Source organism: Citrobacter sp. XT1-2-2, from assembly GCF_023516235.1.
Lineage (GTDB): Bacteria > Pseudomonadota > Gammaproteobacteria > Enterobacterales > Enterobacteriaceae > Citrobacter > Citrobacter werkmanii.
This window is the reverse complement of the sequence record NZ_CP097324.1, coordinates 2,354,525-2,815,897: the sequence shown is the minus strand read 5'-3', so window position 1 is coordinate 2,815,897 and position 461,373 is coordinate 2,354,525. Positions and strand designations below refer to the sequence as shown.

Annotated in this window: 428 protein-coding genes, 2 tRNA genes, 1 other RNA gene, 12 pseudogenes and 1 other annotated feature (1 of these 444 running past the window's edge); of the genes and pseudogenes, 217 read left to right on the top strand and 226 right to left on the bottom strand. The window is 50.9% G+C overall.

Annotated elements, in window-relative coordinates; translation table 11 throughout:
• The 7 genes and pseudogenes from M4I31_RS13400 to xthA form a co-directional block, all read right to left on the bottom strand.
• Positions 1-626, bottom strand: partial view of a sulfurtransferase gene (locus M4I31_RS13400; RefSeq protein ID WP_085049561.1) — the 5' portion only. It extends 682 nt beyond the left edge of the window; only the first 626 of its 1,308 coding nucleotides appear in the window; it begins with the start codon at positions 624-626; its stop codon lies off the left edge, out of view.
• A gap of 87 nt (positions 627-713) precedes the next feature.
• Positions 714-1,346 carry an ATP-binding cassette domain-containing protein gene (locus M4I31_RS13395; protein ID WP_085049508.1) on the bottom strand — a complete coding sequence of 211 codons (633 nt, stop codon included), beginning with the start codon at positions 1,344-1,346 and terminating at the stop codon, positions 714-716.
• The gene (locus M4I31_RS13390) at positions 1,346-2,881 is read right to left on the bottom strand and encodes a thiamine ABC transporter permease (protein ID WP_085049507.1); all 1,536 of its coding nucleotides are present in this window, start codon (positions 2,879-2,881) and stop codon (positions 1,346-1,348) included. The genes M4I31_RS13395 and M4I31_RS13390 overlap by 1 nt, the downstream gene beginning before the upstream one ends.
• A complete protein-coding gene (locus tag M4I31_RS13385) occupies positions 2,854-4,023 on the bottom strand; it encodes an ABC transporter substrate-binding protein (RefSeq protein ID WP_085049506.1) in 1,170 nt (389 codons plus the stop codon). Before M4I31_RS13385 ends, M4I31_RS13390 begins: the two co-directional genes overlap by 28 nt.
• 31 nt (positions 4,024-4,054) lie before the next feature.
• A complete protein-coding gene (locus M4I31_RS13380; protein ID WP_139815596.1) occupies positions 4,055-4,765 on the bottom strand; it encodes a TVP38/TMEM64 family protein in 711 nt (236 codons plus the stop codon).
• A pseudogene (locus M4I31_RS13375) lies at positions 4,762-5,417 on the bottom strand (TVP38/TMEM64 family protein). The gene M4I31_RS13380 and the pseudogene M4I31_RS13375 overlap by 4 nt, the downstream one beginning before the upstream one ends.
• A gap of 223 nt (positions 5,418-5,640) precedes the next feature.
• Positions 5,641-6,447, bottom strand: a complete 807-nt coding sequence (xthA, locus tag M4I31_RS13370) for an exodeoxyribonuclease III (protein ID WP_043016615.1) — start codon at positions 6,445-6,447, stop codon at positions 5,641-5,643.
• Between the two features lie 444 nt (positions 6,448-6,891).
• On the opposite strand from xthA, the gene M4I31_RS13365 reads away from it, so the two are divergent.
• From M4I31_RS13365 to ves, 7 genes are all read left to right on the top strand, one after another.
• Positions 6,892-8,112 (top strand): aspartate aminotransferase family protein, encoded by a 1,221-nt coding sequence (locus tag M4I31_RS13365; protein WP_085049504.1) that lies wholly within the window; start codon positions 6,892-6,894, stop codon positions 8,110-8,112.
• A complete protein-coding gene (gene astA / locus M4I31_RS13360; protein ID WP_038640139.1) occupies positions 8,109-9,143 on the top strand; it encodes an arginine N-succinyltransferase in 1,035 nt (344 codons plus the stop codon). The genes M4I31_RS13365 and astA overlap by 4 nt, the downstream gene beginning before the upstream one ends.
• Positions 9,140-10,618, top strand: a complete 1,479-nt coding sequence (astD, locus tag M4I31_RS13355; protein ID WP_085049503.1) for a succinylglutamate-semialdehyde dehydrogenase — start codon at positions 9,140-9,142, stop codon at positions 10,616-10,618. Before astA ends, astD begins: the two co-directional genes overlap by 4 nt.
• Positions 10,615-11,958 carry an N-succinylarginine dihydrolase gene (astB, locus tag M4I31_RS13350; RefSeq protein WP_085049502.1) on the top strand — a complete coding sequence of 448 codons (1,344 nt, stop codon included), beginning with the start codon at positions 10,615-10,617 and terminating at the stop codon, positions 11,956-11,958. Before astD ends, astB begins: the two co-directional genes overlap by 4 nt.
• Complete coding sequence (gene astE / locus M4I31_RS13345) at positions 11,951-12,916, top strand: succinylglutamate desuccinylase (RefSeq protein ID WP_085049501.1); 966 nt, start codon at positions 11,951-11,953, stop codon at positions 12,914-12,916. Before astB ends, astE begins: the two co-directional genes overlap by 8 nt.
• 348 nt (positions 12,917-13,264) lie before the next feature.
• The gene (gene spy / locus M4I31_RS13340) at positions 13,265-13,750 is read left to right on the top strand and encodes an ATP-independent periplasmic protein-refolding chaperone Spy (RefSeq protein WP_085049500.1); all 486 of its coding nucleotides are present in this window, start codon (positions 13,265-13,267) and stop codon (positions 13,748-13,750) included.
• A gap of 296 nt (positions 13,751-14,046) precedes the next feature.
• Entirely contained in the window at positions 14,047-14,622 is a 576-nt protein-coding gene (gene ves / locus M4I31_RS13335) for an environmental stress-induced protein Ves (protein ID WP_069324272.1), read from the top strand.
• Here ves and cho read toward each other — a convergent pair.
• Together cho and nadE are read right to left on the bottom strand one after the other, a co-directional pair.
• Positions 14,582-15,469, bottom strand: a complete 888-nt coding sequence (gene cho / locus M4I31_RS13330; RefSeq protein WP_069324271.1) for an excinuclease Cho — start codon at positions 15,467-15,469, stop codon at positions 14,582-14,584. The two genes, ves and cho, sit on opposite strands and share 41 nt — an antisense overlap.
• 126 nt (positions 15,470-15,595) lie before the next feature.
• Positions 15,596-16,426, bottom strand: a complete 831-nt coding sequence (gene nadE, locus M4I31_RS13325; RefSeq protein WP_038640152.1) for an ammonia-dependent NAD(+) synthetase — start codon at positions 16,424-16,426, stop codon at positions 15,596-15,598.
• 199 nt (positions 16,427-16,625) lie between these two features.
• On the opposite strand from nadE, the gene osmE reads away from it, so the two are divergent.
• The 7 genes from osmE to chbG all read left to right on the top strand — a co-directional run bounded on the left by osmE (position 16,626) and on the right by chbG (position 22,538).
• Complete coding sequence (gene osmE / locus M4I31_RS13320) at positions 16,626-16,964, top strand: osmotically-inducible lipoprotein OsmE (protein WP_006684842.1); 339 nt, start codon at positions 16,626-16,628, stop codon at positions 16,962-16,964.
• Positions 16,965-17,265: 301 nt separating this feature from the next.
• The gene (chbB, locus tag M4I31_RS13315; protein ID WP_003030620.1) at positions 17,266-17,586 is read left to right on the top strand and encodes a PTS N,N'-diacetylchitobiose transporter subunit IIB; all 321 of its coding nucleotides are present in this window, start codon (positions 17,266-17,268) and stop codon (positions 17,584-17,586) included.
• An 87-nt stretch (positions 17,587-17,673) separates the two neighbouring features.
• Positions 17,674-19,032: a PTS N,N'-diacetylchitobiose transporter subunit IIC gene (chbC, locus tag M4I31_RS13310; RefSeq protein WP_006684840.1), complete on the top strand. Its 1,359-nt coding sequence runs from the start codon at positions 17,674-17,676 to the stop codon at positions 19,030-19,032.
• 54 nt (positions 19,033-19,086) lie between these two features.
• Positions 19,087-19,434, top strand: a complete 348-nt coding sequence (gene chbA, locus M4I31_RS13305) for a PTS N,N'-diacetylchitobiose transporter subunit IIA (RefSeq protein ID WP_038640158.1) — start codon at positions 19,087-19,089, stop codon at positions 19,432-19,434.
• A gap of 13 nt (positions 19,435-19,447) precedes the next feature.
• Positions 19,448-20,287 (top strand): transcriptional regulator ChbR, encoded by an 840-nt coding sequence (chbR, locus tag M4I31_RS13300; protein WP_003030617.1) that lies wholly within the window; start codon positions 19,448-19,450, stop codon positions 20,285-20,287.
• 124 nt (positions 20,288-20,411) lie between these two features.
• On the top strand, positions 20,412-21,767 hold the full coding sequence (locus tag M4I31_RS13295) for a 6-phospho-beta-glucosidase (RefSeq protein WP_085049499.1): 1,356 nt from the start codon (positions 20,412-20,414) through the stop codon (positions 21,765-21,767).
• 12 nt (positions 21,768-21,779) lie between these two features.
• The gene (gene chbG / locus M4I31_RS13290; RefSeq protein WP_038640162.1) at positions 21,780-22,538 is read left to right on the top strand and encodes a chitin disaccharide deacetylase; all 759 of its coding nucleotides are present in this window, start codon (positions 21,780-21,782) and stop codon (positions 22,536-22,538) included.
• Between the two features lie 37 nt (positions 22,539-22,575).
• Here chbG and katE read toward each other — a convergent pair whose 3' ends face one another.
• Complete coding sequence (katE, locus tag M4I31_RS13285; RefSeq protein ID WP_085049498.1) at positions 22,576-24,834, bottom strand: catalase HPII; 2,259 nt, start codon at positions 24,832-24,834, stop codon at positions 22,576-22,578.
• A 192-nt stretch (positions 24,835-25,026) separates the two neighbouring features.
• Between katE and cedA the strand changes: the two genes are divergently transcribed.
• Positions 25,027-25,290 carry a cell division activator CedA gene (cedA, locus tag M4I31_RS13280; protein WP_071600734.1) on the top strand — a complete coding sequence of 88 codons (264 nt, stop codon included), beginning with the start codon at positions 25,027-25,029 and terminating at the stop codon, positions 25,288-25,290.
• Positions 25,291-25,350: 60 nt separating this feature from the next.
• Here the strand turns inward: cedA and tcyP are convergent, their stop codons facing one another.
• From tcyP to hxpB, 4 genes are all read right to left on the bottom strand, one after another.
• On the bottom strand, positions 25,351-26,742 hold the full coding sequence (tcyP, locus tag M4I31_RS13275) for a cystine/sulfocysteine:cation symporter (RefSeq protein ID WP_006684833.1): 1,392 nt from the start codon (positions 26,740-26,742) through the stop codon (positions 25,351-25,353).
• Between the two features lie 135 nt (positions 26,743-26,877).
• The gene (locus tag M4I31_RS13270; RefSeq protein ID WP_087050648.1) at positions 26,878-27,477 is read right to left on the bottom strand and encodes a metal-dependent hydrolase; all 600 of its coding nucleotides are present in this window, start codon (positions 27,475-27,477) and stop codon (positions 26,878-26,880) included.
• 83 nt (positions 27,478-27,560) lie between these two features.
• Positions 27,561-28,322 carry a 2-dehydro-3-deoxy-D-gluconate 5-dehydrogenase KduD gene (gene kduD, locus M4I31_RS13265; protein WP_069324270.1) on the bottom strand — a complete coding sequence of 254 codons (762 nt, stop codon included), beginning with the start codon at positions 28,320-28,322 and terminating at the stop codon, positions 27,561-27,563.
• Positions 28,323-28,461: 139 nt separating this feature from the next.
• Positions 28,462-29,130: a hexitol phosphatase HxpB gene (hxpB, locus tag M4I31_RS13260; RefSeq protein WP_069324269.1), complete on the bottom strand. Its 669-nt coding sequence runs from the start codon at positions 29,128-29,130 to the stop codon at positions 28,462-28,464.
• Positions 29,131-29,297: 167 nt separating this feature from the next.
• Here hxpB and M4I31_RS13255 point away from each other — a divergent pair, with 167 nt between their 5' ends.
• Positions 29,298-29,834 carry a YniB family protein gene (locus M4I31_RS13255; RefSeq protein WP_069324268.1) on the top strand — a complete coding sequence of 179 codons (537 nt, stop codon included), beginning with the start codon at positions 29,298-29,300 and terminating at the stop codon, positions 29,832-29,834.
• A 56-nt stretch (positions 29,835-29,890) separates the two neighbouring features.
• Here the strand turns inward: M4I31_RS13255 and M4I31_RS13250 are convergent, their stop codons facing one another.
• Entirely contained in the window at positions 29,891-30,751 is an 861-nt protein-coding gene (locus tag M4I31_RS13250; protein WP_069324267.1) for a fructosamine kinase family protein, read from the bottom strand.
• Between the two features lie 269 nt (positions 30,752-31,020).
• Positions 31,021-31,950: a 6-phosphofructokinase II gene (gene pfkB / locus M4I31_RS13245; RefSeq protein WP_061381454.1), complete on the bottom strand. Its 930-nt coding sequence runs from the start codon at positions 31,948-31,950 to the stop codon at positions 31,021-31,023.
• A gap of 287 nt (positions 31,951-32,237) precedes the next feature.
• Between pfkB and M4I31_RS13240 the strand changes: the two genes are divergently transcribed.
• The gene (locus tag M4I31_RS13240) at positions 32,238-32,996 is read left to right on the top strand and encodes a YdiY family protein (protein ID WP_038640176.1); all 759 of its coding nucleotides are present in this window, start codon (positions 32,238-32,240) and stop codon (positions 32,994-32,996) included.
• Between the two features lie 165 nt (positions 32,997-33,161).
• Here the strand turns inward: M4I31_RS13240 and yniD are convergent, their stop codons facing one another.
• Entirely contained in the window at positions 33,162-33,269 is a 108-nt protein-coding gene (gene yniD, locus M4I31_RS13235; RefSeq protein ID WP_087856702.1) for a small membrane protein YniD, read from the bottom strand.
• A gap of 302 nt (positions 33,270-33,571) precedes the next feature.
• Between yniD and thrS the strand changes: the two genes are divergently transcribed.
• From thrS to selO, 14 genes are all read left to right on the top strand, one after another.
• Positions 33,572-35,500 carry a threonine--tRNA ligase gene (gene thrS, locus M4I31_RS13230; RefSeq protein ID WP_032939806.1) on the top strand — a complete coding sequence of 643 codons (1,929 nt, stop codon included), beginning with the start codon at positions 33,572-33,574 and terminating at the stop codon, positions 35,498-35,500.
• A gap of 3 nt (positions 35,501-35,503) precedes the next feature.
• Positions 35,504-36,046: a translation initiation factor IF-3 gene (gene infC, locus M4I31_RS13225; protein WP_048997935.1), complete on the top strand. Its 543-nt coding sequence runs from the start codon at positions 35,504-35,506 to the stop codon at positions 36,044-36,046.
• 96 nt (positions 36,047-36,142) lie between these two features.
• Entirely contained in the window at positions 36,143-36,340 is a 198-nt protein-coding gene (gene rpmI / locus M4I31_RS13220) for a 50S ribosomal protein L35 (RefSeq protein WP_003030583.1), read from the top strand.
• Positions 36,341-36,394: 54 nt separating this feature from the next.
• Positions 36,395-36,751 carry a 50S ribosomal protein L20 gene (gene rplT / locus M4I31_RS13215; protein ID WP_085049461.1) on the top strand — a complete coding sequence of 119 codons (357 nt, stop codon included), beginning with the start codon at positions 36,395-36,397 and terminating at the stop codon, positions 36,749-36,751.
• 119 nt (positions 36,752-36,870) lie between these two features.
• Positions 36,871-36,995 (top strand) — a sequence feature (Phe leader region).
• On the top strand, positions 36,876-36,920 hold the full coding sequence (gene pheM, locus M4I31_RS13210) for a pheST operon leader peptide PheM (protein WP_001386830.1): 45 nt from the start codon (positions 36,876-36,878) through the stop codon (positions 36,918-36,920). It overlaps the preceding feature by 45 nt.
• Before the next feature lie 165 nt (positions 36,996-37,160).
• The gene (gene pheS, locus M4I31_RS13205) at positions 37,161-38,144 is read left to right on the top strand and encodes a phenylalanine--tRNA ligase subunit alpha (protein ID WP_003832580.1); all 984 of its coding nucleotides are present in this window, start codon (positions 37,161-37,163) and stop codon (positions 38,142-38,144) included.
• Between the two features lie 15 nt (positions 38,145-38,159).
• Positions 38,160-40,547, top strand: coding sequence for a phenylalanine--tRNA ligase subunit beta (pheT, locus tag M4I31_RS13200; RefSeq protein WP_085049460.1), 2,388 nt, complete (start codon positions 38,160-38,162; stop codon positions 40,545-40,547).
• Between the two features lie 4 nt (positions 40,548-40,551).
• Entirely contained in the window at positions 40,552-40,851 is a 300-nt protein-coding gene (gene ihfA, locus M4I31_RS13195) for an integration host factor subunit alpha (protein ID WP_003030571.1), read from the top strand.
• Positions 40,852-41,006: 155 nt separating this feature from the next.
• The gene (gene btuC, locus M4I31_RS13190) at positions 41,007-41,987 is read left to right on the top strand and encodes a vitamin B12 ABC transporter permease BtuC (protein ID WP_042308812.1); all 981 of its coding nucleotides are present in this window, start codon (positions 41,007-41,009) and stop codon (positions 41,985-41,987) included.
• A 60-nt stretch (positions 41,988-42,047) separates the two neighbouring features.
• Positions 42,048-42,599, top strand: coding sequence for a glutathione peroxidase (locus tag M4I31_RS13185; protein WP_038640185.1), 552 nt, complete (start codon positions 42,048-42,050; stop codon positions 42,597-42,599).
• Entirely contained in the window at positions 42,599-43,348 is a 750-nt protein-coding gene (btuD, locus tag M4I31_RS13180) for a vitamin B12 ABC transporter ATP-binding protein BtuD (protein WP_085049459.1), read from the top strand. Before M4I31_RS13185 ends, btuD begins: the two co-directional genes overlap by 1 nt.
• 77 nt (positions 43,349-43,425) lie before the next feature.
• Entirely contained in the window at positions 43,426-43,890 is a 465-nt protein-coding gene (locus M4I31_RS13175) for an NlpC/P60 family protein (protein ID WP_038640189.1), read from the top strand.
• A gap of 318 nt (positions 43,891-44,208) precedes the next feature.
• The gene (locus M4I31_RS13170; RefSeq protein WP_085049458.1) at positions 44,209-44,922 is read left to right on the top strand and encodes an EAL domain-containing protein; all 714 of its coding nucleotides are present in this window, start codon (positions 44,209-44,211) and stop codon (positions 44,920-44,922) included.
• 61 nt (positions 44,923-44,983) lie between these two features.
• On the top strand, positions 44,984-46,426 hold the full coding sequence (gene selO, locus M4I31_RS13165) for a protein adenylyltransferase SelO (protein WP_085049457.1): 1,443 nt from the start codon (positions 44,984-44,986) through the stop codon (positions 46,424-46,426).
• On the opposite strand, the gene M4I31_RS13160 is transcribed toward selO, so the two are convergent.
• From M4I31_RS13160 to ppsR, 8 genes are all read right to left on the bottom strand, one after another.
• Positions 46,423-47,202, bottom strand: coding sequence for a heme ABC transporter ATP-binding protein (locus M4I31_RS13160; RefSeq protein ID WP_069324262.1), 780 nt, complete (start codon positions 47,200-47,202; stop codon positions 46,423-46,425). The two genes, selO and M4I31_RS13160, sit on opposite strands and share 4 nt — an antisense overlap.
• Positions 47,195-48,187: an iron ABC transporter permease gene (locus tag M4I31_RS13155; protein WP_085049456.1), complete on the bottom strand. Its 993-nt coding sequence runs from the start codon at positions 48,185-48,187 to the stop codon at positions 47,195-47,197. The genes M4I31_RS13160 and M4I31_RS13155 overlap by 8 nt, the downstream gene beginning before the upstream one ends.
• Entirely contained in the window at positions 48,187-49,008 is an 822-nt protein-coding gene (locus M4I31_RS13150) for a hemin ABC transporter substrate-binding protein (RefSeq protein ID WP_038640201.1), read from the bottom strand. The genes M4I31_RS13155 and M4I31_RS13150 overlap by 1 nt, the downstream gene beginning before the upstream one ends.
• Positions 49,005-50,036, bottom strand: a complete 1,032-nt coding sequence (locus M4I31_RS13145; RefSeq protein WP_085049455.1) for a hemin-degrading factor — start codon at positions 50,034-50,036, stop codon at positions 49,005-49,007. Before M4I31_RS13145 ends, M4I31_RS13150 begins: the two co-directional genes overlap by 4 nt.
• A gap of 47 nt (positions 50,037-50,083) precedes the next feature.
• Positions 50,084-52,069, bottom strand: a complete 1,986-nt coding sequence (locus M4I31_RS13140; protein ID WP_085049454.1) for a TonB-dependent hemoglobin/transferrin/lactoferrin family receptor — start codon at positions 52,067-52,069, stop codon at positions 50,084-50,086.
• A gap of 74 nt (positions 52,070-52,143) precedes the next feature.
• A complete protein-coding gene (gene hemP, locus M4I31_RS13135; RefSeq protein ID WP_038640207.1) occupies positions 52,144-52,332 on the bottom strand; it encodes a hemin uptake protein HemP in 189 nt (62 codons plus the stop codon).
• Between the two features lie 170 nt (positions 52,333-52,502).
• Entirely contained in the window at positions 52,503-53,549 is a 1,047-nt protein-coding gene (aroH, locus tag M4I31_RS13130) for a 3-deoxy-7-phosphoheptulonate synthase AroH (protein ID WP_038640209.1), read from the bottom strand.
• A 126-nt stretch (positions 53,550-53,675) separates the two neighbouring features.
• Positions 53,676-54,509: a posphoenolpyruvate synthetase regulatory kinase/phosphorylase PpsR gene (gene ppsR / locus M4I31_RS13125; RefSeq protein ID WP_085049453.1), complete on the bottom strand. Its 834-nt coding sequence runs from the start codon at positions 54,507-54,509 to the stop codon at positions 53,676-53,678.
• A gap of 328 nt (positions 54,510-54,837) precedes the next feature.
• Here ppsR and ppsA point away from each other — a divergent pair, with 328 nt between their 5' ends.
• Entirely contained in the window at positions 54,838-57,216 is a 2,379-nt protein-coding gene (gene ppsA / locus M4I31_RS13120) for a phosphoenolpyruvate synthase (protein ID WP_042308787.1), read from the top strand.
• 67 nt (positions 57,217-57,283) lie between these two features.
• Here ppsA and fadK read toward each other — a convergent pair whose 3' ends face one another.
• From fadK to M4I31_RS13095, 5 genes are all read right to left on the bottom strand, one after another.
• The gene (fadK, locus tag M4I31_RS13115; protein ID WP_085049452.1) at positions 57,284-58,921 is read right to left on the bottom strand and encodes a medium-chain fatty-acid--CoA ligase; all 1,638 of its coding nucleotides are present in this window, start codon (positions 58,919-58,921) and stop codon (positions 57,284-57,286) included.
• A gap of 81 nt (positions 58,922-59,002) precedes the next feature.
• Positions 59,003-59,296 (bottom strand): ferredoxin family protein, encoded by a 294-nt coding sequence (locus tag M4I31_RS13110; RefSeq protein WP_085049451.1) that lies wholly within the window; start codon positions 59,294-59,296, stop codon positions 59,003-59,005.
• Positions 59,293-60,582: an FAD-dependent oxidoreductase gene (locus M4I31_RS13105; RefSeq protein ID WP_085049450.1), complete on the bottom strand. Its 1,290-nt coding sequence runs from the start codon at positions 60,580-60,582 to the stop codon at positions 59,293-59,295. The genes M4I31_RS13110 and M4I31_RS13105 overlap by 4 nt, the downstream gene beginning before the upstream one ends.
• Positions 60,583-60,637: 55 nt before the next feature.
• The gene (locus M4I31_RS13100) at positions 60,638-61,573 is read right to left on the bottom strand and encodes an electron transfer flavoprotein subunit alpha (protein ID WP_085049449.1); all 936 of its coding nucleotides are present in this window, start codon (positions 61,571-61,573) and stop codon (positions 60,638-60,640) included.
• A gap of 21 nt (positions 61,574-61,594) precedes the next feature.
• Entirely contained in the window at positions 61,595-62,359 is a 765-nt protein-coding gene (locus M4I31_RS13095) for an electron transfer flavoprotein (protein ID WP_085049448.1), read from the bottom strand.
• 474 nt (positions 62,360-62,833) lie between these two features.
• On the opposite strand from M4I31_RS13095, the gene M4I31_RS13090 reads away from it, so the two are divergent.
• On the top strand, positions 62,834-63,724 hold the full coding sequence (locus M4I31_RS13090; RefSeq protein WP_085049447.1) for an AraC family transcriptional regulator: 891 nt from the start codon (positions 62,834-62,836) through the stop codon (positions 63,722-63,724).
• 54 nt (positions 63,725-63,778) lie between these two features.
• On the opposite strand, the gene M4I31_RS13085 is transcribed toward M4I31_RS13090, so the two are convergent.
• From M4I31_RS13085 to ydiK, 9 genes are all read right to left on the bottom strand, one after another.
• Complete coding sequence (locus M4I31_RS13085) at positions 63,779-64,930, bottom strand: acyl-CoA dehydrogenase (protein WP_038640230.1); 1,152 nt, start codon at positions 64,928-64,930, stop codon at positions 63,779-63,781.
• A gap of 13 nt (positions 64,931-64,943) precedes the next feature.
• The gene (locus M4I31_RS13080) at positions 64,944-66,539 is read right to left on the bottom strand and encodes an acyl CoA:acetate/3-ketoacid CoA transferase (protein WP_085049446.1); all 1,596 of its coding nucleotides are present in this window, start codon (positions 66,537-66,539) and stop codon (positions 64,944-64,946) included.
• Positions 66,540-66,696: 157 nt separating this feature from the next.
• Positions 66,697-67,455, bottom strand: coding sequence for a type I 3-dehydroquinate dehydratase (aroD, locus tag M4I31_RS13075; RefSeq protein WP_085049445.1), 759 nt, complete (start codon positions 67,453-67,455; stop codon positions 66,697-66,699).
• Between the two features lie 36 nt (positions 67,456-67,491).
• On the bottom strand, positions 67,492-68,358 hold the full coding sequence (gene ydiB, locus M4I31_RS13070) for a quinate/shikimate dehydrogenase (protein ID WP_069324249.1): 867 nt from the start codon (positions 68,356-68,358) through the stop codon (positions 67,492-67,494).
• Positions 68,359-68,379: 21 nt separating this feature from the next.
• The gene (locus M4I31_RS13065) at positions 68,380-69,615 is read right to left on the bottom strand and encodes an MFS transporter (protein ID WP_038640238.1); all 1,236 of its coding nucleotides are present in this window, start codon (positions 69,613-69,615) and stop codon (positions 68,380-68,382) included.
• Between the two features lie 238 nt (positions 69,616-69,853).
• Positions 69,854-71,074, bottom strand: a complete 1,221-nt coding sequence (locus tag M4I31_RS13060; RefSeq protein WP_085049444.1) for an MFS transporter — start codon at positions 71,072-71,074, stop codon at positions 69,854-69,856.
• A gap of 48 nt (positions 71,075-71,122) precedes the next feature.
• Entirely contained in the window at positions 71,123-71,479 is a 357-nt protein-coding gene (locus M4I31_RS13055; RefSeq protein WP_038640241.1) for a YdiL family protein, read from the bottom strand.
• 158 nt (positions 71,480-71,637) lie between these two features.
• An RNA gene (gene rprA, locus M4I31_RS13050) (antisense sRNA RprA) lies at positions 71,638-71,745 on the bottom strand.
• Positions 71,746-71,929: 184 nt separating this feature from the next.
• A complete protein-coding gene (gene ydiK / locus M4I31_RS13045) occupies positions 71,930-73,030 on the bottom strand; it encodes an AI-2E family transporter YdiK (protein ID WP_069324246.1) in 1,101 nt (366 codons plus the stop codon).
• Between the two features lie 213 nt (positions 73,031-73,243).
• On the opposite strand from ydiK, the gene M4I31_RS13040 reads away from it, so the two are divergent.
• From M4I31_RS13040 to M4I31_RS13030, 3 genes are all read left to right on the top strand, one after another.
• Positions 73,244-76,300 (top strand): FAD-binding and (Fe-S)-binding domain-containing protein, encoded by a 3,057-nt coding sequence (locus M4I31_RS13040; RefSeq protein ID WP_085049443.1) that lies wholly within the window; start codon positions 73,244-73,246, stop codon positions 76,298-76,300.
• Complete coding sequence (gene menI, locus M4I31_RS13035; protein WP_042308766.1) at positions 76,297-76,707, top strand: 1,4-dihydroxy-2-naphthoyl-CoA hydrolase; 411 nt, start codon at positions 76,297-76,299, stop codon at positions 76,705-76,707. The genes M4I31_RS13040 and menI overlap by 4 nt, the downstream gene beginning before the upstream one ends.
• Before the next feature lie 77 nt (positions 76,708-76,784).
• Positions 76,785-76,973, top strand: coding sequence for a YdiH family protein (locus M4I31_RS13030; protein WP_029139522.1), 189 nt, complete (start codon positions 76,785-76,787; stop codon positions 76,971-76,973).
• Between the two features lie 67 nt (positions 76,974-77,040).
• Here M4I31_RS13030 and M4I31_RS13025 read toward each other — a convergent pair whose 3' ends face one another.
• Entirely contained in the window at positions 77,041-77,892 is an 852-nt protein-coding gene (locus M4I31_RS13025) for a Vmh family MBL fold metallo-hydrolase (protein ID WP_085049442.1), read from the bottom strand.
• Positions 77,893-78,014: 122 nt separating this feature from the next.
• Between M4I31_RS13025 and M4I31_RS13020 the strand changes: the two genes are divergently transcribed.
• Entirely contained in the window at positions 78,015-78,902 is an 888-nt protein-coding gene (locus tag M4I31_RS13020; RefSeq protein WP_038640250.1) for a LysR family transcriptional regulator, read from the top strand.
• A gap of 237 nt (positions 78,903-79,139) precedes the next feature.
• On the opposite strand, the gene M4I31_RS13015 is transcribed toward M4I31_RS13020, so the two are convergent.
• Both M4I31_RS13015 and M4I31_RS13010 read right to left on the bottom strand, forming a co-directional pair.
• Positions 79,140-79,736 carry a hypothetical protein gene (locus tag M4I31_RS13015; RefSeq protein ID WP_085049441.1) on the bottom strand — a complete coding sequence of 199 codons (597 nt, stop codon included), beginning with the start codon at positions 79,734-79,736 and terminating at the stop codon, positions 79,140-79,142.
• Between the two features lie 5 nt (positions 79,737-79,741).
• The gene (locus M4I31_RS13010; protein WP_161668284.1) at positions 79,742-80,362 is read right to left on the bottom strand and encodes a helix-turn-helix domain-containing protein; all 621 of its coding nucleotides are present in this window, start codon (positions 80,360-80,362) and stop codon (positions 79,742-79,744) included.
• 956 nt (positions 80,363-81,318) lie between these two features.
• On the opposite strand from M4I31_RS13010, the gene M4I31_RS13005 reads away from it, so the two are divergent.
• From M4I31_RS13005 to M4I31_RS12970, 8 genes are all read left to right on the top strand, one after another.
• Positions 81,319-84,831, top strand: coding sequence for an autotransporter outer membrane beta-barrel domain-containing protein (locus M4I31_RS13005; RefSeq protein WP_085049439.1), 3,513 nt, complete (start codon positions 81,319-81,321; stop codon positions 84,829-84,831).
• 401 nt (positions 84,832-85,232) lie between these two features.
• Complete coding sequence (gene sufA / locus M4I31_RS13000) at positions 85,233-85,601, top strand: Fe-S cluster assembly scaffold SufA (protein ID WP_038640259.1); 369 nt, start codon at positions 85,233-85,235, stop codon at positions 85,599-85,601.
• Between the two features lie 8 nt (positions 85,602-85,609).
• The gene (gene sufB / locus M4I31_RS12995) at positions 85,610-87,097 is read left to right on the top strand and encodes a Fe-S cluster assembly protein SufB (protein WP_038640262.1); all 1,488 of its coding nucleotides are present in this window, start codon (positions 85,610-85,612) and stop codon (positions 87,095-87,097) included.
• Positions 87,098-87,113: 16 nt separating this feature from the next.
• A complete protein-coding gene (gene sufC / locus M4I31_RS12990) occupies positions 87,114-87,860 on the top strand; it encodes a Fe-S cluster assembly ATPase SufC (RefSeq protein WP_038640264.1) in 747 nt (248 codons plus the stop codon).
• Complete coding sequence (gene sufD, locus M4I31_RS12985; protein WP_085049438.1) at positions 87,835-89,106, top strand: Fe-S cluster assembly protein SufD; 1,272 nt, start codon at positions 87,835-87,837, stop codon at positions 89,104-89,106. Before sufC ends, sufD begins: the two co-directional genes overlap by 26 nt.
• Entirely contained in the window at positions 89,103-90,323 is a 1,221-nt protein-coding gene (gene sufS / locus M4I31_RS12980) for a cysteine desulfurase SufS (RefSeq protein ID WP_085049437.1), read from the top strand. Before sufD ends, sufS begins: the two co-directional genes overlap by 4 nt.
• A 12-nt stretch (positions 90,324-90,335) precedes the next feature.
• Positions 90,336-90,752: a cysteine desulfuration protein SufE gene (gene sufE, locus M4I31_RS12975; RefSeq protein ID WP_085049436.1), complete on the top strand. Its 417-nt coding sequence runs from the start codon at positions 90,336-90,338 to the stop codon at positions 90,750-90,752.
• Between the two features lie 123 nt (positions 90,753-90,875).
• On the top strand, positions 90,876-91,880 hold the full coding sequence (locus tag M4I31_RS12970; RefSeq protein WP_085049435.1) for a L,D-transpeptidase family protein: 1,005 nt from the start codon (positions 90,876-90,878) through the stop codon (positions 91,878-91,880).
• A gap of 69 nt (positions 91,881-91,949) precedes the next feature.
• Here the strand turns inward: M4I31_RS12970 and lpp are convergent, their stop codons facing one another.
• The 3 genes from lpp to M4I31_RS12955 form a co-directional block, all read right to left on the bottom strand.
• Entirely contained in the window at positions 91,950-92,186 is a 237-nt protein-coding gene (gene lpp / locus M4I31_RS12965) for a murein lipoprotein Lpp (protein WP_003029373.1), read from the bottom strand.
• A 309-nt stretch (positions 92,187-92,495) separates the two neighbouring features.
• Entirely contained in the window at positions 92,496-93,908 is a 1,413-nt protein-coding gene (pykF, locus tag M4I31_RS12960; RefSeq protein ID WP_006684766.1) for a pyruvate kinase PykF, read from the bottom strand.
• A gap of 7 nt (positions 93,909-93,915) precedes the next feature.
• Complete coding sequence (locus tag M4I31_RS12955) at positions 93,916-94,110, bottom strand: hypothetical protein (RefSeq protein ID WP_247672768.1); 195 nt, start codon at positions 94,108-94,110, stop codon at positions 93,916-93,918.
• A gap of 375 nt (positions 94,111-94,485) precedes the next feature.
• On the opposite strand from M4I31_RS12955, the gene M4I31_RS12950 reads away from it, so the two are divergent.
• From M4I31_RS12950 to M4I31_RS12940, 3 genes are read left to right on the top strand one after another with little or no spacing between them, the layout of a single operon-like run.
• Entirely contained in the window at positions 94,486-95,508 is a 1,023-nt protein-coding gene (locus M4I31_RS12950) for a methionine ABC transporter ATP-binding protein (protein WP_038640275.1), read from the top strand.
• On the top strand, positions 95,501-96,169 hold the full coding sequence (locus M4I31_RS12945; protein ID WP_069324235.1) for a methionine ABC transporter permease: 669 nt from the start codon (positions 95,501-95,503) through the stop codon (positions 96,167-96,169). The genes M4I31_RS12950 and M4I31_RS12945 overlap by 8 nt, the downstream gene beginning before the upstream one ends.
• A gap of 21 nt (positions 96,170-96,190) precedes the next feature.
• Positions 96,191-97,003, top strand: a complete 813-nt coding sequence (locus M4I31_RS12940) for a MetQ/NlpA family ABC transporter substrate-binding protein (protein WP_003029358.1) — start codon at positions 96,191-96,193, stop codon at positions 97,001-97,003.
• A 78-nt stretch (positions 97,004-97,081) separates the two neighbouring features.
• On the opposite strand, the gene ttrA is transcribed toward M4I31_RS12940, so the two are convergent.
• Genes ttrA through ttrB form a run of 3 tightly spaced genes read right to left on the bottom strand, consistent with a single transcriptional unit; the run spans position 97,082 to position 101,897 of the window.
• Positions 97,082-100,147 carry a tetrathionate reductase subunit TtrA gene (gene ttrA, locus M4I31_RS12935; protein ID WP_085049434.1) on the bottom strand — a complete coding sequence of 1,022 codons (3,066 nt, stop codon included), beginning with the start codon at positions 100,145-100,147 and terminating at the stop codon, positions 97,082-97,084.
• Positions 100,140-101,162 carry a tetrathionate reductase subunit TtrC gene (gene ttrC, locus M4I31_RS12930; RefSeq protein WP_085049433.1) on the bottom strand — a complete coding sequence of 341 codons (1,023 nt, stop codon included), beginning with the start codon at positions 101,160-101,162 and terminating at the stop codon, positions 100,140-100,142. Before ttrC ends, ttrA begins: the two co-directional genes overlap by 8 nt.
• Positions 101,163-101,897, bottom strand: coding sequence for a tetrathionate reductase subunit TtrB (ttrB, locus tag M4I31_RS12925; RefSeq protein ID WP_085049432.1), 735 nt, complete (start codon positions 101,895-101,897; stop codon positions 101,163-101,165).
• Positions 101,898-102,124: 227 nt separating this feature from the next.
• On the opposite strand from ttrB, the gene ttrS reads away from it, so the two are divergent.
• The 9 genes from ttrS to ydhT all read left to right on the top strand — a co-directional run bounded on the left by ttrS (position 102,125) and on the right by ydhT (position 111,046).
• Positions 102,125-103,858 carry a tetrathionate respiration histidine kinase TtrS gene (gene ttrS, locus M4I31_RS12920; RefSeq protein WP_139815598.1) on the top strand — a complete coding sequence of 578 codons (1,734 nt, stop codon included), beginning with the start codon at positions 102,125-102,127 and terminating at the stop codon, positions 103,856-103,858.
• Positions 103,833-104,417: a tetrathionate respiration response regulator TtrR gene (gene ttrR / locus M4I31_RS12915; RefSeq protein WP_038640289.1), complete on the top strand. Its 585-nt coding sequence runs from the start codon at positions 103,833-103,835 to the stop codon at positions 104,415-104,417. Before ttrS ends, ttrR begins: the two co-directional genes overlap by 26 nt.
• A gap of 91 nt (positions 104,418-104,508) precedes the next feature.
• A complete protein-coding gene (gene fumD, locus M4I31_RS12910) occupies positions 104,509-104,718 on the top strand; it encodes a fumarate hydratase FumD (RefSeq protein WP_038640291.1) in 210 nt (69 codons plus the stop codon).
• 478 nt (positions 104,719-105,196) lie between these two features.
• On the top strand, positions 105,197-105,823 hold the full coding sequence (locus M4I31_RS12905; protein WP_038640293.1) for a ferredoxin-like protein: 627 nt from the start codon (positions 105,197-105,199) through the stop codon (positions 105,821-105,823).
• A gap of 113 nt (positions 105,824-105,936) precedes the next feature.
• Positions 105,937-108,039: an aldehyde ferredoxin oxidoreductase gene (locus tag M4I31_RS12895; protein WP_038640295.1), complete on the top strand. Its 2,103-nt coding sequence runs from the start codon at positions 105,937-105,939 to the stop codon at positions 108,037-108,039.
• A 10-nt stretch (positions 108,040-108,049) separates the two neighbouring features.
• Positions 108,050-108,715 carry a YdhW family putative oxidoreductase system protein gene (locus tag M4I31_RS12890; RefSeq protein WP_085049429.1) on the top strand — a complete coding sequence of 222 codons (666 nt, stop codon included), beginning with the start codon at positions 108,050-108,052 and terminating at the stop codon, positions 108,713-108,715.
• A 64-nt stretch (positions 108,716-108,779) separates the two neighbouring features.
• Entirely contained in the window at positions 108,780-109,448 is a 669-nt protein-coding gene (locus M4I31_RS12885) for a 4Fe-4S dicluster domain-containing protein (RefSeq protein WP_042308731.1), read from the top strand.
• Positions 109,445-110,230 carry a thiosulfate reductase cytochrome B subunit gene (gene phsC, locus M4I31_RS12880; protein WP_038640300.1) on the top strand — a complete coding sequence of 262 codons (786 nt, stop codon included), beginning with the start codon at positions 109,445-109,447 and terminating at the stop codon, positions 110,228-110,230. Before M4I31_RS12885 ends, phsC begins: the two co-directional genes overlap by 4 nt.
• 3 nt (positions 110,231-110,233) lie before the next feature.
• The gene (gene ydhT / locus M4I31_RS12875) at positions 110,234-111,046 is read left to right on the top strand and encodes a protein YdhT (RefSeq protein WP_085049428.1); all 813 of its coding nucleotides are present in this window, start codon (positions 110,234-110,236) and stop codon (positions 111,044-111,046) included.
• A 9-nt stretch (positions 111,047-111,055) separates the two neighbouring features.
• On the opposite strand, the gene M4I31_RS12870 is transcribed toward ydhT, so the two are convergent.
• Genes M4I31_RS12870 through M4I31_RS12855 form a run of 4 tightly spaced genes read right to left on the bottom strand, consistent with a single transcriptional unit; the run spans position 111,056 to position 114,161 of the window.
• Positions 111,056-111,733: an amino acid ABC transporter permease gene (locus tag M4I31_RS12870; protein ID WP_038640304.1), complete on the bottom strand. Its 678-nt coding sequence runs from the start codon at positions 111,731-111,733 to the stop codon at positions 111,056-111,058.
• Complete coding sequence (locus tag M4I31_RS12865; protein ID WP_038640306.1) at positions 111,723-112,508, bottom strand: amino acid ABC transporter permease; 786 nt, start codon at positions 112,506-112,508, stop codon at positions 111,723-111,725. Before M4I31_RS12865 ends, M4I31_RS12870 begins: the two co-directional genes overlap by 11 nt.
• Positions 112,508-113,326, bottom strand: a complete 819-nt coding sequence (locus M4I31_RS12860; RefSeq protein ID WP_069324225.1) for an amino acid ABC transporter ATP-binding protein — start codon at positions 113,324-113,326, stop codon at positions 112,508-112,510. Before M4I31_RS12860 ends, M4I31_RS12865 begins: the two co-directional genes overlap by 1 nt.
• A gap of 1 nt (position 113,327) precedes the next feature.
• Positions 113,328-114,161, bottom strand: coding sequence for an ABC transporter substrate-binding protein (locus M4I31_RS12855; protein WP_085049427.1), 834 nt, complete (start codon positions 114,159-114,161; stop codon positions 113,328-113,330).
• Positions 114,162-114,373: 212 nt separating this feature from the next.
• Between M4I31_RS12855 and M4I31_RS12850 the strand changes: the two genes are divergently transcribed.
• Positions 114,374-115,267 (top strand): LysR family transcriptional regulator, encoded by an 894-nt coding sequence (locus M4I31_RS12850; RefSeq protein WP_079224379.1) that lies wholly within the window; start codon positions 114,374-114,376, stop codon positions 115,265-115,267.
• 53 nt (positions 115,268-115,320) lie between these two features.
• On the opposite strand, the gene M4I31_RS12845 is transcribed toward M4I31_RS12850, so the two are convergent.
• Positions 115,321-115,461: a hypothetical protein gene (locus M4I31_RS12845; RefSeq protein WP_003832695.1), complete on the bottom strand. Its 141-nt coding sequence runs from the start codon at positions 115,459-115,461 to the stop codon at positions 115,321-115,323.
• Between the two features lie 332 nt (positions 115,462-115,793).
• Between M4I31_RS12845 and M4I31_RS12840 the strand changes: the two genes are divergently transcribed.
• On the top strand, positions 115,794-117,275 hold the full coding sequence (locus M4I31_RS12840) for an APC family permease (RefSeq protein WP_042308718.1): 1,482 nt from the start codon (positions 115,794-115,796) through the stop codon (positions 117,273-117,275).
• 19 nt (positions 117,276-117,294) lie between these two features.
• Here the strand turns inward: M4I31_RS12840 and M4I31_RS12835 are convergent, their stop codons facing one another.
• Both M4I31_RS12835 and M4I31_RS12830 read right to left on the bottom strand, forming a co-directional pair.
• Complete coding sequence (locus M4I31_RS12835; protein ID WP_038640317.1) at positions 117,295-117,993, bottom strand: cache domain-containing protein; 699 nt, start codon at positions 117,991-117,993, stop codon at positions 117,295-117,297.
• Positions 117,994-118,017: 24 nt separating this feature from the next.
• The gene (locus M4I31_RS12830; protein WP_038640319.1) at positions 118,018-118,743 is read right to left on the bottom strand and encodes a FadR/GntR family transcriptional regulator; all 726 of its coding nucleotides are present in this window, start codon (positions 118,741-118,743) and stop codon (positions 118,018-118,020) included.
• A 313-nt stretch (positions 118,744-119,056) separates the two neighbouring features.
• On the opposite strand from M4I31_RS12830, the gene M4I31_RS12825 reads away from it, so the two are divergent.
• From M4I31_RS12825 to M4I31_RS12810, 4 genes are all read left to right on the top strand, one after another.
• Positions 119,057-120,484, top strand: a complete 1,428-nt coding sequence (locus M4I31_RS12825; protein ID WP_085049426.1) for a gamma-aminobutyraldehyde dehydrogenase — start codon at positions 119,057-119,059, stop codon at positions 120,482-120,484.
• An 11-nt stretch (positions 120,485-120,495) separates the two neighbouring features.
• Positions 120,496-120,969: an ester cyclase gene (locus M4I31_RS12820; protein ID WP_038640326.1), complete on the top strand. Its 474-nt coding sequence runs from the start codon at positions 120,496-120,498 to the stop codon at positions 120,967-120,969.
• 82 nt (positions 120,970-121,051) lie between these two features.
• Complete coding sequence (locus M4I31_RS12815; RefSeq protein ID WP_085049425.1) at positions 121,052-122,944, top strand: FAD/NAD(P)-binding protein; 1,893 nt, start codon at positions 121,052-121,054, stop codon at positions 122,942-122,944.
• A 3-nt stretch (positions 122,945-122,947) separates the two neighbouring features.
• Complete coding sequence (locus M4I31_RS12810) at positions 122,948-124,156, top strand: cytochrome c (protein ID WP_085049424.1); 1,209 nt, start codon at positions 122,948-122,950, stop codon at positions 124,154-124,156.
• Between the two features lie 43 nt (positions 124,157-124,199).
• Here M4I31_RS12810 and M4I31_RS12805 read toward each other — a convergent pair whose 3' ends face one another.
• Positions 124,200-125,675, bottom strand: a complete 1,476-nt coding sequence (locus tag M4I31_RS12805; RefSeq protein ID WP_085049423.1) for a PLP-dependent aminotransferase family protein — start codon at positions 125,673-125,675, stop codon at positions 124,200-124,202.
• Positions 125,676-125,781: 106 nt separating this feature from the next.
• Here M4I31_RS12805 and puuE point away from each other — a divergent pair, with 106 nt between their 5' ends.
• The 4 genes from puuE to M4I31_RS12785 all read left to right on the top strand — a co-directional run bounded on the left by puuE (position 125,782) and on the right by M4I31_RS12785 (position 130,016).
• Complete coding sequence (gene puuE / locus M4I31_RS12800) at positions 125,782-127,044, top strand: 4-aminobutyrate transaminase (protein ID WP_038640330.1); 1,263 nt, start codon at positions 125,782-125,784, stop codon at positions 127,042-127,044.
• A 176-nt stretch (positions 127,045-127,220) separates the two neighbouring features.
• Positions 127,221-128,276, top strand: a complete 1,056-nt coding sequence (locus tag M4I31_RS12795; RefSeq protein WP_085049422.1) for an ABC transporter substrate-binding protein — start codon at positions 127,221-127,223, stop codon at positions 128,274-128,276.
• Positions 128,263-129,267 (top strand): iron ABC transporter permease, encoded by a 1,005-nt coding sequence (locus tag M4I31_RS12790; protein ID WP_085049421.1) that lies wholly within the window; start codon positions 128,263-128,265, stop codon positions 129,265-129,267. The genes M4I31_RS12795 and M4I31_RS12790 overlap by 14 nt, the downstream gene beginning before the upstream one ends.
• Positions 129,264-130,016: an ABC transporter ATP-binding protein gene (locus M4I31_RS12785; RefSeq protein ID WP_085049420.1), complete on the top strand. Its 753-nt coding sequence runs from the start codon at positions 129,264-129,266 to the stop codon at positions 130,014-130,016. The genes M4I31_RS12790 and M4I31_RS12785 overlap by 4 nt, the downstream gene beginning before the upstream one ends.
• Here the strand turns inward: M4I31_RS12785 and M4I31_RS12780 are convergent.
• The 8 genes from M4I31_RS12780 to M4I31_RS12745 form a co-directional block, all read right to left on the bottom strand.
• On the bottom strand, positions 130,003-130,725 hold the full coding sequence (locus M4I31_RS12780) for a substrate-binding domain-containing protein (RefSeq protein ID WP_085049419.1): 723 nt from the start codon (positions 130,723-130,725) through the stop codon (positions 130,003-130,005). The genes M4I31_RS12785 and M4I31_RS12780 overlap by 14 nt on opposite strands.
• A gap of 4 nt (positions 130,726-130,729) precedes the next feature.
• Positions 130,730-132,337 carry an FAD-NAD(P)-binding protein gene (locus M4I31_RS12775; RefSeq protein ID WP_085049418.1) on the bottom strand — a complete coding sequence of 536 codons (1,608 nt, stop codon included), beginning with the start codon at positions 132,335-132,337 and terminating at the stop codon, positions 130,730-130,732.
• Between the two features lie 215 nt (positions 132,338-132,552).
• A tRNA-Val gene (locus tag M4I31_RS12770) sits at positions 132,553-132,629 on the bottom strand.
• 4 nt (positions 132,630-132,633) lie between these two features.
• A tRNA-Val gene (locus M4I31_RS12765) sits at positions 132,634-132,710 on the bottom strand.
• A gap of 402 nt (positions 132,711-133,112) precedes the next feature.
• Entirely contained in the window at positions 133,113-134,117 is a 1,005-nt protein-coding gene (trpS, locus tag M4I31_RS12760) for a tryptophan--tRNA ligase (protein WP_085049417.1), read from the bottom strand.
• A 218-nt stretch (positions 134,118-134,335) separates the two neighbouring features.
• Positions 134,336-136,120, bottom strand: coding sequence for a diguanylate cyclase (locus tag M4I31_RS12755; protein ID WP_085049416.1), 1,785 nt, complete (start codon positions 136,118-136,120; stop codon positions 134,336-134,338).
• Between the two features lie 118 nt (positions 136,121-136,238).
• Positions 136,239-137,348: an AI-2E family transporter gene (locus tag M4I31_RS12750; RefSeq protein WP_069324210.1), complete on the bottom strand. Its 1,110-nt coding sequence runs from the start codon at positions 137,346-137,348 to the stop codon at positions 136,239-136,241.
• A gap of 161 nt (positions 137,349-137,509) precedes the next feature.
• The gene (locus M4I31_RS12745; protein ID WP_085049415.1) at positions 137,510-138,373 is read right to left on the bottom strand and encodes an AraC family transcriptional regulator; all 864 of its coding nucleotides are present in this window, start codon (positions 138,371-138,373) and stop codon (positions 137,510-137,512) included.
• 285 nt (positions 138,374-138,658) lie between these two features.
• On the opposite strand from M4I31_RS12745, the gene M4I31_RS12740 reads away from it, so the two are divergent.
• Entirely contained in the window at positions 138,659-139,936 is a 1,278-nt protein-coding gene (locus tag M4I31_RS12740) for an oligosaccharide MFS transporter (RefSeq protein ID WP_085049414.1), read from the top strand.
• A gap of 17 nt (positions 139,937-139,953) precedes the next feature.
• Positions 139,954-141,156: a glycoside hydrolase family 88 protein gene (locus M4I31_RS12735; RefSeq protein WP_085049413.1), complete on the top strand. Its 1,203-nt coding sequence runs from the start codon at positions 139,954-139,956 to the stop codon at positions 141,154-141,156.
• An 88-nt stretch (positions 141,157-141,244) separates the two neighbouring features.
• On the opposite strand, the gene M4I31_RS12730 is transcribed toward M4I31_RS12735, so the two are convergent.
• From M4I31_RS12730 to M4I31_RS12700, 7 genes are all read right to left on the bottom strand, one after another.
• Positions 141,245-143,173: a bifunctional diguanylate cyclase/phosphodiesterase gene (locus M4I31_RS12730; protein ID WP_085049412.1), complete on the bottom strand. Its 1,929-nt coding sequence runs from the start codon at positions 143,171-143,173 to the stop codon at positions 141,245-141,247.
• 17 nt (positions 143,174-143,190) lie between these two features.
• A complete protein-coding gene (locus tag M4I31_RS12725; RefSeq protein WP_038640347.1) occupies positions 143,191-143,685 on the bottom strand; it encodes a molybdopterin-dependent oxidoreductase in 495 nt (164 codons plus the stop codon).
• A 400-nt stretch (positions 143,686-144,085) separates the two neighbouring features.
• Positions 144,086-144,727, bottom strand: coding sequence for a transcriptional regulator (locus M4I31_RS12720; protein ID WP_085049411.1), 642 nt, complete (start codon positions 144,725-144,727; stop codon positions 144,086-144,088).
• 124 nt (positions 144,728-144,851) lie between these two features.
• Complete coding sequence (locus tag M4I31_RS12715) at positions 144,852-145,820, bottom strand: threo-3-hydroxy-L-aspartate ammonia-lyase (RefSeq protein ID WP_038640351.1); 969 nt, start codon at positions 145,818-145,820, stop codon at positions 144,852-144,854.
• 27 nt (positions 145,821-145,847) lie between these two features.
• Positions 145,848-146,243, bottom strand: a complete 396-nt coding sequence (locus M4I31_RS12710; protein ID WP_085049410.1) for a RidA family protein — start codon at positions 146,241-146,243, stop codon at positions 145,848-145,850.
• 225 nt (positions 146,244-146,468) lie between these two features.
• Entirely contained in the window at positions 146,469-146,777 is a 309-nt protein-coding gene (locus M4I31_RS12705) for a monooxygenase (protein WP_038640354.1), read from the bottom strand.
• Positions 146,778-146,816: 39 nt separating this feature from the next.
• Positions 146,817-147,608: a PhzF family phenazine biosynthesis protein gene (locus M4I31_RS12700; RefSeq protein ID WP_085049409.1), complete on the bottom strand. Its 792-nt coding sequence runs from the start codon at positions 147,606-147,608 to the stop codon at positions 146,817-146,819.
• Positions 147,609-147,742: 134 nt separating this feature from the next.
• Here M4I31_RS12700 and M4I31_RS12695 point away from each other — a divergent pair, with 134 nt between their 5' ends.
• Positions 147,743-148,441 (top strand): RluA family pseudouridine synthase, encoded by a 699-nt coding sequence (locus M4I31_RS12695; protein WP_085049408.1) that lies wholly within the window; start codon positions 147,743-147,745, stop codon positions 148,439-148,441.
• Positions 148,442-149,211: 770 nt separating this feature from the next.
• On the opposite strand, the gene mdtK is transcribed toward M4I31_RS12695, so the two are convergent.
• The gene (gene mdtK / locus M4I31_RS12690; RefSeq protein WP_038640359.1) at positions 149,212-150,585 is read right to left on the bottom strand and encodes a multidrug efflux MATE transporter MdtK; all 1,374 of its coding nucleotides are present in this window, start codon (positions 150,583-150,585) and stop codon (positions 149,212-149,214) included.
• A gap of 217 nt (positions 150,586-150,802) precedes the next feature.
• Here mdtK and M4I31_RS12685 point away from each other — a divergent pair, with 217 nt between their 5' ends.
• Entirely contained in the window at positions 150,803-151,444 is a 642-nt protein-coding gene (locus M4I31_RS12685) for a riboflavin synthase (RefSeq protein WP_038640361.1), read from the top strand.
• Positions 151,445-151,491: 47 nt separating this feature from the next.
• Here the strand turns inward: M4I31_RS12685 and cfa are convergent, their stop codons facing one another.
• On the bottom strand, positions 151,492-152,640 hold the full coding sequence (gene cfa / locus M4I31_RS12680; RefSeq protein WP_085049407.1) for a cyclopropane fatty acyl phospholipid synthase: 1,149 nt from the start codon (positions 152,638-152,640) through the stop codon (positions 151,492-151,494).
• 290 nt (positions 152,641-152,930) lie between these two features.
• Positions 152,931-154,136, bottom strand: coding sequence for a purine nucleoside transporter PunC (gene punC, locus M4I31_RS12675; protein ID WP_085049406.1), 1,206 nt, complete (start codon positions 154,134-154,136; stop codon positions 152,931-152,933).
• A gap of 113 nt (positions 154,137-154,249) precedes the next feature.
• Here punC and punR point away from each other — a divergent pair, with 113 nt between their 5' ends.
• On the top strand, positions 154,250-155,182 hold the full coding sequence (gene punR, locus M4I31_RS12670) for a DNA-binding transcriptional activator PunR (protein ID WP_038640367.1): 933 nt from the start codon (positions 154,250-154,252) through the stop codon (positions 155,180-155,182).
• Here punR and purR read toward each other — a convergent pair.
• Positions 155,179-156,204, bottom strand: coding sequence for an HTH-type transcriptional repressor PurR (gene purR, locus M4I31_RS12665; RefSeq protein ID WP_038640368.1), 1,026 nt, complete (start codon positions 156,202-156,204; stop codon positions 155,179-155,181). The two genes, punR and purR, sit on opposite strands and share 4 nt — an antisense overlap.
• A gap of 297 nt (positions 156,205-156,501) precedes the next feature.
• Here purR and cydH point away from each other — a divergent pair, with 297 nt between their 5' ends.
• Both cydH and M4I31_RS12655 read left to right on the top strand, forming a co-directional pair.
• Positions 156,502-156,591: a cytochrome bd-I accessory subunit CydH gene (gene cydH / locus M4I31_RS12660; protein ID WP_003029209.1), complete on the top strand. Its 90-nt coding sequence runs from the start codon at positions 156,502-156,504 to the stop codon at positions 156,589-156,591.
• Positions 156,592-156,766: 175 nt separating this feature from the next.
• On the top strand, positions 156,767-157,936 hold the full coding sequence (locus M4I31_RS12655; RefSeq protein ID WP_085049405.1) for an MFS transporter: 1,170 nt from the start codon (positions 156,767-156,769) through the stop codon (positions 157,934-157,936).
• Between the two features lie 39 nt (positions 157,937-157,975).
• Here M4I31_RS12655 and sodB read toward each other — a convergent pair whose 3' ends face one another.
• Both sodB and M4I31_RS12645 read right to left on the bottom strand, forming a co-directional pair.
• Positions 157,976-158,557 (bottom strand): superoxide dismutase [Fe], encoded by a 582-nt coding sequence (gene sodB / locus M4I31_RS12650; protein ID WP_003029205.1) that lies wholly within the window; start codon positions 158,555-158,557, stop codon positions 157,976-157,978.
• A gap of 127 nt (positions 158,558-158,684) precedes the next feature.
• Positions 158,685-159,515, bottom strand: coding sequence for a C40 family peptidase (locus tag M4I31_RS12645; protein ID WP_038640372.1), 831 nt, complete (start codon positions 159,513-159,515; stop codon positions 158,685-158,687).
• 334 nt (positions 159,516-159,849) lie between these two features.
• On the opposite strand from M4I31_RS12645, the gene grxD reads away from it, so the two are divergent.
• Positions 159,850-160,197 (top strand): monothiol glutaredoxin 4, encoded by a 348-nt coding sequence (grxD, locus tag M4I31_RS12640; RefSeq protein WP_003832760.1) that lies wholly within the window; start codon positions 159,850-159,852, stop codon positions 160,195-160,197.
• Between the two features lie 53 nt (positions 160,198-160,250).
• Here grxD and rnt read toward each other — a convergent pair whose 3' ends face one another.
• The 4 genes from rnt to M4I31_RS12620 all read right to left on the bottom strand — a co-directional run bounded on the left by rnt (position 160,251) and on the right by M4I31_RS12620 (position 163,250).
• Positions 160,251-160,898, bottom strand: coding sequence for a ribonuclease T (rnt, locus tag M4I31_RS12635; RefSeq protein WP_038640374.1), 648 nt, complete (start codon positions 160,896-160,898; stop codon positions 160,251-160,253).
• 95 nt (positions 160,899-160,993) lie between these two features.
• Complete coding sequence (gene gloA, locus M4I31_RS12630; RefSeq protein WP_038640376.1) at positions 160,994-161,401, bottom strand: lactoylglutathione lyase; 408 nt, start codon at positions 161,399-161,401, stop codon at positions 160,994-160,996.
• 97 nt (positions 161,402-161,498) lie between these two features.
• A complete protein-coding gene (locus M4I31_RS12625) occupies positions 161,499-162,596 on the bottom strand; it encodes an alkene reductase (RefSeq protein ID WP_038640378.1) in 1,098 nt (365 codons plus the stop codon).
• A 54-nt stretch (positions 162,597-162,650) separates the two neighbouring features.
• Complete coding sequence (locus M4I31_RS12620; protein ID WP_038640379.1) at positions 162,651-163,250, bottom strand: TetR/AcrR family transcriptional regulator; 600 nt, start codon at positions 163,248-163,250, stop codon at positions 162,651-162,653.
• Between the two features lie 100 nt (positions 163,251-163,350).
• On the opposite strand from M4I31_RS12620, the gene M4I31_RS12615 reads away from it, so the two are divergent.
• The 3 genes from M4I31_RS12615 (at position 163,351) to sodC (ending at position 165,142) form a co-directional block, all read left to right on the top strand.
• The gene (locus M4I31_RS12615) at positions 163,351-163,590 is read left to right on the top strand and encodes a DUF1289 domain-containing protein (protein ID WP_038640381.1); all 240 of its coding nucleotides are present in this window, start codon (positions 163,351-163,353) and stop codon (positions 163,588-163,590) included.
• A 49-nt stretch (positions 163,591-163,639) separates the two neighbouring features.
• Entirely contained in the window at positions 163,640-164,536 is an 897-nt protein-coding gene (locus M4I31_RS12610; protein ID WP_069324199.1) for an aldo/keto reductase family oxidoreductase, read from the top strand.
• 81 nt (positions 164,537-164,617) lie between these two features.
• On the top strand, positions 164,618-165,142 hold the full coding sequence (sodC, locus tag M4I31_RS12605) for a superoxide dismutase [Cu-Zn] SodC (RefSeq protein WP_085049404.1): 525 nt from the start codon (positions 164,618-164,620) through the stop codon (positions 165,140-165,142).
• Here sodC and M4I31_RS12600 read toward each other — a convergent pair.
• The 3 genes and pseudogenes from M4I31_RS12600 to M4I31_RS12590 all read right to left on the bottom strand — a co-directional run bounded on the left by M4I31_RS12600 (position 165,118) and on the right by M4I31_RS12590 (position 168,257).
• Positions 165,118-167,158: pseudogene (locus M4I31_RS12600) on the bottom strand (FUSC family protein). The gene sodC and the pseudogene M4I31_RS12600 overlap by 25 nt on opposite strands.
• A complete protein-coding gene (locus M4I31_RS12595) occupies positions 167,155-168,018 on the bottom strand; it encodes an HlyD family secretion protein (RefSeq protein WP_038640386.1) in 864 nt (287 codons plus the stop codon). The pseudogene M4I31_RS12600 and the gene M4I31_RS12595 overlap by 4 nt, the downstream one beginning before the upstream one ends.
• A 2-nt stretch (positions 168,019-168,020) precedes the next feature.
• On the bottom strand, positions 168,021-168,257 hold the full coding sequence (locus M4I31_RS12590) for a DUF1656 domain-containing protein (RefSeq protein ID WP_085049402.1): 237 nt from the start codon (positions 168,255-168,257) through the stop codon (positions 168,021-168,023).
• Between the two features lie 192 nt (positions 168,258-168,449).
• On the opposite strand from M4I31_RS12590, the gene slyA reads away from it, so the two are divergent.
• Positions 168,450-168,890 carry a transcriptional regulator SlyA gene (gene slyA, locus M4I31_RS12585; RefSeq protein ID WP_019076732.1) on the top strand — a complete coding sequence of 147 codons (441 nt, stop codon included), beginning with the start codon at positions 168,450-168,452 and terminating at the stop codon, positions 168,888-168,890.
• Positions 168,891-168,936: 46 nt separating this feature from the next.
• Here slyA and slyB read toward each other — a convergent pair whose 3' ends face one another.
• Complete coding sequence (slyB, locus tag M4I31_RS12580) at positions 168,937-169,404, bottom strand: outer membrane lipoprotein SlyB (protein WP_003029175.1); 468 nt, start codon at positions 169,402-169,404, stop codon at positions 168,937-168,939.
• A 273-nt stretch (positions 169,405-169,677) separates the two neighbouring features.
• Here slyB and anmK point away from each other — a divergent pair, with 273 nt between their 5' ends.
• The 5 genes from anmK to pdxY all read left to right on the top strand — a co-directional run bounded on the left by anmK (position 169,678) and on the right by pdxY (position 174,258).
• Complete coding sequence (gene anmK / locus M4I31_RS12575; RefSeq protein WP_085049401.1) at positions 169,678-170,799, top strand: anhydro-N-acetylmuramic acid kinase; 1,122 nt, start codon at positions 169,678-169,680, stop codon at positions 170,797-170,799.
• 93 nt (positions 170,800-170,892) lie between these two features.
• Positions 170,893-171,216 (top strand): C-type lysozyme inhibitor, encoded by a 324-nt coding sequence (mliC, locus tag M4I31_RS12570; protein WP_038640393.1) that lies wholly within the window; start codon positions 170,893-170,895, stop codon positions 171,214-171,216.
• Between the two features lie 59 nt (positions 171,217-171,275).
• On the top strand, positions 171,276-171,932 hold the full coding sequence (pdxH, locus tag M4I31_RS12565; RefSeq protein WP_038640396.1) for a pyridoxamine 5'-phosphate oxidase: 657 nt from the start codon (positions 171,276-171,278) through the stop codon (positions 171,930-171,932).
• Between the two features lie 126 nt (positions 171,933-172,058).
• On the top strand, positions 172,059-173,333 hold the full coding sequence (tyrS, locus tag M4I31_RS12560; protein ID WP_038640399.1) for a tyrosine--tRNA ligase: 1,275 nt from the start codon (positions 172,059-172,061) through the stop codon (positions 173,331-173,333).
• 64 nt (positions 173,334-173,397) lie between these two features.
• Positions 173,398-174,258, top strand: coding sequence for a pyridoxal kinase PdxY (gene pdxY / locus M4I31_RS12555; protein WP_038640402.1), 861 nt, complete (start codon positions 173,398-173,400; stop codon positions 174,256-174,258).
• 107 nt (positions 174,259-174,365) lie between these two features.
• Here the strand turns inward: pdxY and gstA are convergent, their stop codons facing one another.
• The 12 genes from gstA to blr form a co-directional block, all read right to left on the bottom strand.
• Positions 174,366-174,971: a glutathione transferase GstA gene (gene gstA / locus M4I31_RS12550; protein WP_085049400.1), complete on the bottom strand. Its 606-nt coding sequence runs from the start codon at positions 174,969-174,971 to the stop codon at positions 174,366-174,368.
• A gap of 104 nt (positions 174,972-175,075) precedes the next feature.
• Positions 175,076-176,581: a dipeptide/tripeptide permease DtpA gene (gene dtpA, locus M4I31_RS12545; protein WP_038640405.1), complete on the bottom strand. Its 1,506-nt coding sequence runs from the start codon at positions 176,579-176,581 to the stop codon at positions 175,076-175,078.
• Positions 176,582-177,194: 613 nt separating this feature from the next.
• Positions 177,195-177,830, bottom strand: coding sequence for an endonuclease III (gene nth / locus M4I31_RS12540; RefSeq protein ID WP_038640407.1), 636 nt, complete (start codon positions 177,828-177,830; stop codon positions 177,195-177,197).
• Positions 177,830-178,522, bottom strand: coding sequence for an electron transport complex subunit E (locus M4I31_RS12535; RefSeq protein ID WP_038640410.1), 693 nt, complete (start codon positions 178,520-178,522; stop codon positions 177,830-177,832). Before M4I31_RS12535 ends, nth begins: the two co-directional genes overlap by 1 nt.
• Before the next feature lie 3 nt (positions 178,523-178,525).
• Positions 178,526-179,146 carry an electron transport complex subunit RsxG gene (rsxG, locus tag M4I31_RS12530; protein ID WP_085049399.1) on the bottom strand — a complete coding sequence of 207 codons (621 nt, stop codon included), beginning with the start codon at positions 179,144-179,146 and terminating at the stop codon, positions 178,526-178,528.
• A 9-nt stretch (positions 179,147-179,155) separates the two neighbouring features.
• A complete protein-coding gene (rsxD, locus tag M4I31_RS12525; RefSeq protein WP_085049398.1) occupies positions 179,156-180,208 on the bottom strand; it encodes an electron transport complex subunit RsxD in 1,053 nt (350 codons plus the stop codon).
• Positions 180,209-182,326, bottom strand: a complete 2,118-nt coding sequence (rsxC, locus tag M4I31_RS12520; RefSeq protein ID WP_161668268.1) for an electron transport complex subunit RsxC — start codon at positions 182,324-182,326, stop codon at positions 180,209-180,211. It lies immediately after the preceding gene.
• Positions 182,319-182,897 (bottom strand): electron transport complex subunit RsxB, encoded by a 579-nt coding sequence (rsxB, locus tag M4I31_RS12515; protein WP_032943340.1) that lies wholly within the window; start codon positions 182,895-182,897, stop codon positions 182,319-182,321. Before rsxB ends, rsxC begins: the two co-directional genes overlap by 8 nt.
• On the bottom strand, positions 182,897-183,478 hold the full coding sequence (rsxA, locus tag M4I31_RS12510) for an electron transport complex subunit RsxA (RefSeq protein WP_003029144.1): 582 nt from the start codon (positions 183,476-183,478) through the stop codon (positions 182,897-182,899). Before rsxA ends, rsxB begins: the two co-directional genes overlap by 1 nt.
• A gap of 76 nt (positions 183,479-183,554) precedes the next feature.
• Positions 183,555-183,995, bottom strand: coding sequence for a DUF2569 domain-containing protein (locus M4I31_RS12505; RefSeq protein ID WP_038640418.1), 441 nt, complete (start codon positions 183,993-183,995; stop codon positions 183,555-183,557).
• A gap of 91 nt (positions 183,996-184,086) precedes the next feature.
• On the bottom strand, positions 184,087-184,302 hold the full coding sequence (gene ydgT, locus M4I31_RS12500; RefSeq protein ID WP_003832804.1) for a transcription modulator YdgT: 216 nt from the start codon (positions 184,300-184,302) through the stop codon (positions 184,087-184,089).
• A 290-nt stretch (positions 184,303-184,592) separates the two neighbouring features.
• The gene (blr, locus tag M4I31_RS12495) at positions 184,593-184,718 is read right to left on the bottom strand and encodes a division septum protein Blr (RefSeq protein WP_038643149.1); all 126 of its coding nucleotides are present in this window, start codon (positions 184,716-184,718) and stop codon (positions 184,593-184,595) included.
• A 240-nt stretch (positions 184,719-184,958) separates the two neighbouring features.
• Here blr and M4I31_RS12490 point away from each other — a divergent pair, with 240 nt between their 5' ends.
• Positions 184,959-185,999, top strand: coding sequence for an oxidoreductase (locus M4I31_RS12490; RefSeq protein ID WP_038640423.1), 1,041 nt, complete (start codon positions 184,959-184,961; stop codon positions 185,997-185,999).
• A 77-nt stretch (positions 186,000-186,076) separates the two neighbouring features.
• On the opposite strand, the gene add is transcribed toward M4I31_RS12490, so the two are convergent.
• The 6 genes from add to M4I31_RS12460 all read right to left on the bottom strand — a co-directional run bounded on the left by add (position 186,077) and on the right by M4I31_RS12460 (position 191,662).
• Positions 186,077-187,078, bottom strand: coding sequence for an adenosine deaminase (gene add / locus M4I31_RS12485; RefSeq protein ID WP_038640426.1), 1,002 nt, complete (start codon positions 187,076-187,078; stop codon positions 186,077-186,079).
• 115 nt (positions 187,079-187,193) lie between these two features.
• Positions 187,194-188,426, bottom strand: coding sequence for a site-specific integrase (locus M4I31_RS12480; RefSeq protein WP_085049395.1), 1,233 nt, complete (start codon positions 188,424-188,426; stop codon positions 187,194-187,196).
• A gap of 1 nt (position 188,427) precedes the next feature.
• Positions 188,428-188,655 (bottom strand): excisionase family protein, encoded by a 228-nt coding sequence (gene xisR, locus M4I31_RS12475; protein ID WP_085049394.1) that lies wholly within the window; start codon positions 188,653-188,655, stop codon positions 188,428-188,430.
• 369 nt (positions 188,656-189,024) lie between these two features.
• Entirely contained in the window at positions 189,025-189,390 is a 366-nt protein-coding gene (locus M4I31_RS12470; RefSeq protein ID WP_085049393.1) for a hypothetical protein, read from the bottom strand.
• Between the two features lie 555 nt (positions 189,391-189,945).
• On the bottom strand, positions 189,946-190,509 hold the full coding sequence (locus M4I31_RS12465) for a hypothetical protein (protein ID WP_139815592.1): 564 nt from the start codon (positions 190,507-190,509) through the stop codon (positions 189,946-189,948).
• A gap of 358 nt (positions 190,510-190,867) precedes the next feature.
• Positions 190,868-191,662, bottom strand: coding sequence for a hypothetical protein (locus M4I31_RS12460; protein WP_085049390.1), 795 nt, complete (start codon positions 191,660-191,662; stop codon positions 190,868-190,870).
• Positions 191,663-191,816: 154 nt separating this feature from the next.
• Here M4I31_RS12460 and M4I31_RS12455 point away from each other — a divergent pair, with 154 nt between their 5' ends.
• On the top strand, positions 191,817-192,626 hold the full coding sequence (locus M4I31_RS12455; protein WP_085049389.1) for a bifunctional 2-polyprenyl-6-hydroxyphenol methylase/3-demethylubiquinol 3-O-methyltransferase UbiG: 810 nt from the start codon (positions 191,817-191,819) through the stop codon (positions 192,624-192,626).
• Between the two features lie 85 nt (positions 192,627-192,711).
• Here the strand turns inward: M4I31_RS12455 and M4I31_RS12450 are convergent, their stop codons facing one another.
• From M4I31_RS12450 to M4I31_RS12420, 7 genes are all read right to left on the bottom strand, one after another.
• Positions 192,712-193,860 carry a hypothetical protein gene (locus tag M4I31_RS12450; RefSeq protein ID WP_085049388.1) on the bottom strand — a complete coding sequence of 383 codons (1,149 nt, stop codon included), beginning with the start codon at positions 193,858-193,860 and terminating at the stop codon, positions 192,712-192,714.
• 36 nt (positions 193,861-193,896) lie between these two features.
• The gene (locus tag M4I31_RS12445; RefSeq protein WP_085049387.1) at positions 193,897-194,667 is read right to left on the bottom strand and encodes a hypothetical protein; all 771 of its coding nucleotides are present in this window, start codon (positions 194,665-194,667) and stop codon (positions 193,897-193,899) included.
• Complete coding sequence (locus M4I31_RS12440; protein ID WP_085049386.1) at positions 194,664-194,867, bottom strand: ANR family transcriptional regulator; 204 nt, start codon at positions 194,865-194,867, stop codon at positions 194,664-194,666. Before M4I31_RS12440 ends, M4I31_RS12445 begins: the two co-directional genes overlap by 4 nt.
• A gap of 265 nt (positions 194,868-195,132) precedes the next feature.
• Positions 195,133-195,747 (bottom strand): 3'-5' exonuclease, encoded by a 615-nt coding sequence (locus M4I31_RS12435; protein ID WP_085049384.1) that lies wholly within the window; start codon positions 195,745-195,747, stop codon positions 195,133-195,135.
• A gap of 6 nt (positions 195,748-195,753) precedes the next feature.
• Complete coding sequence (locus M4I31_RS12430; RefSeq protein WP_085049383.1) at positions 195,754-195,981, bottom strand: hypothetical protein; 228 nt, start codon at positions 195,979-195,981, stop codon at positions 195,754-195,756.
• 377 nt (positions 195,982-196,358) lie between these two features.
• Complete coding sequence (locus M4I31_RS12425; protein ID WP_085049382.1) at positions 196,359-196,667, bottom strand: hypothetical protein; 309 nt, start codon at positions 196,665-196,667, stop codon at positions 196,359-196,361.
• A complete protein-coding gene (locus M4I31_RS12420) occupies positions 196,667-196,981 on the bottom strand; it encodes a DUF4406 domain-containing protein (RefSeq protein ID WP_085049381.1) in 315 nt (104 codons plus the stop codon). The genes M4I31_RS12425 and M4I31_RS12420 overlap by 1 nt, the downstream gene beginning before the upstream one ends.
• 138 nt (positions 196,982-197,119) lie before the next feature.
• On the opposite strand from M4I31_RS12420, the gene M4I31_RS12415 reads away from it, so the two are divergent.
• Positions 197,120-197,944 (top strand): hypothetical protein, encoded by an 825-nt coding sequence (locus M4I31_RS12415; protein WP_085049380.1) that lies wholly within the window; start codon positions 197,120-197,122, stop codon positions 197,942-197,944.
• 684 nt (positions 197,945-198,628) lie between these two features.
• Here the strand turns inward: M4I31_RS12415 and M4I31_RS12410 are convergent.
• Complete coding sequence (locus tag M4I31_RS12410; protein WP_085049379.1) at positions 198,629-199,321, bottom strand: helix-turn-helix transcriptional regulator; 693 nt, start codon at positions 199,319-199,321, stop codon at positions 198,629-198,631.
• 92 nt (positions 199,322-199,413) lie between these two features.
• Here M4I31_RS12410 and M4I31_RS12405 point away from each other — a divergent pair, with 92 nt between their 5' ends.
• The 10 genes and pseudogenes from M4I31_RS12405 (at position 199,414) to M4I31_RS12360 (ending at position 206,662) form a co-directional block, all read left to right on the top strand.
• Positions 199,414-199,611 carry a Cro/CI family transcriptional regulator gene (locus M4I31_RS12405; RefSeq protein WP_085049378.1) on the top strand — a complete coding sequence of 66 codons (198 nt, stop codon included), beginning with the start codon at positions 199,414-199,416 and terminating at the stop codon, positions 199,609-199,611.
• 39 nt (positions 199,612-199,650) lie between these two features.
• Positions 199,651-199,959: a hypothetical protein gene (locus M4I31_RS12400; RefSeq protein WP_085049377.1), complete on the top strand. Its 309-nt coding sequence runs from the start codon at positions 199,651-199,653 to the stop codon at positions 199,957-199,959.
• The gene (locus M4I31_RS12395; protein WP_161668224.1) at positions 199,952-200,107 is read left to right on the top strand and encodes a hypothetical protein; all 156 of its coding nucleotides are present in this window, start codon (positions 199,952-199,954) and stop codon (positions 200,105-200,107) included. The genes M4I31_RS12400 and M4I31_RS12395 overlap by 8 nt, the downstream gene beginning before the upstream one ends.
• Positions 200,108-200,211: 104 nt before the next feature.
• A complete protein-coding gene (locus M4I31_RS12390; protein WP_085049376.1) occupies positions 200,212-201,183 on the top strand; it encodes a hypothetical protein in 972 nt (323 codons plus the stop codon).
• Entirely contained in the window at positions 201,180-201,875 is a 696-nt protein-coding gene (locus M4I31_RS12385) for a replication protein P (RefSeq protein ID WP_085049375.1), read from the top strand. Before M4I31_RS12390 ends, M4I31_RS12385 begins: the two co-directional genes overlap by 4 nt.
• A gap of 180 nt (positions 201,876-202,055) precedes the next feature.
• Positions 202,056-202,634, top strand: a complete 579-nt coding sequence (locus M4I31_RS12380; RefSeq protein ID WP_085049374.1) for an MT-A70 family methyltransferase — start codon at positions 202,056-202,058, stop codon at positions 202,632-202,634.
• A complete protein-coding gene (locus M4I31_RS12375) occupies positions 202,618-203,646 on the top strand; it encodes a DUF968 domain-containing protein (RefSeq protein ID WP_085049373.1) in 1,029 nt (342 codons plus the stop codon). The genes M4I31_RS12380 and M4I31_RS12375 overlap by 17 nt, the downstream gene beginning before the upstream one ends.
• Positions 203,647-203,910: 264 nt before the next feature.
• Positions 203,911-205,038, top strand: a complete 1,128-nt coding sequence (locus tag M4I31_RS12370) for a hypothetical protein (RefSeq protein WP_085049372.1) — start codon at positions 203,911-203,913, stop codon at positions 205,036-205,038.
• 101 nt (positions 205,039-205,139) lie between these two features.
• Positions 205,140-205,257: pseudogene (locus M4I31_RS12365) on the top strand (QacE family quaternary ammonium compound efflux SMR transporter); the annotation flags it as partial.
• Positions 205,258-205,723: 466 nt separating this feature from the next.
• Positions 205,724-206,662 (top strand): HNH endonuclease, encoded by a 939-nt coding sequence (locus tag M4I31_RS12360; RefSeq protein WP_085049370.1) that lies wholly within the window; start codon positions 205,724-205,726, stop codon positions 206,660-206,662.
• Between the two features lie 203 nt (positions 206,663-206,865).
• Here the strand turns inward: M4I31_RS12360 and M4I31_RS12355 are convergent, their stop codons facing one another.
• Together M4I31_RS12355 and M4I31_RS12350 are read right to left on the bottom strand one after the other, a co-directional pair.
• Positions 206,866-207,678, bottom strand: a complete 813-nt coding sequence (locus tag M4I31_RS12355; RefSeq protein WP_085049369.1) for a hypothetical protein — start codon at positions 207,676-207,678, stop codon at positions 206,866-206,868.
• 438 nt (positions 207,679-208,116) lie between these two features.
• Positions 208,117-208,332, bottom strand: a complete 216-nt coding sequence (locus M4I31_RS12350; protein WP_085049368.1) for a transposase — start codon at positions 208,330-208,332, stop codon at positions 208,117-208,119.
• Positions 208,333-208,611: 279 nt separating this feature from the next.
• Between M4I31_RS12350 and M4I31_RS12345 the strand changes: the two genes are divergently transcribed.
• The 9 genes and pseudogenes from M4I31_RS12345 to M4I31_RS12305 all read left to right on the top strand — a co-directional run bounded on the left by M4I31_RS12345 (position 208,612) and on the right by M4I31_RS12305 (position 222,521).
• Positions 208,612-208,914 (top strand): hypothetical protein, encoded by a 303-nt coding sequence (locus M4I31_RS12345; RefSeq protein ID WP_085049367.1) that lies wholly within the window; start codon positions 208,612-208,614, stop codon positions 208,912-208,914.
• 97 nt (positions 208,915-209,011) lie between these two features.
• Complete coding sequence (locus M4I31_RS12340) at positions 209,012-209,785, top strand: hypothetical protein (RefSeq protein WP_085049366.1); 774 nt, start codon at positions 209,012-209,014, stop codon at positions 209,783-209,785.
• 630 nt (positions 209,786-210,415) lie between these two features.
• Positions 210,416-210,604: a hypothetical protein gene (locus M4I31_RS12335; RefSeq protein WP_085049365.1), complete on the top strand. Its 189-nt coding sequence runs from the start codon at positions 210,416-210,418 to the stop codon at positions 210,602-210,604.
• Positions 210,605-210,698: 94 nt separating this feature from the next.
• Entirely contained in the window at positions 210,699-210,878 is a 180-nt protein-coding gene (locus M4I31_RS12330) for a hypothetical protein (protein ID WP_085049364.1), read from the top strand.
• Positions 210,879-211,033: 155 nt separating this feature from the next.
• On the top strand, positions 211,034-211,915 hold the full coding sequence (locus M4I31_RS12325; protein ID WP_085049363.1) for a hypothetical protein: 882 nt from the start codon (positions 211,034-211,036) through the stop codon (positions 211,913-211,915).
• A gap of 52 nt (positions 211,916-211,967) precedes the next feature.
• On the top strand, positions 211,968-212,324 hold the full coding sequence (locus M4I31_RS12320) for a hypothetical protein (protein ID WP_085049362.1): 357 nt from the start codon (positions 211,968-211,970) through the stop codon (positions 212,322-212,324).
• Between the two features lie 130 nt (positions 212,325-212,454).
• Positions 212,455-212,658, top strand: coding sequence for a hypothetical protein (locus M4I31_RS12315; protein ID WP_085049361.1), 204 nt, complete (start codon positions 212,455-212,457; stop codon positions 212,656-212,658).
• Between the two features lie 259 nt (positions 212,659-212,917).
• Positions 212,918-213,355, top strand: a pseudogene (locus tag M4I31_RS12310) (terminase); the annotation flags it as partial.
• Positions 213,356-213,452: 97 nt separating this feature from the next.
• On the top strand, positions 213,453-222,521 hold the full coding sequence (locus M4I31_RS12305) for a PLxRFG domain-containing protein (protein ID WP_161668260.1): 9,069 nt from the start codon (positions 213,453-213,455) through the stop codon (positions 222,519-222,521).
• A 287-nt stretch (positions 222,522-222,808) separates the two neighbouring features.
• On the opposite strand, the gene M4I31_RS12300 is transcribed toward M4I31_RS12305, so the two are convergent.
• From M4I31_RS12300 to M4I31_RS12275, 6 genes are all read right to left on the bottom strand, one after another.
• Positions 222,809-226,759 (bottom strand): NACHT domain-containing NTPase, encoded by a 3,951-nt coding sequence (locus M4I31_RS12300; protein WP_085049358.1) that lies wholly within the window; start codon positions 226,757-226,759, stop codon positions 222,809-222,811.
• A 902-nt stretch (positions 226,760-227,661) separates the two neighbouring features.
• Complete coding sequence (cydB, locus tag M4I31_RS12295) at positions 227,662-228,672, bottom strand: cytochrome d ubiquinol oxidase subunit II (RefSeq protein ID WP_085049357.1); 1,011 nt, start codon at positions 228,670-228,672, stop codon at positions 227,662-227,664.
• Complete coding sequence (locus M4I31_RS12290) at positions 228,672-230,078, bottom strand: cytochrome ubiquinol oxidase subunit I (protein ID WP_085049356.1); 1,407 nt, start codon at positions 230,076-230,078, stop codon at positions 228,672-228,674. Before M4I31_RS12290 ends, cydB (M4I31_RS12295) begins: the two co-directional genes overlap by 1 nt.
• Before the next feature lie 50 nt (positions 230,079-230,128).
• Positions 230,129-230,635, bottom strand: coding sequence for a ferritin-like domain-containing protein (locus M4I31_RS12285; RefSeq protein WP_038640433.1), 507 nt, complete (start codon positions 230,633-230,635; stop codon positions 230,129-230,131).
• 24 nt (positions 230,636-230,659) lie between these two features.
• A complete protein-coding gene (locus M4I31_RS12280) occupies positions 230,660-231,157 on the bottom strand; it encodes a ferritin-like domain-containing protein (RefSeq protein WP_038640435.1) in 498 nt (165 codons plus the stop codon).
• A 92-nt stretch (positions 231,158-231,249) separates the two neighbouring features.
• Positions 231,250-231,435, bottom strand: coding sequence for a general stress protein (locus M4I31_RS12275; RefSeq protein ID WP_006684659.1), 186 nt, complete (start codon positions 231,433-231,435; stop codon positions 231,250-231,252).
• A gap of 485 nt (positions 231,436-231,920) precedes the next feature.
• Between M4I31_RS12275 and M4I31_RS12270 the strand changes: the two genes are divergently transcribed.
• The gene (locus M4I31_RS12270; RefSeq protein ID WP_085049355.1) at positions 231,921-233,120 is read left to right on the top strand and encodes a zinc-dependent alcohol dehydrogenase; all 1,200 of its coding nucleotides are present in this window, start codon (positions 231,921-231,923) and stop codon (positions 233,118-233,120) included.
• 68 nt (positions 233,121-233,188) lie between these two features.
• Here M4I31_RS12270 and M4I31_RS12265 read toward each other — a convergent pair whose 3' ends face one another.
• Together M4I31_RS12265 and malX are read right to left on the bottom strand one after the other, a co-directional pair.
• A complete protein-coding gene (locus M4I31_RS12265; RefSeq protein WP_085049354.1) occupies positions 233,189-234,361 on the bottom strand; it encodes a MalY/PatB family protein in 1,173 nt (390 codons plus the stop codon).
• 10 nt (positions 234,362-234,371) lie between these two features.
• Positions 234,372-235,964, bottom strand: coding sequence for a maltose/glucose-specific PTS transporter subunit IIBC (gene malX / locus M4I31_RS12260; protein WP_085049353.1), 1,593 nt, complete (start codon positions 235,962-235,964; stop codon positions 234,372-234,374).
• A 169-nt stretch (positions 235,965-236,133) separates the two neighbouring features.
• On the opposite strand from malX, the gene M4I31_RS12255 reads away from it, so the two are divergent.
• On the top strand, positions 236,134-237,162 hold the full coding sequence (locus M4I31_RS12255; RefSeq protein ID WP_038640443.1) for a Mal regulon transcriptional regulator MalI: 1,029 nt from the start codon (positions 236,134-236,136) through the stop codon (positions 237,160-237,162).
• 45 nt (positions 237,163-237,207) lie between these two features.
• Here the strand turns inward: M4I31_RS12255 and M4I31_RS12250 are convergent, their stop codons facing one another.
• Together M4I31_RS12250 and manA are read right to left on the bottom strand one after the other, a co-directional pair.
• Positions 237,208-238,716: a YdgA family protein gene (locus M4I31_RS12250; protein ID WP_085049553.1), complete on the bottom strand. Its 1,509-nt coding sequence runs from the start codon at positions 238,714-238,716 to the stop codon at positions 237,208-237,210.
• 106 nt (positions 238,717-238,822) lie between these two features.
• Positions 238,823-239,998, bottom strand: coding sequence for a mannose-6-phosphate isomerase (gene manA, locus M4I31_RS12245; RefSeq protein WP_085049352.1), 1,176 nt, complete (start codon positions 239,996-239,998; stop codon positions 238,823-238,825).
• Positions 239,999-240,260: 262 nt separating this feature from the next.
• Between manA and fumB the strand changes: the two genes are divergently transcribed.
• Positions 240,261-241,907, top strand: a complete 1,647-nt coding sequence (gene fumB, locus M4I31_RS12240; protein WP_085049351.1) for a class I fumarate hydratase — start codon at positions 240,261-240,263, stop codon at positions 241,905-241,907.
• A gap of 140 nt (positions 241,908-242,047) precedes the next feature.
• Entirely contained in the window at positions 242,048-243,451 is a 1,404-nt protein-coding gene (fumC, locus tag M4I31_RS12235) for a class II fumarate hydratase (protein ID WP_085049350.1), read from the top strand.
• Here fumC and tus read toward each other — a convergent pair.
• Entirely contained in the window at positions 243,448-244,377 is a 930-nt protein-coding gene (tus, locus tag M4I31_RS12230) for a DNA replication terminus site-binding protein (protein WP_038640452.1), read from the bottom strand. The two genes, fumC and tus, sit on opposite strands and share 4 nt — an antisense overlap.
• 74 nt (positions 244,378-244,451) lie before the next feature.
• Positions 244,452-245,753, bottom strand: coding sequence for a two-component system sensor histidine kinase RstB (gene rstB / locus M4I31_RS12225; protein ID WP_038640455.1), 1,302 nt, complete (start codon positions 245,751-245,753; stop codon positions 244,452-244,454).
• Between the two features lie 65 nt (positions 245,754-245,818).
• On the opposite strand from rstB, the gene M4I31_RS12220 reads away from it, so the two are divergent.
• Positions 245,819-246,163: a DUF1294 domain-containing protein gene (locus M4I31_RS12220; protein WP_085049349.1), complete on the top strand. Its 345-nt coding sequence runs from the start codon at positions 245,819-245,821 to the stop codon at positions 246,161-246,163.
• A 25-nt stretch (positions 246,164-246,188) separates the two neighbouring features.
• Here the strand turns inward: M4I31_RS12220 and M4I31_RS12215 are convergent, their stop codons facing one another.
• Entirely contained in the window at positions 246,189-246,980 is a 792-nt protein-coding gene (locus tag M4I31_RS12215; protein WP_085049348.1) for an MBL fold metallo-hydrolase, read from the bottom strand.
• A gap of 343 nt (positions 246,981-247,323) precedes the next feature.
• Here M4I31_RS12215 and M4I31_RS12210 point away from each other — a divergent pair, with 343 nt between their 5' ends.
• Positions 247,324-248,352 carry a HoxN/HupN/NixA family nickel/cobalt transporter gene (locus M4I31_RS12210; RefSeq protein ID WP_085049347.1) on the top strand — a complete coding sequence of 343 codons (1,029 nt, stop codon included), beginning with the start codon at positions 247,324-247,326 and terminating at the stop codon, positions 248,350-248,352.
• A gap of 54 nt (positions 248,353-248,406) precedes the next feature.
• On the opposite strand, the gene M4I31_RS12205 is transcribed toward M4I31_RS12210, so the two are convergent.
• Both M4I31_RS12205 and rstA read right to left on the bottom strand, forming a co-directional pair.
• The gene (locus M4I31_RS12205; RefSeq protein ID WP_069324184.1) at positions 248,407-249,747 is read right to left on the bottom strand and encodes an L-cystine transporter; all 1,341 of its coding nucleotides are present in this window, start codon (positions 249,745-249,747) and stop codon (positions 248,407-248,409) included.
• A gap of 243 nt (positions 249,748-249,990) precedes the next feature.
• Positions 249,991-250,725 (bottom strand): two-component system response regulator RstA, encoded by a 735-nt coding sequence (gene rstA / locus M4I31_RS12200; RefSeq protein WP_170973237.1) that lies wholly within the window; start codon positions 250,723-250,725, stop codon positions 249,991-249,993.
• A gap of 126 nt (positions 250,726-250,851) precedes the next feature.
• On the opposite strand from rstA, the gene M4I31_RS12195 reads away from it, so the two are divergent.
• Positions 250,852-251,187: a GlpM family protein gene (locus M4I31_RS12195; protein WP_032939759.1), complete on the top strand. Its 336-nt coding sequence runs from the start codon at positions 250,852-250,854 to the stop codon at positions 251,185-251,187.
• Here the strand turns inward: M4I31_RS12195 and folM are convergent.
• The 3 genes from folM to ydgH all read right to left on the bottom strand — a co-directional run bounded on the left by folM (position 251,184) and on the right by ydgH (position 254,516).
• Entirely contained in the window at positions 251,184-251,906 is a 723-nt protein-coding gene (gene folM, locus M4I31_RS12190) for a dihydromonapterin reductase (RefSeq protein ID WP_085049345.1), read from the bottom strand. The two genes, M4I31_RS12195 and folM, sit on opposite strands and share 4 nt — an antisense overlap.
• A 36-nt stretch (positions 251,907-251,942) precedes the next feature.
• Positions 251,943-253,325: an amino acid permease gene (locus M4I31_RS12185; RefSeq protein ID WP_069324180.1), complete on the bottom strand. Its 1,383-nt coding sequence runs from the start codon at positions 253,323-253,325 to the stop codon at positions 251,943-251,945.
• Between the two features lie 246 nt (positions 253,326-253,571).
• The gene (ydgH, locus tag M4I31_RS12180) at positions 253,572-254,516 is read right to left on the bottom strand and encodes a DUF1471 family protein YdgH (protein ID WP_069324179.1); all 945 of its coding nucleotides are present in this window, start codon (positions 254,514-254,516) and stop codon (positions 253,572-253,574) included.
• A gap of 525 nt (positions 254,517-255,041) precedes the next feature.
• Between ydgH and pntA the strand changes: the two genes are divergently transcribed.
• Complete coding sequence (gene pntA, locus M4I31_RS12175) at positions 255,042-256,571, top strand: Re/Si-specific NAD(P)(+) transhydrogenase subunit alpha (RefSeq protein WP_085049552.1); 1,530 nt, start codon at positions 255,042-255,044, stop codon at positions 256,569-256,571.
• Positions 256,572-256,581: 10 nt separating this feature from the next.
• On the top strand, positions 256,582-257,970 hold the full coding sequence (gene pntB, locus M4I31_RS12170) for a Re/Si-specific NAD(P)(+) transhydrogenase subunit beta (protein WP_038640472.1): 1,389 nt from the start codon (positions 256,582-256,584) through the stop codon (positions 257,968-257,970).
• Between the two features lie 42 nt (positions 257,971-258,012).
• Here pntB and M4I31_RS12165 read toward each other — a convergent pair whose 3' ends face one another.
• Positions 258,013-258,864 (bottom strand): aldo/keto reductase, encoded by an 852-nt coding sequence (locus M4I31_RS12165; protein WP_085049344.1) that lies wholly within the window; start codon positions 258,862-258,864, stop codon positions 258,013-258,015.
• Positions 258,865-259,125: 261 nt separating this feature from the next.
• Here M4I31_RS12165 and M4I31_RS12160 point away from each other — a divergent pair, with 261 nt between their 5' ends.
• Positions 259,126-260,322, top strand: a complete 1,197-nt coding sequence (locus M4I31_RS12160) for a multidrug effflux MFS transporter (protein ID WP_085049343.1) — start codon at positions 259,126-259,128, stop codon at positions 260,320-260,322.
• Between the two features lie 31 nt (positions 260,323-260,353).
• On the opposite strand, the gene M4I31_RS12155 is transcribed toward M4I31_RS12160, so the two are convergent.
• Positions 260,354-261,388: an AI-2E family transporter gene (locus M4I31_RS12155; protein ID WP_085049342.1), complete on the bottom strand. Its 1,035-nt coding sequence runs from the start codon at positions 261,386-261,388 to the stop codon at positions 260,354-260,356.
• A 416-nt stretch (positions 261,389-261,804) separates the two neighbouring features.
• Here M4I31_RS12155 and mdtJ point away from each other — a divergent pair, with 416 nt between their 5' ends.
• Together mdtJ and mdtI are read left to right on the top strand one after the other, a co-directional pair.
• Positions 261,805-262,170: a multidrug/spermidine efflux SMR transporter subunit MdtJ gene (gene mdtJ, locus M4I31_RS12150; RefSeq protein WP_160956389.1), complete on the top strand. Its 366-nt coding sequence runs from the start codon at positions 261,805-261,807 to the stop codon at positions 262,168-262,170.
• Positions 262,157-262,486: a multidrug/spermidine efflux SMR transporter subunit MdtI gene (gene mdtI, locus M4I31_RS12145; protein ID WP_038640477.1), complete on the top strand. Its 330-nt coding sequence runs from the start codon at positions 262,157-262,159 to the stop codon at positions 262,484-262,486. The genes mdtJ and mdtI overlap by 14 nt, the downstream gene beginning before the upstream one ends.
• Before the next feature lie 34 nt (positions 262,487-262,520).
• Here the strand turns inward: mdtI and M4I31_RS12140 are convergent, their stop codons facing one another.
• The 5 genes from M4I31_RS12140 to msrP form a co-directional block, all read right to left on the bottom strand.
• Complete coding sequence (locus M4I31_RS12140) at positions 262,521-263,342, bottom strand: serine protease (RefSeq protein ID WP_038640479.1); 822 nt, start codon at positions 263,340-263,342, stop codon at positions 262,521-262,523.
• Positions 263,343-263,612: 270 nt separating this feature from the next.
• Complete coding sequence (gene asr, locus M4I31_RS12135) at positions 263,613-264,005, bottom strand: acid resistance repetitive basic protein Asr (RefSeq protein WP_085049341.1); 393 nt, start codon at positions 264,003-264,005, stop codon at positions 263,613-263,615.
• A gap of 137 nt (positions 264,006-264,142) precedes the next feature.
• Positions 264,143-265,630 carry a carboxypeptidase M32 gene (locus M4I31_RS12130; protein WP_085049340.1) on the bottom strand — a complete coding sequence of 496 codons (1,488 nt, stop codon included), beginning with the start codon at positions 265,628-265,630 and terminating at the stop codon, positions 264,143-264,145.
• 47 nt (positions 265,631-265,677) lie between these two features.
• A complete protein-coding gene (gene msrQ, locus M4I31_RS12125; protein ID WP_085049339.1) occupies positions 265,678-266,304 on the bottom strand; it encodes a protein-methionine-sulfoxide reductase heme-binding subunit MsrQ in 627 nt (208 codons plus the stop codon).
• Entirely contained in the window at positions 266,305-267,309 is a 1,005-nt protein-coding gene (gene msrP / locus M4I31_RS12120) for a protein-methionine-sulfoxide reductase catalytic subunit MsrP (RefSeq protein WP_161668243.1), read from the bottom strand.
• Between the two features lie 187 nt (positions 267,310-267,496).
• Between msrP and M4I31_RS12115 the strand changes: the two genes are divergently transcribed.
• The 3 genes from M4I31_RS12115 to M4I31_RS12105 all read left to right on the top strand — a co-directional run bounded on the left by M4I31_RS12115 (position 267,497) and on the right by M4I31_RS12105 (position 270,459).
• Positions 267,497-268,219, top strand: coding sequence for a response regulator transcription factor (locus tag M4I31_RS12115; RefSeq protein ID WP_069324171.1), 723 nt, complete (start codon positions 267,497-267,499; stop codon positions 268,217-268,219).
• Positions 268,216-269,697, top strand: a complete 1,482-nt coding sequence (locus tag M4I31_RS12110) for a HAMP domain-containing sensor histidine kinase (RefSeq protein WP_085049337.1) — start codon at positions 268,216-268,218, stop codon at positions 269,695-269,697. The genes M4I31_RS12115 and M4I31_RS12110 overlap by 4 nt, the downstream gene beginning before the upstream one ends.
• An 87-nt stretch (positions 269,698-269,784) precedes the next feature.
• On the top strand, positions 269,785-270,459 hold the full coding sequence (locus M4I31_RS12105) for a CPBP family intramembrane glutamic endopeptidase (RefSeq protein ID WP_042308544.1): 675 nt from the start codon (positions 269,785-269,787) through the stop codon (positions 270,457-270,459).
• 30 nt (positions 270,460-270,489) lie between these two features.
• Here M4I31_RS12105 and M4I31_RS12100 read toward each other — a convergent pair whose 3' ends face one another.
• The gene (locus M4I31_RS12100) at positions 270,490-271,740 is read right to left on the bottom strand and encodes an MFS transporter (protein ID WP_038640493.1); all 1,251 of its coding nucleotides are present in this window, start codon (positions 271,738-271,740) and stop codon (positions 270,490-270,492) included.
• A 107-nt stretch (positions 271,741-271,847) separates the two neighbouring features.
• Between M4I31_RS12100 and M4I31_RS12095 the strand changes: the two genes are divergently transcribed.
• The 3 genes from M4I31_RS12095 (at position 271,848) to bioD (ending at position 274,916) form a co-directional block, all read left to right on the top strand.
• Positions 271,848-272,756 (top strand): LysR family transcriptional regulator, encoded by a 909-nt coding sequence (locus M4I31_RS12095; protein ID WP_038640495.1) that lies wholly within the window; start codon positions 271,848-271,850, stop codon positions 272,754-272,756.
• 118 nt (positions 272,757-272,874) lie between these two features.
• A complete protein-coding gene (gene mlc / locus M4I31_RS12090) occupies positions 272,875-274,095 on the top strand; it encodes a sugar metabolism global transcriptional regulator Mlc (protein ID WP_085049336.1) in 1,221 nt (406 codons plus the stop codon).
• A 125-nt stretch (positions 274,096-274,220) separates the two neighbouring features.
• Entirely contained in the window at positions 274,221-274,916 is a 696-nt protein-coding gene (bioD, locus tag M4I31_RS12085; protein WP_038640499.1) for a dethiobiotin synthase, read from the top strand.
• Here the strand turns inward: bioD and clcB are convergent.
• The 6 genes from clcB to M4I31_RS12055 form a co-directional block, all read right to left on the bottom strand.
• Positions 274,872-276,161, bottom strand: a complete 1,290-nt coding sequence (clcB, locus tag M4I31_RS12080) for a voltage-gated ClC-type chloride channel ClcB (protein WP_038640501.1) — start codon at positions 276,159-276,161, stop codon at positions 274,872-274,874. The two genes, bioD and clcB, sit on opposite strands and share 45 nt — an antisense overlap.
• Positions 276,162-276,278: 117 nt before the next feature.
• The gene (dmsD, locus tag M4I31_RS12075; RefSeq protein ID WP_085049335.1) at positions 276,279-276,893 is read right to left on the bottom strand and encodes a Tat proofreading chaperone DmsD; all 615 of its coding nucleotides are present in this window, start codon (positions 276,891-276,893) and stop codon (positions 276,279-276,281) included.
• 42 nt (positions 276,894-276,935) lie between these two features.
• On the bottom strand, positions 276,936-277,790 hold the full coding sequence (locus M4I31_RS12070) for a dimethyl sulfoxide reductase anchor subunit family protein (RefSeq protein ID WP_085049334.1): 855 nt from the start codon (positions 277,788-277,790) through the stop codon (positions 276,936-276,938).
• 1 nt (position 277,791) lies between these two features.
• A complete protein-coding gene (locus M4I31_RS12065; RefSeq protein ID WP_085049333.1) occupies positions 277,792-278,409 on the bottom strand; it encodes a DMSO/selenate family reductase complex B subunit in 618 nt (205 codons plus the stop codon).
• A gap of 10 nt (positions 278,410-278,419) precedes the next feature.
• Positions 278,420-280,858: a selenate/tellurate reductase subunit YnfE gene (gene ynfE, locus M4I31_RS12060; RefSeq protein WP_250856804.1), complete on the bottom strand. Its 2,439-nt coding sequence runs from the start codon at positions 280,856-280,858 to the stop codon at positions 278,420-278,422.
• Positions 280,859-281,011: 153 nt separating this feature from the next.
• Entirely contained in the window at positions 281,012-281,320 is a 309-nt protein-coding gene (locus M4I31_RS12055) for a DUF1161 domain-containing protein (protein ID WP_139815560.1), read from the bottom strand.
• 103 nt (positions 281,321-281,423) lie between these two features.
• Here M4I31_RS12055 and M4I31_RS12050 point away from each other — a divergent pair, with 103 nt between their 5' ends.
• Entirely contained in the window at positions 281,424-282,134 is a 711-nt protein-coding gene (locus tag M4I31_RS12050) for a YnfC family lipoprotein (protein WP_085048269.1), read from the top strand.
• A gap of 6 nt (positions 282,135-282,140) precedes the next feature.
• Here M4I31_RS12050 and speG read toward each other — a convergent pair whose 3' ends face one another.
• Positions 282,141-282,701 (bottom strand): spermidine N1-acetyltransferase, encoded by a 561-nt coding sequence (gene speG / locus M4I31_RS12045; RefSeq protein WP_038640513.1) that lies wholly within the window; start codon positions 282,699-282,701, stop codon positions 282,141-282,143.
• Between the two features lie 37 nt (positions 282,702-282,738).
• Positions 282,739-283,080: a DUF1283 family protein gene (locus M4I31_RS12040; protein WP_038640515.1), complete on the bottom strand. Its 342-nt coding sequence runs from the start codon at positions 283,078-283,080 to the stop codon at positions 282,739-282,741.
• Positions 283,081-283,232: 152 nt separating this feature from the next.
• Between M4I31_RS12040 and M4I31_RS12035 the strand changes: the two genes are divergently transcribed.
• From M4I31_RS12035 to M4I31_RS12015, 5 genes are all read left to right on the top strand, one after another.
• Positions 283,233-283,559 (top strand): YnfA family protein, encoded by a 327-nt coding sequence (locus tag M4I31_RS12035; protein ID WP_038640517.1) that lies wholly within the window; start codon positions 283,233-283,235, stop codon positions 283,557-283,559.
• Positions 283,560-283,666: 107 nt separating this feature from the next.
• Complete coding sequence (rspA, locus tag M4I31_RS12030) at positions 283,667-284,881, top strand: starvation-sensing protein RspA (RefSeq protein WP_085048248.1); 1,215 nt, start codon at positions 283,667-283,669, stop codon at positions 284,879-284,881.
• A gap of 13 nt (positions 284,882-284,894) precedes the next feature.
• On the top strand, positions 284,895-285,914 hold the full coding sequence (locus tag M4I31_RS12025; RefSeq protein ID WP_085048247.1) for a Zn-dependent oxidoreductase: 1,020 nt from the start codon (positions 284,895-284,897) through the stop codon (positions 285,912-285,914).
• A 53-nt stretch (positions 285,915-285,967) separates the two neighbouring features.
• Positions 285,968-287,347 (top strand): MFS transporter, encoded by a 1,380-nt coding sequence (locus M4I31_RS12020; RefSeq protein ID WP_085048246.1) that lies wholly within the window; start codon positions 285,968-285,970, stop codon positions 287,345-287,347.
• A 164-nt stretch (positions 287,348-287,511) separates the two neighbouring features.
• Complete coding sequence (locus tag M4I31_RS12015; RefSeq protein ID WP_085048245.1) at positions 287,512-288,978, top strand: mannitol dehydrogenase family protein; 1,467 nt, start codon at positions 287,512-287,514, stop codon at positions 288,976-288,978.
• A gap of 75 nt (positions 288,979-289,053) precedes the next feature.
• Here M4I31_RS12015 and ydfZ read toward each other — a convergent pair whose 3' ends face one another.
• From ydfZ to ydfG, 3 genes are all read right to left on the bottom strand, one after another.
• A complete protein-coding gene (gene ydfZ / locus M4I31_RS12010) occupies positions 289,054-289,257 on the bottom strand; it encodes a putative selenium delivery protein YdfZ (RefSeq protein ID WP_038640526.1) in 204 nt (67 codons plus the stop codon).
• A gap of 190 nt (positions 289,258-289,447) precedes the next feature.
• Positions 289,448-290,134 (bottom strand): GntR family transcriptional regulator, encoded by a 687-nt coding sequence (locus M4I31_RS12005; protein WP_085048244.1) that lies wholly within the window; start codon positions 290,132-290,134, stop codon positions 289,448-289,450.
• Positions 290,135-290,220: 86 nt separating this feature from the next.
• A complete protein-coding gene (gene ydfG / locus M4I31_RS12000) occupies positions 290,221-290,967 on the bottom strand; it encodes a bifunctional NADP-dependent 3-hydroxy acid dehydrogenase/3-hydroxypropionate dehydrogenase YdfG (protein WP_085048243.1) in 747 nt (248 codons plus the stop codon).
• A gap of 137 nt (positions 290,968-291,104) precedes the next feature.
• Between ydfG and dcp the strand changes: the two genes are divergently transcribed.
• Both dcp and M4I31_RS11990 read left to right on the top strand, forming a co-directional pair.
• On the top strand, positions 291,105-293,150 hold the full coding sequence (gene dcp / locus M4I31_RS11995) for a peptidyl-dipeptidase Dcp (protein ID WP_085048242.1): 2,046 nt from the start codon (positions 291,105-291,107) through the stop codon (positions 293,148-293,150).
• A gap of 165 nt (positions 293,151-293,315) precedes the next feature.
• The gene (locus M4I31_RS11990; RefSeq protein ID WP_085048241.1) at positions 293,316-294,242 is read left to right on the top strand and encodes a diguanylate cyclase; all 927 of its coding nucleotides are present in this window, start codon (positions 293,316-293,318) and stop codon (positions 294,240-294,242) included.
• Positions 294,243-294,525: 283 nt separating this feature from the next.
• Here the strand turns inward: M4I31_RS11990 and mgtS are convergent, their stop codons facing one another.
• On the bottom strand, positions 294,526-294,621 hold the full coding sequence (gene mgtS / locus M4I31_RS11980; protein ID WP_003032406.1) for a protein MgtS: 96 nt from the start codon (positions 294,619-294,621) through the stop codon (positions 294,526-294,528).
• A 485-nt stretch (positions 294,622-295,106) separates the two neighbouring features.
• Between mgtS and urtA the strand changes: the two genes are divergently transcribed.
• Genes urtA through urtE form a run of 5 tightly spaced genes read left to right on the top strand, consistent with a single transcriptional unit; the run spans position 295,107 to position 300,574 of the window.
• A complete protein-coding gene (gene urtA / locus M4I31_RS11975; protein WP_085048240.1) occupies positions 295,107-296,378 on the top strand; it encodes an urea ABC transporter substrate-binding protein in 1,272 nt (423 codons plus the stop codon).
• Between the two features lie 43 nt (positions 296,379-296,421).
• Positions 296,422-297,996, top strand: coding sequence for an urea ABC transporter permease subunit UrtB (gene urtB, locus M4I31_RS11970; protein ID WP_085048239.1), 1,575 nt, complete (start codon positions 296,422-296,424; stop codon positions 297,994-297,996).
• Positions 297,996-299,069, top strand: coding sequence for an urea ABC transporter permease subunit UrtC (urtC, locus tag M4I31_RS11965; protein WP_085048238.1), 1,074 nt, complete (start codon positions 297,996-297,998; stop codon positions 299,067-299,069). Before urtB ends, urtC begins: the two co-directional genes overlap by 1 nt.
• Positions 299,069-299,866 carry an urea ABC transporter ATP-binding protein UrtD gene (gene urtD / locus M4I31_RS11960; protein ID WP_038640542.1) on the top strand — a complete coding sequence of 266 codons (798 nt, stop codon included), beginning with the start codon at positions 299,069-299,071 and terminating at the stop codon, positions 299,864-299,866. Before urtC ends, urtD begins: the two co-directional genes overlap by 1 nt.
• Before the next feature lie 9 nt (positions 299,867-299,875).
• On the top strand, positions 299,876-300,574 hold the full coding sequence (gene urtE, locus M4I31_RS11955) for an urea ABC transporter ATP-binding subunit UrtE (protein WP_085048237.1): 699 nt from the start codon (positions 299,876-299,878) through the stop codon (positions 300,572-300,574).
• Between the two features lie 40 nt (positions 300,575-300,614).
• On the opposite strand, the gene ydeE is transcribed toward urtE, so the two are convergent.
• Positions 300,615-301,802 carry an efflux MFS transporter YdeE gene (ydeE, locus tag M4I31_RS11950; RefSeq protein ID WP_250856872.1) on the bottom strand — a complete coding sequence of 396 codons (1,188 nt, stop codon included), beginning with the start codon at positions 301,800-301,802 and terminating at the stop codon, positions 300,615-300,617.
• 198 nt (positions 301,803-302,000) lie between these two features.
• On the opposite strand from ydeE, the gene eamA reads away from it, so the two are divergent.
• Positions 302,001-302,900 carry an O-acetylserine/cysteine exporter gene (eamA, locus tag M4I31_RS11945; RefSeq protein WP_085048235.1) on the top strand — a complete coding sequence of 300 codons (900 nt, stop codon included), beginning with the start codon at positions 302,001-302,003 and terminating at the stop codon, positions 302,898-302,900.
• A gap of 33 nt (positions 302,901-302,933) precedes the next feature.
• On the opposite strand, the gene marB is transcribed toward eamA, so the two are convergent.
• Genes marB through marR form a run of 3 tightly spaced genes read right to left on the bottom strand, consistent with a single transcriptional unit; the run spans position 302,934 to position 304,017 of the window.
• Positions 302,934-303,152: a multiple antibiotic resistance protein MarB gene (gene marB / locus M4I31_RS11940; RefSeq protein WP_085048234.1), complete on the bottom strand. Its 219-nt coding sequence runs from the start codon at positions 303,150-303,152 to the stop codon at positions 302,934-302,936.
• A 27-nt stretch (positions 303,153-303,179) separates the two neighbouring features.
• Positions 303,180-303,563 (bottom strand): MDR efflux pump AcrAB transcriptional activator MarA, encoded by a 384-nt coding sequence (marA, locus tag M4I31_RS11935; RefSeq protein WP_003032424.1) that lies wholly within the window; start codon positions 303,561-303,563, stop codon positions 303,180-303,182.
• Between the two features lie 19 nt (positions 303,564-303,582).
• Positions 303,583-304,017: a multiple antibiotic resistance transcriptional regulator MarR gene (gene marR, locus M4I31_RS11930; RefSeq protein ID WP_042308445.1), complete on the bottom strand. Its 435-nt coding sequence runs from the start codon at positions 304,015-304,017 to the stop codon at positions 303,583-303,585.
• Positions 304,018-304,274: 257 nt separating this feature from the next.
• On the opposite strand from marR, the gene M4I31_RS11925 reads away from it, so the two are divergent.
• Entirely contained in the window at positions 304,275-304,940 is a 666-nt protein-coding gene (locus M4I31_RS11925) for a MarC family NAAT transporter (RefSeq protein WP_061381352.1), read from the top strand.
• A 37-nt stretch (positions 304,941-304,977) separates the two neighbouring features.
• Here the strand turns inward: M4I31_RS11925 and M4I31_RS11920 are convergent, their stop codons facing one another.
• Entirely contained in the window at positions 304,978-306,174 is a 1,197-nt protein-coding gene (locus M4I31_RS11920; protein WP_161668283.1) for a sugar transporter, read from the bottom strand.
• A gap of 94 nt (positions 306,175-306,268) precedes the next feature.
• Positions 306,269-307,129, bottom strand: a complete 861-nt coding sequence (locus M4I31_RS11915) for a LysR family transcriptional regulator (protein ID WP_038640556.1) — start codon at positions 307,127-307,129, stop codon at positions 306,269-306,271.
• A 102-nt stretch (positions 307,130-307,231) separates the two neighbouring features.
• On the opposite strand from M4I31_RS11915, the gene sad reads away from it, so the two are divergent.
• The 6 genes from sad (at position 307,232) to M4I31_RS11885 (ending at position 313,346) form a co-directional block, all read left to right on the top strand.
• The gene (gene sad, locus M4I31_RS11910; RefSeq protein WP_085048232.1) at positions 307,232-308,620 is read left to right on the top strand and encodes a succinate-semialdehyde dehydrogenase; all 1,389 of its coding nucleotides are present in this window, start codon (positions 307,232-307,234) and stop codon (positions 308,618-308,620) included.
• A gap of 150 nt (positions 308,621-308,770) precedes the next feature.
• Positions 308,771-309,697, top strand: coding sequence for a glutaminase B (gene glsB / locus M4I31_RS11905; protein WP_038640560.1), 927 nt, complete (start codon positions 308,771-308,773; stop codon positions 309,695-309,697).
• Positions 309,697-310,056, top strand: coding sequence for a DUF4186 domain-containing protein (locus M4I31_RS11900; protein ID WP_038640562.1), 360 nt, complete (start codon positions 309,697-309,699; stop codon positions 310,054-310,056). Before glsB ends, M4I31_RS11900 begins: the two co-directional genes overlap by 1 nt.
• Before the next feature lie 80 nt (positions 310,057-310,136).
• A complete protein-coding gene (locus M4I31_RS11895) occupies positions 310,137-310,664 on the top strand; it encodes a GNAT family N-acetyltransferase (protein ID WP_085048231.1) in 528 nt (175 codons plus the stop codon).
• Between the two features lie 106 nt (positions 310,665-310,770).
• A complete protein-coding gene (locus M4I31_RS11890; protein ID WP_085048230.1) occupies positions 310,771-312,222 on the top strand; it encodes a tagaturonate reductase in 1,452 nt (483 codons plus the stop codon).
• A 209-nt stretch (positions 312,223-312,431) separates the two neighbouring features.
• Positions 312,432-313,346: a bestrophin family protein gene (locus M4I31_RS11885; protein ID WP_085048229.1), complete on the top strand. Its 915-nt coding sequence runs from the start codon at positions 312,432-312,434 to the stop codon at positions 313,344-313,346.
• Here M4I31_RS11885 and M4I31_RS11880 read toward each other — a convergent pair.
• Together M4I31_RS11880 and tam are read right to left on the bottom strand one after the other, a co-directional pair.
• Positions 313,339-313,719 (bottom strand): GFA family protein, encoded by a 381-nt coding sequence (locus M4I31_RS11880; RefSeq protein ID WP_085048228.1) that lies wholly within the window; start codon positions 313,717-313,719, stop codon positions 313,339-313,341. The genes M4I31_RS11885 and M4I31_RS11880 overlap by 8 nt on opposite strands.
• A gap of 130 nt (positions 313,720-313,849) precedes the next feature.
• Positions 313,850-314,608, bottom strand: coding sequence for a trans-aconitate 2-methyltransferase (gene tam, locus M4I31_RS11875; protein ID WP_085048227.1), 759 nt, complete (start codon positions 314,606-314,608; stop codon positions 313,850-313,852).
• Between the two features lie 109 nt (positions 314,609-314,717).
• On the opposite strand from tam, the gene M4I31_RS11870 reads away from it, so the two are divergent.
• The gene (locus M4I31_RS11870) at positions 314,718-315,242 is read left to right on the top strand and encodes a GNAT family N-acetyltransferase (protein ID WP_085048226.1); all 525 of its coding nucleotides are present in this window, start codon (positions 314,718-314,720) and stop codon (positions 315,240-315,242) included.
• 239 nt (positions 315,243-315,481) lie between these two features.
• On the opposite strand, the pseudogene M4I31_RS11865 reads toward M4I31_RS11870, so the two are convergent.
• Both M4I31_RS11865 and M4I31_RS11860 read right to left on the bottom strand, forming a co-directional pair.
• A pseudogene (locus M4I31_RS11865) lies at positions 315,482-316,088 on the bottom strand (cysteine hydrolase family protein).
• A gap of 40 nt (positions 316,089-316,128) precedes the next feature.
• Complete coding sequence (locus M4I31_RS11860) at positions 316,129-317,331, bottom strand: MFS transporter (protein WP_085048268.1); 1,203 nt, start codon at positions 317,329-317,331, stop codon at positions 316,129-316,131.
• Between the two features lie 85 nt (positions 317,332-317,416).
• Between M4I31_RS11860 and M4I31_RS11855 the strand changes: the two genes are divergently transcribed.
• On the top strand, positions 317,417-318,067 hold the full coding sequence (locus M4I31_RS11855; protein ID WP_085048224.1) for a GntR family transcriptional regulator: 651 nt from the start codon (positions 317,417-317,419) through the stop codon (positions 318,065-318,067).
• A gap of 891 nt (positions 318,068-318,958) precedes the next feature.
• On the opposite strand, the gene M4I31_RS11850 is transcribed toward M4I31_RS11855, so the two are convergent.
• Positions 318,959-319,141, bottom strand: coding sequence for a hypothetical protein (locus tag M4I31_RS11850; protein ID WP_085048223.1), 183 nt, complete (start codon positions 319,139-319,141; stop codon positions 318,959-318,961).
• A 266-nt stretch (positions 319,142-319,407) separates the two neighbouring features.
• Here M4I31_RS11850 and M4I31_RS11845 point away from each other — a divergent pair.
• From M4I31_RS11845 to M4I31_RS11795, 11 genes and pseudogenes are all read left to right on the top strand, one after another.
• A pseudogene (locus M4I31_RS11845) lies at positions 319,408-320,526 on the top strand (phage/plasmid replication protein, II/X family); the annotation flags it as partial.
• 7 nt (positions 320,527-320,533) lie between these two features.
• Positions 320,534-320,746 (top strand): hypothetical protein, encoded by a 213-nt coding sequence (locus tag M4I31_RS11840; RefSeq protein WP_139815559.1) that lies wholly within the window; start codon positions 320,534-320,536, stop codon positions 320,744-320,746.
• The gene (locus tag M4I31_RS11835) at positions 320,740-321,009 is read left to right on the top strand and encodes a single-stranded DNA-binding protein (protein WP_085048222.1); all 270 of its coding nucleotides are present in this window, start codon (positions 320,740-320,742) and stop codon (positions 321,007-321,009) included. Before M4I31_RS11840 ends, M4I31_RS11835 begins: the two co-directional genes overlap by 7 nt.
• The gene (locus tag M4I31_RS24110) at positions 321,009-321,104 is read left to right on the top strand and encodes a tail virion protein G7P-2 (protein WP_227409325.1); all 96 of its coding nucleotides are present in this window, start codon (positions 321,009-321,011) and stop codon (positions 321,102-321,104) included. The genes M4I31_RS11835 and M4I31_RS24110 overlap by 1 nt, the downstream gene beginning before the upstream one ends.
• Before the next feature lie 85 nt (positions 321,105-321,189).
• A complete protein-coding gene (locus M4I31_RS11830) occupies positions 321,190-321,429 on the top strand; it encodes a major coat protein (RefSeq protein ID WP_085048221.1) in 240 nt (79 codons plus the stop codon).
• 43 nt (positions 321,430-321,472) lie between these two features.
• Positions 321,473-322,741 carry a hypothetical protein gene (locus M4I31_RS11825; protein ID WP_085653150.1) on the top strand — a complete coding sequence of 423 codons (1,269 nt, stop codon included), beginning with the start codon at positions 321,473-321,475 and terminating at the stop codon, positions 322,739-322,741.
• A complete protein-coding gene (locus tag M4I31_RS11820; RefSeq protein ID WP_085048219.1) occupies positions 322,726-323,718 on the top strand; it encodes a hypothetical protein in 993 nt (330 codons plus the stop codon). The genes M4I31_RS11825 and M4I31_RS11820 overlap by 16 nt, the downstream gene beginning before the upstream one ends.
• A gap of 1 nt (position 323,719) precedes the next feature.
• On the top strand, positions 323,720-324,058 hold the full coding sequence (locus tag M4I31_RS11815) for a DUF5455 family protein (RefSeq protein WP_085048218.1): 339 nt from the start codon (positions 323,720-323,722) through the stop codon (positions 324,056-324,058).
• Between the two features lies 1 nt (position 324,059).
• Entirely contained in the window at positions 324,060-324,842 is a 783-nt protein-coding gene (locus tag M4I31_RS11810; RefSeq protein ID WP_176281255.1) for a zonular occludens toxin domain-containing protein, read from the top strand.
• A 256-nt stretch (positions 324,843-325,098) separates the two neighbouring features.
• Positions 325,099-326,370: a secretin N-terminal domain-containing protein gene (locus M4I31_RS11805; RefSeq protein ID WP_085048217.1), complete on the top strand. Its 1,272-nt coding sequence runs from the start codon at positions 325,099-325,101 to the stop codon at positions 326,368-326,370.
• Between the two features lie 319 nt (positions 326,371-326,689).
• Positions 326,690-327,001: pseudogene (locus tag M4I31_RS11795) on the top strand (helix-turn-helix transcriptional regulator); the annotation flags it as partial.
• 22 nt (positions 327,002-327,023) lie between these two features.
• On the opposite strand, the gene M4I31_RS11790 reads toward M4I31_RS11795, so the two are convergent.
• Both M4I31_RS11790 and M4I31_RS11785 read right to left on the bottom strand, forming a co-directional pair.
• A complete protein-coding gene (locus M4I31_RS11790; RefSeq protein WP_085048216.1) occupies positions 327,024-327,506 on the bottom strand; it encodes a GNAT family N-acetyltransferase in 483 nt (160 codons plus the stop codon).
• Positions 327,497-327,781: a DUF1778 domain-containing protein gene (locus M4I31_RS11785; protein ID WP_038640582.1), complete on the bottom strand. Its 285-nt coding sequence runs from the start codon at positions 327,779-327,781 to the stop codon at positions 327,497-327,499. Before M4I31_RS11785 ends, M4I31_RS11790 begins: the two co-directional genes overlap by 10 nt.
• A gap of 254 nt (positions 327,782-328,035) precedes the next feature.
• Between M4I31_RS11785 and M4I31_RS11780 the strand changes: the two genes are divergently transcribed.
• Both M4I31_RS11780 and M4I31_RS11775 read left to right on the top strand, forming a co-directional pair.
• A complete protein-coding gene (locus M4I31_RS11780; protein ID WP_079224212.1) occupies positions 328,036-328,323 on the top strand; it encodes a VF530 family DNA-binding protein in 288 nt (95 codons plus the stop codon).
• Between the two features lie 12 nt (positions 328,324-328,335).
• A complete protein-coding gene (locus M4I31_RS11775) occupies positions 328,336-329,703 on the top strand; it encodes a glycoside hydrolase family 10 protein (protein WP_085048215.1) in 1,368 nt (455 codons plus the stop codon).
• Positions 329,704-329,740: 37 nt separating this feature from the next.
• Here M4I31_RS11775 and M4I31_RS11770 read toward each other — a convergent pair whose 3' ends face one another.
• The 3 genes from M4I31_RS11770 to M4I31_RS11760 all read right to left on the bottom strand — a co-directional run bounded on the left by M4I31_RS11770 (position 329,741) and on the right by M4I31_RS11760 (position 332,119).
• Entirely contained in the window at positions 329,741-331,012 is a 1,272-nt protein-coding gene (locus M4I31_RS11770) for a type II toxin-antitoxin system HipA family toxin (protein ID WP_085048214.1), read from the bottom strand.
• Complete coding sequence (locus M4I31_RS11765) at positions 331,005-331,319, bottom strand: helix-turn-helix domain-containing protein (RefSeq protein WP_085048213.1); 315 nt, start codon at positions 331,317-331,319, stop codon at positions 331,005-331,007. Before M4I31_RS11765 ends, M4I31_RS11770 begins: the two co-directional genes overlap by 8 nt.
• A gap of 161 nt (positions 331,320-331,480) precedes the next feature.
• On the bottom strand, positions 331,481-332,119 hold the full coding sequence (locus M4I31_RS11760; protein ID WP_085048212.1) for a helix-turn-helix domain-containing protein: 639 nt from the start codon (positions 332,117-332,119) through the stop codon (positions 331,481-331,483).
• A 211-nt stretch (positions 332,120-332,330) separates the two neighbouring features.
• Here M4I31_RS11760 and M4I31_RS11755 point away from each other — a divergent pair, with 211 nt between their 5' ends.
• The 3 genes from M4I31_RS11755 to M4I31_RS11745 are packed head-to-tail and all read left to right on the top strand — an operon-like array spanning position 332,331 to position 334,254.
• The gene (locus tag M4I31_RS11755; RefSeq protein WP_085048211.1) at positions 332,331-332,729 is read left to right on the top strand and encodes an ion channel; all 399 of its coding nucleotides are present in this window, start codon (positions 332,331-332,333) and stop codon (positions 332,727-332,729) included.
• 41 nt (positions 332,730-332,770) lie between these two features.
• On the top strand, positions 332,771-333,112 hold the full coding sequence (locus M4I31_RS11750; protein WP_042308402.1) for a DUF3302 domain-containing protein: 342 nt from the start codon (positions 332,771-332,773) through the stop codon (positions 333,110-333,112).
• Between the two features lie 2 nt (positions 333,113-333,114).
• The gene (locus M4I31_RS11745; RefSeq protein WP_085048210.1) at positions 333,115-334,254 is read left to right on the top strand and encodes an HlyD family secretion protein; all 1,140 of its coding nucleotides are present in this window, start codon (positions 333,115-333,117) and stop codon (positions 334,252-334,254) included.
• A 45-nt stretch (positions 334,255-334,299) separates the two neighbouring features.
• Here M4I31_RS11745 and M4I31_RS11740 read toward each other — a convergent pair whose 3' ends face one another.
• Both M4I31_RS11740 and hdeB read right to left on the bottom strand, forming a co-directional pair.
• Complete coding sequence (locus M4I31_RS11740) at positions 334,300-336,243, bottom strand: methyl-accepting chemotaxis protein (protein ID WP_085048209.1); 1,944 nt, start codon at positions 336,241-336,243, stop codon at positions 334,300-334,302.
• Positions 336,244-336,398: 155 nt separating this feature from the next.
• Complete coding sequence (gene hdeB, locus M4I31_RS11735; RefSeq protein ID WP_032939734.1) at positions 336,399-336,728, bottom strand: acid-activated periplasmic chaperone HdeB; 330 nt, start codon at positions 336,726-336,728, stop codon at positions 336,399-336,401.
• A 398-nt stretch (positions 336,729-337,126) separates the two neighbouring features.
• Here hdeB and M4I31_RS11730 point away from each other — a divergent pair, with 398 nt between their 5' ends.
• Genes M4I31_RS11730 through M4I31_RS11700 form a run of 7 tightly spaced genes read left to right on the top strand, consistent with a single transcriptional unit; the run spans position 337,127 to position 344,051 of the window.
• Positions 337,127-337,993 (top strand): MurR/RpiR family transcriptional regulator, encoded by an 867-nt coding sequence (locus tag M4I31_RS11730; RefSeq protein ID WP_085048208.1) that lies wholly within the window; start codon positions 337,127-337,129, stop codon positions 337,991-337,993.
• A gap of 14 nt (positions 337,994-338,007) precedes the next feature.
• Positions 338,008-338,595: a D-alanyl-D-alanine dipeptidase gene (gene ddpX, locus M4I31_RS11725; protein ID WP_085048207.1), complete on the top strand. Its 588-nt coding sequence runs from the start codon at positions 338,008-338,010 to the stop codon at positions 338,593-338,595.
• 15 nt (positions 338,596-338,610) lie between these two features.
• Complete coding sequence (locus M4I31_RS11720; protein WP_085048206.1) at positions 338,611-340,173, top strand: ABC transporter substrate-binding protein; 1,563 nt, start codon at positions 338,611-338,613, stop codon at positions 340,171-340,173.
• Positions 340,174-340,218: 45 nt separating this feature from the next.
• Entirely contained in the window at positions 340,219-341,241 is a 1,023-nt protein-coding gene (locus M4I31_RS11715) for an ABC transporter permease (protein ID WP_038640603.1), read from the top strand.
• Positions 341,238-342,134: a D,D-dipeptide ABC transporter permease gene (ddpC, locus tag M4I31_RS11710; protein WP_038640605.1), complete on the top strand. Its 897-nt coding sequence runs from the start codon at positions 341,238-341,240 to the stop codon at positions 342,132-342,134. The genes M4I31_RS11715 and ddpC overlap by 4 nt, the downstream gene beginning before the upstream one ends.
• Positions 342,131-343,117: an ABC transporter ATP-binding protein gene (locus M4I31_RS11705; protein ID WP_085048205.1), complete on the top strand. Its 987-nt coding sequence runs from the start codon at positions 342,131-342,133 to the stop codon at positions 343,115-343,117. Before ddpC ends, M4I31_RS11705 begins: the two co-directional genes overlap by 4 nt.
• Complete coding sequence (locus tag M4I31_RS11700; protein ID WP_085048204.1) at positions 343,110-344,051, top strand: ABC transporter ATP-binding protein; 942 nt, start codon at positions 343,110-343,112, stop codon at positions 344,049-344,051. The genes M4I31_RS11705 and M4I31_RS11700 overlap by 8 nt, the downstream gene beginning before the upstream one ends.
• Positions 344,052-344,064: 13 nt before the next feature.
• Here the strand turns inward: M4I31_RS11700 and M4I31_RS11695 are convergent, their stop codons facing one another.
• Positions 344,065-344,955, bottom strand: a complete 891-nt coding sequence (locus tag M4I31_RS11695; RefSeq protein WP_038640611.1) for a LysR family transcriptional regulator — start codon at positions 344,953-344,955, stop codon at positions 344,065-344,067.
• Between the two features lie 142 nt (positions 344,956-345,097).
• Between M4I31_RS11695 and M4I31_RS11690 the strand changes: the two genes are divergently transcribed.
• Genes M4I31_RS11690 through M4I31_RS11665 form a run of 6 tightly spaced genes read left to right on the top strand, consistent with a single transcriptional unit; the run spans position 345,098 to position 350,810 of the window.
• Positions 345,098-345,805, top strand: coding sequence for a CoA transferase subunit A (locus tag M4I31_RS11690; RefSeq protein WP_032939731.1), 708 nt, complete (start codon positions 345,098-345,100; stop codon positions 345,803-345,805).
• Positions 345,806-345,807: 2 nt separating this feature from the next.
• Complete coding sequence (locus M4I31_RS11685) at positions 345,808-346,464, top strand: CoA transferase subunit B (protein ID WP_038640615.1); 657 nt, start codon at positions 345,808-345,810, stop codon at positions 346,462-346,464.
• Positions 346,465-346,474: 10 nt separating this feature from the next.
• Positions 346,475-347,677 (top strand): acetyl-CoA C-acetyltransferase, encoded by a 1,203-nt coding sequence (locus M4I31_RS11680; RefSeq protein WP_085048203.1) that lies wholly within the window; start codon positions 346,475-346,477, stop codon positions 347,675-347,677.
• Complete coding sequence (locus M4I31_RS11675; RefSeq protein WP_161668241.1) at positions 347,667-348,590, top strand: 3-hydroxyacyl-CoA dehydrogenase family protein; 924 nt, start codon at positions 347,667-347,669, stop codon at positions 348,588-348,590. The genes M4I31_RS11680 and M4I31_RS11675 overlap by 11 nt, the downstream gene beginning before the upstream one ends.
• Positions 348,591-348,633: 43 nt before the next feature.
• A complete protein-coding gene (locus M4I31_RS11670; protein ID WP_201746031.1) occupies positions 348,634-350,028 on the top strand; it encodes a GntP family permease in 1,395 nt (464 codons plus the stop codon).
• An 11-nt stretch (positions 350,029-350,039) separates the two neighbouring features.
• On the top strand, positions 350,040-350,810 hold the full coding sequence (locus tag M4I31_RS11665) for a 3-hydroxybutyrate dehydrogenase (protein WP_085048200.1): 771 nt from the start codon (positions 350,040-350,042) through the stop codon (positions 350,808-350,810).
• A 47-nt stretch (positions 350,811-350,857) separates the two neighbouring features.
• Here the strand turns inward: M4I31_RS11665 and M4I31_RS11660 are convergent, their stop codons facing one another.
• Positions 350,858-351,289, bottom strand: coding sequence for an OsmC family protein (locus M4I31_RS11660; RefSeq protein WP_085048199.1), 432 nt, complete (start codon positions 351,287-351,289; stop codon positions 350,858-350,860).
• A 228-nt stretch (positions 351,290-351,517) separates the two neighbouring features.
• Between M4I31_RS11660 and sra the strand changes: the two genes are divergently transcribed.
• Together sra and maeA are read left to right on the top strand one after the other, a co-directional pair.
• Positions 351,518-351,658 (top strand): stationary-phase-induced ribosome-associated protein, encoded by a 141-nt coding sequence (sra, locus tag M4I31_RS11655; RefSeq protein ID WP_038640628.1) that lies wholly within the window; start codon positions 351,518-351,520, stop codon positions 351,656-351,658.
• 179 nt (positions 351,659-351,837) lie between these two features.
• A complete protein-coding gene (gene maeA / locus M4I31_RS11650) occupies positions 351,838-353,535 on the top strand; it encodes a malate dehydrogenase (protein ID WP_038640630.1) in 1,698 nt (565 codons plus the stop codon).
• A 68-nt stretch (positions 353,536-353,603) separates the two neighbouring features.
• Here maeA and M4I31_RS11645 read toward each other — a convergent pair whose 3' ends face one another.
• Entirely contained in the window at positions 353,604-354,506 is a 903-nt protein-coding gene (locus M4I31_RS11645; RefSeq protein ID WP_085048198.1) for an endonuclease/exonuclease/phosphatase family protein, read from the bottom strand.
• 418 nt (positions 354,507-354,924) lie between these two features.
• Between M4I31_RS11645 and M4I31_RS11640 the strand changes: the two genes are divergently transcribed.
• A complete protein-coding gene (locus M4I31_RS11640) occupies positions 354,925-356,640 on the top strand; it encodes an ABC-F family ATP-binding cassette domain-containing protein (RefSeq protein WP_085048197.1) in 1,716 nt (571 codons plus the stop codon).
• Between the two features lie 81 nt (positions 356,641-356,721).
• Here the strand turns inward: M4I31_RS11640 and M4I31_RS11635 are convergent.
• From M4I31_RS11635 to fdnG, 4 genes and pseudogenes are all read right to left on the bottom strand, one after another.
• Positions 356,722-357,322 (bottom strand): annotated as a pseudogene (locus M4I31_RS11635) (inorganic diphosphatase); the annotation flags it as partial.
• A 129-nt stretch (positions 357,323-357,451) separates the two neighbouring features.
• Positions 357,452-358,108: a formate dehydrogenase-N subunit gamma gene (gene fdnI, locus M4I31_RS11630; protein ID WP_038640638.1), complete on the bottom strand. Its 657-nt coding sequence runs from the start codon at positions 358,106-358,108 to the stop codon at positions 357,452-357,454.
• Positions 358,101-358,985, bottom strand: a complete 885-nt coding sequence (gene fdnH, locus M4I31_RS11625) for a formate dehydrogenase N subunit beta (protein ID WP_038640640.1) — start codon at positions 358,983-358,985, stop codon at positions 358,101-358,103. The genes fdnI and fdnH overlap by 8 nt, the downstream gene beginning before the upstream one ends.
• 12 nt (positions 358,986-358,997) lie before the next feature.
• On the bottom strand, positions 358,998-362,045 hold the full coding sequence (fdnG, locus tag M4I31_RS11620) for a formate dehydrogenase-N subunit alpha (RefSeq protein WP_137351461.1): 3,048 nt from the start codon (positions 362,043-362,045) through the stop codon (positions 358,998-359,000).
• Between the two features lie 286 nt (positions 362,046-362,331).
• Here fdnG and yddG point away from each other — a divergent pair, with 286 nt between their 5' ends.
• From yddG to M4I31_RS11605, 3 genes are all read left to right on the top strand, one after another.
• Complete coding sequence (gene yddG, locus M4I31_RS11615) at positions 362,332-363,213, top strand: aromatic amino acid efflux DMT transporter YddG (protein WP_085048194.1); 882 nt, start codon at positions 362,332-362,334, stop codon at positions 363,211-363,213.
• Positions 363,214-363,672: 459 nt separating this feature from the next.
• Positions 363,673-364,752 (top strand): porin OmpD, encoded by a 1,080-nt coding sequence (gene ompD, locus M4I31_RS11610; protein WP_038640648.1) that lies wholly within the window; start codon positions 363,673-363,675, stop codon positions 364,750-364,752.
• A gap of 143 nt (positions 364,753-364,895) precedes the next feature.
• Positions 364,896-365,276 carry a GFA family protein gene (locus M4I31_RS11605; RefSeq protein ID WP_087856632.1) on the top strand — a complete coding sequence of 127 codons (381 nt, stop codon included), beginning with the start codon at positions 364,896-364,898 and terminating at the stop codon, positions 365,274-365,276.
• Here M4I31_RS11605 and M4I31_RS11600 read toward each other — a convergent pair whose 3' ends face one another.
• Positions 365,277-366,764, bottom strand: a complete 1,488-nt coding sequence (locus tag M4I31_RS11600; protein WP_137351462.1) for an MFS transporter — start codon at positions 366,762-366,764, stop codon at positions 365,277-365,279.
• Between the two features lie 117 nt (positions 366,765-366,881).
• Between M4I31_RS11600 and M4I31_RS11595 the strand changes: the two genes are divergently transcribed.
• From M4I31_RS11595 to M4I31_RS11565, 7 genes are all read left to right on the top strand, one after another.
• Positions 366,882-367,460, top strand: a complete 579-nt coding sequence (locus M4I31_RS11595; RefSeq protein WP_085048192.1) for a TetR family transcriptional regulator — start codon at positions 366,882-366,884, stop codon at positions 367,458-367,460.
• A 211-nt stretch (positions 367,461-367,671) separates the two neighbouring features.
• On the top strand, positions 367,672-369,057 hold the full coding sequence (locus M4I31_RS11590; protein WP_085048191.1) for a NarK family nitrate/nitrite MFS transporter: 1,386 nt from the start codon (positions 367,672-367,674) through the stop codon (positions 369,055-369,057).
• A gap of 86 nt (positions 369,058-369,143) precedes the next feature.
• Entirely contained in the window at positions 369,144-372,884 is a 3,741-nt protein-coding gene (locus M4I31_RS11585) for a nitrate reductase subunit alpha (RefSeq protein WP_085048190.1), read from the top strand.
• Positions 372,881-374,425 (top strand): nitrate reductase subunit beta, encoded by a 1,545-nt coding sequence (narH, locus tag M4I31_RS11580; protein WP_085048189.1) that lies wholly within the window; start codon positions 372,881-372,883, stop codon positions 374,423-374,425. The genes M4I31_RS11585 and narH overlap by 4 nt, the downstream gene beginning before the upstream one ends.
• Positions 374,425-375,120, top strand: a complete 696-nt coding sequence (gene narW / locus M4I31_RS11575) for a nitrate reductase molybdenum cofactor assembly chaperone (protein WP_038640661.1) — start codon at positions 374,425-374,427, stop codon at positions 375,118-375,120. The genes narH and narW overlap by 1 nt, the downstream gene beginning before the upstream one ends.
• Positions 375,117-375,797, top strand: coding sequence for a respiratory nitrate reductase subunit gamma (gene narI, locus M4I31_RS11570; protein ID WP_038640663.1), 681 nt, complete (start codon positions 375,117-375,119; stop codon positions 375,795-375,797). The genes narW and narI overlap by 4 nt, the downstream gene beginning before the upstream one ends.
• Positions 375,798-375,894: 97 nt before the next feature.
• Positions 375,895-376,788: a PhzF family isomerase gene (locus M4I31_RS11565; protein WP_085048188.1), complete on the top strand. Its 894-nt coding sequence runs from the start codon at positions 375,895-375,897 to the stop codon at positions 376,786-376,788.
• A gap of 59 nt (positions 376,789-376,847) precedes the next feature.
• Here the strand turns inward: M4I31_RS11565 and nhoA are convergent, their stop codons facing one another.
• Positions 376,848-377,693 (bottom strand): N-hydroxyarylamine O-acetyltransferase, encoded by an 846-nt coding sequence (gene nhoA / locus M4I31_RS11560; protein WP_038640665.1) that lies wholly within the window; start codon positions 377,691-377,693, stop codon positions 376,848-376,850.
• 157 nt (positions 377,694-377,850) lie between these two features.
• Between nhoA and M4I31_RS11555 the strand changes: the two genes are divergently transcribed.
• Positions 377,851-378,423 carry a flavin reductase family protein gene (locus M4I31_RS11555; RefSeq protein WP_038640667.1) on the top strand — a complete coding sequence of 191 codons (573 nt, stop codon included), beginning with the start codon at positions 377,851-377,853 and terminating at the stop codon, positions 378,421-378,423.
• 213 nt (positions 378,424-378,636) lie between these two features.
• Positions 378,637-380,613 carry an alkyl/aryl-sulfatase gene (locus M4I31_RS11550; protein ID WP_085048187.1) on the top strand — a complete coding sequence of 659 codons (1,977 nt, stop codon included), beginning with the start codon at positions 378,637-378,639 and terminating at the stop codon, positions 380,611-380,613.
• Positions 380,614-380,651: 38 nt separating this feature from the next.
• On the opposite strand, the gene pptA is transcribed toward M4I31_RS11550, so the two are convergent.
• Entirely contained in the window at positions 380,652-380,879 is a 228-nt protein-coding gene (gene pptA / locus M4I31_RS11545) for a tautomerase PptA (protein ID WP_069324916.1), read from the bottom strand.
• Positions 380,880-380,918: 39 nt separating this feature from the next.
• Positions 380,919-381,536, bottom strand: a complete 618-nt coding sequence (locus tag M4I31_RS11540; RefSeq protein ID WP_038640673.1) for a glutathione S-transferase family protein — start codon at positions 381,534-381,536, stop codon at positions 380,919-380,921.
• A 111-nt stretch (positions 381,537-381,647) separates the two neighbouring features.
• On the opposite strand from M4I31_RS11540, the gene M4I31_RS11535 reads away from it, so the two are divergent.
• Together M4I31_RS11535 and M4I31_RS11530 are read left to right on the top strand one after the other, a co-directional pair.
• Positions 381,648-382,577, top strand: coding sequence for a LysR family transcriptional regulator (locus tag M4I31_RS11535; RefSeq protein ID WP_085048186.1), 930 nt, complete (start codon positions 381,648-381,650; stop codon positions 382,575-382,577).
• 89 nt (positions 382,578-382,666) lie between these two features.
• Complete coding sequence (locus M4I31_RS11530) at positions 382,667-383,656, top strand: zinc-dependent alcohol dehydrogenase family protein (protein WP_085048185.1); 990 nt, start codon at positions 382,667-382,669, stop codon at positions 383,654-383,656.
• Positions 383,657-383,691: 35 nt separating this feature from the next.
• On the opposite strand, the gene M4I31_RS11525 is transcribed toward M4I31_RS11530, so the two are convergent.
• The 6 genes and pseudogenes from M4I31_RS11525 to M4I31_RS11500 form a co-directional block, all read right to left on the bottom strand.
• Positions 383,692-384,465, bottom strand: coding sequence for an amino acid ABC transporter ATP-binding protein (locus tag M4I31_RS11525; RefSeq protein WP_038640679.1), 774 nt, complete (start codon positions 384,463-384,465; stop codon positions 383,692-383,694).
• A complete protein-coding gene (locus M4I31_RS11520) occupies positions 384,449-385,375 on the bottom strand; it encodes an amino acid ABC transporter permease (protein ID WP_085048184.1) in 927 nt (308 codons plus the stop codon). The genes M4I31_RS11525 and M4I31_RS11520 overlap by 17 nt, the downstream gene beginning before the upstream one ends.
• Positions 385,376-385,384: 9 nt before the next feature.
• Positions 385,385-385,894 (bottom strand): annotated as a pseudogene (locus M4I31_RS11515) (GNAT family N-acetyltransferase).
• A gap of 10 nt (positions 385,895-385,904) precedes the next feature.
• Positions 385,905-388,163: pseudogene (locus M4I31_RS11510) on the bottom strand (NtaA/DmoA family FMN-dependent monooxygenase).
• 25 nt (positions 388,164-388,188) lie between these two features.
• On the bottom strand, positions 388,189-389,310 hold the full coding sequence (locus tag M4I31_RS11505) for an amidohydrolase (protein ID WP_038640686.1): 1,122 nt from the start codon (positions 389,308-389,310) through the stop codon (positions 388,189-388,191).
• Positions 389,310-390,308 carry an MsnO8 family LLM class oxidoreductase gene (locus M4I31_RS11500; protein WP_085048182.1) on the bottom strand — a complete coding sequence of 333 codons (999 nt, stop codon included), beginning with the start codon at positions 390,306-390,308 and terminating at the stop codon, positions 389,310-389,312. The genes M4I31_RS11505 and M4I31_RS11500 overlap by 1 nt, the downstream gene beginning before the upstream one ends.
• A gap of 507 nt (positions 390,309-390,815) precedes the next feature.
• On the opposite strand from M4I31_RS11500, the gene M4I31_RS11495 reads away from it, so the two are divergent.
• Both M4I31_RS11495 and ansP read left to right on the top strand, forming a co-directional pair.
• A complete protein-coding gene (locus M4I31_RS11495) occupies positions 390,816-392,357 on the top strand; it encodes a methyl-accepting chemotaxis protein (protein WP_085048181.1) in 1,542 nt (513 codons plus the stop codon).
• A gap of 281 nt (positions 392,358-392,638) precedes the next feature.
• Positions 392,639-394,081: an L-asparagine permease gene (gene ansP / locus M4I31_RS11490; protein WP_038640693.1), complete on the top strand. Its 1,443-nt coding sequence runs from the start codon at positions 392,639-392,641 to the stop codon at positions 394,079-394,081.
• Positions 394,082-394,123: 42 nt separating this feature from the next.
• Here ansP and M4I31_RS11485 read toward each other — a convergent pair whose 3' ends face one another.
• Together M4I31_RS11485 and M4I31_RS11480 are read right to left on the bottom strand one after the other, a co-directional pair.
• A complete protein-coding gene (locus M4I31_RS11485) occupies positions 394,124-394,345 on the bottom strand; it encodes a YgdI/YgdR family lipoprotein (RefSeq protein ID WP_038640695.1) in 222 nt (73 codons plus the stop codon).
• A gap of 136 nt (positions 394,346-394,481) precedes the next feature.
• Entirely contained in the window at positions 394,482-395,543 is a 1,062-nt protein-coding gene (locus M4I31_RS11480; protein WP_038640696.1) for a YncE family protein, read from the bottom strand.
• A 261-nt stretch (positions 395,544-395,804) separates the two neighbouring features.
• On the opposite strand from M4I31_RS11480, the gene pqqU reads away from it, so the two are divergent.
• Positions 395,805-397,925 (top strand): TonB-dependent receptor PqqU, encoded by a 2,121-nt coding sequence (gene pqqU, locus M4I31_RS11475; RefSeq protein ID WP_085048180.1) that lies wholly within the window; start codon positions 395,805-395,807, stop codon positions 397,923-397,925.
• A gap of 31 nt (positions 397,926-397,956) precedes the next feature.
• Here pqqU and M4I31_RS11470 read toward each other — a convergent pair whose 3' ends face one another.
• Together M4I31_RS11470 and M4I31_RS11465 are read right to left on the bottom strand one after the other, a co-directional pair.
• Positions 397,957-398,994: an NADP-dependent oxidoreductase gene (locus M4I31_RS11470; RefSeq protein WP_085048267.1), complete on the bottom strand. Its 1,038-nt coding sequence runs from the start codon at positions 398,992-398,994 to the stop codon at positions 397,957-397,959.
• A gap of 57 nt (positions 398,995-399,051) precedes the next feature.
• Complete coding sequence (locus M4I31_RS11465) at positions 399,052-399,627, bottom strand: XRE family transcriptional regulator (RefSeq protein ID WP_085048179.1); 576 nt, start codon at positions 399,625-399,627, stop codon at positions 399,052-399,054.
• A gap of 37 nt (positions 399,628-399,664) precedes the next feature.
• Here M4I31_RS11465 and mddA point away from each other — a divergent pair, with 37 nt between their 5' ends.
• Both mddA and M4I31_RS11455 read left to right on the top strand, forming a co-directional pair.
• Positions 399,665-400,183, top strand: coding sequence for an L-methionine sulfoximine/L-methionine sulfone acetyltransferase (mddA, locus tag M4I31_RS11460; protein WP_085048178.1), 519 nt, complete (start codon positions 399,665-399,667; stop codon positions 400,181-400,183).
• Positions 400,180-400,629 (top strand): DMT family transporter, encoded by a 450-nt coding sequence (locus M4I31_RS11455; RefSeq protein ID WP_085048177.1) that lies wholly within the window; start codon positions 400,180-400,182, stop codon positions 400,627-400,629. The genes mddA and M4I31_RS11455 overlap by 4 nt, the downstream gene beginning before the upstream one ends.
• An 80-nt stretch (positions 400,630-400,709) precedes the next feature.
• Here the strand turns inward: M4I31_RS11455 and M4I31_RS11450 are convergent, their stop codons facing one another.
• Together M4I31_RS11450 and M4I31_RS11445 are read right to left on the bottom strand one after the other, a co-directional pair.
• Positions 400,710-400,943, bottom strand: a complete 234-nt coding sequence (locus M4I31_RS11450) for a YdcY family protein (RefSeq protein WP_038640708.1) — start codon at positions 400,941-400,943, stop codon at positions 400,710-400,712.
• Between the two features lie 17 nt (positions 400,944-400,960).
• The gene (locus M4I31_RS11445) at positions 400,961-402,559 is read right to left on the bottom strand and encodes an ABC transporter substrate-binding protein (RefSeq protein ID WP_085048176.1); all 1,599 of its coding nucleotides are present in this window, start codon (positions 402,557-402,559) and stop codon (positions 400,961-400,963) included.
• Between the two features lie 282 nt (positions 402,560-402,841).
• On the opposite strand from M4I31_RS11445, the gene M4I31_RS11440 reads away from it, so the two are divergent.
• From M4I31_RS11440 to M4I31_RS11430, 3 genes are read left to right on the top strand one after another with little or no spacing between them, the layout of a single operon-like run.
• Positions 402,842-404,149, top strand: coding sequence for an SrfA family protein (locus M4I31_RS11440; RefSeq protein ID WP_085048175.1), 1,308 nt, complete (start codon positions 402,842-402,844; stop codon positions 404,147-404,149).
• A gap of 4 nt (positions 404,150-404,153) precedes the next feature.
• A complete protein-coding gene (locus M4I31_RS11435; RefSeq protein WP_038643177.1) occupies positions 404,154-407,135 on the top strand; it encodes a virulence factor SrfB in 2,982 nt (993 codons plus the stop codon).
• On the top strand, positions 407,132-409,291 hold the full coding sequence (locus tag M4I31_RS11430; protein ID WP_085048174.1) for a virulence factor SrfC family protein: 2,160 nt from the start codon (positions 407,132-407,134) through the stop codon (positions 409,289-409,291). The genes M4I31_RS11435 and M4I31_RS11430 overlap by 4 nt, the downstream gene beginning before the upstream one ends.
• 10 nt (positions 409,292-409,301) lie before the next feature.
• Here the strand turns inward: M4I31_RS11430 and M4I31_RS11425 are convergent, their stop codons facing one another.
• Positions 409,302-409,475, bottom strand: a complete 174-nt coding sequence (locus M4I31_RS11425) for a GhoT/OrtT family toxin (protein WP_069324931.1) — start codon at positions 409,473-409,475, stop codon at positions 409,302-409,304.
• A gap of 192 nt (positions 409,476-409,667) precedes the next feature.
• Between M4I31_RS11425 and yncL the strand changes: the two genes are divergently transcribed.
• Positions 409,668-409,763: a stress response membrane protein YncL gene (gene yncL / locus M4I31_RS11420; protein ID WP_071524268.1), complete on the top strand. Its 96-nt coding sequence runs from the start codon at positions 409,668-409,670 to the stop codon at positions 409,761-409,763.
• Positions 409,764-409,882: 119 nt separating this feature from the next.
• Here yncL and M4I31_RS11415 read toward each other — a convergent pair.
• Positions 409,883-410,661, bottom strand: a pseudogene (locus tag M4I31_RS11415) (helix-turn-helix domain-containing protein).
• Positions 410,662-410,762: 101 nt separating this feature from the next.
• On the opposite strand from M4I31_RS11415, the gene M4I31_RS11410 reads away from it, so the two are divergent.
• Positions 410,763-411,887: a multidrug effflux MFS transporter gene (locus M4I31_RS11410; protein WP_085048172.1), complete on the top strand. Its 1,125-nt coding sequence runs from the start codon at positions 410,763-410,765 to the stop codon at positions 411,885-411,887.
• A gap of 389 nt (positions 411,888-412,276) precedes the next feature.
• On the opposite strand, the pseudogene M4I31_RS11405 reads toward M4I31_RS11410, so the two are convergent.
• Positions 412,277-413,236, bottom strand: a pseudogene (locus M4I31_RS11405) (IS630 family transposase).
• 123 nt (positions 413,237-413,359) lie between these two features.
• Between M4I31_RS11405 and M4I31_RS11400 the strand changes: the two are divergent.
• Genes M4I31_RS11400 through M4I31_RS11390 form a run of 3 tightly spaced genes read left to right on the top strand, consistent with a single transcriptional unit; the run spans position 413,360 to position 416,138 of the window.
• Complete coding sequence (locus tag M4I31_RS11400; protein WP_085048171.1) at positions 413,360-413,722, top strand: GtrA family protein; 363 nt, start codon at positions 413,360-413,362, stop codon at positions 413,720-413,722.
• On the top strand, positions 413,719-414,654 hold the full coding sequence (locus M4I31_RS11395; RefSeq protein WP_085048170.1) for a glycosyltransferase family 2 protein: 936 nt from the start codon (positions 413,719-413,721) through the stop codon (positions 414,652-414,654). The genes M4I31_RS11400 and M4I31_RS11395 overlap by 4 nt, the downstream gene beginning before the upstream one ends.
• Positions 414,651-416,138, top strand: a complete 1,488-nt coding sequence (locus M4I31_RS11390) for a hypothetical protein (protein WP_085048169.1) — start codon at positions 414,651-414,653, stop codon at positions 416,136-416,138. The genes M4I31_RS11395 and M4I31_RS11390 overlap by 4 nt, the downstream gene beginning before the upstream one ends.
• Positions 416,139-416,296: 158 nt before the next feature.
• Here M4I31_RS11390 and patD read toward each other — a convergent pair whose 3' ends face one another.
• From patD to M4I31_RS11350, 8 genes are all read right to left on the bottom strand, one after another.
• A complete protein-coding gene (patD, locus tag M4I31_RS11385) occupies positions 416,297-417,721 on the bottom strand; it encodes an aminobutyraldehyde dehydrogenase (protein WP_085048168.1) in 1,425 nt (474 codons plus the stop codon).
• Between the two features lie 21 nt (positions 417,722-417,742).
• Positions 417,743-418,549 (bottom strand): ABC transporter permease, encoded by an 807-nt coding sequence (locus tag M4I31_RS11380; protein ID WP_003020204.1) that lies wholly within the window; start codon positions 418,547-418,549, stop codon positions 417,743-417,745.
• Positions 418,539-419,483, bottom strand: coding sequence for an ABC transporter permease (locus tag M4I31_RS11375; RefSeq protein WP_069324933.1), 945 nt, complete (start codon positions 419,481-419,483; stop codon positions 418,539-418,541). The genes M4I31_RS11380 and M4I31_RS11375 overlap by 11 nt, the downstream gene beginning before the upstream one ends.
• Positions 419,484-420,500: an ABC transporter ATP-binding protein gene (locus tag M4I31_RS11370; RefSeq protein WP_085048167.1), complete on the bottom strand. Its 1,017-nt coding sequence runs from the start codon at positions 420,498-420,500 to the stop codon at positions 419,484-419,486.
• A 16-nt stretch (positions 420,501-420,516) separates the two neighbouring features.
• On the bottom strand, positions 420,517-421,662 hold the full coding sequence (gene ydcS, locus M4I31_RS11365) for a putative ABC transporter substrate-binding protein YdcS (protein ID WP_069324934.1): 1,146 nt from the start codon (positions 421,660-421,662) through the stop codon (positions 420,517-420,519).
• Positions 421,663-421,991: 329 nt separating this feature from the next.
• The gene (locus tag M4I31_RS11360) at positions 421,992-423,401 is read right to left on the bottom strand and encodes a PLP-dependent aminotransferase family protein (RefSeq protein WP_038640734.1); all 1,410 of its coding nucleotides are present in this window, start codon (positions 423,399-423,401) and stop codon (positions 421,992-421,994) included.
• Positions 423,402-423,493: 92 nt separating this feature from the next.
• Entirely contained in the window at positions 423,494-423,910 is a 417-nt protein-coding gene (locus M4I31_RS11355; RefSeq protein WP_139815562.1) for a type II toxin-antitoxin system HicB family antitoxin, read from the bottom strand.
• 46 nt (positions 423,911-423,956) lie between these two features.
• Positions 423,957-424,133 carry a type II toxin-antitoxin system HicA family toxin gene (locus M4I31_RS11350; protein WP_085048165.1) on the bottom strand — a complete coding sequence of 59 codons (177 nt, stop codon included), beginning with the start codon at positions 424,131-424,133 and terminating at the stop codon, positions 423,957-423,959.
• A 263-nt stretch (positions 424,134-424,396) separates the two neighbouring features.
• Here M4I31_RS11350 and M4I31_RS11345 point away from each other — a divergent pair, with 263 nt between their 5' ends.
• The 4 genes from M4I31_RS11345 (at position 424,397) to M4I31_RS11330 (ending at position 427,355) form a co-directional block, all read left to right on the top strand.
• A complete protein-coding gene (locus M4I31_RS11345) occupies positions 424,397-425,800 on the top strand; it encodes a cytochrome ubiquinol oxidase subunit I (RefSeq protein WP_085048164.1) in 1,404 nt (467 codons plus the stop codon).
• Positions 425,800-426,810 carry a cytochrome d ubiquinol oxidase subunit II gene (gene cydB, locus M4I31_RS11340; protein WP_085048163.1) on the top strand — a complete coding sequence of 337 codons (1,011 nt, stop codon included), beginning with the start codon at positions 425,800-425,802 and terminating at the stop codon, positions 426,808-426,810. The genes M4I31_RS11345 and cydB (M4I31_RS11340) overlap by 1 nt, the downstream gene beginning before the upstream one ends.
• The gene (locus M4I31_RS11335) at positions 426,810-426,935 is read left to right on the top strand and encodes a DUF2474 domain-containing protein (protein ID WP_064507023.1); all 126 of its coding nucleotides are present in this window, start codon (positions 426,810-426,812) and stop codon (positions 426,933-426,935) included. Before cydB (M4I31_RS11340) ends, M4I31_RS11335 begins: the two co-directional genes overlap by 1 nt.
• Before the next feature lie 189 nt (positions 426,936-427,124).
• Positions 427,125-427,355, top strand: a complete 231-nt coding sequence (locus tag M4I31_RS11330) for a DUF2554 family protein (protein WP_038640744.1) — start codon at positions 427,125-427,127, stop codon at positions 427,353-427,355.
• Here the strand turns inward: M4I31_RS11330 and M4I31_RS11325 are convergent.
• Positions 427,352-429,313 carry a U32 family peptidase gene (locus tag M4I31_RS11325; RefSeq protein ID WP_085048162.1) on the bottom strand — a complete coding sequence of 654 codons (1,962 nt, stop codon included), beginning with the start codon at positions 429,311-429,313 and terminating at the stop codon, positions 427,352-427,354. The two genes, M4I31_RS11330 and M4I31_RS11325, sit on opposite strands and share 4 nt — an antisense overlap.
• 79 nt (positions 429,314-429,392) lie before the next feature.
• Positions 429,393-429,929 carry a helix-turn-helix domain-containing protein gene (locus M4I31_RS11320; RefSeq protein ID WP_042308263.1) on the bottom strand — a complete coding sequence of 179 codons (537 nt, stop codon included), beginning with the start codon at positions 429,927-429,929 and terminating at the stop codon, positions 429,393-429,395.
• A 105-nt stretch (positions 429,930-430,034) separates the two neighbouring features.
• Here M4I31_RS11320 and M4I31_RS11315 point away from each other — a divergent pair, with 105 nt between their 5' ends.
• Positions 430,035-431,201, top strand: coding sequence for a benzoate/H(+) symporter BenE family transporter (locus M4I31_RS11315; RefSeq protein WP_085048161.1), 1,167 nt, complete (start codon positions 430,035-430,037; stop codon positions 431,199-431,201).
• Here the strand turns inward: M4I31_RS11315 and M4I31_RS11310 are convergent.
• Positions 431,184-432,053: a helix-turn-helix domain-containing protein gene (locus tag M4I31_RS11310; protein WP_085048160.1), complete on the bottom strand. Its 870-nt coding sequence runs from the start codon at positions 432,051-432,053 to the stop codon at positions 431,184-431,186. The two genes, M4I31_RS11315 and M4I31_RS11310, sit on opposite strands and share 18 nt — an antisense overlap.
• A 185-nt stretch (positions 432,054-432,238) precedes the next feature.
• Here M4I31_RS11310 and M4I31_RS11305 point away from each other — a divergent pair, with 185 nt between their 5' ends.
• Positions 432,239-433,147: a DMT family transporter gene (locus tag M4I31_RS11305; protein WP_085048159.1), complete on the top strand. Its 909-nt coding sequence runs from the start codon at positions 432,239-432,241 to the stop codon at positions 433,145-433,147.
• Between the two features lie 38 nt (positions 433,148-433,185).
• On the opposite strand, the gene M4I31_RS11300 is transcribed toward M4I31_RS11305, so the two are convergent.
• From M4I31_RS11300 to tehA, 3 genes are all read right to left on the bottom strand, one after another.
• Positions 433,186-433,860 carry a DUF3313 domain-containing protein gene (locus M4I31_RS11300; protein ID WP_085048158.1) on the bottom strand — a complete coding sequence of 225 codons (675 nt, stop codon included), beginning with the start codon at positions 433,858-433,860 and terminating at the stop codon, positions 433,186-433,188.
• Positions 433,861-434,015: 155 nt separating this feature from the next.
• On the bottom strand, positions 434,016-434,612 hold the full coding sequence (gene tehB, locus M4I31_RS11295; RefSeq protein WP_085048157.1) for a tellurite resistance methyltransferase TehB: 597 nt from the start codon (positions 434,610-434,612) through the stop codon (positions 434,016-434,018).
• Positions 434,612-435,613 (bottom strand): dicarboxylate transporter/tellurite-resistance protein TehA, encoded by a 1,002-nt coding sequence (gene tehA, locus M4I31_RS11290; RefSeq protein WP_085048156.1) that lies wholly within the window; start codon positions 435,611-435,613, stop codon positions 434,612-434,614. Before tehA ends, tehB begins: the two co-directional genes overlap by 1 nt.
• A gap of 113 nt (positions 435,614-435,726) precedes the next feature.
• On the opposite strand from tehA, the gene ydcK reads away from it, so the two are divergent.
• Complete coding sequence (ydcK, locus tag M4I31_RS11285) at positions 435,727-436,707, top strand: YdcK family protein (RefSeq protein WP_150345059.1); 981 nt, start codon at positions 435,727-435,729, stop codon at positions 436,705-436,707.
• On the opposite strand, the gene rimL is transcribed toward ydcK, so the two are convergent.
• From rimL to M4I31_RS11260, 5 genes are all read right to left on the bottom strand, one after another.
• Entirely contained in the window at positions 436,699-437,244 is a 546-nt protein-coding gene (gene rimL, locus M4I31_RS11280) for a 50S ribosomal protein L7/L12-serine acetyltransferase (RefSeq protein ID WP_085048155.1), read from the bottom strand. The genes ydcK and rimL overlap by 9 nt on opposite strands.
• A 100-nt stretch (positions 437,245-437,344) precedes the next feature.
• Positions 437,345-437,569, bottom strand: a complete 225-nt coding sequence (locus tag M4I31_RS11275) for a YdcH family protein (protein ID WP_038640766.1) — start codon at positions 437,567-437,569, stop codon at positions 437,345-437,347.
• Between the two features lie 166 nt (positions 437,570-437,735).
• Entirely contained in the window at positions 437,736-439,391 is a 1,656-nt protein-coding gene (locus tag M4I31_RS11270) for a glucan biosynthesis protein D (RefSeq protein WP_038640767.1), read from the bottom strand.
• A 193-nt stretch (positions 439,392-439,584) separates the two neighbouring features.
• Positions 439,585-440,928 carry a VOC family protein gene (locus M4I31_RS11265; protein ID WP_161668020.1) on the bottom strand — a complete coding sequence of 448 codons (1,344 nt, stop codon included), beginning with the start codon at positions 440,926-440,928 and terminating at the stop codon, positions 439,585-439,587.
• A 121-nt stretch (positions 440,929-441,049) separates the two neighbouring features.
• Positions 441,050-441,952, bottom strand: a complete 903-nt coding sequence (locus M4I31_RS11260; protein WP_085048152.1) for a manganese-dependent inorganic pyrophosphatase — start codon at positions 441,950-441,952, stop codon at positions 441,050-441,052.
• 230 nt (positions 441,953-442,182) lie between these two features.
• Here M4I31_RS11260 and M4I31_RS11255 point away from each other — a divergent pair, with 230 nt between their 5' ends.
• A complete protein-coding gene (locus M4I31_RS11255; RefSeq protein WP_038640774.1) occupies positions 442,183-443,106 on the top strand; it encodes a LysR substrate-binding domain-containing protein in 924 nt (307 codons plus the stop codon).
• Between the two features lie 39 nt (positions 443,107-443,145).
• Here the strand turns inward: M4I31_RS11255 and M4I31_RS11250 are convergent, their stop codons facing one another.
• From M4I31_RS11250 to M4I31_RS11230, 5 genes are all read right to left on the bottom strand, one after another.
• Positions 443,146-444,834, bottom strand: coding sequence for a methyl-accepting chemotaxis protein (locus tag M4I31_RS11250; RefSeq protein ID WP_085048150.1), 1,689 nt, complete (start codon positions 444,832-444,834; stop codon positions 443,146-443,148).
• A gap of 169 nt (positions 444,835-445,003) precedes the next feature.
• Entirely contained in the window at positions 445,004-446,122 is a 1,119-nt protein-coding gene (locus tag M4I31_RS11245; RefSeq protein ID WP_038640779.1) for an S-(hydroxymethyl)glutathione dehydrogenase/class III alcohol dehydrogenase, read from the bottom strand.
• Positions 446,123-446,154: 32 nt separating this feature from the next.
• Positions 446,155-446,430, bottom strand: coding sequence for a metal/formaldehyde-sensitive transcriptional repressor (locus M4I31_RS11240; protein ID WP_003833178.1), 276 nt, complete (start codon positions 446,428-446,430; stop codon positions 446,155-446,157).
• A gap of 112 nt (positions 446,431-446,542) precedes the next feature.
• Entirely contained in the window at positions 446,543-447,736 is a 1,194-nt protein-coding gene (locus M4I31_RS11235) for an MFS transporter (RefSeq protein ID WP_085048149.1), read from the bottom strand.
• An 88-nt stretch (positions 447,737-447,824) separates the two neighbouring features.
• The gene (locus tag M4I31_RS11230; RefSeq protein ID WP_085048148.1) at positions 447,825-448,961 is read right to left on the bottom strand and encodes an alpha/beta hydrolase; all 1,137 of its coding nucleotides are present in this window, start codon (positions 448,959-448,961) and stop codon (positions 447,825-447,827) included.
• Positions 448,962-449,136: 175 nt separating this feature from the next.
• Between M4I31_RS11230 and M4I31_RS11225 the strand changes: the two genes are divergently transcribed.
• Positions 449,137-450,021 carry a LysR family transcriptional regulator gene (locus M4I31_RS11225; protein ID WP_085048147.1) on the top strand — a complete coding sequence of 295 codons (885 nt, stop codon included), beginning with the start codon at positions 449,137-449,139 and terminating at the stop codon, positions 450,019-450,021.
• 18 nt (positions 450,022-450,039) lie between these two features.
• Here the strand turns inward: M4I31_RS11225 and M4I31_RS11220 are convergent, their stop codons facing one another.
• The 3 genes from M4I31_RS11220 to cybB form a co-directional block, all read right to left on the bottom strand.
• Positions 450,040-451,305: a Y-family DNA polymerase gene (locus M4I31_RS11220; RefSeq protein ID WP_085048146.1), complete on the bottom strand. Its 1,266-nt coding sequence runs from the start codon at positions 451,303-451,305 to the stop codon at positions 450,040-450,042.
• A gap of 2 nt (positions 451,306-451,307) precedes the next feature.
• The gene (locus tag M4I31_RS11215) at positions 451,308-451,727 is read right to left on the bottom strand and encodes a translesion error-prone DNA polymerase V autoproteolytic subunit (protein ID WP_085048145.1); all 420 of its coding nucleotides are present in this window, start codon (positions 451,725-451,727) and stop codon (positions 451,308-451,310) included.
• A gap of 244 nt (positions 451,728-451,971) precedes the next feature.
• Positions 451,972-452,502 (bottom strand): cytochrome b561, encoded by a 531-nt coding sequence (gene cybB, locus M4I31_RS11210; RefSeq protein WP_069324952.1) that lies wholly within the window; start codon positions 452,500-452,502, stop codon positions 451,972-451,974.
• Between the two features lie 189 nt (positions 452,503-452,691).
• Here cybB and gap point away from each other — a divergent pair, with 189 nt between their 5' ends.
• Positions 452,692-453,693: a type I glyceraldehyde-3-phosphate dehydrogenase gene (gene gap / locus M4I31_RS11205; protein WP_085048144.1), complete on the top strand. Its 1,002-nt coding sequence runs from the start codon at positions 452,692-452,694 to the stop codon at positions 453,691-453,693.
• Positions 453,694-453,779: 86 nt separating this feature from the next.
• Here the strand turns inward: gap and aldA are convergent, their stop codons facing one another.
• From aldA to hrpA, 3 genes are all read right to left on the bottom strand, one after another.
• Positions 453,780-455,219, bottom strand: coding sequence for an aldehyde dehydrogenase (gene aldA, locus M4I31_RS11200; RefSeq protein ID WP_085048143.1), 1,440 nt, complete (start codon positions 455,217-455,219; stop codon positions 453,780-453,782).
• Between the two features lie 199 nt (positions 455,220-455,418).
• Positions 455,419-456,216, bottom strand: a complete 798-nt coding sequence (locus tag M4I31_RS11195) for a YdcF family protein (protein WP_176281252.1) — start codon at positions 456,214-456,216, stop codon at positions 455,419-455,421.
• Between the two features lie 80 nt (positions 456,217-456,296).
• Complete coding sequence (gene hrpA / locus M4I31_RS11190; protein WP_085048141.1) at positions 456,297-460,199, bottom strand: ATP-dependent RNA helicase HrpA; 3,903 nt, start codon at positions 460,197-460,199, stop codon at positions 456,297-456,299.
• A 201-nt stretch (positions 460,200-460,400) separates the two neighbouring features.
• Between hrpA and azoR the strand changes: the two genes are divergently transcribed.
• Positions 460,401-461,006, top strand: coding sequence for an FMN-dependent NADH-azoreductase (gene azoR / locus M4I31_RS11185; RefSeq protein ID WP_006684422.1), 606 nt, complete (start codon positions 460,401-460,403; stop codon positions 461,004-461,006).
• Between the two features lie 42 nt (positions 461,007-461,048).
• On the opposite strand, the gene M4I31_RS11180 is transcribed toward azoR, so the two are convergent.
• On the bottom strand, positions 461,049-461,240 hold the full coding sequence (locus M4I31_RS11180; RefSeq protein ID WP_042308220.1) for a hypothetical protein: 192 nt from the start codon (positions 461,238-461,240) through the stop codon (positions 461,049-461,051).
• Positions 461,241-461,373 lie beyond the last annotated feature (133 nt).

The window sequence follows — 461,373 nt, the reverse complement described above, 5'->3', positions numbered from 1 at the left end:
GCGTCGGAAACTTTATTCCACAGTGGTTCGCTCTCGACTTCGTTGGTATCAATGTATCCTGCACCGGGAATATGACTGAGCAGATACAGCTTCGGCGCGCCCCAGGCGGCTTCAATCACTTTCCAGTCACCCGAAGGTTTAGCGGTCACTTCTTTTCCCTGCTGCAGGTCGTGCAGCCACTGCGGGTAAACCAGTTGTTCGAAGTGCGGCAGACTTTGCAGGCGGCCAGGATCCGCAAGGGCGTCGCTGAGGGTTGAAATATGGCTAAAACCGACTTTCTGCAGGCGGGATTTAACGGCCTGCATCTCGCTATCGCTACCATACAACGCCACCGGCGCATCGGTTTTTAGCTGATGCGCCTTCACCCAGGCATTGAGTTGTTCATCATTCATTTTGTCGAGCCAGGCGGCAGACAGATTCAGTGCGGAGGGTTCGTGTCCGGAAGGACCATTGAGCGATTGTGGCCAGCCGTTGTAAAAAGCGCTCTGACGGGTATCGATCGCCGCGCCTTGCTTTTGCTGTAACTGGTTGAGGGTGAGCGTCTGTGCTGTTTCAGCAGCCCAGGAAGAAGCGCAAGCGAGCCCTAAAGCCAGTGCCAGCGCGGTCATTTGAGAAACACGTTTCATCGAATAGCCCGACGTTGAAAAAAGAAGACGACATTCTGTGCCGCCGGTTAAGTAAAAACCTTGCGTTAACGCAGCATATCGCCACATTCACGCCCAGTTTTCCATCTGTAATACACGGCCTGCTGACGGGACATCCTGCGCGTCATGCGTAACCTGTACCACCGGAATATTCAGCTTGCGCACCTCGGTAAAGACCCACTGGCGAAAGGTATCGCGTAGCGACGCATCCAGTCTGCTAAAGGGTTCATCGAGCAGCAGCGCCTGAGGCTGAGCCAGCAGGGCGCGCAGCAGGGCGACACGCGATCGTTGGCCGCCGGAGAGCGAGGCCGGATCGCGATGATAAAATCCAGCAAGGTCCGCGCGCGTAAGGGCGTTTTCAACAGTATGGCGTCTGGCGGATCCTTGCAGGCTGGCGGGTAAGGCCAGCAGTAAATTCTGCCCAACGCTGAAATGGTCAAACAACAACGCATCCTGGAACAGAATGCCAATCTGGCGCTGCGCGGTGGGCAGCGTGTCTATACGCCGTTCGTTGAGCCACAGTTCGCCTGAAGCTTGAAACTGAGGAGACAATGCGCCGACCATCCACGAAAAAAGCGAAGACTTACCGCTACCGGAAGGCCCCATAATAGTGACAATGTCACTTTTGCTAACCTGGAAGTTCACATCTTTCAGTAGCGTTGTCGCGCCCCGGTACACTGAAAGGCTTTGAACGATGAGCATTAACGGAGTCCTTGTCGAAAGCGGCCGAGCCACGCGGCGAAAAGCGCCGCCAGTACGAAAACGAATAGCGGTAACAGAAGCTGCCATAGCGCCTGTGTCGCTAAAACAGCCGTGCTGCCGCCGCTGCTTAATGCCACCGCCTCGGTGGTCAGGGTGGGATAGCGTCCGGCCCCTAACCATAGCGTTGGCATATATTGGGCAATACTGACCGAGAAGCCAACCGCGAAGGCGATCAGTGCCGGGCGTAACAGCAGCGGGCATTTAACCCGCCAAAATATGCGACCTCGTGTCCAGCCCAGCGTTTGTGCAATCAAAATCAATCGTGGGTCAATGCGTTGCCACGCCGGTTTGAGCACAAACAGCATCCACGGCATCACCCACAACAGGTGGCCCCAGATGATGGTCGTCATCAGCCCATCTTGTCCGGTATATAACGCCAACAGATACTGTCCGGTGACCAGCGGCAGCGCGGGCAGGATAATGGGCAGCCAGACCCAACGGTGTCCGGTTTGCGGTCCCCATTCCAGCCACGCAAAGAGCATCAGTAACCCCAGCACGCTGGAGATGAGCCCCAGTTGCAGACTATTGCTGAGCGCCTCACTGTTGAGCGATGAAGAGTTGGCGGAAAGCGCCAGCACCAGGGCGCATACTACTCCGCTGATGGGCAAAAGTTGTACCAGCGGCTGTGCGATTGTTGTGGACGAAAAACGCAGGCGTATTCCGTTTACTGCCGGAATTGTGCGCCGCCAGCCACGCCAGAACAGATAGCCCAACAGCGCGAAGATAAATAGCAGCAACACCAGCAGCAGGCTGGCGAGTGCGCCTTTGACCTGTTGTTCGGCATCGCCCTGGCTGAGCCATTGCCAGCTCAGTACAGCAAGCGTGGGCGGATTGCCGGGGCCAAGGACGATGGCCACATCCACAACGGAGAGTGACCAGGCCACGACGGCCAGCATGGCTTTGCCTAACGCAGGGGCGATGGAGGGCAGTACCAGCCAGTTCAGGCATTGCAAACGGCTGTAACCCAGCGAATCCAGGACGATAACCTGCTGTGAAAGTTGTTTTTCACTCAGCAGGGCTGAGAGGATCCACAACAAAAAGGCGCTCTCTTTCACCGCCAGCGTTATGCCAAGCCCAACCCCATAGCGGTCCGGTTGCGAGTTGAGAAAGGGCAGCCACTGCCAGAGCATGCCGCCTTCGGCAAAAATCAACAGCATGCTGGTCGCGAATGCGACGTGCGGGATCGCCAGCAGCAAGGGCAGGCGCGTGCACAATCGCGCCCAACCAGCGCCAGGCCACAAAAAGAGGATCGCCAACAGCGTAATGGTCAGGGCACCCAGAGCCGCGAGGCTTACGGAAACCACTGTTGCCAGCAACGCCTGCGAGAGTTGAGGATCGTCAAAGAGCGCCAGCCAGTGCGTGGTGCGAAGCGCTGGGGCTAGCAGAGAGAACGTTGCTGGCACCAGCGGCAGATAAACTGCCGTCATGATGCCCCACAGCAACAGAATTAATGCGTACCGTAGCGGCGTAGCCATTCTTGTTCCAGTGCATTTATCCAGGCAGCATGTGGTTCCGGCAGTACGGCAGGGAGTCCTTGTGGGGTATACGCCAGCAGTGCGTTACGCTGTTGGTTGGGCAGTTTTTGCGGATCAAGCACCGAAGGGTCTCCCCAGATAGCAGGGTCAGCTTTACGCAACTGCGCTTCGGGAGAAAGCAGGAAGTTTGCCACGACTTTTGCTCCGGCGCTGGCGCGAGCATTTGCCGGAACAGTGACAAAATGCACGTTGCCGATCATGCCCTGTGAGAAACCAAAACTATAGCTGGTTTTAGGCAATTCGCCGCTGGCCATTTTTTGCTGCGCGTGGGCTGGGTTAAAGGTCAATGATAAGCGCAGCGTACCGGTATTCAGCAACGCATCCATCCGCGCAGGCGTGGGAGGAAAATCTTTGCCTTCACGCCATAGTGAAGGGTGTAGAGCGTCAAGATAATGCCATAACGGAGCGGTAACGTTGGCGAATGTGGCGGCATCGGGCGCAACTTTCAATGCTTGCGGTTCCGTGGTGAGCATAATCAATAACTGCTCGAGAAAAGCCGTGCCGGTAAAGTCTGGCGGGCGCGGGTAGGTAACTGTGCCAGGGTGCGCCTGCGCAAATTCAAGCAACGCCTGCGGGGATTGCGGCGGCTGGGCGGTGAGATCGCGCCGGGCAATGAAGGTTAGCTGTGCGCCGCCCCATGGCGATTCTGCCCCTTCCGTGGGGATGGCAAAGTCTTCACTGACCGGTTTCCGGGTATCAACATAGCGCCAGTTAGGTAACGCCTGCGCCCACTGGGTTTGCAGCAGACCCGCTTCTTTTAATGTGCGGAAGTTTTCACCGTTTACCCACAATAAGTCGACAGATCCGCCGGTTGTTCGCCCGGACGCCGCCTCGGTCTGGATGCGTTTAACGGCGTCGGCGGCATCCGCCAGCCGCACAATTTTCAGGTTAATGGCATAGTGCGTTTTCATCTCGCCGCTAACCCAGTCGAGATACTGATTAACGGCGTTATCGCCACCCCAGGCGTTGAACCATACCGTCTGACCGCGGGCGTCATTTTTGATTTGCTGCCAGCTGGCGTCCTGGGAAAAAGCCGTCAGCGGGCAGAGCAGCAAACTCAGGCACAATAAGCAGTAACGCATAATATCTCCATTGCTAAAAATGGCGTATGTCTCAGGTTTTTTTCCGTTGACGCTCCAGGTAAAGGCTTCTTGCTCCTGAAATCACCACGCTCAGGGCAAACAGGATGAACAGGCCGGTAACAAACCAAAATGTACCGCCGGTTAACAGGCTACCGGCCCACGAATAGACAATCGTGGCGGGTAACTGACCGAGGCCGGTGGCGAGGAGAAAGTGGCGAAAACGAATCGAGGTCAGGCCCGCGGCATAGCTTACCGGGTCGAAGGGCACAAAAGGCAACAGGCGACAGATGAGAATAGTGTGCTTGCCATAACGTTCGAAAAAAGCGTCCATGTTGTTCAGCACCGTTTTCCCGGTCAGCTTTTCCACCGCACTGCGACCCAAAACGCGGGCAATAAAAAAACACAGCGCTGCGCCGACCATCGCGCTGCTCCAGGACAGTACACCGCCCCAAAACGCGCCAAACAGCGAGGCATTGGCAAACGTAATCACAAAGGCGGGAAGCGGCGCGACGATGGCCTGTAAGATCATCAGGAAGAACGATACAACCGCCGCCAGAGTTCCGTACGAACGAATGAAGTTCTCGAGAGCGTGTTGATCCAGCGTAGTAAACGCCGCCAGGCTGCCCCGGAGAAAATCACTGACGCCAGGTATCCACGCCCATGCCATCAGCGCGAGCAGCAGCACAACTATCAATCCTGCCCGGTAATAGTGGGTTAATCGCGCTTTGTTCAGCTTTGTCATTTACCTGCACACTCGTGGCTGGACGACGGATCGATATGTTTATATCTGGCCCAGGCTTTTGCCGCCTGAATAAGAATGAATAACGCCAGGCCCGCAACGCTGAGTTTGCCGATAAATGCCAGAGTCATGCCTTCGCTGGCCAGTTCGTGCGACATCAGCGTATAGATAAAGATGCCGGGCAAGGTGGTTACCGCAGATATCACCGTAAATGACCAGAACGGAATCGCCGTCAGCCCATAGGCGTAATTTTGAATATTATAGGGGAACAATGGTACGAGTCGGGTCAGGATCAGAAAGTCCAATCCGCTATGGGCAATGCCTTTTTCGATAGCCTGAAAAGTCGCTGTTGCCCAACGTATTTCAGCAGTAGATCCCGACCAAGCCAGCGAGCCAGCAAAAACGACAGCGCCGAGGCGACGGTTGCCGCCACTAACGAGACAAGCGTCCCTGCCACAGGGCCAAACAGCACACCGCCGACGATCACCAGAATGCTGCCGGGGATCAGACACAGCGCAGCGATGATAAACAGCAATATATAAAGCGTATAGCCGAACATGCCGCTTTGGCGGATGACGGCTTGTAAATGATGGAAATTGGTTATCAGGTCGGTCAGACCGAAATAATGGAAAACTCCCGCCAGAATGCAGAACAGGACCGCGACGATCAGCAGCCGGTATTCTGCGTTATGCGAACTTCTTTTTCATGGGGGTTCTCCTGTAAAACCGAGTGTAACGCAGCGTTTTCGTCAGCGAAAAGTGCGCGCGAAGATATAATAAATTCCCGGACACAACAATGTATTACCGTCGATTTATTGATTTTACACAGAATAAACAGACTCTCCAGGCGAGGCCCGGAGAGTGACAAATCGCAGGAGGTCAGACGCGGAATTTAGCCCATACAGGCGCATGATCGGACGGTTTTTCCATGCTGCGGATCTCATAGTCGATGCCGGTTTCTTCGCAGCGCTCCGCCAGTGGGTTGCTCGCTAACAGCAGATCGATACGCAGGCCACGGTTATCATCAAAGCCTTTGGAGCGGTAATCAAACCACGAGAACTGGTCATTTTTTTCAGGATAAGCATGACGATAGGTGTCCACCAGGCCCCAGCCCAGCAGGCGCTCCATCCACTCACGCTCTTCCGGCAGGAAGGAACATTTACCGGTACGCAGCCAGCGTTTACGGTTTTCCTCGCCAATGCCGATATCGAGATCGGTTGGGCTGATGTTCATATCGCCCATGATCAAGACCGGATTGTCGCGTTTCAGTTCAGTCTCCAGATAGTTTTGTAGATTCTGGTAAAACGCGGCCTTGGCCGGAAATTTGGTTTCGTGGTCACGGCTTTCGCCCTGCGGGAAATAGCCGTTGATCACGGTAATGCTGCCCAGAGGGGATGGGATTTCCGCCATGATGATACGACGCTGCGCTTCTTCGCCATCGCCCGGGAAGCCACGACGCACCGCGATTGGCGTTTCTTTCGTTAACAGCGCCACGCCGTAATGACCTTTCTGACCGTGATAAAAGACGTTGTAACCCAGCTTTGCAACCTCTTCGAGAGGGAACATGTCATCGTGGACTTTTGTCTCCTGTAAGCCAATCACATCCGGTTGGTGTTTTTCGACAATGGCTGCCAGTTGATGAGGACGGGCACGCAGGCCGTTGATATTAAAAGAGACAAATTTCATAGTCGCTGCCGTTTTGCAAGATGAATAGTGCAAGGATGGTAGCAGAATTTCCGCTGGCTGACTGCTTCTTGTCACCTGATTCCAACAATGATTGCCAATGGTGTTAACGATGGAGCAAAAACTGCACCGTTTTGGCGCGAAGCGCGTCAGAACAGAGCAATAATTTCCGATAAATTTCGTATACGATCACAATTCCAGAATTATATTTGGCAACTGAATAAAACTGCGGTTTTTCCTCTATTTAGTCGCCTGGTGCGCAAACATATTCACTTTATATGCACATTAAGTGAATATCGCCACGTTGTAACCTGTTGATATTCCGTCACCGACCTTTGTTTATGCACTTTTTTTGCTGGCTGGCACGAACCCTGCAATCTACATTTACACCGCAAATACTATATTTATTAACATATAAATAACCTTTTATTTACCGTTGAGGTCGCTATGTCTCTGTCAATTACGCGTGAAAATTTTGATGAATGGATGATGCCCGTATATGCCCCGGCTCCTTTTATTCCGGTGCGTGGTGAAGGTTCACGTCTGTGGGATCAGCAGGGTAAAGAGTATATCGATTTCGCGGGAGGCATTGCGGTTAACGCGCTGGGGCACGCCCATCCGGCATTGCGCGAGGCATTAAACGACCAGGCGAGCAAATTCTGGCACACGGGAAATGGCTACACCAACGAGCCGGTGCTGCGTCTGGCGAAAAAGCTGATTGATGCCACCTTCGCCGAGCGTGTTTTCTTCTGTAACTCCGGCGCGGAGGCTAACGAAGCGGCATTAAAGCTGGCGCGTAAATATGCTCACGATCGTTTTGGCAGCCAGAAGAGCGGCATCGTGGCGTTTAAAAATGCTTTCCATGGCCGCACGCTGTTCACCGTCAGCGCCGGAGGGCAGCCCGCTTATTCACAAGATTTCGCGCCGCTGCCGCCGGATATCCGCCATGCCGTCTATAACGATCTCGACTCCGCCCGCCAACTGATTGATGACACCACCTGTGCGGTCATCGTTGAACCGGTGCAGGGGGAAGGTGGCGTCGTACCAGCAACAAATGACTTCTTACAGGGGCTGCGTGAATTATGCGATCGCCACAATGCGCTGCTGATTTTTGACGAAGTCCAGACCGGTGTGGGTCGTACCGGCGAACTGTATGCCTATATGCACTATGGCGTTACGCCAGACCTGCTGACGACAGCCAAAGCGTTGGGCGGCGGTTTCCCCATCGGCGCGTTATTGGCGACAGCAGACTGTGCCAGCGTGATGACGGTTGGTACGCACGGTACAACATACGGCGGAAACCCGCTGGCCACGGCGGTGGCGGGCAAACTGCTGGAGATTGTTAACACCCCGGATATGCTCAACGGTGTTAAGCAGCGTCACGACTGGTTTGTGGAGCGTATTAACGCTATTAACGAACGTTTTGGACTGTTTAGTGAAATTCGTGGGCTCGGCCTGCTGATCGGCTGCGTACTGAACGCGGAATTTGCCGGGAAAGCGAAACTCATCTCGCAAGAGGCGGCCAATGCCGGAGTGATGGTGCTGATCGCTGGCGCTAACGTGGTGCGCTTTGCGCCAGCGTTAAACGTCAGCGAAGAAGAGGTTGCTAGCGGACTGGATCGCTTTGCGCTGGCCTGCGAACGCATCAAAGCAGGAGGTTCATCATGATGGTGATTCGTCCTATTGAACGCGCTGATATCACCGCGCTGATGCAACTGGCCGGTAAGACCGGCGGTGGGTTGACTTCGCTACCGGCCAATGAAGCCACGCTGATGGCGCGTATCGAACGCTCGCTACAAACCTGGCGCGGTGAGTTGCCGAAAAGTGAGCAAGGCTATGTTTTTGTACTGGAAGACAGCGCCAGCGGAACCGTGGCAGGGATTTGCGCCATCGAGGTGGCGGTAGGGCTTAACGATCCCTGGTACAACTATCGGGTTGGCACGCTGGTGCACGCCTCGAAAGAGCTGAACGTATATAACGCGCTGCCGACGCTGTTTCTGAGTAACGATCACACGGGCAGCAGCGAGCTTTGCTCTCTGTTTCTCGATCCCGACTGGCGTAAAGAGGGCAACGGCTATTTGTTGTCTAAATCGCGCTTTATGTTTATGGCGGCATTTCGTGACCGGTTTAATGAAAAGGTCGTGGCCGAGATGCGCGGCGTAATCGATGAGCACGGTTACTCTCCCTTCTGGGAAAGCCTCGGCAAACGCTTTTTCTCCATGGAATTCAGCCGGGCGGATTTTCTCTGCGGCACCGGACAAAAAGCCTTTATTGCTGAACTGATGCCCAAGCATCCTATTTATACCCATTTCCTGTCTGAGGAAGCGCAAAGCGTAATTGGTCAGGTACATCCGCAAACCGCTCCGGCGCGGGCGGTGCTGGAGAAAGAAGGATTTCGCTACCGTAACTATGTCGACATTTTCGATGGCGGGCCGACGCTGGAATGCGATATCGACCGCGTTCGCGCTATTCGTAAAAGCAGGCTGGTGGAAGTGGCGGAAGGTCAGCCAGCGATCGGCGATTACCCGGCCTGTCTGGTCGCTAATGAAAACTATCAAAACTTCCGCGTCATGTTGGTTCGCGCTGACCCGGATACCCAACGTCTGGTACTGACGGCGGCGCAACTGGACGCCCTGAAATGCCACGCGGGCGACCATGTACGTTTTGTGCGTCTTTGTGCAGAGGAGAAAACAGCATGACATTATGGATAAACGGCGACTGGGTGACGGGGCTTGGCGAGCGTCGGGTGAAAACGAATCCGGTAAGCGGTGATGTGCTGTGGCAAGGTAATGATGCCGACGCGACTCAGGTGATGCAGGCTTGCCGTGCTGCGCGCACCGCCTTTGCCGGTTGGGCTAAACACCCCTTTAGCGCGCGTCAGGCTATTGTCGAAAAATTTGCTTCATTGCTGGAAAGCAATAAAGCCGAGCTAACCCAGATTATCGCCCGGGAAACCGGCAAGCCGCGCTGGGAAGCCGCCACTGAACTGACGGCGATGATCAATAAAATTGCTATTTCCGTGAAAGCTTACCATGCCCGTACCGGAGAGCAGCACAGCGAACTACCGGATGGCGCGGCGACGTTGCGCCATCGGCCGCACGGCGTGCTGGCGGTATTTGGCCCGTATAACTTCCCTGGCCATTTGCCCAATGGCCATATTGTTCCGGCTCTGCTGGCGGGCAACACGTTGATTTTCAAGCCCAGCGAGCTGACGCCGTGGACCGGTGAAGCCGTGACAAAGCTGTGGGAACAGGCGGGATTGCCGCCGGGCGTGCTGAATCTGGTGCAGGGCGGACGCGAAACGGGGCAGGCGCTGAGCGCGCTGGAAGATCTCGACGGTCTGCTGTTTACCGGCAGTGCCAATACCGGTTATCAGTTGCATCGACAGTTATCCGGCCAGCCGGAAAAAATCCTTGCGCTGGAGATGGGCGGCAACAACCCGCTGATCATTGAGAACCCGGAAGATATTGATGCGGCAGTACATCTGACCATTCAATCCGCATTTGTTACCGCCGGGCAGCGTTGTACCTGCGCCCGTCGCCTGTTGATTAAAAACGGCGCGCAGGGAGACGCGTTCCTCGCGCGTCTGGTGGAAGTCAGCCAACGACTAATGCCAGCTCACTGGGATGCGGAACCGCAGCCGTTTTTAGGCGGGCTGATTTCTGAACAGGCCGCACAGCACGTTTGTGATGCCTGGCAACGTCTGGCGTCGTTGGGTGGGCGCACGCTGCTGGCGCCACGCATGGTGAAAGCCGGAACGTCGCTGCTGACCCCCGGTATTATTGAACTGACCGACGTGGCAAACGTACCCGATGAAGAGGTTTTTGGTCCACTGCTCGGCATCTGGCGCTATGACAGCTTTGATGACGCGATTCGTATGGCGAACAACACCCGCTTTGGGTTGTCATGCGGGCTGGTTTCACCCGATCGCAGCCAGTTTGAACAACTCCTGCTGGAGGCGCGGGCCGGGATTGTTAACTGGAATAAACCGTTAACCGGCGCGGCAAGCACCGCACCGTTTGGTGGTGTGGGCGCGTCCGGTAACCATCGCGCCAGCGCGTGGTATGCCGCAGATTATTGCGCCTGGCCGATGGCGAGCCTGGAATCTCCGGCCTTAACCCTGCCGTCGGCGCTCAGCCCCGGTCTGGATTTCTCTTGCGGGGATAAACGATGAAAGCGCGTGAGGTCAATTTCGATGGTCTGGTGGGACTCACCCACCACTATGCGGGACTGTCATTTGGTAATGAGGCTTCGACCAGCCACCGTTTTCAGGTGTCGAACCCTCGTCTGGCGGCAAAGCAGGGTTTGTTAAAAATGAAAGCGCTGGCTGATGCGGGATTCCCTCAGGCGGTGATCCCGCCTCATGAACGTCCCTATATCCCGGCGCTGCGTCAGTTGGGCTTTTGCGGCAGTGATGAGCAGATTCTGGACAAGGTGGCGCGTCAGGCGCCGTACTGGCTCTCCAGCGCCAGCTCCGCATCACCTATGTGGGTGGCGAATGCGGCAACGGTCTGTCCTTCGGCAGATTCACTGGACGGGAAAGTGCATTTAACGGTGGCGAATCTGAATAATAAGTTCCACCGTTCGCTGGAAGCGCCGACGACCGAAGCGCTGTTACGCTCGATTTTTCGTGATGAAAATACCTTTGCGATTCATGGCGCATTGCCTCAGGTTGCGTTGTTCGGTGATGAAGGGGCGGCAAACCATAACCGCCTTGGTGGGGATTATGGCGATCCCGGCTTACAACTGTTTATTTACGGTCGTGAAGAGGGGAATGCGTCACAGCCGAGGCGCTATCCGGCGAGACAATCTCGTGAAGCCAGCGAGGCCGTAGCCCGGCTGAATCAGGTCAATCCACATCAGCTTGTTTTTGCTCAGCAAAACCCGGATGTCATCGATCTTGGCGTGTTTCATAACGATGTGATTGCGGTGTCGAATCGTCAGGTGCTGTTTTGTCATCAGCAGGCGTTTGTCAGACAGCAAACGTTGTTAGAGCAACTACGCCGCCAGGTGGACGGTTTTACCGCGCTGGAAGTCCCGGCCGCGGAGGTGTCGGTGCAGGATGCGGTAACAACCTATTTGTTTAACAGCCAATTACTGAGTCGTGACGACGGTTCGATGATGCTGGTTTTACCGCAGGAGTGTCGGGAGCATGCGGGCGTGTGGCGATATCTGAGCCGTTTGCTTGCAGATGACAATCCGATCGATGACCTGCGGGTCTTTGATTTGCGCGAAAGCATGTCCAACGGCGGCGGCCCTGCCTGTTTACGCCTGCGAGTGGTGCTTACCCCACAGGAGCTGCAGGCCGTGAATCCGGCGGTTATCATGAACGACACGCTGTTCAATACGCTGAATAACTGGGTTGACCGCTACTATCGCGATCGCCTTGTCGCTACGGACCTCGCGGATCCACAGCTGTTGCGCGAAGGGCGTGAAGCGTTGGATACGCTGACGCAATTGCTCAATCTCGGCTCTGTTTATCCCTTCCAGCAGGAGAGAACGAGCCATGGATAATTTTCTGGCCCTGACGCTCGCAGGTAGCGCACCTGAGAAAACGCAGGGCACAATTCACGGTTTTGTCTGGCAATGGCTTGGTTACGGGGTACTGGAACTGACACCAACTGCGCCGGTTGAACAGTCGCTGGTGCTTTCTGCGGGAATTCATGGCAATGAAACCGCGCCGGTAGAAATACTTGATTCATTGCTGACCAGGCTGTTTAACGGTGAGCTGGCGCTAACATGGCGGCTGCTGGTCATTCTCGGTAACCCGCAGGCGCTGGCCGCGGGAAAACGTTATTGTCATAGCGATCTGAACCGTATGTTTGGTGGCCGATGGCAGAGTTTTGCCGAGAGTGAAGAAACGCACAGAGCCCATGAGCTTGAACTGTGTCTGGCAGATTTTTACTCGCGCGCGAAAGAGCCTGTGCGCTGGCATCTGGATCTTCACACCGCCATTCGCGGCTCACAGCATTTGCGCTTTGGCGTGTTGCCACAACGCAATGTTGCCTGGGACGAAAATTTTCTGGGTTGGCTGGGGGATGCGGGGCTGGAGGCATTGGTTTTCCATCAGACCCCAGGCGGTACGTTCACCCATTTTAGCGCTGAACGTTTTGGTGCGCTGGCCTGTACGCTGGAACTGGGTAAAGCGCTGCCGTTCGGGCAAAACGATCTGACCCAGTTTGCACACACAGCAGATGCGATGGCGCAGCTGCTGCGGGGCGAGCGAGTGTCAACGGTAGAAACATCTCCGTTGCGCTACCGTGTGGTCTCGCAGATTACGCGGCGTAGCGACGATTTTATTCTCCACATGGATAACCAGACGCTCAATTTTACCCCCTTTACCGAGGGAACGTTACTGGCGCAGGACGGAAATGAACGTTTTATCGTCACCCATGACGTTGAATACGTTCTTTTTCCGAACCCAAATGTGGCCTGTGGTTTACGTGCCGGATTGATGCTCGAAAGATTTTGATAAATATAATCGCCCTCAGATTTATTTCTGAGGGCTTATTTTTACGTGCGCTTTAGATTTATTACAGATTATTCCTGGTAAGTTGCTTTCTTAATAATCACAGTTCAGGTATAGTTCTTCATAATCCTTTCAAAATCATCTTGTTGTAATTTTTCATTTCAACTCTGCGCAATTTATTCTTTTTTTCTCCATAATTGATGAATGTTTGTTTTTTACACTTTCATTGTTTTACCGTTGCTCTGATTAATTGACGCTTAAGCCGGTAAAGTTAATCTCGTCAACACGACATCACATTGCAGAAGAATCGCATGAATGTCGTAAAAATAACTGAAAGAAAGGATAGAAATTATGCGTAAACTGACTGCTCTGTTTGTTGCCTCTACCCTGGCGCTGGGCGCTGCAAACCTGGCCCATGCTGCTGACACCACAACAACTGCGCCAGCGGATGCCAAACCAATGATGCATCACAACGGGAAGTTCGCCCCGCATCACGACATGATGTTCAAAGACCTGAACCTGACCGACGCGCAGAAACAGCAGATTCGCGAAATTATGAAAGGCCAGCGCGATCAGATGAAACGTCCGCCGCTGGAAGAACGCCGCGCCATGCACGATATCATCGCCAGCGATAGCTTCGATAAAGCGAAAGCCGAAGCGCAAATTGCGAAGATGGAAGAACAGCGTAAAGCCAACATGCTGGCGCACATGGAAACGCAGAACAAGATTTACAACATTCTGACGCCTGAACAGAAAAAGCAGTTTAATGCCAATTTTGAGAAGCGTCTGACAGAACGTCCGGCGCAGAAAGGTAAAATGCCAGAAGCTGCCGAGTAATCGCCAGTCGTCTACACTAAATCAGTCATGCTGTGTCGGCGTTCAGCGCCGCACAGTGTGCAACAAACTCAAGACCGCCGCTCTTGTCCACAACACGTTTAACGATGTGGGCAGGATCGGCGGTTTTTTCTTTCCCGCCAGGAGAAGCGTTAATTTTTTTGCAAAATACCCTATTCAGCACTAAGGCAAATCAACCCTGTTGCCGATAACGATACTCTGCAGGGTAAATATCACAATGATGATTTATGGCTGGCTGTTCACGGCAGGTTGACGTGCTACGCCTTTCTGGAGGGGTGATGGAATATTTCGATATCCGCAAAATGCCGGTCAGTCTGTGGCGCAATGGGGCGGGAGAAACGCGAGAGATTTGCTGTTTTCCGCCAGCAACACGCGATTTTCACTGGCGGGCGAGTATCGCCTCCCTTGCAGCAAACGGAGAGTTTTCTCTTTTTCCGGGCGTAGAACGCGTGATTACCTTGCTGGAAGGAGGTGAAGTGACCCTGGAAGAGGCGAACATCTTCACTCACACCCTGAAGCAGCATCAACCTTTTACTTTTGCTGGTGACAAGGTAGTAAAAGCAAAGCTGACGGAAGGACGGATGTCGATGGATTTTAATATCATGACCCGACGAGATGTTTGCCAGGCGAAAGTCAGAGTTGCCGATCGCACTTTTACAACCTTTGGTTCTCGTGGCGGCGTCGTGTTTGTTATCAGTGGCGCCTGGCAATTGGGTGAGAAGCTGCTGACGGCCGATCAGGGCGCGAGCTGGCACGACGGTAAACACACCCTGCGCCTGTTGGAGCGCGAGGGAAAACTGCTGTTCAGCGAGATTAACTGGATGCCGGGATACTCTCCGGATTCAGTTCAATAATGTCGTATTTGCCAGACAAAACAGGCCGGCAGAGAATTTTGTAGCCATCATGGTCAAAGCCAGCCGGCATTCTCGCCAGGGTTGTCGCCTCATCCAGCGTTGCAACGGCGCCCAGCCAAAACCAGTTATTGATGATATGGTACTGAGTCATTTCAGCGCGGGTTTCTTGCAGCGCAATGGCATTGTTCCACGGCCAGCAGATGACGCGTACTCTTTCCAGCGCCTCAAGCAGGCGCGAATGATGCGCCTGCGGGCTCTCTTTCCCACAGCACGCTCCGGCGCAGCGCTTTAGCGCTGAGCGAAAGCAGGCTCGCCCACGACTCAGGGGTTCCAGCCCCAACAGGCCGTAGCACAGTTGCTGTTCATCGGCGATGCTTTGCAATGTTTGTAGCGCGGCACGGCGATTGGCAAACAAACCAAACAGATTGGGGGCATGGGAGAAATCAATATCTCGTGCGTAAACAACCTGAACAGTCTGGTCGGTAAGCTGCAGGGCGCAAAGCTGACGATTGCGTCGCAACCGTTTATTAAACAGAGGCTGCTGCTCTTTGATAAGCCGCGCTTCTAACAGTAGGGCGCCAATTTCTCCAGCCGTACAAATCCAGCTAATGCGTTTGGACTGGCGCAGCATTGCCGCTTCGTCCGTGGTACGCAGGTGTGACAACACGCGGCTGCGAATATTGACGCTTTTGCCTATATAAAGCGGCAGGGTGTCGCTTTCGCTATGAAACAGATAGACGCCGGGCACCGCGGGAAGCGCACTCAAAAATGGGCGCAGATGCTCGGGGTATTCATAAATTGCTGCTGCCTCTAATGTCAGGCGAGGGGCTGATTGACGCCGTACCACTTTTCACTCCGCTGCTGGTTATCCATCCAGTATAACAGCTGAGGGGCGATTAAAAAAGCGGCATGATCAGGCTGCTAAGGCCGGAGAGCAGCAATAGGGGGGCTACCCGGCCTTAGGCAGAAAAAATTATGCTTTTTTCCAGAAATCATCAAACACGGTGATGGGTGGGCGACGTTTGTGCTCAGTCTTCAGATACCAACCTTCGATTTTTTTAGCTATTTCAGCATCCAGCGTTTTTCCTTCCAGATAATCGTCGATGTTGTCATAGCTCACGCCCAATGCGGCTTCATCTGGCAGAGAAGGGCGATCGTCTTCAAGGTCGGCGGTGGGAGCTTTCTTATATAAATGCTCCGGGCAACCCAGCGCAGCAAGCAGCTGTTTACCCTGGCGCTTGTTCAGACGGAATATTGGGTTGATGTCAGTACCGCCATCGCCATATTTAGTGAAGAAACCGGTGATCGCTTCTGCTGCATGATCGGTACCCACGACAACGCCGCTGGTCATGCCCGCGATACTGTATTGCGCCTTCATACGTTCACGGGCTTTTTCGTTGCCGCGCACAAAATCACTCAGCTCAATTCCCGCCTCACGCAAAGCCTGCTCGCTGGCCAGCACTGCGCCTTTAATATTGACGGTGAGTACGCGGTCCGGTTGTATAAAGGCGATGGCATCCTGGCAGTCCTGCTCGTCAGCCTGAACGCCATACGGTAAACGCACCGCAATAAATTGTAGCGCGTCATTCCCCGTTTCCTGGCGGAGCTCGGAAACGGCCATTTGGCAGAGTTTTCCGGCGAGGGTGGAGTCTTGTCCGCCGCTAATGCCCAACACCAGTGATTTCAGAAAGGGGTAGGTTTGCAGGTATGATTTCAGGAAATCTACGCTGCGACGAATTTCCTCTTCTGCATTAATGTGCGGTTTTGCGCCAAGCGCTTTGATTATCTCTTGCTGCAGAGTCATGCAACCCCCTGTGAAAAATAAAATGATATGTTAAAGCTAACGCGTTGAGGCCCAAACGACAAGGGATGCAGGCCTGATATAACATCATTTTGTTTTAATAGAATTTTCCGAAACGGCCTAAGTATCATCTGATTGCTTGAAAAATGCGTTGTTGTGCTCCAGGCTTACATAACACGCTGAAAAACAAGAGGACGAAAAAATGAACAAGAATCTAACAGGAATTCTGGGTGCAGCGGCTGTTTTGACTATGCTGGCGGGGTGTACGGCCTATGATCGTACCAAAGACCAATTTGTTCAGCCCGTAGTGAAAGATGTGAAGAAAGGGATGAGCAGGGCGCAGGTCGCGCAGATTGCCGGTAAGCCTTCTTCAGAAGTGAGTATGATCCATGCGCGCGGGACCTGTCAGACCTACATCCTGGGTCAACGAGATGGTAAAGCTGAAACCTATTTCGTTGCTTTAGACGATACCGGTCATGTGATTAACTCTGGCTACCAGACTTGCGCAGAGTACGACACCGACCCGCAGGCAGCGAAGTAGTAACAACTGTTTATTGCCTGAGCACTCTGAACAACCGGCCATCGCGCCGGTTTTTTTGTGCCGCACGATCTTATTTATTGCCGCGAATTATTTGCATAAAATGTGAGGGGGGTCATAACGACAGGTCAAGGAGAGACAATTTAGTTGGTCAAGGAAATACCATCCACCGGTACAATCCCGTATACTCGTTTCAGCCACCTAAAAAAGTAATTTAGCTGACGCAGGTTACCCAGAGCATGGATGCAGGTTATGGCTTGCGGAGTGTCTGGTTGACAGATAATCGCACATGAGGATCGTTTTAATGGAAAAGAAACACATTTATCTGTTTTGTTCTGCGGGCATGTCGACTTCATTGTTGGTATCGAAGATGCGTGCTCAGGCCGAAAAATACGAAGTGCCGGTTATTATTGAAGCGTTTCCTGAAACGCTGGCCGGAGAAAAAGGTCCAGCGGCCGATGTTGTGTTATTAGGTCCGCAAATTGCTTATATGTTGCCCGAAATTCAGCGTTTGTTACCCAACAAGCCTGTGGAAGTGATTGACTCGCTGCTGTATGGCAAAGTCGATGGTTTAGGCGTGCTTAAGGCTGCTGTTGCAGCAATTAAAAAAGCCGCAGCAAATTAATTATTTTATTTTAATTTTTCCCGTCAAAGAGTTATTTCATTAACATTCACCGCAATTATTAATTGCGGTATTTAAGGGTATTTTTCTATGAGTAACGCTATTGCTTCACTTGAAAAGGTACTCCTTCCTTTTGCTGTAAAAATTGGAAAGCAGCCGCACGTTAATGCAATCAAAAACGGTTTTATTCGTTTAATGCCGTTAACCCTCGCAGGGGCAATGTTTGTATTAATTAATAACGTTTTCCTGAGCTTTGGGGAGGGGTCGTTTTTTTATTCGATGGGCATTCGACTTGATGCTTCAACTATTGAAACGCTGAATAGCTTGAAAGGCATTGGTGGAAACGTCTATAACGGTACGCTGGGTATCATGTCATTGATGGCGCCGTTCTTTATCGGCATGGCGCTGGCAGAAGAACGCAAGGTCGACTCACTGGCTGCCGGGTTGTTATCTGTCGCCGCATTTATGACCGTCACGCCATACAGCGTGGGTGAAGCTTATGCGGTTGGCGCTAACTGGCTGGGCGGCGCGAATATTATTTCCGGTATTATTATCGGCCTGGTGGTCGCGGAAATGTTCACTTTTGTGGTCCATCGTAATTGGGTGATCAAATTACCTGATAGCGTACCGACATCCGTATCGCGTTCCTTCTCTGCGCTGATTCCTGGCTTTCTTATTCTCTCCATTATGGGGATCATCGCTTGGGCGCTGAACACCTGGGGTACCAACTTCCATCAGATCATTATGGATTCCATTTCAACGCCGCTGGCATCGCTGGGTAGCGTAGTGGGTTGGGCCTATGTGATTTTTGTTCCGCTGCTGTGGTTCTTTGGTATTCACGGTTCTTTGGCGCTGACCGCGCTGGACAGCGGAATCATGACGCCATGGGCGCTGGAAAACATCTCTATCTACCAACAGTTTGGTTCCGTAGACGCTGCGCTGGAAGCCGGTAAGACGTTCCACGTCTGGGCGAAACCGATGCTCGACTCCTATATTTTCCTTGGGGGTAGCGGGGCAACGCTGGGTCTGATTATCGCTATTTTCCTGGCATCGCGTCGTCCTGACTATCGTCAGGTTGCTAAGCTGGCACTGCCGTCAGGTCTCTTCCAGATTAACGAACCTATCCTGTTCGGTCTGCCGATCATCATGAACCCGGTTATGTTTATTCCGTTCATTCTGGTTCAGCCGATTCTGGCGGCGATTACGCTGGCAGCTTACTACTCCGGCATTATTCCACCGATTACCAACATCGCGCCGTGGACTATGCCAACCGGTTTGGGCGCGTTCTTTAACACCAACGGTAGCGTCGCCGCTCTGCTGGTCGCGCTGTTCAACCTCGGTATTGCAACGCTGGTTTACCTGCCGTTCGTGGTAGTAGCCAACAAAGCTCAGAACGTTATTGATCAAGAAGAAAGCGAAGAAGATATCGCTAACGCATTGAAATTCTAAATTTAATCCGGCGTGGCTTCGCGGTCATGCCGGACTTAACCAGAGGAAAAAAGTATGTTGGATATCGAGAATATCGTCGACACGCAGTCAGAAGCAGAAGAACTTGAAGAAGTGGTGATGGGGCTCATCATTAATTCTGGTCAGGCGCGTAGCCTGGCATACGGCGCACTCAAAATGGCCAAGCAGGGGGATTTTGAAGCAGCGAAGACCATGATGGACCAGTCTCGTCTGGCGCTGAACGAAGCGCACCTCGTGCAAACAAAACTGATTGAAGGCGATCAGGGCGAAGGTAAAATGAAAGTCAGCCTGGTGCTGGTCCACGCACAGGATCATCTGATGACCTCGATGCTGGCGCGCGAGCTGGTCACTGAACTGATTGAACTTCACGAGAAGCTGAAATAGCGAGGAGTGCAAAATGCAGCTACAGATTAACGCACCGGAAATCAAAACCGTCTATGAACAGCAGCTGTTTAATGGCAAAAATTTCCATGTGTTCATCTATAACAAAACTGAGAGCATCAGTGGGCTGCATCAACATGACTACTATGAATTTACGCTGGTTTTAACCGGACGCTATTATCAGGAAATCAACGGTAAACGCGTATTGCTTGAGCGCGGGGACTTTGTTTTTATCCCGTTGGGATCGCATCACCAGAGTTTCTATGATTTCGGTGCGACAAGGATCCTCAACGTCGGTATCAGTAAACGTTTTTTTGAACAGCACTACCACCCGCTGCTGCCGTTTTGTTTCGTTGCATCGCAGGTCTATCGGGCGAATAACTCGTTTCTTACCTACATTGAAACGGTTATTGCATCACTGAACTTTCGTGAGAGCGGACTCGATGAATTTGTAGAAGTGGTCACCTTCTATATTATTAATCGGCTGCGCCATCATCGCGAAGAGCAGGTGCTGGATGATATTCCTCAGTGGCTCAAAACCACCGTCGAGACCATGCATGATAAACGGCAGTTTAGCGAGAATGCGCTGGAAAATATGGTACACCTGTCCGCGAAATCCCAGGAGTATCTGACCCGCGCAACCCAGCGTTATTACAGCAAAACGCCGATGCAGATCATTAATGAAATTCGCATTAATTTTGCTAAAAAACAGCTGGAAATGACTAACTATTCTGTAACGGATATTGCTTATGAGTCTGGTTACAGTAGTCCAAGCCTGTTTATTAAAACATTTAAAAAGCTGACGTCGTTTACGCCAAATAGCTATCGTAAGAAATTAACTGAATTTAATCAGTAGATATTATTTTCCAATAACTCATTTTTTATAGCTTGCCCTAAATAGCGTCGGGACAGCCACGCTATACCTGACAAACGGGTTGAGCATAATACATGTCAGTGTTTTGACACTGAAGGGAGAACGTATGAGCCAGAAATTAAAAGTCGTCACTATCGGTGGCGGGAGCAGCTACACCCCTGAGTTACTTGAAGGCTTTATTAAGCGCTATCACGAATTACCGGTTTCTGAATTGTGGCTGGTTGATGTAGAGGGTGGTAAAGAGAAGCTGGACATTATTTTTGACCTTTGCCAGCGGATGATCGACAAAGCTGGCGTTCCGATGAAGTTGTATAAAACGCTGGATCGCCGCGAAGCGTTGAAAGATGCTGATTTCGTTACCACCCAACTGCGTGTAGGACAACTTAAAGCCCGTGAGAAGGATGAGCGTATCCCGCTGAGCCACGGTTATCTGGGACAGGAAACGAACGGTGCGGGCGGTCTGTTCAAAGGTTTGCGTACCATTCCGGTTATTTTTGACATTGTAAAAGATGTGGAAGAACTGTGCCCGAATGCGTGGGTGATTAACTTTACTAACCCGGCCGGGATGGTGACTGAAGCGGTCTATCGCCATACGAATTTTAAGAAATTCATCGGCGTGTGTAATATTCCCGTCGGCATGAAAATGTTCATTAGCGATGTGCTGGCGCTGAAAGAGAGCGATGATTTATCTATCGATCTGTTCGGTCTGAACCATATGGTCTTTATCAAAGATGTGCTGGTGAACGGCGTGTCACGTTTTGATGAACTGCTGGACGGCGTCGCATCGGGCGAGTTGAAAGCGTCTACCGTGAAGAACATCTTTGACCTGCCGTTTAGTGAAGGACTGATTCGTTCGCTGAAACTACTGCCGTGCTCTTACTTGCTCTACTACTTCAAGCCAAAAGAGATGCTGGCGATTGAGATGGGCGAATACTATAAGGGCGGGGCACGCGCTCAGGTGGTACAGAAAGTTGAGAAACAACTTTTTGATCTCTATAAAAATCCTGAGCTGAACGTTAAGCCGAAGGAGCTGGAACAGCGCGGTGGCGCTTATTACTCCGACGCGGCCTGTGAAGTGATCAACGCTATCTACAACGATAAGCAGACCGAACATTATGTCAACATTCCGCACCATGGACATGTCGATAACATTCCTGCGGACTGGGCGGTAGAAATGACCTGCACGTTGGGATGCAACGGCGCCACGCCACACCCACGTATTACTCATTTTGATGAGAAAGTCCTCGGTCTTATCTATACCATTAAAGGCTTTGAAGTGGCGGCGAGTAATGCGGCATTGAGCGGAGAGCTAAATGATGTGCTGCTGGCGCTGAACCTTAGCCCGCTGGTGCATTCTGACCGCGACGCTGAAGTCCTGGCGCGTGAATTGATTCTGGCGCATGAACAATGGCTGCCAAATTTCGCCGGGTGCATCGAGAAACTGAAAAGCGAACAACACTAACTGAGGTCGGCTATGGAACGCGTACTGATTGTGAATGCGGATGATTTTGGCCTGAGTAAAGGCCAAAACTACGGCATTGTTGAAGCCTGCCGCAATGGCGTGGTCACCTCGACGACGGCGTTGGTAAATGGCGCGGCGATTGACCATGCGGTACAACTGAGTCGTGACATACCTGCACTTGCCGTCGGGATGCACTTTGTTCTGACGCTGGGCAGACCGTTGACACCAATGCCAGGCCTTACGCGTGACGGATTGCTGGGGAAATGGATCTGGCAAATGGCAGAAGAAGATGCTTTGCCGCTGGATGAAATTTCGCAAGAGCTGGCCGCGCAGTATCAGCGTTTTATAGACCTGTTTGGGCGGGAACCGACGCATCTGGATAGCCATCACCATGTGCATATGTTCCCGCAGATTTTCCCCATTGTCGCGAGCTTTGCAGCCGAACGAGGGATTGCATTGCGTATCGATCGTCAGGCGGTGTGCCAGTCGTCTGATTTACCCGACACGTTGCGTTCTTCCCAGGGATTCAGCAGCGAGTTTTATGGCGAAGCGATTTCTGAGGCGCTGTTTTTACAAACGCTGGATGCCTCAGCAGACCGGGGAGAGTCCTCACTGGAAGTCATGTGCCATCCAGCCTTTATCGATGACACTATTCGTCAAAGTGCCTACTGTTACCCCCGCTTAACTGAGCTTGACGTACTGACGTCTTCGTCACTGAAATATGCTATTGCGGAGCGCGGTTATCGTCTTGGCAGTTTTCTGAACGTGTAATTCCTGAGTTTGCGGCGCAATTATGCGCCGCATTTTTTTAGGCAGGGATCGCGTCGATTTTTCCGGCTCGCGACCAGACACGATGCGCAGTCATCAGTGTCAGTAAGGTATCCATAAACTGTGCGTCTGCACTGTCCGCTTCTACCACGCCTTCCTCACTCTGATTTGTGATATTCAATGCAGCTTTAAGCTGGCGAGCATCTCCAGCCAGGGCGATAGGTTTCAGGTGCTTATACGCTTCCAGTAAGTAATATTTCGCATCGCCATTCATGGCGATATCCGCGATATTCCCACCCGGAACGATAACCGCATCGACCGTCAGCGACGGCGAGCCGGCAAAGGTACCCGCGATCGTCAGGACGGAGCCATCGTCGGCAACCACATTACCCATTCTGGAATAGAGCAACCTGGCATGAACGCCTTTCGACTGCAGGGCCTGCATAATGGTGAGCAGATCGTCTGCCTTTACCTGATCATTGAGCAGAATGGCGACCACGCGGCCTTTGATATCACCTTTTGATCCCGCATATAAACTAAGCGAAGGCGCATTGGTTAACCCGTTGACGTCCGGTGGAGGGGAGATCTGGGTTTGCTCTTCGGTCAGTTCAAAACCGAGGTTGCTGGCCACGGACTGCGCCAGAGTGGTATCAATATGCGCCAGATGATCGACCACTCTTTCGCGAATATAAGGCCGGGTCACTTTGCTGAGTTCGAAACTGAATCCGCCAATAATATGCTGTTGCTCTATTGGCGTCTGGCTTAGCCAGAACAGGCGAGGGTGGGCATAGTATTCGCCGAAAGAGGGGCTACGCTCACGAATTTTATTCCCGTCAATGCGCTCCTGATACGACTCAAATCCACCACGTTTTGGCCCCGGCGGCGTTTCTCGTGGCCAGTTGTCATTGATGGAGTTAGGTTCATAGTTGGCGGGATTGGTATCAATATCCATGCGATGCATACCGTCGCGTTGGAAGTTATGGTACGGGCAGGTAGGGCGATTGATCGGGATTTCATGGAAGTTGGGCCCACCCAGGCGACTAATCTGTGTGTCCGTATAGGAGAACAGTCTGCCCTGTAACAGAGGGTCATTGGTAAAATCGATGCCCGGAACGATGTGACCGGGATGAAATGCCGCCTGTTCGTTTTCCGCGAAGAAATTGTCCGGGTTGCGGTTTAGTACCATTTTACCGACGCGCTGAACCGGAACCAGCTCTTCCGGGATGAGTTTTGTCGGGTCGAGCAGGTCAAAATCGAATTTAAACTCATCTTCCTCCGGAATTAACTGCAGGCCAAGTTCGTATTCCGGGTAATCGCCGGCTTCAATTGCCTCCCACAGATCGCGGCGATGGAAATCAGGATCGCGACCCGTTAGTTTCTGTGCTTCATCCCATACCAAAGAAGCTTTGCCAGCCAGCGGTTTCCAGTGGAAGCGGACGAAAGTGGCTTTCCCCTGCGCATTAATCAGCCGAAAAGTATGGATGCCAAAACCTTCCATCGTGCGATAACTGCGCGGGATCCCCCGGTCAGACATCGCCCACATCACGTTGTGCAGGGTTTCAGGCTGCAATGAGACATAATCCCAGAAGGTATCATGCGCGCTTTGGCCCTGTGGGATGGCCCAATGTGGCTCCGGTTTTACGGCGTGGACGAAATCCGGGAATTTATGTGCATCCTGAATAAAAAAGATCGGCGTATTATTCCCTACCAGATCAAAGATGCCCTCTTCAGTATAAAATTTTGTAGCAAATCCCCGAATATCCCTGACCGTATCCGCTGAGCCTGCGCCGCCCTGGACTGTTGAGAAACGGACAAAAACGGGTGTTATCTTGTTTTCTTCGGACAAGAAATCGGCTTTTGTCGTTGCGCTTAAATCGGTATAGGACTGAAAGTAACCGTGCGCGGCTGACCCTCGGGCGTGAACGATACGTTCTGGTATACGTTCGTGATCAAAATGGGTGATTTTTTCTCGCAGGATAAAATCTTCCAGTAATGTTGGCCCGCGATTTCCGGCGCGCAGCGAGTTTTGATCGTCTGCAATGCGTACGCCCTGATTGGTGGTCAGGGCAAATTCTTCGCTTCCTTTGCGAAAACTGTCCAGCGCGTTGAGTTTGTCACTTCTGATGTCAGGCGCTTTTAAGCTGCCGGACGTGGTGGGTTGCATGCCCGGAGGCGTGGGTTCAGGCGTTGGACGATGTGAACCGTCTGCTGGCGCCAGAGAATCAAGACCGGGTTTGGACTCGCTGGCATCATGAACCGGCGCAGTGTGATGGAGCGGATGCTTATCTTTCTGTGACATTAAACTCGTCTCCTGTATTCATCGCTGAAAGGGTCGTTGTTGCTGTCAAAAGCTTTAACTATAGACCACTCACTCAGCCCTGCAGGAATATACCGGGGAAGTAAAGCGCGATGAGACAGGCAAACCGCGCACGCAAGGCAGGACGCGGGAGGGGAAAATCGGCTAAGATAGCGGTTTTCTGATTTTTAGAATTTGTCTTTAGTGAAACAACTGATTATGAAACCTCTTCGCCAACAAAATCGTCCGGTTATTAGCTACGTGCCCCGTGTGGAGCCTGCTCCGCCAGAGCATGCGGTTAAAATGGATGCGTTTCGTGACGTATGGATACTGCGCGGTAAATATGTCGCTTTTGTCTTAATGGGGGAGTCGTTTCAGCGTTCGCCTGCATTTACGGTTCCGGAATCAGCGCAACGCTGGGCTAATCAGATTCGCCAGGAAAATGAACTGAGCGATTAACTGGATATAAAAAACCGCCGGAGCATGACACGCCGGCGGTTTTTTTATCAGCAAACAGGCTTAACGATGCGCCAGTTCGGCGTTATCGTCGCTGTCCAGAATCGTTTTGTCGGTCTGCTTCAGCCACTGGCTGGTCAGCGTACCGGCAGTCATGGAGCCGCTAACGTTCAGCGCCGTACGACCCATATCAATCAGCGGTTCAACGGAGATCAGCAGCGCGACCAGCGTTACCGGCAGACCCATGGCAGGCAGAACGATCAGCGCGGCAAAGGTCGCGCCGCCGCCCACACCCGCAACGCCTGCGGAACTCACGGTCACGATACCTACCAGCGTGGCAATCCACATGGGATCCAGCGGGTTAATACCGACAGTTGGGGCGACCATCACCGCCAGCATAGCCGGGTACAGGCCGGCACAGCCGTTCTGACCAATCGTGGCGCCAAAAGAGGCGGCAAAACTGGCAATGGATTCAGGTACACCCAGACGACGGGTTTGTGCTTCAACGTTCAGCGGGATGGACGCGGCGCTGGAACGGCTGGTGAAAGCGAAAGTCAGGACAGGCCAGACTTTGCGGAAGTATTTCAGCGGGCTAACGCCGTTAACTCCCAGCAGGATCCCGTGTACCACAAACATAATGCCCAGACCGAGATACGAAGCGACGACGAAGCTGCCAAGCTTGATGATGTCCTGCAGGTTGGAGCCTGCAACCACTTTAGTCATCAGCGCCAGAACACCGTACGGCGTTAACTGCATAACCAGACGAACCAGCTTCATCACCCAGCTTTGCAGGGTATCGATAGCGACCAGAACACGCTCGCCTTTTGGGGCGTCATCTTTCAGCAGTTTCAGTGCGGCTACACCGAGGAATGCTGCGAAGATAACCACGCTGATAATTGACGTCGGGTTCGCTCCGGTCAGATCGGCAAACGGGTTTTTCGGGATGAACGACAGCACCAGTTGCGGAACGCTGAGGTCGGCTACTTTGCCAACATAATTGGTTTCAATGGCATTCAGGCGCGCGGTTTCAGCCCCGCCTTGTACCAGACCTTCGGCGGTCAGGCCGAACAGGTTGGTCACCAGAACACCTACCAGCGCGGCAATCAGCGTGGTAAACAGCAGCGTGCCGATGGTCAGGAAGCTAATTTTACCTAACTGAGAGGCGTTGTGCAGACGCGCAACGGCACTGAGAATAGAGGCAAAGACCAGCGGCATAACAATCATTTGCAGCAACTGGACGTAACCGTTGCCGACAATGTTGAACCACTGTACGGAATCTTTAAGAACCTGGCTGTCGGAGCCATAAATGGTGTGCAGCGCGAGGCCGAACACCACACCCATGACCAGACCGACCAGTACTTTTTTTGCCAGACTCCACTGTTTGTGACGGGCTTGCGCCAGCACGAACAGCAGCACTACGAACACGATAATGTTCGCGATTAATGGAAAGTTCATCCCCGTTCTCCTGATCTTATTATGCGGATCACCGTACGATGGTGATTCAGTTGGCGCAAGATTAGCAGAACTGTGACATGCCTCTTATATTCAAATGGAATTGTTTATGCCAAAAATGACATTTCGGCTGATTTATTAGTCAACCTGGTGCGTTATGAAACGATTAAACTGCATTTGTAGCGTATTTATCATTTGCGATGACCAGCGTACTGCACTGTTTTCTTGTACGGTCTGCGGCATCCAGATGGCCCAGGCAAACAGCGCCATACACAGGAATCGCTCCAGTTGATTCCCTTTTTGCGGCACAAGGATCGGCAGGCGAAAGCGCCAGCGACAGGGCCAAAGCAGGGGGACGCCTGCCGGGGTCAGCATGTCGGCCAGAATGTGGCTGAGATAACCGAGAACCATGCCCTGTAAGGCATCAGCTGGAATTATCCAGGTATCAGGGACTTTCAGGTAAAACGTGGCCAGCAGGGCAAAGACTGCCAGCAGGCTATGCGTAAACCCGCGATGGCCAAATGCGCGGGCAATGGGTTTCGATATCCACTTCAGACGCTGTCCGAGCAGAGATTTTGGATGATCGATATCCGGTAGCAGACATGTCAAAATGGCTGAAGGAACAATATGCCACCAGTCACCCTGCGCAAGAACGGGCGTTAGCTCGGCATTTTTGGCAAATACCGCACAGGCAATAGAAAAAAGAAGGTGGCCTTCCGCCGTCATGATAAAACCCAATAAACTGTCGATTCATACAGTATAGGGGTTTTATACAGTAGGCGGAAGAGGTGACGTTGTAACCCTTTGTCACAAGTGCGACATTACCGCGCCAGCCAACCACCATCCACGGCCAGCGTATAACCATGAATATAGTCAGAGGCTGAACTTGCGAGGAAAACGACCGGGCCTTTCAGATCGTCTGGCTTTCCCCAGCGTCCGGCTGGAATACGATCGATAATCTCCTGATTGCGCTCGCTGTCTTCACGTAGTTGCTGCGTGTTATTGGTCGCCATATAGCCGGGCGCAATAGCGTTGACATTAATACCTTGTGCAGCCCATTCATTAGCCAGCAGGCGGGTGATACCCAGTACACCGCTTTTCGATGCGGTATAGGAAGGAACGCGGATCCCGCCCTGAAATGAGAGCATTGAGGCAATATTAATTATTTTCCCACCGTTACCCTGCGCCACAAACTGGCGCGCCACGGCCTGCGACAGAAAGAACACGGATTTGAGATTCAGGTTCATCACGTCATCCCAGTCTTTTTCGCTGAAGTCCAGCGCATCCTGGCGACGTATGGTGCCCGCATTATTGACCAGAATATCGATCCGACCAAATGCCTCCACCGTTTGTGTCACAATGCTGGCGAGTACGTCCTGTTGGCTGAGATCGGCCTGAATCGCCATAAAGCGTCGACCGAGCGCGTTAATTTTCTCTGCGGTATCATGCGGGGTTTTACGATTCACTCCGACTACATCACAGCCAGCTTCAGCCAGCGCCAGTGCCATACCTTGTCCAAGGCCGGTATCACATCCGGTGACGATGGCAACTTTACCTGCGAGACGAAAAGCATCCTGAATCATATTCACCTCAATTATTCATTCCATTCACACTTTACCATGCGGAAGAATAGGAGAGGCTGAGCAGAAATACAATAAAAATGAAACGCTATTTTAAAAAAAACAATCTCACGGGCAATGATTCGCATTGCCCGTGAGAGGATTAGCCGCGCAGATGAACGGCTGTAAGTTCGGTGAGCGAGGACAGTTTTACGTCGGCCAGTACATAGCGAGGATCGTCCTGATTTTCATGTGCAGGCACCACGATAGAGCGCATGCGAGCCGCTTTCGAGGCGATCATGCCGTTGACTGAATCTTCCAGGGCAACGCAACTCAAAGGATCAATGCCCAGTTTCGCTGCGCAATCGAGATACACCTGCGGGTGCGGTTTGCTGTAGGGAAGTTTCTCTGCGGAGGCCAGTGCATCGAAGCTGTCGCGTAAACCAAACATGGTCAGCACTTTTTCCAGCATATGCAACGGTGATGCGGATGCCAGCCCGACCAAAAGTCCCTGCGATTTGCACAACGCCACGGCTTCACGTACGCCAGGCAGCAGCGGTCTTGTTTCTTCAACTAACGCAATAGCCCGCGTGATGATACGTTCAGTCACTTCCTGACGTGTGGGGCCATTCCACGGTTGCTGCGCAAACCACAAATCAACCACCATGTCGATGCGTAAGCCAAGGGTATCGGGAAGCTCATGGCGGCGAGTGATATCAACGCCTAAACTTGCCATCACATCCAGTTCGGCCTGATCCCAGAGCGGTTCTGAATCGACCAGTAATCCATCCATATCGAAAATTGCAGCAAGAATTTGACGCGGGGTTGACATCACAACCTCTCCTTTAGGGTGATAAAAGGGATTTCGAGCCAGTCATAACAGGCTCTGAGCGTTCATTATGGCTAATTCTCTATTATACCGCCTTTAAAGATCAGGCGAAAACGGTTATCAACGGGTAAACTTAGGCCAAAATGACACGTCTTTATCAAGGGGAACTCATGACGTATCAACAAGCTGGACGCATTGCCGTCTTGAAAAGGCTGGTGGGATGGGTGATTTTCATTCCCGCGCTGATTTCAACACTGGTTTCTGTACTGAAGTTTATGTATGCGCACAGCGAAAAGCAGGAGGGGATTAATGCGGTGATGCTCGATTTTGCCCATGTAATGATCGACATGATGCGGGTGAACACCCCCTTTCTTAACGTATTTTGGTATAACTCGCCGACACCCGATTTTCAAAGTGGACTCAATCTCGTTTTTTGGCTGATTTTCATCCTGATTTTTGTCGGCTTAGCGTTGCAGGATTCAGGTGCAAGAATGAGCCGTCAGGCGCGTTTTTTACGCGAAGGTGTTGAGGATCAATTGATTCTGGAACAGGCCAAAGGCAGTGAAGGGTTATCACGCGCACAAATTGAATCACGTATCGTGGTACCGCACCATACGATCTTTTTACAAATTTTTCCGCTGTATATATTGCCGGTGATCGTTATCGTCATCGGCTACTTCTTCTTCTCATTACTGGGCTTTTTGTAAGCGTTGAAACATCAGGCCTGCCGCATTGTGTAACGTCAGGCCTGATAAGCGCGTTGTTAAGCCGCCAGTAACCTATCCATCGCTTTCTGCGCCACAACCAGATGCTGCCCTCCGAACAGAATAGCCCGATTCAGCAGCGTATAGAGCTGGTAGACAGGCTGTCTGTCAAGAAAATCCAGGGGGAGCGGCGAGACGGACTGATAACCATCATAAATTTGCGGCGGCTGCTCGGTATGTAACGGCAGCATTGCCAGATCGCACTCTCTGTCTCCCCAGTAGCAGGCAGGGTCGAAGATGTAAGGACCGTTCGGGCCGAGCGCGCAGTTTCCCGACCACAAATCCCCATGCAGGAGAGACGGCTGCGGCTGATGGGACGAGAGGCGTTGCTGAACATGCTCGACAATGGCGTCAATATTGCCAAACGCAATACCTTTTTCAGCGGCGAGTTCCAGTTGCCAGCCAATGCGCTGCTCGGCAAAAAAAGTTGACCAGCGACGTTGCCAGGCATTGGGTTGCGGCGTGGTCGAGAGCGCATTATCGAAGTCGAGTCCGAACTGCGGCTGATCGCTCCATTCATGCAAATGCGCAAGCTGTTGGCCGAGGATAAATGCATTGTGCGCGTCAAGCGGACGGGGAGGGAGGAAGTCCATCACCAGGAAACTGTAATCTCTGTCTGCGCCTACCGCCCAAACTTTCGGTACAGATACGGTTTGACTGCGGGAAAGTAGCTCCAGCTGATCGGCTTCCGCCGTAAAGCCGGTCAACAGCTCTCTTTCATCGCATTTGACGAAAAAATCGCGCCCCGCATAGCGTAAATGCCATGCGGCGTGGATCTCTCCGCCGGGCAGTTCATTACGCAGTTCGATTTCGCCTTCACCTAATTGCTCGCTTAAAAGACGACTGATAGCCTGCCACATGATGTCTCTCCCCATGTTGTCTGCCAGATCATAAGGTTAGCGCAAGAATGCGGTTAAAAAACACGAACTGACGCACACCACGGACGCGTCATCGCTGGAAAGGCACTTAATGTTTGTCGTTCTTCTTCATCTCGCACAGTTGTGGAGACGTCTGTTTGCACATGATTCACTTCTTTGTAATCACGTGATTTTTTATCATAGACGTATAACAACCATGCAGACAGTTTTACCGGAAAATCCCTCTTCCTGGTAAGAAGGGGACGGTGGCATTACTGCGCAAGGTATGCATATATTTTTTGCGTATCGTCCAAAGCGCACAGACGCGTCCCCTGATTCAGGGTTGCTGCGCTACCGGCGGCAACCCCGAAACGAACAATATCGTCAAAAGGTGCGTTCTCAGCCAGTTTAAGCGTCATGGCGCCGACCATGCTGTCGCCTGCGCCTACGGTACTTTGACTTTTCACCGGTGGTGGAACCACCTGGACGCAGGTGTCGCGATCAACGCCCAGCGCCCCTTGTGGCCCAAGAGAGACCACGACGCGATGTGCTTTACCCGATTGCACAATCTCCTGTGCGGCTTTACGCACGTCATCAGGTTGGGTGAGTTCGCGGTTCACCAGCGCGCTCAGTTCTTTAAGGTTGGGTTTGACCAGTTCGATATTGCCGATGGCTAACGCCGCCGTTAGCGCCTCGCCTGAGCTATCGACGATGCAGCGAATACCCTGTTTTTGTGCTGAGGTAACGAGTCGGGTCAGCTTCTCAAGTTGTACGCCAGGCGGCAAACTGCCGCTAATCACCAGCAGCGCGCCGGACTCAATTTCCAGCACCTGATCCTGAAGTTGATAGAACTCATCATCGGTCAGCGCAGCCCCGGGCATAACGAAGCGATACTGCTCACCGCTGGACTCAACGTGGACGTGCAGATTTTGGCGGGTCCAGTCTTTGGCTTCGACTGTAGAGACGGGAACGTTTTCGTCGGCGAGCAATGCAACAAGATGCTCACCCGTGGCCCCGCCCGCGGGGAAGATAGCCGTCGCAGTACCGCCAAGATGCGCTATTGCACGAGCGACGTTGATGCCGCCGCCACCGGGTTCAAAAACCGGCGAGGTACAGCGAAGTTTACCCTCAGGGTAGATTTGCGGAGTAATTGTTGCGCTATCGAGAGAGGGCGCAAGTGTTAACGTATAGATACGTACCATCTTTACCTCCTGTTAGGCTGCCTTCAGTCTGGCACTTAACATCCCGAAAGTGAAGTAATTAACAACATGATTTTTCATATCTTTATTTAAAATTATCGGGTCAAAGTTATATAAATAAAATATCGATTTAAGAACGCTCTTATTCAAAAAATGAAATAAGAATTTATTGCTATGTTATTCGAGTCTTTTTATAATTTGTTACCTTTCAAGGGTCTTTTGTCATTGATCCATATGAAAGTTTCCGAGACCGTTATGGTCTCTTTTTTTGTTGTACGGACTCTTAATAAATGAAGCTTTTGAAGACAGTGCCCACAGCATTCATGCTGATGGGAGGCCTGCTTGCGTCAATGCATGCTGCCGCCGATGATTCCGTTTTTACTGTCATGGATGATCCTTCCAGCGCGAAAAAACCCTTTGAAGGTAACCTGAACGCGGGATATCTCGCCCAGTCAGGCAACACAAAAAGTTCTTCTTTAACTGCAGACACCAACATGACCTGGTATGGTCAAACTACGGCGTGGTCTCTGTGGGGAAATGCCAGCAACACCTCCTCAAATGATGAGCGTTCATCAGAGAAATATGCCGTAGGGGGCCGTAGTCGTTACAACATGACCGACTATGACTATCTCTTTGGGCAGGCAAGCTGGTTGACCGACCGCTACAACGGTTATCGCGAGCGTGACGTACTGACCGCAGGTTACGGCCGTCAGTTCCTTAATGGGCCGGTGCACAGCTTCCGTTTTGAATTCGGTCCTGGTGTTCGTTATGACGAGCACACTGATGGCACCACCGAAACGCAGCCGTTGGGCTATGCGTCCGGGGCGTATGCGTGGCAGATGACGGATAACACCAAATTTACTCAGGGTGTATCGGTATTCGGTGCTGACGATACGACACTCAACTCTGAAACGGCTTTGAACGTTGCCATCAATGAACACTTCGGGTTAAAGGTGGCTTACAACGTGACCTGGAACTCTGAACCGCCGGCAACGGCGCCGGAGCATACCGATCGTCGAACGACTGTTTCGCTCGGTTATCGTATGTAATGACAAGCCGGGTCAAATAATTGGCCCGGTTTTCCCAGTTAAAGTTAAGTTTATTTAATATTTACTCTACGTTTTATTTTTACCACGTACCAATAACGCGCTATTTTTCAGGTAAATTCTATTTAATAGATAAATAAACGGAACTGTACTGCCGGTGCCAATAATTTAACCCCAGATCATTGCGGCCCAACGCAGCATCAGCATGGCCGCACAAATAACAAGCAGAATCACAACTATTTTCCAGTGTTTCTTCGCAAAGCGATTTGTTGGCATAGTTCTTTCCCGCTCATATTCGATGACTTTCGGCAAGTGTAACAAAGACGTCAGGGTGTCAGTGAATTGATTTACATCATACAGTGCGCGTTGATTGCTGCTTTGATCGGCTCGTAACACCGTGTACACTGTCAACGGTGTTATCAAAAAAAGGGCGTAGGTCCAGCGTCGCCACCAAGGCAACCCGTGACATATTTCGCAGAGTGAAGCGGGAATCAGCCCACACCTTTTTGATAATTTTAAATATTGAATCTTTGTATGTGCTCTTACGTGTGGGGCACCACTGCAAATAAGGATATAACATGCCTGTTATTACTCTTCCTGATGGCAGCCAACGCCATTACGACCACGCTGTAAGCCCCATGGATGTTGCGCTGGACATCGGTCCAGGTCTGGCGAAAGCCACGATTGCTGGCCGTGTTAACGGTGAGCTGGTAGATGCTTCCGATCTGATTGAACATGATGCGAAGCTCTCCATCATCACCGCGAAGGATGAAGAAGGTCTGGAGATCATTCGTCACTCCTGTGCGCACCTGTTAGGGCACGCGATCAAACAACTCTGGCCGCACACCAAAATGGCGATCGGACCGGTTGTTGACAACGGTTTTTACTACGATATCGATCTTGACCGTACGTTAACCCAGGAAGACGTCGACGCGCTCGAGAAGCGGATGCACGAGCTCGCTGAGAAAAACTACGATGTCATTAAGAAGAAAGTCAGCTGGTACGAAGCGCGTGAAACCTTCGTGAAGCGTGGCGAGACCTATAAAGTCTCTATTCTTGATGAAAACATTGCCCATGATGACAAGCCTGGCTTGTACCATCATGAAGAATATGTCGATATGTGCCGTGGCCCGCACGTGCCGAACATGCGTTTCTGCCATCACTTCAAACTGATGAAGACCGCAGGGGCATACTGGCGTGGCGACAGCAATAATAAGATGCTGCAGCGTATTTATGGTACTGCATGGGCAGATAAAAAAGCCCTCAACGCCTACCTGCAACGTCTGGAAGAAGCCGCCAAACGCGATCACCGTAAAATCGGTAAACAGCTTGACCTGTATCATATGCAGGAAGAAGCGCCGGGTATGGTGTTCTGGCACAATGATGGCTGGACTATCTTCCGTGAACTGGAAGTCTTCGTTCGTTCGAAACTGAAAGAATATCAGTATCAGGAAGTTAAAGGTCCGTTCATGATGGACCGCGTGCTGTGGGAAAAAACAGGTCACTGGGATAACTACAAAGATGCGATGTTCACGACGTCTTCAGAGAACCGTGAATACTGCATTAAGCCCATGAACTGCCCGGGCCACGTACAGATCTTTAATCAGGGTCTGAAATCTTATCGCGATCTGCCGCTGCGTATGGCTGAGTTTGGTAGCTGCCACCGTAACGAGCCGTCAGGCGCGCTGCACGGTCTGATGCGTGTTCGTGGCTTCACTCAGGATGATGCGCATATCTTCTGTACTGAAGAACAGATCCGTGATGAAGTTAACGCTTGTATTCGTATGGTCTACGATATGTACAGCACCTTTGGCTTCGAGAAGATCGTCGTCAAACTGTCCACTCGCCCCGAAAAACGTATCGGTAGCGATGAAATGTGGGACCGTGCTGAAGCTGACCTGGCCGTTGCGTTGGAAGAAAACAACATCCCGTTTGAGTTCCAACTGGGTGAGGGCGCATTCTACGGTCCGAAAATTGAATTTACCCTGTATGACTGCCTCGATCGTGCATGGCAGTGCGGTACTGTACAGCTGGACTTCTCCCTGCCGTCCCGTTTAAGCGCCTCTTATGTTGGCGAAAACAACGAGCGTCAGGTGCCGGTTATGATTCACCGCGCAATTCTTGGGTCAATGGAACGTTTCATCGGTATTCTGACCGAAGAGTTTGCTGGCTTCTTCCCGACCTGGCTTGCGCCGGTTCAGGTTGTGGTCATGAACATTACCGATTCTCAGTCTGAATACGTTAACGAATTAACGCAGAAACTACAAAATGCGGGCATTCGTGTAAAAGCAGACTTGAGAAATGAGAAGATTGGCTTTAAAATCCGCGAGCACACTTTACGTCGTGTCCCTTACATGTTGGTCTGTGGCGACAAAGAGGTTGAAGCAGGCAAAGTTGCCGTGCGCACCCGTCGTGGCAAAGACTTGGGCAGCCTGGACGTAAATGAAGTGATTGAGAAGCTGCAACAAGAGATTCGCAGCCGCAGTCTTCAACAACTGGAGGAATAAGGTATTAAAGGCGGAAAACGAGTTCAAACGGCACGTCCGAATCGTATTAATGGCGAGATTCGCGCCCTGGAAGTTCGCTTAACAGGTCTGGAAGGCGAAGCTTTGGGTATTGTGAGTCTGAGAGAAGCAATCGAAAAAGCTGAAGAAGCTGGAGTAGATTTAGTTGAAATCAGCCCTAACGCCGAACCGCCAGTTTGTCGTATTATGGACTACGGCAAGTTCCTTTATGAAAAGAGTAAGTCTTCTAAGGAACAGAAGAAAAAGCAAAAAGTTATCCAGGTTAAGGAAATTAAATTCCGTCCTGGCACCGACGATGGCGATTACCAGGTAAAACTCCGCAGCCTGGTACGCTTTCTGGAAGATGGCGATAAGGCTAAGATCACGCTGCGTTTTCGCGGCCGTGAGATGGCCCACCAACAGATCGGTATGGAAGTGCTCAACCGCGTCCGTGACGATCTGAGTGAACTGGCAGTAGTCGAATCCTTCCCTACGAAGATCGAAGGCCGTCAGATGATCATGGTGCTCGCTCCTAAGAAGAAACAGTAAGGCCTTCAAGTAGCAATGTCTGTGGAGCCTGCGGGTTCCACAGCCGTTGTTCGCCTACGTTTCGTTTATTAACAATGCGAAGTGGAAGTTATTAAAATGCCAAAAATTAAGACCGTACGCGGTGCTGCTAAGCGCTTCAAAAAAACCGGTGGTGGTGGATTTAAGCGTAAGCACGCAAACCTGCGTCATATTCTGACCAAAAAATCTACTAAGCGTAAACGTCACCTGCGTCCAAAAGGCCTGGTTTCTAAAGGCGATCTGGGTCTGGTTATCGCGTGCCTGCCGTACGCATAAGCCGTTAACGTTTAATTAATTTTTTACTAAGAATATAGATACAGGAGAGCACATATGGCTCGCGTAAAACGTGGTGTAGTTGCCCGTGCACGTCACAAGAAAATTTTGAAACAAGCTAAAGGCTACTACGGTGCGCGTTCTCGCGTATACCGCGTTGCCTTCCAGGCTGTTATCAAAGCTGGTCAGTACGCTTATCGTGACCGTCGTCAGAAAAAGCGTCAGTTCCGTCAACTGTGGATTGCGCGTATCAACGCAGCAGCACGTCAGAACGGTATTTCTTACAGCAAATTCATCAACGGCCTGAAAAAAGCCGCTGTTGAAATCGACCGTAAGATCCTGGCTGACATCGCAGTATTCGACAAAGTAGCGTTCACCGCTCTGGTCGAAAAAGCGAAAGCAGCTCTGGCATAAGCCGGTGAAAAGAGGGAGCCTGGCTCCCTCTCTTTTATTGTAGCGCAATCAATTAGTTGACATTTTACCCGTAAGCCTTTTCAATAAAGGTTGTCCGGTTTTTACCACATAAGGTAATGCAAGCATGAATGCTGCTATTTTCCGCTTCTTCTTTTACTTTAGCACCTGAATCCAGGAGGCTTGCGCGTGAAAGAAGAAACGGAAAACAGCGCCTAAAAGCCTCCCTGGTGGAGGCTTTTTTTATACGCGTCATCCTTCAAGTTGTCTCTGTGTTGGCTGCATTCGCTCACCCCAGTCACGTACTGATGTACGCTCCTGAGGATTTGCTCTTTTGCCGCCTTGATACAACTTGAATGATTTTGCGTATAGACGGGCGACTAGTGAATATCGCCACATAACGAGGAAAACCATGTCACATCTCGCAGAGCTGGTTGCCAGTGCAACGGCCGCCATTAACCAGGCTTCAGATGTTGCCGCGTTAGACAATGTCCGCGTCGAATATTTGGGCAAGAAAGGGCACTTGACCCTTCAAATGACAACCCTGCGCGAGCTGCCGCCAGAAGAGCGTCCGGCAGCAGGTGCGGTGATAAACGAAGCCAAAGAGCAGGTACAGCAAGCGCTGAACGCACGTAAAGCCGAATTAGAAAGTGCTGCGCTGAATGCCCGTCTGGCTGAAGAAACGATCGATATCTCTCTGCCGGGACGTCGTATCGAAAATGGCGGTCTGCATCCGGTAACACGTACTATCGATCGTATTGAAAGCTTCTTCGGTGAGTTGGGCTTTACCGTGGCGACCGGTCCGGAAATCGAAGATGACTATCATAACTTCGACGCACTGAATATTCCTGGCCATCACCCGGCGCGTGCTGATCACGACACTTTCTGGTTTGACGCGACCCGTCTGCTGCGTACGCAGACTTCCGGCGTGCAGATCCGCACCATGAAAGAAAAACAGCCGCCGATCCGTATCATCGCCCCTGGGCGCGTATACCGTAACGATTACGATCAGACGCACACCCCAATGTTCCATCAGATGGAAGGGCTGATTGTTGATACCAACATCAACTTCACCAACCTGAAAGGTACGCTGCACGATTTCCTGCGCAACTTCTTTGAAGAAGACCTGCAGGTTCGCTTCCGTCCTTCTTACTTCCCGTTCACCGAACCTTCTGCGGAAGTTGATGTGATGGGCAAAAATGGCAAATGGCTGGAAGTGCTGGGCTGCGGGATGGTTCACCCGAACGTGCTGCGCAACGTGGGTATCGATCCGGAAATCTACTCCGGCTTTGCATTCGGTATGGGTATGGAGCGTCTGACCATGCTGCGTTATGGCGTGACCGATCTGCGTTCTTTCTTCGAAAACGATCTGCGTTTCCTCAAACAGTTTAAATAAAGGCAGGATAAAACAATGAAATTCAGTGAACTGTGGTTACGCGAATGGGTAAACCCGGCGATTGATAGCGATGCGCTGTCAAACCAAATCACGATGGCGGGTCTGGAAGTTGACGGTGTGGAACCTGTTTCGGGCGCGTTCAACGGCGTTGTGGTGGGTGAAGTGGTTGAGTGCGCTCAGCACCCGAACGCTGACAAACTGCGCGTCACCAAAGTGAATGTAGGCGGTGACCGCCTGTTGGATATCGTCTGTGGCGCGCCGAACTGCCGTCAGGGCCTGAAAGTGGCGGTGGCAACCGTGGGTGCTGTACTGCCAGGCGACTTTAAAATTAAAGCAGCGAAACTGCGCGGTGAACCGTCTGAAGGCATGCTGTGCTCGTTCTCCGAGCTGGGTATTTCCGACGACCATAGCGGCATTATCGAACTGCCCGCCGATGCGCCAATTGGCACCGATATCCGCGAATACCTGAAGCTTGACGACAACACTATCGAAATCAGCGTTACGCCGAACCGCGCCGACTGCCTGGGTATCATCGGCGTGGCACGTGATGTTGCCGTACTGAACCAGGCTCCGCTGGTTGAACCGGAAATGGCGCCAGTAGCCGCAACCATTAGCGATGTCCTGCCGATTCAGGTCGACGCGGTGGAAGCCTGCCCACGCTATCTGGGGCGCGTGGTGAAAGGCATCAACGTTAAAGCGCCAACCCCGCTGTGGATGAAAGAAAAACTGCGTCGCTGCGGCATCCGCTCTATCGATGCCGTGGTTGACGTAACGAACTATGTGCTGCTCGAACTGGGTCAGCCGATGCACGCGTTCGACAAAGACCGCATTGAAGGCGGGATTGTTGTCCGGATGGCAAAAGAGGGGGAAACCCTGGTTCTGCTGGACGGCAGCGAAGCTAAACTGCATGCGGATACGCTGGTGATTGCCGACCATAACAAAGCGCTGGCCATGGGCGGCATCTTTGGTGGCGAACATTCCGGCGTGAATGATGAAACGCAAAACGTCCTGCTGGAATGCGCGTTCTTCAGTCCGCTGTCTATTACCGGTCGCGCGCGTCGTCATGGCCTGCACACCGATGCCTCTCACCGCTATGAGCGTGGTGTCGATCCTGCGCTGCAGTACAAAGCGATGGAGCGTGCTACCCGTTTGCTGATTGATATCTGCGGCGGTGAAGCCGGTCCAATTATTGATGTAACCAACGAAGCGACGCTGCCAAAACGCGCGACCATTACGCTTCGCCGCAGCAAACTGGATCGTCTGATCGGACACCATATTGCTGATGACCAGGTGAGTGATATTCTGCGTCGTCTGGGTTGTGACGTCACGGAAGGTCAGGATGAGTGGAAAGCGGTAGCGCCGAGCTGGCGTTTCGATATGGAAATCGAAGAAGACCTGGTCGAAGAAGTTGCCCGCGTTTACGGTTATGACAATATCCCGAATACGCCAATTCAGGCAGGTCTGATCATGGGTACGCATCGTGAAGCGGATTTATCGCTGAAACGTGTAAAAACCATGCTGAATGACAAAGGCTACCAGGAAGTTATCACCTACAGCTTTGTCGACCCGAAAATTCAGGCATTGCTGCATCCGGGTGAAGAATCGCTGCTGCTGCCAAGCCCAATTTCTGTTGATATGTCGGCAATGCGCTTGTCGCTGTGGACCGGTTTGCTGTCAACGGTGGTGTATAACCAGAACCGTCAGCAGAACCGTGTGCGTATTTTTGAAACGGGTTTACGTTTCGTACCGGATACGCAGGCCAACCTCGGGATCCGTCAGGATCTGATGCTGGCAGGCGTGATCTGCGGTAATCGTCATGATGAACACTGGAATCTGGCAAAAGAGACCGTTGATTTCTATGATTTGAAAGGCGATCTGGAAGCGGTTCTCGACTTGACCGGCAAACTGACGGACATTCAGTTCAAAGCTGAAGCGAATCCAGCACTGCATCCGGGTCAGTCTGCGGCGATTTATCTGAAAGGTGAACGTATTGGTTTCATTGGGGTTGTTCATCCTGAGCTGGAACGTAAACTGGATCTGAACGGTCGCACTCTGGTGTTTGAACTGGAGTGGAACAAGCTCGCAGACCGCGTGGTGCCTCAGGCGCGTGAAGTTTCTCGCTTCCCAGCGAACCGTCGCGACATCGCAGTCGTTGTGGCAGAAAACGTTCCCGCTGCGGATATTTTATCCGAGTGTAAGAAAGTTGGCGTAAATCAGGTAGTTGGCGTAAACTTATTTGACGTGTACCGCGGTAAGGGTGTTGCGGAGGGCTATAAGAGCCTCGCTATCAGCCTGATCCTTCAGGATACCAGCCGTACACTTGAAGAAGAGGAGATTGCCGCTACCGTCGCCAAATGTGTAGAGGCATTAAAAGAGCGATTCCAGGCATCATTGAGGGATTGAACCTATGGCGCTTACAAAAGCTGAAATGTCAGAATATCTGTTTGATAAGCTTGGGCTTAGCAAGCGGGATGCCAAAGAACTGGTCGAGCTGTTTTTCGAAGAGATTCGTCGTGCTCTGGAAAATGGTGAGCAGGTAAAACTCTCTGGTTTTGGTAACTTCGATCTGCGTGATAAGAATCAACGTCCGGGACGTAACCCGAAAACGGGCGAAGATATTCCCATTACAGCACGGCGCGTGGTGACCTTCAGACCCGGACAGAAGTTAAAAAGTCGGGTTGAAAACGCAACGCCCAAAGAAGAGTGATTTAACGATTCGTTAAACCACTTGCGTTGCCATCAAAGCGGCAGCGTAAAGCATGACGTATATAACTAAAAAGGCCGCTCTGCGGCCTTTTTCCTTTTCACTACCGAAACAGCACCGTAGAATCACCCCCATCTTTTTTCAGCAGAATGGAAAACATGCTGACTTTCGCCCATCAACAGCAGCGACGAAACGTGCGCTGGATACTGTCACTGTCAGTGCTGATGTTACTGGCAACGATTTTAAGCCTGTGCGCAGGAGAACAGTGGATCGCTCCCGGCGACTGGTTCAGCGCCCGCGGCGATCTGTTCGTCTGGCAAATCCGCTTTCCTCGTACCCTCGCCGTTTTGCTGGTAGGCGCTGCGTTGGCTTTATCCGGTGCGGTAATGCAGGCCCTCTTTGAAAATCCACTCGCGGAACCGGGTCTACTGGGCGTGTCTAACGGCGCAGGTGTAGGACTCATTGCTGCTGTGCTGCTCGGGCAGGGGCAGCTTCCCGGCTGGGCGTTGGGCTTATGTGCCATCGCCGGGGCGCTGATTATTACTCTCATTCTGTTACGCTTTGCCCGTCGTCATTTGTCTACCAGTCGCTTGCTGCTGGCGGGAGTGGCGCTGGGCATTATCTGTAGCGCGTTGATGACGTGGGCCATCTATTTTTCCACCTCTTTTGACTTACGACAACTGATGTACTGGATGATGGGGGGCTTTGGCGGCGTCGACTGGCATCAGGCCTGGCTGATGGTGGCGTTGATCCCCGTACTGATATGGATCTGCTGTCAGTCTCAGCCGATGAATATGCTGGCGCTGGGGGAAACTTCTGCGCGCCAACTGGGGTTACCATTATGGTTCTGGCGCAATCTGCTGGTGGTCGCCACAGGATGGATGGTCGGCGTAAGCGTGGCTCTGGCGGGTGCGATTGGTTTTATTGGATTGGTTATCCCCCACATTTTGCGGTTGTGTGGTTTAACCGATCACCGTGTTCTCCTGCCTGGCTGCGCGTTGGCTGGCGCAATCGCATTATTGTTTGCTGATGTTGTCGCGCGTTTGGTGTTGGCTTCGGCTGAACTACCCATCGGCGTGGTGACGGCTACCATGGGAGCACCGGTATTTATCTGGCTATTGTTGAAAGCCGCGCGCTAGAAAGCGTTGGTTCGGTCTATGATTAAAAACTGAAAATCAACCTGTTGTTCTGGAGATGCTATGCAAGACACTATCCTCAATACAGAAGTGACGACCATTGACGGCGAGGCGACTACGCTGCAACCGTATTCCGGCAATGTACTGTTAATCGTCAACGTTGCTTCAAAATGTGGACTGACGCCGCAATACGAACAACTGGAGAACCTGCAGAAAGCCTGGCATCAACAGGGCTTCAATGTGCTTGGTTTTCCCTGCAATCAGTTTCTGGGCCAGGAACCGGGCAGCGAAGATGAAATCAAAACGTACTGCAGTATGACCTGGGGCGTTACCTTCCCGATGTTCAGCAAGATTGACGTCAACGGCGAGGGGCGTCATCCGCTGTATCAGAAGCTGATTGATGCCGCGCCAACGGCTGTGGCGCCAGCAGACAGTGGATTCTATGAACGTATGGCCAGTAAAGGCCGGGCGCCGCTCTACCCGGACGATATCCTGTGGAACTTTGAGAAGTTTTTAGTGGGACGGGATGGGCAAGTACTGCAACGATTCTCTCCGGATATGACGCCTGAGGATCCGATGCTGGTGCAAAGCATCAAGAAGGCGCTGGCAAACTAATGTCTCGATTGATGCAGCTACAGGATGTAGCGGAATCGACCCGGCTCGGTCCGCTTTCTGGTGAAATAAAAGCAGGGGAAATCCTGCATTTGGTGGGTCCTAACGGTGCGGGGAAAAGTACGCTGTTGGCGCGTATGGCGGGTTTGACGACCGGGGAGGGCAGCATCACCTTCGGCGACATGCCGCTTGAAGAGTGGCCGGCAGCAAAGCTGGCGCAATATCGTGCTTATCTTGCGCAACAGCAAACCCCGCCTTTTGCCATGCCGGTCTGGCATTTTCTGACGCTGCATCAACCCGACAAAGCGCGTGCCGATCTGTTACAGGAGGTCGCCGATGCGCTTGGTCTGGGGGATAAGCTGGGGCGTGGCGTCAATCAACTCTCCGGCGGTGAGTGGCAGCGTGTGCGCCTGGCGGCCGTTATTTTGCAAATTTGCCCGCAAGCTAATCCATTCGGTCAGCTTTTACTGTTGGATGAGCCGATGAACAGCCTGGACGTCGCGCAACAAAACGCCCTGGACAGGTTGTTGGGCCAGCTGTGTTTGCAGGGAATAGCGATTGTGATGAGCAGCCATGACCTCAATCATACCTTGCGCCATGCGCATAAGGCCTGGTTGCTCAAACGTGGGAAGCTGCTTGCCAGTGGCTCACGTGATACGGTCCTGACACCAGCTAATCTGTCTGCGGCTTACGGCGTGAACTTCCGTCGTTTGGATATCGAAGGCCACAGAATGCTCATATCAACCACTTAAGTTAAATGGGTTCTTGAAAATCCTGTAATTTCCACGCTAAATTGGCATAAAAATAAAATCCAGAGGATTCGTCCTGAATGCGCTTTTGGCTCCTTTTCATCACAGCATTGTTTTTGGCGGGCTGCAGCAGCCATCGTGCTCCTGCGCCAAATGCCCATTTGTCGGATTCTATCGCCGTTATCGCCGGTCTTAATGACCAGCTACAAACCTGGCATGGTACACCTTATCGTTATGGTGGTATGAGCCGTAGCGGGGTGGATTGCTCAGGGTTTGTTTTGATGACGATGCGGGATAAATTCGATCTACAGCTCCCGCGCGATACGCGCATGCAATCAAAGATTGGTACCGAAATCGATAAAGATGATTTGCTGCCAGGCGATCTGGTTTTCTTTAAAACCGGATCCGGAGAAAGTGGTCTGCATGTCGGCATTTACGACACCAATAATCAATTTATTCATGCCTCAACCAGCCGCGGAGTGATGCGCTCGTCACTGGATAATGTCTACTGGCGTAAAAACTTCTGGCAGGCTCGACGTATTTAATCCTCACAACTGACGAGGCTGCTAACGACTGTGCAGCCTCGTCATTTTCATTTGAATGCTAACTGTTATTACTGCTTCCAGCCGATCAATAACCCTGTGTGCTAAGAGTGTATCTTGCTAAAAATATGATTTATGCCGGGATATTAAAAAGTGCAAAGCTGGATATTCGCTTATAATCACGATAAGCTAAAAAAAAGGATTCGATTTACTGGCTATAAAGGGACAAATGAAAGAGCCTCTACTTGCATCAGCAGTAACGTATTTCTCCATCCTTTGCTACAGGATGCCGGATAACACCTATGCAGAGGGGCTGGTACGATGATTGTTTCACTGGATAATCTTTATCAATCGGAGTTGTCTTTTCTTCCTGCGAGAAGTGAAAAAGGCGATCTTGAATTCGTAGATATCATCACCAGTTTTGCCAGCCTGCAGGGGGATGTGCGTATACCAACCGAGCTGGTCTTACCTCGGATGTCGGACGATGAACAATGTCGTTTATTTACAGAGAAACTGGAATTAATCGAAACGTGCCAACATTTTTTTATTCAGCGAAAAGTCTCAGTCTGGATTAATTTAACCCCGGCAGTTGCTCATACTTTATTATCAGACGCTGAATATGCTTCACAAATTGAACGATTTTCATTTCTGGAACTGGCTATTAATGAAAGCTATCCAGAGTTAAACAAGGGTAAAGACAATCCAACGCTGACTGCACTTGCGGCAAGATTTCCATTAATTCTGCAAAATTATGGCGCTGGCGGCATATCAACGCGGGCAATTTTTGATGGCCTGTTCAAACGTGTGGTGTTGGATAAAAACTTTGTTCAACAAAGGATTGCACATATTTCATTTGAACCATTTATGCGCGCTATCCAGGCGCAAATATCACCCTGCTGTGAGTCAATCATCATTAGCGGTATTGATACGCAAGAAATGTTGGCACGAGTACTTCCCCTCGGTTTCAGCGCCATGCAGGGAGGACTGTGGCCTGCGGTACCGCCCTCGCAGATAATTTCGTTATCGAGGATATAACCCTTTTATTTGCTGGTGTTTAACAGGCTATTAACAGTCTACACTAGAGACAGGAGGCCCTATGACCCTGTCTTTTACCACCCGCTGGCGTGATGAATTACCAGCAACCTATACAGCACTCTCGCCTACGCCCCTGAAAAACGCGCATCTTATCTGGCATAACGATGCTCTGGCTGAGCAATTGGCTATTCCTGCGGCGCTGTTTACTACCCCAGAGGGTTCAGGCGTTTGGGGAGGCGAATCCTTGCTTCCCGGGATGTCGCCTTTAGCGCAAGTTTATAGCGGACATCAGTTCGGCGTTTGGGCCGGTCAGCTTGGTGACGGACGTGGGATCCTGCTGGGCGAACAACAGCTTGCTGATGGCTCGACGCTTGACTGGCACCTGAAGGGTGCCGGACTGACGCCTTATTCCCGCATGGGGGATGGGCGCGCCGTGCTGCGTTCAACCATTCGCGAAAGCCTGGCCAGCGAGGCGATGCACTATCTGGGAATACCCACCACGCGGGCATTGTCGATTGTCACCAGCGACACGCCGGTATATCGCGAAACGGTAGAGCATGGGGCGATGCTCATTCGCGTGGCGCAAAGCCATATGCGCTTTGGCCATTTTGAACACTTTTACTATCGTCGCGAGCCGGAGAAAGTCCGTCAACTTGCAGACTTCGCGATTCGTCATTACTGGCCGCATTGGCAGGAAGAAGCCGATAAATATCAGCTGTGGTTTAGCGATATTGTCATGCGTACCGCAAGCTTAATCGCCGACTGGCAGGCGGTAGGGTTTGCGCATGGCGTTATGAATACGGACAACATGTCTATTCTGGGGCTGACGATGGATTACGGTCCGTATGGTTTTCTTGATGACTACGTGCCGGATTTTATCTGTAACCACTCCGATCATCAGGGACGATACAGTTTCGATAATCAACCTGCAGCCGCGCTGTGGAACCTGCAACGTCTGGCACAAACCCTGTCGCCATTTATCCCGGTCGAGGCGCTCAATGATGCGCTGGACAATTACCAACTGGCACTGTTAACGCGTTACGGTCAACGGATGCGGCAAAAGCTCGGCTTCTTTAGCGAGCAGAAAAACGATAACGAGCTGCTGAGTGAACTGTTTAGCCTGATGGCGCGAGAAAGAAGCGACTATACGCGAACGTTTCGCATGCTAAGTCTGACGGAACAACACAGTGCGCTATCTCCGCTACGCGATGAGTTTGTGGATCGTGCGGCGTTTGACGACTGGTTCACACGGTATCGCTCGCGCCTGGAACAGGACAGCGTTGCTGACGATGTCAGACAAACGCAGATGAAGGCGGCAAACCCGGCGATGGTTTTACGCAACTGGCTGGCGCAACGGGCGATTAGTCAGGCGGAGCAGGGAGATTACGCCGAGCTACATCGGCTGCACCAGGCGTTGCGTACCCCGTTTGTCGATCGCGATGATGACTATGTCAGTCGGCCGCCTGACTGGGGCAAACGGCTGGAAGTGAGCTGTTCAAGCTAAGGCGCCAGAAACACCTGGGGGGACACGTTGGCCGGATGATGGCCAACGTGAACCTCAGCACCGTACCAGCGCATCAGATCATCGGCCCGTAACACGGTCTCCGGCGTCCCTTGCGACGCCAGCCTGCCATTATGCAGTAACACTATTCTGTCAGCCCATAAAGCAGCCAGATTCAAATCGTGAAGCACAATACACACATGCAGTTCTCCTGAAGCGACAAGCGTTTTCAGTAACCGCAGCAGATGTTGCTGGTGGTAAAGATCCAGCGCCGAGGTGGGTTCATCAAGAAATAACCAGCCGCGAGGCGCTCCGTCGCACCAGAGTTGCGCCAGGGCGCGGGCTAACTGCACGCGCTGTTGCTCGCCGCCGGAAAGCGTGGCGTATTGCCGACCTGCCAACGGCGCGCATCCGGTCATCTCCATCACCTGCGCGATAAGGCGAGGTTCCGAACGCTGGGTCCAGGGCGCACGGCCCATCGCGATAACGGCCTCTACCGGCCAGTCAAATCCCAGTTGCGTTTGCTGACGCATCACCGCCCGATGGCGCGACAGCGTCTGCGTATGCCACTCATCCAGCGCTTTGCCCGCCAGCATGCAGCGCCCGGCAACCGGTTTGAGAAAACCGGTCAACAGGCGCAGCAGGGTAGATTTCCCCGCACCGTTTGGGCCGATGAGCGCCACCAGTTCACCTTTTGCGAGGGCAAGCGATACATCAGCAATCACCGACCTGCCAGCCACGCGATAGTGAAGTCCTTCAGCAACGAAATGTTCAGCCATGCGATCCTCGCTGACGAAAAATAAGCCATAAAAACCACGGGGCGCCGAGCAGACTGGTTAACAGACCGACCGGCATTTCCGCTGGCGCAACTGAAGTGCGGGCCAGCGTGTCGGCAATCAGTAATAAAAACGCGCCCGCCAGCACGGAACCGGGGATAACGGCCCGATGGTCTGCGCCGAGCCACATACGCATTAAATGCGGGATAACCAGCCCGATAAAGCCAATTACGCCGCTTACTGCCACCGCTGCGGCTACCAGCAAGGCGCTGCAAAGCAGTAAAATACGCTGGATTGTACGCACATTCACGCCAAGATAATGCGCCTCTTCCTCGCCCAGTTGCAGCAGGTTCAGGGCCGAAGCCAGACGCCAGACGATCAGCACCGTCGGGATAGCCAGCGAGGTAACTGCCAGCAGCGTGGACCATTGTGCAGCGCCCAGACTTCCCATCCCCCACAGCGACAGCTGGCGCAGTTGCGCATCATTACTGACCCACGACAGAACGCCAACAGCCGCCCCGCAGAGCGCGTTGATCGCAATACCGACCAGCAGCAGCCGCGAGAGTGAACCGTCGCGCTGTTGGCTGAGGATAAAAATCACCACGGTTGCCGCCAGTGCACCGACAAATGCAGCCAACATTGGCGCATACAGCATCAGTAGCGCGGGCAAAGAGACAGGCAGTACCACCCACAGGGCGACGGCGCAGGCTGCACCGCTGCTAATTCCGAGTAATCCCGGGTCGGCAAGTGGGTTGCGAAACAGTCCCTGCATCACACAACCGGATAGCGCCAGAGAACCGCCAATCACCAGCGCCAGCAGAACACGGGGCAGGCGAATTGTGAGCCAGATTTGACGCAGAGTTTCATTGTCATCACGCCAGAGCAGACTTACCGGCAGGCGCAACGCGCCAAAACCGGTAGCCAAAATTGTCATTACGACCAGCATTAGCGCCATGACCCACAAAGAACAAGTGATTCGTCGGGACATCAGGGCAATTGCTCTGCTTTCGCGCGTAGCTGCAAAATGGCCTGCGGCGTGCGGATACTGAAGCCAAGCAGAGCCATATCATCAACCTGCAATACCTGTTTATTCCGTCCCGCAGGTGTTTGCGCCAGCCCCGGCAGCGCCCACAGGCTCGCCTCGCCACCCATTGCCTTAACACCTTCCCGTGAAATCACCACCAGGTCCGGCTGGCTGGCAATCACACCTTCTTGTGAAAGAGGTTGATAACGGTTAACCCCCTGCATCGCGTTGCGCAAACCGGCGGCGCGAATAGCGGCATCGGCTCCGGTTTGCTGGCCTGCGGCCATGGCGGTCATCCCACCATGATTAAGAATAAACAGGACGCGTTTGTTAAGTTCAGATGACGGGAGCGCCGCCAGCTCCTGACGTAAGGTTGCACGCAACGTTTCGCCGTCGGCCTCCCGGTGAGTCGCCTCGGCAATGACGCGAATTTTTCCATCAATCGCGTTAAGGTCGTTGTTTGCCGGGATCGTAACAACCCTGACGTTGCTCTGCTCGACCTGTTTTAGCGCCAGAGAAGGCTGCGCCTGCGCACTGGCAAGGACCAGCGTCGGACGGGTGGCAAGGATCCCTTCGGCGTTAAGCTGGCGTAAATAGCCGACGTCAGCCAGGGCGTTTGCGGCTTCAGGCCACTGGCTGGTACTGTCTCGCGCCACAAGCGTTGACTGGGCCCCCAGCGCGTACACAATTTCGGTGACGTCGCCCCCCAGAGTAACGACTCTTTCCTCGGGGACCGCCAGCGCAGTAACGGGCAGCAGCGCAATCAGGAGCAGCAATTTGTTCATGCGGCCAGCCCTTTCGGCGTCAGTGCGTCAATTTGCGCGCGCCATTGCGTTTGCTCCGGTTCGCCTTCCGTACGTTGACCATACAGTTGGGCAATCTGTGTGCCATCGGCCGCAAACAGTTCCAGACTGGTAACGTGTCCATCGGCGGTTGGTTTGCGCGTTACCCACGTTTCAGCCACGCTTTCTTCCAGCAGATGTAATGTAAATGCTGGATTGAATATATTCAGCCAGCCTTTCATCGGTACCAGTTTTTCTATCACGCCGGTAAAAATTTGTACGCAGCCGCGATTACCCACAAACACCATAATTTCATTGCCATCCTGACGCGCGGTATTGAGTAACTGCGCCAGTGCGCCATTGGTTACTTTACAGGCCAGGTCATCGCCTACCAGATTAAACGCCTGTTGGCGAGTGAGATCGTGGCGTTTCAGCAGACCGAAGAACTGGTGGACATCGGTCATGGCTCGCCACTCTTGATCCACGGTCTGTGCATCAACGGTGACGGTAGCAGGAGCAGGGTTTTTAGCGGATTGCAGCGCCAGTGGCGGGTTTTCAGTGAAGATGAAACGGCTCAGTAACGCTGCCCATTCTTCAACGAGGGTATTTTGTGTGGCATAGACCTTCAGTAATGCATCACCCTGATGGTCGAAAAACTGAATGCTCTGACGCTCGCCGTGAGCGGTTGTTTCTCTGATATGAAAGGCGTTTGCCCATTGATTCAGGAACAGACGCAGATCGAGGGCGCGTGGATTGAGTACCAGCCCGGCATGCCCGCTCAGGTGCTGGTTGGTAAAGGCGCCGACCTGCTCATGCACCGCATATTCGTTGCGGCAAATACATTTGGTTTCGCCTACGGCTTCCAGCGCGCCGAGGATTTCGCGGACTTCGCCACGTAAACGCCAGGCGTCATGACCGACGCGCGCGAAGGTCAGTTCTGCCTCGCTGATGTGCATCATAGCCGCGATGTCACGTGCGTATTTGCCAGGGTTTTCTTTTTTCAGTTCCAGCCAGCGTGTGTAGTGATTCATTGTCTCTTCCTTCCAGATTGCTGCCCCGGCGAACCGGGGAAAAGTGATTACCACTGATAACTCACGAAAATTTTGCCATTGCGGCCATCCTGCGGAATGCCCTGCGGCGACCAGTATTCTTTGTCGAAAGCGTTGCCCAGGACCAGTGTGGTGGTCATGCCTTTTAGCGCCTGTTGCCCCTGATAGCTCACGTAGAAGTCGTTTACCGCATAGCCGGGTTGTTTGGCGTAGCTGCTGCTGATGTGCGTTGAGCGGTCAGCAAATGTACCTATCCAGCCAACGGAGAAACCGCTGTGCGCAACCGGCACGTTCAGTTTGCTGGTGACGGTGTCCGGGTTAATGCTGGAAATGTACTCGCCCGTGTCAGTATCTTTACCCCGCGTGCGGTTATAGGCCATATCGAGGCTGAACAGATCGGCGGTGTATTTCGCCATCACGTCCCAGCCCCAGATTTTGGCGTTGGGTACGTTATAGGACATGGTCGTCGCGGCGGCAAAATCGACGCTGGTAGAGATGTAATCTTTGGCTTTGGTGTCGAAATAGCTGGCTTTAAATTCGAGCGCATCGCTCGCCATCAACAGATCGTCAAAGCGCAGGCCAAATCCGTATTCCTGTGTTTCGTTGGTTTCCGGACGCAGGTTCGGGTTTGGCACCCAGTAGTTGGTGTAAAAACGGCCAATCGAGAAGTGCTTCGCGTCGTTATACATCTCGCCCATGGTTGGAGCACGGAAGGCCTGAGCGTATGAACCGAAAAGCATCAGCCAGTCGGCAGGCGCAACGGTGAGTCCAGCGCGGGACGACCATTTGTCGGCATCGACATCTTCATAACCGTCGCTGCTGCCACGATAAGAATCATAACGGGTACCCCCCAGCAGCGTAACCGGCAGGTCGCGCAGGGTGATTTCATCCTGTAGCCAGCCGGAGCTAAAATCGATTTTTGCCTCCGGGAAACCGGTGGTTGCGCCGCCCGGTTGTTGTTCCTGACGATAGTATTCACCGCCGTAGGTCAGTAAGTGAGAAGCAAATGAATCGGTAAACAGGCGGCTACGGTTGTCGACTTTCCCGCCTTTGGTGGTCTGCTTGCGAAATTCGCCGGTGCTGTCCGTGTTTTGTGCATTAATGCGCGCTTCGGACCAGTAGATGCGGGCATCCGCGTTTAGCCAGTCATTATCCGCCGGGGTGAGGGAGTAGGTCAGTTGCGCATCGCGCTGGATGGTTGAGCGATCGGTCATCGGGTTGCTGGTGGTATCCGCCGCGCTGGTTTGTGGGTTTTTAGGTTCCCGGGCATCATTGTTGTAATAACGCAGCGAGCCGGCCAGCGTCTGGGCGCTGTCAATTTTCCAACTGCCTTTCGCCAGCATATTGTTAATCGCTTCATCGTTCGGGGCGGTAGTGCCGTCGCTCTGGCGCAAATTACCGCGATCGCGACTGGACCAGGCCAGCAGCCCGTCGAGGGTATCGGTGCGGCCAAATGCGCTGGCGCCCATACCGAGGCTGTGATCGCCGGTAGCCGCGGTACCGAACACGCGATAACCGCTATTCTGACCCGCCTCCAGTAAGTCTTTAGCATCCGCAGTGTCATAGGCGATTACGCCGCCCAGCGCGCCGCTGCCATACAACAGTGCGGAAGGGCCGCGCACCACTTCAATCCGCTTGATTAGCGCCGGATCGAGGAAGGTACTGTTCAGGTGCCCGGTATCGGTTCCCTGGCGAACGCCATCCACCAGCACCAGAACGCCGCGACGGTCATAGCCGCGCAGATTGACGTCCTGACCATTTGTCCGCCCCGTACCGTCAAGGCTCAGGCCCGGAACCTTCCGTAACAGGTCGGCTGCCGAGCTGGCTGTCTGGTTTTCAGGTGCAGTAGCGTCGATAACGCTGACCATCATCGGCGCTTCAAAGGCGCTACGGGGATTACCGGTGGCGGTGACGGTCATATCCTCTACTGCCGCCCAGGCAACGACGGGAAGATTACTGACAATCGCCAACGCCAGGAGCGACGGGCGCAAGGATGCGGTGTGCAGGTGGGGCATAGCAACTCTCCATTAGAAAATCGAAAAGCGCTGGCTGCCTGGGTATCACCTGGGTGGCTGGCGAAAAGTGTCGTTTATTTAGTCAGAATGAGTTTTCCAGCATGGGTCTGGCGCAGCAGGTAGTGCTGGCCATCGTGCTCTATAATCACGCGTCCTTCTTTGCCCAGCAAACTTTTACTGTCAATGCGACGCTCGGTTGCGGCGACGGCAGGCGGTGTTTTTTCTTTTGCAGGCGTTGCTGTTGTGTTATCCATACGTGACATAGAGTTTAAAAATAGCAATCAATGTAACAATGATAATCATTATCATCAAACTGCAAATGTGCGGCAAGCGTTTTTGTGAAATAATTGTGACGGGGACAGTTTTTGCACAACAATGAAGGAAAAAACAAAGAATTACCACCGGGCAACGTGGTGTTACCCGGTGTACAGCGTTAAAAACGGCTATCAACCGCCGAGGCGAGTTTGTCCACCAGTAGTTCAGTATCTTCCCAGTTCAGGCACGGGTCGGTAATCGACTGACCGTAAACCAGCGGCTGACCGCTGACGATTTTTTGCGTGCCTTCACGCAGGAAACTTTCCGCCATGATCCCGGCAATCGCCGTCGAACCGTTGCGAATTTGCTGGCATACGTCATCACACACTTCCAACTGACGGCGATGCTGCTTCTGGCAATTACCATGGCTGAAATCGACGACCAGATGCTCAGGCAGGGAAAATTCGTGCAAGGTATCGCAGGCGGCGGCAATATCTTCAGCAAAATAATTCGGCTTTTTACCGCCGCGCATAATGATATGCCCGTATGGATTACCGCTGGTCTGATAAATGGTCATCTGGCCGGTTTTATCCGGGGAGAGGAACATATGGCTGGCGCGGGAGGCGCGAATCGCATCGACGGCGATACGGGTATTACCATCCGTCCCGTTCTTAAACCCAACCGGGCAGGAAAGAGCAGACGCCATTTCGCGGTGGATCTGGCTTTCGGTAGTGCGCGCGCCAATGGCGCCCCAACTGATTAAATCAGCAATAAACTGGCCGGTCACCATATCGAGAAATTCAGTGGCCGTGGGGACGCCCAGTTCGTTGACCTGCAGCAGCAGTTTACGCGCCAGCTCAATGCCGTGGTTCACACGGTAGCTGCCGTTCAGGTCCGGGTCGGAAATTAAGCCTTTCCAGCCCACGACGGTGCGTGGCTTTTCAAAATAGGTACGCATCACGATTTCCAGACGCGTCTGGTGCTTTTCGCGCAGCGCCTGCAGGCGCGTCGCGTATTCCACGGCGGCATCGAGATCGTGAATTGAGCAAGGGCCTACGATCACCAGCAAACGGGGATCTTCGCCATTCAATATTTTTTCTATCCGGCGTCGGGAGTCCGTAACATGACGGGCGACGGCGGACGAAACAGGATGCCGCTGCGCAAGCTCTGCTGGAGTGACCAGGTTGTCAATACGCGCAGTACGGAGTTCATCGGTTCTGTTCATTACTTGTCTCAGAAATTTGTTGCTTCAACGGCAGGACTACCGGGAAGTGATGTGCATCACAATATCACACTCATCCGGCCTGGTGGCGAGCATAATAACAAAAAATTGAACCAATGCACTAGCATTCTAGTACATGCGACGATTCAGCCCCATAATGTCGAGGATCTTGGTAGCAATCTCTTCTACCGAATAATTGGTACTGTTTAACCATGGGATCTGATTTTTCCGGTACAGCGCTTCCACTTCGGCAACTTCCATCCGACACTGGCGTAGCGAGGCGTAACGGCTGTTCTCTCGTCGCTCTTCGCGGATCGCCGCCAGGCGTTCGGGGTCGATGGTCAGGCCGAACAGTTTATGCTGCAGCGGCTTCAGGGATGTGGGCAGCACCAGATTATCCATATCATCGGCAATAAAGGGGTAGTTGGCCGCGCGGATACCAAACTGCATGGCCAGATACAAACTGGTCGGGGTTTTGCCGCAACGGGAAACACCGAGCAGGATCACCTGCGCCTGATCGAGGTTGCGCAACGAAATACCATCGTCATGGGCAAGGGTGTAATCAATAGCGGCAATACGCGCATCGTACTTGTTGAGGTTGCCGGGATTCAGGCCGTGGGTACGATGGGCAATCGGCGTTGGGTCGAGCTTCATCTCTTGCTGCAATGGAGCGACCAGCGCCTGTACGATATCCTGACAAAACCCCTCGCTTTGCAGAATGATCGAGCGGATTTCCGGCAAGACGATGGAGTAAAACACCAGAGGACGCACGCTGGTTTGTTGGTAAATGGCGTCAATCTGGTCTTTAACCGCGCGCGCGCGGCTCTCGTTTTCAACAAACGGCAGCGTAATGCTGTTGATAGTGACCGGAAATTGCGACATTACCGCGTGGCCCAATACCTCGGCGGTGATGGCCGTACCATCAGAAATATAAAAAACGTGACGATCAACAGCATTATCCATTTTACTCATCCTGGGGCAGACATAATTCTCTGAAAGCATAAATTAAAATTCGCCAGAAGCGAATATTGCGCCATCACTTTTATAAAGTGAAACGCTATTTTTATATTTAATGAAAAGTGCATTTCATTTTTCGGAACAAATGTTTATACCGATAGTTTTTGTGGTGATCCCGTGTCGCTCGCGGGTTTGCGCAAATGCGGAAACAATCTTAAAAAATAAAAAATAAAGTTGCTTGAACGATTCACCGTTTTTTTCGCCGCGGTAAATATGCAAAGATAAATACGCAAAATTGAGTTTCCTAACCTCGTTCATATATAAGGATTGTTCGATGTCCAACAATGGCTCGTCACCGCTGGTGCTTTGGTATAACCAACTCGGCATGAATGATGTAGACAGAGTTGGGGGCAAAAATGCCTCCCTGGGTGAAATGATTACTAACCTTTCCGGTATGGGAGTTTCCGTACCGAATGGTTTTGCAACAACCGCCGATGCGTTTAACCAGTTTCTGGACCAAAGCGGTGTAAACCAGCGCATTTATGAGCTGCTGGATAAAACGGATATTGATGATGTTACCGAGCTTGCGAAAGCCGGGGCACAAATCCGCCAGTGGATTATCGACACTCCTTTCCAGCCGGAGCTGGAAAATGCCGTCCGCGATGCCTACGCGCAGCTGTCAGCAGACGATGCCCATGCTTCTTTTGCCGTGCGTTCTTCCGCCACCGCAGAAGATATGCCAGATGCGTCATTTGCTGGTCAGCAGGAAACCTTCCTTAACGTCCAGGGCTTCGATGCTGTCCTGGTCGCTATCAAACACGTATTTGCTTCGCTGTTTAACGACCGCGCGATTTCTTATCGTGTTCACCAGGGCTATGACCACCGCGGCGTGGCGCTTTCTGCTGGTGTCCAGCGAATGGTGCGCTCTGACCTTGCGTCCTCAGGCGTTATGTTCTCCATCGACACCGAATCCGGTTTCGACCAGGTGGTGTTTATCACTTCCGCATGGGGTCTGGGCGAGATGGTGGTGCAGGGTGCCGTTAACCCGGATGAGTTCTACGTGCACAAACCGACTCTGGCGGCTAACCGTCCGGCGATCGTTCGTCGCACCATGGGATCGAAAAAAATCCGTATGGTCTACGCGCCAACCCAGGAACACGGTAAGCAGGTGACCATTGAGGATGTGCCGCAGGAACAACGCGATATTTTCTCTCTGACCAATGATGAAGTGCAGGAACTGGCGAAGCAGGCGGTACAGATCGAGAAGCACTACGGTCGTCCGATGGACATCGAATGGGCGAAAGACGGTCATACCGGCAAGCTGTTCATTGTTCAGGCTCGTCCGGAAACCGTGCGTTCTCGCGGGCAGGTGATGGAGCGGTATACGCTGCACGCCCAGGGTAAAATTATTGCTGAAGGTCGCGCCATCGGTCACCGCATTGGCGCCGGCCCGGTCAAAGTTATTCACGACATCAGCGAAATGAACCGTATTGAACCCGGCGACGTACTGGTGACTGATATGACCGACCCGGACTGGGAACCGATCATGAAGAAAGCGGCGGCGATTGTGACCAACCGTGGCGGCCGTACCTGTCACGCGGCGATCATTGCCCGTGAACTGGGGATTCCTGCCGTGGTTGGCTGCGGCGATGCCACCGAGCGCATGAAGGATGGTGAGAAGGTCACTGTCTCCTGTGCCGAAGGCGACACCGGTTATGTTTACGCTGAGATGCTTGATTTCAGCGTGAAGAGCTCCAGCGTGGAGACCATGCCGGATCTGCCGTTGAAGGTGATGATGAACGTCGGCAACCCGGACCGGGCTTTTGACTTTGCCTGCCTGCCAAACGAAGGTGTCGGCCTTGCGCGTCTGGAATTTATTATCAACCGCATGATCGGCGTGCACCCTCGTGCGCTGCTGGAGTTTGATGACCAGACGCCTGAGCTACAAAATGAAATCCGCGGCATGATGAAAGGTTTCGACTCTCCGCGTGAATTCTACGTTGGTCGTCTGACGGAAGGGATCGCGACGCTGGGTGCGGCGTTTTATCCGAAACGCGTCATCGTGCGTATGTCGGACTTTAAGTCCAACGAATATGCTAACCTGGTCGGCGGTGAGCGTTATGAGCCGCACGAAGAGAACCCGATGCTGGGCTTCCGCGGGGCGGGCCGTTACGTTTCAGACAGCTTCCGCGACTGTTTCGCACTGGAATGTGACGCGGTGAAACGTGTCCGTAACGATATGGGCCTGACTAACGTCGAAGTGATGGTACCGTTTGTACGTACCGTTGCCCAGGCGAAAGCGGTGGTTGAAGAGCTGGCGCGGCAGGGGCTGAAACGCGGCGAGAATGGCCTGAAGATCATCATGATGTGCGAGATCCCGTCTAACGCCCTGTTGGCTGAACAGTTCCTTGAGTACTTCGATGGCTTCTCCATCGGCTCAAACGACATGACGCAGCTGGCGCTGGGCCTGGATCGTGACTCGGGTGTGGTTTCTGAACTGTTTGATGAGCGTAACGACGCGGTGAAAGCGCTGCTGTCGATGGCGATTCGCGCTGCTAAGAAACAGGGCAAATACGTGGGTATTTGCGGTCAGGGACCTTCTGACCACGAAGACTTCGCGGCCTGGCTGATGGAAGAGGGGATCGACAGTCTGTCGCTGAACCCGGACACCGTCGTACAGACCTGGCTGAGCCTGGCTGAACTGAACAAGTAACATTGTGCCTTATCCGGCCTATTCAACGTAGGCCGGATAAGATGCGTTAGCATCGCCATCCGGCACTTTATCCTGCAACACTCTCCATGCTCAAACGTTTAATAATATCCTGACGCAACTGGTATTTTTGTACCTTGCCGGACGCTGTGCGCGGTAACTTCTCGACAACCACGATATGCTCCGGGTATTTATACTTTGCTACACGTTTGCGGCTAAAAAAGGCGACGACAGATTCCAGCGACAGCGAATGATGCGGGGCTTTTAGTACCACATAAGCGCATGACCTTTCACCTAACCGTTCGTCCGGCATCGCGACAACGCAGGCATCATGAATGCGTGGATGTTGCAATAAAATATCCTCTACCTCGCGGCTGCTGATATTTTCCCCTCCGCGCACAATAATATCTTTTTTACGCCCGGTGATTTTGATGTATCCCGCGTCGTCCATCCGGCATAAGTCGCCACTGTAATACCACCCCTCTTTATCCAGCGCGCGGGCGGTCAGTTCGGGTTCATCGAGGTAGCCCATAAAAACATTGGGGCCACGCGAGGCCTCTTCACCTTCTACTCCTGCGGGCAGGGCATTGCGCGCTTCATCGACGACTTTAATTTCGACGCCTGCGGCAGCATAGCCGTCGGTGGTCATCATGCGGGAAGGTGAATCATCGAGATTGACCAGCGCATGCGGCGAGCTCTCCGTTGAACCATAAATGCTTAACAATTTAATGCCGAGCCGTTGGCAGTCACGGGCAATCTTTTGCGGAATGGTGGTGCCTCCGCATAAAAAAAAGCGTAGCGATGAGAGATCGCAGGCGCGTTTTTCCATGCGACACAACATGTCATAGACAAACGGCGTTGCGCCGAGTACGCAGGTGCAGTGCTGTTGCTCCAGCAGATCGAGACAGGCGTCTGGGGTAAAAATATCCAACAACACGCTGCGGGCGCCGATTAAAAACGGTGCGGTAACGCCATGCAGAAAACCGGTAGCATGTCCAAGCGGCGCGGGCATTAAAAACACATCTTGCCAGGTGAGATTGAGACGGGCGCAGTAGGCGCGTTCGCTGGCAAGGATATTGTTGTGGGTTAACATTACGCCTTTCGGCATTCCCTCGGTTCCGGAGGTAAACAGTACCGCTGCCAGTTCATCCGCGTGAACGTTAATCGTTTGATTTAACGGCGGTGTTAAAAGCAGTTGGCTGAGTGCCTGCGAGGTGGTTGCCGGCGCCAGTTTATCCACGGCGACAATCTGTTGCAGATGCGGTAACTGGTTTTGTAAGGGGAGGATCAAATCGACCGGCCGGGTTTGTTTAAACAGGGTAGGTGCGAAAAAAATCTTCGCTTTACATTTATTTAATACCCATACTAACTCCGCTTCGCGCCAGGCGGGTAGTAACGGGACGGAAACGGCTCCGGTTTTCAGGCAGGCCAGATAAATAATGGTAAATTCGCACCAGCCAGGCAACTGGAAAGCGACGCGATCGCCGGGTTGAATACCGCAGGCTAAAAACCAGCTCGCCAGACTGCTGGCGGCACCGTCGAGTGCGGCGTAGGTATATGAAGCGCCATGATTATCAACCACGGCGATTTTATCCGGCATGGCTCTGGCTGTTTGGTTCCAGTAATCGCCAAGCGAAGCATCTCCCCATAAACCTTGTTGTCGCCAGGCATCGCGACGTTCGGCGTTAAACGTTAGTGTGATACTCATTCGTTATTCCCTGGATAATATCGGCATACGTCTGACCGGATTGGCCGTGGAGGCCGATCCGGGGTACAACGGCTCAATCCGTTAGCCGTAGCGAAAATCAATGCCAAATGTTCCTGCCGGATACTCCCATTGTTCGAGGATCGTATCGCCGCACAGCACCCGACAGGTGCCACACTCCAGGCAGCCAGCAGAATCAAAATGAATATTCCCACTCTCGTCCTGCTTATACAGTCCGGCGGGACAGGCCTTCAGCAGTTTGCGAAATTCATTCAGATCGGGATGTTCGGCCAGAATAATGTGCGGGTGACCTTCATCGACATTGAATTTATTGACGCCCAGCTTGACGTCGACGTTAACGGTATTGTCCTGATTCATAGCGCAGTTGCCCCCTTGATGCCGTCTTTCAGTAAGTTCATCAACCCAATTTTCTTCGCATGGGACATCATCATCTTACGAATCGGTTGGTTCGGGCGTCCGTCAACGGTGAACATATCGTTCATGATATCTGCGACCATGCGAGGGTATTGGGTGAACAGGCGCGGGTTTTCCATTAGCGCCGGGATCTTGCGAAAATGCTGTAAATCACGCATCACACAGCCCTGTTCGAGGGCGCGTTTGTAGTCCATCAGGCTGCTGGCGGAGAAGTCCTGGCGTTCTTTGGCTGCAATGGCGGTTTGGGCGGCGGCTTCTGCGGAGGCTATTGCTAAATCCATACCACGCACCGTGTAACCCAGATTCAGACAGAAACCCGCGGCATCGCCGACGATCATTACGCCGTCATCAACCAGTTTGGGTACCATTGCCAGACCGCCTTCCGGTACCATATGTGCGGAATACTCCAGCAGTTCTCCTCCCGCAATCAGTGGACGAATAGTCGGGTGTTGCTTAAAGTCTTCCAGCATTTGTGGAATACTTTTCGTCGCGTGAGCAATATCCCCCAGCCCGCATACCAGCCCCAGAGAGACCGAGTCCTGGTTGGTATACAGAAAGCCTCCCCCCATCAGTCCATCAGACGGTGAACCGGCAAACAGCCAGGCTGCGCCTTCATCGCCTGAGAGGTTGAATCGATCTGCAATCACAGCCGGAGGTAAGCCGATCAACTCCTTTACGCCAACGGCATAGTGGTGAGCAGAAGAGGGAGGGACCATCCCCAGCGACCGTCCTAATATTGAGTTGACGCCATCGGCCAGGATGACAATATTGGCTTCCAGGATATCGTCACCAGCTTGCACGCCGGTGACCTTATTACCTTCGCGGATCAGCGCATCAACGCGGACGCCGGGGATGAACTGCGCGCCGGCCTGTTCTGCTTTTTCCATCAGCCAGGGATCAAGTCGGTTGCGCAACACGGTGTAAGAATCCTGCGCTGGCGCGTTGTCTTTATCCCGATGAAAGTCGAGCGTTACGGCGCTCTCTTCGGTCAGGAAGGATATTTTTTCGCGGGTCACTTTACGTTCGAGTGGTGCTTCCTGCGCGAATCCCGGCATGATGCGTTCCAGACTATGCGCATAGAGTCGCCCACCGGTCATATTTTTACTGCCTGCACTGTTTCCGCGTTCGATGACCAGCACGTCCAGTCCGGCCTGCGCCATAACGTAGCCTGCAACTGTACCCGCCACGCCAGCACCGACCACAATGGCATCGAATTTTTCATCTGACATGCTTTATGCTCCTTTCCCGCCGCGAAGCAGCGGGAGATGTGCGTTAAATGGGGGGTTAGCGGCTGAGATGTTCGATAAGGGCCGGAACAACTTTGTAGATATCGCCTACCAGGCCGTAATCGGCGTAATTGAAAATAGGGGCTTTTTTGTCTTTATTGATAGCGACAATAACTTTCGCGCCGTTACCGCCGACCATGTGTTGAATTTGTCCTGAGATGCCTAACGTGAGGTAAAGGTCTGATTTCAGTAATACACCAGAAACGCCAATGTAGCGTTCGCGCTCCATCCAGTTTTCGCCTTCGGCAATCGGGCGTGAACAGCCCACTTCTGCACCCAGTACCGATGCCAACTGGTGCACCATCTCCAGATCGTGTTGCGCAACCAGGCCGCGCCCCACGCCAACCACACGTTTGGCTTTACTGAGGTCCACGCTACTCACGGATTTGGCGCGACGTTCCTGGCACATAATTTCATGAAGCGGTGCGATGTAAGCTGCCGAGACAACAGGACAGGTGTGCGATGCGTTTTCCGCTACGGGTTCAAGCACCCCTGGGGCTAGCGTGATAATTGCCAGCGCGCTTTTGATTTTTTCTTTGCCGAATGCCAGACCACCATACATGCGGTGCTCTGCGAACACGGTGTCATCCTCAAGCGTCACCGATATTGCGTCGTTCACCATCGCGGCATTGAGTTGGATGCTTAACCGTGCCCCAAGTGATTTCGCGCGCTTTGTAGCGGGCATCAACAGCATTCCGGCGTGTTCTTGCATCTGCGCTGCAATGGTTTCGGCGTAATTTTCAACACGCTGTAAACCGGAGGGGGCTTCGAGCACGATTATCTCATCGGCACCCAGAGGTTTAACCTGATTAGCTTGTTCGCTGCCTTGTACAATAAGATGGACGTGTTCACCCCACTGACGCGCGCCGGCCATTAATTCTGCGTAGCGTTCTACGTTATCGCTGAACACCCATACGTTAGCTAATTTACTCATGATAATTTCTCTCCGTTGAGCTTAGTTCAGGGCTTTTTTCAGGTGTTCCGCCAGTTCGGCAATGGCTTCAGCCGAGTCATTTTCCAGAATGATGTGCTTACGTTCTGTTTGTGGCGGTACCGTAAGGCTTACCAGTTCCGCTAACGGTGACGCCGGCGTCCAGCCAATATCGCTGGCTTGCCATGTTGTGACGGGCTTTTTACCCGCGCCGAGAATGGCTTTCATTGAGGGAATACGCGGCGTGTTGATATCCGAGGTTACGCAGAGTACAGCGGGGAGCGGCAGGTCAATCACTTCGACTTCATCTTCCAGCGTACGCTCAACCACAATGCGGTCGCCATTACGTTGGATGTTGCTGACGGCGCTAATCACCGGGAGTTGCAACAGTTCGCCAACCAGTAAGCCAACCTGTTGGGCGTAGATATCCCCCGATCCTTCTCCGAACAGCATCAGGTCGAAATTCATATTTTTGGCCGCGCAGACCAGCGCCTGAGCGGTGTCGCGGGGCAATGAATGCTCCAGCTGTGGATCCTGCACCATGAACAAACTGTCCGGTCCACGCGACAGCACGTCTTTACGCACTTTGGAATTTTGCAGTAGCGAGCCGCCCACGGTTAAAGCGACGATTTCATCACCCTCCGTACTCAGTTGCGCCGCGGCCTCAATCGCATTCAGATCAAACTGGCTGATTTTGGCGTCGGCCCGGTCAAAGTTAAGCGAACGCTGTGGGGTAACAACAATGTCCTGTTCTTCAGGCACCAACTTAAAGCAGGTTATTATTTTCATGGCATCTCCAGTCATCCACAGTAGGGAAAATTAACTGAAAATAGTGTGCGGCAGAGAGGGGACTGTTTTCGACGGGGCAATCTGTTTTCATTCCCAACAATCTTGCAAAAAAAAGTGCGGCGGGAATGCTTGTTTCATAAACGAGAGTTCGGGGTTGTGTACTGAAGAAAAAAAATAGCAAACACACCAGGGAAGGATAATTGCGAAATGCATCCTGTTTTTTATCGTTTCTACGCTTAATTTGTTTCTGATATGTAAATTGTTAATGTTGAATTAATAACATTTACTCTTATCAGTTTTTATAAAACGGGAATAATCGTAGAGAACAGCGAGATAGCGCCGGAGGTATCATCTTGCAGTCGACGCAAATAATTTTGTTTCGCCAGCAAGGAATAACGTTGTATAACATCATTATTGTTTTCGCTTTCTGATATTAATTATTCGCAAAATTACTGCCTTTAGGTGGAGGTTGTCATGTATCAACGCTGCTTTGATAATGCCATGGAGACCCTTTTTGAGCAGGGGAAAACGCCGAGACTTTCCCGATTCGTCATTAGCGATGATCCTAACTGGGAATCCGGCCATCATGTTCATGATAATGAAACGGAGCTTATCTATGTTAAAAAGGGGGTTGCAAGATTAATCATCGACTCTTCGCTGTATGTCGCGCATGCCGGGGACATTGTGGTGATTGAACAAGGGCGATTGCATGCGGTTGCATCTGATACCAGCGCACCGGCTACCACTTACACCTGCGCGCTCTACGGTTTCCGGTTTAACGGCTGGCAGGATAATCAGCTATTGCAGACGCACTCGTGTCCGGTCATTAACGTCAGTCAGGGTAAAGAGGTTATTAAGAGTATTTTTAATGAACTGGGGGTGATGCTCCCGCAGAGCAAAAACAACCTGACTTCTTCCGCTTATGACGCATTCGCGTATGCATTAACCGTGTTATATTACGAAAACTTTAAAAATGCTTACCGCTCTGAACAAGGATATATTAAAAAAGACGTCTTAATTAAAGATGTACTGGTCTATTTAAATAACAATTTCCGCGAAAAAATCACTCTCGAACAGTTATCTAAAAAATTCCGTGCCAGCGTGAGCTATATCTGCCATGAATTTACCAAGGAGTATCGTATTTCACCCATCAATTATGTTATTCAGCGACGAATGACGGAGGCGAAATTTTCCCTGACTAATACCGAGGCCTCGTTGGCGGAAATTTCGTGGCGGGTAGGGTATGAAAACGTCGATCATTTTGCCAAACTTTTTCAGCGGCATGTGGGATGTACTCCCAGCGATTATCGTAGGCAGTTTAAAAATAACCTTGCTGAGCAAGAATGCCTGATGCCTGAAGTCTGATTCCCCCGCACCGTCCCGGATAGCGCATCTACGCTATCCGGTCAGTTATACCGCTTACTTATTTTGATAATCTTTCAGGATTTGGCGACCCGCGACGTAAATCATGATTTCATCGGTACCACCGCCAATGCGCTCACAGCGGACATCGCGCCAGAATCGGGATACGCGTGCTTCATCGGTGTAACCCAGCCCGCCCATAATCTGAATCGCGTCGTCAATCACTTCCATTGCCGTACGGGCACAATACAGTTTTGCCAGCGCCGCACTGGTGCGCAGCGACTGTTCCTGATCGGCCTGCCAGGCGACCTTCAGCACCATATTACGCATGTTTTCGATTTTTATTGCCATCAGAGCCAGTTTTTCCTGGATCATCTGGTTATGACCAATTGGCTTACCAAATGCGATGCGTTGGTTAGCGTAACGAGCGGCATCTTCGAAGGCGCATTCGGCAAAACCCGTGCTGCGCGCGGCGTTGATCAGGCGTTCCATTTCAAAGTTGTACATTACATTAAGGAAGCCCATGCCTTCTTCGCCGACCATATCGCTTTCGTCCACTTCAACGTTATCAAGATAGACTTCGCAGGTGCTTAACATGTGCCAGCCGATTTTATGCAGTGGGTTAACCTTAATGCCAGGTTTCTTTGAATCCACCCACCATAGCGTAAAGGCTTTCTTCGGATCTTTCGGCTCCGGGTCGCGAGCCAGTACCAGCATGTACGGATACTCTTTAGCGCCGGTGATAAATGTTTTTTGCCCGTTGAGATACACCTTGCCGTTTTTGCGGGTATAGCTGGTGGTAGCGCTGTTATTATCGGAGCCTGCTCCCGGTTCGGTTAATGCCAGCGCATACGCTGGATCGCCCGTTTCCATGGTGCTTTCTGCCGTTTTACGCAGCTGCTCGGCGGAGCCAAAACGTCGCATGCTGTGGATGCACTGGCCATTGGTGATCAAAAATGCGGGCGCGCCACATTTTGACACTTCCATCAGCGCCAGCATCTGGGTGACGTAATCAGCCGGGATGCCGCCAAACTCTTCCGGAACACCCAGCATCGAAATACCGTTGTCCGCAAGGGCTCGCATAAATTCCTTCGGATAAGTCGCCGTCTGATCGCAGGTGCGGAAATACTCTTCCGGGAAATTGCTGGTAATCAGTTCGCGAATGCTGGCAAGCAACAGTTCTTGTTCTTCAGTTAATGAAAAATCCATCAGGGTACTCCTTTTAATTGGCTGCGTCGGGTAATACAAAGCCCATCGAGGCATCGATAAATAATCTTTCGTCCATCAGTTTCAGGTCTGGGGAAATAATCGGAGTGAAGTCCATTTTGTCGAGAATGTCTTCCTGTAAAGAGACCCCAGGCGCAATTTCAACTAAATGGAGGCCATCTTCTTTTAACGTAAATACAGCGCGTTCGGTGATGTAACGCACATCGAGACCACGCTCAAGGGCAATTTTTCCACTGAACGTGACTTCAGGTAATTCGTTAACGAATTTTTTCACCCGACCTTCCTGCACGATATTTAACTTGCCGTCGGCAACTTCCGTTTTCAAACTTCCGGCAGTTAACGTGCCGCAAAAAATAATTTTCTTGGAGGTGGCGCTAATATCGATAAAACCGCCGGTGCCCATGATTTTGCCATTGAATTTATGTACGCCGACATTGCCGTGCCGATCCACTTCAGCAAAACTTAAATAACACACATCCAGCCCGCCGCCGTGGTAGAAGTCAAACTGGGAGGTCATATCCAGAATGGCGCGGGTGTTGACGTTGGCGCCAAACGCGATGCCCTGAGACGTAATGCCGCCAATCGGGCCTGTTTCGACCGTCAGAATAAAATCGTCGGCACAACCTTCTTCGCGTGCGACAAGGCCGATCCCGTCGGCGATGCCCACGCCAACGTTGCCGACCGCGCCTTTACGCATTTCGAACAGCGCGCGTCTGGCCACCAGTTTACGCTGGTTAAGCGGCAGGGCTGTTTGCTGGCTGTCATCGAGGACAAAATCGCCGGAAATAAAACGGTTAACCGGCGCGCCACCGTACAGTTGCGTTTGGTCGGGGTCGATGACCACAATATCGACCAGATAGCCCGGAATACGCACCGCTTTCGGATGCAACGTGGCTTTCTTCACCATTTTTTGCACCTGCATCATGACGATGCCGCCGTTGTTGTGTACGGCCTGAGCAATCACCAGCGCATCGAGATACATCACTTCATCTTCAAAGGTGGCGTAGCCTTCGCTATCGCAGGTCGTGGCGCGAATAAACGCGATGTTTGGCGCAATGGCTTTATAATAGAGGTACTCTTTGTTATCGATTTCCACCAGTTTGATCAGATCTTCGGTCGTCACCTCATTCAGTTTGCCGCCCTGTTGGCGAGGATCGACAAACGTACCGATGCCGATATCACTCAGAATGCCAGGCTGGTGGGCTGCTGATGCTCGCAGAGCTTGGGTCAATACGCCCTGAGGATAGTTATAGGCAGCGATTTTATTCTGCTCAGCCAGGTCGGAGATTCGTGGCGATTGTCCCCAGTGGCCGCAGAGCGCCCATTTGACTAAACCTTCCTGCGCCAGCGGGCTGATTCCGCGGTCGGCGCGGTCGCCTAAACCCGTTGGGCTAATTAATGATAAATTACGTGGTGATTGCGTATTTTTGTATTTTTCTGCCAATGCATTAATTAATGTGGTTGCTTCAAGAATACCACCGCCTGCGCCTAATACGCAGAGGGTTGCTTCATCAGGAATATAATTAATGGCTTCTGCTGCGGATAATACAGGTACCCGACCATCGATACGGTTTGGTCTTAGAAATTTCATATAAACTCCAGATTATATGCGTGCGACTACCTGTCGCTATAGTCGACAATAATATTGTGAGTTAATTTAATCAGGCTTAGCTGCCAGCCAGATATTCGTGGTTAAGCGAATATCTGGGGCAGGGCATTGCTAATAGTGATGTGGATATATTCTGCTATTAAGCCTGATGCAATATTGTTAATACAGTACGCAGATCGGCGACCGAAATTTGTCCCGGGGCCGACGCTTTTTTAACGGCGCCAAAGGTGGCTGCTGAACCGAAAACCTCGCCGGAGAGACGTGAAATCACCCCAGTTTTAGCCATCGACATGGTAATTATCGGCCGGTCCGCATAGCGCTCTTGCATTTCCAGCGTAGCGCCCAACAGTGTCAGCACATCCGTTTTGTTTTGCGGCATCAGGGCGATTTTAGGAATATCCGCGCCAAGTTCCTGCATTTTACGCAGACGCTGGATGATCTCCTCTGCGGCTGGTGTCTTATGGAAATCATGATTCGACATAATCACGCTGACATTTTTCGCGTGGGCATGTTCGACGGTCGCTTTAACCAGCTCATCACCGGTGAAAAGCTCCAGGTCGATCATATCCACCAGACCGCTGTCTACTGCTGCACGGTTAAGTGCAATATAGTTTTCGACAGACAGTGCCTGTTCACCGCCTTCTTTGGCGCTGCGGAAGGTGAAAAGTAGCGGTTTGTCCGCTATCACATCGCGGATGGCGCGAGCCGCTTCCAGCACGGCATCTGTGGAAGAGACATCGCTGAAATGGTCAACTCGCCATTCCAGAATGTCGAAATCCGCTTCGCGATAGGCCAGCGCTTCGCTTTTTACCGTGGCGATGTCTATACCCATCAGCGAGACAATGATCTTCGGCGCACCCTCGCCAATGACGAGGTTTCTTACGGTTACGGTTTTCATTGATTACCCTTTAAATATATTACAAATGCGTGCCCGTCAGGCTGCAAAACCCATAACCTGTTTCACATACTCCAGTGGGAAATCTTTCCCGGTCCAGAGTTTGAACTGTTCAGCCCCTTGCCATAACAACATGCCGTAACCATCAATTGTTTTGCAACCCGCAAGTTGCGCCTGTTGCAATAATTTGGTCATATGCGGGTTATAAACGCATTCAGTCACCAGCAGCTCCGGGCGCAGCAGGGAAACGTCGGTCACGAGAGATTCGTTGTCCAGCGGCTTCATGCCGACTTTTGTGCCGTTGGTCAGAATATCCGCGCTGGCGAGGGCATCGGCAAATGCTTGCCGATCGGCGAGATCGATAACGGTCACGACGCAATCGGTGTTTTCATTGACGCGTTTGGCGAATGCCTGCGCCTTTTCAAAGAATTCATCTTTACGGTTAAACAGCTTAATTTCTTTGATGCCTTCAATGGCCGCCTGCGCGCCAATGGCTGTCGATGCGCCGCCCGCGCCCAACAGTACCATGGTTTTACCTTTAATATCGAAGCCGCTTTCTTTAATGGCGCGAATATGACCGGTGCCATCGGTATTGTAACCGCGCAGGTAACCATCATCGTTCACGATGGTATTGATTGCGCCGACCAGTTTGGCCGCAGGGGTCAATTCATCAACATATTCACATGCCAACTGCTTATTGGGCATAGAGACCCCGGTGCCGCGCATCTTCAACGCTTTCAGTCCGGCAATGGCATTGGCAAACGTTGAGTTATCGACTTCAAATGCCATGTAGGTAAAAGGTAGTCCCGCTTTTTCTAATGCCTTGTTTTGCATTTCTGGTGACAGACTATGTCTGATAGGGTAGGCCATTAAGCCAATCAGTTCATATTTAGCAGTTACGTCCATTTGATACTCCTTCTAAACAATTTATTGAAAATAACGTTCGCCCAACCGCACATCATTTTTGGGAATATCAAATACGCGGTAGTAACGAATAAAGACGATGATGGCGGTGATGAAGGCCAGCAGAGCAAATGCAAAGTCCAGCAAAATGATGTATTGCAGGCCAATGTTAGAAAGGTATCCGGTGATTAATGGGATAATAAAATTGGCTACGCCACCCATCATCATATAAACACTGGTGACTTTGGCTTTGCTCCTGGGGAAAAACTCTGACATCACCGAGACGCCAAGCTGTAAAATACCGCCAGCGGCAGAGAAACCAATCAGAAATGAACCGGCGTTACACACCAGCGGAGAGGGATATAAATAGATGACCGCTGCGGTGATGGTTGCCAGCGCGGCGTTAAACACATTTGCCCATATCGGTCGAACCATTTTCTTCAGCAGGGCGGCAAAAATAAATACGCAGACCAACGATCCCATACTGTAGTAAGAGATCGTTTTCAGGGCGTCGGCTTCCGCCATGCCGGCAAACGCCATGGCGTATTTCGGCATCCAGACCACGATGACGTAAAAGGTTGAAAACGCCGCGACACCGAACATCACGGAAGCGACGCCTTCCAGCCAGACCAACGGTTTGCTGTTCATCTGTGGCAGCTCTTTGGCGATACCGGCATCCACCATCTGGCTGGGAAAGCGGCTTTTTAACAGCATCAGGGTGATAACGACGAACAGTACGCCAGGGATAATGACCGCATAGCCGTACCAGATATGGTTGAGCAGCATGGTGCTGACGACAATGGGGTAGAGCATCTGCCCGAACGAGACCATCGCTTTAACCAGGATAACAGCCGATCCTGATGCTTTAGGGAAGCATTCCATTAATGCCGGATAGCCACCGGTATCCAGCGCCGAGTTAGCCACGCCAACGCAAACGGCCAGAATAAAGGCAATCAGCAGATTAGGGCTGGCGGGAATACCGAAGAAAAACAGCATATACAGAATAGCGCCTAACAGAATGATCGCCCGGCGGCCAAACTTATCTGAGAGCACACCAAAGAATAAAATACTCACCAGTCGCCCCAAACCAATGCCTGAAATTAAATAGGCAATCCCGGCATTGTCGGTGGAGAACTTTTCTGCAAGAGACGTCATATTTTGTGCCAGCGTAATGACGCTAATGCCGTGGAGAAAATAACTTAAATAAATACAGATTATCGCCAGAAGAAATGGCGTGTTAAAGGTCTTGTTTTGAGACATTTTCACAACTCCTTGCGGATTTTAAAATTATTTCGTGCTTGACGATATTTTTAAATTTCGGCGACCTTGTGCTTAATATACCGTTCAGTAGACACATTACCTACATAGCATGGCGTTTAACTTACCAGGTATTTTGCATCTTAAACTGTGAATTTAATTCTTCCTGATGACTTTTCGCTGATAATTTAAAAGGGCAGCCAATTATGTTGCAGAAGGGATGAACAATATTGCATCCCCGTTATTCTGCGACCGTCGCCATTTTTAGTTGATGTTTTAATGCGGCGCGGCTGCGATACCCAATAAACAGCGCCAACAGGAAACCGACAGCGGCGATACCGGCATCAAACCACATGATATGAGCAATGCTGGTCTCAGAGATTCTTGCTGTGATCAGCGGAATGGTGAAAGTCGCAATGCTGCCCGCGCTGTAGTAAATGCCGGTCGCTTTACCCTTTGCATGTGGAAAGCGTGCCGCCATCAGCGTTAAACCGATTTGCACCACGCCTCCGGCTGAAGAAAATCCAATGACAAACGCAAAGGTGATAACCACGTAGGGTGTCGGGTGCAGGCAAACCACCAGCAGCGCAATAAATGAAATAAAGGTGTACAGCATCAACAACAATGTCGCGCGTTCCGCTTTGCGCGCCAGTGGAGCAGTAATCAATACGCACAGCAAAGAGCCGCAGGTGTAAATGCTTAACAATTTGATAGATAACGTATAAGGCATGCCAGCAACAAACTGTCCGTACTGCGCCAGCCACTGGCTTACCAGATAAAATGTCGCCATGGCGATATAGCCATACAGAGTGTAACAGGCAAGATCGAGAATCGAACAACGATGTTCAGATTGTTGTGTTTCCCGTTTAGCAGGTAATGCCTTGATGGAAGTTTGATTTCCTGGATGCGCCGGGAAGCGACAGCGAAACAAAAACACGCCGTTGATTATCATAATGGCGGCCGCCAGCAGGAAGGACCAGCCAAACCAAAGCTCGGCCCACACCAACAAACTGATAATCATAGGAAGCAGAAACTGGCCGCTGGAGACGAAGGCTTTTATTAATATATTGGCTGTACTGGGCGATCGGGGAAACGCCTCCATCAGGCTGGGATAGGTTCCGGCATCGAGAAAACTGTTGGCCATTCCCGCCAGAAAGCCAAAGGCATAGGCGATAAAAATACTATGCGTATTGATGATGCCAACAAAGAAAATCAGGTAGCAGATCATGCCGAAAATAATAAACGGTCGGCGGCCATAGCGATCGGAGAGCATGCCAGCCATTAATAAGACACTTAAACGACCGATGCCCAGCGAGGAAATAACGATCGAGACGCCCGCGGCGTTGGTTTGCCACTGGTGTTCAAGCGAAGACATATTGAGGCTCATCAGAATGACCCCCATGCCGTGGACCAGGTAATTAAAGTACAGCCCTATCGCAGTGAAGAAATAGGTGTTTTTCATAATGTGTTACTCAGCGAAGAGGCTAAATTGGTATGGCGTTGTAAATGCTTAACACAAACGCTCAAGGTCGTGAGCGTAGAGCTCAACAGCAGCCGATTGATAGATTTTCCAGTCGAGAAAATCGTTGTGGTGATAAACCGTCTGAAATGAGTTCAGATCGGGGAAAAAACGCATAGTGTTATTACCAATGCGGTTATTAATTTTGTCGATAACTGCATTAATTCTTACTTTCCGTCTGGCTTTCATTTCTTTACAAATGTGCGCGATGTACTCCGGGATTTCCCTTTCGCCATTTTCCCATTGTTGCCATGCGGCAACATTATTATCACGCGAGATATACATCGCGCTTTCTTCCACCGTCATAGCAAAAATATGGCGGATAGCCTGCAGTTCCAATGCGTTCATTATTTGATCACCTCATAAAAGACGGTGGAATAGTAATAGCATTGCTGTGGATATTTCGGCTTGAAGAGAGTCACAGTATCTTGTGCAATATTATTTGTTGTATAGCAGGGAAGAGGTACTGAGTTTTGCAGTCAGTCGAGTGCGGAGGTGAGTGAAGGACAAAAAAAAGCCCATCGTGGGAGATGGGCAAAGACTACACACAGCAATTCGTTGTTTCACTCAGGGGAATTCCATGCTTATAAATCAATGTGTTGATCTACAGCCTTGAGCTAATAGTAGGCATACTGATTTTTCGCGTCGATCAGATTCATCTCAATAGTTTAAAAACTGTAAAGAATTTGCGACATAAATGAGTGCTGCGAGGAGAGTACCGTTCGGTTTAACTCAGTACCGGGACGGGATAGATTAACATTGCTAAACAATCAGGCGGCAATGCCGCCTGACGTTGGATTACTTATTGCTTTCTATTTCTGCGAGGAGTTCGTCTGGATCGCTCCCCGGCGCAGGCGCTTCATTCACCCAGGCAGAGAACAGACGCCAGGACACGGCCAGGACTACCGGGCCGATAAACAGACCAATCATGCCGAATGCAATTAATCCGCCGATGACCCCGGAAAGGATAAGGATCAGCGGCAAATCGGCGCCCATACGAATCAACATTGGGCGAATGACGTTATCCAGCGTTCCGACCACACCGCTCCACACCAGCAGCACGGTGCCCCAGGTCGAATCCCCAGTCCAGTACAACCAGATAATGGCCGGGACCAGCACCGGCAGCGGCCCCAGTTGTACCAGGCAGGAGAGGATCATTAATACTGCCAGCAGCGTCGCATACGGCACGCCGGTTACCGCCAGACCAATGCCGCCGAGGACCGCCTGTACCAGAGCCGTAACCACAACACCTAACGCAACAGCGCGAATGGCCTGCGCCGCCAGCAGAATGGCGGCATCACCGCGTTTGGATGCCAGTCGGCACGCGAAATGACGGATCCCTAACGCCACCTGCTCACCACGCCAGTACAGCAGGGCGCTGAATAGCAGCATCAGGCCACAATGCATCATAAAGCGACCAATATGCGCAGCCTGACCGACAAACCAGGTCGTTGTGGCGCCGACATAAGGCCGAACTTTGGCCATAATGGCTGCGCCGCCCATATCCAGCAGGCTGTGCCATGCGCCATACATTTTGGCTCCCACCAACGGAATGCTGTTCAACCACGCCAGATCCGGCAGCGTCATATCGCCAGCGGTGACGGCATGGATCAACGGTCCGCTGCCATCAACAATGCTATTAACCAGCAGCGCAATAGGAATGATAAACAACATTACTAACAGCAGGGTCATTACCAGCACCGCCAGTGAACGGCGTCCCCACAGCAGTTTTTGCAAGCGTAACAGGATAGGCCAGGTTGCGATGACCACCGTACCCGCCCATGCAAAACCGAGGATAAAGGGCTGCACAATCCAGAGACAGGCCACAATCATGATGGCTAAAAACAGCACCGTTAGCAGCACTTGCGCAATATCCCTGGGCTGACGAAAATTTACCATAAATACTTTTCACCTTTGTCTTTGCGTCAGAACGTTGACGCGACGTGAACACTTAAATCACACCCTGTAATGATGAGCAATTTCAGCGGTTTTGAACAGGCGGATTCTGCCTGTAAATCTGCTGAGTGTATTAGAAAAAAATGTGATACAACAAACAAAGCAACACGCAAACGATTAAATTCACAACACAGACCGCAGGAAAGGGTCACTATAATGATTCCACAAATTTCTCAGGCGCCAGGTGTCGTTCAACTGGTGCTCAATTTTTTGCAGGCGCTGGAGCAGCAAGGATTCACGGGCGATACGGCAACGAGCTACGCCGATCGGCTGACAATGTCGACAGATAACAGTATCTATCAGCTGCTTCCTGATGCTGTGGTTTTCCCGCGTTCAACGGCAGATGTGGCGCTGATCGCCCGTTTGGCGGCTGAACCTCTTTTTTCGTCGTTGATTTTTACCCCGCGCGGCGGCGGTACCGGGACGAACGGTCAGGCGTTGAATCAGGGCATTATTGTTGATATGTCCCGTTATATGAGTCGCATTATTGAAATCAACCCGCAGGAAGGTTGGGTGCGGGTCGAAGCCGGGGTAATCAAAGATCAGCTCAACCAGTTTCTGAAGCCTTACGGCTATTTCTTTGCCCCGGAATTATCCACCAGTAACCGGGCAACGTTGGGCGGGATGATCAATACCGACGCATCCGGACAAGGTTCGTTGGTTTACGGTAAAACCTCCGATCACGTGCTGGGTATCCGCGCGGTGCTGATGGGCGGCGATATTCTTGATACTCAGCCAATGCCGGTCGAACTCGCCCAAACGCTGGGCAACAGCAATACCACTATTGGCCGCATCTATAAGACGGTGTATGAGCGGTGTCGTGATAACCGGCAGCTTATTCTTGATAAATTCCCCAAACTCAATCGCTTCCTTACCGGTTACGATCTCCGGCACGTCTTCAACGACGAGATGACCGAATTTGATTTAACCCGCATTCTTACCGGCTCAGAAGGTACGCTGGCGTTTATTACCGAAGCGCGCCTGGATATCACGCCGTTGCCCAAAGTCAGGCAATTGGTCAACGTCAAGTATGACTCGTTTGATTCAGCATTGCGTAACGCCCCGGTTATGGTGGAAGCGCGCGCACTGTCGGTAGAAACCGTTGACTCCAAAGTGCTTAATCTGGCGCGGGAAGATATCGTCTGGCATTCGGTAAGTGAGTTGATTACCGACGTACCGGATAAAGAAATGCTGGGCCTGAATATCGTCGAATTTGCGGGTGACGATGAAGCATTGATTGATGCTCAGGTCAGGGCGCTGTGCGAACGCCTGGACGGCTTAATTGCCCGTCAGGAGGCCGGTGTCATTGGTTGGCAGCTGTGTACTGAACTCGCGGGCGTGGAGCGCATTTACGCCATGCGTAAAAAAGCCGTCGGTTTGCTGGGAAATGCGAAAGGTTCCGCGAAGCCTATTCCGTTCGCCGAAGATACCTGCGTTCCACCGGAGCATCTGGCTGACTATATTGCCGAGTTCCGTGCGCTGCTCGACAGCCACGGTCTGAGTTATGGCATGTTTGGCCACGTGGATGCCGGTGTGCTGCATGTCAGACCGGCGCTGGATATGTGTGACCCGCAGCAAGAAGTGCTGATGAAACGCATTTCTGACGATGTGGTCGCGCTGACGGCAAAATATGGTGGTCTGCTGTGGGGCGAACACGGGAAAGGTTTTCGTGCAGAATACAGTCCGGCGTTTTTCGGTGACGAACTGTATCGCGAATTGCGCAAAGTGAAGTCGGTATTTGATCCGCAAAACCGGCTGAACCCGGGGAAAATCTGTCCACCGGAAGACGTTGACGCGCCAATGATGAAAGTGGATGCCGTCAAGCGCGGGACTTATGACCGACAGATCCCATTGGCGGTGCGGCAAGAGTGGCGCGGAGCAATGGAGTGTAACGGCAACGGGTTATGCTTTAACTTTGATGCGAAAAGCCCCATGTGCCCGTCGATGAAAATCAGCCTCAACCGTATCCACTCGCCGAAAGGCCGTGCCACGCTGGTACGTGAATGGCTGCGTCTGTTGGCGGATCGCGGAATTGACCCGATACAGCTGGAAAAAGAGCTGCCGGAAAAACGCGCCAGTTTACGCACGCTGATTGCCCGCACCCGCAACAGCTGGCATGCGCGTAAGGGCGAATACGATTTCTCGCATGAAGTCAAAGAGGCGATGTCCGGTTGTCTGGCGTGTAAAGCCTGTTCCACGCAATGTCCGATTAAAATTGATGTACCGGAGTTCCGCTCGCGCTTCCTGCAACTGTACCACACGCGTTATCTGCGACCGTTGCGCGATCATATGGTGGCGACCGTTGAGAGTTATGCGCCGCTCATGGCGCGTGCGCCCAAAACGTTTAATTTCTTCATCAATCAGCCGCTGGTGCGTAATCTGGCTAAAAAGCACATCGGTATGGTGGATTTACCGTTGTTGTCTGCGCCGTCGCTGCAACGTCAGTTGGTTGGTCATCGTTCTGCGAACATGACACTGGAGCAGCTCGAATTACTCAGCCCGGAACAAAAAGCCCGTATGGTGCTGGTGGTACAGGATCCGTTCACCAGCTATTACGATGCGCAGGTGGTGGCTGATTTTATCCGTCTGGTAGAAAAACTGGGCTTACAGCCGGTACTGCTGCCGTTCTCGCCAAACGGCAAAGCGCAGCACATTAAAGGCTTTTTAAACCGTTTTGCCAAAACAGCGAAAAAGACATCTGAGTTTCTCAACCGGGTGGCGAAGCTGAATATTCCAATGGTGGGCGTTGATCCGGCGCTGGTGCTCTGTTATCGCGATGAATACAAGCTGGCGCTTGGAGAACAGCGGGGGGATTTCCATGTATTGCTGGTCAACGAATGGTTATCTACCGTTGTGGCGTCACAGCAGCCAGCTGCTATTGCCGGTGAGCCGTGGTATTTCTTTGGTCATTGTACCGAAGTGACGGCCCTGCCAGGCGCGCCTGCGCAGTGGGCAGCTATTTTTGCCCGTTTTGGCGCCAGGCTGGAGAACGTCAGCGTGGGATGCTGCGGCATGGCAGGCACTTATGGGCACGAAGTGAAAAATCACCAGAACTCACTGGGGATCTATGAGCTATCATGGCACCAGGCAATGCAACGACTGCCGCGAAATCGTTGTCTGGCTACCGGATATTCCTGTCGTAGCCAGGTTAAACGCGTTGAAGGCACGGGCGTTCGCCATCCATTACAGGCACTGCTGGAGATTATAGGATGATCTGGAAACGTGAAGTCACTCTTGAGGCGCTCAATGCCATGGGTGAAGGAAATATGGTGGGGTTGCTCGACATTCGCTTTGAACATATTGGCGACGATACCCTGGAGGCCACAATGCCGGTGGACCATCGCACCAAACAACCTTTTGGTTTACTACATGGCGGTGCATCGGTGGTGTTGGCGGAAAGCATTGGTTCAGTGGCCGGTTACCTGTGCACTCAGGGAGAGCAAAAAGTAGTGGGCCTTGAGGTTAATGCCAACCATGTTCGCTCTGCGCGGGAAGGGCGTGTCAGAGGCGTGTGTAGCGCCATTCATACCGGCTCTCGCCATCAGGTATGGCAAATCGAAATCTTCGATGAGCAAGGGCGATTGTGTTGCACATCGCGTCTGACGACCGCTATTTTGTGATGCATATTGCTTTTGGTCATTATCTGCGCAGTGAATGGTGTTATACTGTGCAGGTTTTGAACACAAGCGAGGATGATATGTCTACCCAATTAGACCCGGCCCAACTGGCAATAGAGTTTTTACGTCGTGATAAAACCGATCTTTCACCGGCTCAGTACCTGAAAAGACTGAAACAGCTTGAGCTGGAGTTTGCGGATTTATTGACGCTCTCTTCAACTGAACTGAAAGAAGAGATCTATTTTGCCTGGCGCATGGGCGTTCATTGATTCCGGTATGCTTATTGTAATGTAACCCCGACATGCGTTCGGGGTTATTTTTGGCGTTAAATCTTGTTTACCACTTCATCTCACCGGTATTGACCTTCGCGCTTAGCTCCAGAGAGCTGGCGTCCGCCAGACCTGGCCATGCCGCCGTCATGGTTTTAATCACGTAAGCTGAACCTTTATTCGCGCTTAACGCTTGTTCAAATGACTGCAAATAGTCCCGGGTGAAGCGAATCGCTTTATCGCCTGTCGGGCGTTCGCCAATATAATGCCCCGGGACCACCTGAGCGGGCTGTAAGTTCTGCATCTCGCTTAACGCATTGCGCCACGCGGAACGCTGTTCAGCAGATTGTGTATCCGCCGTCCAGACATGGATCCCCGAAGCCACGCCGGTACCGCCAATGATTGCGCGGTTCGCCGGGATCCAGACATACGCCGCATAATCGTTGGGATGGCGAAGTTCCAGCGTTTCGCCATCAACCGTGAAACGCGTTTGTGTGGTGGCTTGCGGCACGGTGAGTGATGTTGGCGCGCCGTCCTTCATTTGCGGGCCCCAGAACTGCAGTTTGGCCTCTTTCGTGGCGCGGATATGCTCAACCACATGCGGTGTTGCCAGCACTTTTACCTGTGGGAAGGCGTTGACGAGGGGCTGCAGACCGAAATAGAAATCCGGATCGCCGGAGGTGATTACGATGGCTTTCAGCGTTTTACCGCTGGCGTGAATCATCTGTACCAGTTGTTCGCCATCTTTGGTGCTGAACTGCGCATCAAACAAAATCGCTTCTTTCGGTCCTGAAACCAGCGTCGAGGAGACCGGGAAAATAGCCTTATCCTGCGGGTTGTAGACGTCCAGCTGGAGCGGGGCGGCAAAGAGTGAAGAGGAGAACAGGGGTAACAGCAGAGCCAGAGTTTTAACATTCATACCAGGTAACCTTGTGCAGGAAATTGTCTTTTGATAGTTCGCGTATTTTAAGGATATTTGCATCTGTTAGAATTCCTGTATCAGGGTATGCTGAGTTTCTTAAAACGATCGGATGGGATGCAATGGACAGAGTAATGGCGGCAACGGTATTCAACCATATCTGTGATTTGGGCAGCTTAAGCGCCGCCGCGCGAGCGCTGGGGCTTTCCAGACCGATGGTTAGTCGTTACCTCGACGAAATGGAAAAATGGGCGGGGGCAAGGCTTATCCATCGGTCGTCGCGTCGCCTGACGATCACGCCAGCCGGAGAAGAAGCGTTAGTGAAAACGCGTTCTCTGGCGCAACTTTCGCTGGATATTGCTGCCGCCAGTGCCGCGCAAATACCTTCCGGTACGCTACGTGTCGCTTGCGCGCACTATACCGCGATGCATATTCTTGCTCCGGTGCTGCCCACTTTTCTGGCGCGGTATCCGCAACTGCGCATTGAGGTTGAGATTAATAATCAACCGGTAAGTCTGGTCGGGGAACGCATCGATGTGGCGATCCGCATTACGGATACCCCCGAGCCTGGGACCATCGCCCGTCGATTGGGGGACTGTGAATCAGTGCTGTGTGCGTCTGTCGATTATCTGCATCAACATGGCACTCCTGAAACGCTCGACGATCTTACGCAGCATAACTGCCTCTATTACAGCGGCTTTGCCGGAAAATCCTGGCACTTTCTCGATGTACAAGGGCAGACGGTTTCTGTTGCGATCAAAGGGAATTTGAGCGCCGGGATCTCTTCGCTGCTCTGTGAGTCGGCGCTGGCGGGTATGGGCATTGCGCTGGTACCGGAGCCGGAAGCGCGAGAAGGGTTGGCGCAGGGAAAGTTAGTTCGGTTACTGCCAGAGCTACAGCCTAAACGCCTGCCAATATACGGGTTGTATCTTTCTCGTGAGCATCAGCCTGCGGGGTTACGCTTGTTGTTAGACGCAATTAGTGAAACAACGCGCGAATTATGTCATTGACTGCGCTCAAAAAACAATCAAACCGCAATTTGTGTTAAACAAAACTTATCCGGGAGTGAGATTATTCTTATGCCCCTTCAAGAGCTAAGCCATTACGAGTGCCGGAGATAAGCGCCGGATGGGGCCGGAACCCTTAAGCCTGCCAGCAAGCAGACTTAAGGGTTTTTTGTTATTTGCACTGTTCCGCATAATAATGCATTGCTGCTGAGACTGTAAGCGCTTAATTTCTATGTGCCTTTAACGATGATAATTGGACTGTCTGCCACAATGAAAATAGTTTGTTCTTGACTCTAAAATAAAAGTGTAAGCGAGATGGATGTTATTCCTTTCTAAGTTAAATTCACATTTAATTTTACTGAGTCTGGCATAAACTATCTTTGCATTCAAACCACTTAGTTCAGATATTTCAGAAAATGAATAACCCTGACACAAATGCTCAAGAATAAAAAAATCCTTATTTGTCAGAGGCTTTGAAGCGTAATGATGCTCCAGTTCTGGAATGCTGGCTACAGACCACTTAGTATACGCCTTTGCTTTTTTTAGAATATCCACCCAGTTTAATATTGATTCTGTCGGTGTAATGCATAGTATGCTGAATTTACGCAGAAAATCTGCTGTCTGTTTATTGCATATAGCTATTATTTTCTGCGGTTCATCTAATGTAATCCGCATGTAATTTTTTATTTTATTTAATAGTAAGATTGGATGTGGGTTTTCGATGAGATCGAAAATATGAATGACCTCATCGGGTTGTGAAGTTTCAAATATTTCATCAATGAGGCCCAAAACCCCCTGCCGGGTATAGGCACAGTAAGTATGTATATGAAATCCCATAGTGTTTATCCTTTTTCTTTAGGAATCCATTCAATAAGTATTCCATTTTTAATATCTAGTTGGCCATTATCTCTGTAATGGTTTACGACACGCATTATTGTACTTTTTGAATACTTTGTTCTTTCCTGAAGAAATTTATAAACAGAGATTGATTTTCTAAACTCTGGTGGGAGCATACTAAGAACGGTAATCAGCTCTCCGATTGCCACTTTAACTGATGCGCCATTGAGGTTGGCATCTCTGCGCCATATGGCTTGAGATTTATACTTTTCAACTATCCACAATTCTTTGAATAAATTGAACTTTTCCACTAAATTCAATGCGGTTTCTTTTTTAATCCGATATGCTACTGAATGAGCCCGTATCTCACCATAAAAGTACGCTTCACTTTCAGGATGGTCGGTCCCGCTCATAATATAGGGCGCAAGCGCAGTACAGAATACCAGGTCGTCCCTTGTTCTCCTGATATCCATCGCTCCTTCAGTCAGAAAGACGAAGTCAGTATTATTCGGCTTAACGCCTAAAGTACGCTCAATTCCAATTTCGCTTTTTATTATGATACGCGCGGCACCGGATGATAACCATTTGGAGATAATTAACTTCATTTCATCATTTGGCTTCATCATACGCAGGATTCTCATCATAAAAGTGGAATTTTAGTATCAATGTTCAATGAGTACTCACGATGTAAGTATATTCACATGGGGAATACTTTCCTTGCAATATGGGAAAATAATTAATTCCATATTGAAATGGTAACTTAATGAAATTAAATGAAATTATTATGTAATATAAGGTCGTTTTGTGGTTCAAGCATTTGTACTGGCCCGTTTTTTTGATATTTTAATCTTGGTTTTGCGTTTATGTCTGGTTTAATGTTCTGTACTCTCTCTATTTTGTGAATTATATATCCACAAGGTTCTTATGTGTTCTATTCCTGATTGTGTCATTTGAATCTTCTCTTTACATAAATTTACATAACGAGAGGGGCGAGAGGCAATTCGTTAAGCGAGAAATAATTTATTCCGATTATTAAATCGGGAGTTACGTTGCAATGCGCCGTAATGCCTGCAGAATTTCAAACGTATTACTTATTGACGACGATCCTGTTCGCGACTGCATCGTTATAAACAGGAATGTGCGGTTAGCGGTGGGCTGGGGAATTTCATATATATCAAATGGTTAATATATGCCTGGTCTGCCGGTCAAAGAAATGTTAGTTACGGTGTCTGTTATGTATGTCAGGACAAGATAAAAACGAAAACAGGACGACAAGGATAAGGATGTAAAGGAAAGTAATAGATATAAAACAACAGGATATTAAATCTGAACCTATTTGCCGCATTAAAAAGTTTAGGATTTTTCATGCTGGTTGGAAATTGATAGCTTTAATAACCAGGGTATACTCGTGGCGTAAAACTGTGTAACTTGATGTTTCTAAATCATGGGGCTATACATAACTTAGTTATGCCATGAGCTATTACTATTCTCCAGGATCGTTCAAGTAATTACACCTCTTAAGAAAATGAACTTCACTGCAAACGTAGTGGGGTTTTAGAGATATGGGAATTAAGGAGCGTCGATGTCTTGCTTAAACACCAGGTTATCAAAAGTATCAATAATGATTGGTCTTCTATTCTCAACATCAACTGAGATCGCTAAGGCGCAAACGATAGCCGATAACACATCAACTAATGTGCCTGCAGGCTATTCATCGTCAAGCAGTACTTCTGATACTCCAGAGTTATTTGCTTTGAATGCAGGAACAATTACTTCGCCTGGGGCATTAAATATTGTCACGACCGGAGGTAACTCTGAGGGCGTTCTTGCTCAATCTGGCGGGACGGTTAATCTCAACGGCGTTTCAACTATTACGACTTCTGGCGGCGATTCATCCGGAATTAAAGTGGATGGTACAGGTTCTTCGGTAACAAGCCAGGGGGACCTTAACATCACAGCAAATGGAAGTTCGTATGGAATATATGCCTTAAACGGCGGCAAAGTTGATGTTTCCGCCGGGACGTTAAACGTAACGGCTAACAACGATGCATCTGCCAATGGCCCATATAGCGCAATAGAAGCTAGCGGAAACGGAACCAGTGTAATTGTTAATGCCGGAGGCTTGATTCAGACATCCTCTCTTTTACCTTCTGGTGGAGGAGTCAATTCGTCTGCAGTGAATGCATCAAATGGGGCCAGTATCGAGCTTAATGGCACCTCATCCTCTAAATTAAATATTAAAACCGTTGGCGATACTGCGCATGGTATCTCAATGGATGCTAACGGAGTGGGGACTTCCGTCCATGGAAGCAACTTAGCTATCTCCACATCGGGTGCAAATGCAAATGGGGTATTTGTTGGGGATGATTTTTTACTTAGTGACTCGACCGTAACGACCTCCGGGACAGATGCCGATGGTATTAAGTTCCTCGGCAGCAATAGTGCAGGTGTGATACAAAATTCATCCATTGCGACCAGTGGGGCGACTGCAAACGGTATTTCAGTTATCGCTGGCGGTGATTCACAGCTCAATGGAGTTTCAATCAACACGACAGGCGACGAATCTTTTGGCATCTATGCCACGAGTTCAGGCAACGTTAGCTCACAGGGGCTGTTAAGTGTTAATTCCACCGGAAGTGGTGCTTCAGCGATAGTTGCTCAAGATAATAGTAACGTTGACGTTCGCGATCGGTTCAATATTGTGAGTACTGGCGATGATGCTTCTGCTATATCTGCTACAGACAGCAGTACAATCACATTGTCAGGTACTGGCACCATCGAAAAGAATTCATCATCATCCATCTTCACAACATCTGCGATTTATGCTGCATCCGCAAGCAGTGTCTCAATCCAGGGTACAGATGCCATAAATATCAACACGACAGGTGCGAACATTCATGGCGCCTATGTAGATGGCAGCGGTGATTTGAATAATCCGACAAGCATCTCGCTCACCAATACTAACATTTCAACTGCTGGAGTGGGTGCGCTTGGTGCATACGCGATAAAAGAAGGGGCTACCCTGAACGTTGTTGATAGCAATATAAACACAAAAAATTCATCCGCTGCAGGCGTTATGACGAGGGATGGCGCCATCGCCAATATTAGTAACTCAAATATACTTACCGAGAATCACATTTCAGCGGCGGTACGGGCGGTATCTGGCGGCAAGATTAACGTCACGGATAGTGCGTTAGAGACGAAAGGTAACTATTCGCCAGGTGTTTCTCTTGAGGGTGGGGATGTCGTTCTTACTAATACAACAGTAAATACGACTAATAGCATCCAAAGCCCGGCAATTTTGCAGAATCGCGGCGTGTCGACGTTTTCAATGACTGGCGGTGCATTATCATCTCTTGCCGGTGAGTCTATCTATGCTATAGAAGGCAATGGGACCATCCAGTTAAATGAGGTTAATTCCACCGTTAATAACGGCGTGTTTATTCAAAACACGGGGGCAGCGGCGTTAGAAGTCAATGCCGATGCTAACTCTGTTGTGTCGGGGGATGCAATTAATACCTCATCATCGACGGCTTCGCTTTCGCTTAACAATGGCTCTGTCTGGACAGGTAAAGCTGTTGATATGACAAATCTAAACATTGCCAATGGAAGCCAGTGGAATGTGACGGGCGATTCAAATTCTGCGGCTATTACCTTAAATAGTGCTTTGATTAACTTTCAAAGCAGTGGCGTTAATGATGTTAAGACCATCACGACGAATTCATTCTCAGGAAATAATGGAACGATAAATTTTAATACGGTTCTTAATGAAGGCGACGCTAATACAGTTTCTGACAGAATTGTAGTTAATGGTGATGCTGCCGGTAGCCATACGATTAATATCAATCAGATTGGTGGAGCGGGGGCGCTCACGGTAAACGATGGTATTAAACTTGCTTCTATCAGTGGTCAGGATACGAGCTCGGTAACGCTATCAAAACCTGTTGTCGCAGGCGCTTATGAATATCTGGCGTATAACGGCGGCCAATCAGGAAATGGATGGTATTTGCGCTCGACTTTAGAGCCTACCCCAGAACCGACCGAGGAGCCGACGCCGAATCCAACCCCTGAGCCGACGCCAAATCCGACGCCAAACCCAACTCCGGAGCCGACGCCAAATCCGACTCCGGCCCCAACATCGGAACCATCATATAACCCATCAGTACCTGGTTACGTTATCGCCCCGTACTTAAACCGTATGTATGGCTATCAGACCGTTGGTACTTTGCATGAAAGGGTCGGTGAACAGGAAAATATTAAGAAAGAAAGTAATATGCCTCAGGGGGCCTGGGGACGTATTGGCGGCGGTGAAACAAAATCTAATGCAGATCGTTTTAACTATGACGCCGACACCTGGTTTGCTCAGCTTGGCGGCGATCTTTATAACAACTTTGAAGAAGATGGCACCAGAGTACATAGTGGCGTATTTGCTACTTTCGGACAAGTTAGCACGTCTGCTAAAGATTCTGTTCGTGGAATGTATCAAGGCAGATCGACAACGACAGGTAAGATCAATTCCAAAGGTTACGGTGTAGGGGCTTATTACACCTCATATTTTTCAAATGACGTATATGTAGATACTGTGGCTCAGTATACTCACTATCGTAATGAATATAATAGTATTTACGGTAATGATGCCACTCAGGATGGTGATGGCATAACTCTATCCGTAGAGGCAGGTAAGCCATTCAAATATGCCAATGGGTTATATCTGGAACCTCAAGTTCAACTTATGTATCAATACCTTCACTTAGATGCGACAAACGATGGCATTGCCTACGTTAAATCAACGTCTGATAACTCGGGCCTTGCTCGTATCGGAGGACGTCTGGGTTATGATAGCGTTAAAACATCTAAAGCTCATCCATATTTAACCGCAAATGTCCTGACTAATATTGGTCGTTCACCAGATGTAACGGTGAGCTCGGTGAAATTTAATCAAGATTATTCAGACCAATGGTATGAAGTGGGCGGTGGTTTTACCGGTGATATTACCAAAAATGCTTCACTATATGCAGATATGAAATATCAGCATGATTTTGAAGGCAATATGCATGGTTTTGCTGGCAACCTGGGAATTCGGGTTAACTGGTAATAGTTAAAGGGCGGTAAGTTTATGCTTACCGCTTTTTTATTAACGTAAGTAATATGCCTGTAAATCAATACGTTTTGTAATATGCAAATATTAAGTCCCTGATTATACAATAATTGCATGATTTTATTCAGATTTTAAAACCAATTCCTTAAATAGGTATTACCTATACATCTTTTGGCGTTTGACCTGCCTGAACGATTGGATTTTCATAATCCATTATTAATCAATGTATTGAAGAAAATAATCCATCTCTGATAACCCGCGCTGCAGGGTCTATGCTTATTAAAAGTAGCCAAAAATGGCGATTAACCCGAATGCCCCTGCTGTTGAGGGGTTGAAGTGATAATCATTATCACTAACATGGTGTTATAGCTTGAAAGCTAATGACTCGAGGTAACCCTATGGAATTGCATTCAGGAACATTTAACCCGGACGATTTCGCATGGCGTGGTTTGACGTTAACGCCGGCAGCTGCGGCGCACATCCGCGAACTGGTGGCAAAACAACCCGGTATGTTGGGCGTGCGTTTAGGTGTGAAACAAACCGGATGCGCGGGATTCGGCTACGTGCTGGACACCGTCCGTGAGCCGGAAAAAGACGATCTGCTGTATGAATCTGATGGCGCCAGACTTTATGTGCCGTTACAGGCGATGCCGTTTATCGACGGGACGGAAGTCGATTTCGTTCGCGAAGGATTAAATCAGTTATTTAAATTTCATAACCCGAAAGCCCAGAACGAATGCGGCTGTGGCGAAAGTTTTGGGGTATAGGCGGTACTATGTCTCGTAATACTGAAGCAACTGATGATGTCAACACCTGGGCTGGCGGGCACCTCAATTATAAAGAGGGCTTCTTCACCCAACTGCAAACCGATGAGCTGGCAAAAGGGATCAATGAAGACGTTGTGCGCGCGATTTCGGCAAAACGTAATGAACCCGACTGGATGCTGGAGTTTCGCCTGAATGCCTTTAACGCATGGCTCACCATGGAAGAGCCGCACTGGCTCAAAGCGCACTACGACAAGCTGAATTATCAGGATTACAGCTATTACTCTGCGCCGTCCTGCGGCAATTGTGATGAAACCTGTGCTTCTGAACCGGGGGCTGTTCAGCAAACAGGGGCGAATGCCTTTTTAAGCAAAGAGGTAGAAGACGCCTTTGCACAGCTAGGGGTGCCGGTTCGTGAAGGAAAAGAGGTGGCGGTTGATGCTATTTTCGACTCGGTGTCGGTGGCGACAACCTATCGCGACAAGCTGGCAGAGCAGGGCATTATTTTCTGTTCGTTCGGTGAGGCGATTCATGACCATCCCGAGCTGGTGAAACAGTATCTTGGAACCGTCGTTCCGGGTAATGATAATTTCTTCGCCGCGCTGAATGCCGCAGTGGCATCTGATGGCACCTTTATCTATGTGCCGAAAGGCGTGCGTTGTCCCATGGAACTCTCGACCTACTTCCGGATTAATGCAGAAAAGACCGGGCAGTTTGAACGCACTATTCTGATTGCGGATGAGGGCAGCTACGTCAGTTATATCGAAGGTTGTTCAGCTCCGGTACGCGACAGCTACCAGCTACATGCGGCGGTAGTGGAAGTTATCATCCATAAAGATGCTGAAGTGAAATACTCGACGGTGCAAAACTGGTTCCCCGGTGATGGTAATACCGGCGGCATTTTGAACTTCGTCACCAAGCGCGCGCTGTGCGAAGGCGAAAACAGCAAAATGTCGTGGACGCAGTCGGAAACCGGCTCGGCCATTACCTGGAAATACCCAAGCTGCATTCTGCGTGGCGATAACTCCATCGGCGAATTCTACTCCGTCGCGCTGACCAGCGGTCACCAGCAGGCCGATACCGGCACCAAGATGATCCACATTGGCAAGAACACCAAATCGACCATCATCTCGAAAGGGATCTCCGCCGGTCAGAGTCAGAATAGCTATCGCGGCCTGGTAAAAATCATGCCGACCGCCACCAACGCGCGTAACTATACCCAATGCGACTCCATGTTGATCGGGGCGGACTGCGGGGCGCATACCTTCCCGTATGTCGAGTGTCGAAACAACAGCGCTCAGCTTGAGCACGAAGCCACGACGTCACGCATCGGTGAAGACCAGCTGTTTTACTGTCTGCAACGCGGCATCAGCGAAGAGGATGCCATTTCGATGATCGTCAACGGTTTCTGTAAAGACGTGTTCTCTGAACTGCCGCTGGAATTTGCGGTGGAAGCGCAAAAACTTCTCGCCATAAGTCTTGAACACAGCGTCGGTTAAAATTTAAGGAAAGCACATGTTAAGCATTAAAGATTTACAGGTCAGTGTCGAAGATAAGGCGATTCTGCGTGGGCTCAGCCTTGAGATTCGTCCCGGAGAAGTCCATGCCATTATGGGGCCGAACGGTTCCGGGAAAAGTACGCTGTCCGCCACGCTCGCCGGACGTGAAGACTACGAAGTCACTGGCGGGACGGTTGAATTTAACGGTAAGGATTTACTGGAACTGTCGCCGGAAGACCGGGCCGGTGAAGGGATCTTTATGGCATTTCAGTATCCGGTAGAAATTCCCGGCGTCAGTAATCAATTTTTCCTGCAAACGGCGCTGAATGCGGTGCGCAGTTATCGTGGGGAGGAGTCGCTGGACAGGTTCGACTTCCAGGATCTGATGGAAGAAAAAATCGCGCTGCTGAAGATGCCGGAAGACTTACTGACGCGTTCGGTAAACGTCGGTTTCTCTGGCGGTGAGAAAAAGCGGAATGACATTCTGCAAATGGCGGTGCTGGAGCCCCAGTTGTGCATTCTCGATGAGTCAGACTCCGGGCTGGATATCGATGCGCTGAAAATCGTCGCCGATGGCGTGAACTCGCTGCGCGACGGGAAACGCTCATTCATTATCGTCACTCACTATCAGCGCATCCTGGACTATATCAAACCCGATTATGTTCACGTTCTCTACCAGGGGCGAATTGTGAAGTCCGGCGATTTCACGCTGGTCAAACAACTGGAGGAGCAAGGATATGGCTGGCTTAGCGAACAGCAGTAACGTGCTGCAACAGTGGCACCATCTGTTTGAGACCCAAGGGGAGACCCGTTCGCACTATGCGCAACAGCATCTGCAACAACTGCTGCGTCTGGGGCTGCCAACGCGTAAGCATGAGGACTGGAAATACACGCCGCTGGAGGGATTAACCAACAGCCAGTTCGTCAGCAATATCTCCGCGCTAACGCTAGCCCAGTTTGAGGCGCTGGCACCAGCGATTGATGCGGTACGATTGGTGTTTGTCGACGGGAAATTTTGTCCAACGCTCAGCGACAGCGTGGAAGGTAGCGGATTTGATATTACCGTTAATGATGAGCGTCAGATGCTGCCTGCGGCTATTCAGCCGGAAGTATTCCTGCACCTGACCGAAAGCCTGTCCCGCAGCGTAACGCACATTTTGGTCAAGCGTAACCAGCGACCAGCGAAACCGCTGCTGCTGCTACACATTACCCAGGGAGCGACGGGCGATGCGGTGAATACGGCGCACTATCGTCACCATCTGGATCTGGCGGAAGGCGCAGAAGCCACCGTTATTGAGCATTATGTCAGTCTCAGCGAGCTTCGCCATTTTACCGGGGCGCGCTTAACGATGAACGTCGCGGCCAATGCACATTTGCACCACATTAAACTGGCGTTTGAGAATTCGCTCAGCCACCACTTTGCCCATAATGATATTCAGTTGAGTGCCGATGCCTCGGCAGTCAGCCAAAGTTTCTTGCTGGGTGATGCCGTGTTACGCCATAACACCAGTACCCAGCTCAACGGCGAAAATACCACGCTGCGCCTTAACAGCCTGGCGATGCCGGTGAAAAACGAAGTTTGTGACACCCGGACCTGGCTTGCGCACAACAAGGGCTATTGCAACAGCCGCCAGTTGCATAAAACGATTGTCAGCGATAAGGGGCGGGCGGTGTTCAATGGTCTGATCAACGTCGCTCAACACGCCATTAAAACCGACGGTCAGATGACCAATAACAATTTACTGCTCGGAAAACTGGCGGAAGTGGACACCAAGCCTCAGCTCGAAATTTATGCCGACGACGTGAAATGCAGTCACGGGGCGACGGTAGGGCGGATTGACGACGAGCAGATGTTCTATCTGCGTTCGCGCGGGATCGGTCAGCAGGATGCTCAACAGATGATTCTCTATGCGTTTGCCGCTGAGCTGACGGAAGCCCTGCGCGATGAAACGCTTAAACAACTGGTACTGGCGCGGATCGCTCACCGCCTGCCGGGAGGCGTAGCATGACATTTCCCATTGAAAAAGTGCGGGCTGATTTTCCGGTCCTGACGCGTGAAGTGAACGGTTTACCGCTGGCGTATCTGGACAGCGCCGCCAGCGCGCAAAAGCCTAATCAGGTGATCGATGCCGAAGCCGAGTTTTACCGTCACGGCTATGCGGCGGTTCACCGTGGTATCCATACGCTGAGCGCGCAGGCCACGGAAAAAATGGAGAATGTGCGCAAGCTCGCCTCGCTGTTTATTAACGCTCGTTCCGCTGAAGAGCTGGTGTTCGTTCGCGGTACCACGGAAGGCATTAACCTGGTGGCGAACAGTTGGGGCACCAGCAATGTCAGGACTGGCGATAACATCATCATCAGCGAAATGGAGCACCATGCCAACATTGTTCCCTGGCAAATGCTGTGCGCCCGCGTGGGCGCAGAACTGCGGGTCATTCCGCTCAATGCCGACGGCACATTGCAACTGGAAGCGTTGCCAGCGCTGTTCGATGAGCGTACGCAACTGCTGGCAATTACCCATGTTTCAAACGTACTGGGCACCGAAAACCCGCTAAGTGAGATGATTGCGCTGGCGCATCAATACGGCGCAAAAGTACTGGTGGATGGCGCACAGGCGGTTATGCATCATCAAGTGGATGTGCAGGCGTTAGATTGCGATTTTTATGTTTTCTCCGGACACAAGCTCTACGGGCCAACTGGTATTGGCGTGCTGTATGCCAGAGAGGCGCTGCTGCAGGAAATGCCGCCATGGGAAGGCGGCGGTTCGATGATTGCGACCGTGAGCCTGAGCCAGGGGACGACGTGGGCCAAAGCGCCGTGGCGTTTTGAAGCCGGTACGCCTAACACAGGAGGAATTATCGGGCTTGGCGCGGCTATTGAGTATGTTTCAGCGCTGGGGCTGACTGAAATTAGCGAATATGAACAGTTCATGATGCGCTATGCGTTGGAACAGCTGGCGGACGTGCCGGATTTGACGCTTTACGGACCGGATAACCGCTTGGGGGTGATTGCCTTTAACCTCGGCAAACATCACGCCTATGACGTCGGGAGTTTTCTCGATAACTATGGGATCGCCGTGCGGACGGGGCATCACTGCGCAATGCCGCTGATGGCCTACTATCACGTTCCCGCCATGTGTCGGGCGTCGATTGCCATGTACAACACCCATGAAGAAGTGGATCGCCTGGTGACAGGTCTCAAGCGTATTCATCACTTACTGGGATAACAGGGAGGCGTTATGGCTGCGCTACCGGATAAAGAAAAATTGTTGCGTAATTTTCTGCGTTGCGCTAATTGGGAAGAGAAATACCTGTACATCATTGAACTGGGGCAGCGTTTGCCGGAATTAAACGCCGACGATCGCTGCCCCGAAAATAGCATTCAGGGATGTCAAAGTCAGGTATGGATTGTTATGCGTCAGAATGCTGAAGGGATTATTGAATTTCAGGGCGACAGCGATGCGGCAATTGTGAAAGGGCTTATCGCCGTGGTCTTCATTCTGTACGACCGCATGACGGCCCCGGATATTGTGAATTTTGATGTGCGTCCGTGGTTTGAAAAAATGGCGCTCGCACAGCATCTCACACCGTCTCGTTCACAGGGGCTGGAGGCAATGATTCGGGCTATCCGCGCCAAAGCCGCAACTCTTAGCTAAACTGATAAAACACGTCAACTTTCAGACCGACTTGAAATCGATCGTGTAAGGCAACGCAGTGACTCGTAAGCCGGATCTGGCGCTCGCCGTCGTCCGGCAGGAACGCCAGGGGGGTGAGTGAGTATGAAACGCGCGTCTGTTATTACCTTAATGCTAATCGGCGCTTACAGCGCTATTCAGGCCGCATGGGCGGTCGATTATCCGTTGCCCCAGGCAAACAGTCGTCTTGTTGGGCAAAATCAAACTTATACCGTGCAGGAAGGGGATAAAAACCTACAGGCGATTGCCCGTAAGTTTGATACCGCCGCAATGTTGATCCTCGAAGCCAATAATACTATTGCCCCTGTTCCCAAACCCGGAACCCTGATTACTATTCCCTCGCAATTACTGCTGCCTGATGCGCCACGCGAAGGCATTATTGTGAATCTGGCGGAGCTACGTCTGTATTACTACCCGCCGGGAGAGAATATCGTTCAGGTATTCCCGATTGGTATCGGTTTGCAGGGGCTGGAAACTCCGGTGATGGAAACCCGGGTAGGGCAGAAAATACCGAATCCTACCTGGACCCCTACAGCAGGCATCCGTAAACGCTCTCTGGAACGTGGCATAACATTGCCTCCGGTAGTGCCCGCCGGGCCAAATAACCCGTTAGGACGCTTTGCACTGCGTCTGGCGCATGGAAACGGTGAATACCTGATCCATGGCACCAGCGCACCGGACAGCGTCGGTTTGCGCGTGAGCTCCGGGTGTATTCGCATGAACGCGCCGGACATCAAGGCATTGTTTGCTCAAGTCCGAACAGGAACGCCGGTCAGGGTGATTAATGAGCCGATCAAATATTCGATTGAGCCGAACGGCATGCGGTATGTCGAGGTGCATCGCCCACTGTCGCCGGAAGAGGAACAAAACGTTCAGACCATGCCGTATGTGCTCCCAGCCGGTTTTACTCATTTCAAAGACAATAAAGCCGTTGATAGCAGCCTGGTGGAACGCGCGTTGTATCGCCGTGCGGGTTATCCGGTCACCGTGACGGCCAGCCAGGCCTCGGTCGTTAACAATGGTGCGGAAGTGAAGTCTGCGCGAAATGGGGTGCCGGGAGAGAATGCAGAGGTGCGCGCTACGCAATAACAGGGAACGAGAAATTCAGGGCAAAAAAAATGGCGCACAATGTGCGCCATTTTTATTACACAGATACTATTACTTGCGGTATTTAGTAGCTGCGTTGTCCAGACGCTGGTTAGCGCGAGCTGCGTCGTCTTTAGCAGCCTGAACGTCGGAACGCATTGCGTTCACGTCGTTGCTCAGCTGGTCAACTTTAGCGTTCAGAGTCTGAACGTCAGAAGACAGCTGATCGATTTTAGCGTTGCTGGAGCAACCTGCCAGCAGAGTAGAACCCAGGATTACCGCGCCCAGTACCAGTTTAGTACGATTCATTATTAATACCCTCTAGATTGAGTTAATCTCCATGTAGCGTTACAAGTATTACACAAAGTTTTTTATGTTGAGAATATTTTTTTGATGGGAATGCACTTATTTTTGATCGTTCGCTCAAAGAAGCATCGAATTGTGCAAAAACGGCTAAAAAACCGAGTGAAAACAGAAAGCTTCCATCGGATTCATCTTAGATAATCACGGATTAGATAGTGAAATCCGATTTGATTTTTTATTAATTGTGGCTATCGATAAAATAAAAAAAGCGCCACGAGGGCGCTTTTATAAGCAAATTAATTCGCGGCGGAATTATTACAGTACGTGAACGGATGCGGTGTTGGTCGTGCCGCTTGGAACCAGCGCGCCAGAAACCATAACCACAACGTCACCTTTCTGCGCCAGACCGCTCTCCAGAGCAACTTCTTTGCCCAGACGGTAGAAATCATCGGTGGAGCTGATTTCTTTAACAACCTGTGCCACAACGCCTTTGCTCAGTACCAGCTGACGCGCGGTAGTTTCGTTAGTCGTCAGCGCCAGGATGGTGGCATCCGGGAAGTATTTACGCACTGCGCGAGCAGATTTACCGCCCTGGGTTGCAACGACGATCAGCGGAGCGTCCAGTTTTTCCGCAGTTTCAACCGCGCCACGGCAAACGGCTTCGGTGATGCGCAGTTTGCGGCTGTCGTTGTTGAAGTCCAGACGGCTGGTCATCACGCGGTCGGTACGTTCGCAAATGGTCGCCATGATGGTCACGGCTTCCAGCGGGTATTTACCTTTCGCGGATTCGCCAGACAGCATGACTGCGTCGGTGCCGTCGAGGATGGCGTTCGCTACGTCGCCGGCTTCAGCGCGGGTCGGACGCGGGTTTTTGATCATGGAGTCCAGCATCTGGGTCGCAGTGATAACGACTTTGCGCGCGCGGATACATTTCTCGATGATCATCTTCTGCGCGAAGATAACTTCTTCAACCGGGATCTCAACGCCCATGTCGCCACGAGCAACCATGATACCGTCAGACGCTTCGAGGATTTCGTCGAAGTTGTTCAGGCCTTCCTGGTTTTCGATTTTGGAGATGATCTGGATGTTTTCGCCGCCGTGCGCCTTCAGGTGCTCGCGGATTTCAACCACGTCAGAACGTTTACGGATAAAGGATGCCGCAACGAAGTCAACGCCCTGTTCGCAACCGAAGATCAGGTCCTGTTTGTCTTTCTCAGCCAGTGCTGGCAGCGCGATAGAAACGCCTGGCAGGTTAACGCCTTTGTTTTCGCCCAGGTCGCCGTTGTTCAGCACTTTACAGATAACTTTGTTACCTTCGATCGCGGTAACTTCCATGCCGATCAGGCCATCGTCAACCAGTACGGTGTTGCCGACAGACAGATCTTTAGTGAAGCCTTCGTAAGTCACAGCAACGATTTCGCTGTTGCCGACAACAGATTTGTCGGTGGTGAAGGTGAAGGTCTGGCCTGCTTTCAGAGAAACGTCGTTACCGCCTTCCAGCTTAATGGTACGGATTTCCGGACCTTTGGTATCCAGCAGGATAGCGGCTTTCTTACCGGTTTTGCTCATCACGTTGCGCAAATTTTTGATGCGCTGACCGTGTTCTGCGTAATCGCCATGAGAGAAGTTCAGACGCATGACGTTCATGCCCGCGTCCAGCATTTTGGTTAACATCTCTTCGGATTCGGTTTTCGGACCGATGGTGCAAACAATTTTCGTCTTTTTCATGACAGTCTTAGTCTTTAAGTTGAGAAGGATTGGGAAATCTGGCTCCCATCGCGCACGGATGGGAAGCTAAACCTGAGTTACGAAAGTGGTGATGTCTCGCTCTAAGGATAGGTGACATCGAAAGAGCGTGCAGAGGAATGTGTGCTTGCGTTTCAGCCCAACGGGAAGGTGAGTTTTGTAGTCGTTGAGTTTTACAGGTCAATGTGCTGAAACCATTCAAGAGACAATTGGCGCGCATTATACGCTGAATTTTATCTAAAAGGAAAATGGAAACGCTGTTTCAAAACAGTTCTGTGCGGATTTACAAAAAATATTCATTAATTTGTTCATCGGTATGGATAAAGGCGTTGGGCTCAGCGACAGTTTGTTGCGCAACAACCAGCCCTGGCTATCCAAATAAACAGATTTAGGCGGGCGTTTTCAATGGACAGAACATATTCCTAAAAATTATATCAAATTCGTTTTAATTCATTCTAAAAGCCAATTTCACTCATTACACTCGTTTGGACATCCATACTGCTAAACAGCTAAAAGCGCTAGCAGGATTACAAAAAGCAGCAGCGGATACCCAAACGACATGATTGTCCTGAAAAATATTTCAAAAGTGTTTACGCCAGGCAGGCTATCCATTACCGCTGTCGATAACGTCAACCTGACGGTTGAGCAGGGACAGATTTACGGAATTATTGGTTACAGCGGGGCGGGTAAGAGCACCTTAATTCGCTTGCTTAATGGTCTGGAAAAACCGACCTCCGGCAGCGTGACGATTAACGGCCACGATATCTCTGCCGCCCGCGGAGAATCTCTGCGTCAGGCGCGACTGAAAATCAGCATGGTGTTCCAGCACTTCAACTTACTGTGGTCGCGCACGGTTAGCGAAAATATTGCTTTCTCTATGCAAATCGCGGGTGCGCCAAAGGCGTCCATCAAAGCGCGGGTTGCCGAACTGATTACGCTGGTTGGGTTGAGTGGTCGCGAGAATGCTTATCCGTCTCAGCTCAGCGGCGGGCAAAAACAGCGGGTGGGAATTGCCCGCGCGCTGGCGAACAATCCTGACGTACTGCTATGCGACGAAGCCACCTCGGCGTTAGATCCGCAAACTACCGATCAGATCCTTGATTTACTGCTCGATATTAACCGTCGCTTCAAATTAACCATTGTGTTGATCACCCATGAAATGCACGTGGTGCGCAAAATCTGCGACCGCGTGGCGGTGATGGAAAACGGTAAAGTCGTTGAAGAAGGCGACGTGCTCAGCGTCTTTACCCATCCGCAGCAGCCGATCACCCGACAATTCGTGCGTCAGGTCAGCCAGTACGCCGAAGAAGATGAGTTCAACCCACAGCTGGCACGCGAACTGGGCGGCGTGGTGATCAAGCTAACGTTTACCGGGCAACGCACCCACCGTCCCGTCGTTGGAGAATTGACCCTGCGCTACGGCCTGCCGTTTAACATTTTGCACGGCAAGATGACGCAAACCGCGCACGGGGTGTTTGGTCAGCTATGGGTGCACGTTGTGGCTACCGAGGAGCAACTGAGCAATATTCTGGCCGACCTGCGTGATAGCGACATTGAAGGTGAGGTGATTCAACATGGCTGAAGGACTGTTCCCCCATCTGAAATGGGATCAATTATTAGCAGCAACGCAGGAAACGCTCTATATGACCGCGCTTTCTGGCGTGGCGACCTTTGTCCTTGGGATCGCCCTTGGCCTGGCGCTGTTTCTGACGGCGCGTGGCGGACTGTTCCACAATCGCGCCGTGTATAGCGCGATTTCGCTGGTGGTGAATATCTTCCGTTCGATCCCCTTCATCATTTTGATCGTGCTGCTGATCCCATTTACCAAAGCGATGGTTGGCACCATTCTCGGCGCTAATGCCGCGCTGCCTGCGTTAATTGTGGGAGCCGCGCCGTTTTATGCGCGTCTGGTCGAAATTGCCCTGCGTGAAGTGGATAAAGGCGTTATTGAAGCGACACGTTCGATGGGCGCACGTCTGAGTACGCTTATTTTTCGGGTTTTACTGCCGGAATCTTCTCCCGCTCTGGTGTCCGGGATCACCGTGACGCTGATTGCGCTGGTCAGCTACAGCGCGATGGCGGGAGTCATTGGTGCCGGGGGTTTAGGGAATCTGGCCTATCTGGAAGGATTCCAGCGCAACCACAGCGACGTCACGCTGGTGGCGACGGTGACGATTCTGCTCATCGTCTTCATCATCCAGCTTTGCGGCGATGTGATCACCTCTCTGTTAGATAAACGCTAATAAAATACGGAAACCATTATCATGAAAAAATCACTGACATTACTCGCCGCAGCAACCTTAAGCGCCCTGAGCTTCGCCTCCTGGGCTGATACGCTGACCGTTGGCGCATCAAACGTACCGCACGCGGAGATCCTTGAGCAGGCCAAACCGATTCTGGCAAAGCAGGGGATCGACCTGGAAATTAAGCCGTTCCAGGATTACATCCTGCCGAATACCGCGCTGGCTGGCCGTGAAATTGACGCTAACTACTTCCAACATATTCCGTATCTGAACAGCGTGATTAAAGATCATGCTGGCGATAAAACCTATGACTTCGTCAGCGCCGGAGCAATTCACATTGAGCCGATCGGCATCTATTCGAAGAAGGTGAAATCGCTTAAAGATCTGCCGGAAGGCGGCAAGGTCATCATGCGCGATGCGGTATCTGAGGAAGGCCGTATTCTGTCGATTTTCGAAAAAGAGGGTGTGATCAAGCTGAAGCCGGGGGTGGACAAAGTCACCGCGCGCATTAGCGACATCGTGGAAAACCCGAAAAAACTGAAGTTCCTGCCTAACGTGGAAGCGGCGCTGTTACCGCAGATGTACAACAACGACGAAGGCGATGCGGTGGTGATTAACGCGAACTACGCTATCGACGCGGGGCTGGATCCGGTGAAAGATCCGATTGCCGTCGAAAGCGGTGAAAACAACCCGTATGCCAACATCATTACCGTACATCGCGGCGATGAGAAGAAAAAGGATATTGTGGCGCTGGTAGACGTGCTGCATTCAAAAGAAATTCAGGACTGGATCCGCACTAAATATAAAGGCGCGGTGATCCCGGTGAATAACTGATCCGCTTTTTGCCTTATCCGGCCTACAGAACGTTGTAGGCCGGATAAAATGCGTTAGCGTTGCCACCGGACGCGCGAGTTACACGCGCTCAATTCTCGCTGGCAGCCCCTGGCGTACCGCCGCACCCGACACCCAGTCAAGCCAGGTATTGGTTACCTGCCGGGTAGGATCCGCAAAGCCCAAGTCATTGAGATTAATTCCCGACCTTATCTGCGCGTCAAATGGCATCGGCTCGCCGTCGAGCGTATGCTGCGCTGCGCCCATTTCTTTATGTCCATAGCCATGTTCAATGGCGATAACTCCCGGCATAACACCATGAAGCAGGCTTATTTGCGCCTGTACCTGACCGCCAGGCGTAGTGATACGTACCGTATCGCCATGTGCTAAGCCGTACCGCTTACCATCCTGCGGGTTGAGCGCCACCAGATTAACCGGCTTCAGATGATGCAGGCGTGGGATGACCGCCGTGGCGCTGGACATGGTATTGGATTTAAAGGAGATCAATTTCAGCGGCCATTCTTGTTCCGGGAATAACTCCTCGACCGCACGTCCGTCTGACAGGCGCGAAGGATACCAGGCCGGGCAGCCGCTGTAGCGCTCGCCGGTAATCGCATGGCGGTGCGCGGCGACATTCGCATTCCAGATTTGCAGCGGTTTTTCCCACGCATTGCCGACGCGATCCTCCACCCGGCCACTGCTGGCTGGGGCGAAACGCCCGCCGCGTGAATACACAAATGCCACCCGGCTGGCTTCATCGGCTTTCAGCGTTTGCGTTATCACCGGCATGATCCGTTGCACCCCGGTCAAGGCAATGTCTTCCGGCTGAGCCTCCGGGACCGGTGATTTACCCATAAACGCAATATTGGCGGCGAGGCGCAGATAATAATCTTCCGCACGATTTAACGGATACTGATTGCCCTGTGGGTCGGTAATCGCATTATCACCAAAACCAGGCAAACCAATGCGTTTTGCTACCGCAATACAGAAAGATTCCATTGAGGCCGGTTGACCGTCAGCGGTACTGCTGGTTGCGGCTCTGACCACGGGCCAGCGAGCGGTGGTAGCTTTGCTGGCGACGCCCGCCCACGGGGCGCTGAATCCCCAGCTTTCGAAGTTATGGGTATCCGGCACGATGTAATCTGCCAGCGCCGTGGTTTCGTTCATAAAGGCATCAATGGCGATAAATAGCGGCAAACGCGCAGGATCTTTAAGCTTTTCTTCCGCCACGCCGCGCAACCCTGCGATGCCGTAAAACGGGTTGGTCATGTTAGAGATCCAGGCTTTTAGCGGATAAGGGTAGCCTTCGAGTGCCGAGACAAGAAGTTCAGTAAGTTGACCTGCCACAAACGGATACCAGGGGGCTTTTGCCGGGAAGGGCGATTGTCCGGCGGCTACTTTATTGCGGTACTCTTCGGAAGACTCATACGCGGTTTTACTGCGTGCGATGCTTAATCCCTTTGGTTTAATCTTCCCGGTGAAACTGTCCATGTTGTAGCGTGGTCCATCGGTGGCGCCATTGAACTTGCCGCCGCCGACAAACACGCCGCCTTCAAGACTCAGGTTGCCAATCAGCGCATTGAGCATCATTACCGACCAGGCGTTATAAAATCCATTACCTGCCATCATGCCGCCGTGGGCGATCACCGCCGCTTTACGTCCGTGGCGGGTAAACGCGTCGGCCAGTGCGCCAATGTTTGCTTCAGACACACCGCACTGCTGGCTGTATTGCGCCAGCGTGAGTTTTTCGGCGGATTCTTTCAGGCACTGGAGGCTGCTTTTTACCGTCACCGTCTGGCCGTCTGCCAGCGTCACCACACGGGTGACAAACAACTGCGCGCGTGGGCAACCGCTGGCGGCGACAATTTCTCCGGCTTCGTTAACGACCACCGGCTCCTGGGCGGCGTTTGCGTTCAGATGCGCGAGGGTTAAATGCTGCCCGGCAAGATTTGGGATCTCATCGGTGATCACCAGATGCGTGGCGTTGCTCCAGCTTTTTTCACCGGCTTGCTGCATGGCCTGTACGCCGGGAATCGCAAGGTAATCGGTGTTATAGCGCTGTTTTTCGATTATCCAGCGGATCATACCCATCGCCAGCGCGGAGTCGCTTCCCGGACGCACGGGCTGCCAGTGGCCGCGATCGTCAGCCAGTACCGTGGTTAATGGCAGGGCTGGCGCCACCACCACATAGCGGAAGTCGTCGCGTAAACGAGCGCTGGCGAGCTGGCGAGCCTGGCGTTTAAACGGGTTGCCGGATTGCGCCGGAGAGGTTCCCATAAACAACGCGAACTCGACATTATCCCAATCGGGCTTCACGTGGGTATTTTTATCCAGATCGCCCATTAGCGCACCAGAACCGGCCCGGTAGGCCAGACCGCAGTAAGCGCCATGCGCGCCGAAGTTTTTACTGCCGAAACTGTTCAGTGCGAAGCGACGTAAAAACGTATCACGTCCTTCATCGCTGGTATTGGTGACCAGCAACTGATTGGATTTGGGCCCAAAGCCGGGATGTCTGGCATCAAGCGGCGTATGGGGATCGTGAATTGCCCGCAGGCCATCAACATGGCCCTCACCAAACAGGTCACCGCCTTCCACCACCTCTGTGATTAATTGTTCGAAGCTGATGCGCTGCCATTTTCCCTCGCCGCGTTTGCCGACGCGTTTCATGGGCTGCAGAATGCGCTGTGGGCTGTACAGACCTTCAAGTAAGGTTGCGCCACGAGCGCAGGCGGTGGAGCGCGCGTCCAGACCCGACTCGCCCGCCAGTTGCGCCATTGCCGTGGCAAAGGGAACCGAGGCGTCAATATGGTGCTCGTGAGATAATGGATGATAAGGGTTACCGGCAATGCGCAGCACCTTGCCTTGCTCACTATCAACGCGTACCCGCACACCGCACTGCGTCCAGCAGCCAAAGCACTGCGTCATTGAGATCACCTGCTGCGGATTTTGCTGCCATTGCGGCCGGGCATTGGCTTCAGGGATGAGCGCATTACCAAAGATGCGGTCGCGGGTAATTTTACCAGAGGTACCGTCCAGCAAACCGTCCAGTGCGCGCTTTGCTACATCCCGATAACTCAGACCAAACGTCACCATGCCACCTACGGCAAGACCGACTTTAAGCCACTGACGACGGGTTAAATTAGCCATGTTGCATTCTCCTTGCGATCGCGTTCAGGGCTTCACGAACAATAATAATCAGTGCTATCCACAGGCCGAAGGTGCCCACAATGGCCAGCCAGCCATCGGTGCCGCCGGGCAGGGTGTAAGGATTAAATTGGGCGTTAAATTTCGGTACGGTCTGTACCTGGATGAGTAACGTCCAGCGCATCAGCCAGCACAGCGCCATGGCGCTAAACGCCAGTAATATGCGCAGCAGCCGCGATAATGGAAAACGCAGCACCAGCCCGCAAAGGACGAGCGAGACAAGCCATAACGCAACCCAACCGATGGCGTAGTGTCGTGCCGAAGAGGCGACATCCAGCCACTGGCGAATTGCTGAACCGGAGAGCGTATTGCCGCTCACCCAAATTGCCACCACGATAGCCAGCGCGCTCAAGGCCACAATTTGTCCCCACGCCAGTTTGCGCAGCAAAGATCCTTCACTGTTTGTTGCAGCGATGAGCAGGGCGAGGAACGTTTGTAGCGCGCTGAGGAACATTGCAACCGGAAAGGCGTAGCTGAACCAAATGGGACGCGCCTGCACCACCGACACTTCGCGACCGGTGTAAACCAGTAATCCGATGGCGGATAAGGCGCTACCGACGGCCAACCATTTAGTTACACTGTAACTTTTATGCGTTATCCGCTTAACGTGCTGCGCCAAAAACCACAGGCCCAGGAAGCCGGTGAACAGCGGTAAAAACAGCGCGCCCCATGGCATCCAGGACCATGGCGTTGGATAAGCATAAAAATGCCAGACGCGGGCGGTTTGGTGTAAATCGGCGGTTAGCGCCAACGGGGCGGTTATTGCACAGGTCAGGGCAATTAACAGCGTCAGGTTTTCCAGGTCCGGCGTCTCTTGTTTGCGCCAGTGCAGCACGCAGGCGAACAGCGCGGCGCAGGCGGCAATACCGATGAAAAAGAAATACTGTACGGCCCAGGGTAACCAGCTTACATGTTGCGGATGGGCCAGAACCTCTTCGATAATCAGTGAATGGTTCATTTAAACCTCCTGCCAGAGAGCGGGTTGAGCGCGTCCCATTAACGGGGTGACAAACGCTTCATCCAGACCCAGATAAAACACGTGCGGTGATGTTCCGCTTTCGGGTTTTAGCACTTTGATGGCCTCATGGTGTTCATGCAGCATTTGAGAAATCCGGCTGTGCGGATCTTTGATATCGCCAATGATGCGTGCGCCGCCGACGCAGGATTCCACGCAGGCCGGGAGCAGCCCCGATTCCAGACGGTGTACGCAAAATGTGCATTTATCGGCGGTTTGCGTTTCATGGTTGATGAACCGCGCATCGTAAGGGCAGGCCTGCACGCAGTAAGCGCAACCCACGCAGCGGGTGTTGTCGACGACCACAATACCGTCTTCACGTTGGAAAGTGGCCTGCACCGGACAAACGGGTACGCAAGGGGGATTATCGCAATGGTTGCACAGGCGCGGCAGCAGGACGTTGGTGACGCTTTGCTGGCCTGTAAGCTGCACCTGATACTGGTTAACGAGGGTTCTGAATTCTCCCTGCGGCGTCTGGTTTTCAATAGCGCAACTGACGGTACAGGCCTGGCAGCCGATGCAGCGTCGCAGGTCAATCAACATGGCGTAGCGATGCGCGAGTGAGCCTTCATGGCGTTCAGGCGAGAAGGGGAATTGCGCCTGCGCCAGGGGGACCAGTGAAGCGCCAGCGGTCAGGACGCCCAGTTGCTGGAGAAACTGCCGTTTACTGCTGTCCATATTTTCTCCCGTCACGGTACAACAACGAAACATTGGTCACGCCGTTGATTTGTGTGTGATGAATAAAGAATCTCAATGATTTACAGTGTAAAAATCGTGACGGGGGGTACTCTATTGTGGTTAACCACATACCCGGCTTGTTGTTGATCTAAAACAACATAATTGACAGGGATAATTGAGTGGGACGCAACGTAGTAAGATGCCTGACGGTACTGGCGTCGCTGTGGATGCTAAGCGGCACGGTCGCGGCGCAGACATGGAACATTGGCGTGTTGGCAATGCGTGGGGAGATCTCCACACGTCAGCACTGGCAGCCGTTGGAAACCCTGTTGAATCAGCAAATTCCCGGTGAGCAGTTTCATATACAACCGCTGGACCTGCACCAGATGCAGGAGGCGGTGAATCGTGGCACGGTACAATTTGTGGTCACCAATCCGGCGCAGTTTGTACAGCTAAACAACCGCTCTGCGTTACGCTGGCTGGCGTCGTTACGTTCTACCCGGGGAGGCAAAGCCGCCAGTAACGTGATCGGTAGCGCGATTCTCGTCAGGCGCGATAGTGGAATCACTTCCGCGCATGATCTGATCGGTAAAACGGTTGGCGCCATTGATGCTCAGGCTTTTGGCGGCTATTTGTTGGGGTATAAAGCACTTAGCGATGCCGGTCTGCGACCTGAGCGCGATTTACGCCTGAGGTTTACCGGTTTTCCTGCCGATGCCTTACTCTATTTACTACGCGAAAAAGCTGTGCAGGCGGTGATTGTGCCGGTGTGTCTGCTGGAAAACATGGATGAGGAAGGGCTCATTCATAAAACGGACTTTAGGGCTGTACTCAACCATCCGACCTCGATTCCCTGTTTAACCAGTACGCCGCTCTATCCTGACTGGTCATTTGCGGCACTGCCTGCAGTGAGCGACGAGCTCGCCGATCGCGTCACACGGGTGCTGTTCAATTCTCCGCAGAATGCAACGTTTCGCTGGGGAGCGCCTGCCTCGACACGCGAAGTAGAAGCGTTGCTACGCGATGTCCGCCAGCATCCGCAGCAGCGTCAGCTCTGGCTGGACGTCAAAAGTTGGTTTATCCAGCACCAGCTCGCTATGGGGGCTGTGGCCGTTGTGCTGTTGCTGCTGACGCTCAATTATATCTGGGTGATGCTGCTGGTTCGTCGTCGCGGCAGGCAACTGGAGCGGAACAGCATTCTGCTGCGCAAACAAGAACAGGCGCTGGAAACCGCTCGCCAAATGAGTGTGCTTGGCGAGATGACCTCCGGGTTTGCCCACGAACTCAATCAGCCGCTGTCGGCTATCCGCCATTATGCGCAGGGCTGTTTGATCCGCCTGCGCGGTCAGGATAAGCAGCATCCGTTGTTGCCTGCGCTGGAGAACATTGATGTTCAGGCGCAGCGGGGCGCTGATACGTTGCACAATCTGCGCCAGTGGGTCAGCCAGGCGCAGGGTAATCCGGTGATGACCGATGACTGGCGGGCCGTCAACGTTCATGATGCAATTCATCACGTCTGGCAATTATTGCGCATGCCCCAGCAATTCCCGGCGGTGGCGCTGCAAACGCGTGTCGGCAAGACGTTAACGCTGACTCTGCCAAGCGTTCTGCTTGAGCAGGTGCTGGCCAATCTGGTGCTCAATGCGGCCCAGGCCGGGGCAACCACGGTATGGTTTAGCGCTCAGCGTGAGGAAGGGGATGTGCGTATTCAGGTGCAGGATAACGCTGGCGGTATTGATGAGGCGCAGTTGTACCAGGCTTTTCAGCCTTTTATGACCACCCGTAAAGAAGGTATGGGGCTGGGATTAGCCATTTGTCAGCGGCTGGTGCGTTACGCAAATGGCGACATTGAGATCAAAAATCATCAGGCTCCTGATGAAAAAGCGGGGGCGGTAGTGACATTACATTTTAAGCAAAACCAGGAGGGAGGCCGTAGTGGCATTAATTCATCTGCTGGATGACGACATTGCCGTCACCCAGGCCTGTGCGTTTTTACTGGAAAGTCTGGGATATGAGGTATGTTGCTGGGAGCAGGGTGAAACATTCCTCGCAGGGGCAAATCTGCACCAGGTGGGCGTACTTTTGCTGGACATGCGTATGCCGGTACTGGATGGGCACGCTGTACATGAAGCGATGCGCCAGCGAGAAAGTACGCTGGCGGTGGTGTTCCTCACCGGGCATGGCGATGTGCCGATGGCGGTTGAGCAAATGAAACGTGGAGCAGTCGATTTTTTGCAAAAGCCGGTGTCCGCCGGGCCTTTGCAGACGGCGTTAGAGCACGCTTTGCAGGTTTCTCGCGCCGCTTTCTCGCGACAAGAGATCGTGGCCTGCTATCAGATGCTCACGCCAAAGGAGCGAGAGTTGGCGCAACTGGTTGCAAAAGGGTTAATGAATCGGGAAATTGCGGACGCTATGAATATTGCCGTGCGCACGGTTGAAGTTCATCGCGCGCGGGTGATGGAAAAAATGCAGGCGCGGAGCCTTGCGGAACTGGTAAATCGACTGCAGCGGATCCGATAGATTTATGACATTTGTTTGATTTCATTGAATTTTGTCTAATTAGCCAGAGTGATATATGCTGTTGGTTTGAGTTAATGACGAGCGGGCAAATATGGGAAATCAGACCAAAGACGATGAGTTGTACCGGGAAATGTGCAGAATAGTCGGTAAAGTAGTACTGGAAATGCGCGATCTGGGACAAGAGCCAAAGCATATCGTCATTGCGGGTGTGCTGAGAACCACCCTCGCCAACCAGCGTGTAAAGCGCAGTGAGCTAGAAAAACAGGCCATTGAGACCGTTATTAAAGCATTGGCCGGATAATCCATAAAAAGAGGAGGGCAGTCATTTGCGCCATCCTCTTATTCTCGTCACGTTATTCTATCAATATATATAATTTAGGACTGCAATTAGAGAAATATACTCCGCTGTATATTTCGTTGTATATCGATTGATATATAAAAATATATTTGAGAGTGAAGTCACAAATATTTGCAAGCCATATGAAATATTATTTCAACTTATCTTAATGATAATAAATCTCACTCCGCATTAATTACTTTCCTTCCGTTTTTTAATTGATGACGATCAAAACGACGGGCGCTGAATAACCACATTATCATTGTGCCTAACCCTAAAGGATTAGATTCATTTAGTTTAACCACCGTCATTTATACGATCAGGTTAGGGCAAATATTCACGTGTTGTTGGCAACATTAATGGCCGAATTGGCCCGATCTGTGCGCAAAAATTAGCCTTGATGTGTTGCCGCTACTGCGTTTGCGAAGAGGATGCGAAATAAATGAACCAGGTTGATCGTCCATTTTTAGATTGTGGTTTAACGCGGCTTGAATTCCTACGTATATCCGGAAAGGGTCTGGCAGGACTGACCATTGCACCCGCGTTGTTATCACTTTTTGGTTGTAAGCAGGAAGATATCGACAGCGGTACCGTTGGACTTATCAATACGCCGAAAGGGGTGCTGGTAACGCAGCGAGCACGCTGCACTGGTTGTCATCGCTGCGAGATTTCCTGTACCAATTATAACGATGGGGCCGTTGGCACCTTCTTTTCCCGCATCAAAATTCATCGTAATTACTTCTTTGGCGATGATGGCGTCGGGTCCGGTGGCGGACTGTATGGTGATTTAAACTATACCGCGGATACCTGCCGCCAATGCAAAGATCCGCAATGCATGAAGGTCTGCCCGATTGGCGCCATTACCTGGAAGCAGGAAGACGGTTGTATTGCCGTGGACCATAAACGTTGCATTGGCTGTAGCGCTTGTACCACAGCCTGCCCGTGGATGATGGCGACCGTCAACACGGAAACAAAAAAATCCTCAAAATGTGTGTTATGCGGGGAATGCGCCAATGCGTGCCCGACTGGGGCATTAAAAATTATCGAGTGGAAAGATATTACCGTTTGATAGAGGGCAGGCATGCCTGATACGCGTCATTAATTGCCAAAAATAGCGCAGTTTTGAATAAAAAAGCTGCCTGACGGGTATATCTATTAAACCTTCTTGCAAAGGAAAACATGATGGCTAACGGTTGGACAGGTAATATTTTACGGATCAATCTCACCACGGGTAATATCACCCATGAAGATTCCAGTAAATTTAAGAAATTTATCGGTGGGATGGGCTTTGGGTATAAAATTATGTACGACGAAGTCCCGCCAGGCACCATGCCGTTTGATGAAGGGAATAAACTGGTTTTCGCCACCGGGCCATTAACGGGCTCGGGCGCACCCTGTAGCTCCCGCGTCAATATCACCTCCTTGTCAACATTTACCAAAGGTAATTTAGTCGTAGATGCCCACATGGGCGGTTTCTTCGCCGCACAGATGAAATTTGCCGGTTACGACGCCATTATTATCGAAGGTAAGTCCGCGTCGCCAGTCTGGATCAACATCAAAGACGATAAAGTCAGCATCGAAAAAGCCGATTTCCTGTGGGGCAAGGGCACGCGCGCCACAACCGAAGAGATTTGCCGCATTACCAGCCCTGAGACTTGCGTCGCCGCGATTGGCCAGGCGGGGGAAAATCTGGTACCGCTCTCCTGCATGATCAACAGTCGCAACCACAGCGGCGGCGCCGGTACTGGCGCGGTGATGGGCTCGAAAAATCTGAAGGCCATTGCGGTAGAAGGGACCAAAGGTGTCAACATTGCCGACCGCAAAGAGATGAAGCGGCTCAATGACTATATGATGACTGAGCTTATCGGCGCCAACAACAACCACGTTGTGCCGAGCACCCCGCAGGCCTGGGCAGAATACTCTTCGCCAAACTCGCGTTGGACGGCCCGCAAGGGACTGTTCTGGGGAGCGGCGGAAGGCGGGCCAATTGAAACGGGTGAAATCCCGCCGGGCAACCAGAATACCGTCGGTTTCCGTACCTATAAATCCGTGTTCGATCTCGGACCTGCCGCTGAGAAATACACGGTAAAAATGAGCGGCTGCCATTCGTGCCCGATTCGTTGTATGTCACAGCTCAATGTCCCGCGGGTGAAAGATTTTGGCGTACCGAGTACCGGTGGCAACACCTGCGTGGCGAACTTTGTGCACACCACCATTTTCCCCAATGGCCCGAAAGATTTTGACGATAAAGACGATGGGCGCGTGGTGGGAAACCTGATTGGTCTGAACCTGTTCGACGATTATGGCATCTGGTGTAACTACGGGCAGTTGCACCGTGATTTTACTTATTGCTACTCGAAAGGCGTTTTTAAGCGCGTACTGCCTGCGGAAGAGTATGCGGAGATCCGCTGGGATCAGCTGGAAGCGGGCGATCCTAATTTTATTAAGGATTTTTACTATCGGCTGGCGCATCGCGTGGGGGAACTCAGCCACCTTGCGGACGGTTCATATGCCATTGCTGAACGCTGGGATTTGGGTGAAGAGTATTGGGGTTATGCCAAGAACAAACTGTGGTCGCCGTTTGGTTTTCCTGTCCACCATGCTAACGAGGCTTCAGCGCAGGTTGGGGCGATCACCAACTGTATGTTTAACCGTGACTGTATGACGCATACCCATATTAACTTCATCGGTTCCGGTTTGCCGCTGAAATTACAGCGCGAAGTGGCGGGCGAATTGTTTGGTTCGCAGGATGCCTACGACGAAACCAAAAACTACACCCCGATCAATGCCGCGAAGATCAAATATGCCAAATGGACGTTGCTGAAAGTCTGTTTGCATAACGCGGTCACGCTATGCAACTGGGTCTGGCCGATGACGGTTTCGCCGCTCAAGAGCCGTAATTATCGCGGAGATTTGGATCTGGAAGCGAAATTTTTCCAGGCGGTTACCGGAGATGAAACCACGCAGGCGAGTCTGGATCTGGCCGCTGAACGTATCTTTACCCTGCATCGTGCCTATACGGTCAAACTGATGCAAACCAAAGATATGCGCAATGAGCACGATCTCATTTGCTCCTGGGTGTTTGATAAAGATCCGAAGATCCCGGTCTTCACCGAGGGGACCGACAAGATGGACCGGGAGGACATGCGCCTGTCACTGACGATGTTCTATCAGGAAATGGGTTGGGATCCGGAGCTGGGCTGCCCTACGCGCGAAACGCTAAATCGACTCGGACTTGAGGATGTGGCAGCCGATCTGGCGGCACAAGATCTGTTGCCAGCGTAAGGAACGCGAGATGACTAACGTGAGCAACGTTCAGGCACCCATTGAGGCGTTTCCTGATGAGGTAGATAGCCAAAAGAGACACTGGCTGCAGGCGCTACAGCCGCCTGCTGAACAGGTGAACGCGCCGCAGGTTCAGGAACCTGCCAGCCCGGAGTCGATAGTGGCGGAATTTATCCGCCAACATTCAGCATCGGGCCAGTTGGTGGCTCGCAGTGTCTTCCTGCAGCCACCGTATTCGGTTCCTGAGACTGACTTAACCGTGCTGCTGGATACCCTGTGTCAGGGCGCGAATGGGGCGGATATTACCTGTGTGCACGGCGCTGAAGAGGCATATTTCTTTTCGACGCAAACCATGACGGCAAACTACGCCAGCATGTGTGTGCAGGTGGTGGAGAACGACATCTGTCGCGCGATTGCCGAGGCGGTACGCTTTGACTGTCAAACGTATCCACGCCCCTATAAGGTCGCCATGTTGACGCAACCGCCGTATAGCTTTGGCGATCAGCAGGTTGCAGCGGCGCTCTCGGCAATGGAAACGCACCCGGATTACGCAGATATACGCACTGTGGAATCGTCAAATGCGGAGCCTTATTTGTTCAGCGAACGTTTTATGAGTTATGGCAAAGCGTACGGCCTGTGCGAATGGTTTGAGGTTGAGCAGTATCAGAACCCCTGAATTCTTCAGGTTGATGTCATGGAATGTGTGGACGACCACTGTCACAGCATTAGAGGATAACCCGATGTCCTTCACCCGACGTAAATTTGTCATTGGCATGGGGACGGTGATTTTTTTTACCGGCCCAGGTCAAAGTTTGTTAGCAAGCCCCAGGAGCACTAAAGGCGTTCGTTATGTCATGATTCACGACGAATCACTGTGTAACGGCTGTAATATTTGCGCCCGCGCATGCAGAAAAACCAATCATGTTCCTGACCAGGGCAGCCGTTTGTCGATAGCGCATATTCCGGTTTCGGATAACGACAACGAAACGCTGTATCACTATTTTCGTCAGTCCTGCCAGCATTGTGATGATGCGCCCTGTATTGAGGTCTGTCCAACCGGCGCCTCCTGGCGAGATGAGAACGGCATTGTCCGGGTCGACACGTCTTCGTGTATCGGCTGCAGTTACTGCATAGGCGCGTGCCCTTATCAGGTCCGCTATCTCAATCCGCGCACCAAAGTGGCTGATAAATGCGACTTTTGCGCTGAATCACGTCTGGCGAAAGGTTTTCCACCGATCTGTGTTAACGCCTGCCCGGAACACGCGCTGATTTTTGGTCGTGAAGATAGCCCGGAGATTCAGACCTGGCTGCGGGAAAACAAGTATTACGAGTATCAACTTGCAGGCGCCGGGAAACCCCATCTGTATCGTCGGTTCGGTCAACATTTGATTAAAAAGGAAAATGTATGAACGCGTCGCAGAATGCCGAACAGTTTCACGCCCAGCTTGCGCAATATGTCCCTATGTTTTCACCTGACTACTGGCCTGTGTGGCTGGTCATCGCCGGATTAATGCTGGTGGGAATGTGGCTGGTGCTGGCGCTACACGCCATGCTGCGCTTTCGTGCCGCGCATAAAGCGTCGGCAGGGCACGGTGAGAAGATCTACTTATACTCGAAGGCTGTCCGCTTGTGGCACTGGTCGAACGCGCTGTTATTTCTGCTACTTCTGGTCAGTGGACTCGTCAATCACTTCTCGGCCGTTAGCGCGTCGGTGATGAAAAGCCTGCTGACGGTGCACGAAGTTTGTGGCTTTTTGCTGCTCGCCTGCTGGATTGGTTTTGTCCTGATCAACCTGATTGGCGGTAACGGACATCACTATATTATTCAGCGGCAGGGTTGGATCGGACGCGCGCAAAGACAAACGCGTTTTTACCTGTTTGGCATTATGCAGGGAGAGTCACATCCATTCCCGGCATCAAAGCGTTCGAAATTCAATCCGCTACAGCAGGCGGCCTATGTTGGCGTGATGTATGGTCTGCTGCCGCTGTTGTTGATATCGGGTCTGTTATCACTCTATCCGGCGGTAGTCGGCGATCTGTTCCCCGGTGTGCGTTACTGGTTGTTACAGGCGCATTTTGCGCTGGCAATAATCAGTTTGTTTTTCATTTTTGGGCATCTTTATCTTTGCACTACGGGCCGCACGCCGGGCGAAACCTTCAAGTGCATGGTGGATGGCTATCACCGGCATTAAGCGATGATGATTACGCGTGATGACTTACGGGCCTGGCGCGTTGGGCCCGTAATGTACCGCTGGTTTCTACGTACTTTTCCCGCCGGGGGAAGTTATGCCGATGTACATCGTGCGCTCCAGCGGGAAGGGTATATCGACTGGGCAAATAGTCTGGTGGAATACGGCTGGTCAAAATGGCGGGAAGAGGAGAGTTTTGTCCGGCAGGATATTCGCGCGATGGGAAATATTTCCCGCGTGAAAACAACGGGGGGGGCCAGCAGCCCGCTGGCGAGTGCGGAAGATAATGTCAGCTTTGGCTGTGCGGATGATAACGTTAAAATCGCCAGCGCTGGCTATGCCGCGCAAATTGCCAGTGCAGGTTACAGCGTACGTATAGGCAGCGTAGGCTATAACGCGCATATCGGCAGCTCGGGCGATCGCGGGCGAATTGCGGTCGCGGGAAATTCAGCGCGTATCAGTAGCGTGGGTGACGGTACGCGCATCGCCAGTGCCGGCATGCGTGTACGCATCAGTGCACTGGGCGACAGAAATCGGATTGCCTGCAGCGGTGATTTAACCCAGCTAGCCTGTTTCGGCGCGGAATCGAAAATCGCCAATTGCGCAGACAATATCCATATTATTGCCAGCGGAGAGAACGCCGTTGTTGCCAGTACCGGCACTGTCGATTCGATAATACTCGGTCCTGGCGGATGCGCGGCGCTGGCCTATCATGATGGCGAAAGAATGCGTTTTGCGCTTGCCGTTGAAGGTGAAAAAAATATCCGGGCTGGCGTGAAATATCGGCTCAACGAAGACCACCAGTTCGTGGAATGTTGAGCCTTGAGGTCATTTTAGCGCGAACCGTCGCTGGGTGAATTTTTCCAGGCTAAAGCACAGCAGGTAATAGACCAGTCCGGTAAAGATAAAAATGGCCGCCGGATAGATTTGCACCCGGCTATTAACCTGACCGGCAACCGTCGTGAGTTCTGGCACATTGACGATAAACGCCAGCGACGTGTCCTTCAGTAGTCCAATAAATATCCCGGTCAGCGACGGCATAATGTTGCGCAGCACTTGCGGCAATAAAATAAGCCACAGGGCCTGGTACGGGCGAAAACCCTGCACCACTGCCGCTTCATATTGCCCGCCAGGTAAGGCGCTAATTCCTGCATACACCGAGTGCATCACCGAGGCGGCGGTGAACCATGCCAGTGCCAACGTCACGGTAACTGCGCCAGGCAGATCGCTTCCAGTCAGCATGGGGAGCAAATACCACATCCAGAAAATCACAAAGATTAACGGAATGCCGCGAATAAACTCGGCCCAGATAAACAGTCCTTTGCGCATCGCGCCAGGAAAACGCCAGGCGCAGCAGGCAAGAACTATCCCACCGGGAAGTGCCAGCAATGCCGCGCCGATAGCCATCAGCAAAGTAAGCAGAACGCCGCCGGGTTGGCCTTCGGTCACGCGTCCCCACAGAAGATAGTCAAGATTGTCAGTAATGACCGAAATATTAGCGATCATGCGATATGCTCCTGACGCTGAACAGACGGGCTTTTGCCCTGAACGGTTTACCTGACACAGTTTTTGGTCCAAGACGCGTAAGCAGCATACCTGACACGATACCGATGAGCAGATAGAGCACTGTTCCAACGGCAAAGGCTTCCAGTGCATGCGCGTTATAGCTCTCAATTTGCCGCACCTGATAGGTCAACTCTGCAAATCCAATACCGCTGGCAAGCGAGGAGAGCTTCATCAGGTTGAGATATTGCCCAACGATGGGCTGCCATGCGTTCGCCAGTCCCTGGGGAAGGAGAATGTGACGAAAAACCGCCCATGAGGAAAAGCCCTGGGCAATGGCCGCCTCGCGTTGTCCGGCAGAAACCGCCTGCAAACCAGAGGCAATCTCCTCGACCAAAAAGGCTGAAGTAAAAACACCCAGCCCCCAGGCAGAACAAAGAAACTCCGGCGTTAACCACCAGACGTCACCCGGCAGAACTGACCATGGGTGTTCAGCATTAATAAAGGTAATCACGTCACGGGGTAGCCAATTCCATGCGGCGAAATACCAGAACATCAGTTGCACCAGTAAAGGCGTATTGCGAAAAGCGGAGACCCACACACCGACCACCGCGGTGGCAATGCGATTGCCTGTCAAACGTAAGCCGAGTAGTAGGAGAGCAAAGAGAGTGGCGAGCGTGACGCCTGCCAGCGTCACCCATAGCGTGGTGAGAAAACCGGAAATTATCCATTGCAGAGGTTGCCCGCTCAGCACCCCCTGCCAGTCCATTAGATGCATTATAACGGTAACTCCTGGTGTAACGGGTCGAGCACTTTTTTCAGGAAACGCTGGGTTCTGGGATGTTGTGGGCGGGTGAAGAAATCCTCCGGCGAGGCGACTTCCAGGATATCGCCGCCATCAATGAATACCACACGATCGGCAATCTCACGAGCGAAGTGCATTTCATGAGTCACGACGATCATCGTGATACCGCTGTGAGCCAGATTTTTCATCACTTGTAACACCTCGCCGATCATTTCTGGATCCAGCGCGGAGGTGGGTTCATCAAACAAAATGATTTGTGGCGATGAAGCCAGCGCGCGGGCAATGGCAACGCGCTGTTGCTGCCCGCCGGATAACTGAGCGGCATAGGCATCGGCTTTCTCGAGCAGTCCCACTTGATCCAGCAATTCGAGTGCCCGGCCTTTTGCTTCCGCTTTGTTCCAGCCGTGAACATATTCCAGCGCCAGCGCAATGTTTTGCAGCGCGGTCAGATGCGAATAGAGATTGAATTGCTGAAATACAAAACCGATACGGCTGCGTAACTGGCGTAATGCAGCGCCGCGCAACTGACTAATCGGTTTACCATCAATGAAAATTTCGCCACCGCTGAGCGACTCAAGCTGGTTGATAAGACGTATAAGAGTGGATTTTCCAGAGCCAGAAGGACCCAAAATGGTCACCACTTCACCAGGTTCAACTGCCAGGCTGACGCCGTTAAGTACGGTATGAGCGTCATACTGTTTAAACACATTGTGCAGTTTGACGCTTGCCTGACCCAATTGGGTAGAATCCGCAGCCGAAGCTGCGGAACGATGAAAAAGAGCTGAGAGCATATTACTGGGCTTCTATTTTAAAGGCGCGGGGCTGCGGGTTTTTAGTTTCAGGGCCGAACCATACATCATAAATTTTTGCTGCCTGACCGGTAGACTCCAGCTTCAAAAGTTCATCGTTGACGGCTTTTAACAGCGCGGGTTCGCCTTTTTTTACCCCCACGCCGATCTCTTCTTTACTCAGCAGGTCCGGCAAAATTTTGAAATCTGCTTTATCCGGCGCACCGCTTAACAAGCCCGCCAGGATTGTACTGTCCTGGGTGATGGCCTGCACATTACCGTTGCGTAAGGCGGTTAATGCCAGGGGGATATCGTCATAGGCCAGTACGCGCGACTGCGGGAAGCGCTGATGTAACGCCTGCTCACCGGTAGTACCTTTTACCGCGCCGATTCGCGCTTTGCTGTATTCATCGAGCTTGTCCGGGGATTTTGCCGGCACAAGGAACTGCTGGCCGGTGACAAAATAGGGCACGGAGAAATCGATCACTTGTGCACGCTCAGGTGTGATCGTGATATCCGCTACGATTAAATCGGCTTTACCGGATTGTAATAGCGGAATACGGTTGGCCGGATTGGTGGCCACCAGCTCCAGTTTTACCCCCAGGGATTTGGCCAGCGCTTCGGCAAAATCGACGTCATAGCCGACAATCTTATGCGTTTTTGCATCAACTGAACCGAACGGCGGATTGGCGTCGAATGTCGCCACTTTAACGACGCCGGCGGCTTTGATATCGGCCAATTGGTCAGCCTGAGCCTGTGAGACGCTAATGCCAGAGGCCAGCAGCACGCTGAGTGCCAGAAGTGTTTTTTTAGCGCTGTGAATTTTCGTTGCCATCATTGTATGAAATCCCTGTAGTTTTTGGTTTGTGCTTTTTACGCTCCCATAACTTACGATTCAGACAAAATAAGAAAAAATTCTTATCTATATACAAAATGTTATTAGTGAAAGGGGGGAGAACAGGAGTGATGTGCGCGAACGTTGAGAAACGCTACGTGATTACCCTCATGACCTGTACCATACGTCAATAAAGTTAATGGCTGGGGACAAGCATGCTGCGTGATAATTTTAACGATCTTTATTATCTCATTATCGTCGCCCGCGAGCGGAGTTTTACGCGGGCTGCGGCAAAGCTCGGGGTCTCGCAGTCAGCGTTAAGCCATGCGATACGTGGACTCGAAGAGCGGCTGGATGTCCGACTCCTGACCCGTACCACGCGCAGCGTCGCGCCGACTGAAGCCGGAGAACGGCTCATCAACAGTATCAGTCCGCGTTTTGATGACATTGAAACGGAGCTGCTGGCATTAACTGACATCCGTCAGCGGGTGGCGGGTAACATTCGCCTTACCTTGGGTGAACATGCGTTGCAATCGACCGTCTGGCCCGCGCTGGCGCCTTTTTTGCAGGCTTATCCTGAAGTGAAAGTGGAAATGACCCTCGACAACAGCCTGACGGATATTGTGGCTGGCCGTTATGACGCGGGTATTCGTCTCGGCGAGCAGGTGGCAAAAGATATGGTTGCTGTCAGAATTGGTCCGGACTGGCGCATGGTGGTGGTCGGTTCACCCGCTTATTTTGCCCGCCATGGTAAACCACTCACCCCACACGATCTGCAAAACCATAACTGCATCAACATGCGCATGCCAACGTTGGGCGGGCTGTATGCCTGGGAATTTAGCAAAGGCGGACAAGATTTACGCGTGCGGGTTGAAGGGCAGCTAATTTTTAACAATCTCCCCCCGCGGATTAGCGCAGCGATTGCCGGGATGGGGCTGGCATTTGTGCCGGAAGACACTGTCGAACAGGCGGTGACTGACGGTGCGCTGGAAAAAGTGCTGGAGGACTGGTGCGAACCCTTCCAGGGCTATTATATGTACTACCCCAGCCGCAGGCAGCACACCGCCGCCTTTGCCAAATTGATTGAGGCTTTACGGTATAAGGGCTGAAACGGAAAGGGGTAACAGGCGATAAAAAAACCGGCATTGCGCCGGTTCGGAAATCAGATTTTGCAGGCGTCGCCGCAGTCATTATCAGCAATAATTTCCTGCGCTTTCTTATCTGCATCTTCCAGACGTTCAGCATTACGCTCTTGCGCTTCTTCCAGTCCATCAAAGACCAGATTATCGAGATCAATTTCCATCATTCACCTGCTCAGGTTCAGCGTTTAACATCACACTATTATATTGCAAAAATGTTGCTTAACAGCAGCGATTATTGCTACTTAGCCCCGAACTTAAATCAGACGCGCATATTTTTCCGCCAGCGTAGCCCACGGTTGGCGGCTGCGAAGATCCATTGGTCATAAATACTGCTAAATGCCAGCGCTTTCTACCGTTTTGCTTTCACTTTTTCATTAACGTGATATGCGATCATTTTTAACAAATCTGCGACAAAATCACTATACATATAACTTAATATCTTTTATACATTAATTGTTCAACCCTGCGACTATTCCACAAAAGAGAAAGATATATGGAACAGACACCTGATAAGAAAAACGATAATTTTCAGAAAGATGGCAAAGAACAGTTCAATCGCTCAATCGGTTTAATTTCTAATTTCGCGTTGGGGTTTACCTACCTCTCGCCGCTCACTGCCGTCTATTCGCTGTTTGCGCTGGCCGTAACGCTGGCGGGGCCGCCCGCAGTATGGTGGATTTTAATCGTCGCATGTGGCCAGCTTTTAGTGGCGTTGGTATTTGGCGAGGTCGCTTCCCAGTATCCGATAACCGGTGGACTGTATCCCTGGGCGAGAAGATTATGGGGCAAGAAATATGCCTGGATTGCCGCCTGGATTTACCTGTGGGCGCTGGTGGTCACCATTACGTCAATTGCGGAATATACCTCGACGTTTGTTGAGTCGCTGTTCCACTATGGTCAAACGCCTGCCACCATGTTGCTGACGTCTGTCCTGCTACTGCTGTTGATGATGGCTGTTAACATGTCCGGGACCAAAAACCTGGCCAGAGTCGCCAAAATTGGCTTCTGGTGTGAAATTGTCAGCGTGATTGCGCTGGGAATTTACCTGCTGATCTTTCACCGTTCTCAGCCTTTCTCCGTCATCTTCGACTCGATGGGCGTGCTTGCTCAGGACGGAAGCTACTCCACCGCGTTTATGTCCGCCGCGCTAATGGGGCTGTTTATGTTCTTTGGCTTTGAAGCCTGCGGTAACGTAGCGGAAGAGGTGCAAAACCCGAGCAAAAAGATCCCGGTCGCGATGATTTTAAGCATCGTATTTGGCGCGATTTCCGCCATCATTTCCGTGATGGGTTATCTGCTGGCTTCACCGAATCTGGTCAGTATCGTGAATGGTAAAACGTCCGATCCAATCCCCGCCATTCTCAATGAAGCCCTGGGAGAAACCGGCGCAACTATCTTTATCATCGTCGCGATTGTGGCGATGTTGTCGTGCATTTTGTCTCTACAGGCTGCGTTAAGCCGTCTTATTTTTTCTTTCTCTCGCGACAGAATGCTGCCGGGAAGTGAATGGATGTCCAAAATCTCGAAAAACGGCGTTCCGGATAATGCGATGGTCGTCAGTTGCTTGCTGCCGGTGATCATCTGCGTTTGGGTCTATTTCCAGCCAGACAACCTGTCGCGTATTACCGCGTTTGCCGTAATCGGTATTTATATCTCGTTCCAGATGGTCGTACTTGCTGCGTTACGTCAGCGCCTGAAGGGCTGGAAACCGGCGGGGGAGTGGACCATTGGCGGTTGGGGCGTGATTGTAAACGTACTGGCCTTAGCCTATGGATTATGCGGGATCTGGTTGCTGGCCCAACCAGCAGACAGCAGCGATTTCATTGATCGTTGGACAGTGCTGTTCGGCCTGGCGATTGTCGTTGGATCGGGGCTTATCTATATGTTCCTGACCCGACCGTTTGGGCGCTCTGCGGCGCCGGAAAACGACGCCATTGCTTACGCCAATAAGCTCAATATGGGGCAGGACAACTAAAACAAGGGCCTTCGGGCCCTTAGTTTTGATAGTGATAAAGGATAAAGTAGTCGCTCTGATATACCACGGTGCTGTTGGCGGGCGACAGTAACTCACCCACGCGAAAGCGCGGCCAGCTGGAGAAGATAATCCTGTTTTCCAGATTGGTCAGTATGACATAGTCAGGATGAGCGCAGGAGAGCAGTTCGGCTTCGATTTGGCTGACCAGCAGATCGACGGCGGCGACGCCAAGAAACTGATCGTTGTAGTAGACCGGCACTGCCGAAGTCAGGGTATAGGAGATATTGCAGATATAATCGACGTACGGGCCGTGGATATAAGCTTTGCCTGCCGGTGGCGAATGTTTAAACCACTCGAAGGTTCTGAAATCCAGTCGTTGCTGCGTGGCCTGATCCAAATCGAGGTGCGCCTGGCTCAAACCATTATCTTTCTTATACCACCACTCCAAAAGCCAATACTCTTTGGTGGTGGCGGTGCTCTCTATATGGCTGGCAAATCCGGCTCCAGAGCAGTAATGGTTGTCATTGAGCGTACGCTTAATATGCTGTTGAACGGTGGATCGCACAGAGGGATCGAGGACAACCTCGGCCGAAGCTTTCTGTATCCCGGCAATCGCCTCATGGATGCTCCTCGCCAGCGCCACGGTAGAATCTACCGTAGAGACAGTAATATCATCAATTTTACGGATTAATGCGCTTAAAGATGTCGAAGAGCTCATTGTCTGTCCTGCCTTCACGGATTGTCAGTTCGAGTTATATTTCAGCTTTTTTTCGATAAGGTAATAGGTAAAGGTGTCGATGATCCGCGTGGCAAGCTGTACTGATTCCGCCTCGTTGTGGGCGGCCAGCGCATCGGCCAGCGCTGAATAAAGCGCGATAATTTCGGCATGAATGCTGTCCGTGCGATAGAGGATCGCCACCAGCGATGCCCATTCAGCTTGCACCTGAAGCTCCTGGTTCGCCAGCCGTGCCGAATGTGAACTGGCGGCTATCGCCAGCAGGCATCGCATATCGGCCTGGGTCATCAGCTCAGGTGATTTTGCCTGTCTGAGCACCTCAACAAACTCGCGAAATTTGGCGATATCCGCGCCGGTCATTCGTCTGGAAGCAAGTCTTGCGCTATGGCTAATGATGGCGCAATGCATTTCCCCCAGATCCGAAAGATAATCGGTACTGATCGCTTTGAACGGATGCAGGGGGCTATTTTTGCCATCGATATTTTCGCAAACGAAGCTGCCACCATTACGGCCACGAACAGTATGGATAAGATTATTAGCCCGAAGCGTGTTTAGCGCTTCTCTGATAGTGATATGTGAGACACCCATCATCTTTGCCAAATCAGTTTCGTTGGGAAGCTGTTCTTTCGGCTCCAACAATCCCGTGATAATGGCATTTGAAAGGCGTTGCACTATCTGGTCTGAACGACTGACCTGCCCGATAGGCGCAAATATGACCGCGTGAGTAATCATAATCTTTTCTGCACTCAATTCCCTGAAACAACGACCCTTTCTAACACATGCCTGCTGGGCAAGGAAGGTAAGAATGGCCGCGTTATTTTACATGCCCATGCGCAAAAGCTGCCGCACAGACGGATGTGTGTCCCAATAACCATTGGAGCTGCGCGCGCCGCGTCAGCTAACAATGACAAGCCTTTCTCTGAATAATGTAAAGAACAAGTTAAAAATGAGAGGCTTATCATAGTGTCAATGTTGCGTATTTGAAAAGTTTTTACAATATATATATTACATAAGATTCTTTATGTATTAACGGGTGGAGACAGACATGAAAACCCTGAAGCATTTTATTAATGGGCAATATGTAGCAGGCGGCAGCGAAGAGACCTTCGAACTGGTGAGTCCGGTCGACGGTGAAACGTACGCATTATCTCCTAATGCCAGCGCGGCAGAGGTGGAGCAGGCTTACTCTGCTGCTGAAGCGGCGTTTAGCATCTGGAGAAAATCGACACCGGCCCAGCGACAAATAGCGTTATTGCGCCTGGCGGACGAAATAGAACGCAACGTGGAGCGACTGGTCAATGCCCAGAGCCAGGAGACGGGCCAGCTTCGCCATTTTATTGAGAAGGAAGAGATCGCGGCATCCTGCGATGCCATCCGTTTTTTTGCCGGGGCTGCGCGTTGTCTTGAAGGCAAGGCAGCAGGCGAATATTCCGCTGGATTTACCTCGACTATTCGCCGGGAACCGCTGGGTATTGTCGGGCAAGTTACGCCGTGGAATTACCCGTTTATGATGGCGGTATGGAAGATTGCGCCGGCACTGGCGGCGGGTAACACGGTAGTGTTAAAGCCAAGCGACACCACGCCGGTCAGTACGCTGCTGTTGGCGGAACTGGCGGCACCCTTGTTCCCGAGAGGGGCGTTTAACGTGGTTTTAGGCAAAGCCAGTACCGGTTCTCTGGTGGTCTCAAACCCGAAAGCCTCACTGGTTTCGATTACCGGTTCGGTCCGTGCAGGTCTGCAGGTTGCGGCCTCGGCAGCGGCGAACCTGACCCGGGCGCATCTGGAATTGGGCGGGAAGGCGCCCGCGGTGGTATTTGCTGATGCGGATATGGACAAGGCGATTGCGGCGATTGTCACGGCTGGCTTTTTCAATGCCGGGCAGGACTGCACGGCGGCCACGCGTATTCTGGTCGAACAGTCCATCTACGCTGAATTCCTGGAAAAACTGGTACAAAAAACAAAGAGTATTAAATTTGGGCCGCCAGAAGACCAGGATGCGCTGTATGGTGCATTGAATAGCCGGAATCAACTGGAACAAGTGAAAGGCTTTATTGAGCGTTTACCGGCGCATGCAAAAATTGAGACCGGCGGGCGCGCCGGATCTGGCCCTGGCTTCTATTTTGAGCCGACGATCGTCTCTGGTCTGCAACAGCACGATGAAGCTATCCAGCATGAAGTATTTGGTCCAGTAATGACTATTCAGTCGTTTTCTGGCGATGAAGATGCATTACTTAAGGCCAATGATGTGGAATATGGTCTGGCGGCGAGTGTCTGGACCAGCAATCACAGCCGCGCGCAGCGCTTTTGCATTGACCTCGATTTTGGCACGGTATGGATTAACAGCCATATTCCCCTGTGCGCCGAAATGCCGCATGGCGGCTTCAAAAAATCAGGTTATGGCAAAGATCTCTCATCTTATTCACTCGAGGAATACACACGGGTGAAACATATCATGTGCGACATTTCTGAATAGAGAGGGTAGTGATGAAAACATTAAAAGTGGCGGTGCTTTCATTGGTGATGCTCTCGGGCTATAGCCTGGCAGAAAGTACCTCGCTGAATACCGTGAACGAGTATATGGCGGCGTGGAATGCGCATGATGCTTCGCGAGCGGCTCAATATCTTGCAGATGATGCAGTCTATTATGATGCCGCCGCGGGAGAACCGATTACCGGCCGGGAAAAAGCAGAAAAAGAAGTTATTGGGGCCTTTATTAAGGCGGTCCCGGATCTGACCTGGAAAATGATCGGTAAACCCGTTTATGACGAGGATACCGTGGCTTTTCGTTGGCAGTTCTCAGGAAAAAATAGTGGTGAATGGGCAGGGAGCCCACCGACAAATAATCTGATAAGATTTGAAGGTGTTAGCTATATTCATGTTAAAGCAGGAAAAATCACCTGGCAGGGTGATTATTATGATTCTAAGAAACTGGATGAAGAATTAAAGCCAGTGAAATAGATGGCGATCCCCTTTTTGCTGAGAAGGGGATGCCTCTTATTTGTGTCGTGTTAAGGGCAGTGTAGCAATAAGGAAAAAGTTAATGGCAATTACCAGACGTGATTTTCTCAACGGCGTCGCGGTGACCGTTGCGGCGGGGCTTACCCCGCTGGAATGGGTCAGGGCGGCAGGGAAGGAAAACGCATTTATAGATGGAAGTTATTATCCGCCTGCGCTGACGGGGCTGCGGGGCAATCATCCTGGATCGTTTGAAATGGCGCATGCCGTGGGCCGTGAGCATAAACATTTTGATTTAAACGCCTTGCCTATTGAGGAAGAGTACGATCTGGTGATTGTGGGCGGCGGTATTAGCGGCCTGGCTGCCGGTTGTTTCTGGCGTCAACTTGCCGGACAAAATAGCCGGATTTTGATCCTCGATAATCATGACGATTTTGGAGGACATGCCAAACGGAATGAGTTTACCACCTCGGGCAAGAAACTACTCGGCTATGGCGGCAGCGAAGCATTCCAGTCGCCGGCGCATAATTTCAGTCCCGAAGTGCAAAAGCTGATGGAAACCGTGGGCGTCAGCGTCATGCGGTTGAAAGAGAGTTTTGACGTAAACTTCTATCCCGACTGGCAGCTCAGTCGCGGCGTTTTCTTCGATAAAAAGAATTTTGGCGAAACAAAAATCGTCAGCGGCGATCCGGGACGGGCGGTATCTGATGATATTCCGCCGGACAGACTGAATGGACGCAAGATCGAAGACTTTATCAATGATTTTCCGTTAAGCGAGAACGACAGAAAAGCGTTAATCGATCTGCATGTACGTCCTGCGGACTACCTTCCGGGTATGACGATTGATGAGAAAACTGCATGGCTGGATACTCACAGCTACAGTGAGTTTCTGGCGACAAAAGTCGGTTTGAGCAAAATGGCGCTGCTCTATTTTCAGCAGCGTTCTAACGACTTCTTTGCCATTGGCATTGAAGGGATTTCCTGTAGCGATGCCCGGGCGTGCGCCTTACCGGGTATGGAAGCGCTGGGATTACCCCCGCTGGACGGAGAGTCGCTGGCCGACCTCGAAGAGCCGTATGTTTACCATTTTCCGGATGGAAATGCCGGTCTGGCCCGACTGCTGGTCAGGTATATGCTACCGGATGCGCTACCGGGCACCACCATGGAGGACTCGGTCCTCGCCAGACTGCATTATGAAAAACTGGATCTGCCGGAAAACACCACGCGTCTGCGCCTGAACAGCACGGTGATTAACGCCGCCAACGTACCGGATGGCGTTGTTGTCAGCTATCTGCGCGACGGAAAAATGCATCGCGTTCGTGGTAAGAACACTATTATGGCGGGTTATAACATGCTGATTCCGTATCTGGTGCCAGAGATGCCGGAACAGCAGCAGGCGGATCTCAAACTGAACGTGAAAGCGCCGCTGGTATACACCAACGTGGTGGTTAAAAACTGGCAGGCATTTAAACAGCTTGGCGTGCATGAATTTTACTCTCCGGCAGCACCTTACAGCCGGGTTAAGCTCGACTATCCGGTCAGCATTGGCGGGTATCAACACCCAGCCTCACCAGACGATCCGATGGTGATTCATATGGTCTACGTCCCCACGTATCCTGGCAGTAACCTCTCGGCCAGAGAGCAGTTCCGTCTGGGGAGGGCCTATCTGCTGGGGACGACATTTGCGGCGCATGAAGAGATGATTCGCGCCCAGTTGCAGGAGATGTTTGGCGCAACAGGCTTTGATAATCAACGCGATATTGCCGCCATTACGGTTAACCGCTGGGCGCATGGCTATGCCTATTACCCTAACTCGTTGTTCGACGACATGGACAAAATGCCCGAGATTATCGAGCGGGCGCGCAAGCCAGTTGGTCGTATTGCCATTGCTAACTCCGATTCTGACTGGGGGGCTTATGCTCATACGGCGATCGATCAGGCATGGCGAGCGGTTAATGAACTCAAGGAGATGGGGTGATCTATGCGTAATGTAACCGTTCTTGCTGCCTGTTTATTTACCGCCACGGTTTCTGCGGCTGAAACGCATGGCGAATACATCGCGAGGATTTCTGACTGCGTAGCCTGTCACACGACGGAAGGTGGCGCGGCGATGGCAGGGGGTAAAAAGTTTCCCACTCCGCTTGGAGATATTTATTCGACCAATATTACGCCAGATAAGACGCAGGGGATTGGTAGCTACGCATACGAGGATTTTGAAAAGGCGGTCCGTCAGGGGATTGCCAAAGATGGTCATCCGCTCTATCCGGCCATGCCTTATCCCTCTTACGCGAAGCTTTCTGACGAGGATGTTCAGGCGCTGTACCGCTATTTTATGCATGACGTCACGCCGTCGGCACAACCCAATAAAGAGAATGCCATTCCGTGGCTACTCTCCGCCCGCTGGCCGCTGCATATCTGGAACTGGTTGTTTACCGACGCGCCAGAGACGGCTGTTACGGGCGCGAAAACGGATGAAAACGCGGTCCTGCTAAAACGAGGCGCTTATCTGGTGGAAGGCCCGGGCCACTGCGGTTCATGCCATACACCGAGAGGTGTGGCGATGAACGAAAAAGCGTACACCAATGCGGATCCCGAGTATCTGAGCGGCGCGATGATCGACGGCTGGTATGCGCCGTCGCTGCGGGGCACCGGAATGTCGGAGTCGGAGTTAAAATCGCTGTTGCTGACCGGTAAAAGTAAACATGCCGCGGTTTCTGGTTCGATGGCTGAAGTCGTTACGCAAAGTACACAGTATCTGACGGACGAAGATGCCACGGCGATCGCACAATATCTGCTGAGCCTGAAAAGTACGAAGCCTGAAGCGGGGCGTACCGCAGCGACTACGACATCCTGGTCGAATTCAGCCGAGGCGGGCAAAGTGACCTATAACCGCTACTGCTCAACGTGTCACGGTCTGGAAGGCAAAGGTACGGATGATAATGCACCTTCGTTGATCCGCAATCCGCTGGTGATGGTGGATGACCCGACGCCGCTGTACAGAGTGATTGCCTATGGCGCAGAAACCCCGACAACGCGGGGCAGCGTCTCCTTTAAGATGCCAGCCTACGGCGGCATGTTAACCGACAGCGAAATGCGTGACGTAATTAACTACGTGCGTAAAAGTTGGGGGGAAGGTAATGGTGAAGTAAGCCAGGAGGATCTGGCTGGCGTTAAAAAAGCGTCACATTAAACAGCATGCCGGATAAGGTGCGAGCACCGCTATCCGGCAGTGCTTATACGGCGTTTTCCCTGATAATCGTCGCGAGTCGGGTAAACGCCGCCGCCATTTCATGTTCTTCAATACTGGCAAACCCCAACAGCAGGCCGCTGCATTTCTCTTCATTCACGTAGTAACGAGACAGCGGACGCACCAGCAGATCTTGCGCATTCGCTTGCCGGGCTATGGCGACGTCATCACTTCCGGCGGGTAGCTGTAAAATCATATGCAGCCCGGCGTTGCTGCTGAAGGAGCCAAGATATTGCTCACCAAGTTGGCGGGTAATAAGTTCCACCAGCATCTGGCGACGACGACTGTACAGCTGGCGCATTTTTCGAATATGCGCCGCGTAGTATCCCTCGCGGATAAACTCCGCCAGCGCGGCCTGAATCAACAAATGTCCGCCGCGATAGAGGTCGTTATGAACCTTTTTTAGCGGCGCGGCTAGCGGTTTGGGCAGTACCACATACCCGAGTCGCAGTGCGGGATAAAGGGTCTTGCTGAATGTTCCGATGTAGATAACTGGCGTCTCTTCCTCCAGTCCCTGTAATGACGGAATAGGCTGCCCGGAAAAGCGAAACTCGCTATCGTAATCATCTTCTATTATCCAGCTTCGCGTTTCACGGGCGCGCAAGAGAAGCTGTTGCCGACGGCTCAGACTCATTACCGAACCGAGCGGATACTGATGTGACGGTGTCACAAAAATCAGCTTCGGTGCGGGTTCTGTTGGGCCTGGCGGAATCATACCTTGCTCATCAACCGGGATTGCCGAAAAGTTAACCGCGTTGATGCGTAGAATGTTTTTTATCCCCCAATAGCCTGGCTCTTCAATCCAGGCACTGTCACCCGGATTGCACAACGCACGCGTAACCAGATCCAACGCCTGGTGAATACCTTCAGTAATTAGAATTTGATCAGGCGAACAACGTACACCCCGGGCGGTGCGCAAATAGTCTGCCAGCGCTTCTTTCAATTCACTCACCCCGCCTGCGGCATCGTAAGTGAGAAACGCCGGGCGCAGTCGCCTTGCCAGCCGATCCTGGATTTTTTTGAGCACCCGGTGAGGAAAATACTGAACATCAGGCACGCCAGGAATAAAGGCTCCCCATTGTCGGGGACTGGCGCTGGCATGCCCCAGCAGTTCAAGGCAGCGGGCAGATAAGCGGGTGTGATCTTCAAGCGCAACAGCCACTGGCTCTTTGTTGGGGCGGAGGTCGAGATTGTCGAGCACGCTGTCGCTAACGAAGGTGCCGCTGCTGGTGCGTGCAGAGATATAGCCTTCGGCCTGCAACTGCTCGTATACCCGCAAGACGGTGTTTCGCGATAATGTCAGTTCGCCCGCCAGATCCCGCGAGGGAGGCATGCGGGTAGCCGGTTTCAGGCTGCCCTCAAGGATGCAACTACAGATGGCGGCATACAGGCGACGATGTAATTTTTCATCTGTCTGCTGGCTAAATGCTTGCTTGATCACATCTCCGGCAAGTGAACGCATTTGGATCCTTAAAATAAAACGATTTGGCTCTCGATTAAAGTACCAGATGGCGTCTAAATTTAAAGGGTAATTCAACTGAAATGTATTTATGGACAAGGTGTAGAGAATGAACAATAAAAACCTGCAACAACGTCGTCTGGATGCCACCCCGCGTGGCGTGGGTGTCATGTGTGATTTTTACGCCCAGTCGGCAGAAAACAGCACGATTACCGATATTGAGGGCAATCAGTATATTGATTTTGCCGCCGGGATTGCCGTGCTGAACACCGGGCACCGTCATCCTCGTCTGGTGCAGGCAGTCGAAGCCCAACTGCAGGCTTTTACCCACACTGCTTATCAGATTGTACCGTACGAAAGCTATGTGTCTCTGGCTGAGAAAATCAACGCCGTTGCGCCGATTGACGGTAAACGCAAAACCACATTCTTCACTACTGGCGCAGAAGCCGTGGAAAATGCGGTGAAAATCGCCCGCGCGCATACCGGTCGTCCCGGTGTTATCGCTTTTGGCGGCGGTTTTCATGGACGTACTTACATGACGATGGCGCTGACCGGCAAAGTAGCGCCCTATAAAAAAGGGTTCGGCCCGTTCCCGGGTTCCGTTTACCATGCGCCATATCCTTCTGAGTTGCAGGGTGTCTCCACGGCGGATTCGCTAAAAGCGATTGAACGCCTGTTTAAAGCCGACATCGATCCAACTCAGGTTGCGGCGATTATCTTCGAACCGGTCCAGGGCGAAGGCGGTTTCGTGGTGGCGCCGTCGGAGTTTGTTGCCGGGATCCGCCGTATCTGTGATGAGCATGGCATCGTGATGATTGCCGATGAGGTGCAAAGCGGTTTTGCGCGTACGGGGAAACTGTTTGCGATGGATCACTACGCCGACAAAGCGGACCTGATGACGATGGCAAAAAGCCTTGCGGGTGGGATGCCGCTGTCTGGCGTGGTAGGCAAGGCAGAAATTATGGATGCGCCTGCGCCGGGTGGTCTGGGTGGTACCTATGCCGGCAACCCGTTGTCGATTGCGGCGGCGCATGCGGTACTGGATATTATTCGTGATGAGCAGTTGTGCCAACGAGCAGCGGCTCTCGGCGAACAACTGCGCGCCACCCTGACTGACGCGCAAGGATGGTGCCCTGAGCTGGCCGAAGTGCGCGGCTTAGGCTCAATGGTTGCTGCTGAATTTTGCGATGCAGCGACGGGGGAGCCCAGCGCTGCCGTCGCGCAACGCGTGCAGAAGAAAGCCCTTGAGCAGGGATTGCTGCTGTTAACCTGTGGTCAGTACGGCAACGTTATTCGTTTCCTTTACCCGCTGACAATTCCGCAGGATCAGTTTGCGAAAGCGCTCGATATCATTAAAGCTGCGACGAAATAGTTTAGCCACTCAGTATCAACCAAAGCCGACGGTGGTCATTGCCGTCGGCTTTATTTTTGCCCACAAAAATTGATCTTCCTCGTGTGTAGCGCGGTAATTATCGCTAATGGGTTGCCAGTTATATCGTTATATAATTTAATATATATCGTTTTTATTCCTCATCCAGATGGTACCCCATGTTAACTCTCCGTTCTTTTGTGCTGGTTTGCGCCAGCTTCCTGGTGGCGTTCTCCGCGCAGGCCGAGCGTACGATTACCGATCAGCTTGGTCGTCAGATCACGATTCCAGACCATGTCGACAAAGTGGTTGTGCTGCAACACCAGACGCTGAATATTCTGGTGCAACTCAACGCCCAGCAAGACATTGTTGGTGTAATGTCGAGCTGGAAAAAACAGCTCGGACCTGAATTCGCGCGTTTTATGCCGAAGATAACGACATTGCCGACGCCGGGCGATCTCACCAGCGTGAATATCGAGAGCCTGCTGGCGATTCACCCACAGGTCGTCTTTGTTGCCAACTATGCGCCTGCGGAGATGATTCAGCAGATTCAGAACGCCGGTATTCCGGTGGTCGCTATCTCATTGCGTCAGGATGCTGATGGTCAGCAGAATAAAATGAATCCGACTATGGCCGATGAAGAGCAGGTTTACAACGAAGGGTTAAAACAGGGGATTCGCCTGATTGCGGATGTTGTGGGGCGCAAAGCGCAGGCAGAAACGTTGATCGATTACGTTTTTGCGGCGCGGGCAAAGTTCAACGCGCCAGTTGCCAACATTCCTGATGCGAAAAAGGTGCGTATTTATATGGCTAACCCCGACCTGATGACTTACGGCTCCGGGAAGTATACGGGACTGATGATGCAGCATGCGGGGGGATTAAACGTGGCGGCGGCCAGTGTGAAAGGCGCCCGTCAGGTCGCGCTTGAGCAGGTATTAGCGTGGAATCCGCAGGTAATTTTTGTTCAGGACCGTTACCCGCAGGTGGTGACTGAGATCCAAAACGATCCCAACTGGCAGGGGATTGATGCGGTGAAAAATCATCGCATCTGGCTGATGCCGGAATACGCCAAAGCCTGGGGGTATCCGATGCCGGAAGCCTTGGCGATAGGTGAACTGTGGATGGCCAAAAAACTGTATCCGGACGCCTATAAAGACGTGGATGTCGATGCGCAGGCGCAAGACTACTATCAGCGTTTTTATCGTGTGAACTGGCAGTCTGATGCAGCTAAGTAACCGCATTTTACCCCAGCAGCCGCTGCTAATGGCGGCGGTCTTATTACTGGGCGTCAGCTCGCTGTGCCTCGGACAATATCCGCTGTCGTTAAGCGAGGTATTTTACCATCTGACGCACTATAGCGACGCCGAAGGGATTGCCAGCCAGATTGTCTGGACGGTCAGGTTACCACGTATTCTGATCGCGTTGCTGGCAGGGGGCGCGTTGGGTTTATGCGGCGCGACGCTGCAAGGGGTATTTCATAATCCACTGGTCGACCCGCATATTATCGGCGTGACGTCGGGGGCTGCCTTTGGCGGTACGCTGGCTATTCTGCTCGGCCTGTCGCCGTGGCTGATGATGGGCTCAACGTTTTTCTTCGGTCTGACGGCGCTGATTCTGGTGTATGCCATCGCTACATTGCAGGGGCTGGAGAATACGCTGGTGCTGATCCTGTCGGGTATCATTCTGAGCGGTTTCTTTGCCGCACTGGTGAGTCTGATTCAGTATCAGGCGGATACCGAAGAGACGTTACCGAACATTGTGTTCTGGCTGCTGGGGAGTTTTGCGACGGCCAACTGGCATAAAGTTCTGCTGTTGGCGATTCCGGTGGGTATCGCCGCGACGGTTTTGTATCAGTTACGCTGGCGGATAAATCTGCTATCGCTCAATGATAAAGATGCCAGAGCGCTGGGCGTGGCGGTGGTTCCTCTGCGACGCAGCGTGCTGGTGTGCTGCGCTTTTTTAGTCGCCGCTCAGGTGGCGGTAAGCGGCAGTATTGCCTGGGTCGGTCTGGTTATTCCGCATCTGGCACGTTTGCTGGTGGGTGTCGATCATCGTCGGTTGCTCCCTTGTGCCTTCTGGCTGGGGGGCGGTTTTATGATTGTGGTAGATGATATTGCGCGCACCCTGATGTCTGCGGAGATCCCGCTGGGGATCATCACTGCATTATTTGGCGCGCCGCTGTTTGCTTTTTTACTCATCCGCAACAGTCGTCGGAGGAAACAATGAAATCTGTCGCACTGCGCGTGAATCGGCTGACTTACGGGTATCGCGCACCGCTATTTGAGCCGCTTACGTTCAGTTGCCGGAAAGGTGAGGTCTGGGCGGTGCTGGGACGTAACGGTCTGGGTAAAAGTACGCTGCTCGATACGCTAACCGGCACGCTGCCTGCTTTGGGCGGCAGTATTGAGAATGCCGGTGGAATTGGGATTGTGGCGCAACATTGTCATCTGCCGTTTCCCTATACGGTCAGCGATGTGGTACTGATGGGGCGGGCACAGCACGTGAAGTTATTTGCGCAGCCCAGCCAGCAGGATCAAAAAAGGGCAGCGCAGGCGCTGGAGCAACTTAATATCGCACATCTTGGCGCCTGCTCGTTTGGTTCACTCTCTGGCGGGCAACAACAGTTAGTGATGATAGCCAGGGCATTGGTCACGGAATGCCAGACGTTATTGCTTGATGAACCATGTTCCGCGCTGGATCTCGCTAATCAGCAGGTGGTGCTGCAGCTCATCAGCGATCTGGCTCGCCAACAAGGCTGCAGCGTGCTGTTTTCAACCCACGATCCGCTGCATGCGCTACAGATAGCCACGCATACGCTGCTGCTGCTTCCTGAAGGAAAATGGCGGGCAGGGCCGACGGACAGCATCGTGACGGAAGATAATCTGTCCCAGGCCTATGGATTACCGCTGCGAAAAGTGAACGTTGAACATTACCAGACGCCGTTTATTGCGCCGCTGTTTTCTATTCGTCGGTAAGTGGTATAAAACCGGCGGCGATCAGAAATTCCTGACCGCCGTTGCCGAGCATAAACTCAACCAGCGCCAGCGCATCTTTGGATGCCTCCAGCAGCGCCAACTGGTATTCACATTGAATGTTATATTCAGCCGGAATCGCTACATAACGAACGTTGGGTAGTGTGCGGAGCGTTTTTGCATAATGCGCGTAGCCGATAAACAGATCGGCCAGTCCCTGACGCAGGACCCAGGCGCTGGCCAGTTCTCCCTGCGGGATCCTGACGGTGTCTCGACCACCAACCAGGGGAATGGCCCTTTCGCGAAGCTGCTGCCCAAGGCCCCTCTCCAGCGCATCCATCTTGTCAAAAAATGCCCAGGTATAATCCCCGGAAGGGTCACAGCCGGGCGTAGAGGTACCAATTCGCAGGGTAGGGTTTCGCAGCAAATCCAGCCATTCAGCGGTCCGGTTGGTAACCAGACCCAGTTGGTTCCAGCAAAAGGTGTGCGTTGAGAGAGCTTTATGCTGAGCCAGAAGGCGTTGCGGATGCTCCCGACTGGCCGAAGCAAACAGCGCACAGGGTTCGCCTGCCTCAATCTGCTCACGCAGTAAACCGGCTGGACCATATTCCACTTTCACATCTATTCCACTTATGTGCGTGAAATGGGTTATCAGCGGGGTCAGTGCCGGACGTAAACTGCCGGCTGCAAGCAGAGTGATGGAAGAAGACATTGTGTCACGCCTCGTAATAGGGTATGCGTCGACGAAGACGCGTGGCTGGCCGGGAAATGGCACGCGCGACGCACTGGCCAATTTCTGCGCAGGCAGTAAGCCCTTGCACAAACGGTTGATCGTGCATCAGCCAGGGAAGTGCGGCGAGCGCAATGCGGCCCCGGACGATATCAGGCGCCTGTAACGTATAGTCATCGCCGACATCCGGTATTTCCTCACTCGTGGATTGCAGTTGATCCCGCAGCGATGGAAATGGCAGATCTTTAATTTTTAACGCTTTCTGGCCTCTGGCATCGATAAAAACGTCAAACTTATAGGTTTCGCCCTGAGCGCGTATCACCGTCATTTTCTCTTTTTGCTCTAACTGATAATCCTGACCGAGCGCGCGAATATTCAGGATCCCGGCCTCACGCAGCGCCAGTAATCTGCGGATCGACTGTGAAGGAATGGCTGCATAGTTATCGATAAAGACGCGAGCAAGTCCATTGTTAAACCGCTCTCTGTCTTTCTCATCCAGCCACGGGACAATTTCCTGTACGGCCTCATGCAGTCGCAGAATAGCGTAACGCCAGGCAACCGTGTGTTTTTCACGTTTATTGCGTTCGACTTCTTCAAGATTGGCTGCGGCCCAGTGAAACGGATCGTGCTTTTTACGGGCAGCGAACCAGACATCCGTAAAGCTGTCGGCGTTCAGGGAAGAGAGGGCGACTTCTTTGCTCCAGACAGGGTCTGCCAGCTCAATTTCTTTGACTATGAGCATAAAGATCCTGTCCAGCAGCCCAGCAGAACCATCTGCAATACACTGTTCCAGTGCCTCAGCAGTCACAATGGAGAGTGGTTCGTAGGGGAGAGGGCAGTAAAAATCGGCTTCCGGTAGAATGCCAGAACGGGACATGAGGAGAATGTTGAGATCCTGACTGCCTTCATTTCTTTCGAAATGAACACCCTGCGCATCATCTAATACAAACCTGCCGTGTTGTGCGACGACGGCCATAGCCGCATCAATAGCGCTCAGCGACGTACCCAAAATTCCTACATTACACGCCGGGATTTTTGCCTCCATAAGCCCGGTCCACGGACTCGGGAAGAAGGTGCGTGATGCGCTTTGTGCGTCAGGCCAGACGTGACCCGTGGCGATGACAGCAAGATCAAAGTGCTCCGGGTCGTTATGATCGCTGCAAATAACAACGCCATCCGTTGTGGCTTTGACATCCTTGACCTGACAGGACTCGTGTACGGTGATGTTAAACCCCTGTTTGTCCGCAAGGTCTACAAGGCGTAAAAACTGGTCACGAAAATATTCACCGAGCAGAATTCGCGGCAGAAATTGTCGGTCATGCAGCGAGGCGTGTTTCACGCCATAACGGGCTAAATGTTCAACGCTTTGTTGACGTAACCAGTCGAGATAAGAAGAGGTAATGGGAGGTATTTCAATACTGGCGATATTTGCCAGCATCAATCGCGAGTTTTCCTCATCGCTATAGGGCATGCCTACCCCAGCTTCATTCGATTGTTCGTAGAGGCTAATTGAAAGCGGGGTTTGATGCTTGAGAAGCGCGAGTAACGTATAGATTCCTGTCGGTCCCGTACCGACGATAGCGATCTTGTTCATCTTATCCACCTGATATTATTTTTATGCCCTGTGATCGATGTTCTGTGTCGGCATTGTGCCGAAAACAAGCGAAGCAGGGTAAGTGTGGTCGATAACGGCGCAGGAGACAAACGGGATAGACAGCAAGAATAGCGAAATCGCTCAGGACGGCAACAACAATTAGGGGATTTTATCGAGAATAATATAAGGAGAAAGGCACCACATCAAAAGTGATATGGTGCGTCCGAGTGGACTCGAACCACCGACCCCCACCATGTCAAGGTGGTGCTCTAACCAACTGAGCTACGGACGCAATATGGTGCGTTCAATTGGACTCGAACCAACGACCCCCACCATGTCAAGGTGGTGCTCTAACCAACTGAGCTATGAACGCAACGTTGTAGGTGACAACGGGGACGAATATTAGCGGCACAGACCGAATGAGGCAAGAGGGAAATCGCATTTTTCTTCCTGATCTCACGCGTTTGCAGAGTAATTAAGCAAGTTGATTATATTTTGTTGATTTTGCAGCGTGTTTTTTATTCAGGGGGGAAATGGACTGGACATTAGTGGTTAACTGATATCCGAAAAGTTGATAGTGAAAAAAAAGCCTGCATGGGCACGGACCCTGGCAGGCATAAAGAAGAGAATTCGAACTTTTTATAATGAGGCGTAATAATAAGATAGTTACATCTCACTCTCTTAATAGCGGTTATGCTATTGAAAAACTTAAGCGTAACCACATTTTTTAAGTTCAGCGGGAGTTATCAGTTATCCTGTATTTTTCTATTCGTGTTCAGAACACCGGTAAACCGAGCCCTTGTTTCACTTCTCTTAATGTTTGCTGTGTGACTTCGTGCGCCTGTTCACTGCCTTTTTTCAGCATCGCCATCAGCATGCCTTTATCCTGAATGTAAGTTGCCCGACGCTCGCGCATCGGCGCGATGAGTTCTTGCAAGCACATCTCCAGCTCATTTTTGCATGTCCTGTCACCTAATCCGCCGCGCTGATAATGCGCTTTCATCTCCGCCACTTTGATTTTATCTGGGTGAAACGCGTCGAGGTAGGTGAATACGATATTGCCGTCAATCTGCCCAGGATCGGACACTTTCAGATGGTTAGGGTCGGTGTACATTGCGCTGACGGCGCGATGAATGGTTTCCTCGCTGGCGGACAACAGAATTGTATTACCTAGTGATTTCGACATCTTGGCGTTACCGTCGATACCGGGCAGACGACTGGTTTCACTCAGCAACGCTTTGCAATGCGACAAGACTGGGGCAGGTAACAAGCTATTCATTTTGTGCACGATTTCATTGGTCTGTTCGATCATCGGCAGTTGATCGTCGCCGACCGGAACCACTTCAGCTTTGAAGGCTGAAATATCTGCCGCCTGACTGATGGGATAAACCAGAAAGCCAACCGGTAACGAGCGGGCGAACCCTTTCTGCGCAATTTCGTTTTTGACCGTAGGATTACGTTCCACGCGCGCCACGGTAACGATGTTCATATAAAGCGCGGTCAGTTCGGCAAGGGCGGGCAAGGCCGATTGCAAACAAATGGTGGTGAGTGAGGGGTCTATGCCCGCGGCGAGATAGTCAGCCAGCACTTCGGGAATGTTGTTTTGGATCTTTTGTGGCGTACTGCCGTTATCGGTCAGTCCTTGCAGGTCCGCGACCAATATAAACTGCTGATAATCGTGCTGCAGCGTGGCGCGTTGGCGCAACGAGCCAACATAGTGGCCGAGGTGCAGCGGGCCAGTAGGACGATCGCCAGTGAGGATGATGGTTTTGTTGTTCATATAAGACTCCTTGATCGTAAAACCGAAAGGGGTCTTCAAATGCAAATAACCGCCTTTCGGCGGTTATTTAAAATGGGGGAAACACATTCTGACCGCCTTTAAGAAGGCAGCCACCACAGATTATGAGTAAAAGCGTTGATATCGTGTCTGGTGTTCATCCCGTCAACTTACCACTACCTGACGTAGAGGTAAAGCAATGCGCCGACAACTGACATAGTTCAGCTTGCTTCCAGCATGCCAAAGCTCACAATGCGCGAGCGCCCCAGTTCTTTTGCGCGATACAGCGCGACGTCTGCGGCACGCAGCAGATTATCGCTTTGGGCATGCTGCGGGTAGCTGGCAACACCGATAGAGACATCCACGTGACCAATATCGGACACGCCAAAGCGCAGTGACAATTCGCGTACGCCGTTGTAAATATCCGTCGCAAAGCTATTGGCCGCCTGTTCATCCGCACCTGCCAGCAGTACCAGAAACTCTTCGCCACCGTAACGGAAAGCCATGCCGCTGTCGTGGACAACACGCTGAATAACGGCGGCGATACTTTTTATCACACTATCGCCGGCCTCATGACCAAAGCGGTCATTGATGTTTTTGAAATGGTCGATATCGATCATCAGGCAACTGATCGGTTCTTGGGTACGAACCGCCTGGCTCATCTGGGTACGGAGAGTATCTTCAAGATGATGGCGATTGCGCAGACCGGTTAGGGGGTCGTATAGCGCTTTCTCCAGCAGTGCATCGCGCAAGCGTTGGTTGGCTAATGCCAGACCGAGTGCTTCTGCCATCAGTTCCAGGTAGGCGCGAGATGAGGTGGAATCCTCGCTGAGATTCTGGAATGAGAGCAGGCCGATGGCTTCACCCTGGGCAATCAGCGGCACGCATAAGGTATGCCGCTGGCACGATTCTGGCAGATGGTAGCAGGCGATATCCGGTTCGTCTTGTACCGGTGGATGGCTCTGGCCGCGGCGTACCGCCCAGCATTCGTCCGGGTGAAACGCATCGGCTTTACCCTCTGGTGAGAGCCACTGCGCAACGCAGCGCATCTGCCAGGGCTCCCGATCCAGTATGTACAGTCGGCCGGCGATACCTGGAGCAATATTCGGCGCGAACAGTTCCGCCACATTAATAACATCGGCAAAACTTTCGCACCCCTGCAGACGCTGCGTCATGCGCGCCAGCAGTTCGCGGATCCCCCAGTCGGCGTCTCTCTCTTTCTCCAGCCGCTGACGGGCCAGCCCGTTCTCGCGAAAAATCCGGATCGCCTGGGCCATATCGCCAATTTCATCGATCTGGTTAAAGCTGGGTGTCTCGACAGCATAATCTTGCGATGCCAGACGGTTAACTACATCGCTCAAACGCACCACCGGGCGCAACACACGGCGCTTCAATATAAACCCAAGAACGAACAAAAATAGCAGCGCCGTAAGACCGACCATCACTTCAGAGGCTGTGCGCAGTGTACGTGACGCCTGAGTGGCATCTTCAATGGCATTGAGTACACGGTTGTCGAGCAACTGGCGGAAATGGTCAATCCGGTCCTGTGCCCGCTCCAGTTCCTGTTCATAGGTTTTGCTGAAGAGCAGGGCAATCGCTTGTGTGTGCTCTCCCCGCGCGACGCTGGCCAGCGCTGCAGTTTGTTCGTCCTGCAGAGCATCAACAATATGCAATCCTTCATGCAATAGCGCCAGTTCTTCACCTGTCGCTCCGGCATCTTTCAACGCTGCCAGGCGATGCTCAACGGCTTTCAGTGACGCCTCTTTCTGACGATAGTTGTTCAAAGCATCAGGGTCTTTACTGACCACGTAGAGACGCGCCATATCAGACAGCGACCAGGCATCGAGTTCCACTTCTTCGGTCAGTTGGTCAAATTTATAACGTTGTTCCACCACCTGGCGTTCGGTGTTATCGGCGTTGGACGCCATCAGCATGACAACGCCGGAGGCGATGGTCAGGCATACCGTCGCGCTGTAGGCCCAGTTGGTGATTGTGGCTATTCGCACTGATTAGTTCCTTCTGCGACGATTAATCAATTAGCATGATTGAAATTATAGGAAACGTATGATTTTGCGTGAAAATAAAAAAGGCGGCTCTGGGCCGCCTTCTGTTATCGTCCTGACATCATAAATCTGGAGGATTTTTTCCTTCTTCCATAAAGGCTTCGTCGATACCTTCCACGTTACCGGCATGATCGCGCCCGGAAAACAGGTTCCAGCAGGTAATGAACAGTGCGGCGATCAGGGGGCCAATCACAAACCCGTTAATGCCGTAAATCTCCATCCCGCCGAGGGTGGTTATCAGAATCAGGTAGTCCGGCATTTTGGTGTCTTTTCCTACCAAAAGCGGGCGCAGGATGTTGTCCACCAGACCGACGATAATCACGAAGAACCCGACGATAAACAGCCCTTGCCACAGTTGGTGCGTAGCGAAGAGGAATATGGCTGCGGGTACCCAGACGATTGCCGAGCCGACGGCAGGCACCAGAGAGAGAAACGCCATTAATGCGCCCCACAGAACGCTGCCGTCGATATCCACAATCGCAAACGCGATGCCGCCAAGAATCCCCTGAACTAAAGCCACAACTGCTGTGCCCTTGACGGTTGCGCGCGTTACGCCGACAAATTTGGCGAACAAATGCTGTTTGGCAAAATCAGAAAGTGGTAATGAGTCCAGAATCTGGCGTACCAGATAAGGTCCATCTTTTAACAAGAAAAACAGCAGATACAGCATGATGCCAAAGCTGATGGCAAAGCCGAATGTCCCTTTACCGATCAGGAACGCGCTGCCCGCAAGGTACTGGCCGCCTTGCAACACAATGTCGGACAGCTTTTTCTGGATTTCTGCAACATTATCCAGATTGTGTTCTGCGAGGAATCCTCGCGCCCAGCCAGGAAGATACGAAAGAATAGAGGTGACGACTTCGGGAAACTGCGTGTCGTTTTGTTGCAGCTTGTTGTACACCACATTGAGTTCAATGGCCAGCGATGACAGGATCACCATGAGTGGGATAAAGACAATTAAACAGATAATGGCGATGGTTATTAACGATGCCAGCCCGTTGCGTTCGCCAAGTGCGCTGCGCAACCTATTTTTTACCGGGTTAAAAATAGTCGTTAATATCGCGGCCCACAAAATGGCGGAAAAGTAGGGGGACAGCACGTCGAAGAACGCCCAGGTAACGAGGGCAAGTATGAAAATGAAGAAACCTTTGGTCAGTCCGTTAAATCGCATCGGTGAATCCTGTAATGAGAAGCAGTCCCGACTATAGAACCGTTCTGAGGATTTACCAACTTTTGCTGAAGATCTCTGCTCAATACTTGCGGATACCGACTCACGTAAGCTCAGAGAGGAGAGAATACCGTTGTCCGTCGAACCGATAAGAATGGTGTTCTTTACGCCGTGTCGTGACCCGTTTTATCCTCGTATTGTTTGCGGTACTGTAAAGGAGATTGTCCCATCATTTTTTTAAAACAGGTAATGAAATAGGTCATTTCCGTAAAACCCACATGCTCGGCAATCTCTGTCACGTTCAGCGATGAGTAGCGCAATAAATCACAGCTTTTTTTAATCCTGCGGGTCAGTATATATTCCTGGATCCCGCCACCGGTTTGTTGACGGAAAATCCGCGAGGTATAGCTGCGTGAAAAGCCAACATCTGCGGCTAATTCATCAAGTGAAAACTTTTGCTGATAATGCTCTTCTACCCACTGCATAATGCGGGCCGCCACGGTCTGCTGTTGATGCACCACACTCTGCGGTTGCAGGGGAAGAAAGTCCAGAAGTTGCATTACCAGAAAAGCAACATCGCTAGCTGATTGATACCCGTTGCCCTTAAGTGATTCAAACCGATCGAGGATAAAGGCAATATAGTCCGCATGTTCACTGAGATCGTGAATTTGTGCCGGAGCATGGGTACCAGAGAGTGCTGCAAATTGAGCCTGGTGGCGGGGAAACATCTGCAAGGCACTGATTATTTCGTTGTGCTCAATATGCATAGCCGTACGATAAGACGGGTTGTTCGGTGCAACATCAACCTGTACCTTATGCAAGCGAAACGGTGGGAAAATAAATAGTCTGCCCGGCTTCGCTGTATAGTGTTGTTTATCAACGACGACTATCCCGTAACCTTTTGAAATATATAAAAACTCAATGCATTGATGCCAATGGTAATAATGAACACTCGCGCCCATTGGACGCTGAAAAGAAATCACTTCATTCCCCATCGCAATTCTTTCTAGTTTTTGTGGATCGTTCATTTTTTACCATGACAACAGAATTAAGTTTTACTGCTATATATTAAAGATATTGCTGAATATCGGTCCAAAAATCTAATCAAACTTAAAAATCGAACTGTTTTTGTGAACATGCTCACGCTGCCGTAGGAAACAAAAAGACTAATCTCCGTCCGTCAGCACCTGGTTGTCGGCTGAAACCTTGAGTCTATAAATACTTCATAAGAGGTAGTGGATTATGATTGCAATTAAACCTTCGGTTTTTTTTATTTATACTTATCATTGTCGAGATAATGCTGGAGCCGCATCATGAACGCGATTGCCCCGACTCGCTTAGCGCAGCTCAAAATGAGCAGCTTTATTTTTCTCTATTTCTTTACCTGGTCATCCAGCTTCGGCTTATATGCATTATGGCTGAGTCAAAAAGTTGGTCTTGATAGCGTAACAATTGGTACAGTATTCGCGGTTAATGGTGTGTTTGCCGTGGTTATGAAACCAGTATATGGTTACATCATGGATAAAATAGGCATGAGCAAATGGCTTCTCTATTTTGTCTGCGCCACTTCGGCATTAATGGCACCGTTTTTTGTGGTTATTTATAAGCCTTTGTTGCTGAGTCATACGATGTTCGGCATTATTATTGGTGCATTCTATTTAAGCCTGGGATGGTATGCGGGAGTGGCAGCCGCTGAATCCTATGCCGATCGTTTCAGTCGCCTTTACGGCCTGGAGTTTGGCCGTATCCGAATGTGGGGATCGCTCGGCTGGGCGCTGGCGGCTTCGGTTTCCGGCGTATTATTCAACTATACTCCAATCGCTAACTTTATACTGAGCAGTACCACATCCGTAGTCATGCTGGTGGTGTTGTTGAGCCTGAAAATTGGTGATGAGCAGTTACGAAATAACTCGGTTATCTCAGAAAATAAAATTGTCTTTGCCGATGTCATTGCGCTGATGCAGAACCGTAAATTCTGGATGTTTAGTCTGTATGTCGCAGGTGTCGCGTGGATGATGTTTGTAGCAGAACAGCAATTTCCTCGTTACTTTGTTTCTTTCTTTGCCACCAAAGAGCAGGGCAATGCCTGGTATGGTTACCTGGGGACGCTCCAGGCTGGAATTGAATTCCTGATGATGATGTTTATTCCCACGCTGGTTAACTATTATGGTGCCAAGAAGGGGTTGCTGCTGTGCGGGCTAGTCGTGGGGCTTCGTCTGATTCTTTCTGGTTTAACCGTCGACCCAATTATGATTTCAATTATTAAACCATTTTACGGTGTGGAAATAGCGTTACTGCTAATTTCTGTATTTAAATATATCGCCGAACACTTTCATAAACGCGTTAACGCCACCATGTATTTGCTGGGTTATCAGGCAATGGTATATGTCGGTTCTGTTGTCGTGGCGCCACCAGCGGGGTATTTATACGATAAAATAGGTTTTGCACACACCTTTTTAATTATGGGTGTTTGTGCACTGCTGTTCACGCTAATTTCCGCTTTCACGCTTTCTTGTAGCCATGCGGGAAACAAGATATTAGCGCCGCGCGCTGATATGTTGCGTTCTCAGACTATTAAAACATCGAAATAGTAATAACAGGATAATTTATGATTGCTAATAAAACGGCCAATGTCGTTACTGAACCCCTGCGCGTGTCAGACGCAGCCCCAGTTGACCGTCAGGCATTGAAAAAAGAGTTAGATAATGCAATACCGTATATTTCGTCACGAATTGATCGAACGTTATATGCTCTTGGCAATAAATTTCCCAATGAGGCCTGTGAAGGAGGGAAATGGCAACCCGCTGAAAATAACCAATGGACAAACAGTTTCTGGACAGGGCAGCTTTGGCTATTGTGGGAGATGACCGGTGATAGCAAATACCGTCAGGCTGCTGAGCGATTCATTACTTCATTCGCTCATCGTCTGGTTAACCGTATTGAAACAGATACCCATGACCTCGGCTTTCTTTATTCATTGTCGTGTGTAAACGCATGGCAACTGACAGGTAACGCAGCCGCACGCGATATCGCTCTGCATGCGGCTGAAATGATGATGCAACGCTATAACCCAACAGCAGGTATTATCCAGGCATGGGGAGATCTGACAGATCCAGAGCAGCAGGGACGAATGATTATAGACTGTAATATGAACCTTCCACTGCTCTATTGGGCAAGCGAGCAGACGGGGAATCGGGTCTTTGCTGACGCGGCCTTATCCCATGCCATGCAGGCTGCGAAATATATCGTACGGCCCGATGCATCGACGTATCACACCTACTATATGGATGTTGTGACAGGTGAGCCGCGGTTTGGCAATACGCACCAGGGACACAGCGATAGCTCATGCTGGGCACGTGGTCAGGCGTGGGGGATTTATGGATTCATGCTTAGCTATCTGTATACGGGGAAATCTGAGTTCGTCAGCCTGACCCGCAGCCTGAGTCATTACTTTATTAACCGCCTGCCTGAGGACTCAATTTGTCACTGGGATCTGGCTTTGAATAACACAGATGCCGTGCGCGATAGTTCCGCAGCAGCCATCGCTGCCTGTGGTCTGCTGGAGTTGGCGAAAGCATTACCGGCGACAGATGCGGGTAGGATGCAGTATGAAGAAGTGGCTTTGCGGATTGTGCAATCGCTGACTAAGCGCTATCTCTCTACAAATGAATCGGAATGTGAAGGGTTACTGATGCACTCGGTTTATCATATGCCAGCTGGTAAAGGTGTTGATGAATGTTGTTCCTGGGGAGACTATTTTTATCTTGAAGCGTTAACTCGTGTGCGCCAGTGCTGGACGCCTTATTGGTAGAGACAATTATCTCTAAGCGTATGAAATATTTAAAGTGGGGCAACAGTGTTGTTGCCCCACTTTAGCGGCCAGGGATATCCGTTCAGATTTAGCCGTGTCTGATTTTCCCATCAATTCCCGGTTGAGGTTTACCAAACAGATATCCTTGTGCGAAATCACAGCCCAGTGCCTGAAGTTTTTCCAGTTGTTCCTGTGTTTCAACGCCTTCTGCAACAGCCTTCATATTAAGGGATTTCGCCATGCCTGTAATGAGTTTGATAATATTAAGGGCATCGTCCTGGGTAGATAGTGAATGTACAAAGGACTTATCTATTTTTATTTTATCGAAGGCCAGCCGGCTCAACCGGGAAAGAGAAGAATACCCGGTACCAAAATCATCGATGGAGATTTTCACGCCCAGCGCCCTGAGTTTATTCAGCGTATTCATCGGCGTATTACTCTCAGTAAAGATAGAGGATTCAGTGACCTCCAGTTCAAGGCGTTGAGCGGGGAGTCCTGTTTCTTTCAGAATAGTCAGCACTATTCCGGCAAAGGCTTTGCTGCTTAGCTGTACCGGCGAGACATTGACTGAAATTTTGGCCGGAATCGTCCAGGAAGCCGCTTCCGTACAGGCAATTTCCAGCACAAATTTTCCCATCTCGTTAATCATGCCTGTTTTTTCCGCAACAGGAATAAAGCTATCCGGCGACAGGAGGCCCTTTAGAGGGTGAACCCAACGAATAAGGGCTTCATAGCTGTAAATTTCCCGGCTGAAAGAATCCACAATAGGCTGATAATAAACCACGAATTCTTTATTCACTATGGCCATCGCCATATCATGCTCAAGCGTTCTGCTTTCTTGCAGCTTTTCTAACATCCATTGCCGGAAGACTTTTATCTTACCTGAACCTTCATTTTTGGCTTCATACAGGGCCAGATCTGCAAATTTATAAAGATAATCGGAGCGGCGTTCTGTTTCTGATATAACAATCCCAACACAGGTAGTTATGTTTATAATTGTGTTATAAATCATGTAGGGTTGGCTGATAAAATCGCATATCTTTTGGGCGCGCGAAACGGCCTGGCTCTCTGTCAGACCACTTGAGAGAAACGCAAACTCATCTCCACCTAAGCGATACAGCGTATCTGAAGTGTGGCTCATTGAAATCAGACGGTCCGATATCTGGCGTAATAAAATATCACCGGCATCATGACCATAGGTATCATTTACCTCTTTGAATCGGTCTAAATCAAACAGCATCACAGTCACGGAATCGTTGTTTTTTTCTGCCATCTCGATTGTTTGATTTAAATTCCCCCAGAAGAATTGGCGGTTATTCATATCAGTAAGCGAGTCATGGTAGACGTCATATTCCAGTTTTGCATTCTGGATTTGCAACTTTTCTTTAGAACTCTGAAGTTCTTCAGCGAGACTCTTTACCTGAAGATGCGCTCGCAGAATATTTCTGTTCTGAAAGAATATCAGTACACCCAGTATCGCACTCAGTATGATCAGCAGAACAGAGGTTGCCGAGTAAATATAGTACAGCGTTTGAATTTTAAGGTTGGCGTTATTGATCGAGTTAACATCCTTATTTAACGCACCGGATGAAAGGCGGCCAAGTTGCGAATCCAGCGCATGCATTTTTTTCAGGTATGCCTGGAGTTCTGAACGGTTCATTTTCTCGAGGTTAACGTCCAGATAGTTAAGCGTATTTTCAAGTTTTAACGCCAGTTCACTGTGCGCCTGATTGCTCGCTATATAGTGCCCTAAATCACCTTCTTTTATCAAATCACTCTGGCTAAGCATAATGTCGAGGCGCAGGCGTACCTCATCGAGGCCCATCGTTTCATCGATAGTGTAAAGACCAAGCAATGATTCGAATCGGTAATATTGCGATACCATTTGCGCAGCGGACCATGAATCGGTGTAATGCGTTAATTTCTGTAACTCTTGCTGCCTTTCATGCACCAGGAAGGAAATATACCCAGTAGATATAAAAAGAAAAAATATGATGCCAGCCAGTATTCTGTTCATGATGTTCCTCTGAACGCTTACTCAATATCCATTCTACTGACCTGCCATGCTGACCTTGAGTAATAAATCTGATTATTCAGTTCAGATATGCTGTCATAGGGATACACAATGAATAACGGCCCTTTATCACGGATTTGCATATATTTTCCGTTGATTTTTAAAGCAAGAATGACATTGTACTTCTTGAAATCATTGAGAGGGATAACGGTGGTGTAGTCATTGAGCGCAGTAACTTTTACAACCGTACCTTTCGCCCCAACAAAATCCATGAGCTTTTGTAGTGGAATACCCGTAAAAGTCGTGCGTCCATTATACCAGGGAGAAGTGGTTTGAAAACTTACCATGCCCAGTTTCTCGAGGCTGGCGGTATCAAAAGTGGCTTTCCCGTCTTCATTTGTATTTTCTATATTACCGGACACGGTTAAAAGGACTTTGCCCGTAGGTTTGGAAAGTTCACCCGCCCAGAGCTGTGTGGAGACGACCAAGCTTAACAACATGACAAATAACCGCATTCTGACCTCACCTGACTTCCGGATGTAAAAAGATTATAATTTAGATATTATGCTATTTATATATACTGTATGGACATTATTTTACAGTACGCCTTTTTGTTTTTTAACTTAATGAAATCAGTGGGTTAGTGTGGGGCCATTTTATGCATTGATTAAGTAAGGCCGATGCTGTCATTTAAAGTACCGCTAAAATTTACCCCGTCTGTATAAAAATAAGCTATCAATTCAGTCAGCGCAAATAAATACCTACGAATACCAAGGTTTATTTTTTGCAGTCATAAGGTGACGTTTTTTCGTTGGATGATAATTTCTGGCTGTAAAGCAGCCCCGTAAGTGGGCTTGCTGCGTGCCAGCAATGATTGACAGGCAAGTTGAGGCAGTTATGCCTGTCTGAATCAGCTTAATCGCGCATGTGTGCCGACTGGCGCGCATACAGGTAAGCGGTGGCTCGCGACACGCCTAAATGCTGCGCGACGGTATCCATTGATTTTCGTACGTTCAGCAAACCTTCTTTACGGAGTTGTTGAATCAATAACTTACGGTCTTCAGGTTTGAGCGCGCGCGCCGTGGTCGCGCGTTTAGCGGCAAAGTCATCAATACGCTGGCGAATAACTTCATTACTACCGGGATCGATATGTTCTTTTATGGGGGAGTCTTCGGTTTCAGTAAATTGTGCAAGCGCGCTCTGTATACCCCGAAACAACGTCATATCAACATTAAGGCACAGCGCCGCGACGTATTTACCGTCCTCATCCTTGATACCAATGGAAGTGCTTTTTACCGGACGACCATCAGCAAACTGATTGCTGTAGTTGGCGATGATGCTGGGAAAGTCTGGTGATGCTATGCGCGCCAGACCCAGTTCTGTTGCTGGTTGGCCTGGTTTACGTCCGGAAAGATTATTATGGATGGCCAAAATGGCATGTTCAGGTTTTTTGAGGTCGTGAACAACCACTTCACAAAAGGGAGAAAAGGTCTCGCTTAACCCTCTGGCGATAGTATCAAGTTGGCTGAGAAGCGAGTTATTGTCGGTTTTTGGCATGCCAGTCTCCTGCAGTGGTGCCTTTTGCCACGATGATGAGCAGTTTACAGTGAGCAGGGCTCGCTTTTCCAGACGGGAATGTACAGACAGGAATAAGGTATCTGCATGGCAGATACCTTGCTTATCATCCAGCCAGCAATTCACCATAGCGGCTGATGTCCACGTTTCCACCGCTGATAATAATGCCGATTTTCTTACCCTGAAGTTCAGATTTACGTGCTCTGGCGGCGGCAAAACCCAGACAGCCAGTTGGCTCTACGACGATTTTCATTCGTTCTGCGATAAATTTCATCGCGGTGACTAATTCAGTATCTGAGACAGTCAGAATATCGTTCACGTTTTGCTGAATAATCGCAAACGTATACTGCCCAAGGTGTTGAGTCTGAGCGCCATCGGCTATGGTTTTCGGTGTATCAATATGAACAATGTTGCCGCTGCGAAACGACTGCTGACCGTCATTGCCTGCCTCAGGTTCTACGCCATAGACCACACAGTCAGGGGAAAGATGCCTCGCTGCCAGTGCGGAACCGGATAGCAGGCCGCCGCCACCCAGACATACGAAAAGGACGTCTAACGGTCCCACTTCCTCAATCAACTCTTTCGTTGCGGTGCCCTGGCCCGCAATAACGTGCGGATGATCGTAAGGAGGGATCAGCGTCAGCCCTTGTTTCTCAGCCAGGTCCTGACCAATTTTTTCTCTGTCTTCAGTATAGCGATCGTAAATCACTACATTTCCGCCATACCCTTTGGTTGCGGCAACTTTGGCAGCCGGGGCATCATGCGGCATGATAATTGTCGCCGGAATCCCCAATAATTTTGCCGACAAGGCTATGGCTTGCGCATGATTCCCCGAAGAAAAGGTCACGACGCCCGCAGCCCGTTGTTGTGGCGTGAACTGGCGTAGCGCATTCATAGCGCCGCGAAATTTGAACGCGCCCATTCTCTGGAAGTTTTCGCATTTAAAGAAGACTTCAGCGCCAAATTCTTCATTAACCGTGCGGGACGTCATTACCGGCGTTTTGTTGGCATAATTTGCGATGCGCTCTGCCGCAGCGACAATATCGTTATAATCAGGCAGTGTCATATCAGTCATTTTTATTCACCTGTATGCAGTTAAAAATCAGGCCTGCGCGGCCAAAGCCATCGCTTCGATTTCTACGGCAAAACCGTAATGAAGTTCGGCAACGCCAGCGACAGCACGGGCAGGGCGAAAATCACCGATCCACTCACCATAGATCCTGTTAAATGTCGGCCACTGGTTGATATCCGTCACATAGACACGCACTGAAACCAGATGTTGCCGCGAGACTCCAGCACCAGCCAGACAGGCATCGACATTTTGTAAGGCCAGTCTGGTTTGTTCTTCAAAAGACGCATCGGCTTTTTTTTCGCCATCCAGGGTGACTGGCAGTTGCCCGGAAATGAACACAAAACCACCTGCCGTGGTACTGTGCGAGTAATGACCCGCCGGGGGGAAACTTCCTGGTGAAGCATTGAGCGTAATGTCTGGGGACATAAGCGATCTCCTGTGTTTTTGGTAATTCAATTTGTATAAAATAATACTGTTTGTATTATTTATACGCCTTCATGCTCCGGTCGGCTAGTGATAGTTTTCATGGGCGCTGATTTTGTGAACTAAAACAAACGTGACACACGCTATATAGCGGATGTTGGGATATGAGTGAGGGGAAAACTGGGGGAGGAGGTATCGCCCCAGAACGGGGCGTTTAAGTCAATAACGTTAGCCAATATGACCGTGGTTAATCTTACTCAATGGCTCATTGATATCGAAGATTTTGAAAAACACTTCTTCCACACCCAGATGCTTCAGGCGGGCAGTATGTTTTTTGATATAAGCCTGTGCGGAGTCTTGATCCTGAAACAGATAGATGCCACCAGCTTCATGATTGGCTTCGTTCTCGGTCCAGATTTTCCAGATAAAGCCCGGCTCCTGATTGATGGATTCGGCCAGTTCGACAAGTTGCTGCGACATCTCGGCGCCAAACGGACCATGAAAATTAAAGTGAATCTGCACCAGTTTGTTCGACATATAGCCTCCCTGGATTGGGTTGTGTAACGGATAAGAGGGTTAGCGTAGCAGCACCTTACCCGTCAGGTAAGTTGTTGCCTGCCCGCCAATATAAACGCGAGAGTCCGCCAATTGACAGCGTAAATCTCCCCCGCGTTCAGATACCTGACGCGCCAACATTTCTGTTTTATTCAGTTTTGCGGCCCAGTAAGGAATGAGCATGCTATGCGCCGAACCCGTGACGGGATCTTCTGCGACGGCCTCGCCCGGGCAGAAGAAACGGCTGACAAAATCATATTCCCCGTCGCCAGGCGCGGTAATACAAACCATTTTGCCTAGTGGAACCATGGCGTGGATATTCGGACGTACAGCCTCGACCTGGTGCTGATCCTCCAACACCACCATGTAATCGCGCCCCACGCGAACTTCTTTATATTCTGTGATGCCCAACGCTTCCAGCAGTAAGGCGGGCGGTACGACAGGCTCGCTTTGCCAGGCAGGAAAATCAAGCGTCAGCCATTCATCGCTGCGTGTGACCATCAGCGGACCTACAAATCGGGTGGCAAAATGGATCGTCGTGTCCGGGTAATCCAGATGTTCGAAAATCACATGCGCCGCGGCAAGCGTGGCATGCCCACAAAGATTAATTTCTCCCTGCGTGGTAAACCAACGTAGCTCAAAGCCATTATCATTGGCGACAAAGAAAGCGGTTTCCGACTGGTTATGCTGCTGCGCCATTTTTAATAATGTTTCATCGGGCAGCCAGTCCGTGAGGGGACATACAGCGGCGGCATTACCAGCAAACGTCGTGGTGCTAAAGGCGTCTACCATATAAAAATCGATTTGTTGCACTGTGTAACCCTCTCTTTGCACTCGGGATAACCTCCACTCTACCATGTAATGATTGCCATTAGTTACGCGGGTCGATTCGCCAGTGCAGTGAAAATTCGTTATCATCCGTGCCCACATTCCATCCTGGCTGTCTGATGTCTACAATCCTTGATACCTTTATTGCCCCGCCTTGTCATGACGAGATAGAGATTCTCTATCAGGACGAGCATCTGGTGCTTATCAATAAACCCACAGGGCTACTTAGCTTGTCGGGGAAAAATCCGCAGAATCTCGATTCGGTACATCACCGGCTGGTACAGATTTATCCCGGTTGCACGTTGGTCCATCGGCTTGATTTCGGCACCTCCGGGCTGATGGTGGTGGCACGTAATAAGGGTATTAACGCCGCGCTGTGCCAGCAGTTTAGTCAGCGCATGGTGACGAAGGTATACAGCGCGCTGTTATGCGGGCATTTGGAAAACAATGCAGGGATTATCGACGCAGCGATTAGTAAAGATCCGGCGCGGTTTCCGCTGATGACGATTTGCGCCGTTAACGGCAAGCCCGCGCGTTCGCGCTATCAGGTTGTTGAGCGTTTTCTCCAGCGCCAGAAGGACGGGGGATTACTCCCCTTAACGCGGGTACAACTGACGCCTGAAACCGGGCGTACCCATCAACTCCGGATCCACTGTCAGCAGTTGGGACATCCTATTTTGGGGTGCGATTTGTATGGTGGGCGTTTGCTGCCAGGTACTGAACTCACCCCGCGACTGATGCTGCATGCCAGCGCATTGCGTTTCAGGCATCCTGTCAGCGAACAGTGGGTGAATGCCGAAAACGCCAGTCCCTTTTGAAGGCGTAAAAAAGCCGCCTGACGGCGCAATACCGTTCAATTAAGTATGTATGGTGAACATGTGATTCGTGATCAGGATTCCGTTCACCTCAGCCGTATCACTTCTCTAAAGCACAGATACCCGTGAACGTGCAAGGGAGGCTCACTGCCGCCTCCCTTGCATCCCAGGCTCCCGGCGGGAAAATCGTCGCTGCGCGAGTTATTCGTCTTATGCCGTCTGCCTGTCGGGTCGGGGCCGAGCCTGCGTCCATGCAGGCCGTCCCCTCTGTCCGCATCCCTGCGGACAGCCCCGGTCAGCCGTCAACGACTCATCGATTTTCAGCCGGACATGGGTCATCGCTTCAACGCTCTGACTTCCAGTTAAATCTGTTTTGCTGTTTAAACAAAAAACGCAAATGGTCAGGTGTGGGCTGGTCCGGCTGAAAATTGCCGACGTGTTTCCGTAAGGCCGGGAGAGCCAGCATGGATGCTGGCTCAGGGCGCGCTTTGCAGGGACGCTACCTCGCGCCCGGCCCGGTAGCCTGGAGGAATGAGCGGAGGGGACCGCGGAGCGGCAATTTTCCCGCCGGGAGCCGGGATTGTAAAGGGCGTGGCGAAGAACGCCCTTTACTCGTTCACGGGTATCGATGCTTCAGAGAAACGATGAACATGAGGTGAACGGAATCCTTTCTCTGGGATGGCATATTCATTACTTCCGCCAACACAGGTTGATACTTCCTGAAACTTAAGCGTTAACTGAACGGCATTGGCCTGACGGCGGCTATTGTGAGCTTATCGTGCAGCGCGTTGCAAAATGACGGCAGACGGCTGGCGTTGCAGATAACGCATCCGCAGCATCATCAATACGGCCGCAGAGGTCAGACCGATAATAAAGCCCATCCAAAAACCTGCAGGTCCCATCCTGTCGACCACCAGATCGGTAAGCGCCAGAATATAGCCGCTTGGCAGACCCAGCACCCAGTAGGCTGTAAAGGTGATAAAGAAGATAGAGCGCGTGTCTTTATAACCGCGCAGGACACCGCTGCCAATAACCTGGATAGAGTCCGATATTTGATACACCGCGGCCAGCAACATGAGTTGCGCCGCCAGAGCGACAACTTCCGGATTATCGTTGTAGAGCAGGGCAATGTGCTCACGGAAGGTCACGGTGAAAATCGCCGTTATTACCGCCATGCAGACACCAACGCCCAAACCCGTTCTGGCCGCCGTTTGCGCCTCAAGCGTGGAACCTTGACCCAAACGATAACCGACACGAATAGTGACGGCGGCAGCCAGCGACATCGGCAAAACGAACATTAACGAACTAAAGTTCAGCGCGATTTGGTGCCCGGCCACATCGACGATCCCCAGCGGGGAAACCAGTAGCGCAACCACAGCAAACAACGTCACTTCAAAAAATAACGCCAGCGCGATGGGTAAACCCAGCTGTACCAGACGCTTCATCACTGCAGTGTCTGGCTTCTGGAATCCTCGCTCATTACGGATGTCACGCATTGAACGCGCGTGTTTGACGTAAGACAGCATGGCGGCAAACATCACCCAGTAAACCGCCGCCGTGGCCACGCCACAGCCTACGCCGCCAAGTTCCGGCATACCTAAATGACCATAGATGAAAACATAGTTAACCGGGATGTTCACCAGCAGGCCGATAAACCCCATCACCATCGCCGGTTTAGTCTTGGCCAGGCCTTCGCATTGGTTACGGGCTACCTGGAAAAACAAATATCCCGGCGCGCCCCACAGCAATGCACGCAGATAACCGACGGCTTTATCGGCCAGCGCCGGGTCGATGTTATGCATGGAGCGGATGATATAACCCGCATTCCACAGCACGACCATAATCAAAACGGAGACGCTACCAGCCAGCCAGAATCCCTGGCGTATCTGATGGGCGATACGATCGCGGCGGCCGGAGCCATTGAGTTGGGCGATTACCGGCGTCAACGCCAGCAGGAGTCCGTGGCCAAACAGAATAGCCGGCAGCCAGATCGACGTACCAATGGCGACGGCCGCCATATCCGTCGCGCTGTATCCGCCCGCCATGACGGTATCGACGAACCCCATTGCGGTTTGAGCGATTTGCGCAAGAATCACCGGTATTGCCAGAGCTAATAACTGACGCGCTTCACTTACATACTTTTGCACGTGTACACCACTATATTGTTGTTATTTGAGAGACTAAAAAAGCCGCCTTATATGGCAGCAAGGAGAAAAAGCTGGGGAATTTTCAGTCTATTGTAGCGAGGAATACGTAATTCTCCAGTGAAAAAACAGGCAGCGGTGGCGCACTGCTGGCAACCTGAATTTCCACCTGCTATTGTGCTGGGCAGAGATGTCTTAATTGAGTTCAGGAGTGAGAAGTATGTTTACGGGTATTGTGCAGGGCACCGCAAAATTGGTGTCCATTGATGAAAAACCAAATTTTCGTACGCATGTCGTGGAGTTGCCTGAATATATGCTGGATGCGCTGGAGACCGGCGCATCGGTTGCCCACAATGGCTGTTGTCTGACGGTAACCGAAATCAACGGTAATCACATAAGCTTCGATCTGATGAAAGAGACGCTGCGTATCACCAACCTGGGCGACCTTAAGGTCGGGGATATGGTTAACGTTGAGCGTGCGGCAAAATTCAGCGATGAGATTGGCGGGCATTTAATGTCAGGCCATATTATGACCACCGCCGAGGTGTCGAAAATTCTGACTTCTGAAAATAACCGGCAGGTATGGTTTAAAGTTCAGGACCCATCGCTGATGAAATATATCCTGTATAAGGGGTTTATCGGCATTGACGGCATCAGCCTGACGGTCGGCGAAGTCACGCCAACGCGCTTTTGCGTGCATTTGATCCCGGAAACGCTGGAGCGTACGACGCTGGGTAAGAAAAAGCTGGGCGCGCGGGTTAATATCGAAATCGATCCGCAAACGCAAGCGGTTGTTGATACCGTTGAACGTGTGCTGGCTGCGCGTGAAAGCGCCATCAGTAACATAGCGGGCGAGGCCTGAGTCCGGCCTGAAACAAAATGCCCCCGTGAGTACGGGGGCGGCAGCCATTAGCGGGGGACGCGCAGACCGTGTTCGACACCGCGGGAGAAAACCACCTGCCAAAGCTGGATATCGCGAGCACGAAACGCACCGGCGCAGGCGTTCAGGTAATAGCTGAACATCCGTTTAAAACGCTCGGTATAGTTATCGGCGATTTCAGGCCAGGAACGCATGAAGCGTTCGTGCCATGCCATCAGCGTGGTATCGTAATCCGCGCCAAAATTATGCCAGTCTTCCATCACAAAATGCGGCTCGCTGGCGTTGGCAATCTGGCGAACTGACGGTAAACAGCCGTTCGGGAAGATGTATTTATTGATCCACGGATCAACATTATTGTCGGTTTTATTCGAACCGATGCTGTGCAGTAAAAACAGACCGTCCGGCTTTAAATTGCGATCGACAACGTCGAAATAGGTGTTGTAATTTTTCGGGCCGACATGCTCAAACATGCCGACGGAGACAATGCGATCAAATTTGTCGTTCAGGTCGCGGTAATCCTGCAGCAAAATGGTGACGTCCAGTCCCGCGCAACGCGCTTGCGCCATTTTCTGCTGCTCTGCTGAGATGGTCACACCTACCACGCTCACACCGTATTGCGATGCCATGAAATGGGACAAGCCACCCCAGCCGCAACCAATATCGAGCACCCGCATTCCCGGCTTTAACTGCAATTTTTCGGCAATCATTTTTAACTTCGCCTGTTGGGCAGATTCCAGGGTATCAGCATCTTTCCAGTAGGCGCAGGAATACTGCATGTAAGGATCAAGCATGCGGCTAAAGAGGTCGTTGCCCAGATCGTAATGTTCTTTGCCGACAACCCAGGCGCGCTTTTTGGTCTGTAAATTAAACAGTCGTGCCGTGGCGATACGTAAGGTATCTTTGAAGTGGCGGGGGAGTTGATTTTCAAGCCCGGCGCGCAATACCTTGGTGAAAAATATGTCCAGCCGATCGCACTCCCACCAGCCGTCCATATAGCTCTCACCCAAACCTAACGATCCTTCCTGCAGTACGCGTTTGAAAAAATCGGGGTTCTTGACACGAATATCCGCCGCAGCCGAACCATTAATGGTAATGCCTGCACGGCTCAATAATTCATTGGTGATGCGGTACCAGTCATCATCCGGTACGCTGACGTCTTCTATACACGATGAACTCATAGCTTCTCCATCACTGGTCGGTGATCAGAACCTTAAAACAGCGTAGACGCTTTTTTGGGCTTTGTGAGAAATCTCACGGAATTAATCCGCGAATCTTTAATCCGACGTAGAACAGAGGAAGGGAGGAACCCTTACCGAAAAGGCCATCCGTGGAAAAACGGGAACGTTCTTGTCCCCGTTAATACCTAAAAATTATCGTTTTTGTAACAACTGAAAATCAGTATAAGCCTGATTTTTTGACGATTCAATAGAAAATTGTTAGCGGGCTAACTATGTGCCCGCGACAATTATTAGTGAGACTCACCGTGGGCAATTTGCGCCCGGTCATCTGTTTGACGGGTGTTATCGGTCTGCGATTGCATTTTGTAACCGAAGGCTGCCAGCAGCACTGTTGTTAGCATCACGCTGGTGGTGGTGAGCAGCGGGGTGGCGATCAGCCACGACACCACAAGACTTGCCAGGAAGCATAAACCCAGTTGCAGCGTATTTTGCAATGCGGCTGCGCGTCCTGTGGCCTGTGGGAAAGGACGTAACGCCTGAGCGACAACGATAGGATAGATTGCGCCGTTGGCAATCGCCATTACGCAGAATGGGATCAGAATTTCAGCCAGCGCAACATGATGAATAAAGCCGGTAGCCCAGGTGGCAACAACGCTGATGGCATAAAGAATCAGTAACCATGGCAGCATCTGACGACCTTGCCATTTTTGCAGCGCCGCACGGCAACCGTAACCACCAATTAAGAAGGCGATAGTTTGCGGAACATAGCTCAGGCCAATCACTGCCGGGCTGTAGCCCATTTCGCTAAGGATAAACGGTGAACCCGTCAGCCATGCGAAAAAGCTTGCGGAGCAGGCGGCATAAATTAGTACGTTTCCACGATAAGCTTTCGAGCGCAACAGTGTGGCGAAAGTCAGTTTATCCTGGCTGTCGTCGCGTGCTTTAACCGTCGGTTTTAAACGCAGGGCCGGAAGCATCAGAATCAGGGTAATAGCAAACAGGGTGGCGAAAATGGTCTGCCAGGAGAAATGGACCAGAATCCAGCTGCCCAATAACGGCGCGAGAGCCGGTGATAACCCGACCAGCGGCATAATGGTGGCAAAGATGCGGTTTACTTTTTGTGAAGGGTAATAGTCTGTAACCAGCGCCTGCCAGATAACCGACGCGGCACAGACGCCAACGGCCTGAATAAAGCGTAGCGCCAGCAAACCAGTGGCGTTTTCAACCCACAGCATACCCAGACTACCCAGCGCAAAAATAGATAAACCCAACAGTAAAATCGGTTTACGGCCATAGCGGTCCGAGAGCGGTCCCCACAGTAGTTGTGCGACGGCGAAACCCGCTAAAAATAAACTTAGGCTGGCGCTGACGGCAGATGCAGGTGTTTGCAGATCGGACTGAATCGCGGCAAAGGCAGGCAGATACATATCCGTCGCCAGAAAGCCGAGCACGCTAAGGCCCGCCAACCAGACTAAAAAACCTTTCCCAGGTTGCATCATCATTTCTCTTTTTTTAGCAATAGAACAATGCCGCTGAGTGTAGTGAGTGTAATTCACGCTGTGAAACGCTAATATTTGCTTACTGATTTCAAATTTTTTGTAGGCAGAATATGTGGTCGGAATATTCACTTGAAGTGGTTGATGCGGTTGCGCGCAACGGCAGTTTCAGTTCAGCCGCGCAGGAGTTACACCGCGTACCTTCGGCGGTAAGCTACACCGTGCGCCAACTGGAGGAGTGGCTGGCTGTACCACTTTTTGAGCGACGCCATCGCGATGTGGAATTAACGCCTGCCGGCGCGTGGTTTTTAAAAGAAGGGCGCTCTGTTATCAAAAAAATGCAGATCACTCGTCAGCAATGTCAACAAATCGCCAACGGCTGGCGAGGACAACTGGCAATCGCAGTAGATAACATTGTCCGTCCCGAACGTACCCGACAGATGATTGTGGATTTCTATCGCCACTTTGATGATGTGGAACTGCTGGTTTTTCAGGAAGTCTTTAATGGTGTCTGGGATGCGCTTTCCGATGGGCGTGTGGAGCTGGCTATTGGCGCCACACAGGCCATTCCGGTAGGGGGGCGCTATACCTTCCGCGACATGGGCATGCTGAGCTGGAGCTGCGTGGTGGCCAGCCATCATCCGCTGGCGTCAATGTCGGGGCCGCTAAGCGATGATACGTTGCGCAACTGGCCGTCACTGGTGCGCGAAGATACCTCGCGTACATTGCCGAAGCGTATAACCTGGTTACTGGACAACCAAAAGCGCGTTGTGGTGCCTGACTGGGAATCTTCCGCAACCTGTTTATCTGCGGGATTGTGTGTAGGCATGGTACCAACACATTTTGCCAAGCCGTGGATTGATAGCGGTAAATGGGTGTCGCTGCAGTTGGAGAATCCCTTTCCTGATGCCGCGTGTTGTCTGACATGGCAACAGAACGATACCTCGCCAGCACTGAGCTGGTTGCTGGACTATTTAGGCGATAGCGAAACGCTGAATAAAGAATGGTTGCGGGAGCCGGATGAGGCCCCCGCACAACAGGCTTAACGACGATAATCGCGGAATGGACCGTCAGCAACGGAGCGGCGCTCTACCAGACGCGGATGAACCTCGATAGACTGCGACTCTTCGCGTTTATTCACGATGCGGTCTAACAGCATATTAAAGGCCGTTTCACCCAGTGAATCCTTAGGCTGGTGAATGGTGGTCAGCGCTGGCGTGAAGAAGCGGGCGTTGCGCACGTTATCATAACCGATGAGCGAGACATCCTGCGGTACGCGCAGTCCCATCTCATCAGCGGCGCACAGCGCGCCCATCGCCATGATATCGCCACCGCAGAAGACGGCGGTCGGACGATGCGACTGTGAAAGAATTTGCTGCATGGCGCGATAACCGGATTCAGGTTCAAAATCGCCCTGTACAATCCAGTTTTCGGGAACCTTAATCAGCGCTTCTTCCATCGCTTTCATAAAGCCAGCCAGACGACCGGCCCCGGTATTCCGCTCCATAGGGCCCGGGATCGCGCCAATCTCGCGATGGCCGCGTTCTATCAGATACCGACCCGCCATGTAACCGCCCTCGAAAGCGTTATCAATGACCGTATCGGTAAAATCAGCTTTAGCTTCGCCCCAGTCCATGACAACCATCGGAATATGGCGATACTCTTCGAGCATCGAAAGCAGCGATTCCGGATACTCAGAACACATCACTAACAGACCATCAACGCGCTTTTGCGCCATCATCGACAGATAGGCCTGCTGCTTTTCAAGACTGTTCCATGCGTTGCCCAGAATCAGGGTATAGCCTTTCTGGAAACAGTTTTTCTCAACGGCTTCGATAATTTCGGCGAAATAGGCCGCTTCGCTGCTGGTCGCCAGCAAGCCGATAGACTTGGTGTGATTCACCTTCAGGCTGCGCGCAACTGCGCTTGGAGAATAGTGCAGCTCTTTGATCGCAGCCCAAACCGCATTACGCGTTTCTTCCGCGACAAAGCGCGTCTTGTTAATTACGTGTGATACGGTTGTAGTGGAAACGTTTGCTCGCTTCGCTACATCTTTAATTGTTGCCATTACATCTCACTCCAGACCATATCCTAAGCTCCTGAGAATACTCCAGGTAAACGTTTGCCTTCACACACCCTTAACGCAACGTAGGGGTTGCGGCACGCCGGGAAAACGACACGGAACGTCAGGAAGGGGTCAATGGCCGGTACGCTAATCAAGTAAGCGTGGAATTTTGTCTGATCTTAACGAAAAGGGGAAGAGTTAAAAGCAGTTATCAATATAAATCGTGAGAGATTTTTGCTTTCAAGTGTGTAAAAATGCGCAATATCACTTTTTGTGTGGGAATAAAAAGGAGAAAACTTGATGAGCACCGATCTGAAATTTTCGTTAGTGACTACCATTATTGTTCTGGGTTTGATCGTCGCGGGTGGCCTGACCGCAGCACTGCATTGATTTCCCCGAGGGAGTTAGCTCTCCCTCATCCTTTCCGCATCTATTCCCCCTCTATTGTTTGCGAATAAGCAAAAGTCTTTTGCAATTTTGTTAACTTTATTAATTTTGCGATCAATGTCATGCTTTTGACTCTTATTTTATGTCGCGCCACGGCTCGACGTTACGGAGTCGATATATGAAAATCAATTATCCCTTACTGGCGCTGGCGATTGGCGCGTTTGGCATTGGCACCACCGAATTTTCGCCAATGGGATTATTGCCCGTGATTGCCAAAGGGGTGGATGTCTCGATTCCCGCGGCCGGGATGCTGATTAGCGCGTATGCGGTTGGCGTGATGGTGGGGGCTCCGCTGATGACACTGCTGCTGTCCCATCGCGCGCGACGTAATGCGCTGATATTCCTGATGGCTATTTTCACGCTGGGCAACGTGCTTTCCGCTATCTCGCCGGATTACACCACGCTGATGCTGTCACGTATTTTGACCAGTCTTAATCACGGCGCCTTTTTTGGTCTCGGCTCTGTGGTCGCCGCAAGCGTGGTACCTAAACATAAGCAAGCCAGCGCCGTGGCAACCATGTTTATGGGGTTAACGATTGCCAATATTGGCGGTGTTCCCGCGGCGACGTGGCTTGGTGAGACAATCGGCTGGCGGATGTCGTTTATGGCGACGGCGGGTCTGGGCGTCATCGCTATGGTCAGCCTGTTCTTCTCATTACCGAAAGGTGGGGCAGGAGCGCGCCCTGATGTCCGCAGCGAACTGGCGGTACTTATGCGCCCACAGGTGCTGTCGGCTCTGCTGACCACTGTGCTGGGCGCAGGCGCGATGTTCACGCTTTATACTTACATCTCGCCGGTGCTGCACAGCATTACCCATGCCACACCGGCGTTTGTGACCGGAATGCTGGTATTAATTGGCGTCGGATTCTCGATCGGAAACTATCTTGGCGGCAAACTGGCGGATCGTTCTGTCAACGGTACGCTTAAAGGCTTTTTGCTGTTGTTGATGGTTATTATGCTGGCCATTCCCTTCCTCGCGCGTAATGAGCTGGGGGCGGCGGTCAGTATGGTCGTCTGGGGCGCGGCGACGTTTGCGGTGGTTCCGCCGTTGCAGATGCGGGTGATGCGCGTTGCCAGCGAAGCGCCAGGGTTATCATCGTCAGTCAACATTGGCGCGTTTAACCTGGGAAATGCGTTAGGTGCGGCAGCCGGTGGGGCGGTGATTTCCGGTGGTCTGGGCTACAGTTTTGTACCCGTGATGGGAGCGATTGTGGCGGGGCTTGCGTTACTGCTGGTCTTTATCTCGGCAAGAAGGCAATCTGAAGAAATCTGCACTGCCTCCAGCTAAGGCTAAAACGCAGAAGGGGGGCCCTTCTGCGTTATCATTTTATGCTGCGAAGTTCTTCGCAACAAATTCCCAGTTCACCAGCGCCCAGAAGTGCTCCAGGTAGCCAGGACGGGCATTGCGATAATCGATGTAGTAGGCGTGTTCCCATACGTCAACGGTCATCAGCGGCGTCGCGTCGGTCGTCAGCGGAGTTCCTGCGTTGGAAGTAGAAACGATAGCCAGTTTGCCATCCGTTCCTTTAACCAGCCAGGTCCAGCCAGAACCGAAGTTTTTGATAGCGGCATCGGTGAATTGCGCTTTGAAATCCGCAAAGCTGCCAAAGGAGGCGGCAATTGCATCGGCCAGTTTACCGGTCGGCTCGCCACCTGCGTTCGGCGCCAGGCAGTTCCAGTAGAACGTGTGGTTCCATACCTGTGCAGCATTATTGAATACACCGCCTTCAGAGCTACGAACGATCTCTTCCAGTGATTTACCTTCAAACGCCGTACCTTTGATCAGGTTGTTCAGGTTGGTCACGTAGGTTTGATGGTGTTTGCCATAGTGGTATTCCAGCGTTTCGGCAGAAATGTGCGGTGCCAGAGCATCTTTGGCATACGGTAATGCAGGTAATTCAAACGACATTGCTTCTCTCCTTATTATTTATATTGAGTACACACAATAGCCTCATTGTGAGTAAGGATAGGGTAGCAAATTGAAAGGTTATGCAAAAGAAGAACTTACCCTACAGCATGTTCTGTAGGGTAAGTTTTTAGCGAATTGTTTTTGGTGTCATTACCCGACGCGCGCCGACATAGTGGCGCTGCCAGTAATCTTCGCTCAGAGAAGTGATTTGAATTTCCTGACCGCTGCGCGGTGACTGAATAAATTTACCGTTACCCACGTAAACTCCGACGTGATCGGCTGTGCCGCGACCTTGGGTGCGGAAAAAGACCAGGTCACCGTTTTTCAGCTCGCCACGTTCAATCGGTGCGGCGTCACGCAGGTGGTACATTTCATTCGCCGTACGCGGAATGCGGAATTTAACCAGATCTTTATAGGCGTAATAGACCAGACCGCTGCAATCAAAGCCGGTTCTTGGCGAAGAGCCGCCCCAACGGTAAGGTTTGCCGATTTGGTTCATCAGGGTGGACATAGCGGTTTTCGTCGCTTTCTGCACTTTAACTTTATGCGCCTCAGCAAGCGTTGTCGGTGCGGCGGTTTTCACTTTCACACAGCGCGGTTTATGACCTTTGCGCGGCGTACATTTTTCAGTCCAGGTAACGGCAGCGGTTTGTGCTGCGGCATTTTTGCTGCGACGGTTTACCGTTTTAGTCGATTTTGCCGGAGTGGCTGTGCGTTTTTTAGAAGAGGAGGCTGTTTTGCTACTGGTTTTGCTGGTGGTTTTTGTCGCCGATTTCTTGTTGGTCCTGGCTGTTTTTTGGCTGGTTGTTGCGCTTTTCTTTTTATCTACCGTTTTGACGGTGTGGGAACTGGTAGGTGTCGTCCTGGCCTGCTTGGAAGCATGCGCCATAGGCGTAAAAGGCAGTGTAGTAAAAAGTAAAGCACAGAGCGTGATCGAGATTCGGTTTATCCGCGCCACTGAGCAGTCCTCTGTTAAGGCAGGTCTATCATACCTGCGTGTGATTTTCAAAACTTGATGATTCTAATCTATCGAAACGGGGAAAGTTAATAGCTTTTTTTGTTTAACGCGGCGTTTCGTTACCGACCGCAAAAAAAAACAGCAAATCAAAGTGTAGCCGGTGAATAAATAATCAAAACCATACACTTCGAGCGGGTAAGTAAGATTAAGAATGCAACTTTTAACGGCAGGCGATAAAATAATAACGCGTAATGAAAATGTTATTTTCCGTTGCCTGCCTGACCCGCTACAATGTCAGACTACTGCCGTAAAAGAAGTTTAAGGAAGCAAGATAATGAGCACCACTATCGAAAAAATCCAGCGCCAGATCGCTGAAAACCCAATTCTCCTGTACATGAAGGGTTCCCCTAAACTGCCAAGCTGCGGTTTCTCCGCTCAGGCCGTACAGGCGCTGTCCGCCTGTGGTGAACGCTTTGCTTATGTTGATATTCTGCAGAACCCGGATATTCGCGCCGAGCTGCCGAAATACGCAAACTGGCCGACCTTCCCACAGCTGTGGGTTGATGGCGAGCTGGTTGGCGGTTGTGACATTCTCATTGAAATGTACCAGCGCGGTGAGTTGCAGCAGCTGATTAAAGAAACAGCGGCGAAATACAAAACCGAAGAGCCGGACGCTGAGTAATATCAGCTGACATAAAAAAGCGACCTGTGAGGGTCGCTTTTTTTATCGGTCCGTTATGCGTCTTCCGGCACGGGGAGAGGCCAGCCGCCGAGGCGTTTCCAGCGGTTAACGATTTCACAAAACAGCACGGCCGTACGTTCGGTATCATACAGCGCCGAGTGCGCCTGAGTGCCATCAAATTCCATTCCTGCCGCCAGGCATGCTTTTGATAACACAGTTTGCCCCAGTGACAGACCGCTTAATGCCGCAGTATCAAAGGTAACGAACGGGTGAAACGGGTTACGTTTCAGTGAGGCGCGTTCTGCAGCGGCCATCATAAAACTGTGGTCGAATGTGGCGTTATGCGCCACCATGATTGCCCGATTGCAGCCGCTGTCTTTAATGCCTTTACGTACCATTTTAAAGATGGCATGCAGAGCGTCGTATTCACTGACCGCGCCACGTAAAGGATTGTTAGGGTCAATACCGTTAAAGGCGAGCGCTTCAGGCTGCAAATTTGCCCCTTCAAACGGCTCTACGTGGAAATGTAACGTCGTGTCCGGCATCAGCCAGCCTTGTTCATCCATTTTCAATGTGATGGCTGCGATCTCAAGCAGCGCATCGGTTTTGGCATTAAACCCTGCGGTTTCGACATCAATGACGACAGGGTAAAAACCACGAAAACGGTCACACAGACCGGAAAGTTGAGCGTTATCGGACATCTGGGTCTCTTAATACGGGAAAATTGCAGCGCGTATTATGGCAAAATGATGATGATAAAACTACGGGCACAGACGATCTGCGCCCGAGGGGGAGGTTAGTCGCCCAGGCCGCGCCCGGCGTCTTTCTCTTCAATTAATTCAATTTTGTAGCCGTCCGGATCTTCAACAAACGCGATCACGGTTGTGCCGCCTTTTACCGGGCCAGCTTCACGCGTCACGTTACCACCGTTCTGACGAATACGTTCGCAGGCTTCAGCCGCGTTGTCTACGCTCAGGGCGATATGACCGTAGGCTGTGCCCAGCTCATAGTTGTCAACGCCCCAGTTATAGGTCAGTTCGATCACGGCTTCACTGGTTTCAGGACCGTAGCCAACAAAGGCCAGAGAGTACTTGTATTCAGGGTTTTCGCTGGTACGCAGCAGTTTCATGCCCAGCACGTTGGTATAAAACTCGATGGAACGCTGCAGGTCACCCACGCGCAGCATGGTATGAAGTAAACGCATCTTTTTCCCCTTCGAAAATGGCTAATACATTCAAAATGTTGTTTTAGTATAGCGGCGTTGTTACGCCGCTATCAATGGCAGAACGGAGATTGTGACGTTAGAGGGTCGGGTAATCGGTGTAACCTTCCGCGCCGCCGCCGTAGAAGCTTTCGGCACGCTGTGGGTTCAGTTCCGCTTTATGTTGCAGACGCGCCACCAGATCCGGGTTAGCGATGTAAGCGCGACCAAAAGCAACGGCGTCGATCAGACCTTTCTCGATCAGCGTTTCGGCTTTTTCAGGCGTGTAAGCGCCCGCGCCAATGATCGGACCGTGGAAACGTGCACGCACTTTCTCGCGGAACGCGTCGGAATACGGCTCACCACCGGCCCAGTCCGGTTCAGACATATGCAGATAAGCGATACCGCGCTTGCCCAGTTGTTCAATCAGATACAGCGCGTCGGCTTCTTCATTCGGACCGTTGTCGACGTTCTGGAAAGAGCCAATCGGAGAGACGCGAATGCCAATGCGATCGGCACCCCATTCTTTAATACCGGCATCGACAACTTCCAGCACCAGACGCGCACGATTCTCGACGCTACCGCCGTATTGATCGGTACGCTGGTTAGAGGTTGGCGACAGGAACTGGTGCAGCAGGTAGCCGTGGGCGGAGTGCAGTTCTACCATGTCGAAACCCGCTTCACGCGCGTTAGCAATTGCCTGACGGAAATCATTAACGATACCCGGAATTTCTTCCGTTTCGAGTGCGCGCGGCATAGTCGTATCGGCACGCGTCGCCAGACCGTTTTCATCGCGCAGTGAGGTGCGGGTACCGGCGCTAATCGCGGAAGGTGCTACCGGTGGCTGGCCGTTTGGCTGCAGACTGGCGTGGGAGATGCGCCCGGTGTGCCACAACTGGACAGCAATATGACCTTGCTCAGCATGTACGGCTGCAGTGATTTTCTTCCATGCGGCAATCTGCGCTTCGCTGTGTAGTCCCGGCGCACCGGCATAGCCTTTCGCCTGGGCGGAAATCTGCGTCGCTTCACTGATGATGAGTCCCGCGCTGGCGCGTTGACGGTAATACTCGGCCATCAGCGGAGTAGGGATGTCGCCAGGCTCAATGCTGCGCAGACGCGTCAATGGCGCCATAAAAACGCGGTTTGCTGCCGTAATGGCACCCACTTTCAGTGGGGAAAACAATTTTTCAGATGACATGTGGCACTCCTGAATAGACCGGTCGTCTAGTAATAAAAGAAATAAAAACGCCTGTTAAACGGCAGGCGTTGTAATGATGGTTTTAACGTGCGCCAGCGCATTTTCCAGCGGCGTGGCGCTACGAGAAATCTTGGCCTGAAGATTGGCGCCCAGCCACAGCGCATACAAAACCTGCGCCTGCTGTAATGGCTCGCCAACAAAAGACAGACAATGATTGGCCTGACCTTTCTCCAGCGCCTGCGCCAGCAACGCAATAATGTGTCGCGCGCCTTTATCCATCGCGGTACGCATATCTTCTGACAGATCGCACACTTCGGCAGACAGTTTAACGGTTAAACAACCGCTAATAATGCCGTGCTGGCTAAACTGATTCAGGGTTTCCTGATAGTAAGCCAGAATCCTGTCGCGGTAATTTCCCGCCCCCGTATCAAAATGCGTAGCCAATCGCTGATGATAAGCCGCATAGTGGCGTTCCAGCATCGCGACGCCGAACGCTTCTTTTGAGCGAAAATAGTGATAAAACGAACCCTTAGGCACTTCAGCTGTTTTCAGTAGCTCACTCAGGCCCATGCCGGTGAAGCCACGCTGCATGCACAGCAGCTCGCCAGTCGCCAGAAGATGTTCGCGTGTATCGTGTTCAGTGACTTTGTTCATGAAAGAAGCATAATAGACCAGTCGGTCTAATGCAATAGCGCTTGCGAGAAATTCAGTTAACGTCTTCAATAGATATATCAATCTTACTACAGGAGGGGATGTGGCCGAACAGCTGGAATTTTTCCCCGTCCAGAGCCCATGCCGTGGTATATGTCAGTCTGACGAGCGCGGCTTTTGCCGTGGCTGTTTTCGTAGCCGGGATGAGCGTTTTAACTGGCAAAAAATGAGCGATGCCGAAAAGCAGGACGTGCTGCGTCTTTGTCGTCAGCGCCTGATGCGTAAATTACGTGCAAACAAACCCAACCCGCCGGAAGAACCGCAACAACCTTCACTCTTTTAAAAGCGTAATTGCGTATACTCGATGCACATTCATTTATAAGGAAGCTGCTATGGTTCAGCGTATTACTATTGCGCCGCAAGGCCCGGAATTTTCTCGCTTTGTGATGGGTTACTGGCGCCTGATGGACTGGAATATGTCCACGCGTCAGTTAGTCAGCTTTATTGAAGAGCATCTTGACCTGGGCGTTACCACCGTCGATCACGCCGATATCTACGGCGGATACCAGTGTGAAGCAGCGTTTGGTGAGGCGATGAAGCTGGCTCCGCATTTACGTGAGAAAATGCAGATTGTCACCAAATGCGGGATCGCCACGACGGCACGCACGGAAAATGCGCTCGGGCACTACATTACCGACAGCGACCATATTATTGCCAGCGCGGAACAATCGTTAAAGCTGTTGGCGACCGATCATATTGATTTGCTGCTGATCCATCGTCCCGATCCACTGATGGATGCAGACGATGTGGCCGACGCATTTAAAAAATTGCACCATAGCGGCAAAGTGCGTCACTTTGGCGTCTCTAATTTCACCCCTGCGCAGTTCTCGCTGCTGCAATCGCGTCTGCCGTTTACTCTGGCGACCAACCAGGTTGAAATTTCACCGGTGCATCAGCCACTCCTGCTGGATGGCACATTAGATCAATTGCAACAGCTGCGTATCCGCCCGATGGCCTGGTCCTGCCTCGGAGGCGGTCGTCTGTTTAATGACGATGCCTTCCAGCCGCTGCGCAATGAACTGGCCGCGATCGCAGAAGAGTTGAACGCACAGTCTATTGAGCAGGTGGTGTACGCCTGGATCTTACGTCTGCCTTCGCAACCGCTGCCGATTATTGGTTCGGGTAAAATCGAGCGTGTTCGTGCCGCCATTGAGTCCGAAGCGCTGAACATGTCTCGCCAACAATGGTTCCGTATCCGTAAAGCCGCGCTCGGTTATGACGTGCCTTAATCGCGTTTTTGGCGCTTCACCGTTCAAATTTGTGTCACTGGTTTACACTTATCAATCAGACACCTTTTAGACGGAGGTCTTATGAAGCGTTTGAGTTTAGCCATTATTACCTTACTGGCCTGTGCAGGTGCGCAGGCTACCAGTGAAGAAAAAGTGACGATGAATCTGGTGACGTCGCAAGGCGTCGGCCAGGCGATTGGTACTGTCTCAATTACTGAAACCGGAAAGGGGCTGGAATTTACCCCCGATTTGAAAGCGTTGCCGCCGGGTGAACATGGTTTCCATGTGCATGCCAACGGCAGCTGCCAACCGGCGATTAAAGACGGGAAGGCGTCAGCGGCGGAATCAGCGGGAGGGCATTACGACCCTCACCAAACGGGTAAACACGAAGGCCCGGAAGGTGCAGGCCACATGGGTGACCTGCCGCTGCTGGTGGTGAATAACGATGGTAACGCCACAACACCGGTCGTTGCGCCCCGGCTTAAATCCCTGGATGAGGTAAAAGGCAAGGCGCTGATGATTCATGTGGGCGGCGATAATATGTCCGATCAACCGAAACCGCTTGGCGGTGGCGGAGCGCGCTACGCCTGTGGCGTTATCAAATAATCAGCTGCTTAGCGTACCCGGTGGTGGCGCCTGTTCAAGCTGTGACAGCGAGCAATGCAGGCGCCAGACGAGGGCCGACAACTCCTGCGCAGCAGGTTGGTGATGGTGGGCGAGCGTATCGCAGATACGCTGTAGCTCGCTTAGCGTGGCATTCAACGGTCGTTGTTGGACGCCGCGCTCACTCATCACGTCGCGAAGCAACGCGATACACACGTCCCTGACGCGAGCCAGCGGATCTGAGCGCGCCTCCCAGGTACGCAGTTGCCACACCACATGCGAGCAGTTCAGCAAGACAACCCCCCAACGTAATAACCAACGCCTCGCCAGTGCATCCTGACTGTTACTCAGCTGGCTGACGTGATGATAGGTCAACGACTCAAATTCATTCTCACTGAGTGCAGGATGTCGGCTGAGCTGATCGACAAAATCCCGACGCAGGGCGCGAATATGACGGCGGCTTTTCCGCGCATCCGATCCGGGGCGTAGAATGGCGAATGCCAGCCATGACAGCGCCACGCCGGTGATTTTCGCCAAATTGTCATTCAGAAAATCAGCAAAATCGTATACCGGGGGATTCGTTACCGCGATGAACGATCCCATAAACACGATAAGCTGCCCCCAAAGCCCCGCCAGCGCAGGCATTTGTAGCTTTAACAACTGCATGGTGGCGAGGAGCGGGAAGAGAAACAGGATGAACTGCCAGAGGTCGGTAATTTGTACCATCAAACCAAACTTGACCACAAAGCTAAACAGCGACAACAGAACCAACGTGCGCATTAACAAGGAAAGTGATTTGAAGGGCGTGGCAACGGCGGAATACAACACGCTGCTGATGGCCGCGAGCGTGAGTGCGCCAGATCCTGATTCCCATTGTGCGCCAATGCTCCATGCGCCGATAAGCATCAAAGTGCAGAACGTGCGCAACCCGCTCCAGATAGCTTCCGCATTATCGGTATGGCGGGCAAGCCCTGGCGTACGAGCAATATTGATACGTTCGGCGGTAACGCCATTTTCCAGCAAATGCAGGTAATGGCTGCTACGTAAGTAGAGGCGGCAAAAATAGCGCAGCCGTTGCCAGAAGGCGACGTGTCGATAATCGCGGGCATCGACGGGCCGCAGTGGGGCGATGATACGCGCGACGGTATAGCTGTCGGTATTGGATTTGACCAGCGCGCCAAGTAATTGCTCAATGATATCGCGGGTATTAGCGGGAGGATTAGGCCAGTTCAGCAGCATTCTGCGCAGGCTGGAAATCACGCTGGTCATACGTAGTTGCTGATGCAACAGCGAATTGAGTAAGGCATTTTGGCGGCGAAAGCGGTAGTGACTCCAGAACGCCTGTATACGCAACAGGTTCATGGTCAGAATCTGACCGATAACACCTTCATGTGCCGTGCGGATGGCATCCGTTGTCTCCGGTTGCCAGAGCAAACTGGCATGCTCGAGCAAACGCGTATGCATGTTTTTCAGTGCTGTAAGCAACGTGGTGCCATCGGAGGTGCTGGGTAGGATCATCATCATCATACCCCCGCACAAGATACCGACAATGACCTCGCATACGCGGGCCTGCGCGATATCCCATAACTGCGTGATCTCAACGGTATTGACCATGGGAAACGCGATGATCGCCGCCGTGTAACCCGCCAGTTGAAAGGCGTAGGCGACGTTATTAGTAAAATGCGCGCAGGCCCAGGTACAAAAGCCGATCCAGACTGACATGCTCAGCAGAAAAAGCCACGGTTCATTGAGGGTATGGCCGGCAATAATCAGTGCGGCTGTCGCGCCAAGTAAACTACCAGCTACACGGCCCAGGCTTTTGCTGATCACCCCGCCGACGGTAGGGAAACTCACCACCGCCGCCGAAGTCATCGCCCAATAGGGCTCGTCCAGATTGAGATAATAGGCGAAGGTTAACGCCAGACACATTGCAATGGTGTTACGCAGCGCATAACGCCACTGTGCCGGCGTGGCTTTAAACCATGGCCAATTGCCTGGCGTCAGGGGGGGCATTTTCATTTACGCTGACCGATGGAGACGCTACAGGTGGTACCAGAAACCAGTGTGACATCCTGCGGTAAAGCGTCAAATTCAATGCGTACAGGGACACGCTGCGCCAGACGTACCCACGGCACGTTAGGTTTGATGTCGGGAATCAGACCGGAATCGCTTTCAACACTTTGGTCATAAATTGCGCGACCGATGCTGGAGACGTGACCCTGTAACTTAACGTTGCCGCTATAGAGTGTAATTAACGCCGGTGCGCCTTCGCGTATGTGACGCAACTTCGTTTCTTCAAAATACCCCATCACATAAAAAGAGTGGCTGTCGACAAGAGCAAACAGCGGCTTACCGGTTGAGGCGTAGTCGCCGGTGCGGGTTGAAAGGTTGGTGACCCAGCCCGCTACGGGCGCTTTGACGACCGTTTGCGACAGTTGCCATTGCGCCTGGCGCAAACTGGCCTCGGCTGCTTCAACGCTTGCCTGCATCGCTTTTACGTTGAGGTTGGCGGTATCCAGATCTTCGGCTGAGATATAATTTTGCGATAAGTGACGACGGCGATTGGCTTCGTTATTCGCTTTTGCCAGATCGGATTGAGCTTTCGCCAGCTGTGCTTGCGCATTCAGTTCAGCAATGTGAAACGGCGTCTTGTCGATAGTAAACAGGACATCACCTTTATTCACGAACTGGTTATCTTTTATATTGAGTTCATTAATGCTGCCCGAAACCTGCGGTGTGATGCTGACCTGTTCTGCGCGCACTTTGCCATCACGTGTCCAGGGCGATTGCATATAGTAATTCCACATCCACCATCCGGCAAAAACTGCGATTGCAGCGACTATAATGGTTGAGAAGTATTTAATGGTTTTGAGCGACATAATCACCACACAATCAGCAGAACAAAGGCCAGACCTACGCTAAGCGTAAAGAGAGACAGATCCATCAACAGGGGATGCCAGATCTCACCGGAATAAATCCAGTCGCGCAGCAGGCGATGAACAACCAACCAGAGAATAAACCCTGCGACAAACGCCTTGAAAATGGGAGGGAAGTAGACAGATGCACCGATCATTAAATCTTGTAGGGGCAATCCTGTTGCATTAAACATAAACTTCACGGGCAAAATCCTTGACGGAAGAGAGCATTGCTATAGGTTTAGCAAAAAAGAGACGATGAGTCTCTGTAACACATAATGTCTGAAAAAATGTCAACCGGTAAGCAAATTTGGCAATACATTTGTTTTGAGAATACAAATGCTGCACACTATTCTAAAATCAGTACAATAACTTAGCAAGCTAATTATAAGGAGATGAAATTGGAATCGCCATTAGGTTCTGATCTGGCACGGTTGGTGCGCATTTGGCGTGCTCTGATTGACCATCGCCTGAAACCTCTGGAGTTGACGCAGACGCATTGGGTTACGCTGCACAACATTCATCAGTTGCCACCGGATCAATCGCAGATCCAGTTGGCTAAAGCGATTGGCATCGAACAGCCTTCGCTGGTACGTACGCTTGACCAGTTGGAAGAAAAGGGACTCATTTCACGACAGACTTGCGCCAGCGATCGTCGGGCAAAGAGAATTAAACTGACTGAGAAAGCCGAACCACTGATCGCAGATATGGAAGCGGTTATCAACAAGACACGTGGAGAGATTCTGGAAGGGATTTCAGCTGAGGAAATTGATCTGCTGATAAAACTGGTCGCCAGACTGGAACACAATATTATTGAACTGCAGTCTCAGGGCTGAGACGAGAGATGACGTGTGGCCAGAGCCTGACCACACGTAAATTCGATTAACGTGGAGACACGGTAACCTGGCTGCCGTTGTTCGCCATAACAACACGCTGACCCGCAGAGAATTTGGTCGCGCCCTGTTTCTGAACCACCATGATGGTATTACCATCATCCTTACGGATTTCCAGTTCGACACCCTGAGTTTTATTCATCGCGCCTTGCACGCCCTGGCCCGCAACGCCACCGGCAACTGCGCCTGCAGCCGTCGCTAATGAACGACCCGTACCGCCGCCGACGGTGTTACCCAGGAATCCGCCGAGCACCGCACCACCGATAGCGCCAATTACGTTTGCGTCATCGCCACCCTGGATTTGCACCGGACGAACATGAACAATCGTACCGTAGGTAACGTTCTGAACTTGTTTCGCTTCGGATGCGGTATATACGTCGCCTGAAAGGCTATCATTGTTCACGCAGCCCGCTAAAGATACGCCCATTAATGAAACAATCAGCACACGTTTAATCATTTACAAATCTCCTTTGTCACCACGAAACGCTAATAAAGCCCCATCATGGTTAAATTATATGGCATTTGTGAGCCTGAGGTCACATGTTCCACTGGCACAATATGAAAATCTTAACCGAAATCGGATCAACCGAGTATAAACGAATCATTCATATAATTGATGTAATTAAGCGACCGTTGGCATGATTTCCTCTCAAAAATCATTCAGGAAGCATGGCATTAGTCTGCACTTTATGGTTGAGTGTCAAGGCTAATTTGCTTAAAAGGATGACGTATGAAATCGGGCCGTTTTATCGGTGTTATGTCTGGAACCAGCCTTGATGGCGTCGATGTTGTGCTGGCGACAATAGATGAAACGATGGTTGCACAGCAGGCGAGTCTGACCTGGCCTATCCCTGGTCATGTAAAACAGGCGATTCTGGATATCTGCCAGGGGCAGCAGCTTACGCTTTCTCAGTTTGGTCAACTGGATGTGCAACTGGGTTATCTTTTTGCTGAGGCGGTAAATGCGCTACTGGCGAAGGAAAAATTGAAACCGCAGGATATCGTGGCGATTGGCTGCCACGGACAAACCGTGTGGCATGAACCGAACGGCGCCGCGCCGCACACGCTGCAAATTGGTGATAACAACCAGATTGTCGCGCGTACCGGGATAACCGTCGTCGGCGATTTTCGTCGACGTGACATCGCGCTCGGTGGGCAGGGCGCGCCACTTGTTCCTGCGTTTCATCAGGCACTGTTGGCTCATCCTACGGAACGGCGGATGGTGCTGAACATCGGCGGAATTGCCAATTTGTCTCTGCTTATTCCGCAACAACCCGTTCGTGGATACGACACCGGGCCGGGCAATATGCTGATGGATGCCTGGATCTGGCGGCAATGCGGTCAACCTTACGACAAAGATGCGCAGTGGGCCATTTCAGGAACGGTAGTCCTGCCGTTGCTGCAAAATATGCTTAACGACCCTTATTTTTCCACGCCTGCGCCCAAAAGCACTGGTCGTGAGTATTTCAATTACGGCTGGATAGAGCGTCATCTGGCGCAGTTCCCGGGAATCAGCCCACGCGATGTACAGGCGACGCTTGCCGAACTGACGGCCGTCACCATTTCAGAGCAGGTCTTGTTAAGCGGCGGCTGTGATCGGCTCATGGTATGTGGCGGTGGAAGCCGTAATCCGCTGCTGATGATGCGTCTGGCGGCATTATTGTCAGGTACCGAAGTCACCTCTACCGATGAAGCCGGGATCAGCGGCGACGATATGGAAGCGTTAGCCTTTGCCTGGCTGGCGTGGCGAACGCTGGCTGGATTACCGGGAAATTTACCTTCTGTGACCGGGGCGTCAGAGCCGAGCGTGTTAGGGGCGATTTATCCTGCCAATCCGCGAACTCAGAGTTAACTGAAATTATTCAGCGCGGCATACCGGTAAACTAGGGATATTAGGGAGGGTGCCATTACCCTCCGGGACCAGGAAAGTCTTCAGGATAGGGCTATGAAAAAACTGTTGTTAGTATGTCTGCCGGTACTGCTTAGCGGGTGCAGCGTGTACAACCAATTTGTTGAGCGTATGCAAACCGACACGCTTGAATACCGCTGTGATGAAAAACCGCTTACCGTGAAGCTGAACAATACGCGCCAGGAAGTGAACTTTGTTTATGATAATCAGCTATTGAACCTCAAACAGGGCATGTCGGCATCGGGGGCGCGCTATACGGATGGTATCTACGTCTTCTGGTCTAAAGGCGACGAGGCAACGGTCTATAAACGAGACAGAATTGTGCTAAATAACTGTCAGTTACAGAACCCGAAGCGTTGAGATTTTCACCTGGGCGGCGCACAATAGCGTCACCCACTGACAATCCGTAGCCCAACATCATGTCTGATAACGACGAATTGCAGCAAATCGCGCATCTGCGCCGTGAATACACGAAAGGCGGTCTTCGCCGCCACGATCTTCCCGCCGAGCCCCTTGCGCTGTTTGAGCGTTGGCTGGGGCAAGCCTGCGATGCCAAACTGGCAGACCCTACTGCTATGGTTGTTGCGACCGTTGATGAAAACGGTCAGCCGTATCAGCGCATCGTGTTGCTCAAACATTATGATGACAAAGGGCTGGTTTTCTATACCAACCTCGGTAGCCGCAAGGCGCATCAAATCGAGAAGAACCCCCGTATCAGTCTGTTGTTCCCATGGCATACCCTGGAACGGCAGGTGATGGTGATTGGCAAGGCTGAGCGCCTTTCCACGCTTGAGGTGGTGAAGTATTTCCACAGTCGCCCACGCGACAGCCAGATTGGCGCCTGGGTATCTAAACAGTCCAGTCGAATCTCCGCTCGCGGCATTCTTGAAAGCAAATTCCTTGAGCTGAAGCAGAAGTTTCAGCAAGGGGAAGTTCCGTTGCCCAGTTTCTGGGGCGGCTTTCGCGTAAGTATTGAACAAATGGAGTTTTGGCAGGGCGGCGAAAATCGTCTGCACGATCGTTTTTTATACCAACGTGAAGATAACGCGTGGAAAATTGATCGTCTGGCCCCCTAAAGATGCAAAATTCTTGTTTTAAGCGCTGGTGCTGATCAATCCGGCGCTTTATTCTATGTTTCTTTCGCATCAGGCGAAAAGTCGTGTACCGGCAAAGGTGCAGTCGTTTTATACATGGAGATTTTGATGGCAAGCAGTAACTTGATTAAACAATTGCAAGAGCGGGGGCTGGTGGCCCAGGTGACGGACGAGGAAGCGTTAGCAGAGCGACTGGCGCAAGGCCCGATCGCGCTCTATTGCGGCTTCGATCCTACCGCTGACAGCTTGCATTTGGGGCATCTGGTTCCATTGTTATGCCTGAAACGCTTCCAGCAGGCAGGCCATAAGCCTGTTGCACTGGTAGGTGGCGCGACCGGTCTGATTGGTGACCCGAGCTTTAAAGCCGCCGAGCGTAAACTGAATACCGAAGACACCGTGCAGGAGTGGGTGGATAAAATCCGTAAGCAGGTTGCACCGTTCCTCGATTTCGACTGTGGCGACAACTCGGCGATTGCTGCGAACAACTACGACTGGTTTGGCGGTATGAATGTACTGACTTTCCTGCGTGATATCGGCAAACACTTCTCTGTTAACCAGATGATCAACAAAGAAGCGGTTAAGCAACGTCTGAACCGTGACGATCAGGGGATCTCCTTTACCGAGTTTTCTTACAATCTGCTGCAGGGCTATGACTTTGCCTGCCTGAATAAACTGCACGGCGTGACGCTGCAGATTGGTGGTTCTGACCAGTGGGGTAACATTACCTCAGGTATCGACCTGACCCGCCGTCTGCACCAGAATCAGGTATTTGGTTTGACCGTTCCGCTGATCACCAAAGCGGACGGCACCAAATTTGGTAAGACCGAAGGCGGCGCAGTGTGGCTGGATCCGAAGAAAACCAGTCCGTACAAATTCTACCAGTTCTGGATCAACACCGCCGATGCGGACGTTTATCGCTTCCTGAAATTCTTCACGTTCATGGACATTGAAGAGATCAATGCGCTGGAAGAAGAAGATAAGAACAGTGGTAAAGCACCGCGCGCCCAGTATGTTCTGGCTGAGCAGGTCACACGTCTGGTTCACGGTGAAGAAGGTCTGGTTGCGGCAAAACGCATTACCGAAAGCTTGTTCAACGGCAACCTGAGCGATTTGAGCGAAGCGGATTTCGAACAGCTGGCGCAGGATGGCGTGCCGATGATTGAGATGGAGAAAGGTGCGGATCTGATGCAGGCGCTGGTAGATTCCGAACTGCAACCGTCTCGCGGCCAGGCGCGTAAGACCATTGCGTCTAACGCGGTGACCATCAACGGTGAGAAGCAATCCGATCCGGAATATTTCTTCCAGGAGAGTGATATCCTCTTCGGGCGCTACACCTTATTGCGCCGTGGCAAGAAGAACTATTGTCTGATTTGCTGGAAGTAAGATTTAGTTAGCAGGGGCGTGGGAAACTACGCCCCTTTATTTTTTCAGGGTTGTGATAAGTAAAATGAAAAATATCCTCGCCATCCAGTCCCACGTTGTTTTTGGTCATGCGGGCAACAGCGCGGCTGAATTTCCGATGCGTCGTCTTGGCGCAAATGTCTGGCCGTTAAATACCGTGCAGTTCTCTAACCACACGCAGTACGGCAAATGGACCGGTTGCGTTATGCCGCCGACTCATCTGACTGAAATCGTGCAGGGTATTGCCGATATCGATAAACTCCAGACCTGTGACGCAGTACTAAGCGGCTATCTTGGCTCGGCAGAGCAGGGTGAGCATATTCTGGGTATTGTGCGCCAGGTTAAAGCGGCCAATCCGCGGGCAAAATACTTTTGTGACCCCGTGATGGGGCATCCGGAGAAAGGGTGTATCGTCGCGCCGGGCGTGGCGGAATTTCATGTGCGTCATGCGCTTCCCGCCAGCGACATTATTGCCCCGAACCTGGTTGAACTAGAAATTCTGTGCGAACATGCGGTTCACAATGTGACTGAAGCGGTGATGGCTGCCCGTGAGCTGATCGCCCAAGGGCCAGAAATTGTGCTGGTGAAACATCTGGCTCGCGCAGGTATTAGCACCGATCGTTTCGAGATGCTGCTGGTCACTGCGCAACAGGCGTGGCATATCAGCCGCCCATTAGTCGATTTTGGCGCGCGTCAGCCGGTTGGCGTGGGTGACGTTACCAGCGGCTTGCTGCTGGTGAAACTGCTCCAGGGCGCGTCTTTACAGCAGGCGCTTGAGCATGTGACGGCGGCAGTGTACGAAGTGATGATCGCCACCAAAGAAATGCATGAGTATGAACTGCAGGTGGTAGCCGCTCAGGATCGTATCGCGATGCCTGAACACTACTTTAGCGCGACGCAGTTGTAATCAATGCCCGATGGCGCTCACGCTTATCGGGCGTACGTTTGGCCGTCGGCCAGCCAAGTAAGTAGGCCGGATAAAGCGCCTGGCGCCGCCATCCGGCACATTAGTGATTAGCTCAACCCTTCTGCTTTAAGCGCTGCGGCAACCGCCGGGCGTTCAGCCATACGCGCCATATACGCCTCGATATGGCTTAATCCTGCCATATTCAGCTTAACCGCATAAGCCCAACGCAGCACGGTGAAGAGATAAGCGTCTGCAATGCTGAAGCGCGGGCCGCAGATCCATTGCTCATCTTTCAGCGATTCATTCACGTACTGCATTTTTTTCTCCAGCTGCGCGCGAACGGTTGGCTTGAAGTCTTCCGGCGTATCGGGACGGAACAGCGGGGTAAAACCTTTATGCAGTTCTGTCGCAATGTAATTAAGCCATTCGATGGTTTTGTAACGGGAGAGGCTGCTGGTAGGGGCGAGGAGGTGGCGGTCTGGCACTGTGTCCGCCAGGTACTGCATGATGGCGACGCCTTCGGTTAGTAATGTACCGTCGTCCAGCAGCAGCGCGGGAACTTGTCCTTTGGGGTTTACCGCGAAAAAATCATCGCCGTTTTCCAGACGTTTCTTCATCAAATCGACACCATCCAGCGTGAAATCTTTACCGCTCTCACGCAGCGTGATGTGGGAAGCGAGAGAACAAGCGCCCGGTTTGTAGAATAGTTTCATCGGTAACTCCTTTTGGCTGAGGTTTATCGTATGGTAGTGCTACCTCAGGTAAAAAAAAAGCCGCTAACAACAGTTAGCGGCCTGAAAATGAGTTTCCCTGAGAATTACGCTGTCGCGGCCTTAGAGGCTTTCTCATTAACGTCATCGTCCTGAGTCATACGATTCAGTTTCGGCGCCGTCAGCAGCATCAGAACAGCGATAACCGCCGTTGCAACACCAATCTGCAGGAACACACGACCGTAGACTTCCAGAGACATCAGCGGGTCAGTCACGTTTTCTGGAACTGCCATCATGTTGGCGACGTAACCGCCGATGATGTTTGCACCGGCAGTGGTCAGGAACCAGCTCCCCATGATGAAGCCCATCAGACGCTGCGGAACCAGCTGCGCCACCATGGCGAGACCCAGACCGGAAATCATCAGTTCACCGATGCTTTGCAGGCCGTAGCAGATGATCAGCCAGTTAACAGAAACGATGCCCGCATCGGTGGCGAATTTCGCACCCAGCGGCAGGATCAGGAACGCACCGGAACACAGCACCATACCAATCGCGAACTTGGTCGGCATCGGCAGCGTATCACCCATCTTGTTATAGATAGCGGCGAGGATTGGGCTACCAATGATGATCCAGAACGGGTTCAGCGCCTGGTACTGCTCAGGTTCAAAAGCAATACCCAGAATAGAGTGTTCAACGTTACGAATCGCGAAGAAGTTCAGTGAAGTCGGCATCTGGCTGTACAGCACGAAGAAGATAATCGCTTCCAGCATCAGAATGAAGGCGACGATCATTTTACGACGCGCAGCACCGTGCATGGTGAAGGCTTCTTTACCGAAGATAAATACGATACCAATGGCAATCACACCCAGAACCATACGGGCGATTTCCTGGTTGTGCAGCAGCCAGGTCGCAATCGCAATCAGAACCACAACGCCAGCGATGGTCAGCAGCAGGTTACGGAAGTTGATCGGCTCAAAGTCAGGTTTAGAACCGTACTGTTTAACCCAGCGCTGACAGAATGCGAAGTTAACCACGGTGATCAGCATACCTACGACGCTCAGCGCGAACGCGGTGCTCCAGCCGTAACGCGCAGCTAACCATGGCGTTGCCAGCATAGAGAAGAATGAACCGATGTTGACGGACATGTAGTACATGGTAAATGCACCATCAAGACGCGGGTCATCTTTTGCATAGCAGGTAGAGAGCAGGGAGGATGGGTTGGCTTTAAACAGGCCGTTACCGACCGCGATGGCCGCCATGCCCATATAAACAATACCGGCATCGTGACCGGACCATGCAACCAGCGCATAACCGATGGCCAGAACAATGGCGCCCAGCATAATGACACGTTTTGTTCCCAGAACTTTATCACCTAACCAGCCGCCGATGGCAACCAGACCATACACCAGGGCGCTAAAGGACGAGAAAAGGGTGATGGAATCCGCTTCTGACATACCCAGTTGCTTAACCAGGTAGACGGCCATAATCCCTTGCAGGCCGTAATAACCAAAACGTTCCCACAGCTCTATCGAGAAAATGAGATAGAACGCTTTCGGTTGTTTGAAGGCGTTTAAACTAACGCTTTCTGTTGGTTTATTGTTTGCAGTAGACACTTTTACCTCTTTTTTTACATCCCATATCAACGGGGGTGTTCAGGTACGTGATGAATCAAGTTCATCCGTCCGATTGTTATAGTGGGAGGGGAAACGGCAAGTAATGTTCACTATCTTGACCATTCAGACAAGTGGTTTGTAATAATCTGTTACATATATCCTGGGTGGTGAAATCATCGGTACAGAGAAATGTTATCTAGCGTTAAATTTTTTCATTTGAAAAATCGCAGATTTTTACACTGTTTAAGTCACCCAAAAACCGTAATGCGGCGATATGTTCTGCTATTTGCGGTTGAATCCAGTGATATAGGCCATTATCTGAAAAATAGCCAGTGTAATGTTTTGTTTAGAAACTGTTCAGTAAGGTCATCTGATTGTCACTTTAACTAAAAAATAAAAATTATTTAACATTGTGTTGTCTGAGTGATCTGCATCACGTATAGATAGAAATTTCTATTACTAAAAAAACGATTAACCTGCTCAGGTGTTTATACACAAGAATAATGCGTTAGATATGCGCAGTTGAATGGCATCATCGACGGGAAAAGATTGTTTAGGGAGTGCATAACTAATCGTTATGTGTCAAAGGGGCAAAGGGAACGCCCCATCAGTATCAGATATCAACTTTCTCTTTGAATTCGCAGAGATCTTCGATGATGCAAGAACCGCAGCGCGGTTTTCTGGCAATACAGGTGTAGCGGCCATGAAGGATTAACCAGTGATGGCAATCGACTTTAAATTCACTCGGTACGACTTTCAGTAATTTTTCCTCTACCTGCTCGACGTTTTTGCCTGGCGCAAATTGCGTGCGATTACAGACGCGAAAAATATGGGTATCTACCGCAATGGTAGGCCAACCGAAGGCGGTATTTAACACCACGTTGGCTGTTTTTCGCCCAACCCCGGGCAGGGCCTCTAATGCGGCCCGGTCTTCTGGCACTTCGCCATTATGTTTTTCCAGCAGAATGCGGCAGGTCTTAATCACGTTCTCCGCTTTGCTGTTGAACAACCCGATTGTCTTGATGTAGGACTTAACCCCGTCTACGCCGAGCTCCAGCATAGCGGCAGGGGTATTGGCGACAGGGTACAGCTTAGCCGTGGCTTTATTGACGCTGACATCGGTGGCCTGCGCGGAGAGCAAGACCGAAATCAGCAGTTCGAACGGCGATGTAAAATTCAGCTCAGTGGTTGGATGCGGATTGTTATCACGCAGGCGTGTCAGTATTTCCAGCCGTTTTGCTTTGTTCATTACACATTCCCTGTTTCACCAACCGGACTGTCTGCAACAGCCGCTTCGGCACGACGTTTCTTCATTTTCTCATCGATCAGATATTTCACCGCCAGCATCAGGCCCAGACCAATGAAAGCGCCCGGTGGCAGCATGGCCAGCAGAAACGGCGTATCGGTATGGAAGATCTCTACGCGTAGTACTTTAGCCCAACTGCCTAACAGACCGTCTGCGCCATCAAATAGCGTGCCGTTACCAATTATTTCACGCAGCGAGCCCAGAACAAACATGGCCCCAGTTGCGCCCATACCGATGGAGAACCCATCAAGGGCGGATAATGCCGGGCCTTTTTTAGCCGCGAAGGCTTCAGCACGACCAACAACAATACAGTTGGTCACAATCAGCGGAATAAAGATCCCCAGAGACTGATACAGGCCAAAAGCGTAAGCATTAATCAGCATCTGTACCGCACTCACGACGGAAGCGATGATCATGACATAAATCGGAATACGAATTTCAGACGGTGTCCAGCGACGCAGGGCTGAAATGGTCAGGTTCGTCAGCGTCAGGACGAGCGTAGTCGCCAGTCCCAGACCTAACGCATTGGTGGCGGTAGAAGTTACCGCCAGCAGCGGGCACATACCAAGTAACTGCACAAGCGCGGAGTTATTTTTCCATAACCCCTGGACAATGACATCTTTAATTTCGCTCATGGTTTATTCTCCACAGGCGCTAAGTTGAGGGAGTTGCGCTGGCAACGTCTGCGCATACAAACCGGCGCGTTTCACCGCATTAACTACCGCACGCGGCGTAATGGTTGCGCCAGTAAACTGGTCGAAGTCGCCGCCATCTTTCTTCACCGCCCAATGGGCATCGTTACCCGCGCCGATCGTTTTGCCGCTAAAGTGGGTGATCCAGTCGGACAGACGCAGCTCAATTTTATCGCCCAGCCCCGGCGTTTCATGGTGTTCAGTTACGCGTGTGCCCAATACGGTACCTGTGAAATCCACACCAACCAACAGTTGAATAGCGCCGGAATAACCATCTGGGGCAGTGGCTTCGAGAATTGCCGCAACAGGTCGATCGTCCTGGCGCGCGATATACACACGGTGAGTCCCTTTACCTAACGCTTGCGCATTCACCAGATAGCAACTCTCAGACAACGCGTTATTGTAGCGATTGCCAGGCAGAACCTGATCAAACAATACTTTTTGCTGCAACGCCGCTTGTTCATCGATAGTGGATTTGGTTAATTGATTGATTGCCGCGGTTAACCCCGTAGATCCGGCGGCAAACAGCGCCAGAGTAATACCGTGTTTACGAATCGTTTTCAGCATATGTTGTCCTTAGCGATGTCCGTACACGCGAGGGCGGGTGTAATAATCAATCAGGGGAACCGTAATATTTGCCAGCAACACGGCAAAGGCCACGCCATCAGGATAGCCACCAAAACTGCGGATTAACCACACTAACAAACCCGCAAGCGCGCCAAAAATCAGGCGACCACGGTTGGTGGTCGATGCCGTAACGGGATCGGTAAGAATAAAGAAAGCGCCGAGCATCGTCGCGCCAGAAAGTAGATGTAACTGAGGCGATGCCAGCGACTCTGGCGAGAAAATCCAGCCTAAAGTAGCGCAAACAGCGAGCGACAGCAGGAAACTAACCGGGATATGCCAGCGAATCGCTTTTTGCCATAACAGCACAATGCCGCCAACCAACCAGGCAAGGTTAACCCACTGCCATCCGGCACCCGCGAGCATGCCGCTGTAAATCGGGTACTGCATTACCTGTTCAACCGTTCGTCCCGCATGCAGAGAAGTCTTGAAGGTATCAAGGGGCGTAGCCTGGCTGATGCCGTCGATTCCCATACGGAGCGCGTTCATATCGCTGCCGCCCGTGGTATGTCCGGTAAAGATTACGTTCAGAGCGTCAAAGAATCCGGGTACCGTGGCTGCAATTTCCTGCGGCGGCAGCCAGCTTGTCATCTGCACCGGGAATGAGATAAGCAGTACGACGTAGCCAATCATGGCGGGATTGAACGGGTTTTGTCCGAGGCCGCCATACAGCTGTTTTGCAATGATAACGGCAAATACTGTGCCTAATACCACCATCCACCAGGGGGCCAGCGGAGGAATACTCACGGCCAGCAGCAACCCCGTAAGGAGCGCGGAGTTATCTTTTAAAATCGGCGCAATGGGTTGTTTCCGCAGTTTAAGTACAGCCGCTTCGGCGCCGATGGCGCTAATGGCGGCCAGAACGATCTGCAACAACGTCCCCCAGCCAAAGAACCACAGCTGCGCGACGATCCCCGGCAATGCAGCAAGTAACACCAACATCATGATGCGTGATGTCTGACGCTGGTTATGGGTATAGGGGGAGCTTGCTATTCTGAATACCATTTATTCCTCGTTTACAACCTGCTGCTGTGCGGCTTTTTTAGCCTGGGCGCGTGCGATAGCGGCCGCGACGGCGGCTTTACGCGGATCCACCGGTTCAGCGGTTTCAGTCACCGACTGCTGCTCAAGCTTACGGGCTTTGGCGCGGGCGATTGCCGCTTCGACGGCGGCTTTACGCGGATCCACCGGTTCTGCTGTTTCCGTTACCGTCTGCTGCTCAAGCTTACGGGCTTTGGCGCGGGCGATTGCCGCTTCGACGGCGGCTTTGCGCGGATCCACCGGTTCAGCGGTTTCAGTCACCGACTGCTGCTCAAGCTTACGGGCTTTGGCGCGGGCGATTGCCGCTTCAACTGCCGCTTTACGTGGGTCAACCGGTTCAGCGATTTCAGTGACCGGCTGCTGCTCAAGTTTACGGGCCTTGGCGCGGGCGATAGCCGCTTCGACTGCCGCTTTACGCGGGTCGGTACCCGCGCTGCTGTCTTCAATTTTGTGTGAATTTTCCGTCCGGGCCGCACGAGCCTGTGCTTTACGCGCCTCGCGAGCGGCAATCACTGCGCTATTGTCAGGTTTTTCGCCAGCCTGAATAACAACCGGTTGCATTGCCTGAGCCTGTTTCTCTTTTACGCGAGCCAGCGCGGCGGCGATGGCATCATGATCTTTAGCCGCAGGTTGTACGGCAGCACTTTTGTGGCGTTCAAGACGTGCGGCTTTTTCACGCTCAAGTCGCGCCTGCCGGGCTTCAAAACGTGCTTTGGCTTCCGCGGCGCGTTTTTCTTCCTGGCTAATAGCGTAAATCTCGGCCTTTTCCTGACGGAAATACTGCACCAGCGGAATGTTGCTCGGGCATACCCATGCGCAAGCGCCGCATTCGATGCAGTCTGCAATATTGTGAGTTGTGGCTTTATCGTGCTGCTGCCCTTTACTGAACCAGTAGAGTTGCTGCGGCAGAAGATCGGCCGGGCAGGCATCGGCGCAGGCGCTACAGCGAATGCAGCCTTTCTCCTCCGGCGTTTCACCCATTTCACTGGCAGAGGGGGCCAGAAGGCAGTTGGTGATCTTCACCACCGGTACATCCAGCCATGGCAGCGTAAACCCCATCAGCGGCCCGCCCATAATCACCATCTGGTCGGCGGAAGGGCAGAAACCCGCGTCGCTGAGCAGATGACGAACCGGCGTACCTAAACGCGCCCAGACGTTGCCCGGACGGCTGACGGCTTCGCCTGTAAGCGTCACAACACGCTCGGTAATAGGTTCTCCGTCAATGACCGCACGTTTAATCGCGTAGGCGGTCCCGACGTTTTGCATCAGCACGCCAATATCTGAGGAGCGTCCGCCATGAGGTACCTGCTTACCGGTCAGAATTTGCGTTAACTGCTTGGCGCCGCCGGACGGGTACTTGGTTGGGATCACGCGTAAGCTGATATCGTGTGAATTGGCCAGCACCGCACGCAGCATGGAAATTGCCTGCGGTTTGTTATCTTCTATTCCCAGCAGGATCTCACGCGGCTGAAGAATGTGCGCGAGGATGCGGATACCCTCGACGACCTGAGCCGCGCAGTCCTGCATCAGACGGTCATCCGCCGTAATGTACGGCTCGCATTCTGCGGCGTTGATGATCAGCGTTTCAATTTTATCGCCGCCGCCCTGTAGCTTAACCCCGGTTGGGAAACCTGCGCCGCCCAGACCGGCGACGCCGTACTGATGAATACGTGCAATAAGCTCTTCCCGACTACGGGAACGGTAATCGGCCCAGCCATCACGCTCAATCCAGCGGTCTTCGCCATCGGCATCAATGATGACGCTTAGCTCGGCTAATGCCGAAGGGTGTGCGGTGGAATGCGGCGCAATAGCAACAATAGTGCCTGACGTTGGCGCATGTACCGGCAGCATTTTGCCACGCCCGATGGTTAACGCCTGGCCACGCAGGACGGTGTCGCCCACGTTGACACACAGTTCACCTTCCGCGCCAATATGTTGTTTCAGGGGAATAACGAAGCGCGGCGCCAGCGGAACCTGCCGCAGCGGCGTACCGTTTGACTGGGTCTTCATTTCTGGTGGATGAATGCCGCCATCAAAGTCCCAGATTTTGTTTTTTCTGAATGCAGAGAATAACTTAAACATGTTGTTCCACAGGAATGATGCGCACAGGGATAGTGTTTAAATCCCATTTCCAGCTATCGGGCGTCTCAGCCACCGGGCGTAATTCGATACATTGCGTTGGACATGGGTCAACGCACAGGTTGCAGCCGGTGCAGAGATCGCTCATCACTGTGTGCATGGCGCGGGTCGCACCCACAATGGCATCGACCGGACAGGCCTGAATGCACTTTGTGCAACCAATACAATTATTTTCATCAATGACCGCCAGCATTCGCACGGGCGTAACATCTTGTTCATCACCATCAATCGGCTGCGGGTCGACGTTCAACAGGGCAGCGATTTTTAACATCACGGCTTCACCACCGGGCGCGCAACGATTGATTTTTTCACCCTGCGAGCCGATCGCTTCAGCATAGGGATGACAGCCTGGATAACCGCACTGTCCACACTGGCTTTGCGGGAGAATTTCATCAATTTTCTCCACGACCGGGTCATCCTCAACGGCAAAGCGTCGCGAGGCGTAACCCAAAATAGCGCCGAACGCCAGACCCAGCAGACTCACTGCGGCAACGGCAATCCAGATAGCATTCATTACAACTTCACCAAACCACTAAAGCCCATAAAGGCCAATGACATTAAACCGGCGGTAATCAGCGCAATCGCATTACCGCGAAACGGAGCAGGGACGTCTGCTACAGCGAGGCGTTCGCGAATGGCGGCAAACAGTACCATTACCAGTGAGAAGCCGACGGCGGCAGAAAAACCGTATAGCGCCGACTGTAAGAAGTTATGGCCGAGGTTAATATTCAGCAACGCCACCCCCAACACCGCACAGTTTGTGGTGATCAGCGGTAAGAAGATCCCCAGCAGGCGGTAAAGCGCAGGGCTGGTTTTACGGACCACCATCTCGGTAAATTGCACGACGACGGCGATGACCAGAATAAAAGCCAGCGTGCGCAGATAGATGAGATTGAGCGGAATGAGGATCCAGGTATCAATCAACCATGCGCAAATAGAGGCCAGCGTCATGACAAACGTCGTGGCCAGGCCCATACCCATTGCGGTTTCCAGTTTTTTGGAAACGCCCATGAACGGACAGAGGCCCAGAAACTTAACCAGTACAAAGTTGTTGACCAGCACAGTTCCGACAAACAGCAGCAGGTAATCAGTCATTTTTCGGCCTGAAATAAAAAAGCCGCCTATTATCTGACAATCTACAACAGGCGACAACAGGTTAACTGTAGGGTTATTACGGGTTCACAAACGTCGACTTAACGCGCTGTGAGCGCTTGAAGTAGGGCACCAGCAGTGCTGCTGCTAACAAAGGGAACAGCAGTTGGCGCACGGCAAAGGCGTCCGGGACGGGTGAAAACGCAAACGCTTTAATCGCCAGTAACACGGAGATCAACAGCCATAAAATATAGTGCTTCGGCACGCAGGTTCTGCGTTTGAAAAACGCAATCGTCAGCCATAACGTGTAATACCACATGGCGATAGCCGTAATAAAAGAGACGCCCCATAACAACAAATTGGTCGTACTTTGCTCACCAAGCGTTTGGAAGGTTTGCGGTGTGGCCAGCGCAGTGACGTAAAGTAACAACGCCAGCGAAGCACTCAACAACGCAACTAACAGCCAGGCCAATGGCCCAAGTAGCCAGCCTCCGATACGTTGTGCCGGTGTGGTAGTCATCTCTTCTCCAGGTTTACGCGCGCGATCAAACATGCCATTCATTTTGGGGCAATTATTATAAAGCTTTTAACGTTGAGCGCTACTTTCTTCTTTATTGCACGTAATGCCAGACTGATTTAGGCACCTGACCGACGTCAAACAGACGACCTCCGGAGATGAGCTCCGCACGACGGTGGTCTGCTGCACGGTACATATTGATAATGTCGCTATCGTCGGTGAGCGTGTAGTTAAGATGATCGAACAGTTTTTCCAGACTTTCGAGTGAACTAATTTTACGGAATTTTAATAAGTAATCCTGAACAGTCATAAAGAGCAATCCATATATAAAATAATACCAACGGAGTAGAAAATATTAAGAAATAAACAACGTGCACAGGTAAAAGCGGATTTGCGCGCAAATGTAAGAAGAGTATGCATACCTGTAAAAAGCAGGCGCTATTTACGCCTGCGGCAAGGTTAGCGCGCTTCGCGATCCCAGGCAATACGCGCGGGAGCGGGATGCGGCATAATTCGCTTTTTTTGACAGAATTGGATCTTTTACAGCCGGACCCAGCAATGCGTAAAGGTGAATTGCGGGTCGAAAAAAGCTGATGACGCTTATTTTTTCTGCACTGCTGCAATTGGCTCCGGTGGCTGGTAATTGTCAATATGATTGGCAATACCCAGCAGGATCACGGAGACCGCAAGAACAATCCAACCTGCTAACTCAATAAGACGATTCATTACTGATGACATTTGCTTTGATTTATCCATAAACACAGGCTGCAAATGTTACTAATCTCTCCATAATACAGCAAGAAGATTGGGAACGATTTCAGCCACTTTTTCGCGGCAAATTCAGCTTAAGAAGCATATGTTTGACTTAAGTTAATAAACAACCTTTGTAGCGCAAAGGTTATTAAACTATTGAGACGTTGCAAGGTATGGTGTGAAATAGGTCAGTCTGAATTGAGAGGCAATAACATGAGTGACAACATCCGCGTTGGGCTAATCGGCTATGGTTACGCCAGTAAAACCTTCCATGCCCCCCTGATTGTGGGCACACCAGGCCTGGAACTGGCCGCGGTGTCCAGTAGCGATGAAGCAAAAGTGAAGGCCGACTGGCCTACAGTGACGGTTGTTGCTGAGCCTAAGCACCTTTTTAACGATCCTAATATTGACCTGATTGTGATCCCTACGCCAAATGACACGCACTTCCCGTTAGCGAAGGCCGCACTGGAAGCGGGTAAACATGTGGTTGTTGATAAACCGTTTACCGTGACACTGTCACAAGCTCGTGAGCTGGATGCTCTCGCGCGTAGTCTGGGGCGCGTACTATCCGTTTTCCATAACCGGCGCTGGGACAGTGATTTTCTGACGTTGAAAGCGCTATTGGCGGATGGCGTTTTGGGCGAAGTTGCCTATTTTGAGTCCCACTTCGATCGTTTCCGCCCGCAGGTTCGGGACCGTTGGCGTGAACAGGGCGGTCCGGGCAGCGGTATTTGGTATGATTTAGCACCACATCTTTTGGATCAAGCGATTAATCTGTTTGGTTTGCCGGTCAGTATGACGGTAGATCTGGCGCAACTGCGTCCGGGCGCGCAATCGACAGATTACTTCCATGCCATTCTGACGTATCCACAGCGTCGTGTGATTCTGCATGGAACCATGCTGGCGGCCGCAGAATCGGCCCGCTATATCGTGCACGGCTCACGCGGGAGCTACGTCAAGTATGGTCTTGACCCACAGGAAGAACGTCTGAAAAATGGCGAGCGCCTGCCTCAGGAAGACTGGGGTTACGACATGCGCGATGGCGTATTGACGCGAGTTGAAGGCGATGAGCGGGTTGAAGAGACCTGGCTGACCGTGCCAGGTAATTACCCGGCGTACTATGCAGGCATCCGTGATGCGCTGAACGGTAATGGTGAAAACCCGGTCCCGGCGAGACAAGCTATCCAGATTATGGAGCTGATTGAGCTTGGCCTTGAGTCCGCAAAACATCGCTCCACGCTTTGCCTTGCCTGATAAGGCTCATGCCGGATGGCGGATGCCCCGGCATTTGCTCCGGCCTACAATGCAACGCCACGTAGGCCGGACAAGCGTCACGCTGCCGCGACTTTCTCGCGCAGCGTACGTTTCTCTTCGTTACTCAGGAATGCCATTTCCAGACCATTGATTTGCGCCTGGCGGATCTGTTCGCGAGTTAAACCTGCGGCAGGTGCGGCAATGGTGTACTCGTGAATAATATCGACACCCTGAACCGCCGGATCGTCCGTATTCAGACTGGCCACAACGCCATGTTCAAGAAATGTTTTCAGCGGATGGGTCGCCAGCGTAGCGACGGTGCTGGTCTGGATGTTCGATGTCAGGCAGGATTCAATGCCGATACGGTGTTCGGCGAGATAATCCATCAATGCGCGATCTTCGACCGCTTTAACACCATGACCAATGCGTTCAGCGCCCAATTCTTTAATGGCCTGCCAGATACTTTCTGGTCCCGCGGCTTCGCCGGCATGGACGGTGATATGCCAGCCTGCATCGCGTGCCTGGTTGAAATGTGACAGGAACAAACTACCCGGGAAGCCCAGTTCGTCACCGGCCAGATCCAGCGCAGTAATATGGTCACGGTGTGCTAACAGCGCATCAAGTTCCTGCAGGCAGGCGGCTTCGCCGAAGGTACGACTCATAATGCCAATTAAACGCGCTTCAACGCCAAAGGCCTTGCAGCCTTCGCGCACGCCTGCAATAACGGCTTCAACCACGCCTGCTACAGGGAGTTGATGGGTCATTGCCATGTAGCCAGGGGAAAAACGTAGTTCAACATAGTGCAGGCCGTTACGTGCGGCATCCTCAATATTTTCAAACGCGACGCGGCGGCAGGCGTCCAGCGAGGCCAGAACCTTTACGCCCCAGTCCAGTTTGGATAAAAAACTGACCAAATCAGGCTCGGTTGACGTCACTTGCACATGAGGGATCAACGTTTCCAGCGTCTGTGCCGGGAGGGTTAAATTGAACTGGCGACCCAGATCGAGGATCGTTTGGGCACGGATGTTACCATCAAGGTGGCGATGGACGTCGGTTAAGGGGAGAGAAGTATCAATCATGGTCGCACTCGTATTTTTAGGTAAAGTGCACGGCATTATACAACAGTGCTGTAACTAATTAAAAGCATTGAAAAAATTTCGATGATACAAGTATTTGGGGGCACTATGGGGGCAATTACAACATCTTTGCGTTCAGCATAGCGATTTCATCCTTGTCCTTTTCACTCATCCATTTTGAATAAATCTCATAAACCATCCTCGCATTTTCATGTCCCATCTGGGTTGCGATAAACGAAGGATTTGCCCCAGCAGATAGGGTCCAGCAGGCATATGTGTGCCTTGACTGATAGGGCACCCGATTGCGGATCCCCGATTTCTCGATGCCAACCTTCCAACTGTAACGAAGCGCATTTTTGGAGTAGTACGGGTTCGGCTCTTTTGAGTTTCTCAGTGGGCGAAAAACGAACCGCACCTTCTGGTGTTCCATGCTGGCGTATTCCCGGCGATGGAAAATAATCTCGGTTTTATTATCTTTCCCGGTTATCGCAAATTGAGCCTGTAGAGCATCCAGTGCGGGTTTAAGCAAGGTTATCGTTCGTACCCCCGCGTCTGTTTTTGGCGGCCCAAATTGGTCGTAGTTGTTAATATTACGGTGTACATGGATCGTTCCTTTCTTAAGATCCACGTCATCCCAGCTTAGCGCGCAAAGTTCACCGTGACGCATGCCAGTATAGAAAGCTACTACCCATAGATTAACCATGGCTTTCGGAACGGCCTTAATTAGCTCTGCATATTCATTCTTCGTTAATGGGTCTGGCGCTTTTTTGGGACGTTTCAACATGGTGATTTTTTCAAAAGGGCTATGGTTGATGAAGTTGCTATTTTGGGCGAATTTCATCATGGCGCAGAGTATACGGATTTGCTCGTTGACTGTTGCAGGCGCCCGGCCTGTTTTGTTCAGGTGAGGGTACTTCTCGTTAACCACAGGACCAGTCAGGAGTATTTTACGATAGTTGAGAATATCCATCTGCTGGATTTCGCTAATTAGCGTCGAGGGTCCTATCAGGCGGGTCAGTGTGGAAATGGTCGATTCCAGGTTACGCATTGAAGCGTGCGTAATATCCAGTTCTTTCGCGTCATGGTAGGCAGCGCACAACTCTTGGAATGTGTTAATTCTCAGCGTGGAATAATATTTCTTTGCGGTTCTGGAGTCAGGGAACTGCGTTAAGTAGTCGAAGACGCCGAGCTGAATTTCACTATGAATTTTGGCACGTAAGTGGCCAGCCTTTTTGATATTTGCATTATTGACGACCCAGCCTTTCAGCGTTTCGCGGCAACGGTTGCCGCGGTAACTAAAGACTATGCGAATCTTACCATTATGGATTTCTACCCCAGTTGGGAATAACAAACTACGCCTCCTGCACGAACTGATTGATCTGAGGGTAGTTGTACCAGACTGTGCAACGGGGTGATTTTCCATCCCCCAAAGTCTGGAGAACTTTTTTAAAGTGGACTCCTTCTATCCAGCGATGGTTTCGATAACCACCGACCTGACGCTTCGATAGCCCAGTTTTTTCGCACAATTTGGCTTCAACAACCCACTCTTCGTTGAAGACGATATTCGGTGTGGTAGACATGGTCTGTATCTCGTGTTTTGCCCGCCCAGGGCGCGCAAAAGCCCAGACCGTCGGATATGGTCTTCTCCGGCGGAGTTTAATCAGGCTGGTGGCGGTAGGGCGGGACAGTTGGTGGTGGGGTTAAATATTTCTAAGTGCCCAGGCAATCGCGAACGCGATGCCTACGTAGGCAAAGGCTTCAGGCCAGTTCATGAGATTGTTCGATCCTCAACGTTTTTCAGGTCATTTTCTGCGAAGAGAAGGGCGGTGATTAAAAACCAGCAGTAGCGGGTTAGTAGTGCGGGTGCGTTAAGGATAACTACGACTAAATGAGTGGCGGGGTTCACTCCCCGCCAATGCTCTTAGCGTTGTTCAACTTCATAGGATAAATCAGTGCAGCCTGTCATTTTTGGAGATCAAATCTACAAAGCTGACCTGCGGCTCTTCGTCTGGCTGTTTTGTCTTCCCCAGCACAGCAGCACTACTCAGGTCTTTATCAGCGGGGCTGTTTAGTTTTGCCAACTGGCTCCTTAGGGATTTCATTTCGATTTTAAGGGCGGCTATTTCATTGGCCGTTTTTTCTCCAGTCTCTTCCCACTCTTTGACAAGATTCCGGCGGACTTTCTCGTAGTCATCCTGCAACTGACGCTTTATGTCATGGATTTTTAACTGAACAACTATGTTAGCAGCGCAAAAAACGAATACGCTTAAGGCTACAAAAGAAAAAATCAGTACGGCTATGTCGTTAATGGGCATGAAACCTTCACCCTCCCAATGTAAAGACCGTATAAACTTAATGTATTTACATTAAGACCATTACTCCTTTGACTTGTTTCCACTCTCGTTAGCACTGGTTCGTTCTAACTCCCACTGGACATCTCTCCCCTGGTACTGTGGCATTACCTCACCTTTGTCTACACTTGTCACAACCTTGTATGACTCGTTTTTCCATAGCCCAGTCTGCGGACAAATCTGACCGGAGGAACTCGATGAAGCCGGTGGCCTGTAATAGATTCCGTCATTAGTGCTGTACAAACTACCGAATCCAGAACGATTTATTGAATTAACCATGATAACCCTACTTTAATAACCATACTTACTTACATAAAGCGGCAGTAAACTCTGATTATTAACAATTTCATAGCCTAAACGAGATCTTTATCACACTAATTCCATCAAGGAATACCGCAGATTTGTCGATGGATAAACACGTTTTATATTGCATGCTGTGCCAAAATTATCTTCGAAAAAGTAAAATCCAGCGCACATCCAAACATTCTGTTATCGCCCCATATGGGGCGACCTCTATTATCAATATTGATTGTCAGTTGAAGATTGATCATCGGTGTAATAAATATCGTTATAGTTATTAACCAGCTCAGAAACTGTATCGTCCGAAACCAGAAAACGTACGGAAACTCCTGATATATGTTTATCCTCATTACCAAGTATGTAATCAAGAGTCACCGGACCTGTAAGATCTCCACACGCACGATCATTTGCAATCATACACGCAACCGTTGACATCTCAGAACCGTCTTCACACGGCCAGCCAACCAGCTTCTTATCTTCAGGTGTCAATACCATGTCAATGTTGCAATAACCTACCTCGGAGCCATCGGGTGCAGTTCCCTTTTCGACACCGGGAGCGACAGCAGTCCATATCCATCCATCCCCTGAAACGGGTGCATTAGGGTCTGTTGAAACCCAATCGGTATTACTATTTAGGGATGCTGACTGATTAGATGGCGCAGACGTACTTGCTGCTTGTTCTAACTGAACAGCCTGAAAGGAATCCTTTCCTGTTACATTATTAGTAATTCCTGATGTGTACGGCCCAAAACTAGAGAATCCACTTGAAATTTGCACACTCATATAAACCATCCATATATTAAAAATAATTAAACTTTATTATTCATTTCTTAATAATATTCAATGCAATTTATTCTGAGCCTCAGCCTCCCTTAATGTCAATGCCAGCGGAGGCAATTCAGGCAAATAAGTTGACACCGTCATCTGGGCGCTTACACGGTAAATAAATACCGAGGCGCGGTCATAACAAAAGGGAGGATACGGTGGTATTTGCGTGGTCGTTCGCGCAACCAGGTCAGCTTTCCGGGGGAGTAAATGGATATGTCATCGATGGGGAAAACGGTCGCTATCTTCCGGATGGTCTGCTGCATGCCGGTTTCAGCTGCGTGATCCCAGACGGCGGTGCGGCCGCTTTCCTCTTTCACGATGCTATTGGGCGGACAAATTCGGCATAGACGCCATCTTCGCCGTCAAAGATAGAGAACAGAAACCAGCCATCACCGTCCGGCGGCGTCGGATCCCATTCATTCATGGCTTCAAAATTCTCCAGACAGCGTACGTACAGGGCATCATTCTGATCTTCCAGAGTAACAATCTTCTGCTCCAGAGCATGTGACATAAACCAGTCGGTTATCTCGGCTGATGGTGTGCTTTCATCCCAGTCGGGTTGAAGAGCCGCTGCGGGATGTGTCCAGTAACCGACGTCACCGCGTTCCACCGGGGCGGGGCCAATAGGCAGATAAAGCAATTCTGCCAGCCTTTGTGATATGACAGAGTCAATGCAGTGGGATAGCGCCATCAGGTCGAGATGATCCAGTTGCTGGATGCGGCCTGATTCAGAGAGTTTATTGGCGAGTGCAGACTGCAAATCGACAACTTCAGTTGCCCTAAGTTGGTTAACAGCGTTGTCCAGTATCAGGGTTGGGACCAGCTTTTCCACGCTGTCGGCCAGCGTGACCGGGGAAACAGGGGCGGAGTTATCTGACAGCAACTTAATTACTTCGGAAACGGCATCCGACTGTTTCCTCGCATGCTGCCGGATGAGATCGTATTCTGCGGCCAGCGTGAGTGACTGCTGGTGCTGCTGCTCTGATAGTTCGCGTTGAACCTGCCAGCGTTTGACCAGTTCTTTCAGTACAACACCGGTGTCACTATATCCAGCCAGTTTCTTAGCTGTTTCGATGATTTCAGCGTCAGTCTTGTGTTGTAAGCTCATAATTCCTTTCTTTTGGTAGAAGTTATTTACTCAAATAGGGGGTAGGGTTATCACTGTTTGAGTAATAAAATGTGAATGGTGGAAATAACTATCGCTATTTTACTGAGGGCAAACCCGATATATTAATCGGTTGAATGATTTAAAGGATAAAATAATGAAAAACCATATCCCGCTGAATGAAGGACAGGAGTTGTTTGGTCGAGACTTGAATGCTTATCAGGAGGGGAGACCTGATTATCCTTTACATATATTTGACCTATTGAATGAACATTGCGGTTCAGAAACTCATCGACAGGTTTTCGAGATTGGACCAGGGACGGGGCAAGCAACTGAGCATTTGCTCGATCTGGGATATCAGGTAAGCGCAATCGAACCAGACCACCGTTTGGCAATAAGATTAAAAGAACGGTTGGCCAGGTATTCCCAGGAATCGTGTACAATAATCAATTCCACTTTTGAAGAGGCTACGCTCCTTTCTGGCTACTTTGACCTTGGTATTGCCGCCACATCTTTCCACTGGATTGACACCGTGAAGGGGCTGGAAAAGGTACATAAGCTTTTGCGCCCCGGAGGGTGGTTTGCCATGTGGTGGAATGTTTTTGGCGATCCAAATAACATGGATGCCTTTATGCAAAAAACCAGTCATTTATTTGCTCCTCTGAGTATTAGTCCTTCACATAAGGCAGGTCATCACTTTCCCTATCCATTACAAAAAGAAGAAAGGATCAGTGATCTGTTAAAGGCCGGATTTACTGAGGTTATCAGTGAAGAGTTCAGATGGGAAAAAGAAATGAATGCTCGCCAGACGAAGCAACTGGTTTCGACATTCTCACCTGTTGCGCGACTTGGCGAAATAGAACGCGCAACATTTCTTAATGAAATAGTGAATATAGTCACTAAAGATTTTGGTGGGACTGTCACACGTAATTTTGTTACGGCTATTTACCTTGCGAGAAAATCATAATTCCTGTGCTCTTTTTTGTGATTAATGCGGACATGAAGTCTAATAGGCCGGTTATATAATGGAGGCCAATCAAATTTATGTTGCATTAGGTAGGCCAGTTTTCAGCCTGCCAGTCCTTAACTACGTTTATGCAGGCGGCATGCACCTGGCGCGCCGTGGCAATACCGAATCCTTTAACCAGATTGGAGAGTTCTTCCGGGGTGTGGCTGACTACAGTCCACAGGCTGTAAAGACCGGAGGTGTTAAGCAGGTCAAGCCACTTGTCCTGAAGGGGAAGATTGCTCAAAGGGGTTGCCATTGCCCACTCAGTACGTTTAACCAGGTGAGGGTGAGTGTCGCCAAGTAATTCGATGATCCGGCGGTTAAGAGCGACACCCAGCGCAGTGGGCCACGCATCTTTGAAATCGTTCAATATTGGATAGCGGGCGCGGCACCATTGCGTGACCGATACCAGAACAGAAACACCAGAGTTGCTTCGTATCTCAATATGCCAGTCAATATCCTGAAGCAGGTCAAGATGGAGATCACGATCTGAGGATCCCAGCGTCAGACGCCAGCCGAAGGTATAGAAGTAGAACTGAAGACCGCTGTCGTTGGCCGCCGGATACCAGACTGGCTCAACATCACCGTCAATGCGCTGTAGTCGTGCCCGTAGGTCTTCATTTTCCAGACTGAGCTCTGCGTTTTGTTGAATGGCGACCGCCAGGTTGGTTTTTGTCGTGGCCAGTTCGCCGCGGATCTTCCGCATTTCCTGCTTTTGCTGGTCGAGAAGAGTCGTTTTACTGGTGATGGTCTCCTTGAGACTGACTATTTGTGCTTTCTGGCGTTCCGGATTCAGCGACTTGAGCTGGTCATTCTGAGTCTTCAGCTGCCGCTTATCGCCCTGAAGGACGGCGATCTGTGCTTTTGCGATTTCCTCAGCGGCCCGCGCTTCTTTGGTGGTTAACTCCATGTTAGCAAGCTTTTCTGCGGATTCCGCTACCCGCAATCCCAGGTTGGTATTGCGATCGTCCAGTACCTCGCATTGCTCAACCAGCGTGTTGTATTCGTCAACCTGCTGGTTGTATTGCTCGATAACCATCACTTCTAACTGATCAGTTAGTGCGAGGGCGCTTTGGACAGATGCTTGGGCTGTACCGGAAGTCTGCTCGACTGCCAGCTCTAGCTGGGACCGGACGGGACGTAAGGAGGCGGCCAGCACGCTGGCAACCGTGGTTTCGGTATTCTCGGTCATAGGTATCTCGTGACTGGCGGCAGAAGCCGCCGGTGGTTAATCGTTGCAGGGGTAGCTGATATCTTCGGGATCGCAGTCGATGGCGATTTTGGACATGCCGTAGTAAAGAGACTGAACCATGCGTTCAAAGCGGTTAGGGGCTATTTCTTTGCTGGCAGGTTTTCCGTCCAGCACAGCTGAATAAACCTGTCCGAGCGGAATATTTATATCTTCTTGCCAATTATTCTTGGTCTGGAATACTTCTCCATCCCTTGTCGAGATGGCAATACGATACTGAAGGTCGTACTCGCTACGCGTGTGGAAACTGCTGCTTTCCCCAGGGGCCTTGTCGAAGAACAGATGATGAAATCCCTGAATGTGGTTATTTTCTTTGTAGATGACCTTCGGTGCTTCCCAGCCATTTTCAAAGGCTTCTTCATGATGGGCATCCATGAAGGCTTCCATAAAGTCAGACAGGAGGATCACTGGAGGGAAGTCATGCTCTTTGAGCGTATCATCCAGAAGAGTGCCAAGACGAGCTTTCATATCGTCTTCCAGACCGGCGCATTCCCACTGATGTTTCATACTTTCAGCAATGATGGCGTTGTAGCGTTTCAGTTCGAAAAGATTAGAAATGTCGCCCGGGAGCGCTGCTTTAACAGACTCTTTGACCAGTTTGGACATGCCGTCGTAGCGACCAAAACAATCATCAACAACGCTCTTGAACATCTTTTCAATGCCCACGTCGATCATCTCAATTGCTTTGGGAGAATTGGCGAACTCTGTCACGCGTTCACAGAGTAACTCTGCAAGTGTTTTCCCGGTCATACCTCTGCCTCCTTCATTCGGCGCTGACAGACGTCAACGCGGACGTTCCGATAATGCATATTGGCCTCAGAGCAGGGGTATTCAGTCGATTTCAACCAGAATGCCTGCGCTGTTTTGTAGTTCCCGCGCTGCTCTTCGCTGGCGGCGCGACTGGCAAGAAATTGCCCTTGCTCTTTCATTTTTTGGGCGAGTGTTTTCACTGGTGTTAACCTTCGTATTCTCGTAGTAACAGGTCATGACCCGGCTATATGCGATAACGAATCAAAACCGGTCGGTAGTGCGGATATATCGATATCCGCGTCGTCGCGACAATCCCAACTTCCGTAGCCGGGCCTTGGTTAGTGGCCTGTAGAAGATCATCAATAAGGAAACAGGGAAGGGACTGGCGCTGTTCGGTGTAACGCCGGATGGCGATGTCAGTAATGCTGTTAACCATCGCCAGGCGTGGGATGGCTATTTCGGGCATTATTTTCGCTCGAACTCAGCGATTGCTTTCAGGATGCTGATCTGGTGATAGCAATCATTTAATGGCTGGTGGATGCCCGGTAACAGCGGGACGGATTTAAGATCAAAACCCTTTGAACTCGCTGTATTGATACTGGACTGGACACAGTTAACATGCCGACGGTGCCATGGCATATGTTCAATACCCGCGTGGCGGAATGCGTTCTCCCATTGCGGAATATCAAAGCGGGCGGGCTTTGCCCAGATGTACACAGATTGGTGCAGATCGCCTACTGTTGGCGTGCGATCTTCTTCCCATACCAGTCGGCAGGCATCCATGATAAAGCGATAAAGTTCACCGCATGCCTGTTGGATAGGTATTGTTTTATCCGGATCCTGGATAAAGACGGCCTGCTGTGTTTCCCACAATTGGTTCAGCCAGAAATAGACAGTGCCAACATCAACATGAGTACCCGGCTGGGGCTTTGCATCCATGCAAATCACTTTGGTATCCAGCACTTCGAACGTTTCCGGACAGAAGTGAACCAGCGCGGTTTGCACAATATGCGCGTTGGGCAGAACAGATAGCGTTTCGTTGTCCAGCATAATATGTACTGGTTGTAATTGTTGTTTCATTGGGGCCTACATCTGCATTGCGAAGTTGAGGAACGCCAACGCCAAAGCGCAGAGCACCACGGCGAACAGCACCGGCCAGCGCAACTGGCTACTTGCTGGCATCGTGTCAGGTAAACCAGAACGCTGGTTAAATCGGGCCTGAATGCGGTGGCGTGGTCGAAATGGGTCATTGATGGCGATGACTGGGCGAGTATTACGGATCGCCATTGATTTTGTTAACGCGTGAGTTTTCATGTATATTTCCTTTGCTCCTTACTCTCCGTTTGGGGCCAATACCATTCAAACTGCTAACCTTGTCTGGTATCTCGTGTAATCAGCGGTTTGGTCGCCGCTGGTTGGGATAGCCCCGGTTTGGTCGCCGGGGTGTTTCTCAATCTGTGAATTCCGAACTTCCATCCTTATGAATAATTCCAGCAACCTTCAGGCATTCAGGCTTCCGGTCTGCGTAAGCTGGCGCCACAATTTCGCAGGCGCTACGGGTTGGGTAGGTGTCAATGACTTCATCGGTGCATGGCTGACTCACCAGGCACGTAACAAGCAATCCCCACATAAAAACCTCAATAAAAAAGCCCAGCGCTGTAAAACGTTGGGCTTGGGTGAAACAGACTGGGTTACAGTTCCAGGCGGCGGGTAATCTCAGCAAGACGAATCCGAGCATAAGAAACTGAATTGCCGAGACGCTGAATGTTCACTGTCAGAGGCGACACGATGAGTGTCTTGGTTTCCTCCTGACATCTATCTTCAGCAGTAGGCGCCGGGCTGATAACAGGTTCCAGACGCTTACTCAGTTGGTCGATAGCAGAGTTCAATTGCGCGATATTATCCCACGCGGTGTTTAATGCGTTCTGAGTTGGACTCTCTTCTGCCACTGTGTGGCAGGCGGCATTTCCAGTCATAAGTGTCCCGCTAATTCCGTTCATTATTTGCTAACCTCTTTATTGCTGGTGGTGACGCTGTGTTGCGTCATGATTTTCAGGCCTAATTTGAAAGCAAGGTGATATTCCGCAACCGCACCGTCGCTGCCCTTCCAGCCATTGAGCATGTAGATGGCATCAGCACGCTGAAGCATGGACATACAAATCGACATGTAGTCGGCCTGAGATAGGCCATTAGGGAGAACGGCAGGATTGAGAGAGATATCACCAGCTTCTTTCAGCCTGTCAGCCGCGGCAAAGAATGCCGGACGATTGAAGTGGGGCCGGTTGGTCATTGGCCCCGCTATATACACCTTCATACGCTAACCTCGTGAAATTCAGGCATGCACACCCAACAAACCACCCCTGGTTCGTCGGATACGGGTATGCATGCCTCAATGACACAAAAAAAGTCTGATTTGACGTGGTATAAGTTTCGCCTTTCTTAAGGAGGGGTTATGTCACCTGATACAAAAGCGTTAGTTGATGCAATTGATAGTTTGAAACATACTGATTCATTTTTGAAGTCATATATATATCCACTTCTTCCCGCAATTATAAGTACCCTTGCTGGTTATTTTATTGCATTATTTAATTTTAACAGGCAGCAAAATAAAACATCAAATGACAATAAAGTGAAAGATGTAAATAAATTCCTTATCGAAGTTCAAAGCGCTTTCATATCATTGATTGAAGAAAAGAAAAAATATCAATTTCTGATTTCTAATGACCCTCAACCTCAGAATAGGCTAGTTCAGATTAGGGAGATTAATACTGTTTTTCCAGACGTGGAACGTATTGAAAATATGGTTTTTTTAGGGGTTTCATGTCAAAACTCCGGATGGTCTGATATGTCGAAAATAAATCGCATGGTATGGGGCTATAAGAAAGTGGTCTCGCTGATTTCTAAGAGAAATGAGATTCGTAATGAAATATTTAAAAGGTTGAAATATGATAAGCAAAATAATTTGATTTATGATTTTACTCCAGTAGATGTACAGCCATATTACCAGGAGGGCATGAAAGTAACTGAAGCAATGATTAAATCTATCGATGACGTACTAATTGATATGAGTGATTTTCTTGATAATATCAACATATCAATAAATATTGCATTACCTTTGAACTCGGATGACATTATTCTTCCGAATCAGATGAGAAACCAAAATGATAACCTAGCTCTAGAAAGAATTTGTTCTCCAGATTTTGAAGTATGGGCATCTTTGATTTCAGGTAATGCAGCATTGATAAAAGAAGCATATAAAAATAATAACTTATATTAAAATAACCGCATTTCGTAATCCGGCGCGGTTTCTCCGTTAACGTGGGAAGGCCGAATCCCCTTACTTGCACATTAAGCCGACACATCCCGGAGGACCGCCTTCGGGATTCTCGTACCGTCGACACCCTGGCATGTGCCAGACCAGCAGTCCATTCGGGCTGTTAGTTCTATCGACCTGTCCACGTTGTTAAAGAGCAAGGGCTTGCGCCTTGTGATAAATATTGCACCTTAGGCGCATCAAAAACAACACCAAAAGTGCAAATGTGATTTTGAATGAAGATATCATCTTGAAAAATAATTGAAAATAGTTAAAGGATGGGGTGTATGGATAGTGATTTACTGGTGAATAACATTCCTTTCAGGGCTTTGCTAAGTCCATCGGAAAGCAATGCAGCCAACTTTTCAGGGTCGGATGAGCGGCAGGTTATTTCGATACAGCTACCTCTTGTGGAATCGTAAAGGGCTGTACGAATAAGATAGCGCTCGTTTAAATCTTTCAATATCAACATGTTACACCTCCGTATAAGATAAGTCCTATTCTAAGGTGATTTCAGGAATTTTTTTGACCAAAATGGTGGAGAATGTGTTCGTATTTTTTATGTAAAACAAGCAATTACAGAGTTTTAGCGGGGAAGAAATGTGAGCATCTTGATGGTAAATGTTTAACTGTATAAAAAAACAGTAATTAGTCAGAGGTGCCAGGTATGAATCTTTCCGGGCTCACAATTGCTGAAATTGGGTAAATTGCCCGAATATTATCCTTGTAAAGCATTGATGGACGGTTCGATGTGTAGTCACTAACGGTATAACCTGATCCTGAATCCAGCATCAGCATGGTAATGAGGGGCTGGCTCTCTTCCTTGAGTAACACGTATACATCATCACCAGGTTGGCAGGCTCTCCCTGGTTCTACAACTAGAAACTCACCCGATTTAACACGTGGCCAAAGCTTGGTACCAATAATTTGTACACCAAAAGCGGAAAGATGAGTGTTGTCCAGACGTAAGTAACCCCCTAAAGGTTCAGTGCTAACCTTGCCGTCATCAGTGATTACTTTTAATCGTACTGGTACTCGTTCCTGTAGCTGGCTTCCTGATAGCGACAATTGCAACGATTGAGATTGCTGTCTCAGCTCTTTATCAAGCGACGGACTTATGTCAGAAACATCAACCTGAAGAAGCTTGGCTAGTGCGGATACCGCTTTTGTATTCAAAGAGTTACGGCCATAGAAGTAGTGCCCCAAGGCAGAAAGACTGATATCCATTTCATCAGCAATTTTCTGCATTGTGAGGTCCAGACTCTTTTTCTTTGCTTCGTAGATGCCTTTCAGTCTTTCGGCATCAGCAATTTGTTCAGATGTTAATTTTTTCTTCTGCATAAAATCATTTTATACCATTGGTGCACTTGTTTAATGCATCTTAGGTGTTGTCATGATTGCACTAAAAATGTAGTCTCTTCATAGGAGGTGCTATGAAAAAATCATCGCTTAAAGATCTAGTGAGCAAACATGGTGAGCTTAGCCGTGTTGCTCGAGGTTTAAACATTCAGCCATCTGCTGTGCAGAAAGCCGTTAACTCTGGCAGAGATATCACCATTATCGAGTACAAGAACGGGAAAATGGTTGGGCGTGAAGAACGCCCGTTCCCCGCACCAAAACATGCCCGCTGACCACGGGTTTTACCCACGAAACCAAAACACGAGATAACCATGACCAAATCTATCCTTGAACGTCTGCCGCAACGTCGTAATCGCGGTGTAACCCCGGATGACATGCGCACCGAAGACATGCGCTGTCGCGTTACTCCGGCTCGTCGGGTTGCTGTTGATGCTGTGGCCCGTAAATGCCGGGATCACGGCGTTTCTCATAAGTCCGATGTAATGAACTTGGCGCTGGAGAATCTGGTTTATCAGTTGACCAGTTGCGATCCTGAACTTGCTGAAGAAATCCGCCGCGCGCTTAAAGCCGAGGCACTTCCAACCGATCACTCATGGCTTGCTGGTGGAGAAAATGAATAACAATGCTCGTTCTCTCGAAATTGCCCGTCAGGTTCTTATCCGGCGCGCCCGCGCTGCTGGTGGAGAGCCAGCTGTCCAGGCGATGCTTGATCGCCTGACCGCAAATTACTCGCTGATCCAGAACAACGGCAGCGACAAAAAACATTAAGCGTGCCGGGCTTCCACCGGCACCGTGCTGCGACCAACAGCACTCGGTTAGCAATTGAATGGTAACTCTGTCCCTGTCTGTGAGAAGGGACAGTAGGGCGAACTATGAGCCGAATATTTGATATTGTTCAGTCACTGACTGGACAGAAAAACAATCTGGTTGTCCCCAGGCAGTTTCTGCGTTTCTTTGCCGGAGACCAGCAGGCATATCAGCTTGCGGCAATTCTGAACCAGATCATCTTCTGGTCTGGGTATTCAACGCGTGAAGATGGCTGGTTTTATAAAACTCATGAAGAACTGGGAGAGGAGGTCGAACTCAGCTCTGATCAGGTTCGTCGTGTCGTCGATAAATTATCAAAGGCCTATCTGGCCGGTATTCTCAGTACGGCGAACAAGCGCACGGCGAAGGGCGATAAGGTCAAACATTACCACCTTGATGGTGACGCTCTTATCGAAAAACTGTTCCCGGCCACGCCGTGTCCGGAGGAGAAAAAAGAGCCTGATTCGCCAGACGGGAATGGCGAAGTTGCCAAACCGGAACCGCATAACCGTCAGTCCGGAACGGCGGAAGTGCCGCTCCCTGGGTCTGGCGAAGTCGCCGTTCCTATTCTCTATACAGATCAATACACAGATCTAAACATACAGATCTTAAATTATCGTCCGCGCACAATTTCTGAGCAGACGAAGCGTTTTCTTGAACGCCATCCCGATGCTGTAGACGGGGTTTATACCGCAGGTGGCCGCTCATGGGGCAACCAGGATGATGTTGTAGCCGCTGCGTATATGTTTAAACGTGCGCTCAATATCAACGGCTCCCTTGGTGAACCAAACTGGATTGAGTGGGCAAACGACATACGCCTGCTGCGCAATGCCAGAAACGTCACCCACAAACAGGTCTGCGAGGTATTCCGCTGGGCCAACAAACATCATTTCTGGAGCACCAACATCCTCAGTCCGTCCGGGCTTCGCCGCAAATGGGACAATCTTGTCGCTCAGATGGGATGCCGATCAGCTGGCAGCGGTTCTGGTGGACTCGACTGGGATAATACTGACTGGGCTGAGGGGGTGCTGGGATGAAACACCTGATGCAGGCAATACAGAACTGTGACGGCAGGACAATCAGCCGACTGGCCGGTGACGCGCCTCAGCACACCCAGCGTGAAGAGCAGGCCGCTCAGGTATTCAACGACCTTTTTCGCCAGTTACGCGCCACTTTTCCGGCACTCAGCACGCACATCAAAACCCAGGATGACCTCGACGAATTTCGCCGAACCTGGATGCTGGCATTTGCCGAGAACGGGATCACTACCATGGCACAGGTGAACGCCGGAATGCAGATTGCCCGCCAGCAGGAAACTCCGTGGATCCCGTCGCCGGGTCAGTTCGTTGCCTGGTGCAGGGAAGGGAGCCTGCGGGTTGCCGGTCTGCCTTCTGACGAAGAACTGGTTGAGATTGTCCGGGACTACTGTCGCCAGCGTGGGTATTTGTCTTCTCCGGAGGCGTATGACTGGAAGCACCCGGCGCATTACTGGATGGTTACTGCGCTGCATGCCGGTATGCGTGCCAGCAACTGGACGGAAAAAGAATTGCTGGAAGGTGCGCGCCGGGAACTGACCGCCATGGCCGAGAAAATGCGCTGTGGAGAACCGATCCCCGAGCCGATTCTGGTACTCACTGAAAAACCGCGCCCGGCATTGTCGCGTGAAGAGGGTTTAAAACGCATCACAGAGATTCGCAATAAGTTCGGCCTGACCAGACGAATGAAGTAACACGAGAAATCGCGCCTGACCAGCGCACTTAAAGCAACAAAACATGAGGTTAGCAATGTTTAATCTGAAGAACCTGCGGTTATACCGCTTAAGCCGTGACGTTAAATTTGATACTGACTCACAGCAGGAAAAGATAAGTGCTATGCCATTCACACCTGGTGGTGCAGGGGGAATCTGCTGATGTATCAGATTATTTATGCTGATCCGCCCTGGTCATATCGTGACTGTGCTGCAGATGGTAAGCGCGGTGTTGGATTCAAATATCCGGTAATGCGGTTTGATGACATTTGCCGTTTACCTGTCTGGGATCTGGCTAACCCTGAATCTTGTCTGCTCGCTATGTGGTGGGTACCGACTCAGCCCGAAGAGGCGCTGGCTGTCATGAAAGCTTGGGGTTTTCGTCTGGTCACGATGAAAGGTTTCACATGGCACAAAACTAACCGGATTAAGGGTAACAGCGCTATCGGAATGGGGCATCTTACTCGTGCTAACTCTGAAGATTGCTTGTTTGCCGTGCATGGGCGCCTGCCTGTTCGACTGGATGCTTCGATCTGCCAGCACATTACCGCTCCGCGCGGAGAACATAGTGCCAAACCTGTGGTATTTCGGGAAATGTTACAGCGTCTGGTTGGCGATATTCCCCGGATTGAATTATTCGCGCGCGGCGACATACCTGGTTGGGATTGTTGGGGAAATGAATGTGACAGTAGTGTCCGGTTGATACGTGGCGGGTGGAAAGCCGATGCGCGCACTGCTTAACCCCATTATCATTCGTGAACTGGATCAGGTGATTCTGCGACCGGGTCGTTCGCTAATGAGCTTGTTTTACGGGCCTGTGATTATTGCTCCGGCTGGTGAGATGGAAGCCGGGCGTAAGCCCGGTTTACTGCCACAAGAACAGCCCTTACTGTTGGATCCTGCATTTTCATCATTCTGGATGGAGCCTGAAGTGCTGCGCGCCGCAGGTGGCTCAGTCCAGAGTTGGGTCAGAAAGTTTAACGTCTGCCAGTGGAACCATGGCGCAGATGAATATCATCACCAAGAACTTACTACGGCCAAGTACGAGCATTCAGGACTTTGCCTGTGCTGGCATCATGACCGCGTGCTGGTGGACCAGCCTCCAGCGCTGGTTGCTGATATTGCCCGTCAAAATGCGGCGCAATACATTCTTGAATCAGTTCGCTCGCATTTTGGGTACCCCGATCATCACATCGTTACTATCAGTGACATGGGTTGCTGGGCATTGGTTAAACGAGTTGCTGGTATCCTCCCTGACACAGTTATTCGTAAGTTGCTGTGCATGCCATCAGATGAGCCAATTAAACCTGTCTACCGCGAGAGCGAACTAGTAATAAACCCGCCAGATCCACTAGCAATAATTACAACTGCTGTCGAGGATATGCCGGTTCTGGTTGTCGCGATCGATGCTGACGCGCCAGCGCAGTACATGCGCCGTCCGAAAATTCCTCGTTGGGAATGTCAGGCGTACACTGACTGGGTTAAAATGCAGACGTGCTGCGGTTGCGGTGCAGCTGGAGACGATCCACACCATCTTGTTGGTCACGGGTTCGGCGGTACCGGCATGAAAGCAGGGGATTTCCACGTTATGTCCATGTGCCGTATTTGCCACCGGGAACTGCACGACAACGTAGCCATATGGGAGAGTCAACACGGTAGCCAACTGGAGCATATTTTTAGGTTACAGCACCGCGCTATGGGGCTGGGCGTGATTGTGGCAGGCAGCGAAATGGTAGGTAAGTTGCTCAAGTAAGGTTTGTGTCAAATGGGAGCAACGATAACCTAATAACCTTTTAGTCGTTGAAGGAGGAATCAATGCGGCCGTAGACTTCCGGCTTGACCACCTCTTTTTAGTGACCTCAGTTATGTTCTTTGAATGAGGTGAAAAGAGCCAGAATTCCTCACCTTTTGATCCCATTTTTTCTGGTTTTTAGCGATATTAACTGGAATATAGATAAAAATTGACATATGGTTATTTAGCTTAGCTACTAATCACTATTTTATAAATGGATGTTTTGTGAAAAAAAATATTACAGTAACTATTGATTCAAGCTCGTTTCCCAGCGGTCAAGTTCAGTACTATAATCCGCTTCTCAAAGTTAACAAAATCGATGTGAATTGCATGCTAATTCATACCGCTTTGTGGACTCGTCCCCCCAAGCTTACTGGTTTTCATTTGTCTGACTTCTGGGCTTGGCTAAGATATTTCCCTGCCTTTTCGAAAACTTCAAGTGACTTGCGACTTCGTAAAGAATGGAAAGACATAGATCCCCACCAAAAAACCATCTTAAGTGATGAAATAGGTGTTGGCTCAACCACGTTTACATTAATTGATACTCTAGGTTTTCAAGGGTTTATAGATGCAATTTATGTATTAGAGACATTGAATCTTACTCATCTTCTTTTAAAGAAATCTAAAAATGGTAAAGGTAAAACCCCTGACTATATTGGCTTGGATAATTTTGGAAGAGTTGTCGCTCTTGAATGTAAAGGTACGCAGAATAAAATAAAAGATTTACACAAAGCTATAACAAAGGGGGTGGATCAAAAGGAGAACTTGACAAAAAATCCGGCGGGTCAAATTAAAATAGGTCTGGTTGGTGGGGTTTTTATTCCACAGTTTGACAATCCTGAAAGTGCACTAATACACTTCCGAGACCCTGACTGGAATGAATTTAACAAAATTATTTCAGAAATCAATCCTCAGGATCTTACTAAAGCAATCATTAGAGGGGCAGTGATTAAACAATTATATCTCGCTGGTGCAAACAATTCAGCTAATGAGTTGTCAAATTATGTTAAAGGAAGCAATTTTGAATTTTCCCTTCGATCTATTAAGGAATTAGAGTCCTTTGAACGGGGAAGCGTGGTATTCAGTCACAGATTAAAACATCCAGCTGAAGGTGGGATCTCACATATAAAATTTAGTGCTAAAATAGAAAAAAATATTTTTGATGTCGTGCAAAAAGTAACCTCAAGTTACACTGATGTATCTGTGTTAATTAATCAGTTCAGTGTCACAGAGGAAAATTTTAACCGACGGCATGATGGTCATTCATGGAGCGCCTATGAGAGTGAAGATAGTGGGATGATCGTATCTCCACAAGGATTTAACTTTAAATTAAGTTATAAAACAAATAACTAGTTACTGCATTAAACTGAACTTATTTCATAAAGATTAATGAGATAAGTGTGTTGTAGAGCCGGCGCACTCACCCCTCCGTCTATAAAAACCTAATAATCAGCCCTTTGGGCTGGTTGGTAAGTGGGCAAAAGCTTGATTTCCCGGCCATCGCAGGCATGATCCTTATCTGCGCTGGGGGTTCTTGTTATAAATATTTTTTCAAAATCCTCTCCACATTAATTTTCTTGAAAGAGAGTCGGATATCTGGCGCGCTTAGGTGGTTTCTTCGATTAAAGATGCTGTCCACAAATTCATTTAACTTATACCCGATTTTCGCCTTTGCCAGACGGTCAACGCGACCGTTTAAGAGGCCTCGCTATAATGACTGAGTAAAAACTCAGGTGTGCCGCAGTAGCGGTGTTCCAGGCGATGACCCGTACCACATTGTTGGCCATGGGGTTGGGGGTATACGAACAGAAGCAGGGCACTTCTACGTAATGCTTCTGTGTCGTGTTTACCATAATGAACTGCACAACAATGCCGCTTTTGGGGAGCAGAAACACAGTAGTCGGCTTGATCACGTACTGCGGATACAACATCGTGCTCTGGGGCCGGGTTCCTAAAACCAAAGTGATGCATTACTTGTTCTCATGGCTGTATTATTGTTTTATGATTCATCTGCTACTTATCTCATGGAATCAAACGGATGAACCAGAAAGCATGGTCTTTTAAAGCAGTTGGTCAGGATGATCTTCGGTACTTTGGTAATAATGGTTATCACGATGACTCGACTAGTTTTTACAGATATGACAATTTTGTTCCAAACCATAAGCAAGTCAAAAAGGGAGATATTGTCATAGTAACTGACAGAAAAAATGTCCTGGGTATATCAGTTATAGATAATCTAATATCGGCTCCATACATTAAAATTCGTAACCGGTGCCCACATGAAAACTGCGCACCAGCAAAGTTAATCCATCGTAAATCTAAAAAACCAGAGTGGCGCTGCAGCAACGGTCATGAATTTAATCATCCTAAAGTAGAAGAAGTCTCTGCGCTTGAATTCAAAGCTGACTATAAAAAACATTACAAACCAATTAGTTCTGTCTCTATAACAGATTTAATATCTCACACACCTCGCTATAATGTTCAGAGTTCAATTCAGGAAATCGACTTTGAATGGGCAAAAAGTCTGTTTGGTGGCATCGTTCAGTTGAATCCTACTGAAGCGGACTGTGATGATATTCTTCTCGATGCTGATGATCAGCGAAAGGCTGTTTTGCGACATATTAAGCAACGGCGCGGTCAAAAAGCATTTCGTGACAGTTTGATAGCTCAAACCTCTAAATGTGCTGTAAGTGGCTGCGAAATTGTTGATATTCTCGAAGCTGCACATATCACTGCATACAAAAATGATACACACAATCATGTAAGCAATGGGCTATTACTGCGATGTGACATACATACGCTTTACGATCTGGAACTATTTGCTATCGATCCGGATTCATTCGCTATTTACTTTGCTCCACAGATCCAAGATAAAGAATATACGCGGTATAATGGGAAAAAATTACAAGTAACGTATAAAATTAATCGTGGAGCACTTGTGGAAAGATGGGAAAGGTTCATTGAAAAAATGATTTAGTTGAAGATGTACCGATGAGTATGGCCATTCAGATTTAGACGCTGTTACATATGGGAATTACATTTAATTAGATATTTCTTATGCTCAAAGTCTTTTCCTGATACTGAGTAGATTACCATAACTTTTGGTCACAATTCCGTTAAGGTACAGATCTTAATTATCTGTACCTATTAATATGATTCTTATGATTTAAACCGAAGGTATTAACCACCCATTGATTGTGCTGCTTGTTTAAGCAAGTTTTTACGGCACCGATAACTGACTAGTAACAACACAAATGACAAGATTGAGCTGGCTATTTTACGATATATTTCATTTTTTTCTGAATAGCTCTCATAAGCATCAGCAAGTGCACTATATGTTCTGGAAAGACGCTGTACGGATGTAAAATATGACACCATTATATTATCACATATCTCAGATTGAGAATTTTTAGATTGAGAAATATTGCGTATTATCACCTGAGTTTGAGCAACCAAAGCATCAGATAGTTTATCCTCAGATGGAGCGGAAAGTACTGAAACCAATGCCAAGTAATCTTTAGTTGCATTTTTATTACACTCCGCCAGCTGAGGGAAAATATTATGCAAGTCGTCAGCCGTCATTTTAACTGACTTGCGAACTTCCGGAGGAAGACTCGTATACCAGTTAACATATTTTAACTCTTCAAAGGGTTTTAGCATACCGATGATAATTGGTTTTTCGGCCAACCAAAAATCCAAATAACGCGATTCTGAAATGCTTACCTTTAGTGCGATTTGTGCAGTTTCAGAGAATGTATGCTCATGGGATGTCAATTCTTTCCTCATCTCACTCCGTTGTTTTTGATACTCATTACGTAAATTAGCAAACAACTGCGTATGTTCAATGACGATATTTTCATAATATCCTGGTGGCGTTACAGGAATGGATTTTAAGCTTAACCATCCAAAATTAAATAATCCAACGCATATCATGAGTAATACTGCTGCTATTTCGTATTTATTGCGCCTGACAAACTGAAAAAATACTATCATCAATACTTTTCTCTTATTAAATTTATTTGTATGTGCGGATCTTCATTCAACATCTTTCGTAATCTCCACTATTAGCTGCACTCTAGGGCTGTTAGTTTCTCACTGTGTACCTCGCTTGAATAAGTGTATGTTCTGTTTTCTTGAGAACTACATCGCACAATACAAAAAAACTTCTGCTTCGGAGGCTAGGCTGACATTGAAGTAATCTGTCTTCAAACTGACTAAAGAGTCAGCCTTGATATAGGCTGACTCATTTTAGAAATGATAACTATTTCTTGCTCGAACGGCACTCTCTGCACCAGCTTTGATTTGTCGCACCAGATGGTATTGTTCTGAAGCCGAAGAGAGCCTGTAACTCACTAGCCGTGTGTGCTGTAGTCCGTTTGCAATTTGGACATGTATGTGGAAGATTTACTGTTCCTACCATTTTGAGCTCCTTTAGATTTCACCGCGTTCTTTGAGAATCTTCATTGCGACACTTTTTTCACGATCGCTGGCTGAACTGAAGAATCCCTCTGACTTGATCAGCTGTTTCAATTCTGCACTGTTTTTACCTTCAAGACGCATTTTAATAGCCTGCAACTCATTTACTTGAGTTTCTAGTGCGCTAGCTACGCCTTTTATGATTTTTCCTGTAACGTTCCAAAATCCCACGTTTACTTCTCCATTTTTTCATCTGGTTCTTCTCGAACCAGAACATGCTGAAAAGTTTGCGATTCACTCGAGAAAACTTAATTATCGGCATGTGTCCCATAAACCTGAGAAATCAATTTTTAACAATTTATGAGAAGGGAAACAATCTTGGTGGAGGCTTGCTTACAGTGATATTTACCTAGTGTATCTTGGAGAAGATTTTGTTACGGATGTGGTGCTGCTTACGGAGTTGTATAGAGGTATATTCTTTGCCAAGAATTATTTATACGACGAAAAGATATGATTGATCTGGCGTATTATGTGAATGCTATTAAAAACGGAAAGGAAGTAATTTGTATTCAAGAATCTTGTGAATGCGATGATTTGGCTGAGGTTGAGACTATAACCATGGAATGGAGACATGATAGTGGTGTGGTAATCCGCTGTACTAATGAACTTGAAGCTACACAACATCCCAATAATGTTTGCCCTGAATGTTGGATTTGTTGGGAAGTGATAGATGCGGCAGGGCAGGAAATCTGGCCAGTGAAGAAGAATTTTTATAATGTTTGTCAGGAGTTATTCTGGTTGAGTATGAATTGACAGTCTTTACTACATTTCAATTTTTGCAACACTTCAGGCAACTAATCCTTTTTATGAGATAATGTCCGCGACCAAAGCAGGTTAGCGAGACATCAAAATGAGCACTGAAGCGGCTATCAAAATCTTCGATCCCCGGACAGCTAAGCTGGAACCACGCGGCGGTAAGTTGTCCATCCACTGGGATGATATTGCGGCAATGCTGGCAACACTGGAGCGTGAATATCCAGTGGGTTATCAGATGATAATGGTGAATTACAGGGATGATAAGCAGCAGGAGCGCGCACTGCGTGACAATGTCACAAAGTGGGCGAAAGCTTTCTGCTCTAAAAGCCAGTTAGCTGACAGACCGCTGGTTGAAAGGATGTGCCAGACCGTTGTCGATATCCAGTTCAATCGACCATTAAGTACCCAGCAGCGATCCCTTCAGCATCTACACCGACTTTATGGCCCGTATGCTCAGCGCGAGACCACGCGCATGAAGAAGCTGAAAAAACTGCTCAAGAAAGAGCAGTTAAAACCTGAGTCCAGACAGCGTACGGACCGAATCGACTATCTCGCAGAACAGATCTCCGCAGTCCGTCAGCATATTAATAACTGGGTAGTGGCCCATGCCCGGGCGTCCAATAGTTGCCCCCGCTGCCGGGGAACGGGTGTAATCACGCAGCCTCAGCATGGAGTCTGCCCTGTTTGCAGTGGCAATCGACAAATTGCACCAACACACAGGGAAATGTGCCGTCATATCAGCAGCAATACCAGTCGGGTAGAAGAGTACTGGTTCGTAATGGATGACTGCCGCTGGTGGTTGTCAGCATGCGCCACGGCTGCGACAACAAGGCTGTACGAGCTATTTGAAATTAATCGCGACAGTTGACAAAAAATGATCTCGGGATAAAAATCCCCACAATACCCATATTTTCTGAGGCCCGCTTCGCGCGGGTTTTTTCGTATTCGGAGAATGGGAAAATCAAGTAGTTGCTATGTCAACCATCTGGTGGCTCAGCGACGACAGCACTCATGCGGTCGGGTTCCCACGGTGACTGAGTGATGGAAAGGCGGTGTAAGGCATCACTGAATTCATGGTGGCCTTCGGTTAGCGTATCAATCAGTAAAAGATGGTACTCTGCGACCGACAGCGGAACGACCCTGGCATTTGCAGGGGGTATTGCTTTTTGGTGATAAGGTGGGGGTATTCGCGATGGTACATTGCATCAGTTTTCCTGTCTCATCGCCGCATGAAATTTTTCAGCACTCATAGCTAAACGCATTCATAATACAAATTAGTAGAATTTGCTCGTGGTGAATCCTCCTAAGCGGAAGGGTATAAACAGCGTTTTACATGGTCCAAAAAAGGTACGAGTCACGGAGGCTGTCCAAAGACTCACCGGGAGGCACCCGGCACCATACTCCATTAGCCCCGACTCCCCTGCCGGGGCTTTTACATTCATATTGAAAGTTTCCTACGCATCCTTTTTCCAACTATTACTGTCGCACATAGGCTGATATGAAAGAAGGTTATTACTGGATTCGTCATGTTGGTATCGTTCAGGTGGCTTACTACACTAACGACACAGTGGATGATATCGAGTCCGAAAAGACAATTATAGGGGTCTGGCATCTGACAAGGGGTGATGATATTTGCCATAACGGTGAAGCTGTTATCCTTGAAGGGCCGCTACAGCAACCACGATGACTGTTCAAAAAACTGTAATTAGTCAGGCTTTTCATTTCAGCCGTCTTTGATATATGGTATTAAACTTTAAGTATCCACAACATAGAAATGGGGCATGGAAAACACAATTTGCGAAAACGAGGAATGCTGGAAAGAGTTTATCTATTGGGAGCATAGCGGCGGCTATCCAGGCGGGAAAGATAAAGAGCCGATCATTTGCCCTTATTGCGGAACCATTAATGGTTACATTATGACCAGTGGTTTAATCTCCAGTAAGAAGTTAGAAGACAAATAAGCAGGGTTATCCCTACGAGCCTCGACACATGTCGGGGCTTTTTATTTGCGCAAATCCCATCGTTAACTATCAACTTTCTTACTTGGTAGTTAAATCAAGCAGTGGGATTTGCGGAAAAATAAGGTAATCAATCCACTATAATCGTGAGGTATAAAATGAATTTGCTAAAAAAAATTATTGTTGTAGTTATTTCAGTCGTATCCTTTCAGAGTTTTGCACAGAGTTATCCAAATTACCAGGATATTCCCGGTACCGTAAAAACAGGAATGAATTCTATTATTCAGTTTTTGCCTGGTGACGATACTTCAGGAGAAAATTCGATACCTGAAAATTCACTAGGCTATCCTGATGGTTCGGATACTTCAGGTGTAACATCGCTGGGGCTGTCAGGAAGCCTAATCGGATCTTTTAAACCGTATGTTTTAAAAGGTGATGGAACTAATGCAGCAGAATTATATGTGTATGAATGGGGTTGGTTTGATAATTTTGAAGTTTACATTTCAAAAGATGAAACCAACTGGATAAAATTAACTGAAGTTTCTGATGGTAAAAATTCACCACATCAGGATGGTCGGGGTTCGTGGGTTGGGTATGACGTTGATACTACAGGTGGTTCGGTTGATCTCTATCCGTTTGTTAAAGTTGTCGATTTAGGAACACAAAAAAGTAATCCTCCTGGTTCAAGTGGGGCTGATATTGATTCAGTTGTAATTACAAACGGCCAGTTCATAGGTGGAGGGTTAATAGTTGATACTGATTCACGAAATGGTCAGGTATTTAACCTTGAATTGAGCAAAGGAAGCGGTGCAGTTGGGGTTAATATTATTAATAAGGACAACACTGAAAAGTATGTACCATTCACAACGGATGATTCTATAATCCCTGTCGCTCTTTCAGTACAAGGAAATTTTGATTGCAATGATGAAAAAGATATTAATGTATTAGCAACCAGAAAGAGTGATGGTATGCAACTTAATATTATTAAAGACCAAAATGGAACAGATATTAGAACTATCTATAATTCTACTTTTAAATAAGCGTAGCAAAATAGAAATAGCCTTTTCTTGAGGCCTTCTCAGGACATAAATCATGCCTCACAAAAACATAACGCTCTGGCAGTGGCTGGTTCTGGTGCTGTCGGCCCCGAACGAGGCTGTCAAAGTGTGTCTGGCATTGGTGGGGGGAGAAGCTGCGCGCTGGCTGCTTGGTGACAGAACGCATTTCCGCTATGTCCTGGGTGATTTTATTGCCTGCCTGCTCATCTACTGCGCCATTCGCCCGTATATCAGCCTCATGCCGTCAGTCTACGGATTCAAGGTATCGCCCGATCTCGTTGTTCTGATCATCTCTCTGCTGGGTACTCACGGAATTAAATCCATTGTGGTGGCAGTTGCGGGTAAATTTGGCCTCGATTTGAGAGATATTCAAAAGGATCGCAGTTTATAAAATTCTGCAAAATGGCGTTGGTCAGCACGCAAAACCAGTGAATTATGCTGATTTAGCAGCTGAGCAATGGGCCGTTTTTCGGGGTAAATATTTTTCTACGTAGTATAAAATTCTGACTGAGGTAATCACTATGAAAAAAGCTCTACTCGTAATTAGCGCGGGCGTGGCGCTGTGTGCGCTGTCTGCCTGCTCTCATTACACCGAGGCAACCACCGCCAACGGCACCACCGTTAAACACATTGCCCCCGGTACCAGCGTTACCACCAACTCCGGCGGGTGTATTAATTCTGCTGGCGTCACGTGTGAACAGCAGGGAGTAACGACCGCGCAGTAGCCTGCGAAATGATAAAAAGGCCAGGGGATGGACATCATCATCCCCGGTAACTTGTTGGCAAGCTGTTGTTGTTTTCTCCCGATTAGAGAGTGGACTGATAGATGTGACTACACAGAAAATTTAACATGAAATTAACTCATTACCAGCATATTTAATATTTTTATTATGAATATATAGGTAGTCAAAAAATAGAATGCGGCATGGAATACAGTGGTTATTGCCCTGCGTAGGCGTTGAGCAATGATTATTTGGTGATGTTATGGCGAAAACGGACTGGAAAAAGCTGGAGCAGGAATTCCAGCGCGCGCACGCCAAAACTGGCATCAAATTGCAGGACTGGTGCGAGCAGCGAGGAATAAGCTATGCCAGTGCGCGCAGGTATATTAAAACGCGCAAAAGCGCACAAGATAATGCGCAGGGTACGCAAAAAAAAGTGCGCAAAAGTGCGCAGAAAAAGAAGCCAGAAGCCAGTAATGGCGAGGACTCCCAGCAAAAAACATCTCACCACGACAACGACGATAATTGCGCAGATCAGCCAGAAACGAAACGGATTCGCGGATCCCGATCTTTGGCCCCGACAAACGCGTTTCAGGAGCGCAATACCGCCGCTGTAAAACACCGTGGCTATGCGAAGTATCTGGACGTAGATGGTCTGATGGATGATGCCAGCGAGATGGCACTCTTTGATGAACTGGTAGACTGAACAAATAAATCGCCGTATCATCCTTCTAATGATGCCGAGTATCGCCCAAAGCGATCTCGGCTTTTTTATTGCCTTTTTTCGGGAGTGCATCATGCCTTTATCTCGACAGAATGAGTTCGATCCTGGCGTTCCACCAGCAGAGTACGCCTTAGCCGACGCGCCCGGCGCAGAGTTTATGGATATCCCCAAAGCATTTGGCGTAGGGGCTGGTGAAGGTACGGCATCCATGGGCAAGGGGCTACGGTCCGTGCAGGAGCCTATTCAGCGTGCCGTTGACCGAACCGCCGGGACTCAGGCAGCGCCTTATGCCGGAATGGCAACTGCTGGTACCGCGCTGGGTGAAGTACTGGACGATGTGGGTACTGAAGTAGGTAACTTCTTCAAAGGGCATATGTCTGAGGGCGGGCAGAAAGTCCTGAATACGCCGCTCTACCAGGAAGGGCACTTCACCGATACGGCAAAAAATCCGCTTAACTGGCCGATTATTGCCGCCGATGCGGTCGGACAAACTGCGCCGGTGCTCGCAGCGTCTGCTGCTGGTGGTGTGCCGATGGCAACTATGGCCGGTTTTGCTCAAAATGCTGGTGGTATCAGTGACTCAGTGCATAACGTGATTATGCAATCTGACGACAACCAACTGATGCAGAGTCCGACATTTGTCAGTTTGTTTAAAAATATCGACCAGGATCCGCAGTATTCGAGTTACAGCGACCTGCAGAAAATCGACCTTGCTAAAAAGCAGCTGGCCGATACTATTGCCATGGCTGATTTAGGCGATCCAAAGATGCTGGCAGCAAACCTTGTAGCCTCTTATACCGGTGATGCGTATTTGGGTGAATTGTTTGCTGGGCGGATGTTGTCCAGCTCAGTCGCCAAGACCGCCGGCAAGGCCATTCTTCGGGATGGGGGAATCAATGCTGGTTTTGCGGGTATCAGTCAGTTAACTGAAAACGAAGGCATGACGTTAGCCGGATCTCATGGTGACGCGGATCAGGGCGTAAAAGACCAGATGATCACCGGTGGGCTGACGGGGCTGGCAATGGGCGGCGTTCCAGCGATTGTGGGTCATGTCAGAGAGGGAATGGCAGCGCGCAGGGAAGGGCAGAACGCTGGCGAATCAGAAGAACCGGCAACACCGGCGGAAGAAAAAACCGAAAAAGCTGTTGATGATATCGAGACTGGCGCTCAGGAAGTTCAGCAGGGCATGCAGGATCTGAAAGAAGACCTGACCCCTGAACCTCATGAAGATATGTTTAGTAAGGGGTTGGGTGAGGAAGGTAACACGTCAACCGAACCACCAGCCGGTTATCGTACCGGGCTGTCACCTGAACAGGTAGCCGAGCAGGAACGTCTCGCTGAAGGTTTTACCGACCGCGAAAAATTCGGCGGTAATGGTCCGGATGATTTTGCTGATATCCCTGCATACATGCGGGCGGGTAAAACAGTACACGCTGATCCTGATTCCCGACCCTTTCACCTGGTTGATACAGCGGGACCAGAGGGGCAGGTAAAAGCGCGCTTCGATGATAAAAATGATGCTGAGTTCTTCCGCTACGCACAACTGCTGGATCAGTATACCCGTGGTAATCATCCTGATCCGGATGAGGCTGAGCACCAGGCGGTAAAAGACTGGTTCTACCGTATGACGCGCGGTGTTAAGCGCGAAGATGCCGAGACACCGAAGAAACGTAAGCGCGGTAAAAAATCCCCGGACGTCGCCGAGGCACCGAAGAGAGAACCCCGTAACGACTTCGAGGCTCAGAACATCTTCGAAACGATCATGGGGTATTACCAGTACGTTCAGGATGCGGCGAAAGATGCTCAGAACGGCGAATTTACAGCGCCTTCAATGGGTGAGTATGCAGATCATCGCTTCCCGGATCGTCCGCTACAGATTGAGGATAAGAACATTATTTTCGCTGGCGGCCCTAACCGTTACCCTGGTGAGCCATTAGGTGATGAGCGCCAGGCCGGTGGCGGTCCGGAGTTCCGCGCCGGTGAGCATGTTCGCCCTGATTACATCCCCGCTGATCGCAGTGGTGGCCCGGTTCGCGCTATCAATACCATTGAGGGTGAAGCCCGTCGCGTTATCCCGGCGATTGAAGATAAAAACATCATTTTCTCTGGCGCTGAAGGTACTGATGAAGGGCAACGCGGTGCACCGCCCCAGTTTGAAGGCGGCAGGACTAAGGCACGGCGCCGACTTGATCGCTTTGAAGAGCGAACGGGTTCAAAACAGAAATACCCGGAGCTACCACAGCATCAATTGCCGTCCGGTAAAATAACACCTCCTGATTCAGTAAATGACGCAGCCCGATCCGGCAATAGTGAACTCTATATGCGCCGGAACGGCAAGCCGTTTCCAAGCGAAGGGCTGGCGCGACTGAGCAAACCGTATGAAGAGGCTAAAAAATCCGGGAAAAAGCCGGAGGTTGTGAAAGTGGATGGCGGTTATGCCGTCGATGTACCGGAGAAGAAGGAAAAGCCTGCAAAAAAGGCCGAACCGGTGAGAGAGCCTGATAAGCCTAAAGACAGCCAGCCTGAAACATTGCCCCTTCCTAAAACTGATATCACTATTTCCAGCCCCGACCAGCATGCTTCTTTCTTCCGAAATCTGATCGAAAACCCTGACGCCGTAAAACCGAATGACGTGCGCGCCGCACTGGATTCGACACTCGCCAACAAAGAAATCATTTTGCAGGGGCTGAATAAGCTGACAAAAAAACAGCTTGAGCCTTTCAGTGGACGCTATGTGCCGTCTGATGTGAAAAAGGATCGGCTGGTGGCGAATGCCTGGGATTCACTGGTTAATGACTTCCGCTGGCTGACAAACAAAGGTCCGACAATGGTGACCACCGGGAATAGCCGTATTGAAGACCTGGCCCGTGATGCTATGAAGGGGATCACTCAGTCGGATATCAACGAATATACGGATAGTGTGAAACAGGAGCGTGCGGAGCGACAAAAGCGCGCTGAAGCTTTCCGTTCGGCGATTGAGGATCCTAAGACGCTGGATGATTACCGCACCCTGATTAAAGCGAAGGGCCGTGCTTCGCTGACGCCTCAGCAGTCCGAAATCTATGATCAATTACTGGCAGATCAACATCTGGCGCAACAGAAGGATGCGAAGGCGAAACCGCGCGTGTCTGCCGGGTTCAGCCATGATGGTGAAGATCTGCAGATCAACCCGATAGAGGAAGGCAAGAACAGTAAAACCGGTGAGACGATCTATAACGTTAATCTGGAAACCCGCCTTGGCACTGAGAGGTTTAAGGAAGCGGCCAGCATGGCACGACAACTGGGCGGCGGATACTGGCGGGGAAATTTCTGGTTTCCAACACAGGAAAAAGCAGAGCAGTTTACTAACTGGTTGCGCGGGGACAGTGTGGATCATTCGGCCAGTGACGCTGAGCGTCAACAGCGTAAACAGGAGCAGCAGGCAGGGCGACTAACCGGTTCATCAGAGCGGTTGCGCGATAATGCTGAAGAGCGTCTGAATGCCGATCGTAAAGTGAATACTGTTAAGCGACTGCGCGAGGCCGCTTCGGCAATGGATCAGGCCAACCGTGATCTGCGAGATGCTGATATTATGCAGAAAATTGCGAGTGGCATAGGTGACGGCAGCCTGAAGTACCTGACAGGTATTCAGCATAAAACCCAGATCGATACCTTGCGGGGCATTGCCCGTCGTCTGGTATACGATATCCCCCAGGATATCCGTGACAAACTGAGCTATACCACCAGCGACGGCAAACGGGAGTGGAACGATGATGTACCGCTCGCCAGCCGTGTGAAGTATGCCCGCTACCCGATGCTGGACTGGCATCCGTCTACGCTATTCGATGTGCTGGCCAAGATGGGAGATGCGCGGGGTTACAAGCTGGCAGCCGCTGATCTACGGCTGTCTCAGCAGCTCGAGCATGGCATGTCCCGCCTGCCAGCCGGTCGTAAAGCCAATGATAAACTCGCTGCATATCTTTCTTCTCAGCCCGGAAGCTGGCCGGAGTATGTTGCCGAGTTTAACCGCCTGCAGCGAGCCGGGATCACGACACGCCCAATGTTGCGAGCGGCACTGATTGAACTGGAAAAACTGTCTGGTGATGTACCTTTGCCTGATATCCCGAAGATTCAGAAGATGGAGATGGATCTCCGTAAAAAACTGGCATGGGATCGCAATGCCTTCAATGACTTCTTCCCGACACCTGAAAGTCGCGCCGACTGGATTGCCAGTGAAGCGGATATTCAGCCAGGTATGGATGTGCTGGAACCTTCCGCCGGTAACGGCGTACTGGCCGAAGCGGCACGAAAAGCGGGTGGTAATGTTGATGTTGTCGAACTGGAGCAGCAACTTCGCGATATCCTGAAAGAGAAGGGCTTCAATGTCGTTGGTAGCGACTTTGATACCTTTACCCCCGATAAGCTGTATGACCGCGTGTTAATGAATCCGCCATTTTCACACGACCTTGATATCAAGCATGTCCAGAAAGCCTTTGAACACCTGAAGCCGGGCGGCAAGTTGACTGCGATCGTTTCTACAATGGCTGGCGAGCGTAGCAATAAGCGCAATAAGGCGTTCCGCGAATGGCTGAATGAACTGGGGGCGCATGAACAGCAGTTGCCGGAAGGTATGTTCAAAGAGTCAATGAATCCCACCAGCGTAGCCACTAAACTGATTACGCTGACGAAGCCGGAAGAGGCTAATTTCTCCAAAGTCCCTCGCAGTTCCTGGGATGATGATTTCCCGGATACTGTTTTGCATGGACGTCTGGGTGATGCCACGGCGCATAAAGATTATGCGGCTGCCAAAGGTGGCGATGATGCCGCCGCGCGCCGACTGGTAGCGGACATAATGACCCGTCAGTCGGTTGATGAATTGCGTCAACTATTGAACGGTCGCAAGGCTATACTCACCGCCGTTCACGCCGAAGAAGCCGTCAGTCGGAACGCTATTCCCCAAGCAATGGCGGATGTGCTGGGTAAAGTTCTCGATCTGGAAGTTGATCCTCATCTTCTGCAATCGGCAAAAGTGGGGCGTACTGCGCAGGATGGTTTCGGGCGTCTTACGAACCAGCCCGCCTTTGATGGTCCGGTGCGTACCGATTTACCTTACATCCTTCTTGATGACACCCTGACGCAGGGCGGTACATTAGCGAATCTGAAGGGCTATATTGAAAACCATGGTGGTAAGGTTATTGGCACCAGCGCGTTGACGGGCAAGCGTTATTCAGCGAAAATTGCATTAGCTGCTGATACGCTTCGCAAATTGCGCGATCACTTTGAGGGTACCCATCTTGAAAACTGGTGGAACGAACAACACGGATATGGCTTCGACAGGCTCACAGAGTCAGAAGCGAACTACCTCCTTCGTGCCGCGGATGCTGACAAAATCCGAGATCGAGTCCTTGCGTCAAGACAAGATGGAGCGGCATCTCCGCAACCAGGAAGCCCTGAAAACAATGGATCTATCCCACCTGATGTAACGGGTAACTTTTCCAACAAAAACGCCTCCGAATCCGGGGGCGTTTTTGCATCTGGCTCTCCGCGTGAGCGTATTCGTTCCGGTATTGCTGATTATCAGCCACGCGGGTTGAGTAAAAAGCAGGTAGAAGAGGAGGCCGCCAGGTTCCTGAAAAAATGGAATGGGGCAGGTGGTATTGCCGTGCAGGTAGCGAAGGATATGGCGGAAGCTGAGCGACAGGCGGGTTTCCCGCTGCCAGATGCGCTCATTCATGCAATGCACCTGCCTAACAGTGGCCGGATTATCCTGGTCGCAAAAAATCTCGACAGTCTTTCTCATGTGCGTGCCAAGCTGCGGCACGAAATTCTTGGGCACCATGCCCTTTCGGAAGTAGTCGGCCCGGCAGAATACGATAAGTTGCTGCGATCTGTAGCCGCTGGACAGAATTCCAAATCACTTAAACCTTACTTTGACCGCGTAATTGAAAACTACGAGGGTGCAGATCCCTGGAAGCAGGTCGAAGAGGTTATCAGTCACGTTATCGAAGACGGCGAGCGCGGTTTTCTTGGCCGGGCTTGGGACCGCGTGTCCGGCGCCGTTCTGCAGGCTTTGCGTAAATCCGGTTTCCTGAGTGATGAAAACATCACTGCCGGAGAAGTGCGGGGTATGATGGCCCCAATTGCCAAACGCCTTAAAAATCTTGGCGACTGGGCGGAGAAAACGGATAAGGCCCGGGATTTGACCGTTAATTTCAGTCTTACCGGGAAAGACGGGCTATTCAGCAAGCCATTACCAGGGGAAACCGAGACCGAAGCGACTCAGCGGCGCTCTAAGAATTTTGGCCGGGTTATCCATGATACCGTTGGTAATGTCCACAATTTGCGCCCGACCGATATTATTAAGCGTCTGACCTCTAACCTCAGTTCCAATGCCCTGATGATTGGTACCCTGACAAACCGACAACTGGCGGCGGTCTATAACAAACTGATGAAAACTGACTATGCCGGTCAGTATCAGGATCTACAGGCGAAAATGGAGGCCCGCCGTAACAGGATCATGAACTCAGCAGAGAGGGGCATTGAAAATCAGTGGAATAAGCTGAGTAAAGATGAAAGCCGCTCGCTGTCTGATCTGATGGTAGACGCAACCATGACCCGTGTTCACCCTGACAAGCCTCTTGCAGAACAGGATCGTTTCCAGAATCTGAAGAATGAGCAGACCCGGCTCCGCTCGTCAAAAAGCGGTGATAACAAAGAAGAGGCCGCCAGCCGACTTGTCCAAGTGAGCGCCGATCTGGATGCGATGCGCGAGAATTATAACGATCTCCACAGCCGTTGGATGAAGTTGTCTCCGGAAGCCAAAGAACTCTGGCACAAAACCGAAAAATGGTACAAAAACAGCTATGCCGACCTCAAAGAAGCGCTCATCCAGCGTATCAATGATGTTGGTGGCGACCAGAACGCCGCGTTGATAAGTCGAGTCAGGGAGCAGTTTGAACGGGCTTTGAAGGACGGGCCGTATTTCCCGCTGGCTCGCTTTGGTAAGTACGTTGTTACAGCCCGCAAAGACGGTGATTACATTCGTGAGCACTTCGAAACCCGTAGCTCCGCTTTGGCCGCTCTGGAAGCGTACCGGAAAGATGGTTACGAAGCCGTCCAGTCAGTGAAAGCGAAAGACAACGGAAAAAATAATGATTCGGCTCATAGTCTGGGTAAAGAGATCCTCGAACTGCTGAACAAGTCCGAAGATGGCAGTCTGAACAAGGAGCAACTGACTGATCAGGTGTGGCAGACAATGCTTGAATTGATGCCTGATGCCAGTTACGCCCGCCATTTTATTCGCCGTCGCCGGGTGAAAGGCGCCAGCCATGATGCGCGGCGCGCATTCGCAAACAGCGCCTTCCACTTCGCCCACCACGTTTCCAAGATCGAATACGGTCACAAGATGCAGGCTGTCCTCGATGATATGGGGAATGAAATCGACGCGGCAATGAAGGGGGATTACTCTGGCGTCCAGCCGGATAACCTTGAAACTGCCCAGCGCATGCTGGACGAACTGAAGATGCGCCACGAGATGACAATGAATCCTTCTGGCGATGGTTTCGGGAATGCTCTGACCGGTACCGGGTATGTGTTCAACATGGCGGCTAACCCTTCCTCAGCGATAATCAACATGACACAGACCGCGCTGGTGGCCTTACCACAACTTGCCGCCAGATACGGCTGGAAGAATGCCCTGAAAGCGATGGGGGCGGCGACCGTTGATTACTTCAGATCGGCTGATAAACGATTCAAATGGTTTGGTAAAGGGTCTTCGTGGCTGGATCGTGATGCCTGGCTGTCCATGAGCCGCAGTAACCGGTTAAATGCCGACGAACTGGAACTGATGAAACGCCTTAATGAGGATGGCGTGATATCCATTACTCAGGCGTCTTCACTCGCACAGCGCGCTGAATCAGGGACGCAGGATAAGATCCATTTCAATAAGGCTCTGGATATGTCCATTCTGGTCGGTGGACAGCTATTTCATAACATTGAAGTAGCAAACCGTGAAGTTACCGCGCTGGCCGCGTATCGCCTTGCTAAAGACGCGGCTGGTGGGCGTATTGATCCGGTGCAGGCGTATAAAGTCGCCAGCAACGCTGTATATGATGCGCATTTTGACTACAGCAGTTCAAACAGGCCACGCTGGATGCGGCAGAGTTGGCAGAAGGTCCTCTTCCAGTTCAAGATGTATGCCCAGCACATGTTTTATACCCTGGGTCGAAGCTTTACCCAGTCATTCAAGGGCGAAACGCCAGAAATCCGCAGGCAGGCGCAGAAAGAATTTCTGGGGTATATGCTGATGCATACTCTGGCCGCCGGTGTTACCGGGTTACCGTATGCAGTCCAGGCCATCTTTGGCGCGGCGGCTCAGGGGATTCATGCAGCAGTCTCGGATGATGATGCCCCATGGGATCCGGAAGTGGCACTCAAAAACTGGCTGAGTGATGAGCTTGGTGGTTTCGCTTCCACAGTAATTACTGACGGCGTAGTCAACGCACTGGGTATCGATCTCCATTCCCGGTCTGGTATTCAGGATTTGCTTTGGCGAAGCGCGCCAGCGGGTACTGAGGGGAAGGACTGGTATATTTTCTACATGGAGCAGATGTTGGGCCCAACAATCGGGGGGATCGGCCTTAATTTTGCCAGTGGTTACGACAAAATGGCAAAAGGTGACTGGCTGGGGGGGATTCAGACAGTAACACCGGCAGCAGTGAAAAATCTGGTGAAGACCTATGCTGAAGCCATTCGAGGTATATCCACGTCCTCCGGGGAGGAAATCGTACCGGCTGATGAGTTTACCAACTTTGAACTAGCAGCCCAGGCATTTGGATTTAGCCCGTCAAGGATCGGCCAAGCGTATGATGCCCGCTCGGCTGTCAAAAATGTGCAGTCTGAGCTATCAAATCGCCGGGCTCAATTATTGCAGCGATATTTTGCAAACGCTATGAGTAGAGATGATAACGGCGAGGTTCTGGAAGATATTCAGGCCTATAATCGCAGCAACCCCACCAACGCTATCACCGGCGAAATAATCTTGAAGACGATGAGGCAGAAGCAGAAAGCAAGGCTGAAAAAGGAAAGGGGACTTGCACTGAGTCGGAAGGATGAGCACCTGAGAAGATTAGGTAAGTTTGGGGGTTATGATCCTATTTTGTAATCTGACGGATAGTTTGTTTGCTTTTAAACTTACTGGATAATTTTATCCCAGCTGTGCAGTTTATGGTGGTTTTACACCTCGCTGGTTACGTACATTTGAAAGTAATCGGCGAAGTGTAAGAGTTACTACTTACCATTAATTATCGTAACCGACTATTTAAATGAATCTACTGAAACTCTGGTTATTTACATTATAGTAAAGAAACTTTATTATAACGAGTGGTTAATAGCTGAAAAGGTGATAAAAATGTGCAGGCTTCGAAAGAAACAAAGCCCGCACCATATTATTTAATTTTCAAGCCATTTGTCTAATACATTAGCATCATTGACTACAGAACCACTTCTTTCACGCCACTTGCCATATATGCCCTGAAGCATATATCTGCAGTTAATATTATAGCGAGTCAGGTAAGAGTATTTTCCTAAAAATTCCTGCAATCTAGAGTCAATATTACTTACATCATGGAGTAGATTATAAATGACGAAGGTTAATATTCTCGTTGATTCATTTGAGTATAAAGAGATGCACAACTTGTCAAGTTCATTTTTGAAAAAACAATCAATTGCATTTGATTTGTTAAAGCTTAGATTAAATAAAAGTAAAGCAAGGCATGAAGCTCTATATTTAACGCTTTCATTTGGATTAAGACAATCTGCTAATAATTCATCCTCAGTAAGACCTAAATTAGTCAGAATTCCATTATTAAAAGCATCAATATTTTTTTTCTTTATGCTTTCAATTGTTAGCTTTGATGAAATCAATGAGTAACTTAAAAAAGGTATGAGTTTTTTCTCGGATGGATAGTCAATTTTATATAACGAAAGAGACGTTGAGCCATGAATCAATCTATGTTCATGGCTGTCGCTTAGTGACATTATAGTGTTTTTTATGTGACTGGAAGCATCTGGCGCAACAGAAAAAACTTCATTCCATAGAAAATAATAGTTTGCAAAAACATTTGGCTTTCTGATGGCTATCTCTGACACGACCAACATAATATCACGCCTATTTTCTTTTAGTGCGTCCTCAACATCTTCACGCTCAAAATAAGGTGCAGCTAGAGTTTCTAATGCAAGTTCTGGGTAGTCATTACATAGTGCACGCCATTTATCTAAATCGAATGGGATACGTTCATACCCAACAAATTCATACCCGGGAAGAATTTTGTGGCCATCAATAACGTTATCTTCAATATATGACATGAGTTCATGGTCATTAAAACTTAGCAGTCTCCGTATATACTCAATGTAGGATTCATCATCGAAATTCAATGGGATCATAGCGAGTATAGATGCAGGGATACAATGTACCTCATAGTTATGAGATTTAATTAGTTCAAGGGTCTTGCGTAAGCTAACAACATCTTTTGATAGGGCATGCTCATAAATGGATTTAAGTACTTCCACTGGATATGAATAGTTCGAATCAAAAAAATCAACCGGATTAAAGAGTAATGAATCTTCATTTTTCTGTGTTGGATAGCTATTAACAAGTTTTACAAAACAATATTTGGATTCTGAGGTGTTAGCTGGTGCTTTGGCTCTTGATCTCATATTGAGATGTTCTTTTAAGAAAGCTTTTTGTCTCTCTTGAATGTCCGACATAAATATAGTTTTGGGGCTAATTGATATAATCCTTTTTAGATACATTTCAATTAAATATATGATTTCATTATCAGTATTATTAGAAAAATACTTTTCTACAATAACCTTAATAAACCATTTTTTTAGCATGTTATTCTGTCTATGGTGGAACTCCATATTTGAGGCTGACAGGATAGCTTTCCAGTAATATACAGGCGCACAATTTAATCTATCAATAACTTCATCAAATCTTTCGTTGGTTTCTTGCAGCATGACGGAAAAAAGTACCCCACATGCTATAGTTTCACTATAATCAACAGTTAAAAAAGTATCAATCATATTGTTAAGTAACCAATTTTTAGATTGTTCCATTCTTAATGTGGCAATTTTTTTCAAAATTTCAAAATCAGAACAACCCCATAGCGACGGTAAGCACTTATTAAACAAAGCCCTTACTCTCTTATCTTGTTCTAGAAGCCCTTCTTCCACAAGGCGAAGTACTAGAAGAGAACCGATAGAGCTGCGTTTACTAAAATATCTTAAATCTCTATTGTCATCATTATCATCAATCTGTTGTAACAATGAAGATACTAAAATCAGAGCTGTTTTTCGCTTATAGTGTATGAGCGCACTCAAGATAAAGTGGACAACTTCACGCCAATGCGCATCACTGCAAATTATTGTTAATCTTTCAAGCAAAATCTGATCGGTAACTTCATTATGAATGAATTCGGCAGCAAAAAATTCTTGTAACTGCCTTATATCAAATCTAACATATTCCGTGCTATCTGGCGTATTAACGAAGACCAATCTCTCAATTGCTGCTTCCATTAACAACTTAACTGTTTCCTCGATATCCCCATCCATTAACATTTCTGTCGTTGAGAAAGCTAATTTTCTAAACTCACCTTTGGGCATAGCTGTTTCTGCACCATTACTATATTCGGCTCGAACGTGGAGACTTATACCCAAACGGTCATGAATAGCTTTAAGTAATTGATCCTTTTCTTGTAGTAATGTTGAAATTTTAGGGTCTGGGAAGTTTTTTAGAGTTTCGCGTTTCTTCATTACAACATAAAAATTATTAAAAAGTTCCCATCGTTTTTCTGGCGGACGACCGCCATCACGAACGACCACAGCCATTATATGGGACTGCAATGGAGTGGCCATAATTTCTTTCACTTGTGGCGAAAGAATAGCTGAGGCCAAAATACTTAATGAGTTGTTCCCATCTTCTTCGCTACGATTAAATCTAAGTATTGGTTCAGCACACGATAATGCGACACTCTCTGGCAATGGCTGGAGAGTGCATATTGAGGCATCAAGATCATCAAATTGACCAGAATAACCTTGTGGTCTTGTTGTACACAGAATAAGAGAATCAGAATCAATACTTGGTAAAAACTCATTAGAAAAACTTATTATTTCATTTGCTATATCATCTTTAAGATCATTTGGAACTTCATCAAGGCCATCAAAATTTATGAAACATGTATTTTCAGATAAAATTTTTCTAAGATTGTTTGAATCTATAGCAAAAGATATTTTGTAATTGATTTTATCACAGATATAAGCTATGACATTTTTGGGGGAGAACTTATCCTTAGTTATGTACCAGTTCGCATAATCTTTTAATTCAATAAAAATTGGAATTCTTGGTGAGTTTGGCCAATAACCATCTTTTAAGGCTTGTTCTTTTAGTTCTAGAGCAATCTCTTTAACTTGGGGAGTAATTGTAGGCGCGTTCTTTGATAGAATAAAGGCAGCTCGTTGAATTTGTGCGAAATATTGACCAATCGTTGACTTCCCCTGACCAGGCCCACCTTTCAATAGTACAATTCTTGTTCTTCTTGGATTTTTCGACCAAGTTTTCCAGTTCGGACCAAAATTTAACCATGTACTTATTTTGTGTACATTGCATGAGGATGATACTAATGACTCCATAATATTAAAATCACTTTGTAATTCAGCGCTTTTGATGGGTAAGTCTCTGAACAATTCATGAATTTTGGGTTTGTGATCATTATTTGAACCTGCTTGTTCTAACTTTGTATAACTTAAATCTTTAAATTGACTAATCATAAAATGATCAATTAAAGATTTAATGTTAGCGTTACTTTCAGTTAGCGAGTTATATAGTTCAGTTATAACATGGCCGGGTGTTAAAAAATGGCCATATTCTTTTGCAACAACAGGGTGTTCAGCAAGAAAATCTAGTATTTTTCTTCCACCCCACACATCGACCTTGGTATTTGGAGAATACTTTTTAACTAAACTAATTATTTTATCGTAAGCTCCAGTCCGAGGCACTCCACTGGGCTCTACATTAGAAGCGATAATCCATATATCCGGTATTTTTCTTTCGTCATTTTCACTGAATGCTTTGATTTCCTTAATAACTTCTCTTACTAACCATTTTTGTGAGTTTGAATTCGTTGTTGGCTTGTGAAATTTAGATTGGATATACCATATTCCTTCCCAACTATCAGTTATAGAAGGATATGGCGCTTTTCCCTTCAAATACCCGTCTCGACCGCCATCAGGACCTGTTGCGAATCCTGTGATACCGTTGCCTAAAACTTTCATAGCTAGAAAGTTGACCATATGTTCAAAAGAATATGAATCTAACTGTGTTAAATCGTATGGGGTAGCCATTTTATATTCCATTATGGTTAATTAAGAATCAAAGCATGCTTATTCAAGACTAATCTAATTCACAAAAAATAACTAATAAAATAGTGCTAATTACTTCTCGCAAGTTTTCTGAGTTATTGGTATAACCAATTGATTAATAACGATTTATAGAGATTTTCATATGCTGCTGTAAAACCTTATGGAAAATCTTGAAAGCATGATGTACTCATCAGCATCCACTGGTGGCACTAAACAGTAATAACAAGAGGGAGGGGCTGATTGACCCGTGTGGTTATGTCGCGGTTGTACCACACTTTAGGATGTAATTTTGGGGGCAAAACCGAGGGTTTTTGGGGGCATGGGGACACGAAAAGGGGCATTAACTCGTCAGTATTTGCTAGAGTTTGTCAGTTAATGATCCTAATATATCTTATTGTTTAGTAAGTATATTATTGATCGTGAAAGGATTTACCTTAACTTCGCTACCTAAAACTGTACAAACAGCTTCTTCATGAAATATCACCGTAACTTCAATTGGTTGTTAGCGTTGAGCAAGAAGGATGAGCACCTCGTACGCTGGGACGATTCGGGAATTATGACCCGATTCTGTGATGAATCGCCCTCTTAGGAGGGGGCAAATTTGGGGGCAAATTCGGTGTTGGGGGCATGAAATTGCCCCCTTAAATGTACGATAATGCGTGATAATGTAGGATTTAGAATTCTGCTAACTTACTGAAAATAATGTATTTTATTAATTTTAAAGAGAAAGTTAGTTTTTCATCATAATGTGCAGGGCATTATACAACAGAATCATAATTCTCTAATAACTTTGAATAAAGCGCGCCAACACTTTGCAAAAGGGTCACATTGTGGACATTTATTTCAGATTTTCAATGAGTCAGGCGATCGGCGTTCTATCCTGGTCAATGGTAGCCTTCTCCGTCAGATACTTTGCCGCGAAAGACATAGTAGCTCCATGCTGTATACATCAGAATGACCGGAATAATAATAAGCGTGCCAACCAGCATAAACATCTGGCTTGCAGGGGGAGCCGCTGCATCCCATAAGGTAACATGCGGCGGAATAATATAGGGCCACAGGCTGATACCTAAGCCGCTAAATCCCAGAAAGATCAATCCCAGCGTCAGGATAAAAGGTCGTGCATGGCTGGTGTTGTCGCTGCTCAGACGCCAAATCCACAGGCTGAGTATCGTCACCAGAATGGGGACCGGCACAAACCAGTAGAAATTAGGTAGCGTGAACCAGCGTTCTGCAATGTATTGCCAGCTAAGGGGTGTCCAGATGCTGACCACGGCAATAACCGCCAGCAGAGCGAGCAGAACATGGCGCGTTAATTTACGCATCCGTTCCTGAAGCGCGCCATCGCTTTTCATTATCAGCCAGGTGCTGCCGAGTAACAGATAGGCGGCAACCAGTCCGAGTCCGCAAAACACATTAAATGGGGTCAACCAATCCAAGGCCGACCCGGCAAAGCGTCGTTCTGCTATATCGAAGCCGTTAATCACGGCGCCAACAACGATACCCTGACTCACGGTCGCCAGCAACGAGCCGCCGGCAAAGGCGTAGTCCCAAAATAGCCGATGCGAAGGCGTGGCTTTAAAGCGAAACTCAAATGCCACGCCGCGAAAAATCAACCCAATTAGCATCATCGTGAGTGGAATTGCCAGTGCGTCAGCAATCACAGCATAAGCCAGAGGGAATGCGCCAAAGAGACCGGCACCACCGAGCACCAACCAGGTTTCGTTCCCGTCCCAGACGGGGGCCACGCTGTTCACCATCACATCTCGCTCGCTGGGGGCATGTACAATGCTAAACAACATACCAATGCCCAAATCGAAACCGTCCATTACGATGTACATCAGCGTGGCAAAGACAATGATAATAAACCAGATTACGGTGATATCGATGTCCATCAGATTTTCTCCTCTTCATCCGTTACCGGTTCTGCGGCGGAAAGCGGACGCGCAGGGGTGCCATCGGTTTGTGAGGTCAGTTCACTGACCGGCTGAGGTCCTTTTTTAATCAGCCTGAATATGTAGTGATAACCCACGCCAAAGACGGTGCTATAAACGACGATAAATACCAGCAAACTGATGACCATTTGCGTTGTGCTGTGCAATGAAACGGCATCCCTCGTGCGCAAAAAACCGTATACGACCCAGGGCTGGCGGCCAACTTCCGTGGTCACCCAGCCGGCCAGTAAGGCCAATAGTCCGGCAGGCCCCATCAAAAGCGCAAACCACTGGAATGGGCGGGAATGGTACAGGCGTTTGCGCCACCGTAACCAGACACTGCAGATACCCAGGGCGATCATCAACACGCCCATGCCAACCATGATGCGAAACGACCAAAATACAATTGCGGAGTTGGGGCGATCTTCCTTGGGAAAATCCTTCAGCGCTGGAACCTGCTTGTCCAGGCTATGGGTCAGAATCAGACTGCCCAGCGCAGGGATCGCCAGAGCGTATTTGGTGCGCTCTTCCTCCATGTCAGGCATGCCAAACAGCGTCAACGGCGTCGCCTCTCCGGGGGGATTCTCCCAGTGTCCCTCAATGGCCGCTATTTTCGCAGGCTGATGCTCAAGGGTATTGAGACCATGCATATCTCCAACAACCGCCTGAATAGGGGCGACAATCAGAGCCATCCACAACGCCATCGAAAACATTTTACGAATGGCAGGGGTATCGTTACCCCGGAGTAAATGCCAGGCGGCAGATGCGCCAACGAACATCGCGCTACTCAGAAAAGCAGCAATCGACATATGCAATAAGCGATACGGAAATGAAGGGTTAAATACGATAGCCAGCCAATCCTGGGGAATGACATGCCCATTTTCGAGGCTAAAACCTTGAGGTGTTTGCATCCAACTGTTGGAAGCCAGGATCCAAAAGGTAGATAGCAACGTGCCCAGCGCCACCATACAGGTGGTGAAGAAATGCAGCGCTGGAGATACTTTATTCCAGCCGAATAACATTACGCCAAGGAAGCCCGCTTCGAGGAAAAAGGCGGTCAGGACTTCATAAAGCAGCAGTGGTCCGGTAATACTGCCGGCAAATTGCGAAAAGCCGCTCCAGTTGGTACCAAACTGATAAGCCATCACCAGGCCGGATACGACGCCCATCCCAAAATTGACGGCGAAGATTTGCAGCCAGAAATTATAGAGCGAGCGCCAGAGATTGTTTCGCGTGCGCAGCCACATCCCCTCCAGCACCACCAGATAGCTGGCCAGTCCAATCGTAATCGCGGGAAAAAGAATATGGAAAGAGACAGTGAAGGCGAACTGAAAACGGGCTAAATAAAAAGCGTCAAGTTCAGGCACGGTACAGACCCCATCCGAGGAAGCTCTGCCTGAAGCAGAGCGTAATGAGATTATTTTTTGGCTACAACGCCGTCAGCGTCAGACCGTAAGAGAAATTGTTCTGTCGTTTGCGGAATATGTTTAATCAGCCAGTCGGCCATCTCACGTTCCTCTGCCAGAATCGTTTCAATAGCGGGGATAGAGGCGGTATCACCGACCTTTTTTGCGGCGGCCAAAAGCGATGTGTAGCAGGCTATTTCAAATTGCTCGAATACATAGCCGCTAATTGCGCCTTTTACAATTTCGTCAGAGGGAAACATGCCACCAATCGACTGGCCAAAAGCCGCCATTTTACTCATTGAGTCTTTTAATACAGAGCGCGAGATATCGTTTCGATCGAGGATCTCTTCCAGCAGAGTAATTTGCCGTTTTGTTTCATTAATATGTTGCTCAATTCTGGCACGCAAATCAGGATAATTATCGATACGACTCGCCATCGATTCCAGCATTGACTCCGCTTGCTTTTCCATCGCGTGTGCATCGCGTAGCCAGTCATGGTAATGTTCTAAGTGATTCATCGTAATTTCCTCGTGTCAGTATGGTTATCGTTTTTCAGCGTCTTTATTAATGTTACCAACCGCAAGATCGGTTAATTTCAGATCGGTTTGTTTCTCTTCTTCAAGCGTTTCTGCGAGGAGTTTTACGGCTTTTTTATATCCAAGTTGTTCTGCCAGGGTTGCCAGTGTGCCGTAGCTGGCAATTTCATAATGTTCCACTTTCTGTGCGGCTGCGATTAATGCCGCATCGCGTACTTCATTTTTCTCGGTGCTTTCAATAACCTCATTAGCCTCTTCAATTAAGCCTTCCATCGCCACACATTTCATGCGTTTAATCTTAATTCCCGGCTCTTGCTCAACGATTTGGTCAATACGTTCAATTTGCCCCTGAGTTTCTTCCAGGTGGGCATTAAAGGCTTTGCTGAGCTTTTCACTTGATGCGGCTCTGGCGAGTTTAGCCAGTCCGCGCGTTAATTGTTTTTCGGCGCTATAGGTATCTGAAAGTAGGTGAATAAATACGTCTTCAATGCTTTTCATATGCATATTAATATCCTGTAGAGGTTAAAAATAACTGCGAGCCTCATACAGACCCGCAGGACACTCTTTTCATTAAAAGATGAAAATAACGCTAACTATCAGGAGTTGTCAGACTTACGGCCACCACCGTGGCTGCTTTGTCCACCTTTTTTGCCTGCTTCAGATGCGCGTTGCGGATCGTTTTTGAAGTTACCACCGCTATGTTGACCGCCTTTACGGCCCGCTTCTGATGCTTTTTCTCGGTCTTCTGCGAAGTTACCGGAACCACCACGATGCTCTGCCATATATCACCTCATATATCGGTTATGTCAGTCAGATACAAAAAAATAATTTCGTATCCGTCGTTGTTCAAGGCTTAAAGTTAGCGGCTATTTGTATTAAGTCAAATTTAATGTTGATATGCGGATTAGTCCGTATTGATAATTTTCAATGGATTGCGGGAAATACCGCTTCGCTTATTATGGATGACGTTTAATTAATAAATTGCTGTAACCGTCTGAGATTTAGAAGGAATAAAGGCATGATTGCCTGATCAGGATTATTCTTGTAAATTTTCTTAAATTATAAATAGATCGCAATAAAATCGAAGCGTTCCGCTCAGTCTTAAAATGACATTATTAAATGTCATGGTATTCATTTTGTTCTACGCTTACTACTCTTTTGGGCAAAAACAATACGGAGCGAAAACATGGTTAACCTAAATAATGAAGGAACCAGCCAAATACGATAATTTTTTACTTTTAAGATGATGACTTAAAGGAGAAAAATGATGAAAGCACTGACTTATCATGGCCCTCATCATGTTAGCGTTGATAATATGCCAGATCCCGGCATAGAAGAGCCGGATGATATCATTCTGCGTGTTACTGCGACTGCTATATGCGGTTCGGACCTGCATCTTTATCGCGGTAAGATCCCTGGAATTCATCATGGCGATATATTTGGTCATGAGTTTATGGGCGAAGTGGTTGAAACGGGATCGCAAGTGACGGCTGTAAGTAAAGGTGATCGCGTGGTGGTACCCTTTGTCATTGCCTGTGGCGAATGTTTTTTCTGTCAACTTCATCAGTATGCCGCGTGTGAAAGCACTAACAGTGGCAACGGCGCAGCGCTGAACCGCAAGAATATCACGCCACCGGCGGCACTGTTTGGCTACAGCGATCTGTACGGCGGTATTCCTGGCGGTCAGGCCGAATATGTTCGGGTGCCAAAAGCGAACACAGGCCCATTCAAAGTGCCGGATACGTTGGCAGATGAAAAGGTTCTTTTTCTGTCTGATATTTTACCGACGGCATGGCAGGCAGTGAAGAATGCCGACATTAAGCCAGGCTCCAGCGTTGCTATCTTTGGCGCTGGACCGGTAGGGTTATTAACAGCTGCCTGTGCTCGTCTCAACGGTGCCGAACAGATATTTATCATTGATCATAACGATTACCGCCTTGAATTTGCACGACAACGTTATGGTGCGATACCCATTAACTTTGATAAAAACGACGATCCCGCAAAATGGATTATCGATAACACGGTAGGTCATCGTGGCGTGGATGCGGTGATTGATGCCGTCGGTTTTGAGGCAAAAGGGAGCCTCACTGAAACTGTACTCAGCACATTAAAAATTGAAGGTAGTAGCGGAAAAGCGCTCAGGCAATGCATTGCGGCAGTGCGCCGGGGAGGAATTGTCAGCGTCCCTGGCGTTTACGCCGGTTTTATCCACGGATTCATGTTTGGTGATGCTTTTGATAAGGGGCTGACGTTTAAAATGGGGCAGACACATGTGCATGCTTACTTACCTGATCTGCTTAATTTGATAGAGAAGGGATTGCTTACCCCGGAAGAGATTGTGACGCACCATATGCCGCTGGAAGATGCCGCAAGAGGATATGAAATTTTTGAGAAACGGGAAGATGGGTGTCGAAAAGTTATTCTGGTACCGGGAATGAAAGCGGGATTATCCACGGTGAATGATTGACGCTGGCTTAATGGAGGAGGCGTCAGGCTGATAAGGCGCGCAATGAGGTTTTCATTGCGCAAACCTGCTTAACGAATTGTACGGATGGCGTTAATCAATCCCTGAACGCCTTTTTCAAGTTTTGAGCGCGGGCATCCGGCATTCAGACGCACAAAACCGCGTCCTTCTTCGCCGTAGGTGTATCCTGGCATGATGGCGACTTTCTGCTGGTGGATAAGCGCTTTCTGCAATTCGCGATCATCAATGTTGAGCGGACGCAGGTCAATCCACGCCAGATAGGTAGATTGCGGAACCTGCCAGCTCAGTTCGGGGAATGCGGCATTAAGCTCGCGTGAGACGTAATGCAGGTTGCTGGCAAGGTAATCCCGCAGCGCATCAAGCCAGCTTGCGCCCTGTTGATAGGCGGCAATATGAGCGGTCAGCGCCAGTACCGCCGGCGAGGAAAGACCATCGCGACCTTTTAATGCGCTGAGATAATCGTTACGACTTTGAGCGTCTTCAATCATCCCGTAAGCCCCGGTCAGTGCCGGAATATTAAAACTTTTTGAACCGGAAGTGAGCAGCGCCCAGTTGTCACGTGCGACGTTACTCCAGGGAATATGTGGGTGATCTCCCCATACCATATCCATATGGATCTCATCGGAAATAACTTTTACACCATGGCGCTGACACAGTTCCGCCATGGTTTCCAACTCATCACGCGTCCACACTTTACCCGTCGGATTTTGTGGGCTACAGAGCAGAAGAATTTTGCTCTCTGGACGAGACAGGGCATTCTCCAGCGCGGCCATGTCGCAGTACCAACCGTCAGTGCGTTTTTCCAGTTCGACAGCGCGCACCACACGCTGATTACCCTCGATAGCTTTGTAAAACGCGTCGTAAGCCGGAGTGTGGATAACCACTGCATCACCCGCGGAAGACCACTGGCGAATCAGCTCTGACACCATATAGATGACCGAGGGACCATATACCAGCGACTGAGGATCGATTTTGGTATTATGACGCGTAAGAAACCAGTGCTGAATGGCCGCCAAAAATTCATCATTTTTCCAACGGCTATAACCCAATACGCCATGGGACAGGCGCTGGGTAAGCGCCTCAAGAATGCAGGGGGCAGTGGCAAAATCCATGTCAGAGATGGTGAACGGTAGCAGATCGGCTGAGCCAAAACGGTCGGCGACGTAATCCCATTGGGTACACCAGGTGCCGTGTCTGTCCACAACCTTTGAAAAATCAAACATAGTGTTGTCCTTAAGCCTGTACGGTATTCATCAGAACCGCGATTTCGTCTTTCACTGACTGGACCTGCGGACCAATAACAACCTGGAGGTTATGCTGATTGAGTTGTACTACGCCAATGGCACGATTGTCCTTCAGAGCTTGTACGTTAACAAGCGACATATCTTTTACTGACAAGCGCAAACGAGTAATGCAGTTATCCAGGCTAACAATGTTTTCCGCGCCGCCCAACGCCGCCAGAATAGCTGGCACGTTGTATCCCGATTTACCTGGCGCTCCAGCCATCACTTTTTCGATAGTGCTGGCCATTTCGACTTCGCGACCCGGTGTCTTCAGATTGAAGCGCGTGATGGCGAAGCGGAAGATAACGTAATACACCGCGAACCAGATAGCCGCGACGACAGGGACCAGATACCACTTGGTAGACAATCCATGCAGGATGCCGAACACCACGAAGTCGATCAGGTTACCGTCAGTATTACCGATGGTAACGCCAAGCACCGCCATCACGGTGAAGCCGAGGCCGGTAAGCAAAGCGTGGATCACATACAGAACCGGGGCCACGAACAGGAACAAGAACTCAAGAGGTTCGGTCGTACCACCAATGACACAGGCAATCAGACCGGAAATTAATAACCCTTTAATTTTATGACGATTCTCTGGACGTGCGCAGTGATACATCGCTAACGCTGCACCCGGTAACCCGCCGAGGAACGCTGGCATTTTACCCTGGGACAGGAAGCGGGTTGCGCTTTCAGAGAAGCCTTGGGTTGTCGGGCAGCTCAATTGAGCCTGGAAAATAGTCAGTGCGCCGCTCACGCTATGACCACAGACTTCCTGCGTGCCGCCGGCTTCGGTAAAGCGAATCAATGCCACCAGAATATGATGCAGGCCAAAAGGCAGCAACAGACGTTCGCCGGTGCCAAACAGCATAGGACCAAATTCACCTGCACTGTTGATGATGTGACCGAGTCCGGTAATGCCCATGGCGAAAACCGGCCAAATCAGGGGAATGATCAGACCGACCAGGCCCATCACTACCGAGGAGATGATGGGAACGAAGCGAGTGCCGCCGAAGAAGGCGAGAGCATCCGGCAGACGAATGTTATGGAAGCGTTCATGCAGCATCCAGACGATGATCCCGGCGATGACGGCGCCGAGGATCCCGGTGTCGATCGACTGGATCCCCAGAATATTTTGCACGTTGTTGGCTTTCAGGATCGCCGCATCAGTGGTGGGTAAGATACCTTTTGCGGTTAACCAGAAGTTGACGGCAAGGTTCATTACCGCGTAACCGACAAAACCAGCGAACGCCGCCACACCTTTGTTCTCGCGCGCCAGGCCAAGAGGAATGGCAATACAGAACATCACCGGTAGGAAGCTAAACGCAAATGAGCCAACCTTGCTCATCCAGGTAAAGATGGCCTGTAGCACCGGATTTCCTAACGCCGGGATTAACGTTAAGACGTCGTGGCTGCTTAACGAACTGCCGATCCCTAACATGATCCCGCAAAATGAGAGCAGAGCCACGGGCAACATAAAAGTTTTGCCCAACTGCTGGAAAAATTCCCATAACGTTATTTTTGGTGTGGTTCTCGTCGTCATTAAACGACTCCTTGTTAAATCAGGCTGGCTAATGATGGCGAGAAGATAAAACGTTTTACCTAATTTTAGTGCGGTATAAATCACATTATCGAACGATAATAGGGGGTATAAATATAAGTGATTGATAAAACGTTTTATCCGTCACGTTATCAGGGAGTTTTCTGTTTTTATGGCTATAGCCAAAAAAATAACGATCCATGATGTTGCGCTGGCTGCGGGTGTTTCGGTCAGTACCGTCTCATTGGTACTCAGTGGCAAAGGACGTATTTCATCAGCAACCGGTGAACGGGTAAATGCTGCCATTGAGCAACTGGGGTTTGTGCGTAATCGACAAGCATCAGCCCTGCGCGGTGGGCAGAGCGGGGTAGTGGGGTTGATCGTGCGCGATCTTTCTACGCCGTTTTACGCCGAGCTAACGGCGGGGCTGACGGAAGCATTAGAAGCCCAGGGGCGCATGGTCTTCTTACTGCATGGCGGTAAAGACGGCGAACAGCTGACACAGCGCTTCACCCTGTTACTTAATCAAGGGGTTGATGGCGTGGTGATCGCCGGGGCCGCGGGCAGCAGTGACGCGCTACAGCAACTGGCCGCTGAGAAAGGGATCCCGGTGGTGTTTGCGTCACGCGCCAGCTATATGGATGACGTTGACACCGTCAGACCTGATAACATGCAGGCCGCGCAACTTCTGGTTGAACAACTGATACGTCATGGGCATCAGCGCATTGCCTGGCTGGGCGGGCAAAGCTCTTCATTAACCCGGGCAGAGCGCGTCGGCGGCTATTGTGCGACATTGTTGAAGTATGGTTTGCCATTTCATAGCGACTGGGTGCTGGAGTGTTCATCCAGCCAAAAGCAGGCCGCGGAAGAGGTGACGGCGCTGTTACGCCGGAATCCCACAATCAGTGCGGTGGTGTGCTACAACGAAACCATTGCCGTAGGCGCCTGGTTTGGCCTGATGAGAGCAGGGCGACAGAGTGGTGAAACAGGCGTAGATCGCTACTTTGAACAGCAAATATCCTTGGCCGGATTTGCCGATGTGGCGGAAAGCGCGCTGGATGATATTCCCATTATTTGGGCCTGCACGCCTGCCCGTGAAATGGGATACACCCTTGCGGAACGCATGCTACAACGCATTGGCCACGATGAAAGCCATTCGCGCAATCTGACGCTTGCCGCCCGACTGGTCGTCGCGAAATAAAAAAAGCCCGATAAGCAAAGTTATCGGGCCTGTCGTAAGGGATATTTACTGTTGCGGGGCAGCAGGCGCGTCCGGCTCAGCAAAGGTAGGCATACCGAACATGCCAACAAACTCATCCAGCGACATTTTCTGTCCGTTCAGTGTTACCTGACCGTTCGCATATTGCAGGCTGGAACCGATAACGTTGTCCTGCAGCGTCGTAATACGGAACATCTGACCCATCGCCGCGAGGCCATTAACCTGCTGCTTCGCCAGACCCGCCGCTTCTTCCTGCTGATATCCTTCCAGTTTGGCAATCTGCGTCATGAATTCAGTCGCCATGTCGACAGGGATCGTCAGCTTAGCGTCCAGTGATTTGACGGAGCGATCCACTTCCTGGGCCAGCGTTTGCGGCTCCACGGTGTTAGCGGTCGGATCTTTCAGCAGTAGAGACAGATTAAAGGCGGTTTCACCTTTCGCATTTTTCCAGCTCAGTGGCGCAATGGTGATAACCGGTTCGCCTTTCATCAGAATCGGCAGGGCATTAAAGAAGGCTTCGGTGACTTTCTGCTGATATAGCTCCGGGTTTTGCACCACATCCACCTGTGACATCAACGCCTTGGTCTGGGCGCTATACTGCTGACTGAACTGGTGCAGGGCTTCACCATCAATCTGACCCACTTTCAGCGTCAGTTTGCCGCTACCCATATCCTGGCCCTGCAGTTTAAGGCTGTTCAGAGTGTAATCCAGCTGGCTGTTAACGGTTTTACCCTCGTTGATCAGATCGGATTTACCATCGATACCCATGCCTTCCAGAACCGCCAACTCTTTACCCTCGACTGAAATTGACAGTTTTTCGAGTGACAACTTCTGGTCGCCAATACGCTCACCAAAGCTGGCGATACTGCTGGAACCTTCAGTTTTCAGGTTATTGAAGGTAATTTGTACCTTCTGGTTGTACTCATTGACCGCATTAACCAGACCACTTTGCGCATCGCCAGTCAGCGAAACCGCATTACCGTCTTTGTCAGCCGTAAACTGGAATTCCCCGCCGCTGAAGGCCACTTTTTCATCGCCATTCTCGTAGTTCAGCGGTTTGAGGGAGAGATCGGAGCGGGTATCGCCGCTGTAACCGATACGGGAGTTAATGATGAATGGCGTTTCACCTTTGGCAATGTCGAACAGTGGTTTGGTGACGTTGTTATTCACCAACGTTGTTTTCACCGAGGCCATGGCGGGAACCAGATTCAGCGACTTCAGCTGTGCCAGCGGGAAAGGACCGTGATCAACCGTTTCATTAAGGACGATGCTTTGCCCCGGCTTCAGCCAGGAATCTTGCTGCCCGGTGATGGGTTTAACCACCAGTTGCAGTTGGCTATTGAACACGCCGCGCTGATAGTTTTGATAACTCAGTTCAATTCCCGCCTCAGGGGAGTAGCGTTTCAACTGATTGTTTGCCTGTGTCACCATCTCGGCGAGATGCGTTTCGAGTTTTTTACCTGTGTACCAGGCACCGCCCGTCCAGACGATACCCAGTGCAACCACTACACCCGCAGCTACCAGCGATTTTTTCATTTTGATATCCATAAAATAAAACCAGGCGTTTGAAGACGCCTGGAGGAGTGACTTGTCTTTAACTCACTACAGCTTAGCAAGAGTTGTTAAAAATATCAGTATCTTGCTACAGCTTGTTATAAACCCGAGCTAAACGGCCCTTGCCGCTGACGTTGACCGGCGATTCATTCGCACTAATAAAGGCCGACTCACCCGGCTGCAGTACCAGACGCTGCTCACCTTTGCTCAACACGGCTTCACCCTCAATGCAGAACAGAATTGCGGCGCTTTGCTGGCCGATCTCTGCACCAGTGGCCGTTAACTCATGTAGGGAGAAGGCGAAATCGTCGACCGGAATGGGGAAGTCCAGTTCGCCATCCGTTTTAACCGGTGTGGTCAGCAACTGGTTTGCAGGTTTAGCGACAAATTTAACGTTGGCGACCAGTTCCGGGATATCAATATATTTTGGCGTCAGTCCGGCGCGCAGCACGTTATCTGAGTTAGCCATCACCTCCAGCGCCACACCCTGCAGGTAGGCGTGCGGGGTTTCAGCAAACAAGAACATGGCCTCGCCGGGATTGAGTTTAACCACGTTGAGCAGCAGTGGGGAAAAGAGTCCGCTGTCGTTAGGGTAGAAGTCGGCGATCAGGCGGATGGTTTGCCAGGGTTCACCCTGCTGGCTGTTCAGCGCCGATTTCAGTATCGCCAGCGCATGGGATTTCTCCTCATCCTGCATATTCAGCAAACTGGCGAATAGATAGCTCAGACGCTCTGCACTCGGCTCCTGCAGGAAATGCGCAATAGCCGGATGCGCGGCGGAAACGGGTTGTAATAACGCAACAATTTCGGCGAACTCACGAAATGCGTTCATTGCCAGGAAAGGCGTCAAAGCAAAAACCAGTTCTGGTTTGTGGTTAGGATCTTTGTAGTTGCGCTCGGCGGCATCCATTGGGATCCCGGCGGCGTTTTCTTTGGCAAACCCGATTTCAGAATTGTGCTTGCTAGGATGAACCTGAATCGAAAGGGGTTGCGCGGCGCAGAGCACTTTAAACAGGAAGGGCAGTTCACCGAAGCGTTTGGCAACGGCATCACCTAATAGCGCGGATTTATCGCGTTCAATAACGTCGCGTAAAGCAACCGTCTGACCATCAGCGCTCTGAACCTGCGAACTGCTTTTTGGGTGCGCCCCCATCCAAAGTTCAGCCATCGGTTGCTGAGTTGGGTTGGCAATCCCATAAAGTTCCGTTAACGCAGTTTTACTTCCCCAGGCGTAGTTCTGCACTGAGTTGATGAGTTTTTGCATTCTCAAGCCCTGTTTGAATGTGGAATTTTCTCTGGCTATTAAACCAAGAAACCCTGAGGGAAGTAACCTGCGCATGTAAAAAGTCGTACTTGTCTCAGTTTTTGTTAAAAAATTGTGTAGGATATGGTGACTCGCTTTTAATACCCTGAGTATTTCCGGTTGCAGAAAGCCTTGCCTTCTCCAACCCGACTTACGGCAGGGAAGCAGGGCAATGGAACATCTGCCCAGAGAATAACCAGACCTAGCAGTAAGTGAGAGCACAATGTCAAACAAACCCTTTCATTATCAGCATCCTTTCCCGCTTAAAAAGGATGATACCGAATACTATCTGCTGACCAGCGACTATGTCTCCGTTGCCGAATTCGAAGGGCAGGAGGTGATTAAAGTCGCGCCGCAAGCGCTAACCCTGCTGGCTCGTCAGGCTTTTCATGATGCGTCGTTTATGCTGCGTCCTGCGCATCAGCAGCAGGTTGCTGATATCCTGCGTGACCCTGAGGCCAGCGAAAACGACAAATATGTGGCCCTGCAATTCCTGCGTAACTCCGACATCGCGGCGAAAGGTATTTTGCCGACCTGTCAGGATACCGGCACAGCGATAATCGTGGGTAAAAAAGGTCAGCGTGTCTGGACCGGCGGCGGAGATGAAGCGGCACTGGCACGAGGGGTCTATAACACCTACATCGAAGACAACCTGCGCTATTCGCAAAACGCCGCGCTGGATATGTATACAGAAGTGAACACTGGCACTAACCTGCCGGCGCAGATCGATCTGTATACCGTTGACGGCGATGAATACAAATTCTTGTGTATTGCTAAAGGCGGTGGTTCGGCAAACAAAACCTATCTGTACCAGGAAACCAAAGCGCTGCTCACGCCGGGCAAATTAAAAAATTACCTGGTCGAGAAGATGCGTACGCTGGGAACAGCGGCTTGTCCGCCGTATCATATCGCGTTTGTTATTGGTGGAACGTCGGCGGAAGCGACGCTGAAAACCGTCAAGTTGGCTTCGGCGAAATACTACGACGAACTGCCGACCGAAGGTAACGAGCATGGTCAGGCATTCCGCGATGTGGAGCTGGAAAAAGAACTGTTGATAGAAGCGCAGAATTTGGGGCTGGGCGCGCAGTTTGGTGGGAAGTACTTCGCTCATGATATTCGCGTGATCCGTCTGCCGCGTCACGGCGCGTCGTGTCCGGTTGGTATGGGGGTTTCTTGCTCCGCCGATCGAAATATCAAAGCTAAGATCAACCGTGAAGGCATTTGGATCGAAAAACTGGAGCATAATCCTGGTAAATATATCCCAGAAGAGCTGCGCCAGGCGGGCGAAGGCGAAGCGGTGCGCGTTGACCTCAATCGGCCGATGAAAGAGATCCTGGCCCAGTTGTCGCAGTACCCGGTGTCCACGCGTCTGTCGCTCAACGGAACCATTATTGTTGGACGTGATATTGCGCATGCGAAACTGAAAGAACGTCTGGATAACGGTGAAAGTTTGCCGCAATATGTTAAAGATCACCCGATCTATTACGCCGGTCCGGCAAAAACGCCGGAAGGCTATGCCTCTGGTTCACTTGGCCCAACTACAGCCGGACGTATGGACTCATATGTCGACCAGCTTCAGGCCGCGGGCGGCAGTATGATCATGCTGGCGAAAGGCAACCGCAGCCAGCAGGTGACCGATGCCTGCCATAAGCACGGCGGCTTCTACTTAGGTAGCATTGGCGGCCCCGCAGCGGTGCTTGCCCAGGGCAGTATCAAGAGTCTGGAATGCGTGGAATATCCTGAACTGGGGATGGAAGCCATCTGGAAAATTGAAGTGGAAGATTTCCCGGCGTTTATCCTGGTGGATGACAAAGGTAATGATTTCTTCAAGCAAATTCAGACGTCGCAGTGCGCACGCTGCGTTAAGTAACGTCAGCCGCCCTTAGGGGCGGTTTTTTTTCCGCACGAACCACCAAACGACAGTTTAATCCTCGTTAATACTGATAAGACCAATGCAAGTGGGCAATGTCGAAACATAACCTAATCAATTCTTAATGTAAGGAGCAGGTAATGGTAACGGTACGCCGCGAGAATGATTCAATGGGCGCAATTGATGTTCCTGCCGATAAGCTTTGGGGGGCGCAAACCCAACGTTCGCTGGAGCATTTTCGTATCTCTACGGAGAAAATGCCGGTCTTGCTGATCCATGCGCTGGCGCTGACGAAACGGGCGGCTGCCAAGGTTAATTTAGATCTCGGGCTGCTGGCGGAAGATAAAGCCACCGCGATTATGCAGGCCGCAGATGAAGTATTGGCGGACAAACATCGGGATGAGTTTCCGTTGGCCATTTGGCAGACGGGGTCCGGCACGCAAAGCAATATGAATATGAATGAGGTGCTGGCAAACCGTGCCAGCGAATTGCTGGGCGGCGTGCGGGGAATGGAGCGAAAAGTTCACCCCAACGATGATGTTAATAAAAGCCAAAGCTCGAATGATGTCTTTCCGACAGCGATGCATGTTGCCGCGCTGCTGGCGCTGCGCAAATCACTGATCCCGCAATTAACGGTGTTGACCAAAACGCTCAGTGATAAATCCCACGCGTTTGCCGATATCGTCAAAATTGGCCGGACGCATCTGCAAGATGCTACCCCGCTTACGCTTGGGCAGGAAATTTCCGGCTGGGTGGCGATGCTCGAACATAACCTCAGACACATTGAAAACAGTTTACCCCATGTGGCGGAACTGGCGTTGGGGGGAACGGCGGTGGGAACCGGACTGAACACCCATCCTGAATATGCGCGTCGGGTCGCGGATGAGTTGAAGGTCATTACCTGCGCGCCGTTTGTTACTGCACCGAATAAATTTGAAGCACTGGCGACCTGCGATGCGTTGGTTCACGCCCACGGAGCGCTCAAGGGGCTGGCGGTATCACTGATGAAAATCGCCAACGATGTGCGTTGGCTGGCATCCGGTCCGCGCTGTGGTATTGGTGAAATTTCAATTCCTGAAAACGAACCGGGTAGCTCCATTATGCCGGGTAAGGTCAATCCGACTCAGTGTGAGGCGCTGACCATGCTTTGTTGCCAGGTGATGGGCAATGATGTTGCCATTAATATGGGCGGGGCGTCAGGTAACTTTGAGCTTAACGTTTATCGACCGATGGTCATCCACAACTTTCTGCAATCAGTGCGTTTGCTGGCGGACGGGATGGAAAGCTTTAACGAGCACTGCGCGACGGGTATTGAACCCAATCGTGAGCGAATCGACCAGTTACTCAACGAGTCGCTGATGCTGGTTACCGCACTCAATACCCATATCGGTTACGACAAAGCCGCTGAGATAGCCAAAAAAGCGCACAAGGAAGGGCTGACGTTAAAAGCATCTGCCCTGGCGCTGGGATATTTAACCGAAGCGGAGTTCGACAGTTGGGTACGACCGGAACTGATGGTTGGCAGCATGCGACCGGGCAGTTAATCAGCAACGTACAGGTGCAGTCGGGGAATAATCAATCTCAACGGCTGCGCCTGAGGTTTAAAACGATGCTGAACGTTGTCGGCATCGTAATTCAGTAACTCGCCGATATCGGGTACGGTCATACCGTTGTTGTTGTTGATTAGCGCAATCAGCGGCGTTGGGCAGGCGTATTGCACCTGTTTTTGCTCTCCTTTGTACCAGACGCGGGCGATGGGCTGCACTTTCACCGGTCTTTTAATCTTCAGTTTTGCCTGCTGTGGCAGGGCTGCGATGTCCTGATATTCCCGCTCCAGCTTCGCCTGCCACTCTTCACGCGTCCATGGGTGTACGCTGCGCGGCGACGTCAGACTCTTTTCCAGTTGCTGCAGGACTTCATCGCGCTTCAGGTTTTTAATGATGTGTTTGTTAGCCCAGCCAAAGCGCAGGGTGGCGGGTTCTTTCACCAGCGTGAGGGTACGATAGGCATTCAACGTAATCAGTCCTGGCAGGTGGCGATGCACCCATTCGAAACGTGCCGCCGGCGCCAGTCCCGATTCCACAGTGACAATGCGCTCAAACGTCGTTTTCAACTGGTTAATACGCTGAATTTGTTCTTCCAGAGCGCGCTGCGCCGCGTTATCCACCTGATAGCACAACACGCCAGGAAGACGGACGGCCGCTTTGCTGCTGCGGTTCTCGGATTGCTGCTGAATAAACAGATGGCGATAGTGACGCAGTGCCAGCGATTCAGCCTCTTTGCCTAAATGTTGTTTTACATCGATGCTCTGCAAAGGGGCATGTTCTGCCTCCTTGACGACTTCTGGTAGCGAGAACACGCGCGCAATCAGCAGTGTCTGCTGCAACAAATTTTCGCTCAGAAGCGCCAGTTCCTGTTCCATCTGGCGGAAGGTGCTGTTCAGACGGTCAACGAGATCGTAACGGGCCATGTGTTTTACCCTTTTAGTTACAACATACTTTTTTATAACACAACATTTGCCGCCTGACCACCGAGCGGCATGGGTCAAGCAGAGGGAAATTCAGGAATGTTATGCCAGACGGGCCAACTGAAAGAAAAACGAGCCCCGCCCAGTTCACTTTCATCGCAGACGACCGTACCGCCCATAGCCAATGCGATCGAATGGACGATGGCTAACCCAAGTCCGCAACCACCGGTCGCCCGGTCACGACTGGGATCGAGGCGTACAAATGGCTCAAAAACTTGTTCACGCGCCGCAGGTGCGATACCCGGACCGTCGTCTTCCACGATCAGTGTCGCCTGGTTGCCGTCCAGCTGCAGACTGGCTTGTACCGTCGACTGGCAATAGCGCAGGGCGTTATTCAGCAGATTATCCAGCACACGCTCCATCAGGCGCATATCCAATGCACCGTAGTCGCCACTCTGAAGATGGCGTAGCCGCACCTCATGGTCAGGATTGACGCTTTGCACATCCTCAAGATGGGTTGTCAGCCAAAGGGGCAGGTCGGGTACGCTAAGCTTCAATTCATTTTGTGGGCGATCCAACCGGGCGTAGGTCAGTAACTCTTCGATCAACGCTTCCAACTGGCCGATATCACGATTCAGTGCCTGAGATTCTTGCTCGGTGAGGTTCTCACTCATCTCCAGTCGGTAACGTAAGCGTACCAGTGGAGTCCGAAGCTCATGGGCAATACCATCAATAAGCTGTTTTTTACTGGCGATCAGCGCATTGATATTGTCCGCCATCTGGTTAAACGCCACACCAAGACGCTCAAAACTGGAACCGTTATCAAAATGGAGGCGTTCGCCCAGATGCCCCTCACCAAAACGTTGTGCTGCGGCTTCCAGTCGGAGCATTTCCTGCCAGTGGGGGCGCATCCAGATAAACACCGGGAAGGCCAGCGAAATAGCAATGAACGCCATCAGCGCGATGTCCAGCAAGCGCATTTGATGCAGAAAATAGAGATAGGGTACCGGGCCGACGGCCAGCACGTAATGGCTGCGCGGGATTCGTTGAATAAAAGTGTACTGATCGTCAAGCGCGACAATATCGCCTTCGCGCAGGCGCTGCATGGTTGGGGCATCCAGCGTGTATTTATTCAGCGGTTCAACGCGCAGATCAAAAGAGAGGTTCAAATCCATCTCCTTTAGCGTCTTACCCCAGTCACGTGGTGGGATCTCGCGCAGTTCACTGCGCATCAGGTACAACGAGCTTTTCATTAAATCGTCGAGCGACTGTCTGCCCGCGCGTTCTGCGGTGAATTTGTATACAAGGCCGACCAGCAAGGTCATCACCAGAAAGCAGACAAACAGCAGGAGATAAAACTGTACAAACAGCTTCTTCATATAAAATCACCGAATACGCAATATAATGCGTACTGATACTCTCAAAATTGTTGTGATATAAAAATATGAATTTCAATCGTTGTTGTTATTTGCTACTCATTTTCGCAGCAATAGGCTGTATTTTCACCGCACAACCTGTGGTTATGTGGCTAATAGTTGCCAATATACTGACGATGGCGCTATATGGCCTCGACAAAATGGCCGCTCGTAAGGCCTGGCGCAGGGTGCCTGAGTCTACTTTGCTGATGTTTGGTGTTGTTGGCGGGTGGGGGGGCGCGATAGCGGGTCAACAAATTTTCCGCCATAAAACACAAAAGCAGCCATTCAAAACCTATTTTGTTATTAGCGTGATAGTCAGTCTCTCGCTGATGGGGGCGGTTTATCAGTTCTATCCATTTTCATCTTCCTGAGTGAGGGAGAGAGTAAACGGCCCGATTATCTAAGGCAGGAGATATACTTTTCGCCTGAACGGCGTACGATATCATCGGCATTGTCCTTAATATCTTTTCCCTCAAATGCGCCGTAGAGTTGTTTAAATTTTACCGTACTCAGGCGGTGAGTGATGTCGCTGACCGTTGCGGCTGGCAGCGGCAGCATATTGGGGTAACTCCACATAAAGGAGACGGCATGCGTCCCTGGTGTGACCTGAACGATGTCGCCGGAAAGCACCAGGCCTTCATTTCGTGCCCAGTGCAAAACACAGCCGCCGGAAAAGTGTCCCCCCAGTCGTATCACACTGACGTCCTGGGCGAGTTCAAGGGTGTCGCCTTGCCAAAATCTAATCCACGGGCTGTTGCGCATCACCCACTCGCTATCACTGGCATGGAGGTAAATCGGGGCGTTAAATTCTGCAGCCCAGTCCTGCATCGTTGTGTAGTAGTGAGGGTGTGATATCGCAATAGCCTTAAGCCCGCCCAGAGACGCTATTAGCATTTTCGTGGCATCATCGAGCGTAGCAATACAGTCCCACAGAATATTGCCCTCGGGAGTACGTAGAATAAATGCCCGCTGATTAATCGCAAAATCAGGAACGGTGCGGATGCTGAGAAGATCGCCGTTGTGTTGTTGCCACTTATTTGTATGTGAAGCACAAAGGGCGGAAAAATCGATCCATTTCTGCCCTGTCGCGGGGACATACTGGCGTTCATCATTACAGATAGCGCAATGTTGTGGATGAGAATCCGTTTTCTCATAGGATGTCCCGCAGGCTTTGCATAAAACAATCATCGCGTTTCCTCATTTAACAACCACAATCAGCATGGCACACGGAGTCATAAGAATGTGCCCATTAGTGCTCTGGCCCATAATCTTCTGCGGAATGCTTCAATGCCTGATTCTTGATTTCGGAGTTAAAGCCGGTTTTTGTAAGAGGGGGACAACGCGACTATATACCCCTGTGCGTAGCGGAGTGAGCGATGGCGGAACTCGCATCAGTGGTAATCAACTTTGATCTATGACACTGGGTTGGTAATTCTTAAGAGTTATCATTAGCCTGGTAAACGTTTTATTAATCAATCAATGAACGGCGGTGTAGTGTGTTGTTTAGCGCAAATTTGACAGGCTGGAAACAATGAACGCATTGTTTTCAATATTAAAAAAACGCCCAAACATTATTTCGTTGATGGTTTTACTCATCGGGGCAAACATTGTGGCGTGGCTGTGGGCTTTCACCGCGTTTAGCAACAACACGTCGTTACTGGCTCTGGGTCTAATCGCGTGGTGCTATGGTTTGCGCCATGCCGTGGATGCCGACCATATTGCTGCTATAGATAGCGCGACGCGCAAACTGATGCAGCAGAAAAAACGCGCCCTGACGACGGGAGCCTGGTTTTCCCTTGGTCACTCCACCATTGTTGTGCTGGCAAGCATTGGCATTGCGCTGACCACCAGCGTTTTTAAGCAGCATATGACATGGTTTCAGAATGTCGGCGGTCTTATCGGTACCACGGTCTCTGCCGCATTTCTGCTGATTCTGGCCACTATCAATCTCATTATCTTCTGCCATGTCTGGAAGGCTTTTCGCCATCTTAAACGCACCGGTACTTACGCTGGCAACACGGAAAATATTACGGTTTCAGGTCCTTTGAACTGGATTTTTCGCTCAGCTTTCCGCCTGGTAGGTAAAGACTGGCATATGTATTTTGTCGGTTTTCTGTTTGGTCTGGGTTTTGATACCGCCACTGAAATTTCTCTGCTGGGTATTTCCGCTTCAAGCGCGTCCAGTGGCATGTCGGTCTGGTCAATATTAGTTTTCCCGGCGCTGTTTACCTGCGGGATGGCGCTGATTGATTGCCTTGACAGCATCCTGATGGTTGAGGCCTATGGATGGGCGTTTAATAAGCCGCAGCGCAAGCTTTATTACAATATGACCATCACCGGAACCTCGGTGATTGTTGCGCTATTTATCGGTGGACTGGAGGCGTTGGGACTTCTCTCTGACGCATTTTCACTCCAGGGAGGATTATGGGATACCGTCAGCAATTTGAGTGAGCATATGGGCAATGTCGGCTTTGTGATTATTGGCGTTTTTATCTGCTGCTGGATTATTTCTGCCGTGAATTACCGTTGGAAAAAATACGACGGACTGACATTCAGTTGACACAAAAGAAAGCCTTCCGTTTACAGGAAGGCTTAGTTCTTACTGGAAGGCTGATTAATTCGCGTTCACGCGTTGCGGTTCTTCTGCTCTTTTTTTCAGGAGCCTGTTAGCCAGTACGCCTGACATCATCGAACCATTCACGTTGAGTGCCGTTCTGGCCATATCAACGACAGGCTCGATAGCAATGAAAATCCCCACCAGCGCGACAGGGAAGTTCAGCGTTGAAAGGACGATCAGCGCAGCAAATGTTCCGCCGCCACCAACGCCCGCCACTCCGATAGAACCCAGCGCAATCGCAGGTAGCATGGCGAGCAAAAAATGCACCGATAGCGGATCAATGCCAATAGTTGGCGCAATCATCGCCACCATAATAGCCGGATAGATCCCGGCGCAGCCGTTTTGACCCATGCTGGAGCCGAATGAGGCCGCAATATTGGCAATGGTGTTTTGCACGCCAAACTTTTCCTGCGCGGTAATAGCCAGTGGAATAGATGCCGCACTGCTGCGTGACACAAAGGCAAAGGTTAATACTGGCCAGACGGTTTTAAAATAGTGAACCGGATTATTGCCACTCAGCACCAGTATTAGCGCGTGGACGATAAACATCATCAGAATGGCAAGGTAACAGGCTGCAATAAAGCCTAACAGACTGGCAAATTGTTCAAGTCGATACGCGGAAAATACGCCTGCCATTAATGCCATCACGCCATAAGGGGTGAGGGCAATAACGATACGTACCATCTTCATCACCCAAATCTGGATGGCGTTAATGCCGGCACTTAATTTTTCACCTTCTTGCGGGGCGTCTTGTTTGACCTTTAATAATGCCACGCCGGCAAGTAGCGTGAAGATAACAATGCCTATGACGGAAACACTTCTGGCACCGGTTAGATCGAGGAAAATGTTCGTGGGGATCAGGGAGGTCATCAGTTTTGGTAGTGAAATGGCGGCAGTTTTACTCACATCATCCGCCGTCAGCGTGGACTGCATATGAACAAATGCGCTGGCGTCCAGACCTAATACATGCGCAGTCAGTAGCCCAATAAATCCGGCAATCATTACCAGGCAGAGCATGCATCCGACGATGGTTAATGACATTTTCCCAATGCCTGCACTATTTTCGAGCTTATTAATGGCTGAGAGAATAGAGATGAAAATCAGCGGAACCGCAACCAGCTTTAGTAAATTCACATAGCCATTGCCGATAACGTTATACCAACCGATCACTGTTTTACTGTCGTCGGCAGCAATGAGATGCAGGGATAAGCCGATAACGGCACCAAGAAAAATAGCGATGAAGACACTTTTTGAAAGAGAGTGACTTTTTTGGTTGATTCTGAAAATTGCCCATGAACAAACCAAAAAGAACGCGATATACGCGAGCGTAACGAACATATTGTAGCCTCTTGCCTCATTCAGCACCTGAAATGCCGGAAAGAGTTTTGTTATTGCGAAATAAACCTGAACCATAAGGTTCAGGACCGCAACGGATTATAGAGAGGGGGGAAGTTAGCAGCCACACAAAAAATGTGGAAACTAGCCGGGTAGCGGTTGTATGCCTGTTCTGTAAACAATTTTTCGTGACGGTGTAACGTATTGTGATAAATCCAGCCGATCTGCGAGACCGGCCTGATGGCACTATTTCTGTGGCTCGTCGTCCCAGGCGTGCGGTGCAAACAGGTAACCTTTGTTGCGTACCGTTTTGATTCGATAGGGCTCAGTGGCGTTATCAAGCAGTTTTTTACGTAATCGGGAAATCGCCACATCAACGCTGCGATCCATACCGTCATAGCTTACACCGCGCAGGTTCTTCAGCAGCGCATCGCGGTCCATAATCTGCCCGGCATGAGTCGCCAGCTCCCACAATAATTCAAAATCGGCGGTGGAAAGAGAGACTTGCTCGCCGCCGAGTAGCACGGAGCGGTTGGTTGGGTCGATAGCGAGTGTACCAAAGCGTAGCGTTGTGTGCGGCGTGATGGTCGCTGCCTGAATACCTTTAGACTGGGCTGAATGTTCGCTCTGACGCAAATGCAGGCGTAGCCGCGCAAGCAGTACGGCCGGAGGGGTTGTTTTAAGGATGTAGTCGCAGGCCCCCATTTCCAGCGCCAGGATATGGTTCATGTCGCTGTCCAGAGAGGTCAGCAGAACAATCGGACCCTGCCAGCGTCCACGTAAATCGCGGCAGATTGTCATCCCGTCTTTGCCCGGCAGCATGATATCTAATAACACCAGATCGGGTTGAACTTGCAGGATTCTCTCCTCGGCCAAATCACCACGAGGTTCAAGAATAACCTCAATGTCATGCCGGGCCAGATAGGCGGCAATCAGCGAGCCAACTTCAGGATCATCTTCAACAAATACAATGGTGTTCATATCATTCATTTTGAATATAAAACGCCAACATACACCGCCCTCGTTTTTCCTTCCATTAATCTTTTCTAAACAAGATTGCTTCCGTTATGCTAGGGACTGATGTTATTGATGTGTTAAGGCAGGGTAATGGGACTCGTTATCAAAGCGGCGCTGGGTGCGCTGGTGGTGGTGTTGATTGGTTTGCTCGCTAAAACAAAGAATTACTATATTGCTGGATTAATCCCGCTGTTCCCGACATTCGCGTTGATTGCCCATTATATCGTGGCCAGTGAGCGTGGAATCGAGGCGTTGCGTACCACCATTGTATTCAGCATGTGGTCGATTATTCCCTATTTTGTCTACCTCGTTTCGCTGTGGTATTTCACCGGCTTTATGCGCTTACCCGTCGCGCTCGGCGGGTCAGTAGTGTGCTGGAGCCTGAGCGCGTGGTTGCTGATTTTTTGTTGGATTAAACTGCATTAACGCAGATGACGCCCGCCATCAAGGGCAAAACTACGTCCTGTGACAAAGCAACTGGTCAATAGATAGTCAATTAAATCAATGACTTCTTTTTCACCGGGCGCCGTTTTCATCAGTGATTTATTCAGAGCCTGATGGCGATATTCAGCATCGTCACTCTCGTTGAACAGGATCAGCGAGGGGGCAATCGCATTCACTTTGACTTCCGGCGCCAGTTTGCGGGCGAACGAGCGAGTCATATTGTCCAGCGCCGCTTTACTGGCAGCATAAGCGATGTGCTTGTCGCTGCCACGCCCCACAACATAATCCGTAAAATGGATAATATCGCTGGCTGCATGTCCGTGACCGCGTAACAACCCTTCCAGGGCGTGGTTGAGTAGGTAGGGCGTATTGACATGAATCTGCATCATGGCCGACAGCACTTCGGTTAGCGGCGTGCCCGGCTTTTCTGCAACCCAGGCACTGGCATTATGCACAATGGCGCGCAAACCGTTCGTCTGCCTTTTAACCTCATCGGCAAAGGCTAACACGCCTTTATCGGTAGAAAAGTCAGCCTGGATACACAACGCACCAGCTTCGCACAAGCCATCAATGGCCGGGTAATGCGTCCGATAGCTGACAATAACTGGCTGTCTTTGATTGAGAAAATGCCATGCGACGGCGAGGCCGATGCGACGACCTCCTCCAGTGATAAGTATCGGCAAAGGGGGCTTTTTACCCATCGTAATCTCCAGGTTTCGCGAACGATGGGGATAGCGTTACCCCACCAACATCCAGGTCGCCGGAACTGCTGCAATAAGCAGCAGGCCGATCAGCGCCATCTCCTGACGTTTTAATACATTTTCATGCGCGTGTGTTTTACGGGCATAAAGGAAAACCAGTAGTCCCGGCGCATATAGCACCACAGACAGCAGCAGGTGCATCGGACCTGACGCATACAATAACCATATGCCATAAATGCTCGCACCGACACCGACGGCTTTATGCAACGGACGGGTAGCGATTTTCAGCAAAAATGCGCCGACCAGCAAATAGGGCACCAGAATCATCTCTGAGGCAATAGTCAGTAGCGTATTGTAGTCGGAACCTGTGAGCCAGATCAGCACCAGACAGATTTGGACGCAGATGTTGGTCAGCCACAGCGACGCGGATGGCGCACCCTGCGCATTCTGACGCGCGAAAATCCGTGGAAACGCTTTGTGGGTAGCGGCGAGGAATGGCACTTCCGCTGCCATAATCGTCCAGCTCAAATAGGCACCGCAAACGGAGACAATCAGACCCGCGGCAATAATAATTTCGCCCCATGGCCCCATCATTTTTACCATCAGACCGGCCATTGATGGGTTGCGGATTTCTGCCAGTTCTGGACGCGCGACAACACCCAGCGACAGCAGGGTGACCAACAGATAAACGCCCAGCGCGGCAAGCACCGCCAGCAGCGTGGCGCGTCCGACATCGCGTTTGTTTCGTGCGCGGGCGGAAACCACCACTGCGCCTTCCACACCGATGAATACCCAAAGGGTAATGAGCATAGTGTTTTTGACCTGCTCCCAGACGGGGACGCCCAACGCGACGCCGGTAAAATCCAGACTGAAGGTATCGAGCTTAAACAGCATGAACGCCAACACGATAAACAGGCCAAGCGGCAGCAATTTGGCCAGGGTCGCGACCAGGTTTATGCTGGCTGCGGTTTGCACCCCACGCAGTATCAGAAAATGGACGATCCACAGCAGCATTGATGCGCCAACAATAGCCTGCCAGGTATTACCATCGCCAAAAAGGCGTAATTCCGGCGTATCGGTAAAGAAGCTGAGCGCAGAGAAGACGATAACCAGATACGAAACGTTAGCGATAACGGCGCATAGCCAGTATCCCCATGCAGAGCAGAAGCCAATCAGTTCCCCGAAACCTTCGCGCGCGTAGGTAAAAATGCCACCGTCCAGTTCAGGTCGGATACGCGTCAGGATCAGCATGGCAAAGGCGAGTAGCAAAATACCCGCACCGGTAATCGCCCAACCAATCAGTAATGCAGCCGGGCTGGCAACCGCCGCCATATTTTGTGGCAGGCTGAAAACACCAGCGCCGAGCATTGAGCTTAGAACCAGCGCGGTCAGTGCGCTCAGACCCAATTTCTTTTCCATTTGTATCCAGTTACTAAAACGAGAGTGAGAGAATAATTATTTTGGCAAACCGCATAAAAATGGTGAAAGCCACTAAGGCGCGGGATTTTACGGAGAGAAGAGAACGCATGCAATGGGGATAGAGAGATTTGTGACTAATAGTGTGAAAAGTTGTCTTAATATTCGTGTTTTTTGTTCGGGCTGAGGGCTTAACAAGGGAAAATTATCAGGCCTACAACCGCTGCAGGCCTGATAAAGCATAGGATATTACTTATACAGATCAGCGCTGATGGTCATGTTGTTACCACGTTCTGACCACTGGCGAGTAATGTGATAATACTTCGCGCCTTTCTTCGCTGCGCGCTTGGCAACCTGATAAGAGACTTCGGTCATATTGCCGTAGTTACCGGTGAACTTGATGCTGTCGAACGGAACCATCATGGCAGCAGTCGCTTTGTTCAGCTCTTCAACTTTCGTACCATCAGGCAGCGTGACGGTGTAACGTCCACCTTTGGTGGATTGCGTTTCGAAGAAGCGGCCAACTTCAGCACTCGGAGATGCGGTAGTCGCAACGCCCGGGATCTCAACTTTCTTCGCGGCTTCACCACCTGCAGCTAATGCGGCGCGACCGGCATCAGAATCAGCCGGGATTGCATCAGGGCTTTGTACTACGCGTTTTTTCGCATCCGCTTTATAGATGAATGCGGTAATACGCTGGTTACCACCCTGGTTGGCATCGACCTGGCGAACGATATAGAAGGAGTAAGCCCCTTTTTCTTTCGCCGCTTTGGTGATGGCATCATTCACTTCAGGCTGGCTGCGGTAGAAGCCCTGTACCGTAACGGTATCGTAAGGTTCTATCAGAACGGCCTGATCTTTAGGTAACTCCATCACACCGTTAATAATACGGTTTTTGGATGCTTCCGCTTTTTCAGCGTCGGCTTTATAGATGTCGGCTACAACGCGCCAGTTACCGCCACTGCCAAAATCTGAGGTATCAACAACATAAAAAGAGGCTGCACCGTCTTTATCTGCACGACGTGATACGGCATCCACCGCGTCACCGATCGCATTAAAACGACCGGTAACCACAATGCGGTCATAGGGTTTCAGGGCAGCAGCTTGCTCCGGCGTCAATTCTGTCGCTGCATTTACAGAAAAAGCAGTCGCAGAAATAAGTGCGGACGCCAGGAGAGTGTTCTTAAGCTTCATAAAAATAATCCTTCGCCTTGCGCAAACCAGGTACTGGTATTGTTATTGACTAGAAACGTCGCTGATTATTGCATTTAAATTGTGTCAGTGTCTGCGTCATTTTTCACTCATCGTGCCACAGGGTGTAACAGTGTCGATAACATTTTGTGATATGTCCAAAAATTCAGCGTTTGGAGGCTAAAACTGATAAAACAGTTGAATTTCATAAGTTAATTTAATGTTAATCAATTGTTCTCTGGTGGCGCTTAATCATGTTTTGCCGCTTCGCTTGAGCGAATTATCAGCCATTGCGGGCTATTTAAAGGGCATTATCCCTGTCTGCTGGCGAATTCATCCCTGTTTTGCGAATTTCATAATAAATACTGTTTTTTGGCGCTAGATCACAGGCTCCATTTTCAGTAGGTTATACAGAGTTTGTTACTGTTTTATTTTATTGAGGTAACACTGACCTCTTTCGAGAGTGCGCGCATGCCTCTTGTAAACATTGATAAACCATCATCAAAAATACAGATGGAAGGGAACATTATGCGAATTGGCATACCAAAAGAACGGTTAACCAATGAAACCCGTGTCGCAGCTACGCCGAAAACGGTTGAGCAGCTGCTAAAGCTGGGTTTTAGCGTCGCGGTTGAAAGCGGCGCAGGTCAACTGGCGAGTTTTGACGATAAGGCGTTTGTGCAGGCAGGCGCAGAAATTGTTGACGGCAATGCTGTCTGGCAGTCAGAGATTATTCTGAAGGTCAATGCACCGGAAGAGGCGGAAATTCCCTTGCTTAATCCGGGCACGACGCTGGTGAGTTTTCTTTGGCCTGCGCAAAACCCGGAACTGCTGCAAAAGCTTGCAGAGCGCAATGTGACAGTGATGGCGATGGACTCCGTCCCGCGTATTTCGCGTGCGCAGTCGCTTGATGCCTTAAGCTCGATGGCGAATATCGCCGGCTATCGCGCCATTGTTGAAGCCGCCCATGAATTTGGCCGCTTCTTTACCGGACAGATCACCGCCGCGGGTAAGGTTCCGCCTGCCAAGGTCATGGTGATTGGTGCGGGTGTGGCAGGGCTTGCGGCGATCGGGGCGGCAAACAGCCTGGGCGCTATCGTCCGTGCTTTTGACACCCGTCCGGAAGTGAAAGAACAAGTTCAGAGTATGGGCGCTGAATTCCTCGAACTGGACTTTAAAGAAGAGGCGGGCAGCGGCGACGGTTACGCTAAGGTGATGTCCGAAGCCTTCATCAAAGCCGAGATGGCGCTTTTCGCCGCTCAGGCAAAAGATGTCGACATTATCGTTACAACGGCATTGATCCCGGGTAAGCCTGCGCCGAAACTGATCACCCGTGAAATGGTTGATTCGATGAAAGCGGGGAGTGTAATTGTCGATCTCGCCGCGCAAAACGGCGGTAACTGTGAATATACCGTGCCTAACCAGGTGACCACCACCGAGAACGGTGTGAAGGTTATCGGTTATACCGATTTGCCTGGTCGTCTGCCGACGCAGTCTTCCCAACTGTACGGTACCAACCTCGTCAACCTGCTCAAACTGTTGTGCAAAGAGAAAGACGGCAACATTACCGTTGATTTTGACGACGTGGTGGTGCGTGGCGTGACGGTGGTTCGTGAGGGTGAAATCACCTGGCCTGCGCCGCCGATCCAGGTTTCAGCTCAGCCGCAGGCTGCGCCAAAAGCGGCTCCCGCGCCGAAAGAAGAGAAAAAACCGGTTTCACCATGGCGTAAATATGCGCTGATGGCGCTGGTAGTCATTTTGTTTGGCTGGCTTGCCGACGTCGCCCCGAAAGAGTTCCTCGGTCACTTTACGGTGTTCGCGCTTTCCTGCGTGGTGGGTTACTACGTGGTCTGGAATGTGTCGCACGCGTTGCATACTCCGCTGATGTCTGTGACCAACGCCATCTCCGGGATTATCGTTGTCGGCGCGTTGTTACAAATTGGCCAGGGTGGCTGGGTGAGTTTCCTGAGCTTTATCGCGGTGCTTATTGCCAGCATTAATATTTTCGGTGGCTTCACCGTGACTCAGCGCATGCTGAAAATGTTCCGGAAAAACTAAGGGGTAACATATGTCTGGAGGATTAGTTACAGCTGCATACATTGTTGCCGCGATCCTGTTTATTTTCAGCCTGGCGGGACTTTCGAAACACGAAACCTCCCAGCAGGGTAACAACTACGGTATCGCCGGGATGGCGATTGCGCTGATTGCGACGATTTTTGGCCCGGATACCGGCAATGTTGCCTGGATCCTGGTAGCGATGATCATCGGCGGCGCGATTGGTATCCGCCTGGCGAAAAAAGTCGAGATGACCGAGATGCCGGAGCTGGTGGCGATTCTGCACAGCTTCGTTGGTCTGGCGGCGGTACTGGTGGGCTTTAACAGCTACCTGTATCACGACACGGGCCTGGAACCGATTCTGGTGAACATTCACCTGACAGAAGTGTTCCTCGGTATCTTTATCGGTGCGGTGACCTTTACCGGTTCCGTGGTGGCCTTTGGCAAACTGCGCGGCAAGATCTCCTCTAAACCGCTGATGCTGCCAAACCGTCACAAAATGAACCTCGCGGCGCTGGTCGTTTCCTTCCTGCTGTTGGTGGTGTTTGTTCGTACTGAAAGCGTTGGCCTGCAGGTTCTGGCGCTGCTGGTGATGACCATTATTGCGCTGGCTTTTGGCTGGCATCTGGTGGCGTCCATCGGTGGTGCAGACATGCCGGTAGTCGTTTCAATGCTCAACTCCTACTCCGGATGGGCGGCGGCGGCGGCGGGCTTTATGCTGAGCAACGATCTGCTGATCGTTACCGGTGCGCTGGTAGGTTCGAGCGGTGCGATCCTGTCTTACATTATGTGTAAAGCAATGAACCGTTCGTTCATCAGCGTTATTGCGGGCGGCTTTGGTTCTGATGGCTCATCTACGGGTTCTGATGAAGAAGTGGGTGAACACCGGGAGATTAATGCAGAAGACACAGCAGAAATGCTGAAGAACTCGCATTCCGTGATCATCACTCCGGGCTACGGTATGGCTGTGGCTCAGGCGCAATATCCGGTGGCGGAAATCACTGAGAAGTTGCGTGCCCGCGGCATCAAAGTGCGTTTCGGGATCCACCCGGTAGCAGGGCGTTTGCCGGGTCATATGAACGTGCTGCTGGCGGAAGCCAAAGTGCCATATGACATCGTGCTGGAAATGGATGAAATCAATGATGATTTCGCCGACACCGATACCGTACTGGTTATTGGCGCCAACGATACGGTAAACCCGGCGGCGCAGGATGACCCACGCAGCCCGATCGCCGGTATGCCAGTGCTGGAAGTGTGGAAAGCGCAGAACGTTATCGTGTTTAAACGTTCAATGAACACCGGCTATGCTGGCGTACAAAACCCGCTGTTCTTTAAAGAAAACACCCATATGCTGTTTGGCGATGCCAAGGCCAGCGTGGATGCGATTCTGAAAGCGCTGTAATCGTTAGCTAAAAGTAAGACGGCCTCTGCGGAGGCCGTTTTTTTAAACGTCCAGCTTCCGCTGGGTGATCCATTCCACTCTAGCCGGATCTCGATGCGAGAAAAACGCGCTGCTTCCGCTATCCATGGCGGCAATTTGCGTCATTTCTTCCGGGGTCAAGCTAAAATCCAACACCTGAATATTTTCGGTCATACGCGTTTTACGCACGGTTTTCGCCAGTGAAATAATTCCGCGCTGATAAATCCAGCGCAGCACGATCTGACCGATGCTTTTGCCATATTTTTCCCCAATAGCCGCTAAAACCGGGTTCTGAAACAGGTCATTACGTCCCTCCGCGAACGGTGCCCAGGCTTGTGGTTGAATGTTTCTGCTCTGCATCCAGACAACCGCATGTGGCTGTTGATGGAATGGGTTTACCTCAATCTGGTTTACGGCAGGAATCACGCGATTGAAGGCCATTAAATCAGCCAGTCGATCCGGATAAAAATTACTCACGCCAATCGCACGGATTTTTCCTTCCTCATATAACTCCTCCATAGCGCGCCAGGCACCATGTACATCTCCATAGGGCTGGTGGATTAAATAAAGATCAATATAATCAAGCTGAAGGCGTTGCAGGGACCGCGTAAATTGCGCCTTTGCGCCGGAATAGCTTGCATCTTGTAACCACAGCTTGGTGGTCACGAAAAGCTCATTACGTGGTACACTGCTTTGCCTGAGTGCGTTCCCTACTTGAGTTTCATTCAGATATGAGGCAGCGGTATCAATCAGGCGATAACCTGAATCAATGGCATCCCGTACGGCTTGCTCGCATTCGGCGGCATCGGTCATTTGATAAACGCCAAAACCAAGCAGGGGCATCTCAACACCGTTATTGAGTACTTTTGTATTCATGGGATTCTCCTGAGCATTCATCTTTGTATTGACCGCAGATTAGCAATTTTCTGTGGGTACTATTAGTCTGTGAATCCCGCATGGACCTATGAGTTAAATTCATTTCTGGATAGCAAATACTGGAGTGGAATCACAGTATCTGCCGCTAACGTTGCCATTATTCATGATTATGGTTCATAAACTTATGCCATTTTAGCCCTCTAATCACCGCAATACGTCGCATATATACTGTGGTCTGTTTCTTCAACATGACAGAGCGCTATGCGTAAAAATGAACTGGCATCGCCGGTGGCTACAGCAAGCCACACCGGCCTTACTTTTATTCTGATCCTCAGTGGCCTGATGGCCTTTACCTCACTTTCTACCGATATTTATCTTCCGGCAATGCCGACAATGGCCACGGATTTACATGGCAATGTAGAACTTACGATCACCGGATTTTTGGTAGGTTTTACTATCGCACAGCTGATTTGGGGACCGATTAGCGATCATCTGGGCAGGCGTAAACCGCTGTTTATTGGCATGGTGCTTTTTATCATCGGGTCTGCAGGATGTGCGATGTCTACAAGCATCACGCAGATTGTTTTCTGGCGGGTATTTCAGGCCCTTGGCGCCTGTACTGGGCCTATGCTGGCCCGGGCAATGATCCGCGATCTCTTTGCGCGTACCCGTGCGGCGCAAATGCTCTCGACGCTGGTGCTGATAATGGCGATTGCGCCGATAGCTGGGCCATTGATTGGCGGGCAAATTATTCGCCTGAGCACCTGGCACGCAGTTTTTTGGCTGCTGGTGCTGATTGGCGCGCTAATGTGTGTCTCTTTATGTTGGCTACCAGAAACACTGCCTGAAGCAAAACGGGTAAAAGCTTCTCTGACGGGCGCATTTCGTAATTACCGTTCCCTGTTATCTAATGGGCGTTTTATGCGCTACACCCTGAGCCTGACGTTTTATTACGTCGGCGCGTATGCGTTTATTACCGGATCGCCATTTGTTTATATTAGCTATTACCATGTTGATCCTCAGCATTATGGCTGGCTGTTTGCGCTAAATATTGTCGGCGTCATGGCGATGAGTGTGGTAAACCGTAGGCTGGTGCAACGGCATCCCCTGGAGCAACTGCTGAAATATGCGACGATGCTGGCGGCGCTGGCTGCGGTTGCGCTTGCCCTGTTGGTTAAGCTGGAGTCCGGGGGAATTGTGGCCATTATCATTACCATATTCCTGTTGTTCTCGATGAACGGCATTATTGCGGCTACCTCAACGGCCGCAGCGCTGGATGCGGTACCGAACATCGCTGGTTCAGCCTCCGCGCTGATTGGCGCATTACAGTACGGTAGCGGGATTATCTCATCATTACTGCTGGCCGCTTTCAGTGACGGCACGCCATGGACCATGGCGTGGATAATTGCGTTATTTACGCTGTTGAGTGCCACCCTGGCGCTACGGGCTAAACGATAAACGAAATGCCCCGCGCAGGCGGGGCGACATTTTACGCTTTGTTGAGATCGCTAAGCAGAACGGCAATGCTTTGCCCGCCGTTGGTTTGCTCAAGCGCAATTTTGACGATGATGGTCAGCGGAACAGAAAGCAGCATCCCCACAGGACCCAGCAACCAGCCCCAGAAGATCAACGACAGAAACACCACCAGCGTGGACAGCCCAAGACCTCGTCCCATAATCCGCGGTTCGAGGATATTCCCAAACACCAGGTTAATGACCAGATAACCCGCCAGCACCACCAGGGCGTCATAAAGACCGCTAAATACCAGCACCTGAGCAATAGGGGGGATGGCTGCCAGCACTGAACCGATATTAGGAATATAGTTGAGGGCGAAGGCCAGCAATCCCCAGACAAAGGCAAAGCGCACGTCGAGGGCGGCGAGCATGCCCCAGGCGACCAGTCCGGTCACAATGCTGATTGCCGTTTTTAGTACCAGATAGTGCGATACGCTGTCGATGGCGCGTTGAATCGCTGCCATTCCCTCAATAGGCCGGCTCATCATTTGTTTCAGTTTGTTGGGCAGTTGCGGGACTTCCAGCAGCATAAAAACCACCGTCAGCAGCAGTAAAAATATCGATGACATGGCATTAGACAGCTGCGCCAGCAAATTAGTGACCAGCGTCATTGCCGCGTTCGGATCGATGTATTTGACGAGCTCATCCACCGAAACGCCTATCCCTGCGCGCTGTAGCCAAGGCTCGAGATTTTTCAGCGGGATAACCAGTGAAGAACGGTATTGCGGTAGCGTCCGCGCAAGCTCATTTAAGGATGTACCTAAGTAGGCTAATAGCAGCACCATTAGCATTACAATAATTACGATCAGCAATGACACTGCGAATACGCGCGGTATGCGAAGTTTCACCATGCGTTGCACCACAGGGTTCAGCACAACGGCAATAAATAATGCCAGAATAAAGGGCACGATGATATCTGCGGCAAAGCGGATGCCGCTCAGTATGATAACCAGCATGCCCAGCATAATGACTATTTTTAGACCGTTAAGCGTAATGATCGGTTTCGCCATGTGTATTCCTGTGCTTTTACTTTTTGAATCTGAATAATAATGTGATTTGCGTCGAGGCGTTATAACAAAAATCAAACGGGGCTGGTAAAGAAGTGAAAAGGCTTTGAGTTCGTAATGAACCTATGATACAAATCATCTGTGTTTAACTACCGAGGACAATTATCATCCGCGATGATGAGAAGCAACACTGCGGATAATTGTAATATTATGGACAATATGTTCAGGATGTTTTTGCTTTTACCTACACTTCTTCGTACCTCTTCCACTTTCCTGCTTGCGGGTGAGCAACACTGGCGCAACGCGCTTTAGTCCCTTCTTCTGCCTGAGCTTGCGCTGTGCGCTGAGCTAACTGATTTTATTTTTTGGTTTACTGCATGCAGTAGGCCCAAAGGACTATATTCTCAAGCAGGAGAAGCATCATGTTTTACTGGATATTATTAGGTCTGGCCATCGCGGCTGAAATTACCGGTACGCTGTCAATGAAATGGGCGAGCGTGGGCCATGGTAATTCAGGCTTTATTTTAATGCTGGTAATGATCGCCTTATCGTATATTTTTCTCAGTTTTGCCGTTAAAAAAATTGCTCTCGGCGTAGCTTATGCCTTATGGGAAGGTATCGGTATTTTATTTATTACGCTGTTCAGCGTGCTGTTATTTGACGAAACCTTGTCCACGATGAAGGTGGCTGGTCTGGTCTCGCTGGTGGTAGGTATTGTGCTGATTAAATCCGGTACACGAAAGCCTGCCAAAGCGGGCAGAGAGGTGACCCATGCAGCAGTTTGAATGGGTTCATGGCGCCTGGCTTGGCATGGCTATCGTTCTGGAAATCGTGGCTAACGTCTTTTTGAAGTTTTCTGATGGTTTTCGCCGCAAGGCTTATGGCGTGCTGTCGCTGGCTGCAGTTTTAGCGGCTTTTAGTGCGCTGTCGCAGGCGGTAAAAGGTATCGATCTCTCCGTCGCCTATGCCTTATGGGGCGGATTCGGGATTGCCGCGACGTTAGCTGCAGGCTGGGTGCTGTTTGGTCAGCGTCTGAACAATAAAGGCTGGATCGGCGTGGCATTGCTGTTGGCCGGAATGATCATGATAAAACTGGCCTGATAAAAGTGCTGCCCGTTAATACGGGCAGTATGCGTTATCCCTTGGCCAGCGCTTCCAGTTTGTCGCGAAATCCGGTCACGGAAATCGCGCGGTTATCTGCCCGCCAGCGATCTTTCGCCGCCGGAGCGGAGCTTTGTACGCCAATCAATTGCCAGCCGGAATCCGTCTTCAGCATCAATGGCGACCCACTGTCGCCCGGGAGCGTATCGCACTGATGTGACAAAACGGTATTTTGCGCCCAGCCGGTCACCACGCAATCCTGATGCGTGTACAAATCGTCAAGATGATCTTCCGGATAGCCTGACTGCGTGACTTTACGATCCGCGGTTTTCAGCGCCGCGGTTAACGCCGCTTTATCACCTTCAAATAATGGCAGCGGTGTGATACCGGAAGGTGGATAACGCAACACCACCAGACCAAAATCCCATGGGGCGGCGGAGGGGGGCACAATCCAGCCATCACCATCGGCTTTTAAACGTTTGCCGAGCGAAGGATCAACCCGGCCTTCAATTCCGTGGATCTCATAACGCCAGATACCCTTTTTCGACACGAAACGTAACGCCACGGCTTTATCAGGTTTACCTTTTGGCGGCGTAAGTAAGCAGTGTCCGGCAGTCAGAGCCAGATGGGGTGAAATGAGCGTAGCGGTACACAGATTACCGCTGGCGGTTTCCAGTTGTCCGATAGCGTCCCATGGTGATTGCGTTGGGTCAGTCACCTTAATGCGATCGTCATGTCCAAAAAACAGCGTTTTTATATTTTCTGCTTCAGCGCTGGACGTTGCTGGCTGTTCCGCATGCGCAACGACAGGAGTTAAACAAATTGAACCCAGTAACACAGCAATGGTTTTATGCATATCACACTCTGGTGGGGAATTATGATTTTTAACAGCAAACCCTCAGTTAATACTATAGACGGGACGGCGGGAAAGTGGGAGTAAAATCAGATAACTACACTCAGGAAAGATAAAAATGCATGGCGATGAGGGCACAAATAATCAGGGCCGTAAGAATGAACTCAAAGCGGTAATGTGACACCATTTTACCCTCCGAAAGGCGGCGCCAAATCTGAATGATTTAGCGCCGTATGCTACGGCGTGGGGGACGCCATAGTGACTACAGGTGTGTTATGCGGCTGGCTGAGCGGCTGGTTTAGCGGAGTCGTGTTTCACAGGTTTTTTGGTGTGTTTTTTAGCGGCCTGAGCTTTTTGCTCTGGTGCTTTCTGTTCTGCGGCAGGCTTGGTGGCTGCTTTTTTGGTGTGTTTTTTAGCGGCCTGAGCTTTCTGTTCTGGCGCTTTCTGTTCTACCGCCGGTTTAGTGGTGGTTTTTTTGGCGTGTTTTTTGGCAGCCTGTGCTTTCTGCGGTGCAGCTTTGTGCTGTTTTTTATGATGGGTGGTTTTCGCCGGGGCTGCTTTTGTTGTTGCAGCAGTTGGCGCGGTGGTAGCAGTTGTTTCAGCAGCAAATGCAGCAGAAGACAGACCCATAGCAGCGGCAACAACCAGAGCTAATACTTTTTTCATTCTCATACCCTCGATTTGGTTTTTCATTCAACCCCACTGCGGGGCCGTTGAAATAACTATATCGCTGTAATCACTGGGCTTCCGTGAGTCATTGGTATCGGCGTGTAACGATATGTACAATGACTCACGGCATGAGATTACAAATAACGGGCTTCCAGGTGAGTGCGGAAATAGCGGCTGCTGAGCGGCTCTCCGGTGGCCTGGGTAATGAGTTGTTCAGTGGTAAAACGACTGCCATGCTGCCAGATATTTTGGCGTAGCCAGTCAAAGAGGGCGCTAAACTCTCCCTGCGCAATGGACTGGTTCAGATCGGGCAATGCGCGGTGAGCTGCGCTGAACAATTGCGCCGCATACATAGCGCCTAAAGTGTAAGACGGGAAGTAGCCAAAGCCGCCGTCGGTCCAGTGAATATCCTGCATACAGCCATTGCGATAATCCCCCACCGTTGACAGTCCAAGCCAGGCCTGCATCTTCTCATTCCACAAGGCCGGAATGTCATCCACTTCAATGTCACCGTTAATTAACGCTCGCTCGATTTCATAACGCAGGATCACGTGAGCAGGGTAGCTCACCTCGTCGGCGTCAACGCGGATAAAACCGGGTTTTACCTGCTGGTTCCAGGCAATGAAATTGCTCTCTTCAAACGCTGCCTGGTTGCCAAAATGACGCGTCACAGCCGGAATGAGTCGCGTCAGGAATGCTTTACTGCGTCCCAATTGCATCTCAAAGAACAGACTTTGCGACTCATGAATGGCTGTTGAGCGTGCCAGAGCGATAGGTTGTCCTGACCAGTTACGCGGCAGATTTTGCTCATAGCGGGCGTGACCCGTTTCATGAATCACGCCAAACAGCGCGCTGAGGAGTTCATTTTCGTCATAGCGGGTCGTAATGCGAACATCTTCCGGCACGCCGCCACAGAAGGGATGCGCGCTGATATCCAGTCGTCCAGCGGTAAAGTCGAATCCTAACTGCGCCATCGTTTCCAGACCCAGCTCTCGCTGTACAGCAGTCGGGAAGGGGCCAATTGGGGCGATAAGCGTTTGTTGAGACTGTTTTGCCACCGCCTTGCTAAGGAGATCGGGCAGCCAGCTTTTCACATCTGCAAACAGGACATCCAGTTGGGCGCTGGTCATCTCTGGTTCAAAGATGTCCAGTAGCGCGTCATAAGGTGAGCAACCTTTAGCGTCTGCGCGCAGTCGGGCTTCTTCGCGGCTGTATTTCACGACCTCTTTCAGGTTCTCGGAAAAACCCTCCCAGTCATTCGCGGGTCGCTGGCTGCGCCAGGCATGCTCACAGCGGCTGCCCGCCAGCGACTTTGCTTCTACCAGTGATTCAGGCAGCAGGGAGGCCTGGTGATGCAGTCGCGACATTTCGCGCAAATTCGCTTGCTCAACATCGTTAAGGTCTTCCTGTTTTGCTGCGGCGATCCACTTGGCTACTTTCGCGTCGGTTAACAACTGATGCTCAAGTACGCTCAGTTCTGCCAACGCTTCGCCGCGGGCTTTGCTGCCGCCCGGCGGCATCATGGTAAACATGTCCCAACTGGCGATGGCCGAGAGGTGAGAGAAGCGAGAGAGCCGCTGGAACGTGCGGGTGAGTTGATGGTAATTATCATTGTTACTCATTTTTTGTTCTCGTTCTGTTTAGGTGTGGTTAAGAAGTTTACCGTGAATCATTCACTTTTCATAAACACACCTTTGTATCCGCTTTTGCGTAACCACTTTTTATAGCGAAATACCAGCAGCACAATAAAACAGAAGGCGTAGATAATAGGGGACGGTGACAACACTTTGACCGACCATAGGTAATGAACCGGGAGTAAAATGGCAGTCAGGTAGACGTAGTTGTGCAACGTTTGCCAGCGTTTGCCCATTTTACGCTGTGCGGCCTGCGTGGAGGTCAGCGTCAGCAGGAGTAAGATAACCCAACCCGTCATGCCCAGCGTGAGCCATGGCCGTGAAACCAGCTCTCGCCCCAACAATCCCAAATTTTGTATACCCAGCTCTAAAAGCGCATAGCTGGTCAGATGCAGTGTGGCCCAGGCAAAGCACCATAATCCTAACAAGCGTCGGGTACGAAACAGCAAAGGCTGCTTTGCATAGCGTGCGAGCGGCGATACCAGCAGGGTGGCAAGCAAGAATTTTAGCGCAGTAATGCCGGTAAAATGCTGAATGTCTTTCCCAGGATCGGCGCCCAGCGCACCCTGTTGCACTGCCCAGAAGAGCCATAGCAGGGGTAAAAAACCGGCGAGATGCAGTAGCACTTTCAGGCCGGTTATCTGCTTTGCCGTTAATCTCACTTAAAAGTTCTCCCGTAGATCCATGCCCCGATATAAAGAAGCCACCTCATTGGCGTAACCGTTAAAAAGCAACGTCGGCTGGCGTTGTACATCGAGAATCCCGCCGGAACCGATAAAACGTTCCGTCGCCTGAGACCACCGGGGATGATCGACATGTGGATTAACATTGGCGTAAAAACCGTATTCGTTCGGCGCTGACATATTCCAGGTCGTCGGCGGGCGCTCACGTGTCAGCTTGATACTGACGATCGATTTAATACCCTTGAAGCCATATTTCCAGGGGACCGTCAGGCGTATCGGCGCCCCGTTTTGCGGCGGCAATGCTTTGCCATACACGCCCACGGTCAGAAGGGTAAGAGGGTGCATGGCCTCATCCAAACGCAAACCTTCAACATAGGGGTATTTCAACCCACCACCAATGAAGCGATCTTTCTGACCGGGCATTTCATCGGGGGCGTAGCGTGTTTCAAAGGCAACGTATTTGGCGTCGCTGGTGGGTTCAACCTGCGCCAATAATTTATGTAAGGGAAAGCCAATCCACGGCACAACCATCGACCACGCTTCAACGCAACGCATCCGGTAAATACGTTCTTCTAACGGAAAACGCGTGGTCAGCGCATCATGATCCAACGTTAAGGGTTTGTTCACCTCACCGCTGATGGTTAATGTCCAGGGATCGGTTTTCAGGCTACCGGCATTGGCGGCAGGATCGGCCTTATCCAGACCAAATTCATAGAAATTGTTATAGCCCGTTACCTTGTCTTCCGGCGTCAGGGGTAGTGTGCTTTGCCAGGCATCCGGTTTTATGAACTCGAGCGGTTTCCCCGCCGGTGCAGGCGCGCGATCGTTACCCTTAAACCAATTCAGTAGATTCGCCTGCGTCGGGGAGGCGAGAGAAGCGGCTGCAGCGCCTATTCCAAGCGCTTTGAGGACCTGTCGTCTTTGCATAAAAAAAACTGATTCGGCGGTAACATCAGCTTCCCGAAGTGGACGTTTTTTCTGCATAACTGTTCCTTTTTATTTTCATGTTAAGGAAAACAAAGCGACGTTTCCCTGTTGATGCGTGACTTTCTGTAACGACATCCTGGATCCAGGCGTATCCCAGGATCCTCACGAAAAGTTAAAAATTTTGTGATAACTTCCGCCCCTTGCCTGAGGTAAGCTTTCAGTACAACGAGAGGGGATGACACTGATGGCCGGCGCAAAAAAGATATTTTTGGTGGAAGATGACAGCGATATTGCCTCACTTTTGCAGCTTAGCCTGAAGGATGAGGGATATGAAATTATCCATGAGGCGGATGGAACGCGCGCGCTTGAACAACTGGAAAAACATGTCTGGGATGCGGTTATCCTCGATTTGATGCTGCCGGGTGTCGATGGTCTGGAAATATGTCGTCGCATTCGTCAAATGAGTTTCTATTTACCCGTCATTATTATTAGCGCCCGCACCAGTGAAACTCACCGCGTTCTGGGGCTGGAGATGGGAGCCGATGATTATTTAGCCAAACCTTTCTCCGTACTGGAACTGATGGCCCGCGTGAAGGCGCTGTTTCGCCGTCAGGAGGCGATGAGTCAGAATCTACGTTTGGAGGCGGGGATCATTAGCGTCCATGGCGTGGAGATTGATCCCTTAGCCCGAGAAGTCCGCCAGCATGGCAAATCAATCGATTTGACGCCCCGTGAGTTCGATCTGCTCTATTTTTTCGCTCGTCATCCCGGCGAGGTTTTTTCGCGTCAGGCGCTGTTAGATCATGTGTGGGGCTACCAGCACGAAGGGTATGAGCATACGGTGAACAGTCATATTAATCGTCTGCGGACCAAGATTGAAAAAGATGCTGCTGAGCCGGAAATTATTCTCACCGTTTGGGGACGAGGTTATAAGCTTGCGGCGAATAACGCGGAGCATCAGTCATGATTTATCGACTGTCTTTAAGCCAGCGGCTGACCCTGGTATTTACCGCGATTATGTTGATTTGCGCGGTAGCCGTCAGCGTTGTCCAGCTACGTAATAGTCAAAAATATGGCGACGCCATGGTGCAAAGGCTGTCGCTGGAACTGGCGAGCAAGATTGTCAAAAGTGAGTCACTGATTGATACCCGCGGGCAGATCAATCGACAGACGTTAAAAGGACTGTTTAATCACCTGATGACGCTCAATCCAAGCGTCGAACTGTATCTGGTTTCACCAGCAGGTGACATACTCGCCGATGCCGCACCGCCCGGGCATATTCAGCGCCAGAAAATTACCGTGCAGCCGATTCAGGATTTTCTAAATTCGGATGCTTTGCCAGTGTATGGCGATGATCCGCGCAGCAATCAGCAGAAGGTCTTTAGTGCGGCGCCAGTGATGCTTAACGGCCAACTGCATGGTTATCTGTACATTATTCTCCAGGGCGAAAATCTGCATATGCTGGCAAATACCGCCTGGCAGAAAACGCTCTGGAACACGGTGGCAGGAACGTTAATTCTGGTTTTATTAGCCGGCGGAATTGCGGGCTTACTGGTGTGGCGATGGGTGACGCATCCGGTAAAAAGGTTGACCGCGCAGGTGGTCAAAATGGAGCAGGACAGTATTTGCGTCATTAAGCAGTTGGCGCAGAAAAAGCCCGATCCGTCACCGGGGAATGAAATTGCGTTGTTGAACAATGCGTTTATAGAGCTGGCACAGCAAATTGCGCAGCAGTGGGATCTGTTAGCTGACAGCGATCGCCAGCGCAGAGAGTTTATTGCCAATATATCTCACGATTTACGCACGCCGCTCACCTCGCTGCTGGGCTATCTGGAAATGTTGTCGCTGAAAGCCGACACGATAACGCCAGAGGAAAACAGGCATTATCTTAGTATCGCGTTGCGCCAGGGGCATAAGGTTCGCCATCTGTCACAACAACTGTTTGAGCTGGCGAGGCTGGAGCACGGCGGCATAAAACCTCAGCGCGAACGTTTTGCTATTGGCGAGTTGATCCAGGATGTGGCGCAGAAGTTTGATCTCCCTGTTGCCACACGCCATTTGCAGTTACACCTTGACGTGATGGGGCCGTTACCGCTGGTAAATGCCGATTTATCGATGATGGAAAGGGTGGTGACGAATTTACTGGATAATGCTATCCGCCATACGCCTGACGGGGGGGATGTATGGCTAAAAATCTGGCGTGATGAAGACCGACTGGTAGCAGAAGTGCAGGATAGCGGCCCAGGCGTGGAAATGGGGGTACGCGAAGTGTTATTTCAGCGCCCAACCGCGTTAACTCCCCGTGAGCAGCGCGGCGGTCTGGGATTGCTGATTGTGCGAAGAATGCTTGAACTGCATGGCGGCGATATCAATCTGGTTAATTCAACGGCAGGCGCGTGCTTCCGCTTTTGGCTGCCGCTGACGGATTCTCCATACATAGGGTAAATGTTGGTAGGTTGTCAGTGATAATGAGAATTTTTATCATATATCGATAATTCATCATCTTATACTCGACAAGTGCAAGGAGATTGTATGTCACAGGATGTCGACAACCAGTATATCGCCCGGACCAAAGCCGTTGCTGGCTGTTTTTCTATGTTTTTGCTGATGTTTGGTCTCACGTTTACCCCGTTGTTTTTTCCCGCAAGCCAGGAGCTGCTCGCCAAAGGATTACTCTTCCCGCTGTTGTTTATGCTGGAATTTATCGTATTGGTTCCGCTGTATTATTTCTTCTTCAGAAAAAGAGAGGGGCTGGGCAAAGGGATCTTCAATGCCCGCTGGTTTGGCATTTTATTTGCGGCCCTGCTTTTTATTCAGCTTATCTTGCCGTGGTTGATAGGTCTCAGACAAACCGAAGCGTGGGTAACCAGCCAGATATCTTTAAACAACTACGCGCTGTGGTTATCCACTCTGACCCTGATATTTTTTGCGCCAGTTTATGAAGAAATTGTTTTCAGGGGCTGTTTATTCAACGCATTCCAGTATTGGTTCAATAATAAAACCTGGCTGTCGTCAGTCGTGGTATCGATCATTTTTGCCGTGATGCATACCCAGTATGTGGATCTGCGCACGCTGCTGATGCTGTTTCTTGTGTCGCAGGTTTTAATCCTTGCCAGATTGAAAAGCAACGGACTGCTGATGCCGATGACGCTGCATATCGTGATGAACGGGACGGTTATTGTCCTGCAAATGGCAGCGTCTTCATAAGTGATGATGCCCGAAGCCGGGCATCCTTGATTAAACGTGCAGACGATGGTGCAAACGCGCACCGACCAGCAACGCCAGCACCAGCATCAGGGCGATAAATCCGCCCACGCCGTTCCAGCCGTAGCTATGCCAGAACACACCGCCCAGCGTACCGGCAATACTGGAGCCCAGGTAATAGCTGAACAGATACAGGGAAGAGGCCTGGCCTTTAGCGCGTTTCGCCCGTGGCCCAATCCAACTGCTTGCCACGGAGTGCGCGGCAAAGAACCCGGCAGAAAAGAGCAGCATCCCGGCGAAGATCAGCCATAGTGAGGTAAACAGGGTCATCAATAGCCCAAAAAGCATCACGCCGGTTGAAACGATCATCACCGGGCCGCGACCATAGCGGGTAGTCATGGAGCCTGCTTTCGGCGAACTCCAGGTCCCGGTCAGATATGCCACGGATAACAGGCCGACAACTGCCTGACTGAGTTCCCACGGAGAGAGCATCAGGCGATAGCCGATGTAATTAAACAGTGTGACAAACGACCCCATCAGCAAAAAACCTTCCGCAAACAGTAGCGGTAACCCTCTGTCGCGCCAGTGTAAACGGAAATTGATGAACAATGATTTAGGTCGCAGCGACGTGGGCCTGAAATGACGGGACTCTGGCAAAATTTTCCAGAACATCAGCGCGGAGGCGAGGGCAAAACAGCCGATCGCCGCCAGCGCGATACGCCAGTTGAAAAAGTCGGTGAATACGCCGCTGATCAAGCGACCACTCATACCGCCAATTGAGTTCCCACTGATATACAAGCCCATTGAGAAAGCCACAAAGCTGGGATGAATTTCCTCACTCAGATAGGTCATCCCCACCGCCGCCACGCCGCTCAGCGACAGACCGATCAGCGCGCGCATGATTAAAATCCCGTGCCAGCTGGTCATCATTGTTGAAAGCAGCGTACAGCAGGAGGCGAGTAGCAGTGCCGTAACCATTACCGGCTTACGACCTATCGCATCGGAAAGTGGGCCAGTAAACAGTAAACCGATGGCCAGCATTGCCGTAGAGATGGAAAGCGAAATACTGCTGCTGGCAGGGGAAACCCCAAACTCGTGCGAGAGCACCGGCAGTATGGGCTGCACGCAATAGAGCAGGGCAAATGTCGCCAGCCCGGCAGAAAACAGCGCCAGCGTAACGCGCATAAAAGGGGATGTACCGCGTTTGATAAAACCATCCGGCAGGGTAACGCTCTCGTCAATATCGCTTGCCGGCGCGGTATCGACCGTTGTTGTACGACTCACTTGGAATCCTTGCTTAATATTTTGCTACTACAGGACCAGCCTTAAGAGTATGAAAATCCCAATATTCTGTCTAATATATTAATAATCTCAAATAATATTTTAAAAATATGAATATCGAACTTCGTCATTTACGCTACTTCGTGGCGGTTGCGGAAGAGTTGCATTTTGGCCGGGCGGCAGCGCGGCTGAATATTTCGCAACCACCGTTAAGCCAGCAGATCCAAATCCTGGAACAACAGATTGGCGCCCGGTTATTGGCGCGAACTAACCGTAGCGTGGCCCTCACTGCCGCCGGAAAACAGTTTCTGGCGGACAGCCGACAGATCCTTAGCCTGGTTAATGAAGCCGCCGCCCGGGCAGAGCGTTTGCATCTCGGAGAAGCAGGGGAATTGCGTATCGGCTTTACGTCATCAGCGCCGTTTATCAAAGCGGTGTCAGATACGCTCTCCCTGTTTCGCCAGCGCTATCCTGTGGTGCATATGCAAACCCGCGAAATGAATACGCGCGAGCAAATTGCCCCACTTAACGAAGGTACTCTGGATCTGGGGCTTATGCGCAACACGCAACTCCCGGAAACGCTGGCGCGAGAGGTTATTCTGCATGAACCGCTGATGGCGATGATCCCACGAGCGCATCCGTTGGCGCAAAAGCCCGTAGTGACGCTGACTGAGCTGGCTAATGAGCCATTTGTCTTTTTTGACCCGCATGTGGGAACGGGGTTGTATGACGACATTTTGGGCCTGATGCGTCGCTATGACCTCAAACCGACGATTACTCAGGAGGTAGGCGAGGCGATGACCATCATTGGGTTAGTGGCCGCGGGGTTGGGCGTTTCGATCCTGCCCGCTTCCTTTAAACGGGTGCAACTGTATGAAATGTGCTGGATCCCGATAGCGGAAGAAGATGCCGTCTCCGAAATGTGGTTAGTCTGGCCTAAGCATCATGAGCAAAGTCATGCCGCGCAACGTTTTCGTGAACAACTGCTGGCGGCGGTCCAGGCGATTAATTTAGTTTAAATATGGGTGAAAATGTGCAGTAAATCACAAGGCTAAGTAAAAAGTTGACGGAAGCCATTGAAGTGCTTCACCATAGCCCACAGATTATTTCGGAGCGCGAAAATAAAGGGAGTAAGTGGTGGTTGCTGATAGTCAGCCTGGGCATATCGATCAAATTAAGCAGACCAATGCGGGCGCGGTCTATCGCCTGATTGATCAGCTGGGACCGGTATCGCGTATTGATCTCTCTCGCCTGGCACAATTGGCGCCTGCCAGTATTACCAAAATTGTCCGCGAAATGCTTGAAGCCCACCTGGTACAAGAGCTGGAAATCAAGGAAGCAGGGAGTCGTGGGCGTCCGGCCGTGGGGCTGGTTGTCGAAACCGAAGCCTGGCATTATCTATCCATTCGCATCAGTCGCGGCGAGATTTTTCTGGCGCTGCGCGATCTAAGCAGCAAGCTGGTGGTTGAGGATTGCCTGGAAATGGCGCTGGTCAGTGAAACACCTCTGCTGGCGCGTATCATTACCCAGGTCGATCAGTTTTTCATCCGCCACCAGCAAAAGCTGGAACGCTTGACCTCCATCGCCATCACGCTACCTGGCATAATCGATACCGAAAACGGCATCGTACATCGCATGCCGTTTTACGATGATGTCAAAGAGATGCCGTTGGGCGAAGCGCTCGAAAACCATACCGGCGTGCCGGTCTATATTCAGCATGATATCAGCGCCTGGACCATGGCGGAGGCGCTTTTTGGTGCATCACGTGGCGCACGCGATGTCATCCAGGTCGTTATTGACCATAACGTCGGTGCAGGGGTGATAACCGACGGTCATTTACTGCATGCCGGGAGCAGTAGCCTGGTGGAAATTGGTCATACGCAGGTGGATCCTTACGGTAAACGCTGCTATTGCGGTAATCATGGCTGTCTGGAAACCATCGCCAGCGTCGACAGCGTACTGGAACTGGCGCAGGTGCGGCTGAAGCAGTCAATGAGCTCTTCACTGCATGGACAACCGTTAACGGTAGACGCACTGTGCCTGGCGGCGATGCAGGGTGATTTATTGGCAAAAGATATCATTAGCGGCGTCGGGACCCACGTCGGACGCATCCTTGCCATCATGGTGAATTTGTTCAACCCGCAAAAGATATTGATTGGTTCTCCGCTCAGCAAAGCGGCTGATATTTTGTTTCCCACCATTGCTGACAGCATTCGTCAGCAGGCGCTCCCGGCGTATAGTCAGCATATTGTGGTCGAAAGTACGCAGTTTACCAACCAGGGAACCATGGCGGGGGCCGCGCTCGTTAAGGACGCGATGTATAACGGTTCTTTGTTGATACGTCTATTACAGGGTTAACATTTTTTAACTGTTGTACGAAAAATTGCGCTATCTCAAGCTGATTCCGGTCGTCATACCTTAGACTTTCTCCACTGTTTTATTTTCCTGACTTATATTTTCAAAGCATAACGGTGGAGTTAGTGATGCTGAAGCGTTTCTTTATTACAGGTACAGACACTTCTGTTGGGAAGACCGTGGTTTCCCGCGCATTACTACAAGCGTTGGCGTCAGGGGGTAAAAGTGTCGCGGGCTACAAACCGGTAGCCAAAGGAAGTAAGGAGACACCTGAAGGTTTGCGCAACAAAGATGCGCTGGTGCTGCAAAGTGTTTCATCTATCGAACTGCCGTATGAGGCGGTCAACCCGATTGCGCTGAGCGAGGACGAAAGCAGCGTAGCGCATAGTGGTCCCGTCAATTACACCTTGCTATCCAACGGTCTCGCAAGCCTGAGCGATAAAGTCGATCACGTTGTCGTGGAAGGTACCGGCGGCTGGCGGAGTCTGATGAACGATCTGCGCCCGCTATCTGAATGGGTGGTACAGGAACAAATGCCGGTGCTGATGGTAGTCGGTATTCAGGAAGGTTGTATTAATCATGCCATTCTTACCGCACAGGCGATCGCCAGCGACGGATTGCCGCTGCTTGGCTGGGTTGCAAACCGAATCAACCCAGGGCTGGCGCATTATGCGGAAATCATTGACGTGCTGAGCAAAAAATTACCTGCGCCGCTAATCGGCGAACTGCCGTATCTGCCTCGCGCAGAGCAGCGAGAGCTGTCACAGTATATCCGTCTGTCAATGCTTGGCAGCGTGCTGTCGGTAGATAGAGTCCTGGCGTAACGTTCTCGACAGCACTGACGCCACCACGCAGGCGATCAGTAATCCGGGGAGCAAGCGATACTCCCCGGTCATTTCACAAACCATCAATGTAGACATAATTGGCGCATGCGTGGTTGCTGCCAGTAGCGTGGCCATCCCCGTTAATCCTAACAGAATGGCAATTTCATCCGGACCCGGAAGCCATAATCCCCACGTTCGTCCCAGCAGCATGCCGACAGACAGACCGACAAACAGCGTTGGCGTAAACACCCCGCCCGGCGCACCGGAGCCACTGCTGGCAAGCACCGCCAGTAATTTGCAGATAAAGATCCCGCTAACCACGGTCAATAGCGGTGGCGAGAGCAGATATGACTGCACCACGCTGTAGCCATTTCCCCAAACGGCAGGAGTGAGCAGCGACAACAGGCCAACGATCAACCCGCCAAGCGCCAGTTGCCACGGTGGCGAGAGTTTTAAGCGCAAAAAACCGTTATGGCTGGCGGTCATCAACCACATAAACAACGGACCGCAGACGCCGGCAACCAGACCTGTGCTGACAATCATGGCGTATTCCATCACATGCAGTTCCCGTGTGAAGTGCACGGCATAGAGCAACGCATTGCTGTCGCTCAGTACATTGGTGGTCAGCAAGGCGACGACGGCGGATACCACCACCGGTCCCAGCGAGGCGAGGATCATCGTGCCAAACAGGACTTCAGCAATAAATAAACTGCCCGCCAGCGGGGCATGATACGCGCCGGCCATACCTGCTGCCGCTCCACAGGCGATCCATAATTTCCATTCGGCGCGCGGTGTGAAACGTTGAGCAAAGCTGGACGCGGCCAGCGCCGCCAGCAAAATCATGGCACCTTCACGCCCGATAGCACTGCCGCTGGCGACAACCAGTAACGATGCCAGTGACTTTACCAGGCTGGCGCTGACGTCGAATTGACCGTCCGTTTGCAGGGCTTCCATGTAATCTGTGGGAGCCTGTGGTCGTAAACGGTTGAATTTTTGCCAACCCCAGAGCAGTAAGCCTGCTGCCAGGCCGCCCAGCGCGGGCGTCAGCATGCGTCTTAACGGAGAAAGATTTGTCGCCGCATTGACCAGACTGCCCGTGTCGTTACTCAGGAACAACCATTCAAGAAGGAACATGGCATGGCGAAAGCCTGCGACGGCCAACGCGGCAAGGATACCAATCAGCGCGGCGATCAGCAGGCGGCGAAACATAGCGCGCAGGTCAGGATAAGCATGTAAATGGTGCATGAGTGGCCAGACAGGGAAATTCAGAGGCTTTATTTTGCGGCTATTTGGCAACAGAAGCAAAAGCTCAGCGTGCGCAACGGTATTATGCAGGCAGGATACTTCCTGCCTGTGGCGACATTAACGAAACAACGGCTTATCGGCTACTGGAATTAATAATTGCGATCGCCACTTTGCCAGTGTCAGGCGCGCCAGTTCAGCCAGAGCCTGGTAGAACGGGTGGTTCGCATGTTCGATAAACACGTCAAGGAAACGCGTTGACCACGGTAGCAGATGCCAGGCTAACAACTGTTCGCACTCGGTGTGGCGTCCGTTTTCAGCAAGCCAGGCCGTCAGTAACAGCAGCGCGCCAAAGTGATCTTCCGGTTCATTTTGCTGCACGGCAAACTGGATCCCGTTGTCACGCATCCACTGACGTAATGCCAGCGTGGAATCGCCAAACAAGACATTTTCACGATCCAGCCAGACGGAACCCCAGGGCGGAGAAGGTAGCGCGTAAGGGCCGACAAACAGTCGCTGCCAGGCTTGCGGGAGCGGCTCATCGGCCTCGGTCTGCAGTAGTTCAGCCAGCGCAGAAAGGGCCGTGGGTTCAAGCGGCCACTGCGCCTGCCAGCCATCGGTTTTTAGCGCACTGACCAGCGCAGAAGCTTCTGTACTGTCTGGCGCATAGTAGAACAGCGCACCCAATACGCGCGCCGCGGTAGAGAAGTTGTCACGTTGTGAAAAATGGGTCATGCAAACAATCCTGAAAAGTGCGGGTTGCCCCGCACCCGAGTATTAACCTGCAACAGCCATTCCGACTGTCATATGTAAGCCATAAAACAAACCGCGGCCAATAATTTCACCGGCAAGCACGAAAATTAAACCCAGCGCCAATCCGCCGACAGCCGGTTCTTTGCGACGAATTAGCGGGCATATCCAGCAACCCAGCCCCGCAGCCAGCATCACGATGCGCCAGACCTGTAAGCTTGCGTAGTCGGGAACCAGAGCGCTGGCGTGTTGTACTGAACTGTGAATTTCGCTGAGCGATACGCCCTGCAAAACGATAACGGCCACACTCACCAGCAGGGCAAGTATGCTGATTCCGGCGAATCTGGCGGCGTTAAACGACACGCTCGCAGCACGTAGCAGCAGGGCGGCAAACAGCGGGCCACTCAGCAACATCGTCATGAAAAACGCCAGCGTAGTATAGCCATTATACCAGGTCGGAACGGTGTCTATCTGGTAGACGTTAGTCATCGCCAGAACAAAAACCAGACCAAGCAACATGCTGAGCAGCAGCCAGATTTTACCTGACGTCGCCGGCATTTTACCGAGAAACGCCACCAGCCACCACAGGCCACCAACCGCGAAAAACAGCGAACCGCTGGCGATTTCGTTACTGAGCGCCGATGCGCCGATTCTGTTCAGCGAGTTAAACGCGCGTAGCGGTGAACCTAAATGCATTATTGAGGCGAGAAAGGCGATGCCCATTACCAGCCACAGAAAAAACATACTGCGCACGATACGTTGTTTTGCCACATCGTCTTTGGTGGTTAACCAGCCATACCCACTCACGATCAGCGCCCCGGCCACACATTGACCCAGCACCGTAAACAGGACCAGCGGCCATTCATGCCATCCATTTCCCATTTTACACCTCCTTCGGATTAGCCAGAAAACCCGTGGTATCCCCGGTCGGGCGGCTATTGGCATTGGGTTTAATCACAATACTCGGCCTGGTAAAATGCGCGCCCGATAACGGGGCAACCGCCGCCAGCTCACCATGTTTTTTGCGCAGCTCATCAAGCGGACCAAAGTCCAGCGCGCGTAGCGGACAGGACTCGACGCAGACAGGCTTTTTGCCCTCGGCGACACGATCATGACAGCCATCGCACTTGGTCATATGACCTTTAGCTGCATTGTACTGCGGCGCGCCGTATGGGCAGGCCATGTGGCAGTAGCGACAGCCTATGCATACGTCTTCATCCACCACGACAAAACCATCTTCACGTTTATGCATGGCGCCACTTGGGCAAACCTTGGTACAGGCTGGATCTTCGCAGTGATTGCAAGAAATGGAGAGGTAATAGGCGAAGACATTCTGATGCCAGACGCCGTTATCCTCCTGCCAGTCACCGCCCGCGTATTCATAAATCCGTCGAAAGCTCACCTCAGGCGTGAGATCTTTGTAGTCTTTGCAGGCCAGTTCGCAGGTTTTGCACCCGGTGCAACGACTGGAATCAATAAAAAATCCATACTGAGTTGTCATGGGCTAGTCCTTAAACCTTCTCGATCTCGACCAGGTTAGTGTGCTGTGGGTTGCCTTTTGCCAGCGGTGAAGGGCGCTGGGTTGTCAGCGTATTGACGCAGGCGCCATGGTCAATTTTATCGCCAGCCATATCGGCATCGTGCCATGCGCCCTGACCCATTGCGCTTACGCCGGGCAGGATCCGCGGCGTCACTTTGGCCGGGATACGCACTTCACCACGATCGTTAAAGACCCGCACCATATCGCCGTTTCTGATTCTCCGCTTTTGGGCATCGACGGGGTTGATCCATATTTCCTGGCGACAGGATGCCTGGAGAACATCAATATTCCCGTAGCTGGAGTGGGTGCGGGATTTGTAGTGGAAACCAAACAACTGCAGCGGGAATGAACTGCGTTTTGGATCGTCCCATCCTTCAAACGTTGAGGCGTAAATGGGAAGTGGGCTTATCACCTCATCCTTTTGCAACTCCCAGGAGTTGGCAATTTTCGCCAGTCGGCTGGAGTAGATTTCAATCTTGCCAGAGGGGGTTTTGAGCGGGTTGGCCTGCGGATCGTCGCGGAATTTTTTGTAGGCGACAAAGTGTCCGTTGGGATCTTTGCGTTTATAGATCCCCATTTTCTTCAGCTCGTCATAAGAAGGGAGCGCGGGGTCTTTAGCCAGCATTTTTGCATACAGATACTGGAGCCATTGTTCCTGGGTACGGCCTTCAGTAAAACGTTGGTAGATATCGTCGCCAAGACGTTTCGCTACTTCGCTCATTATCCAGTAGATCGGTTTACGTTCGAACTTAGGCGACGTCGCGGGTTGAATAAAAATGAGGTACCCCATGTTGCCCGCGTAGTCGTTGGGAATAATATCCTCCTGTTCGACGGTCATTAAATCAGGCAGCAGAATATCGGCATATTTGGCCGAAGATGTCATGAAGTTTTCGATGACCACTATCATTTCGCATTTCGTCTCGTCCTGAAGGATCTCATGCGTTTTATTGATATCTGAGTGCTGGTTGGTGATGGTGTTGCCCGCATAGTTCCAGATAAATTTTATCGGCACGTCGAGCTTATCTTTCCCACGAACGCCATCGCGGGTAGCGGTCATTTCCGGGCCCCGGACGATGGCGTCGGTCCAGCTAAAGCAGGATATCTGAGTCTTGATGGGATTTTCAGGCAGTGGCATGCGCTCAATCGTGATGGTGTAGGTTGATTCTCGTGCGCCGCTATTGCCGCCGTTGATGCCGACGTTGCCGGTCAGAATAGGCAACATCGCGATCGCGCGTGAGGTTAGTTCACCGTTAGCCTGCCGTTGAGGACCCCAACCCTGGCAAATATACGCCGGTTTAGTGCTGCCGATTTCCCTTGCCAGTTTGATTATGCGCTCGGCTGGGATCCCGGTGATGTGCGAGGCCCATTGTGGCGTTTTGGCGATACCGTCATCACCGTTGCCAAGAATATAAGCTTTGTAATGCCCGTTAACGGGAGCATCGGCGGGCAGGGTTTTCTCGTCATAACCGACGCAGTATTTGTCGAGAAACGCCTGATCGACAAGATCTTCGTTAATCATGACCCAGGCGATTCCCGCTACGAGTGCAGCGTCGGTGCCCGGACGAATAGGGATCCACTCATCCTCTCGACCCGCTGCAGTATCGGTATAGCGGGGGTCAATGACGATCATCCGGGCGTTTGAGCGCTCCCGGGCTTGCTCCAGAAAGTAAGTTATGCCGCCGCCGCTCATGCGCGTTTCGGCAGGGTTATTGCCGAACATCACCACCAGTTTCGTGTTTTCGATGTCTGAGGTACTGTTGCCTTCGTTTGAGCCATAGGTATAAGGCATTGCCGCCGCGATTTGCGCGGTGCTATAGGTACCGTAATGGCTCAGGAATCCGCCATAGCAGTTCATCAGGCGAGCGACCAGTGAGGCATAAGGGGAGGAGCGTGTAATGTTGCCGCCGACAATGCCAGAGGTGTAGTTGATATACACGGCTTCATTACCGTATTTCTGTACGGTATTTTTCAAACTGGCGCTGATAGTATCCAGGGCTTCCTGCCAGGTTATGCGCTCAAATTTACCTTCACCGCGCTTACCCACGCGTTTCATTGGATAGTTGAGGCGATCCGGATGATTAATTCGGCGACGGATAGAACGACCACGCAAACAGGCGCGAACCTGGTGCTGACCATAAATATCATCCCCGGTCGTATCGGATTCTACCCATACGACCTCATCGTCTTTGACATGAAGTTGCAGGGCACAACGGCTTCCGCAGTTCACGGAACAAGCCCCCCAAACGACTTTTTCTTCTGCTGGTTGTAATGCTTGTTGTACCGCAGCCGCTGCGGAGCGCATTCCGAAAGGTAATGAGAGTCCGCCTGCGGCAAGCGCCAGCGAACCAATAGCCGAGGATTTCACTAACGTCCTGCGGCTGATGCCTCCATATTGCTCAGTTTCAGACATAACTCCCTCCATTATAGTTATCGCTATATATTAATTTCTATAACGAAATTAATAGCATGCTAATAATGGAGTGAGTTTACCCACTTATAGGCATGTCGCCTTAATGCATATCAAAGGGGAGCGACCCTCCGCGAGCGGAGGGCACTATTTATTTTATTGCGGCTCGGCAGCATGCCCGTCCTGGGCAGGGGTGCTATTGGCGGGGGCATTGCCACTGTTGGTCCGGGTATAGAGAATCTTATGCGTATCGTTTGCACAATGTCCCACTACCAGGGAATCAGGTTGATCGGCCTGATCGTTGGGGACGATACTTAGCGTAAAGCTGGATTCCACTACGCCATTATTTATGATGCGCTGCTCAATATCGCTCTTAACGCGTTCGCAGGATGCTGGCGCCGCCAGAACTTGCGGGGAGGCAGCTGCCAGTAAGATTGCGGCAATTCCTGTTATGTATTTCATCATCAGCTCCTTTTATGATCGACATGAACTAAGAGTAGCATTTCTGGTGTAAATAACTGTATTTGCTAATATGATTGAGAATTATCTTCTTATCCAGGTGAAAAATGTGAAGAAACAGACCCTGTTAGTTTTCCTGTGCGCCGTACTGGTCGGGTGTGATAACGCCAAAGGGCTGGTTTCTTTTACGCCGGAAATGGCCAGTTTTTCCAATGAATTTGATTTCGATCCGCTGCGTGGACCAGTGAAAGATTTCAGTCAGACGCTTCTTAATGATAAAGGTGAAGTTTCCAAGCGCGTTGTCGGTACGCTCTCGCAGGAAGGGTGTTTCGATACGCTTGAACTGCACGATATCGAAAACAATACCGGCATGGCGCTGGTTCTGGATGCCAACTACTATCGCGATGCCGAAACGCTGGAAAAAAAGATCCGCTTGCAGGGTAAATGCCAGCTAGCGGAACTGCCTGCTGCCGGTGTGGTGTGGGATACCGACGATAACGGCTTTGTCGTTTCCGCCACAGGAAAAGAGATGAAAGTCCAGTACCGCTATGACGCGGAAGGCTACCCGCTGGGTAAAACGACTGCCAGTAAAGACAATACCTTACAGGTTGATGCCAAACCGTCGGTTGATCCGCTGAAGAAGCTGGATTACACGGCGGTGAGTATGCTGAACAATCATCCATTGGGTAATGTCAGGCAAACGTGTAAGTACGATAACTACGCCAACCCGGTCAACTGCCAGCTGGTTATCGTCGATGAAAGCGTGAAGCCAGCAGTTGAACATCATTACTCGATTGAAAACACCATCGATTACTACTAGTCGCCTTTACTGAGCGGTAGGTTGTAGCAGGTTAGGACCTGACGTTTTGTGTTCCGCCAAATACTGCTGCTGGAAAATACACATACGGATGGTGTTGCGGTACTGGCCGTTGATAAAGAATTCATGAATCAGTTCACCTTCCACCATAAAGCCGAGTTTACGGTAGATGTGGATGGCTTTTTCGTTCTCTTTATCGACGATCAGATACAGCTTATATAAGTTGAGGACGGTAAAACCATAATCCATCGCCAGCTTTGCCGCCCGCGAAGCCAGACCTTTACCCTGATATTCAGGCGAAATAATAATCTGGAATTCAGCCCGGCGGTGGACGTGGTTAATCTCTACCAGCTCCACCAGCCCGGCTTTTTCACCTTCGCATTCCACCACGAAGCGACGTTCGCTTTGGTCGTGAATATGCTTGTCGTACAGGTCTGACAGCTCAACAAACGCTTCGTAAGGCTCTTCGAACCAGTAACGCATAACGCTGGCGTTGTTATCAAGCTGGTGGACAAAACGTAAATCTTCACGCTCCAGCGGGCGCAGCTTAACACTGAGGGCGCTAGTCATATTGTATCCTTGCAATATCCTTTAGGGTGCATAGTCATTATGGTGCAACGGTACGGCCAGTACGACGGTCGAGGCAGCGCAGGGTGTTAGGTTCCCAGTAGGCGTTAATATTGGCGCTCTGTTCGCACTTATCACGGCTATCAAAGGCCGCGTCGGCTTTGTCCCACTCTTTCTCAGTACGCTTGTTCACTTTCTGACGTAACTGGCGCGTATCGTTCCATTGTTCCTTTTCCATGGCGGCCTGTTGACGGCTTTGCGCACTGTCCCCGGATTCAATGACCAGTTTACTGGTTTCAGCAAATGCTGAAGAGGTGTACACAGCCGCCGCAAGCGTCAGCATAGCCGTCAGACACAGACGTTTGGTCAGTGTAATATTCATGGCGAATTCCTTTTATGAGAAAGGGAAAAACGATAAAACAGGGTTAAATTCTACACTATTCCTGCTTCAGGGCATACCCACTGAGCGGATATGGATACGTTGGCGATATTCTGTCGTATCATGGTTAAACCGAAGGTAACTGAATAACGTCAATGCTGAAGACTACCTTTCTTTTTTTCGTCACTGCTTTATGCGAAATCATCGGCTGTTTTTTACCCTGGCTGTGGCTTAAACGAGGCGCGACGGCGTGGTTGTTGGTACCCGCCGGAGTGTCGCTGGCCTTATTCGTCTGGCTGTTGACGCTGCATCCGGCCGCGAGTGGGCGAGTTTACGCGGCCTATGGCGGCGTTTATGTTGTCACTGCGCTGCTATGGCTGCGCTTTGTCGATGGCGTAAAACTCAGCCTGTATGACTGGTCTGGTGCGCTGGTGGCTTTGTGCGGGATGCTGATTATTGTGGCTGGATGGGGGCGCGCATAGCGCCTTTTTTGTGATCAACGAGGGCTTTTTCGATCTTTATACTTGTATGGTAGTAGCTCAGTTGAGTAAATTTCCTGCATCACAAGAACAGATGTAAGGAATAAAAAATGAAGATTGTCGGGGCTGAAGTTTTTGTCACCTGCCCGGGGCGTAATTTCGCTACGTTAAAAATAACGACAGAAGACGGGATCACCGGGCTGGGAGATGCCACCTTAAATGGCCGCGAGTTATCCGTGGCGTCCTATCTGAAAGATCATGTCTGTCCGCAACTTATCGGACGCGATGCGCATCGAATCGAAGACATCTGGCAGTTTTTCTACAAAGGCGCGTACTGGCGTCGGGGGCCGGTCACCATGTCGGCGATTTCCGCAGTGGATATGGCATTGTGGGATATCAAAGCGAAAGCGGCGAACATGCCGTTGTATCAGTTGCTCGGCGGCGCATCGCGTGAAGGGGTCATGGTTTACTGCCACACCACAGGCCATACCGTAGATGATGTGCTGGAGGATTACGCGCGACATAAAGAGATGGGCTTTAAAGCGATTCGCGTACAGTGCGGCGTACCGGGCATGAAAACCACTTACGGTATGTCTAAAGGCAAAGGTTTGGCCTACGAACCCGCGACTAAAGGGCAGTGGCCGGAAGAACAGCTGTGGTCTACAGAGAAATACCTCGATTTCACGCCGAAACTGTTTGCCGCCGTTCGCGATAAATTTGGTTTTAACGAACATCTGCTACACGACATGCACCATCGCCTGACGCCGATTGAAGCTGCCCGGTTTGGCAAAAGCATTGAACAATATCGTCTGTTCTGGATGGAAGATCCCACACCAGCCGAAAACCAGGAGTGTTTCCGCCTGATCCGCCAGCATACGGTCACGCCGATTGCAGTAGGGGAAGTCTTCAATAGCATCTGGGATTGCAAACAACTGATCGAAGAACAGTTGATCGACTATATCCGCACCACCATTACCCATGCGGGCGGTATTACCGGTATGCGCCGTATTGCCGATTTTGCCTCGTTGTATCAGGTACGCACGGGGTCACATGGACCTTCCGATCTGTCACCCGTATGCATGGCCGCAGCACTGCATTTTGATCTGTGGGTGCCGAACTTCGGCGTTCAGGAATATATGGGGTATTCCGAGCAAATGCTGGAAGTGTTCCCGCATAACTGGACTTTTGATAACGGCTACATGCACCCGGGCGATAAGCCAGGCCTTGGTATCGAGTTTGACGAAAAACTGGCCGCGAAATATCCGTATGACCCGGCATATCTGCCTGTCGCTCGTCTGGAAGATGGTACGTTGTGGAACTGGTAAGGAGTGATTTGCTATGAAAAGTGTTGTGATTGAAAAACCAAATACGCTGGTCATTGCCGAACGGCCCGTTCCAGAGCCAGCAGCGGGAGAGGTCAGGGTGAAGGTAAAACTGGCGGGAATTTGTGGTTCCGATAGCCATATTTACCGCGGGCATAATCCATTTGCGCAATATCCTCGCGTTATCGGCCACGAATTTTTTGGCGTGATCGATGAGGTAGGTGAAGCTGTCGATCGTTCGCGAATAGGTGAGCGAGTGTCTGTTGATCCCGTTATTAGTTGCGGGCATTGCTATCCCTGTTCGATAGGTAAACCCAACGTTTGCACATCGCTGGTGGTGCTGGGCGTTCATCGCGATGGTGGTTTTAGCGAGTACGCCGTGGTGCCGGCAAAAAATGCCTGGCCGATCCCCGATACCGTACCAGATGAACATGCCGTCATGGTCGAGCCTTTTACCATCGCCGCGAACGTAACCGGGCAAATTAAACCCACAGAAAATGATATTGCGCTGATTTATGGCGCAGGGCCTATGGGGCTGACCACCGTACAGGCGCTTAAACGTGTCTATAAGGTAAAAACGGTGGTGATTGCCGACAGAATCGAAGAACGCCTGAGTATGGCGAAACGGTGCGGTGCTGACTGGGTAATAAATAACGGTCAGCAATCTTTGCACGATTTCCTGGCGGAAAAAGAGCTTAAGCCGACGATCATCGTAGATGCGGCCTGTCATCCATCCATTTTACAGGAGGCTATTACGCTGGCATCGCCAGCCGCGCGAATTGTTCTGATGGGCTTCTCTAGCGAACCTTGTCAGATTGTTCAGCAGGGTATTACCGGGAAAGAACTTTCAATTTATTCCTCAAGATTAAATGCCAATAAATTCCCGGTTGTTATTGATTGGTTGGTTAACGGACTTATTAACCCTAATCAACTTATTACCCATACTTTTGACTATCACCACGTTACAGACGCAATTGAATTGTTTGAGAAAGATCAGCAGCACTGCTGCAAAGTTTTACTCACATTCACTGAATAATATAAATAACTGCGAGTAAGTGGTACGCATCTTACCTCTAAGAGATAGCCAATATGAATCAAGAAAAACACGAAAGATCCACCACAGATCTGGTCAGAGCCGCCGTATCCGGATGGTTAGGTACTGCGCTCGAATTTATGGATTTTCAGTTATATTCTTTGGGTGCCGCACTGGTATTCCATGAGATATTTTTCCCGGAACAATCTGCGGCGATGGCTCTCATTTTAGCAATGGGAACCTACGGCGCAGGATATATTGCTCGTATCGTCGGGGCATTTATATTTGGCAAGATGGGGGACAGCATCGGGCGTAAAAAGGTGTTGTTTATCACGATTACAATGATGGGGATTTGTACAACATTAATCGGCGTGCTGCCAACGTATGCGCAAATTGGTATCTTTGCGCCCATACTGCTGGTGACGCTGCGTATTGTGCAAGGACTTGGCGCGGGGGCTGAGATCTCCGGGGCGGGTACTATGCTTGCCGAGTATGCGCCGAAAGGAAAACGTGGGATTATTTCCTCACTTGTCGCCATGGGTACCAACTGTGGGACCCTTAGCGCAACGGCCATCTGGGCGGTGATGTTCTTTGCTCTTGACCGTGAAGAATTATTAGCCTGGGGATGGCGCATTCCGTTCCTGGCCAGTGTTGTGGTGATGATCTTTGCCATCTGGTTACGTATGAATCTCAAAGAAAGTCCGGTATTTGAGAAAGTGAATAATGAGGAAAATGCGCCTGCATTAAACAATTCGTCGGAAAATACGCTGGGCGCGATGTTTACCAGTAAATCCTTCTGGCTGGCAACCGGTTTACGTTTTGGACAGGCGGGAAACTCAGGATTAATCCAGACATTCCTCGCCGGTTATTTAGTGCAGACTTTGTTGTTTGATAAATCAATTCCCACTGATGCATTAATGATTAGCTCGGTACTGGGATTTATTACCATACCGCTGCTCGGTTGGTTGTCTGATAAATTTGGTCGTCGATTGCCATATATTATCCTCAATATCTCAGCCATTATTTTAGCTTACCCGATGTTGTCTATTGTAGTGGATAAAACGTATAGCCCTGGCGTTATCATGTCAGCATTGATTGTTATTCATAACTTTGCTGTGTTGGGATTATTTGCTCTCGAAAATATCACCATGGCTGAAATATTTGGTGCTCGCAATCGGTTTACGCGAATGGCGATTTCAAAAGAGGCGGGCGGATTGGTAGCCGTTGGTTTTGGGCCTGTTCTGGCCGGTATTTTCTGCAACATGACCAATTCCTGGTGGCCAATTCTGGCGATGGTTATTGCCTACTCACTGATCGGTCTGGTGTCCGCGTTGTTGATGCCGGAGGTCAAAGACCGCGACCTGAGCGTGCTTGAGGATGCCGCTGAAGTGAGTCAGACGGATAAAGTCCGTTGCTCGGCGACTCAGGCAAGCTAAGACCTGGCTGTAGCATGGGCGGGGCGGTCATGCTCCGTTCATGCTATTACACAGCTTTAAATGATGTCATACCAATCATAAAAAGCTTAATGCAAATCAAAACATACAACCCTGCAGGCGTTACTCTGAGACAGTCCTGATTTCATTGATAAGTAGGTCATACCATGCAAAACAAGCTGTTAGCGGCAAAGGCTGCGCTTCCTGACTACGATCGTACTACTCTGATCCCGCGTATTGTTCATCTGGGATTTGGCGCGTTTCATCGCGCACATCAGGGTGTTTATGCTGACATCCTGGCTGCAGAACACGGCAGTGACTGGGGCTATTGCGAAGTGAATCTGATTGGCGGTGAGCAGCAGATTGCCGATCTGAAACAGCAAGATAATTTGTATACCGTTGCGGAGATGTCTGCGGATGCGTGGACTGCCAGAGTCGTTGGTGTGGTGAAAAACGCGCTGCATGCGCAGGTAGATGGTCTGGAAAGCGTACTGGCTGCGATGTGTGAACCGCAGGTGGCGATCGTTTCTCTCACCATCACCGAGAAAGGATATTGCCACTCTCCGGCGACGGGTCAACTGATGTTAGACAACCCCATGATTGCCGCCGATCTGCAAAATCCAAAACAACCAAAAACTGCGCCAGGCGTGGTGGTTGAAGCCCTGGCGCGTCGCAAAGCTGCGGGATTAGCCGCATTTACCGTGATGTCCTGCGACAACATGCCTGAAAACGGCCACGTTATGCGCAATGTCGTCACCGCGTATGCCCGGGCGGTAGATGCTGAACTGGCTACGTGGATCGAACAGCATGTGACGTTCCCCTCTACAATGGTGGACCGCATTGTTCCTGCGGTTACTCCGGATACGCTGGACAAAATTGAACACATCACCGGGGTACGCGACCCGGCAGGCGTAGCCTGTGAACCGTTCCGTCAGTGGGTAATTGAAGATAACTTTGTCGCCGGTCGTCCGGCATGGGAAAAGGCCGGGGCGGAGCTGGTATCGGATGTGATTCCGTTTGAAGAGATGAAACTGCGTATGCTCAACGGCAGTCACTCTTTCCTTGCCTATCTTGGTTATCTGGCGGGTTATCAGCATATCAACGACTGCATGGAGGATGAAAATTATCGTCTTGCCGCGCGAGCGTTGATGTTGCAGGAACAGGCGCCGACGCTGAAAGTGAAAGGGGTGGATCTGCAACACTATGCCGATCTGCTCATTGAGCGCTACAGCAACCCGGCACTGCGTCACCGTACCTGGCAGATTGCGATGGATGGTAGCCAAAAACTGCCGCAGCGTATGCTCGATTCAATTCGTTGGCACATTGCGCATGGCAGCCATTTTGCGCTGCTGGCACTGGGCGTAGCCGCCTGGATGCGCTATGTCGGCGGTGTGGATGAACACGGTCAGGCGATTGAAATCAGCGATCCGCTGTTGCCAGTGATCCAGACTGCGGTCCGCAGTAGTCACGAGGGGGAAGCGCGCGTTCAGGCCTTACTGGCGATTGATGCCATTTTTGGTCGCGAATTACCGCAGGTAGAACTGTTCAAAAACCAGGTCACAGAAGCCTATCTTGCTTTACTGGCTGAAGGGGCAAAGGCAACGGTTGCGAAGTATGCTGCAAAACTGAAGTAACGAAGGGCATCATTTATGTCGCCATCTGGCTTTAAACGGGCCAGATGGCGCAGTGTTTTCTGGCATTCACACCAATTAGTTCATGCCCAAACGAATCAACTCGAGTGGGGCATATTTGCCTTCACACCCTTCGATTGCCACTGTTTTGCCACGGCGAATTTGCTCAGCGGTCAGGCCATCGGTATCTATCGCTGTAATGCGGCCTGTGAGTCCGGTGTTGCTAATCATGACGCGACTGCCAGTGGTGATTGCGTTACGGTTACGATCGTATGTTTTCATGGTGTTTTCTCCTTTCCAACTCACCGTCAAAGCCCGTGGGCTTTTAGTCCCACGTAACGGGCGCAATATAAATACGCTTCTCGTTAATGATTTTTTTTGTTTTCGATCAAAGTCACAGCTTTTTTTAGGCAGATGTGCAGGAGAGGGGAAAACGTTGAAAAACTCACCCCGCAGAGAGGTGAGCGTCATATTAATCTTCGCTGAACCAGTCGCTATTTTCCTGGCGAATAAGCTGAACAGACTCACCGATTTCCTGAAGGTGCAGCATCATTGCACGCTCGACGCCGTCACCATCATGTTTTTCAAGTGCGGCAAAGATATCGTGATGCTGGCGCAGCAGCATTTCAGGAGGAGAAATGTGATCCAGGCTCATATAGCGAACGCGGTCAATGGTGGCCTTTATATTCTCGACGGTGTCCCAGGCGAGCTGGCACTCGGCGATTAAAGCCAGTTTCTGATGAAACTCATCGTCAAGCTGGAAGAAATCATTAATTTGTTTTCGGTCAATCGCGATACGCTGCTGATGCAGATTCTGTTCGAGCTGATAGCACTGTTTATCGGTGATCAGGGCTGCGGCGCGGCGGACCACGGCACATTCAATCGCCTGGCGAACAAAACAGCCATTTTGCACCTGCGACAGCGAAATTTTGTTCACGTAGCTGCCACGCTGCGGACGGATCTGAATCAGGCCGTTCTCTGCCAGTTTGATGAATGCCTCTCGTACCGGCTGGCGTGACACATTAAAGCGTACAGAAACTTCTTTCTCCGACAGCGGCGTACCCGGCGCAATCAGACAGTGCACGATATCACGACGAAGAATACGGTAAATCTGCTGATTTACAGGCTGTGTAGGGTTGAGCTGCGTTTCTACGGTCATTCATTCTTACTTTTTAGAGAGTTAACCCAGATATTTTATCACTTATTTCAGGCTATCTATACCCGGCGCAAGGCCGGGCAGAGAAATTAGCTCCGATGGATACTCAGCCCGGCAAAAGACTGTGTGACAGGCATCATTTCAAGGGTGTTAATGTTGACATGAGCGGGTAACGAAGCCACCCACCATACCGCTTCTGTAACATCTTGTGGGGTCAGCGCGGTGGTATTTTCGTAAGTTTTTTCCGCCTTGGCATCATCGCCTTTGAAACGCACGTTAGAGAATTCCGTACCGCCAACCAGACCCGGCTCAATGTCGGTAACACGAATCGCTGTCCCGTGTAAGTCCGTACGTAAGTTGAGGCTAAACTGACGGACAAACGCTTTGGTCGCGCCATAAACGTTACCGCCGGCGTATGGCCAGCTACCCGCGGTAGAGCCGATATTGATAATATGTCCGCGATTGCGCTCAACCATACCAGGCAGCACGGCACGGGTCATATAAACCAGGCCTTTGTTGTTGGTATCGATCATGTTTTCCCAGTCTTCAATGCTGGCCTTGTGGGCAGGTTCGAGGCCCAGCGCCAGACCTGCGTTGTTGACCAGAACATCAATATCGCGCCATTCAGCAGGTAAGGACGCCAGCATCTCTTCAATCAATGCGCGATTACGTACGTCCAGTTGCGCGGTATAGAGGCGGTCACCCAGCTCATCTTTGAGTTCCTGCAGGCGCTCCTGGCGGCGTCCGGTGGCAATAACTTTATGCCCATTCTCAATAAAACGACGCGTAATGCACTCACCAAAACCTGCGGTTGCTCCGGTTACTAAAACGATCATCTCACTGTTCCTCAACGCTTTTTATGTAGTACTACCATAGCACGTCATTTCCGGTCAGAGCTATTCCTGGTTAACAGGATTGCGGTCGATCCCCGGGAAGTCTACTCTGGTAAACAAATCGTTTTCAGGAGTGAAAGATGTCGTTAACGAATCCTTTTTTACACCACAGTACATTGCCGTATCAGGCACCGCAGTTTGATCAAATTGACGTGCAGCATTATCGTCCGGCGTTTGATGAGGGCGTGCGGCAAAAACGCAAGGAGATCGCGGCAATTGTACAAAACCCACAGGACCCGGATTTTGCTAACACGTTGCTGGCGCTTGAACAAAGCGGCGCGCTGCTCACGCGCGTAACCAGCGTTTTCTTTGCGATGACGGCGGCGCACACTAACGATGAACTACAACGCCTTGACGAAGCGTTCTCAGCAGAGCTGGCGGGACTTGCCAATGATATCTATCTTGATGGCGCGCTTTTCGCCCGCGTCGATGCAGTCTGGCAACGACGTCATACCTTAGGTTTGGATTGCGAATCAGTGCGTCTGGTGGAGGTTGTACACCAGCGTTTTGTCTTGGCAGGCGCTCGCCTCAATGAGGCCGACAAAGCACGCCTCAAAGCGCTCAACACCGAGTCAGCCACGCTGACCAGTCAGTTTAATCAGTGTCTGCTGGCGGCGAACAAGTCCGGTGCTTTGGTGGTGGATGATGTCCGGCGGCTTGACGGACTTAGCGCCGAAGAAATTGCCGTTGCCGCTGAGGCTGCAAAAGAAAAGGGGCTTGAATCACGTTGGGTTATTCCGTTATTGAATACCACTCAACAACCGGCGCTTGCCGTGTTACGCGATCGCCAGATCCGTGGAGACCTGTTTACCCAGGCATGGACGCGGGCCGAACACGATGACGATAACGATACCCGGGCTATTATTCAGCGTCTGGTCGACATCCGCATGCAACAGGCAAAATTACTCGGTTTTGCCAATTATGCGGCCTGGAAAATCGCCGACCAGATGGCTAAAACGCCTGAGGCGGCACTTTCGTTTATGCGGGCGATCGTTCCGGCCGCGCGCCAGCGTGCGTTGGATGAACAGGCTGAAATCCAGAAAGTCATCGATCAAGAGCAGGGGCAGTTTAGCGTCAGGGCCTGGGACTGGGCATTTTATGCTGAGCAGGTCCGCCGCGAGAAATACGCCCTTGATGAGGCACAGCTTAAACCTTACTTTGCTCTGGATACGGTGTTGAACGAGGGCGTTTTCTGGACGGCCAATCAGCTCTTTGGTATCAAATTCGTTGAGCGATTCGACATTCCGGTTTATCACCCGGATGTTCGGGTATGGGAAATTTTCGACCACGATGGCGTAGGACTGGCGTTGTTTTATGGTGATTTCTTCGCCCGTGAATCAAAAAGCGGCGGGGCATGGATGGGCAATTTTGTTGAGCAATCGGAGCTTAACGAAACCCGACCCGTTATTTACAATGTCTGTAATTATCAAAAACCCGTAACGGGTAAGCCGGCGTTACTGCTGTGGGATGATGTCATTACATTATTTCATGAGTTTGGCCACACGTTACACGGTCTGTTTGCCACTCAGCGTTATGCCACGCTTTCAGGCACTAACACTCCGCGTGATTTTGTCGAGTTTCCTTCGCAGATTAACGAACACTGGGCGAGCCATCCGCAGGTTTTTGCCCGATTTGCCCGTCATGTCGAAACCGGGGAGCCAATGCCGCAGGCTTTGCGGGATAAAATGCAGCGGGCCAGCTTGTTTAATAAAGGCTACGATATGACCGAACTGCTCAGTGCCGCATTGTTGGACATGCGTTGGCACAGTCTGGAGACGAAGGCGTCATCTTATTCAGTTGATCAATTCGAGCAGCAGGCGCTGGCGGCAGAAGATCTGGATCTTCAGGCCGTGCCGCCACGTTATCGTAGCAGTTATTTTGCCCATATCTTCGGCGGCGGCTATGCTGCGGGTTATTACGCTTATTTATGGACGCAAATGTTGGCTGATGACGGCTATCAGTGGTTTGTAGATCAGGGTGGATTAACCCGCGAAAACGGGCAGAAATTCCGCGAAGCGATTTTGTCCCGCGGGAACAGTACTGATTTAGCTGAACTTTATCGCCAGTGGAGCGGGCGCGATCCCCGTATGGAGCCGATGCTGGAACATCGTGGTTTGAGCGCGTAAGGCACTGTCAGTAAAAAAATTGAGCCGGGCGTGATGCCCGGTCTTATCTTACTGTTCATTATTGCACCTGATAAGATTTATTCTCAAATAAAAAATTACATAAATTTTCTTTTTTATCGTTAAGATGATTGCATCAGAAACGTTCGAACAGGGAGGAAGATCGTGATGATGAGAAATACGATGGAAATAGATGCAATTTTGATCGAGTTGAACAAGTCAATTGATGCCCACTATAAATGGCTGGTGAATATGTTCCGTTGCGCAGTAACCTCGAATGCTACGCAACCAGATATCATGGGTGACAACGCGCATTTTGTTTGCCAATTTGGACAGTGGCTTAATAATCAATCGCTGCGCAATGAAGATGATTGTAGCTATGTGAATAAGATAAATACTGTTCATGAAAAAATGCATTTATCAGGCAAGGATTTGCTATTGGCAATACTGGAGGAACGGAGTTATCCATGGCATTTCACCAAATTCGAGGACGCGTTACTGGCATTTACGTCTGCTGTAATGGACTATAAAATATATTTGCTGAGTATCCGGAGCAATATCGACATATTAACAGGCTTACCGGGCAGAAGAATGCTCGATGAGTCTTTTGACCAACAGTTAATCGATGCCGAACCGCTTAACCTTTATATATTGCTGCTGGATATCGACCGTTTTAAACACGTTAATGATACGTATGGTCATCTTGTGGGGGACGTAGTATTACGCGCTCTGGCAGCAAATTTTCTGGTATGGACGCGATATGATGAACAAGCTTACCGCTACGGTGGCGAAGAGTTCATTATCATCATCCGAACGAAAACTGATGAGCAGGCCCGCCAGGCTGGGTTGCGATTGTGTCAGCTTGTTGGCCAGCAAAAAATCCCTTACGCAGATGGAGAGATCGCTATCACCGTAACGGGCGGTATCACCAGAGCTCAGCGGGATGAGAAATTAGATACCGCTCTTGGGCGGGCTGACAGAGCGATGTATCAGGGAAAACAGAGCGGCAGAAATCGCTGTATGTTTATGGATGAACGCGAGCAGATCACCTTGGTTAACGCCAGTGATGGGCTTTCGTTCCACCTCAGCGCGTGAGATTCACCTAAGCTGTTTTGCGTTAGTTACGTTTCGTTTAGCTTTCATTGGGGTTGCCGATGATAGGTTAGCCAGATATCCGTTATCTTCGCAGGGAATTGCCAGATAGCGTATAAAGCAAAACACAAATCTATCCATGCAAGCATTTACCGCTGGTTTATCCGGCGGTTTTTTTTATTGATGGCCAGGGAAAAGGTGCAGGAAAGGCGATTCAGGTAAAAAAATGGCCCCTTGTGCAGTGACGCTACAAGGGGCCGGTTCGGTGCAGGACTATCGTCGTTCATCAATCATCCCATCTGTGGCTAAAATACGCGGCCAGAAAACCGGAAAATAAAATAATTCCCAGAACAGCCATAAAAATATTCATATTACCCAGCATAGTAAATGCTCCTTTATCTGTGAGTTTCCTCTCTTACCTTAAGTTCACCTCGCTTATGACTATAGTAGCAATTGCAACTTAAACAAAGGCTGAACTGTATGATTATTTCGTCTGAAATGTAAAAAATTGACGCGATTTTGTCGGGGAAAATAAATAATAGTGACAAGGCGCGCTTATCCTCGGCAAATTAACCACGATTTTATGCTGAGTGCAAAGTCATTGTTATACGACCCCCATGCAAATTGTTGCACGGTTATAATGCAACGCTGTCTCATGGTGGTTCAATTTTCCTGGCGATCCGCCTTACTGGCGAAATATTTTCATCCAGCCACTGAACTGTACTACTCTAATGCTTTGATTTTATATGGTGTTTTAATATCTGGCATCGTTTTTGCCTTATCACTTCTGAATCCCCTTAATTTGCACCGTTTTGTCTGCCCGGCTGCACCGGAGCTTTCAGCGAATCTAATTTCAGGAGTGAAACTATGCAGCGTCGTACAATTTTAAAAGCTTTTGTGTTATCGGCCTCCGTTATGGCAATGGGAATGAGTTTTAGCGTCCAGGCGGCTGACACTATTAAAGTGGGCATCATGCATTCGTTATCCGGGACGATGGCGATTTCCGAAACGCCGTTGAAAGATGTGGCGTTGATGACTATTGACGAAATCAATGCGCAGGGCGGCGTGTTGGGCAAAAAGCTGGAGCCGGTGGTGGTTGATCCAGCCTCGAACTGGCCTTTATTTGCTGAAAAAGCTCGACAGTTGCTGAGTCAGGACAAAGTGGCGGCGGTGTTCGGGTGCTGGACATCGGTTTCGCGTAAATCGGTGTTGCCGGTATTCGAGGAATTAAATGGTTTGCTGTTTTATCCGGTGCAGTATGAAGGCGAGGAAATGTCGCCTAACGTCTTTTATACCGGCGCGGCGCCTAATCAGCAGGCGATCCCGGCTGTTGAGTATCTGATGAGTGAGGACGGCGGCAGTGCGAAACGCTTCTTCCTGCTGGGGACTGATTATGTTTATCCGCGCACGACTAATAAAATTCTCCGTGCCTTTTTGCATTCGAAAGGTGTTGCCGATAAAGACATCGAAGAGGTGTATACCCCGTTTGGACACAGTGATTATCAGACCATTGTCGCCAGCATTAAAAAATTCGCCGCAGGGGGAAAAACGGCGGTGGTCTCAACCATCAACGGTGATTCTAATGTTCCATTCTATAAAGAGTTAGCGAACCAGGGGCTGAAAGCCACCGATGTTCCGGTGGTGGCCTTCTCCGTAGGTGAGGAAGAATTGCGCGGTATTGATACGAAACCGTTGGTAGGTAACCTCGCCGCCTGGAACTACTTTGAGTCCGTGGATAATGCGGCTAACAAGAAGTTTGTCGCGGATTACCGGGCGTATGCCAAAGCGCACAAATTACCGAATGCGGATTCGGTTGTGACAAACGACCCAATGGAAGCCACCTGGGTTGGTCTGCATATGTGGGCACAGGCAGTAGAAAAAGCCGGAACTACCGATGTGGATAAAGTCCGTGCTGCAATGGCAGGGCAATCATTCGCCGCGCCATCTGGCTTTACCCTCACGATGGATGCCACCAACCATCATCTGCACAAACCCGTCATGATTGGCGAGATTGAAAGCAACGGTCAGTTTAACGTGGTGTGGCAAACCGATGAGCCGGTCCGCGCCCAGCCGTGGAGCCCGTATATAGCCGGCAATGATAAAAAATCTGAACAACCCGTAAAAACCGCCAGCAACTGATCTTATGCCCTCCTGCGGGAGGGCAACGCTTAGGAGAATGCTCATGAAAGTCATGCGCTTTATTCGTGGTGTGATGTTGCTGACGTGGTTTTTGCCGTGGATAGCGCAGGCATCAGATGCCGATACTTTTACCGCTGCCAACCGGGGGCAGCAGGCCACCTTGCTTGAACAATGGGCGATGAATCCCGACCTTCAGCGCTTACCCGTGCTTAAGGCGCTGCGAGATGAAAACCTGCTGACCGATAATGCGAAACATGCGTTTGTCATGGACGGGGCGCGAGCACAACCGCTGGGGACGGCGACAGGTCCTGACGGCGAGCTAAAAAAAGTCCGTCTGACTAACCGACTGCGCAATCTGGTCGCCGGAACGCTGGCTGCGCATCAACTTTTAAGTGACAGTGTCACGGTTAGGGCTGATGCCGCACGCATATTACAGCGTGAGGCGATGCCTGGCATGCTGCCATTTTTACAGCAACGACTGGCGCAGGAATCGGATGCTGACGTGAAATCTGCACTGGTTATTGCGCTGGCTAACCTGCAACTGACCAGTGCATCACCAGAGGTCAGGCGGCAGGCAATTGAACTGTTGGGGGCGTCAAACGACCCTGAAACCCAGGCGAAATTACAACCTTTCACCCGTGCAGAGCATGAACCTGATGCCCGCGTTCGCGCTGCCGCCGACGAAAGTCTGAATTCCATCGCACACCGCATGAAGGTTGGCGATCTTCTTGGGCAAGCCTTTATGGGACTGTCTCTGGGCTCGATTTTGCTACTGGCGGCATTGGGTCTGGCGATTACTTACGGGTTACTCGGCGTCATCAATATGGCGCATGGCGAGATGTTAATGCTCGGCGCTTACTGTACCTGGATGGTGCAACAGTTGATGGGGCAGTTTCTCCCGCAATGGTTAGCCTGGTATCCGGTCATTGCGCTTCCGGTCGCCTTTTTACTTACCGCGGCAGTAGGAATGTTGCTGGAGCGTGGCGTGATCCGCCATTTATATGGCCGTCCGCTTGAAACACTGCTGGCGACATGGGGGATCAGTCTGATGCTAATCCAGTTGGTGCGAATGACCTTTGGCGCGCAGAACCTCGAAGTCGCCAATCCGACATGGCTTTCCGGGGGAATTCAGGTCTATGCCAATCTGATTTTGCCGTGGAACCGAATTGTGGTGCTTGGCTTTGCCATGCTGGTGCTGTTCTTCACCTGGCTATTGTTGAATAAAACCCGTCTGGGGCTGCGTGTGCGCGCGGTGACGCAAAACCGCAATATGGCGGCCTGCTGCGGCGTGCCTACCGGGCGAGTCGATATGCTGGCCTTTGGACTGGGTTCAGGGATTGCCGGGCTGGGTGGCGTGGCGCTGTCGCAGTTGGGTAACGTGGGGCCGGAGCTGGGGCAAAGTTACATTATTGATTCGTTTCTGGTGGTGGTGCTTGGCGGCGTTGGACAACTCGCCGGGAGTGTGGCAGCGGCGTTTGGTCTCGGGATCTTCAATAAAATTCTTGAGCCTCAGGTGGGGGCTGTTCTCGGCAAAATTATGATCCTAGTGCTGATCATTCTGTTTATCCAGAAACGACCTCAGGGACTTTTCGCATTGAAAGGGAGGGTTATTGACTAATGACTATGCCAATGACATTAACGCTGGCACGAAAAGCGCCACGCGTGACGCGCATCCTGGGACTGATTTTGCTGCTGGCGCTCATTATTCTGCCATTTCTGGCGCTACTCCCCGCGGATCATCCGCTGGCAATCTCCGTCTGGACGCTGACGCTGGCCGGGAAAATCCTGTGCTATGCCATTGTGGCGGTGGCACTGGATCTGGTGTGGGGCTATGCCGGAATGCTCTCACTGGGCCATGGCATTTTCTTTGCACTGGGGGGATATGCGATGGGGATGTATCTGATGCGTCAGGCCTCCGGCGAAGGACTACCGGCTTTTATGTCGTTTCTGTCGTGGACCGAACTGCCCTGGTTTTGGTGGGGAACGCAACATTTTATCTGGGCTATGCTGCTGGTTGTGCTGGTGCCCGGCCTGCTGGCGCTGGTGTTTGGCTGGTTTGCCTTTCGCTCAAAAATCAAGGGCGTCTATTTCTCTATCATGACTCAGGCCCTGACTTTCGCAGGCATGTTGCTGTTTTTCCGTAACGAAACCGGGTTTGGTGGAAATAACGGTTTCACCGGATTTACCACTATTCTGGGGTTCCCCGTGACCGCGACCTCAACCCGTATCGCGCTGTTTCTGGCGACGGTGATGCTACTGGTGCTGGCGTTATGGCTGGGACTGACGCTGGCGCGCAGTAAGTTTGGTCGTATCCTGACCGCCGTGCGCGATGCCGAGAATCGGCTGATGTTTTGTGGCTATGATCCGAAAGGTTTCAAGCTGCTGGTGTGGACGCTTTCCGCTGTGTTGTGCGGGCTGGCTGGTGCGCTGTATGTTCCGCAGGTGGGCATCATTAACCCCAGCGAAATGTCACCGACCAACTCGATTGAAGCGGCGATTTGGGTCGCCCTCGGCGGTCGCGCAACCCTGATTGGCCCGGTTTTTGGCGCTGTGTTGGTGAACGGCGCTAAAAGTCTGTTTACGGTGATCATGCCCGAATACTGGCAACTGTTTCTTGGTCTGATTTTTATTGGCGTTACGCTGTTTTTACCCCGTGGCGTGATTGGTCTGTTTCGCAAAGGAGACAAATAATGCAGCCAGATGAAGGTCTTTTTACCCGCCAGTTGCCAGGGGACAGATTTCGCAATCAAACCGACCCGGTGTTACAGCTGGAAAAAATCAACGTGAACTTTGATGGGTTTCAGGCGCTAACGGATCTCACGCTCAATATTGGCGTAGGGGAACTGCGCTGCATTATTGGTCCTAATGGCGCCGGAAAAACGACGTTGATGGATGTCATTACCGGCAAAACCAGACCGCAAAGCGGTCGTGCGATTTACGATCAGTCTATTGATTTAATGACGTTTGATTCTATTGCCATTGCGCGCCAGGGGATTGGACGAAAATTTCAGAAGCCCACGGTATTTGAAGCGCTAACGGTGGCGGAGAATCTGGAGCTGGCACTGAAAAATGATAAATCAGTTTGGGGTTCTTTACGGGCTCGCCTTTCGGGTGAACAACGGGATCGCATTGATGAAATGCTGGCGCTGTTACGTCTGGGCAACGAGCGCGAACGCCGTGCCGGGCTGCTTTCGCATGGACAAAAACAGTTTCTTGAGATCGGCATGCTGCTGGTCCAGGAGCCGCATTTACTACTGCTTGATGAGCCGGCGGCAGGGATGACCGATGCTGAGACGGAATACACCGCGGAGCTGTTTCGCCAGCTTGCCGGAAAGCACTCGCTGATGGTTGTTGAGCATGACATGGGATTTGTCGAGACGATTGCTGACCATGTCACGGTGCTGCATCAGGGGCGAGTACTGGCCGAAGGAAGCCTGCGCGATGTGCAGGCTAATGAGCAGGTTATTGAAGTTTATCTTGGACGGTAAGGAGGGCTGATGCTACAGGTAAATGAACTGAATCAATATTATGGCGGCAGCCATATTCTGCGTGGCGTGAGCTTTGAAGCGCGTATCGGCGAGGTGACGTGTCTGCTGGGGCGTAACGGCGTGGGAAAAACAACGCTACTAAAATGCCTGATGGGACTTATTCCTGCCCGCAGTGGAAGCGTGCTCTGGCAGGAAAAAAATGTCACGCACTGGAAGCCACATCAACGGGTCAGAGCCGGTGTGGCGTACGTACCGCAGGGCCGCGATATTTTTCCGCGTCTGACAGTGGAAGAGAACCTGTTGCTGGGCCTTTCCCGCTTTTCAGCACAGGACGCCCGGCGCGTGCCGGATGATATTTACGCGCTATTTCCAGTGCTACAGGAGATGAAGTATCGACGGGGCGGAGATTTGTCCGGCGGACAGCAGCAGCAACTGGCTATTGGACGGGCGCTGGCCAGTCGCCCGCAGTTGTTGATCCTTGATGAGCCGACCGAGGGGATCCAGCCGTCAGTAATTAAAGAGATTGGTCAGGTTATTTCTCAACTGGCGCACCGGGGCGATATGGCCATTTTGCTGGTGGAACAGTTCTATGATTTTGCGCAGCAGTTGGCTGACAAATACCTGCTTATGTCGCGCGGAAGTATTATTCAAAGCGGTTTCGGCGAGAATATGGAATCTGAGGGAGTACGAGAGCTGGTGGCCATTTGAGATACGCGACAGAACCACTCTGGCTCTGTCGCGATGACAATCAGCAGACTACCGTATGATCCCAGGGTTTGGCGCGCATACCCTTTATCATTAACGCCCAGGCAAGGATAATTGCCACGATCAGTGCAACAAACAGCGACCACGGCGGTAATGTGGTCAAAATAACACCACTTACCAATGGATTTACCGCGGCGCCAAGCCAGCCCAGCGACTGGGCGGAAAAATAGCTGGCTTTCATTCCAGCCGGGGCGATGTTATCGATCAGCATGTATTCGCCTGGGGCGTAAATGACCTCGCCGATCGTGAAAAGGGCAGCAGAAATACCCCAGAACCACAGGCTGTTGCCGGAAAACATGAAGCCAACCAGACCGAGCACAAAGAAGATTGTGCCTACTGTCATCAGCGGTCGAATGTTAGCGGCAGTGATCCTGCGTCCGAGGGCATATTGCAGCGATACCACAATGGCGGCATTGACAGGCAGAACGACCGCTACCACTTTTTCGGCAAAATCACCGTTGGCGACCACCATCACGTATTGCGAAATACAGGAAGCAAATGCGCCGCCAACAAATGACGCCAGAAATGCCGACAACGTGAACCAACACAATGCTCTGTCGCGCAGGAGCACCGAGGGTGACCAAACCGCGGCGTTTGAACTTTCTGATGCTGCATTGGAACGTTTTACCCACGTCTGGATAAACACCAGTGGTAAAGCCGAGCAGGCGGCCGCCAGCCAGAACGGTAAGTTAATACTTTGCATCACCAGTAGCGTGCCCAGCGGGGGGCCAACGGTCCAGCCGATGTTCAGCACGGTATAGTTAAGCGAGAAAATTTTCGTTTTGTTGGTGGCAGAGAGATTATCGGCAAACCAGGCTTTCAGCACCGTTGCGAAGACGGAGTAGGCGCAGTTGATCAGGGCGAAGAGCAGTACCACCACCACCACGTTATGCACCAGTGGGATCGCAATAAAACCAGAGGCAAAACCGCAGATAGCCAGCAGCATGTAGCGTTTTTTATCGAACTTGTCGGCCAGAATACCAAAGCCAAGGCTGAAAACGACGCCAATAGTCAGGGCGACCGTCATCGCATAACCGATCAGATCGACGCTCAGGTTATACTGCCGACTGAGGTAAATCGTCATAAATGGCAGCGTAGCGCCACGCCCAATGGTTAATAACAAAGATGATGCAAGTAACGCGAGAGTGGACCGTCTCAGAGAGATATTCATTTTCCTGCCCGACAATGCATGTTGTTATGTTTTTTTTAGATATCAGAAACAAATAGCATGGTAAAAGTGTGATGTACACTCAATAAGTTGTCGGAAAATGCCCTCAACAGCCTACCTGAATTAATGATCTGTTCCGGTACAACGATTTCCGTTACCTTAACTTGTTTACAAAAATTTAATATTTACAAGGGCGGTGGTATGTCACGTAAAGACGGGTTGTTAGCGTTGCTGGTCGTCGTCGTTTGGGGCCTGAACTTTGTCGTCATTAAAGTGGGTCTGCACAATATGCCGCCATTGATGCTGGCAGGATTGCGTTTTTTACTGGTGGCGTTTCCGGCGATATTCTTTATTGCCCGCCCGAAAATCCCGCTTTCGCTGTTACTTGGTTATGGCCTGACTATCAGTTTTGGGCAGTTCGCGTTTCTCTTTAGCGCCATCAAATTCGGTATGCCTGCCGGATTAGCTTCTCTGGTATTACAGGCTCAGGCATTTTTCACCATCATCCTGGGGGCATTCGCTTTTGGCGAGCGTTTGCACGGGAAACAGCTGGTAGGGATTGCGCTGGCCGTGTTTGGCGTACTGGTACTGATTGAAGCCAGTCTGAACGGACAGCATGTCGGCATGCTCGGTTTTATGCTGACGCTGGCGGCAGCGCTAAGCTGGGCCTGCGGCAATATCTTTAACAAAAAAATAATGCAGCATACGGCGCGTCCGGCGGTGATGTCGCTGGTCGTGTGGAGCGCCTTAATTCCCATTATTCCGTTCTTTTTGGCATCCGCACTGCTTGATGGTCCGACACAAATTGTGCAGAGTCTGGTGGCGATAGATATGACCACCATTTTGTCACTGGTTTATCTGGCGTTTGTGGCGACCATTGTGGGTTATGGCATCTGGGGGGCTTTGCTCGGACGTTATGAAACCTGGCGGGTAGCGCCGCTGTCGCTGTTAGTGCCCGTTGTCGGTCTGGCAAGTGCGGTGGTGCTGCTGGATGAAACGCTCACGGGTTTGCAACTGCTGGGCGCGCTGCTGATTATGGCTGGGCTGTATATTAATGTGTTTGGCTTTCGTTTGCGCAAGATAGCGCAGGTGAGAGGGTAATAAAAAGCCCCGCCGTGGCGAGGCAAAAACGAATTACAGGTTGCGCGTATTGTAATAAGGCACACCCAATTCGTCGGACTTATCGCTGCCGGCACCCATATGATTAAAATCGAACGGGGACTGATCGTGCGCAGGGGGCATAATCATCGCGTCACGGCTTTTCTGGGTGGCTGGTTGCGCGGTCTGTTCCGCCATGCTCTGGCCCGAAACAATCAACAGCAGGGCCAGCATCGCATAAGACAGAGTTTTCATCATTTCCTCGGTTACGTCGTTTGGCGATTAGCAGTTACACTGATTGAGCGGAAGCAAATAGCGTGACTCGCCGTGCATATTGGTCATACGGTATTTATGCGGCGGAACATCAAAATAGTTTTTGAACGTTCTGGTCAGGGTTTGCTGAGACTCAAAGCCGTAACGCTCCGCCAGGTAAAGAATCGGCTCGTTACTTTCTTTTAATTTTTGCGCTATTTCAGTCATTTTACGGCTGCGGATGTATTGACCCAGTGAATGACCGGTTTCTTTTTTAAACATCCGTTGCAGGTGCCATTTGGAGTAACCTGAACGCTCAGACACTTTTTCCAGCGAGAGCGGCGATTCAAGGTTATTTTCGATCCAGTCCAAAATGCTATGAATAGTGATTGTGTCAGTATTGCGTCTGGACATCGTCATACCTCTTTTCTGTTTACGGCAGAATTCTCTTAAGCAAATGCTCAAGCGTGGCTACTTCATCCGCCGTTAAGTTTTTTGTTAGTTCCTGGTGCAGGTCTTGCCCGACTAATTGGTGACACTGCTCGCAAATTGCTGCGCCATGCTCGGTGAGTTTCACCAGCACGCCACGCTTATCGTGTGGATTCGGAAGCCTTTCTATCCAGCCTTTACAGGCCAGTCTGTCCAGCATCCGCGTCAGGGCGCCAAGATCGACAGACAGCACTTTTTTCAATTCGACAGGGGTGATGCACACCGCGCAACGGATGGAGCAGAGCACTTTGAACTGTGATGCCGTGATATCCAGCGGTGACAGATAGTCGTTTAGCAAACGATCTTTTTTCTGATTAACCATGTAGATCAAACGCCCCAGTGGGATGATTTCGTTAAACAGATCACTGGTGCTTTTCACAATGGTTGCCCTGGCAAGTAGTTAGTCACGGCTGATATTATTGCTTAGGCAAATATAAGTCAAATAAATGGGGCGGAAAATGCCACGTTTTGCTAAATCAGCAGGCTCCTCAACAGACGTATATAATTTTAACAGTTTGATAATTATGGCTTATAGGTGCAGGTGAAAAATGAATCCTTACACCGTGAAAATGGCTTATCTCTCGGGTTTCACCTTATACTTGCCGTTGACGATTAACGCACAGGAAAGATGACATTATGATGGACTTGTTTAAAGCAATAGGACTGGGGCTGGTAGTCCTGTTACCGTTGGCAAACCCGTTAACCACCGTGGCGTTGTTCCTTGGCCTTGCTGGTAACATGAATAGCGCGGAGCGTAACCGTCAGTCTCTGATGGCGTCTGTGTATGTGTTTGCCATCATGATGGTGGCGTACTATGCCGGACAACTGGTGATGAATACCTTCGGGATTTCAATCCCCGGATTACGAATTGCGGGTGGGTTAATCGTTGCGTTTATCGGTTTTCGGATGTTGTTTCCACAACAAAAGGCGCATGAGTCTCCTGAGGCGAAAAGCAAGTCAGAGGAGCTGGAAGATGAACCGACTGCCAATATTGCATTTGTACCGCTGGCAATGCCAAGCACCGCCGGTCCGGGCACGATAGCAATGATCATCAGCTCGGCGTCAACCGTCCGTCATGGCTCCGAATTTCCTGATTGGGTAATTATGGTTGCGCCGCCGATAATTTTTGCAGTTGTCGGCGTTATCCTGTGGGGGTGTTTACGCAGTTCTGGTGGGATTATGCGCCTGGTAGGCAAAGGCGGCATAGAAGCTATTTCGCGTCTGATGGGCTTCCTGCTGGTGTGTATGGGCGTGCAGTTTATTATTAACGGCGTGCTGGAAATTATTAAAACTTACGCTTAAAAAAACGGGCCCGGTATTGTTTTACCAGGCCCGTTTTTTATGAATGTTGAGGCCGCTCTTCGAGCGATACTGGCCATTTACGAAAGATAATCACCGACCATACCAACGCGACAACGGCAGGCACTGCGCCTGTATAACCAATCGTTGACATCGACCAGTGCAAACTCACCTGATTTCCCACCAGCGCGCCAGCGCCAATGCCGATATTAAAGATACCGGAGAACAGCGCCATTGCGACATCGGTGGCATCCGGGGCCAGCGCCAGCACTTTTACCTGCATGCCAAGGCCGATCAACATAATCGCGATGCCCCAGAAAATACTCAGGATGGCGAGGTGCATTTCGCTGTCAGCGGCTGGTAGCAGCAGCACCAGACACAGCGTCAGCAGGGCAATGGCGCTACTGATAAGCATGGACGCATGAAGGTTACCCAGTTTGCAAAATATCACACTACCAATAATACCCGCGCCGCCCAGAATCAGTAGCAGCACGGTAGCAAAGTTGGCACTCAGTCCGGCGACGGTCTGTACAAACGGTTCAATGTAGCTATAAGCCGTGTAGTGGGCGGTGACCACAATCACCGTCAGCACATACAGACTCATCAATGCCGGACGGTGGAATAACACCGGCAAACTTTTAAGTGAACCGGAGTGTTCGCTGGGCAATTTAGGCAGTAACTTAATCAGGCAGAGCAGGGTGACTAACGCCCCCATGCCGATGGCAAAGAACGTGGTGCGCCAGCCAAAATACTGACCGACGATACGCCCGATAGGCAGACCCAGCACCATTGCCAGCGCGGTGCCGGTAGCAATCAGACTAAGCGCCTGCGCGCGTTTTCCTGCCGGGGCCAGGCGAATCGCCAGCGATGCGGTAATGGACCAGAAAATAGCGTGCGCAAAGGCGATACCAATGCGGCTAATCACCAGCACGGTGAAATTCCAGGCCAGGAAAGAGAGTACATGGCTGGCGATGAACACGACAAACAGACAGATCAGGAGCTTGCGTCGTTCCACCTGGCTGGTGAGCAGCATGAAGGGAAGCGACATTAAGGCAACAACCCAGGCGTAGATCGTCAGCATTATCCCAACCTGAGCGGTCTGCATATTAAAACTTTGTGCAATGTCGGACAGCAAACCGACAGGGACAAACTCTGTGGTATTGAAAATAAAACCGGCAATGGCGAGCGTAACTACACGTAGCCACGCCACTTTGCGGGAAACAGTGTCTGTTGTCATAGTGAATCAGTGGATTAGCTGCGAAAAGGTAAGATCGCGATCTTAAAACGTTTGCTGGTGAAAATACAATCATTTCGTGATGCGGATCTCATTTTTACAGCTGCGGGTTCAATACCTCAATAAAGGCTTCCAGTTGCCTCGTCATCGCCCCCCTTCGCCAGACCAGCCACGTATTCAGCCAGCGCCAGTTTTCGCTCAATGGCCAGGCGTTGACCTGATGGTGTCCGGGCATACTCTCCAGCATCGAACGTGGAATCAGCGCGATACCCGCACCGGCAATAACGCAGGCCAGCATCCCATGGTATGACTCCATTTCATGAATGGTACCCGGCATGGCGCGATCGGCATGAAACCAGCTTTCAAAATGTCGGCGGTAGGAACAGTTGGCGCGAAACGCATAAATACTGCAGCCGTTGACGTCGCTGGCCCGCTGGATGGGAGGATGACCGTGCGGGGTGACAATCATCATCTCTTCACGATAGACCGGAATACCCTCAAGTCCGGGGTGGGTAATAGGGCCATCGGCAAAGGCAGCGTTCAGCGTGCCGTCGAGCACGCCGTCCAGCATGGTGCCAGAGGGACCTGTCGCCAGTGCAAACTGAATTTTCGGGTATCGTTGGTTATATTCAGCCAGCGTTGCAGGAATACGCACCGCGGCGGTGCTTTCCAGCGATCCGAGCGAAAACAAGCCCTGCGGTTCATCCCCGGCGACCACCATTCTCGCTTCCTCAACCAGCGCCAGGATCCGCTGACTGTAGCGTAAAAAGTTGTGCCCGGAGGGGGAAAGCCGCAGGCGCTGGTTTTCACGAATAAACAGATCGACGCCAAGATCGGCCTCAAGTTGGCGTATACGGGTAGTGAGATTGGACGGCACGCGGTGCACCTTCGCTGCGGCCTGCGTAATGCTGCCGGTCTCCGCGACGGCATTGAACATTTCCAGTTGCGTCAGATCCATAATATTCTCTAATCGTGAATGGTGTGGTTAATATTATTCATTTTTCAGAAAGAGTAAATATGCTCATGATATAACCATACCCTGCGATAAAGAGAGGCATCTATGACTATCACAGCAGCAACACATGCTATTTCGGTTGATCCTACCAGCGGTGAAAGACTGACGGCGATGCCGTGGGCCAGCACTGAAGAGATTGCTCAGGCACTGAGTCTTGCAGCAAGTGGCTACAGTGAATGGAAACAGACTACCGTCGCGCACCGCGCGCATACGCTGCGTCATATCGGCCAGGCCCTGCGTAATCGCGCGGAAGAGATGGCGCAGTGTATTTCACGTGAAATGGGTAAACCCATCAAACAGGCTCGGGGTGAAGTCGCCAAGTCAGCCGCGTTGTGTGACTGGTACGCCGAACATGGACCCGCGATGCTGAACCCGGAGCCCACGCTGGTGGAAAATAACCAGGCGGTGATTGAGTATCGCCCGCTTGGAACTATTCTGGCGATCATGCCGTGGAATTTTCCGCTGTGGCAGGTACTGCGTGGCGCCATTCCGATTCTGCTGGCCGGAAATGGCTATTTGTTAAAGCATGCGCCTAACGTAACCGGCTGTGCTGCGATTATTGCACAGGTTTTTGCTGATGCAGGCGTACCAGCCGGTGTTTACGGTTGGATCAATGCCGATAACGCCGGCGTCAGTCAGATGATTAACGACCCGCGCATCGCGGCAGTCACGGTAACGGGGAGCGTACGCGCCGGTGCGGCGATTGGTGCACAGGCGGGTGCGGCGCTGAAAAAATGCGTACTTGAATTGGGTGGTTCCGATCCGTTTATTGTCCTCAATGATGCCGATCTCGATCTGGCCGTTAAAGCGGCAGTCGCCGGACGTTATCAGAATACCGGGCAGGTTTGTGCGGCAGCGAAGCGCTTTATTATCGAAGAAGGGATTGCAGAAGAATTTACTGCGCGTTTTGTGGCGGCCGCGAGCGCGCTCAAAATGGGCGATCCGTTAAACGAAGAAAATGATCTTGGACCGATGGCGCGATTTGATCTGCGTGATGAGTTACATCAGCAGGTTGAAGCATCCCTGGCCGAAGGAGCGAAGTTACTTCTTGGCGGTGAAAAAATAGCAGGTCAGGGCAATTACTATGCCGTGACGGTACTGGGCGGCGTAACGCCAGAAATGACGGCTTTCCGTCAGGAGCTGTTTGGTCCGGTTGCGGCGATCACCGTTGCCAGGAATGCGGAACATGCTCTGGCGCTGGCGAATGACAGTGATTTTGGATTATCCGCCACGGTGTTCACTGCGGATGACGCGCTGGCCCAGAAGATGGCCTCTCGTCTGGAGTGTGGAGGCGTATTCATCAATGGTTACAGCGCCAGCGATGCCCGTGTAGCGTTTGGCGGCGTGAAGAAAAGTGGTTTTGGTCGCGAGCTTTCGCATTTTGGCCTGCATGAATTTTGTAATGTGCAGACCGTCTGGAAAAACCGCCTCTGAAGGTGAGGGTGCCTCCGTCGGGGGCACCTGTCTGGTCTCGGCATATTTTTGTCATTGACTCTTCGTCCGCTGACACCTAATGGTCTGACGCAGCGTATTCAGCTCTGTTATACTCGCAGGCCTTTCATACCTGCGAGCAAGGAGCATGTTGTGGCCAGGGCCATGGACAATTCAATTTTAGAGACCATTGTACAGCAGGTTCGTCCGCTGATTGGTCAGGGTAAAGTCGCTGATTATATTCCTGCGTTAGCCTCTGTCGACGGTTCAAAACTGGGCATCGCCATCTGTACCGTCGATGGGCAGCACTATCAGGCAGGGGATGCACAAGAACGCTTTTCTATTCAGTCGATTTCGAAGGTATTAAGCCTGGTCGTGGCGATGCGTCACTATCAGGAAGAGGAGATCTGGCAACGCGTTGGCAAAGATCCGTCCGGTCATCCTTTTAATTCCCTGGTGCAGTTGGAACTGGAGCAGGGTATCCCGCGTAATCCCTTTATTAACGCCGGGGCGCTGGTGGTTTGCGACATGCTGCAAGGGCGTCTGAGCGCACCACGTCAACGGATGCTGGAAGTGGTCCGGGCATTAAGCGGCGTCCCGGATATCGCCTACGATGCGACGGTGGCGCGATCAGAGTTTGAGCATTCTGCACGTAACGCGGCTATTGCCTGGTTGATGAAATCGTTCGGCAATTTTAACCATGACGTGACCACTGTTTTGCAAAACTATTTTCACTACTGTGCATTGAAAATGAGCTGTGTGGAACTGGCGCGAACCTTCGTATTTTTGGCGAATCAGGGCCATGCCTTCCATCTTGAGGAGCCCGTAGTGACGCCGATGCAGGCCCGACAAATCAACGCGCTGATGGCGACCAGTGGGATGTATCAGAACGCAGGGGAATTTGCCTGGCGGGTTGGGTTGCCGGCAAAATCTGGTGTGGGTGGCGGTATCGTGGCCATCGTTCCGCACGAGATGGCGATTGCTGTCTGGAGTCCGGAACTGGACCCAGCGGGAAATTCACTGGCGGGTATCGCCGCGCTGGAGCAACTAACGCAACAAATGGGGCGTTCGGTTTACTGATGAATACGCTCGATCCTCTTTTTGCCCGGCTGGCGAAATCGACGTTTCGCTCGCGGTTTCGCCTCGGCCAGAAAGAAAGGCAGTATTGTCTGGATAAAGGCGCGCCGGTTATTGAACAACATGCAGCCGATTTTATTGCCAAACGGCTGGCTCCCGCTTTTCCCGCTAATGATGGGAAGCAGACGCCAATGCGTGGTCACCCGGTATTCATCGCGCAGCACGCGACGGCGACCTGCTGTCGGGGGTGCCTGGCAAAATGGCATGACATTCCTCAGGGTGTGGCACTAAACGAACAACAGCAACGTTACGTTGTCACGGTTATATATCACTGGTTAGTGATTCAAATGAACAAGCCATAGATAACATTATCCTATGATACAACCCCTTGTGTTATGTAATTGTTAAAAACATGCTGAGGGGGTCAATCTAAGGAGAAAAAATGGCTTCCTGCAAACCCTGCTTCGTGCTGAATGTGGCCCAGATTCTGTCGAGAATCGACGAGCTCAGCGATGTCCTTGAACAGTGCGTCAATGATGGCGCCTCCGTCAGCTTTATGCTGCCTTTTAATCGTGAGAAATCACGGCCTTTCTGGATGAACGTCGCGCAAAGCGTTGCCCGTGGGGAAAGACTCGTTCTTGGCGCCCAGAATGCCCAGGGAACGCTTGTCGGTACCGTCCAGCTCATTATCGATCAACCTGAAAACCAACCTCATCGCGCCGATGTCGCTAAGCTGCTGGTTCATACTTCTGCGCGGCGGAGCGGGATTGCCCGGGAATTGATGAACGAGCTGGAAAGTTGTGCGCGTCAAAGGGGCAAAACGTTGCTGGTGCTCGATACGGCGACGGGCAGTGGCGCGGAGTTGTTCTACCACAAGTGTGGGTGGCAAAAAGCAGGAGTGATACCTGACTATGCCAAAATGCCTGACGGGACGCTGACCGGGACCACACTTTTTTATAAAACTCTCTAATTTGTCGCTGGGGATTGATCAAAACAGGGTTTCAATGTATTAAAGTTTGCTAACCTATTGGACCAATTCAATCAGGTTGTATGACTAATTAAAAAGGGAACCCATTGTGCAAACTTTAAATCGTCGCGATTTCCCCGGTGCTCAGTATCCTGAACGCATTATTCAGTTTGGTGAAGGAAACTTCCTGCGCGCCTTCGTTGACTGGCAAGTCGATCTGCTGAATGAGCATACCGATCTTAACTCTGGTGTGGTCATTGTCCGACCTATCGAAAGTACTTTCCCTCCATCACTGAGTACACAGGACGGCCTTTATACCACCATCATTCGTGGTTTGAATGAGAAGGGCGAGGCCGTGAGCGACGCCCGTTTAATTCGTTCGGTTAACCGCGAGATCAGCGTCTATAGTGAGTACGATGAGTTCCTGAAGCTGGCGCATAACCCTGATATGCGTTTTGTTTTCTCCAATACCACCGAAGCCGGCATCAGCTATCATGCTGGTGATAAGTTTGAGGATGCGCCAGCGGTGAGTTATCCGGCCAAACTGACCCGACTGCTGTTCGAGCGTTTCAGCCATTTTAATGGCGCGTCGGATAAAGGCTGGATAATCATTCCTTGTGAACTGATTGATTACAATGGTGATGCGCTGCGTGAACTGGTTCTGCGCTATGCCCAGGAGTGGGCATTGCCGGAAGCATTTATCCAATGGCTGGATCAGGCCAACGCCTTTTGCTCCACGCTGGTGGACCGTATTGTCACCGGCTATCCACGTGATGAAGTCGCGAAGCTTGAAGCGGAACTGGGTTATCACGATGCGTTTCTGGACACCGCAGAACACTTCTATCTGTTTGTTATCCAGGGGCCGAAGTCATTAGCCGCTGAGTTGCGTCTGGATAAATATCCGCTGAATGTCCTGATTGTTGATGACATCAAACCGTATAAAGAACGGAAAGTGGCCATTCTCAACGGCGCACATACCGCATTGGTTCCCGTTGCCTGGCAGGCTGGGTTGGATACCGTGGGGGAGGCCATGAATGACGCGGAGATTCGCGCCTTCGTGGAAAAAGCGATCTATGAAGAAATTATTCCAGTGCTGGATTTACCACGCGATGAGCTGGCGTCTTTTGCCAGCGCGGTGACAGGTCGATTCTGCAACCCGTATATCAAACATCAGTTGTTGTCGATTGCCCTGAACGGCATGACTAAATTCCGCACTCGCATCTTGCCGCAACTGCTGGCGGGGCAACAGGCCAGCGGTAAACTGCCTGCGCGTCTGACATTTGCGCTTGCCGCGTTGATTGCGTTCTACCGTGGTGAGCGTAACGGTGAGTCTTACCCGGTTCAGGATGATGCGCACTGGATGACGCGTTTTCAACAGCTATGGTCCCAGCATCATGACCGCCAGATAAGCACCGAAGAGCTGGTTAAAGCTGTGCTGGCCGTTACAGAACACTGGGAACAGGATCTGACGGAAGTTTCCGGACTGGTAGAACAGGTTACTGCCGATCTGGATAGCATTCTGCTAAGAGGCATGCGCGAAGCCGTTAAACCACTGTGCTAATACGCAGACCCGGCTCAGGCCGGGTTTTTTACAGATTTTACTTAGTTACAACATACTATAGTTTTCTACTTTTATGGTGACAGTCTGCCACTTCAGCGCATTGTCCGTTCAGCAGGAGGAAAGATGTTTAGATAGTGTTGCGATTAGCTTGCAACATTGATCATGTTCGCGTCTAATGTGACGGATTTCACATTTTTCCGAAGATAACCATGATCGTTCGCCCCCAACAACACTGGCTACGCCTGATATTCGTCTGGCATGGGTCGGTATTATCTAAAATTTTTTCACGTCTGCTGCTGAACTTCCTGCTCTCCATCGCCGTTATTATCATGCTGCCGTGGTATACGATGCTGGGCATCAAATTTACCCTGGCGCCGTTCAGCATTCTCGGCGTGGCGATTGCTATCTTTTTAGGTTTTCGTAATAACGCCTGTTATTCACGTTATGTTGAGGCTCGACACCTGTGGGGGCAGTTGATGATTGCTTCCCGGTCGCTGCTACGTGAAGTAAAAACTACCTTGCCGGACGACAGCGAACTGGGACAGTTTGTTCGTCTGCAAATCGCCTTTGCCCACTGTTTACGCATGACTTTACGCCGTCAGCCACAGGCTGAACCATTGGCGAAATACCTTAGTGAGGAGGATCTGCGAATAGTATTTGCCTCACAATCACCGGCAAATCGCATTCTGTTGCTGATGGGGGAATGGTTAGCTGTACGTCGGCGCAATGGTCAACTGTCAGACATATTATTCCATAGTTTAAACAATAGGTTAAATGATATGTCTGCGGTGCTGGCAGGATGTGAACGGATCGCGAATACCCCCGTCCCGTTTGCTTATACCTTAATCCTTCATCGCACGGTCTATCTGTTTTGCATCATGTTGCCATTCGCGTTGGTGGTAGATTTACATTACATGACGCCGTTTATCTCAGTGCTGATTTCCTATACTTTTATTTCGCTCGATACGCTTGCAGAAGAGCTGGAAGATCCGTTTGGTACAGAGAACAACGACCTCCCGTTGGATGCGATTTGCAATGCCATTGAAATCGATTTGTTACAGATGAATGATGAAACAAACGTGCCAGCAAAACACATTCCGGATAAGCATTACCAACTCACTTAGTTACATTCTTTTGCCACCATGTAGGCTGCATATCTGAAAAAGAATGAAATTCCGGCGCCAGGTCTTCATCGTCAGGATCGTCAAAAGCGCCAGCTAACAGCGCAATAACCGGGGCGTCATCAATGGCGCCTACGGAACTGCCACACTGAGGGCAAAAAGCCCGACTTGACGTCTCAGAAGAGCGCCAGGTTGTCGGTTTTCCGGCTTTACCCGTCCACGTTACATTTTCTGCATTAAACTCAATCCAGACGACGGTTGGTGCGCCCGTATGTTTCCGACATATATCGCAGGAGCAGGTATGGGAATTATTAGGACTGCTGGCCGCGAAGCGAATCGAACCACACAGACAGCCACCAATGTAGACTTTAGACATGACAACTCCTGTCAGAAACACGTTGCCAGACACTAGCAGATGACAGGCTTTGCCACTAGATCCTCATGATAAAAAGGCGAGGGCGCGCATGGCAGATAGTCAGCTCCTGTGATGCACTTATAATAAACGCTTAATCATTACGTCTGGCTACGATAAATAACCGCGGAAAGGCCAGCAAAATTTTACCGTTTTCCTGCAGAGGATATTGTTCCTGAAGTAGCTCATGATAACGCGCGAGGTAAAGATGTTGCTCATTTTCGCTCAAATCACGCAACCAGGGCCGCAGGCCCGTTGAGCTTACCCAGTCGATAATCGATTGATGTGAATCCATAACGTGATAATACGTTGTGCGCCAGATATCCACCTCACAGCCCGCTTCAGTCAAAATATCATAGTAGGCGTGAACGCCAGGAAGCGGCGAGCGGCCCCGGTCAGGGTAGCCTTGTTCATAAGCCACTTCACGCATCAAAACATGCGTTGGCTCTAGCCAGTTATCCGGCATTTGTACCGCCAGCACGCCATTGCGAGCCAGTAGCGATACCAGATGCGGGAACAATTCATAGTGATCGGGAACCCACTGCAATGAGGCATTGGCATACAGCAGGTCCAGAGGCTGCTCTGTCTGGAATGAACGAATGTCCGCTTCAATAAAACGGCATGTCGGTAATGCATTGCGCGCCTCATTAAGCATGGCGGGTGAGGTATCTACCCCGGTAATTACAGCCGAGGGCCAGCGCTGATGCAGTAATGCCGTACTGTTTCCCGGACCACAGCCAAGATCGACCACTGAATGGACATTCTCTAACGCCACTCTGCTGAGTAATTCCGCAGCGGGTCTTGATCGTTCAGTTTCATATTGCAGATAAAGCGCAGGATTCCAGTCGGCCATGAATGAATCTCCAGTATGAGAGAAGAAGGCGGAAAGGGGCACATAAGTCCTTGCCGATGAGCCATTTCTTTTAGAAGATTATATGAAAATACAGGAGAAGGGCAGAAATATGCTGGAAACATCGAGGCTGATTTTACGCCCGTGGGAAGCCAAAGACAAAGCCCCGTTTGCCGCGTTAAATGCCGATCCGGACGTGATGCGTTTTTTTCCGGCTCCGCTGCAACGAACGGAAAGCGACAACCTGGCTGCCAGATTCCAGGAAGGCATTACAGAGCGCGGCTGGGGATTCTGGGCCGTTGAACTTAAAGAAACACAGCAGTTTGTGGGGTGTGTAGGTTTACATCCACAACCTGATAAATTTCACTTTTCACCCTGTACCGAAATAGGCTGGCGTCTTGCTAAATCCTTCTGGCACCAGGGGCTGGCATTGGAGGCCGCCGAGGCGTGCCTGACGTTTGCTTTCGAGGACCTGGCGTTAAGTGAGGTGGTTTCATTTACGTCGGTGCTGAATAAACCGTCAGAGCGTCTGATGATACGGTTGGGCATGAATAAAACTGAAGAGTTCGTGCATCCCGCGTTGCCCTCTGATCACCGGTTAGCACAACACATCCTGTATCGGAGGGGGGCAATTTGATTACCGTTTTTCGGAAAGTAAGCGATGTCTCATGGAGCAGTATATAACGATTATCTACTTGTCAAAGCCCACCAGAATTGTCTAATCACTGGCTCGTTAGAAATGTCCAAATGTTGAAAAGTCTGCTTAGTGCTGTGAGTTCAATGAGTCGATGCAACGCCATCTTTAATCAGGGGGGACGTTCATATGAACGGGCATATCCGGTCATCTTCCCCCAGTACATTACGGTTATTTTGATGTCAGCAATTCATATTTTTATGCCCAGGCTTTTGCTATTTCAGATGAGCTGGTAACAAAAGCATGTTGAGGTAGAATTTTTTCAAGTAAAAACACATTGGTTTCATGATCTGGATCTGCGCAGCAATCACTCACAACGATAAGGCGGTAATCCAGGTCAAACGCTTGCCCCACTGTAGAAAGCACAACGCCACTGGTCGTCACACCGGTAAGAATCAGCTCTTCGATGCCTTGAGCACGGAGAACCATCTCAAGTTCGGTAAACGAGAAAGCTCCGACTCTGCGTTTAACGATGACAACCTCATTCTCTGCCGGAGCGACATCAGGATGAATAGCCGTGCTCTCGTTGTCAGCCATAAAAATTCCATTCTCTTTAATCGAAGAAAAGATCGTGTTGTTTTTGCTGACCTCTGGATACCCCTTGCGGAATCCGACACTGACATAAATGACCGGTACGCCTGCCGTGCGCGCAGCGGCTATCAGTGATGCGGTATTGCGGATAACGTTTCCTGCGCTTTCTTGCGGGAGGAAATTGTTAAGGATGATCGTCTGAAAATCCATAACCAGCAGAGCGCTGTTTTTACTGATGTTACTAAGTTGATTTAACATAAAATTTCCGAAGTTTGCAGATGACGTGTAATGAAGTCAGTTAGCGTGTTGCTGACTGGCGATGGATTTTAAAGTTCCAGACCGCTCCGGATAGCAGGATGCAGCTGGTTGCCAGGAAGACGGCTCGCATACCGATATGCCCGCCGACAAAGCCGCCAATCAGCGGTCCGATGAACTGGCCAGCGAACTGTGCTGCGACGGAATAGCCAAGAATGCTGCCCACCATACCTTCTGGTACGCGGTGGCGTATCACTGCTGCAATACAAGGCAATAAGCCTCCGAGTGCCAGTCCCATAAGGAAACGCAGGGCAATCAGTTGCCACCCGGAGGTGACAAATGCCTGAGGGATCAGCAGTAAACCGGCCGCAGTCAGAGCCAGCGTGATAATGCGTAAATGTCCTATCCTGTCTGCCACTTTTCCTAGCCATGACGCGGAAATAATACTGCCCAGAGCCGTTGCAGCCATCACATATCCCGCTACTTTCGTTATCTGAGAAGCCTCACTGACGAGAGTGCGCACATAGACTGTGATAATGGGTTCTATCGACATATTGGCCAGCATCAGCAGCAGACCGGTGCAAAGCATGCAGATAATTACAGTACGGGCAGGCAACTGCGACCAGCTCACTCCCGTTTTTGCCACTGTATCCTCAGGCTTTTGCACCTCTTCGCGAATGAGTGTGAGGGTCATGATAAAGGACAGAAATATCAGCGCACCTGCACAGAAAAACGTGGTTCGAATACCGATCAGACCAGGAAGCCATCCTCCGGTAAGTGGACCGACAAGATTGCCAGCCATTACACCGGATGAAACAATCCCCAGCGCCCAGGCTGCACGGTCTCTGGGAGCCTGAACTGCGATAAGAATTGTCGCGCCGGATGAGTAGCCTCCTGCCAGGCCAACTAACAACCTTAATCCGACAAGTTGCCATATATTTGTCACCAGCCCCATAAGCGAAACAGTAACTGCCATGCCAAGGCTGGCTCTCACGAGCATCGACTTGCGTCCATATCTGTCACCGAGTTTTCCCCAGACAGGGGCGATCAACCCGGCAGTGATAAACGTTGCGCTAAATGCTACGCCAGACCATTGAACGACCGCGGCATGCCCGCTAACACCCAGTTCTTCGACATACAAAGGCAGGAACGGCAGCATAAGGGTCATTGCGAAGACGGTTGAGAACGAGCCAATGAAGCAAACGAGCAGGTTTCGTTGCCAGAAGCCGTTATACAATTGGGTCATAGAAATACTCTTTTTTGGTATACCATATTGGTATACCATAAAGATAATGCATTTCACTGTCAATTTTTGGGAGATCATTGCCGTCATGAGCCAGGCATCTGAGGTTGAAAACCAATTAAGAAAACTGATACTCAACATGGAGCTGGGGCCGGGAGAGCGGTTAACGGAGCGCTGGGCTGAAGCGACGTTTAACGCGTCCCGAACACCTGTGCGTGCAGCATTACAAAAGCTGGAGTCAGAAGGGCTAGTATGTCGTGACGGGTTACGCTGGATGGTGGCACCGATTGATGTCGCTGAAGTTGAACAGCTGTGTATTTACCGGGAAGTATTGGAAGTGGCGGCATTAAAACTATCCTCCAGCCAAATGACGGAAGAACAACTCAACGGTCTGGAAAACCTGCTTAAAACGAATACTGCTGATGCGCCAGAAGAGGTGATGGACGATGCCGGGACACGATTCCATCTACAGTTGGCCCGTCTTTGTCAGAATGCGTTTATTTTCGAAGGGGTAAGCGATGCCCTGCGCCGACTTTCACGGGCACGATGGCTCGACAAAGCGCCGTCAAATCCCGCGTGGGATGATCATCGAGAAATAATTGCTGCGCTTCGGTCGCGGGATACTGATAAGGCAGCAGAATTACTCGCCGTTCATCTCTGCGAAAGCCGCCTCCGCCTTCTTGAGGCAATCAATTCAAGCAGACGTAGCCTAAGGGCGAGAGGTATTGCGATATCCTAATATGGTCTCCAGGTCGTCGGGGTCGCAGACCTGTTAACGGGGTCAGTACGTAAAAATTATTACGTATCGGCGCGGTTTGAGTGGATGACCGGACACCATAAAAACCTCTTAACCAGCCAGAATAGGCTGGCTGTTTTCGTCAACGTCTGACGAATCGAAAAAACAGACGTTATACGTAATGATCCGCGCACGAGTATTAAAGGCGTTGTGATGTAGCTGCGGCGGCTGCGGGTGACGTTCGCCAGTTCCGGCGGTGGTGGCCACCACGGATTACGTAAAATTTCACGTAATCCGGTTTATCGATACGTGAATTTGCCATGCTGCGTGAAACGCGCTGTAAGCCGTTCGTTGTGTGATGTGGTTGATTGACCAGGCCGGAACCGTAAAAATGGCTCTCCGTGTCACTGGTGCGCATAATGTCTTGGTTATGTTGAATCGGCAGGGGCGAAAATCTCACACATCGCCCCAACGATTTACACATAACCTCCATTATGCGTATCTACAGTTTATTATTCTGATTTCAGATACGGCGCCGTACCTATTTTTAGTGATTTACACTGATTCATTAGTGATTGTTATTTATCTGAATAAGCCGTCTTCGGGCGGTTTTTTTATGCCCGTCAGGGCATGCTAAGCCCCGCAACGAAGTGAGGACTCAGAAAGCTGAGCGGCTCAGCCGCGAAAATTCCCCACACTGCAAAGCTGTCAGTTGACGAACTGGAGCAGGGCGGTGTGTCCTACGCAAAAAATCCTGGGGAAATCCTCACGAATTCCCCCAGTTTTTAAAATCCGGCACATTTATGATGCCCGGACATGTTGCCTGAAAAATCGCCGCAGGCGATCCACTATCTTTAATAGTGGACTCTTGTCCCAATATGGAACATTTGACGATTATTTATACAGTTTGGGATTGCTCATATCTGCTCGCGCATCGACTAAATAACGCTCTAACGTAAACTTAACCAACTCAGTCCACTTTACAGGTTTACCTGTTTTAATTGTGATCTCAACTGCTGCCCGTTCTATTTTTAAATACAATTCATAATCCACGTTATATGTTTTGCGTGATGACATAATTTAGTCCAATGTTTATATTTTACCAAATTTGATGTAAATCATATTTACGATCTAAAAAAAAACTCATTAGCTCATGAGCTATTGAGTTCATTTAAATGTTCTGATCTATTGCGGATGAACGCAAAGGAGAGCGGAAAAAAATGATTGATTTACTAAAATTATCAATACCGTTTAAAGAATCAGAGCTAATAATAGTTAAAAGCGCTGACCATAAAAATGGTGTATACATTGATTTAGAGAATGTGTAGCGTGTTTCTGGCCTCCGTTTGTCTGCTCGTTCTGTAGAATATGAAATCGATGGTGATTTAACTGTAACGGGTTTAAATCATCCGTTTGATTCTCTGCCGACTCATTACTCCGGCATTGCAATGAAAGTTTATGCAGGGTCGTTTAACAGATTACCCTGCGTTGAAATTAAGGCTTCACCTGCCAAAATTTTACAGGGTCACAATGTTTTTGGCTCTACAAATTTAGAATTATGCGCACTGGAACTATTAATAAACTTATCTGTAGCCTTACCTGAATTGTATGATTTATTGGATGTTGAAAATACTATCATTGACAGAATTGACGCTACATATTCTGCCAAAATGGAAAATCAATTTCAGGCGCAGCAGGTTCTGAATATTTTGCGAAATGTCAGTAATGGTCAGACTAAAAAGACGCGTGCTAACGATTTTGAAACTACCTGCATGTGGAATGAAACTTCACGTCATCGCGTGCTGATAGCGTATTTAAAATATCCAGAATTAATGAACCAATTAGCAATTGTTGAACGTAATAAAGATAAAGATGAATCATCTAAGCGTTTATATGAGGTCATGAGTGATAAACGGTTACATGATTTTTCTGTCGGTCTGGTTCGGTTTGAGGCACGTTTAAAACAGCGCTTTTTAAGTGTTAATGGCTTACCCGCAAAATTATTTGACGCTATTCATTATCAACATAGCTATGAAAGCAAGGGCGGGGATTTATTTGCCGATTTATGGAAAAAAGCGTTTTCGGAATTGCTTGCAGCTTTAGAAGGCGCGGAAATGAATATATATGATGATAATGAAGTTTTAGATAAATTGAAGTCAGAATATTTTACTGTTACTAAAAATGGTAACTACTCTTATTCAAAAGCAATGCGGATATTTGGCTTTTATCGTCGCCTTGTTAATGAGGGTTATAATAACGTTCAGGATACAATGCCGCGTAATTCATTCTATCGTGCTTTAAATGATTTAATGGTTATAGGATTTAGTAAAGCACAATTACAGCAATTGTCCTCTGATAAATCGTCTGTAGTGCCGTTATTCAGAGTTATTAATATTGATTTTAATAATCAGCGTCCGTCCTGGTACGTGGAACCACGTAGCCATTTTGATCGTGTAGCGTGAGGTTAATATGTCTAATTTAAAGAAAGCAATTAGACGGGTTATTTCTGATTCAGTTGAATTAATCAGAAAGGAACCAGATATGATGAATATTTATTATTGGAGAATTCAGGGGGTGTTGGAGGTCGCAACTTATGCAGGTTTTACACCCGAAGAATATGAAGAGCTAAACAAATATACTTTACGTAGTAATATTTTAAATATTAAGGATGAAAAATGCTAATTGTAGAGATTCCACCTGAACTAGCTAAATATGATGAGCGCTCCGGCGTATCACAAAAAACGGGTAAACCGTGGATTATGCGCGAACAACAGGGTTATATCTATTTGGGCGGAACATACCCACGTTTATTTAAATTTACACTTGGGGATAATCAAGTCGCTTATGCTGCGGGTAAATATAAAGTTTCGTTAGCGAGTTTTAATGTTGACCGTTATTCTAATTTAATGGTTGATCGTCTTTGTCTTGAACCTTTAAAAAATTAATGGAGGTTACACTTTCAGATATATGGGAAATCATTAATAATCTTGGACTGGTTGTTTGTTTCGGATTGGGAATGATTTATGGAGCGTTTAAATGATAGGTTATTTTTTCGGGGCGTTTGTAATTGGTTATGTGATTTCGTATTCGATTACTGCGTTTAAAAAATTTACGGAGATTTCAGTATGAACGGATTTAAAAAATTTGCTTTGGCTGCCGCTGTATCTGTAATTAGTTCATCATCGTTCGCTGCAGGTACAACCACAACAACATCATTAATGCCTGAAGAGGCTAAGACGGCATGGACCAATCTTATTACTTTGGGCGGAGAATACATTTCGCAAGCATGGCCTTTGGTTGTTGTAATTGTTAGTGGAAGTATCGGCATTAAGTTATTCAAAAAATTCACCAGTAAAGCTTCTTGATTTGTATATGAGAGGTGGGAGGGCTGGCCCTCCCTTTTTTTATATGAAATTAATACTGACATTATTGTTGTTTTTGTTTGTTCCTGATTTATATGCGGGAATGTGTGACTGGTCAGGCTATGAGTCCGGTAATCCTGGGAGTTGCGTTGATTATCCAGATAGTGAATTTAAAGGCGCTGTAGAGAATGCCGGAATGAATCTTTATTACGCTAATGTAAATGGTTATTTGTATTATACAAAATCAGTTAAAAGTGCTGTCGCAGACAGACATCGTAATGGATATACTGATGGTTTTATTGTGCGTGGCTATTGGTTATATAAAGGGCGTTATGATGGTAGCGCTTATTATAAGAACGCCAGAAACTTTAATGATCGTCCTTCAAAGTCACTTAGTGGTCATATTGAATTTTGGGACGTGAATTATGCAGGTACATTTATAGATAATACTGTTAAGAAGTGGCAATTTAATGATTTAGATTGTCTGGAATATAACACTAACAATTCTCAATTAAATACTATTTTTGTAGACTACTGGCGTCATGGTTCTTCCAGAATTACACGTTATGGCGGTTGTGCCTATATTTTAAAGTTAAAAAATGAGCAAGATGAACGCGGCTTTATTAATGGGAACTGGGAGCCATTAATGACATGGAATTCATATAAAGACTACTATTTAAAAGATAACGATACCTATCCTGATGCGGTTTACCCCGATGATACACCGTCAGGTTCTGATGATTCAGAAGATGCGGTAATACCTGACGATGAACCTGAGGAGCCGATTGATGCCAGTTTTGATTATGAATTAATGGCAAAAAAGGCGCGTAGTGCGTTTGATAATACATTCGCAGAATTGACAGAAATTAACGGAAAAATTTCTGATATGGTGAACTATGAAATTACACCGATTTCATTTGATTATCAAAATATGGCAACTCTGAATAAAAACAGTTTGACACAAAATTATGATTTAAATTTAAGTGTTGATGGTTTCAATGCTGATACAAATTCAGCCACATCATTGTTTATTAAAAGTGACAGTGAATTTATTAATGAAACTGAAAGTGTAATAAACAAAATAAATCAGAAGGATTATTTTAATGGTTTCGAACTGGTAAAGCCTGCGCTTCCAGAATATAAAACCTGTAAGCCAATTACATTTTTTGAAGACTATTATAAAGTCACTATTGATTGCGACAAATTAGATTTAATCAGGGCTATATTTGCTTTTATTTTGTATATCAGAACATGCACTGTTGTTTTCAATTCATTCAGCGATATTTACAGAGGTGTTAAATGTGCAAATTCATAATAAAGTTATATTGTGTGTGGGTGTCCCGCGCCAGCGGGATATGCACACACAATATACTGTATTTGATTCCATTTATTTCCATTACGTTTTTTTCAGCTAATGCATTTGCGCTGACTGATGCGGAATGTCTGGAGCGGCCAGTATTGACGGCTGTCACAATGTCCGCCTTTTGGCGTGATTCTACCGATGTTTACACTAATTATGATGGGTGCGTCTATATTGCTTCTGGTTTAATTGGTATGGAGGTAGCAGGCGGTTATTTTAGTGACTGGACTGCTGTGGGGGCTGCTGTTGACGGTGGAGACACTGACGGCGGTAATACTGACGGCGGTAATACTGACGGGGGTGACACTGATGGCGGTAATACTGACGGGGGTAACACTGACGGGGGTAATAATGTTGAATTTGATTATGATAAAATGGCTGATACGCTTGAGAATGAATTCTCTGATTTTTATGCTCAGGTAAAGAGCATTAATGATAATCTTGATAAAATCAAACCACCTTCATATGATTTTAGTTTCTCATATGAATCAATGGCGGAATTAAATAAAAGTAAGTTAACTGAAAATTATGAATCAGCAGATAATAAAATCGCATCTGAGATTGAAGGGAAGGGCGATGATTTTAATTCTGAGGCTGATTTATTTACTAAAAACATTGATGAACTATTAAACAATAAAAAGCTTACTGAGGGTGGCGACTTTATTGATAACTATACGGAACTTAATTCTTTAAATTCTAATATAGGCTCTGGTGCCGATTCGCCATTAATAGAAGGTTTTAAAAAATACTTTCCCGTATTACCACAACCTAAAAAATGCACTGATATTAGTTTTGCCAGAGGTACTAACCATCAGTTTAGTATCGACTGTAAATATATTGATTATTTTAAAACTGTATTTGCATTTCTGCTTTACTGTTACACGTTTTTATCAATTTATGATTCATTTTCTATGATTATGAGGAGAGATTAACATGCCTGTATTGTTGGGTATTCCGGCGCTTATTTCATTTATAGGTACTGTATTAACGTCGTTATTAACCAGTTTGTTTAGCGTAATGGCGCGACGCTTCTATCGTGCTGCATTTGCTATTACTGCGTTTTTGGGGTTGCTCGTCGGCGTTAATGCATTATTGTTGGGTTTACTTGATGGTCTGTCGGCGCAATTACCTGTAGAAGTGGCGGATGCTATATCTTATATAATGCCGTCTAACACGCTGCCCTGTATTTACGCTATATTCTCAGCTAAAGCGGCTGTTTTTATATTTGACGCTAAAAATAAAATATTATCTTATTTAAGCTGGGGTAATTAACATGGCTGTTTACGTTGTTACCGGAAAATTGGGGGCGGGGAAAACACTGGTAGCAGTTGGTAAAATTAAAGACAGGATTATTCGCGGCTGTAAAGTTGCCACTAATCTTGATTTGCAGCTACATAAACTTGAGGGTGTGGGTAAATTTGCAAAATCCCCCCGTGTCATGCGAATTCCCGATAAACCTACGTTAGAGGATTTGGAATTTATAGGCGTGGGTAATACATCTTATGATGAATCTAAAAACGGGCTGCTCGTACTGGATGAGTGCGGGACATGGTTTAACTCGCGTTCGTGGGCTGACAAAAGCCGACAGGATGTTATTAACTGGTTTTTGCATGCCCGAAAAATGGGATGGGACATTATATTTTTAATTCAGGATGTTTCTATTATGGATAAACAAGCCCGGCTTGCACTTGCTGAACATGTTGTCTATTGCCGTCGATTAGATCGTGTAAATATTCCTTTTATTGGCGGGATTTACAATGCGATATTTGGCGGAAAACTGCCATTGCCAAAATTCCATCTGGGTATCGTTAAATATGGAGACTCCCAGAATTCGTTAACAGTCGATAAATGGCTGTATTCCGGCAAGGGACTGTATGCGGCATATAACACTAAACAGATATTTACCGACAATTATGATTGTGGCGTTTATTCGTATCTTACACCGTACTTGTCACACGGTCGCTATTTTAAAAAATTAGGGGTCAAAGGATATATGAAGTTAACCAGAATCTATTTTAAAAAATATTCACGAATCCTTTTTTTTGTGGTTGGTTGAATAGTGGGTTCTATATTCAGTTATTCATCGGCTAGTGATGAAAACGTCGACGCAACGGTAATGATGCCTCAGCTAAATTCTGAATATAATATTGCAGATTTTAAAATATATTCATCATCTCGTTTTGGGCGTGAGGTCAATTACACTTTTATCGATTCTAAAGGCGTTAAAATCAGCCAGGCTGAATTAATAAATAATGGGTATCAGGTTATATATTATAACGCCTGTAAAGCAAATATTAAAAAGGACTTAACTGATGAAATGGTTCATTGCTAGTTTATTATTTTTGGTTTCATTCAGTGCGGCGGCTGAAAAGGTTGATTTAAACAATGCGTCGATGCGTGACTTTATCGGCTGGTACGCAAAACGTTCTGGCCGTTCTGTCGTGCTGTCTCCTGATGTTACAGGCACGATTACAATATATTCTGCTGATGTCACTAAAGACAATCTGGACGATTTTTTTGTGTCCGTATTGCGGGCTAATGGTTTCGATATTACATCGGGTAATCCGTCTGTTATAACCAAATACGAGAAAAAGAATTATGATTATGATGATGACATCGATATAACTTCAGACGGTGAGGCAGATACAGAAACCGGACAGGGCGGTTTTCTTAATCCTCCGGCTAATCTGGTTACCCGTACATATAATATCAAAAATGTCAGGGCAAAAGATTTAGCGCCCGTGATTGAAATCTATCTGAAACGTGAGAATGTCAGCGGCGCTAATGTATTTCCCTTTGATGGTGCTAACATAATCGCAGTCAGCGCTACAGAGGAGCAACAAAACGAGATAGAAACTGTTTTACCCGTAATTGACATTCCCCGTGATCAGGTATTGATAGAGGGGCTGATATTTGAAACAGCAGAGGGAAGTTCATTTGATTTCAGTTTCGCAGCGGGGCGGTCTTCTGGCGGTAAAATCGTTGGCGGTGTTAATACAAGTGCACTGGGTGAAACATTATCGACTCCTGGTGCTGCGTTCGGCATATTTAGCGGTAATGTGTTAGGGCTGTCAATTCAGGCTGTTCAGAAAGATTCAAACAGTAGCATTTTATCCGTACCTCACATACTCACTATGTCCGGTGAAAAAGGTTATATTTCCGTAGGCCAGAATGTCCCGTTCATTACCGGACGGGCGACAGGTGAGGCTGCATCAATTGATTCGCCATTTCAGACTATCGAGCGTCAGGACGTGGGCGTGTCGTTAACAGTTAATCCCGTTGTGACGACTACGCAGAACGTAATAATGAATATACAGGTGCGTGCTGACAGCGTCAGTAATGACACGACCGCCAGCGACATTATTACTAATCAGCGTCAGATAGAAACCACGGTTTCAATTAAAGACGGGCAAACATTGTTACTCGGCGGGTTAATTGACAATTCATCCCGTAAAGATAATCAGGACACGCCGTTTTTATCCTCGATTCCGGTTATTGGCTGGTTGTTTTCGTCGACGTCTGACGAATCGAAAAAACAGACGTTATATGTCATGATCCGCGCGCGCGTATTGAAGGCGCTGTGATGTAGCTGGCGGCTGCGGGTGACGTTCGCCAGTTCCGGCGGTGGTGGCCACCACGGATTACGTAAAATTTCACGTAATCCGGTTTATCGATACGTGAATTTGCCATGCTGCGTGAAACGCGCTGTAAGCCGTTCGTTGTGTGATGTGGTTGATTGACCAGGCCGGAACCGTAAAAATGGCTCTCCGTGTCACTGGTGCGCATAATGTATATTATGTTAAATCGTGTGATGTGCACAAAGTCATAGAGTTAAGTCCCCATTAATCTTTCGTTTGCTGGCATTTGGACATTGGTTGACACCACTACTAACTCATCGCTTCTAAGACGAATATAGCATCACCTTTACGTGTCGAGGAGCTGGCAGCTCGCGTGCAAATGAGCACGCCCTCTTTCCACCAACACTTCAGGCAGCTTGCGGGAATGACCCCGCTTCGGTATCAGAAATGGCTGCGCCTCAATGAAGCCAGGCGACTGATGCTGAATGAACATTACGATGTTACCACATCAGCCTATGCTGTCGGTTATGAAAGCCTGTCCCATTTCAGCTGGGAATATTCGAGAATGTTCGGGGAGTCACCTAAAAGGGATATAACTGTTCTGAGAAAATCTGTCGGTAAAAATGATATTAAATGAGCTGTGCTTTTTCCCGCACTACCTAAATTTTGTAGAACAACGTATTTGCTGCTATCGGAGACTGAACGAAGCCGAAATACTCATAGAATGCCCGAGCTTTGCCATCAATAGCATGTACCATGATGGCTTTGATGCCCACTTGATCGGCTAAGTTGGAAATTCGCAGTACCGCATCATTAAGTAGCCATTTTCCGAAACTATGCCCCTGAGTACAGACATCAACAGCAAGACGTCCCAGCAGAACGACCGGAACCGGATCGGGCATATTCTGACGTAAACTACGGCCTAAATCAGCATGGCTCACGGACCCGGTTGCAATGGAATAGTAACCCACAACACGCTGAGTAGATTCAAGACAAATGACGAATGTGCGCGATGCGTTGAGGTACTGATTTTTAATCGCCCGCCGACGTAGCCAATCATTTAACACGTCATTACCACAATCAAATGGCTGGAGATCATGCCCTTCGGTCAGCAAGACCGGTGTCGTGACGTTTATTTCCATTCGGGCTTCACATTCATCAGGCGTTGACGCCCTTCAACGTTCTGAACAGGTGCTTCAAGCTGTTCAATGAAAGACTGATAACGGGCATCGTCCAGGACGAATACTCGTTGATCCAAAATGATATTCTGGGCCTCATGCACGGCCTTCTCAATGATGAAGTCAGTACGGTTTTTATTGACCAAACTTGCGGCGTAGTCAATTACCGCACGTTCCTCATCAGTAGCCCGGATATTAATTTGCTTATCACGAGTCGGTTTACGGGCGCTGCTTTGCATGGTTATCTCCTGTTGGTAACAAATTGCTATACACTACTTTAGCTAAATTGGTAACGGATTGCTATACGAGAAAGAGTTCTTCCATCGCGATTAGCCTGAAGTGTCAGGTCTGTCCGCCCTCTTCTTTTTACAGTTTCAGCGAATGTTCCCTGGAAGATCAGTGTCGATTTGGGCCATTGCTGGTCGTTCCGCTTTCTTGTAATCTGTCTCGTTGCACGACTGACAAAATCTGGAAATACCGAACTGGACTTCATATGAATGCTCATACTTCAAAAGACCCTTTACATGGCGTAACGCTAGAAATGCAGGTCAATGCACTGGTCGATCGTTTTGGTTGGGCCGAGCTTGCTCAACGCATTAACATCAACTGCTTTAAAAATGAACCGAGCGTTAAATCCAGTTTAAAATTTCTGCGCCGTACGCCGTGGGCGCGTGCTGAAGTTGAAGCGCTCTATCTTGATTCGCTGCATGACGTGACCCCGTTCAACAACACTGCACCTGCTATTGATCCCTGGGCTAACAGCCGCAACAAGAAAAAATAAGAGCATAGTCTGATGCCAGCATCCGGTTTCTTTTCAGGAAAATATCAGAAAAAACTGGCGAATATCTTCGTCCGTTGCCATGCCAGATTACCGCGAACCAATCTGAAATGGTTCGCGGTACTTGTGGGCAGTATGTTGTTACTTGGCAGTTGCTCTTCACAGCCGCCCGGTCCCAAAGTCGCCCCACTACCTCCGGTGAGTAAACCGCAACAGAGTAAGGAGCCGGTGCGCGGAATCTGGCTGGCGACGGTTTCCCGTCTGGACTGGCCGCCGATCTCATCAGTGAATGTCAGTTCCCCTGCCATCCGTATCAGCCTGCAGCAGAAAGCGTTGACGGATAAGCTGGATAACCTGAAACGTCTTGGCATCAACACCGTTTTTTTCCAGGTCAAACCCGATGGTACCGCATTGTGGCAATCTAAAATCTTGCCGTGGTCAGATACGCTAACCGGCACGATTGGTCAGGATCCGGGTTACGATCCGCTACAGTTTATGCTCGATGAAGCGCATAAACGCGGCATGAAAGTTCATGCCTGGTTTAACCCTTACCGCGTATCCGTTAATCTCAAACCATCAACGATCACCGAATTAAACAGCACGCTGTCGCAGACGCCCTCCAGCGTTTATGTCCTGCACCGGGACTGGATCCGCACCTCGGGCGAGCGTTTTGTGTTAGATCCCGGTATTCCCGAAGTGCGCGACTGGATCACCAGCATCGTGGCGGAAGTGGTGGAAAATTATCCGGTCGACGGCGTGCAGTTTGATGACTACTTCTATACCGAGTCTCCCGGTTCAGCGCTTAACGACAGCCAGACCTTCAGAAAATATGGTCAGGGATTTGATTCCAAAGCTGACTGGCGGCGCGATAACACGCAACGATTGATCGCCCAGGTTTCGCGGACCATCAAGAAACTTAAGCCTGAGGTGGAGTTTGGGGTCAGCCCCGCCGGTGTATGGCGCAATCGCTCTCACGATCCTGCGGGTTCCGACACCCGTGGCGCAGCAGCGTATGATGAATCTTATGCCGATACTCGTCGCTGGGTACAATTAGGCTTGCTGGACTACATCGCCCCACAGTTGTACTGGCCTTTTGCCCGTGATGCGGCGCGATACGATGTGCTGGCGAAGTGGTGGGCAGATGTTGTGAAATCAACCAATACCCGCCTTTATATTGGAGTGGCGCTGTATAAAGTCGGCGAACCTTCACGAAAAGAGCCGGACTGGACAGTCAAAGGCGGCGTGCCAGAGCTGAAAAAGCAGCTCGATCTGAACGAGTCCGAACCACACATCAACGGCACCATCCTGTTTCGCGAAGATTATCTCAATCAGCCGCAAACGCAGGAGGCCGTAACCTATATTCACAGCCGTTGGGGGCGTTAATGGTTATCTTTAGGTCAGTGTAGCGACTGAACCTGCATCACCGGGACAGTAACCGGCGGACATTATCATTAATTTGTTTCTGGATCGTATCCAGCGTGGTTTGCGTTATCTGTTCGGGATATTTGTCACTGGCCATAGCGCTCAGCCCTATCGCAGAGTGGCAGATCTTTTCGATTATGGCGTTCACCTGGTCAGCAGAGAGCTCAGCTTCCTGAACGCCAAGCAACTGAAGGTGCTTTCTTTCGATATCCAGCGCCTCCCCCAGCACGTCCATTTGGTGGTACCCGCCGGGTCCTTCACACCAGGTGACGTCGTAAGCCGGAGCCAGAGTCCAGTTTCCATCGGCTGACATTAAATAAGCAAAGTTCTTCGGATGATCGTCTCGATTGTTGAATGCCACGTTGAAAACCACGCGTTCGAACGCTTTCGCCTTTTCTCTGACATCATTGGCACAGATCTGCGTGGCGCGCAGAAAATCCCGGTAATCTAAAGCGCCGGGTAACTGGTAATTTGCTCCGGTAAGTGCCGCCAGACTCTGCATTGGAATACGTATCGACTGGTCACGGTCGAAACGGCGGGTGGCAAAGGCCGCCTGCCCGCCAGGCAGATCAAAATATGCCGTATCGGGCGTGGTAATCCCACATTGACGCAAGCATTCAGCATAAACCGCTTCGATGGCGCATACTTCAGCATGCTCATGCCTGGCGGGAAATTTAATCAACCAGCTTTCGCTCCCGGGTAGTGGCGCAGTAGTAAATTTCGACGTGACACTGTCACGATAAAGTAGCGCTTTTGGCCTTGCCCCTTGTGGCGAACCGCCCATCTGAAGCAATTTTTGCAAGAATTCCCCGCCGTCTCCACTCAGGACTTCCTGCACCTCAGCGGCCAGTTGTTCGAGAGGCACATCCTCTTTTGAAATCTTCTCGACATCTGACTGAACGGGCTGGAAAGTCATGGCGCCCATCGCGTTGTTGCCGACCCAGGTTAAGCGCTCCAAAGGACCTATGCGCGCTGCGTTTAGTCCGCGGCGTTTAAATAATCGGTCCATCAACAGCATACCCCAGCCATCAGGTAACGAATCATAGACTGGTCCAGGTAATCCCAATTGATGAGCCGGGAAATCCCTGCGTAAACGTGGGCCGTTCAGCGGTAACATCAGCCGGGACAGTTCCAGTCCCTTACGTATGGCGTCTTCACTGTATTCAAAGGCGATCAACGGGCGTCCGGTCAGGGCTGTGGAAGACACCAGTTTTCCCCACAGCCATTTTTCACCCCAGCCTTCATAAAAGACATCAACTTGTTCAGGCATCAGAATTTTTCCTTTTCACCCGCTGGCGTGCCGCGCTCTTCTCGTAACGCAAAATATCATCCAGACTGTCAATCCTGGGTTTGAATAAACCCTCCAGCGCATCGCCATAACCTAACACCATTGCGACTTTGACCAGATTCTCAAATCCTACATTCTTACCTGTTTCCAGATTCGAAACGGTATTCACACCGACACCTGAACGCGCGGCAACATCTGCCTGCGTCATTTGCCGCGCGAGTCGTTCTTTACGCAATCTGTCACAGAGTAGTTTGACGATATCAGCAGCCGTATTGAGTGTTAAATCCATAATATTGGCCCTTATTTGGATAAATGCCAGTTTACACACAATATTATAGAGTTAAAGTGAGATTGATACAAAGCAGATAACATATGTTTTGATGGATTTAACGTCATAAATCCGTCATAAGCCCCATCATGCTATATTTAAATCATGGACGGATGCGGTGGTTAATCTGCCGAAATGCAGATTAAATGCCCGCGATGCAACTGGATCGCCCCCTGTCGTTTTAACCTGGCAAGCGTATCCATAATGGTGCTGCGGGAAAGCCCGGTTCGCTCCCTGATATACTGTACCGCCGGGATTCTTTTTCTGACGTCATCCGGCTCTTGCTGTAAAAGTTCAAGATGTCCCCAAACCATATCAGTTGCGGTTCGACTGGTGATCAGGCGATCGCGCTGGCTCATTACCTGAATAATATACGCTTCAACGATTGCCACAGATTCCCAGAGTCGATCGCGATTAACGATAGTCATGAAATCCGTTTTCTTCACTACGTGAGTAGTGCATGGGCTGACTGCTTCGATGTCATAAAAGTTATGCCCAGTGGGAAGAAATAACTCGGCCATTCCCAGCATCATTGGTGCCTGCTGACTGGCCAGGATGAGCCCATCAGTGCGCCGGCGAATGACTATTCTACCTTCGGTCAACAACCAGATCCCATTCTCACCCTGAGAGTCCATAATAAAAGAACCGCTACGATATAGCGACTGGGCTTCAGAAAGTGGCAGTAATGCGTTGAAAAGTTTGGTTATATTAGTCGCAAGGAGTTCTTCGCTGCTACCGGTTTGTTCAGTATTGCTGGTCATAGAAGGCTCAGTCTAATTCACTAAATAATCTTATTAATGATTATCGGTAATAGAGAAAAAATCAAACCTGAAAAGTCCATTTTTGGATTTTATTATTAACATTAGCCTTACAAGAAAGTCTGATTTTATACTTGCAATACATTAATACTTTTTGTCAAAAAAAACACAGTGATAATATCAATAAACAAAATGGTTCTTGTGGGCTTTTTCAATGTTAATTAAAAATATCTTGTGGTCGCTATTTATTACTGGATTATGTGTGGGGGTTCATTATATTTTGACGCGATGGGTAACCAGACGCCTGCAATGTGCAACTTTGAGAAAGCCGAGAGCAGGATTATTATGCTCTTTATTACTGCTTGCTCATTTATTGGAATGTGGCGTTTATGCAACATTTTATTATATTCATCATTGCTTTAGTTCATTTTACGACTCGCTTTATTTTTCAATTACAAGTTTTGCCACCGTCGGTTATGGCGATTTGCTGTTACCACGATTCTGGGAGATCTCCGGTTCACTTGAAGGCATGACAGGCGCACTACTAACTGGTTGGTCGGTCGCTTTACTGGTAGCTGTAGTGGTGCTCGAATCCGGCGAAAAACAACGTTAGAGATACCCTCTAATAAAGTTATAAATTCTGTTGGAGTTACTATGTTGCTCAATTATTTATCATTAGCAATACTCATCCTGGTGTTCTTAATTATTTTTTATGGCGTATTAATCTTGCACGACATCCCGTACGAGATTGCAAAGAAACGCAACCACCCTCACCTCGATGCCATACATGTCGCGGGTTGGGTCAGTTTATTTACATTACATGCGATTTGGCCATTTCTCTGGATTTGGGCAACATTATACAGTGATAAGCATGGCTGGCATGGAAATACCTCAGGACATAATATCGCTGAGCTAAGCGCGCGGATTGCGATACTGGAAAAAACACATGAACAAACTAATAGCGCATACAGCCCGCAGGATCCAAAGGTAAATTAATCGTGGAAATATTATTAACATTAACCTACGCCGCTATCGTTTACGTCATTTTTAAAGTATTTAAGGTTCCGTTGAATAAGTGGACATTACCCTCAGCGGTATTGGGGGGCGTGGTCATGCTTGGGGCGCTGATCCTTACCATGAATTATAATCATCCCTATACAGAAGATGCACAAAAATTGGTTGTGGGCATTCCCGTTGTTCCGCAAGTTACCGGGGTGGTTTCAGAAGTAACGGATAAAATTAACACACCAATAAAAAAAGGAGATGTCCTGTTTAAAATCGATCCTGCCCGTTATAAAGCTAAACTGGAAAAGCTTGAAGCGGACATTGTTACGGCAAAACATGACGTTCTGGCCCTTGAGGAGAAACGCAATAGCGCGCGACTGCAGCTAGAACAGGCCAGGGCTGAACGTGATAAATATTACAAAAACTATCAGCGCTACCAGAAAGGCAGTCAGGCAAAAGTGAACCCATTTACTGCCAATGATATTGATACAGCGCGCCAGGATTATCTGGCTCAGGACGCGGCGATGAACGCCGCCAATGCTGAACTGAACAGTATTCAGAAAGAACTCGACAGCACTATTCATGGACAAAACTCGCAGATCGCCAGTCTGCAAGCTCAAATCGATGAGGCTCGATTTAATTATGAGCAAACCATTGTTCGCGCCCCCAGCGACGGTTATGTCAGCCAATTACTGGTTCGTCCGGGAACCTATGCGTCGAGACTGCCTTTTAAGCCAGTTATGGTGTTTATTCCTGCGCACAAAAACCAAATTGTTGCGGCGTTTCGTCAAAACTCGATCTTACGTCTTAATGTGGGTGATGAAGCTGAAATTGTCTTCAATGGCCTGCCGGGACAAGTAGTACAGGGAAAAGTCGTCAGTGTTGCCCCCGTGATCCCGACCGGGGCTTATTATGCCCAGGGAACATTGCAATCCTTAAACGTCACACCGGGCAGCAACAAAGTGCTGGTCAGTATCGAAGTTGATAATAATCAGGCTGAACAGCAACTCCCAGACGGTGTTGCCGCTCAGGTTGCGGTCTATTCAGCTCAGCATTTTGAAGCATTATCATTGCTACGGAAAATACTCTTGCGCATGACCAGTTGGATGCACTACCTGTACCTTGATCATTAATCGACTGTCCGGGTGCAATGGTTGCGCCCGGACCTCACTCGACGCTCAGGCGGTAGCAGGTTCTGGTAATCTAAATGAAGAGACCAGCAACGCCAGTTGTTCCGCCTCTTCTTTCAGGGCCTGGGTACGTGCTGCGGCATCATCAATTAACGAGGCATTCTGCTGAACGGTGCTGTCCATTTCGGTAACGGCCAGCGTGACTTCGGAAACGCCTTTACGCTGTTCTTCGCCTGCAACGCGTATTTCCCCCATCAACTGACGCACCTGCCGTACGTTATTGACCAGTTCTCCCAGCCGTTCGCCTGCATTGTGAATTTGCTGACTTCCGCTACCAACATGAGATACGGATTCATCAATCAATGCTTTAATTTCTTGCGCGGCGGTGGCGCTACGCTGGGCCAGCGTACGTACTTCAGAGGCGACAACGGCGAACCCTCTACCCGCATCGCCCGCTCTGGCGGCTTCAACGGCGGCGTTCAGGGCCAGAATATTGGTCTGGAACGCAATGCTGTCAATCACCGCGACAATTTCCACCATTCTGCCGGATGACGCGCTGACGTTATCCATTGTTGAGATCACGCCCTGCATAACATCGCCACAGCGGTTGGCCGTTTGCGCGGTGCTATCGGATAGCTCATCCGCCAGTTGCGTATTACTGGCATTTTGATGAACGGTCGCATTTAACTGTTCCATCGCCGCCGAACTCTCTTCCAGCGCAGCGGCCTGCTGCGTGACGCGAGATGAAAGTTCCATATTGCTGTCTGCCAGGCTGACGGCATTATTCGCCACCACCACGCTACTGCTTCTGACGGTGATCAGAATGGCTGAGATTTTATCGACGAACAGATTAAACGCCTCGGCGATAGCCGAAATCTCATCTTTGCCGCGCACATCCAGACGACGGGTAAGATCGCCTTCGCCCTGCGCAATATCATCGAGCGCCTGGCGGGTATCATCGAGACGCGAAATCAGTCGGCGAACCACCAGCCAGGATCCCACCAGCAATAGCGTCATAATTGGGATCAACACTTCCAGCACGTCCTGCATCATCACTTTGGCGAGACCGACGATGCGTGATTCAGGCGTCACCAGCCCCACGACCCAGCCGGTATCCGCCATCGGGAATAGCATTACCCGGGTCGGCGTATTCAACACATTGTCGTTGGCAAGCGTAATCGTCTTCACCCCATCTGCCGGACGTAAAGATTTAAGACCGTTTTCCACCGGGATAAGCCATTGCGCGCTTTGCGCCAGATCGTTAATGGTTTTGTGTTTTGTCAGGTCTGCCTGCGGGAAATAGAGAATTTGTCCCTGTTTATCCACCACGAACGCGTAACCACCGGTGCTGTTTCCCTGCTGTTGCATAAAGGTGGCAACGTTATCGAGACGAATATCGGTAGTGGCGACGCCGGCAAACTTACCGGCCAGTTGATAAGGAACGCTGCAGGTTACCATGTTGACCCCGGAACTGGCATCCTGGTAAACATCAGACCATAAGCAGCTGTTTTGTGAATGTCCCTTGGCATGCTGATACCAGCTTTCATTGTGGTATCCGCTTGATCCTTCGACGTTATAGTCGTTGGAGTACATCAGCTTTCCTTCAGCGTTACGCGCCCAGAAAAAGCTGCGTTTTTCTACGCCTGCGGTGAAGGCGTCTGGTTCTGGCCAAATGCCGCCGCCGGTAATGATCGACTCTTTATCTTCACCTATCAAATGTGGAACAACGCTTTGATATAGCGATTCATCGTTGGGCAGCACTTCGGCCAGTCGCGACAAACCGACGGTCTCACCTTCAATTCGCGACAACACGGTACTTAACTGGCGGGTTAAACCTTGCCCCGTTTCTTCGATCAGGGCGGTATTGATTTCAACGACGCGCGGCTGCCCTCGCCAGAGCATAATTGCAACAATAACAAGTGTAGTGACTGCAAGCAGCAGAATGCCGCCAATGGTTAAACGCGTTGAAATACGAGTAGGATACCAGGCCATACAAACTCCTTCTGCAAAAGGCTAACTTTTACCCAGTATCGGCACCGGCGTTTTTATCTTTATAAAGTTTCCTTAAGTATTGCAAAATAAATAAGTGACGGCGTCACAAATAGCAAAACCCAGCACTTTGGCCGGGTTTTAATAACGCTTTAATTTTATTTTGATAATTCTTTTTTGATTTCGTCTTTTATTTTACTTAATTCGCTCTGCGGATGTTTTTTACAAAGTTCTACGGTCAGAGGTACTGCGGTCGTGACGGTTTCGTTATAGTCGACGTAATCACCACCTTTGAAATCTTCGTCTTCATTAAGCACCCAGAAAGCCACCGGAGCCATGGTCTGCGGGTTCAGATCAATGAATTCCTGGCAGCTCATGCCTTTCGGCGTCACTTCAGTTTTCGCGCTATCAGTGGCTGCATTGACGCTAACACTGGTTAACAGCGCTGCGACCAGAATACCTGCTGTAGAAAGGGAGAATTTATTCATTGTAGTACTCCATTTATAATATAGATAATATCTACACTCGCGCTTCAAACCGTTAATGTAGTTCGCAAAAATAATACCCCTACCGTTATAAGAATAAAGATTGCCATTATTGATTTGGCTGAAATTGATATTTCCCATTACCGATTCTGATGTTTGAGGGGAAATGTTGCCGACAATGTGATCGTTCCGACGAAATCAGCAGATTCATACCCCGCTCTCCTGTCGCTGCACCAAAACTGAACTACGCTGCACAAATGTTGATCATTAGTTAATGAATGTGGTTTGAATTTTAACAAAAACAGCCAGCGTATCGCTGTTAGCGACCTGGCACGCGTCCTGCATTGTTAATTCACTAACAGTGAGCCGTCATCTGACAGACAACTAACAGCGAGAAGGTAATGACAGCGAAACCTGAATTATTTATCCGCATAGAACAGACATTCAGCCAGCTTACGCCGAGCGAAAAGCGCGTAGCCGGGTGGCTGTTAGCCCACGGTGTACAGATCCCTTTTGAAACCGCGGATGGCATCGCTAAAGCGGCAGGAACCAGCGGCATTACCGTAGGACGCTATCTGCGTAAGCTGGGCTTTCGTAATCTGGAGGATGCAAAAGCCAGCCTGCGTGAGCTGCCCGTCGTCCCCTATCAGCCCTGGGGAATGAACGAACGGCTGGATTCCTGGCACCAGCAGCAAAGCCTGCCGGATCGTGCGCAGCAGTCGCTGTTACTGGAAATCGACGCCATTACCCATGTCTATCAACTCGCGCAAAGCGAAACATTTTTACGCATTGCGCAGCAGTTGGCGCATGCGGAAGCGGTTTACATCCTCGGGATCCAATCTACACGTGGGATTGCCAACGCCTTTTTTAGTCATCTTGAATACCTGCGGCCTAAAGTCAGCTACTCCGAAGGGCTTTCCGGCAGTTGGGTCGAGTCGCTGAATTCGGGATTTAACCAGCCATACGTGGTGATCACCGACATGCGCGCCTACTCCGCTATCTCCCGACAATATTGCCGTGTCGCGACAGAACGCCATATTCCACTGGCGCTGATCACCGATGTGTGGTGTCCGTGGGCCAGAGATTATGCCCTTGATTTACTCCAGGTAAAAACTGACACCGGACATTTCTGGGATTCTCTGGCTCCCGTGAGCTGTCTGTTCAACTTATTACTCTCTGCGGTGGTGGAGCAACTTGGTGATTCCCTCGCAGGACGCCTGCAAACCAATCGCCAGTTACAACAACAGTTTGGTCAATTCGAACAATAAACAGGAAATGTGCTATGTCAGAAACCCCAGAACTGGTCGATCTGTCGGTGATATTCCCGTCACTGCATATCGATCTCAAATACGCCACGGCCGACAACATTACCGGCGCGCCTATCTACCGGGAAGCGCGCTGCCTGTTACACCGCGAGGCGGTAACCGCGCTGGCTAAAAGCATCAGTATCGCGCAACTGGCGGGCCTGAAGCTTGTAGTGTTTGACGCGTATCGCCCCCAGCAGGCGCAGGCGGTGCTGTGGAATGCGTGCCCGGATCCCCAGTACGTCGTCGATGTGGCGATTGGATCCAATCACAGCCGCGGGACGGCCATCGACGTTACGCTGATGGACGATCGTGGCAATGTTCTTGATATGGGCGCTGATTTTGATGAGATGCACGACCGTTCTCATGCCTGGCACCCTTCTGTTCCACCAGCCGCGCAGCGTAACCGGTTGTTACTCAACGCCATTATGTTCGGTGGCGGTTTTGTCGGCATTAACAGCGAGTGGTGGCATTTTGAATTACCTGATGCCGCGCGTTATCCACTGCTTGACGACCAGATAGCCTGTTTCCCTGTTCCCCCCATAACAACACAACATCCTTTTTAATTCTGGAGCCTGGTTATGAAGACTACACCTGCGTTAAATGCGTTTTTTCGCCCCGCTCTGATCGCCATTGCGCTGGCATTTGCCCTCCCTGCCGCGCAGGCCGCCGTGCCTAAAGATATGTTGGTCATCGGTAAAGCCGCCGACCCGCAGACGCTCGACCCCGCCGTGACCATCGATAACAACGACTGGACGGTCACCTATCCCTCTTATCAGCGTCTGGTTCAGTACAAAACCGAAGGCGGTAAAGGCTCAACGGAAGTTGAAGGTGATTTAGCCAGCGGCTGGAAAGCCTCTGACGATCAGAAAGAGTGGACGTTCACCCTGAAAAACGATGCCAAATTCGCCGACGGTACGCCGGTGACGGCAGATGCAGTAAAACAATCCTTTGAGCGCCTGCTCAAAATTGGCCAGGGACCCGCTGAAGCATTCCCGAAAGATCTGAAGGTTGAGGCCATTGATGACAATACGGTGAAATTTACCCTCAGCCAGCCGTTCGCGCCATTCCTGTATACGCTGGCAAATGACGGGGCCTCAATTATCAACCCGGCAATCTTAAAAGAGCATGCCGCAGACGATGCCCGCGGATTCCTGGCGCAGAACACGGCAGGCTCCGGTCCTTTCATGCTGAAAAGCTGGCAAAAAGGACAACAACTGGTACTGGTGCCAAACCCGCATTATTCCGGGGCCAAACCAACGTTTAAGCGGGTTTCGGTAAAAATCATTGGTGAAAGCGCCTCCCGTCGCCTGCAGTTGTCGCGTGGCGATATCGACATTGCCGACGCGCTTCCAGTCGACCAGTTGGCCGCTTTAAAACAGGAAGGCAAAGTTAACGTAGTGGATTATCCCTCGCTGCGCGTGACCTATCTGTATCTGAACAACAGTAAAGCGCCGCTCAATCAGGTGGATTTACGCCGCGCCATCTCATGGGCCACCGATTATAAAGGCATGGTGAATGGGATCCTCAGTGGCAATGGTAAACAGATGCGCGGTCCGATCCCTGAAGGTATGTGGGGTTTTGATGACAAGGCTATGCAGTACAGTTTTGATGAAGCCAAAGCGAAAGCCGCATGGGACAAGGTCGCGAACAAACCCGAGAGCCTGAGTTTCTTGTATTCAGATAATGACCCTAACTGGGAGCCGATTGCCCTCTCTACCCAGGCCAGTCTCAACAAACTGGGTATTAAGGTGAAGCTGGAAAAACTGGCGAATGCCACCATGCGTGACCGCGTGGGTAAAGGGGATTACGACATTGCTATCGGCAACTGGAGTCCGGATTTCGCCGACCCGTACATGTTCATGAACTACTGGTTTGAGTCAGATAAAAAAGGTCTGCCGGGTAACCGTTCATTCTATGAAAACAGTGAGGTCGATAAGCTGCTGCGTAGCGCATTAGCCACCACCGATCCGGTCGCCAGAACCAATGATTACCAGCAGGCGCAAACCATCGTGATTGATGAAGCGGCCTACGTCTATTTATTCCAGAAAAACTATCAACTGGCGATGAACAAAGACGTCAAAGGATTTGTATTTAACCCCATGCTGGAACAGGTCTTCAATATCTCCACCATGAGTAAATAAGCCACGTTGATGCGGAGCCACTCAGGCTCCGCTTGGGGGAAGCTAATGACGTTCTGGAGCATTTTACGCCAGCGATGCTGGGGACTTATTCTGGTGGTTATCGGTGTTTGCGTGATCACCTTTATTATTTCGCACCTGATCCCAGGCGACCCCGCGCGGTTGCTGGCGGGCGATCGCGCCAGCGATGAAATTGTTGAAAATATTCGCCAACAGCTGGGGCTGAACCAACCGCTGTATGTGCAGTTCTTTCGCTATGTGAGCGATATCTTTCAGGGCGACTTAGGCACCTCTATTCGCACCGGACGCCCGGTACTGGATGAACTGCGTATCTTCTTTCCCGCCACCCTGGAGCTGGCTTTCTGCTCTTTGTTGCTGGCGCTGGTGATCGGTATTCCGTTAGGTATTTTATCTGCAGTCTGGCGCAACCGTTGGCTTGATCACCTCGTTCGCCTGATGGCGATTACCGGCATCTCCACGCCTGCATTCTGGCTGGGGCTGGGGGTTATCGTGCTGTTTTACGGTCATCTGCAAATTTTGCCCGGCGGTGGACGGTTAGACGACTGGCTGGATCCACCGGCTCATGTCACCGGATTCTACCTGATTGATGCCCTGCTGGAAGGCAATGGCGAAGTCTTTTTCAATGCGCTCCAGCACCTGATCCTGCCGTCACTGACGCTGGCTTTTGTGCACTTAGGGATCGTTGCCCGCCAGATTCGCTCCGCCATGCTGGAGCAACTGAGTGAAGATTACATTCGTACCGCGCGCGCCAGCGGACTGCCGGGCTGGTACATCGTGTTGTGTTACGCGTTGCCGAATGCGCTTATTCCATCAATAACCGTGCTCGGCCTGGCATTGGGCGATCTGCTCTACGGTGCGGTACTGACCGAAACGGTCTTCGCCTGGCCGGGAATGGGCGCCTGGGTGGTAACGTCGATTCAGGCGCTCGACTTCCCGGCGGTGATGGGATTTGCCGTAGTGGTCTCTTTCGCTTATGTGCTGGTCAACCTGGCGGTTGATTTACTCTACCTGTGGATTGACCCACGTATTGGACGTGGCGGTGCTGAATGATGCTCACTCAAGAAACGCCGACCGCCCCACAGACTGCTCGTCGTCGTACGGACTGGGCGAAATTGTTGTGGATGATGAAAAGCAGCCCGCTGACGCTGATAGGCGGGGTCATCATTGTACTGATACTGTTGCTGATGGTGTTGTCACCGTGGATTACGCCTTACGATCCTAATGCCATCAATTTAAGTGCGCGCCTGCTGCCACCGTCTGCGTCCCATTGGTTTGGTACCGATGAAGTGGGCCGCGATCTGTTCAGCCGTGTTCTGGTCGGAAGCCAGCAGTCGGTCGTCGCTGGTCTGGTGGTGGTGGGAATTGCCGGCGGATTGGGTTCGCTGCTGGGTTGTCTGTCTGGCGTCATGGGGGGACGCGCCGATGCAATTATCATGCGAATAATGGACATCATGCTGTCCATCCCTTCGCTGGTGCTGACGATGGCACTGGCCGCTGCGCTGGGACCCAGCCTGTTTAACGCCATGCTGGCGATTGCCATCGTACGTATTCCTTTTTATGTGCGCCTCGCCCGCGGTCAAACGTTAGTGGTGCGTCAGTTTACCTATGTCCAGGCTGCGCGGACCTACGGTGCTTCTCGCTGGCACCTGATTAGCTGGCACATTTTACGTAACTCTTTACCGCCGCTGATTGTGCAGGCGTCGCTGGATATCGGCAGCGCGATCCTGATGGCCGCCACGCTCGGGTTTATTGGTCTGGGCGCACAGCAGCCCAGCGCGGAATGGGGAGCGATGGTGGCGATAGGTCGCAACTACGTGCTTGATCAGTGGTGGTATTGCGCTTTTCCCGGCGCCGCAATTCTGATTACCGCCGTGGGCTTTAATCTTTTTGGCGATGGTATTCGCGACCTGCTGGATCCGAAAGCCGGAGGAAAACAGTCATGACACAACCCGTACTGGAAATTGAGGATTTGCATCTGAGTTTCCCCGGCTATAAAGCTGACGTGCATGCGCTGAACCATGTTTCGCTGCATATCAACCGCGGAGAAATTGTCGGCGTGGTCGGTGAATCCGGTTCCGGCAAGTCCGTGACGGCGATGCTTACCATGCGGCTGCTACCGGAGGGCAGCTATCATATTCACCAGGGACGCGTTTCGCTACTGGGTGAAGATGTGCTCAACGCCAGCGAAAAGCAAATGCGCCAATGGCGCGGCGCACGCATTGCGATGATCTTTCAGGAGCCCATGACCGCGCTTAATCCCACGCGACGTATCGGCCAGCAGATGGTGGAAGTTATCCGCCATCACCAGGCGCTAAGCCGCACGGATGCTCGCCAGAAAGCCATCGCTTTACTGGAAGAGATGCAAATTCCGGACGCGGCGGAAGTGATGAAACGTTTCCCGTTTGAGCTTTCCGGCGGTATGCGCCAGCGGGTGATGATTGCGCTGGCCTTTTCCTGCGAGCCGGGGCTTATCATTGCCGATGAACCGACCACCGCGCTCGACGTCACGGTACAGCTGCAGGTGCTGCGTTTATTGAAGCTAAAAGCGCGCGCCAGCGGGACAGCCGTACTATTTATCAGCCATGATATGGCGGTGGTGTCACAATTGTGCGACCGGTTATACGTCATGTATGCCGGAAGCGTGATTGAGAGCGGCCCAACACAAACCGTTATTCAGCATCCCACGCATCCCTATTCCATCGGCTTGCTGAAATGTGCGCCGGAACACGGTGAACCGCGCGCATTGCTGCCTGCCATTCCCGGCACCGTACCGAATTTAACCCGCTTACCGAGCGGATGCGCATTTCGCGAACGCTGTTTTGCCGCCGGTCCTCGCTGTGACGAGACGCCTGCATTAAGCAGTCAGGGAGGCGCGGATCAACAATCGGCCTGCTGGTATCCGCAACTGGAGACAACACATGTCTGAATTTTTACTGGCCCTGCAGGATGTTCATGTCAGCTTTCCCGCGCGTAAAAACTGGCTCGGCAAGGTTACCGAACGGGTGCATGCGCTCAACGGTCTGGATTTACAGATTCGTCAGGGAGAAACGCTGGGGATTGTCGGTGAATCCGGCTGCGGAAAAAGTACGCTGGCGCAACTGCTGATGGGGATGCTGCAACCGAGTCAGGGAAACTACTCTCGCCGCGATGACAAGCAGCACAATGGTATGCAGATGGTCTTTCAGGACCCGCTTTCATCGCTTGATCCGCGCTTACCGGTGTGGCGAATTATCACCGAACCGGTGTGGATCCAGAAGCGAAGCTCCGAGCGTGAACGCCGCATTCTTGCCGAAGATTTGGCGCAACAGGTAGGGATCCGCCCTGAATATCTCGACCGTCTGCCGCATGCGTTCTCCGGCGGGCAGCGTCAGCGTATTGCCATTGCCCGGGCGTTGTCGTCAGAGCCGGACGTGATTGTACTGGATGAACCCACTTCGGCGCTGGATATCTCCGTGCAGGCGCAAATTCTTAACCTGCTGGTGTCATTGCAGGCACGCAGAAATCTCACCTATGTGCTGATATCGCATAACGTGTCGGTGGTTCGCCATATGAGCGATCGCGTGGCGGTGATGTACCTTGGGCAAATTGTTGAACTGGGAGAAACGCAGCAGGTTCTTACTCATCCTGCCCATCCCTACACGCGATTATTACTCGACTCCGTCCCTAAAACGGGAGCACCGCTGGCGGAGGATTTAGTGTTACGGAAAACCGAACTACCGGGGAACCGAACGCTGCCTGAGGGCTGTTTTTTTCGTGACAGATGTCCGTTGGCGATCCGTGGCTGTGAGAATAAACAGATCTTGCTGTCCAGCGAATCAGGATGTGAGGTTCGCTGCTGGCGGGCGGTTAACGTGAGCTGAACGCGGCGGAAAATCAGGCGCAATACGCCTTTTTCAGGGTATCCACCAGCACTTCTGAGGCGGTAGATAACTTATGATGTGCCGAACGCAGAACGCCGATCCGACGCTGGATCACCGGCGTGTCCAGATCGATACAGGTTGCGCCTAATTCAGTCATTTGCGTACGGCACAGCGCAGGTACCGCGCTGCCGCCCAGGCCCTTAGCCACCAGCCGGCCAATGGTCACCAGTTGATGGCTCTCCAGCGCCACCTCCAGCGAATGCCCGCTTTGCACCAACTGTTCTTCCAGCATCAGACGCACAGCGGAAGGTCGTTGCAGAGTGATGAAATCCAGCGTCAGCAGTTCACGCCACGCAATACGATCCCGCCCTGCCAGTCGGCATGTTGGCGGGACAATCGCGATAAAACGATCCACACCAAGCGGGGTGAAATGCAGATGTCCGGAATAGTCTGGTTCGAAGGCAATGCCCATCTCCACCCGCCCTTCACTCACCATCTCAATGACTTGTTCGTTGATCACATCGTGAACCGTTACGTTGATACCGGAATAGGAATCACGAAACGTCTTCAGTACTGACGGCAGGACGTTAGCAGCAAATGAAGGCATGGCGGCAATAGAGATTTTACCGCGTTGCAGCGTGAATCGCTGGCGCATTGCCTCTTCCGTGTTCTCCCAGTCCGCAAGCAGCTGTCGCCCCATATTCAGCAACGTTTCCCCTTCCTGCGTCAGGGTCACCTTGCGGGTGGTTCTCAACAGTAAAGCCCCACCTAACGAATCCTCCAGTCCTTTAATCGCCAGACTTAATGCGGGTTGCGACATATTCAGTCTTTCACTGGCATGAGCAAAATTCAGAGTGTGAGCTACCGCTAAAAACGCGCGTAACTGTTTGATGCTCATTCCCATTTCGCATTCCTTTAACCTGTTGAATACCTTTAATTAACATTAAATTGATAAAAAAACCCAATGAGTGAGTCACAAATTTAAAATTAACAAATCATTTTTCTCCCTCAATGATGTCGGCAAGGACAACAGGAGGGGCAAGTATATGGCTGGACTGGATAAACGGGTCGCCACGTATCAAGAGGCGCTGGAAGGACTGACCGACAACATGACGCTGCTCGCGGGCGGTTTTGGCTTATGTGGCATCCCTGAAAATCTGATTGCCGAAGTACGTCGTCGGGAGGTTCAGGGTCTTACCGTGGTGTCAAACAACTGCGGCGTGGACGGTTTTGGCCTCGGCGTACTGCTGGAAACGCGTCAGGTGCGCAAAGTGGTTGCATCCTATGTGGGTGAAAACGCGCTGTTTGAAAAGCAGGTGCTTAGCGGCGAACTGGAAGCCATCCTGACGCCGCAAGGCACGCTGGCGGAGCAGTTGCGCGCTGGCGGCGCGGGGATCCCCGCTTTCTTCACCGCGACCGGATACGGGACCCCCGTGGCCGAAGGAAAAGAGGTGCGCGAGTTTGCCGGACGTCCGTACATTTTAGAACAGGCCATAACCGGAGACTTTGCGCTGGTCAAAGGCTGGAAAGCCGACTGGTACGGCAATGTTATCTATCGCCATACCGCACAGAATTTTAATCCGCTGATGGCCGCTGCCGGGCGCATTACCGTGGTGGAAGTTGAAGAGATCGTCCCCCCTGGCGAGTTGGATCCCGCTGCGATTCATACTCCCGGAATTTTTGTTAACCGCATTATTCAGGGGCAATTTGAAAAACGTATTGAACAACGCACCCTGCGCCAGAAAGGAGCCTGACCATGTTAACGCGTGAACAAATGGCAATGCGTGTCGCCCGTGAGCTGCGCGACGGTTATTACGTCAACCTTGGGATTGGTATTCCCACTCTGGTAGCAAACTACATCCCCGATGGTATGGACGTGATGCTGCAATCGGAAAACGGTTTGCTGGGTATGGGGCCGTTTCCCACAGAAGACGAAATTGATGCAGACATGATCAACGCCGGAAAACAGACCGTGACGGCGCGCAAAGGCGCAGCGATTTTCGACTCGGCGCAATCCTTCGCGATGATCCGCGGCGGCCACGTTGACCTGACGGTGCTCGGCGCGTTTGAGGTCGATGTTAACGGCAATATCGCCTCGTGGATGATCCCCGGAAAAATGGTGAAAGGCATGGGCGGCGCAATGGACCTGGTGGCCGGAGCTGACAACATCATCGTGGTGATGACCCATGCTTCCAAAAACGGTGAGTCAAAATTGCTTCCCGCCTGCACCCTGCCGCTGACCGGCGTGGCCTGCATCAAACGCGTACTTACCGATCTGGCGCTGCTGGAGATTGCCGACGGGGCGTTCATTCTGCGCGAACGCGCCCCGGGTATCAGCGTGGATGACATCGTCGCCAGAACCGCCGGCAAGCTGATCGTTCCTGAAAATGTCCCCGAGATGCAATTTAACTGAGGAACTGACCATGCAGGATGTTGTTATTGTCGCGGCAACGCGCACCCCGATTGGCAGTTTTCATGGCGCGCTGGCGCCGCTTTCGGCGGTTGAACTCGGTTCGGTGGTCATCCGTTCCCTGCTGGAAAAAACGGCCGTGGCGCCTGAGCAAATTGATGAAGTGATTTTGGGTCAGGTGCTCACGACGGGCAGTGGTCAAAATCCGGCCAGACAGACGGCGTTACGCGCGGGCTTACCGGTCACTACGCCAGCGCTAACCATTAATCTGGTGTGCGGCTCGGGCCTGAAGGCGGTGCATCAGGCGGTACAGGCGATTCGCTGCGGTGATGCGCAAATTGTGATTGCCGGTGGGCAGGAGAGCATGAGCAATGCGCCCTATTTCCTCGACGGCGCGCGGGCCGGTCTGCGCCTGGGTCATGCCAGCCTGAAAGACAGCGTAGTGCATGACGGTTTATGGGACGCCTTCAACGACTATCACATGGGCATTACCGCGGAGAATCTGACGGATAAGTTCGCTATCAGTCGTGAGCAACAGGATGCATTTGCTCTGCACTCCCAGCAAAAAGCAGCTGCCGCGATTGAAGCCGGTCGTTTTAGTGCGGAGATTACCCCGGTCAGCGTTCCGCAGGGGAAAAAACCGCCGCGTGTTGTGGACCGCGACGAACAGCCGCGCCCGGATACTCAGGCTGATAAGCTGGCGCAGCTCAAGCCAGCGTTTCGGCCAGGAAACGGCACGGTGACCGCCGGGAATGCTTCTTCAATCAATGATGGCGCCGCGGCGGTGATGCTAATGAGCGCCGCCAAAGCCGCAGAACTCAATTTGCCGGTTCTGGGACGGGTTGCGGGCTACGCGGTCTCCGGCGTCGATCCGGCCATTATGGGTATTGGGCCAGTAGAAGCGTCACTTCAGTGTCTGCAACGGGCTGGCTGGGCGCTGAACGATGTTGATCTCATTGAAGCCAACGAAGCGTTTGCCGCACAAGCGCTGGCGGTTGGCGAATCACTGAACTGGGATAGCAGCAAAGTTAACGTCAATGGCGGCGCGATCGCGCTGGGTCATCCGATTGGTGCCTCCGGGTGCCGGATTCTGGTGACCCTGCTGCATGAAATGGCCCGCAGCAACGCCGCCAAAGGGTTGGCCACACTGTGCGTAGGCGGTGGTCAGGGTGTCGCGCTGGCAGTAGAGCGTCCGGGGGGATCTCATGAAAAATAAGCAAATTTGCGTACTGGGCGCGGGTTTAATGGGCGTCGGCATCGCCACCCACTTTGCCCGCTTTGGTCACGATATCTGGTTGTACGACACCGATAGCAGCCGAATTGCGGAAATTAGCCTTATTGCCAGCGGTATTGTGGATGAGCTTATTGCTACTGAACAATTTGCTCTAAGCGAAAAAGCATCGGTTATGAACCGTCTACACGGTACGACGTCGCTACAGGATATTGCCGCGTGCGGATTGCTGATTGAAGCCATCCCGGAACGCCTCGAACTTAAACATGCGCTGTATGCGCAACTGGAAGAGCTGATCGCACCGGAGGCGGTGATCGCCAGTAATACCAGCGGACTGCCACCCGATGCCCTGGCAGAAAAGCTTGCCTATCCTGAGCGGTTGCTGATTGCCCATTTCTGGAACCCGCCGCACTTTATTCCGCTGGTTGAAATTGTGCCGGGGACGGCAACGAAGGCGGAATATCTCCATGAATTACAACAACTACTGCTGTCGATGCAGCTGGAAGCGGTCGTACTCGATCGCGCCGCGCCAGGGTTTGTCGGCAACCGTCTGCAATTCGCCCTGCTGCGTGAAGCGTTGCATATCGTTAAAAGCGGTATCGCCAGCGCGGAGGTAGTGGATCAGGTAATGCGTGCCTCGCTCGGACGACGCTATGCCATGGTTGGCCCGCTGGAGGCGGCTGATATGACGGGTCTTTCTACGGTACAGGACATTTGTCAGCATCTGTTACCCACGCTCGCCACCGGTAGCGACATGATGTCGCTGGTCGCTGACAAGGTTGCCAACGGTGATACTGGTTTGCGCAGCGGCCAGGGATTTTATCGCTGGGATGATTCGCGCAAGGAGTACATCCAGCAACGCAGAGAGCACCAGCTGCGCTTTGCCCTGAAACCGTAACTTCTCTTTCTGTACCCCACTATAACAATGATATTGAGGAGTCATGATGAGTGTATTAATCGCCCTGGCAGCGCTGGGCCTGCTGATGCTTGCAGCCTATCGCGGATACAGCGTCATCCTGTTTGCCCCCATCGCAGCATTAGGTGCTGTATTGCTTACTGAACCCAGCGCCGTCGGCCCTGCCTTCACCGGCCTGTTTATGGAAAAAATGGTCGGTTTTGTGAAGCTTTACTTCCCGGTATTTTTGCTGGGTGCGGTGTTTGGCAAGTTAATCGAGTTGTCTGGTTTTTCCCGCTCTATTGTTGCCGCCGCCATCAATATTCTCGGGCGGCGTCACGCCATCCCGGTGATCGTGCTGGTGTGCGCACTGTTAACCTACGGCGGGGTATCGCTGTTCGTCGTGGCGTTTGCGGTGTATCCCTTTGCGGCGGAGCTGTTCCGCCAGAGTAATATCCCTAAGCGCCTGATCCCGGCCACCGTTGCGCTGGGCGCGTTTTCCTTCACGATGGACGCCTTGCCGGGCACGCCGCAGATCCAGAATATTATTCCGACCAGCTTCTTTGGGACTAACGCCTGGGCCGCGCCGTGGCTGGGGCTGATAGGCTCGCTGTTTATTATTTTCGTCGGTCTGGTTTATCTCGAACGTCAGCGTCGTAAAGCGCAGGCAAAGAATGAAGGCTATGGCAATGAACTGTTAAACGAGCCGGAAACGCCGGATAACATTAACCTGCCGAACCCGATAATCGCTATCTCTCCGCTGATTCTGGTTGGGGTATTTAACCTGCTGTTTACCCGCTGGATCCCACAGTGGTATGGCGCAACACATCAACTGGAACTGCCAGGCCTTGCCAAACCGATTACCACCGAAGTCGGTAAAATTACCGCTATCTGGGCGGTGGAAGCGGCGCTGATTTCAGGGATCCTGCTGGTGGTGCTGTTCGGCTATCGCAACATTAAAGGTCGCCTGGCGGAAGGCAGCAGAACGGCGGTTGGCGGCGCGATCCTCGCGGCCATGAACACCGCGTCGGAGTATGGTTTTGGTGCGGTGATCGCTGCCCTGCCGGGTTTCCTTGTGTTGTCAAAAGCGCTGGCGGCGATCCCCGACCCGCTTCTTAACGAAGCCATCAGCATCACCACGCTGGCCGGGATCACCGGCTCGGCGTCTGGCGGGATGAGTATTGCCCTCGCCGCCATGTCTGACACTTTTATTGCCGCTGCCCATGCCGCCAATATTCCACTCGAAGTCTTCCACCGCGTGGCGTCAATGGCCAGTGGCGGCATGGATACCCTGCCGCACAACGGCGCGGTCATTACCCTGCTGGCTATTACCGGCCTCAGCCATCGTCAGGCGTACGGCGGGATTTTCGCCATCACCGTGATCAAAAGCCTGGCCGTGCTGTTTGTTATCGGCGTCTTCTACACCACCGGAATTGTTTAAGGAGAATCATCATGAACTTAACGGGAAAAACCGCCCTGGTTACCGGCTCGACCAGCGGTATTGGATTAGGCATCGCTCAGGTGCTGGCACAAGCGGGCGCTTCGTTGATCCTCAACGGGTTTGGTGATGTCGAAGCTGCCAAAGACGCCGTGGCGCAGTATGGCAAAACGCCAGGCTACCACGGCGCGGACCTGAGCGATGAAGCGCAAATTGCTGACATGATGCGCTATGCCGCAAGCGAATTTGGCGGTGTGGATATCCTGGTCAACAACGCCGGGATCCAGCATGTGTCTCCGGTAGAAACCTTCCCGGTTGAAAAATGGAACGCAATTATTGCTATTAACCTCTCATCCGTTTTTCACACTACGCGACTGGCGCTGCCAGGCATGCGCGCACGGAACTGGGGACGCATCATTAATATCGCCTCGGTTCACGGCCTGGTGGCTTCTAAAGAGAAATCCGCGTACGTGGCAGCCAAGCACGGCGTGGTGGGATTAACCAAGACCATTGCGCTGGAAACCGCGCAGACCGGCATCACCTGCAATGCGCTATGCCCCGGTTGGGTGCTCACACCGTTGGTCCAGCAGCAGATTGATAAACGTATTGCCGAAGGCGCTGCGCCTGACGTCGCACGTGACGCCCTGCTGGCGGAAAAGCAACCGTCGCGCGAATTCGTCACGCCGGAGCAGTTAGGGGAACTCGCGTTGTTTTTATGTTCAGACGGTGCGGCGCAGGTACGAGGCGTTGCGTGGAATATGGATGGCGGCTGGGTGGCGCAATAACATCATCGGGTGCCGGATAAGACGTAGTCGCATCCGGCACGCCACGATTAAGACTTCAGCTGATAATCCAGTGTAATTTCCGCGTTCAGTACCTGCGAAACTGGGCAGCCGGCCTTCGCTTTCTGGATGATGCCGTCAAACGTGGCGGCGTCTATCCCCGGAACGCTTACCTCACTGTGCAGCGCTACTTTGGTTATCGCAAATCCCGCATCCACCTTATCCAGAGAAACATCGGCAGTGGTATCAATGGCGTCTGGCGTAAAGCCCGCATCGCCCAGCATTAACGAAAGCGCCATTGAGAAGCAGGCGGCATGGGCCGCGCCAATCAACTCTTCAGGATTGGTGCCTTTTACCCCTTCGAACCGCGTATTAAACCCATACGGTTGCTGATTCAGCACGCCACTTTCGGTCGATACGGTACCTTTACCGCGTTTAATGTCGCCTTCCCAGTGTGCCTGACCCTTCTTATGGATAGTCATTACCGTTCTCCTGTGTTGTCGTTGAAGTTACAAGTATAGGACGCCTGAGAAAATGCATGATACATCCGGGATAGTTCTGCATTTACCGCTTAAGCATTGACCTTTCAGACAAAATGACCGACCATCCTGAAAGCCGTTATTTTAAACATCGGCTTTCTATCAGGTTGTATTTCGTCCGTTGTTATACGGGCTCGCCCTTGAAACCAGAAACAGGATTAAGGAGTTAGAATGAAATCGAACCGTCAGGCCCGTCATATTCTTGGACTGGACCACAAAATCTCAAACCAACGTAAAGTCGTGACCGAAGGTGACAAAACCAGTGTGGTCAACAATCCTACCGGAAGAAAACGCCGCGCTGACGGCAAATAGTCTTTCGCAGGTCTGACTGAATAACGAGATAAACACCATTGCAACCGCAGTGGTGTTTTTGCTTATAAAACCCCATACCCCATTCACAATGCTTTATACTTCGCCCGTTTCCCTGGCGGACAGGCCACATACGATCATAAAGAACGCCAGGGACGGTTATTCAAAAAAGAGTGAGTGACATGGAAAACGAAACTAAAAAACTGCGTTCCCTTTACATCCCCTACGCTGGCCCGGTACTGCTGGAATTCCCTTTACTGAATAAAGGGAGCGCTTTCAGTGTCGAAGAACGCCGTAACTTCAACCTGCTGGGGTTACTGCCGGAAGTGGTCGAGACGATTGAAGAACAGGCTGAACGCGCCTGGATCCAATATCAGGGATTCAAAACCGAAATCGACAAGCATATTTACCTGCGTAACATTCAGGACACCAACGAAACCCTGTTTTACCGACTGGTGCATAATCACCTTGATGAGATGATGCCGGTTATCTATACCCCAACGGTAGGTGCTGCCTGTGAGCGTTTCTCTGAGATCTACCGTCGCGCGCGCGGTGTGTTTATCTCTTATCAGAACCGCCACAATATGGACGATATCCTGCAGAACGTACCTAACCACAATATCAAAGTCATCGTCGTCACCGACGGTGAACGTATTCTGGGCCTTGGCGACCAGGGGATCGGCGGGATGGGTATTCCGATCGGTAAGCTGTCGCTGTATACCGCGTGTGGCGGAATTAGTCCGGCCTACACCCTGCCGGTCGTCCTGGACGTCGGTACTAACAATCAGCAACTGCTGAACGATCCGCTGTATATGGGCTGGCGTAATCCGCGTATCACTGATGATGAATACTACGAATTTGTCGATGAATTCATCCAGGCTGTGAAGCATCGTTGGCCGGACGTGCTGCTGCAGTTCGAAGACTTCGCGCAGAAAAATGCGATGCCGTTGCTGAACCGCTATCGCGATGAAATTTGCTCGTTTAACGACGATATTCAGGGCACCGCAGCGGTTACCGTTGGTACGCTCATTGCCGCCAGCCGCGCGGCGGGTAGCCAGTTAAGTGAACAGAATATCGTGTTCCTTGGAGCGGGCTCAGCCGGTTGCGGGATTGCCGAGCAGATCATCGCGCAAATCCAGCGTGAAGGTTTAAGCGAGGAAGCGGCGCGTCAGCGCGTGTTTATGGTCGATCGCTTCGGCCTGTTAACCGACAAAATGCCGAACCTGCTCTCCTTCCAGACCAAGCTGGTGCAAAAACGCGAAAATCTGCAGCACTGGGATACGCAAGAGGATGTGCTGTCGTTACTCGACGTGGTGCGTAACGTTAAGCCGGATATCCTGATTGGTGTTTCCGGACAGACCGGCCTGTTTACCGAAGAGATCATCCGCGAAATGCACAAGCATTGTTCGCGTCCCATCGTCATGCCGCTGTCTAACCCAACTTCACGCGTGGAAGCTACGCCACAGGATATTATCGCCTGGACCGAAGGTAACGCGCTGGTTGCGACCGGTAGTCCGTTCGCGCCGGTAGTGTGGAAGGAAAAAGTCTTCCCGATTGCCCAGTGTAACAACGCCTATATTTTCCCGGGTATCGGGCTGGGTGTTATTGCTTCCGGCGCATCGCGCATTACCGATGAAATGCTGATGTCGGCCAGTGAAACACTGGCGCAGTATTCACCGCTGGTGCTGAACGGCGAAGGACTGGTGTTACCGGAACTGAAAGACATTCAGACAGTTTCCCGTGCGATTGCTTTTGCCGTGGGTAAAATGGCCCAGCAGCAAGGCGTGGCTGTGAAAACGTCCGCCGAAGCGCTGCAACAGGCGATTGACGATAATTTCTGGCAGGCGGAATATCGCGACTACCGTCGAACTTCTATTTGACGGTTTGCCCGGCAGCAGAGTCTGCCGGGCAATTTTAAGCGTTCGATGAACGAAATACAGTATGTAGATTACTGTTCTGAAAGTTCCAGCTCAGCGATAACCGGCAGGTGATCGCTCGCCGTAGACCACGTAAATTCGGGTGAGTTATGTGGAATTTCCAGATTTTTGACGTTCCACTTCTGCCCTTTAAACGTGAAAATATGGTCTATATCGATCGCAGGGTTGACGGCTGGCCAACTGCGGGTATCAACCCCTTCTTTCGTCACTTCGTTGAAAAAGTAACGTATTTCTTTCAGCGGCTGCTCGTCCCGGGTCGAATTAAAGTCCCCTGCAAGGATTTTAATTGAGGAGGCGATATCCGGGAAATCTGATGTCGCGTCGCCAATGCTGATATCTAAAAGATAGCGGGCTTGTTCCGTACGCATGGTAGGATCTTTTTGCCAGTCGAGATGGGTCACCATAATGATGGGGGCAGAATCAAACCCAGGCACGTCAACCTGCGCCAGTAACGCCACGCGTTGTTCAGCATTACCCGACGGTAATTTTACCACCTGCGTGTGCAATATTTTATATTTGGAAAGCAGTCCTAACCCGTACTCACCGCCATCAAAATCGAGTGCTTTACCAAAGGCGTAATACAGTTTATTGGCATCAGCGATTTTTTTGAGTTGATCGATCTTTTGACTGCGCCCTGTTTTATTATCAACCTCTGGCACTGCTATAATATCTGCATCTATTCTTTTAATAGCTGAATTAAGTGCCGTAAAATCCGCCACATCAGCAGATGCTTCATTTTTACCAATGTTATAGGTGGCAATCTTTAAATGCGGGTTATTCTGCGTGTAAATTTTGTCAGGAATACCACCCTTTTGCACTTTAAGTATCTCATTACCAGCGAGTTTTTCACTTGCTTGTGCATTTGCAAATAAACATCCCAGCGCAATCATCGTCAATGTCATTGTTTTTTTCATGTCATCTATTCTCCAAATAATAAAATAGTGAGCGACAGCGTACCGGAGAACAGCGATCGTTATTGTGATCCTTAACTCAAGCTTTCGACGCGACGAAAATTAACTTTTGCCTGATTTATTTGTCTTGTCATCTGCTGGGCGTTCAAAGCTTGCGCTACTGCGTATGTTGCGATTACACTTTCATCACCGATTAACATTCTGAAAAACAAAAGGAGGATACTTATGCTGTACTGTGAACGTTTTATCGTTTCACATGCTTTTGGCGATCGCCAGTGCTCAAGCGTTATCGGTATCGTGCTGCGATAACTTCTGCTTGAGCGAAGCTAACTTCTCAATCCCCTTCTCTCGGGCTTACCGGGTTATCGTCAGCGATGTTTGACGAGGCGTTTTTACGCCTGTAACTCTTGAGTAAGCAACAATGAGCACATTACTAACCGCACAATCCTTACACGTTGATACGGCATTTGGCACGCTATTCGACGATCTTTCCTTCACCCTGAAAAAAGGTGACCGCATCGGGCTTATCGGTTACAACGGCTGCGGCAAAAGTACGCTGTTAAAACTGCTTGATGGCACGATTTCACCCACCAGCGGGTCTATCGCGCAGGCGAATCACTGTCATCTCGCACGTGTGGAGCAACATTTACCTGACGATATACTGCCGCTTACGTTGCAAGAGGCGGTGCTTGCTCAACTTCCCGAGCATGAACGCGCGAGCCAGCAATGGCGAGTTGAAGCGTTGCTGGCCGAAATGGGTTTCACGCCGGAGAATTTATCTCTGACAGCACAAACGCTGAGCGGCGGACAACACACGCGTCTGTTATTAGCGCGGGCGCTGATGCGAAATCCTGACCTGCTACTGCTGGATGAACCGGGTAACCACTTGGATTTGCCCACATTACTGTGGCTGGAACAGTTCTTACAGAACTGGTCTGGTAGTTTTGTGGTGGTTTCCCACGATCCGCAGTTGCTGGATGCCGTAACTCACGGGACCTGGCTCCTGCGCGATCGCACCCTGCACGCCTTCGATCTGCCCTGTAGCGCGGCGCGTCAGGCTCTGGTAGACAGAGACGCCAGCGATGCTTTGCGCCATAAGGCTGAACAAAAGGAGATCGACCGCGTCACCGCCAGCGCCAAACGGCTGGCGACCTGGGGGCGGGTCTACGACAACGAAGACCTTTCCCGTAAAGCCAAGCAGATGGAAAAACAGGTGCTGCGCCTGAAAGAGGTACAGACCGAAGTAACCTCGGGAAGTCAGTGGACACTAACATTGCAGGGTGATGCCCTGCGTGCGGATCGTTTGCTGGAGATGACTCATCTGTCCGTGGCCCCTGCTCCTGGCGCAGATTCGCTGTTTTCGATAGCCGGTATCCGCGTAAAAAGCGGCGATCGCGTGGCGATTGTCGGGCGCAATGGGTGTGGGAAATCATCGCTGTTAAGGCTTATCTGGCAACAGTTTCACTCACAGCTGGCATCGCCTTCATTGGTGTTACATCCGCGCGTTACGCTAGGGTATTACGATCAGACGCTGCACCAACTCGCTGATGACGACTCGCTGTTTGACGCGCTGGAAGCGTTTGCTCCTCAGCCTGATATTCGCAAAATGGCCTTGATTAGCGCGGGCTTTCCATGGGTTCGGCACGCACAGCGGGTCAGTACATTAAGTGGTGGCGAGCGTTCCCGGTTATTGTTTGTGGGACTGACGCTTGCGCGTTATAGCCTGCTGATGCTCGATGAACCGACCAACCATCTGGATATGGAAGGCAAAGAGGCGCTGGCAGAAACGCTGCAAAGCTATCACGGCGGCGTGCTGCTGGTCAGTCACGATCGCCAGCTTATCAGCAAAAGCTGTAACCGGTTCTGGTTTATTGATAACGGCGAACTCAGCGAATGGCACGATCTGGACGCGATCAACGCGCGAATTCGGGAAACATCTGCTGAGATACCCGTCCCGAAAACGGTGGTTGAAGCGAGAAATGAAATAAGCCGCGACAGTGATGCGTTACTGGAACAACTTCTCGAACTGGAGCAGCGGCTGGCCGACGATCTCGCTCGTAAGCCGAAACATCAAAAACCGCTGTTACAAGCGCAATGGCGTCAGGAGATTGCGCGTCTGAACTCAATACTGGAGTAAACCGCATTGCCGGATGGCGCCTGCTTATCCGGCCTACATCAGCAAAATGCGCCTGTAGGCCCGTCATCCGGCATGCCATGTATTACTGCGGTTTTTTCTCTTTCCAGGCATCCCAGGCCTGTTTGATCTCTTGCTTTGCCGTAGCGGCGTCGTTGAAACCGTTCAATTCTACCTTTTTGCGCCCTTCCGGCAGATCTTTGTACACGCGGAAGAAAGATTCCAGGCGTTGCACTTCAATCTTGGGCAGATCGCTCAACTCTTTGATGTCATCATAAGTCGGGTCAATTTTACAGGCCGGAACGGCGACAATTTTGTCGTCCTTTTCTCCGCCGTCGATCATCTTCAGCACGCCAATCGCGCGCAGCTTAATCAATGTTCCAGGGGCCAACGGCGCACGGGTATAAAAAATGACGTCCAGCGGGTCGCCGTCACCGGCTAAAGATTGAGTCAACGAGCCGTAGTTGGCGGGATAGGCAACCGGCATTGACTGGAAGCGATCGGCAACGATAAAACCGGTTTTGGCGTCGGTTTCATATTTAATCATTCCACCTGCCGGGATTTCAGTTACGGCATAAAACTCTTCCGGGTTATTTTCCGGCTGAGGAAATTCGAGGATGTTCTGCGCCTGAGCGGACGCACAAAGAAACACGCTGACTGCAAGTAATTTTTTTACCAGATGCATTGTCTTTTAACTCTTCTATTATTGAAAAGACAACACCTTACGTTGAGCAGATGACAGAAACATGACGTTTTTTTGGCAAAAAAATGGCGCTACCAATGTAGCGCCATTACGTGGAGGTAACGTCAGGGATTAGTTAACCCCTTCCTCGCTCTCTTTTTTCGCTTCTTGTCTTTCGACTTCGCGATACCAGCGCGGGTGATGTTTCTTCGCCCAGCGACGGCTCACTTTCCCTTCGATCATGCCTTTAATAGAGCCTTTCACCCAGAATGCCATATACATATGGATGAGGATGGCGTGCATCAGAATAATGCCTGCCGCCGCATGGATCAGCAGGCTATAACGCACGACCTGCATCGGGAAGAACTGCGCAAAGTACGGACGCCAGATAATAATGCCGGTAATCAGCAGCACGAAAATCATGCTCATGATCGACCAGAACATCATTTTCTGTCCGGCGTTGTACTTGCCCACATCCGCCACTTTATGTTCATTGCCTTTCAGCACTTCCACAATGTTTTTCAGCCACGGAATATCTTTTTTATCCGGGATGTTGTGGTGAACAAAGCGTACAAACATGAACATTAACGCCACGAAGATCAGCAGCCCGAAGAACGGGTGCAAAATACGCCCCATCTGCGGCGTACCGAAAGTCTGCGTCAGCCATTGCAGAGTCGGGAAGAAAAATGAAATCCCCGACAGCGCCACCAGGAAGAAGCAGATCACCACCGTCCAGTGACAGGCGCGGTCGATAAACTTCGTGCGCACAATCATTTTCGACTTACTCATGATGATCCTCCTCGTCGTCGTCCACTTCCTTATTCGGACCAATACCAACGTAGTGGTAAATAAGCCCGGCGAAGGTGGCGATAAATCCGGCTGCGGCCAGCGGTTTCAGCGCCCCTTTCCACAGATTGATAGAGGTATCAATCTGCGGATCTTTCGGCAGGCCGTGGTACAGCTCCGGCTGGTTGGCATGATGCAGAACGTACATCACATGCGTCCCCCCCACACCTTCCGGGTTGTAGAGTCCGGCGTGTTCGAAACCGCGAGCTTTCAGTTTGGCCACCCGCTGTTCGCCCATTTCCAGCATTTCCTGCTTGGTGCCGAAATGTATTGCCCCTGTTGGACAAGTCTTGACGCAGGCAGGCTCCTGCCCGACGCTGACGCGGTCCACACACAGCGTACATTTATACACGCGGTTATCCTCTTTATTGAGGCGCGGAATATTAAATGGACACCCGGCAATACAGTAGCCGCAGCCAATGCAGTGCTCTGACTGGAAATCGACAATCCCGTTGGCGTACTGAATAATCGCCCCGGCAGACGGGCACGCCTTCAGGCAGCCCGGATCTTCACAGTGCATACAACCGTCTTTACGAATTAGCCACTCAAGCTTGCCGTTCTGTTCGGTTTCGCTAAATCGCATCACCGTCCAGGATTTGGCGCTGAGATCGGCGGGGTTGTCATACACCCCGACGCAATGACCGACTTCATCGCGGATATCGTTCCACTCTGAACATGCCACCTGGCAGGCCTTACAGCCTATACAGGTGGACACATCGATCAGTTTCGCGACCTCTGCTTTGTAATCACGGGCCTGAGGCGGCGGCGTGATGGAGTTTGTTGCGGACCGTTTGATGATGTCCTGCGTTTCCATAGACATATATTCGCCCCCTTACGCCTTCTCGATGTTTACTAAAAACGCTTTGTATTCCGGCGTTTGCGAGTTTGCATCACCGACATTCGGCGTCAGGGTGTTGGCGATATAGCCTTTACGCGCGACTCCTTCAAAGCCCCAGTGGATCGGGATCCCAACCGTTTCGACCTGCTGACCGTTGACGTTCAGGGTACGCAGACGACGCGTAACCACCGCAACTGCGCGAATAAATCCACGCTTGCTGCTGACTTTCACGCGATCGCCGTTATTGATACCTTTCGCTGCCGCCAGCGTTTCGCTGATTTCCACAAACTGTTCTGGTTGAGCAATCGCATTAAGCAATGCGTGCTTGGTCCAGGTATGGAAGTGTTCGGTCAGACGATAAGTCGTCCCAACGTACGGGAAGTCCTGTTTGGTTCCCATGCGTAGCTTATCCGCCTCGTACAGACGGGCTGCCGGGTTGGAGATTACGTTCGGGTGCAGCGGGTTGGTACCCAGCGGCGTTTCCATTGGCTCGTAGTGTTCCGGGAACGGCCCTTCCGCCATCTTATCAATGGCGAACAGACGACCCAGACCTTCCGGCTGCATGATAAACGGATTGGTGCCGCTGCCAGGCGCCGCGGTGTTGAAGTCCGGGATGTCGTTCCCCGTCCACTTCGTACCGTTCCACTGGATCAGCATGCGTTTTGGATCCCACGGTTTACCCTGCGGATCCGCCGACGCGCGGTTATACAGAACGCGACGGTTCAGTGGCCATGCCCATGCCCAACCCAGCGTATTACCCAGCCCTGACGGGTCGGCGTTATCGCGGTTGGCCATCTGGTTGCCCTGCTCGGTCCAGCTACCGGTATAAATCCAGCAGGAAGATGAGGTTGTGCCATCATCACGCAGCAGCGCAAAGCTATTGAGCAACTGGCCTTTCTTCGCAATCAGCACACCGTTGGCATCATAGAGATCTTCCAGCGCATAGCCGTTGTTCTCTTTCGCCACTTCCTCTGAATGCGGTTCGTCCGGCTGCTTATAGTTCCAACTCATTTTCAGCACGGGTTCAACTGCTTTACCGCCTTCAGTGCGGTACATGTCGCGCAGACGGTGGTAAATGCCGGCCAGAATTTCGCCATCGTTACGGGCTTCGCCCGGCGCGTCCTGACCTTTCCAGTGCCACTGCAACCAGCGACCGGAGTTGGCAATTGAACCGTCCTCTTCCGCAAAGCAGGTTGACGGCAAACGGAAGACTTCGGTCTGGATAGATGCCGGATCAACGTCGTTTGATTCGCCGTGGTTTTGCCAGAACGTTGAAGTTTCTGTCACCAGCGGATCGATAACGACCAGATACTTCAGTTTGCTCAGGGACTGCACCACTTTGTTTTTGTCCGGGAAGGACGCAACTGGGTTAAAGCCCTGACAGATGTAACCGGTGACTTTTCCGCTGTCCATCATGTTGAAGTATTTGATCACGTCGTAGGACTGATCCCACTTCGGCAGCCACTCAAAGCCCCAGTCATTCTCTTTCTGTGCCGCATTGCCGTAGAAAGATTTCATCAGGCTAACGAAAAACTTCGGATAGTTGCCCCAGTAGTTAACCTGATCGGCCAACGTCGCTTTTGGCGTGTTCGCGGCCAGATAGGTTTGCAGATCTGTCTGTTTTTCTGACGGTAGCGTCAGGTAGCCCGGCAGGCTGGTAGAGAGCAGTCCTAAGTCTGTTAACCCCTGAATGTTGGAGTGACCGCGCAAGGCGTTGACACCGCCGCCGGCCATCCCCATGTTGCCGAGCAGCAGCTGGATCATCGCCATGGTGCGGATGTTTTGCGCCCCGACGGTATGCTGCGTCCAGCCCAGCGCATACAGGAACGTGGTTGTACGATCGACTGCGCTGGTGGAAGCCAGCACTTCGCAGACTTTCAGGAAGTCTTCTTTTGGCGTACCGCAGATATTTTCCACCACATCTGGCGTGTAACGGGATACATGCTGTTTCAGCAGGTTCCACACGCAGCGCGGATGGCTTAATGTTTCATCGCGTTTGGCGTAGCCGTTTTCATCGAACTGATAGTTCCAGGACGATTTATCATACTGACGTTTTTTCGCGTCATACCCGCTGAACAGACCCTCTTCGAAAGCAAAATCATCCCGCACCAGCAGGCTGGCGTTGGTGTAATGCTTAACGTATTCAGCGTTGATTTTGTTATTTTCAATCAGGTACAGCAAAACGCCGGACAGGAACGTAATGTCCGTGCCGGAACGAATCGGTGCGTAAATATCCGCCACCGAGGCTGTACGTGTAAAACGTGGGTCAACAACAATCAGCGTGGCGTCATTGTTGTTTTTAGCTTCCATCGCCCAGCGGAATCCCACCGGATGTGCTTCAGCGGCGTTACCGCCCATCACCATCACGACGTTAGCATTTTTAATATCAACCCAGTGGTTGGTCATCGCACCGCGACCAAATGTTGGAGCAAGACTTGCTACCGTTGGTCCGTGTCAGACGCGCGCCTGGTTGTCTACTGCCAGCATGCCGAGTGAGCGCACAAATTTTTGCGTCAGCATGCCGGTTTCATTACTTGCTGCAGATGCGCACAGCATCCCGGTTGAAAGCCAGCGGTTAACCGTTACGCCCTGCTCATTTTTCTCAATAAAGTTGGCGTCACGGTCAGTTTTCATCAGCTTCGCGATGCGGGAGAAAGCTTCATCCCAGCTGATACGCTGCCATTTGTCGGAACCAGGAGCGCGATATTCCGGGTAACGCAGACGGTTTTCACTGTGTACGTAATCCAGTAATCCTGCGCCCTTAGGACATAATGCCCCCCGGCTCACCGGATGATCCGGATCCCCTTCAATATGGTAAATCGACTCTTTGGCGTTTTTTGCTCCATCACCCAGGCTATACATTAATAGCCCGCAACCTACGGAACAGTATGTGCAGGTGTTTCGGATCTCTTTGGCGCGTAATAACTTATAGTTTCGCGCCTGAGCCAGTGCCATTTTGGGTGCAAAACCCAGAGCGGCTACTGTTGTTCCCGCCATACCGCCCGCGCAGATTTTAAAAAATTGTCTGCGGCTGACGTCCATTGCTTTCCTCTTTTTTGCAGGGATTCGTACAAGAAATCTCTCAAAGTGCGTAATCGAGGCAGCCTGAAAGATGACATGTACAACTTCGCGACGAAACTATCAGCTATATCCATATTTTTTTTGCGTCAAATCAAAAACGAAACGGTTCCGCTACTAAATAGTGCACTTTGTTTAACCCTTGTACCCATAAGGAGGTATGCAAAAGGTAATTAATTAGCGTGCTACGGTGTAAAAGTGCTATAAATTTCAGCTTATTTTTTGCCAGTGGTATGGACAGAGAAACAGAATGACAAAACAAAAAGCAACGTTAATTGGTCTGATTGCCATCGTACTCTGGAGCACGATGGTTGGGCTTATTCGGGGAGTGAGTGAGGGACTGGGACCTGCTGGCGGCGCAGCGATGATTTTTTCATTAAGCGGCCTGTTGCTCATATTTACTGTCGGATTTCCAAATATCAGAAAAATTCCTGTTCGCTATTTAATCGCCGGTAGCGTGCTTTTTGTTAGCTATGAAATTTGTTTAGCACTGGCCCTGGGTTATGCCGCTACCCGTCATCAGGCTATTGAAGTCGGGATGGTAAATTATCTCTGGCCAAGCCTGACGATATTGTTCGCCATATTATTTAATGGTCAAAAATCAACCTGGCTGGTCATTCCTGGATTAATTATCGCATTGACCGGTGTTTGTTGGGTATTAGGTGGTGAAAATGGCCTCAATCCTGGCGAAATTATCAGCAATGTTGCCAGTAGTCCGCTCAGTTATTTTCTCGCCTTTCTGGGGGCTTTTATCTGGGCCACATATTGCACAGTGACCAATAAATTTGCAAAAGGCTTTAACGGCATCACGGTGTTCGTCTTACTGACAGCCGCAAGTCTGTGGGTTTACTATTTTGTCACCCCTCAGCCGGAAATGGTTTTCAGCACTCCGGTGACGATTAAAATGTTCACTGCAGCATTAACGTTAGGATTTGCCTATGCTGCGTGGAATATTGGTATTTTGCACGGTAATGTCACCATTATGGCGGTGGGTTCTTATTTTACCCCCGTACTGTCCTCCGCGCTTGCCGCCGTGCTACTCAGCGCCCCGCTATCACTTTCTTTCTGGCAAGGCGCGCTGATGGTTTGCGCTGGCTCGCTACTTTGCTGGTTGGCAACGCGCCGCGCCTGAAAAAAACCGGGTTTTATCACAAATAAATAAAATCCGGCTATACTTTAGCCAGGCTGATGGATAATTATTGCGCATTGCACTTGTGTTTTTTGTTTATATTTGTTTAATTAAATGTTAAATATATGATTATTAGTTAACGCGTGAAAGTATTTCATGTTTATCTATAACCCTCCGCATGTATATATTATACAAGCGAAACTAACGCCATTTAAACCATAGCTGCCATAATAGTCCCCTGCGTAAATATATCTCATCAGATTTGTCACATATTAAGATTAATACAATCAGCTGTATTATGTAGATCTGGATCACACAACTTCAAATATTTCGCAATATTATGAAACTTATTATTGAACTTATACCACTGCGTCATTTAAAAATGGTTTGCCATTGACGAACCCCTTCGTTTAGCAATGGTTTAGGAAACACACCAAGAAAAAATTATAAGGATTATTTAGAATGAAACTTAAATTAGTTGCAGTGGCAGTGACTAGCCTGTTGGCGGCAGGTGCAGTAAACGCGGCTGAGGTATATAACAAAGACGCAAACAAACTGGATATCTACGGTAAAGTTCACGCTCAGCATTATTTCTCTGATGACACCAGCAGCGATGGCGACAAAACCTACGCACGTCTGGGCTTCAAAGGCGAAACTCAGATCAATGACCAACTGGTTGGTTTTGGTCAGTGGGAATATGAATTCAAAGGCAACCGTTCTGAAGATCAGGGTTCCGAAGCAGACAAAACCCGTCTGGCATTTGCTGGCCTGAAATTCGCTGAATACGGTTCTTTCGACTACGGTCGTAACTACGGCGTAGCTTACGACATCGGCGCATGGACCGACGTTCTGCCAGAGTTCGGTGGCGATACCTGGACCCAGACTGACGTATTCATGACTCAGCGTGCTACCGGCGTTGCAACCTACCGTAACACCGATTTCTTCGGTCTGGTTGAAGGTCTGAACTTTGCTGCTCAGTATCAGGGCAAAAACGATCGTAACAATGAAGTAGAAGCAAACGGCGACGGTTTCGGTCTGTCTACTACTTATGAGTACGAAGGTTTTGGCGTTGGTGCGACCTACGCGAAATCTGACCGTACCGACCGTCAGGTTCGTAACGGTAACAACGGTCTGTACGCATCCGGTCAGAATGCGGAAGTATGGGCTGCTGGTCTGAAATATGATGCGAATAACATCTACCTGGCGACCACCTACTCCGAAACCCGCAACATGACTACGTTCGGTAAAATCGACGGTATTGCTAACAAAGCTCAGAACTTTGAAGCTGTTGCTCAGTACCAGTTCGACTTCGGCCTGCGTCCGTCCGTTGCTTACCTGAAATCCAAAGGTAAAGATCTGGGTTATTTCGGCGACCAGGATCTGGTTGAATACGTAGACCTGGGTGCTACCTACTACTTCAACAAAAACATGTCTACCTTCGTTGATTACAAAATCAACCTGCTGGATGACAACAACTTCACCCGCTATGCAGGTGTAAGCACTGACAACATCGTGGCTGTTGGTCTGAACTACCAGTTCTAATTTTGTTGTAGTCTGAATACAAAGCCAGTCCTTTCGGGGCTGGCTTTTTCTCTTGATGTAGTCTCGGTCATAAGGAGTATGCCGTGCAGACGTTCACTGGTCGTTGTCTTTGCGGACAGAGTCATTTTACCGTTGACGTCGAAATGCTGGATGTCTATGCCTGCCACTGTACGTTGTGTCAGAAATGGTCGGGTGGCATCGCTATGTATCTGGAGGCCAGCGCTCATCCGCAGATGTCGCCGGATTCAGCCCAACCCTCACACTTTCCTTCTTCAAATCGTGGTGAACGTTTCTTCTGTTCCGGCTGTGGGTGCCCGCTGTGGTTTACCCTGACGGGTAGCGAACGCTATTTTGTGCCGTGGACGCTACTGGAACTTAACGAGGTAGATCGCCGCCGCCTGGTGTTAGCGGCAGAGATCTATACGGAAACTCAACCTGCATTCTGGAGACTGACGGGGCAATACGCTCGCTTGAGTGGAAAAGAAGTCGAAGAGATGGATTACCCCTGTCATTTAGCCCACTAGTTATTGATGCTGTAGCTTTGCCAGACTGAACCACATCCCTATCGCTAATACGATAAGCATACTGCCAGCGCTGCTTAAGGCCACGCTATGTGACCAGGTAAAGGCTTCTCTGGCAGCCGCCAGCAATGCCTCACTCAGCGACGACGGGAGCGAATGCGCAAGTTGCACCGCTTCGCCCATTGATGATGAGGCGCGCTCTATCTCCTGCGGATTAAGTCCGGCAGGTGGCAGAATCGAGGCAGAAAAGCTACGGCTCAACAGTAAGCCAAAGATAGCGATGCCAAGCCCGGCGCCAAGTTCATAAGCCATCGTCTCAATGGCGCCAGCCGCTGCCGCTTTTTCTGCCGGGGCTGCTGCCATGATTGCCGCAGTTGAGGCCAAAAGCGCACTTGCCGCGCTGAATCCGAGCAAGGCCATCAATATCCACGCCTGTATTTGCTGCGTACTGAAATCCGTCATCGCCAGACCGTAAAAACTGACGGCGCTGAGCGCCATGCCCGCCGTTGCCACACAACGTAATCCCAGACGTGACACCAACATGCCGGCAATGGGGCCGCTGAAACCACTTGCCAGCATCACCGGCAGCATAAACAGACCGGCCTGATACGGCGTCAAACCGTGCACAAACTGGAGCTCCTGAGCCATCAGCAATTCGAAACCAACCAGCGTAATCATCGCGGTCATCGCCATTACTACGCCACTTAAGATAATGCGATGCGTGAACAGCCGCATATCAATCATTGGCCGCGAAGCTGCAAGCTGGATACGGACAAACTGCCCCAACAGCACAGCTCCGGCTAACAATGTCAGCACGATGGCAGTGGTCGCGATATGACCTTTCAGGGCGGTTTTGGCGCTATAGACCAGCAGCAGAATAGCGACAATCAGCATTATCGCATGACCGAAATTTAACGATTGATCGCGACGTCCAGCCTGGCGTGGCACGAAACGAGCCGTCAATGCCATTACCACCACAACAATAGGCACATTGATTAAGAACACGGATCCCCAATAGAAGTGCTCCAGCAGTATGCCGCCTACTAATGGCCCAAACGCCGCGCCGCCGGAACCGACAGCGGCCCAGACGCCGAGCGCCATATTGCGATGACGCTGTTCAGCAAAGGTGGCGCGAATACCCGCGAGCGTAGCCGGAACAATCATCGCCGCCCCGATCGCTAATACCGCCCGCGTGGCAATCAGCCAACTGGCGCTGTGGGCAAACGCAGCGGCCAGCGATGCCAGGCCAAATAACCCCCCGCCCAACAGCAGCAGACGTTTAAAACCGATGCGATCGCCCAATGCCCCCATTGGCAACACCATGCCAGCCATGACCAGCGAATAAATATCAATAATCCACAGCAGCTCGTTACCACTGGCACCCAGCGTCATACTCAGCGTGGGCGCGGCAACGTGCAGCACCGTTGCATCAATCGCAACAGGGATGTAGACCAGTACAATAATGACTAACGTTAACCACTGACGAAACATAAAACTCCCTAACAAAACCGAAACTGGACACATGTCCAGCTTTAGCGATCCTACGGAAAATTGAACGTATGTCCAACTTTTTGTTAGACTGCGTGCTATTGAGATACAGGAGGAATGATGAGCTATCTGAACCGGGATGAACGTCGGGAAGTGATTCTGCAAGCGGCGATGCGCGTTGCACTGGAAGAAGGGTTTACTGCCATGACCGTACGACGTATAGCGGCGGAAGCCCATGTGGCGACGGGTCAGGTGCATCATCACTTTTCCTCTGCCGGTGAACTCAAGTCACAGGCTTTTGTGCGCCTGATCCGTACCCTGCTTGATGCTGAACTGGTCAGCGAAAACGCCAGTTTTCGGGAACGGCTGCATGCCATGCTGGGCAGCGAAGATGGCGGGTTCGAACCCCATATCAGGCTGTGGCGTGAAGCACAGGTGCTGGCAGATAAAGATCCTGAGATCAAAAGCGCCTATCTGCTGACCATGCGGATGTGGCATGAGGAAACGGCTAACATCATCACTCAGGGACAGAAAGCCGGTGAGTTTTTATCCACCCCAGATGCCGCCGATGTCGCATGGCGTCTAATCGCAGTGGTCTGCGGCCTGGATGGTATGTATGTGTTGGGCATAGAGGAAATGGCCGATCCCGCTTTCGAGCACCACCTGGATCGTATGATTACGCTGGAGTTATTTAGTTGATGTTATAGATGAACAAACAATACATCATTTAAGTTTACAATTAGTAACACTTAACCAACCTGTAATTCTCCCCTTATCCCGCGTTATTGCGCTTTTTTATCTATTCTTTCAGTCAATATTCCCAAAACCTTTCAATAGTTTCTAAAAAGAAGCTGCGCGGCCTGTATGCGTTTATTTCTTTTTCATGAACGGCATGTGCATGGAGAATAATATGTCATCATCAAATGAGAAAAATAATCGTTATCTTTTGACTGACTGGAAACCAGAAAACCCTGCCTTTTGGGAAAACAAAGGCAAGCACATTGCTCGTAGAAATCTTTGGATATCAGTAAGTTGCCTTTTGCTTGCCTTCTGCGTCTGGATGCTGTTTAGCGCCGTAGCCGTCAATCTGAATAAAATTGGTTTTAATTTCACCACCGATCAACTGTTTTTATTAACGGCATTACCCTCCCTTTCTGGTGCAATATTGCGCGTTCCCTACTCCTTTATGGTACCTATATTTGGCGGTCGCCGTTGGACCATTTTTAGCACGATTATTCTGGTTATTCCCTGCGTCTGGCTGGGATTTGCCGTGCAAAATACCGCTACTCCGTTTGGAGTATTTATTATTATTGCGCTGATGTGCGGTTTTGCTGGCGCTAACTTTGCCTCCAGCATGGGCAATATTAGTTTTTTCTTCCCCAAAGCAAAGCAAGGCAGCGCGCTGGGCGTTAACGGCGGTCTTGGCAACCTCGGCGTCAGCGTGATGCAGTTGATCGCGCCGCTGGTGATTTTTCTGCCCATATTTACCTTTTTGGGCGTCCAGGGCGTACCGCAAGCAGATGGCTCGTTATTGTCGCTGGCCAATGCCGCATGGATTTGGGTTCCACTTCTGCTAATAGCCACCCTGGCGGCAGGTATGGGAATGAATGATATTGCCAGTTCGAAGGCTTCTATTGCTTCCCAGTTACCGGTCCTCAAGCGTTTTCACTTGTGGCTGTTAAGCCTGCTGTATCTTGCAACTTTCGGGTCATTTATCGGCTTTTCGGCGGGCTTTGCCATGCTGGCGAAAACGCAATTTCCTGACGTGGATATTCTGCAACTGGCGTTCTTCGGCCCCTTCATCGGCGCGCTTGCGCGATCGGCGGGCGGCGTTATCTCTGACAAGTTTGGCGGTGTACGCGTCACGTTAATTAACTTCATCTTTATGGCACTGTTCAGCGCCCTGCTGTTTCTTACTCTGCCGGGGTCCGGTGAAGGAAACTTTGTCGCCTTCTATCTGGTGTTTATGGGGCTGTTCCTGACCGCGGGTCTGGGAAGCGGGTCGACCTTCCAGATGATTGCGGTGATCTTTCGCAAAATCACGATTTACCGGGTGAAACTGCGCGGTGGTACAGAGGAACAGGCGCAGCGTGAAGCGGTAACCGACACCGCCGCCGCGCTTGGATTCATCTCTGCCATTGGCGCTGTGGGCGGCTTCTTCATTCCTAAAGCGTTTGGTTCATCCCTGGCGCTAACCGGCTCTCCGGTGGGGGCTATGAAAATATTTTTGGTGTTTTACATCGTCTGTGTGCTGGTGACCTGGCTGGTCTATGGCCGTAAATCACAAAAAAAATAACGAAATGGATACCGCTGGATCGGACATTCAGGCAGGCCTGGTGTGCGATTCATCGTCGGCAATATTATCGAAGCAGGAGTTATGTCATGAGTAAACTGTTAGATCGCTTTCGCTACTTTAAACAAAAGGGCGATACGTTTGCCGAGGGGCATGGGCAAGTGATGCACACCAATCGGGACTGGGAAGACAGTTATCGTCAGCGCTGGCAGTTCGATAAAATTGTGCGCTCTACCCACGGCGTGAACTGTACCGGCTCATGTAGCTGGAAAATCTACGTCAAAAACGGACTGGTGACCTGGGAAACGCAGCAAACTGACTACCCGCGCACCCGCCCTGACCTGCCAAATCATGAACCCCGCGGCTGTCCGCGCGGCGCCAGCTACTCCTGGTATCTTTACAGCGCCAACCGCCTGAAATATCCGTTAGTGCGTAAACGTTTGATCGAACTGTGGCGCGACGCCCTGACCCGCCAGTCCGACCCGGTGCTGGCCTGGGAATCGATTATGAACGACCCGCAAAAATGCCAGAGCTACAAGCAGGTACGCGGTCGCGGTGGTTTTATCCGTTCTAGCTGGAAAGAACTTAATCAGTTGATTGCCGCCGCCAACGTCTGGACGGTAAAGACCTACGGCCCGGATCGCGTGGCCGGATTTTCACCTATTCCGGCAATGTCGATGGTCTCCTATGCCGCAGGCACGCGTTATCTTTCCCTTCTTGGCGGCACCTGCCTGAGCTTTTATGACTGGTATTGCGACTTACCGCCTGCGTCGCCAATGACCTGGGGCGAGCAGACCGACGTTCCTGAATCCGCCGACTGGTATAACTCCAGTTATATTATTGCCTGGGGTTCTAACGTCCCACAGACCCGTACGCCTGACGCGCATTTTTTTACCGAAGTGCGCTACAAAGGCACTAAAACCATTGCCATTACGCCCGACTACTCGGAAGTCGCCAAACTGTGCGACCAGTGGCTGGCACCAAAACAAGGCACCGACAGCGCGCTGGCGATGGCAATGGGCCATGTGATTTTAAAAGAATTTCACCTCGACAGGCCCAGCGACTACTTCCTCAATTACTGCCGCCGCTATACCGATATGCCAATGCTGGTCCTGCTGGATGCGCGTGAAGACGGCAGCTACGTGCCTGGACGTATGATGCGCGCTTCAGACCTTGTTGACGGTCTGGGCGAAAGCAACAATCCGGAGTGGAAAACCGTGGCCTTTAACAGCGACGGTGAGCTGGTCGTGCCGAACGGCTCCATCGGCTTTCGCTGGGGTGAGACGGGAAAATGGAACCTCGAGTCGTTGGCCGCAGGGGTAGAAACAGAACTTTCCCTCTCGTTGCTTGGTCAGCATGATGACGTGGCTGGGGTAGCATTCCCCTACTTTGGCGGCAACGAAAACCCGCATTTTCGCAGCGTAAAACAACAGCCGGTGCTGGTGCGTCAGCTTCCGGTAAAACGCCTCACCCTCGCCGATGGCCGCAGTTGCCCGGTAGTGAGCGTTTATGATCTGGTACTGGCGAATTACGGTCTCGATCGTGGTCTGGATGACGTTCATAGCGCGCAAGATTACAGCGAAGTGAAAGCCTACACCCCGGCCTGGGGAGAACAAATCACCGGTGTGCCACGCCGTCATATCGAACAAATCGCCAGGGAGTTTGCCGATACGGCACACAAAACTCATGGCCGGTCGATGATCATCCTCGGGGCTGGCGTTAATCACTGGTATCACATGGACATGAACTACCGTGGCATGATTAACATGCTGGTGTTCTGTGGCTGCGTGGGGCAAAGCGGCGGTGGCTGGGCGCACTATGTGGGTCAGGAGAAACTGCGTCCGCAAACCGGCTGGTTACCGCTGGCGTTTGCGCTGGACTGGAACCGCCCGCCGCGTCAGATGAACAGCACTTCTTTTTTCTACAACCACTCCAGCCAGTGGCGTTATGAAAAACTCACCGCGCAGGAGCTCCTCTCTCCGCTGGCCGACGCGTCGAAATTTAGCGGGCATTTAATCGACTTTAACGTACGCGCCGAAAGAATGGGCTGGCTGCCGTCCGCCCCGCAGCTTAACCTCAACCCATTGACCGTGAAAGCGAAGGCTGAACAGGCTGGCTTGTCTCCTGTGGAATACACCGCACAAGCGCTGAAATCGGGTGATATCCGTTTTGCCTGCGAGCAGCCGGACAGCGGCCACAACCATCCGCGCAACCTCTTTGTCTGGCGCTCTAACCTGCTCGGCTCCTCCGGTAAAGGGCATGAATACATGCTCAAGTATTTACTGGGTACCGAAAGCGGGATCCAGGGAGAAGCGCTCGGTTCAAGCGAGGGCATTAAACCTGAAGAGGTGGAATGGCAGGCTGCGGCGATTGAAGGCAAGCTTGATCTGCTGGTCACGCTCGATTTCCGTATGTCCAGTACCTGTCTGTTCTCCGATATCGTTCTGCCGACCGCCACCTGGTATGAAAAAGATGATATGAACACCTCGGATATGCATCCGTTTATTCACCCGCTGTCGGCGGCGGTCGATCCGGCGTGGGAATCGAAGAGCGACTGGGAAATCTATAAAGGCATCGCCAAAGTGTTCTCGGAGGTCTGTGTCGGGCACCTTGGGCAAGAAACCGATGTCGTCCTGCAACCGCTGCAACACGACTCACCAGCAGAACTGGCGCAGCCGTTTGACATCCTCGACTGGCGCAAAGGCGAATGCGATCTTGTTCCAGGAAAAACTGCGCCTAATATCGCCGTCGTGGAGCGTGACTACCCTGCCACCTACGAGCGTTTTACCTCGCTCGGCCCGCTAATGGACAAACTCGGAAATGGTGGCAAAGGTATCTCCTGGAATACCCAGACCGAGGTCGATTTCCTCGGCAAGCTGAACTACACCAAACGCGAAGGTCCGGCGAAAGGTCGACCGCTGATCGACACCGCACTGGATGCGTCGGAGGTGATCCTCGCCCTGGCGCCGGAAACCAACGGTCAGGTGGCGGTCAAAGCCTGGGAAGCGCTGGGCGCCATGACCGGACGCGACCATACGCATCTGGCGTTGAACAAAGAAGATGAGAAGATCCGTTTTCGCGATATTCAGGCGCAGCCGCGCAAAATTATCTCCAGCCCGACCTGGTCCGGTCTTGAAAGCGAACATGTCTCCTATAACGCAGGCTATACCAACGTCCACGAGCTGATCCCATGGCGCACCCTGTCCGGTCGCCAGCAGTTGTATCAGGATCACGCGTGGATGCGTGCATTTGGTGAAAGCCTGGTGGCCTACCGTCCGCCTATCGACACCCGCAGCGTTAGCGAAATGCGCGACGTTCCGCCTAACGGTTTTCCGGAAAAAGCGCTCAACTTCCTGACGCCGCATCAGAAATGGGGGATCCACTCCACCTACAGCGAAAACCTGCTGATGCTGACGCTGTCGCGCGGCGGCCCCATCGTCTGGATCAGCGAGACCGATGCCAAAGAGTTGGGTATTGAAGATAACGACTGGATCGAAGCCTTTAACGCCAATGGCGCGCTTACCGCCCGTGCGGTAGTGAGTCAGCGCGTGCCACCGGGAATGACCATGATGTATCACGCTCAGGAACGAATCATGAACATTCCCGGCTCAGAAGTCACCGGGATGCGTGGCGGGATCCATAACTCGGTCACCCGCGTCTGCCCGAAACCGACGCATATGATCGGTGGCTATGCGCAGTTGGCGTACAGCTTTAACTATTACGGTACGGTCGGCTCTAACCGCGATGAGTTCATCATGATTAGAAAAATGAAAAATATTAACTGGCTGGATGATGAAGGTCGCGATCAGGTACAGGAGGCGAAAAAATGAAAATACGCTCACAGGTAGGCATGGTTCTTAATCTTGACAAGTGTATCGGCTGCCACACCTGCTCCGTCACCTGTAAAAACGTCTGGACCGGGCGCGAAGGGATGGAATATGCATGGTTTAACAACGTCGAGACCAAACCAGGCATTGGTTATCCGAAAAACTGGGAAGATCAGGAAGAGTGGCAAGGCGGCTGGGTTCGCGATGTCAACGGCAAGATAAGACCGCGTCTGGGCGGCAAGATGGGGGTGATTACCAAAATATTCGCCAACCCGGTGATCCCGCAAATCGATGATTACTATGAACCGTTTACCTACGATTATCAGCATCTGCATAGCGCACCGGAAGGCAAAAACCAGCCCACTGCGCGTCCACGTTCGTTGATCGACGGTAAACGGATGGACAAGATTATCTGGGGCCCCAACTGGGAAGAGCTGCTCGGCGGCGAGTTCTCAAAACGCGCCCGTGACCGAAACTTCGAGAAAATGCAGAAGGAGATGTACGGTCAGTTCGAAAACACCTTCATGATGTATTTACCGCGACTCTGTGAACACTGTCTGAACCCAAGCTGTGTCGCCACCTGCCCGAGTGGTGCCATCTATAAGCGTGAGGAAGACGGCATTGTGCTGATCGACCAGGACAAATGCCGCGGTTGGCGTTTGTGTATCAGCGGTTGTCCATACAAGAAAATCTATTTTAACTGGAAGAGCGGTAAGTCAGAGAAGTGCATTTTCTGTTACCCGCGTATTGAGTCCGGCCAGCCGACGGTATGTTCGGAAACCTGCGTTGGGCGTATCCGTTATCTCGGTGTATTGCTGTACGACGCCGACCGCATCGAGGAAGCGGCCAGTACTGAGCATGAGACCGACCTGTATGAGCGTCAGTGCGATGTGTTCCTCAATCCGCACGATCCGGCGGTCATCGAAGAGGCGTTAAAACAAGGCATTCCACAGAATGTTATCGACGCCGCCCAACGTTCGCCGGTCTACAAAATGGCAATGGACTGGAAGCTGGCGCTGCCGTTACATCCTGAGTATCGCACTCTGCCGATGGTCTGGTATGTGCCGCCGTTGTCACCGATTCAGTCGGTCGCTGATGCCGGTGGCCTGCCGCGCAATGGCAATATTTTACCGGCGGTGGAATCACTGCGTATCCCGGTACAGTACCTCGCCAATATGCTAAGCGCTGGCGATACCGCCCCGGTACTACGCGCGCTCAAGCGCATGATGGCGATGCGCCACTATATGCGCTCACAAACCGTCGAAGGCGTGACGGATACCCGCGCCATTGAGGAAGTCGGTCTGACCGTTGAGCAGGTGGAGGAGATGTATCGCTATCTGGCTATCGCCAACTATGAAGACCGCTTCGTGATCCCGACCAGCCACCGTGAAATGGCGCGCGACGCTTTCCCGGAGAAAAACGGTTGTGGTTTCACCTTTGGCGACGGCTGTCACGGTTCGGATACCAAGTTCAACCTGTTTAACAGCAGCCGTATTGATGCCATCGACATTACCGAAGTGCGCGATAAAGCGGAGGGTGAATAATGCAAATCCTCAAGGTTATCGGACTGCTGATGGAATATCCGGACGAACTGCTGTGGGAGTGTAAAGACGACGCGCTGGCGCTGGTGTCCAGCGATGCCCCAATGCTTATCGAATTTAGCCAGGCCCTGCTCAATGCGCCATTACTGGATAAGCAAGCCGAATGGTGCGAGGTGTTTGATCGGGGGCGCGCCACCTCACTGCTGTTGTTCGAACATGTCCATGCCGAGTCGCGTGATCGCGGCCAGGCGATGGTTGATCTGCTGGCGCAGTACGAAAAGGTCGGGCTCCAGCTTAACTGCCGCGAGTTGCCGGATCATCTACCGTTGTATCTGGAGTATTTAAGCGTGCTGCCGGAGGCCCAGGCCAAAGAAGGTTTACAGAATGTCGCCCCCATTCTGGCACTGCTTGGCGGTCGCTTAAAACAGCGCGATACGCCGTGGTATCAGTTGTTTGATGCCCTGCTGCTGCTTGCCGGTAGCCCCCTTTCAAGTGACAGTGTCACCAGGCAGGTTGGCGCAGAAACACGTGACGATACCCGTCAGGCCCTGGATGCGGTCTGGGAAGAGGAACAGGTGAAGTTTATCGAAGATAACGCCACCGCTTGTGACAGCTCACCGTTACAAAACTATCAACGACGCTTTAGCCAGGACGTGGCGCCGCAGTATGTCGACGTCAGCGCGGGAGGTCCGAAATGATACAGTATCTGAACGTCTTCTTTTACGATATCTACCCGTATTTGTGCGGCACGGTGTTTATCCTCGGCAGTTGGTTGCGTTACGACTACGGGCAATACACCTGGCGCGCCTCTTCCAGTCAAATGCTGGACAAACGCGGTATGGTGTTATGGTCAAACTTGTTCCATATCGGCATTCTGGGGATTTTTTTCGGTCACCTGTTTGGCATGCTGACCCCGCACTGGATGTATGCCTGGTTCCTGCCGATTGCGGTGAAACAGCAAATGGCAATGATTCTCGGCGGTGTTTGCGGCGTGTTAACGCTGGTTGGGGGCGCGGGTTTGCTGGTGCGGCGCCTGACTAATCCACGCATTCGCGCAACATCATCCACTGCCGATATTCTGATCCTGTGCATTCTGCTGGTTCAATGCATTCTCGGCTTAACCACTATTCCGTTCTCCGCACAGCACCCTGACGGCAGTGAAATGCTGAAACTGGTCGGTTGGGCGCAGTCGGTGGTGACTTTCCAGGGGGGCGCATCCGCGCATCTGGATGGCGTGGCGCCGATATTCCGTGCCCATCTGGTGCTAGGCATGACGATATTCCTACTGTTTCCATTCACACGTCTGGTACACGTGTGGAGTGCGCCGTTTGAGTACTTCACCCGCCGCTATCAAATTGTGCGCTCGCGCCGCTAATTGCCTCTGATGCCTGGTGGCCTAAGCGCCACCAGGTCTGCATCGCTATCCCGCTTTTTGTACGCTATGATGCTTCTCCATTCCAGGGAGAACGCTAATGAAACCACAGGTTTACCACGTCGATGCCTTTACCTCGGTCCCCTTTCGCGGCAATTCAGCGGGCGTGGTGCTGCATGCTGACGGACTGAGCGAAGCGCAGATGCAGTTGATTGCCCGCGAGCTGCGTCATTCGGAAACTGCATTCCTGCTGACCAGCAACGACAGCGATGTACACATCCGCTATTTCACGCCGACGGTTGAAGTTCCCATCTGTGGACATGCTACCGTCGCCGCGCACTACGTGCGGGCCAAGGTACTGGGTCTGAGCAACACGACTGTCTGGCAAACCTCGCTGGCCGGGCGTCATCGGGTGGATGTTGAAACTGTAGGGAATGACTATCGCATTAGCCTTGAGCAAGGAACACCTGGATTTGAACCTCCGCTGCAAGGCGCGGTTCGCGCTGCAATTATCCACGCCCTGCATCTGAGCGAAGACGATATGCTGCCAGGGCTGCCGATCCAGGTTGCCACCACCGGCCATTCGAAAGTGATGATTCCGCTAAAGCCTGAGGTAGACCTGGACGCCCTTTCCCCAGATTTGCAGGCTCTGGCGACCATCAGCCAACAAATTGGCTGTAACGGTTTCTTCCCTTTTCAAATCCGTAAGGGCGAAAACGCCACCGATGGACGCATGTTTTCACCCGCAATTGGTATTGTGGAAGATCCAGTCACCGGCAATGCCAACGGGCCGATGGGCGCGTGGCTGGTTCACCACCGACTGATGGCGCATGATGGCAAAACGTTACGTGTTCAGGGGCATCAGGGCCGCGCGTTGGGTCGTGACGGTATAGTTGATGTGAAGGTCGCTATTCGTGATAACCAGCCGGAAAAAGTCACCATTACCGGTTCGGCGGTGATCCTGTTTCATGCCGAATGGGCGATAGATTTTTAATCTATTCCTGTGGGCCGGATATGGCGATTACGCCGCATCCGGCACTATTCCCGATGGTGTTATTTTCCCGCTTCCGGGTGCGTATCAAACGCCGCCATTACCGTCGCCAATTCTTCTTCAGTAAATCCATGCTTCACATCATCCACGCCCAATCCAAACCGCGCCTGCAATAAGGCGTACAGGCTGGCGACGTCAGGCAGATTAATCTGCTCTACCGCATGGCCATCCTGATAATGGGTAAAATGAAAATTGGTTAACGTAAATTTACCGCCGTCTGGCAGATGACGGCACATCAGCAGATGGTGACGAAAATGCGACTGCGGCCAATGCGCCGACCAGAAGTTGCCCATCAGATAATCGCTCTGATGCTGCATAACCAGGTCAAAACGGTACATTGATTGCCAGTGTTCGTGATGAAGGAACTGCAAAATCCAGTCTTCACCTTCCTGAATCAGACGATACTCTCCGTGTGGTGTGTGCTGTGCAACATCCGCCTGCAGACGAATCGGCGCTGTCAGCGTTTGCCCACCGAATCCGACGTCAGCGATCCACTGCTCTCCCTGTAGCTCAACCAGCAGCAGACGATGCGTGCGTGGCGGTAGGCTTGACGGATTCGCCAGTACCACACGTCCAAGTAAACTGCGAACGGTAAAACCGATTTCGCGGAGCGCCCGCTCAAATAACCCATTTTGCTCAAAACAATAACCGCCGCGACGCGCCGTTACCAGTTTCTCTTCCAGCGATGCGTCGTCGAGTTGCATTTCGCGTGGCAGCAGCACATCAAGATTTTCAAAAGGAATGGCGCTGTTGTGCAGTAAATGCAGCGCTCGCAGGGTTTCAATGTTGACGTTGGCCGAACCTGACCAGCCAATACGGGCAAAATAAGCGTTTAAAAAAGGCGTCATACCAGCTTCCTGTTTGTGTAATGTTGTACTTATAACGCATTTTTAATTTTACGCTGTCGATTTTGTGCGTTGTTCTTCCTCACGAGGCGACAAAATCGCTAATACCGTTAATATCTAAGTTAATTGTGGTGTGTTATCTCTCAGCCAAGGAGCATCCATGAGCCATTTTCGTCCTCTCGAATTGAAACATGCCAGTCGACTGCTAAATCACGGCCCTACCATTTTAATCACCAGTCGGGACGATCATACAGAGCGGCGGAATGTGATGGCCGCTGCGTGGTCAATGCCCGTGGAGTTTGAACCACCGCGTATCGCAATTGTGGTTGATAAAACCGCCTGGTCGCGGGAACTGATTGAACGCAGCGGTATGTTTGGCATCGTTATTCCGGGGGTTGCCGCCGCTAACTGGACCTGGGCCGTTGGCAGCGTTTCCGGTCGCGTGGAAGATAAATTCAACTGCTACGGCATTCCTGTGGTGCAAGGACCGGTGTTGGGTTTACCGCTGATAGAAGCAAAATGCCTGGCCTGGATGGAATGCCGTCTACTGCCTGCAACGGCGGCGCAGGAAAAGTATGACACCCTGTTTGGGGAAGTGGTCTCGGCGGCCGCTGATGAGAGAGCCTTCGTGGAAGGACGATGGCAGTTTGATGATGACAAGCTCACTACCCTGCATCACCTTGGGGCCGGAACGTTTGTCTCCAGCGGGAGACGCATTACCGCAGGTGAATAATTGTCTGCTAACGAATGGCGGCTCATGCTTTTCATCCCTCACCGTCTTCTTAAAACTTCTGAAAAACCAGTCGGATGAATCGCTGTCCTTCCTTGCTGAATCATTTGCGTGAATTATAGTTAAACTTGCTCTAACTCAAATATCTATTCCAAATCCAATCAGTCAAAGCAGCATCCCCCAACTGTACTTATAAAGTGTCAGAGAGGTTTTACGATGCAACTGAATAGAATCGCACAAAGTTTTATCCTTGCCGGGTTACTCACCTCTGCCTCTGCTCCCCTGATTGCCGCTGAAGCGCCAAAGGACGCAACCGCTTCCACGCAACAAGCGAACAATGCGCTTTTCAATCAACTGCCCTTCTCAGATAACACCGACTTTACCGATGCTCATAAAGGCTTCATCGCCCCAATTCCTCAGGATGTGATCAAAGGTGAGCAAGGAAATGTCATCTGGAATCCGCAACAATATGCGTTCATTAAAGAAGGCGATAAAGCCCCGGATACGGTAAATCCGAGCCTGTGGCGTCAGTCCCAGTTGATCAACATCAGCGGACTGTTTGAAGTGACGGAAGGCGTTTACCAGATCCGTAACCTCGATCTGTCCAACATGACGATCATTGAAGGTAAAGAAGGCGTCACCGTTGTTGACCCGCTGGTATCAGCAGAAACGGCCAAAGTCGGGATGGATCTTTACTTTAAAAACCGCGGTCAAAAACCCGTAGTCGCGGTGATTTATACGCACAGCCACGTTGACCATTACGGCGGCGTACGCGGCGTTGTTGATGAAGCAGACGTTAAAGCGGGCAAAGTGAAGATTTATGCACCTGCCGGCTTTATGGAAGCGGCGGTGGCTGAGAATATCATGGCCGGTAACGTCATGAGCCGTCGCGCGAGCTATATGTACGGCAATCTACTAAAACCTGATGCCAAAGGTCAGGTTGGTGCCGGACTGGGAACCACGACCTCCGCGGGAACCGTCACCCTGATTGCGCCAACCAATATAATTGAAAAAGATGGGCAAAAAGAGGTCATTGATGGCCTGACCTATGACTTCATGTTGGCCCCAGGCTCCGAAGCGCCGTCAGAAATGTTGTGGTATATCGAAGAGAAGAAACTGATTGAGTCTGCTGAAGACGTCACCCACACCCTGCACAACACCTACTCCCTGCGCGGGGCCAAAATTCGTGAGCCGTTGCCATGGTCCAAATACATTAACGAAGCGATTGTACGCTGGGGAGATAAAGCAGAAATCCTGATGGCGCAGCACCACTGGCCAACCTGGGGTAATGACAAAGTCGAGAACCTGTTGAAAAGCCAACGAGATCTGTATCGTTACATCAACGACCAGACGCTGCGTATGGCTAACGAAGGTCTGACCCGCGATGAAATCGCCGCGAACTTTAAACTGCCGGACTCACTGGCGCATACCTGGGCTAATCGCGGTTACTATGGTTCCGTCAGTCATGATGTGAAAGCGACCTATGTGCTCTATCTCGGCTGGTTTGATGGCAACCCGGCAACGCTGGATGAACTGCCGCCGGAAGAAGCGGCGAAGAAATTCGTCGACTATATGGGCGGAGCGGACGCCATTCTGCAGAAAGCGAAAGCCGACTATGACCAGGGTAACTATCGCTGGGTGGCCCAGGTGGTGAGCAAAGTGGTGTTTGCCGATCCCAATAACCAGGCCGCGCGCAACCTGGAAGCTGATGCGCTGGAACAGCTAGGATACCAGGCTGAATCCGGCCCGTGGCGCAACTTCTACCTGACCGGCGCGCAAGAGCTGCGTAATGGTGTGGTTAAAGGCCCAACCCCGAACACTGCCAGCCCGGATACCGTACGCGCCATGACGCCGGAAATGTTCTTCGACTATCTGGCGGTACATATTAACGGGCAGAAAGCGGGTGATGCCAAATCGGTGTTTAACATCGACCTTGGCAGCGACGGTGGTAAATATAAGCTTGAACTGGAAAATGGCGTACTAAACCATACCGCCAATGCCGAAGCAAAAGAGGCTGACGCCACGATCACATTGAATCGCGACACGCTCAATAAAATCATCCTCAAGGAAGTGACGCTGAAACAGGCGCAAGACAGCGGCGATGTGAAGATAACCGGCGACGGCGCTAAACTTGACGCTATGCTCGGCTATATGGATAAGTTCGAATTCTGGTTTAACATCGTTACACCGTAAACCTGTTGAAAACGGGCGGAAAATTCGCCCGTTTTATCTCACATGCTGTAGCCAGGTTTTTTAATTAACGTTGCCATCTGCGGCTTAATCTCCGCATCCCACACGCCCTGCCACGCCTCTGGCTCAACTTGATTCAGCGCCACGCTTACCGAGCTGTCTTTGCTTTGCAAATGACGAATAATGACGTCGGTAATATCCGCCGCCAGCGCGGATTTTTGCTCGTCGCTCAGATCGCGGGGAAAACATTTAATATCAACGTGCGGCATAGCAGGTTCCTTATTGTTTTGGTCAGAAAGTGTGTTTTCTCAAATAATCTTATTGTTTTTCAGCACGGAACGTAGCCGTGGGTGCTGGCAAACCGCATCAGCGATAGCGCTAATATTCGGCGTGTTGTCCTGGAACCAGTCATGTCCCGGCCCCCAGCTACGCATCACACAAATATAGACGTCCAGCAAGGTTAGCTGCTCTCCGAAAGCGTACGGCTCGGCGCTTAGCTGGTCATTCAACCACATATAGAGAGATTTTCGGTACTCAATACAATTTTTTTTCAACTGCGTCGGAGCATCCGGCACCCAGCGTTCAGGATAATCGGCATAGGTAAATGTGGGATAGACATTTGCCACCAGCCATATCAACAGACGCTGGAACTGCTGACGCTCGCTGCGCCCAACGGAGGGCGAAAGCTCGGGACAACGATCGAGGATCATCAGGGCGATCGCCGCTGTTTCCGTCATGACTTCGCCATTTTCCAGTACCAGTGTGGGCACCTGGCATAGCGGATTCATTGTCTTAAGCAACTCCCGCGAAGGACCATCGCTGTCAAAACCGTCGACATTAATAAAACTGTAAGGGATCTCCGCCAGTGTGAGCATCACTTCACTGATGGCCGATCCCCAGCCCGGCACCCCATAGACCTTAATCATGCTGTAACCCTCAACGTTAAAACACTAAGTGTAGAGCAGCATTCAATAACCTATGCAGGCATGATTATTACTCTCATAATAACAATGATCGGATATCGGGAGAAATAAGCGATGCGTTCCAGTATGTTTGAATATATGACCATTTTTATACAGGTTGTTGAGCAAGGTGGATTTGCCAGAGCTGCAGACGTATTACACCTGCATCGCCCCGCAGTGACCAAAGCCATCCAGCATCTTGAAGACGAACTGGGGGCAAAGTTACTTAACCGCACAACCCGTAAAGTGACGCTGACCGATGAAGGTGACGCTTTTTACCAACGCACAAAAATACTGCTTGGCGACGTTGATGACATCATGGCCTCTTTCTCGCCAACCCGCCCGCCACGCGGAAAACTCAGGGTTAATGCCCCTCTGTCGCTGGCGCATTCCGTGTTAGTTCCTGCGCTGAAAGATTTCCAGTCGCGATATCCTGACATCGAGATGGTACTCACCTCCACCGACCGTAAAATCGATATGCTTGCCGAAGGTATCGACTGCATGATCCGTATCGGCGAATTACAAGACTCTTCCCTAATATCCAGGCGACTTGGTGAAGTAAAGATGGTGACCTGCGCGTCAACGGATTATTTGCAACAACATGGCGTACCGCAGACGCCAGAGGATTTATCCCGACACCGGGCGCTTAACTTTTTTAGCGAGCGTCACCGGGAAGCGCTGGAGTGGTCCTTCATTAGCGGAGGTAAAACTTTATCGTTCACGCCCACCGGGCGGATAAGCGTTGATAACTCCGATATATTGCTGACCGGCTGTTTATCTGGACTCGGCATCATACGTGGTGTTCATGCCGTGCTGGCCCCCTACCTCCAGACGGGTCAGCTCGTTGAGGTGCTGGCCGATTACGCCGGAGAATCAAAACCGGTTTCTGTGCTTTACCCCGACAGGCGTCACCTCACCCCTCGCGTACGGGTATTCATTGACTGGCTGTGCGAACTTTTTAGCCAACAAAAACCGCGGCTTCAGGGATTGTTACGAAATGAGTAATAGTGAAGTTCCGCAACTGCGGTTTTTCACTCTCATCTGAATCGTTAAATTGTGCGGACCCAATACAGAACAATTTACTGAGGTCTGCTATGTCTAAGGTCATAGTTTTTAATCAAATTGGTGACGCTGACGTCTTGAAGATTCAGGACATGCAGGTTCCCGCACCTGATGCAAATGAGGTTCAGATCCGCGTACGGGCAATTGGTATCAACCGTGCGGAGATTATGTACCGCACATGCCAGTATATTTACCAACCTAATTTCCCGGCACGGTTGGGTTATGAAGCTGCCGGAGTCGTTGAATCCGTAGGAGACAACGTAGGTGAGTTTGCACCAGGGGATTACGTTAGCGTCATTCCGGCTTTCAGCTTTCATCAATATGGTATGTATGGAGAAGTCGTTAATGCCCCGGCGCACGCGGTCGTAAAACATCCGCAAAACCTCAGCTTTGCCGAAGCCGCCGCCAGTTGGATGATGTATGTGACCGCATTCGGTGCACTGGTTGAATATGCGGATATTAAACCTGGAGATAATGTGCTGATCAATGCTGCTTCCAGTAGCGTCGGACTGGCGGCAATTCAGATTGCTAATATGCTCGGCGCAAAGCCTATTGCGATGACGCGAACCAGCGAGAAGCGAAGCCAGCTTTTGCAGCTTGGGGCAGCAGATGTTATCGCCAGTCATGAGCAAGATCTTGTCACTGAGATCTCACGCATTACTGATGGCAAAGGAACCCGTGTGGTCTTCGATCCGGTCGGTGGCCCGGGAGTGGCAAAAATTGCCCAGGTGATGCCAGCCGGTGGGATCTTTTTCCAATATGGCTCGCTTGATGCACGAGACCTTTCTATACCGGTCATTGAGATCCTCGGTCGCCATTTGACTTTCCGTGGTTATGAAATTTTTGAAATCACCTCGGACGCAGAAAAACTTTCGCGAGCGAAACGGTTTATCTTTGAAGGATTACAGTCCGGGCAGCTCAAGCCGCTGATTGATAAAACCTTCGCCTTTGATGATATCGTCGAGGCACATCAATACATGGAAGCCAACGGTCAGGTAGGCAAAATCGTCGTCACTGTATAACCCCTGTGCGGCACACCCTTGTGCCGCAATGTGTCTCAAAGCACTTTCGACAAAAACTGCTGGGTGCGCGTGTGGCGTGGATGATTCAGCACCTGCTCGCTGCTGCCCTGCTCGACAATTTTGCCATCGACCATAAACACCACCTGATCCGCCACTTCCCGGGCGAAGCCAATCTCGTGCGTTACTACAACCAGCGTGGTTCCCGACTGCGCCAGCGCTTTGATAACATCCAGCACTTCGCCCACCAGTTCGGGATCAAGCGCTGATGTGGGTTCATCAAACAGCATGACGCGCGGATTTAATGCCAGTGCACGGGCAATGGCGATACGTTGTTGCTGTCCGCCAGATAAGTGACGCGACCAGGCATCGGCTTTATTACGCAGTCCTACCGCATCAAGCAGGGTTAATGCCCGCTCGGTAGCGGCTTTACGTGTTGCCAGACCGTGCGCAATGGGCGCTTCAATCAAATTCTCCAACACCGTTAAGTGCGGGAACAGGTTAAAGTTCTGGAACACATAGCCGACGTTAACGCGCTGACGCAAAATTTCCGCCTCTTTCAGCTCATACAGCTTATCTCCCTGCCGACGATAGCCAATGTAATCGCCATCAATTTGAATAAACCCTTCATCGACGCGCTCCAGATGGTTGATAGTCCGCAACAGAGTGGATTTCCCGGAGCCGGATGGGCCAAGAATAACGGTTACCGTACCGGGCGGGATCTCCAGCGACACATTATCCAGCGCTTTGTGGCGACCGAAGTATTTGCTGACGCCGGTAATAGAAATATGGCCTTCAGGTGAGTGGGACATGGGCGGTCTCCTGCTGTGGACGTTGACGACTGCGTTTTTCTGCACGACTCACCCGGGCGGTATTGATCGCTGAACGTCGTTCGCTACGTGCCAGCGCGCGTTCGACCAGGTGCTGAATTAACGACAGGACGCTGGTGATCACCAGATACCACACCGCGCCGACCATCAGCAGCGGGATCACCTCCTGCGTGCGGTTGTAGATCATCTGGATGGTGTAGAACAACTCAGGCATGGCCAGCACGTATACCATCGCCGTCCCTTTCGCCAGACTGATGATTTCATTGAACCCGGCAGGCAAAATAGTGCGCAGCGCCTGCGGCAGGATAATTCGCAGCGTACGTCGCCATGCCGGTAAGCCCAGCGCCGCAGCAGCCTCGTACTGACCGTGATCAACCCCCAAAAATCCACCACGAATAATTTCAGCGGTATAGGCGCTTTGCACCAGCGTCAGGCCGACTACCGCAGTGGAAAACTGGCCGAGTACATTGATGGTCTCAAAACTGCCCCACTGAATGGGAGTAAACGGAATACCAATCGTCAACGTGTCGTACAGATAGGAGAAGTTGTACAGAACGATTAACACGACAATCAGCGGTAACGAGCGAAACAGCCAGATGTATCCCCATGCCAGACCGTTCAGCAGCCAGGAAGATGAAAGTCGCGCCAGCGCCAGCAGACCGCCGATGAGAATACTCAACAGCGTACCGATAAGCGTCAGCAACAATGTTTGCCCGAGACCGGACAAGATAACCGGATCGAAGAACCAGCGGGCAAACACGGCCCATTCCCAGCGCGGGTTAAACGCCACGGACTGGATAATCACCGCCAGAACAAACAAAGCAATGATCGCTCCGACGGTACGCATGGGATAGCGCGCCGGTACGACTTTAATGCTATCAGTCGTTTTCATTTTATCTCCTCAGGCTATTCTGGCCTGACCGGCGATGGTTAACAGTTTGGTAAAGCGCAGTCGTCCATCAAACGGCGGCTGGCTGTACTCTTCGGGATCGCGCGCTGTATCAAACTGCGGATCGTAGCCCTGACTTAAATACAGCCGGACGGCCTCCGGCTGGCGAAATCCTGTGGTCAGATAAATCCGGCTGTAGCCCGCGAGTAGCGCCCTACGCTCCAGCTCGTGCACTACGCGCGCCGCCAGCCCCTGCTGTCGCAGGCTGCTTTTCGTCCAGATACGCTAAATCTCGGCGGTATCTTTGTCGTAAGGTTTGTAGGCCCCGGTGGCGATGATCTCACCGTTACGTTCCAGTACTACGAACAGCCCCTGCGGCGCCAGATACCATTCGGTCAGCTCCACCTCTGCGTCGCGAGAAAAATAATCGCCATAGCGGGCGGCATATTCACCAAACAGACCGTTCAAAATGGGTTGCAGCTCGCTGGCTTCAGGTGAGACCACGCGAAATTGATCGCTCACGATAACCTCCTTAGTCGCCTAACCCGGCTGGATTGATCTCAGATTGCGGAATGCGTTCCACCCCTTCCCCCCAACGGTTCAGTACCTTGTCGTAGTCGCCGTTGCCAATCACGCCGTTGAGGGCGGTTTGCACAGGCAGAACCAAACCGCTGTCCTTTTTCAGCGTCACGGCGATATGTGCCGCTTTTGGCCAACCGCCATCAACGCTACCCACCAATTGTGTTTTACCGTTGAGCGCGGCTTTCCACGCGCCAATAACGTTAGGACCGAAGTAGGCATCAGCGCGACCTGACTGCAGGGCCAGAGTCTGGGCGGCATCGTCTTTGGTATACACTGGCGTAAACGGCTGTAACCCTTTCTTCACGTTTTCATCGTTCCAGGCCAGCAGGATGGCTTCCTGGTTCGTCCCCGAACCGACGATAATGCGCAGACCGGCGATATCTTCCGCCTGCTCGATTTTCTTCAGCTTGCTGCCGGTTTTGACATAAAAGCCCAGGGAGTCCTTACGATAGGTCGCGAAATCGAATTTCTCTTTCCGCGCTTTTGTGACGGTAATATTGCTGATCGCGGCATCGTATTTGCCGGAGGTGACGCCCAGCGGCCAGTCTTCCCATGATGTGGGCACAACGTTGAGTTCCAGCCCCAGACTGTCTGCCACCAGACGGGCAATGTCCGCCTCGCTGCCGATCAGTGTTTTATTGTCATCGGCAAACACGGTCAGCGGCGGCTGACTGAGCCCGGCAATCGCCACGGTGAATTTGCCCGGTACGGCCAGGTGCAGGTTCGCAGGTAATTGCGCAATCGCCTGCGGATTTTTTGCCGTATTAATCGGCGTTTTATTGGCTTCCAGGCTTACGCCCGTGCCGTTAATAGTCACGTCATTTGCCCAGACGGTCGCGCTGAAAGCCAGCGACAGCGCGAGGAAGACTGATTTTTTCTGCATAGCGTTTTTCTCTTATTGTGTGAATTGATTTGCAGGTGTCGCTAATCCCAGGCTTGCACGCAGGGTCGTACCGGGATATTCATGGCGGAACAGGCCACGGGCCTGAAGCACGGGGATAACCTGTTCGACAAAACGTGGGAAGGTATCCGGCGTTCCTCCCTGAATGATAAAACCGTCAGCCGCTTTCTCGTCGAACCACTGCTGAAGGCCGTCGGCTACCTGCTGCGGCGTGCCACTAAAACGCGGACGCGGGCTGGCGGCTTCCAGGGCAACCTGACGTAGCGTTAACCCCCGTTCGCGCGCATTACGCTTGATCTCATCGGTCGTGCTGCGAAAGCTATTTTGTCCGAGGGAACCCAGATCCGGGAACGGTGCGTCCAGCGGATATTGGGCAAAATCATGATGTTCGAAGTAGCGGCCAAGGTAGTTCAGTGCGTCAGTAATGGAAACCAGCGCAGCGGTAGTCTGATACTGCTGCTCTACGTCCTCTGCACTGTCGCCAACAATTACGCTGACGCCCTGGAATATATGCAGTTGTTCGGGACCGCGCCCGGTGGTTGCTAATTGGCTTTTAACATCCTGATAGAACGCTTTAGCCTCCGCCAGCGACTCCTGATGAGTAAAAATGGCATCAGCATGCTGCGCTGCTAATTTCTTACCATCGGAAGAAGCCCCAGCCTGAAATATAATTGGACGGCCTTGTGGTGTTCGCCCGATATTTAACGGCCCGGCAACCTGAAAATAATCCCCATGATGGTTAAGCGTGTGCAATTTTTGCGGATTAAAAAATTCTCCGCTTGCCTTATTACGGGTAAAAGCATCATCTTCCCAGGAATCCCACAGTCCTTTCACTACTTGTAAATATTCATCGGCAATACGATAACGCTGGGCATGCTCTGGATGCTGGGCGCGGGAATAGTTTTTTGCCGACCCTTCCAGAGGCGACGTCACCACGTTCCATCCGGCACGGCCCTGGCTGAGATGGTCGAGGCTGGCAAACTGCCGGGCGGTGGTAAAGGGCTCGCTGTATGACGTGGAGACAGTGCCAACCAGTCCCAGATTGCGGGTGATGCTGGCCAACGCAGATAATACCGTCAGCGGCTCAAAGCGATTTAAAAAATGTGGAATTGATTTTTCATTAATATACAGACCATCGGCGACAAAAATAAAATCCAACTTCCCTTTTTCCGCAATAAGCGCTGTTTCTTTAACAAAGTCAAAACTAATACTGGCATCGGCCTGCGCCGCCGGATGACGCCATGCAGACATATTTCCCGATGCGCCATGCAGAATAGTGCCGAGCCGTAGTTGCCGATTTTCAGCCATAATAACCCCTACCCAACAGGTAAAATTAAATGTGTGCGAATGCCGTTTTTGCTAAATGAGCAAAGTAGTGCGCGGCGGGTTCTATTAAGCGTTCATCCGGATTAAATCCCGGATGATGTAATCCGTATTCGCTGGCGCTACCAATACTGACGAACGCTCCAGGCGTATTTTGCAGGTAGACGGCAAAATCCTCCCCGCCCATATGCAGGTCGGCATAGTGGGTGGCGTAGCCTGATTGTTTCGCCACGGCGGTGGCGATATCCGCCCAACGATCATCGTTCACCAGCGCGGTCGGTCCCGCATGCCAGATAACATCAATTTGTGCGCCAAAAGCGTGGGCAAATCCGGCGGCGATGTCATTTACCCGGGCTTTGACCTGCTGCTGCACCTCAATGCGATGCGTTCTGAGCGTCCCTTCCAGCTCTACGGACTCTGGCAGCACGTTCCATGTGTTTCCTCCCTGAATACGGGTCACGCTGAGCACCACTGAATCGAGGGTGTTAACATCGCGACTGGCAACGCTTTGCAAAACTGTTACCAGTTGGCTGGCGAGCAGGATGGCGTCTTTGCCTTCATGCGGACGCGCCGCATGTGCGCCTTTTCCATTGATACGTAACACAAAGCGATCAACATTGGCATAGAATGCACCGCCGCGCGTGGCGAACTCCCCTACCGGCAAACCCGGTTCATTGTGCATGCCAAAAATAGCCGCGACGTTTTGCAGTGCACCAGCGCGAATCAGTGTTTTGGCGCCGCCAAAACTCTCTTCCGCGGGTTGAAACAAAATACGTACTCGCCCCGGTAAGTCTGCTTCCTGCTGCTTAAGCAGCAGCGCGGCGCCAAGCATGACGCTGGTGTGAATATCGTGCCCGCAGGCGTGCATCACCCCCGGCGTGAGTGAGCGAAACGGAACATCGGCGCTTTCTTCTATCGGCAGGGCATCAATGTCCGCCCGCAAGGCGATGATCTCTTCTCCCTGACCAATTTCCGCGACCAGACCAGTTTTCAGGTTGAATGGCAGAATCTGGACATCAGCACTGCGCAACCAGTCGCGAATACGCGCCGTCGTCGCCACTTCCTGCAGGGAAAGTTCCGGGTGTTGATGCAATTCACGACGCCAGTTGATAAGCGTTGTCGCCAGTGTCATCAGACCACCTCCACGGCGTTATGGGCTTGTGCCAACAACCGTAGCGACGTCAGACGCGCGTGCCCCTCTGCCACTGGCGTGTCGATAATGAACTCATTAATGCCAAATTGCGTATGCAGGGCATTCAGTTTTGCCAACACGTCGTGGGCAGTACCGTGTAACAAGGCCTGTTCACGACGCGCGATTTTGCGGGGTGGACTGCCAGCCTGCGCAGCGAAGGCCAGCGCTTGCTCTTCGCTGGCAACCGTGACGCGTTGGCCATTTTCGAGTTCCACGCCCCAGATCTGCACGTTTTCCGCAAGCTGCGCGGCGGTGTCGTTACTGTCAGCCACAATCACCTGGACGGCGACTATCGTCGGGCGTGTGCTGTGGGTCTGCCAGAAGGACAAAACGTCACGCAATAACGCTCTGTCACCGTTGAGGTGTGCCGCGAAGATGAAATTCCAGTCGGATTGCGCTGCCAGCTGAGCGCTTTGTACACTGGCTCCCAGCACAAACCCTTCTGGCGGTCGCGGTGGGATTGGCGTCGGGAAAACCGTTTCCCCGCTTTCCGTGCCGTTCAGCGCCAGCCAACCGTTAAGCTGAGAAAGCTGGTCAGCAAAACTGCCTTTTTCATCCTGATGAAGTCCCAGCTGTAACGCCTGAGTCGACAGGGGTAAGCCGCCAGGCGCTTTTCCGACGCCAAGATCGACACGTCCGGGGGCCAACGATGCCAAAAGATTAAAGTTTTCCGCCACTTTGTACGGGCTGTAATGCTGCAGCATCACGCCGCCGGAACCGACGCGGATACGCTGGGTTTGCCCAAGGATCCAGGCGATCACCAGCTCCGGCGACGGGCTGGCCAGCTGTGGTGTATTATGGTGTTCCGCGATCCAGAAACGATGGTATCCCCACTCTTCTGCCAGTTGCGCCAGACGCAAGGTCCGGGCAAGCGCCATCACGGCAGTTTCTCCTTCCCCAACGGGGCTTTTATCCAGAATACTCAGGCGATATGACATGTTACAGGCCCATATTTGTTAACATGTCTTTATTATTAAATTATCAAATAACCATAATGAAACATTTAATTCACATTTGCTCAGCAAAAAAGTAGATAACCAGCCCTGTTGCTGTCAGGGATAAGATTCGGCTTATCTCTCACGGGCGAAACACGCCGCAAAAACAGCCTGCACGTATTACCTACAAAATATAATAGGGTTGTTGTTACTACAGTAATACCTTCTTTATCCTTTCTGCCAGTGTGCTTTTTATGGTGATTTTTTTAGCGTGATTTACATTAAGTCAGATTAAATAGCTTGCCACGTTATATATTTGTATTAGATGTTTCACTTTCATGACAATTAACAACTTTTATACGTCGGGATTTTTATTATAACTACTTCCACCGAAATCATGATTAGTAGAGAATACAGCGTTTCTTATTAAAATGGTTTAAACAGTTTTTAATATCCCCTGGCTTTATTGCGGGGATTTTTTATGGCTTATACATACCACCTGGGGCCTCTATGAAAAGTAACATGCCTGTTACACAAATTGAGTACGCACTTAACGATAAAGCGACGCTGCTTTCGACAACAGATAAAGAAAGTCATATTACCTACGCCAACTCTGCTTTTATTGACGCCAGCGGATTCAGCGAACACCAGTTAATGGGCGAGCCGCATAATATTATTCGCCACCCTGATATGCCCTCTGCCGCTTTCGCCGATATGTGGTACACGCTACAGCAGGGGGACAGTTGGACGGGAATGGTGAAAAACCGGCGGCAGAATGGCGATCATTACTGGGTGCGGGCCAACGTGACGCCGGTCTGGCACAATGAAAAACTCACTGGTTACATCTCGGTACGCACTGTTCCTTCGCGCGATGAAATAACCCAAAGTGAAAACTTATATCAAAAAATAAATAGTCAGCAGCTTAAAGGCTTTCGTCTGTTTAAAGGTATTATCATTCGTCGCGGCATAATGGCATGGGTTTCAATGTTTAAATGGCTGAGTATTAGCCAGCGCGTCAATTATAGTTTAGGGGTAACTTCCCTGCTGGCGTTGTTATTTATCTTATCCCCTGTGAATTCTATTATTCAGGCAGGTGGGCTGTTGATGCTGTTTCTGGCACTGGCTATTTACCTTAAGTATCAAATTTGTCAGCCAGTTAATACGCTACTGACGCAAATGAAGAAAGTGGTGTCTGGTCGTAAAGCCGATAACTGTCATTTAAACAGGGTCGATGAAATAGGAATGTTGATGCGTCTGGTTAATCAATCCGGGCTTAATCTGAATTCACTGGTCGATGACGTCAGTACGCAAATATCCGGTATTCGCGCCATCAGTCAGCGGGTATCAAAAGAAGGTACTGCGTTGCACAAGCGTTCAGAAGAAACCTCCGCTGACCTGCAACAAACGGCTGCCGCCATCGAAGAAATTGGCAGTGCGGTACAGCAAACCGCTGAAACGGCGGCGCAGACCATGACCATGGCAGATAAAACCAGCGCCAACGCGGCAGCAGGCGGCGATATCATGAAACAAACCATTGCCATGATGCAGGCAATCTCGCGTGATAACGGACAGATAGTCGACATCATTGGCGTTATCGATAGTATTGCCTTTCAGACCAATATCCTGGCGCTCAATGCCGCGGTTGAGGCCGCGCGAGCCGGAGAATCCGGGCGCGGCTTCGCCGTTGTCGCAGCAGAAGTTCGCAATCTGGCGCAGCACTCAGCGTCGGCGGCAAAAGAGATCAAACAGTTGATCGAGAAGAACGTCGCCAACGTTAACAGCGGCGTCAAAATGGTGGAGCGAACGGAAACGCATCTCACCGGGATGATTGGTGATGTCCTGCAGATGTCGATGATGATCAAAGAGATTAGTCTGGCCACGCGAGAGCAAACCCAGGCGCTGGATCTGATTAACGATTCAATTTCACGCGTGGGCGCCATGACACACAATAACGCCGAAATGGTGGAACGTGTTACTGATGCTACCGCCGATCTGACCCAGCGATCATCACGCTTACAGCAGGCCGTTCAGGTCTTTGGCGTATCAGCATAACGTTACGGCGCTTATCGGGCGAATGTCTTAATAAGCGCACTCCTCTCCCTGGTTAAAACGCCCCTTTCTTTTATTGGCTGAATCGAGGCCACACCGCGCCAGTTCCGGCTGCACAAAAATGCTGAATTCTTGTTATCGGGGCTTTGCGCAAGTGAACAATTGAATGTAGGATGCTCGGCCGGCAGTTTTCCCCCGTAACACAATGAAGGGTAACGCTGTTTTCGCCGCAACAGGTGCGGCAAAAAGGATTTTGTAAATCAGTCAGGTCAACAGGAAACGTAATGAACACACACAACACGCAAGCCGCGGAACAACATGCGGCGAAACGACGCTGGTTGAATGCTCACGAAGAGGGGTATCACAAGGCAATGGGCAATCGACAGGTACAAATGATCGCCATTGGCGGCGCGATTGGTACCGGGTTGTTTTTAGGGGCAGGTGCAAGGTTGCAGATGGCTGGCCCCGCTTTGGCGCTGGTCTATCTGGTGTGCGGTATTTTTTCGTTCTTTATTCTTCGCGCGCTCGGCGAACTGGTTTTGCACCGCCCTTCCAGCGGTAGCTTTGTCTCCTACGCCCGCGAATTTTTAGGTGAGAAAGCCGCCTATGTGGCGGGCTGGATGTATTTCATCAACTGGGCGATGACCGGTATTGTCGATATCACCGCAGTTGCGCTGTATATGCATTACTGGGGCGCATTTGGCGACGTGCCGCAGTGGGTGTTCGCCCTTGGGGCGCTGGCCATTGTCGGCACCATGAACATGATCGGCGTGAAGTGGTTCGCAGAGATGGAGTTTTGGTTTGCGCTGGTCAAAGTGCTGGCGATTGTGATTTTCCTGGTTGTGGGTACCGTTTTCTTAGGTAGCGGAAAACCGCTGGATGGCAACGCCACGGGTTTTCACCTGATAACCGACAACGGCGGATTTTTCCCGCATGGCCTGCTGCCAGCGCTGGTGCTGGTTCAGGGGGTCGTCTTCGCGTTTGCCTCCATCGAACTGGTCGGCACTGCCGCGGGTGAGTGCAAAGATCCGCAAACGATGGTGCCGAAAGCGATCAATAGCGTTATCTGGCGTATCGGTCTGTTTTACGTGGGTTCGGTGGTCCTGCTGGTTCTGCTTCTGCCCTGGAACGCCTACCAGGCGGGGCAAAGCCCGTTTGTCACCTTCTTCTCCAAACTTGGCGTGCCATATATCGGCAGCATCATGAATATTGTGGTGCTCACCGCGGCGCTTTCCAGTCTGAACTCCGGCCTGTACTGCACCGGGCGTATTTTACGTTCCATGTCGATGGGCGGTTCCGCGCCAAAATTTATGGCTAAAATGAGCCGCCAACAGGTGCCATGGGCCGGGATCCTCGCCACGCTGGTCGTGTATGTCGTAGGGGTATTTCTGAACTATCTTGTGCCGTCGCAGGTGTTTGAGATCGTGCTTAATTTCGCCTCGCTGGGCATCATTGCGTCGTGGGGATTTATCATGGTTTGTCAGATGCGTCTGCGCCGGGCGATTAAAGAAGGTAAAACCGCAGACGTCAGTTTTAAACTGCCGGGTGCGCCGTTTACCTCCTGGCTCACGTTGCTGTTCCTGCTGAGCGTGCTGGTGCTGATGGCGTTTGATTATCCAAACGGCACTTATACCATCGCATCATTACCGTTAATCGCCATCCTGCTGGTTGCAGGCTGGTTTGGCGTGCGTAAACGCGTAGCGGAAATCCACCGCACCGCGCCGTAAGGATAAAAAGGCCTGATAGCTTACCCCTTCAGGCCTTCTTTTTTAGTCTGCTTCAATGAGCTGCGCAACATCGTTGCTATTAATTTCCCGCGCATTCCCATCCTGATCGGTATAGCTGGTCATTCCCGTGTCTTTATCCAGCTTTGGCTTGCCCTGGGTGGTAATCGTTTGTCCGCTTTTGGTCGTCATAACGTAATTGGTTGTGCAACCTGCCAGCGTAAACAGCATGACGCCTGCACAAAGACACATAAATGGCTTTTTCATGGTATTCCCGTGTTATTCAGTTAGCCGTTGAGGGCGTAGTGTAAGTCCCTGAAGTTAGTCAGGCTACTGGCGGGGTGTAACGAGGCGTATCGTGAGGTTTAGAGAAATGACAGGAGGGGTTTCCCCCTCCGGTTAATTACAGCGCAATACGAATCACATCGTCCGGCTGAGTAGCTTCCTGCTCGCGGGTAGATTTCTGTTTCACGCTAACGTACAGCGTTTTACCGTCGGCGGAGAGCGCCAGGCTGTTCGGGAATGTTGGGGTCTCGAACGTTTTGACAACTTTGTAGCTTTTCGCGTCGATCACGCTTACTTTACCGGCCTGACGATGGGTCACATAGGCCTCGTTGCGCGCCGGGTTGAACAGCACGGCCAGGGATTCCGGCGCGGCGACTTTCGCCAGTACATTGCCGTTGCGGGTGTCAATAACCAGCACTTCCGCAGCCTTAGAGTCGGTAACAAATGCGCGGTTACCCGCCGTGTCCAGACTCAGGTTGATAAAGAAGTGCTCTTTTCCATCATCCAACAGCTTTTTACGGCTGAGAATTTTGTTATTGGTGGTATCGATAGTGATAAATTCGCCGTCCGCATTGGCGGTGTACAGGCGTTTAGCCTTGCTGTCGACAGCCAGAGCGGTGCTCATTTTGCCAGTATTTTGGATTGTGTCCTGAAGTTTGATCGTCTCACCGTCCACGACCCAAATTACGCTCTCTTTACCAATACCGCTAATGTAGACCGTGTTGGTCGCATCATCGGCGACCAGCTCACGCGGCTGCAGCGGGCGCACATCTTCAGAACGCTTACGCGCATCCAGCACCAGGCGCCCTTTCACCGCGCCTGTTTTGGCATCCATCGCCGTCACCGCGCTGTTTACCGTATTACCAAACCACAGCGTTTGCGTGGTGTTATTGATGGTGGCGCCAAACGGTTTGAGATCGTTATGGATAACCTGAGTCACTTCGAGCGTCACCGGGTCAAGACGGTAAACCACGCCCCCTGTATCCAGTTTGCGGCTCTGTGAGGTCGCCAGCCACAGCGCGTTCTCTTGCTGGCTGTACGCCATTTCATAGGCACCTTTGCCCACAGCTTTGCGCAGCAATTCTTCCGCAGCCTGTGTCGTAAAAGATGATGCCACGAGCAGTGAACCTAACAGTAAAGAACCACGCAGGCGCGGCGAAAACAGATGACGTAAAGACATGACGACTCCCTTTGATAAATTCGTTTGTTACTGCTTCACATAGCTTCAATGAGCAAAATCATGGTTTTGCCTTTTTAAGAATGAGAATAGTAATCATTATTCATCGCAAAGTGGAGCACTTCTTCACATATTGACTACACTCGTTTTCATTGCCCGAAAAATTACCGCAATTCAGTAGCGCTAAAATTCATCTTTTTTATAAAAAAATTCACATGCTTACCGTCCGTTTTCCGGCGTCAGCATCATAAACTGGCCTTATTCATGACGATTTTTTCAGCCCGCTATATTGTCTTTCCTGTTTCATTACTGCCTGTCTTTCTCTCGACTTTTGCCGCGGCAGACAGTGAGATAAACGAGCAAACGCTGATCGTTAGCGCGACGCCACAATCCGTTTCAGAGCTGGATACGCCTGCCGCCGTCAGCGTTGTTGCCGGTGAAGATATGCGTCTGGCAACACCGCGCATTAACCTGTCCGAATCGCTGACCAGCGTCCCTGGGCTACAGGTGCAAAATCGGCAGAACTACGCGCAGGACCTCCAGTTGTCGATTCGCGGTTTTGGTTCACGCACCACGTATGGTATCCGTGGCATTCGTATGTATGTAGACGGAATCCCAGCCACCATGCCGGATGGGCAAGGCCAAACATCCAATATCGATATCAGCAGCGTACAAAATATTGAAGTCCTGCGGGGTCCCTTCTCTGCGCTGTATGGCAATGCTTCCGGCGGTGTGATTAATGTCAGTACTGAAACAGGGCGTGAGCCGCCCACCATTGAAGCCAGCGGCTATTACGGTAGTTTTGGCACCTGGCGCTACGGTTTAAAAGCCACCGGAGCGCTGGGCGACGGTACTCAGCCAGGCGATGTGGATTACACCGTTTCAACGACCCGATTTACTACCCATGGGTATCGCGATTACAGCAGCGCGCAAAAAAATCTGGCTAATGCCAAACTGGGCGTACGTATTGATGACGCGAGTAAACTGACGCTGATTTTCAACAGCGTGGATATTAAGGCCGACGATCCCGGAGGCCTGACGAAGTCAGAGTGGGATGCCAATCCGCAGCAATCGCCCCGCGCCGAGCAATTCAATACGCGAAAAACCATCAAGCAGACCCAGGCGGGATTGCGCTATGAACGCCAGCTTAGCGCGCAGGATGATCTCAGCATCATGACCTATGCGGGGGAGCGCGAAACCACCCAGTATCAGTCGATCCCAATGGCCCCACAGTTAAGACCCTCCCATGCCGGAGGCGTTATCACTCTACAACGTCATTATCAGGGGATAGATAACCGTTGGACTCACCGTGGCGAATTGGGGATCCCGGTGACCTTCACCACCGGCATAAACTATGAAAACATGAGTGAAAACCGTAAAGGCTATAACAACTATCGGCTTGATAATGGTGTGCCTGAGTATGGTCAGAAAGGCGACGTGCGACGCAACGAACGTAACCTGATGTGGAACGTCGATCCCTATCTGCAAACCCAGTGGCAATTGACGGAGAAGCTTTCGCTGGATGCTGGCGTTCGTTACAGTTCCGTGTGGTTTGATTCCAACGATCGCTACATTACGCCGGGTAACGGCGATGACAGCGGGGACGCCAGCTATCACCAATGGCTCCCTGCCGGATCGTTGAAATATGCGATGACGGACGCCTGGAACGTCTATCTGGCTGCGGGGAGAGGATTTGAAACGCCGACAATTAACGAACTCTCCTACCGTTCCGATGGCCAAAGCGGGATGAATTTTGGTTTACAGCCGTCCACAAATGACACCATTGAAATCGGCAGCAAAACGCGCATCGGCGATGGGCTGTTTACCGCGGCCCTGTTCCAGACCAACACGGATGACGAAATCGTCGTTGATAGTAACAATGGCGGTCGTACGACCTATAAAAACGCCGGGAAAACCCGCCGTCAGGGAGGCGAGCTATCCTGGGACCAACGCTTTGCCACAAACTGGCGCGTAAAAGCGGCATGGACCTGGCTGGATGCAACCTATCGCAGCAATGTCTGCGGCGATCAAAACTGCAACGGCAACCGACTGCCCGGCATAGCGCAAAACATGGGATTTGCTTCACTGGGCTACGTGCCTGATGAAGGCTGGTATGCGGGAGCAGATGTGCGTTATATGGGTGACATTATGGCTAATGATGAAAATACGGCGAAAGCCCCGTCATATAGCGTAGTCGGCCTGAATACCGGCTATAAATTTTATTACAGCAACCTTATGATCGACCTGTTTGGCCGGGTGGATAACCTGTTTGATAAGACCTACGTCGGTTCGGTGATTGTGAATGAATCAAATGGCCGATACTACGAACCGGCGCCAGGACGAAACTATGGCGTGGGTATTAATCTGGCCTGGCGTTTTGAATGATACTGGCGGGAATCGCTCCCGCCAGCACTCTTTACGCATCGTCTGCTACGCGAATAACCACCTTGCCGAAGTTTTTACCGGTCAGCAAACCGATAAAGGTCTGCGGCGCATTCTCCAGACCGTCAGTGACCTGCTCACGGTAGTGGATTTTACCCTCTTTAATCCAGCGCCCCATCTCCTGCTGAAACTCATGAATGCGGTGACCATAATCCTGACCAATGATAAAACCCTGCATCCGGATACGCTTTTTCAGTAAGGTTGCCATCAGCAACGGTAATCGGTCAGGGCCGGTCGGAAGCGATGTCGCATTATAACCGCTGACCAGTCCGCAAAGCGGAATGCGCGCCGAGGTATTGAGTAACGGCAGCACAGCGTCAAATACCTTACCGCCAACGTTCTCGTAGTAAATATCAATCCCCTGCGGACACGCTTTTGCCAGTTGTTGTGCAAAATCGTGCGCATGGTGATCGAGACAAACATCAAAGCCCAGCACTTCGGTAGCATGCCGGCATTTCTCTGCCCCGCCCGCTACACCGATCACCCGACACCCTTTGAGCTTACCAATCTGTCCAACCGTTGCGCCCACCGGGCCAGTTGCAGCGGCAACAACCAGCGTTTCCCCTGCTTTCGGCTGGCCGATGTCCAGCAAACCCATATAGGCGGTAAATCCCGGCATCCCCAAAACACCCAGCGCCCAGGAGGGATGTTCAGGATTATCGCCAAGCTTCACCAGCCCGTTGCCGTCCGAAATGTCATAGTCCTGCCAGCCACTGTAGCTCAGCACCCATTCGCCAGGCTGGTAATCAGGATGGTTGGAGGACACGACGCGGCTCACAGTGCCGCCGACCATCACACCGCCAATCTCAACGGGAGGCGAGTAAGACGGTTCATCGCTCATGCGCCCACGCATGTAAGGATCGAGAGAAAGGAAAACGGTGCGCAGCAAAACCTGACCTTCTCCCGGCGTTGCGACTTCATCTTCTTCAAGACGGAAGTTATCCGGGATTGGCGCGCCATGTGGGCGGGAAGCCAGTACCCAACGGCGGTTACGATTAGTCTGTTGACCCATGATGTGCTCCTCTGCTTTTGGCATGAATCCATCAATAGTAGCAGCCTGCGCCAGCATTTAGCTCGCGACATGGTTTAATCGCACAACCAGATAAACGCAGGTTTGCGTGGTTTCATTGATAAACCGACAGTCATTCGGCGGCCCCAGTTCCAGACAATCGCCCGCTTTCATTTCATGACGCACATCGCCTTCCACAAAGACTAACTCCCCCTGCTGTAGCCAGATAAGCTGTCTGGCCTGCACGTAGGAGGATGCTGGCATTGGGATATCGCTTCCGGCGGGCAATTCGATTTGTACCAGGTCGATGGGGAGATCGCTGCGCGGTGAGACATGGCGTCGCAGATAGTGGCTCTGCGGATCGTGCCAGACGGGCTGGTCAGCGAGGCGCAGCAACTTGCCCTCCTGCATTTCGGCTCGTGCAATCAGCATCGACATGCTGATGCCAAACGCCCCGGAGAGCCTGCCCAGCAGCGTGGCCGTGGGGCTACTCTCACCACGCTCTATTTTATGGATCATTGCCCGCGACACGCCTGCACGCTCGGCGAGTTCCGTCAGAGACCAGCCGCGAGATTCTCGTTCAAGGCGAATTCTTGCACCGATCCGTTGATTTATGCTGTCTTCAATAGTATTCATATTGTAATACTATAGTGAACAAGCCCTGAGGTTCAACATGTCAATTAGATTTGCCAGCAAAGCAGACTGCGCCGCTATTGCTGAAATTTATAACCACGCGGTACTGCATACGGCGGCTATCTGGAACGATCAAACGGTCGATACCGAAAACCGTATCGCCTGGTTCGAAGCCCGCCAGTTGATGGGCTATCCCGTGCTGGTAAGTGAAGAAAACGGCGTAGTCACTGGATATGCTTCGTTCGGCGACTGGCGTAACTTTGACGGATTTCGTCATACCGTTGAGCATTCGGTGTATGTCCATCCTGAGCATCAGGGCAAGGGCCTGGGACGAGCGCTGCTCAGCCGACTGATAGAAGAAGCGCGGGTGTGCGGAAAACATGTAATGGTGGCGGGGATTGAGTCTCAGAATCAGGCGTCGCTGCATCTGCACAGTACGCTGGGATTTAACATCACGGCACAAATGCCGCAGGTTGGCACCAAATTTGGTCGCTGGTTGGATCTGACCTTTATGCAACTGCAGTTAGACGATCGTCGCGATCCGGATGCCGGCAGATGAACCAGACGCTGACCCTCTCCTTTCTGATTGCCGCAGGTATTGGTCTGGTGGTGCAAAACACCTTAATGGTGCGTATCACGCAGACCTCCTCGACGATCCTGATTGCCATGCTGCTGAACTCACTGGTTGGGATTGTACTGTTTGTCAGCATTCTGTGGTTCAAGCAAGGCGCCGCGGGGTTTGGCGAACTGATCACCAGCGTGCGCTGGTGGACGCTGATCCCCGGTTTGCTGGGGTCTTTTTTTGTTTTTGCCAGTATCAGCGGCTATCAAAATGTGGGGGCTGCCACCACGATTGCGGTACTGGTCGCCAGCCAGTTAATTGGCGGACTGGTGCTGGATATTCTGCGCAGTCATGGTGTACCGCTCCGTGCGCTGGTGGGGCCTGTTTGCGGCGCGGTGCTGCTGGTCGTCGGGGCCTGGTTGGTCGCGAGGCGCTCATTTTAACTGCCGGATGGCGCTTCGCTTATCAGACTTACGGAATTTATCCAGCCTGAACATACAGGCCGGATAACAGTAATAACGAATTAAAGGATTGTGCCGCCTTTGGTCAACTGCTCGCGACGGGCTTCCATATCCTCTTTATGCTGACGACCATGATGTGCAATAGCCGTACGCAAACGCTGTTGCTGGGTGTAACGATCTTCCCGGCTCAGCGCGGCATCATCGCTGAGTTCAATCAGCAATTCATTCATATGCGTAATGACGCTCTCTTCAATGGCGGCATCAACTCGTGCGCTGACCTCATCCAGATGCGACATAACCTCTCCTTAACTCTTTAATTTAATTTTGCTTTTGAAAAATCACTGCCCATCAGGCTGACGCTGTATCCGCTGACGTTGCTACGCGTGGCATAGAACGTTTTGCCATTTGCCAGGGCTATCCACGGAGCCTGCTGGTAGAAAATCTCTTGCGACTGCTGGTACAGCGCGGCGCGTTCTTCAGGTTTGCTCACCAGTTTCGCCTTTTGAACCAGAGAATTATACTCTTTATCGCACCAACGCGCGGCGTTAGATCCGGTTTTAATGCTGTCGCAGCCCAACAGTACATCCGCGAAATTATCCGGATCGCCGTTGTCTGACATCCAGCCGAACAGCGCGGTGTCATGCTCGCCTTTGCGCATTCCGGAGAGATATTCGCCCCACTCGTATGACACTATTTTTGCCTTTACGCCGACTTTTGCCCAATCGCTCTGGATCATCTCGGCAATACGTCGGGAGTTCGGGTTGTATGGACGCTGAACCGGCATTGACCACAGCGTCGCTTCAAATCCGTTTTCCAGCCCAGCCTGTTTCAGCAGATCTTTCGCTTTTTGCGGGTCGTAAGCGTAATCTTTTAGATCGTTATTGAACCCCATCATATTCGGTGGAATCGGCGATTTTGCCACCGTACCGGAACCTAAAAAGACGGCGTTAATAATGGCTTTTTTATCGGTCGCGTAGTTCAACGCCTGACGTACCAGCACGTTATCAAACGGTTTTTTCTCGGTATTAAACGCCAGATACCCGACGTTCAGCGCTTCAACCGAATGCAGCGTCAAATCTTTATTCTTGTTGATCTCGTCAAACTGGATTGGCGCAGGCGCCGGGATAATCTGGCATTCGTTAGTTTGCAGTTTTGCCAGTCTGGTCTGTACATTTGGTGTGATCGAGAATATCAGGTGCTTCGTCGGGACGGCGCCATCCCAGTAGTTCGGGTTGGCCAGATAACGGATTTGGGAATCCTGTTTGTACTGCTGCAACACATATGGCCCGGTGCCAATCGGCCAATTATCAACGTTTTCCGGGGTGCCTTTTTGCAGCATCGCGTCAGCATATTCCGCAGAAAGAATGGAAGCGAAATCCATCCCCCAGTCGGCAAGAAACGCGGCGTTAGGTTCATTCAGCACAAACTGAACGTGATAATCATCCACCTTCTTCACTTCTTTGATCAGTTTATCCAGACCGACATCGTTAAAGTATTCGTAGCTGCCCTGAGAAACCTTGTGGTACGGATGATCGGCATCTTTCTGGCGCAATACCGAGAAAACCACGTCATCGGCGTTGAAGTCGCGGGTAGGTTTAAAGAATTTATTACTGTTGAATTTCACCCCCTGGCGCAGGGTAAACGTGTAAGTCTTCCCATCGGGAGAAATTGTCCAGTCCGTTGCCAAAGACGGTATTGGGGTATTCTTTACCGGATCAAAGTTAATGAGTCGGTTGTAGAGCACCTGTGAACTTGCCACAAACGACGGACCGGAACTGGCGATTTGCGGGTTAAATGACTCCGGCGACGCTTCTGAGCAGTAGATGATGGTGTCAGTGCTGGCCGCGAACGCAGCGCCTGAGGGTAAGGCGGCGCTGAGCGCCAGCGCGAGTAACGTTTTCCTTGCAATCATGGTTATAAGCCTTCTTATTTTATTATTAACCGGAATATCAGAGCATAGCTGACAAAAACTGACCAATAACAAATCACTATCAGGTTATTCTAATCCGGTGGTTTTCGCTGAATTATTCATCACCACAAGCGAATTAATTTCCCTTAAGTCTTTTTCAAAACGTCAAGATTTTTCCCGGCACTCTATGCCATGAAAATTCGCCCCTTTTTGCCTCTCTTCCGTCGTTTGCTCGTTTTTATAAACCGTAAAGTAGATGTGTGAAGAAGTCTAAGGGGTAACAACGTGGCAAAAACTCTCTTACGCAGCGGCAATTTGGATGACTATCAGGCCGTAGGTGGCGGTGGTCAGGCCGTGTTTGATTCAGCACTGCAAATTCGTGAAACGCTTCGCTTGCGTAAACAGCAGGCGATGGTGGATTGTCTGGCGATCCCACAAATTAACGACAACGGCGATCGGGTTGACTGGTATTCTCCGGTTGAAGGAAAAGTCGTTGCGTGGAAAGCCGCTGATGAAGAGGCACGTTTTCGTGCGCTGCGCTATCTGGGGAGCACGCTGGAAAATGCGGCGGCCCTGAGCCGTAAAAGTCTGCAATCGGGGAAAACCGCCCTCCAACTGTTTGGTTCATTGCTCGAAAAAGCCATCCAGTTTCCTGGCGAGAATCACGTGTTTCTGGTTGATGGTAAACCCGTTATTACGTTCTGGGGCTTCGTCAATCTGAATGAAAATCCCCGCGACGATGTGCTCGATTGCTTGCGCCTTGCCGATATACCACCGGTTGTCACTGTGACAGAGCCTGACCCGGAAGAAGAGACTTCACCTGAAATCACCTTCACTGAGGCCGATGCCCCTTTACTGACGCCGGTCATTGAACCGCCAAAACCGGTTGAACCCGAACCACAACCGCTGGCCATGATCAACGAACCGGAAGTCACACCGCCACCAGTACAGGTGAAGCCCGCACGTCGCCTGCCGCTGTGGAGTCTACCCGTTGCCGCCGTAATTATCGCAGCCATTGTCGGACCGCTGCTGTGGAAACAGCAAGCCGTTATCCCTACCCCCTCAGTTGCCCCCATTGCAGTGGCTAAAGCAGACATGACGCCGTTGCCGGAACTGACCTCTGCACTACCTTTGCATCGGGCTGAAGTCATTCCGGTAGCGAAAAAAGAGAAACCTGACGCAGGACCGGTAGTGATTGCCGCTATTCCCAAAGATGCGCTGGTCATGGATGCCAGCCAGATGAAGGCAGGAACGACGCGTTTCCTCAACGGTAACTGGCGCGTCATGGTCGACGTGAAAGATCCGGTCAGCGGCAAAGCGCCGTCGCTGCGTTATCAGATCCAGACGAATAAAGGCACTGCACGCGTTGTTCATGGCGACAATATTGTTTGTCGTGCCGAGATTTTCTCTGGTTTGCATCAGACTGGCGAATTAATGATTAAGAGTCGCGGCAATGCCCGTTGCACGGACGGATCACGTTATCCGATGCCTGAAATTACCTGCAAAGCGGGAACCAATGACGTCGCCACCTGCACCGCACGATATGACGATCACGCGGAAATCCCTCTGACGATCAAAAAGATAGGTGCCTGATTTTATGTTGGTGAATCTGTGTGACTACAAACAAAGCGTGACGCTCATCGCCAATAGCGGTGTGCAATTTCTGGATTTTGGCCTGACGCCGCAGGAATCTGCGCATCATGGCCGCTTTGTGCGCAAAACGGCCAACGGTCCCCTGCTACGGCTGGACTTCGATCTGACAACGGGACGCTATACCTTGCCGGGCAGCACCGGCGGTCAGCCCGAAGTGGTGAAGCCGGAAAGCACCCAGACGCTGCATTATTCTCTGGACGTGCTCGACGGCATCTGGCTACCGCTGCCGTTCCTGCGCTTTAATCCGCCGCGTACGTTTGTTGAAGGCCCGGATAACTGGGCGCGTGTACAGGTGCGAAAACTGGCGCAACCAGACAGCGCGGGCAACACTCACCGCGTTACCCTGGCGCTGGACAGCCAGCTCACTGAAAATGCCCCGGCAGCGTTAACCCCCAACGAAAATGACCTGCTTAACGGTACGCGATTTGCACTGGCCTGGCATGATAACGAAATTGCCGATTTCCTCGACCAGACCTGGATTGACGGCTGGCTGCGCGAATCCTTTATGCATCATGTCACGCAGCATGAGAATCGCTCAGAACATGAGATCCAGCAGGCGCTGCGTAATTTTGAATATCAGGCGCACTGGTTAAATTTGTTAACCCTGTTAGGCGAACAGCTTTCTATTCCGGAAGTCAAGCTGGTCACACATACGCTCAGCACACCGGCGATTCCCGTCGATCTGATCCTGGACATTGGTAATACCCATACCTGCGGCGTCCTGATTGAGGATCACGGCGATGCCAATGATGGACTGCGCCAGACCGCTGAATTACAGGTGCGGTCATTAAGCGAGCCGCAGTTTCTTAACGATCCGCTATTCACCAGCCGACTGGAGTTTTCCGAAGCGCGGTTCGGTAAACAGCACTTTTCCGTTGAGAGCGGTCGTGATGACGCCTTTATCTGGCCGTCGATTGTTCGCGTGGGCGATGAAGCCCGAAAGCTGGCGATGCAACGTATGGGTACGGAAGGCAGCAGCGGGATCTCCAGCCCGCGCCGTTATCTGTGGGATGAAACGCCGGTGCTGCATGACTGGCGCTTTAGCCAGATGAATGGCAAAACCCAGCGCGAACCGCTGGCTACCGCCTTCCCGCTGATGAATCTCATGAATGATGACGGACAACCGCTGTTCAGCCTGCCGCAGGATGACCGTCTGCCGGTGTTCTCACCGCAATACAGCCGCAGCACGTTGATGACGCATATGCTGTGTGAGATCCTGGCTCAGGCGCTGGGTCAAATTAACAGCGTGGCGACGCGTTTGCGCCTTGGTTTCCCGGCCTCTCCTCGCCAGTTGCGCACATTGATCCTGACCCTACCCTCAGCGATGCCAAAACAGGAGCGCGAGATTTTTCGCCTGCGTATGTTTGAAGCCATTGCACTGGTCTGGAAAGCGATGGGCTGGCACCCGCAGGATGAAGACTTCACCACCCGTAAGCAGCAGGAAAAGAGCGTGGTTCCCGTCCCTGAGATCCAGATGGAGTGGGATGAAGCCAGCTGCGGTCAGTTGGTGTGGCTGTATAATGAGGCGATTTCCCACTACGATGGTCACACGGAATCGTTTTTTAATGCCCTTGCCCGTCCGGACCGTCTGCCTGAACCTGGTGAGATAAAAGGCCGTGCGCTGCGCGTGGCATCCATCGATATTGGCGGTGGGACCACGGATATGGCCGTCGTCCATTACCAACTTGATGACGGCGTTGGCGCGAACGTCAAGATCACCCCGCATTTGCTGTTTCGCGAAGGCTTTAAGGTCGCAGGCGATGACATGCTGCTGGACGTGATTCAGCGTTGCGTACTACCTGCCCTGCAAACCCGCTTGCAGCAGGCTGGCGTGACCGACGCCGCCGCATTACTGGCTACGCTGTTTGGCGATTCCGGGCGCATCGATACTCAGGCGATCCTGCGTCAGCAAACGGCATTACAACTCTTTATGCCGCTCGGTCATGCGGTACTCTCCGCCTGGGAACAAAGCGATATTAACGATCCGGTAGCCGGACTGCATGCCACCTTTGGCGAGCTGCTCAGCCAGCAACCCACGCGTAACGTGATGAACTATATCCAACAGGCTATCGATCATGCGTTGCCGTCTGGTTCGCCAGCGTTTGATGTTTTGAGCGTGCCGTTACAGGTGCAGTTCAGGCAGTTACAAGAAGCGTTACTGGCGGGGCAATTTACCCTGACCTCGCCGCTGCACGCGGTTTGTGAGGCTATTTCACATTATCGTTGCGATATTTTATTAGTGACCGGCAGACCCGCTTGTTTACCGGGCGTACAGGCGTTGATCCGCCATCTTCAACCCGTTCCGGTTAATCGTATGATCTGGATGGATAACTATCGGGTGCACGAGTGGTATCCGTTCAGTCAGCAAGGGCGGATTGGCAACCCCAAATCCACCGCAGCAGTCGGTGCAATGCTATGCAGCCTGGCGCTGGATCTGCGTTTACCGCGCTTCAATTTTAAAGCTGCCGATATCGGCGCTTACTCGACCGTACGTTATCTTGGCGTGCTGGATAATACGGTCAACACGCTACGCGATGAGAACATCTGGTATCACGATATCGATCTGGATAAACCCGGCGCGAAGCTGGATACCCGTTTGCACTTCCCGCTGCGCGGCAATGTAACGTTAGGCTTCCGCCAATTGGCAAACAGCCGCTGGCCTGCCACGCCGCTGTATACGCTGAGCATAAATTCTGCCGAACTGGCAAAAAGTATCGCCGGAGATGGCGTGTTAAATGTACGGCTGCAGTTACGCGGCGGCAGCAAAGAGAGCGGCCCGGAATGTTTCGTACTCAGCGATGCCTGGTTACAGGATGGCACCCCCGTTGCCGCCAATGCCTTAACGTTAAAATTGAATACCCTGGCGGATCGTCGCCATAGCGGTAGCCATTACTGGATTGATAGCGGGAGCGTGTACCTGAAATGAGTAAGATGTTAAACACCGCGCAGGCCGTCATCGAGTGGGTAACAGAGACCCGCCAGCGTTCCGTACGTCTTGATGATGAGGCGGATGCCCTGCTGACACAACTTACGTTAGCCGCGGTTAATGAATCTGCGCTGACAGCGACCTTTTCAGCACGAGGCTGTGTTGGGTTATATGGGCACTCACAATCAGCGAAAGCGCATCTGCTCGCGGCATTGTGCAGCAATGCCAATGGCAAAGTGAACATCGTGACACCGGATCGCAGTTTTGATTATTTTTCGCATATTAATCCGGGGCATGCACCGACCAATATGGCGATTCGCTTTACGCGTGAAGATAATCCGCTCAATAGCGAATGGCCGCTGCGCTTACGCTTACTCAGTGAAGCCGAACTGGTACAGCTGTTTATCACACAGTTCTGTGCGCTTCCGGACAACCGCCAGGTTGAGAAATCGATTATTGAGGCGCGCCTGGAAAAATGGCAAACCCTGCGTCAGCGTCATCCGGTGCAAGGCATCACGGCTCAGGATGTCGCGGCAATCGGTCGTTTCTGGCGCTCCTGCGTACCGGCTAATCAGCAGCAAATTGACGATGCGCTATGGCATCAGTTTGCTACGCTTCTCCCCGCTCTGGATCTGACGACCCGGGCAAACGCCTGGGCATTATTGTGGGGAGAACAACCAGAGCTAACGCAGCAGTGGCTGGCGCTGGCGCATACGCTGCAACAAACCGGGAACGCGCAAGAACTGGCGGCTCCGCTGAGCCTGTTGGTTGACCATTTTGGTTTACCTGCTGAGAGTTTTCTCACTCAGGTGGCATTGCACGGGAGTGAGGCGCAAAGTGATGTGGTTGTTCATCCAATTGAAAACCATCAGTTGCTCAATGCGGTCAGTCTCTCACAGGCATCACTAGCGCTGTTGACGCGCGAGCTGATCCTGACGGTGGAAGATGCTGTGCTGGAGAATGTCGACCTGCTCGATATCCCTCTCGCCCCGGATGCTCATCCCCATCCGCTGTGGCAGGCAAAATTAGGCTGGATGCTGGAGCATTATCGCCAGCAACTGCAACCGGATGTGCTCTTAATCTGCAATGCGGTATCTACCCGCGCCCAGACGCCAGCCATTACCCGCAAGCTGCTGGGCTGGGTCAACGATACGCAACCCGTACATGACGCCGCATTACCGGGCGTAGTCTGGGCCATCACCCCACAGGATGCGCGTTTTAGCACCCAGCAAAACCTGGATGAGTCCGTACAGCAATTAATGGGCAAACCGGGACTGCACTGGGGTACGCTGCAGGCGCTGGATAACCACAGCTTACAACGCCTTGTCGAATGGCTGACTCAGGCGACTTCACCACAACAGCGTCAGGCCAGGCTGACCTCTCTGCGCGAACAACACCAACAGCGCATCCGCGAAACGCTGATGAGTTGGATTAACACCCGCGCTGATGAGTCAGGTAGCAGCGAGTCGGTGATCCGCCAGTTACAATCCCAGGCGGCAAAACATGGCGAGCTACTGGAGGGGTTACTGCCGCCAATGCGCCTCTTTGAGTCGCTGCTGCGTGTTCATCAGCCGCGCGAGGAACAGGTGAACGGGCTATTTAATGAAGAGATCGACCTGTTTGCTGAAGTGCGTGACATACCGCACTCGCCGGAAAGCAAAGAAACTGGTTATCTGGCACACAAAATGTGGGTTAATCACGTACGTCAGTGGTGTCGCGATGAAAATAATGCGCGCCGTTTAGGTCTCGATCCTCGTACGCTAAGGCAGGTGGCTGACATTCTTGTGACCACCAGTTATCGCCTGGAGATGCCGCAACGCTTACAGCGCATGATGCAGCGCGAAAACGTCTGTGCAGCGCAGCTACATGCCGATATTGGGGATTTTATTACCTGGCTTGGATTTACCAACGTTGCTGAGGAACAGCGCCCTGCCAGCAGGATCCAAAAAGGCGCGGCTATTTTTAGCGCGCCAAAGCAACAACCGATGTCGCGCCTGGCCAAACTGGAAGAACAGCCCTCGCACGGCGCAAGCCGCTATGTTTACGACTGGCTGGTTGCTTTGTATACCCGCGCGAATGAGAACGTGGGATATCAGCACCCACAGGATGTTAATGAAGTCGACAAAAAACGTTTAGATGACCTGCTTTCCTGCTGAAACGGCCTCATCAGAAAAGTGAAAACATCAGCGCGACGGGAAAGCTCATTGGCCAGGTCGCCCCGACTAATACCGCGCTGAGAAAACGAATCCGCTTTTTCTCGCGTGACAGAAACCAGGTGATGATTGCCGTGATAGCGGCCATCACCGCATAAAAGACCAACATTTTTTGGTACAGAGACATGTAAGGCATCCTGGCCGGAAGGTGAAATCGCGCGCAATATGCTCTTTTTCATGACTCACATCAAGTTTTATTAATTATTTTAAGAGAAACGGCGGTAAAACAACCCGTTTTCATTATGTTCAGAATTCGTACTATTGCGGATAGTTATAACCCGTACTATACCCATAGGGGTTAAAACGAAAGGTGGCACAAATGAATGTTTCCAGTAAAACTGTGGTGCTGATAAATATATTTGCTGCTGTAGGACTTTTCAGTCTGATTTCCGCAAGGTTCGGCTGGTTTGCTTGATGTGACTCTTCTGAATTAATTGCAGCGTCCACTGGCAGAGAGGGTTTTCTCTCTGCCATTAGCCAACGATCTTCCCACTCTGCCTTCATCCGGTAAATCATCCTTAGGATGTAATATCCCTAATCCTTCTGCGGCATTATTTGCCTGTAAAGCGGGCTGGCGTGGTGCCGGTATGCTGACGGAAAAATGCAATAAAAGCACTGTCACTGACAAATTCCAGATGTTGCGCCACCTGACTACCAGGACTCCCGTCAGCCAGCATTTCCATGGCTTTTAACAGTCTAAATTGCTGCCGCCAGTGCTGATAATTCATCCCGGTATCTCTGATGAAGATCCGACTGATGGTCTTCTCACACGCCCCAACCCGTTGTGACAACTGATTCAGTCGCGGTGGCAACGCCCCCATGCGCAATTGCTCAAGCCATACGTCCAGCCGTGGATCTGAGGGAAATTGTAATGTCCAGTTTTCACTACGCGCGGCCCGCAATTCCTCACAAAAAACGGTGATGAGGCTGGCCTGTTGCACCGCAGGCATATCCCATGACCAAAAGGCCATGCGTTCTATGACTTCGAAAAAAAGTGGATTAACCTCGACGATATGCATTGGCAGATCGGATAACGGCAGCGAGGTTGAAAAGTACAAAGAACGATAAGCCATTACGCCACGCATGATGGCGCGATGAACCGTACCGGCCGGGATCCAGACCGCACGCCGTGGCGGCAGCAGGCACAGGGCCTGCTCCAGTTCAATCGTGATGCTCCCCGCCGCCGAAAAAAGGAGTTGATGACGAAGGTGGCTATGGCGTCCGGAATCGTGTACGCCCATATCGGCGGCAATCCCAATTACCGGGTTATCAAAGCTATCCGCATCGAAAATTTCATCGGGGGCAATTTTCATTATCTGTCCGATATTTGATATATAAAGTCCTGATAATAGTAATAAGACATACCCCTTTCAGCAATAATTCCCGCCTGTTTTCGGTCTCTTCGGATATTGCTATGAATATTCTTCGTCGTCCGCCGCTTTGGCTGCTCACTCTGCTGATAATGTTTCCGCAACTGGTGGAAACCATTTACAGCCCGGCATTGCCAGGTATCGCTACCGCTTTTCACATAAGCAGTGAACGTGCAGCTCAAACACTCTCCGTTTACTTTGTGGCCTTCGCCGTCGGTGTGGCGATGTGGGGCTGGCTGAGCGACAGTATCGGACGACGGCGGGCGATGCTGGCAGGACTAATCTGCTACGGCACAGGTTGTGCATTGGCCATTGTTGCCAATAATTTCAACGTGTTGCTGCTGGCGCGGATGGTGTCAGCCATCGGAGCGGCTGCCGGGTCAGTCGTGGTACAAACCATATTGAGGGACTGTTATGAATCAACCACGCTATCCCGCGTCTTTTCTGTGATGGGCGCCGCGCTGGCCCTGAGTCCGGTTTTCGGCCTGCTAAGCGGAGGTTGGCTGGTGTGCCTGTATGGTCATATCGGTGTATTCGTTGCTCTTGTTTTGCTGGCGATATTACTGCTCATACTGACAGCAACCCGTTTGCCGGAAACAAGGCCGGAGAATACGATCCGCCCGCGGATGGCTGTGCTCCTTCTCCGCATGGCACGGGACGATGAGCTGTGGAAAAATGCTATGCTGATCGCCCTGTTAAATACCATGCTGTTTAGCTATTACAGTCTGGCGCCATTTCTTTTCAGACAGTTGGGATGGAGTTCCAGAGCCTTTGGCTGGACGGGAGTGTTACTTGCGCTTGCTTCGCTGTCGGGAAGCCTGTTGAATCGGCGTCTGTTAACGACAGGTCTGACGCCGCAACAGCTGGTACGTCATGCCTGTGTGCTGGCCATGTTCTCAGGTCTGGCGGCGTGGTGGCTACAGCATACTGCATGGATCCTGATACCGGTGTTTGGGGTGGTACTGGCCTATGGTATCGCCATTCCCAATGTATTGAGCCAGGCACTGCGTCGCTATCGTGAACAAGCCGGGGCCGCTGGTGCTTTGTTCGGGTTAAGCTATTACCTGTTGCTGGGAATGATGCTGGGATTGGCTGGCATGGTGCAACAACTGGGGCTGGTGCTGAGCGTCTGTGCGCTACTTGCCTGGCTTTGCAGCTACCGCCGCTGATAACTGGACGGTATACCTGAAAGCACAAAGCCCCGGCGTTAAGCTGGGGCTTTGTCGTATCAATTAGCCTGACCTCGCGGATATTTCCAACTTACCGCCGTCCGATGGCGACGAGGCCAGTGGCGCGAATAGTATAGAGACCCGTTTGCTAATTTTTAGCTATCCGTGCCTCTTTTACGTTTCGTGTCTGGGAGGCTTAAGAGCAAGCACTGACACAGTGCTTGATTGTTACAGTCAAAGATCCAAGGCATCTTACCAAATTTTTTATTCTGCAAGTGTTCACTATCGGTCAACTCACATGTCAAGCTCACGCGGACTGCGAAAATCAATGCGCAAAACCCCCTACTCTCATATGCAACGATATATAGACAGTATATACCCAATAAACCTCAAGATGCGGGTTTGAGTACCTGAAAGCGATCGTTAATTCGGAATGTCAGTGAGTCCGCTATATCCGGCAGCGTCTGGTTAAATAAGACAGATATTGCGTCCCTGAGCTCTAGCGTACTGCTGAAGTAGCGATTATTCCGGGCATGTTCGTTCATTAACTTCCACATTCGCTCTATCGGATTCAGATTTGGGCTGGAAGGGGGAAGGTAATGCAGCCTGATATTTACCACCTTTGCCCAGTCTTTCACTAACTGTGAGCGGTGGTAACCTGCCACATCCAGGATGACATGGATTTTCTGGTTATAATCAGGATGCACCTTACGTATCTCATTGAAAAAATGATACATTATATTCATTAATGGTTTTATATTCACAGATTAACGGAGAAGCCAGCGCTTTCAGATTCAGCGCCCCCATGATATTCAATCATGTACGGCTACCCGTTGTTTCCACCGCTTTTTTCTGGCCTTTACGTATCCAGCCATAGCTGATTTTAGTGGCCTGCGTCGGATGGACTGCATCAATATAAAGAACCGGTTTATCACCCGCAGTTGTTTTAATTTCGTCATAATATTCAATGAATTGCCTTTTTCCTCTTCATTGAATTTATGGGGGATGTCTGGCGGTCTTTTGTAGGTGAAGCCGTTACGATGCAGTTACTTGTTCATTCCAGGATAACTGGCTGATTAACAAAGCGGTTTGTTCAGCACTGCGCTTACTGTCTGAGCCACCATCTTGGGGCTTCAGCTTGCCTTTGTTCAGGAACTCGCTGATATGGTGGCCAACAGTTGTCAGATGCAGACGCAAAGCCTGGGCAATCATGGCCGAACTCCAGCCTTCAGAAGCCAGAAGAATAGCTTTAATGCGATCACAAACCCGCTTGTCACGACTGGAGTCATGGAGGCGTACAAGTTCCGCTTTTGTTGGTTGGTGATGAAGATTCTCATGGTGGGCAGCATGATCTCCAGTGGCTGAAAAATCCAGCATCTTCAATGATCACCGGTATAAATAGTTATTGAGGGTCGATCTAACTATCGGTAAATGCTAAACTCCTGACCTTTCAGAATTTACCGATTTCTATAATGTTAAAGTTATTTAGTCGATATGTTTCAGTTGGTGTAATCAATACGGCACTACATTGGCTCGTTTTTGGTGTGCTGCTTCACTTTTTCGGGGCAAGCCAGGCCGTCTCTAACGTAGTTGCATTCTGTGTTGCGGTTACGTTCAGTTTCTTCGTCAACGCAAAATGGACCTTTAAATCTCATGCAACATCAGGACGCTATATTGCGTTCGTATTATTTATGGGATTTATGGCAGCACTGACAGGCCATATAGCCGATGCTCTTGGCGCACCAGCTGTTGTGACCCTTGTTGCATTCTCTGCCTTCAGTCTGATTGCTGGTTTTATATACTCAAAATTCATTGTCTTTAGGGATGCGAAATGAAGATTTCACTGGTCGTTCCGGTCTTTAATGAAGAAGACGCAATCCCGATTTTTTATAAAGCGGTACGGGAAGTTGACTCGCTAAAGCAGTATGATGTCGAAATCGTCTTTATTAACGACGGCAGTAAAGATGCTACAGAGTCCATAATTTATGCGCTTTCTGTGGCCGATCCACTTGTCATTCCATTATCGTTCACTCGTAACTTCGGGAAAGAGTCCGCTCTGTTTGCTGGTCTTGACTATTCCACCGGCGATGCTGTCATTCCTATAGATGTTGACCTTCAGGACCCGATTGACGTTATTCCAGAGTTGATTGAAAAATGGCAGGCTGGCGCAGATATGGTCCTTGCAAAGCGATCCGACCGTTCATCAGACAGCAGGCTTAAGCGAAAATCAGCTGAGTGGTTCTATAAATTACACAATAAAATTAGCAATCCGCAAATTGAAGAGAATGTTGGCGATTTTCGACTAATGTCTCGTGAAGTCGTCGATAACATTAAGTTAATGCCGGAGCGTAATCTGTTCATGAAGGGAGTTCTAAGCTGGGTAGGCGGTAAAACAGATGTCGTTGAGTATGCCCGCGCTTCTCGCATCGCTGGAAGTTCAAAATTTAACGGCTGGAAGCTTTGGAACCTGGCTCTGGAAGGTATAACCAGCTTTTCGACATTCCCTTTACGTGTGTGGACCTATATCGGTCTTTTCGTAGCAGGAATCGCGTTTCTATATGGAGCATGGATGATTATAGATACGCTCGCTTTCGGAAATTCTGTACGTGGCTACCCATCCCTCCTTGTCTCAATACTTTTCCTTGGTGGGGTGCAATTAATCGGAATTGGAGTGCTTGGCGAATATATAGGTCGTATTTATATTGAAACTAAGCACAGGCCAAAATATATAATAAAAAAAACTAACTATAAAGGTACTTGGAAATGATTACTGAAAAAAATAGCAGAAAATTAACACCCATTTTGCTATTGCTTCTTACAGCAATGTCACTTTTTTTCTTTCTGCATTTACACCCTACGGTCATTATATCTGGTGATGACTGGGGTAATCTAACTGTCTCCAGAGGACTTTATCCTCAATGGGGTATAGCAAATCCGATAAAGGTAATGCCTGAGGTTGGGTATCCTTTGTTCGCCACGTTATCAACAACGTTGATTATGCCACTTGGTTTTGGGTTTCTTGAATCGTTTTCCATCATTACAGCAATTTTCATTTCTTTATTGCTAACATTCTTTTGTCATCAGTTACTTTTGCTACTTAAAATCGGGTTGAAAGCTAATTTTTATCGAGCTTTTATCTTAACTATCCTTGCATATTCTCTGATTTTTTTCTTGTTCAATGAGGCGGGAAATCATAAGAGTTTATATATGCTATGGGAAGTTAATATAACATGTTTTTATCATTACATAGCACCCGCTCTTATTAACTCAATATTAGCAATCTACATTATAAGAAAAAAAGACATGCTTTCAATTGTCGATTTTAAAAAAAATGGTTTTGCATTTTGTTTAATAATATTTTTAATTTCATATATCGCTATCTTCTCAAGTTTATTTGCTAACGTTATTATAGCGGTCACATGTGGGGTCTTATTGTTATTCGCTTTCATCGAAAACAGTTTTTCTATAAAAAAAACAATCCAAAAATGTCCACTGCATATATTAATAATTTTAATATGGCTTATCGCTGTCGTATTTGAAGCAAATGGTGGAAGGGCAAGCAGTCTTGGGACTGGTTCTCTTGACATTGAAGGTTCTGTAAAGATTTTTAATGATCTTTTATCACAAGTGCAACCAATTTTCATTTACAGCGGATCTTTTTTGATTTTGGCTGGGCTGGCAATATCTACATATATATGCATAAATAGCACCAATAAAAATAATGCAAAAACATTCTTTATATGTTTTCTATCTGGCATACTTACTTTGGTTGCATTAATTCTTCTGTGCTCAAGGGCTGGTAGTTATTATGCCGCAAGACCAGTAGTAATGTGGGGGATATTTCTTTTTTGCTTGGTTTGCGTGCTAATTTCTATTGATTTTCTATCAAGAAAAACAAGTAAAGGAACTAACTTATTTCTCACTATTGTAGTTTGCTTGATGGTATATTTTAATGTTACTAAGGATTCAACCCTTCAAGAGTCCATCAATCTTAACTTAAATTACAAAGAAGGGATTACAGTAAGTCAATACATTATAGACAAAGTTGTTGAAGCAGAAAAAAACAATCAAAAAAATCTTATTTTGGCTGTTCCCAAAGGAGATGACAATGATAACTGGCCATTCCCATTGTATGAAGGCCCGTTTATTAGCAAGGCTTTGAAAAAACATGACTTAATAAAAAATGATATTTACATTGAGGTTAAGCCAGACCCTTCACTTAATAAAAAAATGTCAGTACCATTAAATTAATATCATTTGGGGTGATATCCACCCCTTTGACGAATAACTTAAGAACTAGTTCAATTATAATAAATGATGGACATAATGATTAAATAGTACCCTACAGTCTCCTAACAAAAAAAGTTGCCACGATATATTCACATCTATCGCGGCAACTTAACAGAGTGTTAGTGCTTGATCATGACATGGCGAACAATCGTGTAATCCTCGAGCCCGTACACCGACATATCTTTGCCATAACCAGACTGTTTTTGCCCACCGTGCGGCATCTCGCTGACCAGCGTGAAGTGGGTATTGACCCAGGTGCAACCATATTGCAGACGAGCACTGAACCGATGCGCGCGGCCGACGTCCCGGGTCCAGACAGAAGATGCCAGTCCGTATTTCGAATCATTCGCCCACGCCAGTACCTGGTCTTCATCATCAAATACGGTCACGCTGACCACCGGACCAAAAACTTCCCGCTGCACGATGGCATCTTCTTGCTTTGCCCCGGCCAGCAGCGTTGGGGCAAAGTAGTAGCCTGCGCCGTCCACTTTTTTACCCCCGGTGATAACCTTGATATGCCCCAGGGCTTTGGCCTCATCGACCGCTTTGGCCACGCGATCAAGATGTGCCTGCGAACTTACCGGTCCCAGCTCCGTCGATTCGTCGTTCGGCGCGCCAATTTTCAGGCTGGCAACCGCCGCGCCAAGTTTCTCAACCAACGCGTCATAAATGCCTTTCTGGGCATAGATTCGACAAGCGGCGGTACAGTCTTGTCCGGCGTTGTAATAACCAAAGGTTCGCACGCCGCTCACTACCGCATCCAGATCCGCATCATCAAAAATGATGACCGGGGCTTTGCCGCCCAGTTCCATATGTGTGCGCTTAATTGAAGACGCGGTATGCTGGATAATGTGTTCGCCGGTGGCAATAGAGCCGGTCAATGAAACCATGCGGACCTTTTCATGTCCGGTCAGCGGATCGCCCACGGTTTTTCCACGGCCAAACAGCACGTTGACAACGCCTGCCGGATAAATATCTTTGGCAAACTCGGCCAGTTTAAGCGCCGTCAATGGGGTAATTTCCGACGGTTTAATCACCACGCAGTTCCCCGCCGCCAGCGCCGGAGCCAGTTTCCACGCCGCCATCATCAGCGGATAGTTCCACGGGGCAATAGAGGCGACCACGCCCAGCGGATCCCGGCGAATCATTGACGTATGCCCTTCCAGATACTCTCCGGCGGCCTGTCCTTGCAGGGTGCGGGCCGCCCCGGCAAAGAAGCGGAAAACATCGACGATGGCCGGAATTTCATCGTTGAGCACACAATGCAGCGGCTTACCGCAGTTGAGCGATTCCAGCTCAGCGAAGGTTTGCGCGTTATCCGCGATAGCATCCGCCAGTTTCAGCAGTAACTCGGAACGTACTTTCGGTGTGGTTTGTCCCCAACTGGCAAAGGCACTGTCGGCCGCACGGACCGCGGCATCAACCTGCGTGGCTGAGGCCTCGGCAATCTCCAGAATGCATTCACCAGTTGCAGGGTTATAGACTGGCTGCTTTTCACCTTCACCGTTGACCAGCTCGCCATTAATCAGTAATTGATGTTGCATAGCAATTTCCCATATCGTCGTTTATTTACCGTTTCCGGCGAGAGTGTCGCCTTCACGCGTTAGCCACCAGGCCCCTAAAATTGGCAGTGTAGTCACCAGCATTACCAGCAATGCCACAACGTTGGTGACAGGCACATCCCGTGGACGACCCAGTTGATTGAGCAGCCACAAAGGAAGTGTTCTTTCATGTCCGGCGGTGAACGTTGTCACGATGATTTCATCAAATGACAAGGCAAACGCCAGCATTCCGCCCGCCAGCAGTGCTGATGCCAGGTTCGGCAGCACCACGTAACGAAAGGTTTGCCAGCCGTTGGCGCCAAGATCCATAGACGCTTCAACCAGACTCCATGAGGTACGGCGAAAACGCGCCACAACGTTGTTAAACACCACCACCACGCAAAACGTCGCATGCCCCACCACGATCGTGAGAAAACCCGGTTCCAGGTTGATGGTTTTAAACGCCGTCAACAGCGCCAGACCGGTGATGATCCCCGGTAACGCGATTGGCAACAGCAGCAACAGCGATATTGCACTCTTGCCAAAAAAGTCCCTGCGCCACAGCGCGGCAGCGGCCAGCGTCCCCAGAACGAGAGCAATAGCCGTCGACAACGCAGCGATTTTAAGTGACAACGTCACAGACTCCAGAATATCGCTACGCTGCGCCGCAACACTAAACCACTTCAGCGTCAACCCCTGCGGTGGAAAACTAAAAGCAGCCTCCTCAGTATTAAAAGCATAGGTGGCGATGATGAGGATGGGAAAGTGCAGGAAAATAACCCCGCCCCATGCCGCCAGTTTGAGTAACCAGGGTGCGCGTTCAGAGTGCATCGAAAGCTCCCAGACGCTTCACGAACGCCAGATACAGTGCGATTAACACAATCGGCACCAGAGTAAATGCCGCCGCCATCGGCATATTGCCGATCGCCCCTTGTTGCGAATACACCATGTTGCCGATGAAATACCCCGGCGGTCCCACCAGTTGCGGCACGATAAAATCGCCCAACGTCAGAGAGAAAGTAAAGATAGATCCCGCCGCGATACCGGGTATTGCCAGCGGAAGAACCACATAGCGGAAGGTTTGACGCGGGCGCGCGCCCAAATCAGCGGAAGCCTGTAACAGTGACGGCGGAAGCCTCTCCAAAGCGGCCTGTACCGGGAGGATCATAAACGGCAACCAGATGTAAACGAACACCAGAAAGCGCCCTAACCCTGAGGTCGACAACGTATTGCCGCCGACAGCAGGTAGCGTCAGGAACGAAAGCAGCAGCGGCTCCAGCCCAAGATGGGTTAAAAACCACTGCGCCACACCGTCTTTCGCCAACAGTAACGTCCACGCGTAGGCTTTAACAATGTAACTGGCCCACATCGGCAGCATCACCGCAATGTAAAAAAAGGCTTTCATTTTGCCGCTGGTATAGCGCGCCATATACCACGCCATCGGAAACGCCAGAATCGCGCTGGCAATGGTGACCGCTATCGCCATCGTCAGGGTACGCAAAATGATGTCGTAGTTGGCGGGATTAAACAGCGCCTGCAGATTCGCCAGCGTCAGGTCCGGCGTGACCGACATGGTGAAATCGTCGAAGGTATAAAAACCTTGCCACAACAGCGTCAGCAGTGAGCCAAAGTAGACGATGCCAAACCACATCAGCGGCCCGAGAAGCAGTAAAAACAGCCCCAGCCCCGGATTACGCCAGAAAAAACCGGAAATCTTGTTCAGATTTGTCGGTTGCGATGGCGAATGTAAGACGTTCATAGCCATTCACCTCTCCTCAACCAACGGCACCATCACGTCGCGTGACCACGATGCCATCACCTGCTGACCCGGCGACAGCGTTGACGGCAGCATTTCTCCCGTCAGGTTCGCCTGGCTCACCAGTAATTTTTCACCGCCAGCCAGTTTCAGTTCAAACCGTGTCGCCGCGCCCTGGTACTGCACCGCCTGGATGACTCCCGGAGCCTGGACGTCTCCCCCGGCATCATTCAACCGAATGTGTTCCGGACGCAGGGAAAACATTCCCTGTAGCCCGCAAACGTTCGCTGACATCGTGGCATCAAAGACATTGGACGTCCCGACGAAGCTCGCCACAAACGGTGTCCGTGGACGCATGTACAGTTCACGCGGAGAATCCACCTGTTCGATACGACCGTTATTAAACACCGCCACACGGTCAGACATCGACAGCGCTTCGCCCTGATCGTGAGTGACAAAAATGAAGGTGATACCGAGAGATTGCTGTAACTTCTTCAGCTCTAATTGCATCTGTTCGCGCAACTTAAGATCCAACGCCCCGAGCGGCTCATCCAACAGCAGAACGCGCGGTTCATTGACCAGCGCCCTGGCAATCGCCACGCGCTGACGTTGTCCGCCGGAAAGCTGTGACGGTTTGCGCTCATGAACAAAACCGAGTGCGACTTTATCAAGCGCCTCACGGGCTTTGGCGTGACTCTGTTTTTTATCAATCCCTTTGACCATCAGCCCGTAAGCGACGTTGTCGAGGATCGACATATGTGGGAATAGCGCGTAGTCCTGAAATACCGTATTGACGTCCCGCTCCCAGGGGGGCAATTCGCTGGCCTGTTTTCCAAAAATGGTGATTGCGCCGCCTGAAAGCTGCTCGAACCCGGCAATCAGACGCAGGCAGGTGGTCTTGCCGGAGCCGGATGGCCCCAGCATTGAGAAAAACTCCCCGTCGTTAATCGCAATACTCACGCCATCAACTGCACGAACATCCCCGTACAGACGCGAGACGTTATGAAACTCTACTGCGTACGTCATAAAACCCCCAGCGGAATTAACGACCGCCCATAATGGCGATGTAATCCTGCGTCCAGCGACTGTAAGGAACGAATTTGCCGCCTTCCGCAATTGGAGTTTTCCAGAAAGCGATTTTGTCAAAGTAGCTATAGCCGTTGGTTTCACAGCCCTTTTCACCCAACAGCGGGCTGGCTTTACATCCTTCAGGCACCACTGGCAGAGAACCAAACCAGGCCGCTACGTCGCCCTGTACTTTCGGGGTTAATGACCAGTTCATCCATTTGTAAGCGCACACCGGGTGTTTCGCTGCACTGTGCAGCATGGTGGTGTCAGCCCAGCCGGTAACCCCTTCTTTTGGGAATACCGTGGCAACAGGCTGACCTTCGGCTTTCAGGGCGTTAGCCTGATAAGGCCAGGCGCTGGATGCCACCACGCCTTCGTTTTTGAAGTCACTCATTTGCACAGTGGTATCGTGCCAATAGCGATGGATTAGCGCATGTTGATCGCTCAGGACTTTGATAACCGCCTGGTACTGTTGTTCGGTGAGTTGGTAGGGATCGGTGATGCCTAATTGCGGCTGGGTGGCTTTAACGAATAACGCGGCATCGGCAATATAGATCGGACCATCATAGGCCTGCACGCGTCCTTTATTGCTTTTTCCATCCTCGAGTTTTTGCTCAACAAACACCACGTTCCAGCTATCCGGCGGCGTTGGGAAGGTTTTGGTGTTATACATCAGCAAGTTTGGTCCCCACTGATACGGGGTGCCGTACACTTTTCCGCCAACGTTAAACCACTCGCCTTTCACCACGCGTGGATCGATAGTTTTCCAGTTTGGGATCAGCGCGGTGTTAATCGGCTGCACGCGTTTACCCATAATCAGACGCAGTGAAGCGTCGCCGGACGCGGTCACCAGGTCGTAGCCGCCTTTTGCCATCAGGCTGACCATCTCATCCGATGTGGCCGCCGTTTTAACATTGACCGCGCAGCCGGTATCTTTCTCAAACTGCGAGACCCAGTCATATTGTTTATCGGTTTGTCCGCGTTCGATATAACCCGGCCAGGCAATAATATCCAGGCGGCCTTCTGGTTTATCTAATGATGTCGGGGGTTCGGCTGCCTGTGCAGTCATCAGCGTCATACTGAGCGCACACAGGCTACTGAGGGCAAATTGCTTGCTCATAACATCTTACTCCTGTCTAAAAAATATTGAGCGGCAGCCTTGCCGTAAATATATGTCCTTTCCTAAAAATAGTCGGGGTGTGCTAAGCGTTCCTGCTGGCGCAAGGAAATTTAATCAGGTTGTGAGCTAACGCTCATTACGCTACTGATTCAGACTGGGTGTTTTAATCTTCTGGAGTATAGACAAGGAGTTAGCTGCAGAGGTGGCAATAGTTAGAACTATTGATTTTTTGTATGGTAGCACCCGATATAAATAACATCAGGGTTCGGTATTCTCTATTTCGAAAATAAGAACGCACTATTCTTTTATATTGAATAGCGCGTTACATTTTATTTCATCATGTCGCGAATTAATTTTCCAAGCTGTTTCACCGCCAGTTCCTCGCGTTCTCCCCAGTGCCATGCGGTATTAAAGCGAAAGAAACGTGTCCAGCTCCCCGAGGTTGAGAACATTTTTCCCGGCGCAATGCTGATGTGGTGCGCCAGCGCTTGCGTACTGAGCTCTCCCGCATCCAGCGGTTCCGGCAGTTCGAGCCACAGAAAATAGCCGCTGTCGTTGTGGTGAATTTTGACCTCCGCCGGAAGATGGCGCAGTAGCGTTTGCCAGGCCTGCTGTTTGCGTTCCGCAAGCTGACGGCGTAAACGACGCAAATGCGCGTCATAGCGTCGTGTTGACAGATAGTCGACGAGTGCAAGCTGCATGGGAGAACTGGTAGATAAGGTGCTCATTAGCTGGAGTCGTTGAATGCGCCGGGCATGTTTCCCTGCCGACACCCAGCCAATGCGAAATCCGGGCACCAGGCATTTTGAAAATGATGAACAATGCAGAACGCTATCGCTGCGATCCCAGGCTTTAGCGGGGAGCGGTTTTTCCCGGCCAAAGTAAAGTTCGCTATAAACATCATCTTCAATCAGCATCACATGATATTTTTCCAGTAATGCAACCAGATGCGCTTTTTTCTCTGCACTGAGCGTAAACCCCAGCGGATTTTGGCTATTGGTCATCAACCAGCACGCTTTTACCGGATACTCCTGCAACGCCTGCTCCAGCGCGGCCAGATCGATCCCCTCTTTGACATCAGTGGCAACAGACAGCGCCTTCAGACGTAATCGCTCCAGTGCCTGCAATGCGCCATAGAAACAGGGGTTTTCGACAATCACCCAGTCCCCCGGTTCGGTGACCGCCTGCAGACTCAGGTTGAGAGCTTCAAGCGCACCGGTGGTGATCACAATTTCGTCAGGTGAAATGGTCATTCCCTGTTGGGCATAGCGACGGGCAATGGCATGGCGCAATTCATGATTCCCCGGCGGCAGGTTTTCAATCACGCTCATAGCAGTGGCCGTTTTACTCACCTGCGCCAGCGAGCGGTTTAACTGCTGAAGGGGAAACAAACGCGGGTCAGGGAATGCGGAGGCAAATGGCATTACTGACGCATCCCGGCTGGCCTGCAGCATATCAAAAATGTAGGTGTTGATATCCACCGCTTCGTCGCGCATCACCTGCACCTGAGGTGCTGCAGAATGACGTTCAGGGCGCGCGGCAACATAATAACCCGACTGGGGCCGGGCAATAATCCGCCCCTGGCTTTCCAGCAACTGATATGCGTGGCCAACGGTCATAAAACTCATCCCGCTACTGACCACCTGCTCACGCAATGAAGGCAGACGATCGCCGGGTTGCCATACGCCAGACGCGATTTGATCGCGAATTTGCTCTGCCAGTCGCTGGTACTTTTTCATCTTTCGTCCTGATTACCGGTGTTGGTGACAACCACTATATATATCAGTTTACATAATCAAGACATTTTTTATAACTGTTATAGTTAACAGTTTTACAACATCGTTACCGACAGTTCTTTTCCTAAAGCGCGGGCAGCTATCTGCACAACATCAATTTTTGTCGCGTGCTTTAAATCGAATAAACGGGTGATTTCCTGCTTAGGCCTGCCGATCCTGTTTGCCAACTCCTGCTGGGTAATATTCGATTCAAGGAAGGCATTTAACAACAGAACCTTAGACGCAACGCTCAGTGGTATTTCCACATAGTCAGCGCCAGCGACAACCGCTGAAGGCAAAGGAATCGGTTCGTTATCGTCGAAATAGAATTCAAAAGCGGTGACCAATGCGGCCTGCGCAGCCTGCAAAGCATCATGGCGAGTTTCTCCCTGAGTCAATGCTTCAGGAATATCCGGAAAAGACACCATGAACCCACCTTCCACGGCGGGTATTAGATTAACGGGATAACGCATAATTTTCTCAAAATTTCTCATATAGTCAGCCTTATAGAGATGATGATTACTGTAAGCCAAGCTGCTTTTGGATCGCTTTTCGCAGGGCCTCTTTTATCTCATCACCAGGATGCCTGGGCATAACGCTACGCCTTCCCTGATACCTCAACTTCAGATGATTTGAGCCGTTTGTAACTTTAACTCCCTGAGATTCAAGCCAGCGTCTGAACTCACTTTGCTTCACTGCGCCTCCCTGTCGTCTATTATATACACAAAGTAAACATTTATGCTTACTTTTTGATTGTGTTGCTATTAATAACGCAAAATCACTAGCGTGGGGAGGACGCTATTTAATAACAGGAATCCAGCTTCCAGATTTCATATCAGCCAGGCCAACCTATAACAGAGCGACAACTGTTATGGTTAAAAAGAACTGTTCTGTTTCTGCCCTCCATTGCTTCCCAGGCTTAGAATTGCGCCAAATCAATTTTGCCTGCGGAGTTAAGCATGTTCGGTCTTGACGCGTTTCACCTGGCGAGGATCCAGTTCGCGTTTACGGTATCCTTCCACATTATCTTTCCGGCCATTACCATCGGCCTCGCCAGTTATCTGGCAGTGCTCGAAGGGCTGTGGCTAAAAACGAAAAATCCCACCTGGCGCTCGCTATATCATTTCTGGTCGAAAATATTCGCCGTCAACTTTGGTATGGGCGTGGTTTCCGGGCTGGTGATGGCCTATCAATTCGGCACCAACTGGAGTGGTTTTTCCGAGTTCGCCGGGAGCATCACCGGACCGCTGCTGACCTATGAAGTGTTAACCGCCTTTTTCCTCGAAGCGGGTTTCCTGGGCGTAATGCTGTTCGGCTGGAATCGCGTGGGGCCAGGCCTGCACTTCTTCGCGACCTGTATGGTTGCGTTAGGTACCATTATTTCTACCTTCTGGATCCTCGCCTCCAACAGCTGGATGCAGACGCCGCAAGGCTACGAAATCGTTAATGGTCAGGTTGTTCCCGTCGACTGGTTCGCCGTTATTTTCAATCCTTCATTCCCTTATCGTTTGCTGCATATGTCCGTTGCCGCCTTCCTCAGCAGCGCGTTATTTGTCGCCGCTTCTGCGGCGTGGCATTTGCTGCGCGGAAACAATACGCCGGCTATTCGCGCTATGTTTTCGATGGCGCTGTGGATGACATTAATCGTCGCCCCGCTCCAGGCATTGATTGGTGATATGCACGGTTTGAATACGCTGAAACACCAGCCGGCAAAAATTGCGGCGATTGAAGGACACTGGGAAAATCCGCCCGGTGAACCCACTCCGCTATTGCTGTTCGGCTGGCCGGATATGGAACAGGAGCGTACCCGCTATGGACTGGAAATCCCGGCGCTGGGCAGTCTGATCCTGACCCACAGTCTGGATAAACAAGTCCCGGCCCTGAAAGAGTTTCCTAAAGAAGACCGGCCCAATTCAACCATGGTGTTCTGGTCGTTTCGCATTATGGCAGGGCTAGGCATGCTGATGATCCTGCTGGGCGCGATCGCCCTGCGGCTACGTTACAAGCAGCGGCTATACACCTCACGTCCTTTCCTGCGTTTTGCATTATGGATGGGGCCCTCCGGTCTGATTGCCATTCTGGCTGGCTGGGTAACCACTGAAGTTGGCCGTCAACCGTGGGTGGTCTACGGTCTGCAACGTACCGCGGATGCAGTTTCCGCGCATGGCGATTTACATATGAGCATCAGCTTGCTGTCATTCTTTGTGGTGTACAGCTCCGTATTTGGCGTCGGTTACAGCTACATGATCCGCCTGATCCGTAAAGGGCCACAGGAACATGAACCGTCAACGCCGCCATCCGGCACGCCTGCACGACCGCTTTCTGCTGCAGTTCTCGATTCTCAACCGGAGGCTCACCGCTAATGGGTATCGATTTATCAGTTATCTGGTTTGTCATTATCGTGTTCGCCACGTTGATGTATATCGTGATGGACGGTTTCGATCTTGGTATCGGCATTTTATTTCCTGCTATTCAGGATGCGGATGACCGTGATGTGATGGTGAATAGCGTCGCCCCCGTGTGGGACGGCAATGAAACGTGGCTGGTACTGGGCGGAGCCGGACTATTCGGCGCTTTCCCCCTGGCCTATGCGGTGATTGTCGATGCGCTGACGATCCCGCTCACCCTGATGCTGCTCGGCCTGATTTTTCGCGGCGTCGCTTTTGAGTTTCGCTTCAATGCCACGCCGGCACATCGACCATTCTGGGATAAAGCTTTTCTCGGCGGTTCAATTCTGGCGACATTCACTCAGGGCATCGTGGTAGGTGCCGTGCTTAACGGATTTTCTGTCACCGGACGCAGCTACAGCGGCGGCCCTTTCGACTGGCTGACCCCGTTCACGCTGTTCTGCGGTGTTGGCCTGGTCGTGGCTTACGCCCTGCTGGGGGCCACATGGCTGGTGATGAAAAGCGAAAATCCGTTGCAGGATAAAATGCGCCGTGTGGCCAAAAAACTGCTGCTGGCGATGCTGGTTGTTATCGCCATTATCAGCCTATGGACGCCGCTGGCGCACAGTGCGATTGCCGAGCGCTGGTTTAGCCTGCCTAACCTGTGGTTCCTGATGCCGGTTCCGCTGCTGGTGGTGTTGATCAGCATGTGGTTGTGGCGCTCGCTGGACCAACAGCACAGCCATGCACTGCCCTTTGTTTTGACGCTGGGATTGATCTTCCTTGGGTTCAGCGGTCTGGGGATCAGCATATGGCCGCATATCATTCCGCCGTCCATTACGCTCTGGCAGGCGGCAGCGCCTGCGCAAAGTCAGGGCTTTATGTTGGTTGGCGCCCTACTGATTATACCGATAATTCTGGTGTATACCTGCTGGAGCTACTACGTTTTCCGCGGCAAAGTTCAACATGGTGAGGGGTATCATTGATGCAACAATCAATCTGGAAACGCCTGATGTGGCTGGTGATCCTTTGGGGTGGCAGCGTGCTGGCCCTGGCCGCCGTCGGTATGTTCTTTCGTTTACTGATGACGGCTGCTGGCTTTAAGTCCTGATTCCCTCCCTGAAAACAACCGGGCAGCGCAATGCTACCCGGTTGTAACAAATCCCAACGTTGACCAAACAAAAATGCAAAAAACATCTCATTGGCAAAACAGAGATTGCCATTTCTCCGATTAAAATATTGAATAGTCACCTGGCGAAATTATCGCCACTTTCGCTGCTAACGTACCAGAGGGTTCATGATGTTTAAGAAAGGGTTAACGGTGTTATTGCTGGCCAGCGCGCTTTTTTCGGGTCAACTTCTCGCAACCAATCAGGGACATGAGTATCTTCAGGTGCAGGATGCCGATCACGTATTACGGCACACCGCCGACAGCGATGAACTGCGCGTGACGGCGGAAGAATCCGCCGCCGATCTTCGCGAACATCATTACTGGCAAAAATCACGCAAACCCGATACTCACCAGGGTTAAGGTTTACGCTTTGGCAATGTTTTCATCAGTTCTTCGGGACTGACGGAAGCGACGATGCTGCCTGGCAACGGCATTTTCAGAATATGATGTTTCATCTTGCCGATTACATGCATTTCGCACGGTCGGCAATCAAATTTCAGCGTCAGAACTTCATCGCCGTTTACCAACTGCATCGGTGTTGCTTTCCAGCTCTTGATGTTTCCTTTCGCCTGTTTCGGACACAGGTTAAACGCAAAACGCAGACAATGTTTGGTGATCATCACCGGCACATCGCCCTTTTCTTCATGCGCTTCATAGGCCGCATCAATCAACTGAACGCCATAGCGGTGATAAAACTCACGCGCTTTATGGTTGTAGACGTTTGCCAGGAAGCTCAGATGCGTTTGTGGATATACCGGAGCCGGCTGTGACACTGGTTTGCGACTGCCGCGCTGATAGTTTTGCAAACGCACCGCATCCAGCATGTCGACAGCTTCACGTCGCAGTTGATTGAGTTGACCGTTTGGCACAAACAGCGCCCCCGGGAGATTAACCTGAATATCGCGGGCGTAATAAAGCGTTTGTCCAAGTTTGGCCAGACCATCCTGCAGGTTGCTTAACGCTTTTTCCGCATTGTTCGCTTCGTCAAAGTGGCCGTCCAGCGTATGCGTGATGCTCACCCCCTCTTCGCTGGTGAGCGTCAGGATCAACTGCTCCTGCCAGCCGCCCAGTTCAATATCAACCGCGATACGACGTTCGCTGGAGGTTTTGGTTAACGCCTGCTGCCAGTTATGATCGAGATTACGGTTCAGCGGATGATGCGCACGAACTTTGTGCAAATCGGCTGGCATTTCATTCGGCCACACCCGATATCGATTGTGCCCCGTTTTTTCAACGGTATTGGCACGGAAACCAACCACCTCACGCTTGATTAACACGTTCAGACCATCGCCGTTCGCCAGCGGCTCGGTGACCTCAACATCCAGATGATCTTTCGCGACCTTCAGGACTTCACCAACCGGCAGACCAATGAATTTTGGCGAGTCAAACGCGCCGATATCGCCCTTACGCGCATTGACAAAATAATCGGTGCTACCGCGATGGAAGGTTTTTTCCGTGGAGGGGGTAAAGAAATGTTCGGTGCGTCCGGCTGATGAACGGGCAAGGTCGCCGCGCTCTTCAATGATGGCGTCGAGCATCTGACGATAATGCGCGGTAATATTCTTCACATAGCTCATGTCTTTGTAGCGCCCTTCGATTTTGAAAGAGCGCACGCCTGCATCAATCAACGCGCCCAGGTTGGCGGTCTGATCGTTATCTTTCATCGACAGCAGGTGTTTTTCATAGGACACCACGCGCCCCTGATCGTCTTTCAGGGTATACGGCAGACGGCAAGCCTGGGAACAGTCGCCGCGGTTAGCGCTACGTCCGGTTTGCGCATGTGAAATATAACACTGACCTGAATAGGCAACGCACAACGCACCGTGAATGAAAAATTCAATGGTCGCGTCCGTGGCCTGGTGGATGGCGTTAATTTGCTCAAGGCTCAGTTCCCGCGCCAGGACAATCTGGGTAAATCCGACATCAGACAGAAACTTCGCCTTCTCGACGCTGCGAATATCACACTGCGTGCTGGCATGCAGCTCAATGGGGGGAATATCCAGCTCCAGAATCCCCATATCCTGCACAATCAGAGCATCAACACCGGTCTGGTACAGATCGGTAATTAATCGCTGTGCGGGCTCCAGTTCATCATCGTGCAAAATCGTATTCAGCGTCACAAAGATTTTCGCCCCGAAGCGATGAGCGAATGGCACCAGTTCGGCGATATCTTTCAGGCTGTTGCTGGCGTTATGACGCGCGCCAAATCCCGGTCCGCCAATGTAAACGGCGTCTGCGCCGTGCAGAATGGCTTCGCGCGCAATGGCGGTATCCCGAGCCGGGCTTAACAATTCAAGGTGATGAGGTTGCTGGCGCATACAGTTGTTACCATCCACAAGCGGTAAAAATGGCGGCTATTGTAGTCACAAGCGCGGCATTTCGGAATAGTTTTCCCGATCAACTGCGCGGGTAATGGATCAGCGAATGAAAGTGAACCGTTTGTTCACCGCTGTTACGGTAACTATGGGCCGTATCGCCGGCAAAACGGACACCTTCACCGGCTTTAATGGTACGCCATAGACCATCAATGCACATATCCAGCAGTCCACTAATCACCACTACGTGCTCTATAACACCGCTTTCGTGTGGCGTGGATTCACTAAGCGCGCCGGGCGCCAGCAGTATCGAAAAGTGATCGAAACACAACTGAGGATCCCATGGGAACAGCGGCGTGACGACCATCGCCTGGTGTTGGGGATCGAAAGACGGCGTGCCGTCTGACTCAGGAGGCGAAATAAACGTTGAAAATGGGACATTCAGCCCGGTGGCGATTTTCCACAATGTCGCCACTGTAGGGCTGGATTCATTGCGCTCAATCTGCCCCAGCATCGCTTTTGACACGCCGGTTTCCTCCGCCAGACGCGAGAGACTCCATTCCCGCTGGTGGCGCAGCGTTCTGAGCGTCGTCGCCAGATAGTGAGTTAAGTTATCCATATTTCTCCTCCTTCGCCCTTCCTTCTCAAGGCTACAGCTTAGCACTTGTACGCTATAACGCACAGTGCTACAGTGGCTGACCGTTATAACGCACACGGAGTTGCTATGCGCACATTTTCAATCCCTCTGCCTACCGTGCTATCAGGTTTTGTCGCGGTGCTGGTCGGTTATGCCAGTTCGGCAGCCATTATCTGGCAAGCGGCGCTGGCCGCAGGTGCGACGACAGGGCAAATTGCGGGTTGGATGACCGCGCTGGGAATAGCGATGGGCGTTAGTACGCTGGCGCTGACATTATGGTATCGCGCCCCTGTTCTCACTGCATGGTCAACGCCCGGCGCCGCACTGCTGGTTACGGGCCTGCAAGGGGTAACGATTCAGGACGCGATCGGTATTTTCATCGTGGCTAACGCCTTAATTGTGCTGTGCGGCGTAACCGGACTCTTTGCCCGACTGATGAAAATAATCCCCCACTCGCTGGCGTCAGCCATGCTGGCCGGGATCCTGCTACGCTTTGGCCTGCAGGCGTTCAGTAGCCTTAATAGTGAGCTTATCTTATGCGGTAGCATGCTGGTGGCATGGTTAGCGTTTAAAGTCATTGCCCCACGGTATGCGACAATCGCCGCGATGCTGATAGGTATAATCATCGCGCTGATAAAAGGTGACATTGTCACTAATGAGGTAAGTTTATCTCCAGTGTTACCTGAGTTTATCGCCCCGCATTTTTCATTTGCCCACAGCATTAGCATCGCACTGCCGCTGTTTCTGGTCACCATGGCCTCACAAAATGCTCCTGGTATCGCCACCATGAAGGCGTCAGGTTATGCGTTACCCGTTTCACCGTTGATTGTTTTTACCGGTCTGCTGGCGCTGCTGTTTTCCCCTTTTGGCGTCTATTCCATTTGCATTGCCGCCATAACCGCGGCAATTTGCCAAAGTCCCGAAGCGCATCCTGATGCAACGCGACGTTGGCTTGCCGCGGCGGCGGCGGGTGTCTTCTATCTTTTGGCAGGGGTTTTTGGCGGTTCGGTCACCGGACTGATGGCGGCCTTGCCCGTAAGCTGGATCCAAATGCTGGCGGGCCTGGCGCTGCTTGGCACGATTAGCGGCAGCTTATACCAGGCATTACATCATGAATCCGAGCGTGATGCGGCTATCATTACTTTTCTGGTCACTGCCAGTGGCCTGACGCTATGGGGGGTTGGGTCTGCATTTTGGGGGCTGATCGCCGGAGGTGTGTGCTACGCGGTGTTTGCTTTATTTCGCCGCACGTAACTGCGTTGGCGTTTTACCCGTCACCTGCTTAAACCGGTTGCTGAAATGGCTCGCTGAACTGAACCCGCAAGCCATCGCAATATCCGACAAACTGCGGGAAGAATGACAGACCAGATGCTGGGCTAATACCATACGTCGTTGCATAACGTACTGATGCGGCGCCATATTCATTGACTGGCGAAACATTCTGGCAAAATGGAACTCACTCAGCGCCGCCTCACTTGCCAAATCGCTCAGGGTAATGGGGTACGCCAGATGCGCTTCTATGTAGGCCAGCACATTGCGCAATGTGGCAGGCGCAAGTCCCCCGGTGACAACGGGCAACTGCCATTGGACGTTGCTGTAATGCTGGATCAGATGCGTGAGCAGTAGCGAAGACGCGGCGCTGAGCGTGAGATGGTTGGCCGGTTGTTGCCAGTCATTCCCGAGTAAAAACTGACGATAAACCGCTGTTATCCCCGGATCGCTGCCAAACGTATGCTCATCCAGCGTGAAGCTATAAGGGCTTTTGTCCCAGACTTTTTCACCCACTTCGCGCAAATGGCCGTCCGTACAATAGAGATGAACAAAGGAAAGATCGTCACGAATATCCCAACTGGATTCGCTCTCTTTCGGCATCAGGCAAAAACGGTCCGGCCCACCGCCATTCTTCCAGCCGCCGGCCGTCTTGTGGTAACTCTCGTAACCATCGGCGATGTATAAGCTGAGGGTATGGTGATCGCAATACTGGGTAATGGTATCACGCTTATTTGACCAGGCCGCCAGTTGGATCCCTGAATGTAACGCAACCGACTCGTGCAGCACGGCATTGTGTTTGCGTAAGTTTTCAAAGGCACCGTAGGGCTGAGACATACCATCACATTCAAAATAAGTTAGCAGGCTTTCAGTCTATATCAGCTACATATTGTTAACAGCTTCCTTTTCACATTTGCGCGAAAAAAAGCGCAAGATTTTGCAAGTCCACCGCAATCTGATGAAAGCCCCCTGCTACCCAACGTGACACAGTGTGCGCCTGAAGACCAAAAAGAGAGAGTTGTATGAACGCGCTATTGTACTGCCTGGTGGTAGTGATTTGGGGAACGACATGGATTGCCATTTATCTGCAACAAGGACCGGTTTCAGCGCCGGTTTCTATCTTTTGGCGCTTTGCCGTTGCCAGCTCGGTGATGATAATAATCCTGCTGGTTAGCGGTAAATTACGCAAACTATCTGGTCGTGACCATCTGTTTTGTCTGTTACAAGGCGGATGCGTTTTTTGCTTTAACTTTTGGTGTTTTTATACGGCTGCGGCGTGGATTAACACGGGCCTTGAATCGGTGATTTTCTCGATGGCCGTCCTGTTCAATGCGGTCAATAGCTTTCTGTTTTTCGGCCAAAAACCGCCGATGCGCTTTTATATTGCCGCCGGTCTCGGTCTGACTGGCATTGTCACCCTGTTCTGGCAGGACTTACTCAACAGTGGGTTCAACCATTCACTTCTGCTGGGCATCGGCTTAAGCGCTCTGGGAACCTTTGGTTTTTCATTGGGCAACATGATAAGTCTGCGCCATCAGAAAAAAGGGCTGGAAGTATTGACCACCAATAGCTGGGCCATGTTGTACGGTACATTGCTGATCGCCGCTATTGCGCTGGTGCGTGGCGATGACTTCACTCCGCAGTGGACTTTCAGCTATCTTAGCGCACTGCTGTACCTGGCTATTTTTGGTTCGGTGATTGCCTTTGGCGCCTATTTCACACTGGTCGGTCGCATTGGTCCCAGTAAGGCCGCATACAGTACGCTGCTTTTTCCTCTGGTCGCACTGACGCTGTCAACATTGTATGAAGGGTATATCTGGCAGGTAAATGCGATTGTGGGATTAGTATTGATTTTGCTGGGGAACCTGGTGATGTTTGCCCGACCAGAAGCGCTGATGGGTAAGCTCGTATATCGTCGCCGAACGGCATAAAAAAAACGCACCATCCTTAGATGGTGCGTTCATCATTATTATTGTGTTTTTTTGTTCACGTCAAACATGGAAGCATCAGTCGCCATGTCATCAACAACTTTCTTCAACGTTTCGAACGCCATCGGCGTGCTTTCGTTGTTCAGATCTTTACCTTCACCCTTACGTACAACTTTAATGACCGGTTTATTGGTCGCCGCATCAATCAACTCACCCTCGAAGTAGAGGTTGGTATCCATGGTACGGTGGCCCGTTGCCATTTGCGTTCCCGCAACCAGCAGCGCAACCGGGATCACTTCGTAGAACTGCAGCCCTTCTTTACTGGTCGCTACACCGGTAATTGCCCCGCGGAAAATCAGGCTACGTGGCCCAGGGGTAGTCACCAGGGGTTTACGTTTACTGATTGCGGATTTCAACTGTGTATTGGTGTAGGTCAGTAGTTGATCAAGAACCTTCTGCCCTACCTGCGTAGTAGGTTTAGGAACCGGATAATACGTTACCGGGTTATATACAATGTTGTCATATTTGGATTCGTTGTAGTTCGGGTCAACCCAACGGAGTACCGTTTGTCCGGTTGCCGATTTTGTTTCCTTCAGATCAGAGTAATTTTTTAAAAACCCAGAATATTTATCCGGTTCGGTCACTTTTGACGCACAGCCGGATAATGCCAACAAGCCAGTAAGCACTGCAACTTTAAATAAAGTATGAGTACGCATGAAACGATCCCTTTAGTTTTCGCAATGATGCCTAAAAAGAATAGCAAAACAGATTCATTTTGGATGCACTAAAAATGGTAAGGACCGCACAATTTTATCTTTGCGCTCAACATAAAAAATGCTGAACGCAGAGAGAGTTAACCCAGACAGGAGCTTCAGACAGTTTTGCGTGCCAGCATAGTGGCAAAGCGCAGTTTAATGCGATTACCATTTTCATCCGTACGATGAAGTTCACCCACGTCTTCGTTGTATTTCAGCAGATCCCACCCGCTGTAATAGTTGCGTAATTCACCCGCTTTAAACGCAAACGGAAAACCAACAGTGCACGGGAAATCATCAGTGTCCATTGCCGCAACGATTAAATTATATCCGCCTGGCTTCGTGCAGCGCTGCATATTATCTATCAGTCCCGGGATAGTTTTAGCCTCAAGGAACATCAGCACAACGGTAGAAAGAATAAAATCATATTCGCCATCAAAGCGTAAGGCGTTAAGATCCGCGACTTGCGCATGCAGGTTGGTCAGTCCTTCCGCCGCTTTAATGCGCTCAAGGTTCGCTATGCTCATGGGGTTTTTATCCCATGCGGTAACGTCATAGCCGTTTGCCGCAAGGTACAGGCTGTTACGACCATTACCGCAGCCCAGATCTAATGTTTTACCTGGCGCGACCACTTTTGCCGCTTCAACAACATCGGAATGCGTACGGGTTAAATCGTATTTCTCAGTAAAGTAGTTTTCGTCGCAATGAGTCATCATTTATCCTCAGATTTCAGTAATGCAGCACGTTCTGTGCGGATAAGCAGCTTTCCCTGCAGCAGCAAAGCAAGCGTACGTATCAGTAATAATGCAATGATAAAATTGGTAAAAATAAACAGAGGGATAGACAGCGTATGAAAAAATCCTGATTCGCTGCCGTGTCCCAGATGCAGGCCCGTCGTCGCCAGGGCCGACACGCCAAACGAGAAACTCCAGAACGAGGCATTAAATGGTTGCGACAGGTACCATGGCATGAGACGTAGCATAAACAGAAGTTGCAGCAGACCATAGCCGAACAGCATTTTGGCTAACGTATCCCCCTCACCGCCGTTGACGCTAAGCCAGGCGCTGCAAGCAACCAGCGCGGGCGCCAGTTGAATGCCAAGCGAAGTCCGTAAGACCGCTGGCAGTTCCCCGCAGCTACGTAAACGTTGCAGGATCACCGGTTCCAGGCTGAGCCAGGAAAATACGCCAGCCCCCAAAAACACCATTCCGGCATCATTGAAACCAAGCGCACCACAGGCCATTGCGCTGATAAAGTTATTGGCGACGGTCGGCAGATACAGACCCGGCGTGGTGGCTTCCTCTGGATGCGCTCCACGCCATAATCCTGCCGTTTGCCAGGCCGCGTACGCCAGTTGTATCACCACGCCAATGCTGAATAACCCGATCGCCAGCGGTCGATACCAGGGAACAAAGCCAATGGCTACCAGCATGGTTGTGGCCGGAAACAGACTGACAAAGCTACTCATCACCGGGTGACGAATTTCAGCCAGTACGCTGTGCGGGAAGTGCAGCAAGCGATACATAAAAGCCAGCGTCAGCAGCCCCCAAATGGCCATGGCGAGAATCACTAAACCGTCGCCAATCCAGTGGCTCACCGGCCAAATCTGGCTGGCATAGCGCCAGGCGAATCCCATCCCGATAGTACCCAGAACCATGCCAAAATAACCGGCCGGAAGATTGAGGACCCGTTCACTCTGTTTGCTCTTACTCATTTTGTTTATTTTTTAAAGTATATTTGAAATGCATTTTATGGAATTTCAGCGGGTTTAGCCAGTACGGAAAACTTTGCTACGTTTAACTAAGGTGCGCAACATGGAAATGAGCAATGACCAAATATCGACTCAGCGATGAGCTTCGCTCCTTTAGTTACCAGGATAATGGCAATAAAAAAAGCGTATTACTACGCCAAATCATTGCGCTCATTGATTTTAATGATGTTACCGCCGGTACGCCTGGCGGCTGGATTGATGACGAAAGCGTCTTGTCGCAACGCGGTGATTGCTGGATTTACGATGAAAATGCGCTCGCATTTTCCGGCGCATCAATAACCGGAAACGCGCGGGTTACTCAGGCAAGTGTCGTCAGAGATGGCGCGCAAATAGGCGATGCCGTGTGGATTGACCGGGCAGAAATCAGCCATTACGCACAAATACGTGACAACGTCACGATACAGGATTCGGTTATTCGCGGCGAGTGCCTTCTCTGGGGTAATGCACGCGTTGTATGTGGCTCCGAAATCATTGCCGCCAGGGGACTCACTGTTGAAAACGACCAGTTGCTGCAGATTTACGATCGGGCGACCATCAGCAACTCACGCGTAGTGCATCAGGCGCAGATCTATGGCGATGCGAAAATCAACTACGCCTTTATTGAACATCGGGCGGAAGTTTTTGATTTTGCCCAGGTGGAAGGTAATGAAGAGAATAATGTCTGGATTTGCGATTGCGCCAAAGTCTACGGGCATGCGCGCGTCATCGCCGGAACCGATGAAGATGCTATTCCTACCCTGCGCTACAGCTCACAGGTGGCAGAACACGCGGTAGTCGAGGGTAATTGCGTGCTGAAGCACCATGTGTTGGTCGGGGGACATGCTACATTACGCGGCGGACCAATCCAGCTTGACGATCACATCCTGGTTGAAGGTCACGCCTGCGTTCTTGGAGAAGTGTTGGTCGAGAATCACATTGAGATAACCGGCCAGGCGCACATTGAAGCATTTGATGGCGATGCTATTCATCTGCGCGGGCCGAAGGTGATCAATGGTGAGCAGCGCATTACGCGCACACCTATCGCAGGCTTATTCTGAGGGACCATCAATGATGCGGGCATAGAGATTCACATCATAGTAATCGCCATTGAGGAACTCTGCTTGTCGTAAACATCCTTCCAGTTGGAAGCCATTGCGCAATGCCACCCGGTTGCTCTCAACGTTTTCTACGCGGCATTTAATCACAAAGCGGCGAATTTCCTGGCGCTGCGCATAATGATGAATCAATGCCTGTAGCGCCCGGGACATAATGCCCTTACCCTGGTGAGCTTCATCCAGCCAGTAGCCAATATAGGCCGCTTTGTTCAGCGGCTCTATCTGGTTAAACGCGATGACACCCACCAGATTCTGTTGTGCAAAAATCAGGAACATTTTGGCGTAGCCGCGCTGGTGCAACATCATATTTCCCTGCACGTTTTTGCGCGTGTCGTCCTCGGATTCGACAAACTGCGGCCAGTTCAGCGACTGCTGGAGCCAGGTTTTATTTTTCAGCACCAACTGATGCAGAGGGGTGACGTGTTGTTCTTCGACGGCACGCAGTTCCAGCGAATCATTAATGGTTATCACTTCTGGCATTTTCTTTCCGTTACGATCGTTAAGCAGCTAATTCTGCTCATCATAAAACAGGAAGGGCTTCCCTTTTGGAAGCCCTTTTACACAGCAAGCGCTGTTTTACTTAGCTCTCACCGACACTCTCTTTTTGCAAAATTTTGAGCAGATCTTCCTTCAGGTGGAGTTTCTGTTTCTTAAGGCGAACAATGTCCAAACTATACCCCCGACCATCCGCACCTTCCAGTCTGGAGATCTCATGATCAAGGCTGTTGTGTTTTTCGAATAAGGACAGAAAGCGAGGGTTCTCGGTTTTCAGTCGGGAAATAAGGTCTCTGTATTCTGGAAACATACTTTCTCCCTGTTAGTGGACAAGAACGTGTATAAGAAATACACAGTTCCAGAGTACCCATTTCCCATACAGAAAAATGCGAACAGGATCGAGTAAATAGCGTACAGACTATTTTCAGAAAGATTGCAGATACGGCTCCCCCTCAGGAGAGCCGTAAAAGGAGTGATTAACGCATCTCACGGTCGTCAACGTACTGACGTTTATCCGGCGCTGGCGGGAAGTACTGATACAGCCAGGTTTCGCTGATGGCGTCGCCCTGGCAACGCAGGAACATACGCATATCTACCGGGTCGGTTGAGTCAGACGTCGGATACCAGTCAAACTGGATACGGTAGCCGTCGATAGGCTCCACGTAGAGGATCTCAATTTGTTTTGCTTCACCGCTGGAGAGCGTTATCACCGGCTCAATGCCTTTCGGCGCAGCGGCTTTCAGATCGCCACCGACGAAGTCAACGGCAAAACGACGCGCCCATTTCTCCGGGTAGTGCTCGCCCGGCGCCCATCCTTCCGGGAAGCCGCCCATGCCTGTACGGGTCGCCATCACGCGAGCCAACGGCGAACGTACCGGCGGCTGCGCGCTCCAGTACAGACGATATTTAAATTCCAGCTCATCGCCGGCTTTAATCGACTTCTCCGGCTGCCAGAAGCAGACGACGTTATCCAGCGTTTCGCCAGTCGTCGGGATCTCCATCAGGCCGATGGTCCCCTTGCCCCACTGGTTACGCGGTTCGACCCACAGGCTCGGACGCTTGTTATACCAGCCCATGATGTCCTGGTAATGAGAGAAGTCGCGATCGAGCTGCAGTAAACCAAACCCTTTCGGGTTGTTATCGGTATAGGCATTGAACTGCAGTTTTTGCGGGTTATTCAGCGGACGGCAGATCCACTCGCCGTTGCCCCGCCACATCGCCAGACGATCGGAGTCATGAATCTGCGGGTGAATGGTGTCGCACATCCGGCGTTCATTGTTGCCACAGCTGAACATGCTGGTCATCGGCGCAATGCCGAGCTGCTTGATGTCTTTACGCGCGTAGATATGGTTTTGTACATCCATGATCACCTGCGTTTTCTCGCAGTGGATCACGAACTTAAAGGCACCTGTTACGCTTGGGCTATCGAGTAGCGCATACACGGTAAAGGAGGTCGCGCCCGGTTTAACCGTTTCGAACCAGAAAGCGGTGAAATCAGGAAACTCTTCTTTGCTGTCGGTATAGGTATCTACCGCCAGACCACGCGCCGATAAACCGTACTGGTAGGTGTCATCCACAGCGCGGAAGTAGCTGGCGCCGAGGAAAGAAACCACATCACGACGAGCCAGTTCTGGCGCTTTAAATACGCGGAAACCCGCGAACCCGAGGTCAGTTTGCCCTTCCAGTTGTTTGGTATCCACACCCGCGTCGTTGTATTTAAACAACTCCGGACGGAAGTGGATTTCACGCGCCATATGTGTACTGTCATCGACCGAGAACATGCGAACCCGGCGGCGGAATCCCATTCCCACATGGAAGAACTGCGCATCAAGCTGACGATTTTCAACATTGTTCCACAGAGACTGCTCTGCGTCATATTGAATGCTGTTATAGGCCTGCGGCGTCAATTTCGCCAGCGTGTCGGGTAACGCACGCGGCTCCCCGCCCCAGGGTTTCTGTGCTAAGTCGTGGGCCATCGATTGCAGAACGGAAAAATCAAAACGTACGGTTTTTCCGTCTGCAATGTCAGACTCTGCCGCAAAGGCGGCGCGGGAAAAGAGTGATGCAATACCACTGGTTCCGCACACGGCGGCCATTGCCATTGAACCTTTAATAAATCGTCTGCGATTCATGCCTGAAAGTGAGTCCTTCTGGTCGTGTAAATGGTCCCGCACCGGTCAAAATCTGCGGCAAGAGAGTGCACATTTCTGACCGCTCACTCTAGACAAAATTCATTAATAATCCAATTGTTGGTCGCCGATTATCTGTACAAAATCGAAAATATTTTATGTCGATGGGAACAGACTGAATCCCGTGTAAATTCTGTTAAAGTAAACCACACCGCCGTTTACTTCGCTCTTCAGCCTCCTGATACAGCATAAATTCGTCATATACCTTGCAACCCAGTGCCTCTTCAAACACGTCGCGACTGGAATTCCCATGGCTGCGAGCCTGAGTTTCATTACCCAGATTTGACTGGAAAATCCCCGCAGCGCTAACCGGTAAGAAATCTTCGTAGGTGATAGGTTGCGCAACCAGCCAGCCGCGCTCAATGAGCGGTTGCGGATCGTCATCCGGGCGAATGGCCTGGCGATGCGCTTCACCTGACGGCGTCAGTCGATAACGAAACCAGGCGAGCCCCTGTTGGCGCAGCAGAAACTCGCTATCCGGGAATGCCTTGAATACCTCCTGAAGATGCAGCTGGTGCGTCAGATTGTCTTTTCCCGTTCCCGCTTTATTCAACAGTTCGTCATACAAGGCTCTGCCTTTCGGTGTGAGCGCTACGCCGCGCTGTTCAATCTCGCCAAAACGCGCCGTGTGAGTGCCGCGCATTTCACCGGCAAACAGCACCGGTTCTTCCAGCGCTTTGAAACTGGTCTGACGTAATAAAATCGGCACCTCGCGGCGCGGCGGCCCTTCAATCAATATTTTCGGCTCTATGCCGCATTCCGGCATCATGGACTGTACCCGGTCAATATCCAGCGTGCGCGGCGTCAGATGGTTGATGTGACAACCAGGGAAACACACCACATCGGCAATCAGCCGGTGTTCGTTGTGTAATGCGTGATAGGTCGCTTCATCTACCGTGGCGTGCTGATGCCAGCGAAAGGTTTCCAGTGCTTCATGGACAAACTCCTGCGCCTGCTCAGGCGTAAAACTGCCCTGCGCATCAAACTCATCCAGCAGTTCATGACAACGACGAGTGAAAATGTCGCGTTTTGCAAGGATCTCCGCAGCCTTTTGCCGCAGCGCTACGTTCTCGATTAATTCGAGCCGTAATAACGAGGTGAATACCCGAAACGGGTTGCGCGAAAGCGAGGCATCGTCGATGGGCCGAAAAGCCGTGGAATGTACAGGGACGCCGGCCTGAGAGAGGTCGTAGTAACTCACCGGATACATGCCCATAATGGCAAACATCCGGCGCAGCGTAGCAAGCTCCTGCGCAGTGCCCACCCGGATGGCGCCGTGGCGCTCAACGTTTAGCCGGGCCAGTTCATCCGCATTAGCCAGTTTTTCATGCAGCGTCGGATTATTTTCCAGTACCGCCAGATTCACATCAGCGACAAGTTCCAGCAACGTGCCATACTGCGGGACTTCCTGCTGGTACATTGCTGACATTGCCTGCGAAAATTGTTCCCGAATCTCATCTGCCGTGATGGTGTTCGCCATAATGTCATGCCTCCAGTGAATATTACCTGGAGTGTAGAGAACGCTGCAAAGTCCGGTGGGAAGAATTTACAAAGTGTGACCCCGCGTAAGTTTCCCACCCCATACAGACGGCGAACAGAACCTACTGGCGTGGTTTTAAATGACTTTCCAGCCAGGGGAGCATCTGTTTTTTACGGCTGAGCATACCTTCCACCTTGCAGGGCTGCGGGATGTCAGAAAGCTCAGAACCGGCAAACCACAGACTGGTGTCGCCCAGATTAATATCGGTGAGCATGAGCACAACCAGCGCGGCATTCTTTTCCTGCGCATAGCGCGCCATTTCCTGGCGTAATTCATCCAGCACTGTATCAACCTGTTGCAGCGCGTACAGTTCAAGCTGCGCCACACAGACCTGATGCCCATGGATAGTGAAGGTTTTAATGTCTTTCTGCAGGAGTTCGCGGGCGCTCATCCCTTCCACGCTCGTTTTGGCAGACAGCAGGTCGCGACTGAAGGCGTCCAGGTCTACACAGGCCTTTTGAACCAGCGCATCGACCGCCAAACGATCATCAGCGGTGGTCGTGGGTGAACGAAGCGTGACAGTGTCACTCAGCACGGCACCCAGCAACAAAACGGCCTCCGCGGGTGATAACTGGCTACGCTCATCTTCCGACATCAGTTGCCATAACAGCGTCGCGCTACTGCCGACAGGCTTCACCCACACTTCTGGCGGCAGACGGGTGACTAATCCACCGAGTCGGTGGTGATCGATAATCCCCACGACGTTACTGTCTGCCAGCGATTGCGGTCCTTGGGCAGGTTCGGTGAAATCAACCAACCAGACGTCACGATCGGTCAACTCAAACGTCAGCCGTTCAGGAAGTGCCAGCCCCGCTTGCGCAAAGATAAACTGCGTTTCGCGGTTAGGTTCACCCAGACGCCATGCCGTAGCCTGCTGACCGCGTAAGGTAAGCCAACGCGCCGTCATTGCGGCAGAGCAAATAGCATCGCTATCGGGATTAAGGTGTCCTACTACATGTATCATTAATCAGTGCCTTGTGAGAGAAAGGGTGCAAAAGCAAACAATATTCAAAGTATAACGACTGGGTGCATTCCCTTCCATGATCCCACCCCCCTGCCTGGCTGTATAAAACATGAGCAAAATAAATAAGTTGTAAGTAAAACATGATAAATGTTAATAATATTTTGCTATCAAGTTATCAAAAACGAACAACTTCACTTGTCACCGACACGGCTCTGTTTTTAACATCGCTTATGGAAAAAAATGTTCTGTTCAATCAGCGCATTCGCTTGCGCCACCTGCATACTTTTGTCGCCGTTGCACAACAGGGAACGTTGGGGCGCGCGGCTGAAACCCTTAATCTGAGCCAGCCGGCCCTCTCCAAAACACTGAATGAACTGGAGCAACTGACCGGTACCCGGCTGTTTGAACGCGGTCGCCTTGGCGCGCAGTTAACATTGCCCGGCGAGCAGTTTCTTACCCACGCGGTGAGAGTACTGGACGCGCTCAATACGGCCGGACAGGCGTTAAACCAGCGCGAAGAGTCGCAGACTGACGTCGTACGGATTGGGGCCTTACCCACCGCTGCGCTGGGTATTCTTCCGGCGGTAATCGGTCCGTTCCATAAGCAGCAAATGGAGACGACGCTGCAAGTTGCCACCATGAGTAATCCCATGATTTTGGCCGGTTTAAAATCGGGAGAAATCGATCTCGGTATCGGTCGGATGGCCGATCCGGAATTAATGGTCGGTCTGAATTACGAGCTGTTGTTTCTTGAGTCGCTCAAACTGGTAGTGCGGCCTAACCACCCGTTGTTGCAGGAAACCATCACGCTGAGTCGGGTGATGGAATGGCCCGTTGTGGTGTCACCAAAAGGAACCGCTCCTCGTCAGCACGCGGAAACGCTACTGCAAAGCCAGGGTTGCAAAATGCCGCCGGGCTGCATCGAAACGCTGTCAGCATCGCTTTCCCGCCAGCTGACGGTTGACTACGACTATGTATGGTTTGTGCCGTCAGGCGCGGTCCGGGAAGATTTACGTCAGGCGACGTTGGTATCATTGCCGATTCCCACCCACGGGGCGGGTGAACCTATTGGCATTCTTACCCGTGTAGACGTGCAGCTTTCCTCTGCCGCGCAAATCCTCATTGGCGCGATACGCAAAACCATACCGTTTTGATACCCAAAATTAAGGGACCATCTGGTCCCTTATAGCGTGTTAAAACGTTTCCCAGTTATCATCACTGACCGTTGCTGCCTGCAGACTTGAATGGCCCGATATTTTGGTACCAGCAGCGCGCTTTATTGCGCTTCCCCCATTTAAGCGGAATGTACCGACGGCTTCAGTTAAACGTGCCGCCTGTTCTTCCAGCGATGCCGCTGCGGCCGACGCTTCTTCAACCAAAGAGGCGTTTTGCTGCGTCACCTTATCCATCTCCGAAATCGCCTGGCTCACCTGCACAATGCCCCGGCTCTGCTCATCAGAGGCCGCCGCAATTTCCAGCATGATATCGGTCACGCGTTTTACCGCATCGACAATATCCGTCATGGTATTACCCGCCGCGACCACTTCATCGGATCCCTGGTCAATGAGTCGTACCGATTCGCTAATCAACCCCTCAATCTCTTTTGCCGCCTGCGCGCTTCGGCTCGCCAGCGTGCGTACCTCACTGGCGACCACGGCAAACCCGCGTCCCTGCTCTCCCGCCCGCGCCGCTTCTACCGCCGCGTTCAACGCCAGGATATTCGTCTGGAAAGCAATGCTGTTTATAACGGCTGTGATTTCAGAGATTTTCTTCGAACTACCTGAGATATTGCCCATGGTTTTCACCACGCCAGAAACCATCTGACCGCCACGACTCGCCTTGCCGGAAGCGTCTTCCGCCAGCTTGCTCGCATGGTGCGCGTTGTCAGCGTTTTGCTTCACCGTAGCCGTTAGCTCTTCCATACTGGCCGCCGTTTCTTCAATCGCCGCGGCCTGTTGCTCTGTACGTGAAGACAAATCGGTATTCCCTGCAGAAATCTCACTGGTACCGCGATAAATTTCCTCTGCCCCCTGGCGCACCGTGCCCACGGTTTTCACCAGCGAATGCTGCATAGTTTGCAGATGACGACTCAGGCGACCAATTTCACTGCGCCCGGTCGGTTCCTCTGGCATGGTCAGGTCGCCTGCCGAAATTTGCTCGATGCGCAGGGCTGCACGTAACAGAGGATGGATAACGGTGCGGCGCAGTACGATAAACGTCATCACGGTGAGCACCAGCGCGAGGGCAAATGCGCCGAGCATAAACGCTATACCAAGTTGCGTACGTTGGTGCGCCTGCTCGCTGAGGTTATTCGCCCTGGCAGTACGAATCTCAATGGCTTTCAGCAGCACCTTGTTGTAAGCGGAATCCAGCGGTCTGGCCTGTTCATTTTCATGGTTGATAATCGCTTCAAACATGCCGTTTTTAGCGTATTTCAGCATCGGCTGTAAACCGTCGGTATAGGCTTTGAAGCTGGCGCTTAATTCGGCGTCTAACGCTTCATCAGCAGACGTTTTCACCGTACGCGCCATATAAGCATTGAAGCCGTCCTGCGATTGCTTAATCCGTTTTTCTGCCTCGGCGATATTGGCCTTCATGTCATCCATTTCGGCAATACGGCTCGCCGCGCCGGCATGGATCATGTTGATACGTGCGGTGCGTAAGTGGTTAGAGCTGTTAGATAACCCCATCCTGACCTGAATCTCGTCGGTCACGTCGCGCTGATCGCGATCGGCCTGCATAAGAAAATAGCTTGCCAGCCCTGAACTTAAGGCGAACAACAGAAGGATGCCACCGAGAATGGAGGAAAACAGCGGAACCAGTCGGATTTGATGCAGAAATCCCAGTTTATGCTGGGCCTGCATCGATGTTGTGTTGTCCATGACCGTCGACTCTCTTGTAGGGTTTATGCGTGAAAACACGCCCGTTAGATAGTCATCGGCAATCCGTGAGGTTTACTTACCGTAAAAAGCGCCGGATTCGTCACACTTTCACAACATAATTCTAAAAAATTCAGGAAAGTGCCAGCGGATAAATCCGCTGGCCAATGAATCAGTTATCGCCAAAGTGGATAACGGTACGGATGGACTTACCCTGATGCATTAAATCGAATGCTTCGTTAATCTGCTCCAGCGGTAAGCGATGGGTGATAAACGGATCCAACTGGATTTTTCCGCTCATCGCTTCTTCGACCATTCCCGGGAGTTGAGTGCGCCCTTTCACGCCGCCAAACGCCGAACCGCGCCAGACTCGCCCGGTAACCAGTTGGAACGGACGCGTTTTGATTTCTTGTCCAGCGCCTGCCACGCCGATGATGATGCTCTCGCCCCACCCTTTATGGCAGCATTCCAGCGCCGCACGCATTACGTTAACGTTGCCGATACATTCAAAGCTGAAGTCCACACCGCCATCGGTAAGCTCAACAATCACATCCTGAATCGGTTTATCGTAATCATTCGGGTTGATGAAATCCGTCGCGCCCATTTCACCCGCCAGTTTGAATTTCTCCGGGTTGGTATCAACGGCCAGAATACGTCCGGCTTTCGCCTGCACCGCGCCCTGAATCACCGCCAGGCCGATACCGCCAAGACCAAATACGGCCACGGTATCGCCTTCTTTCACTTTCGCGGTGTTATGTACTGCCCCGATCCCGGTAGTGACGCCACAGCCCAGCAGGCACACTTTGTCCAGCGGAGCCTGCGGGTTAACCTTTGCCAGTGAGATCTCCGCGCAAACGGTATATTCACTGAAGGTACTGGTGCCCATATAGTGATAAATCGGCTCGCCGTTATATGAGAAACGAGTCGTGCCATCCGGCATCAACCCCTTGCCCTGGGTGGCGCGTACAGCCTGACACAGGTTGGTTTTCCCTGATTTACAGAACTTACACTCACCGCATTCTGCCGTGTACAGGGGGATGACATGGTCGCCCGCTTTCAGGCTGGTGACGCCTTCACCCACTTCAACCACAATACCGCCGCCTTCATGGCCAAGCACCGCCGGGAATACCCCTTCCGGATCGTCGCCTGAGAGCGTAAAAGCGTCAGTATGACACACGCCAGTGTGGGTAATTTTAACCAGAACTTCACCTTTCTTTGGCGGTGCGACGTCGATTTCGACAATTTTTAGCGGTTGGCCGGGGCCAAATGCAACTGCTGCACGTGATTTCATTTGTCTCTTCCCATTATTGCGAGGTGATGGTGTTATTTTAGATAAGCGCGAAGAAGATGGCCGATTTCAGCCATACGCACGGCTCGCTGGTCTGGCGTTGTCTCGCCGCTGACCAGTTCGTCTTTCAGGTGGATCTCCACCATTTCGCCCATCAGGCCATTGGATGCGCCGCGTACAGCGGCAATTTGTTGCAGGATCGCAAGGCACGGTTCGCCGGACTCCAGCGCCCGCTCAAGCGCGTCAACTTGACCGCGAATACGGCGAACACGGGTGAGGATACGTTTTTTATCTTCAGGTGAATGTGGCATACGCCCTCCAGATACTATAGGGGGGTATACTATCAGAATTTTTACATAATTGTAAAATTGAAGGGTTATTTATTCTCCGTCACTTAATCCATACAGATTTGCTGATGGTGTATTAGTGACTCTGGCGTATTTGGCGGAACGTAAGAAACGTTACGGCTAGCGCACCAACAAGTAGTAGAGCGCTGAGTCCAAAAGAACTTTGCCATCCCAGACGGTCGAACATTAGCCCCCCAGCCGTTGAACCAAGCGCAATCGAAAGCTGGATGACGGCGACCATCAGACCACCGCCCGCCTCAGCATCCTCGGGCAGCGTCCGCGCCAGCCATGTCCACCACCCCGTTGGCGCAGCAGTAGCGAGCATTCCCCACAGGCTTAATAGCCCAGTAACAGCCCAGGTGCAATGCCCGACCAGGAGTAACATTCCGGCAATGATAGCCATCAGTAATGGTATAGCCATGAGTGTTTGATAAAATCTGGCGTTCAGGAATGTCGTCACTATAAGCGTACCAGCCAACCCCGCGATGCCAATTGCGAGCAAAATCAAAGATAGACCAGAAGCATTCACCCTGGTCACCGTCTCCAGAAACGGACGGACGTAGGTAAATAATGCAAACTGCCCCATAAAGAAGAGTCCGCAGGCCAGCAGACCGGTTGATACAATGGAGACACGAAGCAGACGAAGTACCGACCCACGCGGCTTGTGCACCGTATCCTTTTTCATTTCGGGCAAACTGATGCTTTGCCAGATGAACGCCGTTATCGCAAGAGGCACAAGGCATAAAAAAGCCCCACGCCAGCCGACGGTTGCCCCCAGGTAACTGCCCAGCGGGGCCGCCACTACGGTTGCCAGCGCATTCCCACCATTAAAAATAGCCAGCGCCCGGGGAACCTGGTGCTGCGGAACCAGCCGTATTGCCGTTGCTGCCGACAATGACCAAAAGCCGCCAATGACAATACCAATTGTGGCTCTTCCCAACATATAAAGCGGATAACTGGGAGCTAATCCGATCATTATTGCCGACACAGCCATTAAAATGGTCAACCCCAGCAGAAGATATTTACGATTCAGATCCCCGGCAACATTTGAAATGGTCAGGCTGGTTAGTACTGCCAGCACGCCGGAAATCGCTATTCCCTGACCAGCCAGTCCCTCTGAAACGTGCAAATCTCTGGCAATCGGCGTCAATAAACTGACCGGCATAAATTCTGAGGCAATAAGAATAAAGACGCAGAGCGTCATGGCAAATACGCCGCCCCAGTGTGCGTGCGTTTTATTACACAAGGTATTATGGCTCAGTGTGGACATTATTATTTTCTCTATATATTGCCGGGGCAAAACAAGGGCAAAGCCACCTGCCAAACAGGTAGCTTTGTTAAGTTTTCCGGCCAGGAATTTATCTTAAGGAGGTTTTGAAAAACTGCTCAAATTTGCTGAATGGTATTTTACCGGCCACATTGTCATATAAATCAACATGGTTAGCCCCCGGAACGACCACCAGCTCTTTATCTTTACTACCAACGGCCTTAAAGGCGTCTTCGGCAAAATAACGTGAGTGCGCTTTTTCACCCGTTACGATCAGCACAGGAACAGTAATTTCATTGGCGTAGCTTAGCAGCGGCATATTCATAAACGACAGGGGCATTGTTGCGTTCCATGCGCCTGTTGAATTGACAGAACGCGCATGGAAACCACGTGGCATCCGGTAATAATCGTAAAACTCTTTCAGTACCGGATGCGGATTTGCAGGTAAGGTTTCCGGCAGAATACGATCCCCTGCACTGACATTACCTTCTTCGTCAACATTAATGTCATGTCCACCCGGGGCAAATGTGCCCTTTTCCGCATCTTTCCAGCGCTGCGCATTCAGATACTGCAATACCGCGTGGCGGTCTGCGGAGGTATACCGGTCTTTGCCATCACCGACGCCATGGCCCATTGCGCGACTCATGTCATACATTACGCTAGTCGCAACGGCCTTAACACGTGTATCCATTGCTGCGTCATTTAACGCCATCCCGCCCCAACCGCAGATACCAAGTAAGCCGATGCGATTGCGATCCACTTCTTTTTGTAGGCCAAGGAAATCAACCGCCGCGCTGAAATCCTCGGTGTTGATATCAGGAGAGGCAACATTACGTGGAATACCGCCGCTTTCGCCGGTATATGAAGGATCGAAGGCCAGCGTCACAAAACCCTGTTCAGCCAGCGTCTGCGCGTACAGTCCACTGGACTGCTCTTTGACAGCGCCAAAAGGACCGCTAACCGCAATTGCCGCCAGTTTGCGTTCGCCTCGATCTTTTGGAATATAGAGATCTCCAACTAACGTGATCCCATAGCGGTTCTGAAAAGTTATCTTGCGATGATTGACTTTCGTACTCTCGGCGAAGGTTTTATCCCATTTTTCGACCATCGAAACGGGCGCGTTTGGGTTGGTTGTATCAGCATAACTCATCGTTGTGACTCCATTTAATGATGCGCATAGCAGCATGGCAGGTAGGGTGGTCGACAGTTTTCTGGTGAAAGCTTTCATCACTTGTTCCCCTAAAAATAGGTTGTGGGTACAGGTCTTATACGGACAACATTGCTGTGCCTGGTTGCAATGCGCTCATTATAGGTAGCAGTATTCGTTCTGATTAGAGGGTGTAAAATGCTAGAATTAATATCATATTGTTATAAATGGCGGCATATCAGGCGAGGACTGAAGAATGGCAAAACGGGAAAACTATAACGATCTCTACCTGTTTATGCAGGTAGTGCGGGAAGGCAGTTTTACCGCGGCCGCACAACGACTTGGGTTGGCGCAATCAGGCATCAGCCGTTCAGTGCGTGAGCTGGAGCAGCGTCTGGGGGTTCAGTTGCTGGCCCGTACTACGCGTAAATTGTCGTTGACGCATGCCGGCGAACAGCTCTACCGGACTGTAGAATCGGGGTTTGATGCTTTGAATTCAGGACTTTCCACTCTGGCGTACTATCGTAATACTCCCTCAGGTACGGTACGTATCAATGCCAGCCAGCACGCCATTGATAAAGTACTCCTGCCGAAGCTGGCGGTATTTAAACAACGCTACCCCGATATCCGACTTGAACTTATTAGCGAAAGTCGGTTCGTCGATATTATTGCTGAACGATTTGATGCGGGCGTCCGCCTGGGTTCAGAAGTAGGTAGTGGCATGGTCGCGGTGCGCATTTCACCCGATATGGAGATGGCGGTAGTTGGCACGCCGGAGCATTTTCGTCGCTACGGCTTTCCCCAAACACCAGCAGATTTAGTGATCCACCCCTGCATCGCATATCAGTTTGGTGATGGAAGCCTGTATGCCTGGGAGCTCAACGATGGTGGTAAAAGAATCACCCACCGGCCGCAGGGACAGTGGGCCTTTGCTGACAGTTACATGGAAGCAAAAGCAGCCAGACTGGGCCTGGGGCTGGGTTATGTCCCCGAAGAGTTGATTGCCGATGATTTAGAACGAGGCACGCTTATCCGGGTTCTGCAACGTTACAGTCAGCGTCTGGATGGTTCATTTCTGTATTACCCGCACCGTAACGTGTCACCTGCCTTGCGAGCCGTCATCGATACATTAAAAATTTGAATCAGCAGGTATTAAGACTCACCTGACGCGCAGTAAATCAGTAAAACGCGTCGTATAGCGGGGTGAGAGCATCTCTCGTTTCATTTGCCACGGCTGTTCAATCCCCTGCCCGGCAAACCAGATTGTCCCACGTCCCTTTTTATTCAACCGATCAATCACCATCATTAATTCCGCGCTGTGGCTCCGGGGGGCGTTGCCATCAAACAGATTCAGTTGCGCCACGCCAGAACTGAAAAAATCGCCCAACATCACACCCGCTTTTTGATAATGTTGCCCCTCTCGCCAGATAGCGTCCAGGCTGCGCGTTGCCGCACTCATAATTTCCCGGGTGTCCTGGGTCGGGATCAGCAGCTTTACCGACGCGCTGTTAGCGTAATACGGTTCCTTCAGGGCAAATGGACTGGTTTTGATAAATACAGAGATAAACCGACAGAACTGATGCTCCCCGCGCAGCTTTTCCGCCGCACGTGAGGCATAGGTGCAAATCGCTTCACGCATCGCGTTATAGTCCGTGAGTTTTTCACCAAACGAGCGTGAACAGACGATTTCCTGTTTAACCGGCGCAAACTCTTCCAGCGCCAGGCACGACTCACCGCGCAATTCCCGTACTGTTCGTTCAAGAACTACGTTGAAGTGTTTGCGAATAAAGCGAATGTCGGTATCAGCCAGGTCACGGACGGTTTTAATCCCCATCGCGTCCAGTTTTTTACTGATACGGCGGCCCACGCCCCACACTTCACCGACAGGGAGTGCGGCCATCAGCTTACGCTGGTGCTCAATATTTGATAAATCCACCACTCCGCGAGTCTGTTGCGGCCATCTTTTGGCGGCGTAATTCGCGAGCTTTGCCAGCGTTTTGGTCTGGGCGATGCCAACGCCAACCTGAAGGCGTGTTTTCTGTAGAATTGTGGCCCTGATTTCGAGACCAAAATCCGTCAAATCCCTACAGTTTCTTACTCCCGTCAAATCGCAGAATGCTTCATCAATACTGTACCTTTCCACATGTGGAGAGAGGTCTTCCAGGATAGACATGACCCGACTGCTCATATCCGCATACAGTTCATAGTTGGAACTAAAACACACCACGCCGTAGCGCCGAAACAGATCTTTCTGTTTGAAGTACGGAGCGCCCATTGTGACGCCAAGCGCCCGAGCCTTCGCGCTACAGGCGATAACACAACCGTCGTTATTGGAAAGAACGACAACCGGTTTGTCTTTCAGATCGGGCCGGAATGCCATCTCACAACTGGCGTAAAACGAATTAACATCCACCAGGGCAAACATAATCAGCCAGCCGCCTTAACGATAAAGGTCACCACGCCAAAGATATCCAGCGAGTCCTCGCTGCCGATGATAATGGGCGCGTAGGTTCTGTTCTCTGGCTTGAGCATCACAATTGGATGCAATTGCAGACGTTTAACGGTGAATTCTCCCTCAATGGCGGCAATCACGATGTCTCCATGAACCGGGTTTCTGGCGCTGTCGACAATCAGCAAATCACCCTCACCGATCCCCGCCCCGACCATAGAATCACCCGATGATTTTACAAAATAGGTTGCGCTGGGATGCTGTACCAGCAGGTCATTGAGATCGATACCTTTCTCAACGTAATCCTGCGCCGGAGAAGGAAAACCACAGGGCACAAGGTCGCTGAACAGGGGAAAATTTTTCGTTTGTCGACGTTTTGCAGGCTGGAAAAACAACATAATAATCGGCCTCTCACTTAACTGTATTTATATACAGTAGTTTTAATGAGGACGGCGATCAAGTGACGAGAGTAGCGAACTGGGTATTGTTTAATCATCTCGTCGGTAAGCTTTTATCGTGTCTGGAAAAATAATTTTTTGTTTTATTCCGCAGAGGAAGATGTTCATTTAACCGGAACGATAAGGACGAAAGGTATCTCGATCTGCAAGCGGTAAAAAAGCCCCGCGCTTGCGGGGCTTTACGTCAGGAACGCTTACGCGGCATCATGCGCAGCAGCGTATTATCCTTCCAGAAGTAGTGATGCATCAGGGCGGCTGCGGCATGCAAACCAATAACAAAATAGCCCAGGTTTGCCAGCGTCACGTGCCAGGACTTCAGCATCTCCACGAGATCAACGTTGGCTTTTGCCGCATATGGCATGACAAGGCCAAATGCAAGCCACGGATTGCCCCGGTTGTACATCATCACCAGACCAATAATCGGCAACGCAATAAACAACAGATAGATGACCAGATGCCCCAGATGCGCCATTCCGGTCATCATCGGTTTCGGTTTTGGCACAATCGGCGGCGCCGGATATTTCAGCCTGACCAGCAGACGCGCCACCATCAGCGTTAAAATCGTGATGCCACAGGATACGTGCACCATGTTGAACAAGGGACGATAGCTACGCGGGAAAAATCCGCGAAACTCCATGGCGCTGTAGGCCACAATGACCAACAAAAAAACCAGCCAGTGAATACCAATTTGCAGGCCAGAATACTTATTCCCCATAACACTTCCTGAATAAAAACAATAATGCGTCAACATAACGGGCTTTTGTTAAAAATTCATTAATTTTTGTTCATCCATTATCAGTCAGTTACGTTTAAGCGCAAAAACAGCTATTGCCCCGGATGCCTGACTGGACTATGCCTGGTAGGGAAAATATGTCGTACCGCCTCATCCTGACAGGAGAAAACCATGAGTAAAATTGGCATTAACGGCTTTGGTCGTATCGGTCGTCTGGTATTGCGTCGACTACTGGAGGTCAAAAGCAGCGTGGAGGTCGCCGCCATTAATGACCTGACCTCGCCCAAAATTCTCGCCTATCTGTTAAAACACGACTCAAATTACGGTCCATTTCCCTGGAGTATCGACTTTACCGAAGACGCGCTGATTGTCGACGGTAAAAGAATCGCTGTTTATGCAGAAAAAGAGGCCAAAAATATTCCGTGGAAAGCCACTGGCGCAGAGATCATCATCGAATGCACCGGTTTTTACACCTCAACAGAAAAAGCCAACGCGCACCTGGACGCAGGCGCCAAAAAAGTCCTGATATCCGCCCCTGCCGGGGATATGAAAACCATTGTTTTTAACGTGAACGACGACACGATGGATGCGAACGATCGAATTATCTCTGTCGCATCGTGCACCACTAACTGCCTGGCGCCGATGGCGAAAGCCCTGCATGACAACTTCGGTATTCAACTGGGCACTATGACAACCATCCATGCCTACACGGGGACACAATCGCTGGTAGATGGCCCTCGCGGAAAAGATCTGCGCGCCTCGCGGGCGGCGGCGGAGAACATCATTCCCCATACCACCGGTGCGGCGAAAGCGATTGGCCTGGTGATTCCGGCATTGAGCGGAAAATTAAAAGGCCACGCCCAGCGCGTACCGGTGAAAACCGGATCCGTCACGGAACTGGTGTCGGTATTGGGTAAAAAGGTCACCGCTGAAGAGGTTAATAACGCGCTGAAAAAAGCCACGCTGAATAATGAGTCATTTGGCTATACCGACGAGGAGATTGTCTCGTCAGATGTGATTGGCTCACATTTCGGTTCAGTATTTGATGCGACACAAACCGAGATTACCGAAGTGGGCGATCTGCAACTGGTAAAAACCGTCGCCTGGTACGATAACGAGTACGGCTTTGTGACCCAACTTATTCGCACGCTGGATAAATTTATCAAGCTCTGACGTTGTGGTGGAGGTCGAATGAACGGGATAGCCGACAAAGTGTAAAAATTACGCCGGGTGACGTACAAACTCACCCGGCTAAAAGCTTAGGACTGCAGATAAACCACCTGCGTTTGCAGATATTCATTCAGGCCGTGTTTACCGTCTGCCCCACCAATCCCGGACTTGCGCCACCCCGCGTGGAAACCCTGCATTGCCTCGAAGTTTTCACGGTTAATATAGGTTTCGCCAAACTTCAGCCCTTTAATCGCCTTCATCGCGGTGTTCAGATTTTGCGTGTAAATTGATGAAGTCAGCCCGTAGTCGCTGTCGTTGGCCATCGTCAGTGCCTCTTCCAGCGTATTAAACGCCACCACCGGCAGCACCGGACCAAAGGTCTCCTCGTGCATAATCGCCATCTCCTGACGCACATCCAACAGTAATGTCGGCGGATAGTAATAGCCTTTGCCTTCTACCGCCTTACCGCCTAGCACTACTCTGGCCCCCTCCTGCACCGCTCGCGCAACTTTCTGCTCCACTCGTTCCAGCGCAGCGGCGTTAATCAACGGTCCCATCGCAATGTCATTGCGCTCAGCCGGATTGCCGAACTGTACGGCTTTCATCGCTTCACCCAGACGATTAACGAACTGGTCATAAATACCTTTCTGGACGTACACGCGTTCGGCGCAGTTGCATACCTGCCCGGTATTGATCACCCGTGAGTCAACAATTGCCTTCACGGCCAGCTCAAGGTCAGCATCATCCATCACGATCGCCGGGGCTTTGCCCCCCAGTTCCAGACAGACTTTAGTGATGTTTTTGGCCGCTGCAGCCATAATTTTCTCGCCCGCTCCGACGCTACCGGTCATGCTGACCATTGCGACTTTCGGGTTTCCGGCCAGTTCCTGGCCGACCGTTTCACCGCGTCCCAGGACCAGATTAAATACCCCGCGAGGCAAGCCGATATCATCAACAATTTTGGCAAAGGCGATGGCGTTGTTGGGCGTAAACTCACTCGGTTTAATGACAATGGTATTGCCCGTCAGCAGCGCGGGGGCCAGTTTGCGAGCAATCAGGAAGAACGGAAAATTCCACGGCAGAATGCCCGTTGTCACGCCCAGAGCGCGCTTAAACAGCAGGATATTCTCGCCCGGGCGATCGCTTTGCAGGATCTCGCCTTCATAACGGCGTGCCCACTCGGCCATGTAATCGATATAATCGGCGGTAAATGCGACTTCAACGTCGGCCAGTTGCTGTATTTTCCCGCCTTCAGCCACTATCAATGCGCTGATTTCGCTGGCGCGTTGACGGATACCCGCAGATACTTTGCGTAGCCAGTTCGCCCGTTCAATGGCAGGCAGCGCTTCCCATTCAGGCTGAGCGCGCTCGGCGGCGTCTATCGCTTTACGCGCATCTTCGGCACGTCCATCCGGAATACGTGAGATAACCTCTTCCGTGGCCGGATTGACGACATCAATCCAGGCGTCATCGTGCCAGGTCACAAACTGCCCATCGATATACATAGGATGTTGTACGGGTACTGACATGCGCTTCTCCTGTGATTGATTTGTTTTTAACAAGTAAAACTATTGTTAATTAATATCAATCATGCCTGACGAATTATCACTACAGTGACTGTTCTGTGAGCGGCTTCATAAAAGCGTCTGGCAAAGCGCTGATGAAAGGAAAAAACGGGCGGGATTTATGCCCGTTTGCAGCAAAACGCTTACAAACGGGCAGCGGGGATCACAGAGAGCGGCTCTCCAGTAAGTCTGACAGCGCGGTATCGCTTTTCAATTGCTGCCAGGCTGCCTCAACGTTACCGGGAATATCCACATGCACGATAAAATCGCGGCCACAGGGACCATAGCCATTAACATCGTCCCGCAGACGCGGCAACTCTCCGGTAATGAGCGAAAGATAGCGATCCACTGACCATAGCCCTTCGGCCGTCGGCGCAAAGTCCACGCCGTCGCCCTGTTGGACCAGCTCAGGAACGAATCCCGGGAAACTCAACCAGCGCGGCGCATGCGGCTCATCGCGGGTTACGCGCTGAAAGGTGGCCATCGTTCGGCGTTGCATGGTCGGATCCTGTACCACAATGACGGTATGCATGCTTTCTGTCGCCTGGTTCAGTAACGCACAGCTAAATCGGGCATTCTCACCGCAGTTTGTTGACTGGTCTTCCACCCAAATCTTCTCCCCCGGAATGTGCCAGAACTGGTGAGCGATATCGGCAAGGATCGCCGCTTCCGCACGTCCGGTGGTTCGAATGATATTGTAGCGAGGATGTCGGGCAATCGCGTCATACAGAAAGCGCGTGGAATGGCCGATGCCCCCACTAATCAATAAGGGAACCTGTTGGTCTTTCGCGATCCGACAGGCGGCGTCGATGGTCGGGATCACCGCGTTCCCCGCCAGAATTACGCAATCTGACTGAACCGTGATGTCCCCCGTAAAATCGCTCTGCGCCAGCCATTGCCCTACAGTATTGATCGCCGCCAGCGTGGTCGCGGAGAGCGTCGGAAACTGACTCATATTCATGACTCCTGGTGTTTATTCTTTACCGGGTACAGAGGCCGGATGGCGGTTACGCCTTGTCCGGCCGGTGGTTCAGCGCGGCGTTATCCCGTGATCTGATCCATCGCCTGCAGGATACGTTTATCTGAAATCGGGTACGGCGTACCAAGCTGCTGGGCAAAGTAGCTGACGCGCAGCTCTTCTATCATCCAGCGGATCTCTTTGACGTCGTCATCTTCACGGCGCGCAGGCGGTAGTTTATTGAACCATTGCTGCCAGGCCTGCTGCACACTATCCACTTTCAGCATCTGTGCACGGTCACGGTGCGGATCGATGGCCAGTTTTTCCAGACGCTTTTCAATAGCCTGCAAATAACGCAACGTATCGCCCAGGCGTTTGAAACCATTACCAGTGACAAATCCGCGGTACACCAGCCCGCTCATTTGCGCTTTGATATCTGAAAGCCCTAACGCCATGGTCATATCCACACGCCCTTTCAGACGCTTATTGATATTAAACACCGCGGTCAGGATCTGTTCGACCTGCTTCGCGATATCCACCACCGTATCGTTCAGTTCAGCCCGCACCTTCTCATGCAACGCCGCAAAGCCTTCTTCCGTCCACACGGGACCACCATGGGCGTCGATCAACCGATCCACACCGCAGGAGATACAGTCGTCAATCAACTCCAACACTTTGCCATACGGGTTAAAATACAGCCCCAGCTTGGCTTTGTTAGGCAACTTCTCGTGTAAGTATTTGATCGGTGAAGGAATGTTTAACAGCAACAGGCGGCGTAAGCCGCACCACATAGCCTGTTGCTGCTCCAGCGGATTATCAAACAATTTGATGGCGACGCTGTCACGCTCATCGACCAGCGCTGGCCACGCTTTTACCTTATAGTTACCGCGTTTTTGCTCGTAACTTTCCGGAAGCTGTCCGAAGCTCCAGATATGCAATCCGCTCTGTTCGATACCGTCATCCGCCACCGCGGACAGCGTTTCCTGAACCTTACCCTTCAAGGCGTCTTTCAGATCCTGTAGCGAACGCCCTTCCTGTAGCTTCTTGTTCTTGTCATCCACCACCCGGAAGGTGATTTTTAGGTGATCGGGTACCTGATCCCAATGCCAGTCATCGCGGTCAACGGTAACGCCGGTCATCCGTCGCAGTTCACGTTCCAGCGCGTCCAGCAGCGGCAGTTCCAGCGGCGTAACGCGGCCTAAAAATGCCTCAGCATAGTTCGGAGCAGGAACAAAGTTACGTCGTACCGGTTTCGGCAACGACTTAATCAGGGCGATCACCAGCTCGCGGCGCAGGCCAGGAATCTGCCATTCAAAACCGCTCTCTTCGATCTGATTGAGCAGTGGGAGCGGAATATGCACGGTCACACCATCCGCATCGGCTCCCGGTTCGAACTGGTAGCTCAAACGCAGTTTGAGATTGCCCTGGTGCCAGAAGTTCGGATAATCCAGCTTACTGATTTTTTCCGCGCCCTCTTTGATAAGCATGCTCTTTTCAAAGTTGAGCAGGTCCGGGGTCTCGCGGGAAACTTTCTTCCACCAGCTATCAAAGTGGCGAGCAGAAATCACATCATGGCTAATACGCTGGTCGTAAAACTCAAACAGCGTTTCATCATCAACCAGGATGTCGCGACGGCGCGATTTATGTTCTAACTCTTCCACCTCCGCCCGCAGCTTCAGGTTGTCACGGAAGAAAGCATGGCGCGTTTGCCAGTCGCCCTCCACCAGCGCATGACGAATGAACAGTTCACGTGACAGCGCCGGATCGATCTGGCTGTAGTTCACCTTACGGGCAGCAACAATCGGTAAGCCGTAGACGGTGACCTTTTCTGTCGCCATGACCGCGCCCTGCGCGCGTTCCCAGTGCGGTTCGCTGTATGAACGTTTGATCAGATGCTGCGCAACTGGCTCCACCCACTCGGGATCGATACGCGCGGCAATACGCCCCCACAGGCGGCTGGTTTCCACCAGCTCCGCCACCATCGTCCACTTCGGCGGTTTTTTGAACAAACCGGAACCCGGGAAGATTGAGAAACGGGCGTTACGCGCACCGGTAAATTCCTGCTTATCGGCATCTTTCATCCCAATATGGGACAGTAAACCGGTCAACAATGCGACGTGGATCTCCCGATATTCAGCGGGTTCGCTGTTGACCGGAATGCCCAACTCTTTTACCACCTGGCGCAGTTGTGTGTAGATATCCTGCCATTCACGTACGCGCAGATAATTAAGAAAGTCGACTTTACACTGACGGCGGAACTGGTTTGACGACAACGCTTTTTGCTGCTCGCCGAGGTAATTCCATAAGTTCACAAACGCCAGGAAATCAGACTCTTTGTCATGGAAGCGGCGATGCTTCTCGTCGGAAGCTTGCTGCTTGTCCATTGGACGCTCGCGCGGATCCTGAATGGACAGCGCCGAGGTGATGATCATCGCCTCACGCACACAGCCATGTTTTTGCGCTTCCAGCACCATACGCGCCAGACGCGGATCCACCGGCAGTTGCGACAGCTGGCGGCCCAACGGCGTTAATTTGTAAGCGGTTGCCTGTTCATCGGTGGTTATCGCACCCAACTCTTCGAGCAGGCGCACCCCGTCCTGAATATTGCGTTTATCCGGCGCTTCAACAAACGGGAACGCCGCAATATCCCCCAGCCCCAGCGCGGTCATCTGCAAAATAACGGATGCCAGGTTGGTACGCAGGATCTCCGGATCGGTAAACTCCGGACGCGACAGGAAGTCGTCCTCAGAATACAGACGAATACAGATCCCTTCCGACACGCGACCGCAGCGGCCTTTACGCTGGTTGGCAGAGGCCTGCGACACCGGTTCAATCGGCAAACGCTGGACTTTCGTGCGATAGCTGTAGCGACTGATACGCGCGGTGCCAGGATCAATGACATACTTGATGCCCGGTACGGTCAGCGAGGTTTCCGCCACGTTGGTGGCCAGCACAATACGACGACCGCTGTGCGACTGGAACACACGGTTCTGCTCGCTATTGGAGAGACGCGCATACAGTGGCAGCACTTCGGTGTGACGCAAATCCAGCTTATTCAGGGCATCAGCGGTATCGCGGATTTCGCGCTCGCCGCTCATGAAGATCAGTATGTCGCCCTGACTTTCACGGCCTAACTCATCTACGGCATCAAAAATTGCCTGCAACTGGTCACGCTCGGTGTCATCTGCGTCTTCAACAATCGGGCGATAGCGAACTTCCACCGGATAGGTGCGACCAGAGACTTCGATAATCGGCGCATTGTTGAAATGCTTAGAAAAGCGTTCCGGGTCAATGGTCGCCGAAGTGATGATAATTTTTAGATCCGGACGACGCGGCAGGAGTTCTTTCAGGTAGCCAAGCAGAAAATCAATATTCAGGCTGCGTTCATGCGCTTCATCGATGATGATGGTGTCGTACTGCATTAGCAGCCGATCCTGCTGGATTTCCGCCAGCAGGATACCGTCCGTCATCAGCTTAACCATGGTGTTGTCACTAACATGATCGCTAAAACGGACCTTATAGCCGATACAGCCGCCCGGCTCGGTTTGCAGCTCTTCCGCAATACGATTCGCCACGGTACGCGCCGCCAGACGACGCGGTTGAGTATGGCCGATCAGCCCTTTCACCCCGCGCCCTAGCTCCATACAGATTTTCGGCAACTGGGTGGTTTTACCTGAACCGGTCTCACCAGCCACAATCACCACCTGATGGTCGCGAATGGCTTCCAGAATATCCTGTTTTTTCTGGCTGACAGGCAGGTTTTCCGGGTAGCTGATGACCGGACGCGCCGCTTCACGCAGCACAACTTTACCGGCTGCCTGGTCGATCTCTTTTGCCATCTCCTGGTAAATGGCCTGTTGTGCATCAGGATTTTTAACCTTCTTCACGCCGTGCAAACGGCGGGTAAAACGCTGTCTGTCACGCAGCATCAGCGAGTCCAGCTGTTGCTGCAACATGTTGAAGGTTAATTTTGGTTGTTCTGTCATAGCGTTAAAAGGCAGCCTTCTGCCGGGTTAAATCTCTTTTAGATGATAGATATAGAGTACCACATCGGGGCTTTTCATGTGTTGTTCAATAATTTCGAACATAGGATTCGATATATTGCGCTATCACTGCGACAGGATTGTGAATAAAGTGTCAACAAGCAACGGGGCACTACCCCTTCAAACACATAAAAGGAAACACCCATGAGCAAGGTATTAGTTCTTAAATCCAGTATTCTGGCAGGGTACTCTCAGTCTGGTCAGTTGTCTGATTATTTTGTTGAACAGTGGCGTGAAAAGCACTCTGCTGATGAAATCACCGTCCGCGACCTGGCTGCAAACCCTGTTCCGGTACTGGATGGCGAACTGGTGGGTGCGCTGCGCCCAAGCGATGCGCCACTGACGCCGCGTCAGCAAGAAGCGCTGGCGCTGTCTGACGAATTGATCGCTGAACTGAAAGCGCATGATGTAATTGTTATCGCCGCGCCGATGTATAACTTCAACATTCCGACGCAGTTGAAAAACTACTTTGACCTGATTGCCCGTGCCGGCGTGACCTTCCGCTACACCGAGAAAGGTCCGGAAGGTCTGGTGACCGGTAAACGCGCAGTGGTGCTGACCAGCCGCGGTGGTATTCATAAAGATACGCCGACTGACCTGATCACACCATATCTGAACGTGTTCCTGGGCTTTATCGGTATCACCGACGTGAACGTGGTCTTTGCTGAAGGTATCGCTTACGGCCCGGAAGTGGCATCTAAAGCCCAGTCCGATGCGAAAGCCGCTATCGACAGCGTGGTTGCTGCCTGATAATTCACCCTCTCACCATCCGGTGGGAGGGATTCTCGGTACTTACTTCTTTGCCCGCACATGTACCTGCTTGCCGTGAATGCGATTAATATCACGCCAGATGGTGGCATACTCCCTGCACTTCGCCAGATTTTCTTCCCAGCAATGAAGTAAAAATTGTTCCGGCTCCGCGACATCCCGGCTTAACAGCTTGAATACCCAACGATTCCAGACATACCATTTGAGAAGCCACATGATTCCACTCCACGACGCGACCGGTGTTGAACTATATCAACATCCGTTTGATGCCGTGTGGCAACTATTGCGATGTCGATGAATAATCCGGAAGGATCCTCCACTTGTAATACCATTCCCCCAGTGGCGTTCA

Coding starts and splice junctions, on each gene's coding strand:
- M4I31_RS13395 (WP_085049508.1), bottom strand. CDS start 1,346: ATGCTCATCGTTCAAAGCCTTTCAGTGTACCGGGGCGCGACAACGCTA.
- M4I31_RS13390 (WP_085049507.1), bottom strand. CDS start 2,881: ATGGCTACGCCGCTACGGTACGCATTAATTCTGTTGCTGTGGGGCATC.
- M4I31_RS13385 (WP_085049506.1), bottom strand. CDS start 4,023: ATGCGTTACTGCTTATTGTGCCTGAGTTTGCTGCTCTGCCCGCTGACG.
- M4I31_RS13380 (WP_139815596.1), bottom strand. CDS start 4,765: ATGACAAAGCTGAACAAAGCGCGATTAACCCACTATTACCGGGCAGGA.
- xthA (WP_043016615.1), bottom strand. CDS start 6,447: ATGAAATTTGTCTCTTTTAATATCAACGGCCTGCGTGCCCGTCCTCAT.
- M4I31_RS13365 (WP_085049504.1), top strand. CDS start 6,892: ATGTCTCTGTCAATTACGCGTGAAAATTTTGATGAATGGATGATGCCC.
- astA (WP_038640139.1), top strand. CDS start 8,109: ATGATGGTGATTCGTCCTATTGAACGCGCTGATATCACCGCGCTGATG.
- astD (WP_085049503.1), top strand. CDS start 9,140: ATGACATTATGGATAAACGGCGACTGGGTGACGGGGCTTGGCGAGCGT.
- astB (WP_085049502.1), top strand. CDS start 10,615: ATGAAAGCGCGTGAGGTCAATTTCGATGGTCTGGTGGGACTCACCCAC.
- astE (WP_085049501.1), top strand. CDS start 11,951: ATGGATAATTTTCTGGCCCTGACGCTCGCAGGTAGCGCACCTGAGAAA.
- spy (WP_085049500.1), top strand. CDS start 13,265: ATGCGTAAACTGACTGCTCTGTTTGTTGCCTCTACCCTGGCGCTGGGC.
- ves (WP_069324272.1), top strand. CDS start 14,047: ATGGAATATTTCGATATCCGCAAAATGCCGGTCAGTCTGTGGCGCAAT.
- nadE (WP_038640152.1), bottom strand. CDS start 16,426: ATGACTCTGCAGCAAGAGATAATCAAAGCGCTTGGCGCAAAACCGCAC.
- osmE (WP_006684842.1), top strand. CDS start 16,626: ATGAACAAGAATCTAACAGGAATTCTGGGTGCAGCGGCTGTTTTGACT.
- chbB (WP_003030620.1), top strand. CDS start 17,266: ATGGAAAAGAAACACATTTATCTGTTTTGTTCTGCGGGCATGTCGACT.
- chbC (WP_006684840.1), top strand. CDS start 17,674: ATGAGTAACGCTATTGCTTCACTTGAAAAGGTACTCCTTCCTTTTGCT.
- chbA (WP_038640158.1), top strand. CDS start 19,087: ATGTTGGATATCGAGAATATCGTCGACACGCAGTCAGAAGCAGAAGAA.
- chbR (WP_003030617.1), top strand. CDS start 19,448: ATGCAGCTACAGATTAACGCACCGGAAATCAAAACCGTCTATGAACAG.
- M4I31_RS13295 (WP_085049499.1), top strand. CDS start 20,412: ATGAGCCAGAAATTAAAAGTCGTCACTATCGGTGGCGGGAGCAGCTAC.
- chbG (WP_038640162.1), top strand. CDS start 21,780: ATGGAACGCGTACTGATTGTGAATGCGGATGATTTTGGCCTGAGTAAA.
- katE (WP_085049498.1), bottom strand. CDS start 24,834: ATGTCACAGAAAGATAAGCATCCGCTCCATCACACTGCGCCGGTTCAT.
- tcyP (WP_006684833.1), bottom strand. CDS start 26,742: ATGAACTTTCCATTAATCGCGAACATTATCGTGTTCGTAGTGCTGCTG.
- kduD (WP_069324270.1), bottom strand. CDS start 28,322: ATGATTCAGGATGCTTTTCGTCTCGCAGGTAAAGTTGCCATCGTCACC.
- hxpB (WP_069324269.1), bottom strand. CDS start 29,130: ATGTCAACCCCGCGTCAAATTCTTGCTGCAATTTTCGATATGGATGGA.
- M4I31_RS13255 (WP_069324268.1), top strand. CDS start 29,298: ATGACGTATCAACAAGCTGGACGCATTGCCGTCTTGAAAAGGCTGGTG.
- M4I31_RS13250 (WP_069324267.1), bottom strand. CDS start 30,751: ATGTGGCAGGCTATCAGTCGTCTTTTAAGCGAGCAATTAGGTGAAGGC.
- pfkB (WP_061381454.1), bottom strand. CDS start 31,950: ATGGTACGTATCTATACGTTAACACTTGCGCCCTCTCTCGATAGCGCA.
- M4I31_RS13240 (WP_038640176.1), top strand. CDS start 32,238: ATGAAGCTTTTGAAGACAGTGCCCACAGCATTCATGCTGATGGGAGGC.
- yniD (WP_087856702.1), bottom strand. CDS start 33,269: ATGCCAACAAATCGCTTTGCGAAGAAACACTGGAAAATAGTTGTGATT.
- thrS (WP_032939806.1), top strand. CDS start 33,572: ATGCCTGTTATTACTCTTCCTGATGGCAGCCAACGCCATTACGACCAC.
- rpmI (WP_003030583.1), top strand. CDS start 36,143: ATGCCAAAAATTAAGACCGTACGCGGTGCTGCTAAGCGCTTCAAAAAA.
- rplT (WP_085049461.1), top strand. CDS start 36,395: ATGGCTCGCGTAAAACGTGGTGTAGTTGCCCGTGCACGTCACAAGAAA.
- pheS (WP_003832580.1), top strand. CDS start 37,161: ATGTCACATCTCGCAGAGCTGGTTGCCAGTGCAACGGCCGCCATTAAC.
- pheT (WP_085049460.1), top strand. CDS start 38,160: ATGAAATTCAGTGAACTGTGGTTACGCGAATGGGTAAACCCGGCGATT.
- ihfA (WP_003030571.1), top strand. CDS start 40,552: ATGGCGCTTACAAAAGCTGAAATGTCAGAATATCTGTTTGATAAGCTT.
- btuC (WP_042308812.1), top strand. CDS start 41,007: ATGCTGACTTTCGCCCATCAACAGCAGCGACGAAACGTGCGCTGGATA.
- M4I31_RS13185 (WP_038640185.1), top strand. CDS start 42,048: ATGCAAGACACTATCCTCAATACAGAAGTGACGACCATTGACGGCGAG.
- btuD (WP_085049459.1), top strand. CDS start 42,599: ATGTCTCGATTGATGCAGCTACAGGATGTAGCGGAATCGACCCGGCTC.
- M4I31_RS13175 (WP_038640189.1), top strand. CDS start 43,426: ATGCGCTTTTGGCTCCTTTTCATCACAGCATTGTTTTTGGCGGGCTGC.
- M4I31_RS13170 (WP_085049458.1), top strand. CDS start 44,209: ATGATTGTTTCACTGGATAATCTTTATCAATCGGAGTTGTCTTTTCTT.
- selO (WP_085049457.1), top strand. CDS start 44,984: ATGACCCTGTCTTTTACCACCCGCTGGCGTGATGAATTACCAGCAACC.
- M4I31_RS13160 (WP_069324262.1), bottom strand. CDS start 47,202: ATGGCTGAACATTTCGTTGCTGAAGGACTTCACTATCGCGTGGCTGGC.
- M4I31_RS13155 (WP_085049456.1), bottom strand. CDS start 48,187: ATGTCCCGACGAATCACTTGTTCTTTGTGGGTCATGGCGCTAATGCTG.
- M4I31_RS13150 (WP_038640201.1), bottom strand. CDS start 49,008: ATGAACAAATTGCTGCTCCTGATTGCGCTGCTGCCCGTTACTGCGCTG.
- M4I31_RS13145 (WP_085049455.1), bottom strand. CDS start 50,036: ATGAATCACTACACACGCTGGCTGGAACTGAAAAAAGAAAACCCTGGC.
- M4I31_RS13140 (WP_085049454.1), bottom strand. CDS start 52,069: ATGCCCCACCTGCACACCGCATCCTTGCGCCCGTCGCTCCTGGCGTTG.
- hemP (WP_038640207.1), bottom strand. CDS start 52,332: ATGTCACGTATGGATAACACAACAGCAACGCCTGCAAAAGAAAAAACA.
- aroH (WP_038640209.1), bottom strand. CDS start 53,549: ATGAACAGAACCGATGAACTCCGTACTGCGCGTATTGACAACCTGGTC.
- ppsR (WP_085049453.1), bottom strand. CDS start 54,509: ATGGATAATGCTGTTGATCGTCACGTTTTTTATATTTCTGATGGTACG.
- ppsA (WP_042308787.1), top strand. CDS start 54,838: ATGTCCAACAATGGCTCGTCACCGCTGGTGCTTTGGTATAACCAACTC.
- fadK (WP_085049452.1), bottom strand. CDS start 58,921: ATGAGTATCACACTAACGTTTAACGCCGAACGTCGCGATGCCTGGCGA.
- M4I31_RS13110 (WP_085049451.1), bottom strand. CDS start 59,296: ATGAATCAGGACAATACCGTTAACGTCGACGTCAAGCTGGGCGTCAAT.
- M4I31_RS13105 (WP_085049450.1), bottom strand. CDS start 60,582: ATGTCAGATGAAAAATTCGATGCCATTGTGGTCGGTGCTGGCGTGGCG.
- M4I31_RS13100 (WP_085049449.1), bottom strand. CDS start 61,573: ATGAGTAAATTAGCTAACGTATGGGTGTTCAGCGATAACGTAGAACGC.
- M4I31_RS13095 (WP_085049448.1), bottom strand. CDS start 62,359: ATGAAAATAATAACCTGCTTTAAGTTGGTGCCTGAAGAACAGGACATT.
- M4I31_RS13090 (WP_085049447.1), top strand. CDS start 62,834: ATGTATCAACGCTGCTTTGATAATGCCATGGAGACCCTTTTTGAGCAG.
- M4I31_RS13085 (WP_038640230.1), bottom strand. CDS start 64,930: ATGGATTTTTCATTAACTGAAGAACAAGAACTGTTGCTTGCCAGCATT.
- M4I31_RS13080 (WP_085049446.1), bottom strand. CDS start 66,539: ATGAAATTTCTAAGACCAAACCGTATCGATGGTCGGGTACCTGTATTA.
- aroD (WP_085049445.1), bottom strand. CDS start 67,455: ATGAAAACCGTAACCGTAAGAAACCTCGTCATTGGCGAGGGTGCGCCG.
- ydiB (WP_069324249.1), bottom strand. CDS start 68,358: ATGGACGTAACTGCTAAATATGAACTGATTGGCTTAATGGCCTACCCT.
- M4I31_RS13065 (WP_038640238.1), bottom strand. CDS start 69,615: ATGTCTCAAAACAAGACCTTTAACACGCCATTTCTTCTGGCGATAATC.
- M4I31_RS13060 (WP_085049444.1), bottom strand. CDS start 71,074: ATGAAAAACACCTATTTCTTCACTGCGATAGGGCTGTACTTTAATTAC.
- M4I31_RS13055 (WP_038640241.1), bottom strand. CDS start 71,479: ATGAACGCATTGGAACTGCAGGCTATCCGCCATATTTTTGCTATGACG.
- ydiK (WP_069324246.1), bottom strand. CDS start 73,030: ATGGTAAATTTTCGTCAGCCCAGGGATATTGCGCAAGTGCTGCTAACG.
- M4I31_RS13040 (WP_085049443.1), top strand. CDS start 73,244: ATGATTCCACAAATTTCTCAGGCGCCAGGTGTCGTTCAACTGGTGCTC.
- menI (WP_042308766.1), top strand. CDS start 76,297: ATGATCTGGAAACGTGAAGTCACTCTTGAGGCGCTCAATGCCATGGGT.
- M4I31_RS13030 (WP_029139522.1), top strand. CDS start 76,785: ATGTCTACCCAATTAGACCCGGCCCAACTGGCAATAGAGTTTTTACGT.
- M4I31_RS13025 (WP_085049442.1), bottom strand. CDS start 77,892: ATGAATGTTAAAACTCTGGCTCTGCTGTTACCCCTGTTCTCCTCTTCA.
- M4I31_RS13020 (WP_038640250.1), top strand. CDS start 78,015: ATGGACAGAGTAATGGCGGCAACGGTATTCAACCATATCTGTGATTTG.
- M4I31_RS13015 (WP_085049441.1), bottom strand. CDS start 79,736: ATGGGATTTCATATACATACTTACTGTGCCTATACCCGGCAGGGGGTT.
- M4I31_RS13010 (WP_161668284.1), bottom strand. CDS start 80,362: ATGATGAAGCCAAATGATGAAATGAAGTTAATTATCTCCAAATGGTTA.
- M4I31_RS13005 (WP_085049439.1), top strand. CDS start 81,319: ATGTCTTGCTTAAACACCAGGTTATCAAAAGTATCAATAATGATTGGT.
- sufA (WP_038640259.1), top strand. CDS start 85,233: ATGGAATTGCATTCAGGAACATTTAACCCGGACGATTTCGCATGGCGT.
- sufB (WP_038640262.1), top strand. CDS start 85,610: ATGTCTCGTAATACTGAAGCAACTGATGATGTCAACACCTGGGCTGGC.
- sufC (WP_038640264.1), top strand. CDS start 87,114: ATGTTAAGCATTAAAGATTTACAGGTCAGTGTCGAAGATAAGGCGATT.
- sufD (WP_085049438.1), top strand. CDS start 87,835: ATGGCTGGCTTAGCGAACAGCAGTAACGTGCTGCAACAGTGGCACCAT.
- sufS (WP_085049437.1), top strand. CDS start 89,103: ATGACATTTCCCATTGAAAAAGTGCGGGCTGATTTTCCGGTCCTGACG.
- sufE (WP_085049436.1), top strand. CDS start 90,336: ATGGCTGCGCTACCGGATAAAGAAAAATTGTTGCGTAATTTTCTGCGT.
- M4I31_RS12970 (WP_085049435.1), top strand. CDS start 90,876: ATGAAACGCGCGTCTGTTATTACCTTAATGCTAATCGGCGCTTACAGC.
- lpp (WP_003029373.1), bottom strand. CDS start 92,186: ATGAATCGTACTAAACTGGTACTGGGCGCGGTAATCCTGGGTTCTACT.
- pykF (WP_006684766.1), bottom strand. CDS start 93,908: ATGAAAAAGACGAAAATTGTTTGCACCATCGGTCCGAAAACCGAATCC.
- M4I31_RS12950 (WP_038640275.1), top strand. CDS start 94,486: ATGATTGTCCTGAAAAATATTTCAAAAGTGTTTACGCCAGGCAGGCTA.
- M4I31_RS12945 (WP_069324235.1), top strand. CDS start 95,501: ATGGCTGAAGGACTGTTCCCCCATCTGAAATGGGATCAATTATTAGCA.
- M4I31_RS12940 (WP_003029358.1), top strand. CDS start 96,191: ATGAAAAAATCACTGACATTACTCGCCGCAGCAACCTTAAGCGCCCTG.
- ttrA (WP_085049434.1), bottom strand. CDS start 100,147: ATGGCTAATTTAACCCGTCGTCAGTGGCTTAAAGTCGGTCTTGCCGTA.
- ttrC (WP_085049433.1), bottom strand. CDS start 101,162: ATGAACCATTCACTGATTATCGAAGAGGTTCTGGCCCATCCGCAACAT.
- ttrB (WP_085049432.1), bottom strand. CDS start 101,897: ATGGACAGCAGTAAACGGCAGTTTCTCCAGCAACTGGGCGTCCTGACC.
- ttrS (WP_139815598.1), top strand. CDS start 102,125: ATGCTAAGCGGCACGGTCGCGGCGCAGACATGGAACATTGGCGTGTTG.
- fumD (WP_038640291.1), top strand. CDS start 104,509: ATGGGAAATCAGACCAAAGACGATGAGTTGTACCGGGAAATGTGCAGA.
- M4I31_RS12905 (WP_038640293.1), top strand. CDS start 105,197: ATGAACCAGGTTGATCGTCCATTTTTAGATTGTGGTTTAACGCGGCTT.
- M4I31_RS12895 (WP_038640295.1), top strand. CDS start 105,937: ATGGCTAACGGTTGGACAGGTAATATTTTACGGATCAATCTCACCACG.
- M4I31_RS12890 (WP_085049429.1), top strand. CDS start 108,050: ATGACTAACGTGAGCAACGTTCAGGCACCCATTGAGGCGTTTCCTGAT.
- M4I31_RS12885 (WP_042308731.1), top strand. CDS start 108,780: ATGTCCTTCACCCGACGTAAATTTGTCATTGGCATGGGGACGGTGATT.
- phsC (WP_038640300.1), top strand. CDS start 109,445: ATGAACGCGTCGCAGAATGCCGAACAGTTTCACGCCCAGCTTGCGCAA.
- ydhT (WP_085049428.1), top strand. CDS start 110,234: ATGATGATTACGCGTGATGACTTACGGGCCTGGCGCGTTGGGCCCGTA.
- M4I31_RS12870 (WP_038640304.1), bottom strand. CDS start 111,733: ATGATCGCTAATATTTCGGTCATTACTGACAATCTTGACTATCTTCTG.
- M4I31_RS12865 (WP_038640306.1), bottom strand. CDS start 112,508: ATGCATCTAATGGACTGGCAGGGGGTGCTGAGCGGGCAACCTCTGCAA.
- M4I31_RS12860 (WP_069324225.1), bottom strand. CDS start 113,326: ATGCTCTCAGCTCTTTTTCATCGTTCCGCAGCTTCGGCTGCGGATTCT.
- M4I31_RS12855 (WP_085049427.1), bottom strand. CDS start 114,161: ATGATGGCAACGAAAATTCACAGCGCTAAAAAAACACTTCTGGCACTC.
- M4I31_RS12850 (WP_079224379.1), top strand. CDS start 114,374: ATGCTGCGTGATAATTTTAACGATCTTTATTATCTCATTATCGTCGCC.
- M4I31_RS12845 (WP_003832695.1), bottom strand. CDS start 115,461: ATGGAAATTGATCTCGATAATCTGGTCTTTGATGGACTGGAAGAAGCG.
- M4I31_RS12840 (WP_042308718.1), top strand. CDS start 115,794: ATGGAACAGACACCTGATAAGAAAAACGATAATTTTCAGAAAGATGGC.
- M4I31_RS12835 (WP_038640317.1), bottom strand. CDS start 117,993: ATGAGCTCTTCGACATCTTTAAGCGCATTAATCCGTAAAATTGATGAT.
- M4I31_RS12830 (WP_038640319.1), bottom strand. CDS start 118,743: ATGATTACTCACGCGGTCATATTTGCGCCTATCGGGCAGGTCAGTCGT.
- M4I31_RS12825 (WP_085049426.1), top strand. CDS start 119,057: ATGAAAACCCTGAAGCATTTTATTAATGGGCAATATGTAGCAGGCGGC.
- M4I31_RS12820 (WP_038640326.1), top strand. CDS start 120,496: ATGAAAACATTAAAAGTGGCGGTGCTTTCATTGGTGATGCTCTCGGGC.
- M4I31_RS12815 (WP_085049425.1), top strand. CDS start 121,052: ATGGCAATTACCAGACGTGATTTTCTCAACGGCGTCGCGGTGACCGTT.
- M4I31_RS12810 (WP_085049424.1), top strand. CDS start 122,948: ATGCGTAATGTAACCGTTCTTGCTGCCTGTTTATTTACCGCCACGGTT.
- M4I31_RS12805 (WP_085049423.1), bottom strand. CDS start 125,675: ATGCGTTCACTTGCCGGAGATGTGATCAAGCAAGCATTTAGCCAGCAG.
- puuE (WP_038640330.1), top strand. CDS start 125,782: ATGAACAATAAAAACCTGCAACAACGTCGTCTGGATGCCACCCCGCGT.
- M4I31_RS12795 (WP_085049422.1), top strand. CDS start 127,221: ATGTTAACTCTCCGTTCTTTTGTGCTGGTTTGCGCCAGCTTCCTGGTG.
- M4I31_RS12790 (WP_085049421.1), top strand. CDS start 128,263: ATGCAGCTAAGTAACCGCATTTTACCCCAGCAGCCGCTGCTAATGGCG.
- M4I31_RS12785 (WP_085049420.1), top strand. CDS start 129,264: ATGAAATCTGTCGCACTGCGCGTGAATCGGCTGACTTACGGGTATCGC.
- M4I31_RS12780 (WP_085049419.1), bottom strand. CDS start 130,725: ATGTCTTCTTCCATCACTCTGCTTGCAGCCGGCAGTTTACGTCCGGCA.
- M4I31_RS12775 (WP_085049418.1), bottom strand. CDS start 132,337: ATGAACAAGATCGCTATCGTCGGTACGGGACCGACAGGAATCTATACG.
- trpS (WP_085049417.1), bottom strand. CDS start 134,117: ATGAACAACAAAACCATCATCCTCACTGGCGATCGTCCTACTGGCCCG.
- M4I31_RS12750 (WP_069324210.1), bottom strand. CDS start 137,348: ATGCGATTTAACGGACTGACCAAAGGTTTCTTCATTTTCATACTTGCC.
- M4I31_RS12745 (WP_085049415.1), bottom strand. CDS start 138,373: ATGAACGATCCACAAAAACTAGAAAGAATTGCGATGGGGAATGAAGTG.
- M4I31_RS12740 (WP_085049414.1), top strand. CDS start 138,659: ATGAACGCGATTGCCCCGACTCGCTTAGCGCAGCTCAAAATGAGCAGC.
- M4I31_RS12735 (WP_085049413.1), top strand. CDS start 139,954: ATGATTGCTAATAAAACGGCCAATGTCGTTACTGAACCCCTGCGCGTG.
- M4I31_RS12730 (WP_085049412.1), bottom strand. CDS start 143,173: ATGAACAGAATACTGGCTGGCATCATATTTTTTCTTTTTATATCTACT.
- M4I31_RS12725 (WP_038640347.1), bottom strand. CDS start 143,685: ATGCGGTTATTTGTCATGTTGTTAAGCTTGGTCGTCTCCACACAGCTC.
- M4I31_RS12720 (WP_085049411.1), bottom strand. CDS start 144,727: ATGCCAAAAACCGACAATAACTCGCTTCTCAGCCAACTTGATACTATC.
- M4I31_RS12715 (WP_038640351.1), bottom strand. CDS start 145,820: ATGACTGATATGACACTGCCTGATTATAACGATATTGTCGCTGCGGCA.
- M4I31_RS12710 (WP_085049410.1), bottom strand. CDS start 146,243: ATGTCCCCAGACATTACGCTCAATGCTTCACCAGGAAGTTTCCCCCCG.
- M4I31_RS12705 (WP_038640354.1), bottom strand. CDS start 146,777: ATGTCGAACAAACTGGTGCAGATTCACTTTAATTTTCATGGTCCGTTT.
- M4I31_RS12695 (WP_085049408.1), top strand. CDS start 147,743: ATGTCTACAATCCTTGATACCTTTATTGCCCCGCCTTGTCATGACGAG.
- M4I31_RS12685 (WP_038640361.1), top strand. CDS start 150,803: ATGTTTACGGGTATTGTGCAGGGCACCGCAAAATTGGTGTCCATTGAT.
- cfa (WP_085049407.1), bottom strand. CDS start 152,640: ATGAGTTCATCGTGTATAGAAGACGTCAGCGTACCGGATGATGACTGG.
- punC (WP_085049406.1), bottom strand. CDS start 154,136: ATGCAACCTGGGAAAGGTTTTTTAGTCTGGTTGGCGGGCCTTAGCGTG.
- punR (WP_038640367.1), top strand. CDS start 154,250: ATGTGGTCGGAATATTCACTTGAAGTGGTTGATGCGGTTGCGCGCAAC.
- purR (WP_038640368.1), bottom strand. CDS start 156,204: ATGGCAACAATTAAAGATGTAGCGAAGCGAGCAAACGTTTCCACTACA.
- cydH (WP_003029209.1), top strand. CDS start 156,502: ATGAGCACCGATCTGAAATTTTCGTTAGTGACTACCATTATTGTTCTG.
- M4I31_RS12655 (WP_085049405.1), top strand. CDS start 156,767: ATGAAAATCAATTATCCCTTACTGGCGCTGGCGATTGGCGCGTTTGGC.
- sodB (WP_003029205.1), bottom strand. CDS start 158,557: ATGTCGTTTGAATTACCTGCATTACCGTATGCCAAAGATGCTCTGGCA.
- grxD (WP_003832760.1), top strand. CDS start 159,850: ATGAGCACCACTATCGAAAAAATCCAGCGCCAGATCGCTGAAAACCCA.
- rnt (WP_038640374.1), bottom strand. CDS start 160,898: ATGTCCGATAACGCTCAACTTTCCGGTCTGTGTGACCGTTTTCGTGGT.
- gloA (WP_038640376.1), bottom strand. CDS start 161,401: ATGCGTTTACTTCATACCATGCTGCGCGTGGGTGACCTGCAGCGTTCC.
- M4I31_RS12625 (WP_038640378.1), bottom strand. CDS start 162,596: ATGTCATCTGAAAAATTGTTTTCCCCACTGAAAGTGGGTGCCATTACG.
- M4I31_RS12620 (WP_038640379.1), bottom strand. CDS start 163,250: ATGAACAAAGTCACTGAACACGATACACGCGAACATCTTCTGGCGACT.
- M4I31_RS12610 (WP_069324199.1), top strand. CDS start 163,640: ATGGTTCAGCGTATTACTATTGCGCCGCAAGGCCCGGAATTTTCTCGC.
- sodC (WP_085049404.1), top strand. CDS start 164,618: ATGAAGCGTTTGAGTTTAGCCATTATTACCTTACTGGCCTGTGCAGGT.
- M4I31_RS12595 (WP_038640386.1), bottom strand. CDS start 168,018: ATGTCGCTCAAAACCATTAAATACTTCTCAACCATTATAGTCGCTGCA.
- slyA (WP_019076732.1), top strand. CDS start 168,450: ATGAAATTGGAATCGCCATTAGGTTCTGATCTGGCACGGTTGGTGCGC.
- slyB (WP_003029175.1), bottom strand. CDS start 169,404: ATGATTAAACGTGTGCTGATTGTTTCATTAATGGGCGTATCTTTAGCG.
- anmK (WP_085049401.1), top strand. CDS start 169,678: ATGAAATCGGGCCGTTTTATCGGTGTTATGTCTGGAACCAGCCTTGAT.
- mliC (WP_038640393.1), top strand. CDS start 170,893: ATGAAAAAACTGTTGTTAGTATGTCTGCCGGTACTGCTTAGCGGGTGC.
- pdxH (WP_038640396.1), top strand. CDS start 171,276: ATGTCTGATAACGACGAATTGCAGCAAATCGCGCATCTGCGCCGTGAA.
- tyrS (WP_038640399.1), top strand. CDS start 172,059: ATGGCAAGCAGTAACTTGATTAAACAATTGCAAGAGCGGGGGCTGGTG.
- pdxY (WP_038640402.1), top strand. CDS start 173,398: ATGAAAAATATCCTCGCCATCCAGTCCCACGTTGTTTTTGGTCATGCG.
- gstA (WP_085049400.1), bottom strand. CDS start 174,971: ATGAAACTATTCTACAAACCGGGCGCTTGTTCTCTCGCTTCCCACATC.
- nth (WP_038640407.1), bottom strand. CDS start 177,830: ATGAACAAAGCAAAACGGCTGGAAATACTGACACGCCTGCGTGATAAC.
- M4I31_RS12535 (WP_038640410.1), bottom strand. CDS start 178,522: ATGAGCGAAATTAAAGATGTCATTGTCCAGGGGTTATGGAAAAATAAC.
- rsxG (WP_085049399.1), bottom strand. CDS start 179,146: ATGCTGAAAACGATTCGTAAACACGGTATTACTCTGGCGCTGTTTGCC.
- rsxD (WP_085049398.1), bottom strand. CDS start 180,208: ATGGTATTCAGAATAGCAAGCTCCCCCTATACCCATAACCAGCGTCAG.
- rsxC (WP_161668268.1), bottom strand. CDS start 182,326: ATGTTTAAGTTATTCTCTGCATTCAGAAAAAACAAAATCTGGGACTTT.
- rsxB (WP_032943340.1), bottom strand. CDS start 182,897: ATGAATGCTATCTGGATTGCCGTTGCCGCAGTGAGTCTGCTGGGTCTG.
- rsxA (WP_003029144.1), bottom strand. CDS start 183,478: ATGACTGATTACCTGCTGCTGTTTGTCGGAACTGTGCTGGTCAACAAC.
- M4I31_RS12505 (WP_038640418.1), bottom strand. CDS start 183,995: ATGACTACCACACCGGCACAACGTATCGGAGGCTGGCTACTTGGGCCA.
- ydgT (WP_003832804.1), bottom strand. CDS start 184,302: ATGACTGTTCAGGATTACTTATTAAAATTCCGTAAAATTAGTTCACTC.
- blr (WP_038643149.1), bottom strand. CDS start 184,718: ATGAATCGTCTTATTGAGTTAGCAGGTTGGATTGTTCTTGCGGTCTCC.
- M4I31_RS12490 (WP_038640423.1), top strand. CDS start 184,959: ATGAGTGACAACATCCGCGTTGGGCTAATCGGCTATGGTTACGCCAGT.
- add (WP_038640426.1), bottom strand. CDS start 187,078: ATGATTGATACTTCTCTCCCCTTAACCGACGTCCATCGCCACCTTGAT.
- xisR (WP_085049394.1), bottom strand. CDS start 188,655: ATGTCTACCACACCGAATATCGTCTTCAACGAAGAGTGGGTTGTTGAA.
- M4I31_RS12470 (WP_085049393.1), bottom strand. CDS start 189,390: ATGCCCATTAACGACATAGCCGTACTGATTTTTTCTTTTGTAGCCTTA.
- M4I31_RS12465 (WP_139815592.1), bottom strand. CDS start 190,509: ATGAGTGTGCAAATTTCAAGTGGATTCTCTAGTTTTGGGCCGTACACA.
- M4I31_RS12460 (WP_085049390.1), bottom strand. CDS start 191,662: ATGAGCTTACAACACAAGACTGACGCTGAAATCATCGAAACAGCTAAG.
- M4I31_RS12455 (WP_085049389.1), top strand. CDS start 191,817: ATGAAAAACCATATCCCGCTGAATGAAGGACAGGAGTTGTTTGGTCGA.
- M4I31_RS12450 (WP_085049388.1), bottom strand. CDS start 193,860: ATGACCGAGAATACCGAAACCACGGTTGCCAGCGTGCTGGCCGCCTCC.
- M4I31_RS12445 (WP_085049387.1), bottom strand. CDS start 194,667: ATGACCGGGAAAACACTTGCAGAGTTACTCTGTGAACGCGTGACAGAG.
- M4I31_RS12435 (WP_085049384.1), bottom strand. CDS start 195,747: ATGAAACAACAATTACAACCAGTACATATTATGCTGGACAACGAAACG.
- M4I31_RS12430 (WP_085049383.1), bottom strand. CDS start 195,981: ATGAAAACTCACGCGTTAACAAAATCAATGGCGATCCGTAATACTCGC.
- M4I31_RS12425 (WP_085049382.1), bottom strand. CDS start 196,667: ATGAACGGAATTAGCGGGACACTTATGACTGGAAATGCCGCCTGCCAC.
- M4I31_RS12420 (WP_085049381.1), bottom strand. CDS start 196,981: ATGAAGGTGTATATAGCGGGGCCAATGACCAACCGGCCCCACTTCAAT.
- M4I31_RS12415 (WP_085049380.1), top strand. CDS start 197,120: ATGTCACCTGATACAAAAGCGTTAGTTGATGCAATTGATAGTTTGAAA.
- M4I31_RS12410 (WP_085049379.1), bottom strand. CDS start 199,321: ATGCAGAAGAAAAAATTAACATCTGAACAAATTGCTGATGCCGAAAGA.
- M4I31_RS12405 (WP_085049378.1), top strand. CDS start 199,414: ATGAAAAAATCATCGCTTAAAGATCTAGTGAGCAAACATGGTGAGCTT.
- M4I31_RS12400 (WP_085049377.1), top strand. CDS start 199,651: ATGACCAAATCTATCCTTGAACGTCTGCCGCAACGTCGTAATCGCGGT.
- M4I31_RS12395 (WP_161668224.1), top strand. CDS start 199,952: ATGAATAACAATGCTCGTTCTCTCGAAATTGCCCGTCAGGTTCTTATC.
- M4I31_RS12390 (WP_085049376.1), top strand. CDS start 200,212: ATGAGCCGAATATTTGATATTGTTCAGTCACTGACTGGACAGAAAAAC.
- M4I31_RS12385 (WP_085049375.1), top strand. CDS start 201,180: ATGAAACACCTGATGCAGGCAATACAGAACTGTGACGGCAGGACAATC.
- M4I31_RS12380 (WP_085049374.1), top strand. CDS start 202,056: ATGTATCAGATTATTTATGCTGATCCGCCCTGGTCATATCGTGACTGT.
- M4I31_RS12375 (WP_085049373.1), top strand. CDS start 202,618: ATGCGCGCACTGCTTAACCCCATTATCATTCGTGAACTGGATCAGGTG.
- M4I31_RS12360 (WP_085049370.1), top strand. CDS start 205,724: ATGAACCAGAAAGCATGGTCTTTTAAAGCAGTTGGTCAGGATGATCTT.
- M4I31_RS12355 (WP_085049369.1), bottom strand. CDS start 207,678: ATGATAGTATTTTTTCAGTTTGTCAGGCGCAATAAATACGAAATAGCA.
- M4I31_RS12345 (WP_085049367.1), top strand. CDS start 208,612: ATGATTGATCTGGCGTATTATGTGAATGCTATTAAAAACGGAAAGGAA.
- M4I31_RS12340 (WP_085049366.1), top strand. CDS start 209,012: ATGAGCACTGAAGCGGCTATCAAAATCTTCGATCCCCGGACAGCTAAG.
- M4I31_RS12335 (WP_085049365.1), top strand. CDS start 210,416: ATGAAAGAAGGTTATTACTGGATTCGTCATGTTGGTATCGTTCAGGTG.
- M4I31_RS12330 (WP_085049364.1), top strand. CDS start 210,699: ATGGAAAACACAATTTGCGAAAACGAGGAATGCTGGAAAGAGTTTATC.
- M4I31_RS12325 (WP_085049363.1), top strand. CDS start 211,034: ATGAATTTGCTAAAAAAAATTATTGTTGTAGTTATTTCAGTCGTATCC.
- M4I31_RS12320 (WP_085049362.1), top strand. CDS start 211,968: ATGCCTCACAAAAACATAACGCTCTGGCAGTGGCTGGTTCTGGTGCTG.
- M4I31_RS12315 (WP_085049361.1), top strand. CDS start 212,455: ATGAAAAAAGCTCTACTCGTAATTAGCGCGGGCGTGGCGCTGTGTGCG.
- M4I31_RS12305 (WP_161668260.1), top strand. CDS start 213,453: ATGCCTTTATCTCGACAGAATGAGTTCGATCCTGGCGTTCCACCAGCA.
- M4I31_RS12300 (WP_085049358.1), bottom strand. CDS start 226,759: ATGGCTACCCCATACGATTTAACACAGTTAGATTCATATTCTTTTGAA.
- cydB (WP_085049357.1), bottom strand. CDS start 228,672: ATGGACATCGATATCACCGTAATCTGGTTTATTATCATTGTCTTTGCC.
- M4I31_RS12285 (WP_038640433.1), bottom strand. CDS start 230,635: ATGAATCACTTAGAACATTACCATGACTGGCTACGCGATGCACACGCG.
- M4I31_RS12280 (WP_038640435.1), bottom strand. CDS start 231,157: ATGCATATGAAAAGCATTGAAGACGTATTTATTCACCTACTTTCAGAT.
- M4I31_RS12275 (WP_006684659.1), bottom strand. CDS start 231,435: ATGGCAGAGCATCGTGGTGGTTCCGGTAACTTCGCAGAAGACCGAGAA.
- M4I31_RS12270 (WP_085049355.1), top strand. CDS start 231,921: ATGAAAGCACTGACTTATCATGGCCCTCATCATGTTAGCGTTGATAAT.
- M4I31_RS12265 (WP_085049354.1), bottom strand. CDS start 234,361: ATGTTTGATTTTTCAAAGGTTGTGGACAGACACGGCACCTGGTGTACC.
- malX (WP_085049353.1), bottom strand. CDS start 235,964: ATGACGACGAGAACCACACCAAAAATAACGTTATGGGAATTTTTCCAG.
- M4I31_RS12255 (WP_038640443.1), top strand. CDS start 236,134: ATGGCTATAGCCAAAAAAATAACGATCCATGATGTTGCGCTGGCTGCG.
- M4I31_RS12250 (WP_085049553.1), bottom strand. CDS start 238,716: ATGAAAAAATCGCTGGTAGCTGCGGGTGTAGTGGTTGCACTGGGTATC.
- manA (WP_085049352.1), bottom strand. CDS start 239,998: ATGCAAAAACTCATCAACTCAGTGCAGAACTACGCCTGGGGAAGTAAA.
- fumB (WP_085049351.1), top strand. CDS start 240,261: ATGTCAAACAAACCCTTTCATTATCAGCATCCTTTCCCGCTTAAAAAG.
- fumC (WP_085049350.1), top strand. CDS start 242,048: ATGGTAACGGTACGCCGCGAGAATGATTCAATGGGCGCAATTGATGTT.
- tus (WP_038640452.1), bottom strand. CDS start 244,377: ATGGCCCGTTACGATCTCGTTGACCGTCTGAACAGCACCTTCCGCCAG.
- rstB (WP_038640455.1), bottom strand. CDS start 245,753: ATGAAGAAGCTGTTTGTACAGTTTTATCTCCTGCTGTTTGTCTGCTTT.
- M4I31_RS12220 (WP_085049349.1), top strand. CDS start 245,819: ATGAATTTCAATCGTTGTTGTTATTTGCTACTCATTTTCGCAGCAATA.
- M4I31_RS12215 (WP_085049348.1), bottom strand. CDS start 246,980: ATGATTGTTTTATGCAAAGCCTGCGGGACATCCTATGAGAAAACGGAT.
- M4I31_RS12210 (WP_085049347.1), top strand. CDS start 247,324: ATGAACGCATTGTTTTCAATATTAAAAAAACGCCCAAACATTATTTCG.
- M4I31_RS12205 (WP_069324184.1), bottom strand. CDS start 249,747: ATGTTCGTTACGCTCGCGTATATCGCGTTCTTTTTGGTTTGTTCATGG.
- rstA (WP_170973237.1), bottom strand. CDS start 250,725: ATGAACACCATTGTATTTGTTGAAGATGATCCTGAAGTTGGCTCGCTG.
- M4I31_RS12195 (WP_032939759.1), top strand. CDS start 250,852: ATGGGACTCGTTATCAAAGCGGCGCTGGGTGCGCTGGTGGTGGTGTTG.
- folM (WP_085049345.1), bottom strand. CDS start 251,906: ATGGGTAAAAAGCCCCCTTTGCCGATACTTATCACTGGAGGAGGTCGT.
- M4I31_RS12185 (WP_069324180.1), bottom strand. CDS start 253,325: ATGGAAAAGAAATTGGGTCTGAGCGCACTGACCGCGCTGGTTCTAAGC.
- ydgH (WP_069324179.1), bottom strand. CDS start 254,516: ATGAAGCTTAAGAACACTCTCCTGGCGTCCGCACTTATTTCTGCGACT.
- pntA (WP_085049552.1), top strand. CDS start 255,042: ATGCGAATTGGCATACCAAAAGAACGGTTAACCAATGAAACCCGTGTC.
- pntB (WP_038640472.1), top strand. CDS start 256,582: ATGTCTGGAGGATTAGTTACAGCTGCATACATTGTTGCCGCGATCCTG.
- M4I31_RS12165 (WP_085049344.1), bottom strand. CDS start 258,864: ATGAATACAAAAGTACTCAATAACGGTGTTGAGATGCCCCTGCTTGGT.
- M4I31_RS12160 (WP_085049343.1), top strand. CDS start 259,126: ATGCGTAAAAATGAACTGGCATCGCCGGTGGCTACAGCAAGCCACACC.
- M4I31_RS12155 (WP_085049342.1), bottom strand. CDS start 261,388: ATGGCGAAACCGATCATTACGCTTAACGGTCTAAAAATAGTCATTATG.
- mdtI (WP_038640477.1), top strand. CDS start 262,157: ATGCAGCAGTTTGAATGGGTTCATGGCGCCTGGCTTGGCATGGCTATC.
- M4I31_RS12140 (WP_038640479.1), bottom strand. CDS start 263,342: ATGCATAAAACCATTGCTGTGTTACTGGGTTCAATTTGTTTAACTCCT.
- asr (WP_085049341.1), bottom strand. CDS start 264,005: ATGAAAAAAGTATTAGCTCTGGTTGTTGCCGCTGCTATGGGTCTGTCT.
- M4I31_RS12130 (WP_085049340.1), bottom strand. CDS start 265,630: ATGAGTAACAATGATAATTACCATCAACTCACCCGCACGTTCCAGCGG.
- msrP (WP_161668243.1), bottom strand. CDS start 267,309: ATGCAGAAAAAACGTCCACTTCGGGAAGCTGATGTTACCGCCGAATCA.
- M4I31_RS12115 (WP_069324171.1), top strand. CDS start 267,497: ATGGCCGGCGCAAAAAAGATATTTTTGGTGGAAGATGACAGCGATATT.
- M4I31_RS12110 (WP_085049337.1), top strand. CDS start 268,216: ATGATTTATCGACTGTCTTTAAGCCAGCGGCTGACCCTGGTATTTACC.
- M4I31_RS12105 (WP_042308544.1), top strand. CDS start 269,785: ATGTCACAGGATGTCGACAACCAGTATATCGCCCGGACCAAAGCCGTT.
- M4I31_RS12095 (WP_038640495.1), top strand. CDS start 271,848: ATGAATATCGAACTTCGTCATTTACGCTACTTCGTGGCGGTTGCGGAA.
- bioD (WP_038640499.1), top strand. CDS start 274,221: ATGCTGAAGCGTTTCTTTATTACAGGTACAGACACTTCTGTTGGGAAG.
- clcB (WP_038640501.1), bottom strand. CDS start 276,161: ATGCACCATTTACATGCTTATCCTGACCTGCGCGCTATGTTTCGCCGC.
- dmsD (WP_085049335.1), bottom strand. CDS start 276,893: ATGACCCATTTTTCACAACGTGACAACTTCTCTACCGCGGCGCGCGTA.
- M4I31_RS12070 (WP_085049334.1), bottom strand. CDS start 277,790: ATGGGAAATGGATGGCATGAATGGCCGCTGGTCCTGTTTACGGTGCTG.
- M4I31_RS12065 (WP_085049333.1), bottom strand. CDS start 278,409: ATGACAACTCAGTATGGATTTTTTATTGATTCCAGTCGTTGCACCGGG.
- ynfE (WP_250856804.1), bottom strand. CDS start 280,858: ATGTCTGAAACTGAGCAATATGGAGGCATCAGCCGCAGGACGTTAGTG.
- M4I31_RS12055 (WP_139815560.1), bottom strand. CDS start 281,320: ATGATGAAATACATAACAGGAATTGCCGCAATCTTACTGGCAGCTGCC.
- speG (WP_038640513.1), bottom strand. CDS start 282,701: ATGACTAGCGCCCTCAGTGTTAAGCTGCGCCCGCTGGAGCGTGAAGAT.
- M4I31_RS12040 (WP_038640515.1), bottom strand. CDS start 283,080: ATGAATATTACACTGACCAAACGTCTGTGTCTGACGGCTATGCTGACG.
- M4I31_RS12035 (WP_038640517.1), top strand. CDS start 283,233: ATGCTGAAGACTACCTTTCTTTTTTTCGTCACTGCTTTATGCGAAATC.
- rspA (WP_085048248.1), top strand. CDS start 283,667: ATGAAGATTGTCGGGGCTGAAGTTTTTGTCACCTGCCCGGGGCGTAAT.
- M4I31_RS12025 (WP_085048247.1), top strand. CDS start 284,895: ATGAAAAGTGTTGTGATTGAAAAACCAAATACGCTGGTCATTGCCGAA.
- M4I31_RS12020 (WP_085048246.1), top strand. CDS start 285,968: ATGAATCAAGAAAAACACGAAAGATCCACCACAGATCTGGTCAGAGCC.
- M4I31_RS12015 (WP_085048245.1), top strand. CDS start 287,512: ATGCAAAACAAGCTGTTAGCGGCAAAGGCTGCGCTTCCTGACTACGAT.
- ydfZ (WP_038640526.1), bottom strand. CDS start 289,257: ATGAAAACATACGATCGTAACCGTAACGCAATCACCACTGGCAGTCGC.
- M4I31_RS12005 (WP_085048244.1), bottom strand. CDS start 290,134: ATGACCGTAGAAACGCAGCTCAACCCTACACAGCCTGTAAATCAGCAG.
- ydfG (WP_085048243.1), bottom strand. CDS start 290,967: ATGATCGTTTTAGTAACCGGAGCAACCGCAGGTTTTGGTGAGTGCATT.
- dcp (WP_085048242.1), top strand. CDS start 291,105: ATGTCGTTAACGAATCCTTTTTTACACCACAGTACATTGCCGTATCAG.
- M4I31_RS11990 (WP_085048241.1), top strand. CDS start 293,316: ATGATGAGAAATACGATGGAAATAGATGCAATTTTGATCGAGTTGAAC.
- mgtS (WP_003032406.1), bottom strand. CDS start 294,621: ATGCTGGGTAATATGAATATTTTTATGGCTGTTCTGGGAATTATTTTA.
- urtA (WP_085048240.1), top strand. CDS start 295,107: ATGCAGCGTCGTACAATTTTAAAAGCTTTTGTGTTATCGGCCTCCGTT.
- urtB (WP_085048239.1), top strand. CDS start 296,422: ATGAAAGTCATGCGCTTTATTCGTGGTGTGATGTTGCTGACGTGGTTT.
- urtC (WP_085048238.1), top strand. CDS start 297,996: ATGACTATGCCAATGACATTAACGCTGGCACGAAAAGCGCCACGCGTG.
- urtD (WP_038640542.1), top strand. CDS start 299,069: ATGCAGCCAGATGAAGGTCTTTTTACCCGCCAGTTGCCAGGGGACAGA.
- urtE (WP_085048237.1), top strand. CDS start 299,876: ATGCTACAGGTAAATGAACTGAATCAATATTATGGCGGCAGCCATATT.
- ydeE (WP_250856872.1), bottom strand. CDS start 301,802: ATGAATATCTCTCTGAGACGGTCCACTCTCGCGTTACTTGCATCATCT.
- eamA (WP_085048235.1), top strand. CDS start 302,001: ATGTCACGTAAAGACGGGTTGTTAGCGTTGCTGGTCGTCGTCGTTTGG.
- marB (WP_085048234.1), bottom strand. CDS start 303,152: ATGAAAACTCTGTCTTATGCGATGCTGGCCCTGCTGTTGATTGTTTCG.
- marA (WP_003032424.1), bottom strand. CDS start 303,563: ATGTCCAGACGCAATACTGACACAATCACTATTCATAGCATTTTGGAC.
- M4I31_RS11925 (WP_061381352.1), top strand. CDS start 304,275: ATGATGGACTTGTTTAAAGCAATAGGACTGGGGCTGGTAGTCCTGTTA.
- M4I31_RS11920 (WP_161668283.1), bottom strand. CDS start 306,174: ATGACAACAGACACTGTTTCCCGCAAAGTGGCGTGGCTACGTGTAGTT.
- M4I31_RS11915 (WP_038640556.1), bottom strand. CDS start 307,129: ATGGATCTGACGCAACTGGAAATGTTCAATGCCGTCGCGGAGACCGGC.
- sad (WP_085048232.1), top strand. CDS start 307,232: ATGACTATCACAGCAGCAACACATGCTATTTCGGTTGATCCTACCAGC.
- M4I31_RS11900 (WP_038640562.1), top strand. CDS start 309,697: ATGAATACGCTCGATCCTCTTTTTGCCCGGCTGGCGAAATCGACGTTT.
- M4I31_RS11895 (WP_085048231.1), top strand. CDS start 310,137: ATGGCTTCCTGCAAACCCTGCTTCGTGCTGAATGTGGCCCAGATTCTG.
- M4I31_RS11885 (WP_085048229.1), top strand. CDS start 312,432: ATGATCGTTCGCCCCCAACAACACTGGCTACGCCTGATATTCGTCTGG.
- M4I31_RS11880 (WP_085048228.1), bottom strand. CDS start 313,719: ATGTCTAAAGTCTACATTGGTGGCTGTCTGTGTGGTTCGATTCGCTTC.
- tam (WP_085048227.1), bottom strand. CDS start 314,608: ATGGCCGACTGGAATCCTGCGCTTTATCTGCAATATGAAACTGAACGA.
- M4I31_RS11870 (WP_085048226.1), top strand. CDS start 314,718: ATGCTGGAAACATCGAGGCTGATTTTACGCCCGTGGGAAGCCAAAGAC.
- M4I31_RS11860 (WP_085048268.1), bottom strand. CDS start 317,331: ATGACCCAATTGTATAACGGCTTCTGGCAACGAAACCTGCTCGTTTGC.
- M4I31_RS11855 (WP_085048224.1), top strand. CDS start 317,417: ATGAGCCAGGCATCTGAGGTTGAAAACCAATTAAGAAAACTGATACTC.
- M4I31_RS11850 (WP_085048223.1), bottom strand. CDS start 319,141: ATGTCATCACGCAAAACATATAACGTGGATTATGAATTGTATTTAAAA.
- M4I31_RS11840 (WP_139815559.1), top strand. CDS start 320,534: ATGTCTAATTTAAAGAAAGCAATTAGACGGGTTATTTCTGATTCAGTT.
- M4I31_RS11835 (WP_085048222.1), top strand. CDS start 320,740: ATGCTAATTGTAGAGATTCCACCTGAACTAGCTAAATATGATGAGCGC.
- M4I31_RS24110 (WP_227409325.1), top strand. CDS start 321,009: ATGGAGGTTACACTTTCAGATATATGGGAAATCATTAATAATCTTGGA.
- M4I31_RS11830 (WP_085048221.1), top strand. CDS start 321,190: ATGAACGGATTTAAAAAATTTGCTTTGGCTGCCGCTGTATCTGTAATT.
- M4I31_RS11825 (WP_085653150.1), top strand. CDS start 321,473: ATGAAATTAATACTGACATTATTGTTGTTTTTGTTTGTTCCTGATTTA.
- M4I31_RS11820 (WP_085048219.1), top strand. CDS start 322,726: ATGTGCAAATTCATAATAAAGTTATATTGTGTGTGGGTGTCCCGCGCC.
- M4I31_RS11815 (WP_085048218.1), top strand. CDS start 323,720: ATGCCTGTATTGTTGGGTATTCCGGCGCTTATTTCATTTATAGGTACT.
- M4I31_RS11810 (WP_176281255.1), top strand. CDS start 324,060: ATGGCTGTTTACGTTGTTACCGGAAAATTGGGGGCGGGGAAAACACTG.
- M4I31_RS11805 (WP_085048217.1), top strand. CDS start 325,099: ATGAAATGGTTCATTGCTAGTTTATTATTTTTGGTTTCATTCAGTGCG.
- M4I31_RS11790 (WP_085048216.1), bottom strand. CDS start 327,506: ATGGAAATAAACGTCACGACACCGGTCTTGCTGACCGAAGGGCATGAT.
- M4I31_RS11785 (WP_038640582.1), bottom strand. CDS start 327,781: ATGCAAAGCAGCGCCCGTAAACCGACTCGTGATAAGCAAATTAATATC.
- M4I31_RS11780 (WP_079224212.1), top strand. CDS start 328,036: ATGAATGCTCATACTTCAAAAGACCCTTTACATGGCGTAACGCTAGAA.
- M4I31_RS11775 (WP_085048215.1), top strand. CDS start 328,336: ATGCCAGCATCCGGTTTCTTTTCAGGAAAATATCAGAAAAAACTGGCG.
- M4I31_RS11770 (WP_085048214.1), bottom strand. CDS start 331,012: ATGCCTGAACAAGTTGATGTCTTTTATGAAGGCTGGGGTGAAAAATGG.
- M4I31_RS11765 (WP_085048213.1), bottom strand. CDS start 331,319: ATGGATTTAACACTCAATACGGCTGCTGATATCGTCAAACTACTCTGT.
- M4I31_RS11760 (WP_085048212.1), bottom strand. CDS start 332,119: ATGACCAGCAATACTGAACAAACCGGTAGCAGCGAAGAACTCCTTGCG.
- M4I31_RS11755 (WP_085048211.1), top strand. CDS start 332,331: ATGTTAATTAAAAATATCTTGTGGTCGCTATTTATTACTGGATTATGT.
- M4I31_RS11750 (WP_042308402.1), top strand. CDS start 332,771: ATGTTGCTCAATTATTTATCATTAGCAATACTCATCCTGGTGTTCTTA.
- M4I31_RS11740 (WP_085048209.1), bottom strand. CDS start 336,243: ATGGCCTGGTATCCTACTCGTATTTCAACGCGTTTAACCATTGGCGGC.
- hdeB (WP_032939734.1), bottom strand. CDS start 336,728: ATGAATAAATTCTCCCTTTCTACAGCAGGTATTCTGGTCGCAGCGCTG.
- M4I31_RS11730 (WP_085048208.1), top strand. CDS start 337,127: ATGACAGCGAAACCTGAATTATTTATCCGCATAGAACAGACATTCAGC.
- ddpX (WP_085048207.1), top strand. CDS start 338,008: ATGTCAGAAACCCCAGAACTGGTCGATCTGTCGGTGATATTCCCGTCA.
- M4I31_RS11720 (WP_085048206.1), top strand. CDS start 338,611: ATGAAGACTACACCTGCGTTAAATGCGTTTTTTCGCCCCGCTCTGATC.
- M4I31_RS11715 (WP_038640603.1), top strand. CDS start 340,219: ATGACGTTCTGGAGCATTTTACGCCAGCGATGCTGGGGACTTATTCTG.
- ddpC (WP_038640605.1), top strand. CDS start 341,238: ATGATGCTCACTCAAGAAACGCCGACCGCCCCACAGACTGCTCGTCGT.
- M4I31_RS11705 (WP_085048205.1), top strand. CDS start 342,131: ATGACACAACCCGTACTGGAAATTGAGGATTTGCATCTGAGTTTCCCC.
- M4I31_RS11700 (WP_085048204.1), top strand. CDS start 343,110: ATGTCTGAATTTTTACTGGCCCTGCAGGATGTTCATGTCAGCTTTCCC.
- M4I31_RS11695 (WP_038640611.1), bottom strand. CDS start 344,955: ATGGGAATGAGCATCAAACAGTTACGCGCGTTTTTAGCGGTAGCTCAC.
- M4I31_RS11690 (WP_032939731.1), top strand. CDS start 345,098: ATGGCTGGACTGGATAAACGGGTCGCCACGTATCAAGAGGCGCTGGAA.
- M4I31_RS11685 (WP_038640615.1), top strand. CDS start 345,808: ATGTTAACGCGTGAACAAATGGCAATGCGTGTCGCCCGTGAGCTGCGC.
- M4I31_RS11680 (WP_085048203.1), top strand. CDS start 346,475: ATGCAGGATGTTGTTATTGTCGCGGCAACGCGCACCCCGATTGGCAGT.
- M4I31_RS11675 (WP_161668241.1), top strand. CDS start 347,667: ATGAAAAATAAGCAAATTTGCGTACTGGGCGCGGGTTTAATGGGCGTC.
- M4I31_RS11670 (WP_201746031.1), top strand. CDS start 348,634: ATGATGAGTGTATTAATCGCCCTGGCAGCGCTGGGCCTGCTGATGCTT.
- M4I31_RS11665 (WP_085048200.1), top strand. CDS start 350,040: ATGAACTTAACGGGAAAAACCGCCCTGGTTACCGGCTCGACCAGCGGT.
- M4I31_RS11660 (WP_085048199.1), bottom strand. CDS start 351,289: ATGACTATCCATAAGAAGGGTCAGGCACACTGGGAAGGCGACATTAAA.
- sra (WP_038640628.1), top strand. CDS start 351,518: ATGAAATCGAACCGTCAGGCCCGTCATATTCTTGGACTGGACCACAAA.
- maeA (WP_038640630.1), top strand. CDS start 351,838: ATGGAAAACGAAACTAAAAAACTGCGTTCCCTTTACATCCCCTACGCT.
- M4I31_RS11645 (WP_085048198.1), bottom strand. CDS start 354,506: ATGAAAAAAACAATGACATTGACGATGATTGCGCTGGGATGTTTATTT.
- M4I31_RS11640 (WP_085048197.1), top strand. CDS start 354,925: ATGAGCACATTACTAACCGCACAATCCTTACACGTTGATACGGCATTT.
- fdnI (WP_038640638.1), bottom strand. CDS start 358,108: ATGAGTAAGTCGAAAATGATTGTGCGCACGAAGTTTATCGACCGCGCC.
- fdnH (WP_038640640.1), bottom strand. CDS start 358,985: ATGTCTATGGAAACGCAGGACATCATCAAACGGTCCGCAACAAACTCC.
- yddG (WP_085048194.1), top strand. CDS start 362,332: ATGACAAAACAAAAAGCAACGTTAATTGGTCTGATTGCCATCGTACTC.
- ompD (WP_038640648.1), top strand. CDS start 363,673: ATGAAACTTAAATTAGTTGCAGTGGCAGTGACTAGCCTGTTGGCGGCA.
- M4I31_RS11605 (WP_087856632.1), top strand. CDS start 364,896: ATGCTGGATGTCTATGCCTGCCACTGTACGTTGTGTCAGAAATGGTCG.
- M4I31_RS11600 (WP_137351462.1), bottom strand. CDS start 366,764: ATGTTTCGTCAGTGGTTAACGTTAGTCATTATTGTACTGGTCTACATC.
- M4I31_RS11595 (WP_085048192.1), top strand. CDS start 366,882: ATGAGCTATCTGAACCGGGATGAACGTCGGGAAGTGATTCTGCAAGCG.
- M4I31_RS11590 (WP_085048191.1), top strand. CDS start 367,672: ATGTCATCATCAAATGAGAAAAATAATCGTTATCTTTTGACTGACTGG.
- M4I31_RS11585 (WP_085048190.1), top strand. CDS start 369,144: ATGAGTAAACTGTTAGATCGCTTTCGCTACTTTAAACAAAAGGGCGAT.
- narH (WP_085048189.1), top strand. CDS start 372,881: ATGAAAATACGCTCACAGGTAGGCATGGTTCTTAATCTTGACAAGTGT.
- narW (WP_038640661.1), top strand. CDS start 374,425: ATGCAAATCCTCAAGGTTATCGGACTGCTGATGGAATATCCGGACGAA.
- narI (WP_038640663.1), top strand. CDS start 375,117: ATGATACAGTATCTGAACGTCTTCTTTTACGATATCTACCCGTATTTG.
- M4I31_RS11565 (WP_085048188.1), top strand. CDS start 375,895: ATGAAACCACAGGTTTACCACGTCGATGCCTTTACCTCGGTCCCCTTT.
- nhoA (WP_038640665.1), bottom strand. CDS start 377,693: ATGACGCCTTTTTTAAACGCTTATTTTGCCCGTATTGGCTGGTCAGGT.
- M4I31_RS11555 (WP_038640667.1), top strand. CDS start 377,851: ATGAGCCATTTTCGTCCTCTCGAATTGAAACATGCCAGTCGACTGCTA.
- M4I31_RS11550 (WP_085048187.1), top strand. CDS start 378,637: ATGCAACTGAATAGAATCGCACAAAGTTTTATCCTTGCCGGGTTACTC.
- pptA (WP_069324916.1), bottom strand. CDS start 380,879: ATGCCGCACGTTGATATTAAATGTTTTCCCCGCGATCTGAGCGACGAG.
- M4I31_RS11540 (WP_038640673.1), bottom strand. CDS start 381,536: ATGATTAAGGTCTATGGGGTGCCGGGCTGGGGATCGGCCATCAGTGAA.
- M4I31_RS11535 (WP_085048186.1), top strand. CDS start 381,648: ATGCGTTCCAGTATGTTTGAATATATGACCATTTTTATACAGGTTGTT.
- M4I31_RS11530 (WP_085048185.1), top strand. CDS start 382,667: ATGTCTAAGGTCATAGTTTTTAATCAAATTGGTGACGCTGACGTCTTG.
- M4I31_RS11525 (WP_038640679.1), bottom strand. CDS start 384,465: ATGTCCCACTCACCTGAAGGCCATATTTCTATTACCGGCGTCAGCAAA.
- M4I31_RS11520 (WP_085048184.1), bottom strand. CDS start 385,375: ATGAAAACGACTGATAGCATTAAAGTCGTACCGGCGCGCTATCCCATG.
- M4I31_RS11505 (WP_038640686.1), bottom strand. CDS start 389,310: ATGACACTGGCGACAACGCTTATCAACTGGCGTCGTGAATTGCATCAA.
- M4I31_RS11500 (WP_085048182.1), bottom strand. CDS start 390,308: ATGTCATATCGCCTGAGTATTCTGGATAAAAGCCCCGTTGGGGAAGGA.
- M4I31_RS11495 (WP_085048181.1), top strand. CDS start 390,816: ATGAAAAGTAACATGCCTGTTACACAAATTGAGTACGCACTTAACGAT.
- ansP (WP_038640693.1), top strand. CDS start 392,639: ATGAACACACACAACACGCAAGCCGCGGAACAACATGCGGCGAAACGA.
- M4I31_RS11485 (WP_038640695.1), bottom strand. CDS start 394,345: ATGAAAAAGCCATTTATGTGTCTTTGTGCAGGCGTCATGCTGTTTACG.
- M4I31_RS11480 (WP_038640696.1), bottom strand. CDS start 395,543: ATGTCTTTACGTCATCTGTTTTCGCCGCGCCTGCGTGGTTCTTTACTG.
- pqqU (WP_085048180.1), top strand. CDS start 395,805: ATGACGATTTTTTCAGCCCGCTATATTGTCTTTCCTGTTTCATTACTG.
- M4I31_RS11470 (WP_085048267.1), bottom strand. CDS start 398,994: ATGGGTCAACAGACTAATCGTAACCGCCGTTGGGTACTGGCTTCCCGC.
- M4I31_RS11465 (WP_085048179.1), bottom strand. CDS start 399,627: ATGAATACTATTGAAGACAGCATAAATCAACGGATCGGTGCAAGAATT.
- mddA (WP_085048178.1), top strand. CDS start 399,665: ATGTCAATTAGATTTGCCAGCAAAGCAGACTGCGCCGCTATTGCTGAA.
- M4I31_RS11455 (WP_085048177.1), top strand. CDS start 400,180: ATGAACCAGACGCTGACCCTCTCCTTTCTGATTGCCGCAGGTATTGGT.
- M4I31_RS11450 (WP_038640708.1), bottom strand. CDS start 400,943: ATGTCGCATCTGGATGAGGTCAGCGCACGAGTTGATGCCGCCATTGAA.
- M4I31_RS11445 (WP_085048176.1), bottom strand. CDS start 402,559: ATGATTGCAAGGAAAACGTTACTCGCGCTGGCGCTCAGCGCCGCCTTA.
- M4I31_RS11435 (WP_038643177.1), top strand. CDS start 404,154: ATGTTGGTGAATCTGTGTGACTACAAACAAAGCGTGACGCTCATCGCC.
- M4I31_RS11430 (WP_085048174.1), top strand. CDS start 407,132: ATGAGTAAGATGTTAAACACCGCGCAGGCCGTCATCGAGTGGGTAACA.
- M4I31_RS11425 (WP_069324931.1), bottom strand. CDS start 409,475: ATGTCTCTGTACCAAAAAATGTTGGTCTTTTATGCGGTGATGGCCGCT.
- yncL (WP_071524268.1), top strand. CDS start 409,668: ATGAATGTTTCCAGTAAAACTGTGGTGCTGATAAATATATTTGCTGCT.
- M4I31_RS11410 (WP_085048172.1), top strand. CDS start 410,763: ATGAATATTCTTCGTCGTCCGCCGCTTTGGCTGCTCACTCTGCTGATA.
- M4I31_RS11400 (WP_085048171.1), top strand. CDS start 413,360: ATGTTAAAGTTATTTAGTCGATATGTTTCAGTTGGTGTAATCAATACG.
- M4I31_RS11395 (WP_085048170.1), top strand. CDS start 413,719: ATGAAGATTTCACTGGTCGTTCCGGTCTTTAATGAAGAAGACGCAATC.
- M4I31_RS11390 (WP_085048169.1), top strand. CDS start 414,651: ATGATTACTGAAAAAAATAGCAGAAAATTAACACCCATTTTGCTATTG.
- patD (WP_085048168.1), bottom strand. CDS start 417,721: ATGCAACATCAATTACTGATTAATGGCGAGCTGGTCAACGGTGAAGGT.
- M4I31_RS11380 (WP_003020204.1), bottom strand. CDS start 418,549: ATGCACTCTGAACGCGCACCCTGGTTACTCAAACTGGCGGCATGGGGC.
- M4I31_RS11375 (WP_069324933.1), bottom strand. CDS start 419,483: ATGGCTATGAACGTCTTACATTCGCCATCGCAACCGACAAATCTGAAC.
- M4I31_RS11370 (WP_085048167.1), bottom strand. CDS start 420,500: ATGACGTACGCAGTAGAGTTTCATAACGTCTCGCGTCTGTACGGGGAT.
- ydcS (WP_069324934.1), bottom strand. CDS start 421,662: ATGAGCAAGCAATTTGCCCTCAGTAGCCTGTGTGCGCTCAGTATGACG.
- M4I31_RS11360 (WP_038640734.1), bottom strand. CDS start 423,401: ATGAAAAAGTACCAGCGACTGGCAGAGCAAATTCGCGATCAAATCGCG.
- M4I31_RS11355 (WP_139815562.1), bottom strand. CDS start 423,910: ATGCGTTATCCCGTTAATCTAATACCCGCCGTGGAAGGTGGGTTCATG.
- M4I31_RS11345 (WP_085048164.1), top strand. CDS start 424,397: ATGTTCGGTCTTGACGCGTTTCACCTGGCGAGGATCCAGTTCGCGTTT.
- cydB (WP_085048163.1), top strand. CDS start 425,800: ATGGGTATCGATTTATCAGTTATCTGGTTTGTCATTATCGTGTTCGCC.
- M4I31_RS11335 (WP_064507023.1), top strand. CDS start 426,810: ATGCAACAATCAATCTGGAAACGCCTGATGTGGCTGGTGATCCTTTGG.
- M4I31_RS11330 (WP_038640744.1), top strand. CDS start 427,125: ATGTTTAAGAAAGGGTTAACGGTGTTATTGCTGGCCAGCGCGCTTTTT.
- M4I31_RS11325 (WP_085048162.1), bottom strand. CDS start 429,313: ATGCGCCAGCAACCTCATCACCTTGAATTGTTAAGCCCGGCTCGGGAT.
- M4I31_RS11320 (WP_042308263.1), bottom strand. CDS start 429,929: ATGGATAACTTAACTCACTATCTGGCGACGACGCTCAGAACGCTGCGC.
- M4I31_RS11315 (WP_085048161.1), top strand. CDS start 430,035: ATGCGCACATTTTCAATCCCTCTGCCTACCGTGCTATCAGGTTTTGTC.
- M4I31_RS11310 (WP_085048160.1), bottom strand. CDS start 432,053: ATGTCTCAGCCCTACGGTGCCTTTGAAAACTTACGCAAACACAATGCC.
- M4I31_RS11305 (WP_085048159.1), top strand. CDS start 432,239: ATGAACGCGCTATTGTACTGCCTGGTGGTAGTGATTTGGGGAACGACA.
- M4I31_RS11300 (WP_085048158.1), bottom strand. CDS start 433,860: ATGCGTACTCATACTTTATTTAAAGTTGCAGTGCTTACTGGCTTGTTG.
- tehB (WP_085048157.1), bottom strand. CDS start 434,612: ATGACTCATTGCGACGAAAACTACTTTACTGAGAAATACGATTTAACC.
- tehA (WP_085048156.1), bottom strand. CDS start 435,613: ATGAGTAAGAGCAAACAGAGTGAACGGGTCCTCAATCTTCCGGCCGGT.
- ydcK (WP_150345059.1), top strand. CDS start 435,727: ATGACCAAATATCGACTCAGCGATGAGCTTCGCTCCTTTAGTTACCAG.
- rimL (WP_085048155.1), bottom strand. CDS start 437,244: ATGCCAGAAGTGATAACCATTAATGATTCGCTGGAACTGCGTGCCGTC.
- M4I31_RS11275 (WP_038640766.1), bottom strand. CDS start 437,569: ATGTTTCCAGAATACAGAGACCTTATTTCCCGACTGAAAACCGAGAAC.
- M4I31_RS11270 (WP_038640767.1), bottom strand. CDS start 439,391: ATGAATCGCAGACGATTTATTAAAGGTTCAATGGCAATGGCCGCCGTG.
- M4I31_RS11265 (WP_161668020.1), bottom strand. CDS start 440,928: ATGGCGAACACCATCACGGCAGATGAGATTCGGGAACAATTTTCGCAG.
- M4I31_RS11260 (WP_085048152.1), bottom strand. CDS start 441,952: ATGATACATGTAGTAGGACACCTTAATCCCGATAGCGATGCTATTTGC.
- M4I31_RS11255 (WP_038640774.1), top strand. CDS start 442,183: ATGGAAAAAAATGTTCTGTTCAATCAGCGCATTCGCTTGCGCCACCTG.
- M4I31_RS11250 (WP_085048150.1), bottom strand. CDS start 444,834: ATGGACAACACAACATCGATGCAGGCCCAGCATAAACTGGGATTTCTG.
- M4I31_RS11245 (WP_038640779.1), bottom strand. CDS start 446,122: ATGAAATCACGTGCAGCAGTTGCATTTGGCCCCGGCCAACCGCTAAAA.
- M4I31_RS11240 (WP_003833178.1), bottom strand. CDS start 446,430: ATGCCACATTCACCTGAAGATAAAAAACGTATCCTCACCCGTGTTCGC.
- M4I31_RS11235 (WP_085048149.1), bottom strand. CDS start 447,736: ATGTCCACACTGAGCCATAATACCTTGTGTAATAAAACGCACGCACAC.
- M4I31_RS11230 (WP_085048148.1), bottom strand. CDS start 448,961: ATGAAAGCTTTCACCAGAAAACTGTCGACCACCCTACCTGCCATGCTG.
- M4I31_RS11225 (WP_085048147.1), top strand. CDS start 449,137: ATGGCAAAACGGGAAAACTATAACGATCTCTACCTGTTTATGCAGGTA.
- M4I31_RS11220 (WP_085048146.1), bottom strand. CDS start 451,305: ATGTTTGCCCTGGTGGATGTTAATTCGTTTTACGCCAGTTGTGAGATG.
- M4I31_RS11215 (WP_085048145.1), bottom strand. CDS start 451,727: ATGTTGTTTTTCCAGCCTGCAAAACGTCGACAAACGAAAAATTTTCCC.
- cybB (WP_069324952.1), bottom strand. CDS start 452,502: ATGGGGAATAAGTATTCTGGCCTGCAAATTGGTATTCACTGGCTGGTT.
- gap (WP_085048144.1), top strand. CDS start 452,692: ATGAGTAAAATTGGCATTAACGGCTTTGGTCGTATCGGTCGTCTGGTA.
- aldA (WP_085048143.1), bottom strand. CDS start 455,219: ATGTCAGTACCCGTACAACATCCTATGTATATCGATGGGCAGTTTGTG.
- M4I31_RS11195 (WP_176281252.1), bottom strand. CDS start 456,216: ATGAATATGAGTCAGTTTCCGACGCTCTCCGCGACCACGCTGGCGGCG.
- hrpA (WP_085048141.1), bottom strand. CDS start 460,199: ATGACAGAACAACCAAAATTAACCTTCAACATGTTGCAGCAACAGCTG.
- azoR (WP_006684422.1), top strand. CDS start 460,401: ATGAGCAAGGTATTAGTTCTTAAATCCAGTATTCTGGCAGGGTACTCT.
- M4I31_RS11180 (WP_042308220.1), bottom strand. CDS start 461,240: ATGTGGCTTCTCAAATGGTATGTCTGGAATCGTTGGGTATTCAAGCTG.